This window comes from Roseibium album (genome assembly GCF_965233825.1).
Classification (GTDB): Bacteria; Pseudomonadota; Alphaproteobacteria; order Rhizobiales; family Stappiaceae; genus Roseibium; species Roseibium album.
In genome coordinates this window covers 838,571-1,175,000 of record NZ_OZ247583.1, presented here as the reverse complement: position 1 = coordinate 1,175,000, position 336,430 = coordinate 838,571, and the positions used below count along the sequence as shown (strand labels likewise).

The following is a 336,430-nucleotide window of genomic DNA, read 5'->3' as shown; positions in this document are numbered from 1 at the left end:
CAGCTTGCCGGCCGCGAGCCGTGTCCTGCAATATCTCAACAACACGTCTTCGGCCCGTTTTGTTGGAACTCCCATTTGAACGGCGGCTACCAGTCGTTGGCCCCTGACCGGATCTTCCAATCCAATCACGATTGCCGTGGCAACATCTGGATGAGACAACAGCACAGCTTCGATTTCTTCCGGATAGACATTCAAACCCGACGTCACAATCATCCGGTTGGAACGACCAGTCAGGAACAGGAATCCGTTCCCGTCCAGGTATCCCTCATCTCCGAAGGTCAGCCAACCGTCCTGCCAGCGTGTCTGCGGATCGTTGCCACAGAGATAGCCGGAAAAGAGCAGATTGCTTTTCACCCAGATCGCACCCGCCTCGCCGCTCGGCACAGGTGCACCGGGATCCCCGATCACAATGTCGATCCCTGCGGGCGGGCGGCCGACCGATCCTGGTGGTGCGTTTTCAGCTGACCCTGAAATCGTAATGAAACTCGTCTCCGACGCTCCATAAAACTCGAACAAATGTGCTTTTGGAAAAGCTTCGGCAAGCCGTTCGCGATCCCGGTCCTGCCACTTGGCACCACTTGCCAGCACCTGATGGACCGTTTCAACAGGGCCAAGCCTTTCCGCTGCGTCCGCCAGAAAATGCAGTTGTGTCGGCGTTGCATAAAGCACGGCCGCCGCACCATCCCCTGAAAGATCGGCAAGTAAGGAGCGGGGGTCGAAACGAGGCGTCAGGACAACCTCGTGACCACATGCCAGCCCGCAAACCGCGCCATAAAGGTGAAGCGAGTGGGTAAGTTGTCCGGCAAGCACGATCCGGTCCCTGTCCGAGATCCCGAATTCCCTTTTGGAAAGCTCAAAACTCCAGAGCCATGAACCGTGATTTCGAAGATATCCCTTTGGGGTGCCGGTCGAGCCAGATGTAAAGCCACAGTAAAATGGATCGTTTTCTGCAGGATCTGGTTCATTCAATGCTGACACTGCGTTTTCGAGTACTGCCTGTTGCCGAACCAGAGAATAGGAGCGGGTATCTATCAGCAATTCCGGGCGAACGGCGCTCAGCACCCGGGTCCTTTGGCCGTCCGGCCAGCCTGGGTCGAGCACCATTGCAATCCGCGCTGTGCGGGCACAGGCAAGGAAGCAGATCAGCAGCGCTGCCGGATCGTCCAGCAGGAGGGCAACGCGGCCACCTCTCGACGTAGCGCGTCGGACGAGGTCTTCCACGGAGCCGATCGCATCCACCAGGCACCGCCATGTCCACGTCGCGGCACCGCACTTCAGCGCCGTGTCACCAGGCCGTGCGGCTGCGAAGTCTTTCAGCCTGTTTCCGACAAAGGCCATAATGCCTCGCCTGGAGGAGTGCGATCAGCTACGCGACAGGATCGCACCGGGCAAGCCGCGCGCAACCGTTTGCGTGATGAGTGCAGTGATCGCAACCTTGACCAGATCGCCAGGGATGTAGATTGCACTCAGGTAAGTGGCCTCGAGGAGCGGCAAACCAGCCATATAGGCGACGCCCGGAATGCCAAAGAGATAAACCACGACTATCCCGCCAACTGCTGCGGAAACAGCTGCCGAGGCAAGAATGTTCATGCGGGAAGTTGCCCGCATGATCCAGCCCGCAACAAAAGCACCGACCGGCCAACCGATCAGGAAACCGACGGACGGCGTGGCGAAAACACCCAATCCTCCCCGGCCACCGGAGAGGAACGGCGCACCGAGTGCAACCAGAAACAAGAACAGGAGAACGGCAAGCCCGCCCCTGACCGGGCCCAGCATGACACCAGCAAGCATCACACCGAGCGTCTGCGCCGTGATCGGCACACCCCCCAGAAACGGAATTGCAACCGGGGGAACCAGTCCCAGTGCAGCGATCAATGCCGCATAGAATGCGATATGAACCAGCGAACGATCAGCCATAGCGTTTCCACGCCTCCATTTTGTTTTGGTCCGTGTCTGCCAGGCGACTTTGTCGACCGCCTTGCTTCCTCAGAATTCACCCAACGCGGGCTTCTGTTACCCGCATGATTTCAAATTTATCTCGGCAAGCCTTCCGACCCGCCACGCGCCCTGAGTGCGTCTGCGACATTGTCGGACATGCGCAGGCACTGAATGGCCAGCGGAGGCAGCAACTTCCAGGAATTCGTGCTTCCGGCGCGTGCCTGATAGGCCTCACTCAACCTGGAAAAAATCTGCATCATGTAAGGCGCGAACCGAAGCACAAGCGCAACGCCCAAAGCCGGTTTTCTTGCCGACAAACCGATCCATTCAAGCGGCATGAACAGCGGCTTGACCGCGTCAAGCATATCGTCCAGACGGGTGGTCACCGAAACCAGATTTGCCGCCAGAACAAGCACGAGCAGGCGCAGGATGACCGAGACACCTTCCAGGAAGGTTCCGGACACCCAGTGAAAAAGCAGCAAGATGCCAAGAAAATAGCTCAACCCGCGCAAAAGCTTCAATTGCGCGACCCCTTGCCTGCCCAGCGAGGCATAACATACGGCCACGACGGCAAGGCACGCGAGAAAGACCCAGGGCGACTTGACCTGAAACAGTATCAGGCTGGCAATCGCCACGGCCAACAGTTTCAACCCAGCCGGAATTCGGTGCAACCAGCTGTTTCCCTGGAGATAGATCGAGATCACAACGCCGCCAGCTCCAGTTTGACACCCGATCTGCGCGAGATGTCCGCCTCAAATGCCCTCAGGACCTCAAAAGGAGATCCGTCCATTCGCAGCCGGCCTTCTTCGAGCCACAAGATTCGGTCGAAACCCTCGAAATGGCCAAGATCATGGCTCACCATCACGATTTTCTGCGGCAATGACAGGATCTTGTCGCGTATCCTGCGGGAGGCCAGTGCATCCAGACTGGTCATTGGTTCGTCCAACACCAGCAAACGCGGTTCCATGACGAGCACGGACAATATGCAGACCAGTTGTTTCTGCCCCTCGGACAATTCGGCAATCGGTGATGCTGCCAATGCTTCGCAGCCATGCGCCTGCAGGAACGCCAGAGCGCGTTCGCGGCTTTCCCGCTTGTCTGCGCCCAACTGGGTCAGGCCGAACGCGATTTCTTCTTCGACCGTAGGGAAAATGGCCTGATGATCCGGGTTCTGGAAGACAAATCCGACATGGCGGGGCAATTCAGGAGCAGCTCTTTCTGCCTCCGCGCCGAACAGCCTCAGCGATCCATGGTCCGGCAGCCGCAGGCCGTTCAACATGCGTACAAACGTGCTCTTGCCGGATCCGTTCAATCCGATCACCCCGATCCGGTCTTCCTTCAATGAAAGTGTCAGATCGGACAGGATACGTCTGTTGCCGATCTCGAGGCCGGCTCCTTCGAAGACAGCAAACGGGTTTGCTTCCGGATCGCAGACCCGAGCCTGTTCCTGTCTGTTCTTTGTGAGCCAGAAAGCCATTTCACCTCGCCAACGGCGCCCGGGAACGTCCGGGTGTTGATCGGTCAACGGCAACCCGGCGTCCCTGTCTCCTGGGGGCTGCTTATTGACCGGAAAACCCGGGATGTCAAAGTGATCCTATCCTACAGGGCGGCTCAGTTCCGGCAATTCGGCCAATTGGTCAATGGTCGCCCGGACTTTTTCCAGTGACCGCCGGAAACGCTCGTCGGACTCTTCGGAGCCGAAAGTGATCCGCAAATAGGGCGCCGGCGCATGATCCCGCAACTGGAAATAACGCGACGAAAGCACAGAAATCCGCTGGTGGCCAAGGGCTGCCTGAACCGCATCGGCATCGACATGCGCGGGCAGGCGCAACCATCCGAAAACCTTGTTGGTGTCACCCTGGAGATAATAGGGAGACAGGATTTGAACCGCTTGGCGGAAGCGGGTTCTGTTGGCGATCCGTTTCAGGCGCAGGGTCTTGAACAGATGTCCTTCACGCACCCAGCCGGCAATCAGTTCGGCGGTAATCGGCGAAGCCATCCACGTGCTTTCGCCGATCTTGTTGCGAATGGAATTGCCAAACAACTCCGGCACATGCACGAAACCGATGCGGCTGCCGGGCGAGCAGACCTTGGAGATGCTGGCGATCGATGCGGTGCGTTCAGGTGCAAGCGCGCCGAAGGCCGGAAGGGTTTCCGGCAAAAACGGTGTATAGGGATCGTCCTCCACGATCTTGAGATCATGCTCGCGCGCAACCCTGACCAGATCCTCCCGCTCTTCGGCCGACATGGTGTGGGTTGTGGGGTTCTGCATATTGGGCATCAAAAAGACACCCTTGATGCCGTGACTTATGGCGGCCTGTGCCAGGGCGTCCGGGTCCATGGCTCCAAAGCCGCCGTCGGCCCGAACAATTGCAGGCACGGAGACCGCCTTCAATCCGATGCTCGCGAGCGACGGAAAGATGGACGGATATGTAAACCGATCGACAGCAATCGCGTCACCGCTGCGAAACAACGCCTGACAGGTCACCTGAATGCCGTGTTGCGCCCCACAGGTCACGGCGACCCGGTCCGGGTCTGCCTCCAGGCCATAGTCCTTGAAGACAAGAACACCTGTTTCCCGATGGGCCTTCAATCCCTCCGAAGGGACAAACCCGTTCAACCGGTCGATGCCGACCGTCCCTGCCATACGCACCAGGCCATCGGACAGGCTGGGATTCAGATGCGGGTACGCAAAATTCCGGGCCAGATCACAAACGTCCGGTTCGTCTTCCTTCGGTACAAGCGGTGACACCTTGTGTGTTTCGGGTGCGACATAGGTTCCCCTTCCAGTTTCGCCCTTGACCAGCCGTCGACGCTCGGCTTCGCCGTAAGCACGAGTAATCGTGCCGAGTGTCACGCCAAGCCGGTAGGCAAGCTCACGTTGGGGCGGCAACCGGTCACCCTGGTCCAGCACACCCTCGTTGATATCGGCCTCCAGCGCATTTGCGATCGCGAGATAGATCGGCCCCTGCGCGTCCTCGATCTTCGGAATCCACATTGTCATAGGAACAATATTTACATTGACGGATACAATATCTCAAGACAATTAATATCTCCGCTATTTTGTATCGATTGTATCGATTTATTGTTGGAGACATTCGATGGACTTCGCCACTTTGTTAGCCTTTGCGGTTTTCGTGATCGTCATGACAGGAACTCCGGGTCCCGGGAACCTGACCTTCCTCGCGATCGGCGCCTCGGCCGGATACCGCACGGCCTTTCCGGTGATCATGGCATCGCAGGTCGGGTCCATTGCGCTCAATCTCAGCGTGGCATACGGGCTCGGTCACGTAATGGCAGGCGGCGGGACAATCGTTACGATCTTCAAGGTAATGAGCATGGCGTACATGACCTATCTTGCCTGGCGCATCATCAGTTTGAGCATAAAACCCAGAGGCGACGTGTCCCTGCCCAGCTTCTGGGAAGGATTGCTTATCCATCCGCTCAGTCCGAAGACATGGGCCATGAGCCTTGTGGCGTTCTCGACATTTTTTGCCGGCAATACACTAAGTGTTCCTGAAAACGCCCTCATTCTCATGACAGGATTCATGCTGGGCGGTCTGGTCTTCCACTCGCTCTGGGCACTCGCAGGTGTCTCCATCCTGACGTTGATCGGGGACGGACCTGTCATGCGGGCCATTACAGTCGCCATGGCGATTGCCATGCTGGCGGCAACAGTTTGGGCGCTTGTCCTCTGACCCCGGAATCTTTCCGCAACGAGAGCCATGAAAATGCCTGTACTCAACTTTTCCTATGCGACGATCAAAGACAGCGCGGCCTTTCAGGATTACGTGCGAAAGGCTGCCGAACTCATGCAGAACCACAACATTGAGACCGTGGTGCGGGGCACTTACAGGACGACGCTGCGTGGCAATGAGAAAATCCGGCATGTTACCGCCGTATTCCGATATCCGGACCTGGAAAATGCGCTGCGGTTTTACAACTCAAGTGCCTATCGGGACCTGATTCCTTTGCGCGATGCCGCCTGTGAAATGGAAATCCAGTTTTACGATGAGTGAACCGGCCATCTGCGAGGCCAGCAAACGGGTTCGATCACCAGATACTAACGCGACAGGCGGTCGAGTTCGGTAAGCCAGTGCTGCTCCAGCGATTTGTCACCCCGCGGTGGCACCTCGAAACCGATGTCCTTCATCAACTCAGGCGGCAAATCAGTCAGATTAACCCGGCGGCGTTTGTTCGTTCGCCGCGAACCCACCAAAGCTTGAATAAGCTTAACTAGGGAGAAATTCCTTTCTCTCTTGCGGGCGGCAACATCTTGTGTGCAACAAATTTGATCTGACATTGTTGTAACTCCACATATTTGTGAGTTACATATCGGCTTCCGGAACCCGTCTGACCAACGAAATCTTGTCATCTATGCATAAGGGAAATTTATGCATGACGCTCAACCTCCCACCTCTTTCCGCGATCCGTGCCTTTGAAGCAGCGAGCCGACACCTGAGTTTCACGAAAGCCGGGGACGAGCTTGGACTGACACAAGCGGCCGTCAGTTACCAGATCAAGCTGCTGGAGGAGAAACTCGGTTTTGCGGTCTTTGAACGGAAAACACGCAAGATCGATCTGACACAAAAGGGAGCCCTTCTTGCCGAGGGAGTCGTCGAGGCCTTCTCTCGATTGCGGCAGACTTTCCAGGACGTGCAGGATGCAGACGCGAGCGAACTGGTCGTTTCGAGCAACACGACCTTTGCCGTGAACTGGCTTGCATCCCGCATGTTTTCCTTTCAGATGCAAAACCCCGACATTGCCGTGCGGCTGGTTTCCTACGGCCCCTGGGAGAAGCCCAAGTTCGACCAGGCGGACGTGACGATTTCCGCTTGTTACCCTCCTCCGAAGGGCAATTTGTTCATTCCGCTGATCGCCGCTGAATTCACACCACTGGTTGCACCTCAGCTTGCACAGGGCATTGGCGGCATAAATACGCCCGCGGATTTACTCAAGCTTCCGATAATCGACCCGGACGACCCCTGGTGGCGCACCTGGTTCAGTGCGGCAGGACTTCCTGATGCCGATCTGACGAAATGGCCGACATCGCGCATGGGTTCCCAGGCACTTGAGGCCAACAGGGCCATCGCGGGACAGGGTGTTGCAATTCTAACGCCTTATTTTTGCAGGCAGGCCTTGCAGCAAGGTCAGCTCATTCAGCCTTTTGACCTGGTATGTGCAGAGGATGATGAATCCTGGGCGCTGAGTTATCCGCCGCGAAACAAGAACAGCCGCAAAGTTCGCCTGTTCCAGGACTGGGTCGTTTCGGAACTCGGCAGGGACGGCCTGCATTGCCCTGAAGCGGTCCTGATCGGTTCGGACGACTAACGAGCCCAAAACGAGATATTATGGCGCCGCGTTTTTGAAATTGCTCAGCTTCGAACGCTCGGGCCGACACTTTTGGTGCCGACGCGATCCGGGAGCGCATCCATTGAATGTTCGTTCGTTTGATGCCGGAAAGCAGGTCACTCGGCAAGGCGCGTCACGAAGGGCGATGCGGTGCATCGGTCAAGTGGCGCAACGCTGCCGATGCGTTGCTTTCCGGCACCCGAAGGGCCGGGCTCTTTCTCCTGCTGACTGCGTTGGCTTGCGCTTGTGGTCGGGTACACCGTTGCACACAAGCCGCCTGGTCAGCAGAAGAAAGCGCGCCGGTCGAATCCAACACTCAATTGATGGGCGCTAGTGAGACAAGTGGTGAAACCGTTCCGAACCGCGGTAACCTCCGGAACCGTATCCTTCGTCAAACTCCACGGGGCGATCGTCTGCCAAACCCTGATAGGCGGACCGCTTTTTCGACGACGCTTCGAGTTTGGCTTCTTCATCTCCGCTACTCTGCGGCAAACGTTGTTTTGCAACGTCGTACATATTGTTCATCATGGCGACGAAACCCGCTGCAAGCCGATTCAGGAAGGTTGTATCTATCTGATCTGCAGTAATTCTCTCGCCGTTTTCTGTTGAATTATCTATCACCTTCACCTCCTAAGCTTTGCTTCTTCAGAAATGGTGTTCAGCGATGTTTATTCAATTTAACTTCGCGTAATGTTAAGCAATTTTAATATTCGGAATACCTGTTCGCAACATTCCCGCACAGGGTCAGAAAACGGACCTGAAGGCACGATCCAGCTTGTCGACGATTTCCGTGACGTGGCTGTCTTCAATTATGAAAGGCGGCGCCAGCAAAACATGATCGCCACGGACACCATCAACCGTTCCACCCATCGGATAACAGATCAGACCGGCGTCGAAAGCCGCCTTCTTCACGGACTTGTTGATCCCGCGCGCGGGGTCGAACGGGGTTTTGGTGCTTCTGTCCTCGACAATTTCAATACCGCGGAACAGCCCGCGACCACGAATGTCGCCAACATGAGGATGCTGCCCGAAGGCATCGTTCAGTTCCTGTTCGAGCTTGTCACCCATCGGCGAAACTCTCTCGACAAGACCTCCGTCGAGTTTCTTGAATACCGTCAAGGCGGCCGCACAGGCTGTCGGATGACCGATATAGGTATGACCGTGCTGAAAGAAGCCGGTCCCGTCTTCGATCGACCGGTAGATTTCATCGGTGCACAGCATGGCACCGATGGGCTGGTATCCGGCGCCGAGCCCCTTGGCAATACACAGAATGTCTGGCGAAACGCCGTCCTGCTCGTGAGCGAACAGCGTTCCGGTACGGCCCATGCCGCACATCACCTCGTCGAGGATCAGCAGGACGCCATATGTGTCGCAGATTTCCCGAATGCGCTTGAAATATCCCTCAACGGGAGGCACCGCTCCTGCCGTGGCACCGACGACCGGTTCGGCGACAAAGGCCATCACGTTTTCAGGTCCCAGCCGAAGGATTTCCGTCTCCAGTTCGCCGGCGACCCTCTGGCCATATTCAAAAGCGGTTTCAGCTTCTCTGCGACCGCGATATTCGAAACATGGAGCAATATGGGACGTTTCGATCATCAGCGGTGAAAATGGCTCACGTCGCCACTGGTTGCCACCTGTTGCCAGCGCGCCAAGCGTATTGCCGTGGTAGCTTTGACGCCGCGCAATTACCCGGTGACGGGAAGGTTCGCCTTTTTCAAGAAAGTACTGACGGGCGAGCTTGAGCGCCGCTTCAACGGCTTCGGACCCTCCCGAAACGAAATAGACACGGTCAAGGTTTCCCGGAGCCCTTGCCACGAGCAGATCCGCGAGCTTTTCCGCCGGTTCCGTCGTGAAAAATCCGGTATGTGCGAAGGCGATCCTGTCCACCTGATCCTTGATTGCCTGTGTAACGTCCGGATCGGAATGCCCAAGGCAGGAGACAGCGGCACCACCTGATCCGTCGAAATATTTTTTCCCATTTTTATCAATTATATAGCACCCATCTCCCGATGCTGCGACGGGCGGATTGGCTTTGGTATGACGAGGGAATACATGCGACATGGCGACTGATCCGGACAGTGATCGGTATGCGATCGGGTTATGTTTGCAACAAATGTATCAGATGATAGTCCAATCTGAAACATTTGTTTCTTGGTCGCGTTAACCATGTTTTTCATCACAATTTTAATCAAATTGCAGGAACATTCACGTGGGGGACATCGCAACACTTTCGACAAGGCCCGCCCGTCATGCGTCAGCGCCTCTTCGCCTGGATATTCTTTATCGGGTTTACCGTCACTCTTGCCGGCTGCGGCACAGTTGCAGGGGTCACCGGCATGGGATGGGCAACCGCATCCCATAATTCAATCGAATACGACGATTCATCGTGGTGCGTTCCGCGCCAGCTCAAAAAAGTCCTCAACCGGGTCGCAGACCGCTACGGCAAGGTTACCGTTCACTCCACCAAACGCTGGTGGCTGGAAAACTGGCGGAAGGGCGGAGCACGCAAATCCTATCACTTGAACTGCAAGGCTGTGGACTTTTCAGTCAGCGCCGACCCCTCCTCCGTGATCGCCTACCTTAAGGCCCAGCCGGAGGTTGGTGGCTACAAACACTACTCTTCCGGCCACTTTCACATCGATACAGGTCCGCGCCGGACCTGGTAGCCCGGCTGAAAATCCGGGCGAACGATCTGCAATCGGCCTGTTCCCGGAGGTGTGCCTATTTCAACTCTCCCATTTCCAGGGCCATTTCCCAGGAAACCGGATCAAAGCCGATAAAATTCTTGCGGGCTCCTTCCACGATCGGGCGCTTGATGGCCGACGGATTCTCGATCATGACTGCCACGGCACTGTCGGCATCGGTCACGGCATCCCTGGTCGCTTCGTCAAGTTTCCGCCAGGTCGTACCACGCTTGTTGAGAACAGTGTCCCAACCGAATTCGCTAACGAATTCCGCCAGTTTGTCACCATTCACACCGTCCTTTTTATAGTCGTGGAATTCGTAATCGACCCCGACCTCTTCAAGAAATTTCCGGGCTTTCTTGACCGTGTCGCAGTTCTTGATGCCGTAGACTTTCATGAGATTCCCTTCCCGACCGGATTGCTGGCAGGAAAGTTACGATTTGAGGCAATGGTTTCAAGTCCCGGAACCGACTTTCCCCCGCTCGGCTTGACCCGGCTGCATTCTCGGGTCACAGATTCTCAAGATCGCCTATGGCACCATCACCGTCGCGCACAAGAATGCCGGAGACCCGAATGACTGCGTCTGGATCACCGTCTCTTCCGGTCAAGACAGTCCCGTCCCCTCGTCAAATCAGATCCACGCCTTCGTGGGGGAACTGGCGACAGCGCCTTCGTCTGTGGAGCGGCCTTATCCTGTTCGTTTTCTGCCTGAGTCATTTCTCGAACCATGCGCTCGGTGTCATATCCGTCGATGCCATGGAGAAGGCATCCATCTGGCACTACAAGGTCTGGCGCAACCCGTTTGGCGAAAGTCTGCTTCTTGTCGCCGCAATGACGCATGTGCTGCTTGCGCTCTGGCGCACCGCCAGGAGACGCACGCTCAAGATGCCCCGATGGGAGTTCATTCAGCTGGTGTTTGGGTTCTATATCCCCTGGAGCCTTATTCCGCACGTCGGCACGACCATGGGGTTGGCCAACAACTTCGGCTTCGCGCCGACCTACCATCAGATGCTGACCATTCTCTGGCCGGAACACGGCGTCACCCAGTCACTTCTTCTGCTCGTCGTCTGGTCGCATTCGATGATCGGACTGCACTTCTGGCTGAGGCTTTACCCTTTGTACTACCGCCTCAGATTTGTCGCTCTTGCCTTCGCGGTCGCGATGCCTGTGCTCGCTTTATGGGGCTTTATCGAAGGGGCACGCCGGCTCGAACTTGCCAAGGACGTAAAGGTGAAGGTCTCGGAAGCCCAGTTCGACTGGCTGACAACTTTCGTCATCGAAGGACGGGCCGTGGTCTTTGGCCTGATCGCATGCAGCCTGCTGGTCATCCTGTTCCGCTATCTGATCGGCCTGAGCGCGAGACGACTGACAATCACGTATCCGGGTAGCCTCGCGGTCCGTGCGAAACCCGGCGCAACACTGCTTGAGATCAGCCGGATCAACGATGTGCCCATCGCCTCGGTCTGCGGCGGGCGGGCGCGGTGCTCCACCTGCCGCGTCAAGGTGTTCGAGGGAGAAGAAACACTCGCCCCGCCGGAAGCTGCCGAGAAGGCTGTTCTCACGCGGATTTCTGCGGATGAGGGGGTCAGGCTTGCCTGCCAGATCAGACCCTTGCAGAACCTCGGCGTGCAGCCGCTCGTTCCGGTCAAGGTGACTTCCGAGACCAGCGAGAACCTCAAGGATGCCTACTACTGGGGTGTCGAGCAGGAAGTCGTCGTCATGTTCGTCGATCTCAGAAACTTCACCCGAATTACTGAATCCCAGCTTGCTTATGATGTGGTCCACCTCCTGAACAGTTATCTCGATCAGGCTTCCGGTGCGATCCGGTCAGAGGGAGGATTTGTCGACAAGTTCATCGGCGACGGCATCATGGCGATATTCGGGATGGACAACAATCCGGGACAGGGCGCTCGGCAGGCGTTGCGTGCCGCAAAGCGAATTGAGGCGGTGATGCAATCGCTCGAGACTGAAAAAGGCCCGCAATTCAGTGACCCTATCCGGCTGGGAATCGGTTTGCATCTGGGTCCTGCTATTCTGGGCAGAATCGGAGTTGCCGGAGCAAGTGGAGGACTCACTGCCCTCGGGGACGTCGTCAACACGGCAAGCCGGCTTGAAACCGAAAACAAGACGCATGGCAGTTTTCTCGTTGTTTCGAAAGCGGTCATAGATGCCGCTGAAGCGGAAATCCTTGAAGCAGAAAACGCTGAAATCAATGTCAGAGGTAAAGAAATTCCCTTGCAAATCTTCGCCGTGAACAGCTTAGATACTGTCAAAATTCCCGAAGGTTGAGTGACTGCCTTCGCCTGAAACGAGCACTGGAGCCTTTGTGAATACCCGTTATACGCCACGGGAAATGCTGGAGAAACTCATCTCCTTCAACACCGTTTCAGACCGCAGCAACCTCGACCTCATTTCGTTTGTTGAAGATTATCTTGGCGAGCATGGCATTGCGTCAACGCGCGTGCCCGACGAGACCGGAACAAAAGCTGCGCTCCATGCGCGGATCGGGCCTGCAGTCGAAGGTGGCGTTGTTTTGTCCGCACATACGGATGTGGTGCCGGTTGCAGGCCAAAACTGGTCTCGGGATCCCTTCACCGCCTGGGAATCTGATGGCAGACTCTACGGGCGCGGATCTGCCGACATGAAGGGATTTGCGGCGACCGCACTTTCCAAGGTTCCGGATTTTCTGGCCGCCGATCTTGAAAAACCCATCCACATTGCTCTTTCCTACGACGAGGAAATCGGCTGCTTCGGTGCCGCACCACTCGTCAGTGATCTGCTGGCGAAAGAACCGCAACCGTCTTTCGCCATTGTCGGCGAACCAACCAATATGAAAGTGGTGACCGGACATAAGGGAATAGCAGTCTTCAAAACCAGAATTCGGGGGCACCCGGCGCATTCCAGCCAGTTGCACCGGGGTGTTTCAGCAATTTCAGCGGCTGCCAAACTGATCACATGGCTCGACACCCGAACCGCCGAAAACAAGGCCGGGGCCGATCCCGATTGTCCATTCGAACCGCCTTACACAACGCTGCACAGCGGAGTGATCAAAGGCGGGCAAGCACACAATATTACGGCACAGCATTGCGAATTTGCCACCGATATCCGGCTGCTGCCGGGCGACAGTACAAAGGCCTGGATCGACGCCTACCAGACTTACATTGAAAATCATGTTCTGCCGGACATGCTGGAGATTTCGGCGGACTGTTCGATCGACGTCGAGCATCTGGCCTATGTTCCCGGCCTTTCGGAGGAGCCGGATGGCCGTGCGGAAACCGAAGTCCGGCGCCTGACGGGGGACAATGGGCGTCACGTGGTTGTCTACGCGACCGAGGGCGGAATTTTTCAGAACCACGGACTATCGACAGTCGTCTGTGGTCCGGGCTCGATCGACCAGGCTCATCAGGCGGACGAATATATCGAACTTGTGGAATTGGACCGGTGTGCGACGTTTTTGGACCAGTTGCTTGCCGGATTATCCCAAAAACAATTCTGACCGGGTTTGAACACCGACGGTTACAATGTCATAGTTCGCAATCGACGAACGGTCCTACCCTTGTTGAGGGGGTACGGAGAAAGTAAAAAAAGCATTCCGGAAACGGGAAAACGAGGGGAAAATGAACAAGAAGACTTTGATTTTTACCGCGCTGCTGGCCGCGGGGACAGGGGCTGCTGCACAGGCAGAAACCTTCAAGTTTGCCTTCCAGGGCAGTTTGAACGGCCTCGATCCCTACAGCCTCAACGAAACCTTCACCCTGTCGTCGCTCGGCAATGCCTATGAGGGGTTGACGCGTCGTGGGGCGGATCTCGCCATCGAGCCTGCACTGGCTGAACGTTGGGAAATCATCGAACCCAACCGCTGGCGTTTTTATCTGCGCAAAGGCGTCAAGTTCCACAACGGCAACGATTTTACCGCTGAAGATGTCGCCTTTTCAGTCGACCGGGTCCGCTCGGAAGGGTCCGACCTGACAACACGCGTCCCTGCCGACGCCAAGGTGGAAATCGTCGACGACCACACGGTCGACTTCGTGCTGACCGGCCCGAACCCGATCCTGAACTATGAGTGGGACACGTTCTACATCATGGACAAGGAGTGGACGACCGAGAACGACGCGGTCAAGGTCACGTCCGCATCCGACACCACACCGAATTATTCGTCCTTGAATGCGAACGGCACCGGTCCGTTCAAGATTGTCAGCCATGAGGCAGGCGTAAAGACGGACTATGAGAAAAACGACGGTTGGTGGGACGAGATCAAGCACAACGTCGACACCGTCGAATTCACACCGATCCCGTCCGACGCAACTCGTGTTGCTGCGTTGTTGTCGGGTGAACTGGATATGGTCTATCCGATCCCGGTTCAGGACATCAAACGCATCAACGACAATGCCGGAACCGTTGCGCTGACCGGACCAGAGCTGCGCACGATCTTCCTTGGCATGGACCAGACGCGCGACGAACTGCTCTATTCGGACGTGAAGGGCAAGAACCCGTTCAAAGACGAGAAAGTCCGCAAGGCGTTCTACCAGGCGATCGACATCGAGGCGATCAAGAACAAGGTCATGCGGGATCTGGCAACGCCGTCCGCGATCATGATTTCGCCGTTCCTGTTTTCCAAGTCATCTGAATTCGAGCGCTATCCATACGATCCGGAAAATGCGAAGAAGCTGCTATCCGAAGCCGGTTATGCGGATGGTTTCACCGTTGGTATGGACTGCCCGAACGACCGCTACGTCAATGACGAGGCCATCTGCCAGGCGGTAGCCGCCATGCTGGCACGCGTCAACATCAAGGTCGATCTGAACGCACAGCCGAAAGCAAAGTATTTTGCCAAGGTTCTTGCGTCCGGTGGCTTCGACACGTCGTTCTATCTGCTTGGCTGGACCCCGGGTTCGCTCGACAGCTGGAACGTGTTGTCGAACCTGATGAACTGCCGCACCGAAGCCGGTGAAGGTTCTCCGTTCAACCTCGGCGGTTTCTGTGATGAGAAGATCGACAAGCTCACCGGCGAAGTGCTGGTTGAAATCGACCCGGAAAAGCGCGATGGCCTGATCGCGGAAGCCTACAAGATCAGCCATGACAACGCCTACTACATTCCGCTCCACCAGCAGGGCCTTGCCTGGGGTGTCGCGGATAACGTCGAACTCGTCCAGCGCGCCGACAACCAGTTCAAGTTCCGTTTCATAAACAAGAACTGAGTTTAGCGCATTACGCCTGACGCTCCCGGTCCAGAGCCGGGAGCGTATTTTCATGCCAGACCCTAAAGAGCCGAAATGATTGGTTTTGCGACGCGCCGCCTGATCCAGGCGATGATTGTCATGCTGGTGGTGGCCCTGCTTGCCTTCACCATGTTCCGTTTTGTGGGTGATCCGATCAACCAGATGGTCGGGATCGAAACGTCGATCGAAGAGCGTGAAGCCCTTCGCGAACGTCTCGGTCTCAACGATCCGATCCCTGTCCAGTTCCTGCGTTTTGTAACCAACGCGGCCCAGTTCGACTTCGGCACCTCATACCAGTTCCGCCAGCCGGTCTCGGAACTCTTTGCCAAACGCATTCCGGCAACGCTTGAGCTCAGTTTCACATCGGCACTGTTCGCTCTTGTGGTGGGTATTCCGATGGGGATCTATGCCGGCCTCAATCGAGAATCGCCGGTATCAAAGTTCTTTCTGTCCGTGTCGCTCATCGGAATCTCCCTGCCGACCTTCTTCATCGGCATCCTGCTCATTTTCCTGTTTTCCGTAACGCTGCAGTGGCTGCCGAGCTTCGGGCGCGGTGACACCGTGCAGATCGGTTCCTGGTGGACGACCGGATTTCTGACGATCTCCGGCCTCAAGGCGCTGATCCTGCCTTCGATCACGCTCGGCCTCTACCAGATGACCCTGATCATGCGCCTCATTCGCGCCGAGATGCTGGAAGTGATCCGGACCGACTATATCAAGTTCGCTCGGGCGCGCGGGTTGCCGGACCGGCTGGTCAACTTCCGTCACGCCCTGAAGAACACGCTTGTTCCGGTAATCACGATCACCGGCCTTCAGCTCGGGGCGATCATCGCCTTCGCCACGATAACCGAAACAGTCTTCAATTGGCCGGGAATGGGACTGATGTTCTTGCAGGCAGTGCAGAACGTCGACATTCCGATCATGTCGGCCTACCTGCTGCTGACCGCTTTCCTTTTCGTCGCGATCAACTTCATTGTCGACATTCTCTACTTCTATATCGACCCGCGCCTGCGCGTCGGCCGGCCATAAGGGGACAGCCACTCATGCCCTACGTCTCCAACGAAGAAGCCAAGGCCGCCGTCCAGGACCGATCTGGTCATCAGGTGGCGCCGGGACGCCTGTCGAAGGTTTTCGACAGCGACATGTTCCATTCGTTCCTGCGCTCCAAGGTCACGGTGGTTGCTGCCATTGGGACCTTCATCCTGTTCATGCTCGCCTTCCTGGCACCCTGGGTCGCACCCCACAACCCGTTCGACCTGGCGTCCATTTCGATCCTGGATGCTCGGGTTCCACCCGTCTGGATGGAATACGCCGACCCACGTTTCCTGCTGGGAACCGATGATCAGGGCAGAGACCTACTCTCCGGTATTTTTTACGGCATGCGGATTTCGCTGATTGTCGGGTTTTGCTCGGTTGTCGCCGCTGCCGTTATCGGCATCACGCTCGGACTTGTCGCCGGCTACATGGGTGGGCGTGTCGATACCGTCATCATGCGGATTGCCGACGTACAATTGACCTTCCCGGCGATCCTGATTGCGCTGCTGATCGATGGTATCGCGGCCGGAATCTTCGGTGGTGTGGACCGTGAGATATTTGCCTTCTACATCCTTATCGTGTCATTGGCTCTGTCGTTCTGGGTGCAATATGCGCGCACGGTGCGCGGCTCCACCATGGTGGAAAAGAACAAGGAATATGTCCAGGCAGCCCGCGTCATCGGCATCCCTTCGGTCATCATCATGGCGCGGCATATCCTGCCGAATGTGATGGGACCTGTAATGGTGATTGCGACGATCAATCTGGCGCTTGCCATCGTCACCGAAGCGACACTTTCGTTCCTCGGGGTTGGCATGCCACCCACCCAGCCTTCGCTTGGAACCCTGATCGCGGTGGGCAACGACTTCCTTTATTCCGGTGAATGGTGGATCGCGATTTTCCCCGGTCTGGCGCTCGCGCTGCTGGTCCTGAACGTCAACCTTCTGGGCGACTGGCTGCGCGATGCCCTGAACCCGAAATTGCGGTGAGGGCATCATGAACGTTCTGGATATCAAGGATCTCACGGTCGAATTCCCCAGCCGCAAGTCAGTCTTTGTGGCGGTAGACGATGTCGATATGAGTGTCGAGGCGGGCAAGGTCCTCGGTGTGGTCGGCGAATCGGGTGCCGGCAAGTCGACCGTAGGCAACGCCGTCATCGGACTGCTTCAGGAACCGGGACATATCGCGGGTGGCGAAATCTTCCTGCACGGCAAACGCATCGATAATCTGTCTTACAAGGAAAAACGCCTGCTTCGAGGGCGCAAGATCGGCATGATCTTTCAGGATCCGCTGACCTCGCTGGATCCGCTGCAGACGGTCGAATCCCAGTTGGTCGAAACGATCCGTACCCATCTTCCGCTTTCTGCGAAAGATGCCCAGAAACGGGCCGTGGAGCTGATCGATTCGGTCGGCATTCCCGACCCGGAAGAACGTATCAAACAATACCCGCACCAGTTTTCGGGCGGGATGCGCCAGCGAGTCGTCATTGCACTCGCTCTTTGCGCCGAACCCGAGCTTGTCATTGCCGACGAGCCGACCACCGCCCTCGACGTTTCCATACAGGCTCAGATTCTCGAGCTGATGAAAAAACTCTGCGAGGAGCGCAACGTGGCAATGCTCGTGATCACGCACGACATGGGTGTGATCGCCGACATAACCGATCACGTTGCGGTGATGTATCACGGCGATCTGGTCGAATACGGCGAGACAACCCAGGTGCTCGGCGCACCAAAACACCCCTATACGCAAAGTCTGATTTCCGCCGTTCCGCGTCCGGATGTCAAAGTAGACCGTTTTCCTGTGGTCAACTACATCGAGAAAGCCGGCACGCCGCAGAAACATATCGATATCTCGACCCATTGGCTGGGCAAGTCCCGCGATTACGAACAGGTCGCCGGTCCTCTGGTTCAGATTCGCGACCTCGATATGCGTTTCGAGGTTCGCGGCTCAATTTTTCCGTCGCAAAGGAAATACTTCCAGGCGGTCAAGAAAGTCAGTTTCGACATCGAGCAGGGCGAAACCTTCGGTGTCGTCGGCGAGAGCGGTTCCGGGAAGTCGACCATCGCGCGCCTGATCACGGGGCTTTATCATCCCACCGGCGGTTCCATCCTGTTTGGCAAAACAGAACTCACATCGTTGACGAACCGCAAGGATGTGCTGGCGATGCGGCGCCAGATGCAGATGATTTTCCAGGATCCGTTTTCGTCGCTCAATGCCCGCATGCGGGTGCGCGATATCATCGCCGAACCGATCAAGTTCCACAAACTGGCCTCCAGCAACGCGGAAGTCCGACAGATCGTCGACGACCTGCTGGACCATGTCGGATTGGGTGCGCAGGCCGGCCAGAAGTTTCCGCATGAATTTTCCGGTGGTCAGCGTCAACGCATCTCCATCGCACGTGCGCTTGCGACCCGGCCAAGGTTCCTGATCTGCGACGAGCCGACATCGGCACTCGATGTCTCCATCCAGGCACAGATACTCAATCTTCTGAAGGATCTTCAGCAAGAACTCGGCCTGACCATGCTGTTCATCAGCCATGACCTCGCGGTCATTCGCCAGATGTGCAACCGGATCGGCGTGATGCGGAACGGCGAACTGTGCGAGGTTTCCGATTGCGACGAGCTATTTGAACATCCAAAGCATCCCTACACACGCGAACTCCTGGATCTGATGCCGTCCCTGGAATTGCTGTCACGGGCCAATCTGGAAACAGTCTGAAAGCTTTCGCACTGGATAAACGCTGGTTTCCGGTTTCACCGACCGGGCCAGCGAGCAAGCTTCGAAGAAACCGGGAAGCGAAATTTATTGTCAGTCCGGCGAGTCGCGGTATTGACTCCTATCGGTGTGCCGATTCCCTGTTGTCCGAAACAAATAGCCACAGACAAGTGGGAACCAGGCAAGAATTGCCGCACCAGTCCACCTTTCAGAGCGCTTGCAAATAAAGCCGCAGGCAATTTGACATCATGCAAAGACCAAACGGCATGCGGCCGATACTTTCTTAAATCACTTCTTCGGCGACCAAGCCTTAAAAAGCAAACAGGGAGAGCAAAACTGCTCTCCCTGCAACTGCACTACTATGTCGTATTTCACAACTTTAAGTATAATGTCTATTTGAGCTCTTAAATTGAGCAAGCCCCTTTTGAATATGCAAATCAAAATCTCCGAAACACTTGATTCTGGCAAGTGCTCATACGCATAAAACATCGGCAATAGTGACTATTCCTTGAACAGACGTATTCCAATCTGCCGTTTCTTTGATCTCTCTACGTTGTGTTCGAGCGTTCGGCTGCACATGCTCAGGCGTGTCTCCGGGTTTCAGTCTGAGTGGCTCGGACCACGCAATTTTCGGATGCATCAAGAAACACAAAGTCACGAGATCGTCGAACCATGGCCAATAAATCCTTCAATACAATAACTTGGTATGCATCTATTGTTGTTTCGGTCTTTTTCCTGGTACTCGCATTAATAGAAATCAACGTGATCACCTACTTTCCTCTAGGCATTGTTCATTTTTTCGGAATTTACAGCGCCCTATTTTTCAGCATTTTTGCTTCGATATTCTCGTTCTTTTCCCTCACCTATTCCTTGAATGGCCGGTTTGGCGGTGCATTGACCTTTCTCACGATCCTGCTCAGCACGCTGCTCCTGGCCTCGACCACGATCCTTCTCGCCTCAGGAAACCCGGCCGGCAATGCAAATGTTCCCGCTGTTTCCGCCGCTTTCATGGTGCTGCTGCGAACGCTCGGCGTCTCAATCCTGCCCCCTCGGGGCGATCTTTCGGGAATTCGCGAAGCGGTTGGTTCGATCGTGCTGTCGGTCGGCGCCGGCGGCCTCTGGCTCGCATTTGATCCACTTCGGTTTCCGGTCGCAGTCTCGGCAGCCCTGCTGCTCTCGTGGCCATTTCTGGTCGACGGCATCAATGCCTTTGCTGACAAGGTTTTCCAAAAGGGTGCGCTTGCCGCCGGTGCACGAGATCTGGCTCCAGCCGCTCTTACCGCAATCGGCCGCGCCGGCGACATTGTCATCGACAAGACAGCCCTGATGTCAGGACCGGACCTGATGGTGACCAATGTGATGGCATTCGACAACGAGCCAAGAACCCTGCTTGCAGTCGCGGCTTCCGCAGAGGCGCAATCAAGCCATCCGGTTGCCTTGGCCTTGCGTCAACTCGCTAGCCAGTGGCGCGTGCCTCTGAAGACACCCGACCGTTTCGAACCGACACACGGAATTGGCGTGGTTGCCCTCCTTGGCGGCCAGACTGTCGTGATCGGCACGACGGAACTATTGAAGCAGCTCAAGATCGACAGTTTTACGGCCGATGCCATTGCAAGGTCGCTCGAGGCAGATGGCAAAACCGTTTTGCGGGTCGCGGTCGGCGGGCGTGTGGTCGGTGTCCTCGGGCTTGAAGGTACCCTCAGGCAAGATGCAGGTGCCGCCGGGATGGCCATGCGTGCCGAAGGTTTGACACCCTGGCTCTTCACCAATGACGGCTCCAAAACGCGCATGGCACTTGCTGATATGCTCGGGCTTGAATGTCCGGATGAAACGCAGACCGCGACAACGGCCCAGGCAGCTTCCGCACTGGTTTCCGGCAACGGCACATCGCTGTTTCTGACCCTGTCGCAGGACCGAAGCTCTCTGGAGCTCTACGCCTGCACATCAAAGGCCCCGAATTCGCCCGACGAACCGCATCCGATTGCCGTCAGCAATACAGACGAAATCGGGGCGTTTCCTGCGCTCAAGGCCCTCGCGATGCGCAGAGAGGTGCTCGCAGGTCGCGCCAGAAAACTGATTGTTGGACTTTGGGTGCTTGGCGGCCTGTGCGGAGCGTCAACCGTGGTGCCGGTCCACGCGACCCCGCTGCTGTTTGGTGTTTGTCTGGTAATCCTCCTGGGCTTTGCGCGTGTCGGCATTGGAGGTCGCCAAATCGGCCGGCTTTGAACCAAAGAGTCTCATATGATGAGACCATATTGAACAGACATTGCCTTTACAGCGCCCGAAGCGTGGTGTTTATCCTGCCTTATATCTTGAAAAGATTGAGGGAAGAGGCGCGATGAGCGACAAGAAACAGCCGAAGCTGCGGTCAGCGGCGTGGTTCGACAATCCGGATAATCCCGGCATGACAGCGCTTTACATCGAGCGTTACCTCAATTTCGGCATTACCCGGGAAGAACTGCAATCCGGCAAGCCGATCATCGGCATCGCCCAGACCGGGTCGGACCTCTCGCCCTGCAACCGACACCACCTGGAACTGGCAAAGCGGGTCCGGGAAGGCATCCGCGACCAAGGCGGCATTGCTTTCGAATTTCCCGTTCATCCGATTCAGGAAACGGGCAAGCGTCCAACGGCGGCACTCGACCGGAATCTGGCCTATCTGGGCCTGGTTGAACTTCTTTATGGCTATCCGATTGACGGCGTCGTTCTGACAATCGGCTGCGACAAGACCACACCGGCCTGCCTGATGGCGGCAGCGACCGTGAACGTCCCGGCAATCGCACTTTCCGTCGGTCCGATGCTGAACGGCTGGTACAAGGGCGAGCGGACAGGGTCAGGCACAATCGTCTGGAAAGCCCGCCAGATGATGGCAGCCGGGGAAATCGACTATGCCGGGTTCATGGACCTTGTCGCTTCAGCGGCTCCTTCGGTGGGCTACTGCAACACGATGGGCACCGCAACGACAATGAATTCTCTTGCGGAAGCGCTCGGCATGCAGTTGCCAGGAGCCGCCGCGATACCCGCGCCCTACCGCGAACGCGGCGCGATTTCATACGAAACCGGCAAACGCATAGTCGACATGGTTCACGAGGACCAGAAACCCTCAGATATCATGACACGGGAAGCGTTTGAAAACGCCATTGTGATCAACTCGGCGATCGGCGGATCCACCAATGCCCCGATCCACCTGAACGGTGTTGCCCGCCATGTCGGTGTCGAACTGGACAATGACGACTGGCAGAAAGTTGGTCACGATGTACCGCTTCTGGTCAACCTGCAGCCAGCCGGTGAGTATCTCGGCGAAGACTATTTTCATGCAGGCGGCGTACCGGCTGTCGTTGCCGAGTTGCTGCGCCACGGCAGGCTTCCCCATCCCGATGCGGTCACCGCGAACGGCAAAACAATCGCCGAGAACTGTGAGGGCATCGTCACCGACCTTCCCGACGTGATCAAATCATTCGATGCCCCGATGATGGACCGGGCCGGGTTCATCAATCTCAAGGGCAATCTGTTCGACAGTGCCATCATGAAGACCAGCGTGATTTCCAAGGAATTCCGGAGCCGCTATCTTTCCAATCCGGATGACCCTGAAGCCTTCGAGGGTCGCGCCATCGTCTTTGAAGGGCCGGAGGACTATCACCACAGGCTTGACGATCCGGACCTGGAGATCGACGAGAACTGCATGCTCTTCATTCGCGGCACCGGACCGGTCGGCTATCCCGGTGGGGCGGAGGTCGTCAACATGCAGCCACCTGCAGCCCTGATCAAACGTGGCATCACGGAGCTTCCCTGCATTGGCGACGGCCGCCAGTCCGGCACGTCCGGATCACCGTCCATCCTGAATGCGTCGCCCGAAGCGGCGGCGATGGGTGGTCTTGCATTGCTCAAGACCGGTGACCGGGTGCGCATCGACCTCAACAAGGGAACCGCCGATATCCTGATTTCTGACGAGGAGCTGGCACAGCGCCGCAAGGACCTCGAGGCATCGGGCGGTTTCCAGGTTGCCGACAGCCAAACGCCGTGGCAGGAGATCCAGCGCGGCATGGTTGGCCAGTTCGACAAGGGAATGGTGCTGGAACCGGCGGTCAAGTACCAGGACGTTGCTCACACAAGAGGCTTGCCACGGGACAATCACTAGGTCCTTTGTTGTCCTTGATTATCTAGGGATCCAGTAAGCTGCTGATTCGAGCCTTTAAACTGAAGGTTTGCCGAATACCGGGTCGCTGCTCACGTTACACTTGGCCGGGATGACAATGATCGTTTGCTCACCAAACTGAACGTACAACGTAATGAGGATCTTGGTTGGTTTTTGTCCCAATAAAAGACCCAATCTGGATGCGTCTGTATGGACCATACGGCATTTCGGATGTTGCAGGGGTACTGACCTCGCTTGCAATCAAATGGGATGACGAGGCTGCCAAAGCGCTTTTCTGGGAGGAGCTCCATCATCAGGACACACTATACCCAGTTTCTTACGCGGCTTTACCCTGGATCTGGAAAATCGCAAGCGAACATGACCAAGACACCTGTCTTGAGGCTTACTTTTTTCTCTCACATTTTGTCGCGTGCGCATTGAGCTCAAACCAGAACCTCGACAGATACGCAGAATCAGCAGAAAAATATAACGGGCTGTCATTGGCCCGGAGCGAGCACGCTAAAGACTGGCTCCCCGAAGAAACTCGGCTGACTCAGGCCGACATGACTGTCCTCGGTCAACTCGAGAAATGGGTTGATAAACATATTGAAGAGATTGCACTGAGCTGCGTCGGCGTCGGCGCTACCTTCAAACAATGCGAAGCGGTTGAACTCTACACCGGACATGTCCGACTCCATTCGACGGACAATTTTGCGAATGCGCTCGGACTCTGGGCCATCGATATGGACCACGAAGACATTTTCGGGATTTTTGGACCAAAAACTGATGGAGACCACCAATCGGCAGAAAACCTCCGTCGCTTCGTCCACCCTGAAAACAAACAGCTTCAAATGTTCCTACGTAGGTATGCCACGGGCAGGATACAAGAATACTATTCAGACGAAGACGATCAGTTGAAATTGCCACTTGACGATTACGTAAAGGTCATACATCAAGAAGGCAACGAATGACAGCTGCCAGATTCAGATAGGAGACAACTCATGTCCTTGGAACAGCTCACGGAAGGTGTCCGCGAAAAAGTCGCCGGCGGTGGAATTGAAGAAAGCGTCAAGTTCGACATGGGCGGTGACGGCGTCATTTTTCTTCAGGGCTCGGATGTCAGCAATGATGATGGCGACGCCGATTGCACGATCAAGATTTCTGCGGAAGATCTCGCCGATCTCCTGTCGGGCGAGTTGAACCCGACAAGCGCTTTCATGGGTGGCAAGATGCAGGTCGAAGGCGACATGAGTGTCGCGATGAAGCTCGGCAGCATCGTCTGATAATTTGGGGAGAACCCAATCCCAAGCCGGTCCGTTGGGCCGGCTTTTTTTGTCGTACGCCTTGATGGACCAAGTGCTCCGGTCTTCTACCAGAGTTCGAGTTCACCCTTCTGCTTGAGAGATTCAAACCATTCGTCGGGATTCATGGCGATCCTGGCATGCTTGACCATGGCTTCGTTCATGTCAGCCAGTCCGGTCGTGTCCGGCCACTTTTCCGGCTGCCAGATGTTTGACCGGAAAACGCATTTGGGGCAGTGCATGAAGGCGCTCTTCACATGAATCACGAGTGCGAGCTTCGGTTCGCGCCCGTTGATTGCCATCGACGCAATCAGATCGCGGTCCCTGACGATCCTGGCTTCCCCGCGAATTCGAAGCGTTTCACCTCTGCCCGGTATTATGAAGAGAACGCCGACCCTCGGGTCCTTCAGGACATTGTGGAACGTATCCAAACGCCTGTTTCCGGGCCTGTCGGGGATCGCCAGCGTGGTTTCATCAAGGACCTTCACAAATCCGGCGGGATCACCTCTCGGGGACACATCGAGATATCCATCCGGATTTGCCGTCGCAAGAAAGCAGAACGGCGCGTGTGAAATGAAGTCCCGGCAGATGGAGTCCAGCGCGGGAATCTCCTTGTGAATGATCTGCGGCAGCGGTTCGCCCGTGATTTCCTCAAGGTCCTCGGCGCGGGTCACGATATCGGAAAAACCGGAAAAGGGGTCGCTGTCGTTCGTCATCGGAGGCTCCTGTCATGCCGAAAAGAATGAACGGCAATTTCCGTCTGTCAACCAGAGCATCTCGATGATCAAAAACAGAAACGGCCGGACATGGCCCGGCCGTCTGTGCGTATTGGTGTCCCGGACCCTATCGCGTGATGATCTCCGGCCCCATGAAGTAGTAGGGCAGGAACGTCGAAAGCGCCGGCACATAGGTCACGATGACGAGGAACAGCAGAAGCACCAGCACAAAGGGCGCGGCTGCCTTTACCACCTGAACCAGACTCATGCCGGTAATCCCTGATGTCACGAACAGGTTCAGTCCGATCGGCGGCGTGATCATGCCGATTTCCATATTCACCACCATCAGGATACCGAGATGGATCGGATCAACGCCGAGCTCCAGTCCAATCGGAAAGACGACCGGAGCCACGATCAGCAACAGGCCGGACGGTTCCATGAACTGTCCGCCAATCAGCAGGATGATGTTGACCGCCAGCAGGAAGGTGAACCAGTTGAACCCGGCCTCGACCATCCAGTCAGTGATCACCTGCGGTATCTGCTCGGCGGTAAGTGTGTGAGCAAACAGGAGCGCGTTGACGATGATGAACATCAACATGATGGTCGTCTTCGACGAATCCGTCAGTACCTTCTTGGTGTCCTTGTGGACCATAGCCGGGAAGAACTTCCAGGCAATGAGTCCGAGATTGCGGCCCCAGACCTTGCCGCCTGCACCATAGGCAGCCGGCAGCGCAGCAGGGCTAAGACCGCCCCTGAGCAACGGGTAGGCGACCAGGGCAGCAATCAGCACAATGATGCTGTCGAGACCGAAGAAGGCGCGCTCGGTCGCAAGTTTTGCAATGGCGGACCAGGTGAGCATGGCAACGAACGCGTAGGTAATTGCCTTGAACCCCGTCAGGGCAAGCGGACTGTCGCCGTCATTGATCCAGCCGATCCCGGAAAGCGGCCCCATGTCCCGATAGACAAAAAGCGCGATCAATCCGGCATAAACGGCAGCCACGGCAGCAGCCTCGGTCGGTGTGAAGATACCCAGATAAATTCCACCGAGGATGATGACCATCAGGAAGAGGCCGACAGCTGCTTGAGACAATGAGCTCCAAAGCTCCTTGGATCCCGCCCATGGCTGCGCCGGCAATTTTTTTATCCGGGCCATGATGTAGATCGCCGTCATCAGCATCAGGCCGGCAATGAGACCGGGAATGACACCTGCAAAGAACATTCTGCCGACAGAAACGTTCGTTGCGGCCGCATAGACCACCATCACAATCGATGGCGGGATCAAAATGCCGAGCGTGCCCGCATTGGCGATGACGCCGGCGGCAAATTCCTTCGTGTAGCCGGCCTGACGCATGCCGGCGATGGCGATTGTGCCAATAGCGACAACGGTGGCCGGTGACGAACCGGAGAGCGCTGCAAAGAGCATGCACGCAAAGACAGCCGCAATGGCTAGGCCTCCGCGAATCCACCCGACAGCGTCGATCGAAAAGCGAATGATCCGCCTTGCAACACCGCCGGTCGACATGAAGCTGGAGGCAAGGATGAAGAACGGGATCGCCAGCAACGTGAAGTTCTGCGAGGCATTGAACAGCTGCACGGCAACCGAACTCATCGAATCGTGGCTGAAGAGCGCAATGTAGAGCACGGCGGACAGGCCGAGCGAAATGGCGATCGGTACCCCGAGGAACAGGAAGCCGAACAGGAAAATGAAGAGAAATGCGGTTTCCATCGGGCCCTAGTCCTTCAGCACGTCTTTGTTTTCCGCCACCAGGTCTTCTGCCTCGTGGGCAGCGATGATGGCGTCTTTTTTACCCATGAGGATGAGCACGAATGCCTGCGCAGCCCGGAAGGCCAGCAACAGGAGACCAACCGGCAGTATGACGTAGGGTATCCAGCGCGGAACACGTTCCTTGACGTCGAACCATTCCTGAATGAAGACCGGCCATTTCAGGTCTTCCATGCCGATGGGCAACTTGTAGAACTTTGCGACATAAGCGAACGCACCACCCGACGAGCCTTTGTTTTCAAGCCCGAACAAGGCCCCGAACCAGGTCGCGTCAAACAGAAGCAGGGCATAAAGTACCGTCAACGCCGCGCCGAGCAGAGCCGCCAGCCTGAACATCGGTTTCGGCAACAGGTTGATCACCGCATCAACCCCGAGATGGGCACCGATCTTGATGCCGTAGCTCATTCCGAACAGGATCAGCCAGGCGAACAGGACACGTGTGAATTCGAGCGCTCCGGTCCAGCCTGAATTGAAGCCATAACGGGCGACCACCTGACTGAAGGTTACGATGGTCATCAACGCCAGAATCAAGGCGAGGATGTTTTCCTCCAAGGAATCGACAAACCGTCCGACACGGGACATGACAGCCTCCCCAATGCCGGCGCGCTGCCGCACCGGCCTTGCGCGCCAGAAGCGCGCCGCATGAAATTTTGAAATTGATTGCGTCAGAAGATGGGCTCGCCAAGCGAGCCCATCCCGTCAGACCACGAAGTCTTAGCTTGCCTTGTTTGAAGAGACGGCCGCGTCGATGACATCCTGACCGATGTCGTCGCGGAACTGGTCCCAAACCGGCTTCATGGTGTTGACCCATTCGTCACGCTGCTCAGGTGTCAGCTGGCGAACAACACCCTTGTTTTCGATGATCTTCTGCTTGTTGGCTTCGTTGATCTCCGCTGCGCGCGCGTTGTATTCGTCGGAGACTTCGTTGAAGATAGTCAGGAACTGGTCACGGGTATCCGCTTCCAGGCTGTCCAGCCATTCCTGGGAGGTCACGGCCAGATAGGTCAGCAGCTGGTGGTTGGTTTCCGTGGTGCCGTCCTGAACTTCGAAGAACTTCTTGGTGTAGATGTTGGACCAGGTGTTTTCCTGCCCGTCGACAACTCCGGTCTGCAGCGCACCGTAGACTTCCTTGAAGGCCAGTTTCTGCGCATTTGCACCCATGGCTTCGATCATGGCGACCGCCACGTCGGACGTCTGCACGCGGAACTTCAGACCCTTGGCGTCGCTTGGAACCAGAAGCGGCTTGTTGGCAGAGAACTGCTTCAGACCGTTGAAGACATAACCAAGACCGACAAAACCGTAGTCGGACATGGCGCCCAGAAGTTCCTGACCCTTTTCGCCCTTGGTGAAGGTGGTCACGGCGTCCATGTTGGTGAACAGGAACGGCAGGTCGAAGACGCGGTATTTCAGCGTGTAGGACTCGAATTTCGACAGGGACGGTGCTGCAAGCTGAACATCGCCAAGAAGCAGGGCTTCCATCACCTTGTTGTCGTCAAACAGCTGTGAAGACGGGAACACCTGCATGCAGGCCTTGCCATCCATCTCGGTGTTGATCCGGTTGGCAAGCGCGGTTGCCATCTCACCTTTCGGGTGACCCTGGGCCGAAACCACGTGGCTGAACTTGATGACAACTTCGCCGTCGCCGCATTCATCGGCCGCCTGGGCAGCGGATGTCATGGCAAAGGAAGCCGCAGCAGCAGCGGCGATTACAAATTTTTTCATCGGATGTCCTCCCAGACATTTTGGTAAGGCGGCCATTTGCTTGGCCGGACAGCACAGAGGCTGGTCCTGCGCTTATTCGCAAGGCGTGTGCCAACTTTGAGTTCCTGGGTAAAACGACAGGATTTCGGCGGGTGCTTTCAAAAATTCCGGTCGCCGGGAAGGTCATCTTGTCGAAAATGGGTGGCACCTGACACATGCGATGCGTCCAATGTGTCGAAACCGACACATTACTCAGCGCCAAAGAGCGCCGCTTTTCGCATCGTGGTGAATGCGATTTTCAAGTCGTGCAAGCTTTTCGGGGTTTCGGATCATGAACACCTGGTCGACCAGTCCGGACGTGTCAAATCCCAACGTCGTCGCAGTCACAATACGCGCACCGTCGTACTCGACCAGACCTCGCAATCCGTTGATTTCAATCTCGACAGTCCGGTCTTCCGTCCACAAGCGGCTGAGGATTTTGGCGATGTATTTGGAAACGACATCCGATCCCTGGAGCGTGCGGGTTATCGCGGTGGCCTTTCCACCTCCATCCGTCCGAAGCTGAACAGAGTCCGCCAGAAGCGCCGCCAATTTGTCCGTCGATCCTGTTGCAAGCGCAGACATGAATGCCTTGAGGAGAGCACTTTGCTGGTCAGGAGTGGGAACAGACCTTGAAGAATGCGACCGGACAAACCGGCCCGCGCGCGAGACCAGTTGACGGCATCCGGCTTCGCTCATCTGCAGCGTGTCGGCGACTTCCGGATAAGGTTTTCCGAACACTTCCCGAAGCAGATAAGCCGCCCTTTCCTTTGGCGTCAGCCTTTCCAGCAGCATGAGAAAAGCCGTCGTCAACGATTGAGCCCGCTCCAGATCGGTTTCCGGATCGGAACCGGCATCGGTCTGAAGCGGCTCGGGAATCCACGGGCCGACATAGTCGACCCGTTTCCTGTGAGCAGCCTTGAGATAATCCAGGCAACGATTTGTGCAAATCGTGGTCAGAAAGGCTTCAGGATTTGAAACCGTGTTTCCGTCCACGCTCTGCCATTTGACAAAGGTATCCTGAACCGCATCCTCGGCGTCGGCCATGGAGCCGAGCATCCGATAGGCCAGGCCGAGCAGACGTGGCCGCGCCTGTTCAAAGAAATCGTTTCTGGACATCATCGCCGCATCAGTGGTTCGAGACCTGTATCCGATTCCAGAGATTGATCATCGCCACCGAAGATGTGATCGCGCTGATTTCACCGTCGGAGAAGTGGGAGCGCAGATCGGCTCTGAGAACGGAATAGTCCGTCTTCGGATCAAGGTTCGTCAAGGCTTCAGTCCAGGCCAATGCGGCCTTTTCCGCAGGCGTGAAATCCTCGACATGCCGCCAGACGGTCAGGCGCTGCAGACGTTCCTGGCTTTCGCCATCATCCAGGGCCTCCTTGTTATGCATCTTTACGCAATAGGCGCACTGATTGATCTGAGATGCCCTGAGATCCAGCAGGTGATGCAGTTTAGGATCAAGGTCGGACTTGCCGATCTCTCCGCTGGCGGCCACAAACCGCTGAAGTACCGAAGGGATGAAGTCCTGATAGTTGATTGGATTGGCAGTCGTCATTGGTGTCTTCCTGGAGAAGTTTACGGGAGTAACACTCCTTTGACGAACGGACAGTCCCCATTGTGACGAACAGGCTGAAAAAAACCGGGTAACCGTCAGACAGCGTCGATCTCGTCTTTTCCAAGTCCGTATTTACGCATCTTTTCGTAAAGTGCCTTTCGCGAAAGACCCAGATTTTCATAAGTCGGTTTGATCACGCCGCCGTTGCGCTTGAGTTCAGCCGCAATAAGCGCACGCTCGTAAGTCGCGATCTGTTCGAACAGACTGGAGCCGTTGGAAGACTGAGGATCGGATTGCTGTTCAAGCCCAAGCACGAACCGGTCGGCCACGTTTCGCAACTCCCGAACGTTACCCGGCCAATCGCGTGCTATCAGGTCGGCAAGGTAAAGCTCGCCGATGTCGGGAATTTCCCGACGGTAGCGCGCCCTGGCCTCGACGGCCAGATGCCGGAACAACAGCGGTATATCCTCGATACGGTCGCGCAGCGGCGGGATCTCGACGTTGACGACATTGAGGCGATAAAAGAGATCCAGCCGGAAACGACCTGCCTTGCCGGCGGCTTCCAGGTCTTCCTTTGTCGCGGCAACGAAACGAACATCCAGTTCAATCGCCTTGTTGGAGCCAAGCCGCTCGATGGTTCGCGTTTCTATGACCCGCAGCAGTTTGACCTGAAGTTCCAGGGGCATGGATTCGATCTCGTCGAGAAAGACCGTGCCGCCATGGGCGTGTTCAAGCTTGCCGATCCTTTGTCCGCTGGCACCGGTAAAGGCGCCTTTCTCGTGGCCAAACAGTTCCGATTCGATGATCTCGGCCGGCAAAGCGCCGCAGTTCAGCGCAACGAAGGGCTTGTCCTTGCGAGGTCCTTCATCGTGGAGTGCCCGTGCAACCACCTCCTTGCCTGATCCTGTCTCTCCCAGAATCAGAATGTCGGCGTCTGTCGCAGCAAGCGCCATCACGTTTTTGCGCAGCAGATCCATCGCCGGTGTGCGCCCGACCAGGCGGCTTTCAAGCCCGGTTCTGTCCGCCAGATCCTCGCGCAGCTTCCTGTTCTCAAGAACCAGCCGGCGCTTGTCCAGTGCGCGTTCCACCACAGAGGCGAGATGTGCAACGGAGAACGGTTTTTCAAGGAAATCGTACGCGCCTGCGCGCATCGCCTCGACCGCAAGCGGTACGTCACCATGTCCGGTAATCAGTACAACAGGGAGCGCCGGATCGATTTCAAAGGCGTTTTTCATCACCTGAAATCCGTCGGTCCCCGGCATGCGGATATCGGTCACCAGGACGCCGTAGAAGTCCCGGTTGATGCGCTCAAGTGCACTTTCCGGCCTTCCGGAAGCAAAGACGTCCTGACCTGTCAGTTCCAGCCCCTGGCTCAGGGAACCCCGAAGCGCTTCCTCATCGTCGATCAACAGAACCGTTGCCTGATCCATTTTTCCTATTCCGCTGCCAGCACGCGCTCATCCGCCACCGGAAGGCGCATGGTGAAGACAGCACCGCCGCCCTCCCGATTCGCCGCTTTGAGCGACCCGGAGAAGTCATGGACGATTTTGTAGGCAATCGACAAGCCCAGACCGAGCCCCGAACCGACATCCTTGGTCGTATAAAACGGGTCGAAAATCTGGGGCAGAACCTCTTCATCGATACCGGTACCATTGTCCGTGACTTCAAGCACCGCTTCGTCGCCCTCCCGGATGAGCGAGAGGCTGATCAGCGGCGCCGGGCTCGCCTGCACGGCATCGAGCGCATTGGACAGCAGGTTGATGACCACCTGCTCCAGACGAATACGTCCGCCCTTCACGATTATGTCCTCATCCGGCAAGTCCAAAGACAGTACAAAACCGCTTTGCTTGATCTGCGGACGAAGCAGCAGCATGGCCTCATCAATGACCTGGCGAAGCGAAACCGGTTTGATGTCGGTACCCGACTTGCGCGTGAACCCCTTCAGGGTCTTGGCGATTTCACCCATCCGTTTCACCATGCCACCGATCCGCGTCAGGTTTCCTCGTGCTTCTTCGGCCCTGCCCCTGTCGATCAACATTTCGGCAATTTCGGCATCCGACCTTATGGCAGCAAGCGGCTGATTGTACTCGTGGCTGAGCGCAGCCGACATCCGACCCAGCGTTGCCAGCTTCGCAGCCTGGACCAGCTCCGCCTGCGTCTGACGCAGATTGGCCTCGGCCTGCTGGCGCTCACTCACCTCCCGCTCCAGGTGCGCGTTGGCGCGGCGCAGCTCCGCCGTCCGGCTCTGGACGCGCCTTTCCAGCCTGAGTGCAGATGCGCGATTGCGTCGTTCTTCACGAACGAATTCCTCACGGCGCGTGATCAGAAACCAGATGCCGCCGGCGGCAATCACGCATACCAGCAAAGCGACGAGCATTGCCCAACCGGACTGCCGGCGCGCATCGCCGATGTCGACAAGAGTCCGGATCTGCCAATCCAGAACCGGAAGATTGGACGTCAATTGCATGTGGGTGCTCGCCGCACTGGCAGCCGGCAAAAGAAGATGCAGTCGTCCAGCGAGAGAAAGGTCCGCAACGTTCCAGCTCGGGTCAAGCCTGTCCACCATCATTCCGCGCAGCGCCGGCACGTTGGAGACAACGACCCTTCCGTCGTCCAGCGCCAGGATCGGGTCCTTGCTCAAAGCCCAGGCCTGCTCGACATCATCCAGGCTCACACGAACAGCAAGAACCCCAAGGAAGGTCTCTCCTCTGCGCAGCGGAGAGGCAAATACATAGTTCGAAGGCGTCTCCGGTGTGCCCGGGATCAGTTCCCGCCCCAGCTGACCCTGTTTTGCCTGTCTGAAGGCATGTGGGATGGTGGATGCATCACCGATTGCATTGACGGGAACGCTGTCCTGGCTGGAGACGATCACTTTGCCGGACGCATCCATCAGCCAGACTTCTTCCGCTCCGGACATGCCTGCGGCGATTGCTGCAATACCCGGCTCCGTGTTCAAGTTTTCCGAATAATAGAAGCGCGCAACTTCCGGGCCCCGGGCCAGAAGCGGTGACAGAAGACGGAACTTGTCCAGGAGCCGTTCCAGGGCTGCGGTCTGAACGGCGAGATTGGCCGCGGCACGTGTTTCGGCTTCAGCAAGTGTGATCCGCAGGCTGGCCAAACCCGTCAGCCACACGACTACCAGGGTGGCTAAAACCAGACCGGCTCCGATCCCGAATTTAAGCTTGCGCCATGTCAGGCGCTTTGGTCTGCGTATCATCTCACCAGTATACTGCAGGAAATTCTGCCGTGAAATTGACCAAACCAGTCAATAGTGCCGATTTGAGGGTCGCTCGGGAGCCTGTTTGAAAATCGGCCGGCATTTTTTTCGCGCGAGTTCTAGACCAGGTTGCGTTGGCGGCGATCAATGGCAACGCTCTTAACCAGCACAGTCACCTCCTTGCCGGCATACAATTCAAGGTCTGCAACGGAAGCGCGCGTGATACGCGCACGGATCGTTTGATCTTCAAGCGCGCACAGGATTTCCGCATAGGGACCCGATTCTTCGGAAATGCTGGTTATTCTCGCCTGGAAGGCGTTGCGGATCGACAAACCCTTCGGCGGCTCCACGGCCAGGGCGACATCACGCGCGCGAATACGAAGCCTTACCGTGTCACCGGCCTCGGCCGGAAGATCCGGTATCTGAAGCACCGCACCGCCAATATCGACAAAGGTCAGGCCCCAGTTTGCGTCGATATCGGTCACATTGCCATGCACAAGCGCTCCAGCCTCATGACGACCTGTCGCCCGACCAAGGTCGGTTCTCGTCAGCATCTCGGCGACAGGACCATAGGCTGGTGTGCGACCTTCGGAAAGGATCACCAGCGTGCTGGAAAGCCGGGCGACTTCCTCAATGGAATGGCTGACATAGAGGATCGGGATACCTGCATCAACGCAGAGCCTGTCCAGATATGGCAAAATATCGTTGCGCCGTGCCTGATCGAGACTTGCCAGCGGTTCATCCATGATGAGGAGGTGCGGATTTGACAAAAGCGCGCGACCAATCGCAACACGCTGTTTCTCCCCGCCGGACAATGTTTCCGGCTTGCGTCCGAGCAGCGTGGACAATCCCAGCAGTTCGACAACTTCGTTGAAATCTCGACTGCCGGACCTGCCACCTGCCCAGCGCGCATATGTGAGGTTCGATTTGACACTCAAATGCGGAAACAAGCGTGCATCCTGAAAGACATGACCGATGCACCGCCGCTGAACCGGCAGATTTATCCCCTTGGCGGCATCAAACAGGACTGTGCCGTCGAGCGCGATCCGGCCCCTGTCCGGTTTGACAAGCCCCGCGATCATGTTGGTGAGGGTCGTCTTGCCTGCACCGGATTGTCCGAACAGCGAGGTTACCCCGCCTTCGCTTTCAAATTGCGCCTGGAACTCAAGAGCGCCGACCTTGCCTGATATGTCGACCTCAAGCATTGCCGCCTCCCAGCCGCGTCTGCAGACGGCGCGCAAGCAGTTCCGACGCGATCAATGCCGCAAAGGCGACGACAACGGCTATCAGTGTCAACCTGAAGGCTGCAAGATCGCCACTGGGTGTCTGGGTCGCTGTGTAGAGAGCAAGCGCCAGTGTGCGGGTTTCCCCCGGGATGTTGGAGACAAACGTAATCGTTGCGCCGAATTCCCCCATTGCCTTTGCAAATCCGAGAATCGCACCACCCAGTATGCCGGGCAGCGCAAGAGGCAGTGTCACGGTCAGAAACCCGACAAACCGGTGTGCACCGAGCGACCTGGCGGCGTCCTCAAGCTTGGGATCCACGGCCTCGAAGGACAGACGGATCGGGCGCACGATCAGCGGAAATGACATGACACTTGCAGCGAGTGCGGCACCGGTCCAGTTGAACGCAAAACTGATCCCGAAGAGATTGTCGAGAAAAACACCGATCGGCCCCTTTCGCCCGAATGTCAGCAGCAGCACGTATCCGGTGACAACAGGTGGAAGAACAAGCGGCAAATGCACAAGGGCATTGACGAAACCATGCCCCGGAAACCGGTAGCGGGCCAGAATGTAGGCAACCAGAATCGCAAGGGGCAGTGTCACCAGAAGCGCGGCTGCGGCGACTCTCAAGGTCAGGGTCAGAGCCTGCCATTCGTCGGGTTGAAGATTGAAAAAGTCCACGTTCGCCCGGTCTGCTGGTCAATCCGACCGCCAGTGCTTGTGCGGTCTATTCCACCTTATCGGTCACAAACCCCAGAGATTGCAAGATTTCTCGTGCCTCTTGACCGGAGAGAAAGTCGAGAAAGGCCTCGGCAGCCGGATCCGGACGTCCTTCGGTCAAGGCGGCAAGATACCGGATCTCCGGATAGCTTTCCGCAGGCAGTTCCGCCACGACCGCGACTTCCGGCTCAATTGCAGCATCGGTGCGGTAGACAAGACCGAGCGGTGTGTCCCCTCGGGCCACGGATGCAAGGGCAATCCTGACGTTTTCCATTGGCGCCAGTCGGGCCGAAACAGCTTTCCAGAGACCAAGACTTTCAAGCGCCGCCTTGCCATACCGACCGGCCGGTACGGTTTCCGTATCGGCGATCGCCATGCGCCCACCGTCCAGCGCGCCGGTGATCCGGGTCTCGTTCAAATCAAGGCGTTCCGTTCCCTTTGCCCCGATCAGGACAAGTTCATTCGATGCGATCAGCCGAACCGTTCCGGGGACAACAGCGTCCCGTTCGATGACGTAATTCATCCACGCGTCATCGGCGGAAATGAACAGGTCGGCCGGCGCGCCAGCCTCAATCTGCCTGGCCAGTATTCCCGTTCCTGCGAAGGAGAAAATCACACTGTTGCCGGTCTCGACCTCGTAATCCTGTCCAATCCGTTCCATGGCTTCGCGCATGCTGGCAGCCGCGAACACCGTCAGGCTCGATCCTGCCAACGGCTGAGTAAGCGTCGCCAACAGAAAGCCAATGACAAGAAACAGGCGAGGGAACATTCACACTCCGGATCTGCAATCGGTCAAACAGCCAGTCCATCAAGAAACTGACTTCTATGAGGCGTTAGGCGCTCGCGCGCCTGTCTTCGCGGATCATGTCAGATCCCTTTTCAGCGATCATGACCGTCGGTGCATTGGTGTTTCCGGACGTTATTGTCGGCATGACCGATGCATCGACGACCCGAATATTGCCGAACCCCCGGAGCCTCAGACGCTCGTCGACCACGGACGCTTCGTCGACACCCATACGGCATGTGCTTACGGGGTGGAAAATCGTGGTGCCGATATTGCCCGCTGCGCTTACCAGGTCATCCTCACTGGTGAAGTCCGGACCAGGCAGATATTCCTCGGGTTGATAGGGTTGCATGGCCGGAGCTGCCATGATCCGGCGGGTCAATCGAATGGCATCAGCCGCGACCCGTTTGTCCGCTTCGGCGGAAAGATAGTTGGGCTGGATTTCCGGCTGAGCGGTTTTTTCCGGTGACGCGATATGGACATGGCCCCGGCTTTCAGGACGCAGATTGCAAACGCTTGCGGTCATTGCCGGGAAACTGTGCAACGGCTCACCGAATTTCGGCAACGACAAGGGCTGCACATGATATTGGACGTTGGCCGTTTCAAAGGACGGATCGGTCTTGGCAAAGACACCCAACTGGCTCGGTGCCATAGCCATCGGTCCGGACCTTTTGAAAATGTATTCAAGACCGATCTTCGCCTTGCCGGCCCATGACCCGGCGAGTTCGTTCATCGTCAACGCATTCCGGACCTTGAAGACCGGTCTCAGTTGCAGGTGATCCTGAAGGTTTTCACCGATGCTGCGGTTTTCGTGGCGTGGCTCGATACCGGCCTTTTTCAGAATTTCCGGATTTCCGATGCCTGACAGTTCCAGAATTTGGGGAGACCCGATCGCGCCGGCCGACAGGATCAACTCGCCATCTATCTTCACGGTGGCGGCCTCGCCACCGACTTCCAGCTTGAGACCTGTTACGGTTCCATTCTCGAATTCCAGCCGGTCCACATGGGCTTCGGTCAACACATTGAGGTTGGGGCGATCACCGGCGGGGCGCAGAAACGCTTTGGCACCATTCCAACGGACGCCGGATTTCTGTGTCACCTGAAAGTAGGCGGATCCGAAATTGTCCCCGCCGTTGAAATCTTTCGTCTTGGGAATGCCGTTCTGTTCGCATGCGACGCGAAACGCGTCCAGCAGTTCCCAGGTCATCCTTTGCTCCTCGACACGCAGATTTCCGCCCTGAGCATGAGACTCGTCGTCCCAGGCGTAGTGATCCTCCGATTTGCGGAAATAGGGCAGAACATCGTCCCACGCCCACCCTGCAAGTCCGAGTTGGCGCCAGTGATCGTAGTCCCATGCCTGACCGCGCATGTAGATCATGCCGTTGATCGATGAGCAGCCGCCCAAAACCTTGCCGCGCGGATAGAGCAACGAGCGACCGTTGAGACCAGACGTCGGTGCGGTCTTGAACCCCCAATCCACACGCGGATTGCCGATACAATGCAGATATCCGACAGGGATGTGGATCCAGATATAGTTGTCTTTCTTGCCGGCCTCGAGCAGCAGCACCTTTACGTCCGGGTCTTCCGACAACCGGTTCGCCAAAACGCACCCAGCCGTCCCGGCGCCGACAATCACATAATCCCATGAGCCGAGATCGCGCATCAGTCCTCCAAACCTTGTTTGCGCGATGGAGGCACGAGAGAACCGTGCGGTCAAGCTATCCACTTGTAGAAACAGACATCGAAAACGAACAGAATTCGGTGTAGTCGCTTCAACCCGGCCGCAACAAAACAGTGACTATCCGACTCATTCAGGGACAGCCAGACCGACATGACAATCAGATTGACCGGGCAAACGCCAGATACAGACACCTATCTCAGCCTGCGCGCCGCAGGTGGATTGAGCTCATACGACAGGGATGCGGCGGATATCGGGCTGAAAAACAGCCTCCATTCAGTGATGCTTTTCGACAAGGACCAGCCAATCGGCATGGGACGTCTGGTGGGTGACGGTGGCTGCTTTGTACAAGTCACCGATGTAGTCGTTCATCCGGACTACCAGGGCCGAGGCCTTGGCAAGGAGATCATGAGTGCACTGACCGCTTTCATCGAAACAAGGCTGCCACCCTCGGTTTATGTCAGTCTGATTGCGGATGTTCCGGCAAATCACCTCTATGAGCAGTTCGGCTTTCGTGAAACCGCACCACGCTCTGTCGGCATGGCGCGACGCGGCAGGTGACCTCGTTTACGCAATTCTTACGAGACCTTGCGACAACTGAACGCGACCCGTCAGCGAGGCTTCAGGCATGTCCAATTTTACACAGCGTAATCTGGAAGGAATTTTCCTGACGGTTTTCCATGCCGTGTGCAGGGTTTACCGGCCGCTGCGCAGCTGGATAGGCGCCTGTGTTCTCGGCGTCTTTGTCCTGATGACGGCGGCCGTCGTTCAGATTTTTCCGGTCTCCAACTGGGACATGTTCGCCTATACGGCGGTTGTCCTGGAAAGTGACACTGACGATGTGACTGCGCTGCACCGGCAATCCTATTCCCTGGTGAGAGACAATGTCACGGAAGGCGAATTCATAACGTTGACCGAGGACCGGCCCTACAGGGTACGCCAGGCAAGGGACGCGGAAGCCTTTCACACAATGCTCGGTTTTTACCGTCTGAAGGTCCTTTATGTCGAGACCGCCAGACTGCTTGCAGATCTTGCAGGTCCCGTCGAAGCGCTCCGGATGATTTCAATGATGTCGGCACTCGCCATCGGCGTGGTGTTGCTGGCATGGCTCGCGCGGACCGGAACGCTGATGTACGGGCCCGTCGTTGCTGCTTTCCTGATGCTGTCGACTTTCGGCTACGCCGCGCTGCTCATCACGCCCGATCTCTATGCAACTTTCTTCCTGGTCCTGGCCGCGTTCTTCTACGTGGAGAAGCTGGATATTCCAGCTGCACTGACCCTTGTCGCTGCCTTCCTCACGCGGCCTGATCATCTCGCCTTCATCGGCGTCTTCTTCGTGTTTGCCGCGATATACGGGCCGGGGCGCTGGATTCAGGCCTGCTGCTTCGCGGCTTGTCTGGTAACCTATCTCTGGATCACCCGCGGTTCGGACCATCCCGGCTGGTGGATCCACATGTGGTTCACGCATATCGAATACGCGCCGACCCTCAAGGATTTCAAACCGGCGTTTTCGATCGGGACCTATCTGGAGATGCTCATGCGTTCGACGGTCAGATCCTTGATGGGCTTCTCATGGATCGCGTTGCTTTTCGCACTCATTCTGTTTTTTGCAAAATGCGTCGTGCCGGACAGGATGGACCAAAGGTCCCGTGTTCTGCTTTATGCGGTTTTCGCATCAATCTGCGCCAAATATCTCGTTTTCCCGCATTACGAGACACGCTTCTACCTGCCTTATCTCATCATCATGGGCATGATCCTGCTGGTCGGCTGGCATCGTCAGCAGATATCCGAAACCTGATCGCTCGCAAATCGGGTCGCCTGCATGTGACCCGGACACTAGGGTCGCTCAACATCTATTGAGGAGATCCATTCATGTTTCAGGTACACCCCCTGCCGGCAGGCTCGTTCGCCCACCTTTACAGCATGTCTGACGAGGATCTTGCTGCCCGAAACGTTCAGGTGCACCTTTCAGACGGTGCCTTTCCCTGCCGCGTCTCGCTTGCGGATGCCGCGGAAGGAGAACGTGTTTTTCTCCTGAACTTCGAACATCAGCCTGGCGATACTCCGTACCGCTCCCGTCACGCTGTTTTTGTTAAGGACGGGGCCGTCGAGGATCATCCCCTGCCAGGCTCGGTCCCGGCCTGCATTGCCAGCAGGTTTCTTTCAGTGCGGGCTTTCGACAAAACTCATGAAATGGTCGATGCAGACGTTATCGAAGGCAGCGACGTCCAGGATCTGATTGCGACTTTTTTTGCTGATCCAAAAGTCGACTACCTGCACCTGCACTATGCCCGCCGCGGTTGTTTTGCCGCAAAGGTTACGCGCTCTGTCGGTTAAACCGCCATAGTTTGCGCTCAGTATCACGGGAGGCGGCCTGGAAACGGTGCCTCCCATTTTCATTTTCGACAGCCCTGGCGTCCGGTTCTGCCTGCCCAACCGGTACCTGATTTTTGGATAAACTGGGTCTGGCATCCGCATTCAAGTTTTGAAAGCGTTGCTGGAAAGGGATGACATCGGAAATAAACTCTAGATAATACAATCTTGTTTCAACAACCTTTGGGAGAAGCGTATCATGCTGACCGCAGCCAGCCGCCGCGCCGCATTCAAAGCCCTTCATGAAAACGGACGGGCGTTTTTGATGCCCAACCCCTTTGACATCGGTTCAGCACGTGTTCTCGACGGCATGCGCTTCGATGCCCTGGCAACCTCCAGCGCAGGATATGCCTGGACGCAGGGTGTGCGCGATGCCGAGGGCCTTATCAGCCGTGACGACGCGCTTGGCCACGCGGCCGACATCATCAGCGCAACGAGCTTACCCGTGAACGGTGATCTGGAAAACGGGTTCGGCCACAGCCCTGAAGACGTCGTGGAAACGGTAAAAGGCGCGATTGAGGTTGGCCTTGCCGGCTGCTCGATCGAGGACTACACGACCAACCCGCAGGACCCAATTTATCCGCTGGAAGAAGCGGTCGAACGGATCAAGGCTGCGGTGGACGCGAAGAACAGGCTTGCGACGGATTTCGTTCTGACGGCCCGCAGCGAAGGACCGGTAAAGACCCAACATGAGCTGGACGAGACCATCAAGCGACTGAATGCATTTGTCGAAGCCGGTGCAGATTGCGTCTATGCGCCCCAGCTCAAGGAAAAAGACCAGATTTCCGCCGTTCTTGCCGCGGTCAAGGCACCGATGAATGTACTCGCCGGACGCAAGAATTTCCACCTGACCCGGAAAGAGCTGGCGGATATGGGGGTCGCCCGTGTTTCAATCGGCGCAGGTCTTGCCCGGATTGCGCTCGGAGCTTTCGTTGCAGCCGCCGAGGATATGAAAGACGGCGGCGCTTTCGGATGTTTTGACCGGGCGCAGGGAATGAGTGACTTCGAAGCCTTCATGAAAGCCCGGCCCTGAGCAAAAGGAGACCACGCACAGTCAGAGGCCTCTGAAATGGCAGCGTGGCGACAAGCTTGTCGTTCACATGCGTTGCGTGCTCCTGGATTCCGGTCAATTGTCTCAATCCGTTGACCGGAACCCTAACCGGTTGCCCAATAGGTCAGAACGATCGGCAGGGTCACAAGTGTCAGACAGGTGGACACGAAAATGAACCCGGCAACGCCATCGGCCTCATCAGGCTGATGTTGTGAGATGGCCAGGTAGGTTGCGACCGACGGGGGCATGAAGCACAACAGTATGATCACGCTTTCAATTTTGGCATCCAGGGTCAGAACCTGCGTAATCGCGAGGGCTGCGATTGCCGAAACCCCGATATGGGTGACTGATAGAATCACGGCGCGCGTGACGCCGCCGAACTTCAATGTCTCGAGGCTGTGTCCGAGCGTCAGCAACATGATCGGAATGGCAAGCCCCCCCAGAATTTCGAGACTCTGGTCCACGGGCTCCGGAATTTTCCATTCGGTTGCAAGCAAGACCAGGGCGAAGATGACCGCATAGATAACGGGCTGGCGCACAAGTGCCCTGAAATCGGGACGTCCCATCGGTATCGCGATACCGATGGTGAAAATTGCGGTCAGTACGACAACGATGAAACCGATCGCAACGGCCGCACCTTCCGGGCCGAAAGCGAGCGTTGAAACCGGCAGGCCGATATTGCCGACATTCGACAGCATCATCGGCGGCAGATAGGCCCTGAGCGGGATGCGCAACAATTTCATCACGATCAAGCCAATGACACCGAAGATCGCAATCATGCCCACTGCTGCCGCCAGAACGGTCAGAAAGGTCTCAAGCTGAATATGTTCCTTCGCCAGATGAGACAGGATCAGCGCGGGATAGCCGACATTCGAGACAAGCGAACCGAAGAGTTTGCGGTCAAATGGTGCCTTGAAACAGGCGAGTGCATAGCCGAGCAGAACGCATAGCAGCACAGGCAACATGATGTTGATGACATGTTCGGCAATACCCGACACGTTTCGCACCCCAATTCAATGATGTTCAGTTCAAGACATTTAAGCCGGGATAAATGTAGATTCACAACCACGCTGGATGCGACCCCGGGATAACCAGCGCATTAATGCGCGCTTTGCTCCCGGGTTCCACCCCCTGCTGTCCTGAAAGTTCAGAGTGACTTACTCGGTTCGTCTGTTCCGGTTTTCCTTGGCTTTCACGACCCGGCGAACCATCTTGCCGAACGCCTTGTCTTTGGATCGCCGCTCGGCAAGGCTCGCAGAATTGAAAGCCTCTTCAGCCTTCAGCTTCCGCCATCTTTGCAATCTGGCACCGTCCAGATCACCGGACTGGATTGCATTTTGGACCGCACACCCCGGTTCAGTCTCGTGCCTGCAATCCTTGAACCTGCAATTTGCCGAAAACTCTTTGAGATCCGCAAACAGATCCTCGATGCCGGAGGCGGCATCCATGAGCTGCAGCTCGCGCATGCCGGGCGTATCCAGAACGAGGCAGCCTCCTGACACCAGGTGCAGTTGCCGACGCGTCGTCGTATGACGGCCCTTGGCATCGTCTTCCCGGATCGCCTGCGTCGCGATGGACCGTGTTCCGGAAAGGGCATTTGCCAAAGTCGATTTGCCAACACCCGACGAGCCGAGAAACGCGACCGTTTTACCAGGCTTGCACCAATCAGCCAGTTTGGATTTCGGTTGATCGCCACGCGCATCGAGAGTGATGACGGGCGCCAGCTTTGAAATGGCAGAAGCTTCGTCGGCAAATGCCTGCGGGTCTGAAACAAGGTCGGACTTCGTCAGGAGGATAACCGGGTCAATCTCTGCCTCGAAGCAGACTGCTACATAGCGTTCCAGCCTCGCGATATTGAAATCCTGATTGCAGGATGAAACGATGAATGCCGTTTCGATATTCGCGGCGATCAACTGGACCTGCCGATCCGTTCCCGGTGCGCGGCGCTTCAGCAGGCTCTTGCGTTCCAGCACTCGGCTTGAAGGCACATGCGCGGGATCCAGCAAGATCCAGTCCCCAACCGTCGCATCCGCACGCGGTGGAATGACTTCGTCGACCGCCGAGCCAATAACGTGAAGCCCGTTGCGATGCACTTCAACAACACGGACGGGAGGTGTTCCGACAAGTTCGTCCGAACTGATCTGTTGCGCAAAGTGAGGTTGCCAGCCGAGTTCCTCCAAAGGGGAGAATTGCCGGTCTGTTCCTCCACGTTGCGTGCCGGGAGGAAAGAATTTCTGATAATTTCGTGTCATGGGATGTCTCGAGACTTAAACACACGTCATCGGGCGCCCAGACGGACGCCGGTTCATGTATTTACGGCTCTCTGCAATTCAGAGAGCCGGCTCAGGCAAGCTCTAACATCCAATCTCCATTGATCGCGCCGCTGCGGGCGCAAAACGAAGCTAGTGGCTTGCAACGGAATTTTCAAGATAGGCACAGCCAGGTGGTGTCATCCGCGCACGACTATTCCGGTCGCTCCCCCACATAGGCCGCGCGGGGCCGGATCTTTTCATGAGACGCATATTGCTCCAGCGCATGGGCTATCCAGCCGGTCATGCGCCCGGCGCAGAAAATGATCTTGCCGGCATCTTTCGGCAGATCGTAGGTTTTCTGGATCACGGCGAGAGCCAGGTCGATATTCGGTGGCAAGCCGAAGAGATCATCCGCTGCCTTTATCAACCCCGGCAGGCGCTCGACAAAGGGATCACTGCCTTCAGTCCGGCACAGAATGTCGAGCAGGCAAACGGCACGCGGATCCCGGCCCTGATAAACCGAATGACCGAATCCCGGTAGTGTCTCTCCGCGCGCCAGCCTGTCCGCGAGCATTTCCTCAATGTCGGTTTCGGGTTGAATTTCCGCCAGCCAGGCTGTGGCGCGATCCGGCGCGGCCCCATGTCGCGGGCCGGCAAAAGCACCGAGGCCTGACAGCAGCGCCGCATGAAGTGGAGCGCGCGTGGAGGCCGCGCATCGCGCGGTGAACGCACTGGTGTTGAGTTCATGATCCGCGCACAGCACGAGAGCGGCCCGGATCAGGTTTTTTGCCGACGACGACGCGCCATAGGCGTTTGCAATTTGCGTGTGGATCGGAATAGCCACAGGCTCCTTGCCCAAAAGTGCGGCGACCGAATATCGCAGAAGGGCCGCACCCTTTGTCTGCAGAAGTCTGGGTGCAAGCGTGAAGGCCGCCTTGTCCTGAAGTGGCCAGGCGGCAAGCGCCATCATAAGCCTGTCCAGCGCGGGGAGCCCTTCGGGCATCGCAGGTGGTTTTTGCGGCACATTGCCGGCAAACGGGTCTTCACCGGATGCCCATAGCAGCGTTGCGACGGTTTCAAGCGTCGATGTCTCGGCAAGATCCAAAGCGGACCGGCCACGATAGACGGGCCCGTCTTCGGCGATCAGCGTCAGCTCGGTTTCAAGAACCGGATCACCAGTCAGCGGCCGGGCACCCGCGTGGTCCTCGGCAGCCCTGCGGCCCTTCAGCCTTCGGACATCCGTAGCATCGTAGCGTCGCTTCTTGCCCGGTCCGGCGACGGAGGAAATCAGTCCGCGGCTGACATAGGCATATAGTGTTGCCGGCTGGACACCAAGCTCGGCTGCTGCTTCGCGGGCGGAAAGGTAGATTGGTGTGCTCATATATTGATTCTAATTGTCAACATTGATCAATGCAATGTCGACGGCATATCAAACGGAAACTGAACAATAGGAGCTGACCATGACCGAAGTGCCAAATCCGGCTCAAATGACCCAGGATCCTGTCGCCGGCCTTGAAGGGGTCGTTGCCGCCACAACGAGCCTCAGTGACGTCGACGGACAGAATGGCGTGCTAGTTCTTCGTGGCAGGACGATTGAAGATCTCGCCGGCAAGGTCTCCTTTGAAGACGCCGTTGCGCATCTTTGGCAGGGCCTTGGCGTAGCAGAGGCAAGATCCGTAAAATACGCGTTTGGAGAAGCGAGAATTGCCGCTTTTGCCGTGGTACCGCTACTGGAAAGCGCGCCGGATTCGCTGTCCGTCTATGAGCGCATGCAGCTTGGCCTGGCTGCACTGCCCTTGAACAGGGGATTGCCGGAAACAATTGCCATTGGCGGCGCCTTGCCGGTTTTTCTTGCCGCCGCCCACCGGATCGCGTCTGGAACGAGATCGCTGGCACCGGACAGCACGCTGCCCGTGGCAACCGACCTCCTGCGCATGCTGACAGGCGAAACACCTCCGGAAGCGCACGCACGCGCGCTTGACAGATATCTGGTGACGATCCTCGATCACGGCCTCAATGCCTCCACCTTTACGGCGCGCGTGATCGGATCGACGCAGGCCGACATGAAACAGGCCGTTCTGGGCGCCATGGGAGCTCTCAGCGGGCCGCTGCATGGCGGTGCCCCCGGGCCGGTACTCGACATGATCGACGCGATCGGAAGTCCGGACAATGCAGATGACTGGATCACCGGCGCGCTTGAAAGAAAGGAACGGCTGATGGGATTCGGGCACCGTATCTACCGGACACGGGACCCCCGCGCGGATGTATTGAAAGCCGGTCTGAAACTTCTCGGACCAGACAATCCGAAGGTAAAGCTTGCCGAAGAGATCGAACTGGCAGCTCTTGCCGCATTGAAAAGGGCCAAGCCGGACCGGCCGCTGGACACGAATGTCGAGTTTTACACGGCAGTTCTTCTGGACGCGATCGGGATCGACCGTGCGCTGTTCACGCCGCTTTTTGCGACCGGGCGGACACCGGGCTGGTGCGCCCACGTTCTGGAGCAGCAGCAGACCGGCAAACTCATTCGTCCGGCGTCACATTATGTCGGACCGATGCCAAGCGAAAACGAGCCTCTGACGTAGCGCGCTTGTCATTGCTGCCCCGGCCTTGAGCCGGGGCCTCACATCCCTGTTTTTCAATGAACCCGGATCAAGGCCGGGACGACCATTTTCCAACGCGCAATAGCCGAGCTGGTTGTCTGACTATTCCGCCATTTCCGCTTCACGGACGGCCAGTTCAATCTCATCGATGAGGCCAGGTTCCAGGCCGAGACGCGCGGCGAGCATCTGCAGATAGGCCCTTTCAGCGGGATGGTCCGGATCGATGGCCAGACGGGAAGCCGCATAGATTTCGGCAGCCGATTCCGGACAGGTCGCACTGGCGACGATCTTGTCGAGATCAAGTGGTGAGCGGAGCTCATCCATCAGGAATGCCTTTGCCTCGCTGTCGAGACCGGCTTCGTCGATCTTGGCGAAGATCGTATCCTGTTCTTCCCTGTCGATGTGGCCATCCGCTTTTGCAGCCGCGATCATTGCCGACAGCAGAGCGACGGCAAATTCGTTCTCGCCGCCCGGTTGCTCTGCCGGGTCGAAGGCCGTGCCGCGCGGAGCCTCCAGGGGGATCGGCTCGTCCTGGGGATATTGTGGTCGCGGCGCGTTCTGCTGATTGGCCTTGTGGCCCTGGTAGGCCTTGTAAGCCAGACCGGCAACAAGCGCGAGACCACCATAGGTGACGGCTTTCTTGCCGATCTTCCGTCCGGACTTGGAACCAAGCATCAGTCCGGCGAGCCCGCCAAGCGCGAGGCCTCCGCCCTGGGACGACAGAAAATCCTTGCCCTGCGACATCAGGTCACCCGATCCACCGCGCTGCGCGGCTGCACCGCCCCGGCCACCATATTGACTGCCGGAAGGGCCTCCGGACTGACTGCCCAGGAACTGATCCAGCAAGGATTTAGCGTCAAACATCAATTGCTCCCTTGAACGGCCCCGCGCGGGGCAAATCACACTTTCCCTATCAGATGGTATTTTCTGCGGGGTGCGCAAGTTTGCGTTACATTTGGGTACAGAAACAAGAACACCACCCGATTTGGAATTTCCGAATAAATGGTCAGCAGAAAAGTGCGTGCAAGAGCATTGGCAGCTCACATGGCTCTGATTGCGCTGCTGTGCAGCGGAGACGCTGTGCGAGCGTTTTCCAGCAACGGGTCCCCGGACTCCTATTCGGAGATCCAAGATGATGAGCTAAAAAACACATTTCTCAGGATTCTGTCCGCTGACGGTGAAAGTTCGACCGGAAACCTGGTTTCGTTTCATGAGTCCGGTGACCCAGACAACCAGGTCGTTGTGCACGTGGTTCAGGACCGCGGCATTGCTCGCGGCACGCAGTACCCGACTTATGTTTTCAGAATCGTGGGTGAACTCGAAAGCCCTGACCTGATTTTCAAATCACACACGGGGACCCGTCTCTACCGCCACGACGAAGGCATTCCCGAAAGCGGATGTCTGCTTTCCGCCGAAAACGGTTACTCCGACGTCTGTCTTGCAGATGTTCAGGGCAACGCCGCACCAGACCTGCCGGGCCTGCGCAAGGACTTCTGGTCGGACCTGATCAAGCTTTTCGGTCTTTAGGACCGAATTCGAAACGCTCGCATTTGACGCGCGCGCCGTACCGGCCTTGAAGCGTCGCAGATGGTTGTTTCGTTCCCTGCAGGGCCGCATTCATACTTTAACGACCCAGTGGCAACAAATTGTCGTCCTTCAGCGTTTCCATTGCAATCGACGAGCGCACATGGTGGACCGCCTCTTGTGGAAGGAGGTCGTCGTTGATGATGCGGCTCAGGGTTTTGAGGTCGGGCACAACGATTTTCAGCATGTAGTCGACATCGCCGGTCAGGGTGTGTGCTTCCTGGACTTCCGGCATGGCAATCACGACGTTCCGGAATTTCCGGGCATTTTCCTTGCTGTGCGCGCCGAGCGTCACGCCAATATAGGCCGTCACCGTCAGACCCAGGGCTTCAGGGTCGAGTGCGGCGCGGTAGCGGCGGATCACCCCTGTTTCCTCCAGTTTCTGACGGCGGCGGGAAACCTGGCTGGCCGACAGGCTGATCACGTCGCCAAGCTCCGCGTTGGTCAGAGCGGCATTGTCCTGCAATGCGGCGAGAAGTTTCACGTCATAGCCATCAAGCGCAACAGTCATGCATATATCCCAATATTTTCACACAGAACGTGCAAGATACTACGCGCAATCACGTGGATTGCACACACCCTGCGCGTCATCCGGGGCATTCTTTGTGGCAACAACAGACCTTTCGAAGGAGAACCAGTCATGGGACCGTTTCCGCACGATGCACCGCCAGCCCAGATCACCGCGCAGAATCCGGCCGGGACCGACGGATTCGAATTCGTTGAATTCGCGCATCGCGAACCGGAAAAGCTGGACGCCCTGTTTCGCAGGATGGGGTATCAACCCGTTGCAAGACACAGGACGAAGAACATCACCCTCTATCGCCAGGGTGACATAACCTATGTACTGAACGCCGAAAGCGGCAGCCATGGCATGAAATTCGTCGACGAACACGGACCGTGCGCACCCGCCATGGCCTGGCGGGTCGTGAACGCGAAACACGCGTTCGACCACGCGGTCGCAAAAGGCGCGACACCCTATGAAGGGGACGACAAGACGCTGGACGTCCCGGCCATTGTCGGTATCGGCGGTTCGCTGCTTTATTTCGTCGATACCTATGGCGACAAGGGATCGGCCTATTCGGATGAGTTCGACTGGCTGGATGCAACCGATCCGAAGCCGAAAGGTGTCGGCTTCTATTATCTCGACCATCTGACCCATAACGTCTATCGCGGCAACATGGACAAGTGGTGGGACTTTTACCGCGACCTCTTCAACTTCAAGCAGATCCATTTCTTCGACATTGACGGCCGCATTACCGGACTCGTCAGCCGCGCGATTACCAGCCCCTGCGGCAAAATCCGCATTCCGCTGAACGAGTCGAAGGATGACACCAGCCAGATCGAGGAATACCTGAAGAAGTACGGGGGCGAGGGCATCCAGCACATCGCGGTCGGGACCGACGATATCTATGACAGCACAGACAGGCTGGCGGCCAACGAACTCAAGTTCATGCCGGGCCCGCCGGAAACCTACTACGAAATGTCAAAGGACCGCGTGCAGGGCCATGACGAGCCGCTCGAACGCATGAAAGAGCACGGCATCCTGATCGACGGCGAGGGGGTTATCGACGGTGGCATGACAAAAATTCTGCTGCAGATTTTCTCAAAGACCGTGATCGGACCCATCTTTTTCGAGTTCATCCAGCGAAAGGGTGACGAAGGCTTCGGTGAGGGCAATTTCCGCGCCCTGTTCGAGTCGATCGAGGAAGACCAGATCCGCCGTGGCGTCCTGAATACGGAAGCCGCGGAATAAGGTCCGCGATGGTTCAAGGCACGGGGTTCCGGTTGGCAGTTCAGGGAAAGCAGCCAATCGGTCCCTCGTTACGGGTAACCCATCGCCTCTGTCGCCTCTGGAAATCGCTCGGCGCCGTCCCGAGAGACAGACGGCAGCCCCTCGTGACGAACGTGACCAAAAACCCTCAAACAAAGGTAAGAGGGTCGGACATTCGCACTCTCTGGCGTTCGGACTCCGGCACAACTTTTTGTTGCCTAAGTAATTGTATTTTTTAATTTTTTCAAAAAAGATTCATTTCTTCAAAATTTTTAACTATCTGATTTTGTTGATGTTTTCTCCTTGACTGGAAAGTTTCCGTGCTTTTTTCGATTTTTTTTTGATTTTCCGTGGAAGAACAATGGCCTCGGTGGGTTTTACTGACAGAGGCTGCCGTGTAGGCCCTCTGTTGCATTGTCTAAGCACACTAACTTTCACCTCCGCGTTCGCGCGGAGGTTTTTTTTGTCTGGCCGAAATATCAACAATGCACGCGGTCGAAATCAGGCCCGGACCTTGCCCTCCAGAACGTCCCAGACCATCGCAGCAACGTCCGGTCCGCCGAGATTTCGAATGGCGCGAATGCCCGTCGGAGCGGTGACGTTGATTTCGGTCAGCATGCCGTCAATGACGTCGATGCCAACCAGAATAAGACCCTTTTCCTTGAGCGAAGGACCAAGGCGCGCGCAGATCTCGCGCTCGCGATCCGTCAGGTCGCTGTCTGTGGGTGCGCCACCACGCACCATATTGGAGCGCAGGTCGCCTTCCGCCGGCACCCGGTTGACCGCTCCGGCAAATTCTCCGTCAACAAGAAGGATACGCTTGTCGCCGTGCTTCACGTTGGGCAGGAACTGCTGGATCACCCAGGGCTCGCGGAACGTGACATCGAAGAAATCATAGAGCGACCCGTAATTCAGATCGTCTTTTGTAATGCGGAAGACGGCCGCACCGCCGTGACCGAAGAGCGGCTTCATGACGATGTCGCCGTATTCTTCCCGGAAGAGATCGACCTCAGCCCGGTCCTTGGTAATCAGGGTCGGCGGCATGAGATCGGGAAAGTCGGTGACAAACAGCTTTTCCGGCGCATTGCGAACCTCCGCCGGGTTGTTCACGACAAGCGTTGCCGGGTGAATCTTTTCCAGAATGTGGGTCGCCGCGATATAGGAAAGATCGAAAGGCGGGTCCTGGCGCATCAGCACCACGTCCATCTCGCGCATGTCCGTGCGGGTCCTGCTGCCGAGCGTGAAATGGCTGCCTTTTTGGTCGCGCACCTCGACCGGTTCCAGCGCACAGAAGACCTCATCGCCACGTAGAGCGAGGCGGTCGGGCGTATAGTGATACAGTTCGTGGCCACGGGACTGCGCTTCGAGCATCATCGCAAAGGCGCTGTCTCCGGCAATGTTGATTGTCGAGATATGGTCCATCTGGACCGCTACTTTCAGAGCCATGAGGCAACTCCCGGCGGGTGCGCGACAGCGCTTTGAAGAAGATCAACGTGCGGCCATGCGATCGAACAGGACCGCGTAACTGCCGATCTCCTGGGATTTCAGATCAGTCGGTCCAGATATGCGGTCGCGATGCCGCTTTGTCCAGTGGGTGCGCGCCCGGTGTATTTGCTAGAATTCCAATGAACAGCTGAAATTTCTGTACAGGCCTCGACCCGTTATCAAGAAGGCAGGTCGAGGAGGGCCCCCGATCGGTCAATGGCCGCGAGAAGGATGCGCCCAGGCTGTTTTCCGACCTAGTCCCAAGCCTCGAATGCATTTTCGATCCGCTCGGGCAAGGCCCAGGGCCGGATGACAATGACGTCGAAGCGGAGCGTGAAGAACCCCGCCTTGGGATGTTCGGAAACAAAGATTTTCGCGGCCCGGGTAATTCGTTTCTGGCTGGCAGGCGTGACGGCTTCCAGCGCCGCACTCCGGGTCTTCCTGGCCTTGACCTCGACGAAAGCAACGGTCTTGCGTCGTTTCGCAATCAGGTCTATCTCGCCTGCCCCGGTCTTGTAACGGTGCTTCAGGATGCGCCAGCCGGTGAGGCGCAGGTACCAGGCCGCCCAGGCTTCCGCGGACAGGCCCCGGGCATGGGACCGGCGGCGCTGCGCCAGGGAGTTTTTCCTCTGCCCCGGCATGGTCAGCCGTCTCCGGCTTTCAGGTCGAGCGCGCGCTGGTAGACGTCCTTCCGGTCCAGCCCTGTCGCCTTTGCAGCTTTCTTGGCAGCAGCACTGACCGGCATCTCCTTCAGCGCTTCAAGCAGCAGCGCGTCCAGGTCAGAAGCGTCGGCTTCGGGCCGCTCGTCGGGCGGACCCACCAGGATAACGATCTCACCCTTCACCTGCATCTCTTTGAATCGGTCGGCGAGTTCGGACAGCGAGCCGCGCTCAAACGTCTCGAACCGCTTGGTCAGCTCACGTGCGACCACGGCTTCCCGACTGCTACCCAGTACCGTTGCCATCAGCTCCAGTGTCGCACCGGTGCGATGCGGGGATTCGAAAAAAATCAGCGTTCCGGGCACCCTTGCCAGCTCTTCCAGCCGCCTGGTTTTCGGGCCGCCCTTTTGCGGCAGAAACCCGGCAAAGAGCACCGTGTCACTCGGCAGGCCCGATGCGACGAGCCCGGCGAGAGGTGCGGACGCACCCGGAATCGGAATGACCCGGTGGCCCGCGTCCAGAACTGCCCGAACAAGCCGATAGCCTGGATCGGAAACAAGGGGTGTTCCCGCATCGGAAGCAAGGGCCACAGCCCTGCCGGCCTCAAGTTCGGCCAGGATCTTCGGCCTCTGCTTGTCGGCATTGTGTTCGTGATAGGCAACCAATTGGGTCTTCAAGCCGAACTTCTGGGTCAGGGTCGCAGTGACGCGCGTGTCCTCGCAGGCAATGAAGCTACTCGCCGCCAGGGTTTGCAGAGCGCGGACGGTGATGTCACCGAGATTGCCGATCGGCGTCGAAACAATATAAAGCGCCGGCTCAAGATTAGGTGCGCTGAAAGCGTGTTCGGCGAGGCTGTAACGGTTCCTGTCCGCAACTGCAGCTGGTGAATCGCTCTCCATATGGGCTCCAAGATTTGCTTGCCGGATAGAGGTCCTTGTCACTGCGCTAACCGCAGGACGCTGCCGATGCAAGGTAAATCCACTGCTGATCATCGGGATATGCCGCTGACGTCGCCCAAAAACTGGACATGACACGAGCGAATACGTAAGTCTTGCCAGAGGTGAAAAAATAACAATGGCAAGTGCGATGCGGGGCAAAACCGGACAGCAACAGAGACGGCAGTTTTTGAAGACGGCGCTTGCCTGCAGCAGCGCATTCGCGCTTTCAGGCTGCCTCGGATCTTCACTCGGCTCGCTGCCGGGCGATCAGGTGCAACCTACCGCCCAGCCCCAGACGACAGGTGAGGTCATCGGGACCGGCAGTGTGCGGGTCGGTCTGCTGTTGCCCCTGGCCGCCAGTGGTGGCAATGCATCCATCGGCACCGTTTTCAAAAACGCCGCCGCGCTTGCACTGCAGAATTTTCCGAATGCGGACGTCCAGCTTCTGGTGAAGGACACCGGCGGGACGGCCGAAGGCGGGCGAAGTGCCGCTCAGTCGGCAATCTCGGAAGGCGCCGAACTGATCCTTGGACCTGTCTTCGCACCGGCAGTTTCCGGCGCCGCAGCAGCAGCACGGGCCACTGGTGTCCCGGTCATCGCGTTTTCAACCGACACGTCCGTCGCGGCACGCGGTGTCTATCTTCTGAGTTTTCTTCCCGAATCCGATGTCAAGCGGATCATCGGCTATGCCAACAGTCAGCAGAAACGCTCCTACGCCGCACTCATACCGGATGGTTCGTACGGGGCTGTCGTTGAAGCCGCCTTCCGACAGGAAGTCGGAAAGGGTGCAGGCAGGATCGCGACCATCCAACGTTACAAGATGTCAGGCTCGGACACGTCGGATCTGGTTGCCAAGACCGCTGCACTGAAGTCCGTCACGAACAACATCGATGCCTTGTTCGTGCCGGCCGGCGGCGGCGTTCCTCCTCTTGTCGTACAAACTCTCGTCAGCCAGGGTGCAAATCTCGGGAACATCAAGATCCTGGGATCCGGGCAGTGGGATTCAGCGCAGGTCAAGAACAACTCCGTGCTGGCGGGCGCGTGGTTTGCCGGCCCTGAAGACAAGGGGTTCCAGGGATTTGCAAGACGCTATCAGAGCACGTACGGAGCGACCCCGCCTCGCAATGCCAGTCTTGTCTATGACGGCGTTACACTTGCCGCCGGCCTGATCCGCTCCGCTGGTCCGCAACGCTTCCAGCAGAGCATCATGACGAACCGCGACGGATTTATCGGGATCGACGGCCTGTTCCGTTTCAAGTCGAACGGATTAAACGAACGTGGGCTCGCGGTATATCAGATTACCGGGCGGGGCACCGAAGTGATTTCACCGGCGCCCAGGGATTTCCGTACCGGTTTCTGATACATCTTCGGTCTGTATTCTTCTAAAGGGCTCTAGCCTCCATGCTCAACGGCAAGCAGATCGTGTTGATCATCAGCGGCGGAATTGCCGCCTACAAGTCGCTTGATCTCATCCGGCGGCTCAAGGAACGTGGTGCGCGTGTTATCCCGGTCATGACCGCAGGCGCTCAGGAGTTCATCACTCCGCTTGCCGTAGGTGCGCTTTCAGCCGAGAAAGTCTTCACAAGCCTGTTCGACCGGGAGGCCGAACACGATGTCGGCCACATCCGACTGGCGCGGGACCATGACCTCGTCCTGATTGCGCCGGCAACGGCAAACCTGATGGCCAAGACGGCTCACGGTATTGCCGACGATCTTGCCACAGCCGTGCTGCTGGCGACGGACAAACCCGTTCTTGTCGCACCAGCGATGAATCCAAAGATGTGGCACAACGCTGCGACGACACGCAACATCACCATCCTGCAAGAACGCGGCATCAGGTTCGTTGGACCTGCGAGAGGCGAGATGGCAGAAAAGGGTGAAGCCGGTGTCGGCCGGATGAGCGACCCCCTGGAGATCGTAGCCGCTGCCTCGGCGGTTTTGCGCGATGAGGAAATCAGGCAGAACCGTCTTCCGCTGGCCGGCAAGCATGTCCTGATCACTTCCGGCCCGACCCACGAGCCCATCGATCCCGTGCGCTATATCGCGAACCGTTCATCGGGCAAACAGGGCCACGCTCTGGCGGTGGCCGCCTATGAAGCAGGTGCGCGCGTGACGCTGGTGTCCGGTCCGGTTGACCTGGCAGATCCCGACAATATCGACACAATTCGTGTTGAGTCGGCGGCGGACATGCTTTCTGCCGTCAAATCATGCCTTCCTGCCGACATAGCGATCATGGCAGCCGCAGTGGCCGATTGGCGAGTCGCGTCCGAAGGTGCGCAGAAGATCAAGAAAGACGGTAGCGGCAAGCCACCGGCGCTCGGGCTCGTCGAGAATCCCGATATTCTGGCAACGGTCGGACATCACGAAAGTCTGCGCCCTAAACTGCTGATCGGCTTTGCCGCTGAAACACAGAACCTGATTGACAATGCCCGCTCGAAGCTGGAGCGGAAAAACGCCGACTGGATCATCGCCAACGATGTCAGCCCGGAAACGGGAATCATGGGTGGCGATGCCAATACGGTGCGCCTCGTCAGCCGGGATGGCGTGGAAGACTGGCCCGAGATGAACAAGGCTGAGGTCGCCCGGCAGATTGTTGCCCGGGCGGCGGCTGCGCTGGATGGATGATCGGCCGTCGCGATGTGAGACGATCCACCCATTCGAGCATCAGTGAATAAAGGATACCTGCCTGGAAGCGAGGACGAACCCGCTTGAGGTCAACTGCCGGGGTCCGGAAACCCCAGATCCCGAATACGGGTAAGGCATTTCGCAATTCCCGCGCCGCGACAAGCCACTGCCAGTCAGATCCTTAACAGCCTTTCAGGCTGCCTCGGCCGCGAAGCGGAAGTAGCTCATGCTGATTGACCCGTATTCATAGCTGCGGTGCAGAAGTTCGGCGCGGGCCTCCTGGCCGGCAGCACCGAAGGCAAAAAACAGCGGCAAGAGGTGCTCCTCGGTCGGATGATTTCGCCGGAAGTCCGGGACGGCCTCCAGATCCCTGAAATAGTCAATCGATCCGGCCTCCAAACCGTCGTCGAGCCAGCGATCAAAATTCCTTGCCCAGTCCGGGGCATCCGAGCCCTGAGGCCTGATATCCCCCAGATTATGCGTCGTGCTTCCGGAACCGGCAATCAGGACACCTGTTTCCTTCAGAGGTGCAACCGTTCTGCCCAGCTCGTAGACGGTTTCCGGCGTGCTTCCATCGGGAAGCGACAGCGCGGTAACCGGAATGTTCGCCCGGGGAAATGCAAGGGACAGGGGCACCCAGGCACCATGATCAAGGCCCCGGTCGCCATCGAGTTCGACTTCATAACCGGCGTCCTCAAGCAGTCTCGCCGTTTCGTCAACCCGGTCTTCGTCGGCTCTGGCCGGATAGGACATTTCATGGAGCTCGGGCGGAAACCCGCGGAAATCATGGTAGGTACGCAGCGGACCCGGGGCCGAGAGTTTCAACCCCTCGGTTTCCCAATGGGCAGACAGGATCAATATGGCATCCGGCCAGCTCCTGCTGTCCGCAAAGGATTTCAGGAATCGGCTTGCCGATGTGTCCTCTATTGCCAGTGTCGGGGCGCCGTGGGCAAAAAAGACAGGGGATATGGGCTTTTGAGCCTCGGACATACAGGCTCTCCTTCATGCAATTGATTTTGAAACTTCCCTGAAGATAGAGAGCTTCGGGATGATCGGAAGGTTCGTTTTTGAAGAAGGCCTGTTCCCGATTCAGGAACAATCGCAAAGAAAAACCGCTCCCGAGTGTCCGGGAGCGGTCATGAATCGCGCGGAAACCGGGCTTAGCGGTAGCCGACGTTGATCAATTGAACACGGCGATTGATGCCGGAATCCGGTTTGGACGGATCTCTCAGCTGCTCCTCGCCAAGGCCGACGGCCTGCAGATATTTCCCCGGAACCTGGAACGTGGTCACGAGTGCTTCGCGGACCGACTGCGCGCGCTTGATGGAGAGTTCCAGATTGTAGTCACGCGGACCGGTCGCATCGGTGTGCCCGACAATGAAGAAGGTCTGACCCTGCAGATAGGGCGTATGCAGTGCATCTGCGATCACGCCGACCGTTTCATAGGACTCTGGACGAATGCGCGCCGAGTTCAGGTCGAAGGTGATTTCCACGTTGAACTGACGCAAAGACGCAAGCTTGTCCCACAACGGCAGATTTCCGGGCGAGTTGGCTCCAGGATATTTCTGGATGTTCTCAAAGGCAGCCTTCTGCAGCTCGTCGGCGCTGACATCGACCTTCTGCTGGGCGCCCTGAAGCGAGTTGATGATTTCGTTCCGGTTGAGCTTCGTCTGGGCGGCGGCACCGGAAACGGAGACAGCAAGCAGAGCAGCCGAGATACCGGCGAAAAGGATCTTCTTCATAAATTTTCTCCCGGGATTTCTTAGCGGTATCCAGCCAGATCGATGGCGGTGTTACATTTTTTGCCGACGGAAGGCTGTGCCTTCAGGAGGCAACGCAGAACGTGTCCGGCACCGGGCTTGACGCCTTTGCAGTATTGCGCGGCGTCACGCTGACAGATCTTGGGCGCGGCTGCCTGTGCCGCGAGCCGCTCCTGAATGAGGGTAGCGACCACGGCACGGTCCGCGTTGCACTTCTGGGAGACCTTGGCCTGGTTCTGGTCCAGGCACTTGCCGATACCATTGTTGGCCAGCGTCGCGGTCTTGCAGTATGCGTTAATGTCCTTGCCGCAACTTGCAGACAGGATCTTGATCGCCTCAGCGAACCCCACCGTCTGCGCAAATGCCGCCGGGGCGGTTGCCAACAAAACACCTGTCGTGAATGCGAAAATCAAACGTCTCATGTTGCAAATCTCCCAACCAAGGCAACATTACTTCGGGGCAGAGTGTTTCAGGAGATTCTCTAAACTTCAAGGCGTTAGCTGAATTTTCTGCGAAACAAAAAAACACCCTTGCCAATCTTGACAGGAGGTGCCGAATATCACGCAGCGATTGGCCTTCCAACTCTGGACAAAAGAATGCACGCGACCCTGCAACTGAAACGCCTCGAACATGGCAAGGACCTGCCCCTGCCCGCCTACCAGTCGGAACTGGCAGCCGGTCTCGACCTTCTCGCGGCAGTCGACGACCCCGTGATTCTCGCCCCGGGACAACGTGCACTGGTACCAACCGGTCTTTCCATGGCGCTGCCGGCCGGATTCGAAGCCCAGGTTCGTCCACGGTCCGGTCTCGCGGCCAAACACGGCGTTACGGTCCTCAACACGCCAGGCACGATCGACGCGGATTATCGTGGCGAGGTCAAGGTTATCCTGATCAATCTGGGAGATGCTCCTTTCGAGATTACGCGCGGAGAGCGAATCGCACAGATGGTAATCGCTCCGGTGCTTCAGGCCGAGATCACCGAAGTCGCGGTCCTGTCCGACACCGAGCGTGGTGTGGGTGGTTTCGGTTCGACCGGCCGCAATTGAGGAACAGCCATTCCAATGACACCACATCTGGTCATTTTCGACTGTGACGGTGTTCTGGTGGATACCGAACGCCTGACAAACCGGACCATGGCCGCACTCTTGACCGAATACGGTTGTCCGATGACCGGTCCGGAATGCCAGAAGCGCTTCATGGGGCGGACACTGGAAGCGGTACAGGAGACGGTTGAACAGGAGCTTGGCCGGAAGCTTCCTTCCGATTGGCTGGTTCAGCTTCGCGCCCGTGACCTTGAGAGTTTCAAATCTGGCGTTTCTCAAGTGCCGGGGGTCGCGAAAGTCATGGACATGCTCGACCAGCGCGGAATTCCATATTGTGTCGGTTCATCGGGCAAATACGAGAAAATGCACTCGACGCTCGGCAGTGCTGGCCTTCTGGAGCGCCTGAAAGACAAGCTCTATTCCTCGCAGGATTGCGCGAAAGGAAAACCGGCACCCGACATATTCTTGCTGGCGGCAAGGTCCATGGGACACACGCCCGAGACATGCGTTGTCGTCGAAGACAGCCTCCCGGGCGTGATGGCTGCGAAGGCTGCAGGAATGCGCGTCTATGCCTATGTCGATGATCCGGTCTGTGACCGCGACGCATTGCGCGAGGCCGGTGCCATCCTGTTCGAACGCATGTCGGACCTGCCCGGCCTACTTGTTTCCGGCGCGTGAAAAGGTGGCGGAACAAGGGGTTTCTCGCCTCCGGGGATGACGGGTCCTTTAAAACCTATTACGACGGACACCATCTAAGAGGTCGGTCAAGCCAGGGAGAAGTGCCATGACGATGAAAACCAGCGGTCGCGGAAAGATCTATGCTTCGATTACCGAAACTATTGGCGATACGCCGATCGTGCGGCTGGACCGTCTGGCCAAGGCCCATGGTGTAAAGGGCAACCTGCTTGCCAAGCTTGAATTCTTCAACCCCATCGCCAGCGTCAAGGACCGGATCGGCGTCGCCATGATCGAGGCAATGGAACGGGATGGTCGCATTGCACCGGGAAAGTCCACGCTGGTGGAACCGACCTCCGGCAATACCGGCATCGCGCTTGCCTTCGTTGCAGCGGCAAAGGGCTATCGCCTCATCCTGGTCATGCCCGAAACAATGTCTGTCGAGCGTCGGAAGATGCTCAAGATCCTCGGCGCCGAACTGGAGCTGACCGATGGTGCCAAGGGCATGAAGGGCGCTATTGCACGCGCCGAGGAACTCGTCAACGAGATCGCCGGGGCAGTGATACCGCAACAGTTTGAAAACCCGGCAAATCCCGAAATCCATCGCAACACGACAGCGGAGGAGATCTGGAACGATACCGACGGCGCTATCGACGTCTTCGTGTCCGGAATAGGCACAGGAGGCACGATCACCGGTGTTTCCCAGGTTCTGAAACAGCGAAAACCGGACATGCATGTGGTCGCCGTCGAGCCGACGGACAGCCCGATCCTGTCCGGTGGCGAGCCCGGACCTCACAAAATCCAAGGCATCGGCGCGGGCTTTGTACCCGGCGTTCTGGATACCGGGGTCTATGACGAAGTCGCTACGGTCTCCAACGAAGATGCCTTTGCCATGGCCCGGGAAGTCGCAAAGATGGAAGGTTTGCCCGTCGGCATATCCTCCGGGGCGGCGCTGACTGCCGCCATCCGGGTTGGCCTGCGAGACGGCATGGAGGGAAAGTCCATTGTAGTTATCATTCCGTCCTTTGCTGAACGCTATTTGTCGACAGCCTTGTTTGAAGGTCTCTAATGATGACTGTTGCGACCGATGGAGAGTAACCATCGCGCTTTTCCCGCCGTCATGAGGACCATATGTAAACGGGGACCTTCGTCCCCGTTTTTTGCCATTGATTACGCCAAGATACGGTTTGAGGACGTCACGAAAGGTGATGGACGTCCTGCAGTCCATAAACCGGCGTCTCGAGGCCTTCCATGCGTGCTTTCAGCTGCAGGGAGAGAAACTGGGAGTAGTGACGTGACTGGTGCAGATTGCCCCCGTGGAACCAGAGAGCGTCCTGCTGGGTCGGCTTCCACATGTTGCGCTGTTCGCCTTCCCAGGGTCCGGGGTCCTTGGTCGTGTCCGACCCCAACCCCCAGACCTTGCCAACCTTGTCCGCCGTATCCTGGTCCATGAGATCGGCGACCCAACCATTCATCGAGCCGTAGCCGGTGGCATAGACAATGACATCCGCTTCCAGCTTGCTGCCGTCGTCGAGGATCACTCCGTCTTCAACAATTTCGGTGACCTGGCCCCGCTTCAGCTTAATTTCACCGTCAATTATGAGCTGGCTGGCACCGATGTCGATGTAATAGCCGGATCCACGACGCAGATATTTCATGAAGAGACCGCTTTCATCGTCGCCCCAGTCCAGCCAGAAGCCGGCCTTTTCAAGCCCGTCGTAGAAATCCGCATCCCGCTTTTTCATCTCCGCGTAAGCCGGTATCTGGAATTCGTGGAGAATGCGATAGGGCAGGGATGCAAAGATCAGATCCGCCTTTTCTGTCGTCATTCCGGACCGGACGGCTTCCTCGGAATAAAGCGCCCCAAGTCCCACGTCCATCAGCGTGTCAGAGCGGACGATGTGTGTCGACGAACGCTGGACCATCGTGACGTCGACGTCGTTTTCCCAGAGCGCCGCGCAAATGTCGTGCGCGGAATTGTTCGAGCCGACGACAACGGCTTTCTTGCCGCGATACGCATCCGGTCCGGGATGTTTTGAGGAATGATGCTGGTCGCCCCTGAATTTTTCCATGCCCGGAAAAGCCGGAACGTTCGCCTTGCCCGACATGCCTGTCGCCATCACCAGCTGTTTTGGGCGCAAGGTGACTTCTTCGCCGTCCCGGTCGACAACAATTGTCCATTCCCCGGTTGCCTCATCATAGCTTGCCGATTTGGCGATCGACCTGGTCCAGTAGTTCAGCTCCATGACCCTGGTGTACATTTCGAGCCAGTCGCCGATCTTGTCCTTCGGGCTGAAGACCGGCCAGTTTTCCGGAAACTTGATGTAGGGCAGGTGGTCGTACCAAACCGGATCGTGAAGACAGAGAGACTTGTAGCGGTTTCGCCAGCTGTCTCCTGGCCGCTCATTTTTCTCGACTATGATGGTTGGAACACCCAGTTGTCGCAGCCTGGCGCCGAGTGCGATCCCGCCCTGACCGCCACCGATGATCACGCAATAGGGCTGTTCCGTGTAGCCCAATTCGGCATTTTCCCGTTCGCGCTCCTCTTTCCAGGTCGGCCTGTTCTTGCCGGCGCCATGTTTGGCGCCGAGGGGCCGCTGAAAGCCTTTTGGCTCCTCATGGCCCTTGATCTCGACCATGGTGGTCAACAAGGTCCAGATCTTGTTGTCCTTCAGTCGGATCAGGCCGAAGCATCGGGCCTGCTTCGTTTCAAACTGGATCCAGGCCGTTACAACACCACCTTCCTCGGTTGGTACTTCACCCTCCGCAATCGTCCAGTTGGCTGGCGCGATCGTTGCCAGCTGCCGCGTCAGCATGCCCCTGACCTGATCCTTGCCTTCGACGGTCTTGATATTCCAGGTGAAGGCTACAAGATCCCGCCAGTAGCAATCGTCCTGAAACATGTTCACGGCTTCGTCTACATTATTGTCTTGCAGTGCCTTTCCGAATGACTTGAGAAAGGTTTCGGTCTGATGAACCAAGGGTGTGTCGAGCATTCTATTCCTCCCATGTAATCCTGTCTGGAAGAATTGCAGAAGAGACGGCAGTTTCGCCATCTCTGCGACGCCGATTGAATAAGTAAAGCCGAAGAAATGTCCATTCCTGTTGCGCGCGCAACACCGTGCAACACAGGGATACGATCCGGAATGTGTTTGCGACCGGCCCGATCAGCGTTTGCCAGAAAGTCCAGCCTTGCGCATTCGGCGCAGAATGGTTGACCGATTGACCCCGAGCCGTCTGGCGACCAATGACATGTTCCAGCTGCAGGCATCGAGCAACGCCTCAAGGTCGTCATCCGGGTCGGTTTTCGAATGAATTGAGCCGGAAGGCGGCGGCAGATCCGGAAGGTCGATAACCGACCCCTCCACAAGGGCCATTGCAATTTCCAATGCCGTTGCAAGTTCCCGGATGTTTCCGGGCCATTGCCGGCTGCCGAGTTCAGCTCGGGCTGCCGGTGACAGCCGAACATCCTTCGGAGAGCGTCGAAGCAGCCGATCGACAAGCCAGTCAAAATCCTTCCGGTGCCGGAGCGGTGGAATGGAGATGACCGACCCCGCCAACCTGAAGTAAAGCTCGGGTCTGATCGCCTCGAAAGTGCCGCTATCAGCAGCCTCCCGGCGCGCCGAGGCTATGATCCGCAGATCATTTCGTGTTTCGAGCAATGCGAGGATGAGGGCCTGTCCTTCATCATCCAGATCCTCAATGCCACGCAGGAACAGCGTTCCCGCTCCGCCCTCCGCGATCCCGTCGACCTTTTCCTTCCGGAGCGCGGAGCAACACAAAGTGTGAAAGGCGCGGTTTGAGGGTCCGAGGACATGAACCGCCCTTGCAAGGTATTCCTTGCCCGTGCCGGTTTCGCCTACCAGCAGGAGAGGAACCTGGGTCGGTGCCAGCCGGTCCACCTTGGCGGCGATCTGGGCGAGCGCAGGGTCCGGGCCGCCAAAATTTCGCAAGGGGCCGGACAGGGCGCCAATGGCCTGCGGACGAGAGACACGCGCCGACTGGGGAGCGATCGCGTGCCCATAAAGGCCACGCCCGTCTCGCAGGCGCAGAACACGTTCTTCGGGAGGCCTGCCCCGCATGAGGTCCGGCAGATCATCAATATTCAGGTCCATGTGCTGGTCTATTCTGGTTCCGATCAATTCGGCAGCACCTGACGGGGCGAGACATTCCAGCGCCCCATGGGTCATGCCCGTGATGTGACCGCTGTCGTCAAGCGCGACAGCTGCTTCGGGATCAACTTCCAGAAATTCTGCAGACGTGGAAAACCGCAGGACCCATTCCCTGCGTGTCATTGCCATGAGATTGGCCATTTCAACGCGGCGCGCCGATGCCTTGACAAGGTTCATCGCAAGATTCTGCGTCGACTTGGGACTTGGTGAGCGCAGGAGAGACACATCCAGGACGGCGGCCAGGTTTCCGCCCGTATCGAAGATCGGCGCCGACGTGCAAGAAAGCGGTGTGTGTGACAATCCGAAATGATCGCCCTGGTGTATGGTCACCGCCTCGCCGGTCACGATGCAGGATCCGACCCCGCAAGTGCCCGCCAGGTCTTCGGACCAGTCGGAGCCGAGATACAATCCGGCCCTGCGCAGGTCTTCCTCAAACCGGGGATCGCCGAAGAAGTCGACACAGATGCCCTTGGCATCTGCCAGAAGAAGCACGTAGTTTTGCCCCGCAACCTGCTTGAAAAGGGTTCGCAGGCCCGAGCGGGCGGTTGCGATCAACCGCTCCGATTGCTCCTGATGTTCCCTGAGCTGCTGCTCCGTAACGATATGGGCCGGTTCCGGCCGCGTCGGGTCCATGCCATAGGTCTGGACGCAGCGCCGCCAGCTTTCGGACACAAGTTCATCCCTGCCGGTCTCCTGTCCTTTCAGGACCCGGTCGATTTCGCTGACATGTTCGGTATCGCGCATGCCATCCTCCCTCGGCATAGCGTCACACGATAGCGCGACTGCTTGCCCGGGCACAACATGTGCGAAAGTGCCGTCCCTTCAATTGATGAAAGAAGGCCTGCGACACGATCAGTTGTTGTGCGGGATGATTGTTTCCATGCGTGTTGCAGCGGCAAATCCAAACACATGTTTGAACGGACCTGTTTCTTCTTTCGAAACGGCCTCGAATCCCATGCGCTCATAGAGCGCTCTCGCTCTATCATTCGTGTCGATGACATCGAGCCTGACGCGTTTCAATCCCTCGTCCGCGGCTTTCTGGATGATGGCTTTCAAAAGCGCGCTGCCGATGCCCCGTCCTCGCGCGCGCTCACTTACGAAGATGCCGTCCATCAACAGCAGTCCCGGTTCCGTATCCCGCTCCAGGATATTCAGCAGAAGACCGCGCCAAACTCCGCCGAAACGCCCATAAGCAGTACAGAGATCGCCCAGCGACCCGCCGGCAAAAGAGCCTTCTTCCGTCTTGTAGCCCGCCAGACCCAGCAAGGTGCCGTCCGTTGCAACAGCACTCAGGGCATAAGCCGGATCCAGCACGCTTTCCAGAAAACCGAGCGCTTTCGGTTCCGGTCCCATGACCTTTTCCAGTTTTCCGCGAAACGCCGACCAGAAGAGTGAGGCAGCAATCGATCGCTGATCTTCCGGAAAACCTGATTGCACAGTGAAACCGGCGACCATTTTGACGCCTACCGGATCCAGACTGCCGTGCCGGTTGCGCTGACCATCAGCATCGAACCGTTCTGACCAACAGTCTCATAGTCGAGATCGACACCGATAACCGCGTTTGCGCCCATTGCCTGGGCCTGCTGGCACATTTCGTTGACGGCTATCTCGCGTGCCTTGGCAAGCTCTTCCTCGTAGGCACCCGAACGTCCGCCGACGATATCCCGGATACCGGCGAACAGATCCTTGAACAGATTGGCACCAAGAATTGCCTCACCCGTTACCAGTCCCTTGTAATCCAGTTCCTTGCCCTGGACGGTGTTCGTGGTGGTCACCAGCATACGCTATCTCCTTGCAACAATGACACGGTGAGACATGGGGGGAAGCGTCTGGCAATGCAAGGAAATTGGATTGCCGATAAAACTTCGACAATTTTCCGCATTCTTCCTGGTCGATTCCTAGGAGCTTGTCTGCAATGAAACCAGCAGGAGAGCTTCGGTCAGTTTCCCAGCATCCGTTGGCCAATATTCCGGCGGCCGGGGGTGGACCGCACCAGTTTCGATTGTTGGCCGACAAGCCGCTATCGTATCGCACCATCGATCGGGAACTGCTGATCCACCCTGAGCTGCGCCAAGCAATGCACCACAGACAGCTGCATTTGTATCGGTGTCACCTCCACTCCCAACCGTCCAGATCACTGCTTCTTCCAGAGGCTTGTTTGAAAGCAGATGAAAGAAGGCATTCTGCAACGCCGTGAGAACCCAACCCATCTGATCGTAGAATTCATAGGGAGGTTCGGATTTCGCCAAAATCAGACGTTCGCGGACAGCTTTCGATCCTTGTGCCGTTTCCGGGCTGTGATGCGCGTAATCCCAGGCTGTCTGCCACATCGTTGCCGGATCATCGCCTCCAATTCCGCTCGCAATTGCAGCTGCATAGGCGGAACTGGCGGATTGGCAAATTGGGTGCGGGTGTGTTAGCGCTGCATCGCGCGCTGCAACTTTGGCCGCGAGCGCCGGATTGCCAGCTGCATATATTCCAACCGGGCTGACGCGCATGAGTGCGCCGTTGGCCTGACTATCTGATTTTGCCGATTGCCCGATCGACAATGCAGAGAGCCCGCTGGAAGTCGTAAGTCCAATATCGAAGGGTTCAGACTTCCACCAGCGAATGTAGGCTTCCGCGACGCTGCTTTCTTCAAACCCTTGCCTTGCTGCAATTGCGCGCGCGAGCGCCAAGGCCATTTCGCTATCGTCAGTCGGCTGACCTGCCAACAGGTTCCAGGTACCGCCATCCTTCAGATCTCTCACGCCGCCAGGATAAAGGTCTGCGATTTCCAGCGCATCCTTGAATTCAACGAGCGAGCCGAGAGAATCGCCTGCGAGCTGCCCAAACAGGCAGCCATACGCGCGATCCATCATTTCATTGGACATGATCCGCAATTGCCTTTCCTCCGTCTACTGGTGCTTCTCGAGACCAGAAGATCCAGGGCTTGCCGCCTCCGTCCGGACATACCGTTCGGCAAGATACCCCGATTGAAGGAATGTGGTGCCGTGCTTCCTCAAGCCGCCCGCCGCGAAGCGTCCCGGCCGCGATAACTCAATGCCTCCGCCAGGTGTATGCGACCAACCATGTCCTTGCCGTCAAGATCAGCGAGCGTGCGCGCCAGCTTCAGGACGCGGTGATAACCGCGTGCACTCAGCTGGAGCTTTTCAGCGGCATCTCGCAAGAATGCCAGGCCCAGCTCATCCGGCTGCGCCATGGTCTCGACAACCGAGGCAGGTGCCTGGGCATTTGTCCGGCAGGCAACACCCAGATCGAAAAACCGTTTTTCCTGGATGCGGCGCGCTTCGGCAACGCGTGCAGCGACGGCCGCGGACGGTTCGGCTTCGGCCGGGCCGATCAGATCAGCCGCGGTGACCGCAGGAACATCGATCCGGAGGTCGATCCGGTCAAGAAACGGTCCGGAAACACGGGTCTGGTATTCCGTGACGCAGCGCTCACCCCGGCGACACACATGTCCCGGCTCTCCCGCATGACCGCAACGGCAGGGATTCATTGCCGCCACCAACTGGATGCGCGCGGGATAGGTCACCCGGTGATTGGCGCGTGCGATCACCGCCTCTCCCGTCTCCAGGGGCTGGCGCAGGCTGTCGAGCACCTGCGGGTTGAATTCCGGCAGTTCGTCGAGGAACAGCACCCCGTTGTGCGATAGAGATACCTCGCCGGGCCTGGCCCGCAATCCACCGCCGATGAGGGCCGCCATGGACGCGGAGTGATGTGGAGAACGGAACGGCCGCCGGTCGGTCAACTTGCCTTCAGCCAGTTCGCCGGCAAGCGAGGCGATCATCGAGACTTCGAGCAGCTCGCGCGGGGTGAGCGGCGGCAGGATGGACGGCAGGCGGCTTGCCAGCATCGATTTTCCGGATCCCGGCGGTCCCGTCATCAGCAGGTTGTGTCCACCGGCGGCCGCGATTTCCAGTGCACGCCGGGCCGTCTCCTGTCCCTTGACTTCGGCAAGATCCGGCAAGGCTGCGGGGTTGCCCTGAAGCCTGGCAGCGGGACGCGAGAGCATCTGCGTTCCCTTGAAATGATTGGCAAGCTGGATCAGGGAGCGGGGGGCAAGAATATCCATTTCCGGATCCGCCCAGGCCGCCTCGCCGCCACTCGCTTCGGGGCAGATCAGCCCCTTTCCAAGGCCGTTCGCACCCATCGCGGCGGGAAGGACACCGGCGACCGGCGCCAGAGTGCCATCAAGGCCGAGCTCGCCCAGAACCGCATATCCATCCAGATATTCGCCCGGTATGGCACCAATCGCCGCCATCACGCCAAGTGCGATCGGCAGATCGTAGTGCGAGCCTTCCTTCGGCAGGTCGGCGGGAGCAAGATTGACCGTTACGCGTTTGGCAGGCAGGGCGAGCCCGGAGGCGGACAGCGCCGCCCTGACGCGCTCGCGGCTTTCGGCAACCGCCTTGTCCGGCAGACCGACGATCGTGAACGCGACCATGCCGGGGCCGACATGCACCTGCACGTCCACCGGGACAGCATCGATACCCTGAAAAGCGACCGTTGTTACCCGGCTGACCATACCCTGTCCTCTACCCTGAGATGTGGTTTGAGCGAAACACAGGAATGCGGGAGAATCAAGAACAAATATAGAACGAGTCCCGTTTGACCGTCCCCCGAGGATACGGTCAACCGTTCGGCAACAAACCGAGCACATGATGTTGCACAAAATGCGCAGATATTTCCGTTTTTCAGGAAGCGTAAATACGTAATGTGCGACCGGTACCGGGATATCCGCCGGCACCTGCGAGAACCTGCTCCAGATATTGCGGTACCTGAAAATCCTCACTTGTGGTCAGGCCATTCGATTCCAGCCACTCCGAAACAAGCTCAATCATCTTGTCCGGATCCTTCTCGAACATTGCGCGGCAAAGTTCGGCATCCAGCAGCAAATCATCATTCGACGTCTTGGGAACGATCATGGGCGCGTCACATCAGTTTTTACAATCATAGCGTGCCAGCATGTTGCCCGCTATTTTCCGCAAAGACCAGCACATTGCAGTTATGTGGGCCTACGCCACCATAATTCGGTGTTATGCGTTCCCGGCTGCAACTTCTCGTTCTCTGGGCCTGATCAACGCAAGAGCGCAGCACATCAGGCCCGACACGACGAACAGCATCGAGTGACCCAGCAGGGGTATTGCGAACCCGCCGGCTACAGGGCCCACACCCTGGCCGAGGGAAATCAGGAAAAAGGTCAGTCCGAACCCGATCGAGGGTGCGTCCCTGAAAATCCGCATGCTCCACATTCCGAAGAGCGCCGTCATCACGATAAAACCGGATCCGAAAAACGCGGCAGAAAAGTAAATCCCGTGCCGGACGCCGATCAGGAACGGCAAGGTCGCAACGGCAGCGCCGACGATCAGCGCCAGGACCCGATACGTCTGTCGCAGCCCCCAGCGATTCACCAAACCTCCCGCGAAACAGCCGGTAACGCCTGCCATGCCAAGAACAATCCAGAAAACGATGGCGTCCCTCGAATTGCCGGAAAGCTCCCACAGGAGCTCAACGGCATATGTCCAGTAGACCGCGGAGAATATGCCGAACAGGAATGCGGCAACAAAGAGCGGCCTGGCAGCGCCCTGCAAAAGAAAACGCGGGGAAATTGCCGCGCGGGCATTGGCGATCCTCGGACTGTGCCGCGGCAGCGTCCAGAAATTGCAAATCGTTATCGCGAGTGCCAGACCCGCGAACAGGAGCCATGCCAGGCGCCAGTCCTCGCCGGCAAACAATGCCAGCGGGCCGGCAAAGGCGACGCCGAACCCCGTACCGGAATTGATCCAGGCATAAATTGTGTTCTGGCGGCTTGGTTCGGTGTGCCTGACAATCACGTCGGAGAACGGCGGATATGCCAGTCCCGGACTCGTGCCGGCAAGAAACACGCCGAAGGCGAGTGTCAAGGCATCCGGGGCCACGGCGATCGTCGCCATTCCGGACGCGGCGGCCAGACCGCCAAGCATGATTGGCAATCTCGGGCCGAACAGGGTCGACAGGCCGGACCCGAGAAAGGTTGCCATGAGGTAGCCGGCATAGGACAGCCCTGCAATGAGGCCGATGGTTTCAGTCGACAGATTGAATTCCTGGCGGAACTCGGGAAGAAACAAGCCGAAGCAGTACCTGGCCAGGCCATAGGTCGCCGCGACGATCGCCAGCCCCGCAACCGTAAGGCCGCGGGTTTTCATCCCATTTTCATGCCCGGCGGGAGAGCTGGAAGTGAAGTGTCTCGTCATCGGTAAAGGTCTCGCCGGTAATCCTGAAAAATCCGCCATGCTCCCTGTAGAGGCGATATTGTTCAAGAGTGAGTTTCAGGCAGAAGTTGGACACGTGCAAGTTTCTTCCATTGATTGTACTTGAAAATTCCTCTCCCAATATGGCGACATGCGTCGTTTCATTCTCCTGAAACGGCACGGGCAGGAGAAAGAACCGGTTCAGCGTCGGAAGAGCGCGATCAACCGACTGCTCGAAGGCAATTCTGGAAAACCGCTGCATTGCCGGATGGGCATAGAAGTAGGGTATCTTTTCGGTGAAGTGTTTCGTGTAGAGCTGGCTCTCCGACAAGAGCAGATCGCCGGGTCTGGCAATGTCCCGGAGCCATTCGTTGACAACAAAAGGGTCGTCGTTGCCTTCCTGAAATCCCAGCATGGTAATGACAGCCGGCGGCGCGTTGTCTTCGACCACCTCGCTCAGGCGGAACTCATCGAATGAACAGGTCACGAACTGCAGGGGTACCCCGGGCAACGCCTCTTCGAGAGCAGTCCGCATGTGAGCAACCGACATCGGATTGATATCAACGGCAATGTACCGGTCAATTACAACGCCAAGCTTCTGGAGTGTTTTCAGGATAAATCCTGTTTTCACCGGCTCGGGCCCCAGTTCGACATAGACAAGCCGCTTGTCACCGAATTCCGAGGCAATCTGCGCGCAACTCCGACTGAGAGCATCCTTGAAGGATTGGCCATCGGCCTGCAGGCGCCCCAGCGTGTCGGAACCCACGCCGGTCTCGTTCAGCTCGCGCATCAACCGGAACACCTCATCCAGATGCCCCGTTGTCTCAAGGTCCCGGCCCTTGTTGGTGTATTTGACCCGATTGTCCTGCGTAACGATGCGGTCGAGACTGAATTCCGTGTGGGATGCGATGGCCCGGTGCACTCTGGATTGCAAAGAGCCCGCGGGCGATACCTCAATTTCAAGATCTGGCTGGTCGACTGTAAACGCGAGAGTCATGGCGATACCCGTTTTGACAAGAGGAATTCCCGGATTACGTGATATTGCCCCATATATAAAATTTATAATTGAAGAACCTCATAATAGAACGTTATGCTCCCGATCACGGACTTGTCCAAGAAAAGAGGCTGGCGGGTGTCTGCCGGCCGGCGTTAAGGCGGGATGACAGACAATGACCATCGGCCGTTTTAATATCGAATTGCTGGAAGCCTTCGTTGCTGTGGCGGAAGCCGGCAACGTGACCCATGCCGGCAGCAAGCTGAACCGCACCCAGCCTTGCGTAAGCACCCAACTCCGACGTCTGGAAGAGCGGGTCGGCAAACCATTGATCGAGCGGACCGCGCGCACGATGAACCTGACACCGGCGGGTCGAATTCTTTTTCAGCACGCGACGGAAATACTGAAGTCGCACGAAGAAGCCCGGTTGAGGCTGTCAGCTCCCGAACTCACAGGAACCGTTCATGTCGGCTTGCCGGAATGGTTCGCAACCGGGCAGCTTCAGTCGATCTTCTGCAATTTTGTCCGCATTCATCCCAACGTCAAACTTGAGATGACGGTCGCCGACAGTGCCACATTGCACGACATGCTCTCCAACAACGAGATCAACCTTGCCATCGCGCTGGTCACACCGGCAAAACCGGAACCTGCGGGCGTTGTCGAGGAGCAGCTTCACTGGGCCGTCAGCGAAGACTGCTCCCTGAGCGATCCGCTGCCGCTGATCCTCTTTCCGGAACCCTGTCCGTTCCGTGAACTCACTTTTCGCGCACTCGCCAGTGCCGGACGCCAATGGTACGAACGGATCACGACGACAAGTGTCGCCGCCGCCCAGGTGGCCGTGACTTCCGGTGCCGGTATCTGCTGTCTGCCGTCCGGAGCAATTCAGGAAGGCTTCACGCTGCTCAAGGAACAGGACGGTTTTCCTGCGCTTCCCGCCACGCAACTGGCGATTTATACGCCGTCCAAGGCACAGTCGCCGATCGTCGATTATCTGGAAGAACACCTCAGCGAACTGCTCAAGAACGCCATTGCGCCCCGCTCCGCGCTCGCCGGCAAGAACCAGCCTGATTTGCGGGTCGTGTGAAGCCCGCACAGGTGGCAATACCGGCGCTTCCTTTCAAGCATGATCCAGATCACGGTCTGAAGGCCCGTATTTTTTGACTGGTATTTTTACGGGGCACAGGGCAGCATTCTCGCGGGTAAACGTTGGAAGGAGCTGTCATGTGTGATTTATGCGTCATCAATTCCGTGAAGAACCGAATGCTGTCGCGGCGGGATTTTTTCAAGGCAACAGCGGTTGGTGCCGGTGTTGCGGCGTCCGTCGCAGCGAGTGGTGCAATGCCGGCAATGGCGCAGGCTCCCTCAAAGGTCACGGACATGACCCACGAGCTCTACGAGACCTTTCCGACCTATGGCGGCGATCAGCAGTTCTTCAAGGAGAAGATCTTCGACTTCGCCAAAAACGGCTTCAATCTCTATAACTTGAGCATCAATGAGCATACCGGCACTCATATGGACGCGCCGTTGCACTTCTCTGAAGACGGGCAATCGGTCGCCGAAATTCCGGTCGAAAAGCTGGTGGCCCCGCTGTGCATTGTCGACATCAAGTCAAAGGCCACGGAGAGTGCGGATGCGCAGGTGACACCGGACGACCTCAAGGCCTGGATCGCCGCCAATGGCGACATCCCCGAAGGGGCCTGTGTCGCCATGAACTCCGGCTGGGGTGTTCAGGTGCCGACGGACAAGTTCCGCAATGCCGACGCGGACGGCGTCATGCACTTCCCCGGATTTCATCTGGAAGCAGCGCAAATGCTGATGGAAGACGCAAATGTTGTCGGAATGGCCGTCGATACGCTGTCGCTCGACTACGGCAAATCCCAGGATTTTGCCGTTCACTATGCCTGGTTACCCAGCAACCGCTGGGGTATCGAGTGCATCGCCAATCTCGACTTGCTCCCGGCCAGCGGCGCAACCCTCATCGTCGGTGCTCCGAAATTCCGCGGTGGGACTGGCGGCCCGTCCCGGGTCATGGCGATGGTCTGAGCCAGAAGGGCTCCGTTCAGGATCCGGTTGAAAGGACCCTTTTGACCGCCGCTTGAAAGGACCTGCCAACGGGAACAAAACTTCCGTCTGAAAGGCGGAGGCCGGAGCGCTTGTCCATTCGGCAACGCCCGGCCACCGCATGCAGCGCGACCCAGTGCGAACGGTGAATTTGCAGACCGGGTTCGGGAGCTGCCTGAGCAATGGCATCCCTGAACCGCATCGCCAAAAGCGTGCTGCCGCTTTCCGTGACGACTTCGACATAATGATCCTGAGCCCTCAGTCGCAGAATTCGGCCACGTTTCGCCAAGGGCAACTTCACGAGCAGTGCCGGGACTTCCGGCAGCGAAGACGCCGGTTCAGATTTAACCGCCGACGGCAGCAGGTTGCTCACAATCATGACAAACCCCGTGACCGCGGCGCATTGCAGATAGAGCGACACCATGTTTCCGCTGAAACTACCAAATCCAAGCCCCGTGCTGATCAACACGACACTCAGGCTGACGGGAACGGCGACGAGGATGGAAATCATCCCCTGTTGAACCAATGCCGGCCAACGGGTTCTGCCGAAAAGCCGTTCAAGGGACGTTGCCGCGGCGTGTCCGACCGATGCCGTGCCAAGCACCATGACCGTCCAGTAGACCAATCGGCTCATGATCGGAAGGTCGGCGTAAGTCCCGAAGGGGCCGATCACGCCAGCAAGAACCGACAACGCTGCCAGAAGGGCAAGTCCGTTTCTTGAACTGAATGGTGCGACACCCGCATGCAGAAAACGGATTGCGGCAGTGTTCTTGGCGAAATATTTCTGCACCTGGCGAAACACTCCTTGGATTGACAGGTGTTTCTGACACCCATGGTCTCCTCAGTTTAATCCATCTGCCGCGAGGAAACCATGCGAGGCATCCGATCGTTTCACAACTGGCCATCTGCCCTGTGTCTGGGTATCTGCGTCTTTACGTTTTTTTCCGTTTCTGCAGCGATCGCCTGCTCGACGGTGGCGTTCAAAAATCAAACAAACCCTCTCCTTGCCTACAATTTCGATTTTGAAGCAACGGATGCGGGATTTGTGCTGATCAACCCGCCGGACGCCTCAAAGCGCTCCGTCATGGGCGGAACAGCGGCCCGCTGGGTTTCACGTTTCGGCAGTGTCACCGTCAATCAGATCGGACCCGGCATGCCGGCGGCCGGGATGAACACCAAAGGCCTCGTCATCACGCTCATGTGGAACAGCGAAGCTGTCTATTCGGGGAACAGCGGCGCTCCGGTCGTTTCCGAACTGGAATTCATCCAAAGACTTCTCGACACATCGGCCTCGATCGAAGAGGCCTTGTCACAACTGAACTTGATTACTGTTCAGGGTCTTGTTCCCATTCACTATTTCCTGTTCGATGCGAGTGGGTCCGCCGCTATTGTGACGCCAACAGCAACCGGACTCACCGTGCACAGGGGCAATGACGTTCCAGTCCCGGCACTGACAAACACGACCTATGAAAAAGCGCTCCGGCATATCCGGACGTCCGTTGGTACGAACAGCACACCGGAGAGTGCGGGGAGTCTCGACCGGTTCAGGCGCGCAGCAGCAGTCACCCAGACGAACTCCATCTTCACGTCCGCGCAGGCCTTCAACGTTCTGGAGGATCTGGCCAATCCGTCGACACGCTGGCAGATCGTCTTCGATCCGGTCTCACTTCATGTCAATTTGCGCCTTGCGAATGGCGGGGAGATGCTCCGCCTCGATCTAGCACTCCTGGATTTCACCTGTCTCGAGCGGCCGCTTGGTGTCAGCCTGAGATCAGGCCGGGACACCTTTTCGTCGACCGGCCTTTCCCCGATCGAGCGCGCGGAGCTGACCGACAGCATGAGCGACGTCCTGCTTTCAATGAAAAGCACCGCCCATCTCGGCAAGCCCGAGATTGTGGCAAACCTGTCGGCGGGACTGCTCGACTCAATTGCCTGCAGGAACTGACCAGATCTCGCGCGGGAACTGACCTAATGCGCCTCGTCCCAGTTGCCGGCGGCGCGGGCGTCGACCTGCAGCGGGACCGTCAGTTTCAGGGCCGGATCACAGGCGTTTTCCATGACGTCCCGGATGACGGGCAATGTTGCGTCGACCTGGGCATCCGGCACTTCGAAGATCAGTTCGTCGTGAACCTGCAACAGCATCTGCGCGTCCAGCTTCGCGTCCGAGAGCCGCTCCTCCATGCGCACCATGGCGCGACGGAGTATGTCGGCGGCGGAGCCCTGGATCGGAGCGTTGATCGCTGCCCGTTCATAGAACGCACGATGGTTGGGGTTCTTTGTATTCACCTCGGGGTAATGGGCCTTGCGTCCGAATATCGTGGTGACGAAGCCATCCGCATGAACCTGTTTCTTGATGGTCTCCATATAGTCCTTGATGCCCGGGAAGCGTTCGAAATAGGTCTTGATGTAATCGCCGGCCTCTCCGCGCGAGATGCCGAGCTGATTGGCAAGCCCGAACGCGGAAATGCCGTAGATAATGCCGAAATTGATCGCCTTGGCCTGACGGCGGACCATGGGGTCCATGCCCTCGATCGGCGTTCCGAACATTTCGCTTGCCGTCATGGCATGAATGTCCAGCCCATCCTCGAATGCTTTCTTCAGCTGCGGAATATCGGCCATGTGAGCGAGTACGCGCAGCTCGATCTGGCTGTAATCGGCGCTAACGAGCTTGTGACCCTTTTCCGCGATGAAGGCCTGCCGGATCTTGCGGCCCGCTTCCGTCCTGACCGGAATGTTCTGCAGGTTCGGCTCGGAGGAGGACAGGCGGCCCGTCGTCGTCGCGGCGAGCGCATAAGAGGTATGAACCCTGCCTGTTTCGGGATTGATGTAGCCGGGAAGCGCATCGGAATAGGTCGACTTCAGCTTGGAAAGTTGACGCCATGCGACGATTTTCGACGGCAGTTCATGACCTTCCGCGGCCAGGTCCTCCAGCACCTGGGCGGAGGTTGACCAGGCGCCGGTCTTGGTTTTCTTGCCGCCGGGAATGCCCATCTTGCCGAACAGAATTTCACCCAGCTGCTTGGGTGATCCGATATTGAAGGTTTCACCCGCCAGTTCGTAGATCTCAGACTCCAGTCCGGCCATGCCTTGGGCAAAATCACCGGAAAGCCGTGACAGCATCTGCCTGTCAACGGAAATGCCGCGCTTTTCCATGCGCGCCAGAACCGGCACCATCGGCCGTTCCAGGGTTTCGTAGACGGTTGCCATATGGTCGCTGGCAAGACGCGGTTTCAGGATCTGCCACAGCCGCAGGGTGACATCCGCATCCTCGGCGGCATAGGCCGTCGCCCTGTCGATCGCCACCTTGTCGAAAGTGATCATCGATTTACCGGAACCGCAGACTTCCTTGAAAGGGATCGGTTTGTGGCCGAGCCAGCGTTCGGAAAGCTCGTCCATGCCGTTGCCGCCCTTGCCCGCGTCGACCGTGTAGGACAGCAGCATCGTATCGTCATAAGGGGCGATATCGATGCCGTAGCGGGTCATCACCAGCCAGTCGTATTTGAGGTTCTGCGCGATTTTCAGAACCGAGCGGTCTTCCAGCATCGGCTTCAGGACTTCCATGGCATCCTTGAGCGGAATCTGATCGGGAAGCAAACCGCCGCCACCCAGAAGGTCGCCTTCACCATCGACATGGGCGAGTGGCACATAGCAGGCCTGTCCCGGTTCGGTCGACAGCGACAGCCCGACGAGATCGGCCTGCATGGCATCAAGCGACGTGGTTTCGGTGTCGAAGGCGACATAGCCCTTTTCGATGGCAGCGTCGCACCATTCCTGCAACCGCTCGACGCTTGTGACGGTTTCATAGGCGCTTGAGTCAATCGCAATCGCCCTGATGGTTTCAGCGCGCGCCTCAGCGACGGTCTGCGGTACCATCATGCCTTCGGTGCCGGCGCCCTCACCGGCAGCCGCGGCCGCACCGGACGCGGCTTCCGTGCGCTCGGCCATGCGACCCTTGTGATCGGGCACATCCCAACCCGGCACCTGGAAATCGGCCGGTTCGACAGCGTCAACTTCGGCGCCGGTCTCTTCAGCGACACGTTTGGTGAGCGTGCTAAAACCCATGGCCTTCAGAAACCCGACCGCCTTCGCACCGTCGACATCTGTCACCGTCAGGCTTGCGACGGGAACCTCGACCGGAACGTCCTGCTTCAACGTCACAAGTTCCCTTGAAACGCGCGCCTGATCAGCGAATTCGATCAGGTTTTCCCGGCGCTTGTTCTGCTTGATGGTTTCCGCCTGGGCAAGCAGCGATTCAAGATCCCCGAACTCGTTGATCAGGAGGGCCGCCGTCTTCAGGCCGATACCCGGAACGCCGGGGACATTGTCAACGCTGTCGCCGGCGAGCGACTGCACTTCGATGACCTTGTCCGGACCGACGCCGAATTTCTCAAAAACTTCCGGTTCGCCGAAGACCTTGTTCTTCATCGTGTCGATCATCCCGACTTTCGGACCGATCAGCTGCATCAGGTCCTTGTCGCCCGAAACGATCGTCACTTTCGCACCCTGTTCCGCCGCCTGGCGGGCATAGGTTGCGATCAGGTCATCGGCCTCGAACCCTTCCTGCTCGACACAGGGGACCGAAAAGGCACGGGTCGCCTCACGGATCAGTCCGAATTGCGGCACCAGATCCTCGGGCGGATCCGGACGGTTCGCCTTGTATTCCGGATAGATTGTGTTCCGGAACGTCTTGGAGGAATGATCGAAAATCACCGCGAAGTGGGTCGGCTCATCCCCTTCTTCCGGCGTCAGGCCTTCCTGCAGCAGCTTCCAGAGCATGTTGCAGAAACCGGAAACCGCGCCGACCGGCAGTCCGTCGGGCTTGCGCGTCAATGGCGGCAGCGCATGGTAGGCACGGAAGATGAAAGTGGAGCCGTCGACCAGAATGAGATGGTCGTCAGCGGTGAGAGCGGGGATTGAATCTTGCGTCGACATGGCGCGGATCATGCCCGGACCAGCACCTCGAGAAAAGTCCTAAAGACAAAATTTCCCGACTACTCCTGTCACTCGGCAGCCTGCGGCTGTCTTTTCCTGCCAAAGGTCCCGGTGAGATGGGCCCATTCGGGTCGCTTGAACAGGAACCAGCCGAGGTTTGTTTTCCGAATCATCCAGAACAGGATCATCGGACTGACGGAAGCAACGATCGTGACGATCAGCGAAACGGTGCCGATGTCAAGAAATCCAAGTTTCAAAAGGATCACGCGGGTAACGCCCATCGGGAAGAAGAAGGCCAGATAGATGACGATGGAATTCGCGCCGAAATGGCGCAGGAGGCCGAGCTGGCCCGAGTTGACGATCAGCGCGCTGGTCAGGATGATTGCACCTGCACCCGCCGCGCCGAGAGCAAGCGCGATAACCGGCAGATGGGCCCAGCCGAAATAAACCAGACCGCCGTTTACCAGGCCCCAGCCGACCAGATAGGCAAGGCTGACGCCGATACGTTCACGCGCCCAGGCGGCAAGCCTGAAGATCTGTGGTGCGAAGATGTAACCGGCATAGAAATAGACGAAACGCGAGGCGAATTCATCGACAAGAAGCCAGCCGGTATGGATCGGTGCGACCTGAAGAACAGCGCCGAATGCCAGCATCACCTGCCAGGGAATGCGGTTGTCATGGGCCAGCTTGCAGACCACGAAGAAGACCGGCAGCATGTAGATGAACCAGAGGGTGCCGAAGGGCTGAACAAAGCTCAGGAGATAGAACTCCAGAGTTCCCATGGCGCCCATGTCCCCCATGAAGACCGGGGCCTTGACCGCGAACTGAATCGTCATCCAGAGCACGTAAAAATAGGCGAAGTGAACGACCTTGCGATCAAGATAGAGTTTCCAGTCACGCGCGATGACATTGGACAGGAACAGGCCGGAGATCAGGAAAAAGTCCGGCATCCGGAAAGGTGCCGCAAAGGCAACGACGACATGCATCCAACCGGTTTCGCCGGCCGCGGCCTCAACGCCCAGCACCGAATGCATCATCACGACGAAGATGATGCAGATGCCCTTGGCCGTATCGACCCAGTCAACGCGCCCAGCACCCATGGTTTGCACCTTCCGTTCCAAGCGGTTTTCACCGCAGACCAAGGCACAGACCTAACCTGCACTGGTAAATTTTACGCATACAGCCGGTGTCACGTTTTAGTGACTTTCAAACAGGGTTAAGGCTTCGCGTCATTCGAGCCATCCTGCCACGGACTGATTCTGGGCCGATCGCTGCCGGACGAACCCTCGGACGAACCATCCTGCTTCTCTGACCAGTCCTGCTGGTCCAGATCGACCACATGATCGTCGGGTCTTCCGCCACCCTGTCCAGTCTGGCCACCCTGCACGATCACGACGTTGGAGCGGGCAATGATGAAGTTTGCAAGCGCCTGCCGCACCGGAGGGATGAACAAAAGCAAACCGATTGCGTCGGTTACAAACCCCGGAATCAGAAGGAAAATACTGGCAAGAACGATCATCGCGCCTTGCATGACCTCGCTTCCGGGGGCGCGTCCGGCGTCCAGTTCGCTCTGCATGCGGGTGAGCAACGACAGTCCCTGCTGGCGCAGCATGACCGTGCCGGCAAGAGCAGTGATGATTGTCAGCAGAATTGTCGGCAATACGCCAATCAGACCACCCACCCAGATAAAGACAGCAATCTCAATCAGGGGCAGCAAAATGATGGCGGCAATGATATAAAGTCCCACGGGACCTCCATGGTCTGATAAGTTATTTGGATATAACCTAGACATTCGCTCACAAAAATGCGAGCAGGCGCGCGCAGGAAAGATAATCATTGCAAAAATTTCAGACTTGCCCCCGGGTCTGGATGCTGGTTCAAGAAGCCCCTAAATAGGTAGGTAGCAGACACTGAACGCGGGCAGCACGCAGCTGAACATGCAAGAGGCGGCTTGATGTGCCTCCAAAGGGTAGCCGGAACGTAAGATGAATGAAATTTTCGACCCACTAAACCTCCTCCTGTTGGGACTAGCGGTTTTTATTCTGTTCAGACTGAGATCTGTCCTGGGCAAACGTACCGGCAATGAGCGCCCGCCTTTCGATCCCTACTCCAAACCGGAGCAGCCGAATGAGCAGACCAACGGCCAGGACAACGTCATCCCGCTTCCGAACCAGACCGACCAACCGGCAGAAATGTCGCAGGAATCGGCTCAAGGTGGCGATGTGGTGATCGACAAGGTTGCGCCGGAAGGGTCCGCTCTCAACAGCGCATTGAAACAGATTCTTTCAGTGGACCGGAGTTTCGAACCCCAGGAATTTCTGCAGGGCGCACGCGCCGCCTACGAAATGATCGTGATGGCGTTCGCGGACGGCGACAAGAAGGCTCTCAAGAATCTTCTGTCCAGCGACGTCTACGAAGGCTTTGTCGGCGCGATCGAGGACCGGGAAAAACGCGGCGAAACAATCGAATCAACCTTTGTCGGCATCGACAAGGCTGAAATCGTCGAGGCAGCGCTGAAGAACTCCACGGCTCAGGTCACCGTCAAGATCCACAGCCAGTTGATTTCCGCAACCCGCGACAAGGAAGGCGAGGTTGTCGACGGGGATCCGGCCAAGGTGACCGAAGTGGTCGATATCTGGACCTTCGCGCGCGACACGATGTCCCGCGATCCCAACTGGAAACTGGTTGCGACCGAATCCGCCGAGTGACGATGACGTGGATGGATCGGCTGACAGGGGTGATTGTCTTGCCTCTGGTCTGCTTAAGCTTGAAGGGCGCGGTTCTGGCCGCGCCGCTTTTCTTTGCGGGAGCCGGATCGGCCATGCCTCAAAGCCCAAAGATTCCCGATCATCTTGAGGAAACTGCCTATTCGGATATGACAGGTTGGCATCAAGACGACCACCTGGCGGCACTGAACGGTTTTCTGCGGTTTTGTTCCAGGCATGAAGACCCAAGGGAGCCGACACTGCCGATGAACTACGATCTCGACGAGATCCGCAGCCTTTGTCTGAGCGCAAATCGCGAACCAATCAACACAGAAACAGAGGCACGCCGGTTCTTGGAAACGAATTTCAGGCCTTACCGCGTGACCGTGCCCGGTTTCGTTACCGGATATTTCGAACCCGAAGTGGCCGCCTCCCGCAAAAAAACCGATGGCTTTGACGTTCCGCTTCACGGGAAACCTGCGGGACTTGAGGCGATCACGCCGGAAAACAAACCGGATGACTGGCCATCTCATCTCAGTCATGGACGCCGTGCAAACAGCCGTTTTGAAGAAATGCCCGACAGGCCGGCAATCATGGACGGTGCGCTCGACGGCGAAGGTCTGGAACTGGCCTGGCTTGCCAACCCGATTGATGCCTATTTCATTCACGTACAGGGATCGGCGCGGCTCCGAATGACCGACGGCTCAGTGATGCGCGTCGGCTATGCGGGCAAGACCGGCCATCCCTACACTGGAATCGGACGGCTGCTGGTCAAGCGCGGCAAGGGAACACCTGAAGACTTCACCATGACGGGTCTGCGTTCCTGGCTCGTGAATAACCCGGACAAGCGAGACGCCCTTTTCAGAGAGAACCGGTCCTATATTTTCTTTCGCGAGGTCACCGACACGCTACCGTCCGAAGGACCCATCGGCGCCGCCGGGCTGCCGCTTGTTCCCGGACGCAGCCTCGCGATCGATCCTGACCACATTCCCTATGGCGCGCTCGTTTTTCTTCAGACGGATTTGCCGGATTTGGATGCTGAAGGCAGGTCTTTTTCCAGACTGATGGTCGCAGACGATACCGGCTCGGCGATCAAGGGCAAGGCGCGTGGCGATATTTTCGTGGGATCGGGAAACCTGTCCGGAGATATCGCCGGGCGTATCCGCCACGCAGCACAATTCACCGTCCTCCTGCCACATCCGGGGCGTCAGGAAACAAAGGCGGCGGCAGACTGATCCATGGCGAGACGGGGGAAAAAGGGCAGTCTGTCTCCTGAAGACCGGGAGCTTTGGGGCAAGGTTGCGAAAACGCTGACACCGCTCCATCCCGAGCGGGCCCAGGATCTTGAAGAAGAACTGGCACGAACACTGGAGTCTGAACCGCCGAAGACGGCGAAAAGTCCGAAGACCGCAACAGCGATCAAGGCACCCGATCCGACCAGAAAGACACCTTCTGTTTTACCCCTGAACCAGCTCGAGACCCGGTACAGAAGAAAAATCGTCCGCGGTGTGACGGCGATCGATGCCCGCGTCGATTTACACGGACTGACGCAGTATCAGGCTCACGATCGATTGCTGGGATTTCTCTATCAAGCTCAAGCCCGCGGGCACAAGGTCGTGCTGGTTATTACGGGCAAAGGGGGCGGACCCGAAAGAGCGTATATGGACGAACGCGGGATTTTGCGCAGAATGGTCCCTCAGTGGCTGTCCATGCCGGACGTTCGTTCGGTAGTGCTGGGGTATGAAGAAGCACATGCCAGCCACGGTGGAGCAGGGGCGCTCTACGTCCGGATACGAAAAAGAAGGTAGAACCGTGACACCGCTTGGGGCAAAAATTCGGGAACTCAGGGCAAAGCGCGACGTATCGCTGAAGGAGATGGCCGCCGCACTCTCGGTTTCCAGCGCGTATCTTTCCGCGCTTGAACATGGCAAACGAGGCAAACCGACCTGGTTCCTCGTGCAGAGGATCATCACCTATTTCAACGTGATCTGGGATGAAGCAGAGGAAATCCAGCGCCTGGCGGAACTGTCGGATCCAAGGATCACCATAGACACAGCCGGCATGCACCCGAAAGCGACGGAGCTTGCCAACCAGTTGTCAATCAAGATCAGTGTCCTGTCGGAAGACTCGCTGGCAGCCCTGCTGCACCAGCTCAGGGTTTCGGCTGCCAAGGATGACGTCTGATCAGACTGACATGGACGGACCGGTCAGTATCCGGATTTCTTGCGCGTTCCCGGCTTCTCGAGCCTGGCGTCAGGCTCGTATGCGAACATGTCGGTACCGGATCAAGTAAATCCGAACGAGCGTGTTCCGGTGTTCCATGCACCGACCCCAGATTTACGTGTCCTTATCGTGTGATCCCTATATAAGCTTGCATTCGGATAGCGAGCCGCATCGCCGGCCAGTAAAACGGACCCTGAATCACTCATGCAACCCAGCCAGGATGACCTTGCCGAACTGATCGACGTAGTGGACCTGCGGTCCCGCCTGAAAGCACTCACGGTTGCTAGTGACGGCGACGGATCGGACAGCAAAATCAGGTCGGCTGTGCTGAGCATGTTGAAAACGGAAGTGAAATCTTCGCGCGCCGCCGTGCAGAAAAAACTGGATGAAGACGGCGGCGGCCTGCTTTGCGCCTCGCGTCTTTCCTGTATCCAGGATGAGCTGATCCGCGTGATTTACGATTTTGCCGTTCAACACGTTTACCGCGTCAAGAACCCGTCCGCTGCCGAGCGCATGTCCGTTGCCGCGGTCGGCGGATACGGGCGCGGAACACTGGCCCCGGGATCGGACATCGATCTCCTGTTCATCCTGCCTTACAAGCAGACTCCCTGGGGTGAGCAGGTCGTTGAATACATCCTCTACATGCTCTGGGATCTGGGATTCAAGGTCGGGCACGCGACCCGCAACATTGACGAGTGCATCCGGCTTGCCAGATCGGACATGACCATCCGGACCGCCATCCTGGAAGCCCGTTACATTTGGGGCGACAAACCTCTTTTTGAAGAAATGGCGACGCGGTTCGATACCGAAGTTGTCAGCGGGACCAGTTCGGAATTCATCGCGGCAAAGCTTCAAGAGCGGGACGAGCGGCATCGCCGGCAAGGCACATCCCGTTATCTTGTCGAACCTAACATCAAGGAAGGCAAGGGCGGGCTGCGCGACCTCAACACACTGTTCTGGATCGCAAAATACCACTATCGGGTAGACAGGCAGGCAGACCTCGTCAAGAAAGGGGTCCTTACCCGCTCCGAATATGCGCGCTTTGCAAAATCCGAGGACTTCCTCTGGGCGGTCCGCTGTCATCTGCATTTTCTCACCGGACGTCCGGAAGAACGGCTCGCATTCGAGTTTCAGCGCGAAATCGCCATCCGGCTCAGCTACACCCAGCATCCGGGAATGCGCGATGTCGAGCGATTCATGAAGCACTACTTCCTGGTCGCAAAGGATGTCGGTGACCTGACGCGCATCATCTGTGCAGCCCTTGAGGAAGAGCACGTCAAGGAGCCACGCGGCAAGGGTATTTCCGGCATGATGCGGCGTCTGCGCAGCGGGCGGATGAGCAGCGTGGCAAAACCGGTCAAGGGTGGTCCCGGGTTTGTCGTGGAGAACAACCGCCTCAACGTCACCACCGATACGATCTTCAAAACCGATCCGGCGAATATCCTCAGGGTGTTCCAGCTCGCCGACAAGCACGACTACAACATGCACCCGCAGCTGACGCGGCTGATCCGGCATTCGCTCAAGCTGATCGACAGTGACCTGAAGAACGATCCGGAAGCCAACCGGCTGTTTCTTTCGGTGCTAACCTCTCGAAACAAGCCTGAAAAAACACTTCGCAAAATGAATGAAACCGGTGTCCTCGGCCGGTTTGTGCCGGATTTCGGCAAGGTTGTCGCGATGATGCAGTTCAGCATGTATCATCACTACACGGTTGACGAACACCTGATCCGCTCGATCGGCGTTCTGTCCGAAATCGAACGCGGCAACTCCGGCGAAGATCACCCGCTCTCCACGGAATTGATCCTGACGCTGCAGAACCGCAAGGTGCTTTATGTGGCGATGTTCCTGCACGATATCGCAAAGGGACGCCCGGAAGACCATTCCATCGCGGGCGCAAAGGTTGCCCGCAAGATATGTCCCCGGTTCGGATTGAAGGAAGCCGAGACGGAAACAGTTGCGTGGCTGATCGAACATCACCTGGACATGAGCACCATTGCCCAGTCTCGCGACCTCAACGACCGCAAGACCATCACCGACTTCGCCAACACCGTCCAGTCCCTGGAGCGGCTGAAACTGCTGCTGATCCTGACCGTCGCGGACATTCGCGCAGTTGGTCCGGGGGTCTTCAACGGCTGGAAGGGACAGTTGCTCAGAACGCTGTTCTACGCGACCGAGCCCCACCTGTCCGGCGGCCACTCGAAGATGTCACACAACCAGACCATCGAGCTCGCCAAGCAGGACCTGGTAGCCAAGCTCGACCACTGGTCCCAGAAAGACAGAAACGCCTATCTCAAGCGCCACTATCCAGCATACTGGCTGCGGACCGAACCGGAGCGGCTGCTGACCCATGCCGAACTTCTGCACAAGGCCGACAAGGACAAGAAACGCCTCGCCTTTGAGGTCATTCCGCGCGCTTTCGAGGGTGTGACGGAGCTGAACATCATGGCGCCGGACCATCCGCGACTGCTTTCCATCATCGCGGGGGCATGTTTTTCGACCGGTGCCAACATCGTTGACGCGCAGATCGACACCACGACAGACGGATTTGCACTCGACACGATCTTCATCGGACGGGAATTGCCTGACAACGTGGACGAACACCGCCGGGGCGAGCGGATCACCCAGTTGATCCACAAGACGTTGCGCGGTGAAGAGCGCCTTCCAGAACCGGTGTCCCGGAAAAACGCCATGAAAGGCCGGGTAAAAGCATTCAAGGTTGCAACCGAAATACTGGTCAACAACTCACTGTCCAACGACTACACCGTGCTTGAAATCACCGGCCTGGACCGGCCGGGACTGCTTTACGACCTCACGCGCTCGATCGCGACGCTCAATCTGAATATCGGCTCGGCACATATCTCGACCTTCGGGGAAAAGGTGGTCGATGTCTTTTACGTCACCGATCTGACAGGGCAGAAGATTTCCAATATCGGCCGTCAGGAAATCATTCGAGAACGTCTTGCCGCCGCTGTCGGGGGACATGTAGAACTCGACCCTGCCGCCCCGGTTTCCCGTAAAGTTCACCGTCAGGCATCGTGAATGACCGTATTTGCCCACGGAGCCCTTCCTGAATGAGTCTCGTCCGCAATTTCACAACAGTCGGCGGCGCGACAATGCTGAGCCGGCTGCTCGGTTTCGTGCGGGACGTGCTGCTGGCCGCGGCGGTCGGAACCGGCCCTGTCGCCGACGCCTTCGCGGTCGCATTCCGCCTGCCCAACCTGTTCCGCCGCCTGTTCGCGGAAGGCGCTTTCAACTCGGCATTCATTCCGTTGTTCGGACGGGCGGTCGAAGAAGAAGGCGAAGGCGGAGCACGGCAATTTGCAGGTGAAATCGGTTCAGCCCTGCTGTTCTGCCTCCTGGTTCTGACGGCCATCGCACAGATTTTCATGCCTGCTGTGGTCTGGGGACTTGCGCCGGGTTTCAGCGCAGACCCCGACAAGTTCGACCTGACGGTGCTGATGGCGCGGATCGCCTTTCCGTATCTCGTCTTCATGTCGATGCTGGCCTTCATCGCCGGTATCCTGAACACCTACCAGCGTTTTGCCGCAGCCGCATTGGCACCGGTGATGCTGAATGTCGTGATGAGTATCGTGCTCGGAACGGTGCTGCTGTTGCGTGTCGAGGACAACGTCACGCTCGGAATCATCTTGAGCGCGGGAGTAACCGTTGGCGGGATCGTCCAGTTGACAGTCGTCGTCACAGACCTGAAGCGACTGGGATTCCGGATACCGGTCTTCCGTCCCCGCTACACAAAGTCGGCGAAGAGACTTCTCGTGCTCGGCGTCCCCGGGATCATTGCGGGAGGTGTTACCCAGCTGAACATTGCCGTCGGCACGATCATCGCGTCGCTTCAGGACGGTGCCAATGCGATGCTCTATTTCGCAGACCGCCTCTATCAGCTTCCGCTCGGCGTGATCGGAATTGCAATCGGCGTCGTTTTGTTGCCAAGCCTCACGCGCCAGCTGCGGTCCGGAGAATTCGACGCCTATCAGAGAAGCCTCAACCGCGCGCTCGAGGTCTCGCTCGTTCTGACGCTCCCGGCCGCGGTGGCACTTGCGGTCGTTCCGCACGAGATTGTCTCCGTTCTGTTTCAGCGTGTACGGTTTGATGCTGCTGCCGTTGATGGAACTTCTGCTGCGCTGATGGCCTTTTCGTTCGGGCTGCCCGCCTTCGTGCTGAACAAGGTGTTCTCGCCCGGTTACTTCGCGCGGGAGGACACCAAGACGCCGATGAAGTTTGCCGCGGTCGGCATGGCGGTCAATGTCTGCCTGTCGATAGCGCTGTTTCCGGTCTTCAAACATGTGGGGATCGCGCTTGCCACGACGATCGCGGGCTGGGTGAATACCGGACTGCTGATTGTTGTCTTGTGGAAGCGCGGCCACTTCGTGCCGGACTACAAGCTCCTGAAGAGGCTGGTGCTGGTGCTGATCGCCAGCCTGCTTATGGGCTTGACCATCCACTTTGCCGCCCTCTTTCTGGCGCCCTACCTGAGCGACCGCTGGCTGATCGTTCGCGCAGCAAGCCTTGCCATCCTGGTACTGACCGGGATCGTCACCTTCATGTTTTTCGCTCAGGTCAGCCGGGGGGCGGATCTCATGGGCATGCTCAAGGCGTTGACGCGGCGCAACACCTGACGACGAAACGCGATTTCTTCATCTTTACCGCTTGCATACACACGGTGCGGAGACTACACCCGGCGCGCCCAAAGATTCACAGCGCCCTTCCAACCGGCCGCACCAATAAAGGGATTCAGAATGACGGCGTTCCAGCCCCGTGTCTTTTCCGGCGTTCAGCCGACCGGCAACCTCCATCTTGGCAACTATCTGGGCGCGGTTTCGCGCTGGGTTCCTCTGCAGGACCAGATGCCAACCATATTCTGCGTCGTTGACAGCCACGCGATCACCGCCGGTTTTCCTGACCCGGTTGAACTGAGTGAAGCGACGCGGGAAGTGACGGCTGCCTACATGGCTGCCGGCATCGACCCAGCCAAGTCGATCATTTTCAACCAGTCGCAGGTGCGGGAACACGCGGAACTTGCCTGGATCTTCAATTGCGTGGCGCGGATGGGCTGGCTCAGCCGCATGACGCAGTTCAAGGAAAAAGCCGGAAAGAACAAGGAAAACGCTTCCGTCGGCCTGTTTGCCTACCCGAACCTGATGGCAGCGGACATCCTTGCCTACCGCGCAACGCATGTGCCGGTTGGCGACGACCAGAAGCAGCATCTTGAATTGACCCGTGATATCGCCGCGAAATTCAACAATGATTTCGGCGAACGGATCAAGGAACTCGGCATCGGCGTCCCTAACCCGACACCGTCACCCGAACTGCCCGAGCAACTCTACTTTCCGCTGACCGAACCGATGATCGCCGGTCCTGCCACGCGGATCATGTCGCTGCGCGATGGCACTAAAAAGATGTCGAAATCCGATCCCTCGGATCTCTCACGCATCAACCTGACCGACGATTCCGACACGATCGCGAAGAAAATCCGGAAAGCAAAGACCGATCCGGATGCGCTGCCGGGTGAAGTGGAGGGTCTTGCAGACCGGCCGGAAGCCGATAACCTTGTCGGCATCTACGCGGCACTTGGCGGCTTGTCCAAGGAAGACGTGCTGAAGGACTTCGGAGGCCAACAGTTCTCTGCCTTCAAACCGGCGCTTTCCGAGCTTGCGGTTGCAAAACTGTCACCGATGACGGACGAGATGCGCCGGCTGATGGATGACAAGGTACAGATCGATTCCGTCCTCAAGGACGGTGCAGAAAAAGCGTCCGCCATCGCCGAACCGGTTCTGAAAGATGTGCGGCGTATCATCGGATTTCTGGACGTCAGATAAGCAACAGCGTTTCGCCCTGAAGTCATTCGGCAGGGCGGAGCGCATCTTGGAGCTGCGTTCGAGTACCTTGTTTGCAACTTTTCTTTCGCGACAGCCCCTGCGGTCCTCCTCATGATGGGATTGCCGGTGCCGATGGTCGTTGCGCGGGAACGCAGAAACCTTATTGCCCTCTGGACGCCGTAGCTTTTCTTGACGAGCGGTGCTTGCTTCAAACACTGCTCAGCGCCCTGAACGCACCATGAATGCATCGGTTGTCCGATCGCTCATAAAATACTCAATGAAACGGTTTCTAAAAGTTTAAGCGGCACTCTCTGCCCGATTGAACCCTGCAGAGAGTGACGAATTTGGTCAGCCAGAACGGCGATCGTGCCGCCAGACATGAATCAGATGGCGAGAAGCGTCCGGCGGATTCCCACACCGACGATCCGACGAGCGCGTCCCGTGTCCAGAATACCCGGTCTTCCGATATGGACAATCCGGGCGCCGACTTGCCCGGGCCCGAGGTTGGCGAAGGCCGCAGAGCAACCGACCGGCCGGTTTCCGCCCCCAGGAAAGTCTTGCAGCATCTGGCCGTTGCCGGACTGATCATCGGTCTCGGCGCCGCAATGTTCCTGGTTGCGACTGATGGACTCAACCGTTTCCTCGGCGCCGGACTTGCGTTCTTTGCCGGCGGGCTCGCCGTTTGGCGAATGCTCGCGGATGACATGCATCGTTCTGCCGAAGCCCTGCAGGTCAAGGACAACAAGATCCGTCGGTTGATGGCCGGTATCGAGGAACTCGAGGACAAGGCCTGGGAACTTGGCGAATCCGACGAGCGCCATGCAAGCATTCTGGCGACACTCGGCGACGTGGTGATCCGGCGCGACGCCGACGGTGTGATGACCTATGTGAATTCGGCAGCCGAAGACGTATTCGGAAAGACCCATGACCTGGTTCCCGGCAATGCCATGGAGTTGCCGCTGATCAACCGGGACGACCCGCTTGTTCCACTGACGTCCTCTTTGGAGGTTCAAAACGGACGGATGGGCTTCCAGGACCTTCACATACGCACTGCTCAGGGACCACGCTGGTTTTCCCGGATCGACATTCCTGTCCGGGACACCGCCTCAGACAGGCAACTGATCCAGACCGTACTGCGTGACGTGACCGAACGACGGATGATTGAAGAGGAACTGCTCGCCGCTCGCCATTCGGCGGAAAGTTCAAACGAGGCGAAATCCCGTTTTCTGGCGACTGTCAGCCATGAGATCCGAACGCCTCTCAATGGTATTCTCGGCATGGCGTCCCTGCTGAGAGATACCAGGCTGACAAAGGAGCAAGGCGCCTATATCGAGGCCCTGGAGACATCCGGCGAAACGCTGCTGCTCCTGATTGACGAAGTTCTCGATTTTTCCAAGGTTGAGGCAGGCAAGCTCGACATACAGGCTGCGCCCGTCAAGGCCGGGGCACTGGCAGAGAGCGTCGTTGAACTGCTCGCGCCGAAGGCCCACGCGAAGGGGCTTGAAATCGGCACAATGGTGGACCCGCTTCTGCCGGAGGAGATTACACTTGATGCCACAAGAGTACGACAGATCCTGTTCAACCTGATCGGCAATGGTGTCAAGTTCACGGATGAGGGTGGCGTCGCCGTCGAGCTGACGGGCCGGCAGAACGACTCTGGGGGCAGCTTCCTCGACATTGTTGTGCGGGACACCGGCATCGGTTTCGATGAGGCAGAGGTTGAACGCCTTTTCAGGGAATTCGAGCAAGTCGACCACGGTCCGGCAAGAAAGTTCGGCGGAACCGGTCTCGGGCTTGCGATCGCCCAGCGCCTGGCAGGACTAATGGGTGGCTCGATTTCCGCCAGGCCCTCGGTGGATGGCGGCGGCCATTTCAGAGTCTCCCTGCCCATACCCGAAGATTTGTCTGCGAGCGCCGATCCCCGGCTTGCCAGCCTTGCGGATCAGAAGATCGTCTTTGTCAGCGACAGCCGGATCGAGTGCCAGCTGCTGACCAGGAGACTGGAATATCACGATGCGATTGTCTCCATCACCGTGCCCGGAAGCACCGACCTGGAACAAGCTCTCGCCGAAGCAGACCTTATTGTCGTTGACAATGCCGCCTTGTCAGACAGCGGCGGCTGGCTTGCCTCTGCACGGCTCGCCGGGTGCGAGGCGCCGGCCGTCGTACTGATTTCCCCATCCGAACGCGACCGCCTAAACCATTTGCGTTCTGCCGGCTATGCAGCCTACCTGATCCGCCCGGTCCGTATCGAGACCCTGATCCAGATCCTTTCGGGGTTGCTCGGTGGCACGATCGACGAACTTGCCTGGGACGTCGGTGCCAATGCGGCCTACGGCGGCAGCGCGGCCAGACGCGCAAAGGCTCCCGCAAGGCCACTCCGGCTGCTTGTTGCCGAAGACAACGACATCAACAGGCTGCTCAGCGAAGCGATGCTGCGCAAACTCGGGCATATTCCGGTCATGGTGATTGATGGTGAAAAGGCCGTTGAAGAGGCCTCTGCCGAAACGTTCGACGCCATCCTGATGGATCTTCACATGCCCGGACTCGACGGCTTCGATGCCATCACGAAGATCCGCGAAGACGAGCGGGCGAATGGACGGCCTCCCGTTCCTGTGATCATCGTGACGGCAGATGTCATGCAGGACGCGCGAGACAGGGCTATTGAAATGGGGGCGGCGGGCTATCTGACGAAACCGCTGTCGGTTGAGGCAATCACGGATACGCTGGTGGCGATTGGCCACGGCTAGATTGCAGAATACCGTGTCTTTAGTACCCGAAATCCGCACGGCAACCTCAAATTGCGCTATCTCTTTCGAGGTAAGTGGTTCGCCGCATTTCACAATTTTTCAAGACTAAGCTAAGCTGCGGAGTCGCAGACATCTGGAACCAAGCCCAGTGTCATCCAGTTGTCGGAAAAATGTGTTCTACGGCAGGGCCAAAGCACTCTGAGCGCCGTCGGAGTTTCCACTTCGGCAAAGGCAAAAAGAAAGGTGAAACAGGTTTCAACCCGTGAACCCTCGCAGAGTGCCCAGGAAGGAATGCAAAAGGGTGGAATGTCCATGATGCGGCAAGGGCTGTTTTCTCCGAGAAAACTTGTGAGAAGGTTCACACCGGCGATGCGGAACAACGCCACAGTTACAAAAACCATTCGCCCGGGCCATCCAGTCCGGACGCCGGTCAAGACCGGTGAAACGCTCGGACGCATCGGGTCCCTTGAAGTCCGCCTGGCCAGGAACTTCAAGGAAGTCAAGAAGGCCCAGCGGCTGCGCTTCGGCGTTTTCTACGAGGAAATGTCGGCTATCGCGGATGCCCACACGCTGGCCACACGCCGAGATGCGGATCCGTTCGATGCCTACTGCGACCACCTTCTTGTCGTCGACCACGCGTCGCTCAAGCGCAACAAACTCGGACGCCTGAAACCGGAAATCGTTGGAACCTACCGGATCCTGCGGCAGGAGATTGCCGATCAGCACAGCGGCTTCTACACAGCGGGCGAATACGACATTCAAAGCATAATCGAGGCAAATCAGGGAAAGCGGTTTATGGAACTGGGGCGCTCCTGTGTCCTGCAGCCCTACCGCAACAAGAAAACAGTCGAACTGCTCTGGCACGGCATCTGGTCCTATGTGCTGCGCCACAAGATCGATGTCATGATCGGCTGTGCCTCAATGGAGGGCACAAGCCCCGACGCGATTGCAGAACAATTGTCGTTCCTCCATCACAATGCCCGCGCACCAGAAGAATGGCGTGTCAGAGCTGTCGAAGACCGGTATGTGGAGATGAACAGGCTTCCGGCGGACAAGATAAATTCCAGGGCGGCCCTACGCGCACTGCCGCCGCTGGTGAAGGGGTATCTGCGCCTCGGGGCCTTTGTCGGTGACGGGGCGGTGGTTGATCATCAGTTCGGCACCACGGATATCCTGATCATCATGCCTGTTTCCGAGCTCAACACGCGCTACGTCAACTATTACGGCGCAGATGCAAGCCGATACAGCAGTTGAAGCTGAAAACAATCTGAACGACAATCCGGTCGAACTGCAGGTTCAAAGTCGGCTTGTTTGTGCTGTCAAACCGGCTCAAGCCTTAACGCCCCCTTAAATTGCCGCAATCTAAGATCACCACCGGGGATCCGGCATTTGCCGGAATAAACGACGGGACGGATGATCAATGGCGCCACGGGCGAAACGCCGGCCACGGATTGAACCGACATTCGGAGAAGACAGCAGCAGCCTGCTGGACCTGCGCCTCGGCCCGCAGGACCGTGCCTCTGCGCCTTCATCGAAATCCGGCGCGAAATCAAAAACCCGAAAGCCTGGCGGATCAGGCCCGAGGAAAAAATCGTCCGCGAAAAAAACCGCAAAGTCGCAAAGCGCCAAATCCAGAGGCAATGCGCGTAAACGCCAGGGCGGCAGGTCCGGCGCGAAACGGCGCAGCAGGAAACGCAGGGCCGGTTTCCGTATTCCGGCAGGTGTCGCACGTCTGTTCAAGCGTGGCGTCTACTGGAGCGCGGTACTGGGTATCTGGAGCGTAATCGCCGTCGTCTGCGTCATCGGCTACTATGCCGCCTACCTTCCGCCGACATCCGAGTGGCAGGTTCCGGCGCGGCCGCCAAATGTAAAGATCGTCTCGCTCAACGGCGACCTTCTCGCAAACCGTGGCGATACCGGTGGAGAGGCCGTGCGGCTGGAGCAGTTGCCACCCTACCTGCCGAACGCCGTGATTTCCATTGAAGACAGGCGCTTCCGTTCTCACTTCGGCATTGACCCGATCGGTCTTGCGCGTGCTGCCTATGCAAACTTCACATCGGGGAGGGTGTCACAGGGCGGCTCGACCCTGACACAACAGCTTGCCAAGAACCTGTTTCTGGAACCCGACCGAACGATCAAGCGGAAAATCCAGGAACTGGTTCTCGCCTTCTGGCTGGAGGCGGAATATTCGAAGGACGAGATCCTCGAAATGTACCTGAACCGGGTTTATCTCGGGTCCGGCGCCTATGGCGTGGATGCGGCGGCGCGCCGTTACTTCGGCAAGTCGGCGCGACTTCTGACCGTGGCGGAAGCCGCGACAATTGCCGGCCTGCTCAAAGCGCCGTCGCGTTACTCTCCTGCACGCAATCCGGACCTTGCCGAGGACAGGGCACAGCTTGTTCTCGCAGCGATGCATGAGGAAGGCTACATCAATTCCGGTGAAGCCAAAAATGCCATTGCAGCACCCGCCAAGGCCATTCGCCGCCACACAACGGCGAGTGAAAACTACGTCGCCGACTACGTCATGGACGTGTTGCCGCATTTCGTTGGTTCGATCGAAGGCGACATCATCGTCGACACGACAATCGATCCGGCCATGCAGCAGGCAGCAGAAAGTGCCCTGCGCTCGGCACTCAAGGCCAACCGGCAGACACTGGGGGTATCGCAAGGAGCAATCGTGACCCTCGACACGGCAGGGGCGATCAAGGCGATGGTCGGTGGCGCGGACTATGCAAAAAGTCAGTTCAACCGTGCCGCCTATGCCAAACGTCAACCCGGTTCTGCGTTCAAGCCGTTCGTCTATCTGGCAGCGCTCGAAAACGGCATGACCCCGCAAACCGTTCGACAGGATCAGCCAATTACGATTGGAGGCTGGTCCCCCAAGAACTACACCAAGGAACACTACGGACCGGTCACCCTGACACGTTCGTTGAGCCTTTCGATCAACACGGTGGCAGCGCGGCTTGCACATGAAGTCGGCGCAGGGACGGTCGCCGATACGGCCAAGCGGCTCGGTGTCACCTCCGACCTAAACAGGAACCTGTCGCTTGCGCTTGGAACATCGGAAGTAACGCCACTTGAAATCGCGGCCGCTTATGTTCCGTTTTCCAATGGCGGCTACGGCGTGCTGCCGCATATCATTCGCCGGATCAAGACTGTTGACGGCAAAACGCTCTATTCAAGGTCCGGAAACGGTCGAGGCAGGGTGGTCCAGCGACGGGATGTCGGCAACATGAACCTGATGATGTCCGAAACGCTGCTGACCGGAACCGGGCGCAAGGCGCGGCTGGACAGCGGTCGTCCGGCGGGCGGAAAAACCGGCACCAGTCAGGATTTCCGGGACGCCTGGTTCATCGGATACACCGGCAACCTCACCACGGCGGTCTGGTTCGGTAACGACAACAATTCGCCGACGAAAAAGGCAACCGGCGGAACGCTGCCTGCCGCTACCTGGAAGGCGGTCATGGACGTCGCCCATCAGGGATTACCGGTGGCGGACCTGCCAGGTGTTCCAAACCTGCCGGTCAATGTCGCCGCACCGCGAAAACCGCAAGGCCAGCCGCTTCCGCCTGCCTCAGTCGGTTCGGGACGCAATCCTGTTCCCCCGGCACCGGTCGGCGGCAATGGCAACAATGGTGGTGGTGGCGAGCGCCGCGGTCCGCTCGGTCTGCTTCGAAACATTTTCGGCGGTGGCTAGGCATCCTGTGACAGCAAAGCGGTCAAACCGGCTTCTAGCAATCGTGACTGAACGTAAAGACCAGTGTGTCCGACGTATATTGGCCGGTCGGGCGGCATTGATTGAAAACTTCACGCGATCCGCTGACCGTGACCTGGAGCTGGTCTCCGCGTACAGGCCCCTCTACAGAGTACTCCAACGGTGAACCCGGGCAGAATTTTGAAAAGACCCGCGCCGTTCCCGAGTACCAGTTGCCGTTCTTCACGCCGTTGAAGAGCAGCGTGCCGCGTTGCACGCCGGCTGGCCGAAGCACGTCCCGAGGAATTTCGTAGGAAAGCCAGCGTTGATTGCCCTGAGCCTGAAGACGCATGAGGGAGCCGTTGTGGTCCCAGCAGCTGTCGGCCATTGCCTTATCGGACAGAGGGATCATCAGACCAGCAAGAACAACCAGACCCATGAGGCTGCCCGTTCCACGCGCAAAATTTCCCATGCTCAGCCTCCTGTCGGTCCCGAGCCCTCAGGGAAACATATCTTCGGTGAGTTGCCCATTCTTTTCTCCGCTACAGGATCCATTGATCCCCGGAATGAGGCCGGTGTCGCCTGACGACGCCATACCGGCGCAAAACCGAAGCCTGTTGCATGTCGCGGTCCGCGCCTGTCTGGGATCAGGCCGGGCGCCAACCAGGTTCTTCATCCTCCAGCGGGGCTAACCGAAACCATGGAGACGGAGGCCGTTTTCCTTGAGCCAGACACGTGCCGTCGGAGTTTGCGGCGCCAGTTGTTCGCACAGGCGCCAGAAGCGGTCGGAATGGTTCATTTCCTCCAAATGGGCCACTTCGTGGGCAGCCACATAATCAAGGATTTCAGGGGGTGCCAGGATCAATCTCCACGAAAACGACAGCCGACCATTGGAAGCGCAGGATCCCCAGCGGCTTTTGGTATCGCGAATGCTGATCGCCGCGACCTTCTTTCCTATCTTGTCGGCATGATATCTTGATCGTTCGTCAAGGTCCTTGCGGGCCTCCTGTTTCAGCCAGTTCGTCACCTTGCGAGGAACATGGTCGTCCGCGCCCGGAACCAGCAGGGCCGGGGCACCAAACTCAGTGACGCCCAGGGAGACCAGACCGCGCAGCTTTCCGGTCGAAAGAATGACGTGATCCACACCGCGCAAGGGAACAATGTCACCTGGCCCAAGGGAAATATGGTCGGGACGATCCTGAAGCCTTTCGACAAGCCAGTCGATGTGCTGGTGAGCGAAGCGCTCGGCACGCGACAGGTCGCCTCCCCTGGGAACCGTCAGAACGGGTCCGGAACTGTCCGCCGGGAGACTCAACAGATAGCGTTGCGCACGTGGATTGGCGCGCAGGCGGATACGAACCGCCTTCGATTCCGTTTGAATATCAATGTGGTCAGGCAACTGTTTTTTGCTGCGGCGCAGAAGCATGGAGCGAGATCCGTTCGAATCACTTGGCCCGAGTCTAGATAATTTTTTCCGATTGTAAAAATGACGAAGGCGGCGCTGTTTCAGCGCCGCCTTCGGTCAGGCCGCCCGGTGACGGGTCCGGGAGGGAGGACTTACGAAGGAGCAGCCTCGCTGCCGCCATTCGTCCGGCCCCGGTTGGCCATGAAGCGATCGAATTCTTCCAGGTCACGTGCACGACGGAGTTCACGCAGGAAATCGTCGAAATCTGCCCGCATTGCATCGAGCTTCGCGCGCTCTTCTTCCAAACGCTTTATTTCACGTTCGCGGTAGTCGTCGAACGCCACGTTTCCTGTCCGTGCATAACCGGTCGTGCTTGACATCTGATCGAATGCTCCCTTCAGCGGGCTCCCCCGCCATTGTTCCTTTGCGTCACGAGCCATGCTTTCGAAACGGTCGCCCCACAAAATATAGGCGAGCATGGCAAGGCCAAGCGGCCAGAATACCACGAAACCCAGGACCATCAGGCCAATGGTCGCAGGCGTCCAGGCAGGTTTAATCATGCAACTTTTGGTCGTCGTCATCATCCTATCCATTTAAGACATCCACGATACTGAGGTGGGCATTCAGGCGTGACGCTTCAAGGATTTGTGATGATCAACACACGTGCATGCCGCGCATGCGGTTTCAAGGATACATCCTGGCATCCAATTGCAAGTCTTTGTCTTTATTGAAGAAACGATAAATCATTACGGATCTGCAATTACCCATCAGCGACGCTGAAGAAATTTCAGATTTTTCCGGCAACAGCGATTTCCGGACAAGAAAAAGGCGCCTGCCGGCGCCTTTTTATCCAGTTTGATCAGCTTACAGCTTCAGAGAGTTGACGTGCCTGTTCGATCCATTTGTCTCGCTCTATCCGTCCGCGGAAATCAAGCTTGCTGTCAAGCGCCTCAATCTGGTCGCCTGTCAACGAGGCAATCTGCCAGAAGTGGAAAATACCGGCTTCATTGAGTGCGGATTCCAGCTTCGGTCCAACGCCGCTGATCTCCTTGAGATTGTCTGCGGCACCATCAGGCTTTGCCAGCAGGATTTTCGCAAGCGGTCCCGCAGGAGCAGTCTTTGTCTTCGGTTTGGTCGCCGGTTTTGTCTTCTCGGCGGACGCCACCTTCGCCGGTGACTTCGGGGGAGCTTTCTTCGGAGCGCCCGCACGGTTCGACCTGATGAAATCCATCACGCGCGGTGCAATCTCGGAGCGCCAGCGTGATCCGTTGAATACGCCGTAGTGGCCGACATTCGGCTGTTCGTAATGCGCTTTCATATCGTCAGGCAAACTTGTGCAAAGGGCATGAGCTGCCCGGGTCTGTCCCCTGCCGGTGATGTCGTCCTTCTCGCCCTCGACCGTCAACAGCGCTGTCCGGGTGATCTTGCTGCAGTCGACGATCCTGCCGTTGTGTTCCATGGTACCTTCCGGCAGCGCGTGCCGGATGAAAACAGTTTCGACGGTCTGCAAATAGAATTCAGCCGTCAGGTCCATAACCGCCAGATATTCATCGTAAAATTCGCGGTGTTTTTCAGCGCTGTCACCATCGCCTTCGACAAGGTGCTGGAAGAAGTCCCGATGCGCTGTCACGTGGCGGTCAAGGTTCATGCTCATGAAGCCGGACAACTGCAGGAACCCGGGATAGACGTCACGCATAAATCCGGCATGCGGGAACGGCACCTTCATGACGACGTTGTTCTTGAACCATTCGATGCCTTTCGACACGGCAAGATCGTTCACCGCAGTTGGCGCGACCCGCGTATCAATCGGACCGCCCATGAGCGTCATCGTCGACGGTACATAAGGATCCTCGCGATCCTCCATGACCGCAACAGCAGCCAGTACGGGAACCGACGGTTGACAAACGCCGAGCACGTGCGCATCCGGTCCAAGGAAGTGCAACATCGACACGATGTAGTCGATGTAATCGTCCAGATCGAACTTGCCGTCCTGGATCGGCACCATGCGCGCATCTATCCAATCAGTGATGTAGACGTCCGCATCCGGCATCAGGGCTTCCACTGTGCCGCGCAGCAATGTCGCATAGTGACCGGACATCGGCGAAACGATCAGGATCTTCGGATCGTTGCGGTGCGATGTAACGCCGCGTTCAAAATGGATCAGATCGCAAAAGGGCCTGCTCCAGACAACGTTCTCGCGAACCGGGACGCGAACACCGCCAACGGACGTTTCCTTCAAACCGAATTCCGGTTTTCCGTAGCGGCGGGTGGTGCGTTCGAGCACTTCACATCCAGCAGCGATCTGACGCCCGAAACTTGTGTGGGTCCAGGGGTTTAAAGGGTTTTGAAAACACAGCCGGGTCATGTCAGCGGCAGCCCTGAACGGAGCCAAGGCTGCATGATTCAGCTCATAAAGGTGATAAAACGGCAAAGGCGCGTCTCCTTTGTTCGCGATGCCGCTGCCTGCCCCTGGCGCAGTTTGGAAACATTATTTCGCAGCTCGCTTGTTATTGCACCATCTATTGCATCGCAGCACAATAACCAGCATGGCAGTCACCTGCAATACTGCTATTTGCTATAAGATTCAGGGCTTAAGCCCACCAGGAGACTGCCAAACTCATTTTGGTGCCAAAATTATTTGCAGCGCACAAGGCAGATAGAGCATTTAAATCAAATTGGTAGAATTAATTGCAACTGCAAGAATTCTTGGTCAGGCGGCGAGATCCGCAACCACTGCGTCCAGCACGAAAAAACCCTCGCGGGTGGCCCGAACACGGTTTTCCCCGATTTCTTCGATCATTCCATGTTCCAGAAGCGCCTTGATACGACGCGGATCGACCGACCTGTGGGAAAAACTACGATAGCGCAGCAGGTCGATTCCTTCCGTGAGCCGAAGTCCCATGAGAAGGAACTCGTCACCCTGCTCCTCCTCGTTGAGACCGGCATTTTCAATCAGACCCTGGCCCAGATTTTCGACATTTTCCAACCAGGTCTCCGGATGACGTTCGGTGGCTGTCGCCATACGGTTTGCGCCGACTGTCAGCCGTCCATGTGCCCCCGGACCGATCCCGACGTAGTCGCCGTAGCGCCAGTAAACCAGATTGTGTCGGCATTCCGCCCCGGGGCGGGCGTGGTTGGAGACTTCGTAAGCCGGAAGGCCTGCCTGTTCAGTCACCTCCTGAGTCATCTCAAAAAACTCCGCACCCAACTCCGGATCGGGTGTCTTGAGCTTTCCCGCCTTGTGCAGCGCAAAGAACGGGGTCCCTTCCTCGATGGTGAGCTGATACAGCGACAGATGGTCCGCGGCGAGCGAGATTGCCTGTTCAAGTTCCAGCGCCCAGTCGGACGGTGTCTGCCCCGGACGTGCGTAGATCAGGTCAAAGGAAAGTCGGGGAAATGTTTCCCGGGCGATCTCGATTGCGGATCGCGCTGTCGCTGCATCATGCAAACGCCCGAGAAGCTTCAGATCGGTATCGTGCAAGGACTGCACGCCAAGCGAAACCCGGTTCACGCCAGCAGCCCGATAGCCTTTGAACCGGTTCGCCTCGACCGAGGTCGGGTTCGCCTCCAGCGTTATTTCCACATTTTCGTCGAGGGACCACCGGTCCGACACCGCCTTCAGCAATCGATCGACCGTCGCCGGATCCATCAACGAGGGCGTGCCACCCCCCAGAAAGATCGACTGGACGGATTTGTTGCCCGTCAGGTCGGCGAAATAGGACAGTTCCCGTTCAAAGGCAGCCGCGAAGCGTTCCTGATCAACCGGCTGATGGCGAACGTGTGAATTGAAATCGCAATAAGGGCATTTGGCAGCACAGAACGGCCAATGAATGTAGATTCCGAATCCAGCGTCGGATGTCCCTTGAACAGTCAATTCGGTTATCCTTCCAGACACCCTTCCGCAAACGCCTTGAAAGCGCGGGCGCGGTGCGACAAGGGTGGGGTGTCTGCGGACATGCCGTGCTTTTCGTCCGACGTCATTTCACCGAATGTCCGATCGCGGCCATCCGGTTTGAACATGGGATCATATCCGAACCCCATTGTTCCGCGCGGCGGCCAGATCACGTCGCCATCGACTTCTCCGCGGAAGAATTCCCTGTGCCCGTCCGGCCAGGCGAGGCACAGCACGGCAACGAAGGAGCCGCGGCGTTTTTCGCGGGTATCGGCATTCAGCGTGCTGAGCTTCTCCTCGATCGTCCGCATGGCCATGGCAAAGTCCTTTTCAGGACCCGCCCAGCGCGCAGAATAAATACCGGGATCGCCGCCAAGAGCCTCGACGCAAAATCCGCTGTCGTCAGCAAGAGACGGCAGTCCGGCGGCCTCGGCCGCAGCAACCGCCTTGATCGCGGCATTGTCTTCAAACGTGAGCCCGTTTTCTTCTGGTTCAGGCAAATCAAGATCTGCGGCGGAGACGACCTCAAACCCGTACGGACGGAGCAGCTCGTTGATCTCCCTGATTTTCCCCTTGTTGTGACTGGCGACAACAAGTTTTCCCGGTTCGAGTTTACGGTGGCTCATCGCTCGGTCTCCTTAGAGAATTGCCATTTTCTGCAGATCTACGAGACGATTGATTCCTGCCTTCGCCAAGCCGAGCAATTGCCCGAATTCCTCTTCGGAAAAAGGCGCACCTTCGGCTGTCCCCTGGATTTCAACAATTCCGCCGGACCCGGTCATGACGAAATTCGCGTCCGTTTCCGCAGTACTGTCTTCGGCGTAGTCCAGATCGAGTACGGGAGCGCCCTCGTAAATTCCGCAGGAAATTGCAGCGATGTGATCCGTCAGAACGTCGCCGGTCACCATGTCCCGGGCGCGCATCCATTCAATGCAATCGCGCAACGCCACCCAGGCGCCGGTTATGGACGCCGTGCGCGTGCCGCCATCTGCCTGGATCACGTCGCAATCGACGGAGATCTGCACTTCGCCAAGCGCTTCCAGATTTACGACTGCGCGCAACGACCGGCCGATCAGGCGCTGGATTTCCTGAGTTCTGCCGGATTGTTTGCCCGCGCTCGCTTCGCGGCGCATGCGGTCACCGGTCGCGCGTGGCAGCATGCCGTATTCCGCGGTCACCCAACCCCGGTTCTGCCCGCGGAGCCAGGGCGGTACGCGTTCTTCGAGGCTGGCTGTGCAAAGCACGTGGGTATCGCCGAACTTGACCAGGCAAGATCCCTCCGCGTGTTTTGACACACTGCGCTCCAGGGTAACCGCCCGGAGCTCATCGACTGCGCGTTTTGACGGACGCATGAAAATTCCTTTCGACCTTCGCTTGCGATGCAAACATCATTGGAAACGGCTGTTTCCTTCAAATCTCATGCGCCTTTTAGACCTCATATTTGTGCAAGGTAAAGGGCCTGCTTCACCTCGGACCCATTTTGCGCCTATATCTTGGGTGTAAGACGAAAAAACCTGTCTGAAATTGGCCATTGTATTCGGAGAACACGCCTTGAGCCTCAGCGACCTCGACAAGAGATCCCGCGAGATTTTCCGCTCGATCGTCGAAAGCTATCTGGAAACCGGTGACCCCGTGGGTTCACGAAATGTGTCGCGCAATCTTGCCATGTCGCTTTCGCCGGCATCCGTGCGCAATGTCATGTCGGACCTTGAACACCTGGGCCTGCTGCATTCGCCGCACACGAGTGCCGGGCGGTTGCCCACCGAAATCGGCCTGCGGTTCTTTGTCGACGCATTGCTCGAGGTCGGGGATCTGACCGAAGAAGAACGCCGGCAGATCGATATCCAGGTTCGCGCCTCGAACGAGGCGAATTCAACCGAACAGGTGCTGACCGAAGCCAGTCAGATGCTGTCAGGCCTTACCATGGGCGCCGGCGTGGTGCTGACACACAAGAACGATACGCGGCTCAAGCATATCGAATTCGTCCGCATCGAACCGCAGAAAGCGCTCGTCATACTTGTCAGCGAAGACGGGTCCGTCGAAAACAGGGTCGTCGAATTGCCGTCAAACCTGCCGTCCTCGGCACTTATCGAGGCGACCAACTACCTCAACGCCCAGATCCAGGGACGGACGCTTTCTGACATCAAAACGGAACTGGAACAGGTTCGCGACGCGGACCAGGCGGAACTCGACCAGCTCAGCCAGAAAGTCATCAACGCGGGTCTTGCCGTCTGGGGCGGCGACAGCGCGAGCGACCCGGGAACGTTGATTGTGCGCGGTCGCTCGAACCTCCTGACCGACCTTGACGCGGTGGAGGACCTGGAGCGTATCCGGCTGCTCTTTGACGATCTGGAAAACAAAAGGGATCTGATCCAGCTGCTCGGCCTAGCCGAAAATGGCGACGGCGTACGCATCTTCATAGGTTCGGAGAACAATCTCTTTTCGCTTTCCGGATCTTCGCTGGTGATTTCACCCTACCGGGACAGCAACCAGCGTATCGTCGGCGTCCTCGGTGTGATCGGCCCGACACGCCTGAACTATGCCCGGGTTATTCCGATGGTCGACTATACGGCTCGTCTGGTCAGCAAGATTCTGAAGTAGGGCCAACAAGGAATGAATCGACAGACGGCTTGCAAGTGCTGCGGATACAATACGATTGGTCCTGAAGGCGATGACAGTTACGAGATTTGTCCTGTCTGCTTTTGGGAAGCTGACCCCGTCCAGAATGCCAACCCCGAATTTGCTGGCGGAGCAAACGTCCCGTCCCAAGATGAAGCCAGGCGTACCTTTTCTGCCATCGGTGCCTGTGAGCCTCGCTTTCTAGAACAAGTACGAATGCCCCATTTCACGGAATTTCCGGAAAACAACTGATCAATGGATCGACGCAATCATGCTGTCTGCTGCAGAACTTGAACGTTACGCCCGTCACATCGTCATGCAGGACATCGGCGGCGCGGGACAACAGAAACTCAAGAATGCCCGCGTCCTTGTCATTGGAGCGGGTGGTCTGGGAGCTCCCGTCCTGCAGTATCTCTCTGCGGCCGGTGTCGGTACACTCGGTATCGTCGACGACGATACGGTGTCGCTATCCAATCTTCAGCGCCAGGTCATTCACGATACGGACCGGCTGGGCGAGCCGAAAGTGGCCAGTGCCGCAGAAGCGATCGCGCGCCTCAACCCCAACGTCAAGGTCGAGCCGTACCCGACACGGATCGCCGGCCACAACGCCCTGGCGCTGATTTCCGGCCATGATCTGGTGGTTGATGGTTCTGACAATTTCGATACGCGTTACCTGGTGTCAGACGCCTGCTTCTTTGCAAGAAAACCTCTCGTGACAGCGGCTGTCGGCCAGTTCGACGGTTCGATCACCACCTTGAGGCCGTTTGACACCAACACAAACGGCGACCCCAACCCGACCTACCGGTGCCTGTTCCCCCAAAAACCCCGCGAGGGACTGCTTCCGACCTGCGCACAAGCGGGCGTTCTGGGCGCTCTGACCGGTATAATCGGTGCCATGCAGGCCATGGAAGTGATCAAGGAACTCACTGGCATTGGCGAAGGACTGGTCGGCCGGATGATCATGTTCGATGCGCGGAGCTTCCGGATGGAAACAATCCGCTACAAGCGGTCGGCGAAGAACCCGCTGAACGGAAACGACCCGAAAAGCTGGGCGGAACTTCTGGAAGAGGCCTGACGGGTCCGGCTTCCCTTGACGGGTACAAATCAGCAATCGATGCGAGGAGACAGCCATGGCAACCGTGAAACTGATATCGGATGCAGAAGCGGAAGAAATACCTGCAGTCAAAGCTGTTTTCGAAGATATCCGGCAAACACGCGGCTCGGATTTCATAAACAACGTCTGGCGGGCACTGGCAAATGATCCCAAAGGACTTGAACGGACCTGGCAGCAGGTAAAATCCGTGATGGCAGTGCCGGGAGTGCTCGATCCCAAGTTCCGCGAGATGATCTACATCGCGGTGTCGGCTGCCAATGGCTGCAGCTATTGCGTCCATTCCCATACCGCTGCAGCGCGTGCAAAAGGCATGAGCGACGAGGAGCACGGTGAATTGCTGCAGATAATCGGATTGGCAGCCATGACAAACACCCTTGTCACGTCATTGCAAGTGCCAGTCGATCCCGAATTCGAGGTCGCCTGAGGGCCTGATCAGTCAGTGCATGCACTTGCGAAAAAAACCCGCACCAGACATTGTCCGGCGCGGGTTTGAATTCATGACATTCAATAAGCTCAGTTAGGCTTCGGTGCGTCTTCGCCCTGCTTCGCTGCCTGCTGAGCCATGTTCTGGCGATACAGCTGCGCGAAATCGATCGGGTCGAGCATCAGCGGCGGGAAGCCGCCGTTACGTGTCGCTTCCGAAAGAATGTTGCGCGCGAACGGGAAAATCATGCGCGGGCATTCGATCATGACGAATGGATGCATGTGTTCCTGGGGCACACCGGTGATCCTGAAGATGCCTGCATAGATCAGTTCGACGTTGAACATGACCATATCCGGACGTTCAGCCTTTGCGGTCAGCGTGAGGACAACTTCAAACTGGTCGTCACCCATCTGCTGAGCACCAACATTCACGTTGATGTCCAGTTTCGGCTGCTCCTGATTCTCGTTCTGGGCAAGCGAGCGCGGTGCATTCGGGTTTTCAAACGACAGATCCTTGATGTACTGACCCAGGATATGCATTCCCGGCGCTGCGGCACCCTCCGTCTGCGGCTGCACGCCGCCGTCATTCGTGTCGGTCATCTTGTTTCATTCCGTTTTGCGTTACTGATCTGAGAAGAAGAAGCCAGAGCGAGAAGGGGTCGGATCAACCGATTGAATGCATCAATCCAATCCCGCCTGGCTCTGTAATCCTTCTGGCGGGCCGCCGGACCGTGTGATCCGGACAACCTTGTCTGCTGGCTGGCTAACATCTCAAAACGATGCGCACAAGGGCTATGGCCTTGTCAGCGGCGGGAATCCGCTTCAAAAAGATGCCTATGACGGACCAACCCGCGCCCAATATCACGCTGCCGCATCGCCGGCTGAAACTCGACACGCTTGTCCGGCTTCGCTGGCTCGCGGTTGGTGGCCAGTCAGCGGCACTCCTTGTCGTATATGTCGGCCTCGGGTATTCGCTGCCTGCCGGCCCTGCATTCGCCATGGTGGCGATGTCGGCATGGCTGAACATCTTCCTGAAAATCCGCTGGCCATCTGCCATGCGCCTGTCCGAGAGGGCGGCCACGCTTCAGCTCGCATACGACATATTGCAGATGAGTGGGCTTTTGTTGCTCACCGGCGGTCTGGGCAATCCGTTTGCCTTTCTGCTGATGGCGCCCGTGATGGTATCCGCGACGGGCCTTTCCTCGCGCTATACGGTCGTTCTCGGTGTTCTTGCGACAGTTTGCGCCAGTTTTCTGGCTGTATTTCATTTCCCCTTGCCCTGGCCCGATTCCGAGGATTTCAGGTTGCCCGTCATCTATTCGGTCGGGATCTGGATTGCCCTGGTGCTGACGCTCGGCTTTATGGCGGTCTATGCGTTCCGGGTCGCGGAAGAGGCCCGGCAGCTGGCCGACGCGCTCACCGCAACTGAACTCGTCCTCGCGCGCGAACAGCACCTCAACGCGTTGGACGGGCTGGCGACCGCGGCAGCGCACGAGCTTGGCACACCGCTGGCAACCATCTACCTCGTTGCCAAGGAACTGAACGGTGAATTTGAAACGGGTGATCACCGGGGTGAGGATGTCGCGCTGATCCGGTCGCAAGCCGAAAGATGCCGGGAAATCCTGAAACAGCTCAACAGCCTTTCGAGCGAGGAAGACCAGACCTACCAGCGCATGCCCGTCGCACAATTGCTGGAAGACGTGATCGATCCGCATCGCGGCACCGGGGTCGCGATCCATTCGACCCAGAACGGCGAAAGTGCGGAGCCGGTCGGAACGCGGAATGCAGCGATCCGCTACGGTCTGGGCAATCTTGTCGAAAACGCTGTCGACTTCGCGAAATCCAGGGTGGACGTGTCGGCGACGTGGGACGATACGACCCTGTCGATTTCGATAAGGGACGACGGTCCCGGATTCTCCGTCGATATTCTGGGCAAGATAGGAGATCCATATGTCTCGGTCCGGGGCGGCAAGTCACCGCAGGGCAGCACCGGCGGAGGGCTCGGGTTGGGCATTTTCATTGCCAAGACACTGCTGGAACGCACAGGAGCAAAGCTTCTTCTTGAGAACCAGGCACCACCGGACAGCGGAGCGCATGTGCGCGTCAGCTGGCCGCGCTCGACATTTGAACGCAGCGTTGGAGTGGACGAAACGTCATTTTAGCCCCATAACGGCAACAAATGAGCATCAACTGGCAGGTTAATGTTCAACAAACCCATCCGACCTGCACAAGAAGACGTAAGAATAAACGGTAACGAGCCATGACGGACCAAATGACTTCTTTGAACGGATCCGGAGACATGAGTCTCCTCATTGTTGACGACGACAAACCGTTTCAGCAACGCCTGGCGCGGGCGATGGAAAAACGCGGGTTCCTAACCGAAACGGCAGACGGTGTACAGGATGCTGCCATAAAAATTTCTCGCGCGGCACCGGCCTATGCGATCGTGGATATGCGCCTGGAAGATGGCAACGGTCTCGATGTAATTGAAAAAATCCGGCAGAAACGCCCGGACGCACGCGCAATCGTCCTCACCGGATACGGCAATATCGCCACCGCCGTGACTGCGGTGAAGCTCGGCGCCATCGACTATCTGGCAAAACCCGCTGACCCTGACGACATCGTGGCGGCTCTTGCACGCAAACCGGAAGACAAGGCACAGCCTCCCGAAAACCCGATGTCGGCGGACCGGGTTCGCTGGGAACATATTCAACGCGTTTACGAACTGTGCGACCGGAATGTTTCAGAAACAGCCCGCCGCCTCAACATGCATCGCCGGAGTTTGCAGCGCATACTCGCAAAACGCGCGCCGCGTTGACTGCGAACTGTGTTGAAACCGTTTGCAGGGTTGCCCTTTCGGCGCCACTTTGCCTAAGTATTCCTTGTTGGTAATTCCTTTGCGCTCCTATGGAGATCATTCATGCGGCTTGTTGCTGCTTGCAGTTTTGATACGCCCGTCGCCAAATCCCGCCTTCTTGCGGCTTGCAGCGTCATTTTCCTGACCTGTGGTACAAGCGCGCTCGCCCAGTCGGTTCCCGAAACCGTTCGGGTCAACGTGGAACCTTCCGAACCTGGAATTCGGTCCATCGCTGTCAACAAGCAATACAGACCGATCATCAGCCGGGACGACAATGGGGTCGTGATCGACACGATGGGCAGCAACAACAAGCTGCCGCCATGCGACGTCAAGCTGGAAGTGACACTGGAAAACAGCCGTATCCTGCACCGCGACGCGGATCTTTGCAGCGGCAGCACGCTCGTCGTGGACGTCTCAAGCGACGGCAAACCCGGCGCAACCGCGCGTATCGTCGGAACGTCTTCAGGCGTTTCGGCCGGACCGGTGGCCAATGCACCGGCAGATACCGGCGCATCGCAAACGTCCACGCCCTCTGTTCAGCAATCCGGGCAGAGTGACGAACAGGCCGTTGCCGAAGTCAGCCCCTCCTCTGAATCGGGAGGACTGCAACCGCTTGAACAGGTCGACACTCCGATCTCGGCATCTGATCCGAACAATCCTGCCGGAACACCGGGTTCAACAGGCGATTTTGAAACGACTGTCCGTGAAAGCCTTTCCGGGGGCGCCGGGAACACCCAGGCGATACTCGTTTCACCGGCTGATGGCAGGGAATGGGGGTCGGAACCCGGCGGTCAGCCCGGATCGATCTCGACATTGCAGCACACTGTTCCGCAGACCGACAACAGGGACTTCCGGGCCGATTGCACGACCCAATCCGGGTTTGCGAAGATTACCTTTCAACAAGCGCCGGCCGGATTGCAGGAAGGCATGCCGCAGGCGATCCGCGTGACGGCCGGAGACTATTCCGCCACATTCAACGCGTTCGGATCGTCGAATGCCAATGAAGCCGGTATCTCCCTTCCCGAAGTCAATATCGAAATGACCGATCCGCTTTGGGAAGCCATGATCCGGCAATCGGAACTCTCGATCGCCGTGGAAGGTCTTCAGCCTTATCCGGTGTCTCTCGGCGGCAGCGCCAATCCGATCCGTCTGTTCGTGGCGACCTGTTCGTTGCCGCAGCAGATTGTCGGCGATGGCGCCTTCGGTGAAGATCCCGGTTCGGATCTGTCCTGCAGTGAACTCGGCCGCGTGCGTTCTGTCGAAGCGGTCCAGCCAGGGCAAATCGTGTTCCGCAACTCGGGCCGCCAACCCGTCGAGGTCCACTGGGTCGACTATCGCGGCGGTGAGCGCCCCTATGCGCGGCTCGAGGCCGGCCAGATACTGGAACAACAAACCTATGTGTCGCATGCCTGGACCGTTCGCGGGGCGAACGGTGAGTGCCGCGGCATCTATGTGACCCAGTCTCCCTATCGGGAAGTCGTTATCGGCGGCTCGGGAACGTTCGGCAACACCAATGCCGGCGGTTTCGGTGGCTCCAACGGTGGTCAGGGCGGTTTTCAGGGTGACCAGTTCGGCAACGGCATTCCGAACGGGCCTGTTCCTCCCGGTAGCGTCGGCGGAGACAATCAACCGAATTTCCAACAGCAGGCGGCACGTACCAATGTGGCCGACTACCTGTGCACGGCCGGCATCGACCTGAATGTGGTGTTTTCACCGGATGGGCAGACCGCGACAGTTGCTGAAATGGGGTACGGGGCCGTGACACTGGAGCGCTTCGGCAGTGCCAACACATTTCACTACGAGGGCCAGGGACACATTCTCAAGGGCCAACTCCAGAATGCGACCTGGACGCGTCCCGGCTTGCGTGATGTTTTTTGCGCTCGCAGGTAAGGCGTGAAGCTGGTTGCTTTTCTTGCGAAACATTCTCACATTGAATGCAGATGCTGAGCGAATGCTCGCAAGACGTGTATTTATCGTCAATCTTGTCATTATTTTCTGAATTTCGAAAATTTCAAAACTACATTTGCAATGCAGCATTCGTTAACGCCTGAAGTCTAATCTAGTTCAAAGTTTAACTTTAGGTAGCTTAGCATGTCATTTACACGTTGGCCTCTGGCCTGGAAAATCTGCACGCCGGTCTTTGTCATTGCGATCTTCACAGTCGCATTGGCGGGGATATCGCTCACGTCGCTGAAAGAGGCGATGCTTCAAGAGCGCCTTGTAAAGATCGAGGACATCTCCAATACGGCCAGGAACATAGCCGCGCGCTACCACGAAATGGAAAAAGCGGGCACCTTGACGCCGGAAGAGGCCCAGCAACGCGCAATCGAAGCCATTTCGGCAATGCGGTTCGAGGATGGCAAAAACTATCTTTTCGTCTTCGACAACCAGTCGGTTACCATTTCACATGCGAAAGCCAGCCTGATCGGCAAGGATCTTTCAGGACTCAAGGACGCGAACGGCGTCCAGATCATCCCGGAACTCGTCAAGCTTGCAGATGCGGGAGGCGGGAGCCTTCAGTACCTGTGGCCACGTGCAGGAAGCGACATTCCGATCGAAAAATGGGGCTACGCTGTCGGGTTTGGTCCCTGGAAATGGATGATCGGAACCGGGGTCTATATTGACGATCTGGAAGCCGCGTTCTGGAACCAGGCAGTTGTCATCATCGCCCTGACCTTCTTTGGTGCCGTCATAGCCGGTACCATCGCACTTTTTTCGATCCGAAGCCTTGTGCGCCCGTTGCGTTCCCTGACCGCCGACATGAGCTCTCTTGCCGAAGGCAACACCAATATCGAGATACAGGGCGTGGATCGCGGCGACGAAATCGGCCAGATGGCTTCGGCGATGGAAGTTTTCGTTCAAAACGAAACCAAAAGACGCGCATTGGAAGAACAGCAAAACGAATCTCAGGAGGACGCAGCCCGCAAAGGTGCGGAGATCCAGGGGCTGAGTGGTGAATTCGATCGTCAGATCATGGAAATGCTGAACATCATCGACGGATCCGTGAAAAATCTCCAGACGGCCTCATCCGACATGACGGGCGTTGCTGCACAAACAACCGAGCAGAGCGGCCTGGTTTCCAACGCGTCCTCGCAAGCAGCGCACAATGTCGAAACCGTTGCGGCAGCAGCAGAAGAACTTTCCGCGTCCGTCAACGAGATCCGAAGGCAGGTTCAGTCTTCCAGCGAAATCGCGGCCAAGGCCGCCGGAGAAGCTGAATCGACAAACCAGCGCATGAGTGGATTGTCGGAATCTGCTAGCCGGATCGGCGAAGTCGTGACGCTCATCCAGGCAATTGCCGAACAAACCAATCTGCTTGCGCTCAACGCAACCATAGAGGCCGCGCGCGCTGGTGAGGCGGGCAAGGGATTTGCCGTCGTTGCTGCCGAAGTCAAGGAGCTGGCGAACCAGACATCCAAGGCGACCGAAGAGATCTCCAGCCAGATTTCCGCAATCCAGGAAGAAACAGGTCACGCAGCGAGCGCGATCTCCTCCGTGACGGAAATCATCACCAACATGAACGAGATCGCGTCTTCAATCGCCGCGTCAATCGACGAACAGGGCGCGGCGACCCAGGAAATCGCGACAAATGCGACCGAGGCATCGCGCAGCACGGTCGAGGTGACAACCAATATCGAAAGTGTTGCGTCCGCCGCTGAAAACACCCGCGACACCGCGGACAAGGTCGACGCATCGGCGCAGGAGTTGACGGAAAACGCGGTCCAGTTGCGGGGACAAGTTGCCACCTTCCTGGATGAAGTTCGCCGGAGGTCTGCTGCCTGACGCACCAGGAAGAAATCACCGATATTCCGGAACGGCCTCTCCAACGGTGAGAGGCCGGTTTCGTTAGTGGCGCAGGCGCGGTCAGATCTTGCGCAGGGCGACCTTCGAAATTCGGTGACTGGCGTTCTTTGAGAGGATCAGATCGGCACGCGGGCGGGTCGGAAGGATATTTTCCCGCAGATTAACCAGGTTGATCTCGGTCCAGATCCGGTTTCCGGTTTCTACGGCTTCTTCGTCGGTGATCCGCGAAAACTTGTGAAAATAGGATCCAGGATCGCGGAAGGCTGTCTCCCTGAGGCGCATGAAGCGATCGACGTACCATTTGCGAAGCAGATCTTCATCGGCATCGATATAGACCGAGAAATCGAAGAAATCGGACACGAACGGCACAGCCCGGCCGTCCCTGGGCAGTTCCCGGGTCTGCAAGACATTCAGACCCTCGACAATCAGGATATCGGGCTTGTCGACGGTGATCGTATGGCCCGGCATGACGTCATAATAAAAGTGCGAATAGACAGGTGCCCGAACATTGCGCCTGCCGGCCTTGATGTCAGACAGGAATTTCAACAGCCGCGTCCGGTCGAAACTCTCCGGGAACCCTTTTTTGGACATCAGTCCTTCCGCTTCCAGGATCGCGTTCGGAAAGAGAAAGCCGTCTGTGGTGAGCAGGTCCACCTTCGGGCTTGCAGGCCAGCGGGTGAGGAGTTCTCGCAAGACGCGTGATGTCGTTGACTTTCCAACAGAAACCGACCCGGCAACACCGATGATAAAGGGGGTCTTGCCGTCCCTGTGGCCAAGGAAATTCTGCGTCGCCTGATGGATGCTGACGGTAGCCTCGGCATAAAAGGCGAGCAGGCGCGAGAGGGGCAGGTAAATCGTCTCGACCTGCTCGATGGAGACCGGGGCGTTGAGACCCTGAAGCTGTTCGACCTCATGCTCGTCAAGCGTCATCGGCGTGTCTGCGCGCAAACGGGACCACTGGCGCTCGGTGAACACCCGGTAAGGGGACAAGTCCATGTCCAGGGCCGTTGCGACTTTCTGATCCATCGTTTCGCAGTTCCCGCTGCGGTGCCTAGCGAATTGACTGTTACTCCTGAGGCCGGGAGGCCTTTTCTTCAAGTCCGGTCTGTCCCGTACGCCGTCCGAGCTCCGCCATCACATCTTTCAGCGAAACATTGGATACGTTCAGAACCACCAACAAATGATAAAGCACATCGGCGGCTTCCGCCGTCAACTCCTCCCGATCTTCCTGAACAGCCGCAATCGCTGCCTCGACCGCTTCTTCCCCCAGTTTTTGGGCGCATTTGGCTACGCCCCTGTTCACGAGCTTGCGCGTGTAGGACTTTTCGTCATCGCTCTTCGCACGCGCAGCAACTATGGCATCCAGATCGTCCAGAGTGAACTTGGTCATTTGGCTAGGTCCTTGCCGGAAATCAGGCGTCAAGACGCATTGGCACGCCCGCGTCGTCCATGTATTTCTTGGTTTCCTGGATCGTGTACTCGCCGAAATGGAATATGGACGCTGCCAGCACGGCTGTCGCGTGACCATCACGAACACCTTCCACCATGTGATCGAGATTGCCAACACCACCCGACGCGATCACGGGCACCGGAACGGCATCTGCAATCGCCCTGGTGAGCGCGATATTGTAGCCAGACTTGGTGCCGTCACGATCCATGGAAGTCACAAGCAACTCGCCAGCCCCCAGTTCAACAACCTTCCTGGCAAATCCTATGGCATCGATCCCGGTGGGATTGCGTCCGCCATGCGTGAAGATCTCGAATCTTTCAGGCTCTCCAGGCGCGTTGACCTGCTTGGCGTCAATGGAAACGACGATACACTGTGCGCCGAATTTTTCAGCGGCCTCACGTACAAAGTCGGGATTCCTGACCGCCGCCGTATTGATGGAAACCTTGTCCGCCCCTGCGATCAGAAGCTTGCGGATGTCTTCGACCGTCCGGACACCGCCGCCAACGGTCACCGGCATGAAACAGGCTTCAGCCGTCCGCCTGACGACATCGTAAATCGTGTCGCGGCCTTCGTGGCTGGCGGTGATATCGAGAAAACAGAGCTCATCTGCGCCAGCCGCATCGTAGGCCTTGGCCGCCTCGACCGGGTCACCGGCATCGACCAGGTCGACAAAATTGACGCCTTTGACGACGCGGCCATCCTTCACGTCGAGGCACGGAATGACACGGGCTTTCAGGGTCATGATGCTTTTCTCCGGGCAGTCAGGATCAGATCCATCGCTTCTTTCGCGTCGAGCCGCCCGTCATAGAGCGCCCTGCCTGAGATCGCGCCTTCCAGGATGGCGCAGTCCGGTTCCAGCAACCGATGAATATCATCGATGGATGCAAGGCCGCCCGAGGCGATCACCGGAATCGAGACTGATCGTGCCAGTTCCAGTGTCGAGGGAATATTCAGCCCCTTCAAAACCCCGTCCCGGTCGATGTCCGTATAAATGATTGCCGACACGCCGGCATCCTCGAACTGCCTTGCCAGGTCGACCGCCGTCAGTTCGGAAGTTTCCGCCCAGCCTTCGACGGCCACGTGGCCACCCTTTGCGTCGATGCCGACGGCCACCTTGCCCGGAAATTTCCTGCAGGCTTCCTTCACCAGTTCCGGATCGCGCACGGCGACCGTTCCGAGAATGACGCGAGTGACGCCCTTTCCAAGCCAGGTTTCGATATGGTCAAGCGTCCTGATCCCGCCTCCGAGCTGAACGGGATTGCCCGTCGATGAAAGAATGCTGTCCACGGCAGCGCCGTTGACACTTTCACCGGCAAACGCCCCGTTGAGGTCGACCACGTGCAGCCATTCAAAACCCTGGTTTTCGAACGACCTGGCCTGGGCACCGGGATCGTCGTTGAAGACGGTCGCCTGGTCCATGTCGCCAAGTTTCAGGCGCACGCACTGGCCATCCTTGAGATCGATGGCGGGAAATAGGATCATTCTCGTTACATTCCTTCCACGATGACGATCTCGCCATCGGCAACCTTCTGGCGGATCTTCACCGCTTCCTGATATTCCGGCGAGTTATAACAATCCACCGCGTGTTGGAAGCTGGGAAATTCAATGACGACATTTCGTGCCCTGCCCGGGCCTTCAATGGCATTGGTCTTGCCACCGCGAGCGAGGAAATTGGCCCCAAACCTTTCAAAGGCCGGTTTGGCCGTTTCGACATATTGCGGGTAGTTTTCCGGGTCGTTAACGTCCACCCGTGCAATCCAGTATCCCTTGCTCACGCGCCTTCTCCCAGGTTCGCTGTTACGGTGTCCAATCCAGGAAATTCGCGATCAGGCCAAGACCCAGTCGCTGACTTTTCTCAGGATGGAACTGAGTGCCGATCATGTTGTCCTTCGCCACCATCGCGGTGAATGTTCCGGCATACCCGAAGGTTGCCAGACGATCTTCATCGCGTGCGCAGGCAAAGTGATAGGAGTGCACAAAATAGGCGTGCAATCCATCGGGTCCGGTTTCCAGGCCCTTGAACACAGGATGACTCTCCTGCTCCGCATCAATCGTGTTCCAGCCCATATGCGGTATCTTGAGCGACGGATCCGCCGGCTTCATTTCCGATACGTCGCCTTCTACCCAGCCAAGCCCCTCGACCGTTTCGAATTCGAGGCCACGTTCGGCCATCAGCTGCATGCCGACACAGATGCCGAAAAACGGTTTGCCTTGCCGGCGGACGCATTCCTCAAGGGCTTCCGGCATGCCGTCGACCGCCCACAGGCCCCGTTTGCAATCGGCAAAGGCACCTACACCCGGAAGCACAATGCGGTCGGCCTTTCGTACCCGGTCAGGATCGGACGTAACGATCACGTCGGGTAGATGTGCATGGGCGCGAGCCGCGCGCTCGAATGCCTTTTCCGCCGAGCGCAGATTGCCCGAACCGTAGTCGATAATTGCAATTGTCATTGACGGGTCTCCGGACCGAGGGTCAGACCTACCACACGCTCGCTGCCAACCCGCGGGACGATCGGAGCCCGAACCGGGCGCGGCTTCGGCTCTTCCGGTTCTTCCGGCTTGTCAGCCGACGCCATCAGGGAGGCTTCCTTGTTCAGAAATCGAAGTTCGGCTTCGCCCGGATTTGCTGCGTCCACGATGCCGATCATGCGCCAGCCCTTGCGCTCCAGCGACCAGCGGCGCAATGCCTGTGCCTCGAATCCGAACAGGAGCGAAATCGTCAGGGCCGCGACCCCGGCCGCTTCACCGCCGAGCGCGCCCGACAGCAGTTCTATCGCGAGGGTAAGGGCAAGATAGCCAAGCAGCACAAGCCACATGCGATGCACGAGCATCCAGATGATTGCAAAGATAAAGGCCAGAAAGGAAAACCGGTCCGGGACGAACAGCAACCGGTCGCTCTCACGCGGATCACCGGCCAGATCCCCGAACTCCGGCGGTGCCATGACAACATACGTACTCATATTCCAATCGGTCCTTAGCCGCCTAGCTGGCCCTTTGTGGTCGGAACCCGGTCCGCCTGACGCGGATCGATCTCGATGGCCTTGCGCATAGCCCGCGCGACGGCCTTGAAGCAGGTCTCCGCTATATGGTGGCAATTGGAGCCGTAAAGATTGGCGATATGAAGGGTGATCCCTGCATTCATGGCGAATGCGCGGAAAAATTCCTCGAAGAGTTCGGTGTCGAGGTCGCCAACCTTGTCCCGGTCGAAGGTGACGTCCCAGACCAGAAACGGCCGGCCGGAGACGTCTAGCGCGCAGCGGGTCAGCGCTTCGTCCATCGCAAGGTGGGTATCTGCGTAGCGGGTGATGCCCGCCATGTCACCCAACGCCTTGGAAATCGCCTGGCCAAGTGCAATGCCGGTGTCTTCGACCGTATGATGAAAGTCGATATGCGTGTCGCCCTCGGCGCGGATTTTCATGTCTATCAGCGAATGGCGCGACAATTGTTCCAGCATATGATCGAAAAAACCGACACCGGTCTGGACGTCATAGTTGCCCGTTCCATCGAGATCGATCTCGACCGAAATGCGGGTTTCCCTGGTGTCGCGCGATACATTCGCTGTTCGCATAAGATGCTGCCCTTGCTGAAACTGACAAACCGGCGGTGTTGTAGCAGCCTGAACCGTCTAATGAAATAGGCACTTGCCGGGCTTTATGGTGAACTCCGGATCGCACCAGGCCTTACCGACGCGTCAATGTCAGGAAATTGGCGCTATCCGCATGTCATTTGGGCCGCGGCCACCAATGGAATGGATACCTTGCGCGGCCTGACAAGGTCGGACGCAGAAGAGTTTCTCGACAACCAAAGGAAATTCGACGACGCTACCTTCATTGGCGACCAGACGGCGCAACTCGGTCTCTAGACCGTTCCAGGGGGCAGTTTTCATGTATCAAAAAGCAGTGGCTGAAGGTGGTCTTGCAGTTGTGACCGGAGCCGCAAGCGGTGTCGGTCTTGCGGCCGCCCTTCGATTTGCCGACGCGGGTCTCGGTGTCCTTCTCGCCGACCTGCCAGGTGATCACCTGGATGCTGCGGTGGAGGAGGTGCGCAAGATTGCCGGGCCCAATGTGACCGTTCTTGCCGTGCCTACCGACGTCAGCGACAAGGTTCAAGTCGAACACCTTGCAGACATCGCGTTTCAGACGGGACAGGTCGCCGTCCTGATGAACAATGCCGGAATCAGCGTGCCTTCCGGCACCTGGGAGAATTTCGATGCCTGGACACGGATGATGGACGTCAACTTCTTTGGTGTTCTCAGAGGTGTCCAGTCTTTTACGCAACGAATGATCGATGCCGGACGTCCAGCCGTCATCATCAACACGGGTTCCAAACAGGGAATCACAACTCCACCCGGAAACCCGGGCTACAACGTGACTAAGGCAGCCGTGAAGGTGCTCAGCGAACAGCTTGCACATGAGTTGCGGGAAGCGGGTGCGCCGATTTCCATACATCTGTTCGTACCGGGCTTCACCTACACCGGCATGATTGCATCATGGCTTCCCGAAAAGCCGGCTTCGGCGTGGACCAGCGACCAGACTGTCGACTATTTCATCGACCGGATGTCGAATGGAGAGTTCTATATCCTTTGTCCGGACAATGATGTCGACAGCGTGCGGGACAAACGCCGGGCCGAATGGGCAATCGGCGATATCATCGAAAACCGGCCACCCTTGTCCCGCTGGCATCCGGACTACAAGGAGGCCTTCGCGGAATTCGAGAAAACCGGAAAGTCGTAGTCTGGTCATTCGGCAACCGGAATGTTATGGACGGGGCGCTTTCCCAATATCCTGAAAGGAGCCCGCTCCATGCCGACCAGCCTGTTCGCCCCGAACACCGCGCTTGACCGATTGATGCTGCCTGTCGACGTCCCCACACTCAAGGAAGCGGAAACGCTTGTCAGTCGAACCGAAGGCAAGGTCGGCGTCTACAAGATCGGCATGGAATTGCAGTTTGCCGGCGGGCTCGAGTTTGCGCGGGACCTGGCTGCGGACGGCAAGAAGATCTTTCTCGACGTCAAGCTTCACGACATCGACAACACGATTACCAAGGCTGTCCGCAATGTTGCCAAGATGGGCGTGGCCTTCATGACGTTGCATGGCTATCCGAAGACCATGCGCGCAGCTGTTCGTGGACTGATGGAAGAAGGCAATCCCGAACTCTGCCTGCTCGGTGTAACGGTACTGACGTCCATGGATGAAGAAGATCTGGTGGCCGCCGGTTACCGGGGGCCTTTGGCAGATGTGGTCGAGGCCCGCACTCGGGACGCGCGCGAAGCGGGGATGGGTGGCATTGTCTGCGCGGCAACGGAAGCCTCGAACATGCGTTCGATCCTTGGCGATGACCTGGTGATAGTCACGCCCGGTATCCGCCCGGCGGGCAGCGCTGCGGGAGACCAGCGCCGTGTCATGACGCCGGAAGACGCCATCCGGGCCGGCAGCGATTATCTGGTGGTCGGACGGCCGATCAGCCAGGCCGGAGACCCCGGCTCCGCCGCGGATGCAGTCGTCGCGGAGATCGAAGCAGCACTGGGCTAAACGGAAATTCACCGGGCGAGACCAAGTCTCCATTCGTTTGTGCAGGAGACAGGAGTATCCGGTCCCGCGCCATGAATTCCCACCGTGCAGAAAGCGCGCGCACAAAAGAAAAAAGCCACCGCAGTCGCGGTGGCCAGTCTGGTTTTCGCGGTCTTTTTGATCTCATGCCGCTTGATTGTCGTCGACCGCACCTGAGCGCAACACCATGCCGTAGAGGTCGCGCGGATCGTCAGGATCCGCCAGCAGGTCGAGCTTTTCGAAATGTCCCGTTCTTGGAAGAAGATCACGGATGTAGCGGAGCGCGGCAAAATCCTCGATGGCGAAGCCGACACTGTCGAACAGCGTGATCTGATCATCCGAAGTACGGCCCGGCGCCTTGCCTGCATAGACCTGCCAGAGTTCGGTTACCGGGTGATCTTCCTGCAGCTGCTGCAGTTCGCCTTCGATTCTGGTCTGCTCGGGCAACTCGACAAAAATGTCCGACCGCAGAAGGATGTCCTTGTGCAGCTCCGTCTTGCCCGGGCAATCGCCGCCGATTGCATTGATATGGATACCTGAGCCAACCATGTTGTCTGTCAGGATCGTGGCATATTTCTTGTCCGCCGTGACCGTTGTGACGACCTGTGCTCCTTCGATGGCATCTTCCGGCGTCTTGCAGATGGTGACATTCAGGCCGGAATCGGCAAGGTTCCGCGCAAGACGAATGCTGGCCTCCGGATCAATGTCGTAGGCGCGGATCTCCGTAATGCCGAGCATTTCCTTGAAAGCAAGGCTCTGGAAGTCGGATTGGGCACCGTTGCCGATGATCGCCATGGTCGTCGATCCCGCCGGTGCCAGGTACTTGGCCGCCAATGCCGAGGTTGCAGCTGTACGCAGGGCGGTCAGTATCGTCATCTCGGTGAAGAGAACCGGGTATCCGGTGGACAGTTCCGACAGAACTCCGAAACCGGTCACGGTCTGCAGCCCTTCACGGACGTTCTGCGGATGACCGTTGACGTATTTGAAGCCGAAGGTTTCACCGTCACTGGTGGGCATCAGCTCGATTACGCCCTGGGGCGCGTGCGCCGGGATACGTGGCTTCTTGTCGAAACTTTCCCAGCGCAGAAAATCCTGCTCGATGTATTCGGCGATGCCGACTATCGCCTTTTCCACGCCAATGGTGCGAATGTTGCGCATCATGTCGTCGACGCTGACAAAGGGAACAAAGGCCAGTTCCGACGGCTTCGGATTGTGGTTTGCGGCAATCATCTTATCTTTTCCTCCAGATCAACGGATTTGCAACCGGAACCGGTTGAACATCAAAAAGTTGATCGATTCCAAAGTGATAGAGCATCCTTGTGTGTTCTTCCGAACGCAGGATGCTCTAGAAGCTTCGTGTCGGCCGATCAAAGACACGGCGCCCGAACAGGCTGCCCGTCAGGTCAACCATCAAGCGGGCGGTCTTGCCTCGGTCATCCAGAAACGGATTGAGTTCGACAAGATCGAGAGACGTCACAAGACCACTGTCATGAAGCATCTCCATGACCAGATGCGCCTCGCGGAATGTTGCACCGCCCGGAACAGTGGTTCCGACCGCCGGTGCGATCTCGGGATCCAGAAAATCCACATCGAGGCTGACGTGAAGAAGACCGTTCGCCGCGCGGACCCGATCCAGAAACGGTTTCAGCGACGACGCAATGCCGTCCTCGTCGACGCGGCGCATGTCACTGACGCCGACGCCGTGGCTGAGCAGCATTTCGCGCTCGGCTGCATCGATCGACCGGACACCAAGAATTTCCACGTTCCCCGGGCACACCGTGTGCTCCAGCGGAGCGCCGAGCAACTCATCGAAACCCGGAAGGCCGCAGGCAAAGGCCAGGGGAGTCCCATGCAAGTTGCCGCTGTCGGTGCTGTCGAGCGTGTGAAAATCGGAGTGGGCATCCAACCAGAGAACGAATAACGGACGATCAAGTTCCGCTGCTGCCCGCGCCTGGCCGGAAACGGTACCGGCCGCCATCGCGTGATCCCCGCCCAGATAGATGGGAAGCACCGACTGCAAACCGAGTTCCCAGGACTTTGCATGAAGTGCGCGGGTCCAACCGGCATAGGACCGGAAGTTTTTCAGAACAGGATTGGGGGAGGCGACCTCAAAGGCCTTCGACGGCGTCAGGTTGCCATGATCGGCGACCACGTGGCCCAGCGCCTCGAGTTGTTCCAGCAGGCCTGCGGTCCGGATCGCGTCCGGGCCCATCAGGCAGCCCTTCTGGCCTGCTCCGTCGTCAACAGGCGCCCCGACCAGCACTATCTGTTTCCTGGACACGATCACTTTGTCCTCCAAATGCCTCAATCCCAGAATTGTGCGGATACGGAGCGGCGGAGTAAATCCCGTGACTTGCGCAAAAGAGCAGCAGAACTTATCATATTGGAAAGCGAAACTAACCAAGTTGATAAAATGGATGATCTGGATCTTCGATTAATTTCTCTGTTGCGACATGATGGGCGACGATCCGTGTCCGATTTGGCAGGTGATCTGAAAGTGTCTCGGGCAACGGTCCGCGCACGCATGGAAAAGCTGCAGGTTACCGGAGAGATTCTGGGATTTACGGCCGTTCTGCGCGACGACTGGCGTGATCTGCCAATCAGGGCGATAACCCTTCTGGTGGTTGCCGGTCACAACACGGATCCTGTTATCCGGTCCTTGAGCGCCATGACAGAGGTCCGGGCAATCCATTCGACAAACGGCAAATGGGATCTTGTCCTGGATGTTGCGACAAGAGATCTCGCTGCCTTCGACGATGCACTCAACCGCATTCGCCTGATCGAGGGCATTACCGGATCGGAGACCAATCTGCTCCTGAACACCCGCAAGGGCCCAGCCGTTCTGCCCAGCCAATAGGCCGGCCCTCGCAAAACGGGTCGCGCTTCCTTGCTCCGTCACCTAAAATCGCTTCTAAATTGATCAAGCGACGAGTTTGAAATGACCAAGGCAATCGATCTTTCCAGCCTCACCCCCGGACCCGAACCGATTTCCGTAGGCGAAGAGGCGGCCGAAAACTATGCCGTCGTCCGGCAGACCCTGAAGAGGATCACCGAGGACTGGCGCGAGCAGCCGACGCTCGAACAACTGGCAAAGGAAGCAAGGCTTCAGCCCATCCAGCTGCAGAGAGTGTTTTCGCGCTGGGCGGGGCTGACGCCAAAGCAGTTTCTGCAGGCCATCACGCTGGACCATGCCAAGGCGCTCCTGCGGGACTCCGCGAGCGTTCTGGATGCGTCCTACGAAGTCGGTCTGTCCGGCTCGTCCCGCCTGCACGATCTTTTCATCACCCATGAAGCCATGACGCCTGGCGACTACCGGGCTCGCGGCGAAGGCCTCCAGATTGTCTATGGCTTTCACCCGTCTCCTTTCGGCCAGGTGCTGATCCTGGCAACGGACAAGGGACTTGCAGGTCTCGGGTTTGCGGATCCGGGCGAAGAGCAGAGCGCCCTGGAGGACATGTGCGAGCGCTGGCCGGCGGCAATCTATTCCCATGATCAGGACGCCACTTCTTCATATGCACAACGCGTGTTCGATCCCGACAAATGGTGTGAAGATCAGCCGCTCAACGTGGTCATGATCGGGACGGATTTCGAAATCAGGGTGTGGCAGACCCTGCTGAAGATTCCGATGGGTCAGGCAACCACCTATTCCGATGTTGCCGCCTCGATCGGAAACCCCAAGGCTTCGCGCGCTGTCGGATCAGCAGTCGGGCGCAATCCGATTTCCTTCGTGGTGCCGTGTCACCGGGTCCTGGCCAAAGGCGGTCAGATCGGAGGTTACCACTGGGGCCTCACCCGCAAACGCGCCATCCTCGGTTGGGAATCCGGATTGTCCGGGCCGGTACTGGAGTGTGTTTGAGAGGACAAAAGACATTTCAAAGTCTCAGGGAATTGGTTGCCATCCCGGTTTGGCGTCTTTCGCCAAAACCGGGATCCAGTTCCCAAGGCCTGCCTTTGCCGGATCCCCGTCTTCACCTGAATGACAAAGCGAACGTGTCTAGTGCACCGGCCCTTCCGGCATCGGGTAATTGCCGGTGATTTCCCAGCCGAATGCGGTGAGCCGTTCGGCAGCCATGGGCGTCAGGTCACCGGTGATCAGGAAATCGACCCCCGTAGGCGGGAACGGCAAGCCGGCCATGCCTTCGTGCATCGAAGAGAAGGTTTGTGCAACGGTCTGGGTCCAGGCGACCATGTCGAGTGGCAGGACGACAGCGGCAAGTCCGTCTTTACGAATTGCGACCGGGATACCGTTGAGTTCCCTGATCTGGCCAAGTCCGGAGATTGTCCGGTTGTAGGTTTCGAGGAGCACGACCCGGCGGAGCTGAAAATACGCGATGTCACGGCTTTCCGCGTCGGCTGCCTTGGCAGCGATCAAGTCCAGATCCTGCACGGTCGGCATGGCCTGCAGCTGATAGGCAATGACTGCCTTTTCCGAGGCCGTGTAGAATGGATTTTTCGCGATCCGGGATATCGTTTGCTCCGCAACGCCGGCGGCGCGCAAAGTTCCTGCTGTCCGCTCCGCAAGCTCTGCCGGCGTGCTGTCGACGATCAATGTGCGGAAATTGTCCGCCTGGCGCGCGGCAGACACAATCATCCCGCCGGGCAAAAGGGCGGTAATTGCGGTCACTGTCCAGTTTCCAGCGGTGGTCACGCTCGCTGTTTCATTGAGCTTCTTCGACAGAGGCGCGTAGAAGGTGTAGGGGTCCGCTCCCAGTTCAACCGCCAGTTCCCGTTCGGCGCGGGCCTGCCCGGTGATCGATTTGGCCAGTTCAGCCGGTGAACCGCCTTTCCCGGAGACCGCCGCTTCGACGCCCTTGGTCAACCTGCCGAACATGCGGCCAACACCGGATACCGTGCTTTTCGCGGTGCCGACCGGGTCAGTGACAGTGCTTTCGACAAAATCGACCGGTTTCATCGCGGCCTGTTTGAGGCCGTCCACGAAGCTTGCATCGTTCTTGAGGCTTTCGAGCGCGATCAGGACCCTGATCTCCGAAAGCCGGAGTTTCAGAAGGCCGTCGCCCTCTATCTGTTCAACACCCTGATCGGTCTGCAACTGATAGATACGCAGGAAACCATCACTGCGCACTGGCGACAGGACCGCATAGCCCGGACCATTTTCCTTGCCCTCGAGCACAACTGCCGGATCCTGTTCGGGCGGCGTTTCGTACTGCTCTGACAATGACAGCGCGGGGGCACCGGTGAGTAGCACGCCGAGCAGAAGAGCAGTTGCTCCAGCAGAAAATTTGAAAGACATATGCATCCCAACAGGCCTCCATGGGGGTCCCGGTGATACATCAGTCCGGAGCTGTTCCGTTCCGTGCCAAGGCTTCACCGGCAAGATAGAGCGAACCGCAGATCAGGATCCTGGGCGGCTCGCCATCCTTTTCGGCACAGGCTGCCACATCTGCCAGCGCCGCGTCCAGTGAAGGAAACGGTGTTGCTTCCAATCCGGCACAGCGTGCAAGGTCCGCAAGGTCTTCCGGTGATCTGGCGGTCGTGGTCGTGGATATCGGCACGGTCCCGACATGACGCACAAGGCCATGAAACGGGAGGAAATACCCGACGGGATCCTTGGTCGTCAGCATGCCCGCGACAAGATAGAGCGGCCGAGGTGATCGTTCTTCCTGTTCGCCCATGAACTGCGCGACCGATACGCCCGCACCGGGGTTGTGACCGCCGTCGATCCAGACCTCTGCGCCTTCCGGACACAAATCCAGCAGATATCCGTGCATGACCGGCTGCAGCCGTCCAGGCCAGTTCACCGACTTCAAGCCTTCGGTAATCGTGGTTTCGTCCGGCAGCAAGCCAGCCGCCTTGAGTGCGGCAATCGCGAGGCCGGCGTTGGCAAACTGGTGACCTCCGCCCAGCACCGGAAGCGGCAGGTCGATCAGCCCGTCGTCGTCCTGAAACGCCATACGGCCCTGATCGTGTTGTGCGACAAAATCCTGTCCAAAGACCTTGAGAGCAGCGCGTTTCCGCGCCGCCTGGCGGACAATTGCGGGAAACGCTTCTTCCGGCTGCGCGGCGGAGACCACAGGAACACCTTGCTTGATGATACCCGCCTTTTCCGCTGCGATCACCGCAAGATCGTCACCGAGAAACTTCTCGTGGTCCATGGAAACGGGTGTGATGACCGTCACGACAGGTTGATCGATGACATTTGTCGCATCAAGGCGCCCGCCAAGACCGACCTCCAGAAGCAGAATATCCGCCGGGTGTTCGGCGAAAATCAGCAAAGCCGCCGCCGTGGTGATTTCGAAGAAGGTGATTTCCTCACCGGCATTGGCTTCTTCACATCGATGAAGCGCGTCGTATAGCACAGGATCGGTAACGAAGCTGCCGTCCGTTCCAAGCCGGATGCGCTCATTGAAGGATACAAGGTGCGGCGAGGTATAGACATGGCAGCGTTTACCGGAGGCTTCGAGGATCGCGCGCATGGTCGCCGTCACCGATCCCTTGCCATTGGTGCCGGCAACATGGACAACCGGAGGAAGCCGGTTTTCAGGATTGCCCAGCGCTGCCAGCAGCCGGTGCATGCGTCCCAGGGAGAGATCAATCTCCTTTGGATGCAGTGCAAGCAATCTGTCCAGGATTTTCGTTATCTGATCCAAGGCGCCCTCCGAAGGGTCCTCTGTCCCGTGTTTCGCTTCCGCATCCGTCTGCCTCTTGAAAGACGAAAAGATGCGCTGTCTCCTCGAAGCCAGCCGGCTTCGGAACATCCAGTCCAGACAGACTGGGTGTTCCTTGATCCAATTACGCGTTTAGGGGATGGCCAGCCGCTTGACAAGCGAACCGGGCGGAATTGTCGGGATATGCCGCTTTCGCGACATTTTCGGGAAAATCCAGCGGGAAAACTGTCCGACTATCAGCTCGCCGGTTCCGCTTCCTTGGCGTCCTTGTCATCGGATTCGGCTTCTTCGGCCGGGTCTTCGGCGATGGATTCGTCTTCAACTTCTTCTGTCACGGGCGCTTCAAGCTTCGGCAGCTCAACTTCGCGCTTCAGCAGAATGCCGCATATCCGGGCGATCGTTTCCTTCAGCTCCAGCCGCGGAACAACCATGTCGATCATGCCGTGATCGAGCAGATATTCAGCCGTCTGGAAATCCTCGGGCAACTTTTCGCGAACTGTCTGTTCGATGACGCGCCGTCCGGCGAAGCCAATTTGCGCACCCGGTTCGGCAATATGGACGTCGCCCAGCATCGCATAGGATGCGGATACGCCCCCGGTGGTCGGATTGGTCAGGACAACAATATAGGGCAGTCCGGCCTCGCGCAGCATCTGAACGCCAACCGTTGTGCGCGGCATCTGCATCAGGGACAGAATGCCTTCCTGCATGCGGGCACCGCCGGAGGCCGCGAACATGATGAAAGGCGTCTTGTCTTCCACCGCTTTCATCATGCCTGCAAGAATGGCTTCCCCGGCTGCCATGCCCAGCGACCCTGCAACGAAGTCAAAGTTCTGCACGGCAATGGTCATGTCCATGCCGTTGACTTTGCCCTGGGCAACCAGAATGGCTTCTTCCTCGCCGGACTTCGCGCGCGCTTCCTTCAGCCGATCCGTGTATCGCTTGGAGTCCCTGAACTTGTGGGGATCCGCCTGAACTTCGGGTGTCTTGACGTCTGAATAGTTGCCGTCATCGAAAAAGGTTTCGACACGCTTGCGCGCAGGCATGCGCATGTGATGGCCGGAATTGGGTACCACCCAGAGATTGGCCTCCAGATCGCGATGGAACACCATCTCACCGGTTTCCGGATCCTTGATCCAGAGATTTTCCGGAACTTCGCGCTTTTTCCAAAGGTCGCGGATCTTGGGGCGTACGATAGAGTTGATCCAGTTCACGTCAAACGCGTCCGTTTACTCGAGTAATGACTAGGCGGAGATATGGGGTCCACCTGAAATCGTTCAATTCAAACAACCCGGTTCAGTTCGAACGGGCTCTTGCGCAGCCGGAAGCCAGATCCCGGACAAGAGCCGAAACCGCATTGACGGTCCTGTCTGTTGCCTTGCCTGCCTCGTCCAGGCTGTCACGAATGGCATTCACGAGAACCGAACCGACGACGACCCCGTCGGCATCCTTGCCGATGACTGCCGCCTGGTCAGCCGTCTTCACGCCAAAACCGACAGCGACAGGCAGATCCGTGTGGCTCTTGATGCGGTTGACCGCCTGGGTCACGCGTCCCGTGTCTGCGATATTGGCGCCGGTGATACCGGTGACTGAAACGTAATAAACGAATCCGGAGGTATTGGCCAGAACAGCAGGCAACCGCTTGTCGTCGGTGGTGGGAGTGGCGAGGCGGATAAAATTCAGTCCCGCCTCCAGCGCCGGAATGCAAAGCTCGTCGTCTGCCTCGGCAGGGATGTCGACAATGATGAAGCCATCAACGCCTGCATCCCGGGCAATTTTCACGAATTTCTCCGGATCGCGGACATAGATCGGATTGTAGTAACCCATCAAAATGATCGGGGTATCGTCATCCTGTTCCCGGAACCTGCGCACCATTTGCAGGGTCTTGTCCATGGTATGGCCTGCGGCAAGCGCGCGCTGGTTGCCAAGCTGGATCGGGATTCCTTCTGCCATTGGATCGGAGAACGGCATGCCCAGTTCGATAACGTCGGCACCGGCTTCGGGGAGCGCGTTCAGGACCGCCTGGGATGTTTCCAGATCGGGATCGCCCGCAGTGATGAAGGTGACCAAGGCAGGCCTGCCTGCATCGGCACAGGCCTTAAAGCGGCGATCGATACGCGTTTCCGTCATGCAGCTTCACCCTTGCCGCGCATTGCGCGGCCCCGTTACTCAGTTTGAACCCAGTGCGATGTAGGGGAGCGGGCAAGCGGATGTCAATCAAGAACGTACCAATCCGGCAAGATGCCCGATCGACAACTGTCCTTCCAGCGACAACCCGGGCGTCCGGACAGGTTCCTTGAACTAGAGCTGATTGAAGTGCTTGTTGAATGCGTAGCTGGAGATCTGGGTGCGATCCAGGCCAAGCCGGGCAAGTTCTTGAGTGTTCATCCGGTTCAGGCGTTCAAACTCGTTCGCAACGCGGCGAGCTGAGCGGATGTCACGGACAAAACCTGTCAGAAGATCGAAGTTCATCTCAATTTTCCTTCCTGTTGACCAGACGGAACTTCTTTCCGTCCTTGTCCGGCCTCCAAGATAGTCATTGCTGCACTGCAAACAACCGACAGGATTGCATTGCAGCAATGCTGTTCTGGAATATCTGTCTGCCTGATTGATCAAATCTGCCGTGAAAACTGCATGGCTCGTTGGGCAAAAATGCAGAATTGGCGGTTTAAAAGTGCACAAGGTGCGCCTATATTGATTCCCGCACAATCAAGAAAGGAGCTGCAAGTGGCCCATTCGCTTTTCGAACCTGCGCCCAGACCGTTGCATGAATTGATCTGGCGGCGTGTCAGGAGTTTGAACATTACCGCTTCACAGAGGGATACAGAAAACAGGCAACCGGACGACGGAACCGATCCGGCCTTGCTGAAACAGGCAGCGAACCTGGATGCGCGCGGCAGACAGGATCTGCTTGAAGCATTGCTGAGGCAAAAGCCGATCAGAAAAAAAGCCGCGCGTCCCTGACGCACGGCTTTTGAATGCAATTCTGCAGGCGAACAGCTACATGTCGAAGCCCAGCATCTGGCCAACCGCGAAAACATCCTTGTCACCGCGTCCACACAGGTTCATCACCAGGATCTGGTCCTTGTCCATCTGTGGCGCCAGCTTGACGACATGGGCAAGCGCATGGGCAGGTTCGAGTGCCGGAATTATGCCCTCGACGCGGGTCAACATCTGGAAAGCGTCCAGCGCCTCATCATCCATGACAGGAACATATTCCACACGGCCAATCTCCTTGAGCCAGGAATGTTCCGGACCGATGCCGGGATAATCCAGGCCTGCCGAAATCGAGTGACCTTCAAAGATCTGCCCGTCATCGTCCTGCAGAAGATAGGTGCGGTTCCCATGCAAGACACCCGGCTTGCCGGCCGTCAGTGATGCGCAATGCTCCTCGCCGGAGAGACCACGCCCGCCTGCCTCGACACCGTAGATCCTGACATCAGCCTCATCGAGGAACGGATGGAACAGTCCGATCGCGTTGGAGCCGCCACCGACCGCAGCAACCAGCGCGTCAGGAAGACGGCCTTCGGCTTCCATCATCTGTTCCCGCAATTCCTTGCCGATCACAGACTGGAAGTCGCGGACCATTTCCGGATAGGGGTGCGGGCCGGCTGCCGTTCCGATCAGATAATACGTATCCTCGACATTCGTCACCCAGTCACGCAATGCCTCGTTCATGGCATCCTTGAGCGTGCCGGCACCGGCAGTCACGGGAACGATTTCGGCACCCAACAGCTTCATGCGAAAGACGTTCGGCTTTTGACGCTCGACATCGGTGGCACCCATGTAGACCACGCAAGGCAAGCCGAAACGGGCACAGACGGTTGCCGTGGCCACACCGTGCTGTCCCGCGCCGGTTTCAGCGATGATGCGGGTCTTGCCCATGCGTTTGGCAAGCAGGATCTGGCCGAGACAGTTGTTGATCTTGTGCGATCCGGTATGGTTCAACTCGTCGCGCTTGAAATAAATTTTTGCGCCGCCGAGTTCTTCCGTCAGCCGTTCTGCAAAATACAGCGGTGAGGGCCTGCCCGTGTAGTGGGTGTTCAGCGTCTCGATCTCGGCATGAAATGCCGGATCGTTCTTGGCATTTTCGTACTGCTGTTCCAGATCAAGAATCAACGGCATCAGCGTCTCGGCGACATAACGGCCGCCGAATATTCCGAAATGCCCGCGATCATCCGGACCTGTCCGGATACTGTTCGCCATATCGTTCACGCGTTTACTCCTTAAACCGGCAAGTCCGGAAATCAGGCGCTTTTGGCCGCCGCCACAAAAGCGCGAATTCGTTCACTGTCCTTGACGCCCTTGTCCCGCTCGACACCGGAAGATACATCAACCGCCTTCACGCCGCTTTGCCGAATAGCATCGCCTACGTTCGCCGGATCCAGGCCTCCTGAAAGCAGGAAAGGCTTTTCCAGGTCAAGATCTTTCAGGAGTGTCCAGTCATAGGACACACCATTGCCGCCAGGTAGCTCCGAGTCCTTGGGTGGCTTGGCATCAAACAGGATCCAATCCGCTACAATAGAGTAGTACCGGGCGCGTTCCAGATCTTCCCGTTCGCCAACCGACAGGGCCTTCATGACCTTGGTGCCCTGCATCACCTTTGCCGCGGCAAGCGCTTCCGGCGCTTCCGAGCCGTGAAACTGGATCATATCCGGGTTTACGAGCTCCCTGATCCGCGACAATCCGTCCGGGTCCATATTCACGGTTACCGCCACGATCTCTGCTTTGCCGCGCGCCATATCCGCCAACTTGCAGGCCTTGCTCAACGAGACATGGCGGGGGCTTTTCGGAAAAAACATCAGCCCGACCATGTCCGCCCCGGCATCGAGCGCGGCTTCCATGGTTTCTTCTGTCGACAGACCGCAGATTTTGACTTGAATATCAGACATGGGATCGAGGTATCGCCGGTGCGGAAGAGTTTGTCAAAAGGGGATTTCCGGCTTATTGCGTCGACCCGGTGCCAAGTCAGGCGCAAACATCCCGATCAACCAGGTGGCAATTATCCGTAATTCCGCATTTCAGAGCTTGAAGGCAAATTGAATGCTTCACTACCGCCACTCCGGATCGAACGAGCAGAAGTCGATCGTTCTTCTCCACGCAGCGGGGTTCGACGGGCGAATCTGGACACGGTCCGCAGAACTTCTTTCCGGGTTCAATTGCATATGTCCGGACTTACCAGGTCACGGAAAATCGGAAGGCGTACCCTTCACCGATTTTGACGATGCCAGTGACCGGGTTGCCGAGTTGATCGAAAGCCTTGATCCCAAGCCCGTTCATCTCGCCGGACTGTCCTTGGGCTCTTATGTCGGCTTCCGGCTGTTGGTTCGCCATCCACATCTCGTGGAAAGTGCGATCTTCAGCGGTTTTCAACACAATCCTATTCCGGCCTCGGTGTTTATCCGAGCGATCATGCATGCTTCGACCTGGATGATGAACTCCAAGAGGAACCGCGAGAAGATGGCCCGATCCATGGGCGTATCGGATACAAAGCTGATCAGCCAGGCTTCCGGACGCTCGAATGCATCTTCCAGAACGATGCGGAAAATCGGATCTCTGGCGCTCGATTTCGATGCATCGCCGGAGCTTTCGCACGTTGCAACACGAACCCTGGTGGTCGCAGGCGAAAAGGAGCATCCGGCCATTCTCGCTTCACTGTCGGCATTTCAGGCTGCCATGCCGAATTGCACTTCCCGGCTCGTCCCCGGCCTGGGACACGGCTGGATCGCAAACGACAATGAACTCTTTGCCGAAACACTGCGTGCCTGGACAGAACAGCACTCTTTACCGGACAGACTGGCCGAGATTACTCAAGGCTGACTGACCTGTCACGCACATGCATCCTGTCATCCCCGCACCGGCGGGGATGATCTTTTCGTAAATGACTTGCCGATAAGCGAGTCAGGACACGTTGAACGCCGCAATTGCCGCCATGTTGACGATGTCGCTGTCCTTGGCTCCGATCGGCAGGATCTGAATCGACTTGTCGAAGCCGGTCAGAAGTGGGCCGATGACGGTGGCCCCACCCAGTTCCTGGAGCATCTTTGTGGAAATCGAAGCGGAGTGGAACGCCGGCATGACCAGGACGTTCGCCGGACCTGAAAGACGGCAGAACGGGTAAGCAGCCATCCGGTCCATGTTCAGGGCGACGTCGGCAGCCATGTCCCCGTCATATTCGAAATCCACCCGCCGGCGGTCGAGGATCTTGACCGCCTCGATGACTTTTTCAGACCGCTCCCCGCGCGGATGACCGAAGGTGGAATAGGCCAGCATTGCGATACGCGGCTCATAGCCGAGCTTGCGCGCGACATGGGCAGCTTCTTCCGCGATGTCGGCGAGTTCTTCCGAATTCGGCATATCGATCACCGCCGTGTCGGCGATCAGAACGGTTTTGCCCCGGACAAGAGCCAACGACACGCCGATGACCCGGTGCCCGGGTTTCGGATCGATGGTTGCCTTGACCGTATCGAGCGCGACCGAATAGTTCCGCGTAAGACCGGTCACCATGGCATCAGCGTCTCCGCGGGCCACCATGATGGCCCCCCAGTAATTCCGGTCGTTGTTGACCATGCGCTGGCAATCGCGCAGCAGGTAACCCTTGCGCTGAAGGCGGCCATAAAGATATTGCGCATAGTCCTCATTCCGATCCGAGAGACGGGCATTCTGGATGGAAACACCGGGGCGATCGATATCGACACCCGCCTGATCAGCCATGGAATTGATCTCGTCCTCCCGGCCGATGAGAATCGCTTCGCCAAGACCCTGCGAAGCGAATGCGACAGCCGCACGGATGACCGGCTCTTCCTCACCTTCGGCGAAGACGACGCGCTTGGGCTGCTGGCGGACCTTGGTGAAAATCCGCTGCAACGTTCCGGCAATCGGATCGCGCCGGGCCGAAAGCTGGTGCTTGTAGGCCTCCATGTCGACGATCGGGCGTCTGGCGACGCCTGAATCCATTGCGGCCTGTGCGACGGCTGGCGGGATGGCGTGGATCAACCGGGGATCGAACGGAACGGGGATGATATATTCCGGACCGAATTTCGGACGGTTGCCGCGATAGGCGGCAGCCACCTCGTCGGGCACTTCCTCGCGCGCAAGCTCCGCCAATGCGTGAGCGCATGCAACTTTCATCTCGTCGTTGATTGTTGTCGCGTGAACGTCGAGCGCGCCGCGGAATATATAGGGAAACCCGAGCACATTGTTGACCTGGTTCGGATAGTCGGACCGGCCGGTGGCAACAATTGCATCATCACGAACGGCCGCGGCATCCTCCGGCGTGATTTCCGGGTCCGGATTGGCCATCGCAAAGATAATCGGGTTTGGCGCCATGACGCGCAGCATGTCCGATGTCAGAGCGCCCTTGACCGAAACACCCAGGAAAACATCCGCACCCTTCATTGCATCATACAGTGACCGGTCGGACGTCTCGATCGCATGAGCCGATTTCCATTGGTTCATACCCTCGGCACGGCCCTTGTAGATAACACCCTTGGTATCGCATAGCGTGACGTTGTCATGGGGAACTCCCATTGCCTTGACAAGTTCGATACAGGCAATGCCTGCCGCCCCGGCGCCGTTGCACACGACCTTCGTTGTCTTCAGGTCTCTCCCCGTGAGGTGCAGCGCATTAAAAAGTCCCGCCGCCGCGATGATCGCCGTACCGTGCTGATCGTCGTGAAAGACCGGAATATCCATCAATTCGCGCAAACGCTGCTCGATGATGAAACAGTCGGGCGCCTTGATGTCTTCCAGATTGATGCCACCGAAAGAGGGACCGAGGTAGCGCACGGAATTGATGAACTCCTCAACGTCCTGGGTCTCGACTTCAAGATCTATTGAATCCACGTCGGCGAAACGTTTGAACAGAACCGCCTTGCCTTCCATCACGGGTTTGGAGGCGAGCGCGCCAAGATTGCCCAGGCCCAGAATGGCGGAACCGTTGGAGATCACGGCAACCAGATTGCCCTTGGTGGTGTAGTCATATGCCCGGCTTGGATCATCCGCTATCGCCAAGACAGGTACCGCCACACCTGGCGAATAGGCCAGTGACAGATCGCGCTGCGTGGCCATCGGCTTGGTCGGTGTGACCTCGAGCTTGCCGGGCCGGCCCTGTTGGTGAAACTGAAGAGCTTCCTGATCCGTAAAGCTGACACTGGTTTTTGGCGAAGTCTTATCGGTGGACATGGCGCGGGTGTTTCCTCCTGGTCGCACTTCTTATCGAGGCGGGACACCGACCTTATCCCCTGGAAAATGAAGCCTCAAGCCAAGAAGGCATAACCCTTTTGTGGAATGGCGGGCGAGGTTTGGTACGTATTTGTCATGAGTGGACAGAACGCGCAGAAAACAGCCCCGGCCGATCAAAAAGTGACGCCGATGATGGCCCAGTATATCGAGATAAAGACCGCCAATCCGGACAGTCTCCTGTTCTACCGGATGGGTGATTTCTACGAGCTGTTTTTCGAAGACGCGGAAATTGCCTCACAATCGCTCGGCATCACGCTCACCAAGCGCGGCAAACACCAGGGAGACGACATCCCGATGTGCGGCGTGCCCGTGCATACGGCCGACGACTATCTGCAGAAACTGATTGCCAAGGGACACCGGGTTTCGGTTTGCGAACAGACCGAGGATCCTGCGGAAGCAAGGAAACGCGGCTCCAAATCCGTCGTGCGCCGTGACGTGGTCCGGCTGGTGACGCCCGGAACTCTGACCGAAGAACGCCTTCTGGACGCCGGCACCAACAATTACCTGATGGCGCTGACCCGCCTCAAAGGCGGTTCGCTATCGGGTGATGCCGTCTTCGGGCTTGCCTGGATCGACATGTCCACCGGTTCGTTTCAGCTGTCTGAAACCGATCAGCAAAGACTGGCCGCCGATCTGGCGCAAGTGTCACCCCGCGAACTGATCCTTGCCGACTCGCTGCTGCAGGAAAGCGACCTCCGGCTCGTCGCCGAACAGTCCGGCGGTTCCCTGTCACCCGTCCCGCGCGCCTTTTTCGACAGTTCGACGGCCAGCGACCGGCTGGCCCATTATTTTGGCGTGAAAACCCTTGACGGCTTCGGCACATTCAGCCGGGCGGAACTGTCGGCAGCCGCCGGAATATTGTCCTATATCGAACGCACGCAACTGGGCGAACGCCCACCGCTCGATCCCCCAATGCGCGAGGCGGGCGCCGGACGCATGCTGATCGATCCGGCGACCCGCGCCAATCTCGAACTGGCCCGCACGCTTTCCGGCGAAAGGCAAGGGTCACTGCTGGCCACTATAGACCGGACCGTGACCGGAGGCGGCTCCCGTCTGCTGGCGAGCCGCCTCGCCGGGCCGCTGGTCAATGTCGACGCCATTCATCACCGGCACGATTCGGTTGCGTTTTTCCTCACCAATGAAATCAAGCGTGAAGGATTGCGCCAGACGTTAAAAGGCGCGCCAGACATGGCTCGCGCGCTTTCCAGGATTGCCCTCAACCGCGGAGGACCACGCGATATTCTCAGTGTCGCACAGGGTCTCGCTGCCGCGCGCGCCGTACTCGACCAGACCCGGAATGGAGATATTCCGGCAGAAATTGCCGCTGCCCGTGCGAGCCTGGAACAGGCACCACATGAACTGGGCACGCAACTTGTCGCCGCGATCAAGGAAGAACCGCCTCTTCTGAAACGGGATGGTGGCTTTGTTGCAACCGGATACAATTCCGATCTCGACGAACTGCGTTCGCTGCGTGACGAAAGCCGCAAGGTGATTGCCAAACTGCAGGCGGAATACTCGGAAGAACTCGGCCTCAGATCCCTGAAGATCAAGCACAACAACGTGCTTGGCTGGTTCATCGAGGCTCCAACCGCCCAAACGGAAAAGCTGACCGCCGATCCGGCAAGGTTCATTCACCGGCAGACAATGGCGGGTGCCATGCGGTTCACAACCACGGAACTGGCCGATCTTGAATCCAAGATTGCCAGCGCCGGCGAACGGGCACTGGCCATAGAACTGGAAATCTTCGATCAGCTTGGTCAGGCGATCATCGAGACAGGTGATGCAATCAAGGCGGCGGCCCATGGTCTGAGCATTCTGGATGTGTCCGCAGCGCTGGCAAAACTCGCGCAGGAGGAAAACTATTCCAGGCCCGTGATCGACGACAGCCGGGCTTTCGAAATCAAGGGTGGTCGTCACCCGGTCGTCGAGCTGGCGCTCAGGAAAACCGGTGGGGAGAGTTTTGTCGCGAATGATGCCAACCTCGGACCGGATGCGTCGGAGGAAATTGGCCATATCTGGCTCATCACCGGCCCCAACATGGCAGGTAAGTCGACCTTCCTGCGGCAAAACGCGCTGATTGCCGTCCTTGCCCAGATGGGGTCCTTCGTTCCCGCACTTGAAGCCCATATCGGCGTGGTGGACCGGCTATTTTCGCGTGTCGGAGCCGCCGACGACCTGGCACGTGGCCGCTCCACCTTCATGGTCGAAATGGTCGAGACCGCCGCCATTCTCAATCAGGCAGGCGACCGATCACTGGTCATTCTGGATGAAATCGGCCGCGGCACGGCAACATTCGATGGTTTGTCGATCGCCTGGGCGACGATCGAACACCTGCACGAAGTCAACAAGTCCCGGGCGCTCTTTGCGACGCACTATCACGAATTGACGGCACTTTCGGCCAAGCTCGATCGGCTTTCAAACGCCACCGTATCCGTCAAGGAATGGAACGGCGACGTCATTTTTCTTCATGAAATCGTCCCCGGGGCAGCCGACCGGTCCTATGGTATCCAGGTCGCCAAGCTCGCAGGTCTTCCTGCAATGGTCGTCGAGCGTTCGAAGCAGGTTCTCGGCCAACTCGAGGAACAGGACCGGCGCTCGCCCGCGGAAAGCCTGATCGACGAGTTACCGCTTTTTGCCAATATCACAACAAAGCCTCCCGGCGGCGCCGCCGATCCGGCAAAACCGAACCCTGTCAGCGAAGCCCTGACGGAACTTGCTCCCGACGACATGACACCAAGGGAAGCCCTTGAAGCGTTGTACCAGCTCAAGACGCTTCAGGCGGGTGGTGACGGCTGATTGCGCTTTTTACGTGACCTGACCGGAAAGTCGGATTAGGTTGACACCGCTTCCAAAGCCTCCTCTTAAAGCGGCCATTCCGATCATGTTTTCTTCTGCGCAGCTCCCGCGACAGGTGCTGTTGATAATGCTGCTGCAGTTCACCAAAAGCCTTGGTGCATCTGCGCTCATACCGCTGATGAGCTTTTTCATCGTCGAGGGGCTCGGGTCGAAGCCATGGCAGGTGGGGCTCTATACCGGGCTGGTGATGCCGCTCACCCTGGTTGCCAACCGATGGGCTGGCGAGCGGCTGGATCACGGTTTTCTGGTAAAACGGTTGCTGCTCATCTCCATCTGCGCGTTCATTGTCCTGACAGCATTGCTGACACAGGTTTCAAGCCTCCTGATGCTGGTGCTGCTCGTCGCGCCGCTGATGGGTCTGGCGAACATGGGATCGGGCACGATTTTCACCTATGGCCGCATCTACGCCGAACGCAACGATCTGGATGTCGCGCGGATCAATTCATGGCTTCGCATGACCGTATCCCTTGCCTGGATGATCGGACCCGCGGCCTCCTTTACCCTGGTTGCCCAATACGGCTTCTCGGTCACCTTTTTCTGCGCGTTTGTCGTCGGCCTTATATTCCTGGTGCTTGCGTGGCTATCGATACCGGCCGATTTCAGATCGAACACCAAGCCGAAAGTCAAAAGTAAGGACGAGCCCGTCAACTGGGGCCTTCTGATCGCCGGGCTGACATGTCTCGGCTTCGTCGTCACCAACACGCTGTTCGTTTCCGCCATGCCGCTGTTTTTCGTTCAGGAAACCGGCCTTCCCGGATCCACGCCCGGACTGTCCCTATCGGTCAAATGCCTGGTGGAAGTGTTCGTGATCTTCGGGTCCGTGCGCCTGGCCGAACGCATCGGTATCCGTCAGGTTCTTGTGCTTGCCTCGATTCTTGCCGCGACAAGCATGCTGCTGTTCACCCAGGTCACCGAACTCTGGCATGTAATTGCCGTTTCCGTGATGGAAGGTGTCTATTACGGCCTGTTTGCCGGCGTTTCGATCAGCTTCGTGCAAAGTTTCGCGCCAGACCGCCCCGGTCGGGCAACCGCCATTTACATGAACAGCCTGTTTCTGGGTGGCATGATCGGCAGTGTTTCCATGGGCATCATTGCAAGTGCGACCGACTTCAAGACGGTGCTCTATGTCGCCGCCTGCTCCTCTGTCGTTGCACTCATCGTGCTGATGGCAACATTGCGAATTCAACCCGGTACAGCCCAGGAGACTACCTGAGGTCAGCCCGCCTTCGCCACGGCGAGTGCATTTGCCATGGCGCCGGCAAAGCTTGTCCGGTCGTCCGGATTGAGAAAATTGCCGAGATCGACCGACTCACCCCGGCTCGTCAGCGTGATTTTCACGACGCCTTCGTCTTCGACACGCTCAATCGAAAGCCTGACCCAGAACGGGTTGAACCTGAATTCCTGGAAGCGTTTGCCCGGCCCGACCTTGCGAATGATCAGGTCGTTACGGGACACAACAACCTCTTCATAGGTTTTCGCGGACCGATAGTTCATCCGGAACGCGAACCAGAGCAGGGCGATGTCGAGACCGAAGAATCCGAAGACCGGCCAGGCACCTATGCTCCAGAACAGGATGCCCGCGGCAAAGCTGACCGCGCCGAAACAAAGCATCAGGATCATGAAACCGTTCGGGCCCAAGGACCTGTACGGTGTCAAAACAGCCGAGAAAAAAGGACTGTCCATATCCTTCGACCGGTCACTAATCTCTGGTTTCGAATTGTTCTCACTCATGAGGTTTGATTATAGAGAGTTCATGACCCAAGCAAAGAGCTCAGCCAAAAGCAAATCACCCAGGCAGACTGCGAAACGGAAACAGGCGGGAAAAACAACGCCGTCCGTCGACAATCCCGGCAAGGTGCTGAAACGGTCCCGGTACAGCAAGGCCGAGACGTTCGCCATCTTTCAGAGATTTCACGCTGACAACCCCGAACCGGAAGGCGAACTCGACTATGTCAATGCCTTCACACTGCTGGTCGCGGTTGTCTTGTCGGCCCAGGCAACGGATGTCGGTGTCAACCGGGCAACGAAGAACCTCTTCAAGATTGCGGATACACCTGAAAAAATGATGGCTCTTGGCGAGGACAGGGTCCGGGAAGAGATCCGGACGATCGGTCTTTACAAGAACAAGGCGAAAAACGTCGTTCTCCTGTCCGAACAACTGCTTCGCGACCACGGCGGAGAGGTTCCGGAAAATCGCGAAGCGCTCGAAGAATTGCCAGGCGTCGGTCGGAAAACCGCCAATGTTGTGCTGAATATCTATTTTGGTCATCCGACGATCGCGGTCGATACGCATCTGTTCCGCCTCGGTAACCGGATTGGAATCGCTCCTGGAAAGACCCCGCTCGACGTCGAAAAGGCCATGGAGAAGGCTGTTCCGGCGGAATATTCCCTGCATGCCCATCACTGGTTGATCCTGCATGGACGCTATATCTGCAAGGCACGCAAGCCGGAATGCAGGCGCTGCGTGATCTACGATCTCTGCAAGAGCCGGGAAAAGGAAAAATTCGACGCGATCCCCGAAATCGCTGTGCGGACCAGAGCGTTGATTGAAAAGGATAAAATCGCTTGACTGTTACCGCAGAACCGTTTCCGGAAAGCACGCGTCTGACCTTTCGCCTACCGACGCCGGATGATGCCGTCTTTTACAGAACGCTGATGAACGAGCCGGATTACCATCGCTTCATAGCCGATCGGGGCATTCGTTCGGACGAAGATGCAGTCGGCTACATCGAAGGCAAAACGCTTGTGCAATTTGCAGATCACGGGGTCGGTCTGTGGCTGGTGGAACTGAAGGAAACAGGCAGACCGATCGGCGCTTGCGGTCTTGTCGTTCGCGATGAGCTGGACCACCCCGACCTCGGCTACGCCTTTCTGCAGGACAGCCGCGGCAAGGGGTATGCGGCTGAAGCTGCCCGAGCGGTTTTGGCGTATGTTGCGCAGAACATGGATCTACCGCGCCTGTGCGCAATCACTCACACAGAGAATGACAGATCCGCCAGTCTTCTTTTGAAAATCGGATTTGTTTCAAAAGGTCAGATTTACCTGGCGGCGTATGACGATACGTCCGACTATTTTATCTATGATGTGAAACGGGACCTTTCGGCCGCTGAGTAATCAGCGCTTCTCGCGCACGCGCACGACGACATCGACGCGCACGACTTCCATGCCTTCAGGGGCTTCGGGAAGCTTGCCGATACCGACGCCTTCACCTGGAATATCGATCACGCGGTTCTCGCCTTCGATGAAGAAGTGATGGTGATCGGAAACATTTGTGTCGAAATAGGTCTTGTTGCCGTCGATCGCGACTTCGCGCAACAAGCCTGCTTCTGTGAACTGGTGCAACGTGTTGTAGACCGTCGCCAGCGAAACCGGGACGTCGGCCCCGACCGCTTCTTCATGAAGAAGTTCCGCTGAAATGTGGCGATCACCCTTGGAATAAAGCAATTCTGCCAGGGACACACGCTGGCGCGTCGGCCGCAAGCCCGCTGTTCGCAGCATGCCGGTCACATCCTTGCCGGCCGTTTCCAATTCCCTGTGCGTCGTCATTCCAAATCTGTCCAAATCTAAGTCCTTGTTTCGGATGGCCGTTTTCACACTATCCCACCTTCGTTAAGGAACTTTTTCCGCAGGTCTTCGGCTAGTTCTGCCATTTCTTGTGCCTAAAATGCAAGTTTTTACCGCGACGTGCAAGCTGACGGCGCGAAGACAATCGGTCTGATCTTTCATTCGAATCTCGCCAAATAGCCTGTAAATCCCTGAAATTTGGCTCATGTGACATCTTTCGGTCATGGTTCCCCTGTGGTAGGAAGGCGCCGCAAACAGAACGAAAAACTAACCCGTTCCACCTAGGGATAATGGGTAGGAAGCAAGAAAACGGATCCTGAATGACCGAGCGCCGCTCCAGCTACGACTACGAAGCTCTACTCGCCTGCGGCCGCGGCGAGCTCTTTGGCCCCGGCAATGCCCAGCTGCCACTCCCGCCGATGCTGATGTTCGACCGGATAACGGAGTTGTCCGAGACGGGCGGCGAATACGACAAGGGGTATGCGCGCGCGGAATTCGACATCAAGCCGGATCTTTGGTTTTTCCCGTGTCACTTTCAGGGCAACCCGGTCATGCCGGGCTGTCTCGGTCTGGATGCGCTCTGGCAGCTGACCGGTTTTTTCCTTGGCTGGCTCGGCCTTCCGGGCAAGGGCATGGCGCTTTCAACCGGCGAGATCAAATTCAAGGGCATGGTCACACCGGACGTCAAACTCGTGGAATACGGCGTTGACTTCAAACGGATCATGAAGGGGCGCCTGGTTCTGGGTATTGCTGACGGCTGGCTGAAGGCTGACGGCGAACAGATCTACAAGGCAACGGATTTGCGTGTCGGCCTGGCGAAGAGCTGAAGCAAATTTCATCGATCAAATTCGACCGGCGTTTCTCTTTTTCATTGGGGGCGCCGGTTTGCGTATTATGTAAGGGCAAGAAGGCTTGAGCAGTGACCGGGCCATTTGCACCTTGAACAAATAGGAGACCGCAATGAGACGCGTTGTCGTCACCGGTATGGGTATCGTATCCTCCATCGGATCAAATGCACAGGAAGTGCTTGCCAGCCTTCGTGAAGGCAAATCCGGTATCAGCTTTGCGCCGGACTATGCCGAACACGGCTTCCGCAGCCAGGTTCACGGCATGCCGGATATCGACATACCGTCGCTGGTCGACAAGCGCCAGCTTCGCTTCATGGGCGATGGTGCGGCCTACAATTACATTTCCATGCAACAGGCGATCGCCGACAGCGGACTGGAAGATAGCGACGTCTCCAATACGCGGACCGGCCTGATCATGGGATCTGGCGGACCTTCCACCAAGAACCTGTTTCAGGCGCACCAGATCGTTCTTGAAAAAGGGGCTCCCAAGCGCATGGGGCCGTTCATGGTCACGCGTGGCATGAGCTCGACCAATTCGGCCTGCCTGGCGACCCCATTCAAGATCAAGGGGATCAATTATTCCATCACGTCCGCATGCTCCACGTCCGCACACTGTATCGGTGCCGCAACCGAACAGATCCAGTTCGGCAAACAGGATGTGATGTTTGCAGGCGGTGGCGAGGAACTGGACTGGACCCTTTCCTGCCTGTTCGACGCCATGGGCGCGATGTCTTCCAAATACAACGACACACCCCAGACCGCTTCGCGCGCCTATGATTCGACCCGTGACGGGTTTGTCATTGCCGGCGGTGGCGGGGTGGTCGTCCTGGAAGAACTGGAACGCGCCAAGGCTCGCGGCGCGAAAATCTATGCCGAGGTCACGGGCTACGCGGCCAACTCCGACGGGTATGACATGGTGGCGCCCTCCGGCGAGGGCGGAGAGCGCTGCATGCGACTTGCCATCGAAACCCTGGGAGATCGCAAGGTCGATTACATCAACACGCATGGCACTTCGACACCGGTCGGTGATATCGGTGAAATCGAAGCGATCCGCCGTGTGTTTGGCGACAAACAGCCGCCTGCGTCTTCCACAAAATCCCTGACCGGACACAGCCTTGGAGCAACCGGTGTGCAGGAGGCGATCTACTGCCTGCTCATGCTGCAAAACGATTTCATGACGGCATCAGCAAACATCAACGAACTCGATCCGGCACTCAGCAAGGACGAAATCGTCACGGAACGTGTCGACAATGCCGGATTGGATACCGTGCTCTCCAACAGCTTCGGGTTCGGAGGCACCAATGCCTCGCTCGCGCTGTCACGCTACCACGGCTGAGGAGACCGACATGTCTAATCTTATGAAGGGCAAACGCGGCCTGATCATGGGTGTTGCCAACGATCACTCCATTGCCTGGGGCATCGCGAAGACACTTGCCGATCACGGGGCGGAGCTCGCCTTCACCTATCAGGGTGAAGCCTTCGGCAAGCGCACCAAACCACTGGCCGAATCCGTGGGATCGGATATTCTGCTCCCGTGCGACGTCGAGGATATCAATTCGGTAGATGCGGTGTTTGACGTCCTGAAGGAAACCTGGGGCAGCATCGATTTCCTGGTTCATGCCGTCGCTTTTTCCGACAAGTCGGAATTGCGCGGCAAATATGCGGACACCACCCGGGAGAACTTCTCCCGCACGATGCTGATCTCGTGCTTTTCCTTCACGGAAATTGCCAAGCGAGCGGCAGACATCATGCCGGACGGTGGCTCGATCATCACGCTGACATATGGCGGCTCCACCAGAGTGATGCCGAACTACAATGTCATGGGTGTTGCCAAGGCCGCGCTTGAATCTTCCGTGCGGTATCTTGCGGTCGACTATGGCGAGCAGAATATCCGCGTCAATGCGATTTCGGCCGGTCCCGTGCGCACGCTTGCAGGGTCGGGTGTCTCTGACGCGCGTCTCATGTTCAACTTCCAGAAACGCAATTCACCACTTTGCCGGACGGTATCGCTCGACGAGATCGGTGGCACCGGGCTCTACCTTCTGTCCGATCTGTCCGGTGGCGTGACCGGCGAAGTGCACTTCGTTGACAGCGGCTACAACATCATGTCCATGCCGCGACTCGAGCAACTGAAGGCTCAGGAAACCAAGGTGGACTGAGTTCCCAAGCAAAACAAACGGTTCAAAGGCGGCTCATGGCCGCCTTTTTCGTTGGTGCCGGCCTGTCTCCAAAGTGTCGCGATAACCTCGATGTCCTGCCATATCCCTCAACGGTCTTGCCTGTGCCGCGGCTCGAGGAATTGAAGGTTCAGGATCGCAACGCCAAAAGAACCTTGCTCGGCTGATCGATGGTTGGCCAATGCGAGGCGCCATCCAATTCCACTTTGGTCAACCCGGAAGTCTCCAGCCAATTCAGCGAATTTTCCGGACAATTCGCAGGGTTCAAAACATAAAGAACATTTCCCGCAGACCGAAGTCGCTCGCCAGGATGACTGGTTTGCGAGTATTGTCGCGCATCGCGCCCCAGAGACCATAGTGCGCCTGGGTCCGCTCGCGAGACCCTTTCAGCATAGCCTTCAATGATACGGTTGGGCTTCGCCATCTCACGAAGGCGCTCAAGAAGCGCAACGCGAAAGGAAACCGCGTCATCGTAGTCGGCTGCCGTGCCTGAGAAATAGGCATCTTCCGCCGTCAAGTTACCCTCAAGGGATACGATAGTGTCAATTATGCTGTCCGAGAGATGTGCCGCTTCGGCTGCAATGATCGACGCAACGGAGTGCGCGACAACGGAACGTGCACCGAACCTGCGCGCTTCGGCAGCAAGGTGTTGTGCCAGCGTCGCAATTGACGTTTCCCTCAAAGGCTCGGCACCAAAGCCTGGCAGGTCGAGCGGAAGAATCTGCGGATCCCCGGACCGACGTGCATCGACCAGCGGGGCGAACATTGAACTGTTGTCTCCGAATCCGGCGACGCAAAGAATCGGTCCTTTGATGTTCATCTGATCACGTACGGCGCGCAATGCAGCGTAGCTCGACAACCGCTCCGTCTCGCACGAAACCCGCGACTTCTATTGCCGTCCAAGCGGGGTAAGGCTCGCTAACGGTTGCGGCACGCACCTCCTTGAAAAGCTCCAGATGTTCGCGCAAGCCGACATGGTAGCTCGTCATTTCAACAATGTGCTCAAATCCCAGGCCAGCCTCCTCGAGCACAAGGCGGACTTTCTCGAAAGCATGCTCGAACTGCTCGCGCGGATCACTGGACAGATGGCCATTTTCATTTGAACCGGTGAAACCAGTCATGAACACGAAACCGTCGTGCTCCAGTCCGGGAGACATGTTCCAGTCGCGCACGTAACTGTTCAAGACCGACGGAACAATGGCATCAGGCATTCTTGCCCTCCGAGATTGCGGTTGTGGTTTTTCAGGCAACTTAGGCGATAATCGGATCGCACGCCAACAATGCCGTTCACCGAAGGGGTGTCCGCCGCCGGGGCCGACACAATTGAACAGTTGGCTACTGCTCTGGAAACGAAAAGATCAGGGGAGCACCTGCTGGCCGTCCAAGCGAGTGCTCAATCCTCCACGACTTCGTCCGGATAAACACCGAAAAGGCGGGTCTGGTCCAGCCAGCCGTCATATTGCTCGCCATTGACGCGGCACCAGCCGCCGGCACATTCGGTGACTGAAGTCAGAACAAACGGTTCAAGTTCCGCAACAATATCCGCATCGGATTTCGAGCGCGCGCGCAACGGTGTCCTGTTGGTCTTCTCCCAGGGTGTGACCAGCGCGGTCCGGCGGCCGGACAGCAGGGAATGGAATACCCAGCCAACCTTGCCTTCCCAATCGCGGATACGCCGCCAGTTCTCGAATTCCTGGATGATTTCGACAGGAAGGCCCGACTGAACGAATGTCCAGGCGACGGCATGTTCACGGGACGGACCGACACGGACGTTGACACGATCCGATTTCAGGCTGACAAATCGCGGAATGGGAAGTCCGGAGGTCCCGGTTGTCGTACCTTGTGCGTCAGCAGGGACAGCATTCCAGCTGATTGCCAGGAAAATTGTCAGCACACACAGTAGAAGGCGAAGGCCTGGATTCGAACGGGTCATATTGTCCGGTTGTCCAATTGTTCTTGATCGTTGAGTTGCGTCAAAGCTGTACCGAAAAAACTGCGTGAAAACCACCTTGCCGAATTTGGCTCGTGGGCAATGCGCGGCGATTGAAAGCGATCTCTTGTTTCTGCCGAACCATCTGGTAAGGAAAAGGGTAAGGTCTCATGCGCTCGCGCGACGCGCAGCATCAAAGTGAATCCGTTGTGGTTAACAAATCCCCAACGAAGCGCGAAAGGCAGTAGGTATGGCGAAAAAGAAGCCTGTCGTTGTTGTGACCCGGAAGCTTCCGGAGGTGGTCGAAACCCGGATGCGTGAACTTTTTGAAACGCGTCTCAATGAAAATGACAGGCCCTTCAGCCAGGCAGAGCTGGTGGAAGCTGTCAGAACCGCCGATGTTCTCGTGCCAACGGTGACCGACCGAATCGATTCGTCGGTGCTGTCGCAGGCCGGTGAAAACCTGAAACTGATCGCGAACTTCGGCAACGGTGTCGACAACATCGACGTGGTGACAGCCAACAACCGGGGCATCAACGTCACGAATACACCGGGTGTGCTGACCGAAGACACGGCGGACATGACCATGGCGCTGATGCTGTCCGTCCCGCGTCGACTTGCCACAGGTATCAGCGCTCTGGAAAGCGGGGAGTGGGCCGGATGGTCTCCAACCTGGATGCTTGGCCACCGGATCTGGGGAAAACGGCTCGGCATCATCGGCATGGGCCGGATCGGCCAGGCAGTCGCCCGCCGCGCAAAGGCATTCGGCATGTCGATCCACTACCACAACCGCCGCCGGGTTGCCGACGAGATCGAGGAAGAGCTGGAAGCGACCTACTGGGAAAGCCTCGACCAGATGCTGGCACGCATGGACGTGGTTTCGGTTCATTGTCCACATACGCCCGCGACCTTCCACCTCCTGTCTGCCCGCCGCCTGAAGCTCCTCAAGAAGGATGCCTACGTGGTCAACACCGCCCGTGGTGAAGTCATCGACGAAAACGCGTTGATCCGGATGCTTGAGGCAGGTGACCTTGCCGGAGCCGGTCTCGACGTCTTCGAACACGAACCTGCCGTCAATCCGAAGCTTGCCAAGCTGGAAAATGTCGTGCTGCTACCGCATATGGGTTCTGCGACAATCGAAGGGCGCATAGAGATGGGTGAGAAAGTCATTATCAACATCAAGACCTTCATGGATGGCCACCGTCCGCCGGACCGCGTCCTTCCATCCATGCTTTGACGGTCTTCTTCGGAACATTCCGTGGCGAATTCGCGATCAAGTGCCCCGTTTCAGGTTCCCGACAGCCTTTTATGGCTCAATAAGAAGGAAGCGGGTGCGTCATGGCTCGAAGCGCTTCCTGATATTTTTGAGGCCGCCTGCCAGACGTTCGATCTGACGTGTATCGGCCGCCCATATTCCGGCGGGTGTGTTTCCTATGTGGTGCCGGCGCGGCGGAATGACGAAGCCGTTGTTCTGAAGCTTCAATTCCAGCACCGGGAATCCGAATGCGAAGCCGATGCCCTCAAGCATTGGGACGGCAATGGCGCTGTGAGGCTGTTGGACCACGCGCCGGACGTTGGTGCCCTGCTGCTGGAGACTTGCGATCCGGGACGGTTTCTTGCCGACGATCCGGAGCCGGACAAGATCGGTGTCATGGCGGATCTGCTCCGCCGATTGCTGGTCCCTGCCGGCAAGCCCTTCCGAACTCTTGCCGGTGAAGCTGCCTTGTGGCTTGAAGCGCTTGAAGGTGACTGGGAATCGGCCGGAAAACCGTGCGATCACTACCTTGTTGACGTCGCGCGCGCAGCCTTGAAGGACCTCACAGCGGATGACAACGGAGAGGTCCTGCTCCATCAGGATCTCCACGGGCACAACGTGCTGTCTTCGTCGCGGGAGGCCTGGCTGGCAATAGATCCGAAACCCCTAGTCGGAGATCCGGCCTTTGCCCTCAGTCCGATCGTGCGGAGTTTTGAATTCGGCCACTCCAAAGAGGCCGCCATGTACCGGCTCGATCGGCTGTCGGAAGAACTGGAGTTGGATCGCGAGCGCGCCCGGCTGTGGACGATCGGACAGACCATGGCCTGGGCATTCGACAGCAGCTACAGCGAACGGCATTTCGAAATGGTCCGGTGGTTGATGGCTGACTAGCAGCTATCGATTATATTTTTGCCAAATCGCGCTTTCACCCATGCCCTCGACAAAAGCCTTGTGTGCCGCATATTCATCATCGGTCAGTCGCGAGGCGAGTGGAACAGGGCGTGGCTTTGCGTTGAATTTGCCGAGTTCTCCGGAAACAGTGGCGCCATTTGAGGAAGCAGCCTGCTCTTCTTCCGGCATCAGACCAAGCGCGGTCTGACGACCACCGATAAGTTCCAGATAGACTTCCGCGAGGATTTCAGCGTCGAGCAGGGCGCCGTGCTTGACGCGCCTGGAATTGTCGATGCCATAGCGGGAGCACAGGGCATCGAGGGAGTTCGGGCCGGTCGGGTGTTTTCGACGGGCAATTTCCAGCGTGTCGAGCACCTGGGTGTTCGGAATGGTGCGTCGACCTGCTTTCTTCAGTTCTTCGTTGATAAAGCCCATATCGAACGCAGCGTTGTGAATGACGAGCGTCGCATCACCCACGAATTCCAGAAACTCGTCGGCAACATGCGCGAACAAAGGCTTGTCTGACAGAAACTCCTCAGAAAGACCATGCACGCGGAAGGCTTCTGCCGGCATGTCGCGCTGGGGATTGATATAGACGTGATAGGAGTTGCCGGTCGGAATGTGATTGAGAAGCTCCACACCGCCGATCTCCACCAACCGGTCACCACCTCGGGGATTAAGTCCTGTCGTTTCCGTGTCGAAGGAGATCTCGCGCATTGTTTGCCTTTTCACTTTGACCCTAGTGTGCAGCGTGGCCAGCCCGACGCAAGAGCGACAGTTGGTTTTCCCCGGTGTTCAGGGAATTATCAGGCTACGACGCCCAACTCCTGCAGAATTTCGTCAACCCGTTGCCCGGCAATCGACAATCCCTGACCCGTATCGATCAGAAAGTCGGCGCGATCGCGCTTTTCGGCATCGGGCACCTGTGTCTCCAGGATCGCCTGAAAGCGCTCCTCGGTCATGCCGTCCCGGGCAAGAACACGATCGCGCTGGATATCCGCATCGGCGGATACCACGACAACGACATCGACCCTTGTCTCAGCCCCGGTCTCAAACAGAAGGGGAATGTCCATCAGAACAGCGGAATGGCCGTCCATCCTGGCGAGGTCAAGAAACACCTGCTCTTCTTCGTGCACCAGGGGGTGGACAATGTCTTCGAGACGTTTCATGGCTTCAGGATTGCCGAGGACCTGTTTCGACAGCAACGCCCGATCAACCTTGCCATCAACGATGGTGCCGGGAAATGCATCGCCAATCAGAGGCACGCCACGGCCTTCGTAAAGCGCATGAACGCATGCGTCGGCATCATGAACCGGGACACCGCGTTCAGCGAACATCTTCGCGGTTGTCGATTTACCCATGCCGATGGACCCTGTCAGACCAATCCTGATCATACGTTCACCCCAAGATCCTTCAACACCAATGCGCGCAAGTCATCTGTGACTTCCGGTCTGACGCCAAACCAGCGCTCGAATCCGGGAACCGCCTGATGGAGAAGCATGCCAATTCCATCAACCGTCGGATTTCCCTGCACCGCTGCCTGTTTGAGCAACTCCGTTTCGAGAGGAGAATAGACGATGTCGTTGACGAGCGCATGGCGCGGCAAATTCGAAAGATCTATTTCCAACGGCTGTTTTCCCGTCATGCCAAGCGATGTCGTGTTCACCAAAAGGTCCACTTTTCCAAGCAGGGTCCCCAGGCTTTCCCAACCGTGAGCAAACGTTTTGGAACCAAATTCATCGCAGATTTTTCGCGCTTTTTCTTCAGTTCGGTTGACAACATGCACAGCTGTGAAGTTTCGGGACAGGAGCGCCCAGACGATCGCACGTGCTGCGCCACCGGCCCCCAGAACCAAAGCGGTCCCCTGCGAGCGATTCCAGCCCGGCGCCAGTTGATCGAGATTGCCCAAAAATCCCATACCATCGGTATTGGCACCACAAAGCCGGCCGGTTTCGTCCAGCCAAAGGGTGTTCGCAGCACCCATGGTCCGCGCCGTTTCATCCAGCCAATCACAGGCGCTTGCAGCTATTTCCTTGTTCGGCACCGTGACATTGGCGCCCACCAGGCCGGCGCTCTGCAGATTTCGATAAAAGTCACTTGCAGCTTCCGGAGCGACATCGATGCGAGCGTATTCGCCGAGAATTCCGTGTTGCTCCAACCAGTATCCGTGAATGAGCGGCGACCTGGAGTGGGCAACCGGGTGGCCCGTAACTGCAGCTCTTTTCACAACCGCGCTCATGTCTCGATAACCTTGAGCGTGCGGAGTTCCGCCAGCAAAGGAAGCATTGGCAGGCCCAGAATGGTGAAATAGTCACCCTCGATCTTTTCAAACAGCTGAACGCCCAGGCCTTCCAGCTGATAAGCGCCGACGCTTGAAAGCACGTCGTCACCGGCCGCGGCAAGATAGTGCCCTATGAATTCGGGTGTCAGGTCACGCATGGTCAAGCGGGCGGTTGAAACCTGGCGCCAGACCGCTTCACCATTTTGCGAAATCACGACTGCGGAGTGCAATTCATGGGTCTTGCCGGAAAATGCGAGCAACTGCCGTCGGGCTGCTTCCATGTCGTCGGGTTTGGTCCTGCGTTCGCCCTCGAAAGCCAGGATCTGATCCGCTCCGACGACGAGATCAGCCTGCCTGCGTCCGCTGACATCATTTGCCTTGGCTTCCGCCAGAACGCTGGCAAGATCTTCGGGTGGGAAGCCCGCCTCGAGAAGCGGTGCTTCTACCGCCCGTTCATCGACGTCAGCCGGGTCGATCTCAATCACAAGACCTGCATTTTCCATCAGTTCAGCGCGGATTTTGCTGCCGCTCGCCAGAACGAGTGCCATTTTCCCTCTCAGATGTCTGTTCGGTTGAACCGGTCTAGATCGAATCTCCGGTTTCTGCCTTGAAGCCCTTGAATTTCGTCAGAATTTCAGCAGCCGTTTCTTCCACCGAACGGCGCGTCACGTCAATCAGCGGCCAGCCGTTTTCCGAACAGAGCCGCCGGGTCATGTTGATTTCCTGCGAAATTTCCTTCCGGTCGACATAGGTGTCGTTGTAACCCTCTGAATTCAAAGACAGAACCCTGTTACGCCTGATCTGCTGGATACGCTCAACGGATGCGATCAGGCCGACAATCATCGGTCCTTTCAGTGCTTTCACATGATCCGGAAGGGGAATACCGGGAACCAGCGGTACATTTGCTGCCTTGATGCCACGATTGGCCAGATAGATGCAGGTCGGTGTCTTGGATGTTCTGGAAATGCCGATCAGGACAATATCGGCTGATTCCAGATCGTCCCAGACCTGACCGTCATCATGCAGCATCGTGTAGTTGAGGGCCTCCATTCGCCGAAAATATTCGGCGTCGAGTTCATGTTGCCCGCCGACACGGTGGGTTTGCGTCACGTTGAGGTAGGATTGGAACACGGCGAAGACCGGATCCAGGATATTGACGAAGGGAATACCAAGTTCCCGGCATTTCCTTTCCAACCGACTGGCGATTTCGTCATCCACGAGCGTGTAAAGGACGATACCAGGCGCGTTTTCAATTTCCGAAATGACCCGGTCCAGCTGTTTCGACGAGCGGACGAGCGGATAAACATGCTCTATTTCCTGCACGTTTTCATATTGAACCGTCGCGGCACGGGCGACCGTCATCAGGGTTTCACCGGTCGAGTCGGACACGAGATGCAGATGAAAATAGTGTCTCGACTTGTTCACGATGTCATCCCCAGGGCTGTTGAAGAATTGGGAGTTAAGTCCCAGATTGAGTGCGTAGCACGAAGTTTATGCCCGCTCAGCAATATTTGTTAACAATCCTTTAACGCGCGGAAACTGACTCCGAAACGATTGTGCGTTGATGTGGATTCACAATCAGGCTGTGACATATCGACAGATTTTCCACCTGCTCGCAATTCCTTAACGAAAGGTAAACACGCCACCAAGTAGCTGGATTCAATTCATAAATCAGTTTATCGACTCTTGGGGAAGGATTCTTTCGCTGTCTGTGTGTGATTTATCCCGCCAGGAATTTTGCGCAAACGCATTGTGGATAGAAAATGATCCCTGTAATCCACGCGCAATAAATAAAAACAGATTCAAAATAAGAATCTTGTTTGGTTTGAAATGTGGGAAAGGCGCTACCTCATGAAATCCCAAGATAGAGCCGTTATGCGGGTTCTCTCAGGAGAAAAGATCTGGCCGCCTCCCATCTGGATGATGCGTCAGGCCGGACGGTATCTTCCCGAATACCGGGAAGTCCGGAAGAACGCTTCCAACTTCCTGGACTTCTGTTACTCCCCCGATCTTGCAACTGAAGTCACGCTGCAGCCGATCCGCCGGTATGGTTTTGATGCGAGTATTCTGTTTTCGGATATCTTCGTCGTCCCCGATGCAATCGGATACCCTGTCCGTTTTGAAGAAGGACGTGGTCCGGTTCTGGAACCACTGTCTTCAGACCTTCTTGATCGCCTGGAACAGGACAGGGCCGAGGATCATCTGAAACCGGTCATGGAGACAGTTTCGCGTCTTCGGGCGGAACTCCCTGACGAAACAACACTGCTTGGCTTCTGTGGAGCTCCCTGGACGGTTGCCTGCTATTCCGTTGCCGGACACACGACGCAGGATCAGGTTGCCGCGCGTGTCGGGGCCTATCGTGATCCGGACCTCATGCAGCGGTTTGTCGATCAGCTTGTCACCGCGTCCATCAGATACCTGATCCGCCAGCTGGATGCCGGCGCCGATGCGGTGCAGATATTCGACACCTGGGCCGGAGTTCTGGATGATGCCGGGTTCCGTCGCTGGTCGATCGAACCAACCAAAAAGATCGTTGATGGCGTGCGGGCCATCCGGCCGGACGCGAAGATCATCGGTTTTCCAAAGGCGTCTTCAGCAAGAATAATGACCTTCATCGAGGGAACTGGTGTTGATGCCGTCGGTTTCGACTGGACTGCTCCTGATCATCTTGCGCTCGACATCCAGAAAAAAGTTCCGATCCAGGGGAATCTCGACCCGATGCGGCTGGTTGCTGGTGGCAAGGCTCTTGAAGATGGAGTTGCCCACATTCTGGAAACATTTGACAAGGGACCCCTGATCTTCAATCTCGGGCACGGGGTTACACCGGATGCGGATCCCGACAATGTCAAACGTATGGTCGAACAGGTCCGGAGAGGCTGAATAATGGATCTGTTCCTTTGGGTAAAATCGTTGCATGTGATTTCGATAATCGCCTGGATGGCGGGCATGCTTTATCTGCCGCGATTGTTCGTCTACCACGCCGAGGCCGAGGTCGGCTCCGAGAAGTCGGAGACGTTCAAGGTGATGGAACGCAGGCTGCTGAAAGCGATCATCAATCCGGCAATGGTTGCGTCCTGGATTTTCGGGCTGTGGGCAGCTTACGAGCTGTCTGCGTGGCAAGACGGATGGTTCCATGCAAAACTGACGCTGGTGATCATCATGTCTGGTGTTCATGGTTATCTCAGCAAATGCGTGAAAAACTTTGCGGCGGACCAAAACACCAAACCGGCAAGGTTTTACAGGATCCTGAATGAAGTCCCGACCGTGCTGATGATCTGCATTGTCATACTGGTGATCGTCAAACCTTTCTGACTGATTTGAAAACAGGCGATGTCGTGGGGATTGTGGTTTCGCGGCTGTCTTCAACTCGCCGATTTGCAAGCAATTGCAAGCCCGGGAAACCAGCAGATTTGTGGGCTTGCGATTCACTTTAAAACGAAGTATCTTCGCGCCACTTCAAATCGGTGCAGTGTTGGTTTCAATTCGATACGTTTCACCGAACAATCTGGACACGTCTAAAAGTCTCTCAGATATCTTCTGGCCGACCCATCACCCCCGGCACGGAACGACCCTCCCAATTTCATCCCTAAAAAAAGACAGACCCAAACTCGATGCGGGAAATGAAACTCAAAGACCTAAAAGCAAAAACACCGACCGAGCTATTGCAAGCTGCCGAGGAGCTCGAAGTCGAAAACGCGAGCACCATGCGCAAGCAGGAGCTGATGTTCGCTATTCTGAAAAACCTGGCTGCGCAGGATGTCGAAATTATCGGCGAAGGCGTTGTGGAGGTCCTGCAGGACGGTTTTGGCTTCCTGAGATCTCCGGACGCCAACTATCTGCCTGGACCGGATGACATTTATGTCTCTCCCTCGCAGATCAGGCGTTTTTCGTTGCGGACAGGCGATACGGTCGAAGGACAGATTCGCAGCCCGAAGGAAGGAGAGCGGTATTTCGCCCTTCTGAAGGTCAATACGATCAACTTCGAAGATCCCGAAAAAGCCCGTCACAAGGTTCACTTCGATAACCTTACGCCGCTCTATCCGGACGAACGATTCCGGATGGAGATTGAAGATCCCACCATCAAGGATCTGTCATCGCGGGTAATCGATCTGGTCGCACCGCTCGGCAAAGGCCAACGTGCCCTGATCACGGCGCCTCCACGGACGGGTAAAACTGTATTTCTGCAGAATATTGCCAAATCCATTACCAACAATCATCCGGAGTGCTACCTGATCGTTCTTCTGATCGATGAGCGGCCGGAAGAAGTCACCGACATGCAGCGTACGGTGAACGGAGAGGTTGTTTCCTCAACCTTCGACGAACCGGCGTCACGTCACGTGCAGGTCGCCGAAATGGTGATTGAAAAGGCCAAACGTCTGACCGAACACGGTCGGGACGTTGTCATCCTGCTTGATTCCATCACGCGTCTCGGACGCGCCTACAACACTGTTGTTCCATCGTCTGGCAAGGTTCTGACCGGTGGTGTCGATGCAAATGCGCTGCAGCGTCCAAAACGGTTCTTCGGTGCGGCCCGAAATATCGAAGAGGGCGGGTCGCTGACGATCATTGCGACGGCCCTGATCGATACAGGCAGCCGCATGGATGAAGTCATCTTCGAAGAATTCAAGGGAACCGGTAACTCTGAAATTATCCTTGACCGCAAGATTTCCGACAAACGCGTCTATCCGTCGATCGATATTCAACGTTCCGGAACTCGTAAGGAAGAACTTCTCGTTCCCCATGAGCGTCTCAAGAAGACATTCGTGTTGCGTCGTATTCTCAACCCGATGGGTACCGTCGATGCGGTCGAGTTCCTTCTCGACAAGCTGAAACAGACCAAGTCCAACGATGAGTTCTTCGACAGCATGAATACCTGATACTTTTTGGAAGAAACATTTTGGCAAGGCGCGAACCGGCAGGTTTGCGCCTTTACCTTTGGTAGTCCTGTTTCACGTGAATCCGTCTGAACCTGTTGAATCGGAACCGTTCTGATGACCCGAAACATTTTCCTTGAGACCGATCGTCTGTTGCTTCGTGCCTGGGAGGAAACGGACATTGAACCATTCGCGGAGATTTGTGCGGATCCGGAGGTAATGCGGTATTTTCCCGATGTCATGAGCCGAGAAAAATCGGAATTTCTGGTTTCCAGGTGTGTTGATAAACAAGACAGGGACGGTTTCTGTATGGCTCCCGTCGAGATCAAGGAGTCGGGAGAATTTCTCGGATTCGTCGGATTGAACCGACCGAGTTATGCCGCACCGTTGCCTTTTGAACCCTGTGTCGAGATTGGCTGGCGGCTTAAACAATCCTGTTGGGGCAAAGGATATGCAAGCGAGGCAGCGAACGCCTGGCTTCGATTCGGTTTTGAAACCATCGGGCTCGATGAGATCGTTGCATTTACAATTCCTGCCAATAACCCCTCCAGGCGGGTCATGGACCGAATAGGCATGCGCAGGGACCCGGATGGAGACTTTCTACATCCGTCTTTACCTGCGGATCATCCAGTGGCCCCGCATGTCTTGTACAGGTTGTCAAAACACGACTGGATTTCGCAGCAGGGTGAATAGGGCTCGTCGCTCCGATTCACGTGAAACACGATACGGTCACAAGACAGTATCTCCGGTTGACGTGCATCGTCCCCATCAATATCGATTCGCGTCCGAACCAACAGGATGACAGATCGGGAAGTGTTTCCCATCTCTCAAGACGCTTTCTTTCATTCTATGCAGGATCCAGTTGTTCAAGACTATCGGGTCGCTCGTTTCAGTCCGATCGAACTTGATTGATTCACGTGAAACATTCGCCAAGGCGTTTCACAGTTGTCCTTCACCTCAGCATCCGCATTTGATTCGTCTGCGGAACATTGATTAAGGGGTGGTACCGCGAACCGGCCAATCGGTTCGAGGGAAGAGCTGCCTTGCCGTTTGAGAGCACCTTTCAGTTTTCGCACCTGTTTGCTAAAGAGGCGAACTCACACATTGCAGTTGGGAGTATTTGTACTTTCCCAAAAACTCTCCCGGAAAGAAAACCATGGCAGAAACGATCTTTGCACTTTCAAGCGGCGCGGTGCCTTCGGGAGTGGCTGTCATTCGTGTTTCGGGTCGTGAAACCAGAATGGTTCTGGAAAAGATCTGCGGAAGGGTTCCGGACGCCCGGAAGGCATCGGTTACCAGGCTGAAAGATCCGGCAACCGGAGAGGTGCTCGACGAAGCACTGGTTTTGTTTTTCGAGGGTCCGAGGAGTTTTACCGGAGAAGACGTTGCTGAACTTCACTGCCATGGCGGCAGAGCGGTCGTTGGCAAGGTGCTCAGTGAGTTGGGGAAGTTTGAAAATTGCAGACCTGCGGAAGCAGGCGAATTCACGCGGCGGGCTTTTTATCATGGTCGGATGGACTTGACGGAAGTTGAAGGCCTTGCAGACCTGATTGCGGCTGAAACGGAAAGCCAGAGGAAACAGGCTGTCCGGCAGATGGGCGGTGCGCTCGGTGAGCTTTATGAAGGCTGGCGCTCAAGGCTGATCCATATGCGTGCGATGATCGAGGCCGATTTTGACTTTGCCGATGAAGAGGATGTGCCCGGCAGCGTCGCAGATGAGGTCTGGTCGGAAGCCGCGGCCCTCCATGGCGAGATTGCAATCCATCTGGACAAGTCGAAAAGCGGAGAACGCCTGCGTTCCGGATTGCAAGTCGTTCTCATGGGTGCGCCGAATGCCGGCAAGTCCAGTTTGCTGAATGCCATCGCCGGTCGGGATGTCGCCATTGTCACGGAAGAGGCGGGGACGACGCGTGACGTCATCGAGGTTCATCTCGATCTCGGAGGATATCCGCTTACGCTGGTCGATACCGCCGGACTTCGGGACGCAGGAGGAGTTGTTGAAAGGGAGGGGATCCGCAGGGCACAGGCCAGGGGACAGGAAGCTGATCTGATCCTTTGGGCGATGGAACTGGATGGTGTGCCTTGTGATGATCCTGTCAGCGGTCTTCCGGAAGAGTTAAGGGAAACGATCCCGCTCTGGATCGTTCGTACGAAAAGCGATCTTGTGACTCTTCCGGAACAAGACTCTTCCGGAACAATCAAGGAAATCTCCTGTTCGGACAGAAATGAAGAAGGCGTCAAGATGCTAATCAGCGCCCTGACACGTTTTGCCGAAGAAACGATTTCCCTCGGTGAAGCACCACTTGCAACGCGTGAACGGCACCGGCATAACCTGTCAAATTGCCTGACGGGTTTGAAAACGGCGGTGCATGCCAACCATCTGCCGACAGAATTGCGGGCTGAAGACCTGCGGCGCGCTGCTGATGCACTCGGTCGGATTACTGGACGAATTGACGTGGACGATCTCCTGGATGTCATCTTCCGGGACTTTTGTATTGGCAAATGATGTTTCACGTGAATCAAGTCTACCCAAGGATCGATTCTGTACCGGAACATGTTTCACGTGAATCATCAGCCTCAAGATCCGCTACCCGGGAGTTGATGGAATTTCCAGGATTCGTCCAATCGAATTCCGCTTTGACCCAGATGGCGTCTCGCATTATAACGGCGCACAGGAACTGCCGGTTTAGACCGCATATGATAGTCCGGCATGATGCCGGCGACCGATCCCTGAAAATGATCTGGATATTACCGGGTGCTTGTCTGAAGTGCCTGTGTGGACGGTGAGACCATGAGTGACCAGAAACTGAAATTCGACGTTGTAGTGATTGGCGGCGGTCATGCGGGCTGTGAAGCAGCGGCAGCGTCCGCGCGTGCTGGTGCATCGACCGCACTCGTTACTCACAAGTTTGAAACGATTGGAGTGATGTCCTGCAACCCGGCGATTGGCGGCCTTGGCAAGGGGCATCTGGTTCGCGAGATAGATGCACTTGATGGTTTGATGGGCCGGGTCGCGGACCAGGGTGGCATTCAGTTCCGTATGCTCAACCGGCGCAAAGGTCCGGCCGTTCGGGGTCCGCGTGCGCAGGCAGACCGCAGACTTTACCGTGAAGCCATGCAGCGCGAGATTGCCGGCATCGAAAATCTGACGGTTGTCGAAGGCGAAGCCCACAAGGTCCGCTTTGCAGGTGACGGACCAAGCTCTGCTGTTTCAGGGATTGATCTTGCCGACGGTCGCATTGTGTCCTGCAAGGCAATCGTATTGACCAGCGGTACCTTCCTGCGCGGGCTAATTCATATTGGCGACAGGAAGATACCGGCAGGCCGTTCAGGCGAGGCGCCCGCTCTGGGGCTGTCGGCCTCCCTTGAAGAGATCGGCTTTGAACTCGGGCGTCTCAAGACTGGAACACCGGCGCGACTTGATGGTCGAACAATCCACTGGGATCGCCTGGAGGAGCAGCCTGGCGATGACGATCCGGTTCCGTTTTCAACATTGACCGACAGGATTGAAACCCCACAGATTTCGTGCCATATCACCCGAACCACTCCTGAGACCCATAAAATCATCCAGGACAATCTTTCCCGTTCCGCCATGTATTCAGGGGAGATAAAAGGACGGGGGCCGCGATACTGTCCTTCGATCGAGGACAAGATCGTTCGGTTCGGCGAACGAGACGGGCATCAGATCTTCCTTGAGCCGGAAGGACTTGATGATCACACCGTTTATCCCAACGGCATATCGACTTCGCTTCCGGAAGACGCGCAACTCGCATTTTTGAAAACCATTCCAGGTCTCGAGGACGTGACGGTTATTCAGCCTGGTTACGCGATCGAGTACGATCATGTGGATCCGCGTGAACTTCGTCCGACACTGGAGGCGAAACGCTGCCCGGGGCTTTATCTCGCAGGTCAGATCAATGGAACGACAGGGTATGAAGAAGCAGGGGCGCAGGGGCTTGTTGCCGGTGTCAATGCCGCGTTTCAGACAACAGGCAAGGAACCCTTTGTCGTAGACCGGTCGCAGGGATACATCGGCGTGATGATCGACGACCTCGTGACGAGGGGTATTACCGAACCGTACCGCATGTTCACGTCAAGAGCGGAATACCGTTTGTCGCTGCGGGCCGACAATGCGGATCAGCGATTGACTCCGCTCGGAGCGGAAAGGGGTTTTGTGTCCGATACCAGACGTCTGGCATTTGACACCAAGATGGCGAAGATCGAGCAAGCCCGCGACCTTCTTGAAACCCTTTCGGTGACGCCTTCGGAAGCACGGAAAAAGGGATTGCCTGTGAATCAGGACGGAATTCGCCGGTCTGCGTTCGATCTGCTGTCCTACCCGAATGTGACTTATGAGATGCTCACAACGATCTGGCCGGAGCTTGGTGCGGTCGACCCGGGAATTGCGGAGCAAGTTGCGACTGATGCCCTCTACGCCGTGTACCTCGACAGACAGATGGCGGATATCGAAGCCTTGAAGCGCGACGAAGCCTTGCGAATCCCCGATGATTTCGACTACGAAGCGATTGTCGGATTGTCCAACGAGGTGAAACAGAAGCTGATCGATGTTGGACCAGCAACGCTTGGGCAAGCGTCACGAATGGACGGCATTACGCCTGCTGCACTGACATTGATCCTGTCCCATCTCAAGCGCAGTTCCCGCAAGGGAGCCGCCTGATGGCGCGGCCGGTGGTGTTGAACGACACTGGACAGATTGTGCATAAGTATGGGGATGTTTCACGTGAAACTTTGGAAAGGCTCCAGATCTATGTGGACCTTGTACTGAAGTGGCAGCCCGCGCAAAACCTTATCGCACCGTCCACTATTGCGGATATCTGGACACGGCATGTTGCCGATAGTCTGCAGACCCAGTGGCTCGATCCTGCAGCTCGTGTATGGGTTGATATCGGCAGCGGAGGAGGTTTTCCAGGTATTGTCACCGCGATCCTGCTGGCAGACGAACCGGATGCGCATGTGCATCTGATCGAAAGCAATCAGCGCAAGGCTGCGTTTCTGCGCACTGCACTCCGGGAAACGGGCTCGACCGGTACTGTGCATCCGGGACGTATCGAATCGGTGGCGAAAGATTGGAGACATGGCCGGTCGATGCCATTTCGGCTCGTGCCCTGGCCTCTCTCGACCTGCTTTTCCGCCTGTCAGAACCGTTTACAGCGGCGGGTGCGGGTGCTGTTTTCCACAAAGGTCAGGATTTTCAGAGAGAAGTTAACGAAGCCTCTGACGCTTGGAACTTCGATCTGGTAGAAAAGGTAAGTCTTGTAGATCCTGTGAGCCGGATGCTTGTTTTCTCAAATATATCAGCCCGGACGGACTAACCAGGAAAGTGTCGTGGCAATGAGCATGCTTCCCGAAACACCTCGCGTCCTCGCGCTCGCGAACCAGAAAGGCGGGGTGGGAAAGACCACGACCGCCATCAACCTCGGCACAGCGCTGGCGGCAATCGGGGAAAAGGTGCTGGTCATCGATCTCGATCCCCAGGGCAATGCGTCCACCGGTCTGGGCATTGAACATCGCGACCGGGGGTTGTCTACCTATGAAGTCCTGAGTGGAGACTGCTCGCTGGCCGAGGCTGTGCGGGAAACAGCGGTGCAACGGCTTTGGGTGGCTCCGTCGACGATGGATCTGCTCGGCCTTGAGCTTGAGATTGCATCAACGAGTGACCGCGCTTTCCGCCTTCGCAACGCGATCGAGAATCTGACGCGCTCACGTCTGTTCCAGGAAGTCGGCTTCACCTATGTCCTGGTCGATTGTCCGCCATCGCTTAACCTTCTGACAATCAATGCACTTTCGGCATCGCATTCGATTCTTGTGCCACTTCAGTGTGAGTTCTTTGCGCTTGAGGGCCTTAGCCAGTTGCTCAGCACGGTTGAACAGGTCAGGGACGCATTGAATTCAGAACTCAGTATTCATGGCATCGTGCTCACCATGTATGACAGCCGCAACAATCTTTCCAGCCAGGTTGTTGCCGATGTTCGCGAGACGATGGGCGATGCGGTTTACGAGACAATCATTCCGCGAAACGTTCGTGTTTCCGAAGCACCATCTTATGGCAAACCGGCGTTGCTTTATGATCTGAAATGCGCCGGGAGCCAGGCCTATCTGCGGCTGGCGTCCGAAATCATTCAACGGGAACGTGAATTGCGCCGCGTCGCTGCCTGACTGCCGCCGTGATGCGTTTCCGGATTGAATTCAGGTTTGTGACGGCGTGAAAGGCCTTGCTGTCACAAGCTAATCTTTTGAAATATAAGAAGAAAATGGTGCGTTATGGCTGACAAGGACGTCAAGAACAAACGTTTGGGTAGAGGTCTGGCTGCTCTGATCGGAGATTCGGCTCCTGAAGCTGTGGCAACCCCGGAGAAAGTCGTTCGGGACAGCCGCAGGGTTCCTATCGAACACCTTGAGCCGAATCCTCGCAATCCACGCAAGACCTTTACGGAGAAGGATCTTGGCGACCTCGCGGAATCGCTGAAAGCGAAGGGAATCGTTCAGCCGATCCTGGTGCGCCCGGCAGCAGGAAAAACCAACCGCTTCGAGATTATTGCCGGCGAACGGCGCTGGAGGGCCGCGCAGCGGGCGGGGCTGCATGAAGCCCCGATTATCATTCGCGACGTTACCGATCAGGAAGCGCTCGAACTTGCGATTATCGAGAACGTGCAGCGTGCTGACCTCAATCCGATCGAAGAAGCAATGGGTTACGATCAGCTGACCGCTGAGTTCAAGTATAGTCAGGGCGAACTGGCGAAGGTTATCGGCAAGAGCCGCAGCCATGTCGCCAACACGATGCGGCTTCTGAAACTTCCGAATTCTGTCAAGGATTACCTCGCCGAAGGCCTGCTGACGGCTGGCCATGCGCGTGCGCTGATTACCGTTGATGATCCGGCCGCGCTCGCCGAACTGATTGTTGAGAAGGGCCTGACTGTTCGGGATGCTGAAAAGATTTCACAGGACCCGGCAGCCCTTGCGAAGCTGAAGGGTGAAAAAGCCCCAAGCGAAAAGCCCCAGAAGGATGCGGACACCAAGGCGCTGGAAAAACGCTTGACCGACACCTTGGGCCTGAAGGTGGTTGTTGGACACAAACCCGGAAAAGAATCCGGAGATCTCAAAATCAAGTACACCTCATTGGAGCAGCTTGACGAGATCTGCAGGAAACTTGGTGTCGAAACACGCTAAGTGTCTGAAAGATAGATATTTCTATCAAACTGACATTGCGTTTGTGCCCTTTTGCCTGGTTGCGTGCGACTTGACCGAAGAGGATGCGCGATTTTGGAATCGGTCATGGATCCGCATTTCAACGCCGTTGGGCGCGCGCCCTTGCGACTCTTCCCAGTGTCAGTAGTGCCTCGGAGAGAACCGGTACACCGAGTGGATCATTGAGGCGAGAAATCTTCGTGGCTTCCGCGAGGATTTCCATTGCCCGTTCCAGATCGGCGAGCGACCAGATACGAAGCTGTTGCGCGAGTTTGGGCTTGCGGCTGAAGAAAACAGGGGGACGCTGTCCGTCGATAACTGCCTGTGCGTTCTTTCCCTTGTCGACATCGATCCGCATTCGGTGAAGATGCTGAAAATGCTTCAAGGCCTGGTTGGCGATGACGGACGCTTTTGATCCGGCTTCGGAAAGCCGTTCAAGTCCATGGTCGAGGAGCGCGATGTCTCCTGAGGCTGCGGCATCAATAAGCTCTGACATCTCGAAGGATGATGCATCGCCGATGATCGCTTCGATATCTTCGCTGTCTATCCGGCCCTTGCCGAGCGCATAAAGGCAGAGTTTCTTGAGCTCTCCACGGCTGGCCATCCGGTCTCCACCAAGAAGGCTGTGCAGGGCACCACGGGCCTCACGGGTGATGGACAGACCGGCTTCCCTGGTTTCCTCGTCGATCAGCTGGTCGATGCCGCGATCATTGTCCGCATAACAGGGCAGTGCGACGGCGCGCCTGTGTGTTTCGATCAGCTTTCTGAGACCGACACCTTTCTTGATGTCTCCGCCTTCCAGCACGACAAATGTCTGCCAGTCGTCCAGCTTCAGGACAGGATCAAGTGCAGGGGTGAGATTCTTGCCGCCGGCATCCTTGACCCAGACAATCCGGCGCCCACCGAAGAGTGGAATGGTCAGAACCTCGTCAATCAATCGATTCGGATCCGAAGCGAGTTCCGAAGCATCGATCTTGATCAGATTGAAGGGGTCGCTGTCGCCTTCCGTGGCCTTAGCCACGAGCCGTGTCGCCCGTTCCGATACAAGGCCAGTGTCAGGTCCGAATATCAGAACCACAGCACCGCTGTCGGGGGGATTGGCGATGAACCGGTCAATTTCTGCGGCCTTCAGGGCGGTCACAATCCGTTACCTCCCGCCGGGCTCTCAGGATCGACTGGCAAAATAGCCCGCAAGGCGGGTTGCGATATCGTCGGCAACCGCCTTCGCAATCCGCTCCTGTGCGTCCCGGAGCGCGCGCTGGTTGGCAAAGCGCTGACTGGAGAAGTCATAGGATGCCGATCTGAATGTCCGGCCGGTTGTCAGAGTTTCGTCCGTCTCGATATCACTCAGGACATAAGTCGAGTTCATGGTGATCGTGTAGGCGGACGGAACGTCAGCGAACTGCTCCACGCCTACCGCTGCATTGTTCACATCGACCAGGATCTCAAGCCGGAACTTCTTTTCCACGGACCCTGCACCGCGCTCCAGCCTGAAGGTAAGCTCGTTGTTGAGGACCCTTGCCGACTCCTCATTGGCGAACCGGGCCGAGATCGACTCAAGGTCGATTGCCGCAAGATCTGCGGCGACCGGGGAAGATTGCGCTCCGAAATCACCGGTGGTGCTGGTGCCGTAAAGCGGGCGAATCTGGCACCCGCTCAAGATGACGGCCGCCAGGAAGGCGGAGCAGAGGGCGGCACGCCGCAAGTTGTTTTCGCTTTTCAAGATGTTGCTAAACAACGACATTCACAATCCTCTGCGGCACGACGATGAGTTTCCTGGGCGCGTTGCCCTGCAGCGCCTTTCGAACGAAATCCAGAGCCAAGGTAGCTGCTTCGACCTCTTCTTTGGAAGCTTCTTTTGCAATTTCCAGTTCACCGCGGCGCTTGCCGTTGATCTGGATTGGGTAAGTGACCGAATCCTCGGCCAGCAGGGCCGGGTCGGCGACCGGCCACTTGGCCTCGGAAATCAGATTGCCGTGACCAAGAGCGGACCAGCATTCCTCGGCAAGGTGCGGCATCATTGGCGCCATCATCTGGACAAGGTAGTCGGCAGCCTCCCTGATCGCATATTCCATCGAAGAGTCTTCGATATCGTTACCAACGGTCTTGCTGATCGTGTTGACAAGTTCGTACAGCCGCGCGACCGCCCTGTTGAACCCGAGCGATTCCAGATCATTGGAGACAGCTGCCAATGTCTTGTGGCTCGCACGCCGCAGCTCAAGAACCGCGCCGGAGGCTTCCGGTGCGGAGCCGGCCCTAGGTTCGATTGATTCGGAAATCTCGTTGATCAGGCGCCAGACGCGCTGAACAAAGCGCCAGGCTCCCTGAACACCGTCTTCCGTCCAGATAACATCACGTTCGGGAGGGCTGTCCGACAACATGAACCAGCGCGCCGTGTCAGCTCCGTATGTGTCGATGATATCGGTCGGATCAACGGTGTTCCTTTTCGACTTCGACATCTTTTCGATCGACCCGATGGCGACGTCTTCACCGGTTTCCAGCAATGTGGCGCGTCGATTTCCGTCAACGTCCTCAATCCTGATCTCGGCCGGAGAAATCCAGGACCCGTTTGCTCCTTCCCCGAGACGATAAGTCTCATGGGTAACCATTCCCTGGGTGAACAATCCCTTGAAAGGTTCCTTCAGATCGAGTGCGCCGACCTTCTGCATCGCCCGGGTAAAGAAGCGGGAATAAAGCAGGTGCAGGATCGCGTGTTCGATGCCGCCGATATACTGATCGACCGGCAGCCAGCCATTGGCCGCCTCCGGATCCGTCGGCTGGTCGCAATCCGGCGCCGTGAAACGGGCAAAGTACCAGGAAGAATCCACGAACGTGTCCATGGTGTCGCTCTCACGCCTGGCAGCCTTGCCGCATTTCGGACAGGTGGTTTCCCGCCAGGTCGGGTGCCGATCCAGCGGGTTCCCGGGTTTGTCGAAATTGATGTCGTCCGGCAGTTGAACCGGCAGGTTTTCATCTTTTTCCGGAACAACACCGCAATCGTCGCAATGAATGACCGGGATCGGACAGCCCCAGTAGCGCTGGCGCGAAATCCCCCAGTCGCGCAGACGATAGTTGACCTGACGCTCGCCCTGAGGTGCACCGTCGACATTGACGGCTTCAAGCTTTTGCGCAATTGCTTCCTTCGCATCAGGAATGGACATGCCATTCATGAAATCGGAATTGAAGATCGTTCCGTCGTCCGTAAATGCCTCCGAGCCGATTTCAAAAGTTGCCGGGTCCGCTTCTTTCGGCAGCACGACCGGCTTGACCGGCAAGCCGTATTTGCGGGCAAAATCCAGGTCGCGCTGGTCATGGGCAGGACAGGCGAAGATGGCACCGGTGCCGTAGTCCATCAGGATAAAGTTGGCGACATAGACCGGCAATTCGAGCGAACTGTCGAGTGGATGCCTTACTCTCAATCCGGTATCAACGCCGTTTTTGTCCGCTTTCTCAATAGCTTCCTCAGAAGTGCCGACACGCTTGCATTCATCGATGAAGGCCTTCAGCTCCGGATTGTCTTCCGCAAGCTTTGCCGAAATCGGATGGTCCGGTGACAGGCCCATGAAGGAAGCGCCGAACAGGGTGTCCGGGCGCGTGGTGAAAATTTCCAGTGTCGTGTCGCCGGTCGGCGCAGCCTCGGTGAATTCAAACCGGACGCGCAAGCCTTCGGACCGGCCGATCCAGTTCTTCTGCATCAGGCGGACCTTGTCCGGCCAGCGGTCGAGCGTGTCAATCGCTTCCAGCAGGTCTTCGGAATAATCAGAAATTCTGAAGAACCACTGGGTCAGTTCGCGCTGCTCCACCAGAGCGCCAGAGCGCCAGCCACGGCCGTCGATCACCTGTTCATTTGCCAGGACAGTCATGTCGACCGGGTCCCAGTTCACCTTGGCATTCTTCCGGTAAACCAGTCCGGCTTCCAGAAACCTCAGGAACAAGCGCTGCTGCTGGGTGTAATAACCGACGTCGCAGGTCGCAAATTCCCGGGTCCAGTCCAGCGACAGGCCCATGATCTTGAGCTGGTCGCGCATGGCGGCGATGTTTTCGTAGGTCCAGTCTTTCGGATGCACATTGTTCTGCATTGCCGCATTTTCTGCCGGCATGCCGAAAGCGTCCCAACCCATCGGATGCAGGACATTGAAACCCTTGGCACGCTTGTAGCGTGCCACGACATCGCCCATTGCATAGTTGCGTACATGACCCATGTGAATGCGGCCGGACGGATAGGGGAACATCTCAAGGACGTAGTACTTGTCCCGGGGATCGTCATTGTGTGTGACGAAGACATCCTTGTCGTTCCAGACTTTCTGCCAGCGCGCTTCAACCTCGCGCGCGTTGTACCGTTCCGTTGCCATCAATTGTGCCGTTTGTTCTTGCCGCCGGACCCGGCGGATTTCCTGAATGTTTTCCTGCCGGACTGTCACCAGAAATTGGGTTGCGGGTCAACATGTGACTATAGAAAGACCCCTTGGATGACTGTTTATTTCGCAATGCCGCATCCGTAAAGCTTTCGGTTCGCCGGATCAGGACGCAAAAGCATGTCGGAAGGACCAAGATTTCAAGGAATTCGCCCCAAGGTAAGTGCATGAAGGTGTCCGGGATTGCCTTTTCTGACCGCGGAAATCGACCGGCAAGCACAAACTGAAGCGACAGCCTTGAGAAGATTGCCCTACAAGGCGTAAGAGAAGTTGAGAAAATTCGTCCATCGTTGCAAAGGGAATATCGATGTCATCCGCCTCAGACCGTCTTTCAGGAGTTCAGGACGATATCCGGCGCGCAGAGGCTGAATTTGGCCGGCGGGAGGGTGCGGTTACGTTGATCGCGGTGTCCAAGACCTTTTTTGCAGATGATATCCGTCCGGTTCTGATGGCCGGTCAGCGGGTATTTGGCGAAAATCGCGTCCAGGAGGCGATGGGGAAATGGCCCGACCTGCGTACGGAGTTCTCCGGTATCGAATTGCACCTGATTGGACCACTGCAATCCAACAAGGCCAAGGAGGCGGTTGCAACATTCGATGTCATCCACACGGTTGACCGGCCTAAAATTGCCAAGGCGCTGAAGACTGAAATGGACAAGCAAGGCCGCAGTCTACCCTGTTTTGTTCAGGTAAACACCGGTGAGGAACCACAGAAGGCAGGCATTGCACCTAAAGATGTCGATGCTTTTGTTGCGGAGTGCCGGGAGATCGTCGGTCTCGATATCAGGGGCCTCATGTGCATTCCACCGGTCGAAGACGCACCGGGTGAGCATTTTGCGCTGCTGGAGAAAATTGCGAAGCGGAATGGCCTGAACCAGCTATCCATGGGAATGTCATCCGACTATCAGGTCGCTGTCGGATTCGGAGCAACCCATGTTCGCGTCGGATCTGCGATTTTTGGCGCGCGAGATTATCCCTGACAAATTGTCAAAGTAGCGTTGGCACGTGGAAATGGCATGAAAGATTAGGATTTTGCGTAATATTAGCTTGAAATTATGCAAGTCCCAAATCCTGATTTCCAGATGTAAGTAAACTCATATTAAATTCGATATATTTTCCCTTAGTGATTAATATATATCAGCCTTTTTCTTGCCGAACACTTTCAAAAGTGACGTGAATATGACTGGCATGTGTCTGAATACGAGAACCAGTCACAACAATGCCCTGAAGGTTCCAAAGAGCAGCCCTTTACCTGTCGCGATCCCGCATCAAAGTCCTCCCTGTTCCGGTTCGGCAGGTCGCAGGGGCTTGGCGGACAGACGGAACACATGGTGGGCATCCCACTCAGATTCCTTCGTAGCAAGGGTCGGGATAGCCTGCTTAGAACCAACAGTTGGAGGTTACATCATGTCCAAACGTCTTACCGCTGCTCTTCTCATTGGTGCTTTCACTGCGTCCACAGCAGCGCTTGCACAGGGCATGTCATTTGAGACGATCGACAGCAACCAGGACGGTTTCGTGAGCTTCGAAGAAATCACAACCGCTGTTCCGGATCTGTCGGAAGACGTTTTCAAGGCAGCAGACGCGAATCAGGACAACCTGCTCGATCCGGCTGAGTTTGCAGCGGTTCAGCCATAATCTCAGCTTCGGGCGATCCTCCCCCCGTAAGCTGCTATTGCAGCGGGGTTGCCTGATTAAGACCACTGCCGGTACGGTCACGCCGGCAGTGGTTTTGCGTGTTCTGCAAGCCGTTCAGTCGAGCCAGAAATCCGGCGTGACCAACAGTATCCCCGCGAGTATTTCCAGTCGTCCCAGTATCATTTCGATCGCCAGGAGCCATTTCGCCGGATCCGGAAGGATCTGAAATGTTCCGGACGGTCCGATCGTGTCGCCAATCCCTGGCCCGACATTGGCGAGTGCCGTGATCGAGGCACTCAAGGCGGTCATCAGATCCAGTCCCAGAAAAAGATAGGCAAGCGAAAAGGCCGCATAGGTTCCCGCGTAAAGCACGGCGAATACGAATACCCCTTCCCCAACACTGTCCGGCACCGGGTTTCCCTGAAATCTCAGGATCGAGACGCGGTGCGGATGGACCAGGCGGCGCATTCCGCTGATCACAACGTTCCAGACAATGGCGATGCGGAACATCTTGAAGCCGCCTGACGTCGATCCGCTGCATCCGCCGAAAAAAGTCAGGATGAAAAAGACGGTGATCACCGCGGGGCCGAATTTCAGATAGTCGTCTGCTGCGTAGCCTGTCGTGCTCACGACCGACACGACATTGAACACTGCCAGCGTGAACATGTGGAACGGTGTGTCATGTGCTGCATAACGCTCGAAATAAAAAACTCCGAGCGCGCCGGCAGTGACAATAGAAAGCATCAGGATGATCTGAATATCCCGCTTGAAGCGCCGGCGTTCCATGCTGCGGAGCAGATAGAGAAAGGGGACGCTTGAGAGCAGCATGAAGACAATCGAAACCCAGTACACGGCAATGCCGTGAAATTGTCCGAACGATTGATCGGATGTCGAGAACCCGCCTGTCGAAACAGTGGTCATGGCATGAACCACCGCATTGAACAATGTCATGCCGCAGAACAGGTAAAGCAGCAAGCAAGCAGCCGAAAGACCGCCATACAGCGCCAGCAGCCGGTATACGAATGGCCATGTTCGACCGTAGGGTTTTGTTGCGTGCTCGGATGATTCAAGAACAAACAGCTGACTGCCGCCAATCCTCAGGCCCGGCAACAGCCAGATGCCGACGGCGACAATTCCTATTCCGCCAATCCATTGCAGCAGGGCGCGCCACAGGAGAATGCCGGGAGGCATCTCGTCCAGGCCGGTCAATACGGTCGACCCGGTCGTTGTAAGACCAGAAGCCGTCTCGAACACCGCATCTGCAATCCCGATGTCCAGATCGCTGAAATAGAAAGGAATGGCGCCGGCCAGGGAAAAAACAACCCAGGCGGCATTTACGAAAACGATGGATTCCCGAAAGCGGTGCGGGAATTTTTGCCCGTGAAACGCCAGATTGACGAGAAGACCTGTTGTTCCCAGCGCCAGGGACGATACCAGAAACACCTGCCAGTCGACGTCCGAGGCAACAAGGTCAACGATCGCCGGAATGAACATCATGAGCGAAATGAGAATGAGCAAACGCCCAATCGGCAACGCAATGGCTCGATAGTTCATGGACTGAGATTCCGTTGTGCTCAGGGATCTGTCAAGCTTTCAAGGCGGGGCCGAGGTTTATCCGCCTCGTTTGATGAATTGCAAGCACCGGAGCCGATTTTCGGTGAACCGGCGCTTTTCCCGGCACAAGAGACAACCCGGATTATTGCTAAGCTCAAGTGAAAAATGAGTTTTTGTCATGCATCCCGGGTTTTCACGTCATTGACCGCGGGTTGGTCCTTTGCAAGACTGCCGACCTATTTTTGGGAGGAAATCATGAAAACACTTGCCTGGGCCATGGGTGCGGCTGTCGCACTCGGACTTACGTCGGGAGTTGCCCTTGCCGCCGACACGACGTTGCGGATCTCGTTGCAATTGCCCCTGAAGAGCCACCTTGGCCAGAACCTGCTCCTGTTCAAGGAAGAAGTTGAAAAGAATTCCAGTGGCGACATAGCCGTCGAGATCTATGATTCCGCTCAACTCTACAAGGACAAGGAAGTTCCGGCGGCGGTCGGATCGGGTGCGATTGAGATGGGCGTGGCATCGCTTACGCGCTATGTCGGTGATGTTCCGGCCGTCGATATTTTCTACCAACCGTTTTTGTTCGACACGGAAGACAAGGTCCGTGCTGCCGTTGCACCTGGTTCGCCGGTCCGTGGCCCGCTGGATGAGGCGATCAAGGATACGGGCTCAACCGTGCTCTGGTGGCAGGCCTATGGTGGCGCGATCATGCTTTCCAAGGACGGGCCGCTGAAGACGCCGGAAGACATGGAAGGCAAGAAAGTGCGCGTGTTCGGCAAGACGCTCGGCGATTTCGTGACCGCTTCCGGCGGTGCGCCGACCCTGATTTCCGGGTCAGAGCAGTATCTTGCCTATCAACGTGGAACCGTTGATATCGGCATGACCGGCGTGTCCGGGGTCAAGTCCAGGAAACTCTGGGAAGTGATGGATACCATTACGGTTACCAATCACGCGGATATCGAATTCATCGTCGTCGTGAACACCGATTTCTGGAACGGACTTCCTGAAGAACACCAGGCCATCATTCAGGCAGCTGCCGTGAAAGCGGAAAACGACGTGCGTAACCGCATGTCGGAAATCGAGGCTGCGGCCTACGCGGCAGCTGAAGAAAATGGCATGACCGTCTATAGACCGGACGCGGATGAAATTGCAGCCTGGAAGGCCGTCAGCCAGCCTGTTTATGACACCTATTCGGAAAAAGCGGGAGATCTCGGCAAATCTGTCATGGACGCGGCGAAGGGTCTCTGAAAGTCTTACTGAATGAAAGCGCTTCGCGTCCGGCCGGATGCGGAGCGCCTTGATATCCGTTTCGAACAATTCCACCTTCAAAAGTCTGCTTGGTTACCCATGAGAGCGTTTTATGCGCTGCTTCGGATGCTTGCCGGATCAGCGGCCTTTTTGTTCATTCTGGCCGGTTGCATGCTGACCTACGAGGTCAGCGCGCGCTATCTGTTCGTTGCGCCGACGATCTGGGCGGCAGAGCTCTCGCAGCTGTGCCTCATCTGGGGAAGCATGATCGGGATGCCCTGGTTGCTGAAGGCAAATCAGCACATAGCCGTCGATGCGCTGACAATCAGGCTAGGGGACATGGCGCAACGTGTCTGCCGTGTCCTGGCAATGAGTGCAATTGCCCTTTTCAGCGCAATCGTTACCTGGAAAGGCGGAGAGATATTCCTTGATTCCTTTGAACGCGGGCGCACCACGGGATCCATGCTCGACTTGCCAACGTGGATTTCCGAGCTTGCGATACCGGTTGGATTTGCGCTGCTATTCGTCCAGGCGGTCATCGAGCTCGGATCGGCTATCGGGCGTCGGGATCTGGAAGGCGGCACCGCTTCATGACCACTCTGCTGATCCTGGCCGCGCTGTTCGCGCTCCTGCTTATTCGCGTCCCGGTCGCCTTCACGCTTGGCGGTATCGGGCTCGCGATGCTGATATTCGGCGGCTTTTCGCCCTTGATGGCGCCACAGGCCATCCTTTCCACCCTGGACGGGTTCATCCTGCTTGCCGTGCCGCTGTTCCTGCTGATGTCGAACATCCTGCTGAAGGGTGGTGTCGGAAAGGATCTTTTTGCAGCAGTACATGCATGGGTCGGTCACTGGCCCGGGGGCCTGGCCGTCGCGACGATCCTTTCCTGTGCGATCTTTGCTGCGATTTCAGGCTCATCGGTGGCAACCGCCGCAACCATCGGAACGGTGGCCATTCCCGAGATGATCAGCCGCGGCTACGAGCGCCGCTTCGTCTATGGTCTGCTGGCTGCGGGAGGGACGCTCGGCATCCTCATTCCTCCGTCGATCCCGATGATCGTCTATGGTTTTGTGACCGAACAGTCCGTCATTGCGTTGTTTCTTGCCGGAATAGGGCCAGGTATTCTGCTGGTGGTGTTGTTCATCGCTTTCGCGATGATCCATGCGCGCTGGTTCGGCGGATATCGGTCCGAACCTGCTGCGAGCGTTGACGAACGTCTGCGGAGTTCCCTGCGCGCATTGCCGTCCGTAGTGCTGGCGGTTTTTGTCATCGGTGTCATTTATTCAGGCATCGCAACCCCGACCGAAGCGGCGGCAATCGGGTTCGCGGTCGCTCTGGTCATCACGGGCGTCGTCCTCAGATCACTTTCCTGGCAGGGGTTGAAGGAAGCAGCTTACGACTCGATGGTCACGACTGTTGCCATTCTCCTGATCGTTGCCGGTGCAAAGGTTTTCGGCAAGGCAATCACGCTCTACCGGCTCCCGCAGGAAATTTCGATGTTCATCGGGCAGAATATCGATACGCCGCTGGCGTTCATCCTGGTCGTGTCCGTTGTGCTGCTGATCATGGGACTTGTTTTCGAAGCGCTGTCCATGGTCCTGATCATGACGCCCGTGTTGTTGCCTGCTGCGATGGCGCTCGGTTTCGATCCGATCTGGTTCGGGGTCTATATGGTGGTGATGGTAGAATGTGCGCTGATCACACCACCGGTCGGTCTCAATCTCTATGTGATCCAGTCGGTTGCGAAATCCAGCCTTTCCGACGTTTCGCGCGGGGTGCTGCCGTTTCTGGCACTGATGCTGCTGTCGGTTGCCATCCTGTATATCTGGACCGATCTGGCCCTATACATACCTTTCAAATTCTAGGTGGTGAGAATGCCGTCACAGGCTGAAAAACTCAGGAAACTGCTCGATGCGGACAAATTGCACGTCATGCCGTGCTGTTTTGATGCACTTTCTGCAAAACTGATCGAGCAGTCCGGATTCGACCTGACCTTCATGTCGGGATTTGCAACTTCCGCTTCGAGAATCGGGCAACCTGATCTCGGGTTGATGTCCTACGGGGAGGTGCTCGATCAGGTCGGCAACATAACGAATGCCGTCGACTTTCCCCTGATTGCCGACGGAGACACAGGATACGGCAACGCCATGAACGTGCGCAGGACTGTCACCGGTTTTGCCAAGGCGGGGGCGGCCGCCGTCATGATCGAGGATCAGGTCGCGCCGAAGAGATGCGGCCATACGCCAGGCAAGGCTGTTGTTTCGCGGGACGAAGCTTTCGACCGGATCCGCGCCGCAAACGATGCCAGGGAGAACGGCGCAGATATCCTGATCCTTGCACGAACCGACGCACGTCATGAACACGGCTTGAGTGAAGCGATTGAACGGGCAGCGCGGTTCAAGGAATTGGGCGCTGACATTCTCTTTGTCGAGGCTCCGAAAACCGTTGCGGAAATGGAGACAGTCTGCCGGGAACTGCCCGGGCCCAAAATGGCAAACATCGTTGAAGGTGGTGAAACGCCGGAGCTTTCACACAGGGAACTGGAAGAGATAGGGTTTGCCATCGCGGCCTATCCGCTGACTCTCATGGCCAGCGCGATGAAGGCCATGACGGAAACGCTTTCGAAGCTAAAAACTGATTCCGACCGGTCGCCCCTGATGATGGACTTCGCCGAGCTTCGCGAACGGATAGGATTCAACGACTACTATGATGTTTCGGCCAATTACGAGACGTCGAAACGAAGCTAAAGTCATGTGGCTTTTGATTTTTTGGATTTGGTGGATTCCAAGGACTTTCTGAATTCTTCCAAAGATGACAACGTATCTTCGCCCCAAGTTCCTGTTTCAGTAATTGTTTGAGCGTATAGGGACGAAGCATATTCAGAAATCAACTTAAATCCACTTTCAAGATTTGGATTATCTTCTTTTGAATTTGCCAAAAAATCATTCCAAGCCAGGTGTGAGCTTGTGATCAGTTTCTCTATTTCAAGCTGTGTTTTCACAAATCTAATGTGGCCAGCGGTTCCTCCAAAAAGCGAGTTCAACGCAAAAAAACTGCCCGCTGCTACTAAGAAAACATATCCATACGATGCAAAACCCTTAAAATCTTCTGATTGGGTTGCAGCCAAAAGTGGAAATAGAAGACCAATTGTACCGAGTACCCAACCGAAAAAACGCGTTGAACCTGATATCCACGCCCGCGTATTTCTTCTTCTATAGTAGTATTGGAGCTCAGCCATTGCCAATTCATCTATCATGCTAAAAAGCTCATTTAGAGACTCTAAATTTTTACTCTGATTCCAGTTGATGTTATTGGATTTTGTGCGAAATTTCTGTATTCGAACAGGATTTTCTACACGATAAGTTAGGGATTTCAGAATGTTAGTCACACACAAATGCTCCTAAAACAAAATTGGAAGCGATGAAACGGCTTTTCGAAAATCATACTCAACCAACTTAACTTACGCGTGCCTTGACGCAATCAACTATCTCTTGGAAGAGCGTCTTGTTTTTGGGGCTGGTAATTGTGGACCATTCCTTGACTCTGCGGGTTTTGTCGGGCATAGACCCGCGAACTCCATATGAGTGACTGACAACCTGTACCACCGACCGGGACCCGAAAAGGTGTAAAGAGATCCCGGAGGTTCACACCCGACAGCGCGACGCGCCCTCGGGTGCGAAACTGCTTTGCGTCAAGCAAACCTGTTGGATCCAGGCGCCGGTTGCCCATATGGTTCGGGAGATTTCCCGAAGAAGATGACTTAAGGACCCTTTGATGTTTGAAAGCCTGTCCGATCGACTAAGCGGAGTATTCGACAAGCTCACCGGCCGTGGTGCGCTGTCGGAAAACGACGTCAACGAAGCGATGCGTGAAATCCGGCGCGCGCTTATCGAAGCCGACGTTGCCCTGCCGATCGTACGCTCCTTCACCGACAAGGTTCGCAGCCGCGCTGTCGGTGCCGAAGTCGTCAAGTCAGTTACGCCGGGCCAGATGGTCGTGAAGATCGTTCATGACCAGTTGGTGGAGATGCTTGGCGCCGAAGCTCAGCCAATCGACCTGAATGCGCCTGCGCCCGTGGCGATCATGATGGTCGGCCTTCAGGGTTCCGGTAAAACGACAACGACTGCAAAAATTGCCCGCAGGATGACCCAGCGCGACAGGCGCAAGGTTCTGATGGCATCGCTTGATACCCGTCGTCCGGCCGCTCAGGAACAGCTGAAAATTCTGGGTGAGCAGAACGAGATCGACACGTTGCCGATTGTCTCAGGCCAGGGCCCGGTTGAAATTGCCAACCGGGCGATGTCCGCGGCAAAGCTCGGCGGCTACGACGTCGTCATGCTGGATACTGCGGGCCGTATACATATAGACGAGCCGTTGATGATGGAAATGGCGGATGTGAAAGCCGCCGCCCAGCCTCATGAAATTCTGCTGGTTGCCGACTCATTGACCGGACAGGACGCGGTCAATCTGGCCAGCAGCTTTGACGAACGTGTTGGCATCACCGGTATCGCGCTGACCCGAATGGACGGTGACGGACGCGGCGGTGCCGCGCTTTCCATGCAGGCGGTCACCGGCAAACCCGTCAAACTGATCGGTACCGGTGAAAAATCCGATGCGCTGGAAGACTTCCATCCGAAGCGGATCGCCGACCGTATCCTGGGAATGGGCGATATCGTTTCGCTTGTCGAAAAGGCTGCCGAGGCCATCGATGCGGAAAAAGCCGCAAAGATGGCGAAGAGGATGCAGAAGGGTCATTTCGACCTGGAAGATCTCGCCGAGCAGCTGAAACAGATGGAAAAGCTTGGAGGCATGTCCGGGATGATGGGCATGCTGCCGGGTGTCGGCAAGATGAAGAAGCAGATCGAGGCATCAAACATCGACGACAAGATGTTCAAGCGCCAGATCGCGATCATTCAGTCGATGACCCCGTCCGAAAGATCCAAACCTGACCTCCTGAAAGCGAGCCGCAAGAAGCGTATTGCAGCCGGGTCCGGCGTTCAGGTTGCCGAAGTCAACAAGCTTCTCAAGATGCATCGCCAGATGGCGGACATGATGAAGAAGATGGGCAAGGGCAAAGGCATGCTGGGCAAGCTCATGGGCGGTCTTGGCGGTGGCGGGATGCCGGATGTCGATCCGAAACAACTGGAAGAAATGGCCAAGTCGGGCCAGCTTCCCGATGGAATGGAACTGCCGAAAGGCCTTCCCGGCGGGATGCCGGGTGGATTGGGTGGCGTCGGATTGCCTCCGGGCATGCCGGGTCTTCCAGGTCTCGGTGGACCGAAACTTCCCGGCCTGCCGGGCATGGGGAAGGGTAAGAAGCGATGAGTGAAGCGGAGACCCGGCTTGGCGAGAGCGAGGCTCTGCAGGAGCTTAAAGCTCTGAGATCTTCCATCGACAATATCGATGCCGCGCTCATCCATATGCTCGCCGAACGTTTCAGGTGCACCCAGCAGGTGGGTGTTCTGAAAGCAACCAACGACCTGCCGCCGGCCGATCCGGCGCGGGAGAAGATTCAGATCGAAAGACTGCGGCGGCTGGCTGCCGATGCCAATCTCGATCCTGACTTTGCCGAGAAATTCCTGAACTTCATCGTTCGCGAAGTGATCCGGCACCATGAAGCCATTGCCGCTGAAGCCGGCAACTGAAAAACTGGAGATAAAAAATGGCTACGAAAATTCGCCTGGCACGCGGCGGTTCCAAGAAACGCCCGTATTACCGTATCGTTATTGCTGACATCCGCTCACCGCGCGATGGTCGTTTCATCGAGAAGGTCGGCTCCTACGATCCGATGCTTCCGAAGGATTCCGAAGACCGCGTCAAGCTGAATGTAGAACGCATTCAGTACTGGCTCGGCAACGGTGCCAAGCCGACCGACCGTGTTCACCGTTTTCTGGATGCCGCCGGCCTGCTGAAGCGCGAGCCGCGCAACAACCCGCAGAAGGCAGAACTCGGAGCCAAGGCCAAGGAACGCCTGGAAGCCAAGAAACTTGCTGATGAAGAAGCTGCTGCAGCAACTGCAGAGGCTGCGACCGAAGGCGCTTCCGAAGAAGCAGCTGCTGAATAAGCATCTGCCGATCCAATATTTGAAAGAGACGGCGCCGGTATACATCAAAGGCCCATGCTGACATGAGTTCAACAGACAGTCAGAAAGTCCTGATGGCCAAGATCGGTGCCGCTCACGGCATCCGCGGGGAAGTGCGGGTCAAGCCTTATGGTGACGACCCGCTCTCTTTCACCGACTACGGCGTGCTGATCTCAAAGGACGGATCAAGGTCCTTCGAGGTTGAAAAAGCGCGAGTGCAGAAGACGGTCGTGATCACCAAGTTCAAGCAGGTGAAGGACCGCAACCAGGCGGAAGAACTGAACGGCGTCGAACTCTATGTCGACCGTGACCGGTTTCCCGATCCTGATGAAGACGAATTCTACTATTCCGACCTCAACGACCTGAGCGTCATCGACCAGAGCGGTGCACAACTGGGGAAAATCGTTGCGGTTCAGGATTTCGGCGCCGGCGATCTTCTGGAGATCAGGCCGAAGCGAGGCAGGACATTCTACATCCCGTTCACGAAGGAATTCGTGCCTGAGGTCGCTATGGCGGAAGGGTTTGTGAAAGCGGACTTGCCTGACGACTACTTTTCCGAAGACGCGCCGGGATCGTCTGACGAGGATTCTCCGGAAAAATAACGCACCGGGACGGGCTCCAGGCCCATGCGGTTGAGGTTCAGGTTTTCCTCGGTGTCATGGTCATCAACCGCCTGGCTGACTTCGGACCGCAGCAATGCGATCAGCGCGACGATCAAGGCTACCCCGATGCCGTTTGCGACCGTGTCAGCTATCGACATTTCATGATGCGGCAGAAAGCCTTGCACGACTTCACCAGCAATTCCCATCGTGAACGCAACGACCGCTGAAATTCGCAGACGGCAACAGAACAGCGCGTGAATGGAGAGTGTCAGCAGGGCGAAGAAACCAATATGGATCACCTTGTCATAAGGATGACCAACGCCTGTTTTGAAAACCATGCCAACCAGAATGCCGAATGTCATCAGCGAAACCAGCGGTACTATCCGGCTCAGCGAAATGTCGAGATAGTGCTGGTCAACCCGCCTCTGAATCATGGCGGGAAGCTTGAAACGCAAAACTGGAAACTGAAACACGGCAATGGACCTGATTGAAACGCTCTTGCCAGCATGACCGGTGGGCCTTAATCAGATCTTTCCGTGCCGTTATTGTCCGGTGGACAGGCGGAACTTTCGAATTTCAGGGTTAATGGTCACTTGATGCCCTTTAAAGCCACGATCCTCTCGCTCTATCCGGACATGTTTCCAGGACCGCTTGGCCACAGCTTGTCGGGGCGGGCGCTCGCCAGGGCGCTTTGGGCTCTCGAGACGGTCCAGATCCGGGATTTTGCCACGGACAAGCATCGAAGCGTTGACGACACGCCTGCCGGTGGCGGCGCCGGGATGGTGTTGCGGGCAGACATACTCGCAATGGCAGTCGATGCAGCGGCGCCTGCCGGTGATCCGCGTCCTCGGCTTTTGATGAGCCCTCGCGGTCGCCCATTCACGCAGGAACGGGCACATGAGCTTGCGTCCGGTCCGGGCGCCATTATTGTCTGCGGCAGGTTTGAGGGTGTTGACCAGCGGGTCATCGATTCCCGGGAACTTGAGGAGGTTTCCGTCGGCGACTATATCCTGTCCGGTGGCGAGGTCGCGGCGATCACGATGCTGGACGCCATCGTCAGGCTTATCCCGGGCGTCATGGGCAATATCGAAAGTGCGGATACGGAGAGTTTCGAGACCGGATTGCTGGAACATCCGCATTACACCCGTCCGGCCGCCTTCGAGAACATGCCGATTCCGGATGTTCTGACATCCGGTAACCACCAGAAAATTCACGAATGGCGGATGGCAGAGGCCGAGCGCCTGACCCGTGAACGGCGTCCGGATCTCTGGGAATCCTATATGGCGGACGAAGACGACGTGGACTAGGTCCTGTCCGAAGCCTGGTCTCCCAGTTTTGCAAGGAGCTGCGTGCCGCGCCGGACGATATCGGCCTGTGAATGGGCACCGGTTTTCGACGTCGCGCTCGCCAGATGATTTCTTGCCGTATTATACGAAATCTGCAAGTTTTCCGCTGCCTGTTTCAGCGAGACACCAAGGATCAGCTGTTGAACCAGCAGCGCTTCGCGATCGGTCAAACCGAATGCAGTCGAGAGTATTTTTACAGATGATTTGGGGACATCGTCCGGATCGAACACCGTGACGAGCAGCGGAAGCCTTGGCGCCAGAAAAGGTGCAAGCCCCGGGTGAAGCTGGTCTTTGTGCTGGATAGGCAAGACGAAAAAGAAGGGACCTGGGTGCCCGTTGTCCATCAGGGGTATTGGCCCGACTGGCAGGGATAATCCTGACGCTTTTGCGAGAGCCGCCTGAAGAGCGGATTGTATTTGAGGCCTGCGCGCGCCCAGACGGACAGTCCGGTCGATAAACAACGCTTTGCCGGTTGTCAGCACTTTGTCGGCCTGTCGGTTGAAATCCAGAATTCTGCCGTCGGGTTCAACAACCAGAGCGGCCGTCGGAATCTGATCCAGCCAGAATTGCGGGTTGGCGGGTTCAGCGTCCCGTTTTGCAAGTTCCAAGAGCAGCCCGAAGGCATTTTGCAGATGCGGCCTGAGAAAGCCGAAAAGACTTCGGACATGTTCCTCTTCTTTCCGGCCCATTCTTCTGGGCAGGTTGGCGGCCACGAACGCGGAATCCTCGCCTTCGCGATGCAGTATCACGCCAAAGGCACGATTGATTTCGCCGTGATCCTTCAGGAATTCATCGTAAAAATCGGTGTTCTCGACATCGGCGGTGGAAATGAAATCCCCCGTGAAAACCACATCCGAAGGATTGCATTGCAACGCAATTGGTGGAAACGGATTTGGCGAGACGGCATGGTTTAGCCGGAACTCGGCGTCTTCGCCGTGATTGAACATGGCGCAGTCGTAAACCTTGTTCCGGTAGACGCATTGGGCCTGATAAGAAATTGGCAGATCCGGATAAGCGGTTGCAAGATCCGAAAGCACACCAGTAAGCCCCTCGTCGAGCAAAGCAGCCGAGTAGATTTTGTGCAGTAAACTGGAGTGATCGTTTACCAAGTGACGAATCCTGTTGCTTGCAACTTGAGATTTAACCGATATCAATTAACGTTATTTTATAGATATCGTAAATGCCATCGTGACAATTTTTTTCAAATGTGCTATAAGAATGTTATTGCAACCAAAATTGTTTTGTCAGTTGTGAAGAACTGGTGAAATGGGGAAAGAATTACTTTAGGCAATGCTAGGCATCAGCAGCGGCACTTGTGCCGCTGCTTTTGTTGTTATAGGCCGCCTCGTATTTGTCTGTAGAAATGGCGCTCTCATAGCCACGTCGGCGTAAAGCTCTTGAATTTATTCTCCGAAATTCGATGCGAAGCTTGCAAGACGGTATTTTCAGACGAACAAAAACAACATGACAAACTCCGGATTTTGCTATATACGCCCGCGAAAGCTGGGTGATGGTGCGTTCAATTTCTGTTGAACGACCTGCAGGGCGGAACCGGTTTCGGTTCAATCCCGTTAATCCCGGTTGATATGCAACATGGCCCAAAGCTGGTGAACACGTTTCCGGCCTTAACCGGAAAACGCTCTGACCGCTTTGTAATTGAAAAGGGAAATATGCCATGAACATAATCGAGCAGCTCAATGCTGAGGAAATGGCGAAGATCGAAGCTCAACGCAAGCTTCCCGAATTTTCACCAGGTGACACGGTTCGCGTTAACGTAAAGGTCACCGAAGGTAGCCGTACCCGTACACAGGCTTATGAAGGTGTCTGCATTGCCCGTTCCGGCGGCGGCATCAACGAGAGCTTCACGGTTCGCAAGATCTCTTATGGCGAAGGCGTTGAACGTGTCTTCCCGATCTACTCCCCGATGCTCGAGGGTGTTGAAGTTGTCCGCCGCGGCAAGGTTCGCCGCGCGAAACTCTACTACCTGCGTGATCGCCGCGGTAAGTCCGCCCGGATTACCGAAAACACCAATGTTCGCTCCAAGCGCCTCAACGAGGAAGCGCGCGCGGAAGCTGCCGCTGTCAAGGTTGCCAAGGCGGAAGCCAAGAAGGCCCAGCAGGAAGCTGCAGAGAGCGCTGCTGAATAAGCCGAGTTGGCGAATACGATTGAAAGGCGGTCCCTGCGACCGCCTTTTTTGTATGAAATCATGGCAATCAATCTCAGTTGAATTCAGCTCAACCCGCCAGAACTTGACCTTGAGGCGTGGCTGCGCCATTCACTAGCCAGAATTTTGCAACAATCCTTGCTGCACCTGTCAGCGAAGGAAGACGATGCCGGAAGCAGGTGCCGGGACGCAGGCGCAACTGGAACCGGCGTGAATGAGGAGAGACCCATGGCGAAGGCTCGCACGCTTTACGACAAGATCTGGGACGACCACGTGGTCGACATGCAGCCGGACGGAACCGGCCTGCTCTACATAGACCGTCACCTGGTGCATGAAGTCACCAGCCCGCAGGCCTTCGAAGGACTGCGGATGCATGGCCGCAAGGTGCGCAGCCCGCTGAAGACCCTGGCCGTCGTCGACCATAACGTTCCGACAACCGACCGGCGCGACGGGATCGACGATCCGGAGTCTGCATTGCAGGTGGATACTCTTGCCAAGAACGCAGCCGAATTCGGAGTTGAATACTATTCCGAACTGGATATGCGCCAGGGTGTCGTTCATATCGTCGGTCCGGAACAGGGCTTTACGCTGCCGGGAATGACCATTGTCTGCGGCGACAGCCACACGTCCACGCACGGTGCGTTCGGGTCACTTGCACACGGCATCGGAACGTCCGAGGTCGAGCATGTCCTTGCGACCCAGACCCTGATCCAGAAAAAAGCCAAGAACATGCTGGTCAAGGTCAATGGTGATGTCCCGGAAGGTGTCACCGCAAAGGACATCGTTCTGGCAATCATCGGCAAGATCGGCACCGCAGGCGGGACGGGCTACGTCATTGAATATTCGGGTGATGCGATCCGGTCGCTGTCCATGGAAGGACGGATGACCGTCTGTAACATGTCGATCGAAGCCGGCGCACGCGCCGGACTCATCGCTCCGGACGAGATCACCTTTGAATACGTCAAGGGCCGTCCGAAGGCTCCAAAGGGCGAAGCCTGGGATATGGCGATGGCCTACTGGCACACGCTGCATTCGGACGCGGATGCCTATTTCGACAAGATTGTCGAGCTGGACGCCGCAAACCTGCCGCCGATCGTTTCCTGGGGCTCCTCTCCGGAAGATGTGGTTTCAGTGGAAGGGGTTGTGCCGGATCCAGAGCAGATCGAGGATGAAAACCGACGCGACTCCAAGAAGCGCGCGCTGGACTACATGGGTCTTGAGCCGGGCACAAAAATCACCGACATCAAGATCGATCGTGCATTCATCGGTTCGTGCACCAACGGTCGAATCGAAGACCTGCGTGCGGCCGCGGCTGTCATCGGGAACCACAAGGTGGCGGCGCATGTCGATGCCATGGTTGTTCCGGGCTCAGGTCTCGTGAAGGAACAGGCTGAGGAAGAAGGCCTTGATGTGATCTTCAAGGAAGCCGGATTTGACTGGCGTGAACCTGGATGCTCCATGTGCCTGGCAATGAATGCCGACAAGCTTAAGCCTGGTGAGCGCTGCGCTTCAACTTCGAACCGGAATTTCGAGGGCAGGCAAGGACATAAGGGCCGTACCCACCTTGTTTCGCCGGCTATGGCTGCCGCAGCGGCGATCGCCGGTCATTTCGTTGATATTCGCAACTGGACGGTGAATTGATTCGTATCCACGCCAATCAATAATTCCGGCAATTCAAAGGGCGTCTTCGGGCGCCCTTTTTCGTGGAGCACGTAAATTTGTCGACATAACGCAGGTGCAATTGATATCAGGCAACTGATTCATAGATTTAAGAAAAATCCTTTGCCAGAAAAAGCCTTTCAACAACCTCAATCAGAAATGACTTTGACGGGCTTCACAAGACTGTCACCTCGGCACTACAATACTCCTGTCACAAAAGGACATGTTCCGCTGTCCGATTGACCGGGCGCAGGACATTCCGAGCAGGTGTGAGGAGCGGAAGGTGACAATAGCGGTTTCGTCTGGAGCCCATCCGGCGTTGGTGCTCAATGCGGACTACCGGCCTTTGAGTTACTATCCATTGTCTTTGTGGTCGTGGCAGGACACCATAAAGGCGGTGTTCCTGGATCGGGTCAACATAGTTGCAGAGTATGATGCGGCGGTCCGAAGTCCGAGCTTCGAATTCCGATTGCCTAGCGTTGTCTCGCTCAAGACTTTTGTGAAACCAAGCCGTTACCCCGCATTTACCCGCTTCAACGTCTTTCTCCGCGATAAATTTCAGTGCCAGTATTGCAGCTCCAAATACGAACTGACCTTCGATCACCTCATTCCCCGTTCAAAAGGTGGCCTGACGACCTGGGAGAATGTGATCACCGCCTGCTCACCCTGTAACCTGCGCAAATCCAACAAGTCCTGCGAACAGTTGAACATGTGGCCGATGCACATGCCCTTTCGGCCGACAATCCAGGATCTGCACAACAACGGCAGGGGTTTTCCGCCAAATTACCTGCACGAGAGCTGGATGGATTTCCTGTATTGGGATACAGAACTCGAACCGTAGAGCGCATCGTGTTCGGTTGACCGGAAAGCAAATCTGCCTTGTCCGTGCATTCACATTGTCTTTTTATTCAGTTGCGTTAAGACTTATTTTACCCGTTTTAAAGGGTTCATTTAAGAATTTAGGTACTTTTCTGTAATAACTGTCTCATGAGAGCTGTGAGGCAGTCATGTTAAAGCAACCTATTCTTTCTATCCGGAACCTGGCCGTTCGTTTGCGCAGCGAACGGGAGGGAGCGATTATCCCGATCTTCGGGATCATGTTGGTCATCATCATCGTGATGGCCGGTGCCGCGGTCGACGTATCGCGGGTCGTGAACGCGCGCGAAAAACTTTCCTACGCGCTCGACGCTGCGGCGCTTGCCGCCGCGACGCAATTGTCGACCCAGGCCTTGACCGACGCGGAAATCCAGAAAGTCATCACGGATTCCTTCAAGGGAAATATGTCAGACGCCGATTTCCTCGACGAAGCGATCGATAACCTTTCCTTCGTTGTCGACAGCGAAAACGGTCGGGTTACCGTCACATCGGCGGCGACCATGGACAACATGTTCATCGATTTCGGTGGTTACGGCAAACAAGCCTTCGGGCCGGAAACGTTCACGTTCGGTACCAACTCACAGGTAACCTTTTCCCGGTTCGACATTGAAATGGCAATGGTGGTTGATGTGACCGGTTCCATGGGCTGGGCACTCTCCGATCTCAAAGACGCAGCAGAATCGGTGGTCAATATCCTTATCCCGGACGGTTCGACCGAAAGCAAGGTCAAGATCTCGCTGGTGCCTTACAGTGTCGGTGTCAACATGGACAGCTACGCTTCGGCAGCGACCAATGGGTATAGTACAAGATGTGCTACGGAGCGGACTGGCGGCGAACAGTACACAGATGCAAGCTATACCGTTGAACCGCTCGGGAACGGGTCTGGAACCTACCGGGCCGCGGAGTGCTCCGATTCCGTGCTGCAACCGCTGACGGACGACCGGTCCACGTTAATGACCGCGATAGGCGATCTCGAAACGGACGGCTATACAGCCGGTCATACTGGCATTGGTGTCGGCTGGTACACACTTTCCCCCAACTGGAAAGATCTCTGGCCGACGGAATCAGCGCCAGCCGAATACTCGAATACCGAAGTGTTGAAGTTTGCCCTGATCATGACCGACGGGGCCTTCAATACACGCTACGAGAAAGTAACCTGGACGAAGACTCAATGCCAAAATTACGAGTATAAAGGCGTCAGGTATGACGGAACTTGCCTGGACGGGACGAATGATTACTGGGTCGAGAAACGGAGCTCGGGCTATTCGGGAAAATCCTCACAGCGGGCCCTTTCTCTTTGTAGCGCAATGAAAAACGCCGGTGTCACGATTTATACGGTCTATTTCGGGACTGCGACGACTTCGAGTCAGGCCCGGGTAATGAGAGAGTGCGCCGATCCGGACAAGTACTATGTCGCAACGTCCGCAGACGATCTGATTGCCGCCTTCTCCAACATTGCGAAGAAAATCCAGCAGGTTTACCTGTCGCAATAACGATAGGTGAGGACAAGAGAAAAGCCCGCCGATCGGCGGGCTTTTTTGTTGGGGATTTGTCAGGTCAACCGCGGTTCTGACGATTGTCAATCAGATCGTCGACAACGGCCGGATCGGCCAGTGTCGATGTGTCGCCAAGATTGTCGAAGCTGTCCTCGGCGATCTTGCGCAGAATGCGGCGCATGATCTTGCCTGAACGTGTTTTCGGCAGGCCTGGAGAGAACTGAATCAGGTCTGGAGACGCGATCGGTCCGATTTCCGCGCGCACGTGCCTGACCAGTTCCTTTTTCAATTCGTCCGTCGGTTCCTCGCCTTCCATCAGCGTGACATAGGCGTAGATGCCCTGCCCCTTGATATCGTGCGGATAGCCGACAACGGCAGCCTCGGAAACTTTCGAATGTGCGACAAGCGCGCTTTCGACTTCCGCTGTGCCCATGCGATGACCGGAAACGTTGATGACATCGTCGACCCGCCCGGTGATCCAGTAGTAACCGTCGTCGTCGCGCCGACAGCCGTCGCCGGTGAAGTAAAGCCCCTTGTAAGTGGCAAAATAGGTCTGGACGAAGCGTTCATGGTCGCCATAGACCGTCCGCATCTGACCTGGCCAGCTATCCTTGATGACAAGGTTGCCTTCCGTCGCACCTTCCTGGAACTTGCCTTCCGCATCGACGATGGCAGGCTGAACCCCGAAGAAAGGCCTTGTTGCAGAACCTGGCTTCAGCGCCGTCGCACCTGGAAGCGGCGTGATGAGGATGCCGCCGGTCTCCGTCTGCCACCAGGTATCGACGATCGGGCAACGGCCTTCGCCAACGACATTATGGTACCAGGTCCAGGCTTCAGGGTTGATCGGCTCGCCAACGGATCCAAGCAGGCGCAATGATTTGCGCGAGGTCTTGGTGACATGGTCGTCGCCCGCACCCATCAGCGCACGGATTGCTGTCGGAGCCGTGTAGAAGATATTGACGTTGTGCTTGTCGCAGACTTCCCAGAACCGGCCCGGTCCCGGATAGGTCGGGACGCCTTCAAACATCAGCGTGGTCGCCCCGTTGGCCAGCGGACCGTAGACAATGTAGCTGTGTCCGGTCACCCAGCCCACATCCGCGGTACACCAGTAGACATCACCTTCATGATAGTCGAAGACGTATTCATGGGTCATGGAGGCGTAAACAAGGTAGCCGCCGGTCGTGTGCAGTACACCTTTCGGCTGGCCTGTCGACCCGGACGTGTAAAGGATGAACAGCGGATCTTCCGCGTTCATTTCCACCGGTTCGCACTGGTCGGATACACGTGCCGCCTCTTCATGGTACCAGACATCACGTCCGTCCTGCATGGAGATGTCGCCGCCCGTACGCCTGACCACGATCACGGACTTGACGGGAGCCTTCTCGGCCGCCCTGTCGACATTGGCTTTCAACGGCACCTTGCGCCCACCGCGAAGCCCTTCGTCAGCGGTGACGATACAGTCCGATTTGCAGCCGTCGATGCGCTGGGCGAGACTGTCCGGTGAAAAGCCGCCGAAAACAATGGAATGAACAGCGCCGATGCGGGCGCAGGCTAGCATCGCGTAAGCCGCCTCCGGGATCATCGGCATGTAGATGGTGACGCGATCGCCCTTCTTCACGCCCTGCCCGTGCAGGACGTTGGCAAACCTGTTCACTTCCCGGGAGAGTTCGTTGTACGTGATGACCTTGTGCTCGCCCGGATCATCACCTTCCCAGATGATCGCCGGTTGATCACCGCGCTTTTCCAGATGCCGGTCGACACAATTGGCCGCGACATTGAGCGTTCCATCCTCGAACCATTTGATCGAGACGTTGTGATAGTCATACGAGGTGTTCTTGACCTTCGAGTAAGGCTTGATCCAGTCGACCCGTTTGCCGTGCTCACCCCAGAAGCCGTCAGGATCTTCCACGGAGCGCTCATACATCTCCAGATACTTGGCATTGTCGACATGCGCCCGTGCGGCTACCTCCGCAGGAACGGGAAAAACAGAGTCAGACATTATTGAGAACCTCCCGAAACCGAAATTGGCCGGCTTTGGATCTATTCCCCCCAGAAGCCGACTTTATTTTCCGGGTGCCATTATGCGTATGGCCCCCTTGGGCGTCCAGAACCAAACTTTAGTCCTTTAGTCGCCGAGTCCTTGGTCTAATGCGTTCAAATACGTAGTGAATTACGACAGGCACCGTCGGCGGCAAGGCCTTCAGGATCCGAACCAACCTATTACAATGCCCTGCACCAGAATGACACCCAGCCAGTGCCCGCCATCGATAAAAGTCAGGCTCCACGGCTTTCCCTGGAACCGATGGTTGATGATTTGCGTTGTCATGATGATGCCAACCCAGATCATCAGTGCGGAAATAATCCCGGCGCGGATTGTTGTTTCACCCGTGTGGTAGACGATTCCCGCAAAGACGAATGCCATCACGATCTGACAGACAAATGTAAGCCCGAGTGTCACGGGATCCGGTTTCGTCTGCTCTTCCGTCAGGCTGGCCGCCTTCATCCAGGCCTTGCCAAGCACGCCGTACCAGACCGACCCGAAGATGAAGGATGCGATGGCCGCTGCAGCCACGGCAATCAGGTTCACGCCGTCAAACATCATGGGTCCGCCCTCCGTACTTTTCCGAGGGCAGGTTGGTCGTAAACGCCAAAAAGATCAAGCAAAGCGTTGTTCCGGAACGGACTAGTTTCTGCCTGTCCGGGCCTCCAGGCCGCCTCTTTCAACAACAAAACTGACCACCGGGGCGAGTCCGTCACCGGCCTTCATGTTTGCAAAGACAAATGGCCTGCTCTTGCGCATCCTTGATGCATCCCTGTCCATGACGTCGAGATCCGCTCCGACATGGGGTGCAAGGTCGGTCTTGTTGATGACAAGAAGATCCGACCTGGTAATGCCCGGGCCACCCTTTCGCGGGATTTCCTCGCCTGCCGCCACGTCGATGACGTAGATCGTCAGATCGGCGAGTTCCGGGGAGAAGGTAGCTGCGAGATTATCGCCGCCGGATTCGATCAGAACCAGATCAAGGTCCGGTATCGCCCTGGTCAGATCATCAATTGCGGCGAGGTTGATCGATGCGTCCTCGCGGATGGCGGTGTGTGGGCATCCCCCGGTTTCGACACCGCGAATCCGGTCGCTTGTGAGAGCCTGGGAGCGCATCAGGGCTTCGGCATCCTCTCGTGTGTAGATGTCGTTGGTAATGACGGCGAGCGAATAGTCATCGCGCATTGCCTTGCAAAGGCGATCAGTCAGGGTGGTTTTGCCGGAGCCGACCGGGCCACCAATGCCGACGCGCAGGGGACCGTTTTGAAAACTCATGAGCGGAACAACCTCGAATACTGGATTTCATGTGCCATGGAGGCGATGTCTGCGAGAAAGGCGGAACTGCCGAGATCGTCCAGTCCCGAACGGAGTGCGGTCTCGGAAACTTCAAAAACAACCGGCTCCAGACCGGCGATCGTTCTTTGTCCGTCATTCTGCCCGATGGGAACTGCGCGGATGGCCGCGGAAACGATATTGGCGACAAAAGCCTGAAGAAAGGACGTCGCTGCCGCCTTGACCGGGATGGCGTGCGCTGCACAGACGAGACCGAACGCGACGGGATAGGGCCAGGGATCATGGTCGGCGGCGACCAGATCCCGAAACAGTTTTCCAGCCGTTGTACCGGCGTCCGGAGGCCAGCTTTTCGCAACCGTCTGCATGAAGGCCGTGCCTTGCGCGCTGGTTTCCAGATGCCTTTCACGGGAGGGTTGGAGGGCAAGTCCAAGTTCCCGCAATTCAATCACCGACGACGCATCCCCCTCCTGTCCGGCCAGGAGCGTTTCCTTCAGGAGGATCGCATCGTTCCGTCCAGCGCCATATCGCAAGATACCGGAGAGCCAGTCTTCGAGCTCTGCGGCGTCCTTCACCCCGCCCTGTTCGATCACCTGTTCCAGTCCGTGGCTGTAACTGAACGCCCCGACGGGAAAGGCCGGAGAAAGGAAGGTCATCAGACGGTAGAGCGCTGCGGGTGAAACGATGTCATTCATGGGCGGATGTTTGCCCGCCGTGGTGATGGTGCCCGTGACCGTGCCCATGAACGTGACCTTCGGTGCGGCCATGACCATAGGCGCCCCCTTCCGGGTCGAATGCGGCGCTTACAGGTGTCAGCCGTCCTCCGAGCCTGGACACCATTTCCTCAATGACGTGGTCTCGTCGGATCCGCAGCGTTTCGCCAAGCAACTGGGTCGGCAGGTGCCGGTTGCCGAGATGCCACGCGATCCTCACGAGATGGGCAATATCCCCGGCTTCGATTTCGACAAGGTCTTCCGGCTCGGCCAGTACTTCGACTATCCGTCCGTCCTCCAGTTCGAGGCCGTCACCGTGGTGAAGGTGAACCGCGCTGGGCTGGTCGAGCAGGAACGTGAGGCCGCCCGCACCCGTCAGAACCGCCCGCCGGCGGTATCTGTCATCCAGGTCGAGGGTGACCCGGTCCACAGGGTCACCTTGCCAGTCCCGGGTGCGATGAATAGCCAGAACCCGGATCATTGTGCCGCTTCAACCTTTGCCATCATTGACTTGAAGGCCGGGCGCTCCCTGAGGCGCTTCAGGTATTCGTAAACCGGTCCTTCCTTCGGCAGGTCGAATTTGGCGAAAACCGCCCAACCGGAACAATGACCGATTATGATGTCCGCGATCGTGAATGTCTCGCCCATCACGTAAGGACCAGCGCCAAGCCGCTGCTCGAGGACTTCCAGACCGCGCTGGAATTCCATCCTGCAGACATCCTTGACTGCAGGGACACGGATTTCCTCCGGCAGGATGAACGTGTTTTTTGCGGCCGTCCAAAGGGCTCCTTCCAGAACATCCACTCCGAACTGGGTGAAGCTATCCTGGCGCGCACGCTCAAGGGTTCCGGCAGGAAAGGTAAATTGGCCGTGCTTGTCGGCAAGGTAGGTGCAGATCGCGACGGATTCGGTGATGGCGCTGTCGCCGTCGACCAGTATCGGCACCTTGCCACTCGGGTTGAGTGCCCGGGCGGCATCGGATTGCGGCATTGCCGGATCCACCTCGTAGGCTTCGCCCAACTCCTCCAGCAACCACATGACACGCATCGCGCGCGTGCGCGGAAATCCGACGATCTTGTACATTCCTTTGCATCTCCCATTTTCGATCCGGCCCCCTGGTTTCACCAAGGTGTTTTGGGTCTAATCCTGTTTTCTTCAGCTTAAGTGCATTTCAGGCCAATCCTGATTTTGGCTCCTTCAGCAGCGCATCGGGTTCAAAACAGGAAATAGCGCTGTGCCATCGGCAGGACATCTGCAGGTTCACAGGTTAGCAATTCGCCGTTGGCCCGGACTTCGTAGGTTTCGGGATGAACGTCGATATCGGGCGTCGCATCGTTGAGGACCATGGACTTCTTGCTGATACCGCCGCGCACGTTCTTGACGGGCAGGACGAGGCTGTCCAGACCGGCCTTTTCCGCAACGCCCGTGTCGTAGGCCGCCTGGGAAACGAATGTCACGCGACTTTCGGTCATTGCCTTGCCGAAAGCGCCGAACATAGGCCGGTAGTGCACCGGTTGCGGTGTCGGAATGGATGCGTTCGGATCACCCATGGGAGCGGCTGCGATCGTACCCAGTTTCAGAACCATGTCCGGCTTGACACCGAAGAATTTCGGATCCCAGAGCACCAGGTCCGCGAGCTTGCCGATCTCGACCGATCCGACATGCTGGTCAAGACCATGTGCGATCGCGGGATTGATGGTCATCTTGGCCATGTAGCGCCTGACGCGGAAATTGTCATTTTCGCCGGCCTCTTCCGGCAGACGGCCCCGTTGAACCTTCATTTTGTGCGCGGTCTGCAGGGTTCGGATAATCACCTCTCCGACACGGCCCATGGCCTGGCTGTCCGAAGCAATGATCGAAAAGGCACCCATGTCGTGGAGAATGTCCTCGGCCGCGATCGTTTCCTTGCGGATACGGCTCTCGGCAAAGGCAACGTCTTCAGGGATCGAACTGTCCAGATGGTGACAGACCATCAGCATGTCGAGATGTTCTTCAAGCGTGTTGACCGTGTAGGGCCGGGTCGGGTTGGTCGATGACGGCAGAACATTCATCTCGCCGCAGACCTTGATGATATCCGGAGCGTGGCCACCGCCGGCGCCCTCGGTGTGGAAGGCATGGATCGTGCGGTTCCTGAAGGCCGCGGTGGTGTTTTCAACAAAGCCGGACTCGTTCAGTGTGTCGGTGTGGATCATCACCTGGACGTCATATTCGTCCGCGACCGAAAGACAGGTATCAATGGCAGCCGGTGTCGTGCCCCAGTCCTCGTGCAGCTTCAAGGCGGCGGCACCGGCCATGATCTGTTCTTCAAGTGCCGCGGGCAAGGATGCGTTGCCCTTGCCAGCAAAGGCGAGGTTCATCGGAAAACTGTCCGCCGATTGCAGCATCCTGGTGATATGCCAGGGCCCCGGCGTGCAGGTTGTTGCGTTTGTGCCGGTCGCTGGTCCCGTACCGCCCCCCAGCATGGTCGTCACACCTGACATCAGGGCTTCTTCGATCTGCTGCGGGCAGATGAAATGGATGTGAACGTCGAGCGCCCCGGCGGTCAGGATCTTGCCCTCCCCGGCTATGGCTTCCGTCCCGGGCCCGACGACGATGTCGACATCCGGCTGAACATCCGGGTTGCCCGCCTTGCCGATACCGACAATGCGGCCATCCTTCAGCCCGACATCAGCCTTGACGATACCCCAATGGTCCACGATCAGCGCGTTTGTGATCACCGTGTCGACAGCGCCGGCGCTGCGCGGTGCCTGTGACTGGCCCATACCATCACGGATCACCTTGCCACCGCCGAATTTCACTTCCTCGCCATAGTTGGTGAAATCCTTTTCGACTTCGATGACGAGATCGGTATCGGCAAGACGCAGCCTGTCACCGGTTGTCGGTCCGTACATGTCCGCATACGCGGCGCGCGGCATCCTGTAAGCCATGTTTGCTCCTGTCGGCGATCAGTTGCCGTAGTCTTCGAGAGTTGCTGCCAAATCGTCGGCGCGATGCATGGTCATGACAATCATGCAGTTTCGATATAGATCGTTGCCGCGCGTTCCGGCCTTGAAGGGAAAGCTGTACGCCCTGCAGTCCTTTTCCCGAAACGTGAGCCAGGCCGCTTGTGCTTCTTCGAGCGCAGCGGGACTGCCTTTCAGGTGCTCCGGCAATACGTCGTCCATCGCAACAACCTTGGCTTTGAGTGTTTCATAAGCCGCTTCCATGGTTGCGTTGGCGTCCTTCAGGGCTTTTTCCGCACAATATGTGCGTTCGTTATTGTTCAGCGGATACCCGCAATCGACGTTTTCCTGAGCCCGGAGCCCAGAAGCCGCCAGGAAAACCGAGGTCGCAAAAATGGCTGAAATCAGGTAGCGCATCAATTTCCAAGACCCCCGGCAAGTTCGTTGAGTTCGGTCACGCGCGTTCTGGTCAGCTGAGCCCGGCACACGTAAATGAGTTGAGGTTCAAGTGTGCCTCCCCGCGCGAGGAAGCCGTAAGCGGCGCAAGCCTTGTCGCGATAGGGAACCCAGGCGCGCTGGGCGTCCCGCAAGGCCTCGGTGGCACCTTTGAGGCTGTCCGGCAGATAACCGTCCATTTCGCGCATCTTTTCCATGGCGACCTTGTAGACGGTGTTCAGTTCCGCATCTGCCGCTTGCCAATCCCGCTCGGCACAAAGGGTCATTTCCATCTGGCTCACCGGGTTGTCGCAATTGACGGTGTTCTGCGCACTTGCCGGCGAAAAGGGGAGAAACGTAAGGACAAACCCAAGCAAGAGCCTCCGGAACGATATGCATTGGCGCATCAGAGCTTGCCCATGACTTTTTGATTGAACCCGTACACCGTTCGCTCGCCGCGATAAGGAACCAGCGTGACGGATCTGGTTTGGCCGGGTTCGAAGCGGACGGCCGTTCCGGCAGGGATGTCGAGACGCATGCCTCTGGCCAGGTCACGATCGAATGACAGCCCTTCGTTTGTTTCCGCAAAATGGTAGTGGCTGCCGACCTGAACCGGCCGGTCGCCCGTGTTGGAAACGTCCAGCTCGACGGTTTCCAGCCCGGCGTTCAGCTCGATTTCACCATCAGCAGGGAAGACTTCACCTGGTATCATTGCTAACTCCCAAAATAGAGCATGACTATCAGCGGATCGGTTCGTGTACCGTGACGAGTTTCGTACCGTCTGGAAACGTCGCTTCCACCTGTACATCATGGATCATTTCGGCAATGCCTTCCATCACCTGTTCGCGGGACAGGATTTTCGCTCCGGCCGCCATGAGATCGGCAACGGATCGGCCATCCCGAGCACCTTCCACGACGAAGTCCGTAATCAAGGCAATCGCTTCGGGATGATTGAGTTTGACGCCTCGCTCCAGGCGCCGCCGGGCAACCATGGCAGCCATTGAAATGAGCAGCTTGTCCTTCTCGCGCGGAGTCAGGTTCATCGATCAGTTCTCCAGATTAGCAATGCCAGACGCGTGGCAGATCGGCCGAGCGGTAATCGGTCAGGAAGGACACCAGCGTGTTCCGTAAGATGCGGCTGTCATCGGATACAAATCGAACCGTCAGCAAGCCGTTCCAGGCGCTGGCGGCTGCGTGAATTGCGTGATTTCGAGACGCCTCGAGGCAGGACCGAGCGAGCGAAAGCCTGTCTTCAGCGTCTGTTGTGCAGTCCAGGAAGGTTGCGATCGTGCGATCACCCCCTGTGGCTGCCTGACCGCCCAGAAATTTCCCCGGATCGCCATCGAAGCGGATGTCATCTGCAAACACCAGTTTGCCGCCCCGTCTGATCCGCCACCTGTCCCTGAACCAAACATTTTCAACCGTTTCGCGCATGGCTCTCCGCCCCAGCACGAGGGTCTCCAGCAGCAGCAACCTGCCCTCGGGTGCCAGGTCTGCGCTGATCGAACGGGAAAGGCTGGATCTGTCGAACAGGATGGTTTCCTGCGGCAGCCATTCCAGGGTCGCGTCATCGCCAACCTTGAGTGATGTTGTCACTTTTGCGGAGCCGGAATTGCTGCGATAGGCGCGTTCCGCGGTCTGGCTGGTCACAATCGCGTGTGTGGCGTCATCCACTGCAACGTCATAGGTCAAGGCATCACCGCCGGTGAGGCCACCGGCCGTGTTGATCAAAACGGCCGTGTCTGCGCCGTCGTAAACCTTTGGCAGGCGGATCTTGGCGGAACCCTGCTGGTAAAGGTCAGCAAGCCGGGTCCTGCCGCCAGCTCCGGTGAAGCGGATGCGCGCAGAGCCATTGACCCGCTGCAACCTCGTGTCCTGCGGACCCAAATCTGATGCCGTGGCAGCACCATACATACCGTTTCCGTCCCCTTGGCGTTTCGCCGGCAATATGCCATCGGCCAACTGAATTTTCCGAGGGCCGGTCAATTCCTGGCGCTTCCCCCGCTGTGTTTTCAAACTCCTAGCAAAGGCCGGGCCAAAAATCATTGTTCCTGCCGGATACCGGGACCAATGCGGAAAGTGCGCGATTTTGCGCTGATCGGAAAGGACATTCCGATCCGGTTGACTAAAAATAAGGCGCCTGCACAAATCATCATCATTTTTACGGCTTCATGAGGGGGTTGCCCTCGGCGAAATGTTCCGGTTTTTTAGTGGCACAGCAAAAAGGCAAGCAGTCCTTAACCTGTGTGCGTTTTCTTAAGCGGTGTGACCAGCGAGGGATACACGTGTTTTCAAGCACAATCGGCCGCCTGATAATTTCAATGCTTGTGGTGTTCGGCTTTGTCGCCGGCCTCACCAGCCAGCCTGCACGGGCGGATATCGGCGCGTTCATTCTTATCGATGCGAAAACTGGCAAGGTTCTGGAACAGAAGAACGCGACGCGGAAGTGGTACCCTGCCTCCCTGACAAAGATGATGACAGCCTATGTGACGTTCAAGGCGATCCGGGAAGGCCGTGCGACGCTTAATTCTGCGGTTGTCCAGTCGAAAAACTCGTTGTCCGAACCGCCAAGCAAGATGGGTTTCAAGGTCGGTACGCGTTTCACCATCGACACGGCGCTGAAGATTATCCTCATCAAGTCGGCAAACGATGTTGCAGTGGCGCTTGGGGAAGCCATTGCAGGATCTGAATCCGGTTTCATTTCGATGATGAATGCCGAAGCCAGGCGACTGGGAATGAGCAACACACGATTCACCAATCCACATGGATTGCCGGACAATGGACAGATCACCACGGCACGGGATATGGCGATCCTCGCAATGGCCCTTCGGCGCGACTTTCCGGAATCCAGGGACTTTTACAAGTATCCCGGCGTTCGGTTCGGAAAGAAGACGCTGCGTTCGGCGAACAGGGAGTTTCTGCTTCGGGTGCCGGGCGCGAATGGCATGAAGACCGGGTATATCTGCAATTCCGGATACAATGTTGCTGCTTCCGTTACGCGGCGCGGTCGGACGCTGATCGCCGTGATTCTCGGAGCCGGGTCCGGTCTGGAAAGAACGGCCTTTGCACGGCAGCTTTTCGACAAAGGTTTCAAGAAGCGCCGCGGCGGCAAGACGGTGGCCAGCCTGACCGGTTCGTCCGGAAATCCTCCGGCCAACGGATATTGCCGGCGGAACCGGAGCCCGGGAGCAAAGGCCTACATGGCCCGATTCGACATGAAGAACGAGCCTTCCGGGGGCTTCCTGTTTTTCCGGAGCGCGGATGACAAGCAGCTGAAGAAAGTCGATGAAAGCGGATTCACGCTGGCGAACGGAAAGCCGGACTGGGCGAAAATCCTGGACCGGACGCTCGGTCCGCGCAAGATAGCTTACCGTCCGCTGCAGGTCGGGCTCGGAAAACCGACCGGAACTCCAAAGGCATCCGCATCTGCCGGCGGGACACAAATTCCGGCAAGTGATGTTCCGACGCCGGTAGCGAACCCCGTTCGCAGGGCCCAGATGGAAATTCGAGCGAAGATGCAAAAAACGGCGGAAGTCGGCTCTTCCGGCGCGATTTCACAGGCTGCCGTTGCTGTGCAACCGGTGGAACAGAAGGCTCAGGCGGCGGCGCCGGGTTCGATTTTCCGCAAGGGACTGGATTTTACGGTTCCAGTCCCGGCACCCAGTCCGCGCAAGTAGACACTCTGTCAGGAAACTTCCTGCTGAAACCGCGTGGTTGTCGGATCAACGATTAACCGTTTATTTACGCTACTGCTTAACACTGAGGTAAGAATTAGTCCGACAGTGGCGATCGGCTGCGGGATTTTCAGTGGCACCCGTGGGGGTACATTGTTCCTGGAGCGAGCCGACGCAATTCAGATCAAGAGATCACATGATGATTGAACCGAGATCCACTGCCACCATCCGCGCTCTGGCCAGCCTCGCGGAGCTGTCCGCTGATCAGCTTGAGGAAGGTGCCTCGATAGAAGAAGTCATTGCGACGCTTCGCAAGGCAGCTGAAGCAGTCCGTCACGTCATTGATACAGATGAAGCTGACGACGCGGAATTCGAGGACATTGATCTCGTTCAGGATCTCACTCCGATGGACCTTGCCGTTGAGCGTTCGGAAAACAACGAAGAAACCGAAGCCGAAGAACCGGTTCTCAACGCCGGCTAGGTAATAATATTACCCTTTCCCTTTGACGATCCCACGGAAACAATGGTAGCGGTGCGGCCTGAACTGCTTCCAGGCCCTGGAGTGCGTGTCAGCTGGTGCTGACAGCGCATCAAACGGCCGGTGTTTCGATTGGAGACGCGTTTCATGGTTTCCCAGGAGGCCCGCAGGGAGCCTGGCCGAAAAGGGCCGAAGCCCCCTATTCCCCTGTCTGTTCTGACGGGATTTCTCGGATCGGGAAAGACCACGCTCCTGAACCGGATCCTGAAGGATCCGGCCATGGCGGACACGGCCGTCATCATCAATGAATTCGGTGAGATCGGGCTCGATCACCTCTTCGTCGACCAGACCGGGGACGGCATCATCGAGCTTTCATCCGGATGCCTGTGCTGCACGATCCGCGGCGACCTTGTGACCACGCTGGAAAATCTGTTGCGTCATCTGGACAATGGCCGCAAGGACCGGCTCACTAGGGTCCTGATCGAAACCACCGGACTCGCGGATCCCGCGCCGATCCTGCATACGGTGATGCTGCATCCCTATCTGGTCATGCGCTATCGGCTCGACAGCGTGATCACGCTGGTGGATGCGGTCAACGGATTTTCCACGCTCCTGGAACATGAAGAAGCGCGCAAGCAGGCAGCTGTTGCCGACAGGATCGTGTTCACCAAGACGGACCTGCTGCAAACACCGGCTGCACGAGCGGAATTCGAAAAGCTGAAACACCGACTTGGTACGTTGAATCCGGGTGCATTGCGGCTGGATGCGCAATCTGATGAGGTGCAGCCGAGCAAGCTCTTCGATGCCGGCCTCTATGACCCGAACAGCAAAATTCCGGATGTGGCAACCTGGCTGAACGAAGAGGCCTATGCGGCCAACACGCAAGGTCATGCCCCTTCTCATGGTCATCATCATGACGGCCACCATCACGGGCATCACCACGACCACGACCACGACCACGACCATGACGTGAACCGGCATAGCGAGGCGATCCGCGCCTTCACGCTTGCAACCGATCGTCCCGTGTCCACATCGGCCCTCGAAATGTTTCTTGATTTGCTGCGATCGGCACACGGGCCGAAGCTCCTGCGCGTGAAAGGCATCGTGCACTTGGCGGAAGACCCCGACCGGCCGGTGGTCATACACGGTGTGCAGCATGTGTTTCATCCGCCGACGACCCTGGAAGACTGGCCGGATGACGACAGACGTACGCGCATGGTCTTCATCACGAAAGATCTTCCGGAAGGATTTGTCCGCAAGATGTTCGAGGCGTTTTCCGGTGCGTTGCTTCCAGACACGCCCGACGCGAAGTCCATGACGGACAATCCGCTTGCAATTTCCGGATTTACCAGTCCGGTGCGCTAGGCTGTCTGCCCATCGGGCCGGCGACGTGAACGGATGCTTCGTGGGCGCTGTTCCAACGACAATCGTCCGAAACTGAATTCGGGCGATGCCCTGGTCACCCGTTGAAGCCGGTACAATCCAGATTGGCAACAGCTGCCTGTGTCGGCTGCTGTTGCCCACTAATCGGAAGAGGCTCGATCAGGCAGCGGCCTTAGCGCGCGCGAGGGCCTTGTCGAGATCGCCTTCGGGATCCGTCGTCAGAAGGCTTGGTTGGTGCCGCGTGGTGACAACCTGCTCTATTCCGACGAGACCGAACCACCAATCCATATAGGCCGAATGAAAATCCTCGCCATATTTCCTGTCGGCACCCGGCGCAAACACTCCCGAACTGTAGAATACATGCGCGATCTTGTTTTCCAGCAGGCCAAAATACCCACGTTCCGGTTCGAATCCGAATAGCAAACCCGGTTGGGTTATGATGTCTATATAGTGCTTCAGCTTGTACGGAACGCCACCGTTCCACATAGGCACGTTGAAGACATATTCGTCCGCTGAAACAAACTTTTGGGTAATGTCGACTACCTGTTCCCAAGCGTTTCTACCCACCTCGTCCATCTCTCCGACCCCGAAGAAAGATAGTTTGGCGGCGTTCTTGTCACCATCGAATTCCGGCAGGTTCTCGCTCCAGAGGTTCAGGGTTTCGATTTGGATTTCAGGCTGTTTTTGTTTGCATTCTTCAAGATAGGAACGCGCCAGCAGCGCGGATTGCGATTTGGCGCCGCGTGGCGATGCGTTGATATGCAGGATTTTTGACACCTTTGAACACTCCTCGACATTAATCGTCCCGGCTCAAGCCGGACAACCATCTAAATACATGTTTGACGGTTACATACAATCTGAGTAACCATCAAAATATACGTTTGAAGGTTTCAATTCCGCGTGAGGAAACAAGGAAATCACTTGGCCGACCCGACAAAACCTGCACCAATCCTGATTGCTGATCATCCGGCTCTCGATTTTCTGAATACAGTGGGTGCGCCGTACGGATCAGAAATCGAGTGGCTCGAAAGCGGACGGGGCCTGGTGTCCTGGATGACGGCTGCAGGGATTCTGAGTGTCTCCCGGGCAACGGAAATCTCCGGAAGGATCCCTGTAAGGGAGCTCGACGCTGCGGCCGATGGAGCGCGGCAGTTACGAGAATGGTTTCGAAATCTTCTCACCCGGCATGGCAATCAGCTTGAATGGCGGTTGGAGGACGATCAGATCGAAACCATCAATCGCATTCTCATGGCAGGAGCGCACAGGTTCCGGCTACAGTTCGACCCACAGGGAGAACGGCGACTTGAGCTTGCCGGACAGTATGAAATCGACACAGCGGAAGACCTGCTGCTTCCAATCGCGCATGCAATTGCAGACCTGATGACGGAAATGGATCGCTTGCTCGTCAGGCAATGCGCAGGACCCAACTGTACATTCTGGTTCAACGACCTGACGAAAAACAGGAAACGCCGCTGGTGCGACATGAAGGTCTGCGGCAATCGCGCCAAGTCAGCCGCCTTCCGGGAGCGCAGGAAGGAGGTCTGAAGGACGCAAGAAACTCAGGCAAGTCCCGCGATTGCGCTGGCAAAATCCTTCGCCGAAAACGGTTCCAGATCTTCCACACCTTCGCCAACCCCAATGAAATGCACCGGTAACCCGTGTTTGGCTGCTATCGCTACCAGGATACCGCCGCGGGCGGTCCCGTCTAGTTTGGTCATGACTAGCCCGGTGACGCCGGCGACCTTGCCGAAGATTTCCACCTGATTCAGCGCGTTTTGACCGGTTGTGGCATCAAGCGTCAGGATGACCGAGTGCGGGGCGTCGGGATCGTGCTTCTTGATGACACGGATCACCTTTTCAAGCTCGTCCATCAATTCAGCCCTGTTCTGAAGGCGGCCGGCCGTGTCGATCAGAAGAACGTCGACCTGTTTTTCCCGCGCTTCCTTCATGGCGTCGAAAGCGAGGCCGGCCGCATCGGCACCGGTGTCACGGGAAATGACGTCGGCGCCGGTGCGCTCACCCCAGATCTTGAGCTGTTCGACGGCCGCAGCACGGAACGTGTCACCTGCGGCGAGCATTACCTGCTTGCCCTCTGAACGCAGTTTCTGGGACAGTTTACCGATTGTCGTTGTCTTGCCGGTCCCATTGACTCCCACCATCAGCACCACGTGCGGTTTCTTTCCCGTGTCGAGGTCGAGTGGATGGGCGACCGGTTCAAGAACCTTTTCAACTTCTTCAGACAGGATCGCCCGGACTTCTTCCGGCGTGATTTCCTTGTTGTAGCGCCCGTCCGACAACCGGTCGGTGATCGCCATGGCGGTGTCCACGCCAAGATCTGCCTGGATCAGGATATCTTCCAGTTCCTCCAGCATGGAGGCGTCCAGCTTCCGCTTGGTGAAGATGGAGGTGATGCCCTCCGTGAGCGAAGAGGAGGACCGGGCTAGACCCTTTTTCAGCCGCTGGAACCACGAAGTCTTGGGCTCTTCCAATGCGGCAGACGGTTCTGCCGGCGTGGCCTCCGGCTGAATGTCTTCCGAAACGGTTTCTCCGCCCTCGGATGTTTCGCCGGCTTCCAGATCCGGGGCAACATCAGTCGAAACGAAGTCATCTGACGGTATTGGGGTTTGTTTGGCTGAAAACTCCTCAACGATCCCCGGCCCTGTTTCGATCCTGAAGGTTTCAATAGGCTCGTTCAGCGATGCAACCGGTCTGACTTCCATTTCGACCGAGAGTTCGGGCGCATCCTCGCTATCTGGCAAATCCTTCGTGGCAGGTTCCGCTGCTTGCGCGTCTTCCCCTGTCTTTTCAACCAGGTCTTCAGTCTGCTCTTCAGGCGTTTCCTTGCCGCCGAAAAGCCGCCCCAGGAATCCGCGTTTTTTCTCGCTCATGAAACCGCCTTAAATGTTTCCCGTCGCACTCTTGAGCCACTGAACCTGCACCCAACAAACCCTGCCTCATCCTGAGAGGCAACGTAAAGCGCTTCCTCGCGAAGAGGCTGGTTGGTCAGTGTGAAACCGGCTTGAGTCATTCCGAAGGACAATCTGCTGAATTACTTGAGTTCGGGCACCCTGTCAGGCTGCCTTGGAAAGGGCGTCACCCAGAAGGTGCCGACCGGTATGACCGGTAATGCGGACATCGACGATCTCTCCGGCCTGTCCGCCGGCCAGTTCAACCTGCGTGAACTGTTCGGTGCGGCCAAGGCCCTCCTTTTCGATCAGGACCGGACGATCCTTGCCGACTTCACAAGCGAGGTGCCTGGTCAGCACTTCTGCGCCCTTTGCCCGCAGACGAGCGCCGCGCTCCTTGACAACGCTGCGCTCCAGCTGCGGCATGCGTGCTGCCGGGGTCCCTGGCCGCGGTGAAAACGGAAACACATGCAGATGGGTCAGCCCGCACGCGTCGACGATGTCGAGAGAATTCCGGAACATCGCTTCCGTTTCCGTCGGAAATCCCGCGATGATGTCCGCACCGAAAACAACGTCCGGGCGCAGGTGCCGAACATCCTCGCAAAACCGGATCGTGTCGGCCCTGAGATGGCGGCGTTTCATCCTTTTCAGGATCATGTCGTCACCTGCCTGGAGCGACAGGTGAAAATGCGGCATCAGCCGTTCGTCTTCGGCAATCACCCGCATGAGATCGTCATCGGCTTCGATCGAATCGATGGAAGATAGGCGCAAGCGCTTCAGATCCGGCACCATCTTAAGGATTTTGGCCGTCAGCGTGCCGAGTTTCGGCGCACCGGGAAGGTCTGCACCATACGATGTGATATCCACGCCCGTCAGCACGATTTCATTGTAACCGTTTTCCACCAGCCGCCTGATCTGGTCGATCACCACGCCCATCGGAACGGAGCGGGAATTTCCACGGCCATAGGGAATGATGCAGAAAGTGCAGCGATGATCGCAGCCGTTCTGGACCTGAACGAAGGCGCGTGCACGCCCGGTCAGACCGTCGATCAGGTGACCCGCCGTTTCCTCAACGCTCATGATGTCGTTGACGCGAACCTTTTCGGTCTCCGAAATACCGAAAGCGACGACGTCCTGATAGGACTTGCGCTCCAGCTTTTCGGTGTTGCCGAGGACAAGATCGACCTCTTCCATGTTGGAAAAGGTCTCGGTCTCTGTCTGGGCGGCGCAGCCCGTGACAATCACACGCGCATTCGGGTTGCCGCGCTTGGCCCTTCGGACGGCCTGGCGTGCCTGGCGCACGGCTTCGTTTGTCACGGCACACGTGTTGATGAGGATCGCGTCCTGCAGGCCCGCAGCTTCCGCTTCGCGCTTCATCACCTCCGACTCATAGGAGTTCAGCCGGCAACCGAATGTGACGACATCGACGCTCATGAGACAGCTCCCGCCACCGAAGCATCCCCGGAACCGGTCTTGCGCCACTCCAGGGACTCCAGATCGACCTCTCCTTCGAACTCGATTTCGGTAAGACCGGTCATGAGCACATGGTCGTCGCTTTCGCGCCACTCGATCCCGATGGGACCGCCAGGCAGATGTACCGTTGTCCTGCGGCTGGTCTTGGTGTCGCGGGCAGCGGCGACGCCGACTGCGCAGGCAGCAGTCCCGCAGGCCAGCGTCAGGCCCACGCCCCGCTCCCAGACCTTCAGCCGGATCTGGTCTTCTTCAAAGACATGGGCGAGCGAAATATTGGCTCCCTCCGGGAATATCGGATGAAGTTCCAGCAGTGGTCCGAAGCGCTCCAGTTCGTAACCTTCGACATCGTCGACCCAGAAGATCGCGTGCGGATTACCCATGTTGACGGCCGCAGGCGTGTGCAGGACCGGATCGTCGATCGGACCGATCTGCAGTTCGATGGCGCGCGTATCGGCAAATTCCTCAGCGAGTGGAATTTCATCCCATCGAATCCTCGGCGGTCCCATATCGACCGTTACATTTCGCGGTCCGGGGCTGTCGAATGCATGCAGAAGTCCGGCGCCTGTTTCGATTGTCACGAGATCCTTGCCGATTTCCTCCATCAGCAGGCGTCCGATACAGCGGGTTGCATTGCCGCACGCGGAGACCTCGCCGCCATTCTGATTATGGATGCGCATGAAGGCATCAACGCCGAGCGAAGAGCGTTCAACCGTGATCATCTGGTCGAAGCCGATACCGCTTTCCCGGTCACCCAGCCTGGCGATCACGTCCGAAGAAAGGCGCAGCGGCTGTTCGCGCGCATCCCAGACCACGAAATCGTTGCCGAGGCCATTCATCTTCAAAAAGGGTCTGGTTTCAGACGCCATGCCGGGTGTACTTCTTCCAAGGTGTTGAGAATGAGATCGGTTTGTCGCGATCACTTGACCCTATATGGCCGAAAACTCGAGAAATTACCAGTAGGAGGGGCTTTCGGAGCAGGCATGCGTCTACATGGGGTCAATGCGGAACAAGCATTATTGCCGATCGGTCAGAGATTTTCCGCCTTGAAGGTGTCGCAGGCGTCAAGTTGACCGGCGTCGAAACCTCGCCGGAACCATCTGGCACGTTGTGCCGAAGTCCCGTGATTGAAACTCTCCGGAACCACATATCCCTGTGCCTGACGCTGCAGAGTGTCGTCACCAATGCGGCTTGCCGCGTTCAGCGCCTCCTCAATGTCGCCTTCCTCCACGAAACCCTGTTGCCGCGCCGCGAAGTGCGCCCAGATACCCGCATAACAGTCGGCCTGAAGCTCGACCCTGACCGATAGCGCGTTTGCTTCCGTCTTGCTGAGGGTTCGGCGGATCTTGTGAAACTCCGGAAGAATGCCGAGCACATTTTGGATGTGATGTCCGACCTCGTGGGCCAGCACGTAGGCCTGAGCGAAATCACCCGGCGCATTCAGTTGCCTGGCAAGCTGCTGGTAGAAGGAAAGGTCGATATAAAGCTTGTCGTCGGCCCCGCAATAAAACGGTCCGGTTGCCGCACTGGCATAGCCACAAGCTGAAGAAACCGACCCGGAGAAAAGTACCAGTGTGGGTTCCGGATAGTCGCCGCCAAGCCCGGAAAAGATCTCGCTCCAGGTGTTTTCCGTATCGGCGAGGATCACCGATACGAATTGCGCCGTTTCATCGTTGGCGGCAGAACGCGGTGCAGAAATTTCATATCCCGGTTCATAAGAGCCGCCGGCGTCGAGCTGGCTGAGAAGCGTCAACGGATTGACCCCCATCATCCACGCGATTCCGGCAATGACGACGAGACCCGTGAGACCGATGCCGCCTCCCGCACGAACACGCCTGCCGGCGGGGACCCGCATGCGCCGCCTTGGGCGCGGCCCGCGTCTGTCGTCGATATTGCTGCTGCCGCGGCGGCCTTTCCAACGCATGATTGAGTATCCGTTCTGTCGATGACGCCCCTGAATACCAGACCGTGCCGGTAAGTTGCACGTAAAAGAGCATCCCGGAGCGCAACATTGTGATGGCAATTACAGCGGGAGGGCACAATCCGTGGAAGAACAAGGCGCAGTAGAGCGGTAAATTGAGGATTTTGAAATGCGCGATGTAACAGAACAAGAAGCCCAGCGATTGATAGCATTTGCAACAGAGCGGCTCGGACGCCAGGAAGGCAACGGCCAATGCTGGACACTGGTCAACAATGCCTTTGAAAATCTCGACTTTCACAAACCGTCGGCCATCTACAACTGGGGCCGTGAAGTGGAACAGTTGGCGAATGCCCGACCCGGCGATGTTTTTCAATTCAGCCGCTTCGAGGTGACGGTCCGTGTCGAAAATGACGGGGGTTACGAGGAGCGGACGGAATCGCGAGGCGCTCCACGGCACACGGCAATCCTGGAAAGCATTGACGAAAACGGCATTGCGACGTTCCTGGAATGCAATGTCTATGAAAATTTCAACGTCCAGCGGAACCGCTTCTATGTCAGGACAGCCGATCTGGAAAGTGGCGAGGGAGAACGCACGACCGTGCGTGTCAGCGGACGCTTCACCATTTATCGCCCGCAAAAATCGGAATAAACACGATCAATCCATGATCGCGTGACATCACGTCAGGCAGTGATCACCATACGCACATGCGCTCCCGCCTTTGCAAGCAGCAAGCGCATGTGCTCTGGCGAAACCGCCACACAACCTTCCGTCGGCGTGTAGGTCTCACGGGCGATATGAAAGAAGATTGCGCTGCCCTTGCCTCTCACGGCCGGGAACATGTTGCAGTTCAGGACGACGACAATGTCGTAGAGCCTGTCGTCGCGCCACATTTTCTCGTGGCTCGCGGGAAACGGCAGTGTGACAGGCCTGTTATAGAGCCGGTGTTCCGGATCATCACACCAACCGGATTTTGGCGTGAGCGGCTCAAGCTGCAAATTTGTTTGCGGCGGCCGTCCCCTGTCCGCCCTGTAATAGACGTGAAGGAGATCGAAAGAGCCCATTGGTGTACCGCCATCGCCTTCTTTTTTACGCATGACGATACCGGATCTCCCCAAGGCACACGGAACCGTGATCGGTCCAAGACGCAATATTCCCTTCGTCCCGTCGCGTGGCAGCGCACGTACCACCAGTGTTTCCGCCGGTTTGCCGGACTTTGTCATCCCTGCTTGCCTCGCCCTGCAATATCCAAATCAACACTTTGATAAACCAGCCTTAAACCCCGCGTGAAGAAGAATTGACGAATGACTGCTTGTGCGGCGAGAATTTCCCACGCACATAGAGGCAGGAAACACGCATGTGTAGATTGCACAAGTTGGCGTGATCACCTTGAGACTTTTGGCGAGGACCGCACACATGACCGCCCGCACGATCTTGATAGTCGATGATGACAACGAACTGCGCGAAGCGCTGGTTGAACAACTTTCGCTTTATGACGAGTTTGAAACCATACAGGCGGATTCAGCCACATCCGGTATCGGCCTTGCCAAGGACGAACATGTTGACCTGCTGTTGATGGATGTTGGTCTGCCCGATATTGACGGGCGTGAAGCGGTAAAGCTTCTGCGCAAGAACGGCTTCAAGGCACCGATCATCATGCTGACCGGCCACGATGGTGACAGCGACACCATTCTCGGACTGGAAGCCGGCGCCAACGACTATGTCACCAAACCATTCAAGTTTGCCGTTCTCCTGGCCCGTGTACGCGCGCATCTGCGTCAGCACGAGCAGAGCGAGGACGCGACTTTTGCAATCGGCCGCTATTCCTTCCGTCCGGCCGCAAAGGTGATGCAGGACGATGGAGGCGCGAAGGTACGGCTTACGGAAAAGGAAACCTCCATTCTCAAGTTCCTCTACCGTGCAGGTGAAAAACCGGTCACCCGTGACGTTCTGCTGCATGAGGTCTGGGGATACAATTCAGGCGTGACCACCCATACGCTGGAAACGCATATTTACCGCCTGCGACAAAAAATCGAACGTGATCCGTCCAATGCAGAGCTTCTTGTCACAGAAGCCGGTGGATATAAGCTTGTGCCCTAACGGGTAATCAGCGTAAATCTTGGGCATGAGCCTTGCCCAAGACATTGCGATTCTCAAGCAAATCCCGATGCTCTCGGACTTTCAGGACGATCAGCTCCGCCTGCTCGCCTTCAGCGCCGAAAGCATGGATTACCACGACGGCCAGCGCCTTTTCGAGGAAGGGGAGCGGGCCGATGGCGGTCTGGTGATCACAAATGGCACCGTCAGCCTGCAGAAAAAGGGCGAAGACGGCTTTGACGAGGTCGAAAGGGTCGGTCAGGGCACCCTGCTCGGCCAGACCGCACTTCTGACTGAAAGCAAACGGCCTTGCCGTGCAGATGCGGTCGGAACGGTCAGCATCATCCGTATCCGCCGGGCACTGTTCAAGCGCATGATCCAGGAATATCCGGAACTGGCACAGCGTCTGTTCGAGCAGCATTCCCTGAAGTATCGTGCCACAATCGCCGCCTTGCGTCCGATTGGTGACAAGATGGTGGAGCTGGAACAGCTCAATGCGGAGCGGCGTGTGCGCGATGATTCAAAGGCGAGCGAATAGGCCCGGCTATTTCAGCCGCGCGCGCACAGCGATTTGAGGGCCTGCTTTCCTTTTTGACCGGACACACCTATTCCAATCGGCGCAATGCCCGTCCGACCCATTCAGGTGTCGGCTTCAAGAGCGCGATGTGAAGACCTTCACGAATGACATCAGGAAATGCTGCGGACCTTTCTGCTTGAGTGTCATAGTGCAGCAGCATGCATTCGAACGTTGCGCATTCGCGGGTCCCTGACCACATGGTGTGCCCGACATGAAGTCGCTTGGTATCCACACCCAGTATTGCGGATTCAATTGACAGTGTCGCGGGTGCACGCACTTCTCCGACATACCGCAAATGGGTCTCCAGCGTGTATAACGCGCACCCGTTTTCTTCGAAATATTCGGTGCCAATGCCGAAATGGTCTTGCAGCTTCCAGGTCGCATTGCTGAAGGGCACAAGATAATAAGCCTCGTTCAGATGACCATAGGCGTCCAGCCAGTCGCTCTGGAGCGGCTCTTCGTGCAGGCGAAACGTTGCCATGAGGTCACCCGATCAGGAGGGTTTTTCAAAGACGACCAACTTGGTCATGGCGGGAATCAGGTTATCGACGTCAGCAACCTCGAATCCCTTTCTCTTGCCAGCTTCCGTCAGCCACCCGACAGAAAGCGAGCGAGCTTCGGGGGTGAAAGCCATGTGCTGCAATTGCCAGAGCGCTGCCAGCGCCGGGCCACGCCGGTTCTCTTCGACCATGAAGTCGTGAACCATCAGCTTGCCGCCCGGAGAAAGCGTATCGAATGCCTTCTGCAAAAGCCCTTCCACGTCGTCGCCCGGAACGCCACTCATCAGGTAAGACATCAAGATGGCACTCTGGTTGCTTGGCCATTGGACTTCGATGGCGTTGCCGGGGATGTAGCGAACACGATCGACCAGATTTGCCTCGGAGATGAACCGCCAGCCGATTTCCGCGACATTCGGAAAATCAATGATCGTCGCGTGCAGGTTTTCGTATTCATTGCACAGGCTGATCGTCATTGCGCCGGTTCCGCCACCGACGTCCAGCAAGGTGTCGGCACTGCTCAGATCCACTTTCCGTGCAAGTGTCTTGCCCGGACCGAGCGACCCTGCGTGCTGGCTTTCGGAATAGACCGACGCCTGTTCTTCGTCCGTCATCCAGTGGCTATAGGAGGCAATCGCATCTTCGGACAGATCGCCTTTCATCACAGCATTGAGCTGGAGCAGGAACGGATACATCTGCTGATCGATCTGATGACGCAGGTAGTCACCGAAATCATACTGCGACTGTTTCGAAAGAAAGTTCTGTGCCGCCGGTGAATTCCAGATTTTCCTGTCATCACCGATGGCGAGCAGGCCAACGCTTGCAAGCGCAGTCGTCAGAATAACAATACGATTTATCGGAATGCCGGTGGCCTTCGCCAACTCTTCAGCCGATTTGGACCCGTCTGCAAGTACCGAAAAGATATCAACGTGAAGCCCGGCAAACAGAGATTTGGACGCCATGAAACCGAATGCAATCGAAGAGAGGTCCTCCGCACTTTCGATTGTGTTTTCAGTCGCCACTGTATCTTGGGCCAGCATGCCGTGCTCTCTCTTCTGTCTTGGATGTTGTGGCGCAGAACATACACCTTCAATGCCGCAGCACAACATGGAGTGCGGCCTTGCCGGTGGTTTGGTGACTTCAATCCGAACCGCCTGCCTTCGGAAAAGACGAAGACGACGCTGATGAACGCGGCGGTTTACATTGATAATGCTCCACGTCGCATAGCGCGTTGGGGGGCATGCCGACGCGGATTTCGATTCCGAATACGATAAAGGCGAGCTGTCGGCCTTATCGTGCAGATGCTACGCCTCATACCGACGGCCAGGCCGAAATCCAGCGCTATTCCTGATTTTCGCCGAACATGTCGCGATACGAGAGCGGAGATACGCCAACGTGCCTCTGGAAGGCGCGCCGGAGGCGCTGTTCATCCAGAAAACCGGAATTGACGGCAATTTTCGCCAAGGGAAGATCGCGGCGCACAAGCGCTCGTTTGGCCGCATCGACGCGTATAAGCTCAACGGCCTTCGCTGGGGTCATTCCCGTTCTTGCCTTGTATTTACGTGAGAAGCTGCGGGGGCTCATCGCGAGTCTTTCCGCAAGTTTTGGAACGCTAAGATCGCTTTGCAGATGCCCAGCTATCCATGCATGGAGATCGGCAAACAGCCCCTCGGGCTCCGACGCCTGGATATTGAGTACGTCGCTGAACTGCGATTGTCCTCCCGGCCGCTTGAAAAAGACGACCAGAGACTGAGCAACCTGCATCGCCGCTTCGTGGCCCATATCTTCCTCGATCATCGCGAGTGCCAGATCGATGCCGGCCGTGACACCGGCAGAGGACCACATATTGCTGTTGCGCACAAAAAGCGGATCGCGTTTGACCTCGATGTCGGGAAAGCATCTCTGCAATTCGTCAACCTGACGCCAGTGGGTGGTTACACTTTTCCCGTTGATCAGACCGGCTGCAGCCGTGAGAAATGCGCCCATACAGGTCGACGCGATGCGTCGGCTACCGTTGGAAGCCTCCTTGATCCAATCGACAAGATCTTCCTGTTCCATCGCATCGAACACACCGTCACCACCGGCAACTATGAGTGTGTCGATGGGTTTGAAGGATGCTTTGTCCAGTGTGACCGTGCCCAGTTCCACCTGACAGTCCGTTATGATTGGACCACCTTCCGGTGACGCGATCACGACGTCATATGCGCGAACACCGTTTGCAACGTCGGTGTTGTTCGCACTTGAAAAGGCCTGCAGCGGGCCCGCGACATCCAGCAGCGTGACACCGGGATAGATCACAAAAACGACGCGGCGAGGTTGCCGGTCTTCAGTGTCGTCGAGTTTGGCCGTTTTTGATCGCATATTGTCATTTATGCCAAAATCACCCTCCTGTAAACCGGGTTCGGAAACAGGAGGACCCGGAATTGAAACCGGCACAACAAAACCGCACGGCAATTTTGACAATCGGATTGTCCTTCGTTGCCCTCGCCCTGGCATTTTCCGCCAGAGCGTCCCTGGGACTGGTGATGCCTGTCCTTGAACAAGAACTCGACTGGTCGCGAAGCTTCACCTCGAGTGCGGCAGCCGTGGCGCTCCTCGTTATGGCGGTCATTGCGCCGTTCGGAGGGCGACTTGTCGATAAAAAGGGAGCACGGGCGATCCTGCTCGTCGGCCTCGGTGCTCTTGCCATCGGTTGCTTTCTCGTGGCGGCCACCACCGACCCGGTTGTCTTCTTTCTGGCATTTAGCGGGATCGCCGCCGTCGGGTTCGGACTGGTGGCCACTCATGTGGTCTCAACCGCGGTTGAACAGGAGGTCGAGACGAACCGGGGACTTGCGACCGGTTTCGCGACGTCGGGTTCAACGGGGGGACAGTTTGTCTTTGTACCGCTTCTGGCCATGCTGATCGGCACTTATGACTGGCGCATGGCATTTGTTGCCCTTGGACTGGGCGCTCTTGTCGTGATGTTCTGCATCTATCTCTGGTTCCCGCAAAACACGCGCAGAACAATGTTTTCCGCTGATCAGAAGGAATCGCAAAGCAGTCTGGGAGACGACCTCCTGAATATCCTGAAGCTGCCAACGTTTCAGATCCTGTTCTGGAGTTACTTCATCTGCGGTTACACAACGTCGGGTGTGATCGAAACGCATTTTTTGCCCTATGCAATATTTTGCGGCTTCGGCCCGGTTCCTTCAGCTTCCGCTTACGGTCTTCTGTCAGCCATAAACCTTGCCGGAATGATCCTGGCGGGATGGCTCTCGGACCGGATGAACAGACCGCTTCTTCTGGGTATCATCTATCTCATTCGCGGCTTCACCTTCATCATTCTGGTGAATGTGGGCACAAGCTTTGAGACGCTGATCTTTTTCTCGATCCTCTTTGGCCTGGTCGACTATTCGACCGTTCCGGTCACCGCAAGTCTTGTGGCATCCCATATTGGCAGAAGCGTCATGGGGCTGGCATTCGGGCTGATTTCCGCCGGCCATCAGGTTGGTGCTGCAGTCGGAGCCTATTTTGGCGGTGTCTTGTACGACATCTACGCTCAATACACCTGGGTCTGGTGGTCGTCTGTCTGTCTGGCCGTGTTCGCAGGTATTCTCGTGTTTTTGATAAAGGACAGACCGGCACTCCCTTCGGTTCAGGAAGCATTGCACTAGCAAGACCGAACTGATCGTTCGCAGCGGCGCGGACAATGACCTTGCCGTATTGGCGGTTCATCCGCCCGTCGCTCAAAAAAAGTCCCGCTTTACCGGACTGGAAGCGGGACAGAATAACCTGAAATCGCAATGGGATCGGGAGACCGGAAACTGATCAGTTTCCGCTCGCCCGGATCGATCACACCCAGGGACGGCTTTCGCCCAGGTTTCCTTCGAATGTGTCGATCTGCTCGGCCTTCGCCATCGTCAGACCGATATCGTCAAGACCATTGATGAGGCAGTGCTTGCGGAAATGATCGATCTTGAACGCCACGTCCCCACTTTCCAGGCCGCGGATCTCCTGATTTTCAAGATCAATGGTCAGTGTGAAGTTCGCGCCGCGCTCAGCTGCGTGAAGAAGGGTTTCCAACTCGTCCTCGGAGACCTCGATCGGCAATATGCCGTTCTTGAAGCAGTTGTTGTAGAAGATATCTGCAAAGGACGTGGAGATGACGCAGCGGATACCATGATCCAGAAGCGCCCAGGGGGCGTGTTCGCGGGAAGAACCGCATCCGAAGTTGTCACCTGCAATCAGGATCTTCGCATCGCGGTAAGCCGCCTTGTTCAGCACGAAATCGACGTTTTCAGAACCGTCGTCATTGGTCCGCATTTCGTGAAACAGCGCGGAACCGAGTCCGGTGCGCTTGATCGTCTTCAGAAATTGCTTCGGAATGATCATGTCGGTATCGATATTCACGATCGGCATGGGCGCCGCGACACCGGTCAGGGTTTCAAATTTTTCCATTGTTCTGTCTCCTGAAAGGTCAGTTCCGCTCGATCGCCCCGGGCCATCAGCCCTAGGCAGCAAGGCTTGTGGCCTGATCGACGCCGAGCATCAAGTTTAGGTTCTGGACCGCAGCGCCCGAGGCACCCTTGCCGAGGTTGTCGTAAACGGCAATGATCGCGGCCTGGGCGCGTGCATCATTTGCAAAGACATGAAGACGCAGCAGGTTGGTGTCATTGACGGCTTGCGGGTCCAGGAAATCGGCACGTTCCAGCGATTCAAGCGGTGCGACCTCGACAAACCCGTTGTCCGCGCCGGCAAAATGGTCTGCCAATGCGGCGTGAAGCTGCATGCCTGTCGGAGCCTGCGCCAATTCGGCCAGGTTCAGAGGCAACACGGTCAGCATGCCCTTGTAGTAGTTGCCGACGGACGGTGTGAAAAGCGGGGCCGAATCGAGCAGAGCATACTCGGTCATCTCCGGCAGATGCTTGTGGTTGAAGCCGAGCGCATAGGGCGCAAAGACATTTGCGTCCGTCCCGCGCCCTTCGTAGTCGGCGATCATGCCCTTGCCGCCACCGGAATAACCCGACACCCCGTGATAGGACAGAGCAAAATCGGCAGGCAGAAGATCTGCGGCAACGAGCGGACGCACGGAAGCGATCAACCCCTGGGGCCAGCAACCCGGGTTGGCAACACGCATCGCCGCGGCAATGACGCCGCTCTGATCGGGATCCATTTCGGCGAATCCGTACGCCCAGCCCTCGGCGACCCTGTGTGCGCTCGACGCATCGATAACCCGGGTCGTGTCATTTTCAATCAGGTCAACGCTTTCCCGCGCCGCCGCGTCGGGCAGGCAAAGAATCGCGACATCGGCCTTGTTGAGATAATCGGCCCGGGCCGCAGGGTCTTTTCTGCTTTCGTCCGGAATGGAGATCAGCTCCAGATCGCGGCGCATGGCGAGGCGCTCACGGATCTGCAGACCCGTCGTACCGGCTTCACCATCTATGAACACGCGCGCAACCATGGCCCGTTCCTCTCCTCTGGCTGAGTAAAATCGAATGCGTCATACACCCAATCGACGGTCTTGTCACCGATTGTGAGCGCGATCAGACCTCAACGAGCCCTTGAGTGATACTCATCATTGGGCCGCATGTCGGTCGCGGCCGCCACCCGGTTGCTCATGTTGAAGAAGCCGGCAACAGAGGCAATGTCCCAGATATCGCGGTCGCTGAACCCCGCATCGCGCAGGGCTTGTCGATCGCTTTCGAGGATTTCGGCAGGTCTTTCAGTCAGTTTCACCGCAAAATCCAGCATCGCACGCTGGCGCGCGTTCAATTCGGCAACACGGAAGTTCATGACCATCAGCTCCCCGAGGACCGGATCGCCCGATAATTCGCGTACAGCCGCGCCATGGGCGGTCAGGCAATAGAAACAACGGTTGACGGCGGATACCGCAACGGCAATCATCTCCCTCTCAAGCTTGGTGAGACCGCATTCCGCCAGCATGAGGTCGTTATACATGTCGGTGAATGCGCCCAACTTCGATTCATCAAAGGAATACGCTTTCAGCACATTGGGCACCAGACCCAGCTTTTCTTCGCACAAATCGAAATAAGCGAGTGTTTTTTCACTTAATGTTTCATTTGAATCGATATGCAAGGCGGTGACTTTACTTGACAATTTGCCTCTCCCGTCATGAAAACTTTTATGTCGCTGCAATACAAAATCACATCATGCGGCCGAGCCACAACAAAGATCGCCTAGGGGGAATGAAATGCCGGACAAACACGACGTCGAGAAAATCAAGCTCATCGACGCAGTCCACGCAGGCCTGAAAGAAAAAGACCCCGCCCTGGTGGAGTTCGCCAGCGCGTTTTTTGACCGGGCGGCGGCAGAGGATCTTGTCACCTACACGGCGGAGGAACTGTGTGGCTTCGTTGTGGATGCCTGGCAGGATTTCCAGAACCATGAATTGGGCACACACCGCGTTGGCATCACCGACCCGGCATCCTCAGGCAAAAATCCAAGAATCGACAATCTGACCGTCATCGAAATCGTAAATGACAACATGCCGTTCCTGGTTGATTCGGTAATGGACGAATTGCAGGGCAGCAAGCTGGAAATCCACCTTGTGCTGCATCCGATCTTCATTGTCGAGAGGGACGAAAAAGGCAAACTGCTTTCTGCCGTCGGCAGAAAGAAACCGGCAAAGCGCAAGGATCGGCAGGAGAGCCTGATCCACATTCACGTGACGCGCATCGATTCGGAAGAAGCACGCACCGCGCTCCGGGAACGGCTCGACAATGTCCTGAATTCGGTAAGATCGGTTGTCGACGACTTCAAACCGATGCAGGAGAGACTCGCCGAAGCGATCGACACTTTCAAGACCACGCAAATTCCGGGCAGCAGCGACGATCTCTGGGAGGCAATCCATTTCCTCGAGTGGATGGAAAACAACAACTTCATTTTCCTGGGAATGCGGGAATACAGGTTCGAGGGCGGAGTTGATGAAGGCGAGCTTTCACCTACCGAAGGAACTGGCCTCGGCCTGTTGACCGATCCGGATGTCCGCGTCTTGAGACGTGGATCCGAATTTGTGCAGATAACACCTGAAATCCGGGAATTCCTGAAGAATCCGGAGCCTCTCATCATCGCCAAGGCGAATGTCAGAAGCACCGTTCACCGGCGTGTGCACATGGATTACGTTGGCGCGAAGATTTACGACGATGATGGAAATCTGACGGGTGAATTGCGCATCGTCGGTTTGTTTGCCTCAACCGCCTATACCGAACCGACCAACACGATACCCTTTCTGCGGCGGAAAGTTGCCAGCGTATTGGCACGCGCCGGGTACGGGTCTGAAAGTCACTCCGGCCGCGCGCTGCGCAACGTGCTGGAGGCTTTCCCGCGCGACGAGCTGTTTCAGATCGAACGTGAGCGCCTGTTTGAATTTGCCATCGCAATCCTACAACTGGACGAGCGCCCGCGAATCAGGGTGCTGTCCCGGCCGGACAAGTTTGACCGGTATGTCTCGATCATGGTGTTTGTGCCTCGTGACCGGTATTCAACCGAAATCAGGATCAATATCGGAACCTATCTTGCCTCGATATACGAGGGTCGCCTGTCCGCCTGGTATGTGACCTACATGGAAGGTCCCCTGGCGCGGGTTCACTATATTGTCGGGCGGGACAAGGGTGAAACGCCGAAACCGGAACAGGAAGAACTTGAGATTGCCGTCGCTGACATGGTGCGGACCTGGTCCGACAATGTCCGGGATGCCCTGAACAAGGAATTCCCGCCTGTCCAGGCGCGGCAGCTGGCCGAACGGTACGCCCTGTCGTTCCACGGAGGCTACAAGGAAGTCTATACTGCCCAGTCCGCCGTATCGGATATCGTCAAGCTCGAAACTCTGGCCGGCCTTGATGACACGACAATCTCGTTCCGCAGACCGTCAGGTTCGGAAAATAACCGCCTGTCCCTGAAGGTTTATCACTGCGGTTCACCCATACCCCTGTCCGCCCGCGTACCGCTGCTGGAGAACATGGGCTTCAAGGTCATCAACGAGCGAACCTACAGGGTGACACCGGCGGACAGGCCACTGTCCTACCTGCATGAAATGACACTCGAAAGCCACTCCGGAGACGACTTCAACCTGCCGCAGGAACTGGAATCCAGGCTTGAGGGCATGTTCATGGCCATCTGGAAAGGCAGTGCCGAAAACGACGGCTACAATCGCCTGGTCATGACCGCCGATCTTGCATGGCGAGATGTCGCTGTCGTCAGGGCATTGTCAAAATTTCTCCGCCAGGCCGGTATTCCTTTCTCGGAAGACTACATGTGGCGGACCCTGAACAATTATCCGCTGATCGCTGCAAAGCTGGTGGAACTTTTTCATCTGCGCTTCAATCCGGACGTCACCGCAAAGGACCGGGAATTGGGTTCAGACCGGCTCGCGGAAGAGCTGACAGCCGACCTCGAAGAGGTTTCCAGTCTCGATGATGACCGTATCCTGCGCCGGTTCCAGAATGTCATCAACTCGATCCTGCGCACGAATTTCTATCAGCTGGACAAGAGTGGACAGCTCAAACCCACTTTTGCTTTCAAGATCGAAAGTCCAAAGATCGAAGACCTGCCTCAGCCGCGGCCATATCGGGAAATCTTCGTCTACAGCCCCCGTGTAGAAGGAGTGCATCTACGTTTTGGCATGGTCGCCCGTGGCGGATTGCGCTGGTCGGACCGACCTCAGGATTTCCGGACGGAAGTGCTCGGCCTCGTCAAGGCACAACAGGTCAAGAATGCCGTTATCGTGCCTGTCGGCGCGAAAGGCGGTTTCGTACCGAAGCAGCTTCCTCCGATCAATGACAGGGAAGCCTGGTTCAAGGAGGGGACTGAAAGCTACAAGGTCTTCATCAACGCATTGCTCGATGTCACCGACAACCTGGATGAGGACAAGCTCATTCCACCGGATCGGGTGCAACGCTTCGACGGCGACGATCCCTATCTCGTTGTCGCAGCCGACAAGGGCACTGCGACGTTTTCCGATACGGCGAACGGGATATCGGAAGGGCGGCATTTCTGGCTCGGGGATGCTTTTGCCTCAGGCGGTTCCGCCGGCTATGACCACAAGAAAATGGGCATCACCGCACGCGGTGCCTGGGAAGCGGTCAAGCGTCACTTCCGTGAAATGAATCGGGACATTCAGACCGAACCGTTTACCGCGGCCGGTGTCGGTGACATGTCGGGTGATGTCTTTGGCAACGGAATGCTGCTCTCCAAGGCGACGAAACTTGTCGCAGCGTTCGATCACCGCGATATCTTCATTGATCCGGATCCTGACCCCGCCAAGACCTGGGACGAGCGCAAACGGCTGTTCGACATGGGCCGATCCTCCTGGAAGGACTACAATACCGACCTGATCTCAAAGGGCGGCGGCATCTTCTCCCGGCAGCTGAAGTCCATTCCGCTGTCTGCTGAAATCCAGGAATTGCTCGGCCTCGACAAATCCAGTGCGACACCACAGGAAGTCATGATGGCGATCCTGCGGATGAATGTTGACCTTCTCTGGTTCGGTGGCATCGGGACCTATATCCGCGCAACCACGGAAAGCGATGCGGATGCCGGAGACAGGGCCAACGATCCGATCCGCATCACGGCACCGTTCGTTGGGGCAAAGGTAATCGGCGAGGGTGCCAACCTCGGCCTGACACAACTGGCGCGCATCGAATTCAACAAGAAGGGCGGACGCTGTAATTCCGATGCGATCGACAATTCCGCGGGCGTGAATTCCTCGGATATGGAAGTCAACATCAAGATTGCGCTCGGTGCGGCGTGCAAGGCACAGAAACTGTCTCTTGAAAACCGGAACGTGCTTCTCGCCGACATGACGGACGAGGTTGCCGATCTGGTTCTCAGGAACAACTATCTGCAAACGCTTGCGATTTCCATGATGGAACTGCGGGGCCAGGAAGACTTCGGTTTCCAGGTTCGCATGATGCGGCAACTGGAGCAGGCTGATCTGCTGGACCGGGAAGTCGAACAACTGCCCGACGAGGCGATACTCAGGGAGATGCGCAAGGCCGGACAGCTCCTCACCCGCGCCGAACTTGGCGTCCTGCTGGCTTATGCCAAGATCACTCTCTATGACGCCCTGCTCGACAGCACCGTTCCGGACGATGCCTATCTGGCACGAGAACTGTTCCGCTATTTTCCCGACCAGATGGCGACAACATACCAGGACGAGATCGGGGGCCACCGTTTGCGCCGCGAAATCATTGCTACGATGCTGGCGAACTCGATGATCAACCGCGGCGGCGCGACATTCCTGACCCGGTTGATGGACCAGACAGGTGCGACTCCGACAGAAATCGCGCAAGGATTCGTCGCGGTCCGCAACAGTTTCGATCTCACCGACCTGAACACTGAAATCGATGCACTCGACACCAAGGTCGATGGTGATCTGCAACTTGATCTTTACACCGAGATCCAGTCGTTGCTGTTGGAGCGGGTGGTCTGGTTCAAGCGAAACGTCTCGTTCGACAACGGACTTTCCGCGGTTGTAGAGCGTTTCCGAACCGGTATTTCCGATCTGCGCAGCCGCCTGGAGTCCCTGGTGCCGGAAGAACCCGCTCGCCTCCTGAATCAGCGAGCGGCGGAGTTCGAGGCAAAGGGCGTTCCCCAGACGCTTGCACGTAGAATTGCCTGGCTTCTGGCCGAACAGGCAATCCCGGACATCGTCATTGTTTCTGAAGAAACCGGCGCCGATCTCGAAACCGCGGCAATGGCCTATTATCAGGTCGCCCATCATTTCAGGATCGGAAACATGCACGAGATGGCCAGCAACCTGGAAGTCCGCGATTACTATGACGGGCTGGCCCTCGACCGGGCACGCGCGATTCTCTTCTCGGCGCACAGGGCATTGGCGAGCGCGGCCATCAGGGCAGGTAATTTCGAGAACTGGCTGCAGGAACACGGGGGAGAAGCGGCCAACAGGCATCGTGCGGTCACGGAAATTCTCGACGGTGGCCTGAGCGTGTCGAAATTCACCGTGGCGGCCGGACTGCTGGCGGAAATCTGCGGAACGGCATGACACCGAGTGCATTTTAGGACCTGACAAGGCCGGCAGTCACCCTGCCGGTCTTTTTTTCAGACCGGGATGAAAAGAGCGATGGTAACAGTCCCTGACGGTTCAACGTTGAAAACCGACCCACGTGCCATTCTGTCCTGGGCGCTTTACGACTGGGCGGCGCAGCCATTTTTCACTCTAGTCACTACATTTGTGTTTTCACCCTATTTCGCCTCCGTCCTGGCAGCAACGCCGGAAGAAGGTCAATCGCTTTGGGGGTTTGCCACTGCCGCGGCCGGTCTTGGTATCGCGATCATGGCGCCGATCCTCGGCTCTGTCGCTGACGCGACCGGACGCCGCAAGTTGTGGATCTTCGTGTTTTCAATCCCTTTTGTCATCAGTTGCTGGATGTTCTGGTACGCCGAGCCAGGCGGTTCGAACAGCATTGCCATTGCCCTTGTCGCCTTTGCGGTCGGCACGCTTTCCATCGAGATTGCGACAGTTTTCAACAATGCCATGATGCCTTCGCTCGTTCCTGCACCGCAGGTCGGCCGCCTGTCGAGCTTTGGCTGGGCGGCGGGATATGCGAGCGCGCTGATCACGCTTGCGATCGCGCTGCTGCTCTTTTCAGCCGATTCGCACACCGGCAAGACCCTTGCCGGGATCAGTCCGGTCCTCGGCCTGGACCCGGCAACACAGGAAGGCGACCGGGTGACCGGACCCTTCTCGGCTCTGTGGTACGCCCTGTTCGTCCTGCCGATGTTCTTCTTCGTGCCGGATGCATCCGCGAAGGAAAAATTCACGACCGCGATCCGCAAGGGGCTGTCGGAATTGCACGCAAGCCTCTCCCAGGCAAGGGCCAACCGGAATATCTTTCAATTCCTGATCGCCAACATGATTTTCAAGGACGGTCTGGTCGCGCTTTTTGCCTTTGGCGGCATCTATTCCGCTGGGCAACTCGGCTGGGGGTCCATCGAAATCGGCATCTTCGGCATCATTGTCATTATCACCGGAATACTCGGACTTCTTCTGGCAGGGCCGATGGACGACCGTTTGGGCGCCCGGCCCGTGATTATATTCTCGCTCGTCATCCTCATGATCTGCGGCCTTGGTATGGTCTCGATCGACAAGACGACGGTATTCTTCATCATCAAGACGCAGGCTGCGCCGGAAGGCGCTCAATTCGCCTCGCTCCCCGAGCAGGTGTTCATCGGGCTCGGTGCCGTGATCGGTTCCGTAGCCGGCCCGTTGCAGGCTTCCTCGCGCAGTCTGCTGATACGGCTGGCTCCGAGGGAACACATGTCCCAGTATTTCGGTCTGCTGGCCTTATCGGGCAAGGTCACGAGTTTCATGGCGCCGCTCGCGGTCGGGATTGTCACTGCCCTGACCGGCAGTCAGGCCGGTGGCATGTCGGTTGTTCTCGTCTTCTTCGCCGTCGGACTGGTGTTGATGTGGGGAGTAAAGGAGCAGCGCGCCGGGTAATTCTGGCACGCTTCCATGTCTTGATCGGGTTTTGCGATCAATCGATCCGGCGGACGCGCCGACTTACGCCGGATTGCCTCGTTCTCGTCATTTGTGACAGTAAAATCAATCCATTGGATCGGCAGGTTTCAATCACTGACACATTAGTGACGAAAGTGGCGCATACCCGTCATCACCATCGCAAGCCCAGCCTCATCCGCAGCAGCGATCACGTCGTCGTCGCGCATGGAACCGCCTGGCTGAATGACCGCTGTGGCCCCGGCCTCGGCGGCCGACAGCAATCCGTCTGCAAAGGGGAAAAAGGCATCGGACGCCACAACGCATCCCTTGGTCAGGGGTTCGCTCAGGCCCGCAGCTTCCGTTGCGTCCAAAGCCTTTCTTGCAGCGATCCGGGCTGAGTCCACGCGGCTCATCTGGCCTGCACCAACGCCCACCGTCGCGCCATCCCTGGCATAAACGATCGCGTTGGATTTCACGTGTTTGGCCACACGGAAGGCAAATTTGAGATCGGCAAGCTCCTGCTCACTCGGAGCGCGCCTGGTCACGATTTTAAGGTCGAGATCGTCAATGACCCCATTGTCACGGGACTGGACAAGCAGCCCGCCGGCCACCGACTTGACAAAAAGGCCGCTGGCGCGCGCGTTCGCCAGTCCACCGGTGACCAGAAGTCGCAGGTTTTTCTTCGACGCGATGATCTCCCGTGCCGCGTCGTCCGCATCCGGGGCAATGATCACTTCGGTGAAAACCTTGACAATCTCCTCCGCTGCCTCAGCGTCGAGAACCTGGTTGAGGGCGACAATGCCGCCAAAAGCGGATACCGGGTCGCAGCGCAGGGCGTTTTCATACGCTTGCTTCAGGCTTGCACCTTCGGCGACACCGCAAGGATTGGCATGCTTGATAATCGCTACCGCGCTGGTGCGATCCGGATCAAATTCGCTGACAAGTTCAAAGGCCGCGTCGGTGTCGTTGATATTGTTGTAGGACAGCGTCTTGCCCTGCAACTGACTTGCGGTCGCGACGCCGGGACGCTTCTCACCTGTTTTGTAGAAGCCGGCCGTCTGATGCGGGTTCTCGCCGTAGCGCATGACTTCCGCCAGCGCGCCTCCGACGGCCCTGTGTGCCGGGGTCGCCTCATCAAGCTGCTCTGCCATCCAGTTTGAAACCGCGGCATCATAGGCGGCCGTGCGTGCAAATGCCTTCAGCGCAAGCTTTTTGCGAAGGGCGATCGGCGACTTGCCCTCGTTGGCATCGAGTTCCGCGATCACGGCATCATAATCCGCAGGATCGGTCACGACCGTGACGTAGGCGTGGTTCTTTGCAGCGGCGCGGGTCATGGCCGGTCCGCCGATATCGATGTTTTCTATCCCCGTTGCATAATCGGCATTCGACGCCACAACGTCCTCAAACGGATAGAGGTTTCCGCAGAAAAGGTCGATGCCGGCAATATCGTGTTCCCGCATGGCAGCCTGATGATCCTGATCGTCGCGGATCGAGAGAAGACCACCATGTACCATCGGATGCAGCGTCTTGACCCTGCCATCCATGATCTCCGGAAACCCGGTGACTTCAGAAATGTCCAGAACCTCAAGCCCCGCGTCCTTCAGGGTCTTGTATGACCCGCCCGTTGAGACCAGTTCGACACCGCGGTCAGACAGAGCCCTGGCGAAATCCACCAATCCGGTCTTGTCGAATACAGATAGAAGCGCACGTTTGACGGACACCAGTTCGGGAATCGGAACGGCTTTGGACACAATGGCCATGAGTTTGCCTCGCAAGTGGGAACGATCGGGGAGTTCGACGTCGCCCTAACACGTCTTCAGGCAAATCGGAAGGTACTTGGTTGTCCGGATGCCACCCTATTCTTCGAGCGGCAGTTCATCCAGTTCGTCAAACTCGGTTGTTCCGCGCCGGCTGAGTTTTGCCGTCGCCGTCTTGCGGAATTGCCAGCCAACCGACGGCGCCTCGAGCAGCGATCCGGTGACCACGATCTGGTCCGTCTTCCTGTGGCCGAAGACATCGGACAGGTAGATGCTCTCTTCCAGGGACAATTCGCTGCCCGGCGCCTCGAATTCCCACGCTTCTCCGCTGCGGCAGACCATCAGAACGGCAGACCCGCTGCGCAAGAGGGACGTGCGAAGCCCCGGATGAAGGTGAAACCGAAGCGCATAGTGATGCTCCGCGTCGACGGGCCCTACTGCCCGCAAGGTGTCGATGCCGTCGAGCACGGTCCCATCCCCCGAAAGCCGCAGGTCACGCTCGTGGATGACATTGAATTCCGACGCGTAGCCATCATGGGAGGCCGTGATGCGGCTGCCCGCCTTGTCGTCTTCACGGTCAACGTCGACCGAAGACGGGCCAGACAGAATGGGTGCGCCAAGAAGGCGCCCAAAAGGTCTTTCCGACAGGAAACGGCACGAAGAGGTGTCTTCGACGGTCGCTGTCGAATGCGCCGCAGTCGATCTGCTGACCTTGCGCCAGAGAGGATTGGACTTCGGCGAGACACCGCAATTGACGACGATCCTGTTTGTTCCGGAAGAAAACTCGAAGGACAGGCAGCCGGCATGGGCGTCGCCTGAAACGCCGAGTGCGGGTACCGCACCCGTATCGATCAGAACCACCGAGTTCGCTCCGCCAAGGCGCTGATAGCCTGAGTGGGGAGCATTTACCGGGGGCGCACCCCTGGCGTCGTCATAAGCAAGGATGGTCGCAACGAGGTCACTCGGTGTCGACCCCATGCCGTTGAAATGGGCGAGCGAACCATCGCCATGGCGGAAAAACCGCAGCAACGGCATCATGCGATCGACGGATTGCAGCATCGCAGGCGGCATTTCCAGACCCTGCGAGACAAAAGCCTGCCGGACGGGCAGCAGGTCCGCGAGGATGTCGATAAGTGCCCGGGGGTTGCGTGAGATGTGTCCGCCATCCGGCAGTATCTGACGTGTCAGTTCGTGCTCGAGCCGGCGGATGCTCTGCCGAGCAAACCGACCCTGACCTGCCATGGAAATGCAAGCCGAGGCTACCGCCAGCGATGCCCGAAGCCGCACAACCCCGTCTTCGGTTTCGTTGATTGTCTGCCGCAGGTAACGGACCTGTCTCGACAGAGACTTTACGAAGCTGCGGTAAAATTCGTGGTCACCGTCCTGGAGAATGAAGGGCGAATGTGCCAGCCAGGACAAAATTCTCTGTGTCACGACCGGCGCTTCCCAGCCGATGACATGCCGCCGTCCGCAATACTTCATCCAGTCCTGAACCAGAACACGGGCGTTCTGGCGCGCAATCTGACTGTCGGACGCGCGCAGATCCCGCAGCCAGCCAAAGCTGTGCAGTTCGCGTTGCCAATCCTCGTGGACTGCATCCAGCTCGAAAGGTGAGCGACCCTGGGTTTCCACCAGATGGCCTGAAAACAGAAAGCGGCCGCCGTAAATGTCGGCCGCATTGGTTTCGTCAGCCGTTCGAAGATCCTGCGGCGCGATCAGCAGGCGTGATGGCACAGCCGAAAACGGCTGCATGCGGAAGATTGGTCCGCCATGCATCCATTTCAGGGTACGGTGCCAGATATGCAGGGCCACAAGACGCCAGATTCGGCTTCTTTCGTTGAGGCTTGCAATATTCACCAAACCATCCCCGATGCTGATGGTTTACGCGCTACTATTGTGAATTCTCCGGTTCTCAAGAGCGTCACTAGTGCTCTTCAAATCTGAAACAGACCATTAAGGTTAGCATTTCATTGATATAAACATTGCAAATGAACGGTTTAAGCTACGTTAAGAACGCCTGAATCTCGCGGCAAAGAAGCCATCCATACCGATTGATTCAGCTGTCGGGTCTGCAGCGTGACTGGGCAGGCAGCGCAGGTATCCTTCACCTGTAACGCACTGATTGAGACCACCAATTTCGTCGGATCCGATCGGTACCAGGCGGATGTATTCCGCGTGCCGTTGCAGAAATGCAGCAACCTGCCCTTCTCCTTCTGCTGGCTCCAGCGAACACGTGCAATAGACGATCAACCCGCCCGGCTTGACCCAGGGAAGCACCCTGTCGAGCAGATCCCGCTGAATTTCGGTCAGTTTCTCGACATCATACGGCGACTTGATCCAGGCGACGTCCGGGTGGCGCCGAATTGTCCCGGTGGCACTGCAGGGAGCGTCCAGCAGGACAGCGTCAAACGGGTCGTCCGGTTCGAATTCCCGGAGGTCGGATACAATCGTCTCCACGTCGAAGCCCAACCGGGTCATGTTCTCTTCAAGCCGTCTGAGGCGGCCTTTGCTGATGTCGACAGCCGTCACATGCGCCCCCGCCGCTGCGAGTTGCGCCGTCTTGCCGCCCGGCGCTGCACAAAGATCGGCAACCCTGAGGCCCTGAATGTCGCCGAGCAGCCGGGCCGGCAGTGCCGCAGCCGCGTCCTGAACCCACCAGGAGCCTTCTTCAAATCCGTCAAGGGAGTCCACGGCTCCCTTTCGAACCAACCTTACGCTTCCATTGCCGACAACGCGACCCTCCAGCTTGTCCGCCCAGTTTTCCGGGTCGGATTTCACCGTCAGGTCAAGCGCGGCCTCCGACTGGTGCGATCGTGCAATTGCCCGGGCGCCCTCTGCACCATGGGCATCTTGCCAGCTGTCCCAGAGCCAGTCCGGTGTGTTCACCTTCTCTGCATCGATATCGGACGTGATCTCTTCCTTCTCCCGCCCGAGACGCCGCAATACACCGTTCACGAGACCCTTGTAGGGACGCGCCCTGCGATCCAGTCCCGCATGGTCGACGGCCAGCGAAACGGCAGCACGGTCCGGAACATCAAGGAACAGCATCTGCGCTATCGCCACATGGAGAATGTCCAGAATCCTGCCCGTTTTCTCGGGGATCGGACGGTCCAGCAACCGATCGAGAATTTCCGTGATTTCGCCCCGATGGCGCAACGCGGCCCCTATTATGGCGCGAACCAGCGACCGGTCATTGCCGGCAAGAGCGCGAAAACCCGAATGGCCGGATCCTGCCTCGAGTTCTCCATCAAGGGGCCGTTTCTTGTGAACGACATTCCCCAGGATATCGGCCGCGATCTTTCGGGCGGCAAATCCCGGCTTTTCGGGTCGGTCAGTTTCCTTTGGGCCGGGCTGTCCGGATTTTTTACTCAAGCGACTATTCAAGGAATGTTCCTGTCTGGAGCCGCGTCCTTGCGGCGAAAGGCAAGCGCCGCAGACCGGATGACCGGCTGCGGCGCAATGGTTTTACCCTATTCCTTCCGGGTCAGTCAGAAAAGGTGTTTTTGAGCATCGGTGATCACGTTCTAGCCCCAAGGCCCCTTCGGGCGTTGTGGCTCGCTGGTGCCAGGCCGGCTGCCCATTCCTGCCCAAGGTCCCGAACCTGGCGCCGAACCGACATTGCCATACGAGGCCCGTCCGCCGGTTCCCAGTCCTCCATCGGACAATTTGCGCAACTCATCAATCCGGTTCTGCGTGTTCGGGTGCGTGGAAAACAGATTGTCCATCCGCTCTCCGGACAGCGGGTTCATGATGAACATGTGTGCCGTCGCCGGATTGGCTTCCGCGTCGGGGTTGTGGATACGCTCGACGCCGCCGGCGATCTTGCCGAGGGCAGAAGCCAGCCACATCGGTTCACCACAGATTCGGGCACCCATCCGGTCGGCTGCATATTCGCGTGTCCGCGAGATCGCCATCTGCACGACCATGGCTGCCATCGGCGCCACGATCATCATCAGGAGCATTCCGACGATGCCGAGCGGGTTGTTACGGTTTCCGCCGAAAAAGAACGCAAAATTGGCCAGCATCGAGATAGCCCCGGCGATCGTCGCCGTGATCGTCATGATCAGCGTGTCGTGGTTCTTCACATGTGCGAGTTCGTGCGCCATCACGCCGGCCACCTCTTCAGGTGTCAGCATGTTCAGCAGTCCGGTCGTTGCTGCAACAGCCGCATTTTGCGGATTTCGTCCAGTGGCAAAGGCATTCGGCTGCGGATTGTTGATGATGTAAACCTTGGGCATCGGCAGGTCCGCGTTTCGCGCCAACCGCTGCACCATGCGGTAAAAATCAGGCATGGATCGCTCATCCACTTCCTGTGCATGATGCATGCGCAGGACCATCTTGTCCGCATTCCAATAGCTGAACACATTCATTGCGGCTGCGATGGCCAAGGCAATCATCATGCCCGCCTGTCCGCCGATCATGAAGCCGATTCCCATAAAGAGGGCGGTCATTGCCGCCAGCAGCATTGCCGTACGAATGTAGTTCATTAGTGCCTGTGTCCGTTTCCTGTCCTTTTGTCACCGGCGCGCATTGGCGCCGATCAAGTCAAAATCCTGACTGAAGATGGGTATTGAAGCCAGGCTTGGCAAGTTGCGCAACAAGAGCCTTACAAAGACGTAATCCATGGAGACACGCAGGTGCCGTGACTGATTTCCTTGTCACAAAGGCACAACGCTTATTGCGACGAGATCGGGGTGGCAAAAGTCCATTGGGCACGGTCGGACGTTTCGTCTGATTTTTTCAATCAACTTTCAATTGCACAACCTGAAGTTTAACTCATTTTTTAGATTTCTGCGCAACTTAAGGTTTTTGCGCCGTTTGTATTCTCCTGATTTTTTACAAAGGAATTTTTGCCTTGTCTTCTGCTCGCAGCCTGTTGCCGTTCTGGCACTCGAAAACCGTCAAAAACACACTCGGCGGGCCCGCGCTTTTGTGGCTGTTGATCATATCGGCGCTTGGTACGCTGCAAGCCTTGTGGACTGTCAGGTCCGCCGTTTTTGACTTTCCGCGAACCCTGAAGGATGCTCGCGTCGAGGACCTCTCAGCGTTTCATCGGGCCTCTGAGATGTCCAATGCCGGATCAGCGGCGGACGTCTACGATCCGGAGTTGTTCCGGGACGGGTTGTCGGAACGGCTATCAGACCTGATTTTCTTAAATCCGCCGCATGCCCTCCCACTCTTTCATGTTTTTTCCTGGATGGATTTCGCCACGCTGAAAATCATCGTATTGGGAATGACTCTGATAGCGCTCTTCGCGATTCCACGGCTTGCAGGGTTTAATCTGGCCGTGTCCGCGCTGTTTGCCGCCTCCGTTGGAACGGTTCAGATCCTTCTACGGCTAAATCTCTCTATCTTTATAATAACATTGATTGTTTTTGCTCTTGTTCACGCAAAACAACGCCCCATTCTGGCCGGCTTGTCGCTCGCCGTCGCGACAATTAAGCCGCAATACGGGCTTCTTGTTCCTTTCTTTTTGGTCAGCATTGGCGCTTGGCGATGCATCGGTTGGGCAACGCTCGGCACGTTGGTGCTGACGGGCCTCTCACTTGCCCTTTACGGACCAGATGTTTTGCTGAGCTATATGTCGTCCTTCACAACGCCCCTTTATCAGGCCTACGCACTCACGGCCCTGGAATGGGACACCTCGCTCCGGTCTTTTTTGGGCCGGATGCATGTCGATATGGGTTTGAGAGCGGCGCTCGTCTTTGCAGCAATCATACTGGGCGTGATCTGCACACTCCGCCTGCCTTCCCGCTTGCCTTATGAGTTGCGTATCGGGTTTGTTTTGCTGCTCAGCACCATCGTTGCACCGTCCTTTCTGTACTACAGCTGGCCCCTGTTTGCCGCAGGCGTACTTTTCGTTGCCAGGTCGATGCCTGACTGGCCAATGGAGTTGCAGTTTCTGGCGGGCATTACCTGGATGCAACCTTTTGTCTATGTGTTGCTCCTGTCGATCTGGCCTTCAACCCTGGGAACCCATGCGACCTTGGTATTTTTGCTGGTAGCCGCGGTTCCAGCCGGTTTATTCCTGCTTGTCAGATACAGGCAACCACGGCACACCCAATTGCCGCTCGCGGCACCTGAAGCCGCGCACAGTCGGGCATAACCGAATCGGACGAAATGTACACCGCGCGGGGCTGCCCGCCGCAGCCTTATATTCACGGCTATGAGCCCAATCGAGCAATACCGATACTGGAATACGCCCACTGCCAAATCCGGCAGTCATGCCTTATATAAGATAATCAGGACGACATAACCGAAACATGCAGCCAGCCGATAGCTAACATGACGCACGACCAGAAAGAACCGACCGCGAGCTACAGCCAGAGTGAAGCTCCTTCGCTGAAGACAGAGACTGCTGCGGAGCCGAAGAAACGTTTCGAGGACCTTCCTCCTGCTGCCCAGCGCGCGCTTCTCGAGGCCGACGAGCGCCGGAAACAGATCGACGCGAAACAAGATGCCATGCCGGATGAGATCAACGGCCGCGGCGGACTGGAGCCGACCCGGTACGATGATTGGGAGATCAAGGGCCTGACGGTCGACTTTTGAGGACCTGCCCCTAGCTCATGCGCACGCAACTCGCCCAGATTGTCCGTAAGTGGGACGGTAAGGATACCGCGCTGCTGGAGCATGCCTATTCAAGCTTTGCGACAGAACCGGACTTCGCCGTTCACCTGGTTGAGCTCTGCGAGACCGAGGGGTGTGAGCGCGGCGCAACGTGGCTTTTGAAGCATTACGTGGCAAAATCCAGAAGCGGGCTTCCGGAACAGTTAGCAGCGAGGCACGCAGCCTTCGCGCCGAAGCTAACCGACTGGGAAGCCCGACTGCACTTTCTTCAGTATTTCGAGCATTTGCAGATCCCGGAACATCTGGAAGACCCCCTCAGGCAGATGATCGACAGCGGACTGACATCTGAAAACAAGTTCGTGCGCGCTTGGTCTCACTACGCGCTCGCCGTGTTAGCCCAGCGGTTTCCGGCGCATAAATCCCATGCGATTGAAACGCTGGAACGGTCTGACGCATGCGAGACGGCTGGCTCGGTAAAAGTGCGCATTCGAAAGGCATTGGAAAAACTCAAGGTCTAAATCAGATGCCGGCCAGCCCTCGGACCTCATTAGCAATGACTTTCGCCAGATTTGCCTGTGGCGCTGCCTCGAAATGTATGGCATCAACCGGGCTCGCATTCATGTGCTTCCCGACATCCAGAAAAGCGGTGCCGTATTGCTCCGCAAGGCGCGCATAAACCTCTGCGAGACGCCGTGACTGGGCGCCCCCGTGCGCATTGGAATAAAGACCTTCATATTCGAGACCCGAAAAGTCGCCGAGCGGCGGCGGCGCCATCAAAAGAACCTTCGGAGCCCTGCCTTCAACATCATCGGTTGCCCGCGTCGCCTCGAACAGCACGCGCCCCATCGCAAGACCGATGGCCTCCGCACTCATGTTGAACCGGTCCTGGAGGTCGTTGGATCCGAGCATGATGACCAGCACGTCGATCGGCATATGGGTTTTGCGCACGGTGGCAAGATGCGCGAGCCCGTTCTTGTCACCTCTTGTCGGGTCCTCGAACACGGTGGTGCGCCCGTTAACACCCTCCTCGATCACGTAGTAGTCCGTCCCAAGTTCCATCTGCAGCCGCCGGGTCCAGCGCACGTCGTGGCCGTATCTGGATTTGTCCACAGGGTTGAACCCCCAGGTGAGGGAGTCGCCGAAGCAGACAACGGCAACCGGAGCCTTTTTTTCCGCCATGAAAACCCTTTGCGATCAATGCGGGATTGTTTTCAGGCGACCTTAGAAAAGTTCCCCCCTGCAGGCAATCGGTTACATGAAATGACCGTTTTCCGTGCTTGGTTAATAAGAGATTTACCAAGGGCACGATAGGGTTGCGTCAATGTACTGCGTAACGACTGCCGGATTTTAGATGATTTCCAGCCCCAAAGCCTATAAGCGCGGCGCTGTCCTGCCGAGCTCCAACCCTTTCCAGCGCCTTGCCGAGCTCCTCGAAGGCGAGACGCCCGGGCTTGACCCGGTTGTCATGACCATCGGCGAGCCCCAGCATGCCATTCCCGATTTTACGGCTGAAGTTCTTGCTGAAAATATCGGCGACTTCCGCCGATACCCACCAATCAACGGGACGCCGGAGTTTCGCCAGGCCGTGGCGGGCTGGCTTGACCGACGCTATCGCCTTGGTGGCACAATCGACGCGGATCACGGCGTTCTGCCGCTGAACGGATCCCGTGAAGGACTTTCCTTCGGCGCGATCGCCGCCCGGGACCAACTGGACAAGGGGCTTGATCACCCCGTTGTCGTGCTGCCGAACCCGTTTTATCAGACCTATGCGGCGGCGGCCCATGTTGCTGACGCAAGGGCCGTGCTGCTGGACGCCGTTCCGGGCAACAATTTCCTGCCGGATCTCGACAACCTCGACGCAGATCTCCTCGATGAAACCGTTGCCTTCTACATCGCTTCTCCGACAAATCCGGAAGGCTATCCCGCGGACATTGCCTTTTGGCAGCGTTTGATCGGGCTGGCCCGCAAGCACCGCTTCTACATCTTCGCTGACGAATGCTATTCGGAGATCTATCGCAGCGATCCGCCTCCCGGAATTCTGGAAGCAGCCAGGGCAATGAATACCGATTTTTCCAATGTCATTGTTCTGAACTCCCTGTCGAAACGCTCCAATCTCGCGGGTTTGCGCTGTGGCTTTGCGGCAGGGGATCCGGTGTTTCTGCGCAAATGGGCAAAATTCCGGGGCCTTGCGGCACCGCAGGTCTCGCTCCCCGCACAGGCCGTTGCAGTCCGGGCATACCAGGACGAGGCGCATGTCTCCGAAAACAGGCGCCTATACAACGAGAAATTCGAAGCGGCTGAACGTTTTCTTGGGCCGATCATGGGGTCGGTAACACCCGAGGGCGGGTTTTTTCTTTGGCTTAATGTCGGCAAGTGGGGTGATGGTGTGACTGTCACGAAGCGCCTTTGGCGAGACATCGGTGTCAAGGTCGTTCCCGGTGGTTTCCTGGCGTCGGATCAATCCGACGGCAGCAACCCCGGCCGCGACTTTATCCGTATCGGACTGGTCGCTCCGCTTGAGCAGACGGAAGTCGCACTTGAACGCATGGCAAACTGGTTTGGAGAACAGGCATGAGACGAGCCAGTGCAGTACGCAGCAACGGCCGCCGGTCGCCGGTAGACCTTCTGGACACCGAAAGTCCCGTCAAGCGCTTCTTGAGGCGCAATCTGGTCGGTGCCTCCGGGCTCGGCATCATTGCGCTGGCCGCCATGCTTGCCGCCGCTCTGGCGACATGGTCCGTCAACGACCCAAGTCTCAATCACGCGACGAGCGGGTCCGTCCGCAATGCGCTGGGCTCTGTTGGCGCCATCGTTGCCGACATTCTCATGCAGACGATCGGCCTTGCAACAGCCGTCTTTCTAATCCCTCTCGTCCTCTGGGGTTGGCGGCTTCTGGCCGGACATGCGCTCGGTATCGGCAGGAAACGGCTGTTCTTTTGGGCGATAGGCTCCAGTCTTTCGGCCGGCGCTCTGGCTGCGCTTCCCGTTCCGGACAGCTGGCCGCTGCCGACCGGCCTTGGCGGATTTTTCGGTGACACTGTCCACCAGTTGCCGGCAATAATCACATCCAACATGACATCCGGTGCCGCAACGATTGTCGGCGGCCTGGGCCTCGGCGTGCCGGCAATATTCTTTCTCATGTCCGCGGCGGGCTGGCTCGGAGACAAAGACCTGCCCGATGACGGTGCCGATAACGATGTCGGCAAACCTGCCCGCGCCGCGAAGGGCCACGGCCGGTCGATCGAGGAGGAGCTCGGCCTTGAGGACGATGAAAGCGAATCCCGGCTTTCACTCTTTTTCAGTGCCTTTGTCGGGCAGATGGAACATTGGCGATTGCAGGGCCAGACCCAGTTCCGCCGTCTGACCGGTCGCAAGCAGCAACATCTCGGTGAAGACGAAGACAATTGGGATGAAGACGATTTCGAGGGTGACCTTGAACCGGAAGACGACCGCAATCAGGGTCGCCTTTCGGTTTTCCGCCGGGCCCTGAAAGGCCGTTTGATGCCGGAGGACGACGATGGCTTGGACGAATTTTACGGTCGGGGCCATCAGGCGGAAGAAGACGGCATGGATGATCCCTACGCCGATGAACCTTACGAAGAGGAGGGAGAAGGCTTCGAACCTGAAGAACTCCTGATCGATAAGGGTCCCGTTGCCGGCCAACAGATAATGCCGGTTGGCATTGCTGCTCCCGATCAGCCGCAGGTGGCGGCAGGTCAGCCCGACGTCCAGTCAAGCCAGAGCGGTCGGGTCATACCACCTGCGCCTAGGCCCAAGCAAAGCAAGCGCGCGATCGCGGAAGCGCAACCCTCTTTCCTCGGCGCACCCGAGGAATACGAAATGCCCCCTCTCCGGTTGCTTTCCGAACCCAAGGTTGGCGGAAAGGTTCCAGGTCTGTCGGCTGACGCCCTTGAGCAGAATGCCCGCATTCTGGAAGGTGTCCTGGAGGATTTCGGCGTCCGCGGCGAAATCATTGAAGTGCGTCCGGGTCCGGTCGTCACACTCTACGAACTGGAGCCAGCGCCCGGCATCAAATCCTCCCGCGTTATCGGTCTTGCCGACGATATTGCCCGTTCGATGAGCGCGATTTCAGCCCGTGTGGCAGTTATTCCGGGCAAGAATGCCATCGGTATTGAACTGCCGAACGCTCGCCGGGAAACGGTTTTCCTGCGTGAACTGATTGCCGCCCAGGACTTTGAAAAATCCAAGGCGAAGCTACCACTGGCCCTTGGCAAGACGATCAACGGCGAGAGCGTCGTTGCGGATCTGGCGCGCATGCCGCACCTCCTGGTCGCCGGGACTACCGGCTCGGGCAAGTCCGTCTCGATCAACACCATGATCCTGTCGCTGCTTTACCGGCTGACGCCGGAACAGTGCAAGCTGATCATGATTGACCCGAAGATGCTTGAACTCTCCATATATGACGGCATTCCACACCTTCTGACACCGGTGGTTACCGATCCGAAGAAAGCGGTCGTCGCGCTGAAATGGACTGTGCGCGAGATGGAGGACCGCTACAAGAAGATGTCCAAGATGGGTGTCCGCAACATTGATGGTTACAACACCCGGATCAAGCAGGCGCTCGAAAAGGGCGAAAGTTTCACCCGCACCGTACAAACCGGATTTGACCGGGACACCGGCCAACCGATCTACGAGGACGAGGAACTGCCGCTCGAGGCAATGCCGTACATTGTCGTGATCGTCGACGAGATGGCCGATCTGATGATGGTTGCCGGCAAGGACATCGAAGGGGCAATCCAGCGTCTTGCCCAGATGGCGCGTGCTGCCGGCATTCACCTGATCATGGCGACGCAACGCCCGTCCGTGGATGTCATCACCGGCACGATCAAGGCCAATTTCCCGACCCGAATCTCGTTCCAGGTCACTTCCAAGATCGACAGCCGAACGATCCTGGGCGAGATGGGCGCCGAGCAGTTGCTTGGCATGGGTGACATGTTGTTCATGGCGGGTGGAGGACGTATCCAGCGCGTGCACGGACCATTCGTTGCCGATGACGAAGTGGAGGATATCGTCAAGCATCTGAAAGTTCAGGGCACGCCGCAATATCTCGAAGCCGTCACCGAGGAAGAAGACGAGGCGGAAAGCCCCTATGACGGAGGCGGACTGGCCAGTGGCGGGGAGGGTAACGAGCTTTATGACAAGGCAGTGGCAATCGTTCTGCGCGACAAGAAGGCGTCTACCTCCTACGTTCAGCGGCGTCTTTCGATCGGTTACAACCGTGCGGCTTCCCTGATTGAACGCATGGAGCAGGAGGGCCTGATCAGTCCCGCAAACCATGCCGGAAAACGGGAAATTCTCGTGCAAAACGGCGTTGAGGAAGAGTTTTAAGTCCCAAATGCCAAAGCTTTGCCACACACTCTGAATAGCTAGGGTATAATAATTGCGGCAAATAACGATTTAGGACATTGCATCATGCTGAAACGCTTTGCTCTTCGCCTGGCCGGACATCTCAGCCGGCCGTTTTTGGCAGCAGCCATAACATTGACCCTTCTGCTTCCGGCGCAAGCACTGACCCAGCAAGAGCAGAAAACGCTTCAGGAACTGAGTACCTATTTCAACTCCGTGAAAACCATGCATGGCGATTTCATCCAGTTCGGTCCGGATGGCAGCCAGTCTGACGGCAAGTTCTACATAGCCCGTCCTGGAAAGGTGCGTTTCTACTACAACAAACCCTCCGTGCTCGACATCGTAGCGGACGGAAAGTCGGTTTCCGTGCGTGACCGCAAGCTGAACACACAGGACATCTGGCCCCTCGGACAGACACCGCTCCGTTTCCTCCTGTCCGATTCGATTAACCTTGAAAAAGACACGAACGTCACCAACGTGCTGGTCGAAAAAGACCTGATCACCGTCACGATTTTTGACAAGACCAAGTTCAATTCAGGCACATTGACGCTCATCTTTGACACCGATGACTTTGCGCTGAAGCAATGGACCGTCACCGACCAGCAGGGCTATGACACGTCTGTTGCTGTCTACAACGTTGTTTCCAATGCGCCGACCAACCCGGATCTGTTCAAGATCGACTACCTGGCCAATGCAAATCAGCGCAAGGGCCGGAACTGAGCAGATTTGGCACCTCAGGATAAGCCTGATGCAACAGGTCGGTCACTTGTGTTCCGGTTACTGGAACCATTTTGCGCACAAAAAAACCTGCGCCTGATCGCAGGTGATCCCCATGGCCACGCCGGTCTTATCGAGAGCCCTGAAGGGAAGCGCTGGTATTTCAAGGGCGCCCGGTTCGACATAAATCCGTTCGGCAGTTCGGAAATCGCGAATGACAAGGCCTATACGGCAAAATTCCTTGATATGAACGGTGTTGCCGTGCCGGCAACACTCCTTGTCTTCGGCTCCGATATCAAGGACGGGAAGCCATTGAACAAGGACGTACTCGATTTCGCGGCAAAGCAAGATTACGCGCTGTTTGTAAAACCCAATTGCGGAAAGGAAGGCCGGGACGTTGTTCGGGTCGATTCATATGATGCGCTTCACGCAGCGCTTCGCGAAATCGCAAGTCGTCACGCCCAAATCCTTGTCCAGAAAGAAATGAAAGGCAGGGATATCCGGATTGTCGTTCTTGATGGTGACGTCCTGTGCGCCATCGAACGCAGGCCTCCGCAGGTGACCGGCGACGGTAGGCGCCCGGTTTCGGAGCTTGTCGTTGCCGATGACCGGAGTAGTCCGGCCGACAGCCGGTTTGCGGACCAATTGTCTTTGCAGGGACTGACGCCGGAAAGTGTTCCGGCTGCCGGGCAAATCGTTTCGCTACTTCCCGTGTCCAATCTGTCTTCCGGCGGATCGGCTCAGATCATTACTGACAAGATCGCACCTGACCTTCTTGACATCGCCTGTAAGTCCACCAGAAACCTCGGCTTGCGCTACGCAGGTGTAGACCTGATTGTACCTGAAGAAACGGACCCTGGATCGGCTCCTGTCGTACTGGAGGTGAATGCTGCCCCCGGGCTGAGCAATCTCTACCGGCAGGGGCATCAGGAAGCTGGACTGGTGAAGGAAATCTACACCCGGCTTTTCGACGCCATGTTTTCGAACTGACATTCTTTCTGAAAGATGAACTCGTATTCAAATAAATAAAAAGTATTTAATAGCATTTTCGAAACAATTTTTAGCTTTCTGGATTCATTTAAAGTACTTCTAGACATATTTGCGAAAATAGACATTATTCAGAAAAAATATTGTGCACGAGATCCATCTCAGTTTTACGAGCCGTCGGCAAAGCAAGACTGATGGCTTGAACAGGACAATGCGGATCTATGGTTTTAGGCGAAGTGCCGGGCTGAACGTAATTTTGCGGACGTTCAGTCTGATTTTCAGGAGATCGCATCATGTCGAATGTATTGCCGTTTCGGGAGGACAGCTTCCAACTGAACAAGCAGTATCCAGCGCTGTATTTCCCGAAAGACGGATTTGTCTTTGTCGTAGCGTTTGGGCGATCCGGGTCAACTTTGACGCAGCACCTTTTGAATTCGCTTCCCGGATATTTCATTCGCGGAGAAAACTGCAACGCGCTGGTGCACTTGTGCCGATCGATAACAGCCATCCGCGGAGAAGGAAATTTTCAGCAGCGTCAGGAACCGGAGCGGTCCAGGATCGCTACTGAACGACCCTATTTCGGCAAGATGGTGGGAACGTCCCTTGACCCCTGGTACGGCATGGAAGACGTCGACGTTGATGACTATGCGATGGGTCTTTTTGACACGTTCGTCTCCAGGGTGCTCTGTCCGAAAGGCACTGCACGGGTCCTCGGCTTCAAGGAGATCCGGTATCACAACGATCCCCGGTATTTCCCGAAATTCCTCGACACGATCCGGACTTATTTTCCGAAGAGCCGGTTCATCTTTCAGAACCGATCCTTCGAGAACGTTGCCAAGTCTTCATTCTGGAAGAACATGGAACAGGCCGAAGTCAAGCGAAAGTGGCAAAATTTCGAAAACCTGACAAAGGCTTATGCCGATTCGAACAAGGATGTCTGCTATCGGTTGCGCTACGAGGATTATCTGGAAGGCGCACAAAAACTGGAACCGCTGTTCAATTTCCTGAAGGAGCCCTTCAACGCAGAAGAGGTCACCAAGGTTCTCGAGACGAAGCTGAAGCACTGAAACACGTTCGAGCGAACACCAGTGCGAAAAAAGATCATGATCCGGCCCTGATGCCGGATCACGGTCAAACACAAATTGATCCGGTGGTCAGTATTCGCCGAGCTTTATTTCCGGGGAATATTGTCCTTTGGCTTCCTTTGTGACGGCCTGGCCGCAGATTGTCGCGCCTCTTGTTGCGTCGTAAGCCATGGTAGGCGAGCCGGAAAGATCCCAGCCCTTGTTGAGAGCCTGCGTGACCCGGTGACAGAATTCGCTGTCGTCGATACCTGTGATGAGCCGGTAGAGCTTCATGGTCCAGAATCCTTTTGATGTATGCGGAGCCGCGTGACCCGAGTTCGGGCCTCTCGGTTAGCCCCGGGCGGCGATGGTATCGGCAATCGCGATCACCCGCCTGCCCATATCGGCATGTAGCCGTTCAACCATCTTGCCGTCCACCTGGATTGCGCCCTTGCCGGCATTTTCCGGAAGTTCGAACACCTCGTTGATCTTGCGGGCCCAGGCGATTTCGTCTTCCGACGGGCTGAATGCCGCATGACAGGCATCGATCTGTTTTGGGTGGATCAGCGTTTTGCCGTCCATGCCCATTTCGGCTCCTTGCGCACATTCGACTGCAAAACCTTCGGTGTCCTGGAACGCGTTGTAAACACCGTCCAGGATATCGATACCACCGGAACGCGCCGCGGCAACGCAAGTCATCAGCCAGGGCATCATCGCGGCGCGGCCGGCCGTCAACCGGGCGCGGGTTTCCTTGGCAAGATCGTTGGTCCCCATGACGAAACAGGAAAGCCGGACTGCCGGATCCTTGCCGCAGGAACCGATGGCCCCGGCGTTCAGCATTGCCTCCGGTGTTTCCATCATCGCCCAGAGCTTCAGCGTATCAGGGGCATTATGAATGGAAAGCATGTGCGCGACACGTTGAAGGTCGGCAGGCGAATTGACTTTCGGCACAAGGATCGCGTCCGGAGATGCGGTGACGGCTGCCTGCAGATCCGCTTCTCCCCAAGGCGTATCGAGACCGTTGATGCGAATGACGACCTCCCGCTCACCATATCCACCCGTCGCGACAGCTTCGACAATCTGATTTCTGGCAAGTTCCTTGGCGTCGGGCGCCACGGCATCTTCGAGATCCAGCAACAGACAATCAACATTGAGTGTCCTTGCCTTTTCAAGGGCTCGCGCATTTGAACCCGGCATGTAAAGAGCGGATCGGCGCGGTCTGATCGATAGTGTCATTGAGGGATCCTGGACTGTTCGCTGGAGACTTGAATGCACCCTAACGGATCGCTCAGTTCCGCGATATCCGCCGAAGGGGTAAGGTCAACTCGCCTTTTTCATGGTGTCTTGGCGCCACGACCTTTCTTGAAAATCATGTCCTTTGCAGCGACTACGGCACCCAGCGTGATTGCAAGACAAGCCACTCCTACGGACATCGTAAGTGCTCCGAAGCCGAACGCGATCAGCAGGAGTGTCGACAACAGGGGAGCGGAATAGGCAGCTGCTCCAAGCACCTGAATGTCGCCGCGCTTGACGCCGATGTCCCAGGTGAAAAAGGCAAGGCCGACCGGAAACAGCGCAAGAGCAAGGACCGAGGCCCATTCCAGTGATCCGGCGGGCCAAACGGTCTCTTCAAGCGCGATATGGCAGCAAACGGAGAGGATGGCCGTCATCAGACAAAATCCCGCTACCGCCTCGGTCGGCACTGCCCCGAGCCGCCGCGACAGAACAGAGTAACTTGCCCAGAATAGTGAGGAGGTAACCGCTGCTCCGTATCCGATCGCGAATCCGCCCGAGAACTGAATTCCTTCTCCGCCGCTGATCAGCAGTGCTGCGCCGGCAAGACCCAGGATGGTTCCAATAACATGATGGATCCGGAGTTTTTCTCCCGGCAGCAGTGCTGAAAACAACACGATCAGAAGTGGCCAGGTGTAGTTGATCAGGTTGGCCTCGACCGGAGGAGCGTTCCGGATCGCCGTGAAGTAGAAAAAATGGAAGCCGAACAGTCCTATGGTGCCGAAGGCCCAGACTTTGAGCGGCTGGCGAAGACGATCAAGCTTCCCCGAAATCGTCAGCCAGATCAGCGCAAGGGTTCCTGAAATGCCGAAACAGAGCGCATTCAGCAAAAACGGTGGAACACCGCCAGAACCAGCCCCGAAGACGCCGAGCGTCGCCCACATCAGAACTGCGCTCAGCCCGACTGCCGTTGCCTTCACACGTCCGGTTTCCGCCATTACCCATCGTCCGATTCTGTTTTCCAGTTCGCTCTTGGCATGAAATGCCGCATAGCAAAAGACTTGGGTGCCCATTTCACGGATTTTGATTCAGGTCCTTGATCCCGGCTCCTGTTTCGGGACATGTTGGGGGTCACTATTTTCATCTGCCATATCCGGGGAATTCATGACAACTGCGGAAATCAGGGTCCTTGGGCCGGAAAATGCCCATCAGCTCGCGCCACTCATTGCCGAAAATGCCCAGGCGCTCAAACGCGGAGCGCCGCGCAGACCCGACGAGTACTACGCTGAACGCATTTTGGGCGACAAGTCCGCCGAGGTTCTTGGGGCGTTCGTCGCCAATGATCTGGTCGGTTTTGGCGTCTATTTCGACTTGCCCGAACTGATCACGGGACTGCGAATCGGTCAGTTGGATGACATCTACGTTCATCCCGACCACCGCAACCAGGGAACCGGACGGAAGATAATCGAAACGCTTGTCAGCGAAGGCCAGAGGCGCGGTTGGTTACATCTGCGCTGGATTGTTCCCGGCAAAAACGCCCCGGCGGTCGCGCTTTACGAAAAAATTGCCGAACCTGACCATCGCAAGAGCTATGTGATCCCGATCGACAGGGTTGCCGGAGACTGAACCGTCGAGGAATTCGGCTCCGCGCCGGCACGGTCAAACCTCCCGTGCCCCGGATGGACGCGGCGTCAGGATCCGGCCGAAAAGAGTGGCGGGATCCGACCGAGGGAGAGGAAACCGACACGAACGACCCCATGATCAATCGCAACCGGCAACGTGATCGAGGGAACGCCGTCGACCTCTTTTTCGGTTGCCTTCAGGCTTTGAACGACGGTTTGGGCAACGGAAAATCCGTTGTCCTGCGGCGGAAACAGCGGCTTTAGCGTTTGAAGCAGTCCATCAGCATTGCCAATTGTCATGTTCAGCTGACCTGACACGGTCCCGTCTCCATTGACGACCAGATCTCCTGACGTTCCCAGCCTGCTCTTGCCGATAACTGTTTCCATCAGGACCAGCTTGACCGGCAGACTGCCGTTGTTGAACTGCACCAGGCTGACTATATCAGCACCCGCCAGAAGCGGGGACCCGCCCTCTATCTGCAGGTGGCCGCGAAGATCAATCGTTTCGGTGAGGTTCGGTACCGATTTCAACTGCAATGCGGCTATGGATATGAATCCGTCGACCGTACCAGCCAGCTCTGGTGATTCCCTCAAGTGAATTTCCGCCTTGTCCGCCGCGAAAACACCCGCTGAAACCGCGTTTTCAACCGCAGCTTCCGGCTTCTCCAGAACCGCGTCAAAGGCGCCGAGCGAGGCGCTGGAAAATTTGACACTTGCCCGTGCCGTTTCCCACTTCACTTCGCCGAGGAGGCCACTCAGCGGTTCGGCGACCGACGCCGGTGCCTTGGCTTCGACTATGATGTGCCAGGGATTGTAGATCAACGCGACGGCATTCAGCGCACCAAGAGAACCTTCAGCACCGGCCCTGTCCCGGGAGATCAGCTCCTTGCAGTAGACCTCATAGCGGAAAGGGTACCCGCTGATGGAAAGATCCGCGCAGCTGACCTGAACACCTTCCTTTGCCATGGCCTTCATCTGCAGGTCGAGCTGCCCGGCCAGCACGGACCGGCCGTAGACCCAGGCACCAGACCAGCCAGCAACGACCAGCACGATCACACTCAAGAGAATTATGAACCGGCGCCTGGAGGACCTTGCCGGTTTGCTTTCGTTTTCTGACACGGTTTCAATTCCCTGTTTGGGGCATTCTTGTTCGGGCAACCTGCGCCACGCATTGAATCATCGACCAGGTATTGCTATCTCCGCTACCGACCAAAGGATAGATAGGGCGATATGAGCAATTTTTGGGTATTTGGCTACGGATCCCTGATGTGGAACCCGGGATTTGATCATCTGCGCTCCGAGCAGGCCCTGTTGCGCGGTGCCCACAGGGCATTGTGTGTCTATTCATGGGTTCACCGCGGCACGCAGGACCGTCCTGGCCTGGTTTTCGGTCTCGACAACGGCGGCGCCTGCCGCGGAATGGCTTACCAGGTCGCCGAGGACATCTGGCCCGATACGCTCGACTACCTTCGTGCGCGCGAACAGACCACAATGGTCTACAAGGAACACTGGCACAATATCGAGCTTGAAAGTGGTGAAAAAGTGCAGGCTCTCGTCTACATGGTGGATCATGGTCATGCGCAATATGCCGGTGCTCTCCCAGTGGAAAGACAGCTTGAGATCGTCAACGGTGCTGTCGGTAAATCAGGCGAAAATCCCGAATACGTGATCAATACCGCCTCCCACCTGGAAGAGATGGGCATTGCGGACAGCAACCTTGCCTGGCTCGCAGAGAAATTGAAGGCCCTTTAGGGGAATTCCAGTCAACTGCTGTTTCCGACGGGTTCGGTGGTCTTGCTTGCATCGACTTCCCGCAGCACAGGCGACGGGACGGGCGCCTGCCGGGCTTCCTCGATCAACTTGTTGCTTGCCGTTTCGACCGAATCCACCAACTGCTCATAAAAGACATCCGGCGCAAGACCCGGCTCGATAGGCGGAAGGATCTCGACAATCACAGTGCCTGGATAAACTTTCCAGGACGACCGGGGCCAATAGAGCCCGGCATTGTGAGCGATCGGTACGACCGGGCATTTCAGGTCCCTGTAAAGATGGGCAATGCCGTATTTGTATTTTGGCTCTGCTCCTGCGGGCCTTCGGGTCCCTTCAGGAAAAATCATGATCTGGCGTTTTTCAGCAATCGCTTCCTTGGCCGCCTCCATCATGGCGGCGAGCGCTTCGGAACGTTTTCCGCGGTTGATCGGGATCTGTCTGTATTTCGCCGTGTACCAGCCGAATATCGGGATCCAGCGCAATTCCCGTTTCAAGATGAAGGTAGGGCTCGCAAAAAGCGGAATCAGCGCGACCGTTTCCCAGGCAGACTGATGTTTCATGGCGGCGATGTATCCGCCTTCCGGCAAATTTTCCCGGCCGCGGATTTCCACCTTGATACCTGCGACGACATGCATCAGCCAAAGCAGGGACCGCGACCAGAACGGTACAATCGGCCAGCCCCATTTGCGCGGCAACAGCATGACCGGTGAAAACAGGATCATTTCGACAAACGTGACCAGGTAGAACAGCACCTGAAATAGGGTAGAACGCAAGAGAAGCATGGCACCAGAAAGCTTGAGCGGAGCAAGGTCACCGCTATGGTCATGCACTGACGAAATTCAGTTCATGCCCTTCACGGTGTTGCGGAGTCTGGCGAGGATATACTTCACATATTCGCGCATGAGAAGCCGGATCGTTGCCGGTTCGCGATACCAGGTATCCAGTTTCAGATCCTTTGAAAAAACCGGATAGGCAATCAGGTTGACTTGGGGGAGAACATCGGAGAGCTCGGCCTTCGCCCTCGGAAGGTGATACGCACTGGTGACAACAAGCAACGAATCAAACCCGTTCTTCTGGACCCAGTTTGCGGTTTCGGTAGCATTTCCGGCGGTGTTGCGCGCAACCCGGTCAAGATCAACAGTGCTTTTTTCGAGCGGCATGCTTGAGGCGGTCACAGCTGCAAGCTGTTCGCGCGTCGTTCCCGGATGGACCCCGGAAATCAGCAGGCGATTGGCATGACCTTCTTCAAGAAGACGAACCGCTTCGTTGACACGCGCATGGCCTCCCGTCAGTACGACAATCGCATCGGCATTGGCTGATTTCGGTACTTTTGCCGTGGCAATCTGATGGGCAAAATAGAGAAACTGGCCGATTGTTCCCCCCATGAGCGCAACCAGGAACAGGAGAAACGCTATCCTCAGTCCGAATCGCTTTCTGCGCTTTTTCGAAACGGAATTGCCGTTGACATCCGCGACGTCGTTTCCGCTCCCCGAAGACACACTTCGCCCGGCTCCGGCGTGAACGCCGTCATCTGATGAAGGGTCTATGAGCGTATCAGCGTGCGACATGAAGCAACTGTGATCGTTGATTCGGCCAATTTCGCGGCATTCTACATTAAAATCAATCAACTTTCGCCAAATGGGCCTTGACGGCAAGACCGGATGTCAACGCTGTGAGAATTGCAACCAGGAACACAACGGCGAAGACACCGAAATACCCGGGCAGGCTGACGGACACTGAACCGAGGAGCGCCGAAACCTGGTCAGATCCTGCCTGACCCGAACCCTGACGGGTCAACATGTCGACAAGTACGAAACAGACAATCGCGGCCACACCTCCGGACACGCCTCCCTTGAGGCCCAGCATGAGAAAGTGCCGTTGAAACTCCCGCGCAATAAAGCCGTCCTCGGCCCCGACGAAATGAAGAACCGAAACGACGTCCTTGTTGCCCGCCATTGCCGATTGGGTCGCAAACACCACGCTCAGGACCATCGATCCCATCACCAGGACCATAATGGCAAATCCACCGGCAACAACAGCACCGGCCATGGCCGAAAGACGGGACGTCCAGATCGAATGATCGTCGACACTCGCACCGGTCACTTGCCCGGAGACCGAATTGCGCAGCTGAGACAGGTTCAGAAGCTCCGGATCGCTTACGGTAATCTGGATCAGTCTTGGAACCGGCAGGCCTTCGAGCTCCAGCCCTTCCCCCAGCCAGGGCTCCAGCAGGGCCTTTGTTTCAGAATCAGACAACGCACGGACTGCGCCTATTCCCGGGAACTCCTGGGCAAGCGCAACCGCCTTGTCGATTTCCCGAAGCATGTCGACACCCTCGGTCGGCCGGATCTGTATCGTGATCTCCCGAACAAGATCATTCTGCCAGGCATCGGCCGCGTCCCACACGATGGACACGGCACCAACAGTCAGGCAGGCCAGGAAACTCATGATCGCGACAACAAGCGTCAGTGCCCGTCCCGCCACCGATTGAGGCGGTACGATCGCGGCAGCCGGACGAAGCTTTGCCGCATCGCCCTGCTCCGTTTTCGGGGCCTTGGGGGCCGCTTTCTTCTTGGGTCGCTTTTTGCGAACCAGCCGGTTCGGCGGTTTCACTTCCACGGCCACTGCCTGCTCATCATCATTGTTCTCGGTCTGGGCCATTGGGTTGCCTGGTCGTATGTCTGTCGCCTAGTCAAAAATCGAAAGGCGTCCGTCGGCCAGCACCATGCGCCGGGCATCCACCTGTTCCAGCAATGCGATATCGTGGGTCGCGATCACAACGGAAGTGCCGAGTTTGTTCAATTCTATGAAAAGACGCAACAGACGGCGCGCGAGAGGCGGGTCGACGTTTCCGGTCGGCTCGTCCGCGAGAAGCACTTCCGGTCTCGTGATCAGCGCCCTGGCGATGGCGGCACGCTGTTTTTCGCCACCCGACAAGACCGGCGGCAGGACATGCATCCTGTCACCAAGGCCTACCCATTTCAGCAGGTCGATCACGTCCGAACGGTATTCGGACTCCTGTTTACCAACGACGCGAAGCGGCAAGGCAACGTTTTCATAGGTCGTCAGATGATCAAGCAGACGGAAATCCTGGAACACGACTCCGATCTTGCGGCGCAGTTGCGGCAGTTCCTGTTTGTCGATAACGCTCAGATCGCGGTTGAAAACCTTGATCAATCCGCGCGTCGGACGAAGCGACATGAACAGGAGCCTGATCAAACTGGTCTTGCCGGCGCCTGACGGCCCGGTGAGAAACTGAAACGACTGCGGTTCGACCTGAAATGTCAGGTCCCGCAGGATTTCCGGTCCCATACCGTATCTCAATCCGACATTTTCGAAGCGGATCACAAATTTGTCTCCTGTTGATGGACCGACGCTATAGCCAGGCCGTTAACGGTGCATTAATCATATAAAGGTCCATTAGTGACCTGAAAGTCCGTGACTGGATTTGCCGGCATTTGTCCAACATTTCATGCCGGATTTCGACCCGGTCGGTCACAAGATAATAGCGCTTGAGCAAGACATGGCGAAAGGTCTTCGCACATGAAGATCAAATGTCCGGACTGCAGTACGTCCTATGAAATCAAGACAGAAGCTGTCGGTCCGGAAGGGCGCAGTGTCAAATGCGCCAAATGCGGCAACCGCTGGTTTGTCAGCCCTGATGATGACGACGCATCCGCAGATTTCAAGGCGGCTGAAAATTCATCCACCACAGGTTCGGATCCAGACGAAACCGACAAGGGCGAAACCGACAACGCCGAAACTGACAAGGATGAAGCTGACTGGGCGGCTGATTCCGAGGCGGATTCACAATCCGACGAAGCGGAGCAGGAGCCGGCGGAAGACTCCGAACCAGAGGAAGATATCGCGAATTTCGAATCGCCACCGGCAGACACACCTGCAAGCGCCGACGAGAGCAAATTTGCTGCCGATCTCGCCGCGGACGAGGGTGATGCGGAAGACCAGGTCGACATCGAATCCCAGGCCAAGCGACCCAAGATCATCGTCAATCCCGACAAGTTCCGCCGCAATCATATCGGGGCCTTGCTGGGCTGGCTCTCCAGGCGAAATTATCGCAGGCTGGGCGGTCTGTTGATTTTCGGTGTTTCAATTGCCGCGCTTGCGTCCTTTGTTTTGCTCAGAGACAGCATGGTCAAGCAATCACCGGACCTCGCCAGCCTCTTTCAGATAATCGGCTTTGACGTCAACCTGCGCGGCCTTGAATTCCGCAACCTCAGAACATTTTCAGAAATCGAGGACGGCAAGAAGGTTCTTGTTGTCGAAGGGTCGATCCGTAATCTTCTCGACGAAGCAAATGCGGTGCCGGCCGTTCGACTTTCCATTCGCAATTCGGATCTGCAGGAAGTATATGCCTGGACCGTCGAACCGCGCACAAAAGCTCTGAACGGTTTCGATGAAACCCGGTTCAGGACAATACTGGCCGACCCGCCGGAAGAGGCCTCCGATATCCAGGTCCGGTTTACCGACCGCGGCAAACGCCAAATAGTACTCGAGTGATCATGACAGCCAATATCCGTACCCTTTTTGATGAAGATGCCATTGCCGCGCGTGTTGCAGCGGTTGCCCAGGAAATCGCCGAGGGAAACCCCCGGAACCTGCTCGTCGTCGCCGTTCTGAAGGGGAGCTTCATTTTTGCCGCGGATCTTGTCCGCGCCATGCACCGCGCCAATCTGGAGCCTGAAATGGAGTTCATTCACCTGTCTTCCTACGGCGCAGGAACAGAAGGATCGGAAAACATCCGTGTTTTGCGCGATGTTGAAAGTGACGTTAACAACCGCGATATAATTTTAGTGGATGATATTCTGGAATCGGGCCGTACTCTCGCCTTTGCTAGGGAGCGGCTGATCGGGCGCGGCGCCCGCTCTGTAAGGATTGCGGCACTGCTGGATAAACCCGAGCGCCGCAAAGCTGCCATATCTGCCGACTATGTGGGATTTGCCTGTCCTGATAAGTTTGTCGTCGGATACGGTATGGATATGGGCCATGCGTGGCGGCAATTGCCCTTTATTGGATATGTCGTGGCTTCCGAAGACGAGGCAGCGGCAGACGGCAAAACAGGAGCGTGAGCATGGCTCGCATTCTTCTAACGGAAGACGACGAAGCGGTACGCAGTTTCGTAAAGCGCGCGCTTGAACTTGATGGACATTCGGTGGACGTGGCGGAAGACGGTGGTGAAGCCGTAGAAACGCTGACCCGCGAAAAGGGCGAGTTCGATCTTCTGGTATCCGATATCAAGATGCCGGTCATGGACGGCATTGCGCTCGCCCTGCAAACCGCGCGTGATTTTCCAGATATGCCGATACTGCTGATGACAGGTTTTGCCGATCAGCGCGAGCGTGCGAACGGTCTGGACGCACTGGTTCACGACGTGATCACCAAGCCGTTCTCGCTTGTCGATATCCGCAAAGCCGTCCGCAATGCCATTGCCGGCGAGTTGCCGCAGGAAACACGGCGTTACGCCTGAATCAGCTGCCAGGTCCTGAACCGACCGCCAAGTCGGACTGCGAGCACACTCGTTAATATCGGCGCGAAACGATCAACGCGTGGATTTTCTGCAAATTTGCACTCGAAATTGAAGCTCCGATAACTCGGTTGGCAACCGAAGGTCAAAATCACCTTGTTCGGATCAACGAACGGCTCGCCGCACCCCAAGCGGACGAGCACCATTCACCATTTTCAGAACAACGCTTCAGATGTAACAGATGTCTGCCTCCAGGTTTCCTTCGTGCTGCAGGATGCACGGCGGGATCTGGTCTCAAAAGGTATTGCGTGACCGGAGTCACAGAAAAACACAAGCCTTCCGATTAGCATCAGGATTGAAATTTCAAAGCATGTTTTTTTAAGAAAGGTTTTAGCAATGTCGCGTTATTCTCAGGTTTCAATCAATAAATTTAAAGATAAAACGAGACTCGAGCCTAATGATGGGTTTGATTTTGTTTTGGAATCAGAAGAATACCCTTCACATATGGATGATTTTGAATTCGACACCGGTGAATTTGACTCATCCGATGGTGAGATTCCAACTGAGACTCTTTCGTTAAATTTTGAAGAAATCAAAGTTACCTATCAAGAAACCGCGGTTCTTGATTTTGCGTTGACGGGAGATGACGATTTTTCACCCTTTGTCGATGACCTGCTTTTCTGATTGAAATTGCGAAACAGGTTTTTCTGACCTGTTTCCTGCGCCTCAGAAATTCAACAATTCGCGAAGAGGGTTCAAGACAGTGCGCTCAAGCGTAACCGGTAAACAAACCATCGAAGCTTAGCCAAGAAACAAATTTGAAATCGCTTCCCCCGATTTTTCTTGGAGGCTCAGGAAAGATACTTCTCCCAGATCGTCGCGAATTTGGCGTCGACCTCGTGTGAAACACACAGGGTCTTGTTCATCGCCAGGCGATCCGTCATGAAGTTGGGGAAGCGCTTTCGCATTTTTGCAGCTTCCTTCTCGGCTCTTTCACGATTTCCGGAGGCATGTGAAATGGCGATCACATAGGCATGATACCAGTAGGCACCGGGCATCGGCGATTTGCTGATTTCACGCATGGCATCTTCAAACCTGTCCTGCATGAACCAGCACCCTGCGCGGAACAGCCGGGGGATGCCATCTTCCAGAGGATTGAGCTCTGAAGAGCGGTCGAGAAAGAAAATCGCGCGTTCAATGTGACCCGCCATATAGAAACAGTAGCCGAATTCGGCAAGAGCATCTGCCTTGCCGGGATTGAGGGCAATGGATGTCTCGACCGAGCTCAGAAAATTTTCAAGTTCGTTGCGGTAAAACTGAACCATTGCCAGCGCCTGATGGGCAAACGCATTGTCCGGGTCAAGAGAGATCGCGCACCTGGCATTTCGATGAGCCTCGTTCAGAAGAGTACGGTTGTCGCGCGCTTTAACCGGAAATCTGTATTGGTCGAGCAAAACGACAGCAAGCGCCGCCCAGGCATCTGATGATTTGGGGTCCCTTTGGACTGCATCCCGCAAATCATCTCGCAAGGATGCGTGCAGGCCGGGATCCCGAATCCGGACATACTCGTAGTACCGGGCAATGGACCGGTAGGTTTCCCACTTCTCCGGTCGGCCGTGGCGGTCAGTTAGCTGCATCTGATCGTCGAGCAGGTCCCGCCGGTTCGCAACCCGTGCCGCGATCAGCAACGCAATCTTGTCCTGGATCTCGAAAACACTCGTCAGGCTACATTCGCGATCAAATCGTTCTGCCAGAACATGCCCGTCGGTTGCCGTATCGATCAGCTGAAACGTGACGCGCACGCGAGTGTCGGACTTTCTTACGCTTCCTTCAATCACGAAGTCCGCACCGATTCTCTCCCGCAACTCCCCAATCGTGGCCTGTTGGCCTGTCAGAGCAGCTGTGGTTGAGCGGGAAAATACAAACAGATCGTGAAATCTGGACAGGTTTGCCACGACCTCTTCGGTCAATCCGGCTGCAAAGAAACCGTCATGCTGATTTACGCTGAAATCGTCGAAGGGCAGCACAGCGATTGACGGGCAGCCTTTGCGGGCAGGCAAGGCCAAACCATCACCGCGCTGCGTTGTTTGTCCGGCTGGCTCGGAAACAGCACCCTTGACGGCAATTGAAACTGGGCGCGTGACTTCGGCCACTTTTGCGACAAAGCGAAACCCTCGGCCATGAACAGTCTGGATCAGGCGACGGGTTTTTCCGCTATCTTCCAGGGCTTGCCGAGCTGAGCGAATGCGGCTGCTGACAGCAGCGTCCGAGACGATACGTCCATCCCAGACTGCATCGATCAGATCTGTTTTGGAGATCATCCGTTCCCGGTTTTCGATCAGAAACTGGATGACGGAAAAGACTTGCGGCTCGATCGCAACCCTGGCTCCGTTCTTGCGCAATTCGAATTTGTCCGTATCGCATTCAAACGCGTCAAATCTGTAGATCATGACCCGCTCCCTCTGGACCCTCGGCCAAAAACCAGGGTCCGGCTCCATGTGCTCCAAATAAAGGTCCGGCAGGTTTTCTACCCGTTGACGGCACAGGATGCCGGACATCCAAATATCACAGGCTCGAACCTGTTGCACTTCTCACCACTGTCGGCGCTCCACAAAGCCATTGAAATTGCGCGGAATTAACTCCAGAAGACCGAACATGCGGGTCTTGAGCCAGGTAAAAACCTCGAATCCTCCCCGAAATCTACAAGTTTCCTGCAAGCCTGCACACTCAGTGCCCCTTACGTTGAGATCTGCAGATTACGACCGCGGCTGACCAATGGACACTCGACCGGGTGAACGATCAGCGGTGTTTCCGGATTGCCGGAATTGCAATTCCGGCTGTCTCCGCGGGACCAGGTCCAATTCTCTCAACCAAGGAATTTTCGAATGATCAGGAAATTTTTGTTATCAACCGCGCTCTGCGCTGGCGTTTCATCCGCAGCCCTGGCGCAGGACGGCGAGGTTCGAATTGGTGTTCTGTTCGGCTTCACCGGACCGATCGCGTCCATGGCGCCGGTGATCGCCGAAACGGCGGAGCTCGCCTTGCGTGAAGCGTCGAAATCAGACGCATTTCTCAACGGTCGGAAAATTGTCCCGGTCCGTGCCGACAGCACCTGTGTAAACAGGAATGCGGCAGTAGCGGCCGCAGAACGGCTTGTGAAACAAGAAAACGCCGTGGCGTTTGTCGGAGCCGGGTGTTCCGGTGCTGCCTCGGCTGTTTTGGTCAATGTCGCGCGTCCCCACGGCATTCTTTCCATTTCTCCAACGGCAACGTCGCCTGGACTGACAGACATGGAAGACGGCGGTCTGTTTTTCCGCACGGCACCCTCTGACGCAAGACAGGGTGAAGTGCTTGCTGAGCTGCTGATCGAAAAGAACATCCGGAAAATCGCCCTCACTTACACCGACAATGAATATGGGTCAGGCCTCACCGGATCATTCACCAAAGCCTTCGAGGATCGGGGCGGTAAGGTCCTGATTTCCGAGGCCCATATGGACGGCAAAGTAGATTATGCAGCTGAAGTCGCAACACTTGCTGCCAGCGGTGCCGATATTCTCATGGTCGCGGGATATGCGGACCAAGGGGGCCGTGCGATTGTGCAAACCTCTCTCGATACAGGTGCCTTTGACCGGTTTGTGTTGCCAGACGGAATGGTGTCGGAATCCATGATCGAGGAATTCGGTGCAGCGCTAGGGCAGTCAATTGGAACCCTTCCTGGAAGTGACAATGACCGCGCAACCTCGTTCGCGCAGATACTGGAGAAAAACGGCATTACGGAACAGGCGCCATTTCGCGCCGAAGCCTATGACGCGGCTGCGGTTCTGACACTGGCCATGCAAGCCGCCGGAACCACGGACGGCAAGGCAGTTGCCGAGATGATACCGCATGTTGCCAACGCACCGGGTATCGAGATCGGCCCTGGCGAGATCGCAAAAGGCATGTTCATTCTCTCCCAGGGTGGCGCGATCGACTATGTCGGGGCAAGCGCCGTGGAGTTCACACCCGAAGGCGATGCGCATGGCACCTATCGCGAGGTTACCTTCTCGGAGGATGGTCTTGAAACCGTTCGGATCTGGTAACTGCGCGCAGGATACTCGCGATCCGGCGCCGGTCTTAATCAGACCGGCGACCGACGCCGACCACCCGGCGCTTGAGGCACTGGCAGGCCTTGCAACCCGGGACCTGCTGGGCCCTTTCCTGTCGACAGAACAGCGTGCTGCAACATACGCGTTCACACCACTGGATCCCTGGCTGATAGAGGACGGCACGTATTTCGTCCTTGAAGTAAATGGCAAAATCCGCGCGTCCGGTGGTTGGAGTTGGCGCGGGCCGATGATCCACAACCCGAACGGGCAATACCGTCCCCCCGAAAGTCAGTCGAACGGTGTTGCACGCATACGTGCAATGTACACCGACCCGGGTCACGCGCGGAAGGGATTTGGCCGGACCATTCTGTCCGTGTGCGAGCTTGCGGCCCGCCTGGCCGGTGTGCGCCGTCTGGAGCTCGTTGCCACCCCGGTTGGCGAATTGCTCTACAGGGCATGTGGATTTGAGAGCGTGGAAATCATCGACCTGGACGCCCCGGGCGGCGTGATCATTCCGGTGACGCGAATGCAAAAGATCTTATCGCCAAAAGTGCGGCAACCAAGGGACACAGAGGAAGCATCTGTTGCCTGCAACCATTCAAAATGGAGAAATTGAAATGAGGCATTTTCCACACAATGCCGCGACCAGTTCGGCACAAATCGTATTGCCCACACGAGCCAACATGAACAGCGGACATCTGGTCAATCGGGCTTGTCGAAGGCTTGCGAGTTCTTCGAGGTGACTGTGGTCACCAGTACCGGAATCTTTCAATCCGCGGATCGGAACGTCATCCAGAATGCTAAATTGAAGAGGAGAACCACCATGCCTCCGACCAAAAAGAAGGCGCTGGGAATTGGCAGCTATGTTGGAAACAGCGTCTACAAGGAAATCTGTACCCGCTTGTACAAACTCCATCGCATCAAGCTTCCCGATCACATCGAGTCGGTCTACAGCGTCGGCGTCAGCAACGGTCAAGGAATGGAATTTCTTGCGCGCGATGCAAAGAAGTTCGAAGCGCTCTTGAAGATGCCTGCATTTGCACCTGACAACCAGGAACACTTTTGCGACCGGATCGCGTCGATGGCGACCAATGGCCAGGGTTATCGCGAAACAGGTGTTCCAAGCCTGCACATTGCTGTCGCACCTGACGTTTGCAGTGTGCACATTGATACGTTCGGGTTCGTAGCCATCGGTCCTGACGGAAAGAAGTATTACAACCTGGACGCCATCCAGCACATTCTTGATGAATTGCTCCTTCAGGACAAATTCGTCGGTTGGGTAACCAAGCACAGCCGGACACTTGGGCTGCTCCTGTCCCACGTTCATTTCCGCGGGCCCAGTTCGCGCAACAGATATCGCCTGGCCGCCGGGGCGCGCGTCAACGTTGCGCAAGGGGATGGCTGGAGCATTGGCATTGAGGCAAGTCAGGCGCTGTCGGGAGAGAGAAAAGTCGAGGCCAGCATCGAGGTTTACAACTGGTAGACCCGGACCTGGAACACCACCAGAACCTGCTGTTCATACGCTTGCAGGTTGCCTCGTTGAGACACTTTCAGCCAAGCCGGACATCGTCAGGGCAATCGACGACAAGCGCTGCGTTGAAGCCATGCTGCTGCCGGCAAACAAAAACAGTTTTTGAAAACCAACGCATTTATACGGTGATCCCATTGATGAAACGAGCATACGATTATGTGTTTGATCTTCCGGACACGATGACTGACCGGACGATCCATATTTTTTCAGATGAGACCGTTGAGGACTGTCCTTTCACACTCGTGCTGACGCATGAACCGGTTGACCCGACCCTTTCGGAAGAAGGTCAGATCAAGAAGGCACTCGGCCAGCTCACGGACAGTTTTCCAGAGTTCGCGATGTCGTGGGCGCAATGGATGGAGGTCGAACACGGCAGAGCTTACATGTGCGAGTTTTCGTGGCGCTCTGAGCGGGGACCAATGACGCAGTGCCAGGTCTATTTTCCAGGTCAGAACCATGTCCTTTGCGCAACGTTTTCACGGCTTGGCCCCTTCACGTCGCCGGACAAGGAAAGTGTGCTGCGCTTCATGCACTCCTGCCACCTGATGCCCGAGCGGGCGCAATAGATCCTTTCACGCAACAATTCGAACCTGAACGGGGTATGTCATGCCGGAGGCAGCACGAGCCCGCGACCCGATTTCTCACACCTCCGCGCTTGCCGGTCTGATCGGCGGCCTTGTCGTCGGCGCAATCGTGGGTGCGGCAATCGTTGCGACAGGTGGCGCGGCGGTCGCGGCGATTGCTGTTGCAGCGGCCGGTGGAGCCTCCCTGGGGGCATCCGCCGGCCAGTTGCTCGGATCTCTGTTCACCTTCAAGACCGGCGCCATATCCCTTCCGTGTTCCACAACGGTCATCATCGGGAGGAAGAACGCGGCGCGTGCATTGGCGGATATGGGGGACTGTTCCGGAATTCCGTTTTCACCGACACCGCCACATCCGCGCATGCCGATTGCCGAAGGCAGCAAGACGGTTTTCGTTCAAAGGTTTCCGGCAGCTCGCAAAGACGACAAGCTGACTTGCAGTGCTGTCATTTCCGAAGGTTGCCTGACGGTGATTATCGGGGGCGGCAAAACCCAATATGCCAAAATCAGCGCAGAAGTTCCGTTCTGGCTGGAAATGGGTGTGCTTGCCCTTGGACTGGTGAGCGGAGCAGCTGCCATTTCGCTGGCAGGGCGTGGCATGCGGGTCATCACCGCGCTCCGACTGACGGGAGGTCTGGCCGGCTCATTCGGGCTCGGTGCCGGTGGAACCTGGCTTGGGGGAAAGATCTGGGGGCAAGGGTCGGCCGGACAGAAACTGCTCGGTTTCGGCATGGGTTTCTTCGGAGGGTACCTTGGTGCCCGGCTTGCAGGCAGCGGGCCGATTTATGGACGGGTTCAGCAATGGGCAGCGAAGCGGAACTTTCCTGGTCTGCAAACGGGAAACGCATGCGGAGTGCAGTCGTGTCAACAAGTCATCAGAGCTGTGAAGGGACGAAATCTAAGTCAGGCAGAAATGGAACAGATCGGGATCAATCGTGGTGTATATAATCCTGCAACCGGAACAAAGGCAGGCGTGGGAGAGGCCGACATTCTAGCCTCCCAAGGGATTCCCGCCCGCGCGCATCCGAGCACGCCGCAGGCTATTCGAAAGGCTCTGTCTGAAGGCAAGGGGGTCATTGCCAGTCATGACCCTGGGGCCCTTTGGAACACCGGACAAACTGGCGGCCACGCGGTCCTGACCACGGGAGTCGTTCGCAATTCCAGTGGAAGGGTTACGCACTACATCATCAACGATACAGGCACCGGTCAGGCAGGCCGATTGGTCCCTGCAGGTCAATATGAAGCATCGCTCAATCCTGGAAAGACAGTAGCGATCACCGACGATCCAATCTGGTAGCAGTAGCAATGATTTCGATTGATTTCTTTGAAGTTGAGCACGCTCTCAAATCCGTGATCTATCTGGAACAGGATCTTCCAGGCGCAATGACCCTGTCGTTGCCAGTCCTGTCTGGCAGTTCAAACAACATGCGCATCGACTATTTTCTTTATGTGGTCGGCGGACCGATCAACGATCGCAGGATTTATGTGCCGACCCGAAAATTGTCTGTGGCGCCAGACTATCCGGAAAGCGGAACTTATCTGATCGACGAATTCGAAAGCGGCATCCAGGTGCCGCCTGAGTTTCCCATAGGGCGATCAGTGCCGTCGATGACCTGGGACGAATTCCAGCTGAAGCGTCAGCAGTACAATTTGTATCTGCTTTCTCTATTCGGTTCCTGGTCGCAACTCGAGAACGGCACCCAGGCCTCAGATGAAAAGTCCGCCTTCAGGGAAGTTTTTGACCAAATTGTCGATATGCCTCTGCGACCCGCATACGGGCATCTCAACCCGGGCCTTTTCAACTGGATCTGGTCAGCATGAGGCCATCGACACGGCATCGCTTGCCGATGCCAAGGAGGTTTCAGCCTAAACGTGGTGTTGAAAACCGGCTTATCGGTTGGATGCGAACACGACAAGGTATCCGATAGACATTCCGATTTGGACTGATGATTGAGGCGCAATCGCTTCCTTGAATCTCGACATTCTGCTGGTTCGAAGCGGCACACTTTTTTGTGCTTGCCTACGTTTCAGGGCTGTTTGCCATTCCAGTCAATCTGAACATCGTCCTCGTTGGCCACTGGCAGCACTTGCCCGGGCTACCCGTCAATACCGCTTCAAAAGCCGTTCCAGATAGTCCAGTTCCAGCTTGGGTCGGGAGGGATCGGAGAAGCGCTTGCGCAGTTCTTCCAGGATCCGCCGTGCGCGCTGAACGTCGATTTCATCCGGAATCTGTACCCGATTGTTGAAATCCGGTCCTTCTGCACGGCGCGGACGGCCGAGTGGATCTTCGTCCATGGGCGAGGGTCCGTTCGGGTTTCCTGCCCCTTCGCCCTGGCCCATCATCTGCTCGGTCATGCCTTGCGCACCACGCCGGAGTGCGTCCAGCGCGTCTCCCTGCTCACCGAGTGCCTGTTGACCCTGGCCCTGGCCAAGGGATTGCTGTGCATCACCCATGGATTCGCCGGCCTGGCCGAGAGCTTCATTCTCGCCCATACCGTTCTGGCCGAGTTGTTCCATCAGTTCCTGAAGCTGCTGCGCCAGATCACCCTGACCCTGTTGAAGTTGCTGCAGCATCTGTTCCAGCTGCTCCTGGGTGAGTTGCTGACCCTGACCTTGCTGTTGCTGGCCCTGCTGGCGCTGATCGCCGCGCTGGCGCTGCTGGTCCTGGTTGAACCGGTGGGTCTCGTCCATCAATTGCTGCTGGCGCTGGATCATCTCGCCGAGCTGATTGAGCATCTCCATCATTTCGCTGTTCATGCCGTTGGGCATCATCTGCGGTCGCCCGGCCTGCAGGTTTTCCAGCATTTGCTGCATCTGCGCCAGAAGCTCGCGGGCGGCATCCCGTGACCCGGTCTTTGCCAGTTCCTCGATGCGGTCCAGCATCTCGCTCAGATCCTGCTGACTAAGGGTCTGCTGGTTGCCATCAAACGGCTGCATAGCCTGCGGGTTTTGCCGCATCTGTTCAGCCAGTGCCTGCATGTATTCGTTGAGCGCCTCGCGCAAATCCTGCGTCAGCTTGGCGATTTCCTCGTCGCTCGCACCTTCTTCCAGTGCCTTCCGCAACGCTTCCTGGGCGTCCCGCAATTTGCGCTCGGCTGCAGACAGGTCGCCATCCTCAATGGACAGCGCAAGATCCCACAACAGAGGCAGCATTGCCTTGAGATCCTCGTCGGATTGCGCGCGCACGAGTTCTCCGTAGGCAAAGCGCATGCCGAGGTAGTTGCGCGCTTTGAAATTGAATCGCTCCGGTGCCAGCATAAGCGCGTCCATGGCGGTGATTACCTGCGCATGGTTTTGTGCATCAAGTGCCAGATTGCGGCGTTGTTCGACAATCGCACGGGCAAGGGGTTTGCCGAAACGGCGCTGGGGCAACGTGATCCGATAGACCGGAGACGTGCCTTCCTGGCTGGCCTGATCGCGCGCGAGCAGCGTCAGATCGACTTCCGAGCCTGCCCAGGGATGAGACGTCAGGTCGCGGATCGTTTCCGCGGTTTTTGCCGTGCCGGTTCGTGGCGGAAGCGACAAGGGAAACTGGGGTGCCTCGACCAGCGGACGGGGGACACGATCCACATGATCAGGATTGGGGAGCGGCCTTATTCGCCCCTCGGCGGCAACGACACCGTAATCGTCATTCACCAGATAGGAGAATTTCAGTGCACCGCTGAGCTGCTCTTCAGGGTCATCGACGAGGCGAATTTCAGGCGCGTCGTCAGGTCTGACCGCAAAGACAAAGCTCATGAACGGTTCCTCGCCGTTCGAAAGCTCCACGATACCGGTGGTTTCGAGTTTCAGGCGCCGCTCGACCGGAAGCAGCCTGGCAACGCCCGGATCCGCAATTTCCGCGTTTTCTTCCGGATCCACAACCAGCGGCTCGGCATCGTCCGGTCCGGCAAATGTCATTGCCAGTTCGCGCGCGCCTTGCGACCTCACGACGAGGATAGAGCCTTCCGGAACGGAGACCGGCGTTCCGGGGTCGCGCAACTGGGCGCTTTCGCCGGTCAGATAGATAGGAGGTTCGCTTGTGTAGATCGGCGGCGTTACCCAGGCATCAAGCCGGCTGGGTGGCTCGACCGTCTTGAAAGGATTTTGAAAAGCAGAGGTCAAACGCCCCATATAGTCGCCGCTCGCGGTCGTCAGTCCCACCAGCAACAGGCTCGCTGCGAGAACCCTGAGAGCCCACGGATCCCGGCGATAGGCTTGCGGGTCAGGCGCTTTCGAGCGGATCGAAGCGACGGCTTCGGCGGTTCTGCGCTGGTGCAGCGCCCAGATCGCGCGGGTTTGCGGATTGTCGGAACCGACAGACAGATCGTCTTCCAGCGCGGTCAGCGGGCGGTGACGGTAGCCGGATGACTGCTCGACGCGCTGGAGCGCGTCTTCACGCGTCGGCCAGGACAGTCTGGTCAGATCCCTGGCGGACCAGATGGCGGCGGCGGCAAACAGGATAATCCCGATCGGTCCCGCCCAGGCAGGCAGGACGAGCCAGAAACCAAGCCAGGACAGGCCGATGAATATGCCGACGACGACAAGCAGCGGCACCAAGGCGCGCCAGAAACGTTCCAGGAACAAGGAAACGCGGCTTTGCCTGACAAGCGTGTCCAGGCGAGACTGGATGTAGTGCCGCCAGCCGGACGGCTCCGGGTCTTTCTGCCGTTCAGGTTCCAGGTCGCTGTCGTTCGTGCTCAAAGGCACCTCCGGTTCATATCCCGCGGTCGCCGATGAGACGGACACCGGCTGCGTGATCGGCCCTCCACCCTATAAGGTGAGGCATCGGAGGCAATCCGGCAACAGTTTGAACCAACTAATTCGAGGTCGACTTCGTCACGAAGCGTTGAGCCAATCGGGTATTTGATCCAGACCAAGCAAGTCGTCGAATGTCGGACGAGGACGAACGACCGCGAATTGATCAGCGTTTACGAGGACTTCGGGGACAAGTAGCCTGGAATTATACGTGCTCGACTGGACCGCACCATAGGCGCCGGCGGAAAGAAACGCCAACATATCCCCAGCAGCCACTTCGGCCATGTCGCGGTCCTGCGCCAGGAAATCGCCGGTCTCGCAAACGGGACCAACGATATCCGCCTTGATTCGCTCCCGGGTTCCATCATCTTCCCTGACGGGCCGCACTTCGTGATGGGCTTCGTAAAGTGTGGGGCGGATCAGGTCGTTCATCGCCCCATCGACGATGACGAATGTCTTGCCTGCGCCATCCTTCACGTAGATGACCCTTGTCACCAGAATACCGGCATTGCCGGCGATCAGCCGTCCCGGCTCGAACATTACCTTGCAGTCAAGTTCTCGCACATGTTTCTTGACGACTTCGGCATAGGCATCCGGATGCGGAGGCGGGTCATTGTCCGTGACGTAGGGGATGCCGAGGCCGCCGCCCAGATCCACGTGGTCAATCTTGTGCCCCTGTCCACGCAGATCGGAAATCAACTCGCCCAGACGGGCAAACGCATCATCAAACGGCTGCAACTCCGTGATCTGGGATCCGATATGCATGTCGATACCGGTCACTTCGATCCCAGGAAGGCTTGCTGCCTGCGCATATACCTCCCGGGCGCGTTGCCACGGTATTCCAAACTTGTTCTCCGCCTTGCCGGTTGCGATCTTCGCATGGGTCCTGGCATCAACGTCAGGATTGATGCGCATGGAGACGCGCGCGGTCCGGCCCAGTTCGGTGGCAACGCGGGACAACTGATGCAATTCCGGTTCGGATTCCACGTTGAAACACAAGATGTCTTCTTCCAGGCCGTATGCCTGTTCCGCTTCCGTTTTTCCGACTCCGGAGAAAACGATCCTGGCGGGTGCAACACCTGCAGCGCGGGCGCGGCGCAATTCGCCTTCCGAAACCACGTCCATACCGGCCCCAAGCTGTGCCAGGGTCTTCAGGACAGCCTGGTTCGAATTGGCCTTCATGGCATAGCAGACCAACGAGGGAATATCGTCAAACGCACCGGCAAACACTTGATAGTGTCGGGTCAGGGTCGCGGTCGAATAGCAGTAAAACGGCGTACCGACCTCTCTGGCGATTCGTTCAATCGCCACATCCTCGGCATGAAGTTCGCCATTCTTGTAGTCGAAATGATGCAAGACGTGCCTCGTCGAGCTGTCGCTTATCAATCGGTCCGGTGAATTTCCGGAACTCCATGCGCTCAGTGTCAGTTGATCAGGAAATCCAGAAAGAAGGTATCGTTCTCACTTTCCGGTTCAAGCTGCGGCGGTGCCGGCGCGTCGGCAGGATCAACTGCTTCGTTTTCCGGTGTTTCAGGTGTCCCGGGAACGTCCAGATCGCCCTTCCGGCCGCACCCGGCCAGAAGCACGCCCAGGCAGAGGCCGATCAGCGCCAGTGATTTGAACCGGATCGTCATTCGCAAATGCCCTTCTCGGAATTCTCTTCTTAAGTCTTCTCCTCGCATGACAGACACCGTTGAGCAAGGCCACCGGTGCCAACGAGGGAAGATTGCCAGTCCCGAACCTATCCCCTGGACAGTTCCTTCAGCCAGCGGCGCGCCTGTTTGCGCACGTTGACCGGCGATGTTCCGCCAAAGCTGGTGCGGCTGCGGACGGACTTGTCCACGGACAGAACCGAAAACACTTCACCGGTGATCTTCGGATCGACCTTTTGCATCTCATCCAGCGGGACTTTGTGCAGTTCGACACCCTTTTCCACTGCAAGACCAACGATCCGGCCGGTCACGTGATGGGCATCACGAAACGGCATTCCCAGCACCCGTACGAGCCAGTCTGCCAGATCCGTGGCGGTGGAATACCCCGATCCCGCGGCTTTTTTCATTGCCTTGGTAACAGGTTCCAGATCCTTGACCATGCCGGTCATGGCGGCAAGCGCGAGGGAAACGCTGGCCAAACCGTCGAATGCCTGCTCCTTGTCTTCCTGCATGTCTTTCGAATAGGCCAGCGGAAGTCCCTTCATCATCACCAGAAGCGCCTGCAGCGATCCGTAGATGCGGCCACTCTTGGCACGCACGAGTTCCGCAGCGTCCGGGTTTTTCTTCTGCGGCATGATGGAGGAGCCGGTGGAGAACTTGTCGGACAGCTTCACGAAGCCGAATTGTGCCGAACACCAGATCACGATCTCCTCGGCAAGACGAGACAGGTGCATTGCGGTCATGGCGGAGGCACTCAGCGCCTCGATGACGAAATCGCGATCGGAGACGGCATCGAGCGAGTTCGCAGTCGGCCTGTCGAAGCCAAGCGCTTCCGCGGTCAGCTTCCGGTCAATGGGGAACGAGGTGCCGGCAAGCGCAGCCGATCCCAGGGGGCATTCGTTCATCCGCCTGCGTGCATCACGAACCCGGCCGCGGTCACGTGCGAACATTTCGACATAGGCAAGCAGATGGTGACCGAAAGTGACAGGCTGTGCCGATTGCAAATGTGTGAAACCCGGCATCACGTCGGCAGCATGCGTCTCCGCTTTTTCGGCGAGAGCAAGCATCAGGTCGCTCAGTTGCTCATCGAGAGTGTCCAGCGTATCGCGCACCCAGAGCCGGAAATCCGTTGCTACCTGGTCGTTCCGCGAGCGCGCCGTGTGCAGGCGTCCGGCCGCCGGACCGATCAGCTCGGCCAGACGGGCCTCAATATTCATATGAATGTCTTCAAGGGCGCGCGAGAACTTGAACTCGCCGTTTTCTATTTCTGACAGAATTGTGTCTAGACCGGCGACAATCTTCTCGGCATCGTCGCGGGTGACGATTTCTTTTTCTGCGAGCATGCGCACATGGGCTTTCGAGCCGTCGATGTCTTGCTTATATAGCTTCCGGTCGTAGTCAATGGAGGCATTGATTTCCTCCATGATGGCGTCCGGTCCTTCGGCGAACCGGCCTCCCCACATGCGATTGCTCATGTCCTGTCCCTTAAGAGGCGCCTCTTGCGAGGTGTGAACGAAATGAATAAGCCAACCGAACCCGCAAAGAGCTCCAGGCGCGGCTTGGTCGCCGCAGGGCTCGCAGGCGCGGTAGCCGCCCTAGCGGCTCTATACGTGATCGCCGGTCCCGATGGCAATATCGCAAGTGCGCAAAGCTGTTCCGCAGCCCTGTCAGCCGCAGCTTCCGCCAAGCCCTTTGCCAAGGGCGAAGTTGCTGCCTTTCTTCCGGCCAGCCAACCACTCGACCTGAAAAACCTTACCTTCCAGGGACCCGAAGGCGCACCGATGTCGATGGCCGACTTCAAGGACAAGACGGTTCTGCTCAACCTATGGGCGACCTGGTGCGCGCCGTGCCGCAAGGAAATGCCTGCGCTTGATCAGCTTCAGGCAGATCTTGGAGATCCGACTTTCGAGGTGGTTGCGGTAAATCTGGACCGCGGAGGTCCGGACAAGCCGAAAGCATTTCTGGACGAAATAGGTGTGTCAAATCTGACCTACTATCAGGATAGTTCAAACGGATTGTTGAAGGCTCTTCGCAGGGTCAGCCGGGCAACGGGGTTGCCGACGACAATTCTCATCGATCCGGATGGTTGTGAGGTCGGGACGATGTACGGGCCGGCCGAATGGGCCTCCGGAGAAGCCAAGGCCCTCATTCAAAGCGCGCGGGGGAAGAGTGGCACCTGATTTTCTGGCTGACAAGACACTGAGCCGGTGCCACTGAAAAACGTCGCTTGTCCTTGCGGTAAGGCTCGCGGTCTTCCCCGCACAGGCCAAATGGCGCGCTGATTGAGCTGACAGGGCCGGCGCGCCAAAGTCGTATGAAGCCCTAGACCGTGACGTCGACGGCTTCGCCCAGGCCAGGGATCTTCCGTGTCTCGCGACGCTGTTCTTCCTGGGTTGCCTGTGCGTCGTTTAGCCTGTCGGCGACAGCGCGTTCCTGTTCGGCCTGATCTTTCACCGCATTGATGGCGAATTCGTTGCGGATATTTGCAACACTGTAGGACGCTGATGTGCTGTCTGAGACACTCGCCATTCCTGATTCTCCTGTGACATGGTTACGCGAGGCAGCTAGAGGGTGATATCCAGCCGGCCACCCAGGCCGTTTTCCGGGCTGCGCGATTGCGCACGATTTTCCAGCTTTTGAGCCTGATCGCTCAGGAACTCCGCGCGATTCGAGCTGAACTCGGCCTGACGCTGAACAGCTTCGGCTGCAGCCTCCGACTGGCGCGCTCCAAGCGCTTTCGCCTGTTCCGCGATCTTTTCTGTTCGCGGAGTTCCAAGCGAAGGCTGGAATACCTGGGATGTTGAACTTGCTATTGCTTCGGGCATATTTAAGCCAAATACACGTTGCGATTTGACTTCATTGTGCCCTAGGGGATTGAATTGAAAGGTAAATTTTACAGTTAAGTTGCTTTGTTACTTCATATATATCTAAAGAAATACCAGAAATTTATCTAAATGTTGAAATAAGCACAGTCAAGATACTGAGTTGGTTACTTTCTTTTTCAGGTGGGCGAGCCGGAAGGTTTCATGCAAATGGGATCCGGCCTTGCAAACAGACTGCACGTGCCGGCGTTCGTGGATCAATCACGAAGGACAGCTTAACTTTTTCAAGGAAGAAAGGTTTTCAGGCGGAGACGTCGACCTGCGTTCCCAAACCCGGGGCGGGAGCCGCCTGAGTGGACTGAAGGTTTGCAGCACCTTCCTGCAGCAGAGCGACAAGTCCGGCATCCTGTTGGGCGGCAATTTTCAGCATTTCCGATTGCAGCGCCTGGCTGGTCTGCGCCTGCATCGTTGCTGCATATGTGTTGGCGATTCCAACGCTGTTCATGAGAGCTCCCAATATCGTCCCCGACATTAGCTCTCTGCGCTTAAGCAAGCGTTAACAGATATTTATTGGTCTTGTTAAATGTTTAAGCTCCATCCTCAACTGTCCTTGCAAGGGCCTTGCGCCGAACCTTGCCAGACGGAGTGCGAGGTAGTTGGTCGAGGATCTTGTACAATTTTGGCCGCTTGTAGTCTGCAAGATGTCGCGAAGTGTGGACGGAAAGCGCTTCTTCGTCGAACTCCGCCGGATCGCGTGGCACGACAAAGGCGGTGATCAGGCTGACGCCCGGCCGCACTTCCAGTTCGGTGACGGCGACTTCATGCACATCGGGGTGCGCCGTCAAAACCCGTTCCACTTCTTCGGGCGCAACACGATAGCCGAAGGCGTTCATCAGGTCGTCAGCACGCCCGTCATACCAATAGTAACCATCGGCGTCCTCCCGCATCCGGTCGCCTGTCAGAAACCAGTCTCCGCGAAAAGCTGCCTTGGTTTCATCCGGCCGATTCCAGTAACCAAGCATCAGCCCGGGTTCATCCCTGTGAACGCATAGCAAACCCGGTTCATCGACCCCGGCCGGGCTCAGGGCACCATCCCGATCGTTCAAAAGAGCAACCTTGCGCCCGTGTTGCGGTTTCCCGGTTGCACCCGGTTTCACCGGGACACCCGGACCGCTGGACAGATAAGTCGAGATTTCGCTCATACCGAGGGCTTCGTACAACTCACGGCCTGTCCGGTCTTTCCAGTCGCGGTAAAGTGCGGCGGGAAGGCCTTCTCCCGCGGTCAGGCCGTGCCGCAATGCTGGAAAGGAAGTGTGCGAGATATCTGAATATTTCAGGATTCGGCGGTAAAGGCTCGGAACCGCGGCAAACAGGGTTGCCCGGCTGGTTTGGAGTAGATCAGGCCACACGGATGGATCGCGCGGACCCTGGTAGATGACACTTGTCGCACCCCTGATCCATGGGTCGATCAGTCCGACGGTCAGCGTGTAGCTCCAGTTGAACGCGCCGGCATGCAACAGGCGGTCATCGGCTTCCAGTCCCAGCCAGCCCGAATGCGCAGGCAATCGCGCCCGGGCGGTTCGCTGGGCATGCAGCACTCCCTTAGGCACGCCGCTGGTCCCGGATGTATAGATCAGATATGCCGGATCATCTGGCCCGGTATCTGCAAACTCACCTGCCCGGAACGTCTTGAGTTCCCTGATCCCCTCCGGTCCCAGAAAAGGAACTGTGCCGTCTTCAGGCAAAACCGCTTCCCTGTCGTGAATGACAAGGCTTGCACCGCTGTCTGCAAGAATTCCGGCCGTCTCGGCTGCAGTCAGTTGATCGGAGGTCGGGACGGGAACAAAACCGCCGGCAATCGCACCGAAATACATCAACGGAAAATCGCTGCTGTGCCCAATCCTGAGCAGGATCCTGTCACCGGTTGCAAGGCCCGAGGACCTCAGGCCACAAGCAACTGAAAGAACTGTGCCGGTCAGCTGGCCATAGGACCATGTTTCGCGTATTGCGCCGCCCGGCCCGACGACTTCCAGTGCGGTCTTGCCGGGATCCGCATCGGCATTCGTCAGGCAGTAGCGGGCGAGGTTCATGCACCTTACCGGGTTGGAACCGGGATCTCGCCGCGATAGTCGTAAAATCCGCGCTGAGTCTTGCGTCCGAGCCAGCCGGCCTCGACATATTTCACCAACAAGGGACAAGGTCTGTACTTGGTGTCTGCGAGGCCTTCATAAAGCACCTGCATGATCGACAGGCAGGTGTCGAGACCGATGAAATCGGCCAACTGAAGAGGACCCATGGGGTGATTTGCACCAAGGCGCATGGCCTTGTCGATGGATTCGACAGACCCGACACCCTCATAGAGCGTATAGATTGCCTCGTTGATCATCGGCAGCAGAATGCGGTTGACCATGAATGCCGGAAAATCCTCGGCAACGGCAACTTGCTTGCCGAGCCGATCGCAGAAGCCCCTGGAAGCTTCAAATGTCTCGTCTTCCGTTGCTATGCCTCGGACCAGTTCGACCAACTCCATGAGCGGAACCGGATTCATGAAATGAATACCGATGAACCGTTCCGGACGGTCCGTCGTGGCCGCAAGCCGGGTGATGGAAATCGACGAGGTATTGGTTGCCAGAATGGCTTCCGGTTTCAATATCGGGCACAGTTGCGCGAAAATCTTTCGCTTGACCTGCTCGTTTTCCACTGCGGACTCGATTACAAGGTCCGCGTCGGCAAGAAGATCGAGCTCTTCCACAGGCTTGATACGGTCAAGCGCTGCTGCCCGTTGGTCTTCGGTTATCAGGGACTTGCCGACCTGACGGGCCATATAGCCGTTGATCGAGGCGAGCCCGGATTCGATCCGCTCCATCGAAATGTCGCTCAGTCCGACGTCGTAGCCGGCAAGTGCGCACACATGTGCGATGCCGCTACCCATCTGGCCTGACCCAATCACGCCGATTTTTTTGATTTCGACTGCCATCCTGAACTTCCGTGTATGAGAAACACCCCGGCGGACCGGGTTGTGGCTATTTTTGGCAAGTCTTGAGCCGAACAGCAAGAACCCCGGAGCGAAAACTCGCATTCACCCCGGGGTCCGTGATCAATTTGCCGCAGGTATTACTCCACGGCAGCCTTCAAATCGGGCAGAACCTCGAACAGATCGGCAACAAGGCCATAGTCGGCAACCTGGAAGATTGGTGCCTCCTCGTCCTTGTTGATTGCCACGATGACCTTGGAGTCCTTCATGCCGGCAAGGTGCTGAATTGCACCGGAAATGCCGCAGGCGATGTAAAGATCCGGTGCCACCACCTTGCCGGTTTGGCCGACCTGCCAGTCATTGGGTGCGTACCCGGCATCGACCGCTGCGCGGGACGCTCCGACTGCCGCGCCGAGTGCGTCGGCAACCGGCATGATGACTTCCTGGAACTTTTCTTCCGAGCCGAGTGCGCGGCCACCGGAAATGATGATTTTTGCCGAGGTAAGCTCCGGACGATCGGATTTCGACAATTCTTCGCCAACAAATTCCGACAGACCTGTCCCATCCGTACCGGCCACATTTTCGATGGCAGCGGAACCGCCTTCTTCTGCAGCGGCAAATGTCGACGTACGAACGGTGATGACCTTTTTCGGATCACCAGACTTGACCGTCTGCATCGCGTTGCCGGCATAGATAGGACGCTCGAAGGTTTCCGCATCAATCACGGCCGTGACATCGGAGATCTGCATGACGTCGAGAAGTGCGGCAACACGCGGCAGCGTGTTTTTGCCGTTTGACGTTGCCGGCGCGACGATCGCATCATAATCACCGGCCATACCAACAATGAGATCGGCAGTCGGTTCTGCAAGCTGATGCTCCAAGGCGTCGCTCTCCGCGACCAGAACCTTTGCGACACCGCTCAGTTTGGCGGCTTCTTCCGCGACACCCTGGATGCCCTTGCCGGTGACCAGTACGTGTACGTCAGACCCGAGCGCAACGGCTGCAGTCAGAGCTTTCGACGTCGCATCGTTCAAAGCACCACCGGCGTGTTCAGCCACAAGAAGTGTTGTCATTTTCTTTCCTCCTGCGACGGGTCCTTAAAGGACGCCGGCCTCGTTTTTCAGTTTGTCGACCAGTTCGGTTACCGAAGCCACCTTGATACCGGCCTCGCGCGCAGGCGGTTCTGTCGTCGTGACAACAGTAAGCCGCGGCGTGATATCGACACCGAAATCCTCGGGGGTCTTCTCGTCGATCGGCTTCTTCTTGGCCTTCATGATATTGGGAAGCGATGCATACCGGGGCTCATTCAGACGAAGGTCGGTCGTGACGATCATCGGCAGCTTCAACTTGACGGTCTGCAATCCACCGTCAACTTCGCGAACGACGTCCGCCGTTTCGTCACCAAGCTCGATGTTGGAAGCAAAGGTTCCCTGGCTCCAGCCCAGAAGGGCGGCCAGCATCTGACCTGTCTGGTTGCAATCGTCGTCGATCGCCTGCTTGCCGACGATAACAAGACCCGGCTCCTCGGCTTCGACAATGGCCTTCAGAATTTTCGCGACCGCCAGCGGCTCGGTGATTTCATCCGTTTTGACAAGGATACCCCGGTCCGCACCCATGGCGAGGCCTGTACGCAGGGTTTCGGTTGCCTGCTGCGGTCCGACGGACACGACGATAACTTCGCTCGCCTTGCCGGCTTCCCTGAGTCTGAGAGCCTCTTCCACGGAGATTTCGTCAAATGGATTCATGGACATCTTGACGTTTGCAAGATCGACGCCAGACCCATCCGGCTTGACACGGACTTTAACGTTGTAGTCGATGACCCGCTTCACGGGCACAAGGATTTTCATTTTGGTCTCAACCTCTTCCTGGGCGGTTTTCACCGCACCGCAGTAACCGGCGCACCCGCTGAAGTGACTTGATGTCACAAACCGCGGAAACTAGCCAATAGTGGCGCATGGCGCGGGACGGTACTTACCGGCAGGGCGGCTGTCAATTGCGCGATAGGGTGTAACGTCGAAATTTGCCGGGCTTGGAAAAACATGCGTCGCAATGATGATAGTTCGCAATGCAGCATTGCGGCGGAACATCGCCCGCCGCGCCCGTGTTTCAAATGAAAACGGATTGGTCAGATTCCGGTGTCGGCACCTTGCGGCTCGAACTTGTCGGAGACCGGTTCAGCAAAAACCGTCGTCCACGTGCCGTTTTCGTCCCTGCACGCAGTGCCCCTGATCGTCAGGTCAAGATTGCCGAAATTCGACTGTCTGGTGTATTCACGGCACCAGTGCCCGCTTTTGCTTTTATATGTCTTGATTGGTGTGAGCACGTCCGTCCAGGCACCGTCCTGGCCGATATAGACGGGTTCACCGCTGACGCGGGTCTCAAGGGCCTCCTGCACGGTCTGGGTAAGCAGAATACGTTCGGTCTCCATATGAGCCGCGAGCGAGGCAACGGCAGTGTCCATGCGGTTCTGCATCCAGAAAGCAGTGAACATGAAGGTCCCTGCGACCAGAACCACGGCTGCGGCAATCTGAACCATCGGGCTCGACCAGAATGGCTGAGATCGCGGGACTTGCCCACCATCGAGCTTGCCGAACTCGCGGTCTATAACGTCGCGAAACCGGGCCATGCTTTCATCGGGAATGTCGGCAGGAAGCGCCCTTTGCAACAGCGCATTGTCCTCCGCCAGCAATCGCATGAGGTGATCGCCCTCGCCGGTTTCGTTGATTTCATTCAAAAGATCGACACGTTCTTCCCGGCATCCTTCGCCGTCCAGAATCCTGCCGATGTTTTCTGCAAGCAGTATTTGCTCGCGTTTTTCGTCAAATGTCATGACATACCTCCTGGCATGCTGCGCAATGCGACCCCTGGTGCCGTGTCTTTTGCTTCCAGAAATTCTCTCAGTTTCAAACGTGCGCGGGCGAGTCGGCTGGTGACTGTGCCGATCGGAACTCCGAGTTCTTCTGCTACGTCCTTGTAGCTCTGTCCTTCAATGGCAATTTTCAAAAGGACTTCCCGATTGTCCTCTTCAAGTTGCCCGATGAACGATTGAACCTTCTGCAATTCCAGACTGCTGGCAGCCGCTTTCGCGCCGTCGTAGCTTTCTTCAAAGTCCATCATTGCCAAATCAAACAAACGGGCCCGGTTTGCCCCGTCCCTTACAGTATTAAAATATAGATTTTGCAGGATACGAAACATCCAGCTGTCGAGACGCGTAGCGGGGTCGAACTGATCCAGTGACCGAATCGCACGCTCGCACGTCGTCTGAACCAAATCATCCGCCTGATCCGGATTCCGGCACAGTCTCAATGCAAAACTCCTCAATTTAGGGAGCAAACGGATCATCTCCGTTTTCAGTGCTTCATCAGACAAGAAGTTCTCCGCAAAACCGCTCTCAGAGGGACAACACGCAAACTGATCTTTCAATCCCGACTTTTTTTGATTTATGCTGCGGAAGAAGTGAGACCACCGCGTGTTATGTGTGCGAGGGGAAAAACCGTTCCTGCGCTTAGTCACCATAGCAAATTGCCGAAAAGCTGAAACCCAATGAAACACGCCCGTCAGAATTCATTGCAAGACCGCCTCTCTGCGATGTTCCGCATTCTGCCGGGTGTTGCGGCCTCGGCGGTGGTGTTCTCTCTCGTCTTCTTCAGCCCCTTGTTTGACTGGAAGGACTCCATCGCTGCGGCTGCGCAATCGGGAGAAGGCGGCGGCGGCGGCGGCAAAAGCAGCGGCGGCGGAAGCAACGGCGGCGGTGGCGGCGGTGGTGACACCGGAGGACGAGGCGGCGGCGACGGCAGTTCCGGCGGCGGCAGCGGTGGTGAGAGCGATACGTCCAATCGGCAAAAGAAAGCCCCGTCAAATTCCAATGGAAATTCGAATGAATCTGCCTCAGAAAAGTCTAGATCTGACGGTCTGATGGAGCGTATATTTGGGGGCCCCGCGTTTGGGGGCGACAGTGAGCCTTCCGGCGGCGCTTTGTCCAGAAGCGAAGAAAGGGAGGCGATCCAAAGCGGCTGGCGATAGATCCAAGAGGCGGGATCAACTTGGGAAATTACGGTAATCTGCTCCCTGCAAGGGTCGTGCTTGCAGCAGCATGTTTGGCGGCGGCACCTGCATGCACGATGGTGTCCACACAGGATCAGTCTGAGCCACTTGTCCCTTCCGTATCGACGACACTGGAAACAACCGATCGCTCAATGGCGAACGAGAAACTGCAGCTGGCTTTGGAAAAGTCGCTTTCAGGCGAAGCGACGCGCTGGCAAAACCCGATAAGCGGGGTAAAGGGATCCGTGACACCGCTTAAGACGTGGAAAACGACCGAGGGTACCTACTGTCGGTCCTACAGTGAAAAAATAATTCTTTCGTCCGGAAAATCACTCAACCGCGAGGGTGTCGCCTGCCGCGCAGAAAATGCCGTCTGGAAATCCGCCTGATTACCCGGTTGGGTCCAGATTTCTGTCGAATAGAGGCACGCCTTTACGGCGAAAGAATACAATCAGGATGGCACCTGCAACCAAGCCCCCGACATGGGCAATCCAGGCAACCTGACTGTCCTCGGCAACAATTGCATTGAATATCTGATAGACAATCCACGCGCCGAGGAGCCATTGTGCCGTCAGGCGCAGCGGGATACGCCCGAAGGCCAGCACCCAGACCTTGACCCGCGGATGCAGCATCAAATAAGCCGCAACGACACCTGAAACCGCTCCCGATGCACCTATCAGCGGGGTGTCCGAATTCAGGTCCAGAACCGCGTAGGCCAATCCAGCTATGACAGCACACACCAGGTAGAAAACAAGATACCGAAAATGCCCCATGGCATCTTCGACATTGTCGCCGAACACCCACAGGAACAGCATATTGCCGATCAGATGCATGAAGCTGCCGTGCAGGAATGCGTAACTGATCAGCGACATCCAGTCCGGCAATACCTGAAACTGGGGCGCCAGGTCCCGGATATCAAACAAGACAACTGGAATCAGTCCGTGGGAAATTGAAGAGGCACCAACCGCCTGCAGCTCTCCGGCACCCTGAAAACCCAGAAAAATGACCACGTTAACGGCTATGAGTGCAAGATTCACATACGGTCGCGGTACGTGATCCAGCTGATTTTGATCATGAAGCGGAATAAACATTCAACAATCGGTCTCCCACGGATGCCGGAACAGGGTCTATCGGTTCTGGCCAGGCACCCACAGAACGTCTTGTTCGCCCTTTTCATTCAAAAAGCGGGAAGCGACAAAGAAGTAATCCGATAACCGGTTCATGTACCGTATTGCTGCCGGGTTGATCTTTTCATTGGGGGCCAGTTCCACCATCAGCCGTTCCGCACGGCGGGAGACGGTACGCGCCAGGTGGAGATGAGCAGAAGCGCCGCTTCCCCCCGGCAGCACAAATGATCTTAAAGGTGTCAGCTCGGAATTGAGATCATCGATCGCGGTCTCGAGCGCGGTCACCTGACTGTCTGTGATGCGGAGTGGCTCGTATCCGAGATCCTGGTCGGTCTCCGGTGTTGCAAGATCGGCACCAAGGTCGAAAAGGTCGTTTTGAATCCGGCCCAGCACCAGATCTACTTCGGGCGCAGATCCCGACGTATGCAGCCTGACAAGACCGACAACGGCATTGGTTTCATCCACAGTCCCGTAGGCATCGATCCTCAGGTCGTTTTTCGGGCGCCTCTCACCTGTTCCCAACGCGGTTGTGCCGTCATCACCGGTCTTGGTATAAATCTTGTTCAGGACAACCATGTTGTTCCGTTTCTCCCGTTACTGCCTGTTCGAACGCGCTATTGGCCGGAGCCGAAGAAATACAGGCCACCCATAACCAGTACAATTACCAGAAACTGCAATCCGACGCGCCAACGCATCAGCATCTGCGAGCGATTCGCCGGGCCGTTCCGGAACATGTTCCAGATGCCGAGAAAGAGCACAATCGCCACGGCCGCCATGCCGACCGGAATGAGAATATTGAAGAGTTCAGCCATGTCTTTTCCCTGTCAGACCAACATCTTGCGGCAAGGTGTTATTTGTTATTCTTCCGCGTCAGCAGCTTTTATGCAAAACCGGTCGAGAAGACCGGTGGAAAGCATCCGCTTCGCGACTGCCATGACTGTGGTCGGCACCGTGACATGATACCGCGCTTTAGGTCGTTTGGCTTCCACAGCATGAATGAGCCGTTTCACAACCGCGTTCGCTGGCAATTTGAACGGTCCGGGTTCTCCTGCCTCCATGCGTACCCGCCGCTTCAGATAGGTCTCACGGAATATCGAGGAATTCAGTCCGTCTTCACCGATCCATCGATCAAAATTGGCGAGTGCGTTCTGCGTGAACCGGGTGTCGATCGGGCCCGGCTCAATGAGCGAAACATGCAGACCGCTTCCCTTGAGCTCCTGCCGCAAGGTGTCTGTATACGCCTCCAGCGCGAATTTGGATGCGGTATATGCGCCGCGGAATTTGAGTGCCACGAACCCGAGTACCGAAGAACACTGAACGATTCGTCCCGACTTGTTCGACCGCATCGCCGGGATTAGGCGCCGCGTCAGGTCGTGCCAGCCGAAAAAATTGGCTTCAAACAGGGTCCTGAGAGCGTCAGGAGGAATATCCTCAAGAGCGCCCGGAATGGCATAGGCGCCATTGTTGAAGACGGCGTCCAGCCTTCCGTCGGTCAGGTTCAGGACTGCATCCGCTGTTTGACGAATGCTCTCGGGATCCTCGTAGTCCAGCCGGAAAGCTTCGAACCCCTGGGAGGAAAGCCGGTCGATGTCTTCCTGTTTTCGAGCTGTTGGAAACACCCGCCAGTTCCGGCCACGCAGGATATGCGCCGCTTCGGCACCAATTCCTGAAGAACACCCGGTAATCAGGATGGAACGGGGTGCGGTGTAACCCTCGGGCTTTTCATTCATTCAAGGCAGATCCAGTCGCATTGAAACCTCGGCAGGTGGCTTGCGCCACAGCTGACATGGCAAGTCCTATCAGATTGGCTCCCCGGAAAGCAATTTCGGTACAGGTCCTGCAAACCCCGCGGCTTCCTTGATGAACTGGCTTTTCAGTCCCGGCATTCTATCCACCAGTCCGAGGCCAAAATCACGAACCGCCCGAAGAACGTCGCTGTCGTTTGAAAACAGGCGATTGAGCACATCTGTCACGACCCCCATCTGGAATGTGTCGAAGCGCCGCCAGCGCTGATATCTTTCCAGAACATCAAATGCGCCAAGGTCCTGCCCGAGACGGCGCGCATCGATCAGAACTTCTGCTAGTGCGGCAACATCCTTGAAACCAAGGTTGAGTCCCTGGCCGGCAATCGGGTGAATGCCGTGCGCTGCGTCGCCGATCAGCGCAAATCTGGGTTTGACGAAATCGCGCGCGAGTTTCAGGCCAAGAGGGTACGCCCGTCGCGGGCCCGCTACTTCGAGGGTTCCCAGATGATGACCGAACCGGCGTTCAAGTTCGAGTTCGAATGTGAAATCGTCCGACTTCACCAAACGGTCCGCATCCAGTGTTTTCTCGGTCCAGACGAGAGACGACCGGTTGTCCGGCAAGGGCAGGATCGCAAACGGGCCAGCTGGAAGAAAGTGCTCTTCCGCCCTGCCGCCATGTGGTCGCTCGTGCTTGACCGTGGTCACGATTCCCGACTGGCCGTAGTCCCAGTTGACCGTGCGGATTCCGGCCAGATCCCGCAGTTTCGACCGGACGCCATCTGCCGCGACCAGCAGGCGCCCCTTCAACACCGCGCTGTCCGCCAGTTCGAGCTCGACATGGTCCGAAAGGGTGCGAAAGGTTTCGGCTGTTCCCGGGGCAAAGAAGGAAACGCCCAGAGATCTTGCAGCTTCATAGAGTGCCGGCATCATGATGCCGTTCGGCATCATGTGCGCGAATGGCTCGCCCTCGGCCGTCTCACCTCCGAATGTCAGAAAAACGGGGCGTACCGTGTCCCGCAGTTTGCTGTCTGTTACGATCATTTCGTTGATCGGCTGGGATTCGGCTTCGATCTGCTGCCAGATACCCAGCTGGGTCAGCATTCGGGACGCAGCTGCCGCGATCGCCGATGCCCGGGGATCCTTGTGAAGTTGATTCATTGGCTTGGGATCTACAACGGCGCATTTCAATCCGGGATCACCCTGTTTCAATGCCACTGCCAGAGACAGCCCGACATATCCGCCCCCTGCGATCAGGACATCAAACATGTCTGTGGTTTTCGTTTTCTTCGCCACCCGATTTCTCCTGGCCCCGGTTTCCCTAGAGGCATCTTGACTTTAACGTCAGGTCCCGTTCAAGAGTGCGCATCTGGATCGTCTTTTCCAGCGGCTTTTGAGCAGCACTTGTAACAGGGATCACGCCGATGAACACGGCCATCGACAACCTTCTGCAGATACTTGACCTGGAACCGCTGGAAAGCAATCTGTTCCGTGGTCGCAGCCCCCAGGTTGGCTGGCAACGTGTGTTTGGCGGACAGGTAATCGGCCAGGCGCTTGTCGCGGCGTCCCGCACGGTAGTCGAAGACCGCCACATTCATTCCCTTCACGGCTATTTCCTACGTCCGGGCGATCCTAAGGTTCCGATTATCTATGAAGTCGACCGGATTCGGGATGGCGGCAGCTTCACCACAAGGCGCGTGGTCGCCATACAGCACGGCGAGGCGATTTTCTCGATGTCCGCCTCTTTCCAATTGCTCGAAGAGGGGCTTGAGCATCAGATCGACATGCCCGACGTTCCCAAACCGGACGATTTGCCAAGTGATCGGGAAATGAAGGAAAAATTTCTGTCCGTCGCCCCGGAAAATGTCCGACGCTATTGGGAACGGGAGCGGCCGATCGAAATGCGACCCGTGGAACTCACTCATTATTTCAGCAAGAAACCACTGCCACCCGCGCAATATGTCTGGGTCCGGGCAACCGGAAAACTCCCGGACGATGAGCGCATACATCAGTGTGTTTTGGCATACGCATCAGACATGACGTTGCTTGACACATCGCTGTTTCCGCACGGAACCTCTGTCTTCAGTCCGAAAATTCAGGCTGCCAGTCTCGATCACGCAATGTGGTTTCATCGACCTTTCCGGGCAGATGAGTGGTTGCTCTATGCCACCGACAGCACATCCACGTCGGGCTCGCGCGGCATCAACAGAGGATCGCTCTTCTCCATGGATGGCAGGCTTGTCGCCTCGACAGCTCAGGAAGGCCTGATCAGGTTGCGCAAGAAGACCTGAGGCGGGCCGCTCTCGCGCATCTGCGTCAGAACGTTTTTGACCAGTCGGCATCGTCCCAGGCCTGATAGACAGGATGTGCGTCCTTGACGTCTTGCCAAAGCCAGGCCATCCGATCCACAAACCAGACTTTTGAAACCACCACGGCAAGCCAACTGGTCAAGGCCAGCCAGAACGCGGCTGAAACAATCCCCCAGATTGTCACGAGCAGAAAGAGACCGCCAAGTCCGCTCGTCAGATAGGCAAAGACAAGATGTTCGTGCGGAATGGGGACTGTCTTGCGATTCAGGAAGGCCCTCTCCCCCAGAACGCCACTGGCAGCCCAACTCTTCGCGCTTGAAGGCGCGGGAAAAAATCCGGGATTGATAAAGATCCACATCGATATGATGCCGATTGGCATCACTGACCACCAGCCGATCCAGTGGATACTCCAGATCGCCAGGAACAAGGGGAGGCTTGATGCGATGCGCGTATAAACGCTCCATGGATTCGCATGCCGGCTCCACGTCCTGTCATCCATACGCATCAAGGATTCAGCGCCACGAAACAGGTCCAAGAAATGTCCTTTCAGATTGCGACCTCGACAGGCCTTTATCCTGGAATTCAAATCGAGCCGACCGAACAGTGAAAAAACCGCGCTGCGTGGCTTATTCGAATGTCTTGATCTGCTCCTTGTCGTCCGTTTTGTTCTCGCCTGCAAAACGTCCGGAGAAAAACCAGTAGATACCTCCAGCCACTATTCCGGCAGGTACCAGGAAAAGCGATTGAGTCAGTGTTTCCTGATCGAGCCGCTGTGTGAGGAGAGGAAAGAGAAGATAACCTAAGCCACTTGAGAACACGACGTAATAAAGGACGTTTTGTCTCGCACTGGCTTCGCACACCATGATGTAAAAAACAGATGGTAGAACCGTATACATAAAAATGAGTATGGAAATAAAAGCATAAATAATGACGATACTTGAATCCAGTTCTCTCGGGCCGCCGGTGTCCAGGAAATTCAGCGTCAGTGTGAACACCAGGCTCGAACAAAGCACGCTATAAAAATAGCCAAGAATGATTCGCCTTCTGAACAAGAGCCGCTTCACGATTGCGCCGGCTCCCAACCCTCCGGCGCCATCTTGAATCCGGCGAATTGAAAGCCGGGTGCAACGGTGCAGCCGACCAGCGTCCAGGCACCCAGCGACCGTGCCTGTTGCCAGCCATGGCGCGGGACGATGCCCTGTGGGCGCGCACCGCTGACAAGGTCGTTTCCGAGTTTAAGCACCTGTTTCCTGTCCCCGTCGGGACTTATGGACAGTTCAAGTGGCGCACCCGCATACCAATGCCACGTTTCGACCGCGTCTACCTTGTGCCAACGCGACAGAACCCCCTCAGGAAGCAGGAAGTAGATCAGCGTCGAGGCCGCCCGGCCCTCCTGGTCGGTGACCTCGTCCCGAAATGTCTCGACATAGTAGCCTCCCTCAGGGTGAGGTTGCATCTTCAGAAGATCAACGACCTTGGCTGCGGTCAGGCTCGCGGAAACTGACATGACATCCGGTGTTTCTTTTTCAGGAAAGTGGGGAAGGGAAGCGCCGGTCTTCCCTCAGGACGGATTGGATTCAGAACAAAAAGCGAGATCGTCGATGGTTTCCCGCAAAGCGGCAACGACTTCCTCATAAAGGATCTGCATGTCCAGCTTGTGACCGCCGCCATCATTGACGGGGATCGGTTCAGCCTGGCTGACGATGCGGTGAACGACGTCCTGAGCGCGCTGTTCGGCAGTGCGTGAGATGGACGTAACAGTACTTGCGGGTGTCATGGATTCTGCCCCTACATGATCACAATGAAGTGCATATGGGGGCAGAAGCCGGCGTTTTAAGGTTTCGGATGCAGAAATCACCGGCGTAAATCGAACAGCTGAACGATCGGCAACGAATCGGTATCAGGCGTTGTCCTTGCGTGTGCGAATTTCGGAAAAAACCTCGACTGCTGGTTTGCCTTCCATGCCGAGGGCCTGTGCAACAGATGCCTCGGCGGCACGCAGAAACGGGTTGGTGGCCTTCTCCTGCGCCATCGTGGTGGGTAGGGTCGGCTCGCCGCGTGAACGCAGCTCCGCGACTTCCGCCGCGCGCGCCTTGAGATCACTGTTTCCCGGGTCGATGGTCAAGGCGAACTTCGCATTGGCTTCGGTATATTCGTGTCCACAGTAGATTACCGTGTCATCCGGCAGTTCGCGTCCCAGCTTTTCCAGGGACGACCACATCATTTCCTTGTCGCCTTCGAACACGCGCCCGCAGCCGAGCGAGAACAGGGTGTCTCCCGTGTGGGCCATCTTGATGTCGGGAATGTACCAGGAAATCTGATCAAGCGTGTGTCCCGGGGTTGCGATGGCCTTGATCCTGTAAGGCCCGCAAAGGATGTGATCGCCATCATCCACGGTTCGGTCAAGCTCCGGAATTTTCTGGCTGGATCTTGCCGGTCCGCAAACATTCGCGGTTGTTGCCTGTTTCAGTTCACCCAATCCCTGCACGTGATCCCAATGATGATGCGTGATGAGGATATGGGTCAGCTGCCAGCCTTTTTCTTTCAGCGCATTTTGACAGGTTGATGCATCCGGTACATCGAATGCGATTGTGGTGCCGCTGTCGCTGTCATGCATGAGCACGCCGAAATTATCGTTGAGACAGGGGAACTGGTAGATCTCGGTGGTGTCGCTCAAGGCCATGAAGAAGGATCCTGAAGTGATTGACTTGTTGTTCGCCACAGTGGCAAACAGGAAGCCGGAGGGCAAGACGGCAATGCCGGTGCTTTGGGTCCTCACGGAGGCAAACTCCGCCTCAGACCGTTTGGAACTCGTTTGCGGGTCGTGCCCTAATGTATCTCGACGTTGTCCATTTGCGTGCCTTTTACGATCTGCCTCTCGGACAGTTGCTCCGGAGCCTGATCGGAGCGCCGGTACAGGGCATGTGGCCGGAATTGAAGGGTCAACGGCTCCTGGGGCTCGGCTATGCAGGCCCCTTCATGCGTCCTTATCTCGATACCGCCGAACGCGCGATTGCAGCGATGCCCGCGCCGCAGGGGGCCGTGCCATGGCCGCGGGAGCGAGACAGTTCCTGCACACTGGTGGAAGATGCCGCCCTGCCGTTTCCGGACATTTCCTTCGATCGTCTCATGCTGGTGCATGCGCTTGACCACTGTTCGGACCCCGAAGCCGTCCTGAGGGAAGCCTGGCGTGTCCTGGCACCCGGTGGACGATTGATTGCCGTCGTGCCGAACCGGCGTGGCCTTTGGGCGCAGTCGGAGCTGTCGCCATTCGGTTACGGCCGGCCCTATTCCGGCGGTCAGTTGAAGGACCTGCTCAAGAGTTGCCAGTTCAATGTCCTGAGAGACAAGGAAGCTTTGTTCATGCCTCCGTTCAAGGCCCGCACAATCCTCCGTGCTGCCAGGACCTGGGAAGGGATCGGCAGGAAGATCTGGCCGGTTTTTGGTGGTGTACTGGTCGTGGAAGCGGAGAAAGTCGTTTTCCAGAGCCTGCCAGCCGACGGAAAACGCAGCCGCCTGCGGGTTCTTCGACCCGTCTTCATTCCGGAAGGTGTTGCAACCGGCCTGAAACCTGTCAGGGCGGTGCGTGCCCAGAATGGGCCATTTTCCAACGAGGCAGCAAAAGGGTCCTGAATGACTGACAGCGTTCAAACCGGCATTGACTCCGGTCCGCGCCGATCGCTTTGCCAATGGAGAAATGGAGGCGTGTTGCGCGCCAACAGACAAGCAAATTGATTTTTGCTGCCTTAACGCTTCAGCAGGAACACCGCCTGTTCGGCAACGATATTCCAGACCCACCAGGGCGCATTGACCGGGATCTTGTTGCCGCGACCGCTCAGGGCAATTGCCTTTTCGACGTCCGCGTCCAGCTCACGGCACAGTTCGACAAAATCCCTGAGCGAGCAGAAGTGAATGTTGGGCGTGTCGTACCATTCGTAAGGCAGGTACTTGGTCACCGGCATGCGCCCCCGGAAGAGCAGCTGCATCCGGTTGCGCCAATGGGCAAAATTCGGGATCGAGACCACCACCTGCTTGCCGATGCGCAGCAACTCACGCATGACCTTTTTCGGTTCGCGGGTCGCCTGCAGCGTCTGGCTCAGAATAACGACGTCGAAGGCATCGTTGGGATAATCCGCAAGATCCTTGTCGGCATCGCCCTGGATCACCGACAAGCCGCGCGCCACGCAGCGGTTCACACCGACCTGGCTGAGTTCGACGCCGCGCCCGTCGACCTGGCGCTGCCGCACCAGGTGATCGAGCAGGGCACCATCCTCGGAGCCGATGTCCAGCACGCGGGCGCCGATCGGAACAAGAGAGGCGACGACCCTGTGGTCGCCCCGAACTTCGCCGGCGCGGGTCTGTCTGGGAGCAAGGTTCATGTCAGGCCTTCTCCCCCGGCGCCGGAATGCCGCGCGCATGCGCGGCACCTGTCATGAACCCCTGAATGGTTTCGAACATTTCAGGCACGTCCAGCAGGAAGGAGTCATGACCGCGGTCGCTTTCGATCTCGACGAAGGAGACGTTCGCGGCCACTGCATTGAGCGCCTTGACAACGCGGCGGCTTTCCGAAGTCGGAAAGAGCCAGTCGGACGTGAAGGACATCACGCAGAACCGTGTCGCGGTTTTCTCGAAGGCGTTGGGCAGCACGCCGTCGAATTCCTGCGACAGGTCAAAGTAGTCCATGGCCCGGGTGACATAGAGATAGGAATTGGCGTCGAACCGGTCGACAAAGGTCATGCCCTGGTGACGCAGATAACTTTCGATCTGAAAATCGGCATCGAACCCGAAGGTCAGGTTTTCGCGATCCTGCAGATTGCGGCCAAACTTCTGATGAAGAGACTCGTCTGACATGTAGGTGACGTGTGCTGCCATGCGGGCAACCGCAAGACCTTTCGTCGGCCGGACATTGTCCCCGATGTAGTTGCCGCCACGCCAGTTGGGGTCAGCCATGATTGCCTGCCGCCCGACTTCGTGGAAGGCAATATTCTGAGACGTGTGCCGGGCGGCAGCCGCAATGGGAACAGCCGCGAAAACACGGTCGGGATAGCTTGCGGCCCATTGCAGAACCTGCATGCCGCCCATGGAGCCGCCGATTACAGCAAACAGTGTCTCGATGCCAAGATGGTCAACCAGCCTGGCCTGGGATCGAACCATGTCGCGGATTGTGATCACCGGGAGATCGAGACCATACGGCGTGCCTGTCGCAGGATTGATCGTTGCCGGACCGGTCGTGCCCAGGCACCCGCCGAGGACGTTGGCGCAAATGACAAAATAATGATCGGTGTCGATCGGTTTGCCGGGTCCGACCATCAGTTGCCACCAGCCCGGTTTGCCGGTGACGGGATTGGTCGACGCAACATACTGGTCGCCGGTCAGCGCGTGGCAGACGAGAATCGCATTCGATTTTTCGGCATTCAGCGTGCCGTAGGTCTCGTATGCAATCTGCCAGGGGCCGAGCCGGGTGCCCGAATCCAGTTCCAGCGGATCTTCCGCCTGAAAGCGCACAAGTCGGCTGGAAGGCGTTTCCGCTTCGTTCGCCTTCACGTCGTTGAGTGCTGCTGGAGTGTTGCTGTCAGCGGGCATGGTTCAATAGGGCGTTCTACTCGTTTTTCGAAGATACTCGGGCGGATCGAAACTAAGTGGTGCTGCAGGTACCGCAAATCCAGTCTCAATGTCCGGATCGGTGACTACGACCAGACTGGCGACCTAGCCGTGCCGGGCTTTCAGAGTCAATGATTTCTTTTGCGTTTGCGCGATCACATGCCTATGACTATGCGCCGCTGACCCTAAAACCAAGGCTGGATTTCCTTATGTCGCAATCACCGGACGGCGGGACGACAATTGCCGAATTGCGCAGGCGTGTTGACGAGATCGACATGCGGCTTCATCAGGCGCTCATGGAGCGAGCCGAAATCGAAGCTGTGATCCAGTCTGCAGTTGATCCGGCCGTCACCAGTGCGTCTTTCTTCGATCCGGAGCGGGATGCGGAAAGTGTCCGGCAGATGGTGGAACGACACGAGGGTGTTCTGCCGCTTGCAACGGTCGAGCACATCTGGCGTGACATCATCTGCGCGTGTACCAACTTGAAGGCGGAAGCCGTCATCTATCTTGATGGTGGCGCCGAGCTGATCGAGATGCTCGATCTGGCACGGTTCTATTTCGGATTTTCCGTCGAGCTGGATCCGTGCAGCGATGCGGCCGATGTCGTCGACGCAGTCGGACTGTCTGATGGAGCAATCGGCATTGTCGCGTTGAACGACCGGGCAGAGTTGCCCTGGTGGCGTGGCCTGAGCGACTCAGGCGCCCTTGTTAGGGCGCGGTTGCCGTTCGTCATGCAGGACGACAGGCCCTCAGATCTACCGGCGCTGGTACTTGCCAAGACCGGAAGCCTTGTCGACAACGCGGATGTAGCAGTTTATGACGCCCGCTGGTCCGATCTGCTGCCGGGCAAACTGATGGATCAGGGTATTGAAGTCCTCAGTTTCTTCCGTTCGGCAAACGGTGTCGACGCCCTGCTGGCGATTTCCGGCGAGCTGACAGAAGAAGATGTCCTGAAGGCCTGCACCGATGCAGGCGCCGAGCCGGATGTCTTGCGGCGGGTCGGTGGCTACGCAATACCGATCGACGGTGATGCAGGTGACGAATTTGGCGGCGGCGAGTCGCAAGGATGAACGAGATGACGAAATTGAAGGAACCTGACGTGACCAAATCGGATCGCCCCCTGCCGAAGGCCGGTGTTCTTGACATAGCGGCCTATGTTCCCGGCAAATCCAAGGGAACTCATGGGCAGACGCTGCACAAACTCTCGTCAAACGAAACACCGCTCGGTACGAGTTCCGCGGCGAAAGCCGCGATCGAGACGGTTGCGCAGAATCTGGAACTCTATCCGGATGGTGCTGCAAATGAACTACGTGATGCCATTGCCGAAACCTATGGCCTGCATCCGGACCGGATCATTTGCGGTGCCGGTTCGGACGAAATTCTGAGTTTTCTTGCCTACGCCTATCTCTCACCTGGCGATGAAGCGATCTATTCCGAGCATGGCTTCCTGATCTATGACATTGCCATCCGGGCAGCAGGCGCAACTCCGGTTGTTGCTCCGGAAACGGGCCTCAAGACCGATGTCGATGCAATCCTGGCCAGGGTGACAGACAAGACCAAGATAGTCTTTATCGCCAACCCGAACAATCCAACCGGCACTTATCTGCCGTTTGAGGAGGTCAAGCGCCTGCACGAGGGTCTCCCCGCGCATGTTCTATTGGTGCTCGATGCTGCCTACGGGGAATATGTGCGCAAGAACGACTATGAAAGCGGCATAGAACTGGCGGCAACAACCCAGAATGTTGTCATGACGCGGACCTTTTCGAAGATCTACGGTCTTGCAAATCTCCGGATTGGCTGGGGCTTCGGGCCTGCACACATCATTGACGCACTCAATCGTATTCGTGGACCGTTCAACGTTTCCGGCATGGCGATCGCGGCAGGGATTGCCGCCGTCAAGGACAGGGAATTCGTTACGCGGGCCGTGGAGCACAACGATGCCTGGCTGCCCTGGCTGACCGGGGAGCTGGAAAGGCTTGGTCTTCAGGTCACGCCGAGTGTCGGAAACTTTATTCTTGTGCATTTCCCGGATGAAGACGGCAAGCGCGCGGTCGATGCGGATGCCTATCTTCTTGAGCGCGGCTGTGTCTTGCGCCAGGTCGGTAACTACGGCCTGCCGAATGCATTGCGCATGACGGTTGGATCGGAACAGGCGAACCGGACTGTTCTCCAACATCTGAAAGAATTTCTGGGACAAGCCTGAAGGCAGAACGACAACACATGACTGGTGCTCCCCTTTTCAATCGAATGGCCCTGATCGGCATCGGCCTGATCGGATCTTCCCTTGCACAGGTTGCCCGGCAGCGGGGCCTGGTGAACGAGATTTCCATTTCCACCCGCTCTCCTGCAACATTGCAGCGGGCGGAAGAACTCGGCCTTGGGGATTACTACGCGCTTGATGCGGCTGCTGCCGTGGAAGACGCTGACCTTGTCATTCTGTGTGTTCCGGTGGGAGCCAACGAGGCAGTGGCCAAGTGGATTGCGCCTTCACTGAAAAAAGGCGCCATCCTGAGCGACGCAGGTTCGACAAAGGAGTCGGTGGTCGAGCAGGTAAGCCCGCATGTTCCGGACGGTGTGCATTTCATTCCCGGCCACCCGATCGCGGGAACGGAACACTCAGGCCCGGACGCGGGGTTTTCAACCCTGTTCGATCAGCGCTGGTGCATTCTGACACCGCCTGATGATGTTGATCAGGAAGCTCTTCAGAAGCTCAAGACATTTTGGGAGAGTTGCGGTTCCGACGTGGACCTGATGGAGCCAAAGCACCACGATCTGGTGCTGGCGATCGTCTCCCACCTGCCGCACCTGATCGCCTACAACATCGTCGGCACGGCCGACGACCTGGCCACGGTGACCAAGTCGCAGGTGATCAAGTACTCCGCTTCCGGTTTTCGAGACTTTACCCGTCTTGCGGCCTCCGATCCGACCATGTGGCGGGATGTCTGTCTCAACAACAAGGAAGCGATCCTGGAAATGCTGGCGCGGTTCTCTGAAGACCTGTCTGCCATGCAGAGGGCGATTCGCTGGGGGGATGGCGAAATGCTGTTCGATCTCTTTACCCGCACGAGAGGCATTCGCCGTTCGATCATCGAGGCAGGCCAAGAGACCGATGCGCCTGACTTCGGCCGTCACGTTGCGGGACATGATAGCAGTAACTAGACATACCGTGCGGACGATCTCGTGAAACAGGATTTTATTGTCGACCGGTTGAGGAAAGCGAGGCGCGTCGTTCCCGACTTTCTCCTTTCCGAAAAGCTGGTTGACGATCTGAATTCAGTTGAATTCGAGATTCCAAACGAAATGCATTTTGATTTGTATTTGTTACGTTTTCAGCAGCGGAACAAAGCTCAAGAATTATTCCCAGTGGCAAAGTCCATGGTTGATGACGATGTGATTGCGATATTGTACGAACCTGAAACCATTTCGATTCTGCAACTTCACGATTTTTCCTCAGGAGCGCTGGAACGCTCGCACACTTTCGACGAATTTGAAGACTGGTTGAAATTCAGACAAGAAGAGTCATGATTTTCTATTGACGATATAGTTTGCGATTGCCGACAGAGTCGTTTCGCGTCCCTCATAAACAGCCAGAAGAGTTTCGCTCTCGTTGAGCAGCTTGTTCAGTTCGGCGCGCGTTTTTTCCACACCCCACAGACCGACAAGCGTTGCCTTGCCTGCTTCGGCGTCCTTGCCCGTTGCCTTGCCCATTGCCTCGGGGTTCGATTCGACATCAAGAAGATCATCGGCCAACTGAAAGGCTAGACCGATCACGTCACCAAAGCGGCTCATCCGCTCCAGATCGGCGGCCGGTGCGCCGGCAAGGAATGCCCCGGCGCGGCAGGCATACCTAAGCAGGGAACCGGTCTTCATCGACTGGAGTGTCCGGATTTCCGCTTCCGACCGGTCCCTGTGCTCCGATTCAAGGTCGAGCATCTGCCCGCCGGCCATGCCGCCGATCCCGGCAGCGCGTGACAGTTCCCTGGACAGGCGCAGCCGGACAGCGGGGTCGTCATGAACATCTTCGTTTGCGATCACGTCAAAGGCGAGCGTCAGAAGGGCATCACCAGCCAGGATTGCGGTTGCTTCGTCGAAGGCCCTGTGTACCGTTGGCCGGCCGCGGCGCAAGTCGTCGTCGTCCATTGCCGGAAGATCGTCATGGACAAGCGAATAACAATGAACGAGTTCCAATGCGCTGGCAGCCAGCAGGACACCGTCGTCATCGCGTCCGAACAGTTTCGCGGTTTCCATGACAAGGATGGGCCGCAGGCGCTTTCCGCCATTCAGGGCCCCGTGACGCATGGCCGCGAGCAGGCGAGGAGGGCGCGCCATCTCCTCATCAAGCACCGCGTCGTTCAGGAGCTTGTCCAGAACTGTTTCGATTCGGCTGGCCTGTTTCGTCAGGTGCTGCTTCAAATCAAACGTCACGATGTACTCCAGGCTGTTTTTGCCGTCATTGTCCAGGGCACGATTCAATTGTAGATCCTATTTTGTCCGCGTACCGCAAGTTCCGGTTTCCCTGAAACCAATTCGCTGTATCGTCAAGACCGGATTTTGAAAAACTGACCAACTGGCTGTATTGAACAGCAAAGCGCGGCCATCGTTGGTGCCGCCGCCCCGGAGACCTGCCCATGAAATTGCTGTCGAGCCTTCTTCGTTCCTTTATCAAGCGCGGCCGCATGCGCGTCATCGATGTCGACGGAGGAGTTCACGAATTCGGATCCGGCGAGGATGGTCCGACGGTCACGATACGGCTTCACGACAAAAAGCTCTACAGGTCCCTCTTTCTCAATCCCGAGCTCGCAGCAGGCGAAGCCTACATGGACGGCACCCTGACGATGGAGGAAGGGTCGACATGCTTTGATTTCATGTTCCTGTTTTCCATCAACCGGGCTCCTCTGGGTGCGCACCCCGTGCAGGGACTTCTGCGCAAGGGCTGGAAGGCGCTTCGGCGCCATCATCAGAAGAACAGCGTGGAACGCGCGAAGAAGCAGGCACGGCATCACTACGATCTTTCCACCGAGCTTTATCGCCTGTTTCTTGACGACGGGCTGAACTACAGCTGCGCCTACTACACGGATCCGGACGAGAGCCTGGAAGCCGCGCAGGACGCCAAACTGACGCATCTTGTTGCAAAGCTCGATCTTGAAGAAGACATGGAAGTCCTCGAGATCGGCGGTGGCTGGGGGTCTCTGGCGATTCGCATGGCCCAGGCCGGTGCGCGCGTGACCTCGCTCAATGTGTCGCCCGAACAGGTCAAGATCGCTGAGGAACGTGTGCGTGCGGCAGGGGTGGAAGACAGGGTTTCGTTCGTCCTGAAGGACTACCGGGAATTCGAGGGACGCTTCGACAGGGTCATCTCCGTCGGCATGATGGAACATGTGGGTATAGGTCATCTCGACGATTATTTCGGCAAGGTGCGCGACTGCCTGACGGATCAGGGATTTGCGGTCATCCATTCGATCGGGCGGATGACACCTCCGGGAACGACAGGTCCGTTTATCCGCAAGTACATCTTTCCGGGCGGGTATGTGCCGGCGTTATCGGAAGTCTTTGCCTCGACCGAGCGTCTTGGACTATGGGTCTGCGACACGGAAATCCTGCGGTTGCACTACTACTACACGATCCGCGACTGGCGTCTCCGGTTCGAAGGGCAGCGGCAGGCTGCCGCCGAGCTCTATGACGAGGCCTTCTGCCGGATGTGGGAGTTTTACCTGTGTGCCGTTGAACTGGGTTTCCTGCATGGCTCGAACATGGTTTTCCAGTTGCTGCTGTCGAAAGAACGGGACGCGGTGCCGATCATCCGGGACTTCATTGTCGACAACGAACGGAAGTTGAATGGGCAGAAGTAAGACCGCTGCCGGACGGGAAACGGCCAAGGGTGGAAGGACCCGCGGAAAACGTTCGTTGTGGCGGACGCTGCGCAGGCGTGTGCTGCAGCTGCTTCTGGTCCTGATCCTGCTGCCGCCTGTTCTCACAATCGTCTATTCCGTCGTGCCGCCCATCAGCACGCTGATGCTTGCGCGGTATGTCCAGTTTCTCTGGGTGGACCGTCAGTGGGTGCCGCTGGAGGAGATTTCACCACACCTGGCCAGATCGGTGATTACATCCGAAGACAGCGGATTTTGCAGCAATGACGGTGTCGAATGGGATGCATTGCAGGACCAGGTCGAAGCACTCAGCGAGGGCGAGCGGCCGCGTGGCGCCAGCACGATCACCATGCAAACCGCGAAGAATCTCTTTCTCTGGGGCGAACGCTCCTATATCCGAAAGGCACTGGAACTGCCACTCGCCCTGATGCTGGACGCAATCCTGTCCAAGGAGCGGGTCCTGGAGATTTACCTGAACATCGCCGAATGGGGAGAGGGCATCTTCGGTGCAGAGGCCGCCGCACAGGCCTGGTTCGGCAAATCGGCGAAAGACCTGTCGCGCGTCGAGGCAGCCAGGCTGGCGACAGCCTTGCCGAATCCGCTTGGACGAAACCCGGCCAGGCCTTCGGCCGGGCACCGGCGCCTTGCAGCGACAAACCTGGCCAGAGTGCGGTCTGCCGGACCGATTTTCGGCTGCGTTCCGGGGAATTGACGTTTACGCTATTGAAGGTGATTCCGTCATGTTCCAATCTGCTCAAGAAAAATTCGCCTTTGGGGTGGCAAAACACTTGCGTTGCCTGTATAACGCCGCGCATTCCAACACGTTGCGTGACGCCACGCCCCGGGCTTACCCGGTCCGGGCCGCGCGGTTATGGACCACGGAGAAAAAACAAAATGGCCGTTCCTAAGAGAAAAACTTCGCGCATGAAGCGCGGGTTTCGCCGTTCCACGGACGCCCTGAAGCAGCCGACTTACGTCGAGGACAAGGATTCGGGTGAACTGCGTCGCCCTCATCACGTCGACCTGAAGACCGGCATGTACCGGGGCCGTCAGATCCTTTCCCCGAAGGACGACGCGTAAGCTCGTACCCGGGGTGGATCGCCACATGGCAAACCAGGATTGAGGCTGGCCCTGTTTCGACAGGCCGGCCTTTTTCTTTTGCCTTGAAATCGCTCAGCTGATGGTGTCAGGTCCGGCAATTCGCCCGCACAGGGCCCCGTCCAAGGAGAGCCGCTCCATGCGCCTTTTTTCTGCAATTCCTTTCACGCTTTTTTCTCTGCTGATCTACAATGGTTTTGCTTTTACCGCTGGTGCCGACAATCCGCTCTTCTGGGCGCAGCCGGTCATATCCATTGCAATGGTCTCCGGCACGACTTTCGAATTGCTTGCAAGTGATCTTCTGATCACTCTCGGCCTGTTCTTTCTCTTCATCGAAATCCTGAAGGCGACGAGAATCGGAACGACCGCCCTGCTGGACCACATGTTTTCGGTTGTGGTCTTCGTCGCCTACCTGGTGGAGTTCCTGGTCCTGCAACAGGCAGCAACGTCCCTGTTCTTCATCCTGATGGTGATTTCCCTGATCGATGTGATTGCCGGGTTTTCGATTTCCATCACCGGAGCACGGCGGGACGTTTCCTTCGGCCACCAGGGGCACTAAGGGAGGTCTGGGGCGGCCTCAGGCATCCTTGGACTCGTCCGTAACAGCATATTTCTGAATCAGGGGCAACTGGGTCAGCGTGAACAGCAGCGTGATGGGCATGACGCCGAACACCTTGAAGTTGACCCAGAAGTCTGTCGAGAAACTGCGCCAGACGATTTCGTTGATCACGGCCAGAACGAAGAAGAACAGGCCCCATCGGAGTGTCAGCTTGCGCCAGCCTTCATCTGTCAGCTTGAAGGCGCTGTCAAAGACGTAACCAAGCAGAGATTTGCCGAACAACAATCCGCCAAGCAGGATCGAGCCGAACAGGCAGTTCACGATCGTCGGCTTCAGCTTGATGAAGAGTTCGTCGTGCAGCCACAGCGTCAGTGCGCCGAACACGAGCACAACCACGCCTGACACCAGCGGCATGATCGGCAGGCGCCTGGTCAGCCACAAGGAGACGGTGAGCGATATCGTGATGGCGACCATGAAGGCTGCCGTTGCCAGAAAAATCGGCTGCCCGATGGATTGCAGTACCGGAAAGGCTTCCGCGATCTGTTCACCCCTGGCGTTGAACAGGAAAAACACGCCGAGTGGGCCCAGCTCGAGCGCCAGTTTCAAAAGCGGCGATAATTCCTTGCGGGTGGGATCGTTCGGGGCGTGTTCAAATTCCATGCGGGCTTCGGCTCCTCAAGAGGTGTTCCCGGGAAATAGGGTCAAAGAGGTAGGCGGGTCAAGGTTTTTGGCGCGATATTACTGCGGTCGCTTGTCGAACTGATATTGGAGCCGTTTCCCTGAAAGACTCAAGGAGCCATTGCACGTATCTTGCGTGAAACCTATTCGAATAGTGCAAACGGTTCTGCGATCCATAGTGGGCAGTGTTTTCGGCTCACGTTTATTGCGATCTTAAATGGAACAGTTCTTAGGTTTCTTGCTGACTTTCGTGGTTCTTGGTTCCCTTGCGACGGCTCCGTTGCATCTATTCAGGTTGACGTCTGGCCTCAGGCTCTGTGCTGCTGCAGCCTGTGGTTTCCTGGTCTTGGCGCAACTGAACCCGGAAGACTCAGTTGCGAGGTTCGTCGGCGGACTCGTTTTTGTTTTTGTCGTTGCCGGATTTGCCGGCAGCAGCTTGTTTCGCAGCGGCTTGACCGGTCTTTTACAGCTCTTCAATAACGAAAAATTCGATCCAGGTGGTGATTTGGAATTGCCCTGGTGGGGACACCTGGTGACAGGGCTCTGGATATCTGCTTGCGTGACGTTCTTGATTTTTGTCTCCTTGACCTGGTCGACTCAGAATTTTCCTTATCCCGTTGGTTTGCATATCGGCCTGGCTGTCCTCAGTGCCAGTATGGTCGGCACTTGGTGGCTTTTGGCACAGCAACGGCCAACAGCTCTCAGCTTCTTGCGTCAGGCTTGTCTCGGATGCGGTCTCACGCTGCTTTTGCTAACATCGTACAGTTGGTTTCATTACCCGTCGGTCGTTCAAGCTGCCGTGCGTGAAACAATAGGTGATGCAGATTACTGCCTTTGGAATGTCGACAGGCAAGATGCTGCTCGATCATGGCTCGAGTTCACATTGCTGACAGCGCCAAAACGCGACAGCGATGCTCACTTTCTGCTTACGACCAACAACAAGGTCTGGGAATGGAGCTACTTCAAATTCGGATTTGTTTCCTATCACACGACAAAAAACCGGTCGCTCATAAAAGAATGTGCCGAAGAACGCTTGGATGGACAATTCGAAACGATGGGGAGTTTGCAATTTGCCCACAAGACAGGAGATTCGAAGCGAGCGATTTTGCCCAGCTCACTTGTTGTCAATGCCCGGTAAGCAGTTGAATCATCACGCGTCGGGAATTTGTCCAAACTTCAAGTTCGCTCCGCCCCTGATCTGTGCCACGCGCCAATGTGAAGTGCCTCTGGTGCGTTAATCTGGTATGTCGCTGATATCCGACTTCAAGTGCCGAACGGATTTTTCGAAATGCGCCTGTGTTTGTGCCTGGTATTTTTGATTGGAATGCTTCAGCCGGTCTGGGCTGCCACGCAAGTGGACTGGCAGGACCTGATCGACCGGAAAGTGGCGGAATTCGAGGATCCCTTCACAAGCTTGAGCGTTTCGGAGCTTCGGTCGCTCGGCACCGTAATCCGTTTGCGCGAAAATCTCGCCAAACCGGATTTGGCCACGGAAGACCGGCTTCAGATCGAAGACCGGCTCAAGCGTCTAGAGGCGAAACTGGCGGTTTCGGGTATCGACGTCGACTGGCTGTTGTCGCAAAGAAAAACGATCGGCAGAAAACGTGCGAAAGCCGCAATGGCCGGAAACTCCAACCTCGACGGCAAGGAAATCGCGATCCCGGGGTATGTCATACCTGTTCTCGATGCGGACAGCGAGATGTCAACAAGCGGATACCTGGTGCCTGAGCGCGGTATGTGCAGCCATATGCCGGCACCGGACCCGAACCAGATGATCCGATACACACTGGCGACAGAATGGCAGGCAGATTCGGTTTACGAGCCGGTTCGACTGACAGGAACGCTGAGCATCCGGCCGACCAAGCAGGAGATCACTCTGCTGGACGGCCAGATTGAGATGATTGCCGTTTTCGACATGACAGTAACCCGGGTAACGCCTCTTGCCGAGCAGGAACCGGTGTCGACCACACGCTCGTTTCTGGATTTCCTGAAGTCGAAATCCCAACAACAGGAAGCGCCGGCGAACCAATGACACCGGCGCTTGCGAGATTTCGGCATGTCCCGAGGAACGCCTATTTCGCGTGCTGGTGCCACATGTCGGTGACCACTTTCCATCCGTCGTCTGTCGGTTTCAGAACGTAGAGATATGTTCCGGTCGCATCCATTCCCACGGTTTCCATTTTTGCGACCACCGATCCGATCATGACGGCCAGCGTTCCGTCGTCCGAGATGAACAACGTGTCGACCGAATGGGTCACCTCTCCCTTGTTGGCCGTCACGAATTCAAAGAGTTCCCTGGGTTGTTGCAATCCGCTCGTTGCCGGCTTTCCCTGTTCGATCCAGATGGTATCGTCCGCGTAAAGTTTCAGGATTCCCTCCGCGTCGTGATTGGAAACAGCTTCGTTGAATTTATCATTCAACTCATGAAGTTCGATGGAGGGAGAGTTGTCTTTTGCGTCTGTGGAGACGACGCTGGCCGCCAGTGCAGTTGCAAGCGCGATCCCCCCAATAGACATCTTGAGATTCATATTGCGATCTTTCGAAGTTGTGTGCCGGTCTGGCAAGGCCGCTATCGCCTGCCTGTCGTCCGATGTCTCTCAGGCTGCCTCGGACCTTGGTCTTGTCACGATTACCTCGCGCGTGATCTGCCAGCGATCCCGTTGCCGTTTAAGGTCTATCCCCAGGGTGATCTGCAAATCGGGGCCGGTCAGTTCGTTCTGTCTTGAGACGAGGACATGGGCACTGTCGCCGTCCACCGTGATGTGATGGAATTTTGCCCAGGTTCCAATCGTGCCATTGTTGGCCTCAAGAGCGGAGCGAATGATGTCCTTCATGGCATTCTTGTCTGAGACGCTGATCCCGTCGTCCGGGTCGAGCATGATCACTTGCATGTCGTCGTGATAAATCTCGTCGAGAATGGCGTCATTGTTTCTCGAGACGTTTTGAATCAGCGTTTCGATTACATCCCTGACTTCATGTGCGGGGTCTTTAGCTTCGATCATTGTGGGTCCCTCTTACCGGGTAGTTGTTGTCGGGATTCTTGATGAAATTCAGACCCATCAGCACTGAGGAAAGCGCCGGACGGGCAAAGGGTGCATTCGAAATATCGGTTACCTGTAGCTTGCCCTCGTCGTTGACGACGAAGAGGCCGGGTTCGGAAAAAGGACGGTCCGTTTCCTGCGCAGATCGGGGATTGGACACATAAAGACCGAGTTCCCGCATCTGAGGAATGTCTAGATTGAACCCGACAGGGAAGCTGACGCCGGCCTCTGCAATCTGCTCTCCGGCGCGATCTTCGGGGTCGGCGGACACGGCGACGACATCGATGCCGATCTTGGCCAGATCCGGCGCTATCTCGCCAAGTTCCTTCAGGTATCGGGTGCATATCGGGCAATGTTTACCGCGGTAGACGACTACAAGCCGCCAGTCGTGACCGGTGTCAGGCTTGCCAAGCTCCAGATTGCCACCGCCCAGTTGCGGTACGGTAATTTTGGGGAAAGTCTCGCCTACAAGGGGTTTGTTGTTTGTCATCCATGGCTCCGTGATATATATAATGATCGATACATAAATATTGTGAACCAGCAGAGTCAAGAGATATATATTGAACGATACAAAAAAAATGGGACGCCCACGAACATTTGATGGCCGGCAAGCTCTGATGGCGGCGATGAATGTGTTTTGGGCCAAGGGTTACGACGGTGCGTCGCTGAAAGACCTGACGAAGGCAATGGGCATCAGTGGTCCCAGCATGTATGCGGCCTTCGGCGACAAGCGCGAACTGTTTCTGAAAACCATAGATCTTTACGGGGACGTCGACGGTTGCGCGCCGATTGTCGTCTTCGAGGGCGAACCCGACATTCGACTGGCGGTCAGGGGATTTCTGGAAGAAGTCATCGTCTATGCGACCGCACACGAGAGTGGTGCCAAGGGCTGTTTCCTGGCATCAAGCGTTTCGGCAAGCATTGGTGAGGTGGACGGCGTCAAGGAGAGGGTCGAAAAGGCGATCGACGATACAGACAGGCGTCTGGCGGCCCGCTTTGATCTTGAAAAGGAGAAGAAGGTTCTGCCACAGACATTTCCGTCGCTGGAACGGGCGCGGCTGCTCTATGACATCCGGCAGGGCTACATGTTTCGCGGAAGAGCGGGCTGGACCGCCGAGGCAATGCGGCAGGATCTGGATGACCGGGTCAGCATGATACTTGCCTGAGGTCAGGACCTATTTATCCGGAAGCCCGCAACGACCGCTTAGAGTCCATTCAAGACCTTCGACCGGGAGCAACTACTGGTACAGACGGCCCAAAGCGGTCATTAACTACCTATTGGCTCAATGGCAGCTTTGCCGCCAATTCGGATGTTCGCCCCTTCGAGCCCTAACGCTAAAAGCAGACCTTCAAAACAGTGAAGGGAAATGACCGGGATGCGGGCAAACCGGACTATCATTTTCGATTTTTCAAGGACCGGTAACCTTTTAATTTGATGACAGAATTTTCCCGTTTTTGGAAGTTTTTAGATCCGAAAGTCGTTGCAATAAGTATACCAGTCATCCCAATTCTGCCTCGGGAAGTCTATTTGCAAAGTTCTAAGTCTGCCGGCAGAGCGAATTCTTGAGACTCCCGCCGCGTAAATTTGTTTTCCGGCAACCGATTGCAGGCATGCTCAATTAGCGGCAAGCCTCGTATTGGCCAGAGAATTGCTAAGTTGTCTTTTGATGCCGTCGCAACCCATTCGCCATCCGGACTAAACTCGACATCGTATACAATGTCGTTGTGTCCCTCTAAAATAATAGCTTCACCACTTCCATCCGCTCTCCAAATGCGAACTGTATTGTCCTGGTTTTTGCCGGATGCCGTAGCAAATAGCTCTGCACTACTATGGAAGTCCGCTGCAAATATCGGGGCATTGTGATGCACTTGAAAAAGGGGCTCAAGCAAGTTCCGGGCATCCCAAACTGACGCAGCGAAGTCTTCCGACGCAGTAAGTATACTTTCACCGTTTGGACTGAATATCACTTCAGTTATCGTATTGTGGTGCCGCCTTGTAACAATCGGTTCATTCGCTGTTCCAAAATCCCACAAGACCAGCGACCCGTCGTCCAGCCCCAAAGCGACCCGGTCACCGGCGTTGTCGAATGTTCCTGTTCTCGCATTACTGGGCAAATTATCGAGAACGAATACTTTAGAGCTGTCGCGAGAATTCCAGACTCTGGGTGGATCGTTCAATGCATAGCGGTTTCCAATCGACAAAATCCACTTCCCATCAGGACTGAATTTTACAAAGGATATCTCGGACGTGTGACCAGACAACGCGGTTGGTTCATTGGCTTCTTTGGACGCCCAAATGTGAAGAATTCCGTCTAATGTTCCGGTAGCAAAGCGATCGCCTGCGGGGTCTATTGCCAGAGCACCGGAGGCTGGGGTGCTTAGCCTAGCTTTGTCGGGCACGGAAGTTTGCCACGCGAAGACACGATCTCGAAATGACGACGAAAACACCGTTTCGCCGCTCGAATCAAAGACCGCCCGACTCACTTTACGATCGTGCTGGAATCTGGCCGTTGAAATAGCACCATCATGAATGTCCCAGATCCTTGCCGATAGATCGTCTGATGCTGTGACCAATAATGCGCTGCTTGGTGAGAAAGATACAGAGTTGACTGGACCGGTGTGCCCCTCAATTATCCGCTTGCCATCCAATTCACTTGGGTCCCAAAACCTGATTGTTCCGTCGCTCGAGGCTGTCGCCACAAATCGACCGAGTGGATCAAAAGTTGCCCGATCAACACTACCTCTGTGACCACGCAGCACTACCGATTTCCGATTTTCACCAATCCTCCAGATTCTCGCGGTTCCATCTGACGATGCAGATACGACGCTTTTGCCACTGGGGTGAAATGAAGCGTGATTTATCTTGCCTTCATGCCCAGTGAGAACGTGTAATTCAGCACCCCCAGCATCCCAAATCCGAACAATCCCGTCCTCAGACCCAGTTACAATCTTATTGCCTTCTGGTCCAAATTCGGCCGTGCGAACGGGGGAGTTGTGACCTTCAAGTTCGATCGGATTCAATAGGTCGCTCAAATTCCAGACCTGTGGTCGACCACCGCTTGCGTCAACCGAAAGGATGGCGCTTCCGTCGCGATTGAATTTTAGTTCCTGGTCCCAACGATCACTGTAGGGCAAGGAAGTGACTTCGCCTTGTTCCTGAAGATTGAAAAGTCCGGGTTTACCTGTGTCAAACCCCATCACTAGCCATTTGTTGTCGGGACTAAATGCGGCACTTTTCAGCGATTTTCCTGGGAGCTTGTCAAGTATGAACGCGGGCGTCGCTGGCTTGTTGATGTCGTACACATACAGCCCCCCGCTATATTTTGGCACCACCACATATCTTCCGTCAGTGGACATGAAAGACAAGGCAAAGGAATGCTGAGTGTTTGGTAACAGATCGGTACTATCAGCGATGTCAGTGGTATTCGTGACTCTGGCGTATGAATCGTTGGAAGCCGAAAGAAGTTTTGAACCGTCGTCGCTAAGGCCCACGGTGTAAGGAAAGCGGTCGAATTGAAACTTGATCGTGTTCTTCTCGTTCCCAAAATCCAAAAGGGTTGGATAGCCGTCATCAGACACTGCAAGCAGTTTGTTGCCGGCCTTATTGAACAGGAGAGGCTGTCTTTCTTTATCCTGCCCCCGAAAGACAGCTATCTGCCGGTCTTGCCGGGAGGCTTCGAACAAGGATTGCCAAACCTCAGGCGGAACTTTGGAATTTGCAGAAGTTGCTGTGTTGTAGGCATGGAGAGCAAGCTTCTTGGCCGTTGCCGGATATCCGCTTTCGAGCTCAATAGAAGATAGTGCGGCCAAAGCGCTAGCGTGCCTGAACTCTGATGTTCGTCGTGCTTCAACAGCATCCGCCCAAAGCGACCAAAACGAGAAAGCCAAGCTTCCTAGAACCGCGGCATAAATTGATACGGTCACCGATGATCCGTTAGAGCCAAGTGCAGCCCAGAAACGATCCGAGAAATTTGGTGCCTCAGAACGTTCATCGGATAACGCCACTTCTCCGTCATTAAGAACTGGCACCCACCACTTCCGCATGAAGGCGTCGGGGTCTTTTCCACCTTCTCCAAAATACCCACTGTGCCCCAAGCAAAAGAATCGATTTATTAGTTTGTCGCGTGACATTCCCTGCAGGCCGAGTCTGCCTGCCATGCCAACACCAAATACAAGAAGCGTAAGCAATAGAACTCCGTCTCGGGTTCCACAGTCATTGATGACACGCGAAACATTACCCCGTTTGGCCAGAAGTACGTTCAGATTTCTGTCTGGTGAAACAACGCTACCACAGAGAATTAAGTTTCTAATTCGTAGACCACTGCTTCCAGCCAATTGGTGCAATGCTTCAACACTCAGATATGTGCCGAAGCTGTGGGCTACGATGTCAACGGACGAATACTGGCCTTCTTCAACTATGGTCACCAGTTCGTTTTTGAAGCGACGCACGGCTAGTCTTCGCAAATATGGAATTAGAAAGGAAACAAGCGTGAATACTCCGTATTTATAGTGTGCAAATTCTGCTTTTCGTTTATTCGACCCTGAATTGATCAGGTTTTCCAAGCGAGACTGCCAGCGCCCATATGTACGTATCCCATGAACGGTAATGATAAGGTGTTTCATCCGTCAGCTCCGAGATCTGACAAAGACCAGACTGCGTCTCATTATCTCTCGAAATCTATACACTGTTTCCACTCGTAATGACGAGGCGAGGTGCCGCCTCTTTCCTCGCGCACAGAATCAACCTTAGCAAGTCCAGTGTCGGATATCTGCACTTCACTGCTATTCGTCAAATGCGCAGTATCCAGAGGGTTTGGGTTCTAACCAGACGTTCGCTGCGCTAGAACCAACGACGGTTTCTCCCAAATTCGATCGTTCGCAGGATCTAGCCCCGATATGCAAAGCTGCCGTTCGTCGCACGACGTGCAAAGGTTACTAGAGAGCCACTAGTGTCCGCGCGTCCAGCGTAAGTGAACGTCCACTTTGTTAGTCGGACGAACCTAAACTCGCCAGTCAGTTCCAGGTCCCGATCCGGTCACTGGTTCAATCCGAAGCAAAAGTCTGCTTCCCGCCCAACTTTCCAATTTAGGCTGATTCAGCGAAGGTCGCTTTGTGCCGCTCTGCGGTCATTCGCGCTTCAAGGGTTCAAAATTGACTTCGAAATTCCTGCACGGCGCACAGAACCAGCAGCATATTGACGGTGTGGGACAGGATCGCTTGTTTGCCATATCCGGTGCGGGGTTCTGTTGAGCCCGCAAGTGCCTTTGACGAAAAAAGGGGCGCCCAGCGGGCGCCCCTTGAACCTGGAACATATCACGTGGTCTGGTCAGCCGTTCGCGACGTATTGACCGCCGTTGATTGTCATCACCGCACCGGTCATGAACGCGGCCGCGTCGGAGGCAAGGTAGACAACGGTCTGTGCAATTTCCTCAGGATGGCCGAGACGGCCAACCGGGATACCGGAAATGATGGACTCCAGGACCTTTTCCGGCATGGCGGCGACCATGTCCGTGTTGATATAGCCCGGACAGACGCAATTGACGGTTATGCCCTTGAAGGCATTTTCCTGTGCCAGAGCCTTGGTGAATCCAATCACACCCGCCTTGGCAGCCGAGTAGTTCGTCTGGCCCATCTGACCTTTCTGGCCGTTGATGGAGGAGATGTTGATGACGCGACCAGATCCGCGACCACGCATGCCATTGATGACCGGATGGGTCATGGTGAACATGGAATCGAGGTTCGTCGACATGACTGCGCGCCACTGGTCGAAGCTCATCTTGTGGAACATGCCGTCCCTTGTGATGCCGGCATTGTTGACCAGCACTTCAACAGGGCCAAGTTCACTTTCAACCTGCGCTATTCCAGCTGCACAGGCGTCAGGGTCGGAGACATCCCATTTGTAGACATGAATGCCGGTGTCGGCCTTGAAGGCCTCCGCTTTTTCAGTATTGCCGGCGTAGGTGGCTGCCACGGTGTAGCCGGCGTCTTTCAGACCGCGCGAAATTGCTTCGCCGATGCCGCGCGTTCCACCAGTGACCAATGCGACCTTGCTCATTCCCCTTCCTCCTGACTTCCAGTTGTGGCCCTGTGGGTCTGTGCCCCAGGGCTCTTCGAAATTCTGTTGTTCCAGAATTTGCGATTTTCAATCATGGCCGGACCGATCCGGCCATGATCCTTGTCAATGTCCGACGATCAGCGCTCCAGGCACATGGCGACGCCCATGCCGCCACCGATGCAAAGCGTGGCGAGGCCCTTCTTGGCGTCGCGGCGCTTCATTTCATGGAGCAGGGTGGTCAGGACGCGGGCACCGGATGCACCAATCGGGTGTCCGATCGCGATTGCCCCACCATTGACATTGACGATATCGGGGTTCCAGCCCATGTCCTTGTTCACGGCACAGGCTTGCGCGGCGAAGGCTTCGTTTGCCTCGACGAGATCGAGATCGGCAGCAGCCCAGCCGGCTTTCTCAAGCGCCTTGCGGGACGCCGGGATCGGACCGGACCCCATGATCGCGGGATCAACACCTGCCGTTGACCAGGACGCGATGCGGGCAAGCGGGGTCAGACCGCGCTTTTCCGCTTCGGCGGCGCTCATGACGAGAATGGCGGCTGCGCCGTCATTGATGCCCGACGCGTTTGCGGCCGTCACCGAGCCTTCCTTGGAGAAAGCAGGACGCAGCTTGGCGACGCTTTCGAGGGTCGCGCCGTGGCGGATGTATTCGTCGTCCTCGACAACACGTTCCGACCGGCGTTCCTTGACAGTGACCGGTGTGATTTCGTCCTTGAACCTGCCCGCCTTCTGGGCAGCTTCCGCCTTGTTCTGGGAGGCGACAGCGAACTCGTCCTGCTGATCACGGCTGATCTGCCACTTTTCGGCGACGTTCTCGGCCGTCTGACCCATGTGATAGCCGTTGAATGCGTCCCAGAGGCCATCCTTGATCATGGTGTCGATCATCTTGTAGTCGCCCATCTTGTGACCGCTGCGCATGTAGGCGGCATGCGGAGAGAGCGACATGCTTTCCTGGCCACCGGCCATCATGATGTTGGCGTCACCGGTCTGAATCTGCTGCGCTGCGATAGCGACCGTACGCAGGCCCGAGCCGCATACCTGGTTCAATGTCCAGGCGCTCGAACTGTCGGCGATGCCGGCATTGATCGCGGCCTGCCGGGCGGGGTTCTGGCCTTGCGCTGCGGTCAGCACCTGACCAAAGACGACTTCGTCGATGTCACCGCCGTCCACGCCGGCCTGTTCCATCGCGGCTTTCATGACAATGGTGCCCAGATCATGCGCCGGAACGTTAGCGAAGGAACCGTTGAAGGACCCTACGGGTGTGCGGGTCGCGCTGACAATGACGATATCTGTGGAAGCGCTCATTCTACTCTCCAGGACTAGGGGCCAAGTGGCCACAGAAGGTGGGTGCCGTTGGGGCACCTTTTGATCCTTATCGATGAGAGGACTAGAAACTGCCGTTGGTATCGTGTCAACCGTATCAGCCCTTATCTGGGCCCTCTTTTCGCATTTGCGGTATAATCCTTTCGTCGGCGCACATAAAAAGAGTGGCACGATCCGATACGATTGGCTTAGTCTCACTATTGGAGGAGATGACGGGTCTGCGGAGGCCCTGTCATCAAACGGAAAACTAGCCGGAAGGCTGACAGGCGGATATGACGGATGGCCAAGACGAACGAGCCTACAATCATCAAGAAATACGCCAACAGGCGGCTCTACAACACGGGCACCAGCACCTATGTCACGCTTGAGGATCTGGCGGTGATGGTGAAGGGAGAAGAGGATTTTGTGGTCTTTGACGCCAAATCGGGAGATGACATCACCCGCTCGGTGCTGACCCAGATCATTTTCGAACAGGAAGGCAAGGGGCAAAACCTTCTACCGGTCACCTTCTTGCGACAGCTGATCCGGTTTTATGGCGACAGCATGCAGGGACTTGTTCCGAGCTTCCTGGAATATTCAATGACGTCATTGACGAAAGAGCAGGAAAAACTGCGTTCGCAGATGAGCGAAGCATTCGGAGCAACGGCATTCGACGCCATCGAGGACCAGGTCAAGCGAAATACGGAAATGTTTGAACGGGCAATGAAGATGTTCATGCCCTTTCCGGCGGGCGAGGCCGGGACTGCCGAGGGTTCGGAACCTGCGGCCGGTACGGCGAAAAAGGAGAAGTCCGATTCCGGCGATCTGGACCAAATGAAAAGGCAGCTTGAAGAGATGCAAAAGAAGATCAACAAGCTGACCGACAAGTCCTGATCATGCCGGCGTGAGTGCATTTGAGACGAGGCCCGTCAACGGACTTCGCATCGTTGCGCTGGAAACCGTACCGGAGGCTGTCGGTCAGATCGTTCAGTGGTTTGAGAGCGAGTGGCCGGACTGGTACGGTCCTGGCGGTCCCGGCAACCCTGCATCCGACCTGCAACAATGCCTGCACAACCGCCGCATCCTGCCCCGGTGCCTCGTCGCTGTCGACAATGTGTCAAGGCCGTTCGGAACCGTGTCACTCCGGGATACCTCACCCGGATCGGACAGGTATCCGGGCGTCTGGCTGACCGCACTCCTCGTTCCTCAACCCCGGCGGCAGTCCGGGATTGGCGGCATGCTTGTTTCTGCAGCCGAAAGAGAAGCCGATCGTCTCGGATTTGACGAAATCCACGCGACGACCGGATCGGCGCAATCCCTGCTCGTACGCCGGGGCTGGAAACTTCATGACACCTTGAAGGTGGACCCCGGCATGCTCCAGATATTCAGGAAATCACTAAAGCAGTCCTGCTGACCGTTCGTGCCCGATCAACCGCAATCCGGGATCAGGCCAACGGTTTCGATGCCTGCCACCGCGCAAGTTTCGTCATTTTCGGATGTGTCGCCGGTGATGCCGACAGCGCCAAGCGTGTCACCAGCTTCGTTCCTCACCAGGACACCACCTGGAACCGGGATGATGTTGCCGCCAGCAACACCGTTCAGTGCATTGACGAAATGCGGTCGTGTTTCCGCGTTGGCATTCAGCCATCTGGTGCCCGTTCCGACAGCGAGTGCGCCATTTGCCTTGCCGGTCGCTATTTCGGGACGCAGGTTCGATGATCCATCCTGTCTTTTCAGGATGATTGTGTGGCCGCCGGCATCCAGGACAACGACGGTCAACGGTTTCAAACCGAGCTCGGCCGCCTTTGCAAATGCGGCGGAAGTGATGGTCTCAGCCGTTGAAAGTGAAATGCCATTTGCCATTGATTGTCATCCTTCCGGAGGTTCATATCGAGTACGGGTCAGACACGTGCCAGCAGGGAGTTTGCCACCGCATGACCCGAACATCGAGCCGCATGGTTCGTATTGCCGCGCAACCGGTGAGGGTTTGCGAATTTGACTGCCACTCCTTAAGGTGCTGGCCGCAATCAGGGTTTGCTACCAGAACAGCGTACTGACGAATAGATGGCTTTGCCGAGAAACTTCTGCGGCGAAACGGAACAAATGAAGAGAAATTCGGGTGGGAGGAATTCAGTGAAGCGTGATTTTCAGGCACCGGGCCGGTCTCCGGTCTTCGCGCGCAATGCAGCAGCTGCTACGTCCCATCCCCTTGCGACCAGCGCGGCGCTTGAGATTTTGCAGGATGGTGGCAATGCGGTCGACGCCGCAATTGCGGCGGTCGCGGTCCAATGTGTCGTCGAACCGCACATGACCGGCATCGGTGGTGATTGTTTTGCAATCGTGACGGAATCCGACGGGCGACTGACCGGATTCAACGGTTCGGGCGCTGCGCCGAAAGCCGCGAGTCCGGATCGGCTTGCGGCGCTTGGAGTAACGGAAATAACGGATACGTCACCACATTCCGTCACCGTGCCTGGCGCCGTCCGTGCATGGGAGACCTTGCTCAAGGCCCATGGAACACGTTCGTTCAAGGAGCTCTTCAAGCGGGCCATTGAATACGCACGGGAGGGGTTTCCGGTTGCCCCCCGTGTTGCCCGGGACTGGGCGGGAGATGTTGAAAAGCTGCGCTCAGACGAAATTTCCGCTGCACGCTATCTGATCAGGGGCGAAGCCCCCTCAGCCGGCACGATCCTGAAGTATCCACATCTGGGTGAAACGCTGGACAAGATTTCAGAAGGCGGTGCAGATGCCTTTTATACCGGTGCAGTCGCGCGGGATATCGTTTCCGCGGTTCAGGCTCGCGGCGGTCTGCTTACCGAAGACGATCTTGCCGCCTGCCATACCACGGCGGTGTCGCCGGTCATGCGCGATTACAGGGGCCACACGGTCGCCGAGTTGCCACCGAACGGCCAGGGTGTCATCGCATTGGTCATGTTGGGTATCCTGGAAAAATTCGACCTTGAAAGCCTTGACCCGCTTGGTCCGGAACGATTCCATCTGGAGATGGAGGCGGCCCGGATCGCTTACGCGGTGCGAGAAAAATTCGTCACGGATCCAGGTCATATGGACGTGTGTCACACACGGTTGATCGGATCGGACTATATTGATCAACTTTCCGCGCAGGTTTCCATTGATGCGCGCATGACGTCCGTTCCCGAGGCCGCATTGAGCCCGCAGACCGACACGGTCTATCTCACCGTGGTCGACAAGGATGGCCTTTCCGTATCGCTTATCAATTCGCTGTTCAGCGATTTCGGATGCGGTATCGTCGCGCCTGAAAGCGGCGTTCTGCTTCATTGTCGCGGCAAATCCTTCAAGGCGGCGCCGGGACATGCCAATTCCATCGATGGCGGAAAGCGTCCGCTGCACACGATCATACCGGCCATGGTGCTCAAGGATGGATCGCCGTGGCTGTCATTCGGGGTCATGGGAGGGCAATACCAGGCAGCCGGTCACGCACACCTGCTGACCAACATCATCGACTACGGCATGGACGTTCAGGCGGCAATTGATTTCCCGCGCATGTTCTTCGACATGGCGAACCATGATCTTCAGGCGGAAAGACTGATCCCTCCGTCGACGATCGAGGGCCTGAAGGCGCTCGGGCATACCGTCGTTGCCGCGAACGACCCGATCGGAGGCAGCCAGGCAATCATGATCGATCGTGCCCGTGGCCTCCTCACCGCCGGGTCTGATCCGCGCAAGGACGGGAACGCGGGCGGGTACTGATTGACCGCCATAGCCCTGCGACACAAACAACCTTGTGTAATGCAATCACCTGGTGTTCTGTTGCCGCCGGACGCGCCCGAAATTCATGAGGAACGAAAATGCCCGGTCTATCGCGGCGGGAAGTCCTGTTTGGCACCGCGGGAGTAATGTCAGCATTTGCCGCCGGAGGTTTTGCGGCTGGTCAGGCACAGGCTTCCGACCATGCACTGATAATGTCACATCTCGATCATGGCATTGTGCCAGGCACCCTGACAAAAGACATGATGAGCTTTTCACCGGACGGCCCTCCGCCGGTGCTCCGGTTCAAGCAGGGGGAAAGAACATCCATCGGCGTGACCAACCATCTGGATGAAGCATCCGTCGTCCATTGGCACGGTCTCAGGATCGCCAACGCCATGGATGGCGTTCCCTATCTCACACAATATCCGATCGAAGCAGGTCAGTCGTTCCGCTACGAATTCACGCCGCCCGATGCGGGGACATTCTGGTATCACCCTCACTGCAACACGCTGGAACAGATGGCGCGGGGCATGACGGGGGTGATGATCGTCGAAGAGGCGGAAGACCCGGGCTTCGATTACGATCTGCCACTCAACATTCGCGATTTCAGGCTTGGTGGTGACGGCCAGTTCATCAAGTTGTTCAAGGCACGCAACGCCGCCAGGGGCGGCACATTCGGGACTGTTTCAACCGTCAACTGGCACGTGGACCCGGTCTTTGAACTTCAGGCGGGAAGCCTGGTACGGCTTCGTCTTGCCGTGACCGATGTGACCAGGGTCGGTGCCTATGAAATTGCCGGTGCGGATGCCCGGGTTATCGCCATTGATTCAAATCCGTTGCCAATGCCGTTGCCGGCCCGGGACGTTGTCCTGTCACCGGGTCAGCGGGCGGATATCGCCCTGCGTGTTCCGGATCGCGAGGAAGACGACGTCAGTCTCATTTTGAAAAAGAAATTCGACCAGAAGGTTCTGGCGCGGTTCGCCCCGCGTGGCGCCAGCACCAGGCGGGATCTCAGCGAATTGACGCCCCTGGCTCCGAATCCGGTTCCGAAAGCGGATCTTTCGAATGCGGAAGTGATAGAATTCGTCTTTGGCTGGTCGCCCGAAGGCGATGCGCCTCAAGCAAGCATCTGCGGGACGCTCGGTTATACATTCTGGTCGATCAACCGGACAGCGTGGCCCGGAGACGTGCCCGGGCCTCTCGATCCCCTCGCACGGCTCAAGCTCGGAAAATCCTATGTGTTGAGGCTGCGGAACGAGTCGCCGAATGACCACCCGATCCATCTTCACGGCGTTTCATTCCAGTTGCTCCGCTCAAACAAGCGCAAATTGCCACCGCTGGTGACCGACACGGCCCTGCTCTTGTCGGAAGAAACGATGGATGTGGCTCTTGTGGCGGACAACCCCGGGGACTGGGCATTTCATTGCCATGTGATCGAACACCAGAAAACCGGCCTGGCCGGTTTCCTGAGGATCGACGACTGATTGTCTGTCAGGCCGACAATGACAGTGTGTAGCTCCGTTCGTCGTCTTCGTGAGCTGTTGCGGGCACGTATTGCTCCATGTGGAGATGACGTTCCAGCTGAGTTTCCGGGTATTCTTCGCCACTGACCAGCAACTGGGTCGCATATTCTGCATGCGTCCCGTGATAGGTGTCACGCAGGGCTGCAGAGGCGACATGTGCCGGGGTCATCGTCATGTCGGCGAACGAGCGTGTGGATTGTGTATTCTTGTCTGTCTCGGTTGCCGGGATTTCCAGCGGCTTTTGCCGGATGCGCAAGGCATGAACGGCAGGTACGGGTGTCACTTGCATCTCGGTACTCCGTGGTGGGCCAGTCCGTGGCCTGTCTTGTCGGAGGTCCGGTGTCTTCCGGATCTTTGCTAGATATAGGAACTCTTTCGTCGAAAAACTGTGGCAGACGTCACATTTGGTGCGGGTTCACGAGAGTGTGCGACGGCGTGAAAAAAAAGCCCGAAGCAACGCTCCGGGCCAGGAATTCCAGTGGTACATCTGGAAAAATGCAAAACTCTGAAGAGCGTGGCCTAGCGATCCGTCTTGATCAGGTGTCCGGCAGAGCGCTTTCTCGGCAGCGAAGCTGTTGCGCGGTAGGCATCCGAACAGATTTCAGGAACGGTTTTTCTCCGGCCGCGTATCTGCAGATCAACGTCGCTTGTCGCAATCAAATGGGCGAGAAATGCCGAATTGGGATGATAGTGCGTGAACAGGGTTTCCTGCTCTCGCTCGAATGTCTGTTCCGGAGGCGGTGGCAACTGGGCAGCAAAGTCCGCCTGGCGCTCTGAACGCGCTTCTCCCGAAGAGGGACGCCTGTGCCTCACAATGGCACGGCCTGTTGCACTAACCGGGTTGACCCGCACTTCTTTACGCCTCGTTGTTTCAGAATGGCACGCCAAGTGCCGTCTTGCCTGAAACGTCGCAATCACCATGCCAATATAGGAAGGCGTTAACTATTTGTCCGCAGAAACCGGGCAAAACGGGGTCACAAAAGTTAACGGATTGGTGTGGAAGCGCACAGATTGCCGTGATCAGCGGGGACCGCCGTCGTCACTTTCCGGAGATTATTGAGAGGTTGTTCGGTGAAAAGGCCGGGGGTCTGGGCTCCAAACCCGGTCGACATCCGGTTTCCCCCCTTTGCTCCTGAACGCATTCACGTAAAGCAAAGATCGGTTGTCCGGGCGGAGATGGCGGCCGGTGACTGGCACCGGCCGTTCAAGCGTGTTGACGTTCAATCCGCGTCGGGATCCTTCCCAGTCCAGGCCGTCCGGTCGATATCCAGATCGGCGAACTTGTCCGGATCGAGAATCGGACGGGCAACACCGGCGCCGACCTGCTCCTTGAAGTCGTCGAGAATTCTCTTGGCGGTCGGGAACAGCATCATGAGGGCCAACAGGTTGACGACAGCCAGAATTCCCATCAGCGGATCGGAGAAGAAGAAGACTGCAGTTGCGCCCGGCGCCGTTGCGCCGAGAAAGACCACACCCATGACCAGAACTCGCAAAACCTGAATCGCTGCGGTGTTTCCCGTCATTGATGTCAGCGCATTCTCGCCGAGATAATAGTTGTAGATGATCGAACTGAATGCGAACAGCAGGATTGCCAGCGTCAGGAAGTAGCTCGTCCAGCCACCAAGATGGGACACCAGCGATTGCTGCGTCAGGACAATGCCGTCGACCCCCTCGTCGCCGGGCGTGTAAACGTCTCCCAGAAGGATGATCAACGCTGTGCAGGTGCAGATGATGATCGTATCGATGAAAACGGAGAAGGATTGCGTGATACCCTGACTGATGGGGTGGCGCACGTCCGCGGTTGCCGCCACGTTCGGCGCCGACCCGAGGCCGGCCTCATTGGAGAACAGGCCGCGACGCAAACCTTGCGCCAGCGCGGCGCCCATGCCGCCACCGACCGCTTCTTCCAGGCCGAAGGCATTGGCAACGATCGTGTAGATCGCGCCGGGAACTTCCGTGATGTTCAGCAGGATGACAAGCAGTGCCATTGCGATATAGCCAATGGCCATGATCGGCACAATGACATCGGCCACTTTCGCGATGCGGTGAATGCCGCCGAAGACGATCAGTCCCGTGACAGCTGTCAGGCCGATCCCGGTCCAGAGGCGCCCGATGCCCAGGCTTTCTTCAGCCGCGCCGGCAACCGTGTTGCCCTGGAAGGCGTTGAAGCCGAACGCAAACGATGCGATCAGGCAGACCGCGTAGAGAACCGCAAGCCAGCGATAGTCCTTGCCGAGCCCGTGAATGATGGAGCGGGCGGGTCCACCGCGATAGGTGCCGTCGCCTTCCGAGCGTTTGTAAAGCTGGGCAAGTGAGCACTCGATCAGGCTGGTGCACATGCCGACGAGCGCGACCGCCCACATCCAGAAGACAGCACCTGGCCCGCCGAGCGTGATGGCAACAGCAACACCGGCGATGTTGCCGCCACCGACCCGGCCCCCCACGGAAAGCAGGAGCGCTTCGCGCGCTGAAATGGCATTCGGATCACCAGTCTGGTTCTTGGAAGAAAGGACGCGGAACATGCGTGTGAAGAACCGGAATTGAACAAAACCGGTCACGACCGTAAAGAAAACACCAATAATCACCAGGAACGGAATCAGCGCCCATCCCCAGGTCAGGTCCTCAATCAAACCGAAAAATGATTGAATGAATTCCATGTCTCTACCCCTCCAATGTAACAGCAAGGCACGTTCCGTCTACGTGCCCGAACCAGATGGATTTCAAAGGGTAGGCCCGCAACAGACGGATTTGCAATAAAAAATGGAGGGGACACGGAAATGCAGCCTAGGGCTGTTCTTAGAGCGTGCCGCTGCGCAAGGGAGACATGTTCCGGCCCGGCTTTTAACAGCCGGATCTTTTGGGGTTACCTCGGGAGAATTGAAAAACTCGTTCTTCCAGGGCTGGATTGCGGCGTGAGCGGGAAAGAGGCTGCCATCCGCACCGATGTCAAGGTTGTGGCCGAAGCCTTGCTGCACGGCAACCTGTTGTTGCCCGCGAAATATCGAAATCGGTGGAACCAAAAGCAAAAAAACGCAGCCGTGGGGGCTGCGCTTTTCAAAAAATCTAACCAGGGAACGACCTCAGGCGGTCAGAGCGCCCTGTGCCTTTTCGACCAGAACCTTGAAGGCGTCCGGCTGATTGATGGCGAGGTCCGACAGGACCTTGCGGTCGACTTCGACACCGGCCTTGTTCAGGCCGTCGATGAAGCGGCCATAGGTCAAGCCGTGTTCACGGGTTGCTGCGTTGATGCGCTGGATCCAGAGCGAACGGAATGTGCGCTTCTTGGCCTTGCGGTCGCGATAGGCGTATTGTCCTGCCTTCTCGACTGCCTGCTTGGCAACGCGAATGGTATTCTTGCGGCGTCCGTAATAACCTTTGGCGGCTTTCAGAACTTTCTTGTGGCGAGCGTGGGCGGTTACGCCCCGTTTGACGCGTGACATTTAGATGATCTCCTTCGGGGCTGGCGTTATGCGTAGGGCAGGAACTGCTTCACGATCTTTGCATCCTGGTCGCTCAGCGTGGTTGTCCCACGGGCGTTGCGGATGAACTTGTTCGTGCGCTTGATCATGCCATGACGCTTGCCGGCCTGCGCGGTTTTCACCTTGCCGGTCGCGGTCACCTTAAAGCGCTTTTTGGCGCCGGATTTCGTCTTCAGCTTGGGCATTTTGCATCCTTTCCTTGGTGCATCCGCCAAAAAGCGGATACTTTTTTGTTGGTGCATTCAGAGCCGACACGGCATGCCCTTGATCTGTCGGGAGGATCTGCACCTGGATGCAGCAATCCAGTCCACGACGAGCCGGACGACTCTGGACCGGGCGCTTATATGGGAGGTTTTGGCGGATTGCAACCGGAATCCGGAGCCGAAGCACATTCAGTGGACGTGCTCCGGCAAGCCGGTTGCTGATGCCATCATGCGGCTGGAAATGACATCAAGCCGCACCGCAAAATTCAGGCAACCCGCCTGGCTTCAGAGCGTGCCTCCTCCAGCTTGCCGGTAAATGCCTCAGGGGCTGCTGTTGCCGTGCCTTGGACATGGACGAATTCGATCTTCTCGATGCCCAGGAATCCGAACAGGAATTTAAGGTAAGGTTCGAGAAAATTGGCTGCGGCAAACGGTTCTTCTTGCAAATAGCCTTCGGCACCGTAGGCGCAGACAATCACGGCCCGCCGCGCCTTGACCAGACCTTTGAATCCGGTCTCGTCCATTGAAAATGTGTGGCCGATTCGAGAGATCTGATCAATCCAGGCCTTCAGAGCGGCGGGAATGGAGAAATTGTAGATCGGAACCGCCAGTAGCAGCATATCGGATCCCTGAATTTCAGCGATGAGTTCATCTGACAAGACCGTCGCCGCTTTGAGGTCGTCGGTCAGTGCGTCCTGGGGTGCATAGAAACCCTCGATCGTCTTCTGGGCGATCAACGGAATGGACCCGTCCGCGACGTTTCTCGTGATGACCCGGCATCCAGGGTGCTTCTGCCGGAATTCGGCTTCACAAGCATCGGCGACCGCTGCCGAATGCGACCCTTCCAGCCGCGAACTTGAATTGATGCGAAGTAACTGCGTCATGAAACTTGCTTCCTTGTTGAATGGCAGTCCGGATCTAGTTTCTTGCGCGATTAATAAAAATAGATCGAAATGCATCAAACCCATGCGTATTATGCATGAATGGATCTATCAGCACTCAAAACCGCCCTGCTGGTTCGTGATGTCGGCAGTTTTGCCGCTGTTGCACGGCTTCTGGATCTGGACGCCTCGAGCGTCTCCCGGGTCATAGCCCAGCTGGAGCAGGATGTCGGATTTCGGTTGTTTCAACGCAGCACCCGAAGTCTCGCGCCGACCGGCGAGGGAGAGCTTTATCTGAATCGGATCGCACCACTGGTCGAGGAACTCGAGGCTGCAGGAGATGAGGCCCGCACGACAGCCATCTCGCCTCGCGGCATCTTGCGCATGACCGCCAGCATCTCCTTCGTTCAGGAATGCCTGATCCCGATTCTTCCCGAATTCAGAAAAAGATACCCGGAGATTGACATTGAGCTGCTGGCTTCCGATGCCAATCTGGACCTGCGGGCAGAGGGAGTCGACCTGGCGGTGCGCTTCGGATCTTTGCCCAAGGGGGACTGGATCGTTGCCAAGCTGATGACAACCAGCTACCGCGTGGTTGCCTCGCCGGAATATATTGAGGAAAAGGGACCGCTCTCGCACCCGGATGATCTGTCGGAGCGCGACTGCATCTGCTTCGCGATTCCGGGCTTCCGGACCTATTGGCAGTTTCGCAAGGGCGGTGACACCGAGTCCTTCAGCGTACCGGTCGGCGGCGCGACAGTGATCTCGAATGCGTTATCCATCCGCTCGGCGGCACGGCTTGGCATGGGTGTCGCGCTCTTGCCCATCATGCTGGTGCAGCGGGATCTGGCGAAAGGCACCTTGCTCGACCTCTTCCCGGATCATGCCTGCGCGGCGACTTCCTTTGAGACAGCGGCCTGGTTGATCTATCCGAGCCGATCCTACCTGCCGCAGAAAGTTCGGGTGATGATCGATTTTCTGAAGGCGGAAGTGAGGCGGTCAGGTAGCTGACCGCCTTGATCAAATCAGGCGTTCAAATCAACGACCACACGCCCCTTGACCTGGCCTTTCAGGATATCGGCTCCAAGCTTTGGCAGATCTTCCAGCTTTGCAGGCTGGATCATGGCGTCGAGCTTGTCCATCGGCAGGTCCTTTGCCAGGCGCTCCCAGGCAGGAAGGCGCGCCTCATAGGGCCGCATGACACTGTCGATGCCGAGCAGGTTGATACCGCGCAGCAAGAACGGGATGACGGTGGCCGGAAGGGCGGCGCCGCCGGCAAGGCCGACCGCGGCCACTGACGTTCCGTATTTCATCTGGCCGAGCACGCGTGCAAGCATGGCTCCGCCGACGGCGTCGATGCACCCGGCCCAGGTTTCGGCCTCCAGCGGCCGCTTGACGGTTTCGTTGACGTCGTCGCGGGGCACGATGCTGCTGGCTCCCAGTGACTTGAGATACTCCCACGTGCTTTCGCGGCCCGTGACGGCCGCAACTTCATAGCCGAGATTGGCGAGGATGGCGGTTGCAACCGAACCGACGCCGCCTGCCGCACCGGTCACAAGGACAGGTCCGTTTCCAGGTTTCAGTCCATGGTTCTCCAGCGCCATTACAGCCAGCATTGCGGTGAAACCCGCGGTGCCGATCGCCATGGCATTGCGCGTCGACAGACCCTCGGGCAGCGGAACGAGCCACTCGCCCTTGACGCGGGCCTTCTGGGAATAACCGCCCCACCAGGCCTCGCCGACACGCCAGCCGGTGAGCACGACCTTGTCACCGGGTTTGTACCAGTCGTCGGATGACTCCAGCACCGTCCCGGCGAAATCGATGCCCGGAACGTGCGGATAATTTCGAACAAGACCGCCGCCAGGGCCGACACAAAGACCGTCCTTGTAGTTCAGTGTCGAATACTCGACCGCCACCGTCACGTCGCCTTCCGGCAACCGGGACTCATCGAGTTCCTGAACCGACGCCGAGGTCTTGCCTTCGTCATTCTTTTCCACGAGGAGTGCTTTGAAAGTCATGATCAAACTGCCCTGTTAGCTGGTGTATTCCGAGAGAGTCCTGGCGTCGTCGCGCAGGACAAATTTCTGGATTTTTCCGGTTGCCGTCTTCGGCAACTCCGTGAAAACGATCTTTTTCGGTCTCTTGAAGCCGGCCATGTGCTGGCGGCAGAATTCAATCAGGCTTTCTTCGGTCGTCGATGCACCATCCTTGAGTTCGATGAATGCGCAGGGTACTTCACCCCATTTTTCGTCCGGCAGCGCGACGACCGCGGCCAGGGCAACGTCAGGATGACGGTGCAGGACCCCTTCCACTTCGACGGAGGAAATGTTCTCGCCTCCCGAAATGATGACATCCTTCAGACGGTCCCTGATCTGGACATAGCCGTTCGGGTGGCGCACCGCCGCGTCGCCGGATTTGAAAGCGCCACCGGAAAACGCATCCGCGGTGGCATCGGCGTTCTTGTAATACCCCTTCATGACCGTGTTGCTGCAAATGACGATCTCGCCCTGGGTCTCTCCGTCCCAGGGGACGGGGTCACCCGTTTCACGATCGATCACATCGACGGTTTCGGTCATCGGAAATCCGACACCCTGCCAGGATTGCAGCTCGGCCTGTTCGTTCGCGGACAGATCTTCCCATTCTTCGCGCCAGAGGCACTGGACCACGTGACCGTATGTTTCGGTCAATCCGTAAACCTGCATGACCTCGAAACCGAGGGCTTTTGTTGCCGCGAGGACGGCCGCTGGCGGCGGTGCCCCTGCCGTCATGATCCGGACGGGTCCGCCAAGAGGCTTTCTGTCAGCCTCCGGCGTGTTGACCAGCATGGACAGTACAATCGGCGCGCCACCCAGATGCGTGATGCCGAGCTTGCCGATCAGGTCGAATACGGCCTTTCCCGTGACCTGTCGGATGCAGACGATGGTTCCGGCCATGAGTGTCATGGTCCAGGCATGGCACCATCCGTTGCAGTGAAACATCGGCACCGTGTAAAGATAGACGGGATGACGGGGCAGTTCCCAGGCGATGGGTGTTCCCATCGCCATCAGATAGGCACCGCGATGGTGATAGACGACACCCTTCGGGCGCCCCGACGTTCCGGAAGTGTAATTCAGCGCCAGTGCCTGCCATTCGTCTTCCGGTCCGCGCCAGGCAAAGGCGGGATCGCCCTCTTCGATCAGCTCCGAATAGTCTGCCTCGCCGATCCGCTGACCTCCCGGACCGTCAGGGTCGTCGATATCGATAACCGGAATGTTCTTGCCGTTGATCGTGAAGGCCTCGCTGACGACGCCGGAAAAGGCGGTGTCGGCAATGATCAGCCTGGCGTCGCTGTGATCAAGGATGTAGGCAACGGTTTCAGCTTCCAGACGGATGTTGATCGTGTTGAGAACGGCGCCTGTCAGCGGAACCGCGTAGTGTAATTCGAACAGCTCCGGCGTGTTGGCGGCGAGGACGGAAACCGTGTCGCCCTGGCCGACACCCCGGCTCCTGAGGCTCGAAGCAAGCCGCCGTACCCGTTCTTGAACGTCACTCCAGGTCAGCTGCCGGTCGTTGTAGATGACAGCTATGCGATCCGGGAAAACAGAAGCTGTCCGTTCCAGGAAGGAAAGCGGTGACAGCGGAACGTGATTGGCGGCTTGTCTGGAAAAAGCCTCGAAGTGTTCCCTCATTGTCAGCCTCCCTGAACGGTGAAGGGTGTTTCCCAAACCGTCGCCGAGCGCATGCCATGAGGTGTATCGACCTGCACCCTGGTTCCGTCGTCCCAATGTGTCATGCGCACCATACCGATGGCGACATTGGTGCGGAAGTCCGGTGACCAGGCCGCGGAGCTGACTGTTCCAACCTGTTTGCCGCCACCTATTACCGGCCACAGTTCGTCGCAAGGCGGCACCGGATCGCCATCGATCGCAATGCTTCTGATCTGCCTGACAGGACCTTCAACGGCCACACGAAGCAACGCATCGCGCCCGATGCAGCCAATTGCCGCCTGGGTCTGGCAAAAGCGGCCAAGGCCGCATTCGTGCGGGGTGTTGTTTCGGGTCATGTCGTTGCCGTAGGACAGCAGCTGTCCCTCAATCCGCTCGATCAGATTCGGGCAGCCGGCGCGAACATCGAGATCCTCGCCCGCAGCCATAAGTGCGTCCCAGATCGGTTCGCCGAGATCCGATCCGTCGACGTAGAGTTCAAAACCATCCTGTTTGGAATAGCCCGACCGGGCGAGAACAAGCTTGCGTCCCTGGTAACTGACATGTCTGTAACGGAAAAACCGTATCGAGCGGATGTCGTCGCCGAATACACGGGCAACAAGTTCTTCCGCCTTCGGACCCTGGATCGCGAGCGGCGAGACATCGGGTTCGTCGACATCGACTTCGAGCCGCAGCGCATGCGCAAGTCCCTTGATCCAGAACAGCAGATCGCTGTCTGCGACCGAGACCCAGAATTTGTCCTCGGCAAGTTTTGTTGTGACCGGGTCATTGAGCATGCCGCCCGTCTCGTCGACCATGGGCGTGTAGTAACACTGGCCTTCCGTCATCGCGGAAAGATCCCGGGGCGTCAGCATCTGCGCGAGACGCGCAGCATCAGGACCCCAGAGCTCGACTTGCCGCTCGCAGGCGACATCCCAGACCTGAACCTTTGTCTTCAGGTGGCGGTAATCCTCCTCGACGGAGTTGAACACCGTCGGAAGCAGCATGTGATTGTAGATCGTGTATGCCTTGACACCTGCCGCTTGCACGCGGCGCGAAAACGGCGTGAAGCGCGTGCGACGGGAAATGGAGAGAGACGGGACCTGCATGACGGTCCTCCTTAGGCAGCTTGTTCGGCGGGGGGGCCGGACCAGTCGATCTGACAGATTTCGGCACTGCGGCCATCGAAATCCCAGACGCGACCGTAGGCCCGCACGCGACCCTGGGTGGCCGTCGCCACCGTGATGTCGGGTCCCATCCAGTATTCGGTATTGGTCACGATGATATCTTCGTCGGGATTGCCGCCACGGACCGGCTCGATCTCTCCCTTGATCGCCTTTCCGACAATCAGGCGCCGTTTCTTGCCTTCATTGGTGTAGGATACCGGAGCGCGCTCGGCTCCCAGAAATTCGCTGACCAGCACCTTGAACAGACCCGTTGTGCCCTTTGCCTGGCCCGAGAAGATCTTCAACAGGCCTTCATAGGCGGCATCCGTTGCACGTTCATCGATATAGGCTGCCGCTTTCCAGTTGCCGCGCGCCATAAGGCCGGGAATTTCCAGCACCAGCCCGACGTTGAGGCCGGAGAGATCTTCGCCCTCATAGTGTCCTTCGTCGATACGCACACCTGCCCAAGCCTGGCAGTAGCCCTCGGTAGGCGCGTGCTTTCCAAGTGAAACGACACACGGACAGAAGACCGTGCAGTTGCAGTTCAGTATCAATTCACCGCGTATGGCCCATCCGGACATCTGATATCTCCCGTACTAGAGTTCTGTAAACGACAGGACGCACACGACCGTCCCTGAAATGAGAAGGAAAACGCCGAGCGGAGCGCTGATCCGGTTTCCGATCTGCGGCAGTTTCTCGAGCGTCATCAGAACCATGGCAATTCCCATGAAAGCCAGGTTCATGGTGCCAGCGACGAAGGCCAGCAGCATCAGGGCCCAGCAACAGCCGAGACAGACGGCTCCAAGACGCAAGCCAAGCTTGAGGGCGCCAGGAAGCCCTGGTTGCCAGTGGTTGAAAAAGAATGTCATCGGGTTCTGGCAGGCGGACAGGCAGGCATTCTTGAGACTGCTGAACTGATAAAGTCCGGCAAGGACAAGCAGCGCGGCATTCAACATGCCCGACATAGACCGGCCGTCATGATCGAGGAGGCCAAGCCCGGCAAACTGTACCTGTAGAAAGGCTGTCGGGACCGAAAAGCCGAGCCAGACGACAAGGTATCCCAGCACAAGGACCCCGAGCGAAGGTCCGCTGGCTGCCTCCGTGTGGCTCAGATCCGAATAAGTCCTGAACGCCGGGAACGCGGTTGGTGCCATCATTGCGAGTGACATCAGGGCCCACATCAGGACGGCGGATAGGAAGCCTGCATCGGCGGCTGTCTGTGTGCAAAGAGAGATCAGGTATGCAACGCCGAAGTCGTTCGCTGCAGGCGGTACGTCAACAGGTAGCTGCATCGCGAAGAGGATGCTCCACGCCGCCAGGACACCGCCAAAAAAAGTCAGCCACCAAATACCGTGGCCGGGCAAAAGACGCTCGATTGCCTTCACCCGTTCCTCCCAATGCTCTTTGGACGAAAGCTGCGCTTCGATCTGATAAATGTCAAACATTTAATTGTCTGACATTTAATTTTTTACAATTGACCCTTTGGTGACCGCCCTCTAGTTTGACGGAAACCGATCCACGGGCGTGCGAGGACCATCTTGGCAATCGAATTCAATACAATTCAGAAGGAAGGACTTTCGGTCCAGATTGCCAATGCCATTCGAGACGCCATCCTGGAAGGAAGACTATCCAGTGAAGAGCGCTTGCCGAGTGAAGCCGAACTTGCCGATCGGTTCGGTGTGTCCCGGTCCACCGTCCGCGAGGCCTTGAAGCGGCTTGCGGCACAGAACCTGATCCGAAGCGAGCGCGGTTCGTCCGGCGGGGCGTTCGTCAATCGTCTGACGTGGTCGGAGGCTCAGGACAATCTCGTGACCACGACGCGTCTCCTGATCGGCATGAATGATATTCCGCTGGAGGACGCGATCGAAGCCCGGTTTGCGCTGGAGGCGGCGGCTCTGCCGCTGGCTGCCGAAAAGTGTGCCGGAGACGATCTGTCAGCAATGCGCAGGGAGATCGACCGCCAGCGGGACCCGCTGACCAGCGATGAGGAATTCTGCGCTTCCGACGTTACCTTTCATTCGGTCATAGCCAGGGCGACCGGCAATCCGCTGCTGACCTTCCAGTTGTCAGCGGCCTTCGAGGCCATGCAGCCGTTGATGAACATGCTGGTCTACCGCTTGCGCGACCGGGAGCGGATTGCCGACTTGCACGAAGCGCTTGCCGTTGCACTGGAAAGGCAGGACGGGGCGGGGGCGTCGATCAGCCTGGAGTCCCTTTGCGCGTATACCAGGGAACTGGCAGCGCAACGCCGCGGGCCCAAGAAAGACTGAAATCCATCGCGACTACCTGCGCCAAACCGTCCGGATTCGTCCCGAATTCCGGATGCAGACCTGTGTGTCGAGCTGTTGATAGTGTCTTTGGTGCAAAATTTTCTTTTACAAGCGACATACTGCCATCAGTTGAGTGTTATATTAACATATTGATTTATCGCATGTAATTACTCCCGCAACACTGACTCTTTCCGCGCAGCACCGTTGGCGTGGCCGTTAATTCGCGGCTTGGCATTGCCTGATCTACGTCTAAAGTCTAATATAGACGAAAGTCGTAGTTTGACTGATTGAGTGGAACAGGCGGGTGTTCATTGTTGTCCCCAAGCATTGAGGAGCGCATGGAATGAAATTCTGGAGCCTGGCAGCCGTTGCCCTGATGATTGTCGGCGTCGCTGCCGCGAAAACCTCAAACCCGAGCCACGTGCTCACGGAAAACACGACGTTTTCGGGGGAGCCGGTGACGACATTGCGGACGCCGGCAACACCCTGATACCAGAAACTATCTTTCCTCCCGGGAGGCGGCGGGATGGTATGGCTCCGGTCCAAACGCTGGACCAGCCATCCCGGCGGCCCCTCCCGGCAGCCCATGACGATGCGTCTTGAAGGGGTGACAAGACAGTCCGTTCTTCCATGTGTCGTGCAGGTGATCTTTGCGGAGCGCCGGATGGCGGCGCATCAGTCGCGGGTTTTCGGTTTGCCGGGTGCGGTTGTCCTGACGCCGCTGCACTGGAAGGTTGCAAGACCAAACTAAGCTCCACTTCGCGGCCCAAATCGAGATCCGCAGCTATTTACGAAATGTAATTCAGGGCTCTTAACTAATAATTTTCCCAATTTCTCTAATTTGCTCATAGACCGACAGAGTAGCGGCGGAAGCTATTGTGAATACTGACTAGTAGCGATACTGCAGTAGTAAGCTCCCGTCAGAGTATAATCGGTGTGGGTGAGAGACAATGTGGTTGCGTAGACAGTTCTCTGCTTTTGCGGTTTCGGTATTTGTGCTGGCCGGTTGCCAGTCTGGTGATCTGGCAAACCTGTCGACCTATGGCGACAGTGCCGCGTCCAATGAAGATCTTTCCAAAGTCGCCTATTACCGGGACGACGAATTGCTTACCCAGGCAAATGTTCAGTTCAAGGAAAAGAACTTCGGCAAGGCATATGCGATCTACAAGCGGGCGGTCGAGGTTTATCCGAAGGATCCGGTCGCCTGGCTCGGTTATTCCGCTTCCGCGGACATGATCGGACGGTTCGACAATGCGGATATCGGCTACAAGCGCCTTGCGCGCATGATCCCCAACCGCCCGGAATACCTGAACAATGTCGGCTATTCCTACATGTTGCGCGGAAATCTCATATCGGCAAGGCGGTATTTCCTGAAGGCCTATGATATCGATCCGAACAATCAGACCACCGCCAACAACCTGGAACTCCTGCGTAACAGCGTATCTTTTGCCAATCGGGGATAGGCAGGCAGATGACCAGCGACGTGAATGTCTCCGAAAGAGCGACCGAAGCCAGGACCAGCGCGCCCGGTGAAGGCAAATCTTCCGCCGCGAAGCCGGCGCAGTCACCGCTGACAACCTATTTGCAGCGCAATGTCCGGATCCTGATGGCACTCAATGCGGTGTCGGTTGCCGTCACAATTCTATTGTTCGTGGGCCTGTTCTTTTCCTGGTCGGCAACCTCGGAATTGAATCAGATCAGGCAGCAGCTTTCCGGCCTGCAGCAGTTCGAAAAGAGAATATCAGGCAACGTCAATCTGATGAATGCCGGTGTCCAAAGCAGGTTGTCGAAGATCGATCAGCGCATCGGTCAGATCCAGTCCGGTGTCAGACTAATGAGGATCGAAAGGGGTGACTCAGACATTCCGATCGACAAATTAAAGACTGTGGTCGACGAAGACATCGATTTTTTCCATTCATCGACCGCCACCATGATGTTTTCGCCGGCGCTATCTGCCCAGAATTCCGGCCGTTTCGAAACTGCAAGCAACATTCCTCAGGTTTCGGTCTCGCAGTCGAGTGGCCAATCGGATGGCTCTGCCCTGTTTCGCAGAATTGTGACGCCTGACGGCAAGGTCAGGTATGAAAAGCGCTAAGGTCCGTTCGACCGGCTCGACTGATGTCCCGCTGCGAAGCCTTTTTTGCTGAAACAACAGTGAAACCCGGACGATCCGGCTATCCTCGATTGATTGCCTTTCGCTGTGCGATGCGTCCGTGCCAGAGACGCACGGGCGGTTCTTCTTCTTTAGCAATTTTGTGCAACTCTCAAGTGTATGTAGGTTGAAATCTGACATCCATGCCCGAATTTATGCAATGAAGAAGGCTAAGGTTCCGTGCGTTAATGTAAATCCAGTTCAATAGCGACTAGTTTTAAGTTTTTTTTCACGAGCCGTTAATCGTCAGGATCGTAATATTGGAATGGGTAAGGCACGAGGTCTTTGGTGTTCTTAGGTATTTCTCCCGATAGGTGAGAATAAAACTGACCTAGCGTGATCTTGGAATTTAACAAATGCCACAGACGAGACACGACGTGAAGATATCGTCCATTTTGACAGTTTTGATCTCGGTTTTCGTTTTAAGCGTCACCTATGCCGGGCAGGTCATCGCGCAAGTCGACGAAATGACCCTGGTGATCAACGGTGGAAGCGTTTCCAGGATTACAATGCCACCGGGGACAACCCGGACCGTCAGAACGAACAAGAAATTCTCGGACCTTGTCGTCGGCAATCCCGAAACCGCAGATATCGTGCCTCTCTCCGAACAGGTTCTTTACATTCAGGGCAAGGCTCCAGGACTGACCAATATCTCGATCTACGACGCCTCCAAGACCTTGCTTGGCGTGATCGAAGTCCGTATCCAGCTCAATTTCGAAGATGTCGTCCGTGCAATTCGTGCCGTCGCACCGACAGCGCAGGTGTCGGTTACCAATGCCGGCAACAAGATCAGGCTCAGTGGATCGGTGAGCAATGCGGTCGAACTGACCAAGGTTCTGGAAGTTGCGCAGCAGTTTTCAGAAGCCCCGGTGATCAACGCAGTTAGCGTACGCAGCCCTCAGCAGGTCGCCCTGGAAGTGCGTGTTCTGGAAGCCAGCCGCTCGATCGGCCGAGACCTTGGTGTCAACTGGGTGGGACGGTCGACCAATGGGAATGTCAGCACGAGCGGTTCCCGGGTTCAGGTCGGAACCAATCAGGCCGGCGGCCTGATTTCGGTTCTCGGGTCGGGTGCAAGTGTCGCGCAGCAAGGTGCGCTTCCGTTCGGAACGTTGATCGCAAAGGTTCTCGAAACGGCCGGTATTCGCATCGACACCATTATTGACGCCCTGGAAGGCAAGGGTCTTGTCCGCCGCCTGGCACAACCGAACCTGACGACCATCAGCGGTGAAACGGCCCGTTTCCATGTTGGTGGCGAAGTGCCAATCCAGACAGCGGTTTCAAATGCGGGCGGAGTTGCCTCCTCAACCGACTACCGTCCGTTCGGTGTCCGTCTCGAATTTGTGCCGACGGTTCTCGACAACAGCCGGGTCAATCTTCGTGTGATGACCGAGGTCAGCGACATCGACAACTCGATCAATGTCAACGGAAACCCGGGTTTCACCTCGCGCAGGGCGGAAGCGGTGATCGAACTCAAGGACGGGCAGAGCTTTTCCATCGCGGGCCTGCTGGAAAATGTCGATACCAGAGATATCAGCCAATTGCCGTGGCTGGGGCAGGTGCCGGTCCTGGGTGTTCTGTTTCGCTCTACAAGTTTCCAGAAACGCGAAACCGACCTGGTCATCGTTGTGACACCCCGCCTTGTACGTCCGGCGCGCCCGAATGAACCCCTTGCGTCACCACTCGACCAGACGCGGCCTACAAACGATGTCGAGATGTTTGCCCTCGGTATTCTCGAGGTCAACAAGGACATGCTCCGGAAATACAAGGAAGGCGACGGCCTGATCGGTCCCTACGGCCACATTGTCGATCTGAAACTTGAGGATGGTTATGTGTACTCCAAGAACTGATCGACTGGCGGCCTTCGCCCTGGTGCTTTTGCTGTCCGGATGTGCCGACTACATGAGCCGCCGGGATACGGTCACGGTGGGCGCCGGAAACGCCATGGACGCCAACATGGCTATCCATACGGTGCAACCGTTCCCGAGGCAGGCCTACAACACCAACCTGTCGCGCGACGGGCGGTCGGCCGTGAATGCGCAGGAGCGTTTTCTGGAGCCCGGCGACCCGGACGTCGTGACCGCTGCCGGATCGGAAGCGGCAATCAGCGGCGGGTCGTAGCGGCGAGCAATTTCAAACCTTCTGCCGCGCCGAAACTTGGATCCGAAAATGCCGGAAATTCATCGGCGCAACAGCTTGCCCCCCGCCTGTCCTTGGCTTATCCCCGGCCGACAAATGGCATTTTCGTCGCCATGACGGTCAGGGTCAGAATATTGGCGTCGAGCGGCAACCCGGCCATGTAGACGACGGCGTCCGCGACGTGGGCCGGGCTGATGGTCGGCTCCGGCGCCAATTCGCCATTCGCCTGCGGTACGCCACCGCTCATCCTGGCCGTCATGTCGCTTGCCGCATTGCCGATATCGATCTGGCCGCAGGCTATGTCGAAGGCCCGTCCGTCAAGCGCCGTCGATTTCGTCAAGCCGGTAATTGCATGTTTGGTTGCCGTATAGGGTGCCGAATTCGGCCTTGGAGTGGTTGCCGAAATCGAGCCGTTGTTGATGATCCGGCCACCCTTCGGATCCTGTGCCTTCATCAAACGAAACGCCTGCTGCGTACACAGGAACGCTCCTGTGAGATTGGCTGCGACAACATTGGACCATTCCTGAAAGCTGATGTCTTCCAGGGGAACCGGTGAATTGCCGATCCCGGCATTGTTCACCAGCAGATCAAGCCGCCCGAACTCATCGGCCAAATTTGCAAACAGGGTTTTGACGGATGTCTCATCCCCGACATCACACGACAGCCAGGAGACCTTGTTCCCGGTCTCGGTAGAAAGTTCCTCAGCAGTTGCGGCAAGAACCGCTTCGCGGCGCCCGGTGATGACAACATGCCAGCCGGCGGAGCTGAGAGCCCGTGCAACCGACTTGCCGACGCCGGTTCCGCCACCGGTGACAAGAGCGATTTTGCCGGACGTGCTGTTTGTGGTTTCGGTCATGCGGATGCACCTTCAAGTTCGTCTTCAATGTGAATTCTGATGATGTCGTCGAAACTCGTCTCTGCCTCGAAACCAAGTTCGCTTGCCCGTCTGGCGTCGAAATTCCGGGGCCATCCGGCTACGATCCTGCCAATCTCCGGATCGGGTTCATGGCGAATGAGATTGACCGCCTTTTCGCCTGCGACCCGCTTGAGGGCCTCGATCTGTTCTCCGACGAGTGCCGACAGACCCGGCATCGTGAGCGCACGACGGGATCCGAGCAGGGAGGTATCCATGCGCGCCGCATGGGCGAAAAATCCAACCGCTGCACGCGGACTTGCAAACCAGTGGCGAACCTCCTCGCCGACCGGCAGGACCGCTTCCTTGCCGACTAGCGGTTCACGCAGAATGTTCGAGAAAAATCCCGAAGCCGCCTTGTTGGGTTTTCCTGGCCGGACGCAGATCGTTGGAAGGCGAAGGCCGATCCCGTCGAACACGCCTTTTCGGGTATAGTCGGACAACAGCAGCTCACAAATTGCCTTTTGGGTCCCGTAGCTCGTCAGGGGCGTTGTAAAGAATTCATCGCCGATTTTCTCCGGAAATGGCTGGCCGAACACGGCGATCGACGACGCAAAAACAACGCGCGGAAAGTAGGGGTTCTGAATTCCCTCCTGGCGAATTGCTTCGAAAATCTCGCGGCTTCCATCCAAATTGATTGCGTATCCCTTGTCGAAATCAACTTCGGCTTCTCCAGAAACGACCGCTGCCAGGTGAAGAATGAGGTCCGGCCTACCTGCTATCAGTTTCTCTGCTTCGCCGCGTATTGCCAGATCAAGCGTCAAGGCGGATGCCTTTGACTGAAACGCCGGGGGCACCTGAGGCGCGACGATATCGACGAGTGTCAGTCGGGTGACCTCGGCACCGAAGAGATCAGGCTCCCTGGCAAGCCTGGCCACAAGTTTCCGGCCCACCATTCCGGCCGCGCCGGTCATGAGTACGTGCATCTGCTGCGTTGCTCCTCCGCATCTTCGTGTCTGAACCTGTCGGGAAGGTCGGTTTTCGAGTTCCGGTCCAAGACTATAGATACTTGACCAAAATGTCGTGGCGCTGTTTCGCAGATTTGTCCAGACCAAGTCCGGGTTGCGAACGCGATTTCACGGCGCTATCCCGCGCCCTTGCAGATTGACTGCGTCGAATCAGGAGCAAACGACTGGCGGCACCTCTTTTCAAAGCGGGTTGTCTGACGGGGTTTGCGCGATGGTGTAACATCCCGGGCATCAATGCCACGGCATCACAAACCCGCGATGCAACCGTATTTCAGTTCGGTGAATTCATCGATGCCATGTCGGGAGCCTTCGCGCGAATTGCCGCTTTGCTTTACGCCGCCAAAGGGCGCCAGCTCTGTTGAGATGATACCTGTGTTGACACCTACCATGCCATATTCCAGCTGTTCCATGACCCGGAAAACGCGGCCGAGATCGCGTGTATAGACATAGGCCGCGAGGCCGGTTTCCGTTTCGTTGGCTGCGGCAATCACTTCGTCTTCCGTACCAAACCTGAAGACGGCTGCGACCGGGCCGAAGGTCTCTTCGCGGGCAAGTGTCATATCACCTGTTGCACCTGTCATGAGAGTGGGCTGGAAAAAGGTCCGGCCGAGACTGTGCCGCTGGCCGCCAACAACGACCCTTGCGCCCTTTGCAAGGGCATCGGCTATATGATCTTCCACCTTCAACACGGCGTTTTCGGTGATGAGTGGCCCCTGTGTGACGTCTTTCTCAAAACCGTCTCCGACACTCAAACAGGCAACTTCACGGGCAAGGCGATCGACAAACCGGTCGTGTATTCCGGCCTGGGCGTAGATCCGGTTGGTGCAGACGCAGGTCTGGCCCATGTTGCGAAACTTCGATGCCATCGCACCTTCGACCGCGGCGTCGAGATCGGCATCGTCAAAGACGATGAACGGGGCGTTGCCACCAAGTTCCAATGCGACCTTCTTCACGGTGGTGGCGGACTGTGCCATGAGGAGCTTGCCGACAGCTGTCGACCCGGTAAAGCCGACAAGCCGGACCTTCGGATGACTTGTCAAAACCCTGCCGATTTCCACCGCATTGCCGGTCAGAACGTTGATGCCGCCCACGGGGAAGCCGGCCCGGTGTGCCAGTTCGACAAGCGCAAGGGCGGTCAACGGGGTCTCGGGAGCCGGTTTGACGACAACGGTGCAACCCGCAGCAAGAGCGGGTGCAATCTTGCGGGTGATCATTGCCGCAGGGAAATTCCAGGGCGTGATGGCGGCAACAACTCCGATTGGCTGGCGAAAGACCGTGATCCTGGCGTCTGCCCGGTGCGCGGGCAGGATTTCACCTGAAATACGCTTGGCTTCCTCGGCATAATACTCGACATAGGATGCCGCATAGTCGATCTCGCCGAGCGCTTCCGCATAGGGCTTGCCCTGTTCCGCCGTCAGGATGGTTGCAAGGTCTTCCCGATTGGCCATGAGAAGTTCGAACCAGTGCCTGAGCACGCTGCCGCGATCCTTTGCCGTTCTTGATGCCCAGGGCCGAAAAGCCGCCCCAGCGGCTTCAACCGCTGTTTCCGTTTCTCTGGCACCGTAATCCGGTACTGCAGCAATCCGTTGGCCATTTGCCGGGTTGATCACGGGTAGACAGGGATGACCGGTAAACTGACCATTCATGTAGGCCTGTTGTTTTAGAAGACCTGAGTCATTCAAGTTCAACAAGGGTTCAATCCTCCGTCTCGAGGGCTGTTTTCAGCGCCCCTTCCAAAATGTCGAGACCTTCATCGAGAATGTCGTCGGTTATTGTCAGCGGATTGAGGATGCGAATGGTATTGCCGAAAACACCGCAGGACAGAAGTACCAGACCGGCATCGAGTGCTGCCTGCGTGACGCGTTTTGCCGCGACGGCATCGGGTTCCTGCCCATCTTCCTTGCGGACAATATCGAATGCGACCATTGCTCCCGGGCCGCGGAGTGCTGCGATGGGGACGCTGTCGTTGCGTTTCGCAATCTCCTGAAGCCGGGTCTTGATGCGCGTACCCACGGTATTGGCCCGTTCGACCAGTTTTTCTTCTGCAATGACATCCATGACCGCCAGCGCCGCTGCGCAGGAGACCGGGTTTCCGGCATAGGTCCCGCCCAGACCGCCCGGTTCAGCTGCCTCCATGATATCGGCACGCCCGATAACCCCGGAGAGCGGGAAGCCGCCTGCCATGGATTTGGCAACCGTCATGATGTCGGGTGAAATGCCGCTATGCTCGACGCCGAACATCTTGCCGGTTCGCGCAAAACCGGTCTGTATTTCGTCGGCGATCAGGACGATACCGGCCCGGCTGCAGATCCCGCGCAGCTTGGTGAGCAGATCAACAGGCGCCGGATGGAAACCGCCTTCCCCCTGAACCGGTTCAATGATGATCGCGGCGGTGTTGTCAGGTCCGATATCTGTTCGAAAGAGTGTGTCCAGAGCCTTCAGCGAGTCTTCGGTGCTGGTCCCGTGTTGGGGAACCGGGAATGGAACGTGATAGATCCCGGGCGGAGAGATTCCGAACCCGGTCTTGTAGGGAGAGACTTTGCCGGTAAGGGCCGTGGTCATGGCCGTGCGGCCGTGAAATCCTCCCGAAAAGGCGATGACACCGGGCCGTCCCGTGGCCGCTCGTGCAATCTTGACCGCATTTTCGACGGCTTCCGCACCGGTTGAAAACAGGACCGCTTTCGCGTTTTTGATCGGAGCAAGCTGTACCAGGCGTTCACAGACTTCGACATAGGGCGCATAGGGCAAGATCTGGAATGCCGTATGGGTGTAACTGTCGAGTTGCTGCCTGACTGCTTCCATGATCCGCGGGTGACGGTGACCCGTGTTCAGAACGGCAATGCCTCCGGCAAAGTCAATGAGCCGATTACCTTCCACATCCCAGATTTCAGCGTTTTCCGCCCGGCTGACGAATGTCGGATAGGCCGTGGCGATCCCGCGCGGAACAGCAGCGCGCCTGCGGTGTTGCAAGATTTCATTGTTCACGTTTTTACCCTTTGAGCTGGCAAAGTCGCGTGAACGCTAACGGTTATTCCGAGGCTTAATGTAGCAGTTTGATTATGATACTGTGGTGCACCTGATGTACCACTATCTGCGATCATTCGATGCCAAAACCAAGTCATTCAGGAAATGCCGGCGGCCGGCATTTCGATCCGGCACGGCCACTTGCAGGCCGGTTGCCGCCGCTTCACATGTTGCGTGCCTTCGAAGCAGCCGGCCGCACCGGCAGCATGCGCAAGGCTGCGGAAGATATCGGCATAAGCCACACAGTTGTCAGCCGGCATATTCAGAACCTGGAGGCATGGTTTGGCCGGAAGCTGGTCTCTGCAGGGCCACGTGGAATTACGTTGACCACCGAGGGCTCCACGCTTTTTGCGGCGGCGACAGACGCCTTTCAAGATATCGCCCGTGTGTCGGCCCAGCTGCGTTCGAAAGCAGGAGCGGACGAACTGGTCATCTGGTGCGTTCCGGGTCTGGCAACCCGCTGCCTCACACCCAAGCTGGATCGGATCCGTCAAGCAATCCTGCACGGTGATGTTCTGCTGCGTGCGATTGACCGAATCCCCGACTTTGCCGGTGGAGAAGCCGACCTGATGATCGGGTTTTCGGATGCCAATCGACTGCCCGAAGGCGCGACTCCATTGATGCAACCGCGCATGTTTCCAGTCGCAAGTCCAATTTGGCTAAAGAAGAACGGTCACCCGGGTTCGTTGACAGACCTGACGCGCCTGCCGCTGATTCACGAGGATTCCTACGAACAATGGACAAGCTGGTTCCGGCACGCCGGGGTGGATTTCAATCATGCTCTGAGCGGATCAAGGTTATGGGACGCGAGCCTCGGATTTGACGCGGCGCTCGCGGGTCAGGGCGTTGCTCTTACGAGCAATCTTCTGGCATCAGAGGAAATCGCAAAAGGCCGGTTGGTCGAGCTCTTCCAAACCGATATCAAGGTTGGCGGCTACTTTCTCCTGATGCGGCCCGCAGTTGCCAATGATGAACGAATTCAACGGTTTCAAACATGGTTGAAGCATATGCTTGGCACGTATGAGTATGTTTGAACGTGTGATCATGCGTGTGCCAGATGATTGCAGGGCGTCCGGGTCTGATACCTGATTGCGGACTGCAAGACGAGAAAGGGAGCGGATTTGTGATCCGCTCCCTTTCTCCGGACTTTCCGGGAATGCAGGAAAGGTCAGTCAGGACTGCCGGGAACCGATTATCTTCCAGATCATGGGCAAGAGTGCAGCGGCCAGCAGCATCTTGGAGGCGTCGCCGAACAGGAAAGGGGTTATGCCCCAATCCAGCACCGGCTTGTCCCAGCCGACGACCGTACCGAGCCACAGCAGGCCGGGCACGTAGATTACGACGTTGCCGACGATCATGGCAATTGCGGTCGTGAAGACATTGCGGTCGAAACCCCGTTCGGCGAGATAGCCGACGACAGCTGCGGCCAGCACGAAGCCGAGCAGATAACCACCGGTCGGGCCTATCATGTAGGCCAGCCCGATTCCCTTTTCCGGGGTGCCGGCAAAGACCGGCAATCCGGCAAGGCCCTGCAAGAGATAAAGACCGACGGTCGCAGCGCCGAGCCGCGCACCGAAGCCCATGCCGATCGCCAGAACGACGAAGGTCTGCATGGTTATGGGAACGGGATAAAACGGCACCTGGATCTTAGCCGAAACCCAGAGCGCCATACTTCCCAGGACCGCAAGCGCCAGAGTGCGCAGCCCTGGATGGTTGCTTTGCCAGAGCATGTCGGCAAGCGTGGCATGTTTCTGCGTGCTGATCATTGCGAATTCCTTGTTTCGGTTCTGCTCAGGCAAGGGCCTGACGCATGTTTTCAATCGCTGCGGCCCGTTCGCGGCGTGCTGACAGTGCCGTGTGCATGTTCACTTTCACGAACCGGGTTTCCGTATGGGGTTGAAGTTGTCCGATCAGGTCCATATCGGCTGAAATCACGGTGCCAACCATGAAGTACCCGCCACCGGAAACCGCGTCGCGGTGCAGGATGATCGGCTCGGTGCCGCTTGGTATCTGTATGGAACCGTAGGGATAGCAGGCATCGGTGATGTTGGAGGGGTCGGATCCCGCACCGAAGGGCGGTTCCCTGTCGACAAATTCGATCGGAGCGCCGCCCTGGAAGCGGTAACCCATGCGATCGGCCTCGGAGGCGACCTTCCAGGTATCCTGGAAAAACCGGTCGAGCGACCGTTCGCTGACGCGGTGAGCATAGAGCCCGGGCAAGACCCGCAGCTCCGCCGGTTTGTCCGGGCCGCGCCTCAGGTTTGCCGGAACTGTCGTTCCTTCCGAGACTGTCACGGAGGCATTTCCGACGGGCAGTACATCGCCCGGTTGAATGGCCCTGCCGTTCACGCCGCCGAGCGCACCGATTGCATAGGTCGACCGGCTGCCGAGATTGGCGGGCGTGTCTATGCCGCCGGCGACAGCAATGTAGGCCCTGGCTCCGGCGCGCAGATAGTCAAAGGACAGGACCTGTCCCTTTTTGACCTTGAGCGTCGTCCAGGTGTCCCGAACCTCGCCGTCAATCTTCGGCGGAAGTTCGGCGCCGGTAATGGCGATCAGCGTGTCCTCGGTGAACTCGAGCTCGGGACCCATGAACACGGCCTCGAGGCATGCAGCTCCCTCGTCATTGCCGACGAGCATGTTTGCGGCCCGTAGGGCAAGCCTGTCCATGGCACCGCCGATCGGAATGCCGAGGTGGTAGTAGCCCGGACGGCCGAGGTCCTGGACCGTTGTTGCAAGTCCAGCAGATTTTACATTAACCGGCATTGAGAACCTCCAGAAGCTTGGCGTTGGTGCCATCGATGTCCCGGTTGAAATCGTCCAGTGAAAAGACGACTTCGCGAATACGTGGACTGAACGTGTTCGCCTCGACCTCCTTCAGGTTCCTTTCGTATTCTTCCCGGGTGATCGGTTTCCATTTCACGATGTCGCCGGGTTTGAAGAAGACGAGGAAGTCCTTCAGGTAATTGACCTTTTGTTCCGGGTCGTAAATCGGCATGGGCGTGATGCCGAACATCTGGTAGCCGCCGGCGCCGCGGACTGAGTAAATGCAGGAAAAACAGCCGCCGTACCCCACCGTCAGCCTGGGCGTGTCGGTTCGTGGGCGCAAATATTTCGGCACCTGGATCTGCCGCTTCCGATCGACCATCTGATAGAGGAACGGCAAGCCGGAGACGAAGCCGACCATGGAGACAAACCATGGCGAGGCGGAATGGGCCTGGATGAAATCCGTAACAGTGTCGTACCCGTTGATCCGCGCGGCATATTCGATATCCGTCGCCTCCGGGTCCTGATGCCTTTCGCGAAACCTCATCAGCGTCTCATGTGTCCACGGGTCCTGGTAATAGACCGGAATTTCGATGATGCGCGTGTTGAGAACCGCTTCTTCCTTGTCAGCGATTTCTTCCATTCGCTTCAACTCGGACATGAGATCATCCGGATGGATCAGATCCGGGTCGAACTTGATCTGAAACGATGCATTGGCGGGGCAGATCTCGGTCACGCCCCTGATATCGGCGTTCCTGACGGCATTGGTCATCGAGAGAGCCTTGAAGAATGCCTCCAGGGACATTTCCTCGTTGACTTCCACGAAGATATGCTCGTCGCCTCCGAATGTGTATCTCGAGCTCATCTGGATCTCCCTACTGGCTTGAGAGTTTGTCTGAATTTGCCTCGAGCCAGGGCTCCAGCCATTTCGTATGAACGTCGCCGGACAGAACATCCGGCGCCTCCGCGAGCGCCTTGAAGAGCGGCGCCGTGGTCTTGAGGCCGTCCAGCCCGAGCTCGCAGATTGCCCGTTTCAGGCGGATGATGGCTTTCTCGCGAGAGTCGGCGCTGACGATCAGCTTGCCCAGCAACGAGTCATAAAAAGGCGGGATCTGATAGCCCTGATAAAGCATGTGATCGAAGCGCACCCCGGGTCCGCCGGGGATGCGCAGATCACCGACAACTCCCGGGAAGGGCATGAAATTCGCGGCAGGATCCTCCGCATTGATGCGCACTTCGATCGCATGGCCACGATAGGTGACGTCTTCCTGCCGGACCGACAGGGGCTGGCCTCCGGCCACGGCGATCATTTCTGCCAGCAGGTCGATGCCGGTAATGCTCTCCGTGACCGGGTGTTCGACCTGGATCCTGGTGTTCATTTCGATGAAGTAGTAGTCGCCGCTGGCATCGTCGTAGAGGTATTCGATCGTGCCGGCACCCTTGTACCTGACGGCCGCCGCGAGGGCGACGGCGGATGCACACAGCCTCTCGCGGACGTCGGACGAGAGTGCGGCCGACGGAGCTTCTTCCCAGACCTTCTGGCGCCGCCGCTGCAGGGAACACTCACGTTCGTAGCAATGAATGAAGTTTTCTCCGTCACCGAGAATCTGGACCTCGATGTGTCTTGCGCGTTCGATCACCTTTTCAAGGTAAAGCCCACCGTCACCGAATGCCGCCTCTGCTTCGGAAGACGCCTGCGGTGCCAGCGCCATGAATTCCCCGGCACTGTTCGCGATCCGGATGCCCCGGCCACCGCCACCGGCCGTCGCCTTGATCATCACGGGAAAGCCGATGTTTTCCGCAAGTCTGCAGGCCTCGTTCAGATCGTCTATCACACCCTGGCTGCCGGGGACGGTCGGGACGCCGGCCTCCGTTGCTGCCTGGCGGGCGGACGCCTTGTCTCCCATGCGACGGATGACATCACCGGACGGGCCGACAAATGTTATGCCCGCCGCAGCGACCGCATCCGCGAATTCCGCGTTTTCGGCCAGAAATCCGTAGCCCGGGTGAATGGCATCTGCACCCGTTTCCCTGGCGGCCTTCAAAACCGCATCAATATCGAGGTAGGACTTTTTTGCTGCCGGCGGGCCGATTTCGACGGCCTCATCGGCCATTTGCACAGCAAGCGACGTTTCATCGGCAGAGCTGTAAACCTGGACTGTTTTCAGCCCGAGTTCCTTCGCTGCGCGAATGATCCGCACTGCGATTTCACCGCGATTTGCAATGAGTATCTTGGACAGGGACATGGAAGCTCCGATCACCCTTCGATTTCCGCGAGAACCTGACCGGGCATGATGGCGTCTTCATTTTCCACCTTGAACGCCCGGATGGTGCCGTCCGCATCGGAAATGACTTCGTGGAATGATTTCATCACCTCGATCAGGCCAATGACGTCTCCCTTGGAAACCGCGTCGCCCTCTTCCTTGTAGTTGGGATCGGAAGGTGCGGGTTTGCGGTAGAACACACCCGGCAGCATTGCCCTGACTTCGTGGATTGCCATGATTGAGATTCCCTCTTGCCTTGTTCGGTCAGCCGACTGATCAAGCGGCCTCGATGTAGTCTTCAAGCGCCGATCGGACGGCCTTTGCGATATCCACCACGTTGGGTGTGTCGGAATGAATGCAGATTGTTTTCGCGGTAACCGGTACATCCTCTCCGGTAACACTCGTGACCTTGCCTTCGGTGACAGCGCGCAGTGCCTTCTGGCCGACCGACTGGGGATCGAGCACGGGATGTTCCCGCGTGATCAGCAGCTTGCCGTTTTGATCGTAGTCAAGATCTGCAAAGAATTCGGCGACAAACTCCAGACCTCGTGCAGTGTAGATCTCCTCGTGAAGCGTGCCGCTCAAGCCGAAGACAGGGACCGCGTAGGCGTGACAGGCATCGCAGATTGCATGGGCGATGTGTTCTTCCCGGGCCGCCATTCCGTAAAGCGCACCGTGCGGCTTCATGTGGCAGAGCTGAATTCCCGCCGCGTCCAGAAAACCTTTCAGCGCGCCGATCTGGTAGAGAATGATGTTTGCCATCTCCTCGCGATCGATCTTCATCTCGCGCCGGCCGAAACCAGGCAGGTCCGGCAAGGAAAAATGTGCCCCGACCTTGACGCCGTGACGGGCGCAGAGTTCGACGGTTCTGCGGATGTGGTTCGGGTCCGAGCCGTGGAATCCGCAGGCGATATTTGCTTCGGTGATGTAGGGCATGATGGCTTCATCGTTGCCCATCTTGTAGATGCCGAAGCTCTCTCCCATGTCGCAATTTATATTTGTCTGCATGTTCTGGCTCTTAGTCTTTGAGGGATGCAACGTAGCGCAAGCGGATCTGGTCGGCGATGACTGCAAGGATCAGCAATCCTCCGAGGACCACCGTCTGCAGGTAGGATTCAATGCGCGCAAGGTTCATGCCGTTCTGGACCAATCCGATGAAGAGAGCTCCCAGAATGACGTTTTCCAGACGACCCACACCACCGCGCAAACTGACGCCGGCGATCACACAGGCGGCAATCGATTCGAGCGGCATGGACGCTCCGATATTGGCTTCTCCCGTATCCAGCCGGGCCGTCAGCAGCATGCCGGCGACTGATGCCATGGCAGCGCACATGATGTATGTCCAAAGCAGTGTTGCCCTGGTGTTGATGCCTGAAAGTCCTGCCGCCTTGGCGTTTCCGCCGACGGCATAGATGTATCGCCCGAACGGGGTGCGGTAGAGATAGACGAACAGCAGGACGGCAAGCAGGGCGGCGACATAGATCGGAGTGTGGATCCCAAGGAAGGATCCGAAACCGAATACATCCCCGAAAGCCTGCGGCATGCCGTAGACCGGTGTTCCGCCCGTCAGAAACAGGGCAATGCCGAAGCCGACGGATGTCATGCCGAGCGACATCATGAAAGGTGAGACGCCGAAAAATGCGACACCAATACCGTTGCACAAACCGATCATGGTTCCTGCGACGATGCCGGCGAAGCAACCGATAAAGATAGCCAGCCAGACAGCGTCAGGCATCGCGGCATAAGCGGCTGCCATCGCCATCGCACCGACGACGGAGGTCAACGCAAGTGTGGTTCCAACAGACAGATCGAAACCGCCGGTCAGCAGAGCGAGCATCTGCCCCATCGACACGATGGTCAGAAAGACCGATTGCCTCAGGACGTTCAGCAGATTTCGACCGGTCAGGAAATTGTCGGACAGGATCGTGAACACGACAACGGCAATCACAAGCAGAAACGGAAGGATCCCCAATCTGACGAACACCTTCTTCGGCAGATCCGCCAGTGTGCTTGTACCCGCTGCGGAGCTTTCGGATGAGACGGTCATTCAAACCTCTTCTCGTTCAAAGAAATGGGCCAGGACATTGGCTTCCGTGATGTCGTCACCGGCGAGTTCGGCCTGGATCTCGCCGCGATAGAAGACGTAAGTCCGATTGGTCAGGTGAAGGATTTCGGGAAGGTCGGACGAAATCAGCAAAATGGCCGCTCCGTTCTCGCTGAGCTCGGCAATAAACTGGTAGATGGCCGCACGTGTGCCGACATCGACGCCGACGGTCGGCTCATCGAAGACAATCAGATCGAACTCGCGGGTAAGGCTGCGTGCAAGCATCAACTTCTGCTGGTTGCCGCCGGAAAACTGTCCAGCGAGGCGCTCGATACGGCGCGGAGACAGGTTCAGCCGGTCGGCGAGTTCGGATGCGACACGGTTCTCAGCACGGGTGTTCAGGAACAAGCCTGCCGATAGCGGTGCGTTGGTCAACGAGGCGAGACTGATGTTCTCTCGCGCAGGCCGCATCATCATCAGCCCGTCGGACCGGCGGTCCGATGGCAGATACATGAAACCGCGCTTGAGCATGTCCCGGGTTTTCGGTTTGCCGACGTCCTGTCCCTTGAAACGGATCCTGCCGCTTTCTATCGGGTAAGAGCCGAAACTGGCCTGGGCGAATTTTGATTTTCCGGAGCCAACCAGCCCCGCAAATCCGACGATTTCACCTCGGCGGACAAAGGCTGACGCGCCGTTTAGCCCACCGGAGCCAGGCGTGTGCAGGTTATCGACTTCCAGTATCGTTTCGCCCGGATTGTAGTTCACTTTCGGAAATATCTGCCCGACAACGCGGCCGGTCATCAGTTCCACAAGGCGATCTTCGCTGGTCGTGGCGGCATCGACCGTGTCGATGAACCTGCCATCGCGCAAAATGGTGATCCTGTCTCCGATTTCGCGGATTTCCGCCATGCGGTGGGTAATGTAGATGATGCCGACACCGCGTTTCCTGAGTTTGGCGACCAGTTTGAACAACTGTTCGGTCTCATGGTTTGTCAGCGACGCGGTCGGCTCGTCGAGAATGAGAACCGACGGATCCGTGCGGAAAGCCTTGGCAATCTCGACCATCTGCTGTTCCGCACGCGTGAGGTGATCGACACGGCGGCCAGGCTTCAAATGAAAATCGAGGTTTTTCAGAATCTCCTCGGCTTTTGCCTTCTGTTCCCGCGGCCGAAGAAACCCGCCCTGTGTCGGTTCGGCACCCAGGAACATGTTCTCGGCAACGGTCATCTGCGGAATGAGCGAGAATTCCTGAAAGACCGCGCTGATGCCCAGTTCCCTTGCTTCATGAACGCTGCCGAGGTGCACCTCTTTGCCGTCGAACAGGATCTTGCCGCTGGTGGGATGATTTGCACCCGCCAGCATCGAGATCAACGTCGACTTGCCGGCACCGTTTTCACCGAAGAGTATGTGGACCTCACCGCTGCGCAGATCGAAATTCATTTCGTTGAGGGCGCGGATACCGGGATAGTCCTTGGTCAGGCTTTCGGTCCTGAGGAGCGGGTGCGCGCTGGTGCGCGCACCCTCCCCAACCTCCTGGACCACTGCATCCGAGGCTTGAGAGACCATTGTCAATCGACCCGGAAAACCGGTTTGAAGCCATCCGGCGCAAGGGTGGAGGACGCATCGAACTCACCCAGATTGCCCTGATGCACCACGTAAAGGGCCGGGCCGACATGCTTTTCATAGGGTTCGCCTTCCAGCGCACGCACGGCAATATCGACAGCGATGCGGCCCTGAAGGACTGTTGAGTCGGTCGGTGCGGCGAGAATCTGGCCGCGTTTCAAACCTTGCGCGACGCCGGGCGTGAAGTAGTAGGACGCGACCTTGATCTGGTCCGTCAGGCCACGCGAGCGCAGGATCGGCACGGCGACTTCGGCCGTGACAGCAGTTCCGACGACGTAGGCGAGATCGGGATGTGCCTCGAGCGTGTCTTCAACAAGCTTGGCCTGTACTTCCTTGCCGGTGTCACCGTACTTGGTTTCCACTAGCTCGATGTCGCTGCCTTCGACGGCCTTTGCAAAACCTGCATTGCCGGCTTCCACCCATCCTGCTCCGGAGGGGCCAGGGAACCACGCAACCTTTGCCTTGCCGGAGCCGGCCGGGTGCAGCTTGGCAAGGTATTCCCCTGTTTTCGCGCCCATTTCACCGAAAGAGACAAGAGATTTCGCGGTGATTTCCTTGGAAGAAATTCCATTGATCACGTCAATGACTGGGATGTCCTTGGAGCGGATTTCCTGAATAAGATTGTTGAGGCCGTCTGCGGAAATCGCACCGATGATCACGGCATCGGCACCGGCGGAGACACAATCCTCAATCTGGGAAATCTGCTTGTTGAGTTCGGTATATCCACCCGCCTCGACGACTTGCATCTTGACGCCCAGCCGTTTGGCTTCTTCCGTCACGCCATAATCCACGCCCAGCCAGTATGCGTCTTTCATATGCGGAAAGGAGACACATACTTCCCAGGGTTTGGAGGCCTTGTCGAGCGGCACATAGGTGAAGTCCCGCCTTGGGCTGTCCATGTCGAAGGCCGGTTCCCAGACCTGAACCGGAACCGGGAACCAGTTTGCGGCCGACGCGGCCGTCACGGCTGCGAACGATATCGCCGTCGAGGCCAACAGGCCTACCAGAGTTCTTTTCATGAGTTCTCGTTCCCCTTGGATTCAAACGTTTACGGGTTTGATTTCATCGATCCGGCGGACCCTGCCGCGGGTCTTCTGCTGCGGACGGCTTGATATTGAGGAGCGCAAGCAATATTGTAAAATATGATTTTAAACATAATAATATCGAAAATTCAGATAATATAAGTTTGAGCGATCGACATTCCGCAGAGTGTCGGTTCGCCTGTTTCAACTATTAAAGCAATGAAAGATCTGACTTTATGCACTCAATGCGATTGAACTTGAGCGGTAAGCGCAATCTGGGCGTGAAATGGGTTTTTATCGAAATTCAGAAAAATAGATAAACAGAATCGGAAAATCAGATGGAGCCGTCTCTTCGACAAATTCGCTATTTCCTCGCCGCCGCCAATGCAGGTCAGATTTCCAGGGCAGCAATGGACCTGAATGTCTCCCAGTCGGCGATCACGACTGCTATCAAGTCCCTTGAGGACCTTATCGGGGCAAGGTTGTTTGAACGTCATGCGGGCGGCGTGTCACTGACTTATGAAGGCAATCTCTTTCTGGAACATGCCCGCCATATCATTGAATCGGTCGAAGAGGCCGTCAGGATCCCGCGCCGTATCCGCGATGATGTGAAAGGGTCGATCAACCTGGCGCTCAGCTATACGATTTCCGGCTATTTCTTCCCTCCGTTTCTCGCGCGTTTCTCACGTGCTTTTCCCAACGTGAAAATCAATCTGTCAGAGGCCGACCGCCCGACAATCGAGGAAGGCCTGGTTACGAACGGCTTCGACCTGTCGGTCATGCTGACATCGAATATCGTCAATCACGAAGAGTTGGCACACGACACTCTCTGGCGGTCCCGTCGGCGGCTTTGGGTCGACGCACATCACAAATATCTACAGAAACCCTCGGTCTCACTGCAGGACGTGGCCGAGGAACCCTACATCATGCTGACAGTTGACGAGGCCAGCAACACGGCGCAGCGCTATTGGAACCGCACGCCTTACAGGCCGAATACAATTTTCCGGACATCCTCGGTGGAAGCCGTGCGCAGCATGGTGGCCAACGGGATGGGTGTCTCCATCCTGTCGGACATGGTGCACCGGCCCTGGAGCCTGGAAGGACGGCGCGTTGAAGTGATCGAGGTTTCGGATGAAATTCCGACGATGGATGTTGGCCTCGTCTGGCACAACGGCCGCAGTTACAGCGAGGCAACAAAGGCCTTTATCGACTTCATGCATCTTGGAATGGGAACCGATCAATCGCATAACTTTGCCGGCACGGAAATCCGGGCACCCGTGGTCTGAGGCCGGATGGCAATCGACAGAAGGGGTTTGACGCCCCGCGTCGACACTGACAGCACCGCGGTGACCGTTCTGTTTGACTTGTTATCGGGAGTCGGTGGAGCTGGTTGGGGAGCTTTCCCCGGGCGGACGCATTGCGGCACGCTCCAGCATGTACTTTTCCGCTTCCAGCATGTGCCCCCGCATGATCGTCCGGCACAGTTCCGGATCTTCTGCCTTGATCGCCCGCAGCAGACGAACCTGATAGTGCAGGCCTGTTTCCCGCAAGGCAGGGTTGGGTTCCTTGTAGATCGACCGGCACACGGTCATGTCACGCAGGAGACTGAGCAGGAAGGAACAGGTGAATGCGAGGATCGGATTGTTGCAATGCCGGGTGAGTTCTTCATGAAAATCAAGCTCGGCGAGCCGCTGAGCGTATTCTTCTTCCGCTGTTTCGGGTTCGTCCTCGTAAAGCCGGATACAGCCCTGCAGTGCCTGGAAAGTTTCCGCGGTCAGATTGCCTGCAACCGATGCAGCAAGCTCGGGTTCCAATTGTTTGCGAAGCGTATAGATATCGGCGATGGAGGGCGGGTCGAACAGGAAAAGGTTGTCCAGCAGTCCGATAGCTTCCCCCGGCTCCACCGAGGAAACGAAGATGCCGCCACCCGGGCCGCTGCGGGACGATATCAATCCCTGGAATTCCAGTACTTTCAATGCTTCGCGCAAGGTCCCACGCGATACCTTGACGGATCCCGGTAACAGCCAGTCTGCGGGAATCCTGTCACCTGGACGGAGCCCGGCCTCGATAATCCGTTCGCGGATCTGTTGCGCAACGATATCCGGCCGACGCAGACGTTTGCGGGTCTTCGGGTCCAATGGTGTGTCTTCAATCTTCATGCCGAGGCTAACTTCAAAGCCAACATTCCAATGGCTATGCCTCTATTAGTGGATGATAGCAAGCTGCGATGTGGCCGGAATCGGGGCCTGGTGCCTGATCAGAGGCAGGCAGATTATCCAGACATGTCCGGGTCTTGCGGTTGCATCTGGCGGCAAATGCACATCCGGCGGGAGGATTGTAGGGGTCGGGAAGTTCGGCGGAAGCGTCTTCAGCCATCAATTCATGCCGCCCGGGAGCCGGCGCGGATCGCATGAGAAGATCCGTATAGGGGTGCATGGGTGCTTCAAATAAACTTTGCGCCGGTCCGAGTTCAGCTATCCGGCCGAAATACATGACCGCGACACGATCACACACACTCTCAACCACCGACAGGTCGTGACTGATGAAGATGTAGGTCAATCCAAAGGTCTTCTTCAAATCGTCCAGGAGATTCAGCACCTGTGCCTGCACGGAGACATCCAGCGCGGAAACAGGCTCGTCCAGCACAATCAGTTCCGGTCCGGCCGCAAGTGCGCGCGCAATGCCAATTCGCTGGGCCTGGCCACCGGAAAACTCGTGTGGATACCGTTCCAGGAATTCCGGCGCCAGGTTCACTGCCTGCAGCAGTTCTGTCAGCCGTTTTTCACGGCCATCCTTGTCCAGGTCTGTCAGATGCTTGAGCGGCGCTTCCAGAATGGTCCGGATGGTCTTGCGCGGGTTGAGCGAGGCGACTGGGTCCTGGAAGACATACTGCACCTTTCGCGCGAGGGCATTGCCGTCCTTTCGGGCAAGATCGGCCAGATTTTCACCGTCAAAAACAATCTTTCCCGACGTTGGATCATCCAGACCGACCACAAGGCGCGCCAGGGTGGATTTGCCACATCCGGATTCACCGACGACGCCAAGCGTTTCGCCTTTCCGGACATTTAAGCTCAGGCTTTGTACCGCATGAACAGCCGGAGCTCGTCCGCCAAAAAGCCTGCGTTCGCCGCCGAATATTCTTTCCACGTCGCTGATGGTCAGCAACGTGTCTTCACCGGATGTCTTTTTTCGCCCGTCGTTCATGTGGAAGGATCCGTGTTCACCGGGAAAAGACAGCGCACACTCCGGTTTGCACCGGCAGCAACAAGCTCAATGTCCCCTGTGCGACAGAGGCTTTGGGCATGTGGGCAACGGTCGGCAAATGCGCATCCGTCAGGCAGGTCGTTCACAACAGGCGGGCGCCCCTCAATCGCGTCAAGGCGTCGCTCAGGTTCGCCCAGGACCGGTACGCACTCGATGAGTTTTGCAGTGTAGGGATGTTGCGGGTTGGCCAGGATGTCGTCTGTCTTTCCGGTTTCAACAATCCGGCCGGCATACATGACAGCAATGCGGTCGCAAATTGCGGACACGACGCCGAAATCGTGCGTGATAAAGAGAATTGCAGCGTTGCGTTCGCGGCGCAGGCCGTTGATCAGGGTCAGGATCTGGGACTGAACGGTAACATCAAGTGCCGTTGTCGGTTCATCGGCAATAAGCACCCTGGCGTCATTTGCCAGTGCCATTGCGATACAAATGCGCTGGCGCATGCCTCCTGAAAGCTCGTGTGGATAGGCTGTCAGACGTTCCTTCGGATTTGGAATGCGGACAAGTGACAGGAGTTCGATTGCCTTTTGCCTGGTTTGCGCCCTGGAAAGGGGCTGATGCGTACGGATGGCTTCTTCAAGCTGATTTCCAACCGTGAAGAGCGGGTGAAGGGTAGAGAGAGGGTCCTGGAACACGTAGGCGACAGAGTCGCCGCGGAGGTCACGGATGCGCCGGTCGCTCGCTGCAAGCAAATCCTCGCCCTCCAGATAGGCCGCTCCGCCCGCAATGCGACCGGGCGGCGTTGGAACCAGGCCCATGATCGACATTGCCGTGACGGATTTGCCGGACCCGGATTCGCCGACAATGCCAAGGCATTCGCCCTGGCGGAGAGCCAGGTCGACGCCGCCAACGGCATGGTAGACTGTTCCACCGATCTGAAATTCTGTGCGCAGCCG

The 336,430-nt window shown here is 57.1% G+C and carries 333 protein-coding genes and 1 pseudogene (2 of these 334 cut by a window edge); 147 read left to right on the top strand and 187 right to left on the bottom strand.

Annotated elements, in window-relative coordinates; all coding sequences use genetic code 11:
- From ACO6TI_RS05545 to ACO6TI_RS05525, 5 genes are all read right to left on the bottom strand, one after another.
- Positions 1–1,338, bottom strand: the 5' portion of a protein-coding gene (locus ACO6TI_RS05545; protein WP_422384505.1) for an AMP-binding protein. The gene continues 105 nt to the left of window position 1, outside the view; the window shows 1,338 of its 1,443 coding nt (coding positions 1–1,338); it begins with the start codon at positions 1,336–1,338; its stop codon lies off the left edge, out of view.
- 24 nt (positions 1,339–1,362) lie between these two features.
- Positions 1,363–1,917: a biotin transporter BioY gene (locus ACO6TI_RS05540; RefSeq protein WP_104703107.1), complete on the bottom strand. Its 555-nt coding sequence runs from the start codon at positions 1,915–1,917 to the stop codon at positions 1,363–1,365.
- Positions 1,918–2,033: 116 nt separating this feature from the next.
- Positions 2,034–2,642, bottom strand: a complete 609-nt coding sequence (locus ACO6TI_RS05535) for an energy-coupling factor transporter transmembrane component T family protein (RefSeq protein WP_422384504.1) — start codon at positions 2,640–2,642, stop codon at positions 2,034–2,036.
- On the bottom strand, positions 2,639–3,415 hold the full coding sequence (locus ACO6TI_RS05530; RefSeq protein WP_104703109.1) for an energy-coupling factor ABC transporter ATP-binding protein: 777 nt from the start codon (positions 3,413–3,415) through the stop codon (positions 2,639–2,641). Before ACO6TI_RS05530 ends, ACO6TI_RS05535 begins: the two co-directional genes overlap by 4 nt.
- A gap of 117 nt (positions 3,416–3,532) precedes the next feature.
- Positions 3,533–4,942 carry a PLP-dependent aminotransferase family protein gene (locus ACO6TI_RS05525; protein WP_208992663.1) on the bottom strand — a complete coding sequence of 470 codons (1,410 nt, stop codon included), beginning with the start codon at positions 4,940–4,942 and terminating at the stop codon, positions 3,533–3,535.
- A gap of 97 nt (positions 4,943–5,039) precedes the next feature.
- Here ACO6TI_RS05525 and ACO6TI_RS05520 point away from each other — a divergent pair, with 97 nt between their 5' ends.
- Together ACO6TI_RS05520 and ACO6TI_RS05515 are read left to right on the top strand one after the other, a co-directional pair.
- Positions 5,040–5,636 (top strand): LysE family transporter, encoded by a 597-nt coding sequence (locus ACO6TI_RS05520; RefSeq protein ID WP_196900091.1) that lies wholly within the window; start codon positions 5,040–5,042, stop codon positions 5,634–5,636.
- A gap of 33 nt (positions 5,637–5,669) precedes the next feature.
- The gene (locus ACO6TI_RS05515; protein WP_055115721.1) at positions 5,670–5,957 is read left to right on the top strand and encodes a DUF1330 domain-containing protein; all 288 of its coding nucleotides are present in this window, start codon (positions 5,670–5,672) and stop codon (positions 5,955–5,957) included.
- 44 nt (positions 5,958–6,001) lie between these two features.
- Here the strand turns inward: ACO6TI_RS05515 and ACO6TI_RS05510 are convergent, their stop codons facing one another.
- The gene (locus ACO6TI_RS05510; protein ID WP_422384503.1) at positions 6,002–6,241 is read right to left on the bottom strand and encodes a hypothetical protein; all 240 of its coding nucleotides are present in this window, start codon (positions 6,239–6,241) and stop codon (positions 6,002–6,004) included.
- 95 nt (positions 6,242–6,336) lie between these two features.
- On the opposite strand from ACO6TI_RS05510, the gene ACO6TI_RS05505 reads away from it, so the two are divergent.
- Positions 6,337–7,269, top strand: a complete 933-nt coding sequence (locus ACO6TI_RS05505; RefSeq protein ID WP_281926922.1) for a LysR family transcriptional regulator — start codon at positions 6,337–6,339, stop codon at positions 7,267–7,269.
- Positions 7,270–7,620: 351 nt separating this feature from the next.
- On the opposite strand, the gene ACO6TI_RS05500 is transcribed toward ACO6TI_RS05505, so the two are convergent.
- A complete protein-coding gene (locus ACO6TI_RS05500; protein WP_422384502.1) occupies positions 7,621–7,911 on the bottom strand; it encodes a hypothetical protein in 291 nt (96 codons plus the stop codon).
- Positions 7,912–8,034: 123 nt separating this feature from the next.
- Positions 8,035–9,351 carry an aspartate aminotransferase family protein gene (locus ACO6TI_RS05495; RefSeq protein ID WP_422384501.1) on the bottom strand — a complete coding sequence of 439 codons (1,317 nt, stop codon included), beginning with the start codon at positions 9,349–9,351 and terminating at the stop codon, positions 8,035–8,037.
- A gap of 188 nt (positions 9,352–9,539) precedes the next feature.
- Here ACO6TI_RS05495 and ACO6TI_RS05490 point away from each other — a divergent pair, with 188 nt between their 5' ends.
- Positions 9,540–9,956, top strand: a complete 417-nt coding sequence (locus ACO6TI_RS05490; RefSeq protein ID WP_055115469.1) for a YcbK family protein — start codon at positions 9,540–9,542, stop codon at positions 9,954–9,956.
- Positions 9,957–10,011: 55 nt separating this feature from the next.
- On the opposite strand, the gene ACO6TI_RS05485 is transcribed toward ACO6TI_RS05490, so the two are convergent.
- A complete protein-coding gene (locus ACO6TI_RS05485; RefSeq protein WP_055115464.1) occupies positions 10,012–10,371 on the bottom strand; it encodes an ArsC family reductase in 360 nt (119 codons plus the stop codon).
- A 176-nt stretch (positions 10,372–10,547) separates the two neighbouring features.
- Between ACO6TI_RS05485 and ACO6TI_RS05480 the strand changes: the two genes are divergently transcribed.
- The 10 genes from ACO6TI_RS05480 (at position 10,548) to ACO6TI_RS05435 (ending at position 24,358) form a co-directional block, all read left to right on the top strand.
- Positions 10,548–12,263 carry an adenylate/guanylate cyclase domain-containing protein gene (locus tag ACO6TI_RS05480; protein WP_209004695.1) on the top strand — a complete coding sequence of 572 codons (1,716 nt, stop codon included), beginning with the start codon at positions 10,548–10,550 and terminating at the stop codon, positions 12,261–12,263.
- Between the two features lie 37 nt (positions 12,264–12,300).
- The gene (argE, locus tag ACO6TI_RS05475; protein ID WP_422384500.1) at positions 12,301–13,470 is read left to right on the top strand and encodes an acetylornithine deacetylase; all 1,170 of its coding nucleotides are present in this window, start codon (positions 12,301–12,303) and stop codon (positions 13,468–13,470) included.
- 121 nt (positions 13,471–13,591) lie between these two features.
- Positions 13,592–15,172, top strand: a complete 1,581-nt coding sequence (locus ACO6TI_RS05470) for an ABC transporter substrate-binding protein (protein WP_422384499.1) — start codon at positions 13,592–13,594, stop codon at positions 15,170–15,172.
- A 75-nt stretch (positions 15,173–15,247) separates the two neighbouring features.
- Positions 15,248–16,222 carry an ABC transporter permease gene (locus ACO6TI_RS05465; protein WP_055115457.1) on the top strand — a complete coding sequence of 325 codons (975 nt, stop codon included), beginning with the start codon at positions 15,248–15,250 and terminating at the stop codon, positions 16,220–16,222.
- Between the two features lie 14 nt (positions 16,223–16,236).
- Positions 16,237–17,214, top strand: coding sequence for an ABC transporter permease (locus ACO6TI_RS05460; RefSeq protein WP_186009627.1), 978 nt, complete (start codon positions 16,237–16,239; stop codon positions 17,212–17,214).
- Positions 17,215–17,221: 7 nt separating this feature from the next.
- Positions 17,222–18,943 (top strand): ABC transporter ATP-binding protein, encoded by a 1,722-nt coding sequence (locus ACO6TI_RS05455; RefSeq protein ID WP_055115455.1) that lies wholly within the window; start codon positions 17,222–17,224, stop codon positions 18,941–18,943.
- A gap of 891 nt (positions 18,944–19,834) precedes the next feature.
- Positions 19,835–21,166, top strand: coding sequence for an HAD family hydrolase (locus ACO6TI_RS05450; RefSeq protein WP_422384498.1), 1,332 nt, complete (start codon positions 19,835–19,837; stop codon positions 21,164–21,166).
- 112 nt (positions 21,167–21,278) lie between these two features.
- Entirely contained in the window at positions 21,279–23,078 is a 1,800-nt protein-coding gene (locus ACO6TI_RS05445) for an IlvD/Edd family dehydratase (protein ID WP_055115453.1), read from the top strand.
- A gap of 197 nt (positions 23,079–23,275) precedes the next feature.
- Entirely contained in the window at positions 23,276–24,046 is a 771-nt protein-coding gene (locus ACO6TI_RS05440) for a hypothetical protein (protein ID WP_422384497.1), read from the top strand.
- A 30-nt stretch (positions 24,047–24,076) separates the two neighbouring features.
- Positions 24,077–24,358 (top strand): SCP2 sterol-binding domain-containing protein, encoded by a 282-nt coding sequence (locus tag ACO6TI_RS05435; RefSeq protein ID WP_196878032.1) that lies wholly within the window; start codon positions 24,077–24,079, stop codon positions 24,356–24,358.
- 86 nt (positions 24,359–24,444) lie between these two features.
- Here the strand turns inward: ACO6TI_RS05435 and ACO6TI_RS05430 are convergent, their stop codons facing one another.
- The 12 genes from ACO6TI_RS05430 to ACO6TI_RS05375 form a co-directional block, all read right to left on the bottom strand.
- A complete protein-coding gene (locus ACO6TI_RS05430; RefSeq protein WP_350184707.1) occupies positions 24,445–25,092 on the bottom strand; it encodes an MSMEG_1061 family FMN-dependent PPOX-type flavoprotein in 648 nt (215 codons plus the stop codon).
- 127 nt (positions 25,093–25,219) lie between these two features.
- Positions 25,220–26,818, bottom strand: a complete 1,599-nt coding sequence (locus tag ACO6TI_RS05425; RefSeq protein ID WP_029063303.1) for a TRAP transporter large permease — start codon at positions 26,816–26,818, stop codon at positions 25,220–25,222.
- Between the two features lie 6 nt (positions 26,819–26,824).
- On the bottom strand, positions 26,825–27,457 hold the full coding sequence (locus ACO6TI_RS05420) for a TRAP transporter small permease (RefSeq protein WP_029063304.1): 633 nt from the start codon (positions 27,455–27,457) through the stop codon (positions 26,825–26,827).
- 132 nt (positions 27,458–27,589) lie between these two features.
- The gene (locus tag ACO6TI_RS05415; protein WP_029063305.1) at positions 27,590–28,597 is read right to left on the bottom strand and encodes a DctP family TRAP transporter solute-binding subunit; all 1,008 of its coding nucleotides are present in this window, start codon (positions 28,595–28,597) and stop codon (positions 27,590–27,592) included.
- A gap of 231 nt (positions 28,598–28,828) precedes the next feature.
- Positions 28,829–29,737 carry an RNA polymerase sigma factor SigJ gene (gene sigJ, locus ACO6TI_RS05410; protein WP_104703120.1) on the bottom strand — a complete coding sequence of 303 codons (909 nt, stop codon included), beginning with the start codon at positions 29,735–29,737 and terminating at the stop codon, positions 28,829–28,831.
- Between the two features lie 7 nt (positions 29,738–29,744).
- Positions 29,745–30,176 (bottom strand): carboxymuconolactone decarboxylase family protein, encoded by a 432-nt coding sequence (locus ACO6TI_RS05405; protein WP_055115447.1) that lies wholly within the window; start codon positions 30,174–30,176, stop codon positions 29,745–29,747.
- 95 nt (positions 30,177–30,271) lie between these two features.
- Positions 30,272–31,606 carry a sigma-54-dependent transcriptional regulator gene (locus ACO6TI_RS05400; RefSeq protein WP_422384496.1) on the bottom strand — a complete coding sequence of 445 codons (1,335 nt, stop codon included), beginning with the start codon at positions 31,604–31,606 and terminating at the stop codon, positions 30,272–30,274.
- Positions 31,607–31,611: 5 nt separating this feature from the next.
- On the bottom strand, positions 31,612–33,393 hold the full coding sequence (locus tag ACO6TI_RS05395; protein ID WP_422384495.1) for a sensor histidine kinase: 1,782 nt from the start codon (positions 33,391–33,393) through the stop codon (positions 31,612–31,614).
- Between the two features lie 119 nt (positions 33,394–33,512).
- On the bottom strand, positions 33,513–34,598 hold the full coding sequence (gene modC / locus ACO6TI_RS05390; RefSeq protein ID WP_422384494.1) for a molybdenum ABC transporter ATP-binding protein: 1,086 nt from the start codon (positions 34,596–34,598) through the stop codon (positions 33,513–33,515).
- Complete coding sequence (modB, locus tag ACO6TI_RS05385; protein WP_104703125.1) at positions 34,591–35,298, bottom strand: molybdate ABC transporter permease subunit; 708 nt, start codon at positions 35,296–35,298, stop codon at positions 34,591–34,593. Before modB ends, modC begins: the two co-directional genes overlap by 8 nt.
- 46 nt (positions 35,299–35,344) lie before the next feature.
- Positions 35,345–36,106, bottom strand: coding sequence for a molybdate ABC transporter substrate-binding protein (gene modA, locus ACO6TI_RS05380; protein ID WP_422384493.1), 762 nt, complete (start codon positions 36,104–36,106; stop codon positions 35,345–35,347).
- 64 nt (positions 36,107–36,170) lie between these two features.
- Complete coding sequence (locus ACO6TI_RS05375; RefSeq protein ID WP_055115437.1) at positions 36,171–37,784, bottom strand: GMC family oxidoreductase; 1,614 nt, start codon at positions 37,782–37,784, stop codon at positions 36,171–36,173.
- A gap of 168 nt (positions 37,785–37,952) precedes the next feature.
- On the opposite strand from ACO6TI_RS05375, the gene ACO6TI_RS05370 reads away from it, so the two are divergent.
- The 4 genes from ACO6TI_RS05370 (at position 37,953) to ACO6TI_RS05355 (ending at position 41,205) form a co-directional block, all read left to right on the top strand.
- Positions 37,953–38,360, top strand: coding sequence for a GNAT family N-acetyltransferase (locus ACO6TI_RS05370; RefSeq protein ID WP_108875764.1), 408 nt, complete (start codon positions 37,953–37,955; stop codon positions 38,358–38,360).
- Positions 38,361–38,427: 67 nt separating this feature from the next.
- Positions 38,428–39,597, top strand: coding sequence for a hypothetical protein (locus ACO6TI_RS05365; protein WP_422384492.1), 1,170 nt, complete (start codon positions 38,428–38,430; stop codon positions 39,595–39,597).
- A gap of 74 nt (positions 39,598–39,671) precedes the next feature.
- Positions 39,672–40,136 (top strand): DUF1203 domain-containing protein, encoded by a 465-nt coding sequence (locus ACO6TI_RS05360; RefSeq protein ID WP_055115431.1) that lies wholly within the window; start codon positions 39,672–39,674, stop codon positions 40,134–40,136.
- A 235-nt stretch (positions 40,137–40,371) separates the two neighbouring features.
- Entirely contained in the window at positions 40,372–41,205 is an 834-nt protein-coding gene (locus ACO6TI_RS05355; protein ID WP_104703129.1) for an isocitrate lyase/PEP mutase family protein, read from the top strand.
- Positions 41,206–41,327: 122 nt separating this feature from the next.
- Here ACO6TI_RS05355 and ACO6TI_RS05350 read toward each other — a convergent pair whose 3' ends face one another.
- The 3 genes from ACO6TI_RS05350 to ACO6TI_RS05340 form a co-directional block, all read right to left on the bottom strand.
- The gene (locus tag ACO6TI_RS05350; protein WP_209003617.1) at positions 41,328–42,221 is read right to left on the bottom strand and encodes an AEC family transporter; all 894 of its coding nucleotides are present in this window, start codon (positions 42,219–42,221) and stop codon (positions 41,328–41,330) included.
- Positions 42,222–42,380: 159 nt separating this feature from the next.
- A complete protein-coding gene (gene rsgA / locus ACO6TI_RS05345; RefSeq protein ID WP_422384491.1) occupies positions 42,381–43,475 on the bottom strand; it encodes a ribosome small subunit-dependent GTPase A in 1,095 nt (364 codons plus the stop codon).
- A 211-nt stretch (positions 43,476–43,686) separates the two neighbouring features.
- Positions 43,687–44,856, bottom strand: coding sequence for a citrate/2-methylcitrate synthase (locus tag ACO6TI_RS05340; protein ID WP_055115426.1), 1,170 nt, complete (start codon positions 44,854–44,856; stop codon positions 43,687–43,689).
- Positions 44,857–44,935: 79 nt separating this feature from the next.
- On the opposite strand from ACO6TI_RS05340, the gene ACO6TI_RS05335 reads away from it, so the two are divergent.
- The gene (locus ACO6TI_RS05335) at positions 44,936–46,057 is read left to right on the top strand and encodes a citrate synthase/methylcitrate synthase (protein ID WP_422384490.1); all 1,122 of its coding nucleotides are present in this window, start codon (positions 44,936–44,938) and stop codon (positions 46,055–46,057) included.
- Between the two features lie 120 nt (positions 46,058–46,177).
- Here the strand turns inward: ACO6TI_RS05335 and ACO6TI_RS05330 are convergent, their stop codons facing one another.
- A complete protein-coding gene (locus tag ACO6TI_RS05330) occupies positions 46,178–46,939 on the bottom strand; it encodes a tellurite resistance TerB family protein (protein ID WP_104703131.1) in 762 nt (253 codons plus the stop codon).
- Between the two features lie 138 nt (positions 46,940–47,077).
- On the opposite strand from ACO6TI_RS05330, the gene ACO6TI_RS05325 reads away from it, so the two are divergent.
- Positions 47,078–47,602 (top strand): hypothetical protein, encoded by a 525-nt coding sequence (locus tag ACO6TI_RS05325; protein WP_196999516.1) that lies wholly within the window; start codon positions 47,078–47,080, stop codon positions 47,600–47,602.
- Positions 47,603–47,699: 97 nt separating this feature from the next.
- Here ACO6TI_RS05325 and ACO6TI_RS05320 read toward each other — a convergent pair whose 3' ends face one another.
- A complete protein-coding gene (locus tag ACO6TI_RS05320; protein WP_055115419.1) occupies positions 47,700–48,170 on the bottom strand; it encodes an Lrp/AsnC family transcriptional regulator in 471 nt (156 codons plus the stop codon).
- 129 nt (positions 48,171–48,299) lie between these two features.
- Here ACO6TI_RS05320 and hppD point away from each other — a divergent pair, with 129 nt between their 5' ends.
- Positions 48,300–49,412 carry a 4-hydroxyphenylpyruvate dioxygenase gene (gene hppD / locus ACO6TI_RS05315; RefSeq protein ID WP_422384489.1) on the top strand — a complete coding sequence of 371 codons (1,113 nt, stop codon included), beginning with the start codon at positions 48,300–48,302 and terminating at the stop codon, positions 49,410–49,412.
- Between the two features lie 519 nt (positions 49,413–49,931).
- On the opposite strand, the gene gshB is transcribed toward hppD, so the two are convergent.
- The 3 genes from gshB to rsmI form a co-directional block, all read right to left on the bottom strand.
- Positions 49,932–50,876, bottom strand: a complete 945-nt coding sequence (gshB, locus tag ACO6TI_RS05310; RefSeq protein ID WP_422384488.1) for a glutathione synthase — start codon at positions 50,874–50,876, stop codon at positions 49,932–49,934.
- Between the two features lie 293 nt (positions 50,877–51,169).
- Positions 51,170–51,556, bottom strand: a complete 387-nt coding sequence (locus ACO6TI_RS05305; RefSeq protein ID WP_422384487.1) for a YraN family protein — start codon at positions 51,554–51,556, stop codon at positions 51,170–51,172.
- Positions 51,557–51,558: 2 nt separating this feature from the next.
- The gene (gene rsmI / locus ACO6TI_RS05300; RefSeq protein ID WP_196999514.1) at positions 51,559–52,473 is read right to left on the bottom strand and encodes a 16S rRNA (cytidine(1402)-2'-O)-methyltransferase; all 915 of its coding nucleotides are present in this window, start codon (positions 52,471–52,473) and stop codon (positions 51,559–51,561) included.
- Between the two features lie 175 nt (positions 52,474–52,648).
- Here rsmI and ACO6TI_RS05295 point away from each other — a divergent pair, with 175 nt between their 5' ends.
- Both ACO6TI_RS05295 and coaBC read left to right on the top strand, forming a co-directional pair.
- Complete coding sequence (locus ACO6TI_RS05295) at positions 52,649–53,872, top strand: penicillin-binding protein activator (RefSeq protein ID WP_104703137.1); 1,224 nt, start codon at positions 52,649–52,651, stop codon at positions 53,870–53,872.
- Positions 53,873–53,913: 41 nt separating this feature from the next.
- The gene (coaBC, locus tag ACO6TI_RS05290) at positions 53,914–55,137 is read left to right on the top strand and encodes a bifunctional phosphopantothenoylcysteine decarboxylase/phosphopantothenate--cysteine ligase CoaBC (RefSeq protein ID WP_422384486.1); all 1,224 of its coding nucleotides are present in this window, start codon (positions 53,914–53,916) and stop codon (positions 55,135–55,137) included.
- Positions 55,138–55,329: 192 nt separating this feature from the next.
- Here coaBC and ACO6TI_RS05285 read toward each other — a convergent pair whose 3' ends face one another.
- The 3 genes from ACO6TI_RS05285 to ACO6TI_RS05275 form a co-directional block, all read right to left on the bottom strand.
- Complete coding sequence (locus ACO6TI_RS05285) at positions 55,330–56,127, bottom strand: DODA-type extradiol aromatic ring-opening family dioxygenase (protein WP_422384485.1); 798 nt, start codon at positions 56,125–56,127, stop codon at positions 55,330–55,332.
- A 170-nt stretch (positions 56,128–56,297) separates the two neighbouring features.
- Complete coding sequence (locus ACO6TI_RS05280; RefSeq protein WP_055115404.1) at positions 56,298–56,879, bottom strand: OmpA family protein; 582 nt, start codon at positions 56,877–56,879, stop codon at positions 56,298–56,300.
- Between the two features lie 20 nt (positions 56,880–56,899).
- Complete coding sequence (locus ACO6TI_RS05275; RefSeq protein WP_051644919.1) at positions 56,900–57,319, bottom strand: hypothetical protein; 420 nt, start codon at positions 57,317–57,319, stop codon at positions 56,900–56,902.
- 174 nt (positions 57,320–57,493) lie between these two features.
- Here ACO6TI_RS05275 and dut point away from each other — a divergent pair, with 174 nt between their 5' ends.
- From dut to cysK, 3 genes are all read left to right on the top strand, one after another.
- Entirely contained in the window at positions 57,494–57,943 is a 450-nt protein-coding gene (dut, locus tag ACO6TI_RS05270) for a dUTP diphosphatase (protein ID WP_055115712.1), read from the top strand.
- 15 nt (positions 57,944–57,958) lie between these two features.
- The gene (locus tag ACO6TI_RS05265) at positions 57,959–58,618 is read left to right on the top strand and encodes an HAD family hydrolase (protein ID WP_196916911.1); all 660 of its coding nucleotides are present in this window, start codon (positions 57,959–57,961) and stop codon (positions 58,616–58,618) included.
- A 106-nt stretch (positions 58,619–58,724) separates the two neighbouring features.
- Positions 58,725–59,684 (top strand): cysteine synthase A, encoded by a 960-nt coding sequence (gene cysK / locus ACO6TI_RS05260; protein WP_422384484.1) that lies wholly within the window; start codon positions 58,725–58,727, stop codon positions 59,682–59,684.
- Positions 59,685–59,811: 127 nt separating this feature from the next.
- On the opposite strand, the gene ACO6TI_RS05255 is transcribed toward cysK, so the two are convergent.
- The 9 genes from ACO6TI_RS05255 to ACO6TI_RS05215 all read right to left on the bottom strand — a co-directional run bounded on the left by ACO6TI_RS05255 (position 59,812) and on the right by ACO6TI_RS05215 (position 70,017).
- Positions 59,812–61,611: an NAD(P)-binding domain-containing protein gene (locus ACO6TI_RS05255; RefSeq protein WP_422384483.1), complete on the bottom strand. Its 1,800-nt coding sequence runs from the start codon at positions 61,609–61,611 to the stop codon at positions 59,812–59,814.
- A 171-nt stretch (positions 61,612–61,782) separates the two neighbouring features.
- Complete coding sequence (locus tag ACO6TI_RS05250; RefSeq protein ID WP_055115710.1) at positions 61,783–63,531, bottom strand: sigma-54-dependent Fis family transcriptional regulator; 1,749 nt, start codon at positions 63,529–63,531, stop codon at positions 61,783–61,785.
- A 108-nt stretch (positions 63,532–63,639) separates the two neighbouring features.
- A complete protein-coding gene (locus ACO6TI_RS05245) occupies positions 63,640–64,242 on the bottom strand; it encodes a GNAT family N-acetyltransferase (RefSeq protein ID WP_422384482.1) in 603 nt (200 codons plus the stop codon).
- A gap of 8 nt (positions 64,243–64,250) precedes the next feature.
- On the bottom strand, positions 64,251–64,568 hold the full coding sequence (locus ACO6TI_RS05240; RefSeq protein ID WP_055115394.1) for a heavy metal-binding domain-containing protein: 318 nt from the start codon (positions 64,566–64,568) through the stop codon (positions 64,251–64,253).
- A 117-nt stretch (positions 64,569–64,685) separates the two neighbouring features.
- On the bottom strand, positions 64,686–65,660 hold the full coding sequence (locus ACO6TI_RS05235; protein ID WP_422384481.1) for an ADP-ribosylglycohydrolase family protein: 975 nt from the start codon (positions 65,658–65,660) through the stop codon (positions 64,686–64,688).
- A gap of 128 nt (positions 65,661–65,788) precedes the next feature.
- Positions 65,789–67,315: a YifB family Mg chelatase-like AAA ATPase gene (locus ACO6TI_RS05230; protein WP_104703146.1), complete on the bottom strand. Its 1,527-nt coding sequence runs from the start codon at positions 67,313–67,315 to the stop codon at positions 65,789–65,791.
- Between the two features lie 169 nt (positions 67,316–67,484).
- The gene (locus ACO6TI_RS05225) at positions 67,485–67,715 is read right to left on the bottom strand and encodes a hypothetical protein (RefSeq protein ID WP_055115388.1); all 231 of its coding nucleotides are present in this window, start codon (positions 67,713–67,715) and stop codon (positions 67,485–67,487) included.
- 111 nt (positions 67,716–67,826) lie between these two features.
- A complete protein-coding gene (locus tag ACO6TI_RS05220; RefSeq protein ID WP_196878009.1) occupies positions 67,827–68,975 on the bottom strand; it encodes an MFS transporter in 1,149 nt (382 codons plus the stop codon).
- 7 nt (positions 68,976–68,982) lie between these two features.
- Entirely contained in the window at positions 68,983–70,017 is a 1,035-nt protein-coding gene (locus ACO6TI_RS05215; protein ID WP_196893357.1) for an L-histidine N(alpha)-methyltransferase, read from the bottom strand.
- Positions 70,018–70,189: 172 nt separating this feature from the next.
- On the opposite strand from ACO6TI_RS05215, the gene ACO6TI_RS05210 reads away from it, so the two are divergent.
- A complete protein-coding gene (locus ACO6TI_RS05210; protein ID WP_055115382.1) occupies positions 70,190–71,098 on the top strand; it encodes a LysR family transcriptional regulator in 909 nt (302 codons plus the stop codon).
- Between the two features lie 137 nt (positions 71,099–71,235).
- Positions 71,236–72,057, top strand: a complete 822-nt coding sequence (locus tag ACO6TI_RS05205) for a cyclase family protein (RefSeq protein ID WP_055115380.1) — start codon at positions 71,236–71,238, stop codon at positions 72,055–72,057.
- Positions 72,058–72,073: 16 nt separating this feature from the next.
- On the opposite strand, the gene ACO6TI_RS05200 is transcribed toward ACO6TI_RS05205, so the two are convergent.
- Positions 72,074–72,865: a LytTR family DNA-binding domain-containing protein gene (locus tag ACO6TI_RS05200; protein ID WP_422384480.1), complete on the bottom strand. Its 792-nt coding sequence runs from the start codon at positions 72,863–72,865 to the stop codon at positions 72,074–72,076.
- 81 nt (positions 72,866–72,946) lie between these two features.
- On the opposite strand from ACO6TI_RS05200, the gene ACO6TI_RS05195 reads away from it, so the two are divergent.
- A complete protein-coding gene (locus tag ACO6TI_RS05195; protein WP_196893361.1) occupies positions 72,947–74,020 on the top strand; it encodes a linear amide C-N hydrolase in 1,074 nt (357 codons plus the stop codon).
- 23 nt (positions 74,021–74,043) lie between these two features.
- On the opposite strand, the gene polA is transcribed toward ACO6TI_RS05195, so the two are convergent.
- The 3 genes from polA to ACO6TI_RS05180 form a co-directional block, all read right to left on the bottom strand.
- Positions 74,044–77,019 (bottom strand): DNA polymerase I, encoded by a 2,976-nt coding sequence (gene polA / locus ACO6TI_RS05190; protein WP_422384479.1) that lies wholly within the window; start codon positions 77,017–77,019, stop codon positions 74,044–74,046.
- A 56-nt stretch (positions 77,020–77,075) separates the two neighbouring features.
- Positions 77,076–78,107, bottom strand: a complete 1,032-nt coding sequence (locus tag ACO6TI_RS05185) for an acyltransferase family protein (protein WP_055115708.1) — start codon at positions 78,105–78,107, stop codon at positions 77,076–77,078.
- Positions 78,108–78,223: 116 nt separating this feature from the next.
- Complete coding sequence (locus ACO6TI_RS05180) at positions 78,224–78,754, bottom strand: FxsA family protein (RefSeq protein WP_173937330.1); 531 nt, start codon at positions 78,752–78,754, stop codon at positions 78,224–78,226.
- Between the two features lie 238 nt (positions 78,755–78,992).
- On the opposite strand from ACO6TI_RS05180, the gene ACO6TI_RS05175 reads away from it, so the two are divergent.
- The 10 genes from ACO6TI_RS05175 (at position 78,993) to ACO6TI_RS05130 (ending at position 94,216) form a co-directional block, all read left to right on the top strand.
- Positions 78,993–79,715, top strand: a complete 723-nt coding sequence (locus ACO6TI_RS05175; protein WP_055115370.1) for a Tim44/TimA family putative adaptor protein — start codon at positions 78,993–78,995, stop codon at positions 79,713–79,715.
- Positions 79,716–79,726: 11 nt separating this feature from the next.
- Positions 79,727–80,947, top strand: coding sequence for a murein transglycosylase A (locus ACO6TI_RS05170; protein ID WP_422384478.1), 1,221 nt, complete (start codon positions 79,727–79,729; stop codon positions 80,945–80,947).
- Positions 80,948–80,950: 3 nt separating this feature from the next.
- Positions 80,951–81,520, top strand: coding sequence for a Smr/MutS family protein (locus tag ACO6TI_RS05165; protein WP_422384477.1), 570 nt, complete (start codon positions 80,951–80,953; stop codon positions 81,518–81,520).
- A gap of 4 nt (positions 81,521–81,524) precedes the next feature.
- Positions 81,525–81,896 (top strand): helix-turn-helix domain-containing protein, encoded by a 372-nt coding sequence (locus tag ACO6TI_RS05160; protein ID WP_055115366.1) that lies wholly within the window; start codon positions 81,525–81,527, stop codon positions 81,894–81,896.
- A gap of 243 nt (positions 81,897–82,139) precedes the next feature.
- On the top strand, positions 82,140–84,974 hold the full coding sequence (locus tag ACO6TI_RS05155; protein WP_055115364.1) for a [protein-PII] uridylyltransferase: 2,835 nt from the start codon (positions 82,140–82,142) through the stop codon (positions 84,972–84,974).
- A 32-nt stretch (positions 84,975–85,006) separates the two neighbouring features.
- The gene (gene murJ / locus ACO6TI_RS05150) at positions 85,007–86,569 is read left to right on the top strand and encodes a murein biosynthesis integral membrane protein MurJ (protein ID WP_196900119.1); all 1,563 of its coding nucleotides are present in this window, start codon (positions 85,007–85,009) and stop codon (positions 86,567–86,569) included.
- Between the two features lie 120 nt (positions 86,570–86,689).
- Positions 86,690–87,769, top strand: a complete 1,080-nt coding sequence (gene trpS / locus ACO6TI_RS05145) for a tryptophan--tRNA ligase (protein WP_422384476.1) — start codon at positions 86,690–86,692, stop codon at positions 87,767–87,769.
- 335 nt (positions 87,770–88,104) lie between these two features.
- On the top strand, positions 88,105–90,519 hold the full coding sequence (locus ACO6TI_RS05140) for a response regulator (protein WP_422384475.1): 2,415 nt from the start codon (positions 88,105–88,107) through the stop codon (positions 90,517–90,519).
- Positions 90,520–90,834: 315 nt separating this feature from the next.
- Positions 90,835–91,773 carry a GNAT family N-acetyltransferase gene (locus ACO6TI_RS05135; protein ID WP_422385295.1) on the top strand — a complete coding sequence of 313 codons (939 nt, stop codon included), beginning with the start codon at positions 90,835–90,837 and terminating at the stop codon, positions 91,771–91,773.
- 166 nt (positions 91,774–91,939) lie between these two features.
- Positions 91,940–94,216 carry a transglycosylase domain-containing protein gene (locus ACO6TI_RS05130; RefSeq protein ID WP_422384474.1) on the top strand — a complete coding sequence of 759 codons (2,277 nt, stop codon included), beginning with the start codon at positions 91,940–91,942 and terminating at the stop codon, positions 94,214–94,216.
- Between the two features lie 34 nt (positions 94,217–94,250).
- Here ACO6TI_RS05130 and ACO6TI_RS05125 read toward each other — a convergent pair whose 3' ends face one another.
- From ACO6TI_RS05125 to rph, 7 genes are all read right to left on the bottom strand, one after another.
- Entirely contained in the window at positions 94,251–94,685 is a 435-nt protein-coding gene (locus ACO6TI_RS05125; RefSeq protein WP_055115357.1) for a hypothetical protein, read from the bottom strand.
- Positions 94,686–94,901: 216 nt separating this feature from the next.
- The gene (locus ACO6TI_RS05120) at positions 94,902–95,639 is read right to left on the bottom strand and encodes a M48 family metallopeptidase (RefSeq protein ID WP_422384473.1); all 738 of its coding nucleotides are present in this window, start codon (positions 95,637–95,639) and stop codon (positions 94,902–94,904) included.
- A 131-nt stretch (positions 95,640–95,770) separates the two neighbouring features.
- A complete protein-coding gene (locus tag ACO6TI_RS05115) occupies positions 95,771–96,199 on the bottom strand; it encodes a DUF2852 domain-containing protein (RefSeq protein ID WP_422384472.1) in 429 nt (142 codons plus the stop codon).
- A gap of 278 nt (positions 96,200–96,477) precedes the next feature.
- Positions 96,478–97,983 (bottom strand): polyhydroxyalkanoate depolymerase, encoded by a 1,506-nt coding sequence (gene phaZ, locus ACO6TI_RS05110; protein WP_235808779.1) that lies wholly within the window; start codon positions 97,981–97,983, stop codon positions 96,478–96,480.
- Between the two features lie 345 nt (positions 97,984–98,328).
- Positions 98,329–99,492, bottom strand: a complete 1,164-nt coding sequence (hemW, locus tag ACO6TI_RS05105) for a radical SAM family heme chaperone HemW (protein WP_282047172.1) — start codon at positions 99,490–99,492, stop codon at positions 98,329–98,331.
- A 5-nt stretch (positions 99,493–99,497) separates the two neighbouring features.
- Complete coding sequence (rdgB, locus tag ACO6TI_RS05100) at positions 99,498–100,136, bottom strand: RdgB/HAM1 family non-canonical purine NTP pyrophosphatase (RefSeq protein WP_055115347.1); 639 nt, start codon at positions 100,134–100,136, stop codon at positions 99,498–99,500.
- 12 nt (positions 100,137–100,148) lie between these two features.
- The gene (gene rph / locus ACO6TI_RS05095) at positions 100,149–100,862 is read right to left on the bottom strand and encodes a ribonuclease PH (RefSeq protein ID WP_104703161.1); all 714 of its coding nucleotides are present in this window, start codon (positions 100,860–100,862) and stop codon (positions 100,149–100,151) included.
- Between the two features lie 166 nt (positions 100,863–101,028).
- Between rph and hrcA the strand changes: the two genes are divergently transcribed.
- The 4 genes from hrcA to ACO6TI_RS05075 are packed head-to-tail and all read left to right on the top strand — an operon-like array spanning position 101,029 to position 103,667.
- Positions 101,029–102,111 (top strand): heat-inducible transcriptional repressor HrcA, encoded by a 1,083-nt coding sequence (gene hrcA, locus ACO6TI_RS05090; protein WP_051644920.1) that lies wholly within the window; start codon positions 101,029–101,031, stop codon positions 102,109–102,111.
- A gap of 12 nt (positions 102,112–102,123) precedes the next feature.
- Positions 102,124–102,381: a CPCC family cysteine-rich protein gene (locus ACO6TI_RS05085; protein WP_104703162.1), complete on the top strand. Its 258-nt coding sequence runs from the start codon at positions 102,124–102,126 to the stop codon at positions 102,379–102,381.
- Between the two features lie 19 nt (positions 102,382–102,400).
- Complete coding sequence (locus ACO6TI_RS05080) at positions 102,401–103,204, top strand: HesA/MoeB/ThiF family protein (protein WP_104703163.1); 804 nt, start codon at positions 102,401–102,403, stop codon at positions 103,202–103,204.
- A 55-nt stretch (positions 103,205–103,259) separates the two neighbouring features.
- Positions 103,260–103,667, top strand: a complete 408-nt coding sequence (locus ACO6TI_RS05075) for a carboxymuconolactone decarboxylase family protein (RefSeq protein WP_055115339.1) — start codon at positions 103,260–103,262, stop codon at positions 103,665–103,667.
- A gap of 89 nt (positions 103,668–103,756) precedes the next feature.
- Here the strand turns inward: ACO6TI_RS05075 and secB are convergent, their stop codons facing one another.
- Complete coding sequence (gene secB, locus ACO6TI_RS05070) at positions 103,757–104,266, bottom strand: protein-export chaperone SecB (protein WP_055115337.1); 510 nt, start codon at positions 104,264–104,266, stop codon at positions 103,757–103,759.
- Positions 104,267–104,502: 236 nt separating this feature from the next.
- Between secB and ACO6TI_RS05065 the strand changes: the two genes are divergently transcribed.
- The 4 genes from ACO6TI_RS05065 (at position 104,503) to ACO6TI_RS05050 (ending at position 110,306) form a co-directional block, all read left to right on the top strand.
- A complete protein-coding gene (locus ACO6TI_RS05065; RefSeq protein WP_055115698.1) occupies positions 104,503–105,828 on the top strand; it encodes an ActS/PrrB/RegB family redox-sensitive histidine kinase in 1,326 nt (441 codons plus the stop codon).
- 98 nt (positions 105,829–105,926) lie between these two features.
- A complete protein-coding gene (locus ACO6TI_RS05060) occupies positions 105,927–106,484 on the top strand; it encodes an ActR/PrrA/RegA family redox response regulator transcription factor (RefSeq protein ID WP_422384471.1) in 558 nt (185 codons plus the stop codon).
- Positions 106,485–106,586: 102 nt separating this feature from the next.
- On the top strand, positions 106,587–108,413 hold the full coding sequence (locus ACO6TI_RS05055) for a hypothetical protein (protein ID WP_422384470.1): 1,827 nt from the start codon (positions 106,587–106,589) through the stop codon (positions 108,411–108,413).
- Positions 108,414–108,614: 201 nt separating this feature from the next.
- Positions 108,615–110,306, top strand: coding sequence for a methyl-accepting chemotaxis protein (locus tag ACO6TI_RS05050; protein WP_055115333.1), 1,692 nt, complete (start codon positions 108,615–108,617; stop codon positions 110,304–110,306).
- A gap of 81 nt (positions 110,307–110,387) precedes the next feature.
- Here the strand turns inward: ACO6TI_RS05050 and coaA are convergent, their stop codons facing one another.
- The 8 genes from coaA to hisB are packed head-to-tail and all read right to left on the bottom strand — an operon-like array spanning position 110,388 to position 115,345.
- Positions 110,388–111,353: a type I pantothenate kinase gene (gene coaA / locus ACO6TI_RS05045; RefSeq protein ID WP_029063382.1), complete on the bottom strand. Its 966-nt coding sequence runs from the start codon at positions 111,351–111,353 to the stop codon at positions 110,388–110,390.
- A 40-nt stretch (positions 111,354–111,393) separates the two neighbouring features.
- Positions 111,394–111,717: a phosphoribosyl-ATP diphosphatase gene (locus ACO6TI_RS05040; RefSeq protein ID WP_409856497.1), complete on the bottom strand. Its 324-nt coding sequence runs from the start codon at positions 111,715–111,717 to the stop codon at positions 111,394–111,396.
- 22 nt (positions 111,718–111,739) lie between these two features.
- On the bottom strand, positions 111,740–112,519 hold the full coding sequence (gene hisF, locus ACO6TI_RS05035; protein ID WP_055115330.1) for an imidazole glycerol phosphate synthase subunit HisF: 780 nt from the start codon (positions 112,517–112,519) through the stop codon (positions 111,740–111,742).
- The gene (gene hisA, locus ACO6TI_RS05030) at positions 112,516–113,259 is read right to left on the bottom strand and encodes a 1-(5-phosphoribosyl)-5-[(5-phosphoribosylamino)methylideneamino]imidazole-4-carboxamide isomerase (protein WP_029063379.1); all 744 of its coding nucleotides are present in this window, start codon (positions 113,257–113,259) and stop codon (positions 112,516–112,518) included. The genes hisF and hisA overlap by 4 nt, the downstream gene beginning before the upstream one ends.
- Before the next feature lie 5 nt (positions 113,260–113,264).
- Positions 113,265–113,552, bottom strand: a complete 288-nt coding sequence (locus tag ACO6TI_RS05025; RefSeq protein ID WP_055115327.1) for a DUF1330 domain-containing protein — start codon at positions 113,550–113,552, stop codon at positions 113,265–113,267.
- Positions 113,553–113,574: 22 nt separating this feature from the next.
- The gene (gene hisH / locus ACO6TI_RS05020) at positions 113,575–114,228 is read right to left on the bottom strand and encodes an imidazole glycerol phosphate synthase subunit HisH (RefSeq protein WP_104703166.1); all 654 of its coding nucleotides are present in this window, start codon (positions 114,226–114,228) and stop codon (positions 113,575–113,577) included.
- The gene (locus tag ACO6TI_RS05015) at positions 114,225–114,737 is read right to left on the bottom strand and encodes a DUF2628 domain-containing protein (RefSeq protein WP_104703167.1); all 513 of its coding nucleotides are present in this window, start codon (positions 114,735–114,737) and stop codon (positions 114,225–114,227) included. Before ACO6TI_RS05015 ends, hisH begins: the two co-directional genes overlap by 4 nt.
- A gap of 14 nt (positions 114,738–114,751) precedes the next feature.
- Complete coding sequence (gene hisB, locus ACO6TI_RS05010; RefSeq protein ID WP_055115322.1) at positions 114,752–115,345, bottom strand: imidazoleglycerol-phosphate dehydratase HisB; 594 nt, start codon at positions 115,343–115,345, stop codon at positions 114,752–114,754.
- A 126-nt stretch (positions 115,346–115,471) separates the two neighbouring features.
- Between hisB and ACO6TI_RS05005 the strand changes: the two genes are divergently transcribed.
- The 3 genes from ACO6TI_RS05005 to pyrF all read left to right on the top strand — a co-directional run bounded on the left by ACO6TI_RS05005 (position 115,472) and on the right by pyrF (position 117,308).
- Entirely contained in the window at positions 115,472–115,639 is a 168-nt protein-coding gene (locus ACO6TI_RS05005; protein ID WP_422384469.1) for a hypothetical protein, read from the top strand.
- A 22-nt stretch (positions 115,640–115,661) separates the two neighbouring features.
- The gene (locus ACO6TI_RS05000; protein ID WP_422384468.1) at positions 115,662–116,510 is read left to right on the top strand and encodes an SDR family NAD(P)-dependent oxidoreductase; all 849 of its coding nucleotides are present in this window, start codon (positions 115,662–115,664) and stop codon (positions 116,508–116,510) included.
- A gap of 69 nt (positions 116,511–116,579) precedes the next feature.
- Positions 116,580–117,308, top strand: a complete 729-nt coding sequence (gene pyrF / locus ACO6TI_RS04995) for an orotidine-5'-phosphate decarboxylase (RefSeq protein ID WP_422384467.1) — start codon at positions 116,580–116,582, stop codon at positions 117,306–117,308.
- A gap of 162 nt (positions 117,309–117,470) precedes the next feature.
- Here the strand turns inward: pyrF and ACO6TI_RS04990 are convergent, their stop codons facing one another.
- Both ACO6TI_RS04990 and rocF read right to left on the bottom strand, forming a co-directional pair.
- Positions 117,471–118,556, bottom strand: coding sequence for an ornithine cyclodeaminase (locus ACO6TI_RS04990; protein WP_422384466.1), 1,086 nt, complete (start codon positions 118,554–118,556; stop codon positions 117,471–117,473).
- A gap of 115 nt (positions 118,557–118,671) precedes the next feature.
- Complete coding sequence (gene rocF / locus ACO6TI_RS04985) at positions 118,672–119,613, bottom strand: arginase (RefSeq protein WP_055115694.1); 942 nt, start codon at positions 119,611–119,613, stop codon at positions 118,672–118,674.
- A 126-nt stretch (positions 119,614–119,739) separates the two neighbouring features.
- Between rocF and ACO6TI_RS04980 the strand changes: the two genes are divergently transcribed.
- Both ACO6TI_RS04980 and ACO6TI_RS04975 read left to right on the top strand, forming a co-directional pair.
- Positions 119,740–120,183 carry an Lrp/AsnC family transcriptional regulator gene (locus ACO6TI_RS04980; protein WP_055115315.1) on the top strand — a complete coding sequence of 148 codons (444 nt, stop codon included), beginning with the start codon at positions 119,740–119,742 and terminating at the stop codon, positions 120,181–120,183.
- An 81-nt stretch (positions 120,184–120,264) separates the two neighbouring features.
- Positions 120,265–121,182, top strand: coding sequence for a methylated-DNA--[protein]-cysteine S-methyltransferase (locus ACO6TI_RS04975; protein WP_108875735.1), 918 nt, complete (start codon positions 120,265–120,267; stop codon positions 121,180–121,182).
- Between the two features lie 138 nt (positions 121,183–121,320).
- On the opposite strand, the gene ACO6TI_RS04970 is transcribed toward ACO6TI_RS04975, so the two are convergent.
- From ACO6TI_RS04970 to ACO6TI_RS04950, 5 genes are all read right to left on the bottom strand, one after another.
- Entirely contained in the window at positions 121,321–122,577 is a 1,257-nt protein-coding gene (locus ACO6TI_RS04970) for a hypothetical protein (protein ID WP_108875796.1), read from the bottom strand.
- Between the two features lie 40 nt (positions 122,578–122,617).
- Positions 122,618–123,934, bottom strand: coding sequence for a bifunctional folylpolyglutamate synthase/dihydrofolate synthase (locus tag ACO6TI_RS04965; RefSeq protein ID WP_055115692.1), 1,317 nt, complete (start codon positions 123,932–123,934; stop codon positions 122,618–122,620).
- Between the two features lie 254 nt (positions 123,935–124,188).
- On the bottom strand, positions 124,189–125,163 hold the full coding sequence (accD, locus tag ACO6TI_RS04960; protein ID WP_055115310.1) for an acetyl-CoA carboxylase, carboxyltransferase subunit beta: 975 nt from the start codon (positions 125,161–125,163) through the stop codon (positions 124,189–124,191).
- Positions 125,164–125,245: 82 nt separating this feature from the next.
- Entirely contained in the window at positions 125,246–126,079 is an 834-nt protein-coding gene (gene trpA, locus ACO6TI_RS04955; RefSeq protein ID WP_422384465.1) for a tryptophan synthase subunit alpha, read from the bottom strand.
- Positions 126,080–126,250: 171 nt separating this feature from the next.
- Positions 126,251–126,421, bottom strand: a complete 171-nt coding sequence (locus tag ACO6TI_RS04950) for a hypothetical protein (protein ID WP_156958551.1) — start codon at positions 126,419–126,421, stop codon at positions 126,251–126,253.
- Positions 126,422–126,676: 255 nt separating this feature from the next.
- Here ACO6TI_RS04950 and ACO6TI_RS04945 point away from each other — a divergent pair, with 255 nt between their 5' ends.
- The gene (locus tag ACO6TI_RS04945; RefSeq protein WP_108875732.1) at positions 126,677–126,913 is read left to right on the top strand and encodes a hypothetical protein; all 237 of its coding nucleotides are present in this window, start codon (positions 126,677–126,679) and stop codon (positions 126,911–126,913) included.
- 36 nt (positions 126,914–126,949) lie between these two features.
- Here the strand turns inward: ACO6TI_RS04945 and trpB are convergent, their stop codons facing one another.
- Positions 126,950–128,155, bottom strand: coding sequence for a tryptophan synthase subunit beta (gene trpB, locus ACO6TI_RS04940; RefSeq protein ID WP_422385294.1), 1,206 nt, complete (start codon positions 128,153–128,155; stop codon positions 126,950–126,952).
- A gap of 41 nt (positions 128,156–128,196) precedes the next feature.
- On the bottom strand, positions 128,197–128,841 hold the full coding sequence (locus tag ACO6TI_RS04935) for a phosphoribosylanthranilate isomerase (RefSeq protein WP_082442515.1): 645 nt from the start codon (positions 128,839–128,841) through the stop codon (positions 128,197–128,199).
- A 151-nt stretch (positions 128,842–128,992) separates the two neighbouring features.
- Here ACO6TI_RS04935 and ACO6TI_RS04930 point away from each other — a divergent pair, with 151 nt between their 5' ends.
- Complete coding sequence (locus ACO6TI_RS04930) at positions 128,993–129,769, top strand: alpha/beta fold hydrolase (protein WP_422384464.1); 777 nt, start codon at positions 128,993–128,995, stop codon at positions 129,767–129,769.
- A gap of 81 nt (positions 129,770–129,850) precedes the next feature.
- Here the strand turns inward: ACO6TI_RS04930 and ACO6TI_RS04925 are convergent, their stop codons facing one another.
- Positions 129,851–132,133 carry an NADP-dependent malic enzyme gene (locus tag ACO6TI_RS04925; RefSeq protein WP_055115690.1) on the bottom strand — a complete coding sequence of 761 codons (2,283 nt, stop codon included), beginning with the start codon at positions 132,131–132,133 and terminating at the stop codon, positions 129,851–129,853.
- Positions 132,134–132,268: 135 nt separating this feature from the next.
- On the opposite strand from ACO6TI_RS04925, the gene mutS reads away from it, so the two are divergent.
- The gene (gene mutS / locus ACO6TI_RS04920) at positions 132,269–134,989 is read left to right on the top strand and encodes a DNA mismatch repair protein MutS (RefSeq protein WP_422384463.1); all 2,721 of its coding nucleotides are present in this window, start codon (positions 132,269–132,271) and stop codon (positions 134,987–134,989) included.
- Between the two features lie 127 nt (positions 134,990–135,116).
- Entirely contained in the window at positions 135,117–136,262 is a 1,146-nt protein-coding gene (locus ACO6TI_RS04915) for an MFS transporter (RefSeq protein ID WP_209004687.1), read from the top strand.
- 2 nt (positions 136,263–136,264) lie between these two features.
- Here the strand turns inward: ACO6TI_RS04915 and ACO6TI_RS04910 are convergent, their stop codons facing one another.
- Complete coding sequence (locus tag ACO6TI_RS04910) at positions 136,265–136,780, bottom strand: DUF2244 domain-containing protein (protein WP_422384462.1); 516 nt, start codon at positions 136,778–136,780, stop codon at positions 136,265–136,267.
- Positions 136,781–136,802: 22 nt separating this feature from the next.
- Here ACO6TI_RS04910 and nth point away from each other — a divergent pair, with 22 nt between their 5' ends.
- The gene (nth, locus tag ACO6TI_RS04905) at positions 136,803–137,618 is read left to right on the top strand and encodes an endonuclease III (protein WP_196900130.1); all 816 of its coding nucleotides are present in this window, start codon (positions 136,803–136,805) and stop codon (positions 137,616–137,618) included.
- A complete protein-coding gene (locus ACO6TI_RS04900; RefSeq protein ID WP_422384461.1) occupies positions 137,615–138,163 on the top strand; it encodes a GNAT family N-acetyltransferase in 549 nt (182 codons plus the stop codon). The genes nth and ACO6TI_RS04900 overlap by 4 nt, the downstream gene beginning before the upstream one ends.
- On the opposite strand, the gene irrA is transcribed toward ACO6TI_RS04900, so the two are convergent.
- Positions 138,164–138,595 carry an iron response transcriptional regulator IrrA gene (gene irrA, locus ACO6TI_RS04895; protein WP_029060681.1) on the bottom strand — a complete coding sequence of 144 codons (432 nt, stop codon included), beginning with the start codon at positions 138,593–138,595 and terminating at the stop codon, positions 138,164–138,166.
- Positions 138,596–138,933: 338 nt separating this feature from the next.
- Here irrA and fabA point away from each other — a divergent pair, with 338 nt between their 5' ends.
- The 3 genes from fabA (at position 138,934) to fabI (ending at position 141,620) form a co-directional block, all read left to right on the top strand.
- Positions 138,934–139,440 (top strand): 3-hydroxyacyl-[acyl-carrier-protein] dehydratase FabA, encoded by a 507-nt coding sequence (gene fabA, locus ACO6TI_RS04890; protein ID WP_029060682.1) that lies wholly within the window; start codon positions 138,934–138,936, stop codon positions 139,438–139,440.
- Between the two features lie 133 nt (positions 139,441–139,573).
- Positions 139,574–140,797 (top strand): beta-ketoacyl-ACP synthase I, encoded by a 1,224-nt coding sequence (gene fabB, locus ACO6TI_RS04885; protein WP_104703179.1) that lies wholly within the window; start codon positions 139,574–139,576, stop codon positions 140,795–140,797.
- A 10-nt stretch (positions 140,798–140,807) separates the two neighbouring features.
- Positions 140,808–141,620 carry an enoyl-ACP reductase FabI gene (gene fabI, locus ACO6TI_RS04880; protein WP_055115289.1) on the top strand — a complete coding sequence of 271 codons (813 nt, stop codon included), beginning with the start codon at positions 140,808–140,810 and terminating at the stop codon, positions 141,618–141,620.
- A 148-nt stretch (positions 141,621–141,768) separates the two neighbouring features.
- On the opposite strand, the gene ACO6TI_RS04875 is transcribed toward fabI, so the two are convergent.
- The 3 genes from ACO6TI_RS04875 to ACO6TI_RS04865 all read right to left on the bottom strand — a co-directional run bounded on the left by ACO6TI_RS04875 (position 141,769) and on the right by ACO6TI_RS04865 (position 143,571).
- Positions 141,769–142,458, bottom strand: coding sequence for an alpha/beta fold hydrolase (locus ACO6TI_RS04875; RefSeq protein ID WP_422384460.1), 690 nt, complete (start codon positions 142,456–142,458; stop codon positions 141,769–141,771).
- Between the two features lie 4 nt (positions 142,459–142,462).
- Entirely contained in the window at positions 142,463–142,849 is a 387-nt protein-coding gene (locus tag ACO6TI_RS04870; protein WP_055115285.1) for a RidA family protein, read from the bottom strand.
- Positions 142,850–143,031: 182 nt separating this feature from the next.
- Complete coding sequence (locus ACO6TI_RS04865; protein ID WP_104703181.1) at positions 143,032–143,571, bottom strand: SH3 domain-containing protein; 540 nt, start codon at positions 143,569–143,571, stop codon at positions 143,032–143,034.
- 247 nt (positions 143,572–143,818) lie between these two features.
- Here ACO6TI_RS04865 and ACO6TI_RS04860 point away from each other — a divergent pair, with 247 nt between their 5' ends.
- Both ACO6TI_RS04860 and ACO6TI_RS04855 read left to right on the top strand, forming a co-directional pair.
- On the top strand, positions 143,819–144,805 hold the full coding sequence (locus ACO6TI_RS04860) for a 2-hydroxyacid dehydrogenase (RefSeq protein WP_029060688.1): 987 nt from the start codon (positions 143,819–143,821) through the stop codon (positions 144,803–144,805).
- 21 nt (positions 144,806–144,826) lie between these two features.
- Positions 144,827–145,714: an aminoglycoside phosphotransferase family protein gene (locus ACO6TI_RS04855; protein WP_422384459.1), complete on the top strand. Its 888-nt coding sequence runs from the start codon at positions 144,827–144,829 to the stop codon at positions 145,712–145,714.
- Positions 145,715–145,717: 3 nt separating this feature from the next.
- Here ACO6TI_RS04855 and dnaQ read toward each other — a convergent pair whose 3' ends face one another.
- The 5 genes from dnaQ to ACO6TI_RS04830 all read right to left on the bottom strand — a co-directional run bounded on the left by dnaQ (position 145,718) and on the right by ACO6TI_RS04830 (position 149,420).
- Entirely contained in the window at positions 145,718–146,431 is a 714-nt protein-coding gene (gene dnaQ / locus ACO6TI_RS04850) for a DNA polymerase III subunit epsilon (protein WP_104703183.1), read from the bottom strand.
- Positions 146,432–146,520: 89 nt separating this feature from the next.
- The gene (gene coaE, locus ACO6TI_RS04845; protein ID WP_422384458.1) at positions 146,521–147,108 is read right to left on the bottom strand and encodes a dephospho-CoA kinase; all 588 of its coding nucleotides are present in this window, start codon (positions 147,106–147,108) and stop codon (positions 146,521–146,523) included.
- Positions 147,105–147,953 carry a shikimate dehydrogenase gene (locus ACO6TI_RS04840; RefSeq protein ID WP_422384457.1) on the bottom strand — a complete coding sequence of 283 codons (849 nt, stop codon included), beginning with the start codon at positions 147,951–147,953 and terminating at the stop codon, positions 147,105–147,107. Before ACO6TI_RS04840 ends, coaE begins: the two co-directional genes overlap by 4 nt.
- Positions 147,950–148,543, bottom strand: coding sequence for a Maf-like protein (locus ACO6TI_RS04835; RefSeq protein ID WP_104703185.1), 594 nt, complete (start codon positions 148,541–148,543; stop codon positions 147,950–147,952). Before ACO6TI_RS04835 ends, ACO6TI_RS04840 begins: the two co-directional genes overlap by 4 nt.
- A 34-nt stretch (positions 148,544–148,577) precedes the next feature.
- Positions 148,578–149,420, bottom strand: a complete 843-nt coding sequence (locus ACO6TI_RS04830; protein WP_173937334.1) for a pyruvate, water dikinase regulatory protein — start codon at positions 149,418–149,420, stop codon at positions 148,578–148,580.
- Between the two features lie 426 nt (positions 149,421–149,846).
- Between ACO6TI_RS04830 and hemE the strand changes: the two genes are divergently transcribed.
- The 9 genes and pseudogenes from hemE to ACO6TI_RS04785 all read left to right on the top strand — a co-directional run bounded on the left by hemE (position 149,847) and on the right by ACO6TI_RS04785 (position 160,057).
- A complete protein-coding gene (hemE, locus tag ACO6TI_RS04825; protein WP_108875793.1) occupies positions 149,847–150,875 on the top strand; it encodes a uroporphyrinogen decarboxylase in 1,029 nt (342 codons plus the stop codon).
- Between the two features lie 3 nt (positions 150,876–150,878).
- On the top strand, positions 150,879–151,307 hold the full coding sequence (hemJ, locus tag ACO6TI_RS04820; protein WP_196893434.1) for a protoporphyrinogen oxidase HemJ: 429 nt from the start codon (positions 150,879–150,881) through the stop codon (positions 151,305–151,307).
- A gap of 299 nt (positions 151,308–151,606) precedes the next feature.
- Entirely contained in the window at positions 151,607–152,872 is a 1,266-nt protein-coding gene (rho, locus tag ACO6TI_RS04815) for a transcription termination factor Rho (protein WP_055115273.1), read from the top strand.
- Positions 152,873–152,986: 114 nt separating this feature from the next.
- Positions 152,987–153,562, top strand: coding sequence for a GNAT family N-acetyltransferase (locus tag ACO6TI_RS04810; protein ID WP_348316717.1), 576 nt, complete (start codon positions 152,987–152,989; stop codon positions 153,560–153,562).
- A 463-nt stretch (positions 153,563–154,025) separates the two neighbouring features.
- On the top strand, positions 154,026–155,375 hold the full coding sequence (mnmE, locus tag ACO6TI_RS04805) for a tRNA uridine-5-carboxymethylaminomethyl(34) synthesis GTPase MnmE (protein ID WP_422384456.1): 1,350 nt from the start codon (positions 154,026–154,028) through the stop codon (positions 155,373–155,375).
- A gap of 285 nt (positions 155,376–155,660) precedes the next feature.
- Positions 155,661–157,547 (top strand): tRNA uridine-5-carboxymethylaminomethyl(34) synthesis enzyme MnmG, encoded by a 1,887-nt coding sequence (gene mnmG / locus ACO6TI_RS04800; RefSeq protein ID WP_196999481.1) that lies wholly within the window; start codon positions 155,661–155,663, stop codon positions 157,545–157,547.
- Positions 157,547–158,202, top strand: a pseudogene (gene rsmG / locus ACO6TI_RS04795) (16S rRNA (guanine(527)-N(7))-methyltransferase RsmG). Before mnmG ends, rsmG begins: the two are co-directional and overlap by 1 nt.
- Positions 158,203–158,221: 19 nt before the next feature.
- Complete coding sequence (locus ACO6TI_RS04790; protein WP_055115265.1) at positions 158,222–159,046, top strand: ParA family protein; 825 nt, start codon at positions 158,222–158,224, stop codon at positions 159,044–159,046.
- A gap of 105 nt (positions 159,047–159,151) precedes the next feature.
- Positions 159,152–160,057 (top strand): ParB/RepB/Spo0J family partition protein, encoded by a 906-nt coding sequence (locus ACO6TI_RS04785; RefSeq protein ID WP_196900143.1) that lies wholly within the window; start codon positions 159,152–159,154, stop codon positions 160,055–160,057.
- A 118-nt stretch (positions 160,058–160,175) separates the two neighbouring features.
- On the opposite strand, the gene holA is transcribed toward ACO6TI_RS04785, so the two are convergent.
- From holA to leuS, 3 genes are read right to left on the bottom strand one after another with little or no spacing between them, the layout of a single operon-like run.
- Positions 160,176–161,216 carry a DNA polymerase III subunit delta gene (gene holA / locus ACO6TI_RS04780; protein WP_196877967.1) on the bottom strand — a complete coding sequence of 347 codons (1,041 nt, stop codon included), beginning with the start codon at positions 161,214–161,216 and terminating at the stop codon, positions 160,176–160,178.
- 24 nt (positions 161,217–161,240) lie between these two features.
- Positions 161,241–161,819, bottom strand: a complete 579-nt coding sequence (lptE, locus tag ACO6TI_RS04775; protein ID WP_209014344.1) for an LPS assembly lipoprotein LptE — start codon at positions 161,817–161,819, stop codon at positions 161,241–161,243.
- A complete protein-coding gene (gene leuS, locus ACO6TI_RS04770; protein ID WP_422384455.1) occupies positions 161,806–164,427 on the bottom strand; it encodes a leucine--tRNA ligase in 2,622 nt (873 codons plus the stop codon). The genes lptE and leuS overlap by 14 nt, the downstream gene beginning before the upstream one ends.
- Positions 164,428–164,797: 370 nt before the next feature.
- Between leuS and ACO6TI_RS04765 the strand changes: the two genes are divergently transcribed.
- Together ACO6TI_RS04765 and ACO6TI_RS04760 are read left to right on the top strand one after the other, a co-directional pair.
- Positions 164,798–165,469 (top strand): YggS family pyridoxal phosphate-dependent enzyme, encoded by a 672-nt coding sequence (locus ACO6TI_RS04765; protein WP_422384454.1) that lies wholly within the window; start codon positions 164,798–164,800, stop codon positions 165,467–165,469.
- Between the two features lie 427 nt (positions 165,470–165,896).
- On the top strand, positions 165,897–166,127 hold the full coding sequence (locus ACO6TI_RS04760; RefSeq protein ID WP_055115256.1) for a hypothetical protein: 231 nt from the start codon (positions 165,897–165,899) through the stop codon (positions 166,125–166,127).
- Positions 166,128–166,241: 114 nt separating this feature from the next.
- On the opposite strand, the gene ACO6TI_RS04755 is transcribed toward ACO6TI_RS04760, so the two are convergent.
- Positions 166,242–167,681, bottom strand: coding sequence for a TrkH family potassium uptake protein (locus ACO6TI_RS04755; protein ID WP_422384453.1), 1,440 nt, complete (start codon positions 167,679–167,681; stop codon positions 166,242–166,244).
- Positions 167,682–167,936: 255 nt separating this feature from the next.
- Between ACO6TI_RS04755 and dctP the strand changes: the two genes are divergently transcribed.
- From dctP to ACO6TI_RS04735, 4 genes are read left to right on the top strand one after another with little or no spacing between them, the layout of a single operon-like run.
- Complete coding sequence (gene dctP / locus ACO6TI_RS04750; RefSeq protein ID WP_196900146.1) at positions 167,937–168,929, top strand: TRAP transporter substrate-binding protein DctP; 993 nt, start codon at positions 167,937–167,939, stop codon at positions 168,927–168,929.
- Between the two features lie 12 nt (positions 168,930–168,941).
- The gene (locus tag ACO6TI_RS04745) at positions 168,942–169,523 is read left to right on the top strand and encodes a TRAP transporter small permease (protein ID WP_209012396.1); all 582 of its coding nucleotides are present in this window, start codon (positions 168,942–168,944) and stop codon (positions 169,521–169,523) included.
- Positions 169,520–170,794 (top strand): TRAP transporter large permease, encoded by a 1,275-nt coding sequence (locus ACO6TI_RS04740; protein WP_055115252.1) that lies wholly within the window; start codon positions 169,520–169,522, stop codon positions 170,792–170,794. The genes ACO6TI_RS04745 and ACO6TI_RS04740 overlap by 4 nt, the downstream gene beginning before the upstream one ends.
- 9 nt (positions 170,795–170,803) lie before the next feature.
- A complete protein-coding gene (locus ACO6TI_RS04735) occupies positions 170,804–171,676 on the top strand; it encodes an isocitrate lyase/PEP mutase family protein (protein WP_422384452.1) in 873 nt (290 codons plus the stop codon).
- A gap of 2 nt (positions 171,677–171,678) precedes the next feature.
- Here the strand turns inward: ACO6TI_RS04735 and ACO6TI_RS04730 are convergent, their stop codons facing one another.
- Complete coding sequence (locus ACO6TI_RS04730; RefSeq protein ID WP_422384451.1) at positions 171,679–172,317, bottom strand: SLATT domain-containing protein; 639 nt, start codon at positions 172,315–172,317, stop codon at positions 171,679–171,681.
- 386 nt (positions 172,318–172,703) lie between these two features.
- Here ACO6TI_RS04730 and ffh point away from each other — a divergent pair, with 386 nt between their 5' ends.
- From ffh to rimM, 4 genes are all read left to right on the top strand, one after another.
- The gene (gene ffh / locus ACO6TI_RS04725) at positions 172,704–174,254 is read left to right on the top strand and encodes a signal recognition particle protein (RefSeq protein WP_422384450.1); all 1,551 of its coding nucleotides are present in this window, start codon (positions 172,704–172,706) and stop codon (positions 174,252–174,254) included.
- On the top strand, positions 174,251–174,574 hold the full coding sequence (locus ACO6TI_RS04720) for a chorismate mutase (RefSeq protein ID WP_029060714.1): 324 nt from the start codon (positions 174,251–174,253) through the stop codon (positions 174,572–174,574). Before ffh ends, ACO6TI_RS04720 begins: the two co-directional genes overlap by 4 nt.
- 17 nt (positions 174,575–174,591) lie before the next feature.
- On the top strand, positions 174,592–174,993 hold the full coding sequence (gene rpsP / locus ACO6TI_RS04715; protein ID WP_055115246.1) for a 30S ribosomal protein S16: 402 nt from the start codon (positions 174,592–174,594) through the stop codon (positions 174,991–174,993).
- A gap of 62 nt (positions 174,994–175,055) precedes the next feature.
- Complete coding sequence (gene rimM / locus ACO6TI_RS04710; RefSeq protein WP_422384449.1) at positions 175,056–175,613, top strand: ribosome maturation factor RimM; 558 nt, start codon at positions 175,056–175,058, stop codon at positions 175,611–175,613.
- On the opposite strand, the gene ACO6TI_RS04705 is transcribed toward rimM, so the two are convergent.
- Positions 175,559–176,047: a hypothetical protein gene (locus ACO6TI_RS04705; RefSeq protein WP_209003629.1), complete on the bottom strand. Its 489-nt coding sequence runs from the start codon at positions 176,045–176,047 to the stop codon at positions 175,559–175,561. The genes rimM and ACO6TI_RS04705 overlap by 55 nt on opposite strands.
- Positions 176,048–176,209: 162 nt before the next feature.
- Here ACO6TI_RS04705 and trmD point away from each other — a divergent pair, with 162 nt between their 5' ends.
- The gene (trmD, locus tag ACO6TI_RS04700; RefSeq protein ID WP_422384448.1) at positions 176,210–176,920 is read left to right on the top strand and encodes a tRNA (guanosine(37)-N1)-methyltransferase TrmD; all 711 of its coding nucleotides are present in this window, start codon (positions 176,210–176,212) and stop codon (positions 176,918–176,920) included.
- Here the strand turns inward: trmD and ACO6TI_RS04695 are convergent.
- Positions 176,917–178,068, bottom strand: a complete 1,152-nt coding sequence (locus ACO6TI_RS04695) for a LuxR C-terminal-related transcriptional regulator (protein ID WP_422384447.1) — start codon at positions 178,066–178,068, stop codon at positions 176,917–176,919. The two genes, trmD and ACO6TI_RS04695, sit on opposite strands and share 4 nt — an antisense overlap.
- 566 nt (positions 178,069–178,634) lie before the next feature.
- On the opposite strand from ACO6TI_RS04695, the gene rplS reads away from it, so the two are divergent.
- The 4 genes from rplS (at position 178,635) to ACO6TI_RS04675 (ending at position 183,151) form a co-directional block, all read left to right on the top strand.
- On the top strand, positions 178,635–179,105 hold the full coding sequence (gene rplS / locus ACO6TI_RS04690) for a 50S ribosomal protein L19 (protein ID WP_104703197.1): 471 nt from the start codon (positions 178,635–178,637) through the stop codon (positions 179,103–179,105).
- Positions 179,106–179,351: 246 nt separating this feature from the next.
- A complete protein-coding gene (gene leuC / locus ACO6TI_RS04685; protein WP_422384446.1) occupies positions 179,352–180,764 on the top strand; it encodes a 3-isopropylmalate dehydratase large subunit in 1,413 nt (470 codons plus the stop codon).
- A 301-nt stretch (positions 180,765–181,065) separates the two neighbouring features.
- Positions 181,066–181,623, top strand: a complete 558-nt coding sequence (locus tag ACO6TI_RS04680) for an HNH endonuclease (RefSeq protein ID WP_029060721.1) — start codon at positions 181,066–181,068, stop codon at positions 181,621–181,623.
- Positions 181,624–181,789: 166 nt separating this feature from the next.
- Positions 181,790–183,151, top strand: coding sequence for a TadE/TadG family type IV pilus assembly protein (locus ACO6TI_RS04675; RefSeq protein ID WP_082442512.1), 1,362 nt, complete (start codon positions 181,790–181,792; stop codon positions 183,149–183,151).
- 64 nt (positions 183,152–183,215) lie between these two features.
- Here the strand turns inward: ACO6TI_RS04675 and acs are convergent, their stop codons facing one another.
- The 12 genes from acs to ACO6TI_RS04615 all read right to left on the bottom strand — a co-directional run bounded on the left by acs (position 183,216) and on the right by ACO6TI_RS04615 (position 192,489).
- Positions 183,216–185,153 carry an acetate--CoA ligase gene (gene acs / locus ACO6TI_RS04670; RefSeq protein ID WP_108875717.1) on the bottom strand — a complete coding sequence of 646 codons (1,938 nt, stop codon included), beginning with the start codon at positions 185,151–185,153 and terminating at the stop codon, positions 183,216–183,218.
- A gap of 201 nt (positions 185,154–185,354) precedes the next feature.
- Entirely contained in the window at positions 185,355–185,756 is a 402-nt protein-coding gene (locus ACO6TI_RS04665; RefSeq protein WP_055115230.1) for a DUF1761 domain-containing protein, read from the bottom strand.
- A gap of 81 nt (positions 185,757–185,837) precedes the next feature.
- The gene (ureG, locus tag ACO6TI_RS04660; RefSeq protein WP_108875716.1) at positions 185,838–186,470 is read right to left on the bottom strand and encodes an urease accessory protein UreG; all 633 of its coding nucleotides are present in this window, start codon (positions 186,468–186,470) and stop codon (positions 185,838–185,840) included.
- A complete protein-coding gene (locus ACO6TI_RS04655; RefSeq protein ID WP_422384445.1) occupies positions 186,467–187,252 on the bottom strand; it encodes an urease accessory protein UreF in 786 nt (261 codons plus the stop codon). The genes ureG and ACO6TI_RS04655 overlap by 4 nt, the downstream gene beginning before the upstream one ends.
- Complete coding sequence (locus ACO6TI_RS04650) at positions 187,173–187,679, bottom strand: urease accessory protein UreE (protein WP_055115224.1); 507 nt, start codon at positions 187,677–187,679, stop codon at positions 187,173–187,175. Before ACO6TI_RS04650 ends, ACO6TI_RS04655 begins: the two co-directional genes overlap by 80 nt.
- Positions 187,676–188,281, bottom strand: a complete 606-nt coding sequence (locus ACO6TI_RS04645) for a glutathione S-transferase family protein (RefSeq protein ID WP_196916850.1) — start codon at positions 188,279–188,281, stop codon at positions 187,676–187,678. Before ACO6TI_RS04645 ends, ACO6TI_RS04650 begins: the two co-directional genes overlap by 4 nt.
- Positions 188,282–188,412: 131 nt before the next feature.
- The gene (gene ureC, locus ACO6TI_RS04640; protein ID WP_422384444.1) at positions 188,413–190,125 is read right to left on the bottom strand and encodes an urease subunit alpha; all 1,713 of its coding nucleotides are present in this window, start codon (positions 190,123–190,125) and stop codon (positions 188,413–188,415) included.
- 18 nt (positions 190,126–190,143) lie between these two features.
- Positions 190,144–190,557 carry a lysozyme inhibitor LprI family protein gene (locus tag ACO6TI_RS04635; RefSeq protein ID WP_055115218.1) on the bottom strand — a complete coding sequence of 138 codons (414 nt, stop codon included), beginning with the start codon at positions 190,555–190,557 and terminating at the stop codon, positions 190,144–190,146.
- Complete coding sequence (locus ACO6TI_RS04630) at positions 190,557–190,982, bottom strand: lysozyme inhibitor LprI family protein (protein ID WP_082442511.1); 426 nt, start codon at positions 190,980–190,982, stop codon at positions 190,557–190,559. The genes ACO6TI_RS04635 and ACO6TI_RS04630 overlap by 1 nt, the downstream gene beginning before the upstream one ends.
- The gene (locus ACO6TI_RS04625) at positions 190,982–191,287 is read right to left on the bottom strand and encodes an urease subunit beta (RefSeq protein WP_055115216.1); all 306 of its coding nucleotides are present in this window, start codon (positions 191,285–191,287) and stop codon (positions 190,982–190,984) included. The genes ACO6TI_RS04630 and ACO6TI_RS04625 overlap by 1 nt, the downstream gene beginning before the upstream one ends.
- A 28-nt stretch (positions 191,288–191,315) precedes the next feature.
- Positions 191,316–191,618, bottom strand: coding sequence for an urease subunit gamma (locus tag ACO6TI_RS04620; RefSeq protein WP_055115215.1), 303 nt, complete (start codon positions 191,616–191,618; stop codon positions 191,316–191,318).
- Positions 191,619–191,634: 16 nt separating this feature from the next.
- Entirely contained in the window at positions 191,635–192,489 is an 855-nt protein-coding gene (locus tag ACO6TI_RS04615) for an urease accessory protein UreD (protein WP_422384443.1), read from the bottom strand.
- 371 nt (positions 192,490–192,860) lie between these two features.
- On the opposite strand from ACO6TI_RS04615, the gene ACO6TI_RS04610 reads away from it, so the two are divergent.
- From ACO6TI_RS04610 to ACO6TI_RS04600, 3 genes are all read left to right on the top strand, one after another.
- Positions 192,861–194,252, top strand: coding sequence for a D-alanyl-D-alanine carboxypeptidase family protein (locus ACO6TI_RS04610; protein ID WP_209003630.1), 1,392 nt, complete (start codon positions 192,861–192,863; stop codon positions 194,250–194,252).
- Between the two features lie 193 nt (positions 194,253–194,445).
- Positions 194,446–194,730 carry a hypothetical protein gene (locus ACO6TI_RS04605; RefSeq protein ID WP_422384442.1) on the top strand — a complete coding sequence of 95 codons (285 nt, stop codon included), beginning with the start codon at positions 194,446–194,448 and terminating at the stop codon, positions 194,728–194,730.
- Positions 194,731–194,874: 144 nt separating this feature from the next.
- Positions 194,875–196,092, top strand: a complete 1,218-nt coding sequence (locus ACO6TI_RS04600; RefSeq protein WP_422384441.1) for a CobW family GTP-binding protein — start codon at positions 194,875–194,877, stop codon at positions 196,090–196,092.
- A 177-nt stretch (positions 196,093–196,269) separates the two neighbouring features.
- Here ACO6TI_RS04600 and ACO6TI_RS04595 read toward each other — a convergent pair whose 3' ends face one another.
- Positions 196,270–196,887 carry an FMN-dependent NADH-azoreductase gene (locus ACO6TI_RS04595; RefSeq protein WP_422384440.1) on the bottom strand — a complete coding sequence of 206 codons (618 nt, stop codon included), beginning with the start codon at positions 196,885–196,887 and terminating at the stop codon, positions 196,270–196,272.
- Between the two features lie 144 nt (positions 196,888–197,031).
- Between ACO6TI_RS04595 and ACO6TI_RS04590 the strand changes: the two genes are divergently transcribed.
- A complete protein-coding gene (locus tag ACO6TI_RS04590; RefSeq protein WP_422384439.1) occupies positions 197,032–197,655 on the top strand; it encodes a CGNR zinc finger domain-containing protein in 624 nt (207 codons plus the stop codon).
- A gap of 14 nt (positions 197,656–197,669) precedes the next feature.
- Here the strand turns inward: ACO6TI_RS04590 and ftsY are convergent, their stop codons facing one another.
- From ftsY to ACO6TI_RS04570, 4 genes are all read right to left on the bottom strand, one after another.
- Entirely contained in the window at positions 197,670–198,998 is a 1,329-nt protein-coding gene (gene ftsY / locus ACO6TI_RS04585; protein ID WP_422384438.1) for a signal recognition particle-docking protein FtsY, read from the bottom strand.
- A gap of 183 nt (positions 198,999–199,181) precedes the next feature.
- The gene (mtaB, locus tag ACO6TI_RS04580; RefSeq protein ID WP_422384437.1) at positions 199,182–200,450 is read right to left on the bottom strand and encodes a tRNA (N(6)-L-threonylcarbamoyladenosine(37)-C(2))-methylthiotransferase MtaB; all 1,269 of its coding nucleotides are present in this window, start codon (positions 200,448–200,450) and stop codon (positions 199,182–199,184) included.
- Complete coding sequence (dapF, locus tag ACO6TI_RS04575) at positions 200,447–201,355, bottom strand: diaminopimelate epimerase (RefSeq protein ID WP_196999469.1); 909 nt, start codon at positions 201,353–201,355, stop codon at positions 200,447–200,449. Before dapF ends, mtaB begins: the two co-directional genes overlap by 4 nt.
- A gap of 161 nt (positions 201,356–201,516) precedes the next feature.
- On the bottom strand, positions 201,517–202,410 hold the full coding sequence (locus ACO6TI_RS04570; protein WP_422384436.1) for a neutral zinc metallopeptidase: 894 nt from the start codon (positions 202,408–202,410) through the stop codon (positions 201,517–201,519).
- A gap of 166 nt (positions 202,411–202,576) precedes the next feature.
- Between ACO6TI_RS04570 and ACO6TI_RS04565 the strand changes: the two genes are divergently transcribed.
- The gene (locus tag ACO6TI_RS04565; protein ID WP_055115198.1) at positions 202,577–203,056 is read left to right on the top strand and encodes a hypothetical protein; all 480 of its coding nucleotides are present in this window, start codon (positions 202,577–202,579) and stop codon (positions 203,054–203,056) included.
- 32 nt (positions 203,057–203,088) lie between these two features.
- Here the strand turns inward: ACO6TI_RS04565 and ACO6TI_RS04560 are convergent, their stop codons facing one another.
- On the bottom strand, positions 203,089–203,628 hold the full coding sequence (locus ACO6TI_RS04560; RefSeq protein WP_196999467.1) for a L,D-transpeptidase family protein: 540 nt from the start codon (positions 203,626–203,628) through the stop codon (positions 203,089–203,091).
- A gap of 193 nt (positions 203,629–203,821) precedes the next feature.
- Between ACO6TI_RS04560 and ACO6TI_RS04555 the strand changes: the two genes are divergently transcribed.
- Positions 203,822–204,505 (top strand): response regulator transcription factor, encoded by a 684-nt coding sequence (locus ACO6TI_RS04555; protein ID WP_029060743.1) that lies wholly within the window; start codon positions 203,822–203,824, stop codon positions 204,503–204,505.
- A 25-nt stretch (positions 204,506–204,530) separates the two neighbouring features.
- The gene (locus ACO6TI_RS04550; RefSeq protein WP_035898027.1) at positions 204,531–205,040 is read left to right on the top strand and encodes a Crp/Fnr family transcriptional regulator; all 510 of its coding nucleotides are present in this window, start codon (positions 204,531–204,533) and stop codon (positions 205,038–205,040) included.
- A gap of 67 nt (positions 205,041–205,107) precedes the next feature.
- Here ACO6TI_RS04550 and ACO6TI_RS04545 read toward each other — a convergent pair whose 3' ends face one another.
- The 3 genes from ACO6TI_RS04545 to ACO6TI_RS04535 all read right to left on the bottom strand — a co-directional run bounded on the left by ACO6TI_RS04545 (position 205,108) and on the right by ACO6TI_RS04535 (position 207,937).
- Complete coding sequence (locus tag ACO6TI_RS04545) at positions 205,108–205,560, bottom strand: thioesterase family protein (protein WP_281926810.1); 453 nt, start codon at positions 205,558–205,560, stop codon at positions 205,108–205,110.
- 12 nt (positions 205,561–205,572) lie between these two features.
- Positions 205,573–206,616: a methyltransferase gene (locus ACO6TI_RS04540; protein ID WP_422384435.1), complete on the bottom strand. Its 1,044-nt coding sequence runs from the start codon at positions 206,614–206,616 to the stop codon at positions 205,573–205,575.
- A gap of 301 nt (positions 206,617–206,917) precedes the next feature.
- On the bottom strand, positions 206,918–207,937 hold the full coding sequence (locus ACO6TI_RS04535) for a GlxA family transcriptional regulator (RefSeq protein WP_422384434.1): 1,020 nt from the start codon (positions 207,935–207,937) through the stop codon (positions 206,918–206,920).
- Positions 207,938–207,999: 62 nt separating this feature from the next.
- On the opposite strand from ACO6TI_RS04535, the gene ACO6TI_RS04530 reads away from it, so the two are divergent.
- Positions 208,000–209,232, top strand: a complete 1,233-nt coding sequence (locus ACO6TI_RS04530; RefSeq protein ID WP_422384433.1) for an MFS transporter — start codon at positions 208,000–208,002, stop codon at positions 209,230–209,232.
- Positions 209,233–209,410: 178 nt separating this feature from the next.
- Here ACO6TI_RS04530 and leuD read toward each other — a convergent pair whose 3' ends face one another.
- The 3 genes from leuD to ACO6TI_RS04515 form a co-directional block, all read right to left on the bottom strand.
- Positions 209,411–210,016 carry a 3-isopropylmalate dehydratase small subunit gene (leuD, locus tag ACO6TI_RS04525; protein WP_055115185.1) on the bottom strand — a complete coding sequence of 202 codons (606 nt, stop codon included), beginning with the start codon at positions 210,014–210,016 and terminating at the stop codon, positions 209,411–209,413.
- 52 nt (positions 210,017–210,068) lie between these two features.
- Positions 210,069–211,019 carry an N-acetyl-gamma-glutamyl-phosphate reductase gene (gene argC, locus ACO6TI_RS04520; protein ID WP_055115183.1) on the bottom strand — a complete coding sequence of 317 codons (951 nt, stop codon included), beginning with the start codon at positions 211,017–211,019 and terminating at the stop codon, positions 210,069–210,071.
- An 89-nt stretch (positions 211,020–211,108) separates the two neighbouring features.
- Positions 211,109–211,675 (bottom strand): peroxidase-related enzyme, encoded by a 567-nt coding sequence (locus ACO6TI_RS04515; RefSeq protein WP_422384432.1) that lies wholly within the window; start codon positions 211,673–211,675, stop codon positions 211,109–211,111.
- Between the two features lie 94 nt (positions 211,676–211,769).
- Here ACO6TI_RS04515 and ACO6TI_RS04510 point away from each other — a divergent pair, with 94 nt between their 5' ends.
- A complete protein-coding gene (locus tag ACO6TI_RS04510) occupies positions 211,770–216,581 on the top strand; it encodes an NAD-glutamate dehydrogenase (RefSeq protein WP_104703217.1) in 4,812 nt (1,603 codons plus the stop codon).
- A gap of 78 nt (positions 216,582–216,659) precedes the next feature.
- Positions 216,660–218,039, top strand: a complete 1,380-nt coding sequence (locus tag ACO6TI_RS04505) for an MFS transporter (RefSeq protein WP_422384431.1) — start codon at positions 216,660–216,662, stop codon at positions 218,037–218,039.
- Between the two features lie 143 nt (positions 218,040–218,182).
- Here ACO6TI_RS04505 and purH read toward each other — a convergent pair whose 3' ends face one another.
- From purH to htpX, 4 genes are all read right to left on the bottom strand, one after another.
- A complete protein-coding gene (gene purH / locus ACO6TI_RS04500) occupies positions 218,183–219,799 on the bottom strand; it encodes a bifunctional phosphoribosylaminoimidazolecarboxamide formyltransferase/IMP cyclohydrolase (RefSeq protein ID WP_104703218.1) in 1,617 nt (538 codons plus the stop codon).
- Positions 219,800–219,895: 96 nt separating this feature from the next.
- Complete coding sequence (locus ACO6TI_RS04495) at positions 219,896–221,653, bottom strand: heparinase II/III family protein (protein ID WP_055115663.1); 1,758 nt, start codon at positions 221,651–221,653, stop codon at positions 219,896–219,898.
- Positions 221,654–221,803: 150 nt separating this feature from the next.
- Positions 221,804–223,168, bottom strand: a complete 1,365-nt coding sequence (locus tag ACO6TI_RS04490) for an RsmB/NOP family class I SAM-dependent RNA methyltransferase (RefSeq protein WP_422384430.1) — start codon at positions 223,166–223,168, stop codon at positions 221,804–221,806.
- A gap of 152 nt (positions 223,169–223,320) precedes the next feature.
- The gene (htpX, locus tag ACO6TI_RS04485; RefSeq protein WP_196893501.1) at positions 223,321–224,283 is read right to left on the bottom strand and encodes a zinc metalloprotease HtpX; all 963 of its coding nucleotides are present in this window, start codon (positions 224,281–224,283) and stop codon (positions 223,321–223,323) included.
- A 368-nt stretch (positions 224,284–224,651) separates the two neighbouring features.
- On the opposite strand from htpX, the gene ACO6TI_RS04480 reads away from it, so the two are divergent.
- The 3 genes from ACO6TI_RS04480 to ACO6TI_RS04470 all read left to right on the top strand — a co-directional run bounded on the left by ACO6TI_RS04480 (position 224,652) and on the right by ACO6TI_RS04470 (position 226,881).
- Complete coding sequence (locus ACO6TI_RS04480) at positions 224,652–225,902, top strand: glycosyltransferase family 87 protein (protein WP_196893503.1); 1,251 nt, start codon at positions 224,652–224,654, stop codon at positions 225,900–225,902.
- Between the two features lie 179 nt (positions 225,903–226,081).
- Positions 226,082–226,345 (top strand): DUF1674 domain-containing protein, encoded by a 264-nt coding sequence (locus ACO6TI_RS04475; protein ID WP_082442509.1) that lies wholly within the window; start codon positions 226,082–226,084, stop codon positions 226,343–226,345.
- Positions 226,346–226,362: 17 nt separating this feature from the next.
- Positions 226,363–226,881 (top strand): hypothetical protein, encoded by a 519-nt coding sequence (locus ACO6TI_RS04470; protein ID WP_196893505.1) that lies wholly within the window; start codon positions 226,363–226,365, stop codon positions 226,879–226,881.
- 1 nt (position 226,882) lies between these two features.
- Here ACO6TI_RS04470 and ACO6TI_RS04465 read toward each other — a convergent pair whose 3' ends face one another.
- Positions 226,883–227,542, bottom strand: a complete 660-nt coding sequence (locus tag ACO6TI_RS04465) for a GDSL-type esterase/lipase family protein (RefSeq protein WP_055115164.1) — start codon at positions 227,540–227,542, stop codon at positions 226,883–226,885.
- A 172-nt stretch (positions 227,543–227,714) separates the two neighbouring features.
- Here ACO6TI_RS04465 and ACO6TI_RS04460 point away from each other — a divergent pair, with 172 nt between their 5' ends.
- The 5 genes from ACO6TI_RS04460 to ACO6TI_RS04440 all read left to right on the top strand — a co-directional run bounded on the left by ACO6TI_RS04460 (position 227,715) and on the right by ACO6TI_RS04440 (position 234,501).
- Positions 227,715–228,938, top strand: a complete 1,224-nt coding sequence (locus tag ACO6TI_RS04460; protein ID WP_422384429.1) for an aminotransferase class I/II-fold pyridoxal phosphate-dependent enzyme — start codon at positions 227,715–227,717, stop codon at positions 228,936–228,938.
- The gene (locus tag ACO6TI_RS04455) at positions 228,935–231,712 is read left to right on the top strand and encodes an FtsK/SpoIIIE family DNA translocase (RefSeq protein WP_055115162.1); all 2,778 of its coding nucleotides are present in this window, start codon (positions 228,935–228,937) and stop codon (positions 231,710–231,712) included. The genes ACO6TI_RS04460 and ACO6TI_RS04455 overlap by 4 nt, the downstream gene beginning before the upstream one ends.
- A gap of 84 nt (positions 231,713–231,796) precedes the next feature.
- Entirely contained in the window at positions 231,797–232,450 is a 654-nt protein-coding gene (locus ACO6TI_RS04450; RefSeq protein ID WP_055115160.1) for an outer membrane lipoprotein carrier protein LolA, read from the top strand.
- A 6-nt stretch (positions 232,451–232,456) separates the two neighbouring features.
- On the top strand, positions 232,457–233,437 hold the full coding sequence (locus ACO6TI_RS04445) for an ATP-grasp domain-containing protein (RefSeq protein ID WP_422384428.1): 981 nt from the start codon (positions 232,457–232,459) through the stop codon (positions 233,435–233,437).
- A 290-nt stretch (positions 233,438–233,727) separates the two neighbouring features.
- Positions 233,728–234,501, top strand: a complete 774-nt coding sequence (locus ACO6TI_RS04440; protein ID WP_422384427.1) for a sulfotransferase — start codon at positions 233,728–233,730, stop codon at positions 234,499–234,501.
- An 87-nt stretch (positions 234,502–234,588) separates the two neighbouring features.
- Here ACO6TI_RS04440 and ACO6TI_RS04435 read toward each other — a convergent pair whose 3' ends face one another.
- The 3 genes from ACO6TI_RS04435 to ACO6TI_RS04425 all read right to left on the bottom strand — a co-directional run bounded on the left by ACO6TI_RS04435 (position 234,589) and on the right by ACO6TI_RS04425 (position 236,729).
- A complete protein-coding gene (locus tag ACO6TI_RS04435) occupies positions 234,589–234,792 on the bottom strand; it encodes a DUF1737 domain-containing protein (protein WP_055115157.1) in 204 nt (67 codons plus the stop codon).
- 57 nt (positions 234,793–234,849) lie between these two features.
- The gene (locus ACO6TI_RS04430) at positions 234,850–235,734 is read right to left on the bottom strand and encodes an HpcH/HpaI aldolase/citrate lyase family protein (RefSeq protein WP_422384426.1); all 885 of its coding nucleotides are present in this window, start codon (positions 235,732–235,734) and stop codon (positions 234,850–234,852) included.
- Between the two features lie 98 nt (positions 235,735–235,832).
- Complete coding sequence (locus tag ACO6TI_RS04425; RefSeq protein WP_422385293.1) at positions 235,833–236,729, bottom strand: DMT family transporter; 897 nt, start codon at positions 236,727–236,729, stop codon at positions 235,833–235,835.
- Between the two features lie 166 nt (positions 236,730–236,895).
- On the opposite strand from ACO6TI_RS04425, the gene ACO6TI_RS04420 reads away from it, so the two are divergent.
- Positions 236,896–237,357 (top strand): GNAT family N-acetyltransferase, encoded by a 462-nt coding sequence (locus ACO6TI_RS04420; protein ID WP_055115153.1) that lies wholly within the window; start codon positions 236,896–236,898, stop codon positions 237,355–237,357.
- Positions 237,358–237,422: 65 nt separating this feature from the next.
- On the opposite strand, the gene ACO6TI_RS04415 is transcribed toward ACO6TI_RS04420, so the two are convergent.
- The gene (locus ACO6TI_RS04415; protein ID WP_422384425.1) at positions 237,423–238,472 is read right to left on the bottom strand and encodes a DUF2125 domain-containing protein; all 1,050 of its coding nucleotides are present in this window, start codon (positions 238,470–238,472) and stop codon (positions 237,423–237,425) included.
- Positions 238,473–238,583: 111 nt separating this feature from the next.
- On the opposite strand from ACO6TI_RS04415, the gene ACO6TI_RS04410 reads away from it, so the two are divergent.
- The gene (locus tag ACO6TI_RS04410) at positions 238,584–239,105 is read left to right on the top strand and encodes a gamma-glutamylcyclotransferase (RefSeq protein WP_422384424.1); all 522 of its coding nucleotides are present in this window, start codon (positions 238,584–238,586) and stop codon (positions 239,103–239,105) included.
- A gap of 11 nt (positions 239,106–239,116) precedes the next feature.
- Here the strand turns inward: ACO6TI_RS04410 and ACO6TI_RS04405 are convergent, their stop codons facing one another.
- From ACO6TI_RS04405 to ftsE, 4 genes are read right to left on the bottom strand one after another with little or no spacing between them, the layout of a single operon-like run.
- Positions 239,117–239,905: a lysophospholipid acyltransferase family protein gene (locus ACO6TI_RS04405; protein WP_422385292.1), complete on the bottom strand. Its 789-nt coding sequence runs from the start codon at positions 239,903–239,905 to the stop codon at positions 239,117–239,119.
- Between the two features lie 57 nt (positions 239,906–239,962).
- A complete protein-coding gene (locus tag ACO6TI_RS04400; RefSeq protein WP_422384423.1) occupies positions 239,963–240,691 on the bottom strand; it encodes a YdcF family protein in 729 nt (242 codons plus the stop codon).
- 52 nt (positions 240,692–240,743) lie between these two features.
- Complete coding sequence (locus ACO6TI_RS04395) at positions 240,744–241,784, bottom strand: cell division protein FtsX (protein WP_055115144.1); 1,041 nt, start codon at positions 241,782–241,784, stop codon at positions 240,744–240,746.
- A 27-nt stretch (positions 241,785–241,811) separates the two neighbouring features.
- The gene (gene ftsE, locus ACO6TI_RS04390; protein WP_055115142.1) at positions 241,812–242,471 is read right to left on the bottom strand and encodes a cell division ATP-binding protein FtsE; all 660 of its coding nucleotides are present in this window, start codon (positions 242,469–242,471) and stop codon (positions 241,812–241,814) included.
- A 195-nt stretch (positions 242,472–242,666) separates the two neighbouring features.
- Between ftsE and ACO6TI_RS04385 the strand changes: the two genes are divergently transcribed.
- The 4 genes from ACO6TI_RS04385 to ACO6TI_RS04370 all read left to right on the top strand — a co-directional run bounded on the left by ACO6TI_RS04385 (position 242,667) and on the right by ACO6TI_RS04370 (position 245,289).
- Entirely contained in the window at positions 242,667–243,641 is a 975-nt protein-coding gene (locus tag ACO6TI_RS04385) for an MJ0042-type zinc finger domain-containing protein (RefSeq protein WP_196900174.1), read from the top strand.
- Between the two features lie 2 nt (positions 243,642–243,643).
- A complete protein-coding gene (gene hpt, locus ACO6TI_RS04380) occupies positions 243,644–244,210 on the top strand; it encodes a hypoxanthine phosphoribosyltransferase (RefSeq protein WP_035898033.1) in 567 nt (188 codons plus the stop codon).
- A gap of 2 nt (positions 244,211–244,212) precedes the next feature.
- A complete protein-coding gene (locus ACO6TI_RS04375; protein WP_108875687.1) occupies positions 244,213–244,608 on the top strand; it encodes a response regulator in 396 nt (131 codons plus the stop codon).
- A gap of 393 nt (positions 244,609–245,001) precedes the next feature.
- Positions 245,002–245,289, top strand: a complete 288-nt coding sequence (locus ACO6TI_RS04370; RefSeq protein ID WP_422384422.1) for a hypothetical protein — start codon at positions 245,002–245,004, stop codon at positions 245,287–245,289.
- A gap of 167 nt (positions 245,290–245,456) precedes the next feature.
- Here the strand turns inward: ACO6TI_RS04370 and ACO6TI_RS04365 are convergent, their stop codons facing one another.
- On the bottom strand, positions 245,457–247,055 hold the full coding sequence (locus tag ACO6TI_RS04365) for a winged helix-turn-helix domain-containing protein (protein WP_422384421.1): 1,599 nt from the start codon (positions 247,053–247,055) through the stop codon (positions 245,457–245,459).
- A 435-nt stretch (positions 247,056–247,490) separates the two neighbouring features.
- On the opposite strand from ACO6TI_RS04365, the gene ACO6TI_RS04360 reads away from it, so the two are divergent.
- The 6 genes from ACO6TI_RS04360 to ACO6TI_RS04335 all read left to right on the top strand — a co-directional run bounded on the left by ACO6TI_RS04360 (position 247,491) and on the right by ACO6TI_RS04335 (position 252,623).
- Positions 247,491–248,684, top strand: a complete 1,194-nt coding sequence (locus ACO6TI_RS04360; protein WP_422384420.1) for an ABC transporter substrate-binding protein — start codon at positions 247,491–247,493, stop codon at positions 248,682–248,684.
- The gene (locus tag ACO6TI_RS04355; RefSeq protein WP_422384419.1) at positions 248,662–249,306 is read left to right on the top strand and encodes a GNAT family N-acetyltransferase; all 645 of its coding nucleotides are present in this window, start codon (positions 248,662–248,664) and stop codon (positions 249,304–249,306) included. The genes ACO6TI_RS04360 and ACO6TI_RS04355 overlap by 23 nt, the downstream gene beginning before the upstream one ends.
- A 207-nt stretch (positions 249,307–249,513) precedes the next feature.
- Positions 249,514–250,173, top strand: a complete 660-nt coding sequence (locus ACO6TI_RS04350; protein WP_409856376.1) for a hypothetical protein — start codon at positions 249,514–249,516, stop codon at positions 250,171–250,173.
- 185 nt (positions 250,174–250,358) lie between these two features.
- Complete coding sequence (locus ACO6TI_RS04345) at positions 250,359–250,787, top strand: DcrB-related protein (protein WP_422384418.1); 429 nt, start codon at positions 250,359–250,361, stop codon at positions 250,785–250,787.
- Between the two features lie 40 nt (positions 250,788–250,827).
- Complete coding sequence (locus ACO6TI_RS04340) at positions 250,828–252,099, top strand: PAAR domain-containing protein (RefSeq protein WP_422384417.1); 1,272 nt, start codon at positions 250,828–250,830, stop codon at positions 252,097–252,099.
- 8 nt (positions 252,100–252,107) lie between these two features.
- Positions 252,108–252,623, top strand: coding sequence for a hypothetical protein (locus ACO6TI_RS04335; protein ID WP_422384416.1), 516 nt, complete (start codon positions 252,108–252,110; stop codon positions 252,621–252,623).
- 282 nt (positions 252,624–252,905) lie between these two features.
- Here the strand turns inward: ACO6TI_RS04335 and ACO6TI_RS04330 are convergent, their stop codons facing one another.
- From ACO6TI_RS04330 to argH, 4 genes are all read right to left on the bottom strand, one after another.
- Positions 252,906–255,491, bottom strand: coding sequence for a TIGR02302 family protein (locus ACO6TI_RS04330; RefSeq protein WP_235808772.1), 2,586 nt, complete (start codon positions 255,489–255,491; stop codon positions 252,906–252,908).
- A 129-nt stretch (positions 255,492–255,620) separates the two neighbouring features.
- Positions 255,621–256,895 (bottom strand): diaminopimelate decarboxylase, encoded by a 1,275-nt coding sequence (gene lysA, locus ACO6TI_RS04325; RefSeq protein WP_422384415.1) that lies wholly within the window; start codon positions 256,893–256,895, stop codon positions 255,621–255,623.
- Positions 256,896–256,963: 68 nt separating this feature from the next.
- Positions 256,964–257,173 (bottom strand): LPS translocon maturation chaperone LptM, encoded by a 210-nt coding sequence (gene lptM, locus ACO6TI_RS04320; protein WP_055115127.1) that lies wholly within the window; start codon positions 257,171–257,173, stop codon positions 256,964–256,966.
- Between the two features lie 107 nt (positions 257,174–257,280).
- A complete protein-coding gene (argH, locus tag ACO6TI_RS04315) occupies positions 257,281–258,666 on the bottom strand; it encodes an argininosuccinate lyase (RefSeq protein ID WP_350184632.1) in 1,386 nt (461 codons plus the stop codon).
- Between the two features lie 42 nt (positions 258,667–258,708).
- Between argH and tlpA the strand changes: the two genes are divergently transcribed.
- Entirely contained in the window at positions 258,709–259,371 is a 663-nt protein-coding gene (gene tlpA, locus ACO6TI_RS04310; RefSeq protein WP_055115123.1) for a thiol:disulfide interchange protein TlpA, read from the top strand.
- A 142-nt stretch (positions 259,372–259,513) separates the two neighbouring features.
- On the opposite strand, the gene ACO6TI_RS04305 is transcribed toward tlpA, so the two are convergent.
- The 9 genes from ACO6TI_RS04305 to ACO6TI_RS04265 form a co-directional block, all read right to left on the bottom strand.
- Entirely contained in the window at positions 259,514–259,720 is a 207-nt protein-coding gene (locus tag ACO6TI_RS04305; RefSeq protein ID WP_055115121.1) for a hypothetical protein, read from the bottom strand.
- Between the two features lie 35 nt (positions 259,721–259,755).
- Positions 259,756–260,016 (bottom strand): hypothetical protein, encoded by a 261-nt coding sequence (locus ACO6TI_RS04300; protein WP_029062804.1) that lies wholly within the window; start codon positions 260,014–260,016, stop codon positions 259,756–259,758.
- Between the two features lie 298 nt (positions 260,017–260,314).
- Complete coding sequence (locus ACO6TI_RS04295) at positions 260,315–260,518, bottom strand: hypothetical protein (protein WP_055115119.1); 204 nt, start codon at positions 260,516–260,518, stop codon at positions 260,315–260,317.
- 82 nt (positions 260,519–260,600) lie between these two features.
- Positions 260,601–262,103, bottom strand: a complete 1,503-nt coding sequence (locus ACO6TI_RS04290) for a class I adenylate-forming enzyme family protein (RefSeq protein WP_422384414.1) — start codon at positions 262,101–262,103, stop codon at positions 260,601–260,603.
- Positions 262,104–262,108: 5 nt separating this feature from the next.
- Positions 262,109–262,990 carry a 3-hydroxybutyryl-CoA dehydrogenase gene (locus ACO6TI_RS04285; protein WP_055115651.1) on the bottom strand — a complete coding sequence of 294 codons (882 nt, stop codon included), beginning with the start codon at positions 262,988–262,990 and terminating at the stop codon, positions 262,109–262,111.
- A 137-nt stretch (positions 262,991–263,127) separates the two neighbouring features.
- Positions 263,128–264,060, bottom strand: coding sequence for an electron transfer flavoprotein subunit alpha/FixB family protein (locus tag ACO6TI_RS04280; protein WP_055115116.1), 933 nt, complete (start codon positions 264,058–264,060; stop codon positions 263,128–263,130).
- 24 nt (positions 264,061–264,084) lie between these two features.
- Positions 264,085–264,834, bottom strand: a complete 750-nt coding sequence (locus ACO6TI_RS04275) for an electron transfer flavoprotein subunit beta/FixA family protein (RefSeq protein ID WP_029062809.1) — start codon at positions 264,832–264,834, stop codon at positions 264,085–264,087.
- Between the two features lie 278 nt (positions 264,835–265,112).
- On the bottom strand, positions 265,113–265,817 hold the full coding sequence (locus ACO6TI_RS04270; protein ID WP_104703243.1) for a hypothetical protein: 705 nt from the start codon (positions 265,815–265,817) through the stop codon (positions 265,113–265,115).
- Positions 265,814–266,410 (bottom strand): RNA polymerase sigma factor, encoded by a 597-nt coding sequence (locus ACO6TI_RS04265; RefSeq protein WP_209003633.1) that lies wholly within the window; start codon positions 266,408–266,410, stop codon positions 265,814–265,816. Before ACO6TI_RS04265 ends, ACO6TI_RS04270 begins: the two co-directional genes overlap by 4 nt.
- Before the next feature lie 120 nt (positions 266,411–266,530).
- On the opposite strand from ACO6TI_RS04265, the gene ACO6TI_RS04260 reads away from it, so the two are divergent.
- Entirely contained in the window at positions 266,531–267,010 is a 480-nt protein-coding gene (locus ACO6TI_RS04260; RefSeq protein ID WP_422384413.1) for a hypothetical protein, read from the top strand.
- Positions 267,011–267,030: 20 nt separating this feature from the next.
- Positions 267,031–267,420 (top strand): RT0821/Lpp0805 family surface protein, encoded by a 390-nt coding sequence (locus tag ACO6TI_RS04255; protein ID WP_209004682.1) that lies wholly within the window; start codon positions 267,031–267,033, stop codon positions 267,418–267,420.
- On the opposite strand, the gene ACO6TI_RS04250 is transcribed toward ACO6TI_RS04255, so the two are convergent.
- The 5 genes from ACO6TI_RS04250 to ACO6TI_RS04230 form a co-directional block, all read right to left on the bottom strand.
- Positions 267,421–268,122, bottom strand: coding sequence for a rhomboid family intramembrane serine protease (locus ACO6TI_RS04250; protein WP_196900187.1), 702 nt, complete (start codon positions 268,120–268,122; stop codon positions 267,421–267,423).
- A gap of 36 nt (positions 268,123–268,158) precedes the next feature.
- Positions 268,159–268,734, bottom strand: coding sequence for a cob(I)yrinic acid a,c-diamide adenosyltransferase (locus ACO6TI_RS04245; protein ID WP_055115106.1), 576 nt, complete (start codon positions 268,732–268,734; stop codon positions 268,159–268,161).
- A 38-nt stretch (positions 268,735–268,772) separates the two neighbouring features.
- Positions 268,773–268,970, bottom strand: coding sequence for a twin transmembrane helix small protein (locus ACO6TI_RS04240; RefSeq protein ID WP_055115104.1), 198 nt, complete (start codon positions 268,968–268,970; stop codon positions 268,773–268,775).
- Between the two features lie 45 nt (positions 268,971–269,015).
- Positions 269,016–269,888: an SDR family NAD(P)-dependent oxidoreductase gene (locus tag ACO6TI_RS04235; protein WP_196900189.1), complete on the bottom strand. Its 873-nt coding sequence runs from the start codon at positions 269,886–269,888 to the stop codon at positions 269,016–269,018.
- A 69-nt stretch (positions 269,889–269,957) separates the two neighbouring features.
- Complete coding sequence (locus tag ACO6TI_RS04230; protein ID WP_422384412.1) at positions 269,958–271,196, bottom strand: ubiquinone biosynthesis hydroxylase; 1,239 nt, start codon at positions 271,194–271,196, stop codon at positions 269,958–269,960.
- Between the two features lie 128 nt (positions 271,197–271,324).
- Between ACO6TI_RS04230 and tesB the strand changes: the two genes are divergently transcribed.
- Entirely contained in the window at positions 271,325–272,191 is an 867-nt protein-coding gene (gene tesB, locus ACO6TI_RS04225; protein WP_196900190.1) for an acyl-CoA thioesterase II, read from the top strand.
- A gap of 25 nt (positions 272,192–272,216) precedes the next feature.
- Here tesB and ACO6TI_RS04220 read toward each other — a convergent pair whose 3' ends face one another.
- From ACO6TI_RS04220 to gloB, 5 genes are all read right to left on the bottom strand, one after another.
- On the bottom strand, positions 272,217–272,744 hold the full coding sequence (locus tag ACO6TI_RS04220) for a DUF6653 family protein (protein WP_422384411.1): 528 nt from the start codon (positions 272,742–272,744) through the stop codon (positions 272,217–272,219).
- 91 nt (positions 272,745–272,835) lie between these two features.
- Positions 272,836–273,273, bottom strand: coding sequence for a hypothetical protein (locus ACO6TI_RS04215; RefSeq protein ID WP_144435962.1), 438 nt, complete (start codon positions 273,271–273,273; stop codon positions 272,836–272,838).
- Positions 273,270–273,716, bottom strand: coding sequence for a cupin domain-containing protein (locus ACO6TI_RS04210; RefSeq protein WP_104703250.1), 447 nt, complete (start codon positions 273,714–273,716; stop codon positions 273,270–273,272). Before ACO6TI_RS04210 ends, ACO6TI_RS04215 begins: the two co-directional genes overlap by 4 nt.
- A 54-nt stretch (positions 273,717–273,770) precedes the next feature.
- Complete coding sequence (locus ACO6TI_RS04205) at positions 273,771–273,986, bottom strand: hypothetical protein (RefSeq protein ID WP_082442506.1); 216 nt, start codon at positions 273,984–273,986, stop codon at positions 273,771–273,773.
- Between the two features lie 123 nt (positions 273,987–274,109).
- Entirely contained in the window at positions 274,110–274,892 is a 783-nt protein-coding gene (gloB, locus tag ACO6TI_RS04200; protein ID WP_055115647.1) for a hydroxyacylglutathione hydrolase, read from the bottom strand.
- Positions 274,893–275,041: 149 nt separating this feature from the next.
- Here gloB and ACO6TI_RS04195 point away from each other — a divergent pair, with 149 nt between their 5' ends.
- Positions 275,042–275,842, top strand: coding sequence for a class I SAM-dependent methyltransferase (locus ACO6TI_RS04195; RefSeq protein WP_055115092.1), 801 nt, complete (start codon positions 275,042–275,044; stop codon positions 275,840–275,842).
- Between the two features lie 113 nt (positions 275,843–275,955).
- Here ACO6TI_RS04195 and metW read toward each other — a convergent pair whose 3' ends face one another.
- Together metW and metX are read right to left on the bottom strand one after the other, a co-directional pair.
- Positions 275,956–276,588 (bottom strand): methionine biosynthesis protein MetW, encoded by a 633-nt coding sequence (gene metW, locus ACO6TI_RS04190; RefSeq protein ID WP_196877918.1) that lies wholly within the window; start codon positions 276,586–276,588, stop codon positions 275,956–275,958.
- Position 276,589: 1 nt separating this feature from the next.
- The gene (gene metX / locus ACO6TI_RS04185) at positions 276,590–277,792 is read right to left on the bottom strand and encodes a homoserine O-acetyltransferase MetX (RefSeq protein WP_196916799.1); all 1,203 of its coding nucleotides are present in this window, start codon (positions 277,790–277,792) and stop codon (positions 276,590–276,592) included.
- A 227-nt stretch (positions 277,793–278,019) separates the two neighbouring features.
- Between metX and ACO6TI_RS04180 the strand changes: the two genes are divergently transcribed.
- From ACO6TI_RS04180 to ACO6TI_RS04165, 4 genes are read left to right on the top strand one after another with little or no spacing between them, the layout of a single operon-like run.
- On the top strand, positions 278,020–278,880 hold the full coding sequence (locus ACO6TI_RS04180) for a chorismate mutase (RefSeq protein ID WP_422384410.1): 861 nt from the start codon (positions 278,020–278,022) through the stop codon (positions 278,878–278,880).
- The gene (gene hisC / locus ACO6TI_RS04175; RefSeq protein WP_422384409.1) at positions 278,877–280,013 is read left to right on the top strand and encodes a histidinol-phosphate transaminase; all 1,137 of its coding nucleotides are present in this window, start codon (positions 278,877–278,879) and stop codon (positions 280,011–280,013) included. The genes ACO6TI_RS04180 and hisC overlap by 4 nt, the downstream gene beginning before the upstream one ends.
- Before the next feature lie 17 nt (positions 280,014–280,030).
- Positions 280,031–280,969 carry a prephenate/arogenate dehydrogenase family protein gene (locus ACO6TI_RS04170; protein ID WP_281926805.1) on the top strand — a complete coding sequence of 313 codons (939 nt, stop codon included), beginning with the start codon at positions 280,031–280,033 and terminating at the stop codon, positions 280,967–280,969.
- 21 nt (positions 280,970–280,990) lie between these two features.
- Positions 280,991–281,335: a hypothetical protein gene (locus tag ACO6TI_RS04165; protein ID WP_422384408.1), complete on the top strand. Its 345-nt coding sequence runs from the start codon at positions 280,991–280,993 to the stop codon at positions 281,333–281,335.
- Here ACO6TI_RS04165 and ACO6TI_RS04160 read toward each other — a convergent pair.
- Complete coding sequence (locus ACO6TI_RS04160; protein WP_422385291.1) at positions 281,330–282,235, bottom strand: polyprenyl synthetase family protein; 906 nt, start codon at positions 282,233–282,235, stop codon at positions 281,330–281,332. The genes ACO6TI_RS04165 and ACO6TI_RS04160 overlap by 6 nt on opposite strands.
- Before the next feature lie 203 nt (positions 282,236–282,438).
- Here ACO6TI_RS04160 and ACO6TI_RS04155 point away from each other — a divergent pair, with 203 nt between their 5' ends.
- The 4 genes from ACO6TI_RS04155 (at position 282,439) to ACO6TI_RS04140 (ending at position 285,334) form a co-directional block, all read left to right on the top strand.
- Positions 282,439–283,659 (top strand): SAM-dependent methyltransferase, encoded by a 1,221-nt coding sequence (locus ACO6TI_RS04155; RefSeq protein WP_055115085.1) that lies wholly within the window; start codon positions 282,439–282,441, stop codon positions 283,657–283,659.
- On the top strand, positions 283,646–284,389 hold the full coding sequence (gene mtgA / locus ACO6TI_RS04150) for a monofunctional biosynthetic peptidoglycan transglycosylase (protein ID WP_055115083.1): 744 nt from the start codon (positions 283,646–283,648) through the stop codon (positions 284,387–284,389). The genes ACO6TI_RS04155 and mtgA overlap by 14 nt, the downstream gene beginning before the upstream one ends.
- A gap of 182 nt (positions 284,390–284,571) precedes the next feature.
- The gene (gene rpmF, locus ACO6TI_RS04145) at positions 284,572–284,757 is read left to right on the top strand and encodes a 50S ribosomal protein L32 (protein WP_055115081.1); all 186 of its coding nucleotides are present in this window, start codon (positions 284,572–284,574) and stop codon (positions 284,755–284,757) included.
- Between the two features lie 157 nt (positions 284,758–284,914).
- Positions 284,915–285,334: a hypothetical protein gene (locus tag ACO6TI_RS04140; protein WP_029062832.1), complete on the top strand. Its 420-nt coding sequence runs from the start codon at positions 284,915–284,917 to the stop codon at positions 285,332–285,334.
- 18 nt (positions 285,335–285,352) lie between these two features.
- Here the strand turns inward: ACO6TI_RS04140 and ACO6TI_RS04135 are convergent, their stop codons facing one another.
- On the bottom strand, positions 285,353–285,994 hold the full coding sequence (locus tag ACO6TI_RS04135) for a septation protein A (RefSeq protein ID WP_029062833.1): 642 nt from the start codon (positions 285,992–285,994) through the stop codon (positions 285,353–285,355).
- Positions 285,995–286,229: 235 nt separating this feature from the next.
- On the opposite strand from ACO6TI_RS04135, the gene ACO6TI_RS04130 reads away from it, so the two are divergent.
- Both ACO6TI_RS04130 and ACO6TI_RS04125 read left to right on the top strand, forming a co-directional pair.
- On the top strand, positions 286,230–287,150 hold the full coding sequence (locus ACO6TI_RS04130) for a hypothetical protein (protein ID WP_422384407.1): 921 nt from the start codon (positions 286,230–286,232) through the stop codon (positions 287,148–287,150).
- 186 nt (positions 287,151–287,336) lie between these two features.
- On the top strand, positions 287,337–288,044 hold the full coding sequence (locus ACO6TI_RS04125) for a DUF3299 domain-containing protein (RefSeq protein ID WP_196916794.1): 708 nt from the start codon (positions 287,337–287,339) through the stop codon (positions 288,042–288,044).
- A 40-nt stretch (positions 288,045–288,084) separates the two neighbouring features.
- Here ACO6TI_RS04125 and ACO6TI_RS04120 read toward each other — a convergent pair whose 3' ends face one another.
- From ACO6TI_RS04120 to ACO6TI_RS04110, 3 genes are all read right to left on the bottom strand, one after another.
- Entirely contained in the window at positions 288,085–288,540 is a 456-nt protein-coding gene (locus ACO6TI_RS04120) for a YybH family protein (protein ID WP_422384406.1), read from the bottom strand.
- 69 nt (positions 288,541–288,609) lie between these two features.
- Positions 288,610–289,014 (bottom strand): hypothetical protein, encoded by a 405-nt coding sequence (locus tag ACO6TI_RS04115; protein WP_422384405.1) that lies wholly within the window; start codon positions 289,012–289,014, stop codon positions 288,610–288,612.
- Positions 289,001–289,543, bottom strand: a complete 543-nt coding sequence (locus ACO6TI_RS04110) for a redoxin domain-containing protein (RefSeq protein WP_348316671.1) — start codon at positions 289,541–289,543, stop codon at positions 289,001–289,003. The genes ACO6TI_RS04115 and ACO6TI_RS04110 overlap by 14 nt, the downstream gene beginning before the upstream one ends.
- Before the next feature lie 70 nt (positions 289,544–289,613).
- On the opposite strand from ACO6TI_RS04110, the gene ACO6TI_RS04105 reads away from it, so the two are divergent.
- Positions 289,614–290,219: a TetR/AcrR family transcriptional regulator gene (locus ACO6TI_RS04105; protein WP_158705480.1), complete on the top strand. Its 606-nt coding sequence runs from the start codon at positions 289,614–289,616 to the stop codon at positions 290,217–290,219.
- Between the two features lie 358 nt (positions 290,220–290,577).
- Here the strand turns inward: ACO6TI_RS04105 and ACO6TI_RS04100 are convergent, their stop codons facing one another.
- The 3 genes from ACO6TI_RS04100 to ACO6TI_RS04090 form a co-directional block, all read right to left on the bottom strand.
- Positions 290,578–293,676 carry an alpha/beta hydrolase gene (locus ACO6TI_RS04100; protein ID WP_422384404.1) on the bottom strand — a complete coding sequence of 1,033 codons (3,099 nt, stop codon included), beginning with the start codon at positions 293,674–293,676 and terminating at the stop codon, positions 290,578–290,580.
- A 703-nt stretch (positions 293,677–294,379) separates the two neighbouring features.
- The gene (gene phbB / locus ACO6TI_RS04095; RefSeq protein WP_029062752.1) at positions 294,380–295,108 is read right to left on the bottom strand and encodes an acetoacetyl-CoA reductase; all 729 of its coding nucleotides are present in this window, start codon (positions 295,106–295,108) and stop codon (positions 294,380–294,382) included.
- 137 nt (positions 295,109–295,245) lie between these two features.
- On the bottom strand, positions 295,246–296,427 hold the full coding sequence (locus ACO6TI_RS04090; protein ID WP_196900198.1) for an acetyl-CoA C-acetyltransferase: 1,182 nt from the start codon (positions 296,425–296,427) through the stop codon (positions 295,246–295,248).
- Positions 296,428–296,724: 297 nt separating this feature from the next.
- Between ACO6TI_RS04090 and phaR the strand changes: the two genes are divergently transcribed.
- Both phaR and ACO6TI_RS04080 read left to right on the top strand, forming a co-directional pair.
- Positions 296,725–297,318 (top strand): polyhydroxyalkanoate synthesis repressor PhaR, encoded by a 594-nt coding sequence (gene phaR / locus ACO6TI_RS04085; RefSeq protein WP_104703262.1) that lies wholly within the window; start codon positions 296,725–296,727, stop codon positions 297,316–297,318.
- 10 nt (positions 297,319–297,328) lie between these two features.
- Positions 297,329–297,838 carry a GNAT family N-acetyltransferase gene (locus ACO6TI_RS04080; RefSeq protein ID WP_422384403.1) on the top strand — a complete coding sequence of 170 codons (510 nt, stop codon included), beginning with the start codon at positions 297,329–297,331 and terminating at the stop codon, positions 297,836–297,838.
- Positions 297,839–297,852: 14 nt separating this feature from the next.
- On the opposite strand, the gene ACO6TI_RS04075 is transcribed toward ACO6TI_RS04080, so the two are convergent.
- On the bottom strand, positions 297,853–298,287 hold the full coding sequence (locus ACO6TI_RS04075) for a GlcG/HbpS family heme-binding protein (RefSeq protein ID WP_029062756.1): 435 nt from the start codon (positions 298,285–298,287) through the stop codon (positions 297,853–297,855).
- Between the two features lie 270 nt (positions 298,288–298,557).
- Here ACO6TI_RS04075 and ggt point away from each other — a divergent pair, with 270 nt between their 5' ends.
- Entirely contained in the window at positions 298,558–300,153 is a 1,596-nt protein-coding gene (ggt, locus tag ACO6TI_RS04070) for a gamma-glutamyltransferase (protein WP_055115639.1), read from the top strand.
- Between the two features lie 98 nt (positions 300,154–300,251).
- Positions 300,252–301,637, top strand: coding sequence for a multicopper oxidase family protein (locus ACO6TI_RS04065; protein ID WP_422384402.1), 1,386 nt, complete (start codon positions 300,252–300,254; stop codon positions 301,635–301,637).
- 7 nt (positions 301,638–301,644) lie between these two features.
- Here the strand turns inward: ACO6TI_RS04065 and ACO6TI_RS04060 are convergent, their stop codons facing one another.
- The 6 genes from ACO6TI_RS04060 to ACO6TI_RS04035 form a co-directional block, all read right to left on the bottom strand.
- Positions 301,645–301,965 carry a hypothetical protein gene (locus tag ACO6TI_RS04060; protein WP_108875661.1) on the bottom strand — a complete coding sequence of 107 codons (321 nt, stop codon included), beginning with the start codon at positions 301,963–301,965 and terminating at the stop codon, positions 301,645–301,647.
- Between the two features lie 230 nt (positions 301,966–302,195).
- Complete coding sequence (locus ACO6TI_RS04055) at positions 302,196–302,528, bottom strand: hypothetical protein (protein WP_208992938.1); 333 nt, start codon at positions 302,526–302,528, stop codon at positions 302,196–302,198.
- 368 nt (positions 302,529–302,896) lie between these two features.
- Positions 302,897–304,333, bottom strand: coding sequence for an alanine/glycine:cation symporter family protein (locus ACO6TI_RS04050; protein ID WP_055115055.1), 1,437 nt, complete (start codon positions 304,331–304,333; stop codon positions 302,897–302,899).
- A 423-nt stretch (positions 304,334–304,756) separates the two neighbouring features.
- Complete coding sequence (gene rplT / locus ACO6TI_RS04045; RefSeq protein WP_055115051.1) at positions 304,757–305,116, bottom strand: 50S ribosomal protein L20; 360 nt, start codon at positions 305,114–305,116, stop codon at positions 304,757–304,759.
- Positions 305,117–305,142: 26 nt separating this feature from the next.
- Positions 305,143–305,340 carry a 50S ribosomal protein L35 gene (gene rpmI, locus ACO6TI_RS04040; protein WP_023002610.1) on the bottom strand — a complete coding sequence of 66 codons (198 nt, stop codon included), beginning with the start codon at positions 305,338–305,340 and terminating at the stop codon, positions 305,143–305,145.
- 284 nt (positions 305,341–305,624) lie between these two features.
- The gene (locus tag ACO6TI_RS04035; protein ID WP_350184615.1) at positions 305,625–306,242 is read right to left on the bottom strand and encodes an FMN-dependent NADH-azoreductase; all 618 of its coding nucleotides are present in this window, start codon (positions 306,240–306,242) and stop codon (positions 305,625–305,627) included.
- A 99-nt stretch (positions 306,243–306,341) separates the two neighbouring features.
- Between ACO6TI_RS04035 and ACO6TI_RS04030 the strand changes: the two genes are divergently transcribed.
- The gene (locus tag ACO6TI_RS04030; RefSeq protein WP_196900201.1) at positions 306,342–307,250 is read left to right on the top strand and encodes a LysR family transcriptional regulator; all 909 of its coding nucleotides are present in this window, start codon (positions 306,342–306,344) and stop codon (positions 307,248–307,250) included.
- A gap of 14 nt (positions 307,251–307,264) precedes the next feature.
- Here the strand turns inward: ACO6TI_RS04030 and acuI are convergent, their stop codons facing one another.
- From acuI to ACO6TI_RS04005, 5 genes are read right to left on the bottom strand one after another with little or no spacing between them, the layout of a single operon-like run.
- Positions 307,265–308,257, bottom strand: coding sequence for an acryloyl-CoA reductase (gene acuI / locus ACO6TI_RS04025; RefSeq protein ID WP_350184614.1), 993 nt, complete (start codon positions 308,255–308,257; stop codon positions 307,265–307,267).
- A gap of 15 nt (positions 308,258–308,272) precedes the next feature.
- Entirely contained in the window at positions 308,273–309,907 is a 1,635-nt protein-coding gene (locus tag ACO6TI_RS04020) for an acyl-CoA synthetase (RefSeq protein ID WP_422384401.1), read from the bottom strand.
- Positions 309,908–309,909: 2 nt separating this feature from the next.
- Positions 309,910–311,031, bottom strand: a complete 1,122-nt coding sequence (locus ACO6TI_RS04015; RefSeq protein WP_104703272.1) for a dimethylsulfoniopropionate demethylase — start codon at positions 311,029–311,031, stop codon at positions 309,910–309,912.
- A gap of 11 nt (positions 311,032–311,042) precedes the next feature.
- Entirely contained in the window at positions 311,043–311,669 is a 627-nt protein-coding gene (locus ACO6TI_RS04010) for a DUF1326 domain-containing protein (protein WP_108875653.1), read from the bottom strand.
- Positions 311,670–311,684: 15 nt separating this feature from the next.
- Complete coding sequence (locus ACO6TI_RS04005) at positions 311,685–312,533, bottom strand: DUF2182 domain-containing protein (protein WP_196877901.1); 849 nt, start codon at positions 312,531–312,533, stop codon at positions 311,685–311,687.
- 93 nt (positions 312,534–312,626) lie between these two features.
- Here ACO6TI_RS04005 and ACO6TI_RS04000 point away from each other — a divergent pair, with 93 nt between their 5' ends.
- The 7 genes from ACO6TI_RS04000 to ACO6TI_RS03970 all read left to right on the top strand — a co-directional run bounded on the left by ACO6TI_RS04000 (position 312,627) and on the right by ACO6TI_RS03970 (position 317,628).
- Positions 312,627–313,358 carry a FadR/GntR family transcriptional regulator gene (locus tag ACO6TI_RS04000; protein WP_082442501.1) on the top strand — a complete coding sequence of 244 codons (732 nt, stop codon included), beginning with the start codon at positions 312,627–312,629 and terminating at the stop codon, positions 313,356–313,358.
- A gap of 343 nt (positions 313,359–313,701) precedes the next feature.
- Entirely contained in the window at positions 313,702–313,848 is a 147-nt protein-coding gene (locus tag ACO6TI_RS03995) for a hypothetical protein (protein ID WP_158510370.1), read from the top strand.
- A 36-nt stretch (positions 313,849–313,884) separates the two neighbouring features.
- Complete coding sequence (locus ACO6TI_RS03990; RefSeq protein ID WP_422384400.1) at positions 313,885–314,109, top strand: hypothetical protein; 225 nt, start codon at positions 313,885–313,887, stop codon at positions 314,107–314,109.
- 199 nt (positions 314,110–314,308) lie between these two features.
- The gene (locus ACO6TI_RS03985) at positions 314,309–314,821 is read left to right on the top strand and encodes a tetratricopeptide repeat protein (protein ID WP_055115040.1); all 513 of its coding nucleotides are present in this window, start codon (positions 314,309–314,311) and stop codon (positions 314,819–314,821) included.
- 8 nt (positions 314,822–314,829) lie between these two features.
- The gene (locus tag ACO6TI_RS03980) at positions 314,830–315,453 is read left to right on the top strand and encodes a hypothetical protein (protein WP_422384399.1); all 624 of its coding nucleotides are present in this window, start codon (positions 314,830–314,832) and stop codon (positions 315,451–315,453) included.
- 413 nt (positions 315,454–315,866) lie between these two features.
- Positions 315,867–317,357 (top strand): type II and III secretion system protein family protein, encoded by a 1,491-nt coding sequence (locus tag ACO6TI_RS03975; protein WP_082442500.1) that lies wholly within the window; start codon positions 315,867–315,869, stop codon positions 317,355–317,357.
- Complete coding sequence (locus tag ACO6TI_RS03970) at positions 317,338–317,628, top strand: hypothetical protein (protein ID WP_144435958.1); 291 nt, start codon at positions 317,338–317,340, stop codon at positions 317,626–317,628. Before ACO6TI_RS03975 ends, ACO6TI_RS03970 begins: the two co-directional genes overlap by 20 nt.
- A 97-nt stretch (positions 317,629–317,725) precedes the next feature.
- On the opposite strand, the gene ACO6TI_RS03965 is transcribed toward ACO6TI_RS03970, so the two are convergent.
- From ACO6TI_RS03965 to gabT, 4 genes are all read right to left on the bottom strand, one after another.
- Entirely contained in the window at positions 317,726–318,502 is a 777-nt protein-coding gene (locus tag ACO6TI_RS03965) for an SDR family oxidoreductase (RefSeq protein ID WP_055115033.1), read from the bottom strand.
- A complete protein-coding gene (gene denD, locus ACO6TI_RS03960) occupies positions 318,499–319,485 on the bottom strand; it encodes a D-erythronate dehydrogenase (RefSeq protein WP_104703275.1) in 987 nt (328 codons plus the stop codon). The genes ACO6TI_RS03965 and denD overlap by 4 nt, the downstream gene beginning before the upstream one ends.
- A 287-nt stretch (positions 319,486–319,772) precedes the next feature.
- The gene (locus ACO6TI_RS03955) at positions 319,773–321,173 is read right to left on the bottom strand and encodes an NAD-dependent succinate-semialdehyde dehydrogenase (protein ID WP_209012406.1); all 1,401 of its coding nucleotides are present in this window, start codon (positions 321,171–321,173) and stop codon (positions 319,773–319,775) included.
- Positions 321,174–321,222: 49 nt separating this feature from the next.
- Positions 321,223–322,512 (bottom strand): 4-aminobutyrate--2-oxoglutarate transaminase, encoded by a 1,290-nt coding sequence (gabT, locus tag ACO6TI_RS03950; RefSeq protein ID WP_196900207.1) that lies wholly within the window; start codon positions 322,510–322,512, stop codon positions 321,223–321,225.
- Positions 322,513–322,631: 119 nt separating this feature from the next.
- Here gabT and ACO6TI_RS03945 point away from each other — a divergent pair, with 119 nt between their 5' ends.
- Positions 322,632–323,585, top strand: coding sequence for a LysR substrate-binding domain-containing protein (locus ACO6TI_RS03945; RefSeq protein ID WP_422384398.1), 954 nt, complete (start codon positions 322,632–322,634; stop codon positions 323,583–323,585).
- A 138-nt stretch (positions 323,586–323,723) separates the two neighbouring features.
- On the opposite strand, the gene ACO6TI_RS03940 is transcribed toward ACO6TI_RS03945, so the two are convergent.
- Genes ACO6TI_RS03940 through torT form a run of 9 tightly spaced genes read right to left on the bottom strand, consistent with a single transcriptional unit; the run spans position 323,724 to position 332,267 of the window.
- Positions 323,724–324,317, bottom strand: coding sequence for a biotin transporter BioY (locus ACO6TI_RS03940; protein ID WP_422384397.1), 594 nt, complete (start codon positions 324,315–324,317; stop codon positions 323,724–323,726).
- A 25-nt stretch (positions 324,318–324,342) separates the two neighbouring features.
- On the bottom strand, positions 324,343–325,317 hold the full coding sequence (locus ACO6TI_RS03935; protein ID WP_422384396.1) for a biotin-dependent carboxyltransferase family protein: 975 nt from the start codon (positions 325,315–325,317) through the stop codon (positions 324,343–324,345).
- Complete coding sequence (locus ACO6TI_RS03930) at positions 325,307–326,182, bottom strand: 5-oxoprolinase subunit B family protein (protein WP_422384395.1); 876 nt, start codon at positions 326,180–326,182, stop codon at positions 325,307–325,309. Before ACO6TI_RS03930 ends, ACO6TI_RS03935 begins: the two co-directional genes overlap by 11 nt.
- Positions 326,183–326,192: 10 nt before the next feature.
- The gene (locus ACO6TI_RS03925) at positions 326,193–327,563 is read right to left on the bottom strand and encodes an acetyl-CoA carboxylase biotin carboxylase subunit (RefSeq protein WP_029062781.1); all 1,371 of its coding nucleotides are present in this window, start codon (positions 327,561–327,563) and stop codon (positions 326,193–326,195) included.
- Positions 327,564–327,574: 11 nt separating this feature from the next.
- Positions 327,575–327,817 (bottom strand): acetyl-CoA carboxylase, encoded by a 243-nt coding sequence (locus ACO6TI_RS03920; RefSeq protein ID WP_173937339.1) that lies wholly within the window; start codon positions 327,815–327,817, stop codon positions 327,575–327,577.
- A 40-nt stretch (positions 327,818–327,857) separates the two neighbouring features.
- Positions 327,858–328,589: a LamB/YcsF family protein gene (locus ACO6TI_RS03915; RefSeq protein ID WP_055115022.1), complete on the bottom strand. Its 732-nt coding sequence runs from the start codon at positions 328,587–328,589 to the stop codon at positions 327,858–327,860.
- A 10-nt stretch (positions 328,590–328,599) separates the two neighbouring features.
- Positions 328,600–329,628 carry an ABC transporter permease gene (locus ACO6TI_RS03910; protein ID WP_055115020.1) on the bottom strand — a complete coding sequence of 343 codons (1,029 nt, stop codon included), beginning with the start codon at positions 329,626–329,628 and terminating at the stop codon, positions 328,600–328,602.
- The gene (locus tag ACO6TI_RS03905) at positions 329,629–331,191 is read right to left on the bottom strand and encodes a sugar ABC transporter ATP-binding protein (RefSeq protein WP_082442499.1); all 1,563 of its coding nucleotides are present in this window, start codon (positions 331,189–331,191) and stop codon (positions 329,629–329,631) included.
- Between the two features lie 2 nt (positions 331,192–331,193).
- On the bottom strand, positions 331,194–332,267 hold the full coding sequence (gene torT / locus ACO6TI_RS03900; RefSeq protein ID WP_055115018.1) for a TMAO reductase system periplasmic protein TorT: 1,074 nt from the start codon (positions 332,265–332,267) through the stop codon (positions 331,194–331,196).
- A 341-nt stretch (positions 332,268–332,608) separates the two neighbouring features.
- Between torT and ACO6TI_RS03895 the strand changes: the two genes are divergently transcribed.
- Positions 332,609–333,556, top strand: coding sequence for a LysR family transcriptional regulator (locus ACO6TI_RS03895; protein ID WP_104703281.1), 948 nt, complete (start codon positions 332,609–332,611; stop codon positions 333,554–333,556).
- 81 nt (positions 333,557–333,637) lie between these two features.
- On the opposite strand, the gene ACO6TI_RS03890 is transcribed toward ACO6TI_RS03895, so the two are convergent.
- The 3 genes in view from ACO6TI_RS03890 to ACO6TI_RS03880 are tightly spaced (at most 34 nt apart) and all read right to left on the bottom strand, a layout consistent with a single transcriptional unit that may run on beyond the window.
- Complete coding sequence (locus ACO6TI_RS03890; protein WP_422384394.1) at positions 333,638–334,429, bottom strand: FadR/GntR family transcriptional regulator; 792 nt, start codon at positions 334,427–334,429, stop codon at positions 333,638–333,640.
- 34 nt (positions 334,430–334,463) lie between these two features.
- Positions 334,464–335,474, bottom strand: a complete 1,011-nt coding sequence (locus ACO6TI_RS03885; RefSeq protein ID WP_282045847.1) for an ABC transporter ATP-binding protein — start codon at positions 335,472–335,474, stop codon at positions 334,464–334,466.
- Positions 335,471–336,430, bottom strand: the 3' portion of a protein-coding gene (locus ACO6TI_RS03880) for a dipeptide/oligopeptide/nickel ABC transporter permease/ATP-binding protein (protein ID WP_422384393.1). It continues 978 nt past the right edge of the window; only the last 960 of its 1,938 coding nucleotides appear in the window; the start codon falls outside the window, past its right edge; its stop codon occupies positions 335,471–335,473. Before ACO6TI_RS03880 ends, ACO6TI_RS03885 begins: the two co-directional genes overlap by 4 nt.

Coding starts and splice junctions, on each gene's coding strand:
- ACO6TI_RS05425 (WP_029063303.1), bottom strand. CDS start 26,818: ATGGAAACCGCATTTCTCTTCATTTTCCTGTTCGGCTTCCTGTTCCTC.
- coaBC (WP_422384486.1), top strand. CDS start 53,914: ATGCTCAACGGCAAGCAGATCGTGTTGATCATCAGCGGCGGAATTGCC.
- ACO6TI_RS05340 (WP_055115426.1), bottom strand. CDS start 44,856: ATGAGCACACCAATCTACCTTTCCGCCCGCGAAGCAGCAGCCGAGCTT.
- rph (WP_104703161.1), bottom strand. CDS start 100,862: ATGCGTCCGTCAAAACGCGCAGTCGATGAGCTCCGGGCGGTTACCCTG.
- ACO6TI_RS04925 (WP_055115690.1), bottom strand. CDS start 132,133: ATGTCCACCGATAAGACTTCGCCAAAAACCAGTGTCAGCTTTACGGAT.
- ACO6TI_RS05515 (WP_055115721.1), top strand. CDS start 5,670: ATGCCTGTACTCAACTTTTCCTATGCGACGATCAAAGACAGCGCGGCC.
- ACO6TI_RS03935 (WP_422384396.1), bottom strand. CDS start 325,317: ATGCCGGTTAATGTAAAATCTGCTGGACTTGCAACAACGGTCCAGGAC.
- ACO6TI_RS05370 (WP_108875764.1), top strand. CDS start 37,953: ATGACAATCAGATTGACCGGGCAAACGCCAGATACAGACACCTATCTC.
- ACO6TI_RS05330 (WP_104703131.1), bottom strand. CDS start 46,939: ATGTTTGACGCTAAATCCTTGCTGGATCAGTTCCTGGGCAGTCAGTCC.
- dut (WP_055115712.1), top strand. CDS start 57,494: ATGCACGCGACCCTGCAACTGAAACGCCTCGAACATGGCAAGGACCTG.
- dctP (WP_196900146.1), top strand. CDS start 167,937: ATGAAAACACTTGCCTGGGCCATGGGTGCGGCTGTCGCACTCGGACTT.
- trpA (WP_422384465.1), bottom strand. CDS start 126,079: ATGACGGAAACGCGTATCGATCGCCGCTTTAAGGCCTGTGCCGATGCA.
- ACO6TI_RS04235 (WP_196900189.1), bottom strand. CDS start 269,888: ATGAATGAAAAGCCCGAGGGTTACACCGCACCCCGTTCCATCCTGATT.
- ACO6TI_RS04275 (WP_029062809.1), bottom strand. CDS start 264,834: ATGAAAATCCTTGTGCCCGTGAAGCGGGTCATCGACTACAACGTTAAA.
- ACO6TI_RS04645 (WP_196916850.1), bottom strand. CDS start 188,281: ATGTACAAGATCGTCGGATTTCCGCGCACGCGCGCGATGCGTGTCATG.
- ACO6TI_RS05520 (WP_196900091.1), top strand. CDS start 5,040: ATGGACTTCGCCACTTTGTTAGCCTTTGCGGTTTTCGTGATCGTCATG.
- ACO6TI_RS04785 (WP_196900143.1), top strand. CDS start 159,152: ATGGCTGACAAGGACGTCAAGAACAAACGTTTGGGTAGAGGTCTGGCT.
- ACO6TI_RS04655 (WP_422384445.1), bottom strand. CDS start 187,252: ATGGCCGCACCGAAGGTCACGTTCATGGGCACGGTCACGGGCACCATC.
- ACO6TI_RS04245 (WP_055115106.1), bottom strand. CDS start 268,734: ATGGTTGTCCTGAACAAGATTTATACCAAGACCGGTGATGACGGCACA.
- ACO6TI_RS04755 (WP_422384453.1), bottom strand. CDS start 167,681: ATGAACTATCGAGCCATTGCGTTGCCGATTGGGCGTTTGCTCATTCTC.
- ACO6TI_RS04605 (WP_422384442.1), top strand. CDS start 194,446: ATGATGATTGAACCGAGATCCACTGCCACCATCCGCGCTCTGGCCAGC.
- ACO6TI_RS04625 (WP_055115216.1), bottom strand. CDS start 191,287: ATGATACCAGGTGAAGTCTTCCCTGCTGATGGTGAAATCGAGCTGAAC.
- ACO6TI_RS04915 (WP_209004687.1), top strand. CDS start 135,117: ATGCTGCTGCAGTTCACCAAAAGCCTTGGTGCATCTGCGCTCATACCG.
- ACO6TI_RS04765 (WP_422384454.1), top strand. CDS start 164,798: ATGTCATCCGCCTCAGACCGTCTTTCAGGAGTTCAGGACGATATCCGG.
- ftsY (WP_422384438.1), bottom strand. CDS start 198,998: ATGAGCGAGAAAAAACGCGGATTCCTGGGGCGGCTTTTCGGCGGCAAG.
- rpsP (WP_055115246.1), top strand. CDS start 174,592: ATGGCTACGAAAATTCGCCTGGCACGCGGCGGTTCCAAGAAACGCCCG.
- trmD (WP_422384448.1), top strand. CDS start 176,210: ATGCCCTTTAAAGCCACGATCCTCTCGCTCTATCCGGACATGTTTCCA.
- ACO6TI_RS05235 (WP_422384481.1), bottom strand. CDS start 65,660: ATGTCCAATGAAATGATGGATCGCGCGTATGGCTGCCTGTTTGGGCAG.
- ACO6TI_RS05430 (WP_350184707.1), bottom strand. CDS start 25,092: ATGACGAACGACAGCGACCCCTTTTCCGGTTTTTCCGATATCGTGACC.
- hisF (WP_055115330.1), bottom strand. CDS start 112,519: ATGACCCTGAAAGCCCGTGTCATTCCGTGCCTCGACGTGAAGGATGGC.
- metW (WP_196877918.1), bottom strand. CDS start 276,588: ATGAACCTTGCTCCCAGACAGACCCGCGCCGGCGAAGTTCGGGGCGAC.
- ACO6TI_RS04630 (WP_082442511.1), bottom strand. CDS start 190,982: ATGCGCCAATGCATATCGTTCCGGAGGCTCTTGCTTGGGTTTGTCCTT.
- rsgA (WP_422384491.1), bottom strand. CDS start 43,475: ATGACACGAAATTATCAGAAATTCTTTCCTCCCGGCACGCAACGTGGA.
- ACO6TI_RS05365 (WP_422384492.1), top strand. CDS start 38,428: ATGTCCAATTTTACACAGCGTAATCTGGAAGGAATTTTCCTGACGGTT.
- ACO6TI_RS03940 (WP_422384397.1), bottom strand. CDS start 324,317: ATGATCAGCACGCAGAAACATGCCACGCTTGCCGACATGCTCTGGCAA.
- acs (WP_108875717.1), bottom strand. CDS start 185,153: ATGTCTGACTCTGTTTTTCCCGTTCCTGCGGAGGTAGCCGCACGGGCG.
- ACO6TI_RS04705 (WP_209003629.1), bottom strand. CDS start 176,047: ATGATTCAGAGGCGGGTTGACCAGCACTATCTCGACATTTCGCTGAGC.
- ACO6TI_RS05295 (WP_104703137.1), top strand. CDS start 52,649: ATGGCAAGTGCGATGCGGGGCAAAACCGGACAGCAACAGAGACGGCAG.
- ACO6TI_RS05125 (WP_055115357.1), bottom strand. CDS start 94,685: ATGGGAAATTTTGCGCGTGGAACGGGCAGCCTCATGGGTCTGGTTGTT.
- ACO6TI_RS05135 (WP_422385295.1), top strand. CDS start 90,835: ATGCGGCAAGGGCTGTTTTCTCCGAGAAAACTTGTGAGAAGGTTCACA.
- ACO6TI_RS04460 (WP_422384429.1), top strand. CDS start 227,715: ATGATTTCCAGCCCCAAAGCCTATAAGCGCGGCGCTGTCCTGCCGAGC.
- ACO6TI_RS04635 (WP_055115218.1), bottom strand. CDS start 190,557: ATGCGCTACCTGATTTCAGCCATTTTTGCGACCTCGGTTTTCCTGGCG.
- ACO6TI_RS04360 (WP_422384420.1), top strand. CDS start 247,491: ATGATCAGGAAATTTTTGTTATCAACCGCGCTCTGCGCTGGCGTTTCA.
- ACO6TI_RS04335 (WP_422384416.1), top strand. CDS start 252,108: ATGATTTCGATTGATTTCTTTGAAGTTGAGCACGCTCTCAAATCCGTG.
- ACO6TI_RS04110 (WP_348316671.1), bottom strand. CDS start 289,543: ATGACAAACAACAAACCCCTTGTAGGCGAGACTTTCCCCAAAATTACC.
- ACO6TI_RS03990 (WP_422384400.1), top strand. CDS start 313,885: ATGGTATGGCTCCGGTCCAAACGCTGGACCAGCCATCCCGGCGGCCCC.
- ACO6TI_RS05175 (WP_055115370.1), top strand. CDS start 78,993: ATGAATGAAATTTTCGACCCACTAAACCTCCTCCTGTTGGGACTAGCG.
- ACO6TI_RS03905 (WP_082442499.1), bottom strand. CDS start 331,191: ATGGTCTCTCAAGCCTCGGATGCAGTGGTCCAGGAGGTTGGGGAGGGT.
- ACO6TI_RS03920 (WP_173937339.1), bottom strand. CDS start 327,817: ATGGCAATCCACGAAGTCAGGGCAATGCTGCCGGGTGTGTTCTACCGC.
- ACO6TI_RS03970 (WP_144435958.1), top strand. CDS start 317,338: ATGTGTACTCCAAGAACTGATCGACTGGCGGCCTTCGCCCTGGTGCTT.
- ACO6TI_RS05130 (WP_422384474.1), top strand. CDS start 91,940: ATGGCGCCACGGGCGAAACGCCGGCCACGGATTGAACCGACATTCGGA.
- ACO6TI_RS04430 (WP_422384426.1), bottom strand. CDS start 235,734: ATGACACTATCGATCAGACCGCGCCGATCCGCTCTTTACATGCCGGGT.
- ACO6TI_RS04550 (WP_035898027.1), top strand. CDS start 204,531: ATGAGCCTTGCCCAAGACATTGCGATTCTCAAGCAAATCCCGATGCTC.
- ACO6TI_RS05490 (WP_055115469.1), top strand. CDS start 9,540: ATGCGTCAGCGCCTCTTCGCCTGGATATTCTTTATCGGGTTTACCGTC.
- ACO6TI_RS03890 (WP_422384394.1), bottom strand. CDS start 334,429: ATGAAGATTGAAGACACACCATTGGACCCGAAGACCCGCAAACGTCTG.
- ACO6TI_RS05185 (WP_055115708.1), bottom strand. CDS start 78,107: ATGGGTGCTGGGCGCGTTGACTGGGTCGATACGGCCAAGGGCATCTGC.
- ACO6TI_RS03975 (WP_082442500.1), top strand. CDS start 315,867: ATGCCACAGACGAGACACGACGTGAAGATATCGTCCATTTTGACAGTT.
- ACO6TI_RS04810 (WP_348316717.1), top strand. CDS start 152,987: ATGACCCGAAACATTTTCCTTGAGACCGATCGTCTGTTGCTTCGTGCC.
- ACO6TI_RS04195 (WP_055115092.1), top strand. CDS start 275,042: ATGTATCTCGACGTTGTCCATTTGCGTGCCTTTTACGATCTGCCTCTC.
- ACO6TI_RS04280 (WP_055115116.1), bottom strand. CDS start 264,060: ATGACAACACTTCTTGTGGCTGAACACGCCGGTGGTGCTTTGAACGAT.
- ACO6TI_RS04135 (WP_029062833.1), bottom strand. CDS start 285,994: ATGGAATTTGAACACGCCCCGAACGATCCCACCCGCAAGGAATTATCG.
- ACO6TI_RS04065 (WP_422384402.1), top strand. CDS start 300,252: ATGCCCGGTCTATCGCGGCGGGAAGTCCTGTTTGGCACCGCGGGAGTA.
- ACO6TI_RS05510 (WP_422384503.1), bottom strand. CDS start 6,241: ATGTCAGATCAAATTTGTTGCACACAAGATGTTGCCGCCCGCAAGAGA.
- ACO6TI_RS04010 (WP_108875653.1), bottom strand. CDS start 311,669: ATGTCCGGATGGGCCATACGCGGTGAATTGATACTGAACTGCAACTGC.
- ACO6TI_RS04745 (WP_209012396.1), top strand. CDS start 168,942: ATGAAAGCGCTTCGCGTCCGGCCGGATGCGGAGCGCCTTGATATCCGT.
- purH (WP_104703218.1), bottom strand. CDS start 219,799: ATGGCCATTGTGTCCAAAGCCGTTCCGATTCCCGAACTGGTGTCCGTC.
- leuS (WP_422384455.1), bottom strand. CDS start 164,427: ATGGCAACGGAACGGTACAACGCGCGCGAGGTTGAAGCGCGCTGGCAG.
- ACO6TI_RS05335 (WP_422384490.1), top strand. CDS start 44,936: ATGACCGAAGTGCCAAATCCGGCTCAAATGACCCAGGATCCTGTCGCC.
- ACO6TI_RS04970 (WP_108875796.1), bottom strand. CDS start 122,577: ATGTCTTTCAAATTTTCTGCTGGAGCAACTGCTCTTCTGCTCGGCGTG.
- ACO6TI_RS04865 (WP_104703181.1), bottom strand. CDS start 143,571: ATGACCCGTTCGAATCCAGGCCTTCGCCTTCTACTGTGTGTGCTGACA.
- ACO6TI_RS05405 (WP_055115447.1), bottom strand. CDS start 30,176: ATGACGACTGCCAATCCAATCAACTATCAGGACTTCATCCCTTCGGTA.
- fabA (WP_029060682.1), top strand. CDS start 138,934: ATGACCGAGCGCCGCTCCAGCTACGACTACGAAGCTCTACTCGCCTGC.
- hisH (WP_104703166.1), bottom strand. CDS start 114,228: ATGACAATTGCAATTATCGACTACGGTTCGGGCAATCTGCGCTCGGCG.
- ACO6TI_RS04565 (WP_055115198.1), top strand. CDS start 202,577: ATGCGCGATGTAACAGAACAAGAAGCCCAGCGATTGATAGCATTTGCA.
- ACO6TI_RS04115 (WP_422384405.1), bottom strand. CDS start 289,014: ATGATCGAAGCTAAAGACCCCGCACATGAAGTCAGGGATGTAATCGAA.
- ACO6TI_RS04790 (WP_055115265.1), top strand. CDS start 158,222: ATGAGCATGCTTCCCGAAACACCTCGCGTCCTCGCGCTCGCGAACCAG.
- ACO6TI_RS04510 (WP_104703217.1), top strand. CDS start 211,770: ATGCCGGACAAACACGACGTCGAGAAAATCAAGCTCATCGACGCAGTC.
- ACO6TI_RS04375 (WP_108875687.1), top strand. CDS start 244,213: ATGGCTCGCATTCTTCTAACGGAAGACGACGAAGCGGTACGCAGTTTC.
- ACO6TI_RS04675 (WP_082442512.1), top strand. CDS start 181,790: ATGTTAAAGCAACCTATTCTTTCTATCCGGAACCTGGCCGTTCGTTTG.
- polA (WP_422384479.1), bottom strand. CDS start 77,019: ATGATCCGCGCCATGTCGACGCAAGATTCAATCCCCGCTCTCACCGCT.
- ACO6TI_RS05445 (WP_055115453.1), top strand. CDS start 21,279: ATGAGCGACAAGAAACAGCCGAAGCTGCGGTCAGCGGCGTGGTTCGAC.
- ACO6TI_RS05355 (WP_104703129.1), top strand. CDS start 40,372: ATGCTGACCGCAGCCAGCCGCCGCGCCGCATTCAAAGCCCTTCATGAA.
- mtaB (WP_422384437.1), bottom strand. CDS start 200,450: ATGAGCGTCGATGTCGTCACATTCGGTTGCCGGCTGAACTCCTATGAG.
- irrA (WP_029060681.1), bottom strand. CDS start 138,595: ATGACGACGCACAGGGAATTGGAAACGGCCGGCAAGGATGTGACCGGC.
- murJ (WP_196900119.1), top strand. CDS start 85,007: ATGAGTCTCGTCCGCAATTTCACAACAGTCGGCGGCGCGACAATGCTG.
- ACO6TI_RS05375 (WP_055115437.1), bottom strand. CDS start 37,784: ATGCGCGATCTCGGCTCATGGGATTATGTGATTGTCGGCGCCGGGACG.
- ACO6TI_RS04980 (WP_055115315.1), top strand. CDS start 119,740: ATGGATGATCTGGATCTTCGATTAATTTCTCTGTTGCGACATGATGGG.
- modA (WP_422384493.1), bottom strand. CDS start 36,106: ATGTTCCCTCGCCTGTTTCTTGTCATTGGCTTTCTGTTGGCGACGCTT.
- ACO6TI_RS04950 (WP_156958551.1), bottom strand. CDS start 126,421: ATGAACTTCGATCTTCTGACAGGTTTTGTCCGTGACATCCGCTCAGCT.
- ACO6TI_RS05225 (WP_055115388.1), bottom strand. CDS start 67,715: ATGATCGTTCCCAAGACGTCGAATGATGATTTGCTGCTGGATGCCGAA.
- ACO6TI_RS05485 (WP_055115464.1), bottom strand. CDS start 10,371: ATGAAAGTCTACGGCATCAAGAACTGCGACACGGTCAAGAAAGCCCGG.
- ffh (WP_422384450.1), top strand. CDS start 172,704: ATGTTTGAAAGCCTGTCCGATCGACTAAGCGGAGTATTCGACAAGCTC.
- modC (WP_422384494.1), bottom strand. CDS start 34,598: ATGCTTGAGGTCGACATATCAGGCAAGGTCGGCGCTCTTGAGTTCCAG.
- ACO6TI_RS04385 (WP_196900174.1), top strand. CDS start 242,667: ATGAAGATCAAATGTCCGGACTGCAGTACGTCCTATGAAATCAAGACA.
- tlpA (WP_055115123.1), top strand. CDS start 258,709: ATGAATAAGCCAACCGAACCCGCAAAGAGCTCCAGGCGCGGCTTGGTC.
- ACO6TI_RS05275 (WP_051644919.1), bottom strand. CDS start 57,319: ATGAGACGTTTGATTTTCGCATTCACGACAGGTGTTTTGTTGGCAACC.
- ACO6TI_RS05400 (WP_422384496.1), bottom strand. CDS start 31,606: ATGGATCAGGCAACGGTTCTGTTGATCGACGATGAGGAAGCGCTTCGG.
- sigJ (WP_104703120.1), bottom strand. CDS start 29,737: ATGATGTCCAGAAACGATTTCTTTGAACAGGCGCGGCCACGTCTGCTC.
- ACO6TI_RS05440 (WP_422384497.1), top strand. CDS start 23,276: ATGCGTCTGTATGGACCATACGGCATTTCGGATGTTGCAGGGGTACTG.
- nth (WP_196900130.1), top strand. CDS start 136,803: ATGACCCAAGCAAAGAGCTCAGCCAAAAGCAAATCACCCAGGCAGACT.
- ACO6TI_RS05240 (WP_055115394.1), bottom strand. CDS start 64,568: ATGCTGGTGACCACCACGAACACCGTCCAGGGCAAGGAACTGGATTAC.
- rimM (WP_422384449.1), top strand. CDS start 175,056: ATGAGTTCAACAGACAGTCAGAAAGTCCTGATGGCCAAGATCGGTGCC.
- ACO6TI_RS03995 (WP_158510370.1), top strand. CDS start 313,702: ATGAAATTCTGGAGCCTGGCAGCCGTTGCCCTGATGATTGTCGGCGTC.
- hisC (WP_422384409.1), top strand. CDS start 278,877: ATGAACGAGATGACGAAATTGAAGGAACCTGACGTGACCAAATCGGAT.
- ACO6TI_RS03955 (WP_209012406.1), bottom strand. CDS start 321,173: ATGAATGGTCAGTTTACCGGTCATCCCTGTCTACCCGTGATCAACCCG.
- ACO6TI_RS03965 (WP_055115033.1), bottom strand. CDS start 318,502: ATGACCGAAACCACAAACAGCACGTCCGGCAAAATCGCTCTTGTCACC.
- ACO6TI_RS04835 (WP_104703185.1), bottom strand. CDS start 148,543: ATGGCACTCGTTCTGGCGAGCGGCAGCAAAATCCGCGCTGAACTGATG.
- fabI (WP_055115289.1), top strand. CDS start 140,808: ATGTCTAATCTTATGAAGGGCAAACGCGGCCTGATCATGGGTGTTGCC.
- ACO6TI_RS04425 (WP_422385293.1), bottom strand. CDS start 236,729: ATGGCGGAAACCGGACGTGTGAAGGCAACGGCAGTCGGGCTGAGCGCA.
- ACO6TI_RS04015 (WP_104703272.1), bottom strand. CDS start 311,031: ATGCAGGTCCCGTCTCTCTCCATTTCCCGTCGCACGCGCTTCACGCCG.
- dapF (WP_196999469.1), bottom strand. CDS start 201,355: ATGGCGTCTGAAACCAGACCCTTTTTGAAGATGAATGGCCTCGGCAAC.
- torT (WP_055115018.1), bottom strand. CDS start 332,267: ATGAAAAGAACTCTGGTAGGCCTGTTGGCCTCGACGGCGATATCGTTC.
- rplT (WP_055115051.1), bottom strand. CDS start 305,116: ATGTCACGCGTCAAACGGGGCGTAACCGCCCACGCTCGCCACAAGAAA.
- ACO6TI_RS04990 (WP_422384466.1), bottom strand. CDS start 118,556: ATGATTGCCGCAAACCACAATCCGAAGCCGTCGGAACTGGCCTTTGTT.
- htpX (WP_196893501.1), bottom strand. CDS start 224,283: ATGAACTACATTCGTACGGCAATGCTGCTGGCGGCAATGACCGCCCTC.
- ACO6TI_RS05470 (WP_422384499.1), top strand. CDS start 13,592: ATGAACAAGAAGACTTTGATTTTTACCGCGCTGCTGGCCGCGGGGACA.
- ureG (WP_108875716.1), bottom strand. CDS start 186,470: ATGAGTTTTCAAAACGGTCCCCTGCGCGTCGGCATTGGTGGCCCGGTC.
- phbB (WP_029062752.1), bottom strand. CDS start 295,108: ATGAGCAAGGTCGCATTGGTCACTGGTGGAACGCGCGGCATCGGCGAA.
- ACO6TI_RS04035 (WP_350184615.1), bottom strand. CDS start 306,242: ATGACGCAGTTACTTCGCATCAATTCAAGTTCGCGGCTGGAAGGGTCG.
- ACO6TI_RS04465 (WP_055115164.1), bottom strand. CDS start 227,542: ATGGCGGAAAAAAAGGCTCCGGTTGCCGTTGTCTGCTTCGGCGACTCC.
- ACO6TI_RS04470 (WP_196893505.1), top strand. CDS start 226,363: ATGCGCACGCAACTCGCCCAGATTGTCCGTAAGTGGGACGGTAAGGAT.
- ACO6TI_RS04440 (WP_422384427.1), top strand. CDS start 233,728: ATGTCGAATGTATTGCCGTTTCGGGAGGACAGCTTCCAACTGAACAAG.
- ACO6TI_RS05525 (WP_208992663.1), bottom strand. CDS start 4,942: ATGACAATGTGGATTCCGAAGATCGAGGACGCGCAGGGGCCGATCTAT.
- ACO6TI_RS05055 (WP_422384470.1), top strand. CDS start 106,587: ATGCGGCTTGTTGCTGCTTGCAGTTTTGATACGCCCGTCGCCAAATCC.
- ACO6TI_RS04125 (WP_196916794.1), top strand. CDS start 287,337: ATGCTTCAGCCGGTCTGGGCTGCCACGCAAGTGGACTGGCAGGACCTG.
- ACO6TI_RS04260 (WP_422384413.1), top strand. CDS start 266,531: ATGAAACACGCCCGTCAGAATTCATTGCAAGACCGCCTCTCTGCGATG.
- ACO6TI_RS04620 (WP_055115215.1), bottom strand. CDS start 191,618: ATGAACCTGACTCCGCGCGAGAAGGACAAGCTGCTCATTTCAATGGCT.
- rpmI (WP_023002610.1), bottom strand. CDS start 305,340: ATGCCCAAGCTGAAGACGAAATCCGGCGCCAAAAAGCGCTTTAAGGTG.
- ACO6TI_RS04365 (WP_422384421.1), bottom strand. CDS start 247,055: ATGATCTACAGATTTGACGCGTTTGAATGCGATACGGACAAATTCGAA.
- ACO6TI_RS03895 (WP_104703281.1), top strand. CDS start 332,609: ATGGAGCCGTCTCTTCGACAAATTCGCTATTTCCTCGCCGCCGCCAAT.
- ACO6TI_RS05170 (WP_422384478.1), top strand. CDS start 79,727: ATGGATCGGCTGACAGGGGTGATTGTCTTGCCTCTGGTCTGCTTAAGC.
- rpmF (WP_055115081.1), top strand. CDS start 284,572: ATGGCCGTTCCTAAGAGAAAAACTTCGCGCATGAAGCGCGGGTTTCGC.
- mnmE (WP_422384456.1), top strand. CDS start 154,026: ATGGCAGAAACGATCTTTGCACTTTCAAGCGGCGCGGTGCCTTCGGGA.
- ACO6TI_RS04305 (WP_055115121.1), bottom strand. CDS start 259,720: ATGGCGAGTGTCTCAGACAGCACATCAGCGTCCTACAGTGTTGCAAAT.
- mtgA (WP_055115083.1), top strand. CDS start 283,646: ATGGGCAGAAGTAAGACCGCTGCCGGACGGGAAACGGCCAAGGGTGGA.
- ACO6TI_RS03910 (WP_055115020.1), bottom strand. CDS start 329,628: ATGACCGTCTCATCCGAAAGCTCCGCAGCGGGTACAAGCACACTGGCG.
- ACO6TI_RS04180 (WP_422384410.1), top strand. CDS start 278,020: ATGTCGCAATCACCGGACGGCGGGACGACAATTGCCGAATTGCGCAGG.
- cysK (WP_422384484.1), top strand. CDS start 58,725: ATGACGATGAAAACCAGCGGTCGCGGAAAGATCTATGCTTCGATTACC.
- ACO6TI_RS04545 (WP_281926810.1), bottom strand. CDS start 205,560: ATGGCAACGTTTCGCCTGCACGAAGAGCCGCTCCAGAGCGACTGGCTG.
- ACO6TI_RS05195 (WP_196893361.1), top strand. CDS start 72,947: ATGCGAGGCATCCGATCGTTTCACAACTGGCCATCTGCCCTGTGTCTG.
- ACO6TI_RS04395 (WP_055115144.1), bottom strand. CDS start 241,784: ATGGCCCAGACCGAGAACAATGATGATGAGCAGGCAGTGGCCGTGGAA.
- ACO6TI_RS04570 (WP_422384436.1), bottom strand. CDS start 202,410: ATGCGTTGGAAAGGCCGCCGCGGCAGCAGCAATATCGACGACAGACGC.
- ACO6TI_RS05325 (WP_196999516.1), top strand. CDS start 47,078: ATGGTCAGCAGAAAAGTGCGTGCAAGAGCATTGGCAGCTCACATGGCT.
- rsmI (WP_196999514.1), bottom strand. CDS start 52,473: ATGGAGAGCGATTCACCAGCTGCAGTTGCGGACAGGAACCGTTACAGC.
- ACO6TI_RS04740 (WP_055115252.1), top strand. CDS start 169,520: ATGACCACTCTGCTGATCCTGGCCGCGCTGTTCGCGCTCCTGCTTATT.
- ACO6TI_RS04840 (WP_422384457.1), bottom strand. CDS start 147,953: ATGAGCGCGGTTGTGAAAAGAGCTGCAGTTACGGGCCACCCGGTTGCC.
- ACO6TI_RS04555 (WP_029060743.1), top strand. CDS start 203,822: ATGACCGCCCGCACGATCTTGATAGTCGATGATGACAACGAACTGCGC.
- coaE (WP_422384458.1), bottom strand. CDS start 147,108: ATGATCAGGATTGGTCTGACAGGGTCCATCGGCATGGGTAAATCGACA.
- denD (WP_104703275.1), bottom strand. CDS start 319,485: ATGCACGTACTCATGACCGGCGCGGCCGGAATGGTGGGCCGGAAACTT.
- ACO6TI_RS05155 (WP_055115364.1), top strand. CDS start 82,140: ATGCAACCCAGCCAGGATGACCTTGCCGAACTGATCGACGTAGTGGAC.
- ACO6TI_RS05085 (WP_104703162.1), top strand. CDS start 102,124: ATGAATCGACAGACGGCTTGCAAGTGCTGCGGATACAATACGATTGGT.
- rplS (WP_104703197.1), top strand. CDS start 178,635: ATGAACATAATCGAGCAGCTCAATGCTGAGGAAATGGCGAAGATCGAA.
- ACO6TI_RS05165 (WP_422384477.1), top strand. CDS start 80,951: ATGGCGAGACGGGGGAAAAAGGGCAGTCTGTCTCCTGAAGACCGGGAG.
- ACO6TI_RS04720 (WP_029060714.1), top strand. CDS start 174,251: ATGAGTGAAGCGGAGACCCGGCTTGGCGAGAGCGAGGCTCTGCAGGAG.
- acuI (WP_350184614.1), bottom strand. CDS start 308,257: ATGACTTTCAAAGCACTCCTCGTGGAAAAGAATGACGAAGGCAAGACC.
- ACO6TI_RS05060 (WP_422384471.1), top strand. CDS start 105,927: ATGACGGACCAAATGACTTCTTTGAACGGATCCGGAGACATGAGTCTC.
- ACO6TI_RS04435 (WP_055115157.1), bottom strand. CDS start 234,792: ATGAAGCTCTACCGGCTCATCACAGGTATCGACGACAGCGAATTCTGT.
- ACO6TI_RS04760 (WP_055115256.1), top strand. CDS start 165,897: ATGTCCAAACGTCTTACCGCTGCTCTTCTCATTGGTGCTTTCACTGCG.
- ACO6TI_RS05220 (WP_196878009.1), bottom strand. CDS start 68,975: ATGAAAACCCGCGGCCTTACGGTTGCGGGGCTGGCGATCGTCGCGGCG.
- argH (WP_350184632.1), bottom strand. CDS start 258,666: ATGAGCAATCGCATGTGGGGAGGCCGGTTCGCCGAAGGACCGGACGCC.
- ACO6TI_RS04210 (WP_104703250.1), bottom strand. CDS start 273,716: ATGTCAGTTTCCGCGAGCCTGACCGCAGCCAAGGTCGTTGATCTTCTG.
- ACO6TI_RS05460 (WP_186009627.1), top strand. CDS start 16,237: ATGCCCTACGTCTCCAACGAAGAAGCCAAGGCCGCCGTCCAGGACCGA.
- ACO6TI_RS03930 (WP_422384395.1), bottom strand. CDS start 326,182: ATGAGCTCGAGATACACATTCGGAGGCGACGAGCATATCTTCGTGGAA.
- ACO6TI_RS04405 (WP_422385292.1), bottom strand. CDS start 239,905: ATGCTTCTCTTGCGTTCTACCCTATTTCAGGTGCTGTTCTACCTGGTC.
- ACO6TI_RS04475 (WP_082442509.1), top strand. CDS start 226,082: ATGACGCACGACCAGAAAGAACCGACCGCGAGCTACAGCCAGAGTGAA.
- ACO6TI_RS03945 (WP_422384398.1), top strand. CDS start 322,632: ATGCCAAAACCAAGTCATTCAGGAAATGCCGGCGGCCGGCATTTCGAT.
- ACO6TI_RS04030 (WP_196900201.1), top strand. CDS start 306,342: ATGGATCTATCAGCACTCAAAACCGCCCTGCTGGTTCGTGATGTCGGC.
- ACO6TI_RS05420 (WP_029063304.1), bottom strand. CDS start 27,457: ATGTCCCGTGTCGGACGGTTTGTCGATTCCTTGGAGGAAAACATCCTC.
- ACO6TI_RS04290 (WP_422384414.1), bottom strand. CDS start 262,103: ATGAACCTCGCCCGCTACTGCCTGACGAATGCCGATGCGGATCCCGGC.
- ACO6TI_RS04120 (WP_422384406.1), bottom strand. CDS start 288,540: ATGAATCTCAAGATGTCTATTGGGGGGATCGCGCTTGCAACTGCACTG.
- mutS (WP_422384463.1), top strand. CDS start 132,269: ATGAGTGGACAGAACGCGCAGAAAACAGCCCCGGCCGATCAAAAAGTG.
- ACO6TI_RS04860 (WP_029060688.1), top strand. CDS start 143,819: ATGGCGAAAAAGAAGCCTGTCGTTGTTGTGACCCGGAAGCTTCCGGAG.
- pyrF (WP_422384467.1), top strand. CDS start 116,580: ATGCCGACCAGCCTGTTCGCCCCGAACACCGCGCTTGACCGATTGATG.
- ACO6TI_RS04650 (WP_055115224.1), bottom strand. CDS start 187,679: ATGATCCGGGTTCTGGCTATTCATCGCACCCGGGACTGGCAAGGTGAC.
- ACO6TI_RS05280 (WP_055115404.1), bottom strand. CDS start 56,879: ATGAAGAAGATCCTTTTCGCCGGTATCTCGGCTGCTCTGCTTGCTGTC.
- ACO6TI_RS04090 (WP_196900198.1), bottom strand. CDS start 296,427: ATGAGCGCTTCCACAGATATCGTCATTGTCAGCGCGACCCGCACACCC.
- ACO6TI_RS03980 (WP_422384399.1), top strand. CDS start 314,830: ATGACCAGCGACGTGAATGTCTCCGAAAGAGCGACCGAAGCCAGGACC.
- gloB (WP_055115647.1), bottom strand. CDS start 274,892: ATGGCCTTGAGCGACACCACCGAGATCTACCAGTTCCCCTGTCTCAAC.
- hemJ (WP_196893434.1), top strand. CDS start 150,879: ATGGATCTGTTCCTTTGGGTAAAATCGTTGCATGTGATTTCGATAATC.
- ACO6TI_RS04020 (WP_422384401.1), bottom strand. CDS start 309,907: ATGAGGGAACACTTCGAGGCTTTTTCCAGACAAGCCGCCAATCACGTT.
- ACO6TI_RS04370 (WP_422384422.1), top strand. CDS start 245,002: ATGTCGCGTTATTCTCAGGTTTCAATCAATAAATTTAAAGATAAAACG.
- ACO6TI_RS04615 (WP_422384443.1), bottom strand. CDS start 192,489: ATGTATGGTGCTGCCACGGCATCAGATTTGGGTCCGCAGGACACGAGG.
- ACO6TI_RS05065 (WP_055115698.1), top strand. CDS start 104,503: ATGACGGACCAACCCGCGCCCAATATCACGCTGCCGCATCGCCGGCTG.
- fabB (WP_104703179.1), top strand. CDS start 139,574: ATGAGACGCGTTGTCGTCACCGGTATGGGTATCGTATCCTCCATCGGA.
- ACO6TI_RS05465 (WP_055115457.1), top strand. CDS start 15,248: ATGATTGGTTTTGCGACGCGCCGCCTGATCCAGGCGATGATTGTCATG.
- ACO6TI_RS04975 (WP_108875735.1), top strand. CDS start 120,265: ATGACCAAGGCAATCGATCTTTCCAGCCTCACCCCCGGACCCGAACCG.
- ACO6TI_RS05435 (WP_196878032.1), top strand. CDS start 24,077: ATGTCCTTGGAACAGCTCACGGAAGGTGTCCGCGAAAAAGTCGCCGGC.
- ACO6TI_RS04560 (WP_196999467.1), bottom strand. CDS start 203,628: ATGACAAAGTCCGGCAAACCGGCGGAAACACTGGTGGTACGTGCGCTG.
- ACO6TI_RS04350 (WP_409856376.1), top strand. CDS start 249,514: ATGCCTCCGACCAAAAAGAAGGCGCTGGGAATTGGCAGCTATGTTGGA.
- ACO6TI_RS05265 (WP_196916911.1), top strand. CDS start 57,959: ATGACACCACATCTGGTCATTTTCGACTGTGACGGTGTTCTGGTGGAT.
- ACO6TI_RS04540 (WP_422384435.1), bottom strand. CDS start 206,616: ATGCTGGCCCAAGATACAGTGGCGACTGAAAACACAATCGAAAGTGCG.
- ACO6TI_RS05250 (WP_055115710.1), bottom strand. CDS start 63,531: ATGCGCGATACCGAACATGTCAGCGAAATCGACCGGGTCCTGAAAGGA.
- ACO6TI_RS03915 (WP_055115022.1), bottom strand. CDS start 328,589: ATGCAGACAAATATAAATTGCGACATGGGAGAGAGCTTCGGCATCTAC.
- ACO6TI_RS04455 (WP_055115162.1), top strand. CDS start 228,935: ATGAGACGAGCCAGTGCAGTACGCAGCAACGGCCGCCGGTCGCCGGTA.
- ACO6TI_RS04735 (WP_422384452.1), top strand. CDS start 170,804: ATGCCGTCACAGGCTGAAAAACTCAGGAAACTGCTCGATGCGGACAAA.
- hppD (WP_422384489.1), top strand. CDS start 48,300: ATGGGACCGTTTCCGCACGATGCACCGCCAGCCCAGATCACCGCGCAG.
- hisA (WP_029063379.1), bottom strand. CDS start 113,259: ATGATCCTATTTCCCGCCATCGATCTCAAGGATGGCCAGTGCGTGCGC.
- ACO6TI_RS05050 (WP_055115333.1), top strand. CDS start 108,615: ATGTCATTTACACGTTGGCCTCTGGCCTGGAAAATCTGCACGCCGGTC.
- phaZ (WP_235808779.1), bottom strand. CDS start 97,983: ATGACCCGGCTGTGTTTTCAAAACCCTTTAAACCCCTGGACCCACACA.
- ACO6TI_RS04270 (WP_104703243.1), bottom strand. CDS start 265,817: ATGACATTTGACGAAAAACGCGAGCAAATACTGCTTGCAGAAAACATC.
- ACO6TI_RS04170 (WP_281926805.1), top strand. CDS start 280,031: ATGACTGGTGCTCCCCTTTTCAATCGAATGGCCCTGATCGGCATCGGC.
- ACO6TI_RS05530 (WP_104703109.1), bottom strand. CDS start 3,415: ATGGCTTTCTGGCTCACAAAGAACAGACAGGAACAGGCTCGGGTCTGC.
- ACO6TI_RS05075 (WP_055115339.1), top strand. CDS start 103,260: ATGGCAACCGTGAAACTGATATCGGATGCAGAAGCGGAAGAAATACCT.
- ACO6TI_RS04285 (WP_055115651.1), bottom strand. CDS start 262,990: ATGGCAGTCGAAATCAAAAAAATCGGCGTGATTGGGTCAGGCCAGATG.
- hemE (WP_108875793.1), top strand. CDS start 149,847: ATGAAATCCCAAGATAGAGCCGTTATGCGGGTTCTCTCAGGAGAAAAG.
- ACO6TI_RS05255 (WP_422384483.1), bottom strand. CDS start 61,611: ATGCTCGACACACCCTTGGTTCATCAGACCGAAACCTTTCTCAAGTCA.
- ACO6TI_RS04130 (WP_422384407.1), top strand. CDS start 286,230: ATGGAACAGTTCTTAGGTTTCTTGCTGACTTTCGTGGTTCTTGGTTCC.
- ACO6TI_RS05210 (WP_055115382.1), top strand. CDS start 70,190: ATGACCATCGGCCGTTTTAATATCGAATTGCTGGAAGCCTTCGTTGCT.
- trpS (WP_422384476.1), top strand. CDS start 86,690: ATGACGGCGTTCCAGCCCCGTGTCTTTTCCGGCGTTCAGCCGACCGGC.
- ACO6TI_RS05040 (WP_409856497.1), bottom strand. CDS start 111,717: ATGACCAAGTTCACTCTGGACGATCTGGATGCCATAGTTGCTGCGCGT.
- tesB (WP_196900190.1), top strand. CDS start 271,325: ATGAACACGGCCATCGACAACCTTCTGCAGATACTTGACCTGGAACCG.
- ACO6TI_RS05120 (WP_422384473.1), bottom strand. CDS start 95,639: ATGCTTCTGCGCCGCAGCAAAAAACAGTTGCCTGACCACATTGATATT.
- ACO6TI_RS04005 (WP_196877901.1), bottom strand. CDS start 312,533: ATGTTTGACATTTATCAGATCGAAGCGCAGCTTTCGTCCAAAGAGCAT.
- ACO6TI_RS04075 (WP_029062756.1), bottom strand. CDS start 298,287: ATGGCAAATGGCATTTCACTTTCAACGGCTGAGACCATCACTTCCGCC.
- ACO6TI_RS04155 (WP_055115085.1), top strand. CDS start 282,439: ATGAAATTGCTGTCGAGCCTTCTTCGTTCCTTTATCAAGCGCGGCCGC.
- ACO6TI_RS04600 (WP_422384441.1), top strand. CDS start 194,875: ATGGTTTCCCAGGAGGCCCGCAGGGAGCCTGGCCGAAAAGGGCCGAAG.
- ACO6TI_RS05415 (WP_029063305.1), bottom strand. CDS start 28,597: ATGAAAAAATTTGTAATCGCCGCTGCTGCTGCGGCTTCCTTTGCCATG.
- mnmG (WP_196999481.1), top strand. CDS start 155,661: ATGAGTGACCAGAAACTGAAATTCGACGTTGTAGTGATTGGCGGCGGT.
- ACO6TI_RS05205 (WP_055115380.1), top strand. CDS start 71,236: ATGTGTGATTTATGCGTCATCAATTCCGTGAAGAACCGAATGCTGTCG.
- lptM (WP_055115127.1), bottom strand. CDS start 257,173: ATGACGATCCGGTTCAAATCACTGGCGCTGATCGGCCTCTGCCTGGGC.
- ACO6TI_RS05395 (WP_422384495.1), bottom strand. CDS start 33,393: ATGATACGCAGACCAAAGCGCCTGACATGGCGCAAGCTTAAATTCGGG.
- ACO6TI_RS05285 (WP_422384485.1), bottom strand. CDS start 56,127: ATGTCCGAGGCTCAAAAGCCCATATCCCCTGTCTTTTTTGCCCACGGC.
- ACO6TI_RS04410 (WP_422384424.1), top strand. CDS start 238,584: ATGAGCAATTTTTGGGTATTTGGCTACGGATCCCTGATGTGGAACCCG.
- ACO6TI_RS04935 (WP_082442515.1), bottom strand. CDS start 128,841: ATGTCTGATATTCAAGTCAAAATCTGCGGTCTGTCGACAGAAGAAACC.
- ACO6TI_RS04240 (WP_055115104.1), bottom strand. CDS start 268,970: ATGGCTGAACTCTTCAATATTCTCATTCCGGTCGGCATGGCGGCCGTG.
- ACO6TI_RS03925 (WP_029062781.1), bottom strand. CDS start 327,563: ATGTCCCTGTCCAAGATACTCATTGCAAATCGCGGTGAAATCGCAGTG.
- ACO6TI_RS05245 (WP_422384482.1), bottom strand. CDS start 64,242: ATGGTCGCCGGTTTCACTGTGCAATCAGGTTTTCCGGAAGATCAGCGA.
- metX (WP_196916799.1), bottom strand. CDS start 277,792: ATGCCCGCTGACAGCAACACTCCAGCAGCACTCAACGACGTGAAGGCG.
- ACO6TI_RS04930 (WP_422384464.1), top strand. CDS start 128,993: ATGCTTCACTACCGCCACTCCGGATCGAACGAGCAGAAGTCGATCGTT.
- ureC (WP_422384444.1), bottom strand. CDS start 190,125: ATGGCTTACAGGATGCCGCGCGCCGCGTATGCGGACATGTACGGACCG.
- leuD (WP_055115185.1), bottom strand. CDS start 210,016: ATGGAAAAATTTGAAACCCTGACCGGTGTCGCGGCGCCCATGCCGATC.
- ACO6TI_RS04205 (WP_082442506.1), bottom strand. CDS start 273,986: ATGACACCCGCAAGTACTGTTACGTCCATCTCACGCACTGCCGAACAG.
- ACO6TI_RS04420 (WP_055115153.1), top strand. CDS start 236,896: ATGACAACTGCGGAAATCAGGGTCCTTGGGCCGGAAAATGCCCATCAG.
- ACO6TI_RS05455 (WP_055115455.1), top strand. CDS start 17,222: ATGAACGTTCTGGATATCAAGGATCTCACGGTCGAATTCCCCAGCCGC.
- ACO6TI_RS05015 (WP_104703167.1), bottom strand. CDS start 114,737: ATGAGTACGTATGTTGTCATGGCACCGCCGGAGTTCGGGGATCTGGCC.
- argC (WP_055115183.1), bottom strand. CDS start 211,019: ATGGTTGCGCGCGTGTTCATAGATGGTGAAGCCGGTACGACGGGTCTG.
- ACO6TI_RS04665 (WP_055115230.1), bottom strand. CDS start 185,756: ATGATGTTTGACGGCGTGAACCTGATTGCCGTGGCTGCAGCGGCCATC.
- ACO6TI_RS04400 (WP_422384423.1), bottom strand. CDS start 240,691: ATGTCGCACGCTGATACGCTCATAGACCCTTCATCAGATGACGGCGTT.
- secB (WP_055115337.1), bottom strand. CDS start 104,266: ATGACCGACACGAATGACGGCGGCGTGCAGCCGCAGACGGAGGGTGCC.
- ACO6TI_RS04870 (WP_055115285.1), bottom strand. CDS start 142,849: ATGCCTGATGCCATTGTTCCGTCGGTCTTGAACAGTTACGTGCGCGAC.
- ACO6TI_RS04450 (WP_055115160.1), top strand. CDS start 231,797: ATGCTGAAACGCTTTGCTCTTCGCCTGGCCGGACATCTCAGCCGGCCG.
- ACO6TI_RS04300 (WP_029062804.1), bottom strand. CDS start 260,016: ATGCCCGAAGCAATAGCAAGTTCAACATCCCAGGTATTCCAGCCTTCG.
- ACO6TI_RS05215 (WP_196893357.1), bottom strand. CDS start 70,017: ATGACTCTCGCGTTTACAGTCGACCAGCCAGATCTTGAAATTGAGGTA.
- ACO6TI_RS05495 (WP_422384501.1), bottom strand. CDS start 9,351: ATGTCGCATGTATTCCCTCGTCATACCAAAGCCAATCCGCCCGTCGCA.
- rho (WP_055115273.1), top strand. CDS start 151,607: ATGCGGGAAATGAAACTCAAAGACCTAAAAGCAAAAACACCGACCGAG.
- ACO6TI_RS05115 (WP_422384472.1), bottom strand. CDS start 96,199: ATGACGACGACCAAAAGTTGCATGATTAAACCTGCCTGGACGCCTGCG.
- ACO6TI_RS04505 (WP_422384431.1), top strand. CDS start 216,660: ATGGTAACAGTCCCTGACGGTTCAACGTTGAAAACCGACCCACGTGCC.
- ACO6TI_RS04535 (WP_422384434.1), bottom strand. CDS start 207,937: ATGCGATCAAAAACGGCCAAACTCGACGACACTGAAGACCGGCAACCT.
- ACO6TI_RS04050 (WP_055115055.1), bottom strand. CDS start 304,333: ATGGAATTCATTCAATCATTTTTCGGTTTGATTGAGGACCTGACCTGG.
- trpB (WP_422385294.1), bottom strand. CDS start 128,155: ATGGCGAACAGTATCCGGACAGGTCCGGATGATCGCGGGCATTTCGGA.
- gshB (WP_422384488.1), bottom strand. CDS start 50,876: ATGGCTCTGAAAGTAGCGGTCCAGATGGACCATATCTCGACAATCAAC.
- ACO6TI_RS04250 (WP_196900187.1), bottom strand. CDS start 268,122: ATGTTTATTCCGCTTCATGATCAAAATCAGCTGGATCACGTACCGCGA.
- ACO6TI_RS05320 (WP_055115419.1), bottom strand. CDS start 48,170: ATGACTGTTGCGCTTGATGGCTATGACGTGAAACTTCTCGCCGCATTG.
- leuC (WP_422384446.1), top strand. CDS start 179,352: ATGGCGAAGGCTCGCACGCTTTACGACAAGATCTGGGACGACCACGTG.
- hisB (WP_055115322.1), bottom strand. CDS start 115,345: ATGCGAACAGCGAATGTATCGCGCGACACCAGGGAAACCCGCATTTCG.
- ACO6TI_RS04340 (WP_422384417.1), top strand. CDS start 250,828: ATGCCGGAGGCAGCACGAGCCCGCGACCCGATTTCTCACACCTCCGCG.
- ACO6TI_RS04345 (WP_422384418.1), top strand. CDS start 250,359: ATGAAACGAGCATACGATTATGTGTTTGATCTTCCGGACACGATGACT.
- ACO6TI_RS04875 (WP_422384460.1), bottom strand. CDS start 142,458: ATGAACATCAAAGGACCGATTCTTTGCGTCGCCGGATTCGGAGACAAC.
- ACO6TI_RS05360 (WP_055115431.1), top strand. CDS start 39,672: ATGTTTCAGGTACACCCCCTGCCGGCAGGCTCGTTCGCCCACCTTTAC.
- coaA (WP_029063382.1), bottom strand. CDS start 111,353: ATGGATCAGAAAGTCGCAACGGCCCTGGACATGGACTTGTCCCCTTAC.
- ACO6TI_RS05080 (WP_104703163.1), top strand. CDS start 102,401: ATGCTGTCTGCTGCAGAACTTGAACGTTACGCCCGTCACATCGTCATG.
- ACO6TI_RS03885 (WP_282045847.1), bottom strand. CDS start 335,474: ATGAACGACGGGCGAAAAAAGACATCCGGTGAAGACACGTTGCTGACC.
- phaR (WP_104703262.1), top strand. CDS start 296,725: ATGGCCAAGACGAACGAGCCTACAATCATCAAGAAATACGCCAACAGG.
- rdgB (WP_055115347.1), bottom strand. CDS start 100,136: ATGAGCCACCGTAAACTCGAACCGGGAAAACTTGTTGTCGCCAGTCAC.
- ACO6TI_RS04060 (WP_108875661.1), bottom strand. CDS start 301,965: ATGCAAGTGACACCCGTACCTGCCGTTCATGCCTTGCGCATCCGGCAA.
- ACO6TI_RS04100 (WP_422384404.1), bottom strand. CDS start 293,676: ATGAAACACCTTATCATTACCGTTCATGGGATACGTACATATGGGCGC.
- hpt (WP_035898033.1), top strand. CDS start 243,644: ATGACAGCCAATATCCGTACCCTTTTTGATGAAGATGCCATTGCCGCG.
- ACO6TI_RS03985 (WP_055115040.1), top strand. CDS start 314,309: ATGTGGTTGCGTAGACAGTTCTCTGCTTTTGCGGTTTCGGTATTTGTG.
- ACO6TI_RS05505 (WP_281926922.1), top strand. CDS start 6,337: ATGACGCTCAACCTCCCACCTCTTTCCGCGATCCGTGCCTTTGAAGCA.
- ACO6TI_RS05230 (WP_104703146.1), bottom strand. CDS start 67,315: ATGGTCAGCCGGGTAACAACGGTCGCTTTTCAGGGTATCGATGCTGTC.
- lptE (WP_209014344.1), bottom strand. CDS start 161,819: ATGTCGTTGTTTAGCAACATCTTGAAAAGCGAAAACAACTTGCGGCGT.
- ACO6TI_RS05005 (WP_422384469.1), top strand. CDS start 115,472: ATGTCAGGAAATTGGCGCTATCCGCATGTCATTTGGGCCGCGGCCACC.
- ACO6TI_RS05000 (WP_422384468.1), top strand. CDS start 115,662: ATGTATCAAAAAGCAGTGGCTGAAGGTGGTCTTGCAGTTGTGACCGGA.
- ACO6TI_RS05540 (WP_104703107.1), bottom strand. CDS start 1,917: ATGGCTGATCGTTCGCTGGTTCATATCGCATTCTATGCGGCATTGATC.
- ACO6TI_RS05305 (WP_422384487.1), bottom strand. CDS start 51,556: ATGCCGGGGCAGAGGAAAAACTCCCTGGCGCAGCGCCGCCGGTCCCAT.
- ACO6TI_RS04295 (WP_055115119.1), bottom strand. CDS start 260,518: ATGAACAGCGTTGGAATCGCCAACACATATGCAGCAACGATGCAGGCG.
- ACO6TI_RS05480 (WP_209004695.1), top strand. CDS start 10,548: ATGACTGCGTCTGGATCACCGTCTCTTCCGGTCAAGACAGTCCCGTCC.
- ACO6TI_RS04140 (WP_029062832.1), top strand. CDS start 284,915: ATGCGCCTTTTTTCTGCAATTCCTTTCACGCTTTTTTCTCTGCTGATC.
- dnaQ (WP_104703183.1), bottom strand. CDS start 146,431: ATGCGCGAGATCTCCTTCGACACGGAAACGACAGGACTTAATCCCCGA.
- ACO6TI_RS04910 (WP_422384462.1), bottom strand. CDS start 136,780: ATGAGTGAGAACAATTCGAAACCAGAGATTAGTGACCGGTCGAAGGAT.